The 449,396-nt window shown below is 64.7% G+C and carries 425 protein-coding genes, 4 tRNA genes, 7 pseudogenes and 1 riboswitch (2 of these 437 only partly in view); of the genes and pseudogenes, 203 read left to right on the top strand and 233 right to left on the bottom strand.

Features of this window, described 5'->3' with window-relative positions; genetic code table 11:
- The 4 genes in view from JJB99_RS16005 to JJB99_RS15990 are tightly spaced (at most 43 nt apart) and all read left to right on the top strand, a layout consistent with a single transcriptional unit that may run on beyond the window.
- On the top strand, positions 1-74 hold the 3' portion of the coding sequence (locus JJB99_RS16005; protein ID WP_246775263.1) for an ABC transporter ATP-binding protein. The gene continues 619 nt to the left of window position 1, outside the view; the window shows 74 of its 693 coding nt (coding positions 620-693); its start codon lies beyond the left edge, outside the window; its stop codon occupies positions 72-74.
- A gap of 10 nt (positions 75-84) precedes the next feature.
- A complete protein-coding gene (locus tag JJB99_RS16000) occupies positions 85-873 on the top strand; it encodes an ABC transporter permease (protein WP_200499646.1) in 789 nt (262 codons plus the stop codon).
- 43 nt (positions 874-916) lie between these two features.
- Positions 917-1,954 (top strand): ABC transporter substrate-binding protein, encoded by a 1,038-nt coding sequence (locus tag JJB99_RS15995; RefSeq protein WP_200499645.1) that lies wholly within the window; start codon positions 917-919, stop codon positions 1,952-1,954.
- 14 nt (positions 1,955-1,968) lie between these two features.
- Positions 1,969-2,844: a PhzF family phenazine biosynthesis protein gene (locus JJB99_RS15990; protein ID WP_200499644.1), complete on the top strand. Its 876-nt coding sequence runs from the start codon at positions 1,969-1,971 to the stop codon at positions 2,842-2,844.
- 28 nt (positions 2,845-2,872) lie between these two features.
- Here JJB99_RS15990 and JJB99_RS15985 read toward each other — a convergent pair.
- Positions 2,873-2,946 (bottom strand) — tRNA-Gly (locus JJB99_RS15985).
- A gap of 380 nt (positions 2,947-3,326) precedes the next feature.
- Between JJB99_RS15985 and JJB99_RS15980 the strand changes: the two genes are divergently transcribed.
- Entirely contained in the window at positions 3,327-3,707 is a 381-nt protein-coding gene (locus tag JJB99_RS15980; RefSeq protein WP_200499643.1) for a YciI family protein, read from the top strand.
- A gap of 9 nt (positions 3,708-3,716) precedes the next feature.
- Here the strand turns inward: JJB99_RS15980 and JJB99_RS15975 are convergent, their stop codons facing one another.
- A complete protein-coding gene (locus JJB99_RS15975; RefSeq protein WP_200499642.1) occupies positions 3,717-4,307 on the bottom strand; it encodes a TMEM175 family protein in 591 nt (196 codons plus the stop codon).
- Positions 4,308-4,435: 128 nt separating this feature from the next.
- Between JJB99_RS15975 and JJB99_RS15970 the strand changes: the two genes are divergently transcribed.
- Entirely contained in the window at positions 4,436-6,493 is a 2,058-nt protein-coding gene (locus tag JJB99_RS15970) for an ATP-dependent helicase (RefSeq protein WP_200499641.1), read from the top strand.
- 95 nt (positions 6,494-6,588) lie between these two features.
- Positions 6,589-7,620 (top strand): LLM class flavin-dependent oxidoreductase, encoded by a 1,032-nt coding sequence (locus JJB99_RS15965; protein WP_200499640.1) that lies wholly within the window; start codon positions 6,589-6,591, stop codon positions 7,618-7,620.
- 120 nt (positions 7,621-7,740) lie between these two features.
- On the opposite strand, the gene JJB99_RS15960 is transcribed toward JJB99_RS15965, so the two are convergent.
- Positions 7,741-7,826, bottom strand: a tRNA-Tyr gene (locus tag JJB99_RS15960).
- A gap of 207 nt (positions 7,827-8,033) precedes the next feature.
- Between JJB99_RS15960 and rlmB the strand changes: the two genes are divergently transcribed.
- The gene (rlmB, locus tag JJB99_RS15955; protein ID WP_200499639.1) at positions 8,034-8,864 is read left to right on the top strand and encodes a 23S rRNA (guanosine(2251)-2'-O)-methyltransferase RlmB; all 831 of its coding nucleotides are present in this window, start codon (positions 8,034-8,036) and stop codon (positions 8,862-8,864) included.
- Positions 8,865-8,926: 62 nt separating this feature from the next.
- Here the strand turns inward: rlmB and JJB99_RS15950 are convergent, their stop codons facing one another.
- Together JJB99_RS15950 and JJB99_RS15945 are read right to left on the bottom strand one after the other, a co-directional pair.
- Positions 8,927-9,415, bottom strand: coding sequence for a hypothetical protein (locus tag JJB99_RS15950; RefSeq protein ID WP_200499638.1), 489 nt, complete (start codon positions 9,413-9,415; stop codon positions 8,927-8,929).
- A 43-nt stretch (positions 9,416-9,458) separates the two neighbouring features.
- Positions 9,459-9,938 carry a hypothetical protein gene (locus JJB99_RS15945; protein ID WP_200499637.1) on the bottom strand — a complete coding sequence of 160 codons (480 nt, stop codon included), beginning with the start codon at positions 9,936-9,938 and terminating at the stop codon, positions 9,459-9,461.
- Between the two features lie 274 nt (positions 9,939-10,212).
- Between JJB99_RS15945 and JJB99_RS15940 the strand changes: the two genes are divergently transcribed.
- The 3 genes from JJB99_RS15940 (at position 10,213) to JJB99_RS15930 (ending at position 11,840) form a co-directional block, all read left to right on the top strand.
- The gene (locus tag JJB99_RS15940; RefSeq protein ID WP_200499636.1) at positions 10,213-10,662 is read left to right on the top strand and encodes a hypothetical protein; all 450 of its coding nucleotides are present in this window, start codon (positions 10,213-10,215) and stop codon (positions 10,660-10,662) included.
- Between the two features lie 164 nt (positions 10,663-10,826).
- A tRNA-Thr gene (locus JJB99_RS15935) sits at positions 10,827-10,901 on the top strand.
- A 177-nt stretch (positions 10,902-11,078) separates the two neighbouring features.
- Positions 11,079-11,840, top strand: a complete 762-nt coding sequence (locus JJB99_RS15930) for a TylF/MycF/NovP-related O-methyltransferase (RefSeq protein ID WP_200499635.1) — start codon at positions 11,079-11,081, stop codon at positions 11,838-11,840.
- Between the two features lie 208 nt (positions 11,841-12,048).
- Here the strand turns inward: JJB99_RS15930 and JJB99_RS15925 are convergent, their stop codons facing one another.
- The 4 genes and pseudogenes from JJB99_RS15925 to JJB99_RS15910 form a co-directional block, all read right to left on the bottom strand.
- On the bottom strand, positions 12,049-12,864 hold the full coding sequence (locus JJB99_RS15925) for a methyltransferase domain-containing protein (RefSeq protein ID WP_246775262.1): 816 nt from the start codon (positions 12,862-12,864) through the stop codon (positions 12,049-12,051).
- Between the two features lie 61 nt (positions 12,865-12,925).
- Positions 12,926-13,606 (bottom strand): class I SAM-dependent methyltransferase, encoded by a 681-nt coding sequence (locus JJB99_RS15920; RefSeq protein ID WP_200499633.1) that lies wholly within the window; start codon positions 13,604-13,606, stop codon positions 12,926-12,928.
- 201 nt (positions 13,607-13,807) lie between these two features.
- Positions 13,808-13,984: pseudogene (locus tag JJB99_RS36950) on the bottom strand (methyl-accepting chemotaxis protein); the annotation flags it as partial.
- Positions 13,985-14,009: 25 nt separating this feature from the next.
- Positions 14,010-14,174, bottom strand: coding sequence for a hypothetical protein (locus JJB99_RS15910; protein WP_200499632.1), 165 nt, complete (start codon positions 14,172-14,174; stop codon positions 14,010-14,012).
- 113 nt (positions 14,175-14,287) lie between these two features.
- On the opposite strand from JJB99_RS15910, the gene JJB99_RS15905 reads away from it, so the two are divergent.
- Positions 14,288-14,665 carry a hypothetical protein gene (locus JJB99_RS15905; RefSeq protein WP_200499631.1) on the top strand — a complete coding sequence of 126 codons (378 nt, stop codon included), beginning with the start codon at positions 14,288-14,290 and terminating at the stop codon, positions 14,663-14,665.
- Between the two features lie 305 nt (positions 14,666-14,970).
- Complete coding sequence (locus JJB99_RS15900; RefSeq protein ID WP_200499630.1) at positions 14,971-15,225, top strand: hypothetical protein; 255 nt, start codon at positions 14,971-14,973, stop codon at positions 15,223-15,225.
- A gap of 26 nt (positions 15,226-15,251) precedes the next feature.
- Here the strand turns inward: JJB99_RS15900 and JJB99_RS15895 are convergent, their stop codons facing one another.
- The 4 genes from JJB99_RS15895 to JJB99_RS15880 all read right to left on the bottom strand — a co-directional run bounded on the left by JJB99_RS15895 (position 15,252) and on the right by JJB99_RS15880 (position 17,746).
- The gene (locus tag JJB99_RS15895) at positions 15,252-15,494 is read right to left on the bottom strand and encodes a DUF6719 family protein (RefSeq protein ID WP_200499629.1); all 243 of its coding nucleotides are present in this window, start codon (positions 15,492-15,494) and stop codon (positions 15,252-15,254) included.
- Positions 15,495-15,767: 273 nt separating this feature from the next.
- A complete protein-coding gene (locus JJB99_RS15890; protein WP_200499628.1) occupies positions 15,768-16,475 on the bottom strand; it encodes an outer membrane protein in 708 nt (235 codons plus the stop codon).
- A 285-nt stretch (positions 16,476-16,760) separates the two neighbouring features.
- Positions 16,761-17,183, bottom strand: coding sequence for a hypothetical protein (locus JJB99_RS15885; protein WP_200499627.1), 423 nt, complete (start codon positions 17,181-17,183; stop codon positions 16,761-16,763).
- Positions 17,184-17,389: 206 nt separating this feature from the next.
- Positions 17,390-17,746: a His-rich protein BRANT gene (locus JJB99_RS15880; RefSeq protein ID WP_200499626.1), complete on the bottom strand. Its 357-nt coding sequence runs from the start codon at positions 17,744-17,746 to the stop codon at positions 17,390-17,392.
- A 250-nt stretch (positions 17,747-17,996) separates the two neighbouring features.
- Between JJB99_RS15880 and JJB99_RS15875 the strand changes: the two genes are divergently transcribed.
- Both JJB99_RS15875 and JJB99_RS15870 read left to right on the top strand, forming a co-directional pair.
- Positions 17,997-18,539 carry a tetratricopeptide repeat protein gene (locus tag JJB99_RS15875; protein WP_200499625.1) on the top strand — a complete coding sequence of 181 codons (543 nt, stop codon included), beginning with the start codon at positions 17,997-17,999 and terminating at the stop codon, positions 18,537-18,539.
- A gap of 105 nt (positions 18,540-18,644) precedes the next feature.
- Positions 18,645-20,030, top strand: a complete 1,386-nt coding sequence (locus JJB99_RS15870; protein ID WP_200499624.1) for a serine hydrolase domain-containing protein — start codon at positions 18,645-18,647, stop codon at positions 20,028-20,030.
- Here JJB99_RS15870 and JJB99_RS15865 read toward each other — a convergent pair.
- Positions 20,020-21,588, bottom strand: coding sequence for a S10 family peptidase (locus JJB99_RS15865; protein WP_200499623.1), 1,569 nt, complete (start codon positions 21,586-21,588; stop codon positions 20,020-20,022). The two genes, JJB99_RS15870 and JJB99_RS15865, sit on opposite strands and share 11 nt — an antisense overlap.
- A gap of 250 nt (positions 21,589-21,838) precedes the next feature.
- Here JJB99_RS15865 and JJB99_RS15860 point away from each other — a divergent pair, with 250 nt between their 5' ends.
- From JJB99_RS15860 to JJB99_RS15850, 3 genes are all read left to right on the top strand, one after another.
- Positions 21,839-22,618: an NAD kinase gene (locus JJB99_RS15860; protein WP_200499622.1), complete on the top strand. Its 780-nt coding sequence runs from the start codon at positions 21,839-21,841 to the stop codon at positions 22,616-22,618.
- Between the two features lie 97 nt (positions 22,619-22,715).
- Entirely contained in the window at positions 22,716-23,261 is a 546-nt protein-coding gene (locus JJB99_RS15855; protein WP_008549760.1) for a response regulator, read from the top strand.
- 28 nt (positions 23,262-23,289) lie between these two features.
- Positions 23,290-23,868 (top strand): Hpt domain-containing protein, encoded by a 579-nt coding sequence (locus tag JJB99_RS15850; protein WP_200499621.1) that lies wholly within the window; start codon positions 23,290-23,292, stop codon positions 23,866-23,868.
- A gap of 128 nt (positions 23,869-23,996) precedes the next feature.
- Here JJB99_RS15850 and JJB99_RS15845 read toward each other — a convergent pair whose 3' ends face one another.
- The 4 genes from JJB99_RS15845 to folE all read right to left on the bottom strand — a co-directional run bounded on the left by JJB99_RS15845 (position 23,997) and on the right by folE (position 27,643).
- Positions 23,997-25,172: a DUF2336 domain-containing protein gene (locus JJB99_RS15845; protein ID WP_200499620.1), complete on the bottom strand. Its 1,176-nt coding sequence runs from the start codon at positions 25,170-25,172 to the stop codon at positions 23,997-23,999.
- Between the two features lie 159 nt (positions 25,173-25,331).
- Positions 25,332-26,393, bottom strand: coding sequence for a lytic transglycosylase domain-containing protein (locus tag JJB99_RS15840; protein ID WP_200500180.1), 1,062 nt, complete (start codon positions 26,391-26,393; stop codon positions 25,332-25,334).
- A 110-nt stretch (positions 26,394-26,503) separates the two neighbouring features.
- A complete protein-coding gene (hisI, locus tag JJB99_RS15835; RefSeq protein WP_200499619.1) occupies positions 26,504-26,923 on the bottom strand; it encodes a phosphoribosyl-AMP cyclohydrolase in 420 nt (139 codons plus the stop codon).
- A gap of 27 nt (positions 26,924-26,950) precedes the next feature.
- Positions 26,951-27,643 carry a GTP cyclohydrolase I FolE gene (gene folE, locus JJB99_RS15830; RefSeq protein ID WP_200499618.1) on the bottom strand — a complete coding sequence of 231 codons (693 nt, stop codon included), beginning with the start codon at positions 27,641-27,643 and terminating at the stop codon, positions 26,951-26,953.
- Between the two features lie 244 nt (positions 27,644-27,887).
- On the opposite strand from folE, the gene JJB99_RS15825 reads away from it, so the two are divergent.
- Entirely contained in the window at positions 27,888-28,343 is a 456-nt protein-coding gene (locus tag JJB99_RS15825; RefSeq protein WP_200499617.1) for an iron-sulfur cluster assembly scaffold protein, read from the top strand.
- Between the two features lie 119 nt (positions 28,344-28,462).
- Here the strand turns inward: JJB99_RS15825 and JJB99_RS15820 are convergent, their stop codons facing one another.
- Complete coding sequence (locus JJB99_RS15820; RefSeq protein WP_200499616.1) at positions 28,463-29,368, bottom strand: hypothetical protein; 906 nt, start codon at positions 29,366-29,368, stop codon at positions 28,463-28,465.
- Between the two features lie 242 nt (positions 29,369-29,610).
- Here JJB99_RS15820 and yidD point away from each other — a divergent pair, with 242 nt between their 5' ends.
- Entirely contained in the window at positions 29,611-29,949 is a 339-nt protein-coding gene (yidD, locus tag JJB99_RS15815; protein WP_200500179.1) for a membrane protein insertion efficiency factor YidD, read from the top strand.
- Positions 29,950-30,043: 94 nt separating this feature from the next.
- On the top strand, positions 30,044-30,256 hold the full coding sequence (locus JJB99_RS15810) for a hypothetical protein (protein WP_200499615.1): 213 nt from the start codon (positions 30,044-30,046) through the stop codon (positions 30,254-30,256).
- 35 nt (positions 30,257-30,291) lie between these two features.
- Here the strand turns inward: JJB99_RS15810 and JJB99_RS15805 are convergent, their stop codons facing one another.
- Together JJB99_RS15805 and JJB99_RS15800 are read right to left on the bottom strand one after the other, a co-directional pair.
- Positions 30,292-31,506: a hypothetical protein gene (locus JJB99_RS15805; protein WP_200499614.1), complete on the bottom strand. Its 1,215-nt coding sequence runs from the start codon at positions 31,504-31,506 to the stop codon at positions 30,292-30,294.
- 2 nt (positions 31,507-31,508) lie between these two features.
- On the bottom strand, positions 31,509-32,876 hold the full coding sequence (locus tag JJB99_RS15800; protein ID WP_200499613.1) for an APC family permease: 1,368 nt from the start codon (positions 32,874-32,876) through the stop codon (positions 31,509-31,511).
- 337 nt (positions 32,877-33,213) lie between these two features.
- Between JJB99_RS15800 and JJB99_RS15795 the strand changes: the two genes are divergently transcribed.
- Positions 33,214-34,551 (top strand): alpha/beta hydrolase, encoded by a 1,338-nt coding sequence (locus JJB99_RS15795; protein ID WP_200499612.1) that lies wholly within the window; start codon positions 33,214-33,216, stop codon positions 34,549-34,551.
- 31 nt (positions 34,552-34,582) lie between these two features.
- On the opposite strand, the gene JJB99_RS15790 is transcribed toward JJB99_RS15795, so the two are convergent.
- Positions 34,583-34,972 carry a hypothetical protein gene (locus JJB99_RS15790; protein WP_200499611.1) on the bottom strand — a complete coding sequence of 130 codons (390 nt, stop codon included), beginning with the start codon at positions 34,970-34,972 and terminating at the stop codon, positions 34,583-34,585.
- 92 nt (positions 34,973-35,064) lie between these two features.
- On the bottom strand, positions 35,065-36,240 hold the full coding sequence (locus JJB99_RS15785) for an MFS transporter (protein WP_200499610.1): 1,176 nt from the start codon (positions 36,238-36,240) through the stop codon (positions 35,065-35,067).
- Positions 36,241-36,426: 186 nt separating this feature from the next.
- Here JJB99_RS15785 and thrS point away from each other — a divergent pair, with 186 nt between their 5' ends.
- The 3 genes from thrS to JJB99_RS15770 all read left to right on the top strand — a co-directional run bounded on the left by thrS (position 36,427) and on the right by JJB99_RS15770 (position 40,464).
- Entirely contained in the window at positions 36,427-38,469 is a 2,043-nt protein-coding gene (gene thrS / locus JJB99_RS15780) for a threonine--tRNA ligase (protein WP_200499609.1), read from the top strand.
- A 93-nt stretch (positions 38,470-38,562) separates the two neighbouring features.
- Positions 38,563-39,126 (top strand): nitroreductase family protein, encoded by a 564-nt coding sequence (locus tag JJB99_RS15775; protein WP_200499608.1) that lies wholly within the window; start codon positions 38,563-38,565, stop codon positions 39,124-39,126.
- A gap of 66 nt (positions 39,127-39,192) precedes the next feature.
- Entirely contained in the window at positions 39,193-40,464 is a 1,272-nt protein-coding gene (locus JJB99_RS15770; RefSeq protein WP_200499607.1) for a serine hydrolase domain-containing protein, read from the top strand.
- Here JJB99_RS15770 and JJB99_RS15765 read toward each other — a convergent pair.
- From JJB99_RS15765 to JJB99_RS15755, 3 genes are all read right to left on the bottom strand, one after another.
- Positions 40,450-42,912 carry a putative bifunctional diguanylate cyclase/phosphodiesterase gene (locus JJB99_RS15765; RefSeq protein ID WP_200499606.1) on the bottom strand — a complete coding sequence of 821 codons (2,463 nt, stop codon included), beginning with the start codon at positions 42,910-42,912 and terminating at the stop codon, positions 40,450-40,452. The two genes, JJB99_RS15770 and JJB99_RS15765, sit on opposite strands and share 15 nt — an antisense overlap.
- An 846-nt stretch (positions 42,913-43,758) precedes the next feature.
- Positions 43,759-43,953: a hypothetical protein gene (locus tag JJB99_RS15760; protein WP_200499605.1), complete on the bottom strand. Its 195-nt coding sequence runs from the start codon at positions 43,951-43,953 to the stop codon at positions 43,759-43,761.
- Between the two features lie 292 nt (positions 43,954-44,245).
- Positions 44,246-45,229 carry an aldo/keto reductase gene (locus JJB99_RS15755; protein WP_200499604.1) on the bottom strand — a complete coding sequence of 328 codons (984 nt, stop codon included), beginning with the start codon at positions 45,227-45,229 and terminating at the stop codon, positions 44,246-44,248.
- A 99-nt stretch (positions 45,230-45,328) separates the two neighbouring features.
- Here JJB99_RS15755 and JJB99_RS15750 point away from each other — a divergent pair, with 99 nt between their 5' ends.
- The gene (locus tag JJB99_RS15750; protein WP_200499603.1) at positions 45,329-46,222 is read left to right on the top strand and encodes a LysR family transcriptional regulator; all 894 of its coding nucleotides are present in this window, start codon (positions 45,329-45,331) and stop codon (positions 46,220-46,222) included.
- Between the two features lie 154 nt (positions 46,223-46,376).
- Here JJB99_RS15750 and JJB99_RS15745 read toward each other — a convergent pair whose 3' ends face one another.
- A complete protein-coding gene (locus tag JJB99_RS15745; protein ID WP_200499602.1) occupies positions 46,377-47,444 on the bottom strand; it encodes a hypothetical protein in 1,068 nt (355 codons plus the stop codon).
- 242 nt (positions 47,445-47,686) lie between these two features.
- On the opposite strand from JJB99_RS15745, the gene JJB99_RS15740 reads away from it, so the two are divergent.
- On the top strand, positions 47,687-48,715 hold the full coding sequence (locus JJB99_RS15740) for a patatin-like phospholipase family protein (protein ID WP_200499601.1): 1,029 nt from the start codon (positions 47,687-47,689) through the stop codon (positions 48,713-48,715).
- A gap of 18 nt (positions 48,716-48,733) precedes the next feature.
- On the opposite strand, the gene JJB99_RS15735 is transcribed toward JJB99_RS15740, so the two are convergent.
- Positions 48,734-49,162, bottom strand: a complete 429-nt coding sequence (locus JJB99_RS15735; RefSeq protein WP_200499600.1) for a CBS domain-containing protein — start codon at positions 49,160-49,162, stop codon at positions 48,734-48,736.
- Between the two features lie 188 nt (positions 49,163-49,350).
- Positions 49,351-50,163 (bottom strand): rhomboid family intramembrane serine protease, encoded by an 813-nt coding sequence (locus JJB99_RS15730; protein WP_200499599.1) that lies wholly within the window; start codon positions 50,161-50,163, stop codon positions 49,351-49,353.
- A 452-nt stretch (positions 50,164-50,615) separates the two neighbouring features.
- Here JJB99_RS15730 and JJB99_RS15725 point away from each other — a divergent pair, with 452 nt between their 5' ends.
- Positions 50,616-51,170, top strand: coding sequence for a PAS domain-containing protein (locus tag JJB99_RS15725; RefSeq protein ID WP_200499598.1), 555 nt, complete (start codon positions 50,616-50,618; stop codon positions 51,168-51,170).
- Positions 51,171-51,183: 13 nt separating this feature from the next.
- Here JJB99_RS15725 and JJB99_RS15720 read toward each other — a convergent pair whose 3' ends face one another.
- Positions 51,184-51,570 carry a COG4315 family predicted lipoprotein gene (locus tag JJB99_RS15720; protein ID WP_200499597.1) on the bottom strand — a complete coding sequence of 129 codons (387 nt, stop codon included), beginning with the start codon at positions 51,568-51,570 and terminating at the stop codon, positions 51,184-51,186.
- A 345-nt stretch (positions 51,571-51,915) separates the two neighbouring features.
- On the opposite strand from JJB99_RS15720, the gene JJB99_RS15715 reads away from it, so the two are divergent.
- Complete coding sequence (locus JJB99_RS15715; RefSeq protein WP_200499596.1) at positions 51,916-52,203, top strand: hypothetical protein; 288 nt, start codon at positions 51,916-51,918, stop codon at positions 52,201-52,203.
- Between the two features lie 76 nt (positions 52,204-52,279).
- Here the strand turns inward: JJB99_RS15715 and JJB99_RS15710 are convergent, their stop codons facing one another.
- Positions 52,280-54,232, bottom strand: coding sequence for a DEAD/DEAH box helicase (locus JJB99_RS15710; RefSeq protein ID WP_200499595.1), 1,953 nt, complete (start codon positions 54,230-54,232; stop codon positions 52,280-52,282).
- 245 nt (positions 54,233-54,477) lie between these two features.
- Between JJB99_RS15710 and JJB99_RS15705 the strand changes: the two genes are divergently transcribed.
- Entirely contained in the window at positions 54,478-54,978 is a 501-nt protein-coding gene (locus tag JJB99_RS15705) for a hypothetical protein (protein ID WP_246775261.1), read from the top strand.
- A gap of 74 nt (positions 54,979-55,052) precedes the next feature.
- On the top strand, positions 55,053-55,406 hold the full coding sequence (locus JJB99_RS15700) for a cupin domain-containing protein (protein ID WP_200499594.1): 354 nt from the start codon (positions 55,053-55,055) through the stop codon (positions 55,404-55,406).
- An 18-nt stretch (positions 55,407-55,424) separates the two neighbouring features.
- Here JJB99_RS15700 and JJB99_RS15695 read toward each other — a convergent pair whose 3' ends face one another.
- The 3 genes from JJB99_RS15695 to JJB99_RS15685 all read right to left on the bottom strand — a co-directional run bounded on the left by JJB99_RS15695 (position 55,425) and on the right by JJB99_RS15685 (position 57,666).
- Positions 55,425-55,937, bottom strand: a complete 513-nt coding sequence (locus JJB99_RS15695; RefSeq protein ID WP_200499593.1) for a hypothetical protein — start codon at positions 55,935-55,937, stop codon at positions 55,425-55,427.
- Positions 55,938-56,036: 99 nt separating this feature from the next.
- Positions 56,037-56,447, bottom strand: a complete 411-nt coding sequence (locus tag JJB99_RS15690; RefSeq protein ID WP_200499592.1) for a VOC family protein — start codon at positions 56,445-56,447, stop codon at positions 56,037-56,039.
- A 67-nt stretch (positions 56,448-56,514) separates the two neighbouring features.
- Positions 56,515-57,666 (bottom strand): zinc-binding dehydrogenase, encoded by a 1,152-nt coding sequence (locus JJB99_RS15685; RefSeq protein ID WP_200499591.1) that lies wholly within the window; start codon positions 57,664-57,666, stop codon positions 56,515-56,517.
- A 195-nt stretch (positions 57,667-57,861) separates the two neighbouring features.
- Between JJB99_RS15685 and JJB99_RS15680 the strand changes: the two genes are divergently transcribed.
- The 3 genes from JJB99_RS15680 (at position 57,862) to JJB99_RS15670 (ending at position 60,251) form a co-directional block, all read left to right on the top strand.
- On the top strand, positions 57,862-58,353 hold the full coding sequence (locus tag JJB99_RS15680) for an AAA family ATPase (RefSeq protein ID WP_246775308.1): 492 nt from the start codon (positions 57,862-57,864) through the stop codon (positions 58,351-58,353).
- Positions 58,354-58,683: 330 nt separating this feature from the next.
- Positions 58,684-59,295, top strand: a complete 612-nt coding sequence (locus JJB99_RS15675; protein ID WP_200499589.1) for a PilZ domain-containing protein — start codon at positions 58,684-58,686, stop codon at positions 59,293-59,295.
- 329 nt (positions 59,296-59,624) lie between these two features.
- A complete protein-coding gene (locus JJB99_RS15670) occupies positions 59,625-60,251 on the top strand; it encodes a transglutaminase-like cysteine peptidase (RefSeq protein ID WP_200499588.1) in 627 nt (208 codons plus the stop codon).
- Between the two features lie 131 nt (positions 60,252-60,382).
- Here JJB99_RS15670 and JJB99_RS15665 read toward each other — a convergent pair whose 3' ends face one another.
- The 6 genes from JJB99_RS15665 to glsA form a co-directional block, all read right to left on the bottom strand.
- The gene (locus tag JJB99_RS15665; RefSeq protein ID WP_200499587.1) at positions 60,383-61,930 is read right to left on the bottom strand and encodes an FAD-dependent oxidoreductase; all 1,548 of its coding nucleotides are present in this window, start codon (positions 61,928-61,930) and stop codon (positions 60,383-60,385) included.
- A gap of 106 nt (positions 61,931-62,036) precedes the next feature.
- Positions 62,037-63,800, bottom strand: a complete 1,764-nt coding sequence (locus JJB99_RS15660; RefSeq protein WP_200500177.1) for a CYTH and CHAD domain-containing protein — start codon at positions 63,798-63,800, stop codon at positions 62,037-62,039.
- A gap of 440 nt (positions 63,801-64,240) precedes the next feature.
- On the bottom strand, positions 64,241-65,587 hold the full coding sequence (locus JJB99_RS15655; protein WP_200499586.1) for a metal-dependent hydrolase family protein: 1,347 nt from the start codon (positions 65,585-65,587) through the stop codon (positions 64,241-64,243).
- Between the two features lie 23 nt (positions 65,588-65,610).
- Entirely contained in the window at positions 65,611-66,174 is a 564-nt protein-coding gene (locus tag JJB99_RS15650) for an HdeD family acid-resistance protein (RefSeq protein WP_200499585.1), read from the bottom strand.
- A gap of 369 nt (positions 66,175-66,543) precedes the next feature.
- Positions 66,544-68,184, bottom strand: coding sequence for an MFS transporter (locus tag JJB99_RS15645; RefSeq protein ID WP_246775260.1), 1,641 nt, complete (start codon positions 68,182-68,184; stop codon positions 66,544-66,546).
- Between the two features lie 70 nt (positions 68,185-68,254).
- Positions 68,255-69,262 carry a glutaminase A gene (glsA, locus tag JJB99_RS15640; protein WP_200499584.1) on the bottom strand — a complete coding sequence of 336 codons (1,008 nt, stop codon included), beginning with the start codon at positions 69,260-69,262 and terminating at the stop codon, positions 68,255-68,257.
- Between the two features lie 370 nt (positions 69,263-69,632).
- On the opposite strand from glsA, the gene JJB99_RS15635 reads away from it, so the two are divergent.
- Positions 69,633-69,842, top strand: coding sequence for a hypothetical protein (locus tag JJB99_RS15635; RefSeq protein WP_200499583.1), 210 nt, complete (start codon positions 69,633-69,635; stop codon positions 69,840-69,842).
- A gap of 18 nt (positions 69,843-69,860) precedes the next feature.
- Here JJB99_RS15635 and JJB99_RS15630 read toward each other — a convergent pair whose 3' ends face one another.
- Positions 69,861-70,568, bottom strand: a complete 708-nt coding sequence (locus JJB99_RS15630) for a GntR family transcriptional regulator (protein WP_200499582.1) — start codon at positions 70,566-70,568, stop codon at positions 69,861-69,863.
- Between the two features lie 269 nt (positions 70,569-70,837).
- Between JJB99_RS15630 and JJB99_RS15625 the strand changes: the two genes are divergently transcribed.
- From JJB99_RS15625 to JJB99_RS15595, 7 genes are all read left to right on the top strand, one after another.
- The gene (locus JJB99_RS15625) at positions 70,838-71,824 is read left to right on the top strand and encodes an ABC transporter ATP-binding protein (protein WP_200499581.1); all 987 of its coding nucleotides are present in this window, start codon (positions 70,838-70,840) and stop codon (positions 71,822-71,824) included.
- A 42-nt stretch (positions 71,825-71,866) separates the two neighbouring features.
- Complete coding sequence (locus JJB99_RS15620) at positions 71,867-73,153, top strand: ABC transporter substrate-binding protein (RefSeq protein WP_200499580.1); 1,287 nt, start codon at positions 71,867-71,869, stop codon at positions 73,151-73,153.
- A gap of 5 nt (positions 73,154-73,158) precedes the next feature.
- Positions 73,159-74,112: an ABC transporter permease gene (locus JJB99_RS15615; protein ID WP_200499579.1), complete on the top strand. Its 954-nt coding sequence runs from the start codon at positions 73,159-73,161 to the stop codon at positions 74,110-74,112.
- A gap of 60 nt (positions 74,113-74,172) precedes the next feature.
- Complete coding sequence (locus tag JJB99_RS15610) at positions 74,173-74,994, top strand: ABC transporter permease (RefSeq protein ID WP_246775259.1); 822 nt, start codon at positions 74,173-74,175, stop codon at positions 74,992-74,994.
- 4 nt (positions 74,995-74,998) lie between these two features.
- Positions 74,999-75,730, top strand: coding sequence for an aspartate/glutamate racemase family protein (locus JJB99_RS15605; RefSeq protein WP_200499578.1), 732 nt, complete (start codon positions 74,999-75,001; stop codon positions 75,728-75,730).
- Between the two features lie 101 nt (positions 75,731-75,831).
- Positions 75,832-76,023: a hypothetical protein gene (locus tag JJB99_RS15600; RefSeq protein ID WP_200499577.1), complete on the top strand. Its 192-nt coding sequence runs from the start codon at positions 75,832-75,834 to the stop codon at positions 76,021-76,023.
- A gap of 286 nt (positions 76,024-76,309) precedes the next feature.
- The gene (locus tag JJB99_RS15595) at positions 76,310-76,804 is read left to right on the top strand and encodes a hypothetical protein (protein WP_200499576.1); all 495 of its coding nucleotides are present in this window, start codon (positions 76,310-76,312) and stop codon (positions 76,802-76,804) included.
- Between the two features lie 189 nt (positions 76,805-76,993).
- On the opposite strand, the gene JJB99_RS15590 is transcribed toward JJB99_RS15595, so the two are convergent.
- From JJB99_RS15590 to JJB99_RS15570, 5 genes are all read right to left on the bottom strand, one after another.
- Entirely contained in the window at positions 76,994-77,353 is a 360-nt protein-coding gene (locus JJB99_RS15590; RefSeq protein ID WP_200499575.1) for a hypothetical protein, read from the bottom strand.
- Positions 77,354-77,454: 101 nt separating this feature from the next.
- The gene (locus JJB99_RS15585; protein WP_200499574.1) at positions 77,455-77,790 is read right to left on the bottom strand and encodes a hypothetical protein; all 336 of its coding nucleotides are present in this window, start codon (positions 77,788-77,790) and stop codon (positions 77,455-77,457) included.
- A gap of 112 nt (positions 77,791-77,902) precedes the next feature.
- The gene (locus tag JJB99_RS15580) at positions 77,903-79,597 is read right to left on the bottom strand and encodes a PAS-domain containing protein (RefSeq protein ID WP_200499573.1); all 1,695 of its coding nucleotides are present in this window, start codon (positions 79,595-79,597) and stop codon (positions 77,903-77,905) included.
- A 125-nt stretch (positions 79,598-79,722) separates the two neighbouring features.
- Complete coding sequence (locus JJB99_RS15575) at positions 79,723-80,253, bottom strand: gamma carbonic anhydrase family protein (protein ID WP_200499572.1); 531 nt, start codon at positions 80,251-80,253, stop codon at positions 79,723-79,725.
- A 76-nt stretch (positions 80,254-80,329) separates the two neighbouring features.
- Positions 80,330-80,659 (bottom strand): DUF6949 family protein, encoded by a 330-nt coding sequence (locus JJB99_RS15570; RefSeq protein WP_200499571.1) that lies wholly within the window; start codon positions 80,657-80,659, stop codon positions 80,330-80,332.
- A gap of 217 nt (positions 80,660-80,876) precedes the next feature.
- Between JJB99_RS15570 and JJB99_RS15565 the strand changes: the two genes are divergently transcribed.
- A complete protein-coding gene (locus tag JJB99_RS15565; protein WP_200499570.1) occupies positions 80,877-81,584 on the top strand; it encodes a hypothetical protein in 708 nt (235 codons plus the stop codon).
- A gap of 203 nt (positions 81,585-81,787) precedes the next feature.
- Entirely contained in the window at positions 81,788-82,183 is a 396-nt protein-coding gene (locus tag JJB99_RS15560) for a PaaI family thioesterase (RefSeq protein ID WP_246775258.1), read from the top strand.
- A gap of 276 nt (positions 82,184-82,459) precedes the next feature.
- On the opposite strand, the gene JJB99_RS15555 is transcribed toward JJB99_RS15560, so the two are convergent.
- Both JJB99_RS15555 and cysE read right to left on the bottom strand, forming a co-directional pair.
- The gene (locus JJB99_RS15555) at positions 82,460-82,678 is read right to left on the bottom strand and encodes a DUF3126 family protein (RefSeq protein WP_007602550.1); all 219 of its coding nucleotides are present in this window, start codon (positions 82,676-82,678) and stop codon (positions 82,460-82,462) included.
- Between the two features lie 134 nt (positions 82,679-82,812).
- The gene (cysE, locus tag JJB99_RS15550) at positions 82,813-83,637 is read right to left on the bottom strand and encodes a serine O-acetyltransferase (protein WP_200499569.1); all 825 of its coding nucleotides are present in this window, start codon (positions 83,635-83,637) and stop codon (positions 82,813-82,815) included.
- Between the two features lie 288 nt (positions 83,638-83,925).
- Here cysE and JJB99_RS15545 point away from each other — a divergent pair, with 288 nt between their 5' ends.
- Positions 83,926-85,293, top strand: a complete 1,368-nt coding sequence (locus JJB99_RS15545) for a hypothetical protein (RefSeq protein WP_200499568.1) — start codon at positions 83,926-83,928, stop codon at positions 85,291-85,293.
- Between the two features lie 578 nt (positions 85,294-85,871).
- A complete protein-coding gene (locus tag JJB99_RS15540; protein ID WP_200499567.1) occupies positions 85,872-88,952 on the top strand; it encodes a GAF domain-containing protein in 3,081 nt (1,026 codons plus the stop codon).
- A gap of 45 nt (positions 88,953-88,997) precedes the next feature.
- On the opposite strand, the gene JJB99_RS15535 is transcribed toward JJB99_RS15540, so the two are convergent.
- From JJB99_RS15535 to JJB99_RS15525, 3 genes are all read right to left on the bottom strand, one after another.
- A complete protein-coding gene (locus JJB99_RS15535) occupies positions 88,998-89,342 on the bottom strand; it encodes a DUF6984 family protein (RefSeq protein ID WP_200499566.1) in 345 nt (114 codons plus the stop codon).
- A 109-nt stretch (positions 89,343-89,451) separates the two neighbouring features.
- Positions 89,452-90,207: an alpha/beta fold hydrolase gene (locus tag JJB99_RS15530; RefSeq protein ID WP_200499565.1), complete on the bottom strand. Its 756-nt coding sequence runs from the start codon at positions 90,205-90,207 to the stop codon at positions 89,452-89,454.
- Positions 90,208-90,322: 115 nt separating this feature from the next.
- Positions 90,323-91,459 (bottom strand): hypothetical protein, encoded by a 1,137-nt coding sequence (locus tag JJB99_RS15525; RefSeq protein WP_200499564.1) that lies wholly within the window; start codon positions 91,457-91,459, stop codon positions 90,323-90,325.
- A 331-nt stretch (positions 91,460-91,790) separates the two neighbouring features.
- Between JJB99_RS15525 and JJB99_RS15520 the strand changes: the two genes are divergently transcribed.
- A complete protein-coding gene (locus JJB99_RS15520; protein WP_200499563.1) occupies positions 91,791-92,036 on the top strand; it encodes a zinc-finger domain-containing protein in 246 nt (81 codons plus the stop codon).
- Between the two features lie 19 nt (positions 92,037-92,055).
- Positions 92,056-93,258: an FAD-dependent monooxygenase gene (locus tag JJB99_RS15515; RefSeq protein ID WP_200499562.1), complete on the top strand. Its 1,203-nt coding sequence runs from the start codon at positions 92,056-92,058 to the stop codon at positions 93,256-93,258.
- A 25-nt stretch (positions 93,259-93,283) separates the two neighbouring features.
- Here the strand turns inward: JJB99_RS15515 and JJB99_RS15510 are convergent, their stop codons facing one another.
- Positions 93,284-93,712: a twin-arginine translocation pathway signal gene (locus JJB99_RS15510; protein WP_200499561.1), complete on the bottom strand. Its 429-nt coding sequence runs from the start codon at positions 93,710-93,712 to the stop codon at positions 93,284-93,286.
- A gap of 174 nt (positions 93,713-93,886) precedes the next feature.
- Between JJB99_RS15510 and JJB99_RS15505 the strand changes: the two genes are divergently transcribed.
- Together JJB99_RS15505 and JJB99_RS15500 are read left to right on the top strand one after the other, a co-directional pair.
- Positions 93,887-93,975 (top strand) — tRNA-Leu (locus JJB99_RS15505).
- Positions 93,976-94,054: 79 nt separating this feature from the next.
- A complete protein-coding gene (locus JJB99_RS15500) occupies positions 94,055-94,747 on the top strand; it encodes a hypothetical protein (protein WP_200499560.1) in 693 nt (230 codons plus the stop codon).
- A gap of 530 nt (positions 94,748-95,277) precedes the next feature.
- Here JJB99_RS15500 and JJB99_RS15495 read toward each other — a convergent pair.
- Positions 95,278-96,600: a hypothetical protein gene (locus JJB99_RS15495; RefSeq protein ID WP_200499559.1), complete on the bottom strand. Its 1,323-nt coding sequence runs from the start codon at positions 96,598-96,600 to the stop codon at positions 95,278-95,280.
- A gap of 259 nt (positions 96,601-96,859) precedes the next feature.
- Here JJB99_RS15495 and JJB99_RS15490 point away from each other — a divergent pair, with 259 nt between their 5' ends.
- Positions 96,860-98,107 carry a multidrug effflux MFS transporter gene (locus JJB99_RS15490; protein ID WP_200499558.1) on the top strand — a complete coding sequence of 416 codons (1,248 nt, stop codon included), beginning with the start codon at positions 96,860-96,862 and terminating at the stop codon, positions 98,105-98,107.
- A gap of 203 nt (positions 98,108-98,310) precedes the next feature.
- Here the strand turns inward: JJB99_RS15490 and JJB99_RS15485 are convergent, their stop codons facing one another.
- Together JJB99_RS15485 and JJB99_RS15480 are read right to left on the bottom strand one after the other, a co-directional pair.
- Positions 98,311-99,900 (bottom strand): glycosyltransferase family 39 protein, encoded by a 1,590-nt coding sequence (locus JJB99_RS15485; RefSeq protein WP_200500174.1) that lies wholly within the window; start codon positions 99,898-99,900, stop codon positions 98,311-98,313.
- Between the two features lie 261 nt (positions 99,901-100,161).
- On the bottom strand, positions 100,162-101,331 hold the full coding sequence (locus tag JJB99_RS15480) for a lactonase family protein (RefSeq protein ID WP_246775257.1): 1,170 nt from the start codon (positions 101,329-101,331) through the stop codon (positions 100,162-100,164).
- 505 nt (positions 101,332-101,836) lie between these two features.
- Here JJB99_RS15480 and JJB99_RS15475 point away from each other — a divergent pair.
- Entirely contained in the window at positions 101,837-102,220 is a 384-nt protein-coding gene (locus JJB99_RS15475; protein WP_200499557.1) for a nuclear transport factor 2 family protein, read from the top strand.
- A 141-nt stretch (positions 102,221-102,361) separates the two neighbouring features.
- On the opposite strand, the gene JJB99_RS15470 is transcribed toward JJB99_RS15475, so the two are convergent.
- Entirely contained in the window at positions 102,362-103,972 is a 1,611-nt protein-coding gene (locus tag JJB99_RS15470) for an ABC transporter substrate-binding protein (protein ID WP_200499556.1), read from the bottom strand.
- Positions 103,973-104,240: 268 nt separating this feature from the next.
- Between JJB99_RS15470 and JJB99_RS15465 the strand changes: the two genes are divergently transcribed.
- From JJB99_RS15465 to JJB99_RS15430, 8 genes are all read left to right on the top strand, one after another.
- Positions 104,241-105,371 (top strand): M20/M25/M40 family metallo-hydrolase, encoded by a 1,131-nt coding sequence (locus JJB99_RS15465; RefSeq protein ID WP_200500172.1) that lies wholly within the window; start codon positions 104,241-104,243, stop codon positions 105,369-105,371.
- 141 nt (positions 105,372-105,512) lie between these two features.
- The gene (locus JJB99_RS15460; RefSeq protein ID WP_200499555.1) at positions 105,513-106,454 is read left to right on the top strand and encodes an ABC transporter permease; all 942 of its coding nucleotides are present in this window, start codon (positions 105,513-105,515) and stop codon (positions 106,452-106,454) included.
- A 20-nt stretch (positions 106,455-106,474) separates the two neighbouring features.
- Positions 106,475-107,362: an ABC transporter permease gene (locus tag JJB99_RS15455; protein WP_200499554.1), complete on the top strand. Its 888-nt coding sequence runs from the start codon at positions 106,475-106,477 to the stop codon at positions 107,360-107,362.
- Between the two features lie 14 nt (positions 107,363-107,376).
- Entirely contained in the window at positions 107,377-109,026 is a 1,650-nt protein-coding gene (locus JJB99_RS15450) for an ABC transporter ATP-binding protein (protein WP_200499553.1), read from the top strand.
- Between the two features lie 296 nt (positions 109,027-109,322).
- Positions 109,323-110,828 (top strand): M81 family metallopeptidase, encoded by a 1,506-nt coding sequence (locus tag JJB99_RS15445; RefSeq protein ID WP_200499552.1) that lies wholly within the window; start codon positions 109,323-109,325, stop codon positions 110,826-110,828.
- Positions 110,829-110,842: 14 nt separating this feature from the next.
- Positions 110,843-112,006, top strand: a complete 1,164-nt coding sequence (locus tag JJB99_RS15440) for a M20 aminoacylase family protein (RefSeq protein WP_200499551.1) — start codon at positions 110,843-110,845, stop codon at positions 112,004-112,006.
- Positions 112,007-112,008: 2 nt separating this feature from the next.
- Positions 112,009-113,430 (top strand): amidase, encoded by a 1,422-nt coding sequence (locus JJB99_RS15435; RefSeq protein ID WP_200499550.1) that lies wholly within the window; start codon positions 112,009-112,011, stop codon positions 113,428-113,430.
- 293 nt (positions 113,431-113,723) lie between these two features.
- On the top strand, positions 113,724-114,614 hold the full coding sequence (locus JJB99_RS15430; RefSeq protein ID WP_200499549.1) for a crotonase/enoyl-CoA hydratase family protein: 891 nt from the start codon (positions 113,724-113,726) through the stop codon (positions 114,612-114,614).
- Between the two features lie 99 nt (positions 114,615-114,713).
- Here JJB99_RS15430 and JJB99_RS15425 read toward each other — a convergent pair whose 3' ends face one another.
- A complete protein-coding gene (locus JJB99_RS15425) occupies positions 114,714-115,691 on the bottom strand; it encodes an NADPH:quinone oxidoreductase family protein (RefSeq protein WP_200499548.1) in 978 nt (325 codons plus the stop codon).
- The gene (locus JJB99_RS15420) at positions 115,691-116,299 is read right to left on the bottom strand and encodes a 2-hydroxychromene-2-carboxylate isomerase (RefSeq protein WP_200499547.1); all 609 of its coding nucleotides are present in this window, start codon (positions 116,297-116,299) and stop codon (positions 115,691-115,693) included. The genes JJB99_RS15425 and JJB99_RS15420 overlap by 1 nt, the downstream gene beginning before the upstream one ends.
- A 110-nt stretch (positions 116,300-116,409) precedes the next feature.
- Between JJB99_RS15420 and JJB99_RS15415 the strand changes: the two genes are divergently transcribed.
- Both JJB99_RS15415 and JJB99_RS15410 read left to right on the top strand, forming a co-directional pair.
- The gene (locus tag JJB99_RS15415; protein ID WP_200499546.1) at positions 116,410-117,432 is read left to right on the top strand and encodes a methionine synthase; all 1,023 of its coding nucleotides are present in this window, start codon (positions 116,410-116,412) and stop codon (positions 117,430-117,432) included.
- The gene (locus JJB99_RS15410; protein WP_200500171.1) at positions 117,432-117,662 is read left to right on the top strand and encodes a hypothetical protein; all 231 of its coding nucleotides are present in this window, start codon (positions 117,432-117,434) and stop codon (positions 117,660-117,662) included. The genes JJB99_RS15415 and JJB99_RS15410 overlap by 1 nt, the downstream gene beginning before the upstream one ends.
- Here JJB99_RS15410 and JJB99_RS15405 read toward each other — a convergent pair.
- The 4 genes from JJB99_RS15405 to JJB99_RS15390 all read right to left on the bottom strand — a co-directional run bounded on the left by JJB99_RS15405 (position 117,659) and on the right by JJB99_RS15390 (position 120,069).
- Positions 117,659-118,276 (bottom strand): hypothetical protein, encoded by a 618-nt coding sequence (locus JJB99_RS15405; RefSeq protein WP_200499545.1) that lies wholly within the window; start codon positions 118,274-118,276, stop codon positions 117,659-117,661. The genes JJB99_RS15410 and JJB99_RS15405 overlap by 4 nt on opposite strands.
- A 152-nt stretch (positions 118,277-118,428) precedes the next feature.
- Positions 118,429-118,956 carry a xanthine phosphoribosyltransferase gene (gene gpt / locus JJB99_RS15400; RefSeq protein WP_200499544.1) on the bottom strand — a complete coding sequence of 176 codons (528 nt, stop codon included), beginning with the start codon at positions 118,954-118,956 and terminating at the stop codon, positions 118,429-118,431.
- Positions 118,957-118,987: 31 nt separating this feature from the next.
- Positions 118,988-119,269 carry a hypothetical protein gene (locus JJB99_RS15395; RefSeq protein ID WP_200499543.1) on the bottom strand — a complete coding sequence of 94 codons (282 nt, stop codon included), beginning with the start codon at positions 119,267-119,269 and terminating at the stop codon, positions 118,988-118,990.
- Positions 119,270-119,331: 62 nt separating this feature from the next.
- Entirely contained in the window at positions 119,332-120,069 is a 738-nt protein-coding gene (locus JJB99_RS15390; RefSeq protein WP_200499542.1) for a competence/damage-inducible protein A, read from the bottom strand.
- A gap of 223 nt (positions 120,070-120,292) precedes the next feature.
- Between JJB99_RS15390 and JJB99_RS15385 the strand changes: the two genes are divergently transcribed.
- The 5 genes from JJB99_RS15385 to JJB99_RS15365 all read left to right on the top strand — a co-directional run bounded on the left by JJB99_RS15385 (position 120,293) and on the right by JJB99_RS15365 (position 125,383).
- Positions 120,293-121,711 carry a circularly permuted type 2 ATP-grasp protein gene (locus tag JJB99_RS15385; RefSeq protein WP_200499541.1) on the top strand — a complete coding sequence of 473 codons (1,419 nt, stop codon included), beginning with the start codon at positions 120,293-120,295 and terminating at the stop codon, positions 121,709-121,711.
- Positions 121,712-121,715: 4 nt separating this feature from the next.
- On the top strand, positions 121,716-122,660 hold the full coding sequence (locus JJB99_RS15380) for an alpha-E domain-containing protein (protein WP_200499540.1): 945 nt from the start codon (positions 121,716-121,718) through the stop codon (positions 122,658-122,660).
- 112 nt (positions 122,661-122,772) lie between these two features.
- Complete coding sequence (locus JJB99_RS15375; protein ID WP_200500170.1) at positions 122,773-123,621, top strand: transglutaminase family protein; 849 nt, start codon at positions 122,773-122,775, stop codon at positions 123,619-123,621.
- A gap of 190 nt (positions 123,622-123,811) precedes the next feature.
- The gene (locus tag JJB99_RS15370) at positions 123,812-124,570 is read left to right on the top strand and encodes a proteasome-type protease (protein ID WP_200499539.1); all 759 of its coding nucleotides are present in this window, start codon (positions 123,812-123,814) and stop codon (positions 124,568-124,570) included.
- 54 nt (positions 124,571-124,624) lie between these two features.
- Positions 124,625-125,383, top strand: coding sequence for an SDR family oxidoreductase (locus JJB99_RS15365; protein ID WP_200499538.1), 759 nt, complete (start codon positions 124,625-124,627; stop codon positions 125,381-125,383).
- Positions 125,384-125,572: 189 nt separating this feature from the next.
- Here the strand turns inward: JJB99_RS15365 and JJB99_RS15360 are convergent, their stop codons facing one another.
- On the bottom strand, positions 125,573-126,832 hold the full coding sequence (locus JJB99_RS15360) for an MFS transporter (protein ID WP_200499537.1): 1,260 nt from the start codon (positions 126,830-126,832) through the stop codon (positions 125,573-125,575).
- A 143-nt stretch (positions 126,833-126,975) separates the two neighbouring features.
- Between JJB99_RS15360 and JJB99_RS15355 the strand changes: the two genes are divergently transcribed.
- Complete coding sequence (locus tag JJB99_RS15355; protein WP_200499536.1) at positions 126,976-128,226, top strand: NupC/NupG family nucleoside CNT transporter; 1,251 nt, start codon at positions 126,976-126,978, stop codon at positions 128,224-128,226.
- A gap of 100 nt (positions 128,227-128,326) precedes the next feature.
- Here the strand turns inward: JJB99_RS15355 and JJB99_RS15350 are convergent, their stop codons facing one another.
- The 3 genes from JJB99_RS15350 to JJB99_RS15340 form a co-directional block, all read right to left on the bottom strand.
- A complete protein-coding gene (locus JJB99_RS15350) occupies positions 128,327-129,619 on the bottom strand; it encodes a rhomboid family intramembrane serine protease (RefSeq protein ID WP_246775256.1) in 1,293 nt (430 codons plus the stop codon).
- Positions 129,620-129,798: 179 nt separating this feature from the next.
- The gene (locus JJB99_RS15345; RefSeq protein WP_200499535.1) at positions 129,799-130,338 is read right to left on the bottom strand and encodes a cupin domain-containing protein; all 540 of its coding nucleotides are present in this window, start codon (positions 130,336-130,338) and stop codon (positions 129,799-129,801) included.
- Between the two features lie 167 nt (positions 130,339-130,505).
- Positions 130,506-130,793, bottom strand: a complete 288-nt coding sequence (locus tag JJB99_RS15340) for an usg protein (protein WP_200499534.1) — start codon at positions 130,791-130,793, stop codon at positions 130,506-130,508.
- Between the two features lie 377 nt (positions 130,794-131,170).
- Here JJB99_RS15340 and JJB99_RS15335 point away from each other — a divergent pair, with 377 nt between their 5' ends.
- Both JJB99_RS15335 and groL read left to right on the top strand, forming a co-directional pair.
- The gene (locus tag JJB99_RS15335; protein WP_200499533.1) at positions 131,171-131,485 is read left to right on the top strand and encodes a co-chaperone GroES; all 315 of its coding nucleotides are present in this window, start codon (positions 131,171-131,173) and stop codon (positions 131,483-131,485) included.
- A 43-nt stretch (positions 131,486-131,528) separates the two neighbouring features.
- Positions 131,529-133,169 carry a chaperonin GroEL gene (gene groL / locus JJB99_RS15330; protein WP_200499532.1) on the top strand — a complete coding sequence of 547 codons (1,641 nt, stop codon included), beginning with the start codon at positions 131,529-131,531 and terminating at the stop codon, positions 133,167-133,169.
- 121 nt (positions 133,170-133,290) lie between these two features.
- On the opposite strand, the gene lepB is transcribed toward groL, so the two are convergent.
- Both lepB and JJB99_RS15320 read right to left on the bottom strand, forming a co-directional pair.
- Positions 133,291-134,037, bottom strand: coding sequence for a signal peptidase I (lepB, locus tag JJB99_RS15325; protein ID WP_200499531.1), 747 nt, complete (start codon positions 134,035-134,037; stop codon positions 133,291-133,293).
- A 109-nt stretch (positions 134,038-134,146) separates the two neighbouring features.
- Positions 134,147-134,979: pseudogene (locus JJB99_RS15320) on the bottom strand (LysR family transcriptional regulator).
- A 128-nt stretch (positions 134,980-135,107) separates the two neighbouring features.
- Between JJB99_RS15320 and JJB99_RS15315 the strand changes: the two are divergent.
- Both JJB99_RS15315 and JJB99_RS15310 read left to right on the top strand, forming a co-directional pair.
- Positions 135,108-135,701: a cysteine hydrolase family protein gene (locus JJB99_RS15315; protein ID WP_200499530.1), complete on the top strand. Its 594-nt coding sequence runs from the start codon at positions 135,108-135,110 to the stop codon at positions 135,699-135,701.
- Positions 135,702-135,713: 12 nt separating this feature from the next.
- Positions 135,714-136,343: a glutathione binding-like protein gene (locus JJB99_RS15310; RefSeq protein ID WP_200499529.1), complete on the top strand. Its 630-nt coding sequence runs from the start codon at positions 135,714-135,716 to the stop codon at positions 136,341-136,343.
- A 7-nt stretch (positions 136,344-136,350) separates the two neighbouring features.
- Here the strand turns inward: JJB99_RS15310 and JJB99_RS15305 are convergent, their stop codons facing one another.
- Positions 136,351-137,445, bottom strand: a complete 1,095-nt coding sequence (locus JJB99_RS15305) for a DUF2778 domain-containing protein (protein ID WP_200499528.1) — start codon at positions 137,443-137,445, stop codon at positions 136,351-136,353.
- A 660-nt stretch (positions 137,446-138,105) separates the two neighbouring features.
- On the opposite strand from JJB99_RS15305, the gene JJB99_RS15300 reads away from it, so the two are divergent.
- Positions 138,106-138,630 carry a FecR domain-containing protein gene (locus JJB99_RS15300; RefSeq protein ID WP_200499527.1) on the top strand — a complete coding sequence of 175 codons (525 nt, stop codon included), beginning with the start codon at positions 138,106-138,108 and terminating at the stop codon, positions 138,628-138,630.
- Between the two features lie 86 nt (positions 138,631-138,716).
- Positions 138,717-140,606: a CHASE2 domain-containing protein gene (locus JJB99_RS15295; RefSeq protein ID WP_200499526.1), complete on the top strand. Its 1,890-nt coding sequence runs from the start codon at positions 138,717-138,719 to the stop codon at positions 140,604-140,606.
- Positions 140,607-140,649: 43 nt separating this feature from the next.
- Here JJB99_RS15295 and JJB99_RS15290 read toward each other — a convergent pair whose 3' ends face one another.
- The 4 genes from JJB99_RS15290 to JJB99_RS15275 form a co-directional block, all read right to left on the bottom strand.
- Complete coding sequence (locus JJB99_RS15290) at positions 140,650-142,152, bottom strand: glycosyltransferase family 39 protein (protein ID WP_200499525.1); 1,503 nt, start codon at positions 142,150-142,152, stop codon at positions 140,650-140,652.
- Positions 142,153-142,158: 6 nt separating this feature from the next.
- Positions 142,159-143,292 (bottom strand): glycosyltransferase family 2 protein, encoded by a 1,134-nt coding sequence (locus JJB99_RS15285; RefSeq protein WP_200499524.1) that lies wholly within the window; start codon positions 143,290-143,292, stop codon positions 142,159-142,161.
- A 242-nt stretch (positions 143,293-143,534) separates the two neighbouring features.
- Entirely contained in the window at positions 143,535-143,738 is a 204-nt protein-coding gene (locus JJB99_RS15280; RefSeq protein WP_200499523.1) for a hypothetical protein, read from the bottom strand.
- Between the two features lie 144 nt (positions 143,739-143,882).
- Entirely contained in the window at positions 143,883-144,263 is a 381-nt protein-coding gene (locus tag JJB99_RS15275; protein ID WP_200499522.1) for a hypothetical protein, read from the bottom strand.
- Positions 144,264-144,366: 103 nt separating this feature from the next.
- Between JJB99_RS15275 and JJB99_RS15270 the strand changes: the two genes are divergently transcribed.
- Together JJB99_RS15270 and JJB99_RS15265 are read left to right on the top strand one after the other, a co-directional pair.
- Entirely contained in the window at positions 144,367-145,203 is an 837-nt protein-coding gene (locus tag JJB99_RS15270; RefSeq protein ID WP_200499521.1) for a DUF72 domain-containing protein, read from the top strand.
- An 8-nt stretch (positions 145,204-145,211) separates the two neighbouring features.
- Positions 145,212-145,673 carry a DUF488 domain-containing protein gene (locus JJB99_RS15265; RefSeq protein WP_200499520.1) on the top strand — a complete coding sequence of 154 codons (462 nt, stop codon included), beginning with the start codon at positions 145,212-145,214 and terminating at the stop codon, positions 145,671-145,673.
- 158 nt (positions 145,674-145,831) lie between these two features.
- On the opposite strand, the gene JJB99_RS15260 is transcribed toward JJB99_RS15265, so the two are convergent.
- The 7 genes from JJB99_RS15260 to JJB99_RS15230 form a co-directional block, all read right to left on the bottom strand.
- The gene (locus JJB99_RS15260) at positions 145,832-146,746 is read right to left on the bottom strand and encodes a PhzF family phenazine biosynthesis protein (protein WP_200499519.1); all 915 of its coding nucleotides are present in this window, start codon (positions 146,744-146,746) and stop codon (positions 145,832-145,834) included.
- A gap of 234 nt (positions 146,747-146,980) precedes the next feature.
- Positions 146,981-147,265, bottom strand: coding sequence for a hypothetical protein (locus JJB99_RS15255; RefSeq protein WP_349629018.1), 285 nt, complete (start codon positions 147,263-147,265; stop codon positions 146,981-146,983).
- Between the two features lie 43 nt (positions 147,266-147,308).
- The gene (locus JJB99_RS15250; RefSeq protein ID WP_200500167.1) at positions 147,309-148,616 is read right to left on the bottom strand and encodes an adenylate/guanylate cyclase domain-containing protein; all 1,308 of its coding nucleotides are present in this window, start codon (positions 148,614-148,616) and stop codon (positions 147,309-147,311) included.
- A gap of 32 nt (positions 148,617-148,648) precedes the next feature.
- Positions 148,649-149,812 (bottom strand): ABC transporter permease, encoded by a 1,164-nt coding sequence (locus JJB99_RS15245; protein WP_200499518.1) that lies wholly within the window; start codon positions 149,810-149,812, stop codon positions 148,649-148,651.
- Positions 149,813-149,824: 12 nt separating this feature from the next.
- Positions 149,825-150,757, bottom strand: coding sequence for an ABC transporter ATP-binding protein (locus JJB99_RS15240; protein ID WP_200499517.1), 933 nt, complete (start codon positions 150,755-150,757; stop codon positions 149,825-149,827).
- Positions 150,754-151,542: an HlyD family secretion protein gene (locus tag JJB99_RS15235; RefSeq protein WP_200499516.1), complete on the bottom strand. Its 789-nt coding sequence runs from the start codon at positions 151,540-151,542 to the stop codon at positions 150,754-150,756. The genes JJB99_RS15240 and JJB99_RS15235 overlap by 4 nt, the downstream gene beginning before the upstream one ends.
- Entirely contained in the window at positions 151,539-152,228 is a 690-nt protein-coding gene (locus tag JJB99_RS15230) for a TetR/AcrR family transcriptional regulator (protein ID WP_200499515.1), read from the bottom strand. Before JJB99_RS15230 ends, JJB99_RS15235 begins: the two co-directional genes overlap by 4 nt.
- Before the next feature lie 105 nt (positions 152,229-152,333).
- Between JJB99_RS15230 and JJB99_RS15225 the strand changes: the two genes are divergently transcribed.
- From JJB99_RS15225 to JJB99_RS15215, 3 genes are read left to right on the top strand one after another with little or no spacing between them, the layout of a single operon-like run.
- On the top strand, positions 152,334-152,669 hold the full coding sequence (locus tag JJB99_RS15225; protein WP_200499514.1) for an ArsR/SmtB family transcription factor: 336 nt from the start codon (positions 152,334-152,336) through the stop codon (positions 152,667-152,669).
- Complete coding sequence (locus tag JJB99_RS15220; RefSeq protein ID WP_200499513.1) at positions 152,666-153,139, top strand: SRPBCC family protein; 474 nt, start codon at positions 152,666-152,668, stop codon at positions 153,137-153,139. The genes JJB99_RS15225 and JJB99_RS15220 overlap by 4 nt, the downstream gene beginning before the upstream one ends.
- Before the next feature lie 12 nt (positions 153,140-153,151).
- Positions 153,152-153,565, top strand: coding sequence for a GFA family protein (locus JJB99_RS15215; protein ID WP_200499512.1), 414 nt, complete (start codon positions 153,152-153,154; stop codon positions 153,563-153,565).
- A gap of 168 nt (positions 153,566-153,733) precedes the next feature.
- Here the strand turns inward: JJB99_RS15215 and JJB99_RS15210 are convergent, their stop codons facing one another.
- From JJB99_RS15210 to JJB99_RS15165, 10 genes and pseudogenes are all read right to left on the bottom strand, one after another.
- Complete coding sequence (locus tag JJB99_RS15210; protein WP_200499511.1) at positions 153,734-154,144, bottom strand: DUF2000 family protein; 411 nt, start codon at positions 154,142-154,144, stop codon at positions 153,734-153,736.
- Between the two features lie 97 nt (positions 154,145-154,241).
- Positions 154,242-154,630, bottom strand: a pseudogene (locus tag JJB99_RS15205) (DUF4189 domain-containing protein).
- A gap of 193 nt (positions 154,631-154,823) precedes the next feature.
- Positions 154,824-156,428, bottom strand: a complete 1,605-nt coding sequence (locus JJB99_RS15200; protein WP_200499510.1) for an NTP transferase domain-containing protein — start codon at positions 156,426-156,428, stop codon at positions 154,824-154,826.
- Positions 156,425-157,126, bottom strand: a complete 702-nt coding sequence (locus JJB99_RS15195; RefSeq protein ID WP_200499509.1) for an XdhC family protein — start codon at positions 157,124-157,126, stop codon at positions 156,425-156,427. Before JJB99_RS15195 ends, JJB99_RS15200 begins: the two co-directional genes overlap by 4 nt.
- Before the next feature lie 2 nt (positions 157,127-157,128).
- Complete coding sequence (locus JJB99_RS15190) at positions 157,129-157,452, bottom strand: XdhC family protein (protein WP_008564652.1); 324 nt, start codon at positions 157,450-157,452, stop codon at positions 157,129-157,131.
- A gap of 11 nt (positions 157,453-157,463) precedes the next feature.
- Positions 157,464-158,666 carry a vWA domain-containing protein gene (locus JJB99_RS15185; protein WP_200499508.1) on the bottom strand — a complete coding sequence of 401 codons (1,203 nt, stop codon included), beginning with the start codon at positions 158,664-158,666 and terminating at the stop codon, positions 157,464-157,466.
- Between the two features lie 148 nt (positions 158,667-158,814).
- A complete protein-coding gene (locus JJB99_RS15180; protein WP_200499507.1) occupies positions 158,815-159,723 on the bottom strand; it encodes an AAA family ATPase in 909 nt (302 codons plus the stop codon).
- Positions 159,724-159,783: 60 nt separating this feature from the next.
- Positions 159,784-160,590, bottom strand: coding sequence for an FAD binding domain-containing protein (locus JJB99_RS15175; protein WP_200499506.1), 807 nt, complete (start codon positions 160,588-160,590; stop codon positions 159,784-159,786).
- A gap of 29 nt (positions 160,591-160,619) precedes the next feature.
- Positions 160,620-161,105, bottom strand: coding sequence for a (2Fe-2S)-binding protein (locus tag JJB99_RS15170; RefSeq protein WP_014494194.1), 486 nt, complete (start codon positions 161,103-161,105; stop codon positions 160,620-160,622).
- A 151-nt stretch (positions 161,106-161,256) separates the two neighbouring features.
- Positions 161,257-161,703 carry an SRPBCC family protein gene (locus tag JJB99_RS15165; protein WP_024340831.1) on the bottom strand — a complete coding sequence of 149 codons (447 nt, stop codon included), beginning with the start codon at positions 161,701-161,703 and terminating at the stop codon, positions 161,257-161,259.
- A gap of 164 nt (positions 161,704-161,867) precedes the next feature.
- Here JJB99_RS15165 and JJB99_RS15160 point away from each other — a divergent pair, with 164 nt between their 5' ends.
- The 3 genes from JJB99_RS15160 to JJB99_RS15150 all read left to right on the top strand — a co-directional run bounded on the left by JJB99_RS15160 (position 161,868) and on the right by JJB99_RS15150 (position 164,548).
- A complete protein-coding gene (locus JJB99_RS15160; RefSeq protein WP_200499505.1) occupies positions 161,868-163,223 on the top strand; it encodes a 3-carboxy-cis,cis-muconate cycloisomerase in 1,356 nt (451 codons plus the stop codon).
- A gap of 27 nt (positions 163,224-163,250) precedes the next feature.
- Positions 163,251-164,033 carry a 3-oxoadipate enol-lactonase gene (gene pcaD, locus JJB99_RS15155; RefSeq protein ID WP_200499504.1) on the top strand — a complete coding sequence of 261 codons (783 nt, stop codon included), beginning with the start codon at positions 163,251-163,253 and terminating at the stop codon, positions 164,031-164,033.
- Between the two features lie 122 nt (positions 164,034-164,155).
- Positions 164,156-164,548: a carboxymuconolactone decarboxylase family protein gene (locus JJB99_RS15150; RefSeq protein WP_200499503.1), complete on the top strand. Its 393-nt coding sequence runs from the start codon at positions 164,156-164,158 to the stop codon at positions 164,546-164,548.
- Here the strand turns inward: JJB99_RS15150 and JJB99_RS15145 are convergent.
- On the bottom strand, positions 164,510-165,046 hold the full coding sequence (locus JJB99_RS15145) for a hypothetical protein (protein ID WP_200499502.1): 537 nt from the start codon (positions 165,044-165,046) through the stop codon (positions 164,510-164,512). The two genes, JJB99_RS15150 and JJB99_RS15145, sit on opposite strands and share 39 nt — an antisense overlap.
- A 323-nt stretch (positions 165,047-165,369) precedes the next feature.
- Entirely contained in the window at positions 165,370-165,528 is a 159-nt protein-coding gene (locus JJB99_RS15140; protein WP_200499501.1) for a hypothetical protein, read from the bottom strand.
- 279 nt (positions 165,529-165,807) lie between these two features.
- Here JJB99_RS15140 and JJB99_RS15135 point away from each other — a divergent pair, with 279 nt between their 5' ends.
- The 5 genes from JJB99_RS15135 (at position 165,808) to JJB99_RS15115 (ending at position 170,919) form a co-directional block, all read left to right on the top strand.
- On the top strand, positions 165,808-166,725 hold the full coding sequence (locus tag JJB99_RS15135; protein ID WP_200499500.1) for an ABC transporter permease subunit: 918 nt from the start codon (positions 165,808-165,810) through the stop codon (positions 166,723-166,725).
- A gap of 53 nt (positions 166,726-166,778) precedes the next feature.
- On the top strand, positions 166,779-168,062 hold the full coding sequence (gene livM / locus JJB99_RS15130) for a high-affinity branched-chain amino acid ABC transporter permease LivM (protein WP_433995789.1): 1,284 nt from the start codon (positions 166,779-166,781) through the stop codon (positions 168,060-168,062).
- Positions 168,059-168,889, top strand: coding sequence for an ABC transporter ATP-binding protein (locus JJB99_RS15125; protein WP_200499498.1), 831 nt, complete (start codon positions 168,059-168,061; stop codon positions 168,887-168,889). The genes livM and JJB99_RS15125 overlap by 4 nt, the downstream gene beginning before the upstream one ends.
- Positions 168,886-169,626, top strand: coding sequence for an ABC transporter ATP-binding protein (locus tag JJB99_RS15120; protein ID WP_200499497.1), 741 nt, complete (start codon positions 168,886-168,888; stop codon positions 169,624-169,626). The genes JJB99_RS15125 and JJB99_RS15120 overlap by 4 nt, the downstream gene beginning before the upstream one ends.
- Before the next feature lie 174 nt (positions 169,627-169,800).
- A complete protein-coding gene (locus tag JJB99_RS15115; RefSeq protein ID WP_200499496.1) occupies positions 169,801-170,919 on the top strand; it encodes a branched-chain amino acid ABC transporter substrate-binding protein in 1,119 nt (372 codons plus the stop codon).
- 76 nt (positions 170,920-170,995) lie between these two features.
- On the opposite strand, the gene JJB99_RS15110 is transcribed toward JJB99_RS15115, so the two are convergent.
- Entirely contained in the window at positions 170,996-171,382 is a 387-nt protein-coding gene (locus JJB99_RS15110; RefSeq protein WP_200499495.1) for a response regulator, read from the bottom strand.
- A 239-nt stretch (positions 171,383-171,621) separates the two neighbouring features.
- Between JJB99_RS15110 and JJB99_RS15105 the strand changes: the two genes are divergently transcribed.
- The 3 genes from JJB99_RS15105 to JJB99_RS15095 are packed head-to-tail and all read left to right on the top strand — an operon-like array spanning position 171,622 to position 175,745.
- Positions 171,622-174,432 (top strand): PAS domain S-box protein, encoded by a 2,811-nt coding sequence (locus JJB99_RS15105; protein WP_433995788.1) that lies wholly within the window; start codon positions 171,622-171,624, stop codon positions 174,430-174,432.
- Between the two features lie 54 nt (positions 174,433-174,486).
- Entirely contained in the window at positions 174,487-175,482 is a 996-nt protein-coding gene (locus tag JJB99_RS15100) for a P1 family peptidase (protein ID WP_200499493.1), read from the top strand.
- A 50-nt stretch (positions 175,483-175,532) separates the two neighbouring features.
- Entirely contained in the window at positions 175,533-175,745 is a 213-nt protein-coding gene (locus tag JJB99_RS15095) for a KTSC domain-containing protein (protein WP_200499492.1), read from the top strand.
- Positions 175,746-175,748: 3 nt separating this feature from the next.
- Here JJB99_RS15095 and JJB99_RS15090 read toward each other — a convergent pair whose 3' ends face one another.
- Positions 175,749-176,546, bottom strand: coding sequence for an EF-hand domain-containing protein (locus JJB99_RS15090; RefSeq protein ID WP_200499491.1), 798 nt, complete (start codon positions 176,544-176,546; stop codon positions 175,749-175,751).
- Between the two features lie 254 nt (positions 176,547-176,800).
- Here JJB99_RS15090 and rpe point away from each other — a divergent pair, with 254 nt between their 5' ends.
- From rpe to JJB99_RS15070, 4 genes are all read left to right on the top strand, one after another.
- Positions 176,801-177,502, top strand: coding sequence for a ribulose-phosphate 3-epimerase (rpe, locus tag JJB99_RS15085; protein WP_200499490.1), 702 nt, complete (start codon positions 176,801-176,803; stop codon positions 177,500-177,502).
- Positions 177,503-177,661: 159 nt separating this feature from the next.
- Complete coding sequence (locus tag JJB99_RS15080; protein WP_200499489.1) at positions 177,662-177,805, top strand: hypothetical protein; 144 nt, start codon at positions 177,662-177,664, stop codon at positions 177,803-177,805.
- A gap of 5 nt (positions 177,806-177,810) precedes the next feature.
- The gene (locus JJB99_RS15075; protein ID WP_200499488.1) at positions 177,811-178,017 is read left to right on the top strand and encodes a hypothetical protein; all 207 of its coding nucleotides are present in this window, start codon (positions 177,811-177,813) and stop codon (positions 178,015-178,017) included.
- Positions 178,014-178,205, top strand: coding sequence for a hypothetical protein (locus JJB99_RS15070; RefSeq protein WP_200499487.1), 192 nt, complete (start codon positions 178,014-178,016; stop codon positions 178,203-178,205). Before JJB99_RS15075 ends, JJB99_RS15070 begins: the two co-directional genes overlap by 4 nt.
- Before the next feature lie 102 nt (positions 178,206-178,307).
- On the opposite strand, the gene JJB99_RS15065 is transcribed toward JJB99_RS15070, so the two are convergent.
- From JJB99_RS15065 to JJB99_RS15045, 5 genes are all read right to left on the bottom strand, one after another.
- Complete coding sequence (locus tag JJB99_RS15065) at positions 178,308-179,747, bottom strand: serine/threonine protein kinase (protein WP_200499486.1); 1,440 nt, start codon at positions 179,745-179,747, stop codon at positions 178,308-178,310.
- A gap of 6 nt (positions 179,748-179,753) precedes the next feature.
- The gene (locus tag JJB99_RS15060; RefSeq protein WP_200499485.1) at positions 179,754-180,494 is read right to left on the bottom strand and encodes a metallophosphoesterase family protein; all 741 of its coding nucleotides are present in this window, start codon (positions 180,492-180,494) and stop codon (positions 179,754-179,756) included.
- Between the two features lie 129 nt (positions 180,495-180,623).
- Complete coding sequence (locus JJB99_RS15055; RefSeq protein WP_200499484.1) at positions 180,624-181,229, bottom strand: hypothetical protein; 606 nt, start codon at positions 181,227-181,229, stop codon at positions 180,624-180,626.
- Positions 181,222-181,908 (bottom strand): hypothetical protein, encoded by a 687-nt coding sequence (locus tag JJB99_RS15050; protein ID WP_200499483.1) that lies wholly within the window; start codon positions 181,906-181,908, stop codon positions 181,222-181,224. The genes JJB99_RS15055 and JJB99_RS15050 overlap by 8 nt, the downstream gene beginning before the upstream one ends.
- Positions 181,905-182,720, bottom strand: a complete 816-nt coding sequence (locus JJB99_RS15045; protein ID WP_200499482.1) for a MotA/TolQ/ExbB proton channel family protein — start codon at positions 182,718-182,720, stop codon at positions 181,905-181,907. Before JJB99_RS15045 ends, JJB99_RS15050 begins: the two co-directional genes overlap by 4 nt.
- Before the next feature lie 201 nt (positions 182,721-182,921).
- Between JJB99_RS15045 and JJB99_RS15040 the strand changes: the two genes are divergently transcribed.
- The 3 genes from JJB99_RS15040 (at position 182,922) to JJB99_RS15030 (ending at position 185,369) form a co-directional block, all read left to right on the top strand.
- Positions 182,922-184,292: a sensor histidine kinase gene (locus JJB99_RS15040; protein WP_200499481.1), complete on the top strand. Its 1,371-nt coding sequence runs from the start codon at positions 182,922-182,924 to the stop codon at positions 184,290-184,292.
- A gap of 7 nt (positions 184,293-184,299) precedes the next feature.
- Positions 184,300-184,950, top strand: a complete 651-nt coding sequence (locus JJB99_RS15035) for a response regulator (RefSeq protein ID WP_200499480.1) — start codon at positions 184,300-184,302, stop codon at positions 184,948-184,950.
- 113 nt (positions 184,951-185,063) lie between these two features.
- Complete coding sequence (locus JJB99_RS15030; protein ID WP_200499479.1) at positions 185,064-185,369, top strand: hypothetical protein; 306 nt, start codon at positions 185,064-185,066, stop codon at positions 185,367-185,369.
- 34 nt (positions 185,370-185,403) lie between these two features.
- On the opposite strand, the gene JJB99_RS15025 is transcribed toward JJB99_RS15030, so the two are convergent.
- On the bottom strand, positions 185,404-185,991 hold the full coding sequence (locus JJB99_RS15025; RefSeq protein WP_200499478.1) for a TetR family transcriptional regulator: 588 nt from the start codon (positions 185,989-185,991) through the stop codon (positions 185,404-185,406).
- 539 nt (positions 185,992-186,530) lie between these two features.
- Here JJB99_RS15025 and JJB99_RS15020 point away from each other — a divergent pair.
- Positions 186,531-187,703, top strand: a complete 1,173-nt coding sequence (locus JJB99_RS15020; RefSeq protein WP_200499477.1) for a M20 aminoacylase family protein — start codon at positions 186,531-186,533, stop codon at positions 187,701-187,703.
- Positions 187,704-187,808: 105 nt separating this feature from the next.
- Here the strand turns inward: JJB99_RS15020 and JJB99_RS15015 are convergent.
- The 3 genes and pseudogenes from JJB99_RS15015 to JJB99_RS15005 form a co-directional block, all read right to left on the bottom strand.
- Positions 187,809-189,658, bottom strand: a pseudogene (locus JJB99_RS15015) (caspase family protein).
- Between the two features lie 2 nt (positions 189,659-189,660).
- Complete coding sequence (locus JJB99_RS15010; RefSeq protein ID WP_200499476.1) at positions 189,661-191,460, bottom strand: caspase family protein; 1,800 nt, start codon at positions 191,458-191,460, stop codon at positions 189,661-189,663.
- A 207-nt stretch (positions 191,461-191,667) separates the two neighbouring features.
- Positions 191,668-193,575 carry an acyl-CoA synthetase gene (locus tag JJB99_RS15005; RefSeq protein ID WP_200499475.1) on the bottom strand — a complete coding sequence of 636 codons (1,908 nt, stop codon included), beginning with the start codon at positions 193,573-193,575 and terminating at the stop codon, positions 191,668-191,670.
- 250 nt (positions 193,576-193,825) lie between these two features.
- On the opposite strand from JJB99_RS15005, the gene JJB99_RS15000 reads away from it, so the two are divergent.
- The 10 genes and pseudogenes from JJB99_RS15000 to JJB99_RS14955 all read left to right on the top strand — a co-directional run bounded on the left by JJB99_RS15000 (position 193,826) and on the right by JJB99_RS14955 (position 201,348).
- Positions 193,826-195,055 carry a SecDF P1 head subdomain-containing protein gene (locus JJB99_RS15000; protein ID WP_246775255.1) on the top strand — a complete coding sequence of 410 codons (1,230 nt, stop codon included), beginning with the start codon at positions 193,826-193,828 and terminating at the stop codon, positions 195,053-195,055.
- 119 nt (positions 195,056-195,174) lie between these two features.
- Positions 195,175-195,981, top strand: coding sequence for a Crp/Fnr family transcriptional regulator (locus JJB99_RS14995; protein ID WP_200499474.1), 807 nt, complete (start codon positions 195,175-195,177; stop codon positions 195,979-195,981).
- A gap of 159 nt (positions 195,982-196,140) precedes the next feature.
- Positions 196,141-196,938 carry a glutamate racemase gene (murI, locus tag JJB99_RS14990; protein WP_200499473.1) on the top strand — a complete coding sequence of 266 codons (798 nt, stop codon included), beginning with the start codon at positions 196,141-196,143 and terminating at the stop codon, positions 196,936-196,938.
- A gap of 61 nt (positions 196,939-196,999) precedes the next feature.
- Positions 197,000-197,773 (top strand): HpcH/HpaI aldolase family protein, encoded by a 774-nt coding sequence (locus tag JJB99_RS14985; RefSeq protein ID WP_200499472.1) that lies wholly within the window; start codon positions 197,000-197,002, stop codon positions 197,771-197,773.
- Positions 197,774-197,807: 34 nt separating this feature from the next.
- A pseudogene (locus tag JJB99_RS14980) lies at positions 197,808-197,936 on the top strand (cupin domain-containing protein); the annotation flags it as partial.
- Between the two features lie 102 nt (positions 197,937-198,038).
- The gene (locus JJB99_RS14975) at positions 198,039-198,806 is read left to right on the top strand and encodes an acyltransferase (protein WP_200499471.1); all 768 of its coding nucleotides are present in this window, start codon (positions 198,039-198,041) and stop codon (positions 198,804-198,806) included.
- 199 nt (positions 198,807-199,005) lie between these two features.
- The gene (gene rpsD / locus JJB99_RS14970) at positions 199,006-199,623 is read left to right on the top strand and encodes a 30S ribosomal protein S4 (RefSeq protein WP_200499470.1); all 618 of its coding nucleotides are present in this window, start codon (positions 199,006-199,008) and stop codon (positions 199,621-199,623) included.
- Positions 199,624-199,736: 113 nt separating this feature from the next.
- On the top strand, positions 199,737-199,964 hold the full coding sequence (locus JJB99_RS14965; RefSeq protein ID WP_200499469.1) for a hypothetical protein: 228 nt from the start codon (positions 199,737-199,739) through the stop codon (positions 199,962-199,964).
- Between the two features lie 85 nt (positions 199,965-200,049).
- On the top strand, positions 200,050-200,244 hold the full coding sequence (locus tag JJB99_RS36780; RefSeq protein ID WP_349629017.1) for a type II toxin-antitoxin system RelE/ParE family toxin: 195 nt from the start codon (positions 200,050-200,052) through the stop codon (positions 200,242-200,244).
- A 36-nt stretch (positions 200,245-200,280) separates the two neighbouring features.
- On the top strand, positions 200,281-201,348 hold the full coding sequence (locus tag JJB99_RS14955; protein WP_200499468.1) for a threonine aldolase family protein: 1,068 nt from the start codon (positions 200,281-200,283) through the stop codon (positions 201,346-201,348).
- On the opposite strand, the gene JJB99_RS14950 is transcribed toward JJB99_RS14955, so the two are convergent.
- Genes JJB99_RS14950 through grxD form a run of 4 tightly spaced genes read right to left on the bottom strand, consistent with a single transcriptional unit; the run spans position 201,349 to position 204,827 of the window.
- Entirely contained in the window at positions 201,349-202,611 is a 1,263-nt protein-coding gene (locus JJB99_RS14950) for a serine hydrolase domain-containing protein (protein ID WP_200499467.1), read from the bottom strand.
- Between the two features lies 1 nt (position 202,612).
- Positions 202,613-203,899 carry a serine hydrolase domain-containing protein gene (locus JJB99_RS14945; RefSeq protein ID WP_200499466.1) on the bottom strand — a complete coding sequence of 429 codons (1,287 nt, stop codon included), beginning with the start codon at positions 203,897-203,899 and terminating at the stop codon, positions 202,613-202,615.
- A gap of 46 nt (positions 203,900-203,945) precedes the next feature.
- On the bottom strand, positions 203,946-204,497 hold the full coding sequence (locus JJB99_RS14940; protein WP_200499465.1) for an O-acetyl-ADP-ribose deacetylase: 552 nt from the start codon (positions 204,495-204,497) through the stop codon (positions 203,946-203,948).
- Positions 204,498-204,500: 3 nt separating this feature from the next.
- Entirely contained in the window at positions 204,501-204,827 is a 327-nt protein-coding gene (gene grxD, locus JJB99_RS14935; protein ID WP_014494143.1) for a Grx4 family monothiol glutaredoxin, read from the bottom strand.
- 229 nt (positions 204,828-205,056) lie between these two features.
- Between grxD and egtB the strand changes: the two genes are divergently transcribed.
- The gene (egtB, locus tag JJB99_RS14930; protein WP_200499464.1) at positions 205,057-206,355 is read left to right on the top strand and encodes an ergothioneine biosynthesis protein EgtB; all 1,299 of its coding nucleotides are present in this window, start codon (positions 205,057-205,059) and stop codon (positions 206,353-206,355) included.
- Positions 206,356-206,405: 50 nt separating this feature from the next.
- A complete protein-coding gene (gene egtD / locus JJB99_RS14925; RefSeq protein ID WP_200499463.1) occupies positions 206,406-207,377 on the top strand; it encodes an L-histidine N(alpha)-methyltransferase in 972 nt (323 codons plus the stop codon).
- Between the two features lie 12 nt (positions 207,378-207,389).
- Here the strand turns inward: egtD and JJB99_RS14920 are convergent, their stop codons facing one another.
- Together JJB99_RS14920 and JJB99_RS14915 are read right to left on the bottom strand one after the other, a co-directional pair.
- Positions 207,390-208,583, bottom strand: a complete 1,194-nt coding sequence (locus tag JJB99_RS14920) for a low temperature requirement protein A (RefSeq protein WP_200499462.1) — start codon at positions 208,581-208,583, stop codon at positions 207,390-207,392.
- A 28-nt stretch (positions 208,584-208,611) separates the two neighbouring features.
- Positions 208,612-208,866, bottom strand: a complete 255-nt coding sequence (locus JJB99_RS14915; protein ID WP_200499461.1) for a BolA/IbaG family iron-sulfur metabolism protein — start codon at positions 208,864-208,866, stop codon at positions 208,612-208,614.
- A gap of 196 nt (positions 208,867-209,062) precedes the next feature.
- On the opposite strand from JJB99_RS14915, the gene JJB99_RS14910 reads away from it, so the two are divergent.
- On the top strand, positions 209,063-209,422 hold the full coding sequence (locus JJB99_RS14910) for a DUF427 domain-containing protein (RefSeq protein WP_200499460.1): 360 nt from the start codon (positions 209,063-209,065) through the stop codon (positions 209,420-209,422).
- A 100-nt stretch (positions 209,423-209,522) separates the two neighbouring features.
- The gene (locus JJB99_RS14905) at positions 209,523-210,590 is read left to right on the top strand and encodes an alpha/beta fold hydrolase (protein ID WP_246775254.1); all 1,068 of its coding nucleotides are present in this window, start codon (positions 209,523-209,525) and stop codon (positions 210,588-210,590) included.
- 36 nt (positions 210,591-210,626) lie between these two features.
- On the opposite strand, the gene JJB99_RS14900 is transcribed toward JJB99_RS14905, so the two are convergent.
- Complete coding sequence (locus JJB99_RS14900; RefSeq protein WP_027548646.1) at positions 210,627-210,800, bottom strand: DUF1328 domain-containing protein; 174 nt, start codon at positions 210,798-210,800, stop codon at positions 210,627-210,629.
- Between the two features lie 178 nt (positions 210,801-210,978).
- Here JJB99_RS14900 and JJB99_RS14895 point away from each other — a divergent pair, with 178 nt between their 5' ends.
- On the top strand, positions 210,979-212,166 hold the full coding sequence (locus JJB99_RS14895; protein ID WP_200499458.1) for an acyltransferase family protein: 1,188 nt from the start codon (positions 210,979-210,981) through the stop codon (positions 212,164-212,166).
- An 85-nt stretch (positions 212,167-212,251) separates the two neighbouring features.
- Here JJB99_RS14895 and purL read toward each other — a convergent pair whose 3' ends face one another.
- Positions 212,252-214,462 carry a phosphoribosylformylglycinamidine synthase subunit PurL gene (gene purL / locus JJB99_RS14890; RefSeq protein ID WP_200499457.1) on the bottom strand — a complete coding sequence of 737 codons (2,211 nt, stop codon included), beginning with the start codon at positions 214,460-214,462 and terminating at the stop codon, positions 212,252-212,254.
- A gap of 184 nt (positions 214,463-214,646) precedes the next feature.
- On the opposite strand from purL, the gene JJB99_RS14885 reads away from it, so the two are divergent.
- On the top strand, positions 214,647-215,147 hold the full coding sequence (locus JJB99_RS14885) for a PaaI family thioesterase (RefSeq protein WP_200499456.1): 501 nt from the start codon (positions 214,647-214,649) through the stop codon (positions 215,145-215,147).
- A gap of 9 nt (positions 215,148-215,156) precedes the next feature.
- Here JJB99_RS14885 and JJB99_RS14880 read toward each other — a convergent pair whose 3' ends face one another.
- From JJB99_RS14880 to purC, 6 genes are all read right to left on the bottom strand, one after another.
- Positions 215,157-215,894 carry a tetratricopeptide repeat protein gene (locus JJB99_RS14880; protein ID WP_200499455.1) on the bottom strand — a complete coding sequence of 246 codons (738 nt, stop codon included), beginning with the start codon at positions 215,892-215,894 and terminating at the stop codon, positions 215,157-215,159.
- Positions 215,895-216,068: 174 nt separating this feature from the next.
- Complete coding sequence (locus tag JJB99_RS14875) at positions 216,069-217,043, bottom strand: tripartite tricarboxylate transporter substrate binding protein BugD (RefSeq protein WP_200499454.1); 975 nt, start codon at positions 217,041-217,043, stop codon at positions 216,069-216,071.
- Entirely contained in the window at positions 217,040-217,741 is a 702-nt protein-coding gene (gene purQ / locus JJB99_RS14870; RefSeq protein WP_200499453.1) for a phosphoribosylformylglycinamidine synthase subunit PurQ, read from the bottom strand. Before purQ ends, JJB99_RS14875 begins: the two co-directional genes overlap by 4 nt.
- A complete protein-coding gene (locus JJB99_RS14865) occupies positions 217,738-217,971 on the bottom strand; it encodes a hypothetical protein (protein WP_200499452.1) in 234 nt (77 codons plus the stop codon). Before JJB99_RS14865 ends, purQ begins: the two co-directional genes overlap by 4 nt.
- A gap of 5 nt (positions 217,972-217,976) precedes the next feature.
- Entirely contained in the window at positions 217,977-218,219 is a 243-nt protein-coding gene (gene purS, locus JJB99_RS14860) for a phosphoribosylformylglycinamidine synthase subunit PurS (protein ID WP_200499451.1), read from the bottom strand.
- 13 nt (positions 218,220-218,232) lie between these two features.
- On the bottom strand, positions 218,233-219,000 hold the full coding sequence (gene purC / locus JJB99_RS14855; protein ID WP_172782948.1) for a phosphoribosylaminoimidazolesuccinocarboxamide synthase: 768 nt from the start codon (positions 218,998-219,000) through the stop codon (positions 218,233-218,235).
- A 336-nt stretch (positions 219,001-219,336) separates the two neighbouring features.
- Between purC and JJB99_RS14850 the strand changes: the two genes are divergently transcribed.
- A complete protein-coding gene (locus tag JJB99_RS14850; protein WP_200499450.1) occupies positions 219,337-219,660 on the top strand; it encodes a DUF1476 domain-containing protein in 324 nt (107 codons plus the stop codon).
- Positions 219,661-219,745: 85 nt separating this feature from the next.
- The gene (gene purB, locus JJB99_RS14845) at positions 219,746-221,185 is read left to right on the top strand and encodes an adenylosuccinate lyase (protein WP_246775253.1); all 1,440 of its coding nucleotides are present in this window, start codon (positions 219,746-219,748) and stop codon (positions 221,183-221,185) included.
- 68 nt (positions 221,186-221,253) lie between these two features.
- On the opposite strand, the gene cynS is transcribed toward purB, so the two are convergent.
- Together cynS and JJB99_RS14835 are read right to left on the bottom strand one after the other, a co-directional pair.
- On the bottom strand, positions 221,254-221,742 hold the full coding sequence (gene cynS, locus JJB99_RS14840) for a cyanase (RefSeq protein WP_200499449.1): 489 nt from the start codon (positions 221,740-221,742) through the stop codon (positions 221,254-221,256).
- Positions 221,743-221,844: 102 nt separating this feature from the next.
- Positions 221,845-223,044, bottom strand: coding sequence for a TrmJ/YjtD family RNA methyltransferase (locus JJB99_RS14835; RefSeq protein ID WP_200499448.1), 1,200 nt, complete (start codon positions 223,042-223,044; stop codon positions 221,845-221,847).
- A gap of 369 nt (positions 223,045-223,413) precedes the next feature.
- On the opposite strand from JJB99_RS14835, the gene JJB99_RS14830 reads away from it, so the two are divergent.
- Positions 223,414-224,628: an NADP-dependent isocitrate dehydrogenase gene (locus tag JJB99_RS14830; RefSeq protein ID WP_200499447.1), complete on the top strand. Its 1,215-nt coding sequence runs from the start codon at positions 223,414-223,416 to the stop codon at positions 224,626-224,628.
- Between the two features lie 96 nt (positions 224,629-224,724).
- Positions 224,725-225,228: a DUF3455 domain-containing protein gene (locus JJB99_RS14825; RefSeq protein WP_200499446.1), complete on the top strand. Its 504-nt coding sequence runs from the start codon at positions 224,725-224,727 to the stop codon at positions 225,226-225,228.
- 27 nt (positions 225,229-225,255) lie between these two features.
- Here JJB99_RS14825 and alaS read toward each other — a convergent pair whose 3' ends face one another.
- Positions 225,256-227,934 (bottom strand): alanine--tRNA ligase, encoded by a 2,679-nt coding sequence (gene alaS, locus JJB99_RS14820; protein WP_200499445.1) that lies wholly within the window; start codon positions 227,932-227,934, stop codon positions 225,256-225,258.
- Positions 227,935-228,156: 222 nt separating this feature from the next.
- Positions 228,157-228,245, top strand: a riboswitch (glycine riboswitch).
- Positions 228,246-228,389: 144 nt separating this feature from the next.
- Here alaS and gcvT point away from each other — a divergent pair.
- The 4 genes from gcvT (at position 228,390) to JJB99_RS14800 (ending at position 233,587) form a co-directional block, all read left to right on the top strand.
- Positions 228,390-229,538: a glycine cleavage system aminomethyltransferase GcvT gene (gcvT, locus tag JJB99_RS14815; protein WP_200499444.1), complete on the top strand. Its 1,149-nt coding sequence runs from the start codon at positions 228,390-228,392 to the stop codon at positions 229,536-229,538.
- A gap of 10 nt (positions 229,539-229,548) precedes the next feature.
- Positions 229,549-229,917, top strand: a complete 369-nt coding sequence (gene gcvH / locus JJB99_RS14810; protein WP_200499443.1) for a glycine cleavage system protein GcvH — start codon at positions 229,549-229,551, stop codon at positions 229,915-229,917.
- 237 nt (positions 229,918-230,154) lie between these two features.
- A complete protein-coding gene (gene gcvP, locus JJB99_RS14805; RefSeq protein ID WP_200500165.1) occupies positions 230,155-233,022 on the top strand; it encodes an aminomethyl-transferring glycine dehydrogenase in 2,868 nt (955 codons plus the stop codon).
- 127 nt (positions 233,023-233,149) lie between these two features.
- Positions 233,150-233,587, top strand: a complete 438-nt coding sequence (locus tag JJB99_RS14800; RefSeq protein WP_200499442.1) for an acyl-CoA thioesterase — start codon at positions 233,150-233,152, stop codon at positions 233,585-233,587.
- A 66-nt stretch (positions 233,588-233,653) separates the two neighbouring features.
- On the opposite strand, the gene JJB99_RS14795 is transcribed toward JJB99_RS14800, so the two are convergent.
- From JJB99_RS14795 to JJB99_RS14770, 6 genes are all read right to left on the bottom strand, one after another.
- Positions 233,654-234,103 (bottom strand): GNAT family N-acetyltransferase, encoded by a 450-nt coding sequence (locus tag JJB99_RS14795; protein WP_200499441.1) that lies wholly within the window; start codon positions 234,101-234,103, stop codon positions 233,654-233,656.
- 118 nt (positions 234,104-234,221) lie between these two features.
- Positions 234,222-235,196 carry a hypothetical protein gene (locus tag JJB99_RS14790; protein ID WP_246775252.1) on the bottom strand — a complete coding sequence of 325 codons (975 nt, stop codon included), beginning with the start codon at positions 235,194-235,196 and terminating at the stop codon, positions 234,222-234,224.
- Positions 235,197-235,245: 49 nt separating this feature from the next.
- Positions 235,246-236,244 (bottom strand): hypothetical protein, encoded by a 999-nt coding sequence (locus JJB99_RS14785; RefSeq protein ID WP_200499440.1) that lies wholly within the window; start codon positions 236,242-236,244, stop codon positions 235,246-235,248.
- Positions 236,245-236,301: 57 nt separating this feature from the next.
- The gene (locus JJB99_RS14780; RefSeq protein ID WP_246775251.1) at positions 236,302-237,234 is read right to left on the bottom strand and encodes a hypothetical protein; all 933 of its coding nucleotides are present in this window, start codon (positions 237,232-237,234) and stop codon (positions 236,302-236,304) included.
- 104 nt (positions 237,235-237,338) lie between these two features.
- Positions 237,339-238,427: a recombinase RecA gene (recA, locus tag JJB99_RS14775; protein ID WP_200499439.1), complete on the bottom strand. Its 1,089-nt coding sequence runs from the start codon at positions 238,425-238,427 to the stop codon at positions 237,339-237,341.
- Positions 238,428-238,824: 397 nt separating this feature from the next.
- Positions 238,825-239,097, bottom strand: coding sequence for a hypothetical protein (locus JJB99_RS14770; RefSeq protein WP_200499438.1), 273 nt, complete (start codon positions 239,095-239,097; stop codon positions 238,825-238,827).
- A gap of 1,226 nt (positions 239,098-240,323) precedes the next feature.
- Here JJB99_RS14770 and JJB99_RS14765 point away from each other — a divergent pair.
- Together JJB99_RS14765 and JJB99_RS14760 are read left to right on the top strand one after the other, a co-directional pair.
- Positions 240,324-240,512 (top strand): hypothetical protein, encoded by a 189-nt coding sequence (locus tag JJB99_RS14765; RefSeq protein WP_200499437.1) that lies wholly within the window; start codon positions 240,324-240,326, stop codon positions 240,510-240,512.
- Between the two features lie 174 nt (positions 240,513-240,686).
- The gene (locus JJB99_RS14760) at positions 240,687-240,929 is read left to right on the top strand and encodes a DUF6894 family protein (RefSeq protein WP_200499436.1); all 243 of its coding nucleotides are present in this window, start codon (positions 240,687-240,689) and stop codon (positions 240,927-240,929) included.
- A 13-nt stretch (positions 240,930-240,942) separates the two neighbouring features.
- Here the strand turns inward: JJB99_RS14760 and JJB99_RS14755 are convergent, their stop codons facing one another.
- Together JJB99_RS14755 and JJB99_RS14750 are read right to left on the bottom strand one after the other, a co-directional pair.
- Positions 240,943-241,197 (bottom strand): hypothetical protein, encoded by a 255-nt coding sequence (locus tag JJB99_RS14755; RefSeq protein ID WP_200499435.1) that lies wholly within the window; start codon positions 241,195-241,197, stop codon positions 240,943-240,945.
- A 105-nt stretch (positions 241,198-241,302) separates the two neighbouring features.
- A complete protein-coding gene (locus JJB99_RS14750; protein WP_200499434.1) occupies positions 241,303-241,602 on the bottom strand; it encodes a hypothetical protein in 300 nt (99 codons plus the stop codon).
- 363 nt (positions 241,603-241,965) lie between these two features.
- Here JJB99_RS14750 and JJB99_RS14745 point away from each other — a divergent pair, with 363 nt between their 5' ends.
- Positions 241,966-242,430 (top strand): PaaI family thioesterase, encoded by a 465-nt coding sequence (locus JJB99_RS14745; protein WP_200499433.1) that lies wholly within the window; start codon positions 241,966-241,968, stop codon positions 242,428-242,430.
- Positions 242,431-242,550: 120 nt separating this feature from the next.
- Positions 242,551-242,793, top strand: a complete 243-nt coding sequence (locus tag JJB99_RS14740; protein WP_200499432.1) for a PilZ domain-containing protein — start codon at positions 242,551-242,553, stop codon at positions 242,791-242,793.
- On the opposite strand, the gene JJB99_RS14735 is transcribed toward JJB99_RS14740, so the two are convergent.
- Together JJB99_RS14735 and JJB99_RS14730 are read right to left on the bottom strand one after the other, a co-directional pair.
- Positions 242,787-244,853: a pyrroloquinoline quinone-dependent dehydrogenase gene (locus JJB99_RS14735; protein ID WP_200500163.1), complete on the bottom strand. Its 2,067-nt coding sequence runs from the start codon at positions 244,851-244,853 to the stop codon at positions 242,787-242,789. The two genes, JJB99_RS14740 and JJB99_RS14735, sit on opposite strands and share 7 nt — an antisense overlap.
- 31 nt (positions 244,854-244,884) lie before the next feature.
- Positions 244,885-245,115, bottom strand: a complete 231-nt coding sequence (locus JJB99_RS14730; RefSeq protein ID WP_200499431.1) for a hypothetical protein — start codon at positions 245,113-245,115, stop codon at positions 244,885-244,887.
- 168 nt (positions 245,116-245,283) lie between these two features.
- Between JJB99_RS14730 and JJB99_RS14725 the strand changes: the two genes are divergently transcribed.
- From JJB99_RS14725 to JJB99_RS14715, 3 genes are all read left to right on the top strand, one after another.
- The gene (locus tag JJB99_RS14725) at positions 245,284-245,688 is read left to right on the top strand and encodes a hypothetical protein (RefSeq protein ID WP_200499430.1); all 405 of its coding nucleotides are present in this window, start codon (positions 245,284-245,286) and stop codon (positions 245,686-245,688) included.
- A gap of 91 nt (positions 245,689-245,779) precedes the next feature.
- On the top strand, positions 245,780-246,106 hold the full coding sequence (locus JJB99_RS14720) for a hypothetical protein (RefSeq protein ID WP_200499429.1): 327 nt from the start codon (positions 245,780-245,782) through the stop codon (positions 246,104-246,106).
- Positions 246,107-246,316: 210 nt separating this feature from the next.
- Entirely contained in the window at positions 246,317-247,480 is a 1,164-nt protein-coding gene (locus tag JJB99_RS14715) for a GNAT family N-acetyltransferase (RefSeq protein ID WP_200499428.1), read from the top strand.
- Positions 247,481-247,486: 6 nt separating this feature from the next.
- Here JJB99_RS14715 and JJB99_RS14710 read toward each other — a convergent pair whose 3' ends face one another.
- Both JJB99_RS14710 and JJB99_RS14705 read right to left on the bottom strand, forming a co-directional pair.
- Positions 247,487-248,152 (bottom strand): DsbA family oxidoreductase, encoded by a 666-nt coding sequence (locus tag JJB99_RS14710; protein WP_200499427.1) that lies wholly within the window; start codon positions 248,150-248,152, stop codon positions 247,487-247,489.
- A gap of 77 nt (positions 248,153-248,229) precedes the next feature.
- A complete protein-coding gene (locus JJB99_RS14705) occupies positions 248,230-249,051 on the bottom strand; it encodes a helix-turn-helix domain-containing protein (protein ID WP_200499426.1) in 822 nt (273 codons plus the stop codon).
- A 102-nt stretch (positions 249,052-249,153) separates the two neighbouring features.
- Between JJB99_RS14705 and JJB99_RS14700 the strand changes: the two genes are divergently transcribed.
- Entirely contained in the window at positions 249,154-249,396 is a 243-nt protein-coding gene (locus JJB99_RS14700; protein ID WP_200499425.1) for a hypothetical protein, read from the top strand.
- A 35-nt stretch (positions 249,397-249,431) separates the two neighbouring features.
- Positions 249,432-249,830: a hypothetical protein gene (locus JJB99_RS14695; protein ID WP_200499424.1), complete on the top strand. Its 399-nt coding sequence runs from the start codon at positions 249,432-249,434 to the stop codon at positions 249,828-249,830.
- 97 nt (positions 249,831-249,927) lie between these two features.
- Here JJB99_RS14695 and JJB99_RS14690 read toward each other — a convergent pair whose 3' ends face one another.
- Positions 249,928-250,488, bottom strand: coding sequence for an SET domain-containing protein (locus JJB99_RS14690; RefSeq protein ID WP_200499423.1), 561 nt, complete (start codon positions 250,486-250,488; stop codon positions 249,928-249,930).
- 162 nt (positions 250,489-250,650) lie between these two features.
- Between JJB99_RS14690 and JJB99_RS14685 the strand changes: the two genes are divergently transcribed.
- Positions 250,651-251,256: a hypothetical protein gene (locus JJB99_RS14685; protein WP_200500162.1), complete on the top strand. Its 606-nt coding sequence runs from the start codon at positions 250,651-250,653 to the stop codon at positions 251,254-251,256.
- Positions 251,257-251,271: 15 nt separating this feature from the next.
- Here the strand turns inward: JJB99_RS14685 and JJB99_RS14680 are convergent, their stop codons facing one another.
- Positions 251,272-252,003 carry a TetR/AcrR family transcriptional regulator gene (locus tag JJB99_RS14680; RefSeq protein WP_200499422.1) on the bottom strand — a complete coding sequence of 244 codons (732 nt, stop codon included), beginning with the start codon at positions 252,001-252,003 and terminating at the stop codon, positions 251,272-251,274.
- 106 nt (positions 252,004-252,109) lie between these two features.
- On the opposite strand from JJB99_RS14680, the gene JJB99_RS14675 reads away from it, so the two are divergent.
- The 5 genes from JJB99_RS14675 (at position 252,110) to JJB99_RS14655 (ending at position 255,519) form a co-directional block, all read left to right on the top strand.
- On the top strand, positions 252,110-253,507 hold the full coding sequence (locus JJB99_RS14675) for a carotenoid oxygenase family protein (RefSeq protein WP_200499421.1): 1,398 nt from the start codon (positions 252,110-252,112) through the stop codon (positions 253,505-253,507).
- Between the two features lie 129 nt (positions 253,508-253,636).
- Positions 253,637-253,897 carry a hypothetical protein gene (locus JJB99_RS14670; RefSeq protein ID WP_200499420.1) on the top strand — a complete coding sequence of 87 codons (261 nt, stop codon included), beginning with the start codon at positions 253,637-253,639 and terminating at the stop codon, positions 253,895-253,897.
- A gap of 76 nt (positions 253,898-253,973) precedes the next feature.
- Positions 253,974-254,549 carry a hypothetical protein gene (locus tag JJB99_RS14665; protein WP_200499419.1) on the top strand — a complete coding sequence of 192 codons (576 nt, stop codon included), beginning with the start codon at positions 253,974-253,976 and terminating at the stop codon, positions 254,547-254,549.
- 12 nt (positions 254,550-254,561) lie between these two features.
- Positions 254,562-255,116, top strand: coding sequence for an inner membrane-spanning protein YciB (locus tag JJB99_RS14660; protein WP_200499418.1), 555 nt, complete (start codon positions 254,562-254,564; stop codon positions 255,114-255,116).
- Positions 255,117-255,222: 106 nt separating this feature from the next.
- On the top strand, positions 255,223-255,519 hold the full coding sequence (locus JJB99_RS14655) for a hypothetical protein (protein ID WP_200499417.1): 297 nt from the start codon (positions 255,223-255,225) through the stop codon (positions 255,517-255,519).
- 41 nt (positions 255,520-255,560) lie between these two features.
- On the opposite strand, the gene JJB99_RS14650 is transcribed toward JJB99_RS14655, so the two are convergent.
- On the bottom strand, positions 255,561-257,216 hold the full coding sequence (locus tag JJB99_RS14650; protein ID WP_200499416.1) for a fumarate hydratase: 1,656 nt from the start codon (positions 257,214-257,216) through the stop codon (positions 255,561-255,563).
- A 214-nt stretch (positions 257,217-257,430) separates the two neighbouring features.
- Between JJB99_RS14650 and JJB99_RS14645 the strand changes: the two genes are divergently transcribed.
- The 3 genes from JJB99_RS14645 to JJB99_RS14635 all read left to right on the top strand — a co-directional run bounded on the left by JJB99_RS14645 (position 257,431) and on the right by JJB99_RS14635 (position 258,988).
- On the top strand, positions 257,431-257,901 hold the full coding sequence (locus tag JJB99_RS14645; RefSeq protein WP_200499415.1) for a hypothetical protein: 471 nt from the start codon (positions 257,431-257,433) through the stop codon (positions 257,899-257,901).
- A gap of 121 nt (positions 257,902-258,022) precedes the next feature.
- Positions 258,023-258,196 carry a hypothetical protein gene (locus tag JJB99_RS14640; protein ID WP_200499414.1) on the top strand — a complete coding sequence of 58 codons (174 nt, stop codon included), beginning with the start codon at positions 258,023-258,025 and terminating at the stop codon, positions 258,194-258,196.
- Positions 258,197-258,313: 117 nt separating this feature from the next.
- The gene (locus JJB99_RS14635) at positions 258,314-258,988 is read left to right on the top strand and encodes a methyltransferase family protein (protein WP_200499413.1); all 675 of its coding nucleotides are present in this window, start codon (positions 258,314-258,316) and stop codon (positions 258,986-258,988) included.
- A gap of 1 nt (position 258,989) precedes the next feature.
- Here the strand turns inward: JJB99_RS14635 and JJB99_RS14630 are convergent, their stop codons facing one another.
- The 9 genes from JJB99_RS14630 to flgB form a co-directional block, all read right to left on the bottom strand.
- Complete coding sequence (locus JJB99_RS14630; RefSeq protein ID WP_200499412.1) at positions 258,990-259,697, bottom strand: glutathione S-transferase; 708 nt, start codon at positions 259,695-259,697, stop codon at positions 258,990-258,992.
- Positions 259,698-259,850: 153 nt separating this feature from the next.
- The gene (locus JJB99_RS14625) at positions 259,851-260,846 is read right to left on the bottom strand and encodes a Tim44 domain-containing protein (protein ID WP_200499411.1); all 996 of its coding nucleotides are present in this window, start codon (positions 260,844-260,846) and stop codon (positions 259,851-259,853) included.
- A gap of 217 nt (positions 260,847-261,063) precedes the next feature.
- Positions 261,064-263,649 carry a cell cycle histidine kinase CckA gene (gene cckA / locus JJB99_RS14620; RefSeq protein WP_200499410.1) on the bottom strand — a complete coding sequence of 862 codons (2,586 nt, stop codon included), beginning with the start codon at positions 263,647-263,649 and terminating at the stop codon, positions 261,064-261,066.
- 154 nt (positions 263,650-263,803) lie between these two features.
- Positions 263,804-264,883: a flagellar biosynthesis protein FlhB gene (flhB, locus tag JJB99_RS14615; protein ID WP_200499409.1), complete on the bottom strand. Its 1,080-nt coding sequence runs from the start codon at positions 264,881-264,883 to the stop codon at positions 263,804-263,806.
- A gap of 176 nt (positions 264,884-265,059) precedes the next feature.
- The gene (gene fliR, locus JJB99_RS14610; protein WP_200499408.1) at positions 265,060-265,830 is read right to left on the bottom strand and encodes a flagellar biosynthetic protein FliR; all 771 of its coding nucleotides are present in this window, start codon (positions 265,828-265,830) and stop codon (positions 265,060-265,062) included.
- 180 nt (positions 265,831-266,010) lie between these two features.
- Complete coding sequence (gene fliQ, locus JJB99_RS14605) at positions 266,011-266,274, bottom strand: flagellar biosynthesis protein FliQ (RefSeq protein ID WP_063678984.1); 264 nt, start codon at positions 266,272-266,274, stop codon at positions 266,011-266,013.
- Positions 266,275-266,444: 170 nt separating this feature from the next.
- Entirely contained in the window at positions 266,445-266,753 is a 309-nt protein-coding gene (gene fliE / locus JJB99_RS14600; protein ID WP_200499407.1) for a flagellar hook-basal body complex protein FliE, read from the bottom strand.
- Between the two features lie 16 nt (positions 266,754-266,769).
- Complete coding sequence (flgC, locus tag JJB99_RS14595) at positions 266,770-267,195, bottom strand: flagellar basal body rod protein FlgC (protein WP_200499406.1); 426 nt, start codon at positions 267,193-267,195, stop codon at positions 266,770-266,772.
- Between the two features lie 18 nt (positions 267,196-267,213).
- The gene (gene flgB / locus JJB99_RS14590; protein ID WP_092213402.1) at positions 267,214-267,618 is read right to left on the bottom strand and encodes a flagellar basal body rod protein FlgB; all 405 of its coding nucleotides are present in this window, start codon (positions 267,616-267,618) and stop codon (positions 267,214-267,216) included.
- A gap of 358 nt (positions 267,619-267,976) precedes the next feature.
- Here flgB and JJB99_RS14585 point away from each other — a divergent pair, with 358 nt between their 5' ends.
- Together JJB99_RS14585 and fliP are read left to right on the top strand one after the other, a co-directional pair.
- Positions 267,977-268,933, top strand: a complete 957-nt coding sequence (locus tag JJB99_RS14585; protein ID WP_200499405.1) for a flagellar biosynthetic protein FliO — start codon at positions 267,977-267,979, stop codon at positions 268,931-268,933.
- Entirely contained in the window at positions 268,930-269,682 is a 753-nt protein-coding gene (fliP, locus tag JJB99_RS14580) for a flagellar type III secretion system pore protein FliP (RefSeq protein ID WP_200499404.1), read from the top strand. Before JJB99_RS14585 ends, fliP begins: the two co-directional genes overlap by 4 nt.
- Positions 269,683-269,841: 159 nt before the next feature.
- On the opposite strand, the gene JJB99_RS14575 is transcribed toward fliP, so the two are convergent.
- The 7 genes from JJB99_RS14575 to fliL form a co-directional block, all read right to left on the bottom strand.
- Entirely contained in the window at positions 269,842-270,078 is a 237-nt protein-coding gene (locus tag JJB99_RS14575) for a hypothetical protein (RefSeq protein ID WP_200499403.1), read from the bottom strand.
- 79 nt (positions 270,079-270,157) lie between these two features.
- A complete protein-coding gene (locus JJB99_RS14570) occupies positions 270,158-273,910 on the bottom strand; it encodes a tetratricopeptide repeat protein (protein ID WP_200499402.1) in 3,753 nt (1,250 codons plus the stop codon).
- Positions 273,911-274,130: 220 nt separating this feature from the next.
- Positions 274,131-274,328 carry a hypothetical protein gene (locus JJB99_RS14565; RefSeq protein WP_200499401.1) on the bottom strand — a complete coding sequence of 66 codons (198 nt, stop codon included), beginning with the start codon at positions 274,326-274,328 and terminating at the stop codon, positions 274,131-274,133.
- Positions 274,329-274,897: 569 nt separating this feature from the next.
- A complete protein-coding gene (locus JJB99_RS14560) occupies positions 274,898-275,659 on the bottom strand; it encodes a MotE family protein (protein ID WP_200499400.1) in 762 nt (253 codons plus the stop codon).
- 9 nt (positions 275,660-275,668) lie between these two features.
- Positions 275,669-276,115 (bottom strand): DUF6468 domain-containing protein, encoded by a 447-nt coding sequence (locus tag JJB99_RS14555; RefSeq protein WP_200499399.1) that lies wholly within the window; start codon positions 276,113-276,115, stop codon positions 275,669-275,671.
- Positions 276,112-277,314 carry a flagellar motor switch protein FliM gene (gene fliM, locus JJB99_RS14550; RefSeq protein WP_200499398.1) on the bottom strand — a complete coding sequence of 401 codons (1,203 nt, stop codon included), beginning with the start codon at positions 277,312-277,314 and terminating at the stop codon, positions 276,112-276,114. Before fliM ends, JJB99_RS14555 begins: the two co-directional genes overlap by 4 nt.
- A gap of 30 nt (positions 277,315-277,344) precedes the next feature.
- Positions 277,345-277,842, bottom strand: a complete 498-nt coding sequence (fliL, locus tag JJB99_RS14545; protein WP_200499397.1) for a flagellar basal body-associated protein FliL — start codon at positions 277,840-277,842, stop codon at positions 277,345-277,347.
- Positions 277,843-278,223: 381 nt separating this feature from the next.
- On the opposite strand from fliL, the gene flgF reads away from it, so the two are divergent.
- The 4 genes from flgF to flgH are packed head-to-tail and all read left to right on the top strand — an operon-like array spanning position 278,224 to position 281,708.
- Positions 278,224-278,985 (top strand): flagellar basal-body rod protein FlgF, encoded by a 762-nt coding sequence (gene flgF / locus JJB99_RS14540; RefSeq protein ID WP_200499396.1) that lies wholly within the window; start codon positions 278,224-278,226, stop codon positions 278,983-278,985.
- A gap of 16 nt (positions 278,986-279,001) precedes the next feature.
- Positions 279,002-279,790, top strand: a complete 789-nt coding sequence (gene flgG, locus JJB99_RS14535; RefSeq protein ID WP_200499395.1) for a flagellar basal-body rod protein FlgG — start codon at positions 279,002-279,004, stop codon at positions 279,788-279,790.
- 10 nt (positions 279,791-279,800) lie between these two features.
- A complete protein-coding gene (gene flgA / locus JJB99_RS14530; RefSeq protein WP_200499394.1) occupies positions 279,801-280,940 on the top strand; it encodes a flagellar basal body P-ring formation chaperone FlgA in 1,140 nt (379 codons plus the stop codon).
- Positions 280,941-280,943: 3 nt separating this feature from the next.
- Complete coding sequence (gene flgH, locus JJB99_RS14525; protein ID WP_200499393.1) at positions 280,944-281,708, top strand: flagellar basal body L-ring protein FlgH; 765 nt, start codon at positions 280,944-280,946, stop codon at positions 281,706-281,708.
- A gap of 292 nt (positions 281,709-282,000) precedes the next feature.
- Here the strand turns inward: flgH and JJB99_RS14520 are convergent, their stop codons facing one another.
- Positions 282,001-282,780 (bottom strand): 2-keto-4-pentenoate hydratase, encoded by a 780-nt coding sequence (locus JJB99_RS14520; RefSeq protein WP_200499392.1) that lies wholly within the window; start codon positions 282,778-282,780, stop codon positions 282,001-282,003.
- 84 nt (positions 282,781-282,864) lie between these two features.
- Positions 282,865-283,893 carry an SDR family oxidoreductase gene (locus tag JJB99_RS14515; RefSeq protein WP_200499391.1) on the bottom strand — a complete coding sequence of 343 codons (1,029 nt, stop codon included), beginning with the start codon at positions 283,891-283,893 and terminating at the stop codon, positions 282,865-282,867.
- A gap of 91 nt (positions 283,894-283,984) precedes the next feature.
- Here JJB99_RS14515 and JJB99_RS14510 point away from each other — a divergent pair.
- A pseudogene (locus JJB99_RS14510) lies at positions 283,985-284,382 on the top strand (winged helix-turn-helix transcriptional regulator).
- Between the two features lie 283 nt (positions 284,383-284,665).
- On the opposite strand, the gene dksA reads toward JJB99_RS14510, so the two are convergent.
- Complete coding sequence (gene dksA, locus JJB99_RS14505) at positions 284,666-285,031, bottom strand: RNA polymerase-binding protein DksA (protein WP_085966600.1); 366 nt, start codon at positions 285,029-285,031, stop codon at positions 284,666-284,668.
- A 212-nt stretch (positions 285,032-285,243) separates the two neighbouring features.
- A complete protein-coding gene (locus JJB99_RS14500) occupies positions 285,244-285,855 on the bottom strand; it encodes an NAD(P)-dependent oxidoreductase (RefSeq protein ID WP_200499390.1) in 612 nt (203 codons plus the stop codon).
- Between the two features lie 149 nt (positions 285,856-286,004).
- Between JJB99_RS14500 and JJB99_RS14495 the strand changes: the two genes are divergently transcribed.
- A complete protein-coding gene (locus JJB99_RS14495; protein WP_200499389.1) occupies positions 286,005-286,376 on the top strand; it encodes a winged helix-turn-helix transcriptional regulator in 372 nt (123 codons plus the stop codon).
- Positions 286,377-286,535: 159 nt separating this feature from the next.
- On the opposite strand, the gene JJB99_RS14490 is transcribed toward JJB99_RS14495, so the two are convergent.
- Positions 286,536-286,949, bottom strand: coding sequence for a flagellar assembly protein FliX (locus JJB99_RS14490; RefSeq protein ID WP_200499388.1), 414 nt, complete (start codon positions 286,947-286,949; stop codon positions 286,536-286,538).
- Between the two features lie 284 nt (positions 286,950-287,233).
- Here JJB99_RS14490 and JJB99_RS14485 point away from each other — a divergent pair, with 284 nt between their 5' ends.
- The 4 genes from JJB99_RS14485 to JJB99_RS14470 all read left to right on the top strand — a co-directional run bounded on the left by JJB99_RS14485 (position 287,234) and on the right by JJB99_RS14470 (position 289,766).
- Complete coding sequence (locus JJB99_RS14485) at positions 287,234-288,358, top strand: flagellar basal body P-ring protein FlgI (protein ID WP_200499387.1); 1,125 nt, start codon at positions 287,234-287,236, stop codon at positions 288,356-288,358.
- Positions 288,358-288,738 carry a flagellar assembly peptidoglycan hydrolase FlgJ gene (gene flgJ / locus JJB99_RS14480; RefSeq protein ID WP_200499386.1) on the top strand — a complete coding sequence of 127 codons (381 nt, stop codon included), beginning with the start codon at positions 288,358-288,360 and terminating at the stop codon, positions 288,736-288,738. Before JJB99_RS14485 ends, flgJ begins: the two co-directional genes overlap by 1 nt.
- Positions 288,739-288,749: 11 nt before the next feature.
- The gene (locus JJB99_RS14475; RefSeq protein WP_200499385.1) at positions 288,750-289,247 is read left to right on the top strand and encodes a hypothetical protein; all 498 of its coding nucleotides are present in this window, start codon (positions 288,750-288,752) and stop codon (positions 289,245-289,247) included.
- Between the two features lie 159 nt (positions 289,248-289,406).
- Positions 289,407-289,766, top strand: coding sequence for a hypothetical protein (locus JJB99_RS14470; protein WP_200499384.1), 360 nt, complete (start codon positions 289,407-289,409; stop codon positions 289,764-289,766).
- 67 nt (positions 289,767-289,833) lie between these two features.
- Here JJB99_RS14470 and flaF read toward each other — a convergent pair whose 3' ends face one another.
- The 4 genes from flaF to JJB99_RS14450 form a co-directional block, all read right to left on the bottom strand.
- Entirely contained in the window at positions 289,834-290,202 is a 369-nt protein-coding gene (flaF, locus tag JJB99_RS14465; RefSeq protein WP_200499383.1) for a flagellar biosynthesis regulator FlaF, read from the bottom strand.
- A 284-nt stretch (positions 290,203-290,486) separates the two neighbouring features.
- Positions 290,487-292,727, bottom strand: a complete 2,241-nt coding sequence (locus tag JJB99_RS14460; protein ID WP_200499382.1) for a DUF1522 domain-containing protein — start codon at positions 292,725-292,727, stop codon at positions 290,487-290,489.
- A gap of 245 nt (positions 292,728-292,972) precedes the next feature.
- Positions 292,973-295,282, bottom strand: coding sequence for a DUF1522 domain-containing protein (locus tag JJB99_RS14455; protein ID WP_200499381.1), 2,310 nt, complete (start codon positions 295,280-295,282; stop codon positions 292,973-292,975).
- Positions 295,283-295,605: 323 nt separating this feature from the next.
- Positions 295,606-297,888 carry a DUF1522 domain-containing protein gene (locus JJB99_RS14450; RefSeq protein WP_200499380.1) on the bottom strand — a complete coding sequence of 761 codons (2,283 nt, stop codon included), beginning with the start codon at positions 297,886-297,888 and terminating at the stop codon, positions 295,606-295,608.
- A 323-nt stretch (positions 297,889-298,211) separates the two neighbouring features.
- Here JJB99_RS14450 and flbT point away from each other — a divergent pair, with 323 nt between their 5' ends.
- Entirely contained in the window at positions 298,212-298,637 is a 426-nt protein-coding gene (flbT, locus tag JJB99_RS14445) for a flagellar biosynthesis repressor FlbT (protein ID WP_200499379.1), read from the top strand.
- Between the two features lie 71 nt (positions 298,638-298,708).
- Here the strand turns inward: flbT and JJB99_RS14440 are convergent, their stop codons facing one another.
- From JJB99_RS14440 to JJB99_RS14405, 8 genes are all read right to left on the bottom strand, one after another.
- Positions 298,709-300,205, bottom strand: a complete 1,497-nt coding sequence (locus JJB99_RS14440) for a pyridoxal phosphate-dependent decarboxylase family protein (protein WP_200499378.1) — start codon at positions 300,203-300,205, stop codon at positions 298,709-298,711.
- On the bottom strand, positions 300,202-301,437 hold the full coding sequence (locus JJB99_RS14435; protein ID WP_200499377.1) for an ATP-grasp domain-containing protein: 1,236 nt from the start codon (positions 301,435-301,437) through the stop codon (positions 300,202-300,204). The genes JJB99_RS14440 and JJB99_RS14435 overlap by 4 nt, the downstream gene beginning before the upstream one ends.
- 298 nt (positions 301,438-301,735) lie before the next feature.
- A complete protein-coding gene (locus JJB99_RS14430; protein WP_200499376.1) occupies positions 301,736-302,518 on the bottom strand; it encodes a hypothetical protein in 783 nt (260 codons plus the stop codon).
- A gap of 71 nt (positions 302,519-302,589) precedes the next feature.
- On the bottom strand, positions 302,590-304,473 hold the full coding sequence (locus JJB99_RS14425) for a flagellar protein (protein ID WP_200499375.1): 1,884 nt from the start codon (positions 304,471-304,473) through the stop codon (positions 302,590-302,592).
- A 21-nt stretch (positions 304,474-304,494) separates the two neighbouring features.
- Positions 304,495-306,378 carry a flagellar hook-associated protein FlgK gene (gene flgK, locus JJB99_RS14420; RefSeq protein WP_200499374.1) on the bottom strand — a complete coding sequence of 628 codons (1,884 nt, stop codon included), beginning with the start codon at positions 306,376-306,378 and terminating at the stop codon, positions 304,495-304,497.
- 34 nt (positions 306,379-306,412) lie between these two features.
- Positions 306,413-308,665 carry a flagellar hook-basal body complex protein gene (locus JJB99_RS14415; protein ID WP_200499373.1) on the bottom strand — a complete coding sequence of 751 codons (2,253 nt, stop codon included), beginning with the start codon at positions 308,663-308,665 and terminating at the stop codon, positions 306,413-306,415.
- 178 nt (positions 308,666-308,843) lie between these two features.
- A complete protein-coding gene (gene msrB / locus JJB99_RS14410) occupies positions 308,844-309,356 on the bottom strand; it encodes a peptide-methionine (R)-S-oxide reductase MsrB (protein WP_200499372.1) in 513 nt (170 codons plus the stop codon).
- A gap of 87 nt (positions 309,357-309,443) precedes the next feature.
- Positions 309,444-310,913, bottom strand: coding sequence for an NAD(P)/FAD-dependent oxidoreductase (locus JJB99_RS14405; protein ID WP_200499371.1), 1,470 nt, complete (start codon positions 310,911-310,913; stop codon positions 309,444-309,446).
- Positions 310,914-311,086: 173 nt separating this feature from the next.
- Here JJB99_RS14405 and JJB99_RS14400 point away from each other — a divergent pair, with 173 nt between their 5' ends.
- The 3 genes from JJB99_RS14400 (at position 311,087) to JJB99_RS14390 (ending at position 312,748) form a co-directional block, all read left to right on the top strand.
- Entirely contained in the window at positions 311,087-311,623 is a 537-nt protein-coding gene (locus tag JJB99_RS14400; RefSeq protein ID WP_200499370.1) for a SixA phosphatase family protein, read from the top strand.
- A gap of 65 nt (positions 311,624-311,688) precedes the next feature.
- Positions 311,689-312,114 (top strand): universal stress protein, encoded by a 426-nt coding sequence (locus tag JJB99_RS14395; protein ID WP_200499369.1) that lies wholly within the window; start codon positions 311,689-311,691, stop codon positions 312,112-312,114.
- Positions 312,115-312,286: 172 nt separating this feature from the next.
- Positions 312,287-312,748, top strand: a complete 462-nt coding sequence (locus JJB99_RS14390; RefSeq protein ID WP_200499368.1) for a hypothetical protein — start codon at positions 312,287-312,289, stop codon at positions 312,746-312,748.
- 313 nt (positions 312,749-313,061) lie between these two features.
- Here JJB99_RS14390 and JJB99_RS14385 read toward each other — a convergent pair whose 3' ends face one another.
- Positions 313,062-313,298, bottom strand: a complete 237-nt coding sequence (locus JJB99_RS14385) for a DUF1127 domain-containing protein (RefSeq protein WP_200499367.1) — start codon at positions 313,296-313,298, stop codon at positions 313,062-313,064.
- A gap of 185 nt (positions 313,299-313,483) precedes the next feature.
- Here JJB99_RS14385 and JJB99_RS14380 point away from each other — a divergent pair, with 185 nt between their 5' ends.
- Entirely contained in the window at positions 313,484-314,827 is a 1,344-nt protein-coding gene (locus JJB99_RS14380) for a PLP-dependent aminotransferase family protein (RefSeq protein WP_200499366.1), read from the top strand.
- Between the two features lie 8 nt (positions 314,828-314,835).
- Here JJB99_RS14380 and JJB99_RS14375 read toward each other — a convergent pair whose 3' ends face one another.
- Positions 314,836-315,423, bottom strand: coding sequence for a hypothetical protein (locus tag JJB99_RS14375; RefSeq protein ID WP_200500161.1), 588 nt, complete (start codon positions 315,421-315,423; stop codon positions 314,836-314,838).
- 65 nt (positions 315,424-315,488) lie between these two features.
- On the opposite strand from JJB99_RS14375, the gene JJB99_RS14370 reads away from it, so the two are divergent.
- A complete protein-coding gene (locus tag JJB99_RS14370) occupies positions 315,489-315,923 on the top strand; it encodes a hypothetical protein (protein ID WP_200499365.1) in 435 nt (144 codons plus the stop codon).
- A gap of 79 nt (positions 315,924-316,002) precedes the next feature.
- On the opposite strand, the gene JJB99_RS14365 is transcribed toward JJB99_RS14370, so the two are convergent.
- Both JJB99_RS14365 and JJB99_RS14360 read right to left on the bottom strand, forming a co-directional pair.
- Positions 316,003-318,402, bottom strand: coding sequence for a bifunctional diguanylate cyclase/phosphodiesterase (locus tag JJB99_RS14365; RefSeq protein ID WP_200499364.1), 2,400 nt, complete (start codon positions 318,400-318,402; stop codon positions 316,003-316,005).
- 113 nt (positions 318,403-318,515) lie between these two features.
- Positions 318,516-319,925, bottom strand: a complete 1,410-nt coding sequence (locus JJB99_RS14360; RefSeq protein ID WP_200499363.1) for an MFS transporter — start codon at positions 319,923-319,925, stop codon at positions 318,516-318,518.
- A 220-nt stretch (positions 319,926-320,145) separates the two neighbouring features.
- On the opposite strand from JJB99_RS14360, the gene JJB99_RS14355 reads away from it, so the two are divergent.
- Positions 320,146-321,384, top strand: a complete 1,239-nt coding sequence (locus JJB99_RS14355; RefSeq protein ID WP_200499362.1) for an MFS transporter — start codon at positions 320,146-320,148, stop codon at positions 321,382-321,384.
- A 67-nt stretch (positions 321,385-321,451) separates the two neighbouring features.
- Here the strand turns inward: JJB99_RS14355 and JJB99_RS14350 are convergent, their stop codons facing one another.
- Positions 321,452-321,958, bottom strand: coding sequence for a ferritin-like domain-containing protein (locus tag JJB99_RS14350; protein ID WP_200499361.1), 507 nt, complete (start codon positions 321,956-321,958; stop codon positions 321,452-321,454).
- Positions 321,959-322,384: 426 nt separating this feature from the next.
- On the opposite strand from JJB99_RS14350, the gene JJB99_RS14345 reads away from it, so the two are divergent.
- The 9 genes from JJB99_RS14345 to garD all read left to right on the top strand — a co-directional run bounded on the left by JJB99_RS14345 (position 322,385) and on the right by garD (position 335,664).
- Positions 322,385-323,467 carry a lysylphosphatidylglycerol synthase transmembrane domain-containing protein gene (locus JJB99_RS14345; RefSeq protein ID WP_200499360.1) on the top strand — a complete coding sequence of 361 codons (1,083 nt, stop codon included), beginning with the start codon at positions 322,385-322,387 and terminating at the stop codon, positions 323,465-323,467.
- Between the two features lie 96 nt (positions 323,468-323,563).
- The gene (locus tag JJB99_RS14340) at positions 323,564-325,516 is read left to right on the top strand and encodes a hypothetical protein (RefSeq protein ID WP_200499359.1); all 1,953 of its coding nucleotides are present in this window, start codon (positions 323,564-323,566) and stop codon (positions 325,514-325,516) included.
- Positions 325,517-325,752: 236 nt separating this feature from the next.
- Entirely contained in the window at positions 325,753-327,351 is a 1,599-nt protein-coding gene (locus JJB99_RS14335; protein ID WP_246775250.1) for an alkaline phosphatase family protein, read from the top strand.
- 268 nt (positions 327,352-327,619) lie between these two features.
- Entirely contained in the window at positions 327,620-328,972 is a 1,353-nt protein-coding gene (locus JJB99_RS14330) for an MFS transporter (RefSeq protein ID WP_200499358.1), read from the top strand.
- Positions 328,973-329,094: 122 nt separating this feature from the next.
- Entirely contained in the window at positions 329,095-330,000 is a 906-nt protein-coding gene (locus JJB99_RS14325) for a LysR substrate-binding domain-containing protein (protein WP_200499357.1), read from the top strand.
- A 131-nt stretch (positions 330,001-330,131) separates the two neighbouring features.
- Positions 330,132-331,076, top strand: a complete 945-nt coding sequence (gene kdgD / locus JJB99_RS14320; protein ID WP_200499356.1) for a 5-dehydro-4-deoxyglucarate dehydratase — start codon at positions 330,132-330,134, stop codon at positions 331,074-331,076.
- A gap of 27 nt (positions 331,077-331,103) precedes the next feature.
- Entirely contained in the window at positions 331,104-332,447 is a 1,344-nt protein-coding gene (gene gudD, locus JJB99_RS14315) for a glucarate dehydratase (RefSeq protein ID WP_200499355.1), read from the top strand.
- A gap of 26 nt (positions 332,448-332,473) precedes the next feature.
- On the top strand, positions 332,474-333,922 hold the full coding sequence (locus JJB99_RS14310; protein ID WP_200499354.1) for an aldehyde dehydrogenase family protein: 1,449 nt from the start codon (positions 332,474-332,476) through the stop codon (positions 333,920-333,922).
- Positions 333,923-334,122: 200 nt separating this feature from the next.
- Entirely contained in the window at positions 334,123-335,664 is a 1,542-nt protein-coding gene (garD, locus tag JJB99_RS14305; protein ID WP_200499353.1) for a galactarate dehydratase, read from the top strand.
- 59 nt (positions 335,665-335,723) lie between these two features.
- Here the strand turns inward: garD and JJB99_RS14300 are convergent, their stop codons facing one another.
- Positions 335,724-336,329 carry a DUF2147 domain-containing protein gene (locus JJB99_RS14300; protein ID WP_200499352.1) on the bottom strand — a complete coding sequence of 202 codons (606 nt, stop codon included), beginning with the start codon at positions 336,327-336,329 and terminating at the stop codon, positions 335,724-335,726.
- Positions 336,330-336,435: 106 nt separating this feature from the next.
- Complete coding sequence (locus JJB99_RS14295; protein WP_200499351.1) at positions 336,436-337,464, bottom strand: NAD(P)/FAD-dependent oxidoreductase; 1,029 nt, start codon at positions 337,462-337,464, stop codon at positions 336,436-336,438.
- Between the two features lie 182 nt (positions 337,465-337,646).
- On the opposite strand from JJB99_RS14295, the gene JJB99_RS14290 reads away from it, so the two are divergent.
- Positions 337,647-338,117 carry an acyl-CoA thioesterase gene (locus tag JJB99_RS14290; protein ID WP_200499350.1) on the top strand — a complete coding sequence of 157 codons (471 nt, stop codon included), beginning with the start codon at positions 337,647-337,649 and terminating at the stop codon, positions 338,115-338,117.
- Between the two features lie 36 nt (positions 338,118-338,153).
- Here the strand turns inward: JJB99_RS14290 and JJB99_RS14285 are convergent, their stop codons facing one another.
- Together JJB99_RS14285 and JJB99_RS14280 are read right to left on the bottom strand one after the other, a co-directional pair.
- The gene (locus JJB99_RS14285) at positions 338,154-338,474 is read right to left on the bottom strand and encodes a 2Fe-2S iron-sulfur cluster-binding protein (RefSeq protein ID WP_027560383.1); all 321 of its coding nucleotides are present in this window, start codon (positions 338,472-338,474) and stop codon (positions 338,154-338,156) included.
- A gap of 174 nt (positions 338,475-338,648) precedes the next feature.
- Positions 338,649-339,023, bottom strand: coding sequence for an Hpt domain-containing protein (locus JJB99_RS14280; RefSeq protein WP_200499349.1), 375 nt, complete (start codon positions 339,021-339,023; stop codon positions 338,649-338,651).
- A 396-nt stretch (positions 339,024-339,419) separates the two neighbouring features.
- On the opposite strand from JJB99_RS14280, the gene JJB99_RS14275 reads away from it, so the two are divergent.
- Positions 339,420-345,134 carry a negative regulator of septation ring formation gene (locus JJB99_RS14275; RefSeq protein WP_200499348.1) on the top strand — a complete coding sequence of 1,905 codons (5,715 nt, stop codon included), beginning with the start codon at positions 339,420-339,422 and terminating at the stop codon, positions 345,132-345,134.
- A 136-nt stretch (positions 345,135-345,270) separates the two neighbouring features.
- Here the strand turns inward: JJB99_RS14275 and JJB99_RS14270 are convergent, their stop codons facing one another.
- The 3 genes from JJB99_RS14270 to JJB99_RS14260 are packed head-to-tail and all read right to left on the bottom strand — an operon-like array spanning position 345,271 to position 348,091.
- Positions 345,271-346,143: an MlaD family protein gene (locus tag JJB99_RS14270; RefSeq protein WP_200499347.1), complete on the bottom strand. Its 873-nt coding sequence runs from the start codon at positions 346,141-346,143 to the stop codon at positions 345,271-345,273.
- 29 nt (positions 346,144-346,172) lie between these two features.
- Complete coding sequence (locus tag JJB99_RS14265; protein WP_246775249.1) at positions 346,173-346,955, bottom strand: ABC transporter ATP-binding protein; 783 nt, start codon at positions 346,953-346,955, stop codon at positions 346,173-346,175.
- A gap of 2 nt (positions 346,956-346,957) precedes the next feature.
- The gene (locus JJB99_RS14260) at positions 346,958-348,091 is read right to left on the bottom strand and encodes an MlaE family ABC transporter permease (protein WP_200499346.1); all 1,134 of its coding nucleotides are present in this window, start codon (positions 348,089-348,091) and stop codon (positions 346,958-346,960) included.
- Between the two features lie 134 nt (positions 348,092-348,225).
- Here JJB99_RS14260 and dgcA point away from each other — a divergent pair, with 134 nt between their 5' ends.
- The gene (gene dgcA, locus JJB99_RS14255) at positions 348,226-349,221 is read left to right on the top strand and encodes an N-acetyl-D-Glu racemase DgcA (RefSeq protein ID WP_200499345.1); all 996 of its coding nucleotides are present in this window, start codon (positions 348,226-348,228) and stop codon (positions 349,219-349,221) included.
- Here dgcA and JJB99_RS14250 read toward each other — a convergent pair.
- Positions 349,191-350,387 carry an MFS transporter gene (locus tag JJB99_RS14250; RefSeq protein ID WP_200499344.1) on the bottom strand — a complete coding sequence of 399 codons (1,197 nt, stop codon included), beginning with the start codon at positions 350,385-350,387 and terminating at the stop codon, positions 349,191-349,193. The genes dgcA and JJB99_RS14250 overlap by 31 nt on opposite strands.
- Before the next feature lie 77 nt (positions 350,388-350,464).
- On the opposite strand from JJB99_RS14250, the gene JJB99_RS14245 reads away from it, so the two are divergent.
- The 3 genes from JJB99_RS14245 to JJB99_RS14235 all read left to right on the top strand — a co-directional run bounded on the left by JJB99_RS14245 (position 350,465) and on the right by JJB99_RS14235 (position 354,065).
- Positions 350,465-351,895 carry a hypothetical protein gene (locus JJB99_RS14245; protein ID WP_200499343.1) on the top strand — a complete coding sequence of 477 codons (1,431 nt, stop codon included), beginning with the start codon at positions 350,465-350,467 and terminating at the stop codon, positions 351,893-351,895.
- 357 nt (positions 351,896-352,252) lie between these two features.
- Positions 352,253-353,005: an outer membrane protein gene (locus JJB99_RS14240; RefSeq protein ID WP_200499342.1), complete on the top strand. Its 753-nt coding sequence runs from the start codon at positions 352,253-352,255 to the stop codon at positions 353,003-353,005.
- Between the two features lie 256 nt (positions 353,006-353,261).
- The gene (locus tag JJB99_RS14235; RefSeq protein ID WP_246775248.1) at positions 353,262-354,065 is read left to right on the top strand and encodes a Hint domain-containing protein; all 804 of its coding nucleotides are present in this window, start codon (positions 353,262-353,264) and stop codon (positions 354,063-354,065) included.
- 105 nt (positions 354,066-354,170) lie between these two features.
- Here the strand turns inward: JJB99_RS14235 and JJB99_RS14230 are convergent, their stop codons facing one another.
- Positions 354,171-354,530, bottom strand: a complete 360-nt coding sequence (locus JJB99_RS14230) for a hypothetical protein (protein ID WP_200499340.1) — start codon at positions 354,528-354,530, stop codon at positions 354,171-354,173.
- A gap of 260 nt (positions 354,531-354,790) precedes the next feature.
- Here JJB99_RS14230 and JJB99_RS14225 point away from each other — a divergent pair, with 260 nt between their 5' ends.
- The gene (locus JJB99_RS14225) at positions 354,791-356,593 is read left to right on the top strand and encodes a caspase family protein (RefSeq protein WP_200499339.1); all 1,803 of its coding nucleotides are present in this window, start codon (positions 354,791-354,793) and stop codon (positions 356,591-356,593) included.
- Positions 356,594-356,877: 284 nt separating this feature from the next.
- On the opposite strand, the gene JJB99_RS14220 is transcribed toward JJB99_RS14225, so the two are convergent.
- The 4 genes from JJB99_RS14220 to thiD form a co-directional block, all read right to left on the bottom strand.
- A complete protein-coding gene (locus JJB99_RS14220; protein ID WP_200499338.1) occupies positions 356,878-357,861 on the bottom strand; it encodes a threonine/serine dehydratase in 984 nt (327 codons plus the stop codon).
- A 63-nt stretch (positions 357,862-357,924) separates the two neighbouring features.
- A complete protein-coding gene (locus JJB99_RS14215; protein WP_200499337.1) occupies positions 357,925-358,983 on the bottom strand; it encodes a glycosyltransferase family 4 protein in 1,059 nt (352 codons plus the stop codon).
- A 14-nt stretch (positions 358,984-358,997) separates the two neighbouring features.
- The gene (locus JJB99_RS14210) at positions 358,998-359,810 is read right to left on the bottom strand and encodes a UDP-2,3-diacylglucosamine diphosphatase (protein WP_200499336.1); all 813 of its coding nucleotides are present in this window, start codon (positions 359,808-359,810) and stop codon (positions 358,998-359,000) included.
- Positions 359,811-360,151: 341 nt separating this feature from the next.
- Positions 360,152-360,952, bottom strand: coding sequence for a bifunctional hydroxymethylpyrimidine kinase/phosphomethylpyrimidine kinase (gene thiD, locus JJB99_RS14205; protein ID WP_200499335.1), 801 nt, complete (start codon positions 360,950-360,952; stop codon positions 360,152-360,154).
- A 340-nt stretch (positions 360,953-361,292) separates the two neighbouring features.
- Here thiD and JJB99_RS14200 point away from each other — a divergent pair, with 340 nt between their 5' ends.
- Both JJB99_RS14200 and JJB99_RS14195 read left to right on the top strand, forming a co-directional pair.
- Positions 361,293-363,275 (top strand): PAS domain S-box protein, encoded by a 1,983-nt coding sequence (locus tag JJB99_RS14200; RefSeq protein WP_246775247.1) that lies wholly within the window; start codon positions 361,293-361,295, stop codon positions 363,273-363,275.
- A gap of 204 nt (positions 363,276-363,479) precedes the next feature.
- Positions 363,480-363,725: an Lrp/AsnC ligand binding domain-containing protein gene (locus JJB99_RS14195; RefSeq protein ID WP_018642903.1), complete on the top strand. Its 246-nt coding sequence runs from the start codon at positions 363,480-363,482 to the stop codon at positions 363,723-363,725.
- 10 nt (positions 363,726-363,735) lie between these two features.
- On the opposite strand, the gene JJB99_RS14190 is transcribed toward JJB99_RS14195, so the two are convergent.
- Entirely contained in the window at positions 363,736-364,662 is a 927-nt protein-coding gene (locus JJB99_RS14190; RefSeq protein WP_200499333.1) for a c-type cytochrome, read from the bottom strand.
- Positions 364,663-364,817: 155 nt separating this feature from the next.
- Here JJB99_RS14190 and JJB99_RS14185 point away from each other — a divergent pair, with 155 nt between their 5' ends.
- Both JJB99_RS14185 and JJB99_RS14180 read left to right on the top strand, forming a co-directional pair.
- Positions 364,818-365,234 carry a CHRD domain-containing protein gene (locus JJB99_RS14185; RefSeq protein ID WP_200499332.1) on the top strand — a complete coding sequence of 139 codons (417 nt, stop codon included), beginning with the start codon at positions 364,818-364,820 and terminating at the stop codon, positions 365,232-365,234.
- Between the two features lie 268 nt (positions 365,235-365,502).
- Positions 365,503-365,796, top strand: coding sequence for a VF_A0006 family four-cysteine protein (locus tag JJB99_RS14180; RefSeq protein ID WP_246775246.1), 294 nt, complete (start codon positions 365,503-365,505; stop codon positions 365,794-365,796).
- A gap of 7 nt (positions 365,797-365,803) precedes the next feature.
- On the opposite strand, the gene JJB99_RS14175 is transcribed toward JJB99_RS14180, so the two are convergent.
- From JJB99_RS14175 to JJB99_RS14130, 10 genes are all read right to left on the bottom strand, one after another.
- On the bottom strand, positions 365,804-367,087 hold the full coding sequence (locus tag JJB99_RS14175) for a cystathionine gamma-synthase family protein (RefSeq protein ID WP_200499330.1): 1,284 nt from the start codon (positions 367,085-367,087) through the stop codon (positions 365,804-365,806).
- A gap of 151 nt (positions 367,088-367,238) precedes the next feature.
- Positions 367,239-367,688: a c-type cytochrome gene (locus tag JJB99_RS14170; protein WP_200499329.1), complete on the bottom strand. Its 450-nt coding sequence runs from the start codon at positions 367,686-367,688 to the stop codon at positions 367,239-367,241.
- 94 nt (positions 367,689-367,782) lie between these two features.
- Positions 367,783-370,092 (bottom strand): xanthine dehydrogenase family protein molybdopterin-binding subunit, encoded by a 2,310-nt coding sequence (locus JJB99_RS14165; RefSeq protein WP_200499328.1) that lies wholly within the window; start codon positions 370,090-370,092, stop codon positions 367,783-367,785.
- Between the two features lie 228 nt (positions 370,093-370,320).
- Entirely contained in the window at positions 370,321-370,563 is a 243-nt protein-coding gene (locus JJB99_RS14160; RefSeq protein ID WP_349629016.1) for a DUF1127 domain-containing protein, read from the bottom strand.
- 385 nt (positions 370,564-370,948) lie between these two features.
- The gene (locus JJB99_RS14155; protein WP_200500158.1) at positions 370,949-371,338 is read right to left on the bottom strand and encodes a VOC family protein; all 390 of its coding nucleotides are present in this window, start codon (positions 371,336-371,338) and stop codon (positions 370,949-370,951) included.
- A gap of 79 nt (positions 371,339-371,417) precedes the next feature.
- Positions 371,418-372,944, bottom strand: coding sequence for a murein biosynthesis integral membrane protein MurJ (gene murJ, locus JJB99_RS14150; protein ID WP_200499326.1), 1,527 nt, complete (start codon positions 372,942-372,944; stop codon positions 371,418-371,420).
- Between the two features lie 197 nt (positions 372,945-373,141).
- On the bottom strand, positions 373,142-374,329 hold the full coding sequence (locus JJB99_RS14145) for a DegT/DnrJ/EryC1/StrS family aminotransferase (protein ID WP_283816040.1): 1,188 nt from the start codon (positions 374,327-374,329) through the stop codon (positions 373,142-373,144).
- 9 nt (positions 374,330-374,338) lie between these two features.
- Positions 374,339-375,343, bottom strand: coding sequence for a Gfo/Idh/MocA family protein (locus JJB99_RS14140; RefSeq protein WP_200499325.1), 1,005 nt, complete (start codon positions 375,341-375,343; stop codon positions 374,339-374,341).
- Between the two features lie 180 nt (positions 375,344-375,523).
- The gene (locus tag JJB99_RS14135; RefSeq protein WP_200499324.1) at positions 375,524-376,936 is read right to left on the bottom strand and encodes a mannose-1-phosphate guanylyltransferase/mannose-6-phosphate isomerase; all 1,413 of its coding nucleotides are present in this window, start codon (positions 376,934-376,936) and stop codon (positions 375,524-375,526) included.
- Between the two features lie 7 nt (positions 376,937-376,943).
- The gene (locus tag JJB99_RS14130; RefSeq protein WP_200499323.1) at positions 376,944-377,933 is read right to left on the bottom strand and encodes an NAD-dependent epimerase; all 990 of its coding nucleotides are present in this window, start codon (positions 377,931-377,933) and stop codon (positions 376,944-376,946) included.
- Between the two features lie 212 nt (positions 377,934-378,145).
- Here JJB99_RS14130 and JJB99_RS14125 point away from each other — a divergent pair, with 212 nt between their 5' ends.
- Both JJB99_RS14125 and JJB99_RS14120 read left to right on the top strand, forming a co-directional pair.
- Positions 378,146-379,105, top strand: a complete 960-nt coding sequence (locus JJB99_RS14125; protein ID WP_200499322.1) for a lysylphosphatidylglycerol synthase transmembrane domain-containing protein — start codon at positions 378,146-378,148, stop codon at positions 379,103-379,105.
- A gap of 26 nt (positions 379,106-379,131) precedes the next feature.
- Positions 379,132-380,121 (top strand): MraY family glycosyltransferase, encoded by a 990-nt coding sequence (locus tag JJB99_RS14120; RefSeq protein ID WP_200500156.1) that lies wholly within the window; start codon positions 379,132-379,134, stop codon positions 380,119-380,121.
- Here JJB99_RS14120 and JJB99_RS14115 read toward each other — a convergent pair.
- The 6 genes from JJB99_RS14115 to rfaD form a co-directional block, all read right to left on the bottom strand.
- Positions 380,109-381,056, bottom strand: a complete 948-nt coding sequence (locus JJB99_RS14115) for an NAD-dependent epimerase/dehydratase family protein (RefSeq protein WP_200499321.1) — start codon at positions 381,054-381,056, stop codon at positions 380,109-380,111. The genes JJB99_RS14120 and JJB99_RS14115 overlap by 13 nt on opposite strands.
- Complete coding sequence (locus tag JJB99_RS14110; protein ID WP_200499320.1) at positions 381,053-382,273, bottom strand: glycosyltransferase family 4 protein; 1,221 nt, start codon at positions 382,271-382,273, stop codon at positions 381,053-381,055. Before JJB99_RS14110 ends, JJB99_RS14115 begins: the two co-directional genes overlap by 4 nt.
- Positions 382,274-382,275: 2 nt before the next feature.
- The gene (locus JJB99_RS14105) at positions 382,276-384,189 is read right to left on the bottom strand and encodes a nucleoside-diphosphate sugar epimerase/dehydratase (RefSeq protein ID WP_200499319.1); all 1,914 of its coding nucleotides are present in this window, start codon (positions 384,187-384,189) and stop codon (positions 382,276-382,278) included.
- Positions 384,190-384,272: 83 nt separating this feature from the next.
- Positions 384,273-385,571 (bottom strand): O-antigen ligase family protein, encoded by a 1,299-nt coding sequence (locus tag JJB99_RS14100; protein ID WP_200499318.1) that lies wholly within the window; start codon positions 385,569-385,571, stop codon positions 384,273-384,275.
- Positions 385,568-387,052 (bottom strand): D-glycero-beta-D-manno-heptose-7-phosphate kinase, encoded by a 1,485-nt coding sequence (gene rfaE1 / locus JJB99_RS14095; protein ID WP_200499317.1) that lies wholly within the window; start codon positions 387,050-387,052, stop codon positions 385,568-385,570. Before rfaE1 ends, JJB99_RS14100 begins: the two co-directional genes overlap by 4 nt.
- A 13-nt stretch (positions 387,053-387,065) precedes the next feature.
- On the bottom strand, positions 387,066-388,046 hold the full coding sequence (gene rfaD / locus JJB99_RS14090) for an ADP-glyceromanno-heptose 6-epimerase (RefSeq protein ID WP_200499316.1): 981 nt from the start codon (positions 388,044-388,046) through the stop codon (positions 387,066-387,068).
- 159 nt (positions 388,047-388,205) lie between these two features.
- Here rfaD and waaF point away from each other — a divergent pair, with 159 nt between their 5' ends.
- A complete protein-coding gene (gene waaF, locus JJB99_RS14085) occupies positions 388,206-389,276 on the top strand; it encodes a lipopolysaccharide heptosyltransferase II (protein WP_200499315.1) in 1,071 nt (356 codons plus the stop codon).
- Positions 389,277-389,286: 10 nt separating this feature from the next.
- On the opposite strand, the gene JJB99_RS14080 is transcribed toward waaF, so the two are convergent.
- The 3 genes from JJB99_RS14080 to JJB99_RS14070 form a co-directional block, all read right to left on the bottom strand.
- Entirely contained in the window at positions 389,287-389,481 is a 195-nt protein-coding gene (locus JJB99_RS14080) for a type II toxin-antitoxin system HicA family toxin (RefSeq protein WP_200499314.1), read from the bottom strand.
- Positions 389,478-389,759, bottom strand: a complete 282-nt coding sequence (locus tag JJB99_RS14075) for a DUF1902 domain-containing protein (RefSeq protein ID WP_200499313.1) — start codon at positions 389,757-389,759, stop codon at positions 389,478-389,480. Before JJB99_RS14075 ends, JJB99_RS14080 begins: the two co-directional genes overlap by 4 nt.
- Positions 389,760-390,075: 316 nt before the next feature.
- Positions 390,076-391,113: a glycosyltransferase family 4 protein gene (locus tag JJB99_RS14070; protein WP_200499312.1), complete on the bottom strand. Its 1,038-nt coding sequence runs from the start codon at positions 391,111-391,113 to the stop codon at positions 390,076-390,078.
- 126 nt (positions 391,114-391,239) lie between these two features.
- On the opposite strand from JJB99_RS14070, the gene galE reads away from it, so the two are divergent.
- From galE to JJB99_RS14055, 3 genes are all read left to right on the top strand, one after another.
- Complete coding sequence (galE, locus tag JJB99_RS14065; RefSeq protein ID WP_200499311.1) at positions 391,240-392,253, top strand: UDP-glucose 4-epimerase GalE; 1,014 nt, start codon at positions 391,240-391,242, stop codon at positions 392,251-392,253.
- A 118-nt stretch (positions 392,254-392,371) separates the two neighbouring features.
- Positions 392,372-394,174, top strand: a complete 1,803-nt coding sequence (locus JJB99_RS14060; protein WP_200499310.1) for an ABC transporter ATP-binding protein — start codon at positions 392,372-392,374, stop codon at positions 394,172-394,174.
- A gap of 36 nt (positions 394,175-394,210) precedes the next feature.
- The gene (locus tag JJB99_RS14055; RefSeq protein ID WP_200499309.1) at positions 394,211-394,918 is read left to right on the top strand and encodes a fumarylacetoacetate hydrolase family protein; all 708 of its coding nucleotides are present in this window, start codon (positions 394,211-394,213) and stop codon (positions 394,916-394,918) included.
- Between the two features lie 59 nt (positions 394,919-394,977).
- Here JJB99_RS14055 and JJB99_RS14050 read toward each other — a convergent pair whose 3' ends face one another.
- The 7 genes and pseudogenes from JJB99_RS14050 to JJB99_RS14020 all read right to left on the bottom strand — a co-directional run bounded on the left by JJB99_RS14050 (position 394,978) and on the right by JJB99_RS14020 (position 402,931).
- The gene (locus tag JJB99_RS14050; RefSeq protein ID WP_200499308.1) at positions 394,978-396,318 is read right to left on the bottom strand and encodes an MFS transporter; all 1,341 of its coding nucleotides are present in this window, start codon (positions 396,316-396,318) and stop codon (positions 394,978-394,980) included.
- A gap of 213 nt (positions 396,319-396,531) precedes the next feature.
- Positions 396,532-396,990 (bottom strand): YybH family protein, encoded by a 459-nt coding sequence (locus tag JJB99_RS14045; protein ID WP_200500155.1) that lies wholly within the window; start codon positions 396,988-396,990, stop codon positions 396,532-396,534.
- An 11-nt stretch (positions 396,991-397,001) separates the two neighbouring features.
- The gene (locus JJB99_RS14040) at positions 397,002-397,931 is read right to left on the bottom strand and encodes an aspartyl/asparaginyl beta-hydroxylase domain-containing protein (protein ID WP_200499307.1); all 930 of its coding nucleotides are present in this window, start codon (positions 397,929-397,931) and stop codon (positions 397,002-397,004) included.
- 389 nt (positions 397,932-398,320) lie between these two features.
- A pseudogene (locus JJB99_RS14035) lies at positions 398,321-398,635 on the bottom strand (FAD-containing monooxygenase EthA); the annotation flags it as partial.
- Positions 398,636-398,768: 133 nt separating this feature from the next.
- Complete coding sequence (gene ahcY, locus JJB99_RS14030) at positions 398,769-400,190, bottom strand: adenosylhomocysteinase (RefSeq protein ID WP_200499306.1); 1,422 nt, start codon at positions 400,188-400,190, stop codon at positions 398,769-398,771.
- A 123-nt stretch (positions 400,191-400,313) separates the two neighbouring features.
- On the bottom strand, positions 400,314-401,510 hold the full coding sequence (metK, locus tag JJB99_RS14025; RefSeq protein ID WP_200499305.1) for a methionine adenosyltransferase: 1,197 nt from the start codon (positions 401,508-401,510) through the stop codon (positions 400,314-400,316).
- 65 nt (positions 401,511-401,575) lie between these two features.
- Entirely contained in the window at positions 401,576-402,931 is a 1,356-nt protein-coding gene (locus JJB99_RS14020) for a hypothetical protein (protein WP_200499304.1), read from the bottom strand.
- 167 nt (positions 402,932-403,098) lie between these two features.
- On the opposite strand from JJB99_RS14020, the gene JJB99_RS14015 reads away from it, so the two are divergent.
- Positions 403,099-404,817: a caspase family protein gene (locus tag JJB99_RS14015; RefSeq protein WP_200499303.1), complete on the top strand. Its 1,719-nt coding sequence runs from the start codon at positions 403,099-403,101 to the stop codon at positions 404,815-404,817.
- Between the two features lie 167 nt (positions 404,818-404,984).
- On the opposite strand, the gene JJB99_RS14010 is transcribed toward JJB99_RS14015, so the two are convergent.
- The 6 genes from JJB99_RS14010 to JJB99_RS13985 form a co-directional block, all read right to left on the bottom strand.
- Positions 404,985-406,103, bottom strand: coding sequence for a cobalamin-independent methionine synthase II family protein (locus tag JJB99_RS14010; RefSeq protein WP_200499302.1), 1,119 nt, complete (start codon positions 406,101-406,103; stop codon positions 404,985-404,987).
- A 19-nt stretch (positions 406,104-406,122) separates the two neighbouring features.
- Positions 406,123-406,839 (bottom strand): ABC transporter ATP-binding protein, encoded by a 717-nt coding sequence (locus JJB99_RS14005; protein ID WP_200499301.1) that lies wholly within the window; start codon positions 406,837-406,839, stop codon positions 406,123-406,125.
- A complete protein-coding gene (locus tag JJB99_RS14000) occupies positions 406,832-407,587 on the bottom strand; it encodes an ABC transporter ATP-binding protein (RefSeq protein ID WP_200499300.1) in 756 nt (251 codons plus the stop codon). Before JJB99_RS14000 ends, JJB99_RS14005 begins: the two co-directional genes overlap by 8 nt.
- Entirely contained in the window at positions 407,584-408,612 is a 1,029-nt protein-coding gene (locus JJB99_RS13995; RefSeq protein WP_200499299.1) for a branched-chain amino acid ABC transporter permease, read from the bottom strand. The genes JJB99_RS14000 and JJB99_RS13995 overlap by 4 nt, the downstream gene beginning before the upstream one ends.
- An 8-nt stretch (positions 408,613-408,620) precedes the next feature.
- Positions 408,621-409,490 carry a branched-chain amino acid ABC transporter permease gene (locus JJB99_RS13990; RefSeq protein WP_200499298.1) on the bottom strand — a complete coding sequence of 290 codons (870 nt, stop codon included), beginning with the start codon at positions 409,488-409,490 and terminating at the stop codon, positions 408,621-408,623.
- A gap of 187 nt (positions 409,491-409,677) precedes the next feature.
- Positions 409,678-410,856 carry an ABC transporter substrate-binding protein gene (locus JJB99_RS13985; RefSeq protein WP_200499297.1) on the bottom strand — a complete coding sequence of 393 codons (1,179 nt, stop codon included), beginning with the start codon at positions 410,854-410,856 and terminating at the stop codon, positions 409,678-409,680.
- Between the two features lie 521 nt (positions 410,857-411,377).
- Here JJB99_RS13985 and JJB99_RS13980 point away from each other — a divergent pair.
- The gene (locus JJB99_RS13980; RefSeq protein ID WP_200499296.1) at positions 411,378-411,662 is read left to right on the top strand and encodes a hypothetical protein; all 285 of its coding nucleotides are present in this window, start codon (positions 411,378-411,380) and stop codon (positions 411,660-411,662) included.
- 44 nt (positions 411,663-411,706) lie between these two features.
- Here JJB99_RS13980 and purU read toward each other — a convergent pair whose 3' ends face one another.
- Positions 411,707-412,570, bottom strand: a complete 864-nt coding sequence (purU, locus tag JJB99_RS13975) for a formyltetrahydrofolate deformylase (protein WP_200499295.1) — start codon at positions 412,568-412,570, stop codon at positions 411,707-411,709.
- Between the two features lie 149 nt (positions 412,571-412,719).
- On the opposite strand from purU, the gene JJB99_RS13970 reads away from it, so the two are divergent.
- Positions 412,720-413,562, top strand: coding sequence for a uroporphyrinogen-III synthase (locus tag JJB99_RS13970; protein ID WP_200499294.1), 843 nt, complete (start codon positions 412,720-412,722; stop codon positions 413,560-413,562).
- A 15-nt stretch (positions 413,563-413,577) separates the two neighbouring features.
- On the opposite strand, the gene JJB99_RS13965 is transcribed toward JJB99_RS13970, so the two are convergent.
- From JJB99_RS13965 to JJB99_RS13955, 3 genes are all read right to left on the bottom strand, one after another.
- Entirely contained in the window at positions 413,578-415,032 is a 1,455-nt protein-coding gene (locus JJB99_RS13965) for an adenylate/guanylate cyclase domain-containing protein (RefSeq protein ID WP_200499293.1), read from the bottom strand.
- A gap of 120 nt (positions 415,033-415,152) precedes the next feature.
- Positions 415,153-415,833 carry a redoxin domain-containing protein gene (locus tag JJB99_RS13960; protein WP_200499292.1) on the bottom strand — a complete coding sequence of 227 codons (681 nt, stop codon included), beginning with the start codon at positions 415,831-415,833 and terminating at the stop codon, positions 415,153-415,155.
- Between the two features lie 21 nt (positions 415,834-415,854).
- Positions 415,855-419,181 (bottom strand): adenylate/guanylate cyclase domain-containing protein, encoded by a 3,327-nt coding sequence (locus JJB99_RS13955; RefSeq protein ID WP_200499291.1) that lies wholly within the window; start codon positions 419,179-419,181, stop codon positions 415,855-415,857.
- A 315-nt stretch (positions 419,182-419,496) separates the two neighbouring features.
- Between JJB99_RS13955 and JJB99_RS13950 the strand changes: the two genes are divergently transcribed.
- Positions 419,497-420,759 carry an MFS transporter gene (locus tag JJB99_RS13950; protein ID WP_200499290.1) on the top strand — a complete coding sequence of 421 codons (1,263 nt, stop codon included), beginning with the start codon at positions 419,497-419,499 and terminating at the stop codon, positions 420,757-420,759.
- A 91-nt stretch (positions 420,760-420,850) separates the two neighbouring features.
- Here the strand turns inward: JJB99_RS13950 and JJB99_RS13945 are convergent, their stop codons facing one another.
- Positions 420,851-421,525 (bottom strand): Crp/Fnr family transcriptional regulator, encoded by a 675-nt coding sequence (locus JJB99_RS13945; RefSeq protein ID WP_200499289.1) that lies wholly within the window; start codon positions 421,523-421,525, stop codon positions 420,851-420,853.
- Between the two features lie 339 nt (positions 421,526-421,864).
- Between JJB99_RS13945 and JJB99_RS13940 the strand changes: the two genes are divergently transcribed.
- The 6 genes from JJB99_RS13940 to JJB99_RS13915 all read left to right on the top strand — a co-directional run bounded on the left by JJB99_RS13940 (position 421,865) and on the right by JJB99_RS13915 (position 429,103).
- Positions 421,865-422,686: an ABC transporter ATP-binding protein gene (locus tag JJB99_RS13940; RefSeq protein ID WP_200499288.1), complete on the top strand. Its 822-nt coding sequence runs from the start codon at positions 421,865-421,867 to the stop codon at positions 422,684-422,686.
- Entirely contained in the window at positions 422,683-424,614 is a 1,932-nt protein-coding gene (locus tag JJB99_RS13935; protein WP_200499287.1) for a long-chain fatty acid--CoA ligase, read from the top strand. Before JJB99_RS13940 ends, JJB99_RS13935 begins: the two co-directional genes overlap by 4 nt.
- A gap of 208 nt (positions 424,615-424,822) precedes the next feature.
- Positions 424,823-425,716 carry a branched-chain amino acid ABC transporter permease gene (locus JJB99_RS13930; protein ID WP_200499286.1) on the top strand — a complete coding sequence of 298 codons (894 nt, stop codon included), beginning with the start codon at positions 424,823-424,825 and terminating at the stop codon, positions 425,714-425,716.
- 2 nt (positions 425,717-425,718) lie between these two features.
- Complete coding sequence (locus JJB99_RS13925) at positions 425,719-426,792, top strand: branched-chain amino acid ABC transporter permease (RefSeq protein ID WP_200499285.1); 1,074 nt, start codon at positions 425,719-425,721, stop codon at positions 426,790-426,792.
- Positions 426,793-426,836: 44 nt separating this feature from the next.
- Positions 426,837-428,120: an ABC transporter substrate-binding protein gene (locus JJB99_RS13920; protein WP_200499284.1), complete on the top strand. Its 1,284-nt coding sequence runs from the start codon at positions 426,837-426,839 to the stop codon at positions 428,118-428,120.
- 143 nt (positions 428,121-428,263) lie between these two features.
- Positions 428,264-429,103 carry an ABC transporter ATP-binding protein gene (locus JJB99_RS13915; RefSeq protein WP_200499283.1) on the top strand — a complete coding sequence of 280 codons (840 nt, stop codon included), beginning with the start codon at positions 428,264-428,266 and terminating at the stop codon, positions 429,101-429,103.
- Here the strand turns inward: JJB99_RS13915 and JJB99_RS13910 are convergent.
- The gene (locus JJB99_RS13910) at positions 429,100-430,239 is read right to left on the bottom strand and encodes an AGE family epimerase/isomerase (protein WP_200499282.1); all 1,140 of its coding nucleotides are present in this window, start codon (positions 430,237-430,239) and stop codon (positions 429,100-429,102) included. The genes JJB99_RS13915 and JJB99_RS13910 overlap by 4 nt on opposite strands.
- A gap of 86 nt (positions 430,240-430,325) precedes the next feature.
- Between JJB99_RS13910 and JJB99_RS13905 the strand changes: the two genes are divergently transcribed.
- On the top strand, positions 430,326-431,549 hold the full coding sequence (locus tag JJB99_RS13905; RefSeq protein ID WP_200499281.1) for a phenylacetate--CoA ligase family protein: 1,224 nt from the start codon (positions 430,326-430,328) through the stop codon (positions 431,547-431,549).
- Between the two features lie 17 nt (positions 431,550-431,566).
- Here the strand turns inward: JJB99_RS13905 and JJB99_RS13900 are convergent, their stop codons facing one another.
- The 8 genes from JJB99_RS13900 to JJB99_RS13865 all read right to left on the bottom strand — a co-directional run bounded on the left by JJB99_RS13900 (position 431,567) and on the right by JJB99_RS13865 (position 441,298).
- Positions 431,567-432,361, bottom strand: coding sequence for a class I SAM-dependent methyltransferase (locus tag JJB99_RS13900; protein ID WP_200499280.1), 795 nt, complete (start codon positions 432,359-432,361; stop codon positions 431,567-431,569).
- A complete protein-coding gene (locus tag JJB99_RS13895) occupies positions 432,361-433,122 on the bottom strand; it encodes a methyltransferase domain-containing protein (RefSeq protein WP_200499279.1) in 762 nt (253 codons plus the stop codon). The genes JJB99_RS13900 and JJB99_RS13895 overlap by 1 nt, the downstream gene beginning before the upstream one ends.
- A complete protein-coding gene (locus tag JJB99_RS13890; protein WP_200499278.1) occupies positions 433,119-433,721 on the bottom strand; it encodes a class I SAM-dependent methyltransferase in 603 nt (200 codons plus the stop codon). Before JJB99_RS13890 ends, JJB99_RS13895 begins: the two co-directional genes overlap by 4 nt.
- Positions 433,722-433,727: 6 nt before the next feature.
- On the bottom strand, positions 433,728-435,593 hold the full coding sequence (asnB, locus tag JJB99_RS13885) for an asparagine synthase (glutamine-hydrolyzing) (RefSeq protein WP_200499277.1): 1,866 nt from the start codon (positions 435,591-435,593) through the stop codon (positions 433,728-433,730).
- A gap of 4 nt (positions 435,594-435,597) precedes the next feature.
- The gene (locus JJB99_RS13880) at positions 435,598-436,596 is read right to left on the bottom strand and encodes a glycosyltransferase family 2 protein (protein ID WP_200499276.1); all 999 of its coding nucleotides are present in this window, start codon (positions 436,594-436,596) and stop codon (positions 435,598-435,600) included.
- Positions 436,597-436,660: 64 nt separating this feature from the next.
- On the bottom strand, positions 436,661-438,178 hold the full coding sequence (locus JJB99_RS13875; RefSeq protein ID WP_200499275.1) for a hypothetical protein: 1,518 nt from the start codon (positions 438,176-438,178) through the stop codon (positions 436,661-436,663).
- Positions 438,179-438,354: 176 nt separating this feature from the next.
- Positions 438,355-439,653, bottom strand: coding sequence for a hypothetical protein (locus JJB99_RS13870; protein WP_200499274.1), 1,299 nt, complete (start codon positions 439,651-439,653; stop codon positions 438,355-438,357).
- A 1-nt stretch (position 439,654) separates the two neighbouring features.
- A complete protein-coding gene (locus tag JJB99_RS13865) occupies positions 439,655-441,298 on the bottom strand; it encodes a carbamoyltransferase family protein (protein WP_200499273.1) in 1,644 nt (547 codons plus the stop codon).
- A gap of 268 nt (positions 441,299-441,566) precedes the next feature.
- On the opposite strand from JJB99_RS13865, the gene JJB99_RS13860 reads away from it, so the two are divergent.
- The 7 genes from JJB99_RS13860 to JJB99_RS13830 form a co-directional block, all read left to right on the top strand.
- Positions 441,567-442,256 carry a cytidylyltransferase domain-containing protein gene (locus tag JJB99_RS13860; protein ID WP_200499272.1) on the top strand — a complete coding sequence of 230 codons (690 nt, stop codon included), beginning with the start codon at positions 441,567-441,569 and terminating at the stop codon, positions 442,254-442,256.
- A complete protein-coding gene (locus JJB99_RS13855) occupies positions 442,253-444,505 on the top strand; it encodes an N-acetylneuraminate synthase family protein (protein ID WP_200499271.1) in 2,253 nt (750 codons plus the stop codon). The genes JJB99_RS13860 and JJB99_RS13855 overlap by 4 nt, the downstream gene beginning before the upstream one ends.
- Before the next feature lie 121 nt (positions 444,506-444,626).
- Positions 444,627-445,505, top strand: coding sequence for a hypothetical protein (locus tag JJB99_RS13850; protein WP_200499270.1), 879 nt, complete (start codon positions 444,627-444,629; stop codon positions 445,503-445,505).
- An 80-nt stretch (positions 445,506-445,585) separates the two neighbouring features.
- Complete coding sequence (locus tag JJB99_RS13845; protein ID WP_200499269.1) at positions 445,586-447,016, top strand: DUF6418 domain-containing protein; 1,431 nt, start codon at positions 445,586-445,588, stop codon at positions 447,014-447,016.
- A 129-nt stretch (positions 447,017-447,145) separates the two neighbouring features.
- On the top strand, positions 447,146-447,961 hold the full coding sequence (locus JJB99_RS13840) for a methyltransferase domain-containing protein (protein WP_200499268.1): 816 nt from the start codon (positions 447,146-447,148) through the stop codon (positions 447,959-447,961).
- Positions 447,962-447,982: 21 nt separating this feature from the next.
- Positions 447,983-448,876: a hypothetical protein gene (locus tag JJB99_RS13835; protein ID WP_200499267.1), complete on the top strand. Its 894-nt coding sequence runs from the start codon at positions 447,983-447,985 to the stop codon at positions 448,874-448,876.
- Positions 448,857-449,396: the 5' portion of an HAD family hydrolase gene (locus JJB99_RS13830; RefSeq protein WP_200499266.1), read on the top strand. 15 nt of this gene lie beyond the right edge of the window; the window shows 540 of its 555 coding nt (coding positions 1-540); its start codon is at positions 448,857-448,859; its stop codon lies off the right edge, out of view. Before JJB99_RS13835 ends, JJB99_RS13830 begins: the two co-directional genes overlap by 20 nt.

The following is a 449,396-nucleotide window of genomic DNA, read 5'->3' as shown; positions in this document are numbered from 1 at the left end:
ACGAACTCTGGGCGATGCTGACGCCGGATTTGGCGACGATGCCCTCGCCATCCGCCATCGCGGTCCCGGCCTAGGAGAGCCTCGATGGAAAACCACCCGTCATATCGCTCAATCATGCTTGCGCGCCTGGGGTTACTCACCGTGCTCGTCGTCATCTGGCAGTCGGGGTCAGTCTGGTCCGGAAGCGAGTTTTACATCTCGACGCCCTCTGCCATCGCCGCAAGCTTCTGGGCCATTCTGCGGAGTGGAGAGTTGTTGTTTCACGCCTCGATCACGACGGTAGAGGCGCTTGCCGGGTTTCTGATCGGCGGAAGCGCGGGCGTTTTCGCCGGGCTGGTCCTCGGACGTTCACGGCTCCTCGCCGGTATCCTCGATCCCTTCCTGGCGGCGATCTACAGCCTTCCCAAGGTGGCGCTGGCGCCGCTGTTCGTGCTTTGGCTCGGCATCGGCATCGAGATGAAGATCGTGCTGGCGGCCGTTACGGTGTTCTTTCTGGTGTTTCTGAACACCTATACCGGCGTGCGGAGCGTGAGCAGGGAACAGCTCACCGTGATCAGATTGATGGGAGCATCGGAGCGGCAGTTGATGTCGAAGCTGGTGCTTCCGTCGGCCATCACGTGGGTCTTCGCCGGCTTGCGGCTGTCCGTACCCTACGCCCTCATCGGAGCGATCGTCGGGGAAATCATCGCCTCGAACAGAGGCCTCGGCTATCTGATCTCCAATGCCGCGTCCAAGTTCGACACACCCGGCGTCTTCGCCGCCCTGATTGCGATCGTCGCCCTCACCATGCTGTTGAGCTTCGCCGTCAAGATACTGGAACGCGTCCTCATGCCTTGGAAAGAGGCTGAGGAACACCGGGAAGTAACGGTTTAGCCGCGCCCAATTCACCCCTTTCCTTCTCGCATCGGGAGATATCATGCAGGTTTCGAGAAGACAGGCATTTGCCATCGCAGGCCTTGGCGCTGCCAACATGCTTTGCGCTCCGGCGATCGCTCAATCGAGGCAGAAGATCGTGCTGGGACAGCCGAGCGAGGGATTCATCTACCTTCCGATCTACGTGGCGCGCACGAAAGGCTTCTTCGAACGAGAAGGCTTGGACGCGGAGGTGATCACATTCTCCAAGGGCGGAGCCGAGGCGTTGGCGGCAGTGCTGGGTGGCCAATCGGACATCTACGTCGGCAGCCCGAGCGTCCAGTTGCGGGCGCAGGAAAAGCGCCAGCCGGTGCAATCCTTCGCAGCGGTTCAGACGCAGTTTGGATCGGATCTGGTGCTTTCAGCCGACGCGGCGAAAAAGATCGATCTTGCGAATTTGAAGGATCCCAGGGCAAAGGCAGCCGCCTTGAAGGGCCTGACCATCGCGGTGGCAGGTCCTGGAAGCCTGACGGACCTGATGGTCCGGCACATCGCCGTGTTCGGCGGCCTAAATCCGGATCGGGATATGACCATCACGCCGATCGGGGGCGGAAGCAGCATGCTGGCCGCTTTGGGACAAAAACGGATCGACGGATATGCGTTGTCCGCTCCGACGTCGACCACGGGAATTGCGCGGTTCGGCGGTGCGATGCTGTTCGACTTCGCCAGGGGTGAATACCCCCCGTTCGCCGACATCCTGTTCTATACGCTTATCGCCCGCAACGACTGGATCGTCGGAAAATCCGAGCTCGCGCAGAAATTGGTGCGCGGTCTCTGGAACGGCCTTCGTTACATGAAGTCCAGTTCGGACGACGCCCGGGAGGCGGTACGACCATTCTTCACTCAGGTTCCGAAGGCCGAGTTCGATCTGGCTTGGCGCCTGACCCTGCCGTCTTTCCGCGACAATCCGAGGATCGAAGAGAGTGGCATGCTGAAGAACTACAAGTTTCTCGAGGAGGGTGAGCAGAAGCCCGTGAACGTGCCGATCGCGGCCTCCTACACCAACGCCGTCGTCGACGCCGTCGCCCCATCGATGAACTGAGATCGGCTATTGAGATGACCGAGATCAAGCTGGTTAATGTCTTCACGCATAGGGGTGCCGGCGGCAATCCTTGTCCGATCGTCATGGATGCGTCCGCGCTCCCCAGCGATGATATGCAACGCATCGCGAGACATTTCGGGCACGAGTCCGGGTTCGTTCTGCCCGCGGTCAGTGGCGATGCGGACTACATCTTTCGATTCTGGGTCCCCCGCCATGAGATGGAAATGTGCGGCCACGCCACCATCGGCGCGTTGTGGGCCCTGGCCACGACAGGAGATTTGCGAACCGGGCAGGTGCGCATCGACACGCGCAGCGGACCGGTGACCGGTTTCATCGACACGGCTCGATCCGATGACCCCTACGTTGAGATCACTCAACCGGTCGGGAAAGTGGTCGATCTGTCGCGCGAAGAAGAAGAGGTGGTACTAGCGGCGCTTCACATCTCACGGGCCGACCTGCTCGACCTGCCGATTCAAAACGCCGCGACGTCGCGCGTGAAGACGCTCATTCCGATGAAGAGCGTCGACCTCCTGAACAATCTGGTCTCGAACATGCCAACGACCGAGCAGTGTTGCGAAAGCATTGGGTCGACCGGGCTCTACCCTTATGCGATCGATCATCAGGGCAGCCGTCGTTTTGAAGCCAGGCAATTCCCAAAATCGTCGGGCTACCCGGAGGACGCAGCAACGGGAATCGCTGCCGCGGCGCTCGCGTTTGGGTTGCTCAAGAATCGGCTCGTCAAGGCTGACAGCGAGCGCATTACCGTCCTGCAAGGCCGGGCGATGAATTCCTTGTCCGAAATCGGCATCCGACTCGGCTTTGCCGACGACAGGCCGGTGGGCTGCCTGCTTGGAGGATGCGTGAAACTCCACCGCTCGCAGGCGTGGTGATTTCCCGGACGTGAGCAACGTCCCAGATTGGAGCGGGTGAAGGGAATCGAACCCTCGTATTCAGCTTGGAAGGCTGCTGCTCTACCATTGAGCTACACCCGCATCTTGCGATCACCTAACACGGCCCGCTGGCGGTCTCAACTGTCCCCGGCCGCCCTTTCCCGCCTCGCGAACGGGCTTGTTCCCCGTCCTCCGGCCCCCTCCTCTTAACGGCGCGGCGATTCGACCCTATATTGAGGCTCCCGTAACCAACGAAAGGAGGTGATCCAGTGTCTTATCTCAAGCGCTGTCACCTCGCTGGGATCGCCCGCTAGGCTTTGAACCAAAGGCCTGGCATCGGGGCGCTCTCAGCCCTGGACCAGCGAGCAAGAAATCGGGCGCGACGGGGCCTCCCCGCCGCGCCTTTTCTTTGGGGTTTTGTCGGCACAAGCTGCGGCAATACGTCCTTTGGACGCGCGCAACAAAAAATCAACGAGGTGACGATGCTCTACGCCATCCTGGCCTACCATGTGGAAGACGAGATCCGGTCCTGGACGCCGGAGCAGGACGCCGCGGTCGTGGCCAAAGTCATCGAAGTGCAGGCGCCGCTGCGCGCCAGCGGACATTTCGGGCCGGCCGCACGTCTGGACGACACCCGAAAGGCCCGCACCCTGCGCGGCCCCGGCGCCGGCATGGTGCTCGACGGCCCGTTTGCAGAGACCAAGGAGCAGCTTCTCGGCTTCCACCTCGTCGAATACGACACGGACGAGGAGGCGATCGCGGCGGCGCGGAAGCTGCGCGAGGTCAATCCGACCGCGGTCTACGAGATCCGCCCGGTGAAGCTTTACGTCGCAGCCGATGGGTTCGGCACGACATCGCCGTGACCGCGCGCTTTATGAACCCTGGTCCGCCGGTGCGATATAGAAGCGCCGGACCAGGAGCCCGCCGAAGGCGATGAACCACACGAAGGGTGCGACATGCGGCGCGAACGCCGCAACGATCGTGCCCGGGATGAACACCAGCAGCGGAAACAACGAGGCCATCGTCTCGCGCCGCCAGCCGCCGAGGATCGTCCACCACAGCAAGGCGTTGAGGCCGGCGATCGCGGTCAAATTCAGGCCGTACAGCACCGCCGCCGCGCTGCTCATGGCGTAATTGGTGTAGAGCCCGTTGGTGACAGGCAGCAGCACGATCGAGAGCAGAAAGAACAAATTGAGGATCACCGCGCCGCGGCTGCCGACCGCCTGACGCGCCAGCCGGCGGTGGTGGCTGATCCAGAACAGGCCGGCGATGATGAAGCTGAGCGCAAAGCCCGCCAGCTTGCCGGAATAGACCTGGGCCAGATCGCTCCAGTCGGGCGCGCTGGTGAAGACAGCGGCCTTGGGCAAATCATAGGCAAGCAGCGTCATGGCGACGCCGAAGATGGTGTTGCTGAGCGATTCCAGCCGCCGCATCTCGAACTGGTCGGGTTTGAGCTCGGTCATGCCTGTTGCACGCTTCTCGGGCTGGAACTTTGGGCTGTCTTGTCCCTAGGTCTTAACATCGGTTTCGTCCAGCCGCATTGCGATTCGAGCCGGGATCGCCGACCCTCACCCTTTCACCGGGGCGATTCGTGGCGACATATCTGGACACGCTCAATGCGGAGCAGCGCCGCGCTGTCGAGCATGGCGTGGCCGATGGCGCGACCGTGGGCGCTCCGCTGCTCGTCATTGCGGGTGCCGGCTCCGGCAAGACCAACACGCTGGCCCATCGCGTTGCGCATCTGATCGTCGCAGGCGCCGATCCGCGCCGCATCCTCTTGATGACGTTCTCCCGCCGCGCCGCGGCCGAGATGGCCGGCCGGGTCGAGCGCATCGCGCGAAAAGTGCTCGGCGAGAACAACGCCGCGATCATGCGCGACGCCCTCACCTGGGCCGGCACCTTCCACGGCATCGGCGCGCGGCTGCTGCGCGAATATGCCGAGCGGATCGGCGTCGATCCCGCTTTCACCATCCATGACCGCGAGGATTCCGCCGACCTGATGAATCTGGTGCGGCACGAGCGCGGCCTATCGAAGACCGAAAGCCGCTTTCCGGCCAAGGGCACGTGTCTCTCGATCTACTCGCGCTGCGTCAACGCCGAGATGGAGATCGAAAAGGTGCTCGGTCAACACTATCCCTGGTGCGCGGGCTGGGCGGCCGAGCTGAAGGGCCTGTTCGCCGCTTACGTCGAGGCCAAGCAGTCTCAGCACGTGCTCGATTACGACGATTTGCTGCTCTACTGGTCGCAGATGATGAGCGATGCGCTGATTGCCGAGGAGATCGGCGGCCGCTTCGATCACGTGCTGGTCGACGAATATCAGGACACCAACCGCCTGCAGTCCTCGATCCTGCTGGCGCTCAAGCCGGACGGACGCGGGCTCACCGTGGTCGGTGACGACGCCCAGTCGATCTATTCGTTCCGCGCCGCGACCGTGCGCAACATCCTGGATTTTCCGCAGAGCTTTTCGCCGCGGGCGGAGATGATCACGCTCGACCGCAATTACCGCTCGACGCAAGCGGTGCTGGCGGCGGCCAATGGCGTCATCGGGCTTGCGCGCGAGCGCTTCACCAAAAACCTCTGGACCGACCGCAGCGCAGGGCGGAAGCCGCAGCTCGTCACGGTGCATGACGAGGCCGACCAGGCGCGCTACATCGTCGAACAGGTGCTGGCCAACCGCGAGCAAGGCGCGCTGCTCAAGCACCAGGCGGTGCTGTTCCGGACGTCCTCGCATTCCGGCCCGCTGGAGATCGAGCTGACCCGCCGCAACATCCCGTTCGTGAAGTTCGGCGGGCTGAAATTCCTTGACGCCGCGCATGTCAAGGACGTGCTGGCACTGCTGCGTTTCGCCGAAAATCCGCGCGACCGCGTCGCCGGCTTCCGCATCCTGCATCTGTTGCCGGGCATCGGCCCCGCCACCGCGCAGCGCGTGCTCGACCAGATGGCGGAGAGCAGCGATCCATTGCACGCGCTCGGCCAGTTGCCGGTGCCGGCACGCACCGGCGCCGACTGGACCGACTTCGTCCGCACGGTCGAAAATTTGCGCTACTCGGAATGGCCTGTCGATCTCGAGCGCGTGCGGCTCTGGTATGAGCCGCATCTCGACCGCATCCATGAGGATTCCGAGACGCGCCGCGCCGACCTGATGCAGCTCGAGCAGATCGCGAGCGGCTATTCCTCGCGCGAAAAATTCCTGACCGAGCTCACGCTCGACCCGCCGGATGCGACCAGCGACAAGTCCGGACCGCCCTTACGCGATGAGGACTATCTGATCCTCTCGACCATCCATTCCGCCAAGGGCCAGGAGTGGAAGTCGGTGTACGTGCTCAACGTCGTCGACGGCTGCATGCCCTCCGATCTCGGCGCCGGCACCTCGGCGGAGCTCGAGGAGGAGCGCCGCCTGCTCCATGTCGCGATGACCCGCGCCAAGGACGATCTGCATCTCGTGGTGCCGCAGCGCTTCTTCACCCACGGCCAGCAGGCCAAGGGCGACCGCCACGTCTACGCCTCGCGCACCCGCTTCATCCCGGAGCAACTGGTCTATCTATTCGAGCGCACCGCCTGGCCAAAGGCCGCCGCGGGCACCGCGCGCACCGCGGCGCAAGGGCCGAAAATCGATATCGGGGCGCGGATGCGCGGGATGTGGCGGTAGACCGACAAACGGAAACCGAGCATTTCCGAATGCCGCCTTGCGACGTCACGGCCATCCATTAACTCTGGTCGATCATCCCCGCAGAGACCTGATTGATGACCGCACCGCTCGAATTCGGACTGGATACGTTTGGCGACGTCACCAAGGACGGCTCAGGCAGCCTGCTTTCGCATGCGCAAGTGATCCGCAACGTCGTCGACGAAGCGGTGCTGGCCGACGAGCTCGGCCTCGATTTCATCGGTCTTGGCGAGCATCACCGCGCCGATTTCGCGATCTCCTCGCCCGAGACCGTGCTGGCGGCAATCGCATCGCGCACCAGCCGCATCCATCTCGGCTCGGCCGTGACGGTGCTGAGCTCCGACGACCCCATTCGCGTGTTTCAGCGTTTTGCGACGCTCGATGCGCTCTCCAATGGCCGCGCCGAAGTGATCCTTGGCCGCGGCTCCTTCACCGAATCCTTTCCGCTGTTCGGCTTCGACTTACGCAAATACGAGGAGCTGTTCGAGGAGAAGCTCGATTTGTTCGCCGCGCTGCTGTCGCAGAAGCCGGTGACCTGGCAGGGCAAGCTGCGCCCGCCGCTGAAAGACCAGCTGGTCTATCCACCAGTCGAGAACGACCGGCTCAAGACCTGGATCGGCGTCGGCGGCAGCCCGCAATCGGTGGTGCGCGCCGCGCACCACGACCTGCCCTTGATGCTCGCGATCATCGGCGGCGATCCCGCGCGGTTTGCGCCGTACGTCGATCTTTATCACCGCGCCTTCAAGGAGTTCGGCCGCCCCGTGCAGCCGATCGGCGTGCACTCGCCCGGCTACGTTGCCGAAACGGATGCGCAGGCGCGCGAGGAGCTGTGGCCCGACTACAAGGCGATGCGCGACCGCATCGGCAAGGAGCGCGGCTGGCCGCCAATGGGCCGCGACGAGTTCGTCAATGAGGCCGAGCACGGCTCGCTCTATGTCGGCGCGCCGGAAACGGTCGCGCGCAAGATCGCAGCGACCGCGAAGGCGCTTCGCATTTCGCGATTCCAGCTGAAATATTCGGCAGGGCGATTGCCGCACGAGAAGCTGATGAAGAGCATCGAGCTTTATGGGCGGAAGGTGGTGCCGATGGTGCGGGAGATGATGGGGTGAGACCGTCTGGGCCAGCCCGCCTACGCCGTGCGGGCCACGGCGTGACGGCCTTCGCTCGCTTCGCGCCATAGGCATTTGTGGCTGGCTTGCCGAGCCGTAGCTCGCGAAGCGAGCGAAGGCTGGTGGGGGAGGCAGGACTCGAACCTGCGAAGCCATGAGGCGGCTGATTTACAGTCAGCTCCCTTTGCCACTCGGGACACTCCCCCGCTCGACGGCAGCACAATCGGGCCGGACCTTGCCGGCGGACCGAAGACGGCCATGGAACGTGAAGGCCGCAACAGCCCGGATGGGGGCGCGACCGGGCGCGGTTATGGGCGAAGCGGTGGGGTAAAGTCAACCGAGGCGAAAAGCTAAAATCACCCCCGATCGCGCCCAAATTGCCATATTCCGGGACCCGTGACACAAGCGAGCGCATGAAGGATCGAAAATTCACCCCGAGGGGGCCCCGCGGCGGGCCTAAGCCCTTCAACAGGCCCGGAAAATCGGCAGGCCGGCTGGCTCGACGCGACCGCGATTCGGGCCCCGACGGACCCGTCATCCTCTATGGCTGGCACACCGTCAGCATGGCGCTCGCCAACCCCGAGCGGCAGATCCGCAAGCTGACGCTGACCGAGAACGCCGCAAGGCGTCTGGCGGACGAGAACATCGAGACCCGCGTCACCCCCGAGATCGTCCGGCCCCAGGAGATCGACCGTCTGCTCTCGCCCGACGCCGTGCACCAGGGCCTGCTTGCCGAGGCCGATCCCCTGCCCTCGCCTGATATCGAAGACCTCGATCAGGAAGGCATGGTGCTGGTCCTCGACCAGATCACCGATCCGCACAATGTCGGCGCTATCCTGCGCTCCGCGGCAGCGTTCGCGGTGAAGGCGATCGTCACCACCGCCCGCCACAGTCCCGAGGCGACCGGTGTGCTGGCCAAGGCCGCCTCCGGCGCGCTGGAGCTGGTGCCGATCGTTACGGTGCAGAACCTCGCGCGCGCGCTCACCGAGTTGAACGAGCGCGGCTTCCAGACCGTTGGGCTGGACAGCGAAGGCACCGACGACCTTTCGCATGTCACGCTGCGCGAGCCGCTTGCGCTGGTGCTAGGCGCCGAAGGCAAGGGCCTGCGGCAATTGACGCGCGAGACATGCAGCATCGTGGCGCGGCTCGACATGCCCGGCGCGATCAAGAGCCTCAACGTGTCGAACGCCGCCGTGCTCTCGCTCTATGTCGGCGCGAGCCGTCTCGGGCTGATGAAGCGCTAGCAAAACAAAACGCCTGCCCGCATCGCGCGGACAGGCGTCTCGATGGCTCAACCGATCAGAGATCAGTAATAGCGGCGCAGCACGCGATGGCCGCCGTAATAATACGGCGCGGGGCGACGGGCGTAGCCGTAGCGCGGACCGTAGCCGTAATGCGTGCGCGGCAGATAGCCGTAGCGCGGGCCGTAGCCGTAGCGATACGGACGGTAGTACGGACGGTGATAGGGATAGGCGACCGCAGCGGCGCGATAGCCATAGCCATAGCCGTAATCGGCGGGCGCGACGACCGCATCTTCGCGATAGGTCGGATACGGCGCGAACGCGCCCGGGCCGGTATAGGTCGGGCCCTGGTTGACGTAATAGTACTGCGTGGTCGGCTCGGCGAGACGCTCATAGGCGCCGTAGCCGTAGCCGTAACCACCGCAGCCGGTGTTGCAGCCGGAATAGACCGGGGCGACGGGCGCGCAGGCGGTGAAGCCGCAGGCCGCGGCCGGCGCGGTGGCGACGAACATCACGGCAGCCGCCGCGACCAGGCCCGAAATCATCTGACGCATTACTCTCTCCTGTTGATTTCCGTTTTGTTGGATCTGTCGCTTCTTAACCCGGCGGTCTGCCGGGGATTTCTGCGTGCGGCCGGTGACGCCGCGGATGGTCGTTGATCTCAGGCGCGAGGATCACCGGCGGCGGATCGACGGGCACGTCCATCTGCGGCGGCAGCGGTGCGGACGATGCGCCCCAACTCTGATGATAGCTCTCGGCGGGTCTTGGCAGTTTGCGGATCGCGGGCGGTTCGACCTCGAGCCGGCCGTAGCCGGGCCGCAGGCCCAGTGTCGGATAATAATGGCCGACATCATCGGGCTGCCGCTCGGCGATATAGCGCCCGCCATAGATGGTGGGCTGCACCTGGACGTTCTTGCCGAGGCCCCAGACACCCTCGACGACGCTGTAGGACGCATCGATATTGTTGATGGTAATCGGCACCCCCGGGCGGCCGGGCACGACGATGTCGAAGCCGCCGCCGGCAAACGCCGTCGCGGGCAGTCCGATCAGAAAAGCGGCGAGCGCCACAGCGCGCATGAGGATGTTCCGGTTATCCGGAACACAACCTATCCGATCGCGCCGCGGAGAGGGTTAAGGCCAACTCACCAAATTCCGGTAAGCCTAACGTGCAAGGATTGCGCGCCGCTCAAATGCTGCAGCGCAGGCTAGCGAAGCGTTAACGGCACCCGGCGACTGCCGGAACCGCCCTGCGTGCTCACACGCGTTTGACCGAAGACCGGCAAGTTTTGGCGGAACGTCCTCTGTCTCTCGCATTTAGCTTCCCGTTCAATCAGAACGGGAGCCAACAATCATGAACATCAAACTCCTCGGCGCTGTCGGCATCGCGGCCACTACGCTTGCAGGCCCGGCAATGGCCCAGGCGGTGGTCAACAATCCCGGCCGCTGCTCGGCTCAATTCCCGAACGCCAACTGCCAGAATCTCGGTCCGGGAAACCCGTATACCGATGGCCGCTATCGCCATCGCCGCGCCGCCTACCGGCAGAGCAACGGCGACTGGAACAGGACTCACACCGGCTTCTGGCCGGCCGACGTCGCGGGCGACGTCGCCGGTGCTGCGATCGGCACCGCGGGCGCAATCGCGACCGCACCGTTCCGCGCCTGGGACAATTCCTACGCCTATGACAACTCCTGGAATAACCGCGGCTGGGACACCCGGACCTATGCCCAGCGCAACGGCTTCGTCTGCACGCCCGGTGCCTGGTTCAAGGGTGAAGACGGCCGCCGGCATCGCTGCCAGTAAGCCGTCTGGATCAAGCGACAGAACAGGCGGCCCTCGGGCCGCCTGTTTTCATGCCGGCGCCGGTCGCGCCGGTTCTGGCACTTTCCAGCCAAGTCTGATATGCGACGCGCGAGCGGGCGAACGGCTCCGGCGCATTGCCGAGCCCTGCCCCGCACGTTGGCGTCGCCGGCTTAGCTCAGCGGTAGAGCAGCGGTTTTGTAAACCGAAGGTCGGGGGTTCAATCCCCTCAGCCGGCACCAGCGCAGCTTCTTGTTTTATTCACCTTTACGATTTTGGCTGCCCGGCGTCGAAATCGCGAGCGGCGCGATCCTTGAACATGTCCCGACGAGACGTTCCCGAATTGGAGCGACTTAACAGGGAGATTTACATTTCGATATTGCGGCGATAGGACCTCGAAAAGCTAACCAGAGGTCGCAATGCTTCAACCCGCAAATCTAGCGCGTTTCGCTCGCAAGGTGCTCGACCAATTTGGCCTCGATATTGCTCGCCAGGACACACCGTTCCTGGAACCTGAGTTCCGCTCTCATGCGGCGGCCTGCGCGCCCTATACGATGGTCTCGCGCGAGCGCCTTTACGCCCATTTTCAAGCGATCAGGTACGTGTCGGAGCACGGCGTGTCTGGAGATATCGTCGAGTGCGGCGTTTGGCGCGGTGGAGTGTCAATGCTGGGCGCCTTGACATTGCTGTCGCACGCCGATGCGTCGCGACGGATATGGCTCTACGACACGTTCGCCGGCATGGCTAAGCCCGGCGCCGAGGACCAATCCCCCTGGGACGGCAACAACGCCGTGCGCCTCTGGTCCAAACACAAGAACGATGGACGGAACGACTGGTGTTATGCTCCTCTGTCCGAGGTTCGCAAAAACATGCTCTCGACCGGCTATCCCGAGGATCGCATCACCTTCGTTCAAGGCGACGTCGTCGAGACGTTGGGCCAGCATGTTCCGGACAAAATCGCGGTTCTTCGGCTCGACACCGACTGGTACGCCTCGACAAAGGCTGAGCTCGAAATCCTGTTTCCACGCCTGGTAAAGGGCGGCGTGCTCTTGATCGACGACTATGGCGCATGGTCTGGCTGCAAGAAGGCGGTCGACGAATACCTTTCGGAAAACAAGATTCCGCTGATGCTTCACCGCACGGATTATACCGGGCGCAGCGCCATCAAGATGACCGACTGACGGGTCAGAGGCGCTCCAACCAGCAAAAAATGCCCTCTTGACGATTGCACCAGACTGGCACGGCTTTGGGCATTGCCGCCATCGTGGCATTGCGCGCAGTGCATTGCGTAGAACGCGGCACCGTCCTGCTGCGCCAGTGCCGGCGCGGAGAAGGCCGGGGCCCGATCCGCTAGCCCATGCCTGGAAGCCAAGAAGAATGGAATCCAGCCTACATGGCGACGATGCGTCCGCGGACGGCGAAGAGATCATCGGAGGCATAGCTCTCGAACTGGCTTGCGACCTTCAATTCCGGCGCGGGCTCGCCGGGCACGCAACTCTCCTCGACAATGGTGAAGCCGGCGTCGCGAAACATCCGCACGTAGTCGCTGTGCCGAAGCCGATTGACATACTGCTTGCCACTGTTGAACGGCTTCCATTCCGCATCTGAGTAGCGAAGGAAGTTCAGGCGGGAGACCGACTTGTCGGACCGCGCATAGTGATCGCTGTAATCGATCGAGTGGACTGTCAAACGCCTGGTGACGGCACGCAACGCCCGCAGCAATTCGAGCAGCTGATCCGGCGGAACGTGCTCCAGCACCTCGTTCGAGCAGGAGCAGTCGACCTGCTCGTCATCTCGCGTGACGTAATGCGGCGCCCTGTATCGTACGCCGAATTTTTGCAATTCCTCCCACGAGCCGAACGGAACCTGGCCGGCCAGGAGATGGCCGGCCGCATGCTGGACCAAATCCAACCTGGCAATCCGGTTGACGTCGACGGCTGTCACATCCTTCACGCCCATGCGGCGGAGCGCGAGCGGGACCGCGAGATCCCGGCCTGCGCCCACTTCAAGCAAGGATGCCGGCACGCCGCCGACATGGCGATCATACTCGGCTAGGACCTCCTTCGCCTTGTTTGCCAGCGAATCCAGCGTCCTTGTCGGTCTCGGCCATGTTCGCGTGACGTGGCGTTGCAGCCAATAATGGATTGCGCTCCCTCCCGGAAGTTCGAGGGCGCGAAATGCCAATGCCTTGAGTCGCCAATCCATGGGGCGCAACGTATAGACGAGGCCTCCTCGCCGCAACCCGCGTTGGTCGCTCAGCCTGCCCTCATTCGGCGAGCCGCCACAGCCCGAGGCTCTTGTCGCGCCAGCCGCCACCACCCTCCTCGCAGCGTTCGTTGATCAGTTCGCGCGGCGCCGGCCAGTTGAACGGCGCTTTCTCCATGTTCAGCGCGCGCCAGTCGCCGTCCTCGCAATCGCGATTTGCATCCCATTCGGGAAAGGTCGTGGCCAGCAGGAAGCGCGCGCCGCTGGCACGAAAGTTCGCGGCCGCGCGCGCGATGTTGTCGAAGCTCAAGTGAACCAGGCAATCCCGGCACAGAATGACATCCGCGTGCGGCAGCGGATCGCGCGTGATGTCGGCCACGAAAAACCGCCCAATCAATTCGCCTCGCGCCACGCGCTGGTTGTTCGCCCGGATCAGCGACGGCACGATGTCGACGCCGGTGTAGTCGAGATCGAGCTTCATGCGGTCGATCCAGCCCGCATCGCCGCAGGGCGCATCGAGCAGCGAGCGCGCGCCGAGCCGTTGCAGCAATGGCGGAAGCGCGTCCCGGATCGCAGCGGTGGCGAGGCCCTCCGAGCCGAGGCCGGACACTGAGCTCGCCGCGCCCCAAAGGTTCGTCTTCTCGATCCGCGCGAACCGCGCGGCGAGATCGAGGCCCGCAAAATTGTCGCGGTCGGCGACGAACCGCTCATGAGCGAGCACGGGAGGACGATCGGCGATCATCGGGGCGGGACGCTATCCGGAATTCAGGCGCAACCGGACTATACAGCGAAAGCATCTTGTCCGAAATTGTCGAGCGAACCCGCTCACCTCATCGGCCCCGTTCAGACCCCATGCACCCAACCACCGCCAGACAGAAGGCCAGGATCGTCGCCGGTGCGGCCACCGCCATCATCATGACGGCCGTGCTGTTCGTCGTCGCGCTTGCATTTCTGCTGTAGCAAGCCGCGTTCCGCCGCGCTGCACGTCCGTGATGTTCGAGGAGACCTGCTGGGTGCCGTGCGCGGCCTGCTGAACATTGCGCGAAATCTCCTGGGTGGCGGCGCCCTGCTCCTCGACGGCCGCAGCAATGGTCGAAGATACTTCAGACAGCCGCTCGATCATGCACAAGCAAATAGGCCAAGGCTCACCTTGGCGAGGCCTCCGAGCCTTCCTCGGGCCGGTCCTGGGCACGCACCAATTCCTCGACGAACGCGATGACCTCTGCCCGCTTGTCGGGCGGCAGTGACAGGAACGCGCGGATGAGCCTCAAGCCCTCCGCCTCGATCGAGCGTTCTTTTCCGGCATCCATCCGCCCACTGTCGGGCGATCGGGAAAAATATGCAACCCGAATAAGCAAATCCCCGTAAACGATCTTGATTCGGCGCGGCCGCTTTGCTGGAATGGGCACGGCTGAGGTGGATCATGAAGTGGATCAGGGAACGCGACGCACTGATCGCGCAGACACTGGCCTTCGTCCAATCGGTGACCGGCAGGAAGGATGACCTCCTGCCGCCGGATTCGGCTGCGTTCACGTTCACAAGGGAGACCGTCACCGTCCAGCCTGTCCCGGTCGAGGCCGCACCGCCGCCCGCCGAGCCCGCGCCACAGCCGCCAGCCATCCAGCTCACCACGCCTCGGATGACCGGCGATTTCCGCACCGAGATGCAGGCTCGCATCGCCAACTTCCGCAAGCATCAGGAGCGGTTCGAGCGCGAGCGCGAGGAATATTGCGCGGCGACCCTGACCAAATTGCGCGCCGCGATCCGCGACCCCTCCCTCCGCCCGTCGGCCGAAGAGTAAGGCCGGCGGCCGGTCAGACGCCTACAGCCAAGACCACACCAACCAGAGATTGGCCGCACAGGCGCCCAATAGTGCCAGCGTTAGTGGCAGCAGCATGTGCCCGCAGCAGGTTTTGAGGTCGGTCGTCATGGCCGGAAACATCCGCTGATTCCGGCAAATGAGTCCCAGGGTTTCTTTTTTTGGGGATTCAGGACTCGTTAAGGACTCAGGGCCCGGCGGCCCTCGCCCATCGATCACGGCCCCGTGATCGACTCGGAACCCCTCGCCGCGTCAAGTCGTTGATGCGTTTTCCGGGAGCGGGAAGAATGCCCTACGCCCTGTTCTGCAACGACGCCCAGATCAGCAAGGCCTATCCGAGCGAGTCCGACGTCTGGAAGATCGCGCAGCGGAGCGGCCTCGTCGTCGACATCAGTGCCGATGACGAGCGCCATGGCCCGCGGCGGGTGCTCGACAATGACTACGAGATCAAACCGTGCCGGGCAGCCCGAGGCGAGGACCCCGCCAAAAACAAGGCCGAGGCCGACCGGCAGTCCAGGCTGGAGCTAGAGCTGAATTCGTAAGACCGGCCCGCGTGAGCCGGAAGATCTCAGGGGGTCGCGGTCGCGAGCGACGCCTGCTCGCCCGCCAGGGCCACGCAGGCCTTGCGCCGATGCAGTCCGCGGATCGCGCCTGTCACCTTCAGCACCTTGCCCGACGGGCAGGTGGCGTCCTTGACGAAGGCCACCTCATACGGTGCCAGCATCAGAGGCTCGGATTTGAGGATTGTCTGTGCAGAGCACGGCAGGCAGGTGAAGCACGAGAGCATCACTGCCGACACAAAGATACGCATGTCCGTCGTCCCACCAGCCCGGTAATTCTCATATAACGCGCCCCGGAGCGCGAGTTCCGTAAGCGGCAAAAATTATTTTTGCTTTACTCCCGCCCCATGACGCGCGTGAGAAGGCGCGCGCCGGAATGTTTGCTAGCAAATGACGCGCCAGATGGTTCACGCAAAGCAAACGGCGGTCAGCCGGCAATGCGAGGCCGGCAAACGCAAGGCCTACAAACGAAAGGCCGGCGCGAGCCGGCCTTTGTCAGATCCTGGATCAGAGCTGGCAGGAGGTCAGTAGCGCGAGGCTGCCGGACCGCCCCAGCCGAAGCGGTAGTTCACACCGACCTTGACGGTATGCTCGTCCTCCCGACCGCGGACGCCGACGATGTCGGCCGGACCGGAGGTGAAGGTGGTGTTGCCAAAGTTGTAGTACTGGTACTCGGCCTTGGCCGACCAGTTCGGCGCGAACATATATTCGAGGCCGGCGCCGACGGTGTAGCCGTCCTTGTTGTTGCCGGTCGCGGTGAAGGTCTGCGGCACGCCGGCGACGTTGACGCCGAGGCCGCCATTGCGCCAGGCGTAACCGCCCTTGGCGTAGAGCAGCGTCGGCCCCCAGGTGTAGCCGATGCGGCCGGTCACCGAGCCGAGCTGGTCGGTGTTGGACGTCACCTGCGTCCCCAGCGGGAACGTGACGCCGTTATTGTTGGTCGGCAGCCACGAATACTGGGCCTCGATGCCCACCACCCAGTTGGGCGCGAACTGGTAGTCGAAGCCGCCTTGCACGCCGCCCAGGAAGCGGGCGTCGCTCGACTGGAAGCTGCTGTCGCCGGCAAACGCGCCGCCGACATGGCCGCCGATATAGAAACCGGTCCAGTTGTAGATCACCTGCGGCGGTGTATAGGCCGGAACCTTGGTATAGGTGCGCGGCTGCATGTCGGCTGCTGCAGCCGGCCCGACCAGCGCAAGCAGGGCGGCAGCGCCCAGCAAAGTCGTCTTCATGGTCATCCCCGTTCTTTCATTTGCGACACTCAGGAAACAACGTGGCGTGAATGGGGTTGCTTCGCGACGATGCCGGAACGTTGATCGTTCGTTACTGTGACGGAGCGGCAACAACGTGATTTTGTTCCGTCGCGCCCCCTGCATCGACAGATTTCGTCCTCGACGCGAAGCTTGCCGTGCCGATTTGTCACAAGAGAAAACCACCCCGTTCAAAGCTCGCCAAAATGTGATCCAGCGGCTCCGGCAGCTTCGTTCTAGCAGGCACCGATGAAGGCGGGCTTTGCGCTACCGCGTCATCTTTTCCAGTTCCGGAAACGGTGCGTAAACCGCACCGGCGCAGAGGTCGCTGGTGCGGTCGACGACGCGGTCCGCCCGGCCGTTGACGAAGATCACCGCGCGCTCGCGCATGGCCTTGTAGCTGCCATCGGTCTCGCGCGGGGTGAAATGCAGACAGCTGATATAAAACTGCCGGCCGCCAACCTCGCGCTGCACTGGCTCGGCCATGCTGGCCTCGCGCACGCCCACCGGGTTGTTGAGATAGGTGCGCATCAGGGCCAGCGTGTCGCTGCGGAAATTGTCGGGAAAGGGCTGCGGCCCTCCGGCCTGGGTCCCGTCCATCAGCGTTGGGCGGTCACCCTCGCTGCCGAAACAGGCCGCGAGCGCCAGCGGCAGCACGAGGATCGCCGCACGTTTCGTCAATCGCCCCAAGGGACCACATTCTCCGGCCAGTCAGACTCGGAAGACGTTCTAGCTCCAAGGTTGCGCAAAGGGAATTCGCTTCGCAGCCCAGACAGCGCACCGGCCCGCCCCCAGCATCCCGTGCTTGCGCACGAGGTCTGACGAACGGACCGGGCCTGAATTCCGCACGCGGCGGCAGGGCAATGCCAGGGATGCCGCCGCGCGGGATTCAGTCGTTAGCTGTGCTTCTCGGTGGCCATCGGCTTGGTCACGTCCGGCTGCGCCTTCAGCGACTTCTTGGCCGACAGATGCTTGTGGTGATGGCGATGCTTGCGCACGGTCTTGTGCTCGTCGGGCGTAACCGCGGCATTCGCATTCATCGCCTTCGACTTGGTGTCGGCCTTGACGTCGGCCGCCTTCGTGTCGGCCTTGATGCCCGTCTCGGGTTTCGCGGCGGTGGTCGACGCCTTGGTCTTGGTCTGGTCCGCCTTGATCACCGGCGCGGTCGTGGTGGTCTTGCCGGCCTCAGCCGCGAAGGCCGGGGCTGCGACCACGGAAGCTGCGAGCAAGGCTGCAGAAATGGTCTTCAACATGGTTGGTCTCCTCTTTGAAGGATCTTGAGGCGGCGCCCTCTCGCCTACCCTTTGATCGTAGGTGGAGCCTAGGCGTCGCGCACTGAACCCAATCTGAAGCCGATCGCCGGCTTCCGTTCATCTGGATGACAACTTTGTCATGTGCTCGCAGGGCGAATAGGCCGGGCCGGCGGGAATGTTTTTACCCGCCGGGTGTTCCGGTCTTCGGGCAATCGTGTAGGATCGCCACGTTCCATACCGGAGAATTTTGATGCGCAAACTCTCAATGCTTGTTGTGCCGGGACTCGTCGCCATGTCGCTGGCGGTCGCGCCGGCGCTGACCAGCGCTTACGCCGCCGGAAGTGACGAGCCCTCCTCGCCGCCGAAATCGGACTCCTCGACCAAGAAGGGCAAGAAGAAGAGCTCCTCCGTCAGCGATCCCAAATTCCTCGCCGCCTATCGCACCGCCTACACCACGATCTATGACAACCACGACTACACCGGCGCGATCAGCCAGCTGAAGTCGCTCCAGCGCGACGACGTCGCCGACGTCGCCAATCTGATCGGCTATTCCTATCGCAAGCTCGGCGACTACCAATCGTCCAAGGTCTATTACGAGCTGGCGCTGAAGGACGATCCGAACCACGTCCGCACCTGGCAGTATTACGGCCTCTGGCAGCTCGAGCAGGGCAACCGCGAGCAGGCGCAGTATCACCTGAGCAAGATCGCTTCGCTCGCCGGCACCGACAGCTCCGAGTATCGCTCGCTTGCCGCCGCGCTCGACAAGCCGACCGGCGCGACGCTGGTCTACTAAGACATCTCGTTTCGAACGGCACGAACCGGCACAACCTCAGGGTTGTGCCGGTTCTGTTTTCTCGGCTAGCCTTCGCGCACGAATCCTCCCCACATATGGTGCGCAATGGATAGGTGGCTGCGATCCGCGATCGACTACATCGGCTCATGGATCGAATTCCAACACAGGACAATTCAGCAGCCGGGCGTCGTCGTCGCTTTCGTCCATCGCGGCGAGGTCGTCGCCGAGCATGCGTTCGGCCTTGCCAATCTCGACACCGGCGAGAAGCTGACCCCGCGCCACCGTTTCCGCATCGCCTCGCACTCCAAGAGCTTTACCTCGGCCGGCATCATGAAGCTGCGCGAGCTGCGCAAGCTACGGCTCGACGATCCGGTCGGCCAATATGTCGGCGGCCTGCATCCGCGCGTGGCTGAAACGACCATCGCGCAGCTGCTCTCGCACACCGCGGGGCTGACGCGCGACGGCGCCGATTCCGGGCAGTTCATCGATCGCCGTCCGTATCTCAGTGCGAAGGAACTGCTCGCGGAGCTGAAGCTGCCGACTGCGATCGAGCCCGGCACACGCTTCAAATATTCCAATCACGGTTTTGGCCTGCTCGGCCTCGCCATCGAAGCCGTGGCGAAGGAGCCCTACACGGCGTGGATCAAGCGCGAGATCATCGAGGCCGCCGGTCTGCGCGAGACGGAGCCAGACGCGCCGTTTCCCAAAGAGGCCCCGTTCGCGCGCGGCCACACGCGAAGAGTGCCACTGGGCGAGCGATGCGTCATCCCCGGCGACAACCCTACAAACGCGATGGCATCGGCCACAGGCTTCGCTGCGACCGCCGCCGATACCGCGCGCTTCTTCGCACAGCTCACGCCCAGTACGAAAAAGAGCGTACTGTCAGCCGCAAGCCGCCGCGAGATGACTCGGCATCATTGGCGGATCCCGCAGAGTTTCGAGGGCTATTACGGCCTGGGCATCGGCATCGGCAAGCTCGACGGCTGGGACTGGTTCGGTCATGGCGGCCACTTCCAGGGCTACATCTCGCGGACCTGCTCGATCCCCTCTTGCGAGCTCGCGATCAGCATCCTCAGCAACTCAATCGACGGCGCCGCGCCGTTCTGGATGGACGGCGCGATGCAGATCCTGCGCGTCTTCCACTCGCGCGGCGCGCCCGACCGGCGCGTGCGGGACTGGACCGGCCGCTGGTGGACGATCTGGGGTGCGACCGACCTGGTACCGGCGGGCAACCGCGTCCTCGTCGCCAATCCGCAGCTCAACAACCCTTTCATGGACGCCGCCGAGATCGAGGTCACCGGCCGCGACACCGGCAAGCTCGCCTGGGCCGCCGGCCATTCCAGCCACGGCGAGTCGGTCCGCCGCGTCCGCGACAAGCGCGGCAAGGTCAGCGACATCTGGATCGCCGGTGCCAACGTCAAGCAGGAAGCCGTCGTGGCGCGCGAGATCGCACGCAGATATGCGCCACGCAAACGGCGCTCTATTCCCTGATCAGGGCCTCGACCTCGCTGCGGAATGCCTGCCGCGAGCCGTCGCGCGAATAGAACATGTGCCCGCCGGGATAGGCGACGAACTTCACGCGCTGGCTCGCGAAGGCCGGCAGCTGGTCGAGCACCCGCCTCGTTCCGAAATACGGCGTGGCGAGATCGAACAGGCCGTGCCCGACCAGCACGTTCAGCCTCGCGTCGGTGGCGAGGATCTGGCGCAGCTCCGAAATCGACTGCGGCGGGTTGATGCCGCGGCCGAAATCCCAGTGGCCCTCTACAGCACCGTTCAGGACTTCATAGGAGCCATCGGGGCGCCAGTTCAGCTTGCGCGTCAGCACGTCGACCGCGGCACTCGTCAGCGGTGCCTGGAGCGAGTCGCCCGAGGGATCGCCGAACCGGGAGCTGCTCGAGTCCGGATAGGGATCGAGGCCGCGCACCGAGCCATCATAGCGTCCCGTCACCTTGCCGTTCTTGCGATCAAGCTCACGGCGGAATTCTCCGACGTCGAGGCGCCCGGCGAGCCGGCGGCTCACCGCCTGGTCGATGCCGGTCAGCTCGGCGACCTTGTCGGCGAGCCGGGTGGTGGCCTCCTTGTCCGCCTCGCCCTTGACGAGGTCGGCCAGGAATTCGCCGCGCGCGTAAGCCTCGACGTCGGCGAGATCGGCACGGGTGACAGGCCCCTTGGCTTCGCGCGCCACCGCCACATAGCTCGGCAGCGTTGCGACATATTGCAGAAGGCTGGTGCCGGTGAACTCGCGGAAGTCCAAGAGCGGCGACACCAGGACCAATCCCCTGACCCCGACGCCGTGCTGGATCTGCAACTGGCGCACGACCTTCGGCCCGCGAATGCCGCCATAGCTCTCGCCAGCGACGTATTTCGGCGAGGTCAGCCGGTCGTGCTTCTCGAGCCAGCGGCGGATCACCAGCGCGATCGTGTTGACGTCGCCGTCAACGGAGTAGAACGATTTGCGTGCGTCCTCGCTGCTCGTGACAAAACGGCTGTAGCCGGTGCTGACGGGATCGATGAAGACGAGATCGGTGAAATCGAGCCAGGTCTCCGCGTTCGGCTTCACCTCGGGCGAGGCCGAGGGCGACAGGGCTTCGCCATGGAGCGGCAGCCGCCACGGCCCGGCAGCCCCGAACTGGAGCCAGGCCGAGGAGGCGCCGGGCCCGCCGTTGAACAGGAACGTGACCGGACGGGCGGCGCGATCTACGCCGTCGAGTTCGTAGGAGTTGTAAGCGATGTCGGCCAGCGGCTCGCCCTTGCCGTCGTACACCCGGATCGAACCGGCAGTCGCCGCGAAGCTCAGAGTGCGGCCCGGCAGATCCAGCGTCTGCTGCGTGCTGGAGTCCGGCGGGAGACGATGCAGTTCGGGCGCCGACGCCGCATTCTGCGGGGCGCCTGGCGCGCCGCTGCTGCGTCCGCCCTTCTGACCGGCTGGCGAGGCCGCCTCCGCGCGCGGCTGCGGCGGATCGTCTGCGCGCGCAAAGCTAGCGAACGCGAAGATCGACACCGCCAGCACCAGGAACGCACGGCGCAGGGCCGGCAAGCTCGTGACCATGATCGTTCTCCCTGCCCGGCCGCGAGGACCGGTGCACATCCGAAGGCTAGCGAGCAAATGCGACGGTTTGGGGGATCACCGGTCCAGCGGGCGCCGAGGAGGCCGGCCGGAGCTCAAATTGAGCCGGTTTTGTCCTCAAGATGCCCAATCGTCCGTTTGCCTTGAAGGCGGTCCTCCTCGACAATGCGGGCCCAGGTCGTATAGACGAGCCCGGCGGAACTTTCTCCAGCAGCGGCCCTGCCCGGAAGCCATGACCAAGCCAGTGCGATACGACCGGATCGCCTTCGTCGCGAGCCCCAGCAGCGAGGCGCAGACCGCCTTCAGCCAGCTCACCAGGGACTATGGCAATTGCGACCCTGATGACGCGGACGTCGTGGTCGCGCTCGGCGGCGATGGCCTGATGCTCCAGACGCTGCACCACAACATGCGCACGGGAAAGCCGATCTACGGCATGCACCGCGGCACGGTTGGCTTCTTGATGAACGAGTACTCGACCCACGACCTCCGCGCGCGACTCGCGGCGGCGCATGAGTCCGAGATCAACCCGCTCCTGATGCGCGCCACGGATAGCAACGACCGCGTGCACCTGCATCACGCCATCAACGAGGTCTACCTGTTCCGGCAGACCTACCAGGCCGCACGCCTGCGGATCCTGATCGACGAGCGCGAGCGCATGCCCGAGTTGATCGCCGACGGCATCATCGTGGCGACGCCGGCAGGTTCGACTGCCTACAATCTTTCGGCGCAGGGCCCGATCCTGCCGATCAACGCGGCGCTCCTTGCACTGACGCCGATCAGCGCTTTCCGGCCGCGGCGCTGGCGCGGCGCCCTGTTGCCTAACACGGCCTATGTCATGATTGAGGTGCTGGAAGACGACAAGCGCCCGGTCGCGGCCGTCGCCGACCATGAAGAGGTACGCAGGGTCCGCCGCGTCGAGGTGCTCTCCGACAAATCCATCTCGATGCGCATGCTATTCGACCCCGGCCACAGCCTGGAAGAACGCATTCTGCGCGAACAGTTCGGCTACTGAGCGCCCTGTCCGGTGCCGGCCGGGGCCCGTCGGCAACCCTTCATTAACTCCCGGCGCGATATGGTTAATGAAGGTTGACCGCTCTGGCCCAGGCGTCATGTTCCGCATCGATTTCAACAAGCTGCGCTTCCTCGTCTGCGATGACAATCCGCACATGCGCCGCATCCTGCGGACGCTGCTGCACTCGTTCGGCGCGCGCGAGGTCTATGAGGCCGAGGACGGCGCCACGGCGCTGGAAATGTACAGCCATTACGTCCCGGATATCGTCATCACCGACTGGGCGATGCCGATCTTCGATGGGCTCGAGCTCGCGCAGATGATCCGGCAGCCGGAATCGAAGGGCAATCCTTACGCGCCGATCATCATGCTGACCGGCCATTCCGAGAAGCGCCGCGTCACGGTCGCGCGCGATGCCGGCGTCACCGAATTCCTGGCCAAGCCGATCTCGGCCAAGGGCCTCTACCAGCGCATCCTCAACGTCGTCGCCAATCCCCGGCCTTTCATCAAGACCAAGACCTATTTCGGTCCGGACCGGCGCCGCAACACCAACTCCGCCTATATGGGCCCCGAGCGCCGCGTCGGCGAAAAGCACGAGGTGCTCCAGCAGCCTTCGTTGCTCGATAAGGCCCGCTCCTCCATCTAGCGCAACGTCTTCAGACGAGGCAGGCATCATGGCGAAGAACAGCGCAAAGGACATCGAGGTCACGGCCTTCGCCACGCATCAGATCATCACGCAGCCCAATCCGCTGCGCAAAGTTCTGCGCCGCGTCGAAGACAAGGACATGGACGATCCGATCGGCCGCGCCGAACAGGCGCTCGCGGGCCTTTCCGGCGAGTTCAAGGACTGGATGACGACCGAGGTCAACCGTCTCTCGACCGCCTATGTCGCCATTCGCAATGACGGCTTCACCAAGGAACGACGCGACGAGCTGTTCCGCGCTGCGCACGACATCAAGGGCGATGCTGCAACGTTCGGCTATCCGGCAGCTGCGGGAATCGCCGAGAGCCTGTGCCGGATCATCGAGCACGCTCCCGATCTGGAGCGAGTGCCGGCCGAGCTGTTCACGCACCACATCAACGCCATCCTCGCCATCGTGCACGAGAACACCCAGCTCGACCGCATCAGCGTCTCCGCCGAGCTCAGCCGCCGTCTGCGCAAGGTCGCCGACGACTATCTCGCCCACGTCAACCGCGACCGCCCCGAGCATCTCGAGGCGATCCTCGCGCCGAGCATCGTGCCGACGGAGTAGGTTCTCGCGGTTCGCAAGATATCGTAGGGTGGGCAAAGCGAAGCGTGCCCACCGATCAATCAACGCCAACTTTGCGGAGAGATGGTGGGCACGGCGCTATGCGCATTTGCCCACCCTATGGCATCTCGTCACGCCGCGATCAAATCTTCGTACACCGGCTCGATCGCGTCATCCGCAACGAGCTCGTCGCAGAACAGCCTCGCCTCTTCGCGCGCCGACTCCGTGGCAAAGCGGCGGAGCAGCACCATCAGCGGCTCGGCGGCGCCGCGGTCGGTCTCGCAATGGGTGAGCACGCGCTCGACCATGCGGCGGCGCAGCCGGGCGGCCCCGTCGTCGCTGCCGACAAAGCCCTGCTCGTGGCAGGCATCGAGCGCGACCTGGAACGCGGCGAACGTCGCCTCGGGCAGCCCGGCGCGGCGAAGCAGCGCATGCAGGCTGTTGCCGCCGCGATCGTGCAGCAGCGCCGAGACGCGCGCCAGCGGCAGATCGGCGAGCTCGGCGAGCGATGCGTCGAACAGATCGAGATTGCTCGACAGCAACGCGCGCAGGATCAGCCCCGCAGTGAGCTGGCCGGTGACGCGCAAATGATGTACCAGGCCCGCCATGTCCTCGCCGCGCGAGCGCGCCGCGATGTGCATGGTGGAGCGATCGCGCGCCTCGGTGGCGATGCGCTCGGCGCGATCGGCGCTCAGCCAATTTCGCGCCACGACGAATTGCGCCAGAGTTTCCGAAAGCTTTGCCACCAAAGCAGCGCGCGTTGCCGACGGCAGATCGTCCAGCACCAGCATCGCCTCGCGGATCGCGGCGAGCTGGCCGTGGCGCTCGACGATGCGGTGCCAGGAGAACGGCGTGAGCTCGGCGTGCGGATTTTCGATCAGCTCCAGCGCGGCCGCCGCGCAGCCGACTTCGGCGATGGCGGCGCAGACCGACACCGGCAGCGCAGTGCGGCGGGCGACAGCACATTGCACCTCGTCATTGCCGGTTGCGACGATGTCGACGAGATCAGCGTCGATCAGCAGCGGCGAATGTTCGAGCACGGGCAATGCGACCGTCGGCTGGTCTGCCGACAGCGCCCGCACGATCGCGGCCGGCGCATCGAGGCTGCGCGCAAACGCCTCGGCCATCGCCTGCCGCACCAGCGGCGAGGGATCGTCGAGCTGCATCAGCAGCGCGCCTTCGGCGGCAATGCGGTTGTCTGTCGAAAGGTCTGAGATCAGCCAGGCCCGGGCCAATGCCCGTGTTGCCTCGGCCCGCTCGCCGGCGGGCGCCGTCCTGATCCAATTGATGAACTGCCGAACGATCATGCTGCTTCCGGCTTACGCAACGAAGACGAAAATGGTGACGGCCCGTCACCTGCAACACAAAATAAACCACGACGCTTAACAAAGCGTTCACCATAACCGGCTGGTTTCATTGACGTTTTGTTAAGGGAACAAAGCTGCGCCGCAACGCGCGAGCAGATGTCAGCTCGAGAACGTGCCGCTGCGATCACTGAAGAGATCGAGCGGCTGCGGCGCACGCACGTCGGGCGCGGTCGAGGCGACCGAGGTGAGCGAGGCGTTGTTGCCCCACAATGTCTGCACCGTGGTCGAGACCGGCTGCGTGGTGTCGCCGGGCTGATAGATCGAACGAAATGCGGGGGTGACCGGCGCGTTGTCCGCAGCCGTCGCTGAGGACGTCGTGCTCACCGGCGTCACGCCGCGCGAATCCGGGAAAGTCTGGAGATAGGCGGCATTATCGATGAGAGGCGCGGTCGGCTGCACGCCATTTGCGCTTGCGACCTGCGTGGCCGAGGGCGTATCGCCATACATCGCCATCGCGGTACGGGTGACCTTCGAGTTCGCTGCGCTGGCATAGCGGGCATCCAGCACCGAATAGACCTCGGAGACGCTGCGGGCGCGGCCATCTTTGGCATAGAAGATCGAGCGGTTGGCGGATGCCGCATTGGGAAACAGCCGCGCGCCGACGGCCTGCGGATTGTCCTCGGCATTGGCAATCAGTTTCGCCGCGCCGCCGACGCCCATGAAATGGGCCATGTAGAGTTCGCTGTCGCTCGGCCTGCGGCCGAGCAGACCGGTGAGCTTGAAGCTGTTCGACTGCGTCAGCGCCGCGGCCATGCTGGAGGCGGCTTCCGGATCGTCGCGCAACTTCATGATCGAGCGCTTCATGAAGGGATCGTCGACGGTGTAGCTGCCGGAGGACGTCTTGGTGATCGCGTCGGCATAGTTGCCGTAGCCGAGCTGGGCCCCCGCCTCCTTCACGGTGCCGAGCCAGGTCTGGTCGATGAACTGGAAGAGCCCGTGCGCAGATGACGTCGTGGCCCCCGCGCTCGGATCGAAATCCGATTCCATCTTGGCGGTGGTCAGCATGTACTGGAAGCTGACACCGGTGCGGCTGGAGACCTGCTTGATTGCACCGGCGACGCGTGCCCGCGACGGATCGAGACCCGCCGTCTGAGAGGCACTGGAATTGTCGACCGACATGCTGAAGGCCCCGCCCCGCGCGGCGTTGAGCGGCGCCGGCAATTCGGCGCCCTGTCGTCTCACCGTGGGACAGGTATGGTTAATGCGGGGTTAATTTGGCAGCTTCCGTCATTCCGGGGGGCTCGAAGAGCCGAACCCGGAATAACGAAGGCTTACTCATACACCGCGTCCGGATCGAACAGCCGTTCGGCATCGACGAACACAAGCCTGGCGCCACCGCCCTCGGCTTCGACCTTGCGGTAGAAGCACGACCGCCGCCCGGTGTGGCAGGCCGCGCCGATCTGCTCGACCCGAATCCAGACTGCATCCTGATCGCAATCGGTGCGGATCTCGATGACGCGCTGGGTCTGACCTGAGGTCTCACCTTTTCGCCACAAGGCATTGCGCGAGCGGCTGAAGTACCAGGCTTCGCCGGTCGCGATCGTCTTGCGTAGCGCCTCGTCATTCATGTGGGCGACCATCAGCACGTCGCCGCTGGCGACGTCGGTCGCGACGACGGTCACGAGGCCCGCGGCGTCGAACTTGGGAAGGAAGACAAGACCTTCCTCGATCTCATGGGAGTGAGTGGACAAAGGGACCTCGCCGGTTAACTCGCGAGGTCAGCGCTGCAGGCCTCGCACCAGGGACAGGAAACGGGCCTGCTCCGCCGGATTGTCGCGGAACATGCCGGTGAAGCGGCTGGTGAAGGTGGAGGCGCCATGCTTGGCGACGCCGCGCACCGACATGCAGGTATGCTCGGCCTCGATCAGCACGGCAACGCCGCGGGGTTTCAGGATCTCATCGATGGCGGCTGCGATCTGCGCAGTCAAATGCTCCTGGGTCTGGAGCCTGCGGGCGAAGATGTCGGTGAGGCGCGCGAGCTTGGATAGGCCGACCACGCGCTCCACCGGCGTATAGGCGATGTGCGCCTTGCCGTAGAACGGCATCATGTGATGCTCGCATTGCGAGGTGAACTCGATGTCGCGCACCAGCACGAAGTCGTCGTAGCCGGCGGTCTCGCCGAAGGTGCGGTCGAGCACCTCGGCCGGGCACTGGTGATAGCCCTGATAGAGCTCGTCGAAGGCTTCGACCACGCGGCGCGGCGTGTCGAGCAGGCCCTCGCGCTCGGTGTTCTCGCCGATATAGGCGAGCAGCGTCTTGACCGCGGCTTCCGCCTCGGCGCGCACGGGGCGCGGCTGATCGGCGCGGACGGCGACTGCGAGGAATTCGGCAGGATCAAGCTCGGCCGGACGGCTCTCGGGCTGCCGGTCGGTGGGCTTGTTGGGGCGGATGGATTTGATTGCAGCGTCCATATCTTCTCCGTTCGACGGCCTCAACGGCCGGAGTGTCACCGGCAGACGGGGCGGCAAGCCGCCGGACGCCTGAAGAAAACAAATCTTGGCGAAAAGGCCCTTTAGTCACAACGCCCCGATAGCGCAGATCTGGATCGCAACCGGCGCACCGCTGGACTGTTTTTCCACCAGTTCCGACCCTATATAGGGCCCTGGACGGCGCTCGCCAAGGCCGATCCGGCCCGGAAGTGTTGGACTCCATCACATGCTGAACGACATCTATAACAAGCGGATCATCGAGCTGGCCGGGAATATTCCGCGCCTCGGACGGCTACCGGACGCCGACGCCACCGCCACCGCCCACTCCAAATTGTGCGGCTCGACCGTGAAGGTCGATCTCAAGATGGAGGGCGACACCGTCACCGACTTTGCGCATGACGTGAAGGCCTGCGCGCTGGGCCAGGCCTCTTCATCCATCATGGCAAGTCACGTCGTCGGCTCGACTGCGAGCGAACTCCGTGCGTTACGCGAAACCGTTCGCAAGATGCTGAAGGAGAATGGCGCGCCTCCTGAAGGCAAATGGGAAGAGATCAAGTTCCTCGAGCCGGTCCGCGACTACAAGGCGCGGCATGCCTCGACGCTCCTGACCTTCGACGCCGTGGTCGATGCCATCGGCCAGATCGAGGCCAAGGCCAAGCAGCCGGCTGCGGCGCAGGGCTGATTCCAGATCGACGTCATTCCGGGGCGTCGCGGGGCGACGAACCGGACTCGAAAGCTTGCAGCGCGAGATTCCGGGTTCGCGCAAACGCGCGCCCCGGAATGACTGCCAAAAGGTTTCGCTTACTTCTGCGCCGCCGTAGCCGGCACGGCCACGCCGCCGGTCGGCGCCAGCGCTTCCGCCGTCTTGGTCGACTTGGCGGACTGCGGCTGCTCCGATCCGGCGCCGAACCTCGCCTGCGTCTTCGGTGCCAATTCCGCCATGGCCGGCGCCGAGACGTCCACATGCGGCAGCACGTCGGCGACGAGATCGGTCGTCACGAGATTGGTGAGCTTGAGCTCGCCGGCGTCGAGCTCGTGCAGATCTTCCCACGGCGGCACGTTGAGCGCGAGCGAGAGCAGATCGCCGGCACCGCCCATGTCGAAAGTGTATTTGGCAAGCCGGCCGATGTCGCGTTCCACGATCATCAGGTCCTGCGCGCTGTAGCTCGCCGCCTTGGCATCGTCGGCGCGGTCGCCCATCCAGATCTGATGAACACGGACATGGGCAGCTTCCGGCACGTAGCGCTTCTTGCCGGCCAGCAGCAGGAACACGCACATCGATTCGCAGTAAGCCTCGGGCGCGACCGCCGGACGCGCCGACTGCCCGCCGCGGCTCTGAAGGCTGATTCCGACCGTGGTCAGAAGTCCGAGATTGCGGAAGCGCCGGCCGAGCGTGATCGCATCGTTGACGGAGCCGCCGCTGGAATCGAGCACCACGGTGGCGCCGCCGAGCTGGCGTCCGCGAGCAAACTCCTCGAAATCTTTAGGCGTATCTGCGGTGATGATGCCGACAGCGCTGACCCAGCCGCGGCAGTTCGGCTCGCAAGCGACCCAACTGAACTTCATCGGCAGCTTGCGCTCTTCGAGCGCGGCGCCGGCTCGCGCGGACGAGCCGAATGTCGCGGCAGCGCCAGCCAGCACGACACCGCAAGCGGCGGTTCCCACCAGCAACCAGCCGCGAAGATTGAGCGACTTCAGAAGTTTCAAACCGATCCCTTCCCCCAAGCCCATTGGCGCGATTATCCCCGCTTCGCGCTCGATGAGTCCATCATACGGGTGTATGTTTTCACGAGTGTCATAAAAATGGTATCCGGGGGAATACAGCTCGTCCACAGGTACTTGCTGCACTGCTCCCAAAAAGCACGCAAAATATGGCGCGAAAACAACAGCTTAATGTTCCCTGCGTCGGAACCGTGCAACATCGCGCCCACGATTGCGGCACACCGCACATCAAGCATTCAGCCTGCGAGCATTGTTCCAGTCCCATCGAGGGCGCGCTGCGACTGCCGCGCCGATTCGGCCGTGCGCTGATCTGGCTCTACCGCCATACGCTCTCCCCGCTGGTCGGCTACAATTGCCGGCACCTGCCGACCTGTTCGGTCTACGGCGACGAAGCGATCGAACGGTTCGGACTCTGGGCCGGCGGCTGGATGACGCTGGCGCGCCTGCTCCGCTGCAATCCGTTCGGCACGTCAGGCATCGACAACGTGCCGCTCGCCGCACCGCAAGGCGCGCGTTGGTATCTGCCTTGGCGCTACGGCCGCTGGCGCGGCGTCAACACTCCCTGAGCTCTGCTGCGGTGTTTTGCGCATCGCGCTGCCCTGAGCGGAACCGGAACTTCGCCCTCGCGTTATTGTGATGCTCCCACGGGAGGAAACAACAATGCGCTGGAGAATCAGCCCTCGTTTTCACCTCAGGCCCGGTCCCCGTCCAGGTCGCGGCGGGCATCATCACGATCCCAGAACCCTCGACATGCTTGCCATTGTCGCCCTGCTGGTGCTCGCGGCCGGCTCCGGCTGGTATCTGGCGACGAGTTTTGCCACGCCGCCGAGCACCACGGCCTTCATCGTGCCGAGCCAGAGTGTGCACTGGTAGCGCGATGTTTGCGCATGACCTTTCCGGATCATGCTTTAGCGGAACCAGAAGAAACGTCCGGGCGGCGGCGGGACAGGCTCGGGCGGACGCGGCCGCTTCGGGCGCGCCGGTCTTGGCAGCGGCTCGGCGGATGACGTGGTCTCCGCGGCAGGCAGGGCCTCATTGCCCGGCACTTTCACCGCGAGCAGCAAATTCGATTCATGCATGCGCCAGCGATAGCCGACGCCGAAATCGATCGGCTGGGCGCGCGTGAACAATTCGGCGTAGCGCTCCTGGTAGCGGCCGGGGAATTCGCTGATCGGTCCGAGATAGCGGCCGAACGGGAAGAACCGCCATTGCCTGGCGCCGTAATTCGCAAGCGGAATGCCGGAATCGTCCTGAATGATGGTCGCGCTGTTGGCGAGCAGCCAGTCGCGCGCCACGGTGAAGTTGCCGGAGTGCAGCAGATAGGATGCGCTCTTGATCAGGCTGTTGCCGGGCCCGAGCGTCTCGCAAAACTTCAGGAAGCCCGTCGCGCGCGCGCTCGCGTTGGAGAGATCGGCCGAGAAATAATACAGCGTGCGTGCTTCGCCATCCGGGCCTGCAAAGGTGATGCGGACACCGCGCGTCGCGTTCGGTCCGGGATTATCGTTGCCGGCATGCATCCCGCCCTTGTCGTCGAGCGCGACCATCTCGACGTTGCGGATGGTCTTGCCGGAGCGCGCCAGGAAGACATAGAGGATCGGCAAAGTGCCGTTGACCTGGTTGGCGTGCAGGTCGACCTTCATCTGCTTGGTGATGAAGAAGGAGAAGCTCAGGATCGAGCCGAGCGAGCGCTCGACATTGTAGAGCGCAGCACCGACCGAACCGCGCGGCAATCGCGTCAAATCGGGCACGGCGCCGACCGGTTCCAGCGCGCCGAGCACATAGGTGCTGGCCTTGGGATAAAAGGCGTTGGCGTAGAGGAAATCCGGGCCGCTGAACAAATAGAACATGGTCGGCCTGGGCGCCGCCAGATTGACGTCGGCCCAACTGCGGATTTTCGAGAGCTGCCGCTGCTCGAGCTGGGCGAAGGCGCCGTCGAAGAATCTTGCGTGGCGCTGCCAGCCCGGATCCTTGGTGAGCGGCACCAGCGGCGAGTCCGCCGAAGGTTGCATGCCCGCGAGGAAGCGGGCGGTATCGTCGAAGGTAACGTCGGCGGCGCGCGCCGGCGAGATGGCCGCAGCCAGAAGGGCAAGAGCGACGGCCGCAATTCTGATGGGACGAAACATGTCTATTCGCGATGTGGTGTATTGCCAGCGGCAACCGGCCGCCTGCGGAAAACAGCATAAATCAACAGGCCCGAGAGCATGACGAGCATCCCCGAGAGCGACTGTAGCGGCCGCTCGGTCAAAAGGTAGTACATCATGAACCCGGTCACGAGCAGGAAAACCAGCGGCGTGAACGGGTATCCCCAGGCGCGATAGGGCCGCGGCAACTCGGGATCGGTGATGCGCAGCTTGATGACGCCGGCGACCGTGAAGAACGAGCAGAACAAGAGCGCGAACTGGATGAAGTCGAGCACCGCCTCGAAACTGCGCGTGAACAGCAGCAGGTTGGCGACGGCAAGCTGAAACAGGATGGCGTAGGCCGGCGCGCCGCTCACCGATCGCTTCGAGAACACGCGCAGCGCCGGGATGTCTTCCCCCATCGTCATCATCACGCGCGGGCCGATCCACATCATCGCGCTGATCGACGAGATCAGGCCGAAGCAGATCATGGCGCCGACGATCCGGCCGCCGAAGCTGCCGAAGATCGCGCTGCCGGCGACGCTGGCCACGTCGATCTGACCGGCGAGCGCACTGACCGGCGTGGAGAAGAGGAAGACCGCATTGAGCGCGACGTACAGCACCAGCACGATCAACGTGCCCGCCAGCAGCGCGCGCGGCAGGTCCCGCTGCGGCATGTTCATCTCGCCGATGATGTAGGTCGCGGCATTCCACCCCGAGAACGAGTACATCACGAAGACGAGGCCGATCGCGAAGGGCGCGCTGACGATATGCGCGAGATCGCCCGGCTGCGGCGTGAAGGCGATCGGCTGCGGCATGCCGATGATGAAGCCGGCCGCGAGGAAGGCGACGATCAGCACGACCTTCAAAATGGTCGAGATCAGCTGGAAGGCCGAGGAGTGCCGGACGCCAGTCAGTTGCACGAGCGAGACCAGCCAGACCAGGCCGATGGCGAGCGGGATCGGCGGCAGATCAGGCGCGACCGATTTGGCGTATTCGCCGAACGCCATCGCCGCCAGCGCAACCGGCGCCGCAAAACCCACCGTCGCCGAGACCCAGCCGGCAAGAAAGCCGAAGGCGGGATGATAGGCGCGGCCGAGGAAATTGTACTCGCCGCTCGAGCGCGGAAACATCGCTCCCAACTCGCTGTAGGAGAACACACCGCACAGCGCCACAATGCCGCCGACGGTCCACAGCAGCAGGATCGAGAAGCCCGAGGGGATGTCCTTGACCTGGAAGCCTAGGCTGGTGAAGACGCCGACCCCGATCATGTCGGCAACGACGATCGCGGTTGCGACCAGAGCGGAGACCCCCGACCCGCTTCCGGTCAGCCGGCCAGTCCAGGGGGCGGTACCCGCATCTGATGCCGTCATCGGGGTCCTAAACCTCAGGCGTCGCGCCTCGTGGGAGCATCGTGCAGTTTGGTCAGTCAATTCAAGCAGGGTTAACAAGGGTTAAATGAGGCAGGCAAAATAGGTAATTGAGCACCCTTCTGCATGATCTCGGGCAATAAACCTGCTCAAACACCGGAAAATCCCGTTTTCCTCCCCCACAATCAGGACACGATTGCATGGTCCTTTTGAGCGTTCCGGAAGTGGGGAAGTTTCTCCGGACGCTTAACGTTACCTAAACGCCAGTCGGCTCATTTGTCTGAGAGCTTGTGCCTGAGAGCTTGCCGGCTGACTTGAAGTGACTTGGGGTCGTGGGTGGATGGTCGGGGCCGTTCCGAACGTGAGAGCCGACATTCGTGCCGACCGGACCAATTCCGGTCGGCACGGTCGTGCGCTCCGGGTCGGCCTGATCTCAGCCTTGGTGCCTCTCTCGCTTGCGCTGGTTCAATGCGGCCAGGCGCCCAATCCGGCGGCGCTCGCGGCGAACTCGCAGGCCAATGTCCAGGTGGTCGCCAAGACCAGCGCGAGGACCAGCACTCAGGTCGTGAGCGGCGACACGTTCGAGGATCGCTTCCCTGCCCCGCAGTTCAACGAGCGCTTCCCCTCGGCGAGCGAGAGTCTTCTGCAACGGCAGATCTCGGACCCCTCGCCCAACCGCGCCGTGCAGCCGCAACCGCAGCCCGAGCAGGCGCCCTACAAGGTCGCTTCGCTCGCCCCGGAGGTGCCGTACCAGCGTTCGCCGCGCGAAGACCTGACGACACTCGTCAGCATGAAGTCGTCGGCCTTCCCGTATTTCGGCAACAACCCCGCTTCCGACGCCCCGTTCCTCAACATCTCCAAGGGCGAGCGCCGCGGCCACCGCAGCTATTCGGGGCGCGTCTACTGGCAGGACGAGACCTATAGCGACAGCCGTGTGCTGGTGCACGTGCCCGAGCATTTCGACGTGCGCAAGCCGGGCGTGATCGTGGTGTTCTTCCACGGCAATGGCGCAACGCTCGAGCGCGACGTACGCGACCGCCAGCTCGTGCCGCAGCAGATCACCGATTCCGGCGCCAATGCGATCCTACTCGCGCCGCAGATGGCGGTCGATGCCGCCGATTCCAGCGCCGGAAAGTTCTGGCAGGCCGGCGGCTTCAAGCGCTTCATGGAGGAATCGGCCAATCACCTCGCGCGCCTCACCGGCGATCCCAACAGCGCGCGGGCCTTCGCCAACATGCCGATCGTCATCGTCGGCTACAGCGGCGGTTTCCTGCCGACGGCCTGGAGTCTCGAGGTCGGCGGCATCAGCGACCGCGTCCGCGGTGTCGTGCTGCTCGATGCCGTCTACGGCGAGATGGACAAGTTCGCCTCCTGGATCGAGAGCCACCGCTCCGGCTTCTTCGTCAGCTCCTACACCCGCTACACCGCGCGGCGGGACCACGAGCTGATGAGCATGCTCAGGCAGAAGGGCATCAGCGTGTCCGAGGACATGGACGGCCCCTTGCGCCCGGGCAGCGTGGTGTTCGTGGAGACCGGCGACGGCATCACCCATCGCGACTACGTGAACCGCGCGTGGACGCAATATCCGCTCAAGGACGTCCTGGTGAAGATGTCGGCGACGCCGTCGCTCGCGCTCACGCGCGTGGCAATCACCGCCGCATCGCCTTCGAGCCGATAGCCGCGACTGAGCGCGACTGCTTAGTTCTTGCTTAGCTCTTGGGCAGCTTCGGAATGCTCTCGGCAAAACCGTTGAAGCAGGCCAGCCGCTCGTCCTCTTCCTTGAGGAAGCGGCAGTCGGCGTAGCCCTTGGCCTTGGCCGGCTTGGGCTTCGGCGCCGGCGGAATCACCGCGTCGTAGCAGTTGAGGCGGTCCTTGGTGCCATCGTCGATGTCGAGGCAGGCCTGGAGCCGCACCGCGACCGATTGCGGCTTGCCTTTCGGCGCTGCGGCCGGCTTGGCCGCGGCTTCCTTGGTCCCCGCTTTGGTCCCTTTCGGCTTGACCTGCACCAGCGGCTTGTCCCCCACCATCGGTGGCTTGTCGGCTTGCGCAAATGCGGAGGTTGAATAGAGCACCGCGGCAACCGCCAGAATCATCCTCATGTCAGTCAACTCTCTTTGGTCCCCATAACGGGCCTTCTAGCGCTCCCGTGCGCGGTTTGCCAAGCACCTTGCGCATACGAAGACGCTGGAATTCAGGCCGCCGCGGCCGCAACCGGCCGGGGCCGGGTCAGGACCACCAGGATCAGCGCCAGCACGACGAATCCGACCGCGACGAAGCCGAGCGTATGCAAGAGCTCGCGGGCGAACAGCAGCCCGCCGACGGCGGAGCCGACCGCCTGGCCGATATAGAGGACCGAGGTGTTGAGCGCGACGGTCGCCGATGCCAGCGGCGGCGCGGCCGCGACCAGCCGCACCTGCTGCATCGAATTGGTCGAGGCAAAGCCGAGGCCCCAGATCGCGACCGCGACCGCCATCAGCACGAGGCTGCCCGCACCGGCGGCCCAGCCCGCGATGCCCGCAAGCAGCAGGCAGGTGAACAGCACCGAGGTGCGGTACGGCCCCCAGGTATCGACGATACGGGTCGCGAAGACGACACCGAGGAAACCGCAGACGCCGTAGATGCCGAACACCATGCCGATCGCATCCGGGCCAGCCTCGGTCAGCTTGTTCAGCAGCGGCCCCATGAAGGTGAACACCACGAACTGCCCGGACATTTGCAGCATGGTGATCGCAAGCAGAAGCAGGATCGTCCTGCTACGGCCGACCTCACTCCAGGTCTTCAGATCGACGGGCACGCCCTTCAGGCCCGCCGGCAGGCGCATCGACAACAGCACGAAGCTGGCGCAGCCGAGCACGCCGATCTTGCCATAGGCCGCGCGCCAGCCATAGCGGCTGGCGATGAAGGTGATCAGCGGCAGGCCGACGGCCGCGGCCAGCGACCAGCCGAGAAAGATATAGGCAATGGTGCTGCCACGCCGCTCCGCCGGCACGATCAGCGCCGCGGTGCCGGCCGCCTGCGGCGTGTAGAGCGCGCCGACCGCGAGCATGGCGAGACGGATGGCGAGGAGGCTGGTGTAATCGGGCGCAAAGGCCGAGGCGAGATTGCCAAAGGCGAGCACCGCGAGCGTCGTGGTGAGCAGCGTCCGCCGCTCGATGCGGCTGGTCAGCCATGCCGTCAGCGGCGAGCCGATGCACAGTATGATCGCGCCGAAGGTGATCAGCAGCCCGGCCGCGTGGATGCTGACGTCGAGCCCGCTCGCCAATTCCGGCAGCATGCCCGCTGGCGCCAGCACCGAGCAGCCGGTGACGAGATTGCCGAGCATCAGGGCGGTGGGCGTGAAACGGCGGGCGGCGGGGGCATTTTCCATGCAGCTGCATGTAGAGCAGACTTGCGACCGATTAAAGGGCGCCCGTCGAAATAGTTGGTGCAAGGCTCCCGCTTTTGCGCGCCACTTTCTTGGAAATGCCGGATTGCGCAGGCCGAATCGCCTGATATATCGCTCGTTCCCGCTTACCTGCGCTCGTTCGCAGGAGTGAGCTTCAGGAGAAACGCAATGTCCGACCAGCCTAAATCCGAATCCGGCTTCCAATACAGTCTCAGCAATCTGAAGCCCGTGACTCCCGCCCCCAAGGTCACCCTCACCTTCCCCGATGGCGCCCGGCGCGAATATGACAAGAGCATCACCGGGCTCGATATTGCCAAGAGCATCTCGCCGTCGCTGGCCAAGCGCACGGTTGCGATGGCGCTCGACGGCGTGCTCGCCGATCTCAGCGATCCCATCGAGGCCGACGCGAAGATCGAGCTCGTCAACCGCGACGACCCGCGCGCGCTCGAACTGATCCGCCACGATTGCGCCCACGTGCTCGCCGAAGCCGTGCAGACGCTGTGGCCGGGCACCCAGGTCACCATCGGTCCGGTGATCGAGAACGGTTTTTACTACGACTTCTTCCGCAACGAGCCGTTCACGCCGGAAGACTTTGCCGCAATCGAGAAGAAGATGCGCGAGATCATCGCGCGCGACAAACCCTTCACGAAAGAGGTTTGGGACCGCGAAAAGACAAAACAGGTGTTCCGCGACAAGGGCGAGGCCTTCAAGGTCGAGCTGGTCGATGCCATTCCCGGCAACGAGCCGATCAAGATCTACTACCAGGGCGACTGGTTCGATCTGTGCCGCGGCCCGCACATGACCTCGACCGGCAAGGTCGGCAACGCCTTCAAGCTGATGAAGGTGGCCGGCGCCTATTGGCGCGGCGATTCCAACAACCCGATGCTGACCCGCATCTACGGCACCGCCTTCGCCAAGCAGGAGGACCTCGACGCCTATCTCAAGCAGATCGAGGAAGCCGAGAAGCGCGACCATCGCAAACTCGGGCGCGAGCTCGACCTCTTCCATTTCCAGGAGGAAGGTCCGGGCGTCGTATTCTGGCATCCGAAGGGCTGGACCATCTTCCAGCAGCTGATTGCCTATATGCGCCGGCGCCTAGCCGGCGACTACAGCGAGGTCAACGCGCCACAGATCCTCGACAAGGTGCTGTGGGAGACCTCGGGCCATTGGGGCTGGTACCGCGAGAACATGTTCGCGGCGCAGTCGGCTGGCGACGAGGCCGAGGACAAGCGCTGGTTTGCGCTCAAGCCGATGAACTGCCCGGGTCACGTGCAGATCTTCAAGCACGGCCTGAAGAGCTACCGCGACCTGCCGCTCCGCCTCGCCGAGTTCGGCGTGGTGCATCGCTATGAGCCCTCGGGCGCCATGCACGGATTGATGCGCGTGCGCGGCTTCACCCAGGACGACGCCCATATCTTCTGCACCGAGGACCAGCTCGCGGAGGAGTGCCTCAAGATCAACGAGCTGATCCTGTCGACCTACGCGGACTTCGGTTTCACCGGCGACCTCACGGTGAAGCTGTCGACGCGGCCGGAGAAACGGGTCGGCACCGACGCGATGTGGGATCACGCCGAGCGCGTGATGGCGACCGTGCTGAGCCAGATCCAGGCGCAGAACAACCACATCAAGACCGAGATCAATCCGGGCGAAGGCGCCTTCTACGGACCGAAGTTCGAATATGTGCTGCGCGACGCCATCGGCCGCGACTGGCAGTGCGGCACCACGCAGGTCGACTTCAACCTGCCGGAGCGGTTCGGCGCGTTCTACATCGACCATGACGGCGGCAAGAAACCGCCCGTCATGGTGCACCGCGCGATCTGCGGCTCGATGGAACGCTACATCGGCATCCTGATCGAGCACTATGCCGGCAACTTCCCGCTCTGGCTCTCGCCGGTGCAGGCGGTGGTCACCACCATCACCTCGGAAGGCGATGAGTACGCTAAGCAGGTCCTCGAACAGGCGCGGCGCGCGGGTCTGCGGGTCGAGGTCGACCTGCGCAACGAGAAGATCAACTACAAGGTCCGCGAGCACTCGCTGGCCAAGATTCCGGCCCTGCTCGTGGTCGGCAAGAAGGAAGCGGAGACCCATTCTGTCTCGGTCCGCCGGCTCGGCAGCGACGGCCAGAAGGTGATGACGACGGCGGAGGCGATCGCCGCCCTCGTCGACGAGGCCACTCCGCCGGATATCCGGCGGGCGCGCGAGGCGGCCTGATCTCTGAAATCGATCTAAACTCGCTTTCGGTTGCGGGCGTGCATGCCTATCTCGGCATGGCACGCCCGACGACCAGCCGAAGAGGATATCGCAGTGCCTGACGCCATCGAACTCCTGAAGACCCGCCGCTCGGTCAAGCCGCGCGAGATGACCGGCCCCGGCCCTTCGGCGGCCGAGCTCGAAACCATCCTCACGATCGGCGCGCGCGTGCCCGACCACGGCAAGCTCGCGCCCTGGCGCTTCATCATTTTCGAGGGCGACGCGCGCCAGCGCGCCGGCGAGGTGATCGCGAAGGTCTTTGCCCGCAAGAATCCCGGCGCGCCCGCAGCCGACGTCGAGATGGAGCGCAAGCGTCTCATGGATGCGCCGCTGGTGATCGGCATCGTCAGCTTCACCAGGCCACATCCGAAGGTGCCCGCGTTCGAGCAGGAATTGTCGGCGGGCGCGAGCGCCATGAACATCGTCACGGCCGCGACCGCACTCGGCTACGGCGCGTGCTGGCTGACCGGCTGGTTCGCGTTCGACCGCGACGTGCTCGACGGACTCGGCCTCAAGCCGGACGAAAAGCTCGCCGGGTTCATCCATATCGGCACGCCGACCAGGCCGACGGAGGATCGTCCGCGACCGTTCCTTTCGGAAATCGTGACGCGATTTTAATCGAAGGCTTGTTGACGGCTTCGAAGTCTTGCGGCTTTGATCCCTCCCGCGACGGAGGAGGCCCGGATGAAACGCCGTGAATTTCTGGTCGGGGCCGCGCTGCTGGCCGGCACGACGGCGCGAGGCCGCGCCGCCGCCGACATCCCGGCTCCCTCGCCCGCGGGGCTCGACCGTATCACCGACTATTTCAACAACGAGGTGACGAGCGGGCGGCTGGCGGGCGCCGTGATCCTGGTGCAGCAGCACGGCAAGCCGGTGTACCTCAAGACCTTCGGCGTGCGCGACACCAGGACCGGGCTTGCGATGACGCCGGACACGATCTTCGCCATCCACTCCATGACCAAGCCGATCACGTGCCTCGGCGCGATGATGCTGATCGACGAGGGCAAGCTCGCCCTCACCGATCCCGTTGCGAAATACGTCCCCCTCTTTGCCGACACCAAGGTGGGCATCGAGGTCACCGAGCCGGACGGCAAGCTGAAGCTCGACCTGGTGCCGCCGGTCCGTCCCGTCAACATCGAGGATCTGCTGCGGCACACCTCCGGCATCAGCTACGACTATATCGGCGGCAAATGGGTCGAGCAGGCCTACAAGGCCGCCAACATCTTCGAGGGTCAATTCAACAACAGGGAATTCGCCGACCGCATCGCCAGGCTGCCGCTGGCGCGCCAGCCGGGCACGCTGTGGCGCTACGGCCACTCCACCGACGTGCTCGGCGCCGTCATCGAGATCATCTCTGGCCAGACGCTGTACGAATTCTTGAAGCAGCGCATCTTCGATCCGCTCGGCATGACCAGCACCAAATTCGCACTGGCGACGGAAGGCGAATTGGCGCGCATGGCGCGGCCGCTGCCGAACGATTTCATCCTGCTCGCCGGCGAGCGCGACCGGCTCGATCATCCCGAATGGCAGTCCGGCGGCGGCGGGCTGCTGTCGACCATCACCGACTATCAGCGCTTTGCGCAGATGTTGCTCAACGGCGGCGAGTTCGAGGGCAAGCGTTATCTGAGCCCTGCGGCTTTCAAAGCGATGACGACCGATCACGTCGGGCCCGGTTCCGGCGTCGGACGCGACTATTTCTATTTTCCAGGCGACGGCTTCGGCTATGGCTACGGCCTTGCCGTGCGCACCGATCCCGGCAATGCAAAACCTCCGCCGCCAGGCTCGCTCGGCGAGCTGAAATGGGACTCAGGCAGCGGCACCTATTTCGGCGTCGATCCCAAGCTCGACATGGTCTACCTGATGATGCAGCAGACCCAGAACGAGCGCAGCCGCATCACGCCTGCGTTCAAGGCGCTGGTCTATGACTGCTATCCGGAGGCGCTACGCCGCCCGTGAGGCGCGCTGGCCGAAATCGGCGAGCAGTTTTGCGATCTCCGCGGCAGGCCGCGCCGCGCTGAACAGAAAGCCCTGCACCTCGTTGCAGCCTTCGGCGCGGAGCCAGTCGAGCTGGTCCTCGGTCTCGACGCCTTCCGCGGTCGTGGTGATGTTGAGGCTGCGGCCGAGCCCGGAGATCGCGCGCACGATCGCGACGCAATCGGGCCGCTGTGCGAGATCCTTCACGAACGATCGGTCGATCTTGATCTTGTCGAAGGGGAAGCTGCGGAGATAGCTGAGGCTGGAATAGCCGGTGCCGAAATCATCCATGGAGATGCTGACGCCGAGCTCGCGCAACTGGTGCAGGATCGCGAGATTGGCATCGGTCTCGGCGAGGAAGATCGACTCGGTGATCTCGAGCTCGAGCCGCTTCGGCGACAGGCCGGATTGTGCCAGCGCCGAGATCACGACCTGAACCAGGTTGCGGCTGCGGAATTGCGCCGGCGACAGGTTCACCGCGACCTTGATGTCGGAAGGCCATTTCACCGCCTCCGCACAGGCTTCGCGCAGCACCCATTCCCCCAATTGCGAGATCAGGCCGATGTCTTCCGCGACCGGGATGAACTCCGCCGGCGAGATCATGCCCTTGTCGGGATGACGCCAGCGCAGCAGCGACTCGAACCCGGAGATGCGGTCGGAGGCGATCGACACCAGCGGCTGGTAGTGCAGCTCGAATTCGCCATTGGCAAAGGCTCGGCGCAGATCGAGCTCCATGTTGCGGCGCTTCTGCGCCTGGAGGTCCATCTCGCGCTCGAAGAAATGGTGTACGCCGCCGCCCTCCGACTTGGCGCGATACAGCGCCATGTCGGCATTGCGCATCAATTCTTCCGACGTCGTGCCGTCGCCCGGCGACAGCGCGATGCCGATGCTGGCACCGATCACCATCTCCTGGCCATCGATCTCATAGGGCGCGCGCAGCATGTCGATCAGCAAGGTCGCGCAGGCGCTGGCCTCGTTCGGCGAAACGTCGGCCGCCAGGATCACTGCGAATTCGTCGCCGCCGAGCCGTGCCGCGAGATTGGCGCCGCGGACGGCCGTGGTGAGACGTTCGGCAACCTCCTTGAGCAGGCGGTCGCCCGACGGATGTCCGAAGGAATCGTTGATGTTCTTGAACAGGTCGAGATCGATATAGAGCACGCCGACGCGTTTTCCCGAGGCCTGGTCGAGCGCCTGCTTCAACCGTTCCTGGAAATATTCGCGGTTGGGCAGGTCGGTGAGCCCGTCATGGTGCGCCATGTGGGCGATCCGCGCCTCGGCCTTGCGCCGCTCGGTGATGTCGACCACCGCGACCAGGTAGCCGTCGCGGTCGTCGAAGGCGACGCGGCGGCCGAAGGTGAGCACCTCGATCTCGCTGCCGTCGGCGCGAAGATGCCGCCAGTTGCGTGAGGAATGATAGGTGTCGCCGACGCGTTCGAGCGCCTCGGCGTGACTGTCCCACTCGTCCTGCGGCCAGATCTCGTGCAGCTTCATGCGCAGGAAGGTGGCGCGGCTGTAGCCGTAATGCTGGACCGCGGCGTCGTTGACGCTGAGGAACTGCTTGCTCTCGGCGTCGAACACCCACATCGGCATCGGGTTGTTGTCGAATAGCAGGCGGAACGACGCGTCGCGGCGCTTCAGGGCGGTGACGTCGGAAATCGTCAGCGAGACCACGTCGGCGAAGGCGGTGGCGCTCAGGCGCAGATACCGGCCATCGCTCTCGATCTCGAGCTGCTCGCCGCGGCCGCCCGCGACGGCCTTGAGCAGGAATTCCATGACCTCGGACGAGGCCAGCAGCGTGCTGCCCTCGCCGATCCGGCGCCACAACAGGCTTCCCTTCGCGGCGTTCAGCAGCGCCGCCGCGCTCTTGTTGTGATGCACGACCTGGAGATCGAACGGCTTGCCCTCGGCATCGCGCAACGTCGCCAGCGAGACCACCGCGTCGTCGGTCGAGGAGAAGATCGCATCGAGCAGATTGTATTGGGCGCCGCGCTCGTTGACATAGGCGCCGACCAGCGTCGCGCCCCAGCGCGAGGACGTCGGCAGCGCCAGCACGTCGTAGGTCCGGACCATGCCGTCGCGCACGCAATGCGCGCTCGCGTGGTGCGGCCGGCCATTCTGGACCGCGCTCGCCACCGCTTCCGACAGCGCCGTGGCGCAATCGGGCGGGAGCTCGGCGACCGGAATGTCCCAGCGCTCCTCGCCGAGCCATTTCTGCACATAGCGTCCGCTGCGCGACAGCTCGAGCGCACCGTCGTTCTTCAATAGCGCGATATGGTCGGCAAGCCGTCCGAGGCTGCCGAGCATCACGTCCTCATAGCGCGGCAGCCGGTCTCCCGGTTTCAACGCGGCACGCCATTTGCGTTGAAGAACCGGGATGTCGTCAAACATTTCGGTGGCCGGTTTTCCCGACGCTTTCTTCGCGGCACTCATTGCAGTCCCCAACGCACATTCCCCGCGCATCCAAATGCCGGCCGGCTTAATGGCGTGTAAAAGGACGCAGAAGCGAGTTCCAATTTAGCGATTATGACAGTTTTAAGTCAGACGTTGGTTAGTGGGCGTTAGACACTATGACGGTTGCTTGAAATGCGATGCGTGGACCTGCAGACACAGGTTCGCGTCCTCGCGGCTTGCTCGCCCGAGCTTTGCCTCGATGCCTCACCCTCAATTGAAAGAGGGCGCAGGGAAGACCGGGTGCCGGCCGGGCACCCACGGTCCACTGTGCGAGGTGGCAACAAAGAATTTGCACAGCGGCATACAGGTGAAGCCAAAACAACCGGCCTTCCCTGCGCAGTGGTTTTACGGCTTATGTCGTGCTCTCCCCGGGGAGCGATGCACTATTGCCCCCGTCGCGTTGCGGATGAGCGATGCACGGACCCGGTCGGGCCGGCACATCACCGCAACACTTGGCGCACAGACCCCGGGCGCCAGGACCACACGATTTTGCCGTACGCCGATCACACCGGTCGTGCGCGCGAGGCCTTTCGCTCACGGTTGCCCGCCCTGCGAAACCATTCCGCGCCGATGTCACCTGCGTCCACCGCCGCCCGGCCCGCGTTCGTGACGATCGCGATACGCCCCTTTTCCTTGGGCCGGGTTGCGCCGACACATACGTCATTTCCGAATTTCGGTAAAGTGGAATATTTTTGGCCACGCGGATTGCCCTACGGCTTGCGTGTTTTGCCCGACGGGCAACGCAAGCTCTCGTAGCCCGCATGGAACGCAGCGCAATCCGGGCTAGCGAACGGCTTCGGACGTAGCCCGGCGCTACGTGTGAGGCTACTCCTCGCTTGACGCCGCGGAGCGGTTGCGCAGATAGGCTTGGGACAACAGGAAGAACAATGCGCGCTCACCTTGATATTTGGCGGACGGCCGGGTGCGCTCGAAACCGTCGGCAAATACCTTGCCGGACTGGTCACACACCTGCCACCGCCAGCCAAACCGTTTGCGCTTGGTAAGGATCACTTCGAACATGCCGACGGGCTTGGTCCCCTGCTTCCGTGCCGGTCCCGCAGGCAAGGCTGCCCGACTTCCCCCTTGGACCGATGCCCGACATATAGCTTAGCAAGACGGAAAGAGAATGAAATTGATTTGTCGAGATACCTATCTTGCACCGGCTGTGACGAAGTGGCGACGCGCTTATGGAATAACCTGATGCTGCCGGTGTCACTCAACCTCTCGCCGCGCTGCTGCTAGCGCCGACAGAGCTGGAGCACTGGAGGCGGAGGCCGGTGAGCGAATGCTCACCGGCCTCCCATCACAGCATCTAACGTCCGACTCGCGCCTGGAGATGCGCGGGATACCGGTCGCCCTGCACCTCGACCTTGGCCAGCACCTCTGCAATGGCCGTGAGGTCCGCTTGCGACAGCGTCACCGCAGCTGCGCCGAGATTCTCTTCGAGCCGGTGCAGCTTGGTGGTGCCGGGAATCGGCACGATCCACGGCCTTTGCGCGAGCAACCAGGCCAGCGCGATCTGCGCCGGCGTCACCTTCTTCGCGGCCGCGATCTCGCCGAGCAGACCGATCAGCGTCTGATTGGCCTTTCGTGCGCTGGATGAGAAGCGCGGGACGATATTGCGGAAATCGCCGCTGTCGAACGTCGTGCTCTCGTTGATCGCGCCGGTCAAAAACCCCTTGCCGAGCGGACTGAAGGGAACGAAGCCGATGCCGAGTTCCTCGAGCGTCGGCAAAATTTCCTGCTCCGGCTCGCGCCACCACAGCGAATATTCACTTTGCAATGCGGCAACCGGCTGTACCGCATGCGCTCGACGGATACTCTGCGCGCTCGCCTCCGACATGCCGAAATGCAGGACCTTGCCGTCGCGGATCAACTCCTTCACCGCGCCGGCAGTGTCCTCGACCGGCACTTCGGGATCGACCCGGTGCTGGTAGAACAAATCGATGCGGTCCGTCTTCAGCCGTTTCAGTGCGGCCTCCGCCACCGCCTTGACGTTGGCGGGGGTGCTGTCGAGCCCCGCTTCGACCTTGCCGCCCTTGAAGCCGAATTTGGTAGCAATCACCACCTTGTTCCGAAATGGCGCCAGTGCTTCGCCGAGAAGCTCCTCGTTGACGAATGGCCCATAGGCCTCGGCAGTGTCGAAGAGAGTCACGCCGCGCTCGAAGGCGGTTCTGATCAGCGCGATCGCCTGCGATGTCGCGGTCGCGGGGCCGTAGCCGTAGCTCAATCCCATGCAGCCGAGGCCGAGTGCCGAGACCTCGAGGCCACTCTTGCCCAGTTGACGTGTTTGCATTGCATCTCTCCTTGAAATCAACTCAGCTGCAATTTAGGTCGCGCGCCCGCCCGGGATTAGGTGATAAAACCCACATGAACTCATGATCTGGATTCATGAATGCCCCGCGCCGATGTCAACGACCTCCTCGCCTTTTTCGCGGTCGCTCGCGAGCGCAGCTTTACCCGCGCCGCCGCGCAACTCGGCGTATCCCAATCCGCGCTCAGCCATACGGTGCGCGCGCTCGAGGAACGGCTCGGATTGCGGCTTCTCGCCCGCACGACCCGCAGCGTCGCGCCGACGGAGGCCGGCGAGCGGCTGTTGCGCAATGTCGCGCCGCGCTTCGACGAGATCGAGGCGGAGCTGTCGGCGCTGACCGCGCTGCGCGCCACACCGTCCGGCACCCTCCGCATCACCACCGGTGAGCACGCAGCGCAGACAATCCTCTGGCCTACGCTCGCAAGGCTGATGCCGCGTTATCCCGACGTCAAGATCGAGCTCGTCCTCGACAACGGACTGACCGACATCGTCGCCGAGCGCTACGACGCCGGCGTGCGTCTCGGTGAGCAGGTTGCCAAGGACATGATCGCGGTGCGGATCGGGCCGGAGATGCGCATGGCCGTCGTCGGCGCGCCTGCTTACTTCGCCGCGCGGCCGAAGCCGAAACGGCCGCACGATCTCACCGAACACAATTGCATCAACATCCGCCTGCCGACCTATGGCGGGATCTATGCCTGGGAGTTCGAGAAGCGCGGCCGGGCGATGAAGGTGCGCGTCGACGGTCAGCTCATCTTCAACAACGGCCTGTTGCGAATGAATGCGGTGCTGGCCGGCCTTGGCCTCGCCTACCTGCCGGAAGATTTGGTCAAGCGGGAGATCGCCAACGGACGGCTAATTCACGTGCTCGCCGACTGGTGCGCACCGTTCGCGGGCTATCACCTGTATTACCCGAGCCGTCGGCAGCCGACGCCGGCCTTTGCCGTGCTGGTGGAGGCGCTGCGGTATCGGAAGTGAGGGCGAACTCTGCTCTCGTGTCCCGGACGCAGCGCAGCGCTCCTTTAGCGGTGCGCTGCAGAGCCGGGGCCCATCCATCAGATAAATGTGGGGCTTCCTGGGTCCCGGCTCTGCGGAGCGGCGTTGCACGCCGCACCGCGTCCGGGACAGGAGACTACCGCGCCACCACTTCCACTTCGCCGTCGACGCCGTTCACGACGTTGAAGCCGCGCTCATAGACCTTACCCTCGTTCTTGGCGATGGCGCGGTATTCGCCTTCGGAAAGCACCACACGGGGGAAGGCGCCGATCGATTCCTTGATGACGTCGCCGCCGGGGGTCAGCACCGACCAGGCGGTGTTGGCGAGCGCCTCGCCGCCGCGGTCGCTGACGAGCTTGAGGGTGATGACGGCGGCGCGGTGGGTGATGGTGACGTCAGTGAGCTTGCCGGCCTGGACGCGGATGTCCGAGCGCACCACCGAATTGGCGTCGCCATAGTTGGAGATGATGTAATAGGTGCCCTCCGGCAGCAGCACGACGTCGCCGGCGGCGACGTTCGGCACCAGCGAGGCGCGCTCGCCGGATTCGAACTGGCTGCCCTTGTAGATCGCGAACGAGATCTGGTTCTGCGGAATGCGGCTGGTGCCGACGCGGCCTTCGATGCGCAGGCCCCCGGCGGGCAGCACGAAAGATTCGCGGTCGGTCTCCGTCTTCAGGCTGACGGTGCGCACCGCGCTGACGAGACCGAAGGCGACGTGCACGACGTAATTGCCGGGTGGCAGCACGATGTTGGGCGTCGCGTTCCGATCCTCCTTGATCAGCTTGAAGGTGCCGTTCTCGTCAGGACGATCGGCAAACACGCGCCAGACCAGGCCGCTGGTGATCGCGGCTGAGTCCTTGCCGTATTTCGCGGTCAGCGACAGCACGCCCTGGCCGGGCACGGCCGCGTTGAGCGGCGCGGGCGGCGGCACGGTCGCGACTGCGGGCGGCATGCTGGGCGTCACCGGCTGGGTCAGGGTCGGCGGCAGGCTCGGGGGTCCGGCGGCCTGTCCGGAGGGTGCCAGCTGGATGGCGTTGCCGGGGTCGGGCACCGATGCCGGGGGCACCGGGGGTGGCCGGTCGGAGAAAAGCTGCGCCTGCGCTGTGTTCTGGCCCGAAATCGCGAGGCACACGGCAACGATCAGCGCCGGCAGCAGCCTGCCGCTGCGCCGCCATCCGATGATGCCGTCACCCCCGCGTGTCATGTCACCTGCTTTTCACCGAAAACGCGGCAAATTCAAGCCTTGGTTCAAGCCTTGGAAAGCCTGGGAAATACGGACTTTGGAACCTTGTTGACGCCTGCGTGATTAGAAGAGAGGCAGGTGGCCTTCGCCACACTCCTGCCCCCCTGCTTCCCGAACGGTATAAACCATGCTCGGCCCTCGTTCTGGCGGAGCGGAGTTGCGGTGCCTAGTCTGGTATGAGGGCTGGCCGGTAGGAGAGTCTGGTGCTTGATATCTTGAAGGGCCGCAGTGCGAACGGCTCGAATGGCGACAAGGTCGGTCTCGGGACCACACGGCGCCCGATCATCGGTCTTGCCCTCGGCGGCGGCGCAGCGCGCGGCTTTGCCCATATCGGAATCCTGAGGACCCTGATCGCCAACGGCATCGTGCCTGATGTCGTGGTCGGCACCTCGATTGGTGCCGTGGTCGGGGGCGCCTATGCGGCGGGCCAGCTCGACACGCTGGAAGAGTGGGGGCGCAGCCTGCAAGGCGTGCGCAACATCCTCGGCTATCTCGACATTCGTCTCAACGGCTCCGGCCTGATCGGCGGCGAGAAGTTGGCGACCCGGCTCGAGGAGGCGATCGGCCAGACCCTGATCGAGGATCTCCCGATCAAGTTCGCCACCGTCGCGACCGAGGTCCGCACCGGCCACGAGATCTGGCTGACGCGGGGCCGCGTGGTCGATGCGATGCGCGCCTCCTATGCGCTGCCCGGCATCTTTTCGCCCGTGCTGATCGGCGACCGCTGGCTGGTGGACGGCGCGCTGGTCAATCCGGTGCCGGTCTCGGCCGCTCGCGCGCTCGGCGCCGAAATCGTCATCGCCGCAAACCTTTCCAGCGATGTCTTCACCCATTCCACCACGATCTATTCGCACGGCGCGATGCCCGCGACGATCGCACCTGTCGCCGAGGAGCCGGCCGCCAAGCGGCGCTTTCCGCGTTTCTTCTCGCCCGAGAAGACCATGAAGCGCGAGTTCTTCGGCGGCGGTGGACGTCCCGGCATCTCCTCGGTGATGGTCGACGCCTTCAACATCATGCAGGACCGCATCACCCGCGCGCGCCTCGCCGGCGATCCCCCGGATATGCTGATCATACCCCGGGTCGGCCAGTTCGGTTGGTTCGACTTCCATCGCGCCGAGGACCTGATCGCACACGGCACCCGCGCCGCCGAACGCGCGCTGGAGTCGATCCAGGAGGCGATCGAAGTGCTCGCGCCGGCCCCCGCGGGCAACGCGCCCAAAGCCGACGAGTGAGGCGGACGCGGAGGCGGGTCAGGCCGTCTTGATGTAGTCGCGCAAGGCTTCCTGCTCGGCTTCGTATTCCTGGACGCGGCGCTTGACGATGTCGCCGATCGAGATCAGGCCGACCACCTTGCCGTTGTCGATCACGGGCAGATGGCGGAACTTGCCCGTCGTCATCATCTCCATGAGCTCGGCGACGGTGTCGGTCTCCTTGCAGGTCACGACCTTGCGGGTCATGACCTCCGAGACCGGCTCCTCCAGCACGCTGGCGCCGCGCTCGCCGAGCACGCGCACGATGTCACGCTCGGACAGGATGCCCTCGAGCCGGCTCTGGTTCATCACGAGCACCGCGCCGATCTTCTTCTCGCCGAGCAGCTTGACCGCGGCAGCCAGCTTGGCGTCGGGCTCGACGCTCATGATCTGGTGGCCCTTGGCGTTGAGAATGGAACGTACCGTCATTGTCGCCTCCCTGAATCGGAGCCGTCCGCTTTGCGCGGTCCGGACTTGTTCGCGAGTCTTCAACTAACAGTTTCAGCGCCGGTTTCATGCTCGGGCGCTTTGCGAAGCATCGCCGCTAACGACGTGTGGCTCCGGAACATTCTTCTCGCAAATGATGGATGAATTCGGGCTGCGCCGCAAGCGCTGCTTCAAATGCGGTCTGAAACGTCCCGTGATGACGCATCCGCAGCATCATCGCTTCGCACGCGCGGCACGGGATCGAACAGCGCGAACAAGAGCAGGCCGGCGAAGAAGCCGCCGATATGCGCCTGCCAGGCGACGCTCGTGGTCTCGGAATCGATCCCGATCGCGCCGACGCCGAAGATGATGTTGACGCCGAACCACACCGCGAGGAAACCGACCACCCGTCCGTCGCGCAGTGCGCGCGACAGCGGCAGCGCCGGAACCTTTGCAGCGGTATCGGCATCCGAGCGGCTGAACGAGAGGAAGCTGCCGCGAACGAAGGCGAAGCGGATCGCGGCCGCCATCGCCCCCGACACCGAGGCCGAGGCGCCGATCATCGGCGCCACCGCATGCTCATGGGTGACGAGATGGGCGAGCGCGCCGGCCGCTGCCGTCACCGCCAGAAACAGGAAGAACCTGACAGCGCCAAAGCGCCGCGCCAGCGCGCTGCCGAACGGCAGCAGCCACAGCACGTTGAAGCCGAGATGGGTCAGATTGGCGTGCAGCAGCGAATAGGTGACGAAAGTGCAGACCTTGGCCCCGGCCCCGCCCGGGATCTGCAAATTGAGGAGCGAGGAATCGTAGCGCTTCGGGATGAAGCCGAAGACGTCGATGGTCCAGTTCTCCAGCTCCGGCGGCAGCAGCACCCGCAGATGGATCAGCGCCAGCAGCAGGATATAGGCGGTCAGCGCCAGCGGCAGCGTCAGGATCGGCTCGCGCGGAGCTTCCTCAGCGACGACCGGCTGAGAGTCTTGCGGAGAATGTGGCGGGGAATCCAAGGCAGCTTCGCTTTCGGGCGCGATCGGAGCGGTACCGCTTGCAGATAGTCGCCTTTGCCGGCGTTGCGCAAGTGCACAAAAGGAAAAGGCAGGGCCCTGGGAAAGCCCTGCCTATCCGTGTTGGCCTTCCGATCCCGGAGGAATGAAGGTGTATCCCCACCCCTCCCCGGCCCGCGGCCAAACTGTTTGACGCCCGTGTACAGGCCTCGCCGAGAACCTGGATGAAAGCGGCGAGGCTTGCGACAGCGGTCACCATAGCAGCGGCGGGACGCGCGCAAAGCGCGTAGTTAATTTAACGTTAACAGCGCAAAGGCGGCGTTAACGGACGCGAAAACGCCTCCACGGCATAGACGCTGCAAAGCCCCTCCTGCACAACAACAAAGGGATCGCGGGTGCACTGAAGCGGGACAGGTTTGTCCCGCGAGGTCGCACCCCGGGGCGAGCGTTCAGTCATGAAACAAAGGTCGAGCCGGGACTTCTTCGCGTATTGGGACGAGAAGCGCGGCACTGCGCGGGCCCCTGACCGGGCCGACATCGATCCGGCCGCCGTCCGCGGCCTGCTCGGCGACATTTTTGTCCTATCCTGCGAGCCCAAGCTCGGCTTCCCGTTCCGGGTCGCCGGCACACGTGTCTGCGCGCTGGCGGGAACGGACCTCAAGGACGCAAGCTTTGCGGCGCTGTTCGGCGAGGCGAGTCGCGGCGAGATCGAGGAGATCACGACCGTCGTCGCCGACGAGACGCTGGGCGCGATCGCCGGCGTCACCGCCGCGCGCGAGGACGGCAGCAAGGCGCATCTCGAGCTGCTGCTGCTCCCGTTCAACGCCCGCCCGCACACGCCCGTCAGCGTCACGGGCGTGCTCGCGCCGTTCGACGACGAATGCGGCGCGCTCGGCCCCTTCACCCTCACCTCCTGGCGCTATCTGCACCAGCCGGAGAAGCTGTTGCCGCGCGCGATCCGCAAATTGCAGATCGCCCGCGGGCTGATGGTGTATGAGGGACTGCGGTAGGCAGCTTCACGCATTACGGCATCGCCAGATGCCAGGCGCCGTTGAGAAAACCGTCGCCGGTGATGTCGCCAGGCTTGGCGTCCTTGGCGAAGGTGTAGAGCGGCTTGCCTTTGTAGGCCCACTGCCTGGAGCCGTCGTCGCGCGTAATGATGGTGTAGCCATCCGCCGCGGCGTCGCTCGGCTCCGCCTTCAGCACCGGCCAGTTCGTCGCGCATGGACCGTTGCAGGCCGACTTGCCGTCCATGTCCTTGTCGAAGGTGTAAAGCGTCATGCCCTTAGCGTCGGTGAGCACGTTGCCCTTATCAGTCTTGCCGGTCTTGGTCGGCGACGCGGCGAAGGCGGCGGGAACGATGGCGAGCGCGGCGGCGAGTGTGAGCGCAAGGCGGATCGAGGACGTCATGGGTTCTCCTGTCATGCAATTGGCTTGCATGGGTAGGACGCCGCGCGTGGCGTGGTATTCCTGAGATCGCGCTCAAGATATTTCTCGCTGCGCGCAGCCGTGCGGCGGAATAAACTGGACGGCGTGAGACGGATCGACATGAGCAAGCCGCACTGGCGCGCCAGGCTCGCATCCTATGGCGAAGCTGCGACCTGCATGCTGCGCGACCTCTCTACGACGCAACGCCCCCGGCGGCCCGGCTCACGCGGGCGTGAAGGGTCTGGCCCGAACCAGCTTCGATCAACTCCCGTCGAAAGGCTGTGCGGACCGTTCTGGTCTCGCCGAACCGAGACTGGGAGAATTTCCATGAAACTCACATTGTCGAAAGTTGCTTTGATAGCATTCGCTGCGACAGCCGCATTCAGCGCGACGAGTGCCAGCGCAGCGCAGTACCGGACCTACGGCTGTGACACCGCCTTCTTCGAAGGCTGCATGGGCTTGATCGAAGCGCCGCCGCAGGGCGGACGTCGCGTGCTTCGCATCACCAGCGACATCTCGCCCACTTACATGCGGCAGACCGATCCGCGCTACAACACGTCGCTGCGTGATGCCGGCGGCGCTGGCGGCGGTGGCGGAGGCGGCGGCGGCCGCTGAGCTCTCGCCGACTTTTCAAATGATGCCGTCGGCGCGATCCGGCGGCATCATGTCCGTTCGCGCTGACCGAAGCCGTTCAGCCCCGGTGCTTCTTCTTCGTCTTCTTTTTCCCGGCGGCGCCTTTCACGGGCCACGGCGTGACCGCAGGCTCTGCGTGGCCCGGCTTGTTCTTGTGCTTCTTTTTCTTTGCGAACGCAGGCGCATCGTCGAATCTCGGCCCGCGCTCGCCGAGCGCCTTGCCGCGCTGCTTGAATTCACGGGCATCGCGTGGGTGATCGCCCCGGCGTTCACGGTGATCGCGGTCGTCCCTTTCGCGCCGCGGCGCGTGTGACCGCTCCTCCGAAGACGCCTGCCGCAGCGGCGCATCCGCCATCGGCTCGATGCGGATGCTGTCTTCCTTGTCCGGACGCTTGATCTTGACGGAGAAGGAGTCCGCGACGCGCTCGGAAATCTCGAACTCGGTCGTGGTATCCATGATCTTGATGGCGCCGATGTCGCCCTTGTCGATGCCGCCGCGGCGGCAGATCATCGGCAATAACCAGCGCGCTTCGGCATTCTTGTTTCGTCCAATGTTGGCGCGGAACCAGACGCTGCCGTCGGTCATGCCACGTTTCGACGGCGATTTGCCCGATTTGGGCCGGGGCCTCTCGGATCGTTCATCGCCGCCCTTTGCCCGAACGTTGTCGCGACCGCGTTCGTCGCGCGGCCGGCCGCTGCGCTCGCCGGGACCGATGATGTCTTCGGGCGACGGCAGCCGCGCGCGATAGAGCCGCGCCAGTGCGGCTGCGATGTCCTCAGCCGGGCGCTCGGCGAGCAACGCCTGCGCCAGCGCCAGATCGTCGGCGGTGGTCTCCTCGGTGAACAGCACGTCCTTCATGCGCGCGTGATCGAGCTTGCGGATCTCGTCGGCCTGCGGCGCCGTGCCCCAAACCGCATCGACGCCTGCGAGATTGAGCAACAGCTCCGCGCGCCGCCGCCGCGCCGGCGGCACCAGGAGGACGCTGGTCCCCTTGCGTCCCGCGCGACCGGTGCGGCCGGAGCGATGCTGCATCACCTCGGCATCATTGGGCAGATCGGCGTGGATGACGAGGTCGAGGCTCGGCAAATCGATGCCGCGGGCGGCAACGTCGGTCGCGACGCAGACGCGGGCGCGCCCGTCGCGCAGCGACTGCAGCGCCAGCGTGCGCTCGTTCTGCGTCAATTCGCCCGACAGCGCGACCACGGAGAAGCCGCGCTCCAAAAGCGCCGCCTGCAAATGCCTGACCGCATCGCGCGTGCTGCAAAACACCAGCGCGCTCGGCGCCTCGAAGAAGCGCAGCACGTTGACGACCGCGTGCTCGACGTCGGCGGGCGCGATCCGGATGGCGCGGTACTCGATGTCGGCGTGACCGCCCTCGTCGCCGGCGACCTCGATCCGGAAGGCGTCGCGCTGATATTGCCGCGCCAGCGCCACGATGCCGCGCGGGAACGTTGCCGAGAACAGCAGGGTGCGGCGGGTCTCCGGCGTGGTCTCGAGGATGAACTCCATGTCCTCGCGAAAACCGAGATTGAGCATCTCGTCGGCCTCGTCGAGGACGACCGCGGTCAGTTCGGAGATATCGAGGCGGCCGCGGCGCAAATGATCGCAGAGCCGGCCGGGCGTGCCGACGACGATATGCGCGCCGGCCGCAAGCTCGCGCTGCTCGCGGCGCGGATCCATGCCGCCGACGCAGGAGACGACGCGCCCGCCCGCCTGGCCGTACAGCCAGGCCAGCTCGCGCTGGACCTGGAGCGCAAGCTCGCGGGTCGGCGCCACGATCAGGGCAAGCGGCGCACCGGCCTGCTCGAACCGCTCGGCATCATCGAGAAGATTTTTGGCAATCGCCAAGCCATAGGCGACGGTCTTGCCCGAGCCGGTCTGGGCCGAGACCAGAAGGTCGCGGCCATTGGCTTCGTGGGCGAGCACGGCGAGCTGGACGGGGGTCAGTGAATCATAGTTCCGCTCGGCCAAAGCTTGGGCGAGCGGCGGGGTCAGGGCCGGAACAGACACGAGATGGGAAACCTTGGTTAATTCAGGCGCGGAACGATGAACCGGCGGACCTGAGCTGGCGTGCGCGGCAATCGGCCCGGCCGCACGCTGGCGATGTGATTGGAGGCTCTTTACGCCAAGTGCTGGGAAATCACCATCCCTGTGATGCATGGCTTCTTGATAAGAGCCGCGCCTGAAGGTTGCAGCGGACTTTTGCAGCCACCTTGATTAACCTGAAGCCAACCGGCTCCAAAGGGAACGACCGCGTGACGCCTTCCGTCAAACGCGCCTGTGGCGATTGCACGCTTTGCTGCAAGGTGATGGCCATCGAGGCGTTCGCCAAGCCGGCGAGCACCTGGTGCTCGCATTGCAATCCCGGTCGCGGCTGCGCGATCTACGCCGAGCGGCCTGCCGAATGCGCGAGCTTCAGCTGTCTCTGGCTCGTCAATGACCTCCTCGACGAGCGCTGGAAGCCGAGCCGCTCAAAGCTGGTCCTGACCACGTCCGAGGACGGCGTCGAAATCCGTTGCGATCCAGGCTCTCCCAATGCCTGGCGCAAGGAGCCCTATACCAGCGAGATCCGCGCCTGGGCCGTGGAAGGCGAGAGCAGCGACATGACGGTGCTCGTGATCGCCGGCCAGCGCGTGATCCTCGTCACGCCAGATCGCGAGTTCGATCTCGGCATCGTTGGGCCGGACGAGCGGATCGTGCGGGAGCTGGAGGGCACCAAGGTGGTGGGCGCAACGGTGGTGAAGAACGGCGATTGACCGGATGCACGCCTTGTCGTGTCAGCCACGCGATCCCAAATCGTGGCCCACGAGTGTGCAAGAGGGGAGGATACATGGCCGACGGAATCTCGCTCGCCGACAAGCTCACGACGTTGCAGGACTTCTGGTCGCCGCACACGGTCACCACCTTCAACGATTGCGACGTGATGGTGGTGAAGGTGAAAGGCGAGTTCACCTGGCACAAGCACGACGACACCGACGATTTCTTTCTCGTCCTGAAGGGCCAGCTGGATATCGAATTGCGGGACCGCACCGTGACGCTCGGTCCGGGCGAGCTCTACGTCGTGCCCAGGGGTGTCGAGCATCGCCCGGTGGCACGCGAGGAGGTTCATCTCCTGCTGATCGAGCCGACCGGCACACCGAACACCGGCGACAAGGCCACCGCCGCAGCGCGCAAGCTCGCCTAAAGCGCGTTTGCGGCGGCCCTAATCCCTGGAGGTCACCAGCCTGTTGAAGCCGCCGACGAGCCTTGCCCGTGCCCGCACAACATAGTCTTTCGCTGCATGGCTCAGGGCGCGGACCATGCGCCAGGCCTCGGTGGCCTGCAGCCACTCCCTCACCTCGACGACTTTCCCGTACGCCCACGCAAACGCTGGAATCCGCATCAGCTTGTCACGGGTGAGATGGAACAGGCGCTCGACCAGCACGAGCTTGAGCAACTCGCCGATGATGAAGGTCACCGCCCCGCTCAGGATTTGGCCGGTCGCCGCGAGGTAGGCGGCCACCGGCTTGATCGGCTCGAGAATGATCACCGGCACGGAAAACAAGGCAAGCGACGGATAAGGCGGCAGCGATTTGATCCAGGCGCGCAATCGCCTGAATTCGAAATGCCGCCCGATCCAGCGCCCTATGGGCCTTGCGACGGCCATGAAGACCGCATCCACCAGGAAGTAGATGGCGGCCAGGATGTAGGTGATGGGTTTAAGGATTCGCTTCACAGCACCTCTCATGCGAAGTGAAAGCCGGAACTTGGGCCTTAGTTTCACCTCAGCATGGATAAGTCGCGGATATCAGATGGAACTTTTACGGCATCCGATTCATATCTCCGCATAGATTTCCAACAGATTGCCGTCAGGATCGCGGAAGAACAGCGTGCGATGTCCGAACGGCTGATCCGTCGGCGGCGACAGCAGCGCGACGCCGCGGCGCACGAGCTCGTCGGCACATTGATCGACCTCGGCCCTGGACACTTTGAAGGCCAGTTGCAGCGAAGCGGTCCCAGCCGGTACCGGCGCGTCAGTCGCGGTCCGGCTCGGTCTTGCCAGCGCCAACGTGTTGCTGCCGAGGCCGTATTCGATCCAGTTCGGCGAGAGGTCGCGGAGCACGGACAAGGCCAGAACGTCCTCGTAGAAGCGCCGCATCGCGGCCATGTCGCGCACGAAGATGACGGTGTAGTCGATCGCGCGGATGGCGCGGAAGGGGGAGAGCGGGGATGGTTCAGGTGTCATCTCGTTTTTCAGCCCAAACTCCGATCCCTCGCCCGCATGAGCGAAGCGATATGCGGGACACTTCATCTCACTCCACCAATTCCGGCCACGGCACGATGGTCGACTTCACCGTCTTCATCGCCATCGCATCCCTCACCGCCTGCGCGATGCCCGCTTCCGTGAACGGATAGATCGTCTGCATCTTCGCCCAAGGATATTTGCCCGCCGTGCGGTAGAGCATGTCGACGCCGAGCGGCAGGTCGTTGCCGGTGAAGCCCCAGGATCCCAGCACGTTGAGGTCCTTGGTGCAGATGCGGTGCCAGGAGGTCTCGATCGAGCCCGCATCGGTGAACTGGCCCATCTCCACATAGGTGCCGCCGTCGCGCAGCATCTCGATGCCCTCGGGGCCGGCCGAGGGGTGGCCCGAGCAGTCCATCACGAGATCGGCGCCAAAGCCGCCGACGATGTTCCGCACGCGATCGATGCGCTCGTGCGGCGATTTGAGCTCTTCGATGTTCACGGTCGCCTCCGCGCCGAATTCGCGAGCGAGCTTGAGCCGCGGCTCTTCCGGCGCGCCGACGCAGATCACGCGCCCCGCCCCCATCTCCTTTGCGGCCGCGACCGCCAGGATGCCGATCGGACCAGAGCCCTGGATCACGACCGTGTCGCCCCAGGAAAATCCGCCGGCGCGGGCCGCGCGGTTGAAGGCGCGGATGCAGGAGGTCAGCGGCTCGGACAATGCACCGAGGCGCAGCGACATGTCGTCCGGGAGCTTGTAGATCTTGGTGCCCGGCAGCATCTCGAGATCGACATAGACATATTCGGCCCAGCCGCCCCACATATGAGGTGGTTTATCGAAGCCGAGATAGCGGCCGTAATAGACCGGCGTCACGCACTTGTTAGCGGTTTGCGGGTAGTGAATGCAATAGTAGCAGCGCCCGCAGGGCATCAGCGGCGGGATCATCACCTTTGATCCGACGGTCAGCGGCTTGCTCATGAAGTCTTCAGTGAACTCGTCGCCGCATTCGACGATGATTCCGCCGAGCTCGTGGCCGAGCGTGAACGGCCACGGCAGCGGCTTCGGCCAATGTCCCTTCAGGATATGCAGGTCGGTGCCGCAGACACCGCAGGCGCCGACCTTGATCAACGCGCCCTTGCGGCCAACCTTCGGCCACGGCACGGTGCGGATGACGGGCTCCGAGCCCGGCCCTGCATGGGTGCAGACGCGGATCTGGTCCATGGGTTTTCCTCAATGTCCGTCTGTTATGATTGATCGGTGCGGGCTGCGATCAGCCTATGACAGCCTTGCGACGTTGGAAATACCTGGGCACATCGACACGCCGCAGTTGTATCCGCAGGCTGCACATGGCCACGCAAGCCTGCTTCGGACCTCCGCCGGGATCAGACCATGGAATTGCGACCACCTGCGTTGATCGTGTTCGGCGGCCTTCCCGGCACCGGGAAGACGACGGTCGCTCGCGAGCTGACACAACGGCTCGCCGCAACCTATCTCCGGATCGATACTATTGAGCAGACCTTGCGGAGTGCAGGTCTCGCAGTTGGAGTCACGGGATACGCCGTCGCGAACGCTCTTGCCGCTGAAAATCTCAAGCTTCGCCGCACCGTCATTGCCGATTGCGTAAATCCGGTGCTGGCAAGCCGGGCGGGCTGGCGGCAGACCGCCCTGCAGAACTCGGCACATATCGTCGAGATCGAGATGGTCTGTAGCGACATGGCTTTGCACCGGCGGCGCGTTGAAGGCCGAGATCCCGACATCAGCGGTCACGAACTGCCAAGCTGGGACGACGTAGCGAGGCGCCACTATGAATCCTGGGATCAGGAGCATCTGGTACTCGATTCCGCCGATGGCGCGGTTGATCGTCTCGTCGAACTGGCTGAAGCCTATGTTCGCCGTGAGATCGGTTAGGCCGTTGCCGCCGTGGAGGACACCCGGGTCCCGCTGCGCTCCTCCGGGCGCGGGACCGTGGGCTCCCACACCCAAGAGCGCTCACCAGCGACCGTATAGGGACGGATCCAGTCCTACCCAGGTGACATTGAACCCGCTTCCGCAAAATCCCATAGACGCGTCCCGGCTCGTTCGTGGCGCGTTGACGGTATTGGCCTGCTCGCCCCTGGTGTGGCTTTTCGAGCGCATTGTTTCCGTCCGTCATCGCCACGCTCGATCCTAACGCGGCATTAACCCTGTGCATCTTAGGGTCGTCCCGGACTCCGCCAGGCGGGGGGTCGGGTTGTGAAAATGGCGTTGGCGAACAAAAAATTTCTTCCGGCCGCCGAGGAACGTCGGCGTTTCCAGCGGGTGAAGGTTCACCTGCTCGGCCGCTACATGCTGCCGGACCGCCGTGAATTCCCCTGCCAGGTGATCAACATGTCGCCGGGGGGCGTCGCGCTGCTCGCGCCCGGCATCGGCAATGTCGGCGACCGCGTGGTCGCCTATCTCGACCATATCGGCCGCGTCGAGGGCAAGATCACCCGCATCATCGACAACGGCTTTGCCATGACGATCGGGGCGACGCCGCGCAAGCGCGACAAGCTCGCCGCACAGCTGACCTGGCTCGCCAACCGCGACATCCTCAATTTGCCGGAGGATCGCCGCCACGACCGTATCGTGCCGCGCAATCCGATCGCGGTGCTGACGCTCGAGGACGGCACCAAGATGACCTGCCGCATCATCGACCTGTCGCTGTCGGGCGCGGCCATTGCCGCCGAGAACCGGCCGCCGCTGAAATCGACGGTTTTGCTCGGCCGGGTCCAGGGCCGCGTGGTCCGCAACCTCGAAGACGGCTTCGCGCTCGAGTTCATGCACGAGCAGCCGGCCGAGACACTCGAAGAGAGCGTTACCGCGCGGTAAAGCGAAAGCGCGCCAAAACCACTGCTTTTCCAGCTCAAAGGCGGCCTCCGCGATGCGGACGCCGCCTTTTTCATGTGTCGTGACCGGCCTGGCGCGGGTTAATGCCGACGCACTGGCGCGCGGAAACGCCAGCTGCATCAGCGTTTCGGCGTTAATTCCTAAAATTTGAATCAATTGCAGTATTCTCGAATTTTATTCGACTTCGATTCAAGTATAGATCGAATTCGCCGACAGTTTTACTTGCATTCGTCTCGACTTGACTTGGCTGACTTAGCGGCAACGCAAAAGCTCCGCGCGCAATGTGGTCCCAACAAGAAACGGGGGCCGCAATGTTTGATTTCAGGGGACAGGGGAAGGGACTGGCGATCGCCGCCATGCTCTTCGGGATCAGCGCGACAGCGCAGGCCGGCGAAGGCCGTCTGCTCTACGCAAGCCTCGGCGACACCACGCGTGCGCCGATCGGCTGGGTCGAATTCTGTGCGGACAATGCCGCGCAGTGCCAGGGCGGGCCGACGCAGCCCCGCGACATCGTGATGTCGCAGGCGGCATGGCGCGACCTCGTCAAGGTCAATCGCTGGGTCAACGAGACCGTCAAGCCTTTGACCGACCAGGAGCACTGGGGCGTGATCGAGCGGTGGTCGCTGCCAACCGACGGCTACGGCGACTGCGAAGACTACGTGCTGTTGAAGCGCAAGATGCTGATCGATGCCGGATGGCCCCGCGAGGCCCTGCTCATCACCGTCGTGCGCGACAAGAAGGGCGAAGGACACGCGGTGCTGACGGTGAAGACCGACAAGGGCGAGTTCGTTCTCGACAATCAGAACGAGAGCGTCGTGGCCTGGACGGAGACCGGCTACCGCTTCGTCAAGCGCCAGTCGCAGAGCGATCCCAACGTCTGGGTCTCGCTCGGAGATACCAAGCCGGCGGTCTCCACCGCCAGCGCAAGAGACCAGTAGTTACGATCAGTAGGTACGAGAGAACGAGTTACGCGACCCGGTCACATCCCCACCCCTCCCCGTCCCAGACCGGTTCGCGCGCGGCCAGGCTTCCCCCAAAGCCTGGCCGCAACTTCTTTGGGGATTGCCGCTCACTCCGCGGCTTCAACGTCGGCGGGTCTATCGGCCGCGCCCAGCGGCGAAATCGCCGGACCGTTGAGCGCTGTGCCGTCGGGCGCGAACTGCGAACCGTGACACGGACAATCCCAACACTGCTCCAGCGCATTCCAGTGCACGACGCAGCCGAGATGGGTGCAGCTCGCCGAGTGCAGATGCAGACGCCCGTTACGGTCCCGGCAAGCCGCAATCTTCTTCAGGCCGCTGCGGACAAGGCGCCCCTCGCCGGGGCGCAGCCGCTCGACGCTCGCAATCTCGCTCGCCGCAAGATACTCCGCAAAATTCTTCAGCGGCGTGATGTTCTCGCTGATGAACTCGCCGATGTTCTTCTGGATCTTCCGTGACGCCGCGTAGATATCTTCCCACGGGCTCGCGCCCGTCGTGATCAGATCCGTCACCAACAGGCCGGCGACAAGGCCGTTCGTGATCCCCTGCCCGGAATCGCCGCTGACGATGAAGACATGCTCCTCGTCGGGGCTGCGGCCGATGAACCCGGCAAAATCGACCGGCTCCAGCACCTGGCCGGACCATCGATGAGTGACCTCGCGCAGACCGGGCAACCGCTCCCGCGCCCAGCGCTCGAGCGCATCGAGGCGCTGTGAGCCATCGTTCGCTTCACCCGACTTGTGATCTTCCCCGCCGATGATCACGATATCCTCGTCGGTGGAGAGCGGCTGGAGCCGGACATAATGATAGGGATCGAGCGTATCCCAATAGAGCGCATCCTTCAGCGCGCCGGCCGCGATCCTGGCGGCAAGCGCATAAGTGCGGTAAGGCGCCTGCTTGGTGTGGATCGCCACCTGCACATTGACGGGCGAGTTGGTCGCGACCACCACGTCGGCGGCGTGGACCTCGTGACCTGAGGTAGTCGTCACGACCATGTCGCCATGGCGCTGACGGATGCTCTCGACACAGGTATCGGCGTAAAGCCGCGCCCCCCGACGCTGGAGTGCGCTCGCGAGCCCAGCGAGATATCTGGTCGGGTGTAGCCGCGCCTGCCGGGCAAAGCGCAACGAACGCACGGCGTCCGCGGAGTGGAACGGGGTCGGCTCGACGCAATTCTCGATGGGAATCCCGAGCTTGCGGCAGCAATCCAATTCCTTGTCGAGCTCGGACGTGGGCGTTTCGGGCGCCAGCACCCAGTAACCGTCGACGCGTTGAAAATCGCAATCGATGTGCTCGGTAGCCTGGATGGCTTCGGCCCGATCGATCGCGTCGGCGACGCTCTGATAGTAGCGCCGCGCACAGTCAAAGCCGCGTACCCGCACCAGCGCCTCGTAGCCGTCGTCCAGTGCGGTGGCGAGGTGCGCGGTCGTGCGCGCCGTCATGCCGCTGCCGATGCCGCCGCGGTCCAGCACCACGACCGAGCGTCCATGACTGGCGAGCTCATAGCCGATCGATAGCCCGGCAATTCCAGAACCGACGACGGCGACGTCCGTGCCGATCGTCCCGGATAGCGCCGGCGCATCGGCAACCGGAACATCCATCCAGAGCGATCGGGTGTGCTCGTCCCGTACGTTCATGACAATGCTCCTCGACCAACCAAACGGCGCGGCAGGAAGAGAGTTCCTATCCGGCCTGCCGAGCGAGACGCATTGCAAAAGTCGGGTTTGGGAAAGCGAGACCCGATCAGCCCTGCTCGGCCTGCCGCGACCACGGCACCCGCGCGGCGGCGAAATCGCGCCACGTGCTCTGCAGGGCGGGCTGCACCCCGACCGAGGCGCGCGCCTGCCAGCCAGCGATCGCAGCGGCCGCGATGGCGCTGTCGGGGGCTTCGCCACCGAGCTCATCGAGCAGTGAAGCCGTAACGGCCATGTCGTTGAAGGCGCCGAGCTCTTCTTGCAGGCCGGCGAGCCGGCGCGAGTAGCGTTTCGCGGATTTGCGATCGGCAAACAGCGGCAGCAGGAACTCGCTGAGATAGCGCAGCCGCTTGGCCGCGAGCCGCACCCGATGCACCTGCTCGGCGGACAGCGACTTGAAGCGGCGGCCGCGCTTGAGCACCTTGGCGTGCTGCTCCGACAGGATGCGCTCGGCGAAATTGACGGCGGGCTCGGCGAGCTGGCCGAGATCTTCGGCGGCGACGTCGTTGCGCCAGCCCCGCGTCTCGATCCAGCCGCCGAGGCCGATCAGGAACACCGCGCAGCGGCGATCGCCAAGCGCGCGATGCGCCTTGCGATAGGCCTCGGACTGACGCCTGGCCGCGGCCCGGCCCAGCGTGTCGAAACCGGCGACCGCAGGACAGGCTGACGCAATCATCGGCAAGGTCTCGAGCTGGAACACGTCCCAGTCGCGCGCAGCCGACAGGTCCTGCGCCAGCCATTTGGCTTCCGACCGCAGCGCATCGAGATTGCTGAGCGCGCCGACCGATCGCATCAGGTCGAGCGCCGAGCGAAGCCGGCGCAGCGAGACGCGCAGCTGATGCACGCCTTCCGGATTGCGGCCATCCTCGGCCGCCGGCAGCGATTGCAGCAGATGGTGGAGGCAGGAGCGCAAGATCGTCTCGAAGGCTTCGTCGAGCGTGACCGACGCATCGAGCTGAAGCTTGCGCGGCCGGCGTGCCGCCGGCGGCTTGTCAGCGGCGAGATCGAAGCCGCGCGCCGATTTGCTGCGGATCGACGGCTTCACCGCCCCGTGCTCGGCAAGGCGCAGCGCAATCTCGTAGATCGCGCCGGCGCTGCCGCTCTTCAGTTCAAGTTCGATCTCGCTCACCGGCAGCGACCGCTCGCCGGCCGTGAGCTCGCCCTGGTCGAAAGCGATCTCGACCGTGCCCGACGGCAGGTCGATCATCCGCGCATGCCGATGGATGTCCGCGGTGAAAACCGCTTCGAGCGGCTGCGTCTCGAGGTGTTCGCGAAGCTTCTCCGGAATGAACGGCATCGCCAGGGCGAGATCGGGCGCAAGCGAGGGAACGCTCGCCTCCCACTCGCCGCGGCGCAGCGGATCGTCGACGGCCTCGGTCTTCACGGTCTGCACGAAGCGCGCGCCGCTCTGGCGCACGCGCAGGCTGAGGCCGCTGTTGCGAAGCGCGCGGTCGGCCGTGTCGTAGTAGACGGATTTCAGATGCTTGCGCGTGCCCTTGCTGCGCGCATTGGCAGCGATGACCGGCGCAGCATTGAAATGCGCCATGCGCTCGGCATCGACGAGAAGCTTCAGCTCGATTTCACCGGCGGGACGCCCCGCAGGGTTCGGCTCTGGCGCAGCCGTCGTGCTTTCCGATGGCGTCTGATCGATCACAGCGCCCTCGACGATCGCAGGTGCCGCAGCGGGCCCAGCAGGATCAATTTGCCTGAGGAAGCCGGCAACGACGTGCGTTCTCTTACTGTCCTTTGGGACAGGATTCCCATCCGGCGCGCTCGTGGTCTTGCGAGCCGGCGTAGCGTCTGATTTTAGCATTTCCGGTGACATGACAATTCGATGACAGAGCCAGCATATAGCCGGTCGGGCCCGCAAGGAATAGGAACGTTAGGTCGCAACGCATCATCGTCCACACGATGCTGCGGGCGCGAAAATCAGGCGCGGACTGTCATAATTCGGCTTGGCATCACCAATTAAATTGCCGCAGCGTACAGTAAGTGACCGAGTCGCCGGCGAATCTCGTCGGTCGCCAAATCGAGATGAACGCGTGACGAGCTCATGCTAGCCGAGAAATTCTTTCTGGTTCTGGAGACGCTTAGGAGTCACGCCTCGGACGATGGGCCCGAGATCGTGACAGGCCCGGCGAGGCCGCCGGCAGTTCCGGAGATTGCGTCCGCCTCGCGGCGCAAAAAGCCGGCACCTGAGGATCGCGACTAGTCGGCTCCAAGGCCGCAAGGCCGCGCCACGCGCACAGCGCGTCAGTGCGCGAGGCTGTTCTTGTAGATCCTGCCGCCCTTCATGATCACGACAAAATTCTCCGCGGGATCTTCGACGAGCGCGATGTTGTCGAGCGGATTACCGTCAACGAGGAGCAGGTCGGCAAGCGCGCCCTCCTCCACCACACCGAGCTTGCCGGGATAGGGATTGCGCGGGCCCGAGAGGTTCAACAGCTCCGCATTGGTCGACGTCGCCATGGTCAGTGCTTCGGCCGGCGTGTACCAGCGCGTCAGCGCGGCAAGCATCGAGCCCTGCCTGTCCGCCAGCGCCTTCGAGAACAGGATGTCGGTGCCGAAGGCAGTCTTGAGATGGTATTTTTTTGCGAGTGCATAAACGCGATCGGTGCCGGCAACCACCTGCCGCATCTTGTCCTCCTCCGCAGGTCCCAATGCGGCGGCGCCGGAGAGATCGAGGAACGGCTGCGTGCTGAGCCAGATGCCTTTCTCCGCCATCAACCGCGCACTCTCCTCGTCCATGAGATGGCCATGTTCGATGCATCTCACGCCGGCCGCGATCGAGCGCTGGATCGCGGCCGGCGTGTAGGCGTGCGTGGCCACGTAAGTACCCCAATTGTCGGCGGCTTCCACCGCCGCGCGCAGCTCGGGCTCGGTGAAGGTGGAGACGTCGAGCGGGCTGAATGGCGATGCGACGCCGCCGCCTGCCGTGAGCTTGACCTGTGAGGCACCCTGCATCAACTGCTCGCGCGCCCGCACGCGGACCTCGTCCGGACTGTCGGCGACCATGCTGCCGCCGATCCGCTCCATGCGGCTGAGCATGCCGCCGATCGTGCGCGGCAGATCGGACAGCTGGCGGAAATCGCCATGGCCACCGGTGATCGTGATCATGGCGCCGGATGGATAGATGCGAGGACCTGCGACGAGATCCTCGTCGATGGCCTGCTTGAGGCCGAAGCTCGGCCCGCCCATGTCGCGCACCGTCGTGAAGCCGCGCATCAGCGTCGCGGTCGCCTCGCTCGCGGCGAGCAAATTGTTGTAGCCGATGTCACCGGCGAGCGCGGCCATCGGCGTCGGGCGCACCAGCATCGCGTGCCAATGCGCATCGATCAGGCCCGGCATCAGCACGCGGCCACCGCCCTCGATCACCTGGGCGATCACCTGGGCGGTGGCTGCCGGGTCCGCGATCGATATCTTCTCGATCTTGCCGTTCCTGACGAGGACGTTGGACGCGCCGGAGAGCGCAGCGTTGCTTCCGTCAAAAATTCTGACGTTGCGGAACAGGACGACGGAGTCCTGCTGGCCCGGCGCGGGCGATGCGCTACAGAGAAGCGCCGCAAGCAGCGCGGCGATGCCGGCCCGCGCCTTCGACATGATCAGTCTCCGCCGGTGTGCCGTTACGCAGTTGCCGCCGTCGGCCGCCAGGCGAAGGTCAGCCATCCGATACCGTGGGACAGCAGATCGATGCCGAGCAGCATGCCGAGCACCCAGAGCCCGGTCATCGGAAAGCCCGTGAGGATGACGAACCCCGCGAGCACGCCGAACAGGCCGGACGCGAGCATGATCCCGCCGCCTAGCCGCCATCGGCCGAAGCCGATCAGCATTCGCACCACGCCGGAGATCAGCAGCGCGAGGCCAAGCACATAGGTCAATAGCAGCGCGCCGGTCACCGGCTGGCTGACCAGAATGATGCCAAAGGCGATGTAGAGAATGCCAAGCACCATTTGCCAGGCGAAGCCGCCCCAGCCCTTGGTCCAGAACGCATGGAAGATCTCGAACGCGCCGGTGGCGATGGCCATCCAGCCGATGAAGAGCGCGCTGACCATAGTGAAGAACGCAACGTCGCCCAGCACCATGAGTCCCGCAAACACCATGAAGAGACCGAGCAGCACGCAGACCCAGCGGGACGGTTGCGGCAGGCCGGTTGCGCCCATCGGCGCGCTGTGATCGTAAGTCGTCATGTCGTCCTCCTTCGGTTATCTCCAGCGCCAGCCGCAATGGCGGCGGCCGCGATGCCACCAGCACTCCCAGCGCCGGCGCCGCCGGTGCACCGGCGGACGCGGCCGGGGCCGCGGGCGATGGACCGGAGCCGGCCGTCGACGGGCAACCTGTGCATAGGCGCGAGACGCGGGTTCAATTCTGGGCGGCGCGGGCTGATCGAGGGGCGACGGATCCGACAAGGCCGCGGCAGCCTGCGTCCACACGCCCACACCGGCACCGGCGAGGATCACGCCCCCGAATAATGCGCGTAGCGCGCCGCGGCGATCCATCTCGCTCATGAGGTTCTCCTTCCAAATCTCCTGCCAAATCCCCTGGCCGTTGCTTTCAGCTCAGGTCTTTGCAGCGGACTCATCGCCGGGAATCTCGCCCGGCAGATAGTTCGGCAGCCGTCCCGCCGGAATGATCGCGATCAGCGCGAGGCCCGCCATGATCAGAAGGCCGATCTTGAGCGCTCGCAGCCGCGCCTCGGTATTCACCCGCACCGCCTCCGCGACCTGCTCCGGCGTGCCGCTCGTACGTTCGAGCACGCTGCGCAGGCGGTCGTTGCTGACGAAGGTGATGTTGTCGAGATCGACCTGGGCCTGAAGCTCCGGCGTCAGCACCGGGCTCGCCGTGATCTTGCCGAGTGCGATGGTGCTGAGCAGGCCCACCAGCAGAGCTCCCGCCACGGCTGTCCCGAGCGCCGCGGCGAGATTCTGCGTCGTGCCGCGCAGCGAGCCGACGTCGCCGGCAAGCGCCTTCGGCGAGGCCGTCACCAGCACGTTGAACAGCAACGTCACCAGCGAGCCCTGGCCTATGCCAAACAGCACCAGCCCGAGCAGGACGGGGACCTCGCTCCAGTCGTTGCGCACGACAAAGGCGAGCCATACCAGCGCGATGGTGCAGCATGCAAAGCCGTAGCGGCCGATCTGACGCGGCGTCAACCGCTCATAGACATTCACGATCAGCATCGCAGAGAAGAAGACCGTGAGATTGAACGGCATCATGGCGATCGCGGTCGCAATCGGCGAGCGCCCCTGCACGATCTGGATGTAGAGCGGCACCGTGAAGTTCAGAGCCGCCTCGAGCGCCACGACTGCAAACAGTGCAAAGACCGCGCAGCGTTCTTCCGGCGAGTCGATCACCTCGAGTGCCAGCAGCGGTGTCTTGCCTGCGGCCTGGCGCCGGTGCGTCCACATCAGGAAGCCCTGGCCCAGCACGATGCCGAGGACGATCATGATCGGCGCAGGCGAGAGACCGACGAGATCGAAGGGTGCATTGGAGGTCGCGACCGCGAGGCCCCAGCCATTGAGATTGTTGAAGCCGAAGCTGATCAGGATGACCGCGCTTGCGGCAAGAGCCACGCCGACGAGATCGATCTGCACATCAGGCCGGCCGCGATCCGGCTTCAGGCGGAAGCTCATCAGGAAGACGATGGCGGAGGCCGCAATCAGGATACCGAACGCCGGACGCCAGCCAATATAAGTGCCGAGCACGCCGCCGATGACGAAGGCCAGCACGCCGGCGGCCGCGCGTGCCGAGCCGAGCGCGCCCAGCGCGGTCGCCTGCTGCCGGCCGGCATAGTTTTCCGCAATCAGCGCAACCAACGAGGGAACGATCACCGATCCTGCCGCGCCACACAGCGCCTGCGCCGCGATCATGACCGTCGCCGTCGGGCTGAACGTCATCATGAGTTGGGAGACGAAGAAGAGCACGACCGCACCGCGGAACACCTGCAACGCGCCGAAACGCTGGGCGAGCTTGGCGCCGAGCATCACGAAACCCGCGACCAGCATGGAGTACGCGACGATCCCCGTCGCAACCGTGGTCGGCGCCACGCCGAAACTCGCGACCATGCCGCCCATTGCGACCGGCAGCGAGGCCACGTTGAACGACATGATCATCTGGCCGAGCGCGATCGCGATCATGGGAATCCACGATGCGCGTTCGTCCTGGTGAATGCCGCCGATCGAGATTGTCTGCGTGGCCATGGCGTCCTCCGGCTTCATCGGTGTTGCGACCGGCAAGGCCAAGGGCCCTCCGATCCCTGCAGCATTCGATTCACTCTTCCGGTTGCGATACGAACAAATCCAGGCCCAGCCGCTGCGACAGGAACTTCGCGGCGAGCTGTCCCCGCACGCTGTTGCCGGCGGCATCGAGCGGTGGGGCAAAGGTGCCGAAGCCGCCCTTGCCGGGCGAGACCGCGACGATGCCGCCGCCGATCCCGCTCTTTCCGGGCAGGCCGATGTCGTAGAGCCAGTCTCCGGACGTCTCGTAGAGCCCGGCCGTGATCATGACGGCGAGCGCGTAGTGACAGACCGATGCGTCGACCACACGCTGTTTCGTGACCGGATTGACACCACCGTCGGCCAGCGTCGCCCCCATCACGGCGAGATCGCGGGCGCTCACGTTCAGCGAACATTGCCGGGTGTACTGGTCGGTCGCCTCCTTCGCATCGCAATAGATGCGATCGTAGCTCTCCAGGAGCCGCGCGATGCTGCGATTGCGGAAATTGGTCTGCGATGCGGAGGCATAGACTTCTTCATTGAGAGGGAGCTCGCGGCCGGCGAAGCGCGACAACCCCTCGTGGATGAAATTCCAACGCGCTGCGGGAGTAGCGCCCGGCGCAAGGCTGGTCGTCGCGATCGCGCCGGCATTCACCATGGGATTGGTGCGGCCGCTGCCCTGCTCGATCGCGGCAAGCGAATTGAACGGGAGCCCGGTCGCGTTTGCGCCAAGCTTGGTGCGCGCCTCCTCGGGGCCGATCGCCTCACAGACCAGCGCGAACAGGAACGGTTTTGACACGCTCATGATGGAAAATTGGTAGTCAACGTCGCCGGCACCGTAGACTTGGCCCGAGGTTCCGACGACACAGACACCAAATAGCTCACTGGGGACCCGCGCAAGCGCGGGGTAGACCTGCGAATTGGTTCCGTCGCGATTTGATTGAAACCGTCGCTGCGCCTCGTTCACCAAGGACTGCACAGTCTCAGAGCCGGGCAAATGGCCGGTTGAGACGTAACCCGTCTGGTGGGCAGTATCTCGCTCGTCAGCCAGAGATCGCGCCATGGACGCACTCCGCAGAACGGATTCACCTAATGTCGGCTCCGTTCTAGAACTCGACGCTCGCTTTTCAGTTGATTCCGATAATCGCCGTGAGTCAATTTGCAACCACAAGGCGATTTTGCATCTCAGCCATTCGACTCTATGAGAGATCAACGGCTGCACACAGGGCCGGGAATTTCCGGCATGTGCGTAAGCGCTTCTGTCGCGCTTGCATCGAACTCTAATCAAAAGAGCGAAACGACCTCGAAGCAAATCTCAACGCGAGATTGCAATACGCATGCCCTGGGATACGATCGCCCGCGGGCTGCGCGAGAGCATCATGGGGTGAAGGGAGGCGCGAGGACAGCCCTACATGAAATGAACGAGGCGCAATATGGTAGCACAAACGAGTGACGGACATGTCCTGCTGGTCAAGAAGCTGGGCGGGCTCTTCGCCATCATCGTCGGATGCCTGCTAACCGCGATCGGCGTAACCTTCGAATCCAGCGGCACGACTTTGTTCGGCGTTCTTTTCCTGGTTCTTGGCGCAGGTTTGATGGTGCTGAAGATTGTCAGGCGAAACGAAGGATCTCGGTTGCCATAGGCAGCCGGCGCAGCTTGCTCACGCGCCGAGCACGTCTGCTAGCCGCAGCTCGTCGGCAGCGGGATCCTTCAGGAATAGCTCGGCCTCGATCTCGCGCAGATGCGACAGCATCTGCGCGCGCGCGACCTGTTTGTCGCGCTTGCGGATCGCGATGACGATGCGGCCGTGATGTGAGGTGCCGCAGACCGGCGTGTCATGGCGGCGGTAGAGCAGGATGATCAGCGAGGAGCGCGCGATCAGCTCCTTGAGGAAGCCGAGATAGATGCTGTGCCCGCTCATTTCGGCAACGAGACGGTGAAATTCGCCGGAGAGGCGGACCGAGGCGCGTGCATCGCCGCGCAGCTCGGCCTCGCGCTCTTCGGCAAGATGTTGCTGAAGGCGATCGATCCAGACAGATGATGCCGCATCGATCGCGTGATCGACGATGGTCGGCTCGATCAGGCGGCGCGCCTCGAACACTTCGCGGGCATCCGCAGGGCTCGGCCGCGCGACGAAGGCGCCGCGGTTCTTCTCGATGTTGACGATGCCTTCATGGGTGAGCTGCTGAAGCGCGGTGCGCACCAGCGTGCGGCTCGCGCCATAGATCTCGCCGATCTCATCCTCGCCGAGCTTCGTCCCCGGCAGCAATCGATGCTCGAGGATCGCGGCGGTCACGCCCTCCCTGATCCGGCTGACGCGATCGCTCGCATCTGGCACGACGGATTTTTGGCGGGTGTTGGCGGCCATGGATTTGCGGATTCGGATTTGAAGCTCGATCGCCGACGATCTGTGCGGAGGTTAGTCGATGTCTCGTATCCAATCACAGGCGAAACTTTATACAATCGACGCCCGTTTTGTGTGCAGGAGATCGCGCAGGTGGCGGGCAGCCCGACTGCGCCGCATTCGATCTAACGATCTGACTCCGCTACACACTTTTCAGAATCGACCGAATAAACGCTGTTGGCACGGACCTTGCGGAGAGAGGCATGAAGCACCGCCCTCCTCCCGGACACGCCATGGCCACTCCCGCCGCTCTCGAACTGGTCGCCGTCACCAAGCGCTACGACACCACGCTGGCAGTCGACAACGTCAGCCTGAAGATCCCGGCCGGCACTTATTGCTGCCTGCTCGGCCCCTCCGGCTGCGGCAAGACCTCGACCCTGCGGATGATCGCGGGCCACGAGGCGGTCAGCGCGGGCGACATCATCCTCGGCGCGCAGAACGTCACTGACCTCGCGCCCGCGAAGCGCGGCACGGCGATGATGTTCCAGTCCTACGCCCTGTTTCCGCATCTGACCGTGCTCGACAACGTGGCGTTTGCCCTGAAAATGCGCGGCGTCGACCGTGCTGCCAGACACAAGCGTGCCGGCGAGTTACTCGAGCTCGTCGCGATGACATCCTATGCCAGCCGCCTCCCTGCACAACTCTCCGGCGGCCAGCAGCAGCGCGTTGCGCTCGCCCGCGCCCTCATCACTGAGCCGCAGATCCTCTTGCTCGACGAGCCGCTGTCGGCGCTCGATCCATTCCTGCGGGTGAGGATGCGCGGCGAGCTGAAGCGGCTGCAGCGCGAGCTCGGCATCAGCTTCATCCAGGTCACCCATGGCCAGGAGGAAGCGATGGCGCTCGCCGACCACATCGTGGTGATGAACCACGGCAGGATCGAGCAGCAGGGCACCGCGCGCGACATCTTCCACCATCCCCGCACCGAATTCGTGGCGCGCTTCATCGGCGGCCACAACGTCCTCAGCGACGCCGGCAAACTGATCGCGGTGCGCGCCGATCAGTTCGGCATCCGGTCGGTCGCTGACGGCGCGTTCGGCGCGCCGGCGCTGCTGACCCAGACGGAATACCAGGGCTCCTACATCGCGGTCTCGCTCACGCTCGACGACGGCACCGCCCTGTTCTCCCACGTTCCCGAGGCCACCTTCGACGTCCACCCCTTCCGTCCGGGCGATCGCGTGCTGGTCACCTGGGATCCCGCCAAGGCGCAGCGTCTGCAATAGCGCCGCTCAATCCGTGGAATGCGCAACAGAGGAGTGACTGACATGACCGAGACGACCAAGAAGGGCCTCAGCCGCCGCACCCTGCTCAAGGGCAGTGCCAGTCTCGCCGGCCTTGCCGCCGGCTCCGGGGCGATCACCGGCTTTCCCTATGTACAGTCGGCCGAGACCAAGGTGCTGCGCTATCTCGGTACCGCCGTGAACGAAGGCGACGACATCTCCAGGCAGTGCCTGAAGGACACCGGCATCAAGATCGAATACATCACCGCGACCACCGACGACGTCACCAACCGCGTGATGACCCAGCCGAACTCGTTCGACGTGCTCGACACCGAATATTTCTCGCTGAAGAAGATCGTGCCGTCAGGCAACATCCTTGCCCTCGACGCAAAGAAGATCAAGGAATTCGACAACATCACGCCCGTCTTCACCAAGGGCGAGACGCCCGGCGGCAAGAAGATCGGCGGCCAGGGCACCGCGCCCTGGAAGGTGCTCTATCTCGAAGGCAAGGACTCCAAGAAATTCGCGACATCGGCGACGGAATTCGTCACCCTGATCCCGACAGTCTACAACGCCGACACGCTCGGCATCCGCCCCGATTTGATCAAGCGGCCGATCAGCTCGTGGTCCGAGCTGCTCAACCCCGAGTTCAAGGGCAAGGCCTCGATCCTCAACATCCCCTCGATCGGCATCATGGATGCCGCGATGGTCGTGGAAGCCACGGGCAAGTACAAATATGCCGACAAGGGCAACATGACCAAGGACGAGATCGATCTCACCATGAAGGTGATGACCGAGGCCAAGAAGGCGGGCCAGTTCCGCGCGTTCTGGAAGGATTTCAACGAGAGCGTCAACCTGATGGCCTCGGGCGAGACCGTGATCCAGTCGATGTGGTCGCCGGCGGTGACCAAGGTGCGCTCGATGGGCATCGCCTGCACCTTCCAACCGCTGAAGGAAGGCTATCGCTCCTGGGCCTCGGGCTTCTGCGTCTCCAAGGGCGTGTCGGGTGCGAAGCTCGACTGGACCTATGAGTTCGTCAACTGGTTCCTGTCCGGCTATGCCGGCGCTTATCTCAATCGCCAGGGCTACTACTCCGCCGTGCTCTCCACCGCGAAGGCGCATATGGAGCCCTATGAGTGGGCGTACTGGATGGAAGGCAAGCCGGCCGAAAAGGACATCAAGGCGCCCGACGGCTCGCTGCTGGAGAAGGCAGGCTCCGTGCGTGACGGCGGCTCCTACGAGGATCGCATGGGCGCGGTCGCGTGCTGGAACGCCGTGATGGACGAGAACGACTACATGGTCCGCAAGTGGAACGAGTTCATCGCGGCGTAACGGACATGTCGGAAGAGGTCCTGCAACAGGCGTCCCCGGGATTGATCCCGGGGTCGGGCACAGCGCGCGCCGCAAAGCCGACGCGGCTGTCGCCCTCCTGCGTCTCCTGGCTCCAGGCCGGACCGATGATGCTGGTGTTTCTCGCCTTCTTCCTGATTCCGCTCGTCTTCGTCGTCATCGTCTCCTTCTGGGACTACAATGAATACCAGCTGCTGCCGGCCTTCTCGGGCCGCGGCTACACCGACACATTCGAAGGCTGCATCGCGCAGCTCCCCGATCTCTGCACGATCGGCAAGACCTATCTGAAGACGCTCAAACTCTGCTTCCTGGTCTGGGCCATCACGCTGTTCATCGGCTTCTGGGTCGCCTACTTCCTTGCCTTCCACGTCAGGTCCAGGACCTGGCAGATGGGACTGTCGCTGCTCTGCACGATCCCGTTCTGGACCTCCAACGTGATCCGCATGATCGCCTGGATTCCGCTGCTCGGCCGCAACGGCCTCGTCAACTCCGGCCTGATGAAGACCGGGCTGGTCAACCAACCCTTGGAGTGGCTGCTGTTCTCCGAATTCTCCGTGGTGCTGGCGCTGGTCCATCTCTTCACCTTCTTCATGGTGGTGCCGATCTTCAATTCGATGATCCGCATCGACAAGTCGCTGATCGAGGCGGCCTATGATGCCGGCGCCACCGGCTTCCAGACCCTGGCCAACGTCATCATCCCTTTGGCAAAGCCCGGCATCGTGATCGGCTCGATCTTCGTCATCACCATTGTCATGGGCGATTTCATCACCATCGGCGTAATGGGCGGCCAGCAGATCGCCGCCGCCGGCAAGATCATCGAGACGCGCGTGAACGCGCTGCAATTCCCCGCGGCGGCCGCCAACGCGGTGATCCTGCTCGCCATTACCTTCCTGATCATCACCATGATGTCGCGCATCGTCGACATCAAGAAGGAGCTCTAGCGCATGAAGGAAGGACGCCCCCGCTCTTTCTACGTGCTCGCGATCTTCTTCGCGGCCTAAGTGCTGTTTCTCTACGGCCCGATGATCGCCATCTATGTCCTGTCGTTCCAGAGGCCGCAGGGCGGCCTCACCTTCCCGATGAATGGCGTGTCGACCTTCTGGATCACAAAACTGTTCCACGGCACCGGCATCGTCGATCTCGGCGCCGCCTTCCGCCGCTCGCTGCTGCTCGGCCTGATCGTGATGATCGTCACCGTCGTGCTGTCGGTCGCCGCCGGCATGGCGTTCCGACGCAAGTTCAAGGCACAGAGCATCTTGTTCTACTCGGCCATCGCGAGCCTGATCGTGCCCTCGATCATCACCTCGCTCGGCATCTCGCTGGAATTCCGCATCATCGACGATCTGATCAAGGCGCATTGGAATGAGAATTTCGAGACCTCGATGGGCCTGCTCACCTCGGGTCTCGGTGCGCATCTGACCTGGACGCTGCCGTTCGGGCTTCTGATCATGTTCGCGATCTTCAACCGCTTCGACCCCAGGCTGGAGGAGGCCGCGCGCGATCTCGGCGCAACGCCGTGGCAGACGTTCCGCTATGTCGTGCTGCCGATTATCCTGCCTTCCGTTATTGGCATCGGCCTGTTCGGCTTCACGCTGTCCTGGGACGAGCTTGCCCACTCCAGCCAGGCGATCGGCGCGGTGAACACGTTGCCGCTCGACCTCCAGGGCCTCACCACCACTGTGACCAACCCCGACATCTATGCGCTTGGCACCGTGATCTCGGCGGTCTCGTTCACGGTCATTGCCCTTGCACTCGGCACCATCCACGTGCTCAACAAGCGGCAAGCGGCCAAGGGTTCGGATGCCGGCCAGGGACTCGTCTAAAACGATGCGACTGCACGTCGTCAATCCCAATACCACCGCGTCGATGACGGCGAAGATCGCTGCCGCTGCGCGCGCGATGGCTTCGTCCGGCACCGAGATCGATGCGCGACAGCCGTCGATGGGCCCGGTCTCGATCGAGGGGTTCTACGACGAGGCCTTCGCGGTGCCCGGCATGCTCGGCTGCATCCGCGAGGCCGACCGCGACGGCGCGGATGCACACATCATCGCCTGCTTCGATGACACTGGCCTCGACGCCGCCCGTGCTGCCGCGAAGGCACCGGTGATCGGCATCGGCGAAGCCGGCTTCCACGTCGCCAGCCTGATCGCGGCACGCTTTGCCGTGGTGACGACGCTCGGTGTCTCCATCGTGCCGCTTGAACACAACTTGCGGAAATACGGCCTCGCTGAGCGCTGCGCCCGCGTCCGCGCCGCCGAGGTCCCCGTGCTCGCGCTCGAGGAGCGCAATACAGACGCATTGGGAAAAATCTCCGCGGAGATCACGGCTGCGATCCGCGACGATCGCGCCGAAGCCATCGTGCTCGGCTGCGCCGGCATGGCTGATCTCGCCACTGAACTCACCACGACGCACGGCCTACCCGTGATCGACGGCATCGCCGCGGCGGTAATGCTGGCGGAAGGACTGGTGCGGCTCGGGCTGAAGACGTCGCGGCTCGGGCCCTACGCCGCGCCGCGATCGAAGCCCTATTCCGGCCCGTTCGCGCCGTTTCAGCCTTGACTGGCAACCTGCCGATCAACTTTTATGTTTCTGTCATAGAGCGCCCCATTTTCGCTCCGGCCCGTGCTAAGAAGCCGCACCAGTATTTTTACGGGACTTGCATGAAAAAGAACGACGTGACGTGCTCCGCGTGCGGCGCCGGTTTCCGGCGATTGGCACTGACGACACCGCCGCCCAACACGGGCGAGTACCGCTGTCCGGCCTGCGACGAGGTCGTGGAGACCTTCGACGGCAGCGCGTTCATTGCCTACCGCATGACGATTCAGCCTTCGTTGAAGGCCGCCCGTCCCTAGCGGATTCGTTGCATGAACACAGGGCTGTCCTCGGACGGCTGATCGAACCGCGATATCCCGCTCATGCCGAATTCGGCGTGGGCGGGCTTTTTTTGGCGCGCCGATCCCGTTCCCGAAAAAGCCGGCGGGCTTGGGACAATTACGTTTTTCGGCTGACGGCCTCTTTTTGGTCCCATTCCTTGCGGAAACCTAACGTTTTCGGGACACCCCCGGCCGCCCCGGTTCTGCGTTCCTGGGGTGCCGGTCTTCGCCACTCACCAAGTTTCAATTTGGGTTTTGTCAGCGAATGATCGATCTCGCAGAAGACACATCGTCCAACCCGCTGCTTCGCCTCGGCGCCCAGCCCATCGCGCTGACGGCCGCTGCCCTTCTCCTGCTGATTGCTGGCGTGACCTCGATCGCAATCTGGCGCGCCTACACTGGCGCTGCGCCGGAGACCGACCGAGTGGTCGCGTCGCGGCAGCTCCAGGCCCGCACGGCCCAAGCGTCCGAGCAGCTGGTCGAGAAGACCAAGGGGCTGGAGGCCACCCAGCAGGAATCGATCGACCAGCTTCAGGTCGTGCAGGACCAGCTCCAGACCATGAAACGGCTGATGGCGGCCCAGCAGGCCGACACCAAGCGCCTTTCGGAGCAGGTCGCGACGCTGAACGAGTCGATCGAGGGCTTGCGACAGTCCTTTGCCAGCGCCCGCTCCAACGAGGTCGAGACACCCTCGGTTACCCGCAGGAAACCGGCACGGCAGCGCGTGCACGCCAGCGCCCGCAAGCGCTCGCGCGGCTGAGCACCCGGCCGCAGCGCCGGACTTTATTTTCGAGACTTGTGAACTGGATCACATTCGCCCGTGTGATTCCGCGCGATGCTCGCCGTCACCGGATGGCGTGAGCCGATTTCAATATCCGGGGCTGGCAAGGTCGTTGACGGTATACTGCGTCAACGGCCTTGTTTTTTATGGGGCCGGCCGGTCGTCCCGCTATTCGCAGACGTCGACGCGACGATATTGCCATCCTGCAGGCGTCATCACGCGCTTGCGCACGACGTAGCAGCCGCTATAACCGCCGTCGTCGTAGCCGGTATCATAATAGTAGGGCTCGCCGTAATAATAAGGATAGCCGTAGCCGTAATAGCTGCCGTAGTAACCGGCGCCGGCAAGCCCCGCCCCGATGGCGGCGCCGGGCCAGAAGGCGCCGCCATGCCAGTGGCCGCCATGGCCCCAGCCGCCACCGCCGTGCCAGCCTCCGCCATGCCCGAAACCGCCCGCAGCCTGTGCCGCCTGCGGCGCCAGCCCGACCGCCGCAACGGCCAGCACCGTCATGATCATCTTGCGCAACATTACTCGATCCCTCCGCGTGGACACGTTCCACGCTTCAAAGCAGGAAGCTAACCTCACTCGGGCATTCCCGACAGCCGCACTGCCTCACTTCCGCGCGAGCATCAGCAGCCGCGGCAGATGCTCTTCATCTTCTGGTCGAGCAGCCGGTTCTCGGAATTGACCGTGGCGTCGGCGGTGGGATCCGCACCGGTCCCGGTGCCGGTGGTGATGCCCGATCCGCGGCCGGATGATTGCGCCGTCCCCAGGCTGTTGGTGCCGGGCGGCGAAGCCGGGGAATTTGCGACACCACCAGCTGAGCCGGTTGACCCAGTCGAGCCGGTCGATCCCGTCGAGCCAGCGCCGCCGGTGGCTTGCGCCAACGATACGGCCGGCATCGCAGCGAGACTGAGGATCACGATCAGGGTCTTCGTTGACATGGTTGCAGACGAGAGGGCCATCGGACACACTCCTTTACCCGTCAACGGTCCGACCCAAGACCCGTTCCGGAACAAGTGCCGTCACATCACGATCACCGATCGCCGGGAGGACATCGCGGTGATGTAATTGCCGTTACGCAGCCGCTCCCGCCTGATCGGCGAGATCCTCGGCGATCGTCACGAATATGTGCGAGTCCTCCGTCGCACTGCCAATCTGCAATCGTCTCCAGGATACCACGCGCCGGCCGCGAACCGGATTGTTGATGGTGTCGACGATCGGCTCGAGCTGTTGCTTTTGCCAGAGCAACTGCCCATCACGCTTCTCGATGAGTTCGGCCGTCTCCGCCGAGAACAATTCGCGCGCAGTCCTGCCGACGATCTGAGTGCGCGCCAGGCCAATCTGCTTCTCGGCAGCCTTGTTGATGAACAGATAGCGCATCGTGCGGGCGTCCTTGGCGATGATGCCCTCATGCACATTTTCGACGATGGTGGCGAGAAAGCGCTCGGTCCGCTCGAGGATGCGCTCGCGCTGGCGCTGCTCGGTGACGTCCTCCTGCACCGAGACCCAGCCGCCGCCGTCCATGGGACGCTCATAGATCTTGATGGTGCGGCCGTCGTTCAGGGTGATCTCATAGGCCGTCGGCTCGCGCTTGGCGATCCGGGCGAGAACTGCGGCAACATATTTCCCGACGTCGCCGTTGAACAACCCGCTCTCGACCCGGTGCTGGAGGATTTCCTCGAGCGTCGATCCCGCTTGGATCGTCTCGGGCAGATTGTAGATCCGCCGGTAGTTGGCGTTCATCGCGACCACATTGGCCTTGCCGTCGAGCATGATCAGGCCCTGCGGCATGCTGTTGATCGCAGCCGAGAGCTGCCATTTCTTGGCCTGGTACTTGTCATTGAACTTGTCGCGCTCCGACCTCGCCGCATCGCGCGCCTGCGCGGTGCCGAGCTCGAGCTCCTCCAGTTCGAAGATGCGCGCCACGGCGTCGCGGAAGTGCTGCACGGCGCGCGCGAGGCGCCCGATCTCGTCATGACGGCCCAGATGCGGCACCTCGCTCTCGACGTCGCCGTCCGCGATCCGGTCGGTCGCCTGCGTGATCTCGGCCAGCGCCGCGACGACGGAGGTCCGCATCACGACGACATTCAAGCCGGCGAGAAAGAGGGCCGCGAGTCCGAGCCCGAACAAATAGGCGGCGGCGTAGCGGTTCTCGTTGGCGAGCTCGTCGGCATCGTGGGCCCGCTGCCGATAGATCCGTTCGAGCGTCTCGAGATCCCCGTTGAGCTCGCTGCGCAGCGTCCGGTTGGTGTCGTTGTCGCCCCATTCGCGCGCCGCCGCCGGGCTGATCTCCAGGCCGCGCCGCACCAGTTCCTTGCGGAAGTCGATGAACTGCGCGATGCGCTGCCGGAACGTGGCGATTTCTCCGGCATCATCGTCACCGACCGTCCGCTCCATGCTCCTCACCGCGTCGGCAAGCTCGCGATTGCGGCGCACCACCCCGTCGGCGAACGGCTTCACCGCGGCACGATCACTCGACATATAGATGCCGCGCGAATCCATGACGATGGCATAGATCAGCGCGTTGACGAGTCCGACATTGATCGCAGCCTCAGCGGAGCTAGCGTGCATGTGCCGATAGGTCGTCTGCAATCGCACCGACTGGATCGACATGACGAGCAGGAAGGCGGTGACGATCGCCAGGAAGCCGGCGATGCTGTAGACCTTCTCCGCGACGCTCAGCGCATCGGCGCCGCGCGCGAACTGAACAAATTTCTTAAAGAGTTTGGTTCCGGAATTGAAACCGGATCCGAGCGCCGCAGCGTTCATGGCGCCTCTCCTTCTGGTTGAAAGCGCACCAAGCTAAACCTGGTTGCGCTAGCAGAAGATTAAACCGGCGCCCTGTATTGTTACGGTATGGAACCGCGCCGGACCGACGCGGCCGCATCCATCTCTCATCCGATACGCTTCAGTCCCTTGGTGAAACGCGGACCGTTGGCGACATAGAATTTCGCCGCGCTTCCCATCTTCTGAACCTGCGCGTCATCGAGCGTGCGGATCACGCGCGCGGGCGAGCCGATGATCAGCGAACGTTCGGGAAACTCCTTGCCCTCGGTGATGACCGAGCCTGCACCGACGATGCTGTTGCGGCCGATCTTCGCGCCGTTCATCACGATCGAGCCCATGCCGATCAGCGCGCCCTCCTCGATCGTGCAGCCGTGCAGGATGACGTTGTGGCCGACGGTGCAGTTCCTGCCGATGACCATGGGAAAGCCGAGATCGGTGTGGCAGGTCGAGCCGTCCTGTACATTGGCACTCTCGCCGATCTCGATCCACTCATTATCGCCGCGCAGCACCGCGCCGAACCAGACGCTCGCACCCGCCTTCAGGCGCACGCGGCCGATTACGGTCGCGGTCTCCGCGATGAAATAATTGCCGTCGGCGGGAAGATCGGGCGCCTGCCCGTCGAGCTCATAAATCGCCATGGAGGTCTCCTGTCATGTTGACCCAGCCATAGCGAAACGCCGGCCCTGAAGCAAAGGGCCGGCCGGCACGCGGATATCAGACCAGCACGCCGGCGGCGCGCAGCGTCATCAGGAAGAAGGTGCCGCTCATCATGCTCCAGAAGCCGGCGATGACCGTCGCCATCATCACGAATTCGAAGCGGCGGCTTTCCAGCCGCATGCCGCGCAGGGTGTTGCGCATGATGATGAAGGGCGCCGCGAACACCAGGAACGGCACCGCCGCGAAGGTCTTCGGCGCGACGCCGGCCTGCAACAGGCCGAAGCCGGCGGGCCGCTGCGTGGCCGCCTGATATCCATTCACGAGCGCGCCGGCGAGCGCGAAACCGATGCCGATCGAGAAGAAGGTGTTGAGAGCTTCAGGTGTCATCGGAACGGTCCGTCCTTACGCCACGCGAGGAGCCTTCCTGTGACAAAAAGTGCTGGTTAACGCTACATTATCCTTAAGGGAAGGTTAACGCCGCCGGCCGGCCCGCGCATGACCCTCCCCGTGCCCGCAGGTGGGAACGCCTGCGCGAAATCGCCGCCGCATGGCATATTCGCGGCTGATTCGTCGGCCAGCGGCCGGCATCCGGCTAGCGCAACTCATGACGATGTTTTCGGCAGTTCCCCTCAGGTTTCCCCGGACGCGCACGCGGGCGCATGTCGTCCCGATCGTGCTCGGCGGCGCGGCGGCGGCCGGCGCGGTCGCGCTGGTCGCCTATCTGTTGTGGCCGACCTGGGGCACCAGCGGCGCGAACGCGCCGGACAAGCTGCCGGTGAGCATCGGCGGCACGCTGTTCAACCTGCCGACGGCGGCGATCCGCATGAAGATCCAGCGGCACTCCGGGCCGCAGGAGCGCATCGATCTCGACTTCCTCTACCCTTCCCTGGAGCCGCCCGGCGCGCCCAAGCACGTCACCGCCGACACCGTGGAAGTGGCGGTGCAATCGATCGACCGCATCTTCCTGTCGATCGCGGCCCATCACGACGCGCTCTCGCCCGAGCAGCGCACCGCCACGATCTATCCGCGCTATCTCGACCAGGCCGCAACCCAGCCCGAGGACGGGCTGACGATGCGCATATTCCGCACCGAGACCCCTTACGGCGGCGAAGACCTCTATTCCGCCGCAAACCCCGCGCTGACAGCGCGCTGCACCCGCGATGCGGCGACCCCGGGCATGTGCCTGTCCGAGCGCCGCATCGGCGGCGCCGACCTCACCTTCCGCTTTCCACGCAGCTGGCTGTCGCAATGGCGCGAGGTCGCGGAGACGATGGAGCGGCTGACGGCGCAGCTCCGCGGGCCGAAGGGCTGAGCGCGGCCCTGGCAAGCCCGCCGCGAAAGCGGCTTGCAGCTACGACCCCGGCGCCTCCTTGATCAAAAAATCTCGAAAACAACCCCATGCACAGTAGCCAAGCGTCTGCCATGATTTCGTATTTTCGATAATTCGCGTTTTTCGAAGTCGCGCTTGACCCGTCGGGCGAAACAGTGGCATGATGCCATCATGGGGCAATCGACGTGAACGATGCGGCAACACATCTCCCGCCCGGTGCCGAACTGCTCGGACGCGAATGGCTTGGCTTCGACGAGGGCGGGCGTGCGCTGATCCGCTTTAGGGCTCAGCAGGCGTTCACCAACAGGCACGGGACGATCCAGGGCGGATTCCTGGCGGCGATGCTGGACTCCGCCACCGGGATTTGCGCGCTGGCGGCGCTCGCGCCCGGCCTGACGGTGGTGACCAGGAGCCTCGATACGCGCTTCCTGAAGCCGGCGGCGGTCGGAGCCATCACGGCGCGGGCATGGGTCGCCGAACGGACGGAGCGCGACATGGTCGTGCAAGCCGAGCTCGTCGATGCCGCGGGCATCATAGTCGCCGATGCCACGGCGCGGCTGCGCATTCTTGCAAGGAAATAGAGTTATGCGATTGCGGAGCTGTCGTTCGTGGAGAGAGCGCGGCTCGATCTTCGTGCGTGCCCGGGACGCAGCGCAGCGTCCGTTCAACGGTGCGCTGCAGAGCCGGGGCCCATGTTGCAGAGATGCGCTGTGTGGCTTTCTGGGTCCCGGCTCTGCACTGCAACGCTGAGGGCGCTGCAATGCGTCCGGGACACGAGAGAACGCCGCGCTGTCGCCCGCACGGCTTCATTGCGAGCACGGCGAAGACAATGCTTCACCCGCAATGACGTGTGACAACTACTCCTGATCGACGAGATCGTCCTCGAGGATCGCCATCTGGAACTGGAACGAGCGATCGTCGTCCTCGTCGTCGACGAAGAGCACGCCGATGAACTCCTCGCCGATATAGACCTCGGCGGAATCGTCCTTCTTCGGCCGCGGCACGACGCGAATCTTGGGATTGCCGAATACCCGCTTCAGATACGCATCTAACTTTCTGACTTCTTTGACGTCCACGGCAAGTCTCCGATCGAAATTGTTCGGCGGGTTTTAGGACGAGACGCGACGAACCGCCAGCATGAATTGCCAAGGAATTCGGGAACGACATGAGGCCGGAAAATTCCGGCCCTTCCCAACGTCGGAGCCCGGTCTCAGAGTCCCATGGCGTTGATCATCTGATCCATGGTGCGCGAGGGCTCGGCGCAGCCGGCTTCGCCGACGATCTTGGCAGGCACGCCCGCAACGGTGACATTGTGCGGCACGGGCTTGACCACGACCGACCCGGCGGCGATGCGCGCGCAATGGCCGACCTCGATGTTGCCGAGGATCTTTGCGCCGGCGCCGATCAGCACGCCGTGGCGGATCTTCGGATGACGGTCCTCGTTCTCCTTGCCGGTGCCGCCCAGCGTGACGCCGTGCAGGATCGAGACGTCGTCCTCGATCACAGCGGTCTCGCCGCAGACGAAGCCGGTGGCGTGGTCGAGGAAGATGCCGCGGCCGATGCGCGCGGCGGGATTGATGTCGGTCTGGAAGACTGCGGAGGCGCGGCTCTGGAGATAATACGCAAAGTCCTTGCGGCCCTTCAGATAGAGCCAGTGCGCGAGGCGATGGGTCTGGATCGCGTGAAAGCCCTTGAAGTAGAGCAAGGGATCGATGAAGCGCGAGGTCGCGGGATCGCGGTCGTAGACGGCGACGAGATCGGCGCGGAAGGCATTGCCGAGATCGGGATCGTCGCGCAGCGCCTCGTCATAGGTCTGGCGCACCAGATCGCCCGACAACGCGGAGTGATCGAGCCGGTCGGCGAGACGGTGGATCACCGAATCCTCGAGCCGGCTGTGATGCAGCACCGTCGAATAGATGAAGGTTGCAAGCTCGGGCTCGCGATGGACGATGTCCTCCGCCTCGCTCCTGATCCGGTCCCAGATCGGATCGAGCGATGCGAGCTTTCCTCCCGGATTGACCTGATGCACTGCCATGATTTTTCTCTTTGGGATCTGCTCTTTGGAATTGGCTCGTTTTGCCGGTTCTATAACACAGTCTAGGCGACAAAGTCCCGACGGGCTTGCCTGAGAGTGAACCTCGCCCTGCCCCCCGAAAACATGCCAACACCTTGAATCACAATGATTTCTTTTGACGCCCCACCCGGCAAGGTCGCTTCAAAGTGGTCAGAGTTTTGCCAAATTCAAGCCGGGCGGCGTCAAACTATTGGTGAATTCCGTCTCGACGGTTATTGCGGGCATGGTCCGGAGGACGACGGAGCGGTCTTGAGCATCACCACCGATCAATTGCGCGCGCGCGCCGCTGATACATTCTGGCTGCGGCTCGCGGCGGCAACCCTGCCCCTCCTCATGATCGCGCCGGCGTTCTGGAATGGCTATCCGCTGTTGCAATGGGATACCGGCGGCTATCTGGCGCGCTGGTACGAGGGCTATCTGGTCCCGAGCCGCTCCACCGTGTTCGGCGTCTATCTGCACTATGGTGAGAATTTTGGTTTCTGGATCAACCTCGCGGTCCAGTCGCTGGCGACATTATGGCTGCTGCAGCTCACCTTGCGCGTGCTAGGCCTGATGCAAACCTTCCGCTTCGTTGCGATCAGCCTGTTGCTGATGCTGTCGACCGCACTGCCCTGGCTCGCCAGCATGCTGCTCACCGACATTTTTGCCGGGCTCTCGATCCTGTCGCTGTTCCTGCTGGTGGTCGGCGCAGGCCGGATTTCGGTGCTCGAAAAAATCTCGCTGTTCGTCTTCACCGCCTTCGCCGCCGCGACCCACAGCGGCACGCTCGGCGTGCTGCTCGGCCTCTGCGCCGTCGGTTGGATGGCGTGGCCGTTCCTCAAGCAGCGTCTGCCGATTGCCGGATTGGCGCAGGCGAGCCTGACCATCGTCGCGGGCGCCCTGATGCTGGTGTCGGCGAACCATGCACTGTCGGGCAAATGGGCCTGGACTCCCGGCGGCTACGGCGTCGCTTTCGGCCGCATGATGCAGGACGGCATCGTCGCGCGTTTCCTCAACGACCATTGCCCGCGCGAAGACTTCAAGCTTTGTCCCTATCGCAACGAATTGCCGGCGACCGCCGATGAGTTCTTGTGGGGCAAGAGCATGTTCAACACGCTCGGCCGCTTCGATGGGCTGAACGAGGAGATGGGCAACATCGTCGTGCAGTCGCTCGCCGATTATCCGGCCTGGCAGGCCGGCGCGGCGTTGCGGGCGATGGGACAACAATTGCTGCATGTGGCGACCGGCGAAGGCACTACGGTCTGGATTCCGCACACCTACGGCATCATCGAACGCTACATCCCGGCGCAGGTCACACCGATGCGCGCGGCGCGCCAGCAGCACTGGGAGCTCAACTTCGACGCCGTCAACCGGCTGCACGTTCCGGTCGCGCTGATCTCGATGCTGGGGCTGGTGACGCTGCTCGCCTATTCGCTCGCAAACCGCCGGCTCGACGACCTGACGCTGCTGGCGGCGACCGTCACGCTGGCGCTGCTCGGCAACGCCTTCATCTGCGGCGTGATCTCCGGCCCGCACGACCGCTACGGCGCGCGGATGGTCTGGCTCGCGACCTTCGTGGTGCTGATGCCGCTGGCCCGCCGTTTTGGCGACGACAATAAAGCGACGAAATTGGAATGAAGAGCCATCGCGCTTGGTTTCTTGTCTAAGCATGATCTCCGCGCTGACGCAGCAGAGTGGCCGATAAGAAAAGCATGCTTCAGCTCAGAGCAATCTTGGAACGAGCAAACGTGCCGATGGCCGACTGAATTGCTGTGCCTGGCGTCGGATAACCGCCACTAGCGGAGTCTAGAAGATCGAGGCCCGCTCGGTCGATATCGGATAGTGACCCGAAGCCGACGCCCGCCGCTTTTGAGATTTCGAGCTGCGGTCCGCCAACGGATTCCGATCACGTCGATCCCGCTCAATAATTCGTCTAAACCGCCGGCCACTATGCCGCCGGGCCCGCAGCTTCGGCTGGCCAAGGGGCTTGAGGCGTCGTGCCAGAGGTCAGCCGCATTAGCCAGAGGTGGAAGACGACACGTAGCTGCTCGAGTTCACCACCAGGAGCCGAGCTGCCTCGTCCCGGAACCTGAACGGTACTCGACGGTTGGCCCAATATCTGCAACGATATCGCTGGCCGGCTCAGCTTGAGCGTGGAGTAATTGGTTTTTAGATGATTTTGGCGCCGGCGGGCGCTGGACGATATGGATTTATCGATGACCGCGCTGTCCCAAGACGGCGATGTTGCGCGCAGGATCGCCGAGCTAGAACAGAAGCTCCAGTCGAGCGCCGCCGAGACCGAAAGCCTGCGGCGCGAGCTCGCACAATCGCAGGGTTGCCAGACGGCCAGCGCGGATATCCTTGCAACAATTGCGAGCACCTCGGGTGATGCCGACCGAGCTCTGGAACAAATAGCGGAGACTACCGCCCGGCTGATTGGTGCCTCCAGCGTCTCGATCCAGCTTGCCGGGAACGACGAATGCAGCAAGGCCTACCGGAACGGCGTGAGCGACCGGCTCGTCCGTGCGGACCTATCGCTCAGGGCCATCAACCTCCGCGGCCGCAACATGCCAGGCGCGGTGGTCGCTCGAAATGTGCAAATCCACGTGCCGAATCTCGACGATCCCGATCCCGATCTAGCCGAGTTCTCCGACCTGCCGCACGCCCGGGCTGCCGGCACCCGGACGATCTGCGGCACGCCGCTGCGCATCCAAGGCAAGGCGATCGGCGCTCTGATCGTCCACCGCGACCGGCTCGAGCCGTTTTCCGATAATGAGCTCGTACTGCTGCAGAGCTTTGCCGGCCACGCAGCGATGGCGATCGAGAATGCGCGCCTCTTCAACGAGACCAGGGACACGCTGGAGCGGCAGACCGCTACTGCTGACATCCTAAAGATGATTGCCTCCTCGCCCTCCGACGTACAGCCGGTCTTCGACGCCATCGCGAGCAGTGCTAAGCGGCTGATCGGCGGCTTTTCGACGGCGGTATTCCGCTTCGTCGACGATATTGCGCACCTTGCGGCCTTCACGCCGACAAGCTCGGCCGCCGACGAGGTGCTGAAGGCCGGATTTCCGACGCCCGTTGGCCGCTTCGAGCCGTTCAGGCTCGCACAAGCTGGCAAACCGATTCAGATTGGCGATATCGAGACTCTTCCGGACTCCCAGATCAAGCAGATCGCTCGGGCGCGTGGCTTTCGCAGCATGCTGCTCGCGCCGCTGATGAACGCCAATGTTCCGATCGGCCTCATCAGCGTGACGCGGCTCGAAGCGGGGTCGTTCGTAGATCACCACGTGCAGTTACTGCAAACCTTCGCCGACCAGGCAGTGATCGCTATCGAGAACGCGCGTCTGTTCGAGCAGGTTCGGTTCAAGACGCATGAGTTGAGCGAGGCCTTGCAGCGGCAGACCGCGACCGCCGATGTACTCAAGGTGATCAGTCGCTCGGCCTTCGATCTGCGGACCGTGCTGGATGCCCTGCTCTCGTCAGCCTGTCGGCTGTGCGACGCCGAGATTGGAACGATCCGTTACGAGCACGAGGGAAATTACCGGCTTGCCGCCGCGTATGGCTGCAAACCCGAATGGATCGAGCACTTCCAGACCTACACGACGAAGGCAGACCGCGGCTCGATTTTCGGCCGAACTATTCTCGATGGTCGTCCCGTTCGCGTCCCGGATTTACTTGCTGATCCCGACTTCAATCGCCCGCAAGCACAGAAGCTCATTGGCATGCGTGCCGCGCTGGGTGTCCCGCTCGTCCGGGAGGGGCACGCCTTCGGTGTCATCAACCTGTTTCGCTTCACCGTCGGTTCCTTCGAGGACAAGCAGGTCGAACTGGTAGCGACGTTCGCCGATCAAGCGGTGATCGCGATCGAGAACGTTAAATTGTTTGAACAAGTGCAGGCGAAGACGCGCGACCTCTCCGAGGCTCTCACCTATCAGACTGGAAGTGCCAACATTCTCAAGGTGATCGCCTCCTCGCCGACCGACGTTGAGCCGGTCCTGCGCACCATCGTCGAGAGCGCCTGCGAGCTCTGCGCGGCCTATGATTCGGTGGTAGTCCTGAAGGACGGCCAGAATCTCGTCGTTCGCGCGCATCACGGACCGATCGGAATGGGAACTCAGACATGGATCGACGACCGCACCTCCGTGTCGGGGCTGGCAATTGCCGAGCGGGTGCCGATACACTTGCATGACGTCCTCTCCGACGAAGGCCGCAACTTTCCTGTTGCGCAGGCGATGTCACGACAGGATGGTTGCCGGACCATTCTTGCCGTGCCGATGCTAAGGGAAGGTGAGAGCATTGGTGCGATCGTACTTCGTCGCACCGAGGTGCAGCCCTTCAGCGACAAGCAAGTCACGCTCCTGCAGACCTTCGGCGATCAGGCGGTGATCGCGCTTGGCAACGTCCGCTTATTCGATGAGGTTCAAGCTCGCACCCGCGAATTAGCCAAGTCCCTCGATGAATTGCGCGCCGCCCAGGACCGCCTGGTGCAGACCGAGAAGCTCGCATCCCTCGGCCAGCTCACCGCTGGCATCGCCCACGAGATCAAGAATCCGCTCAATTTCGTCAACAATTTCTCTTCTCTGTCCGCCGAATTGATCGGCGAGCTCAACGAGCTGCTCGGAAATGCGGAACTCGATGAGAAGATCCGCGCAGACGTAGACGAGCTTGCGCAGATGCTGAAGGGTAACCTCGAGAAGGTCGTCCAGCACGGCAAACGCGCCGATTCCATCGTCAAGAACATGTTGCTGCATTCGCGCGAGGGCGCCGGCGAACGTCGTCCGACCGACATCAATGCAATTGTCGAGGAAAGCCTCAATCTTGCCTATCACGGCGCCCGTGCGGAGAAATCCGGTTTTAACGTCACGCTCAAACGTGACTTCGACCCGAACGCCGGAACGGCGGAGGTTTATCCGCAGGAGATCACGCGGGTGCTCCTGAACCTGATCTCCAATGGCTTCTATGCGGCTCAAAAGCGTAAGGAAGCTGACGGCGATGACTTCGAGCCGGCATTAAGCGTCACCACGAGAACTCTGGCAAATGAAGTGGAGATTAGGATCCGCGACAACGGCCTCGGGATTCCGGAGGAGGTCAGAGCGAAGATCTTCAGTCCTTTCTTTACGACCAAGCCCGCTGGCGAAGGCACCGGGCTGGGCCTTTCGATGAGCCACGACATCATCGCCAAACAGCACGGCGGCAGGATCGCCTTCGAGACTGCGCCGGGAGCATTTACAGAGTTCATCATCACCCTGCCGCGGATGCTGGCAGTACAAGGCAATAGCCGAGACCCGAGGTAGCGGACCTCCAGCCGAGCGGAGTTGTTTGAACGTTTCGAGCAGAGCTTAATCTGAGATTTTACGGTGACCTAACGCCGGAGCGCGGAGTTCACCGAGGGGCGCGATCTGCTGTAGTGGTGAAAAATCCACTTTCCAAAGATCGAGCTCAAACAATTCTCCTCGCTGATCGACGTTCAGCGCGACCGAGACTAGCACACCATCTGCATCGTCGAATTCGGCTTCGCCAATGCACTTGCCTAGCCGCCGGTCTAGGCTACCGACAAAGCGAAGGCTACCCATCCCACCGTCATTCATGTCCTCAACGAGATCAAACTGACTATGCAATGGCAAGGAATGACCTAGAACATAGGCAACCAAATCACGCTCTTTGGGGGTGAGTGGGCGTGGCATTTACTTTCTTGCGGATGGTTGGTGTGCACAGGCGGAAAGGCTGTCCGTCGTCCACTTGGGACATTTCAGGATATTGGGCAACAACATCATCGCCCAGACAACATTGCCTTCAGCCCCGGCGTGACAGGAAATCCAGCACGCCTGATTTGTAGACCTTGTCGCCGACTGCGCGCATGTGGTCGCGGCCTGGAATGTCGAGCACTTCCGATCCCGGGATGATGGCGCCGAGCGCGCTGGCGGAGCCCGCGATGTCGTCGGCGCTGCCGACGGCGATCAGCACGGGCACGTCGATGCGCGCAGCTTCTTGCCTCGTCATCAGCTCGCGCGTGCCGCGCAGGCAGGCGGCGAGCGCGCGGCGGTCGGAGCGGGTCTGGTCTGCAAACGCGCGAAACGTGCGGCCGACGGGATCGGTGACGTCGTCGAGCGAGGGCGCCTCCAGCGCCTTGGCGACGTTCTCGCCGGGCCCGGTGCCCTCGATCAGGCCGCCGATGCCGATGCCGCCGAGGATCGCCGAGCGCAGGCGCTGCGGCTCGTTGAGGGAGAGCCACGCCGTCATCCGCCCGCCCATCGAATAGCCCATGATGTCGGCCCGCGGGATGGCGAGATGGTCCATCAGCGCAAGCACGTCGCCGGCCATGGTCGGGATCGAGTATTGCGCGGGCTCGTAGAGCTTTGCGCTTTCGCCGTGGCCGCGATTGTCGAGCGCGATCACGCGCCGGCCGTTCTTGCGCAGCTCCGAGACCCAGGTCGGATAAACCCAGTTCACGTTCTTGCTGGAGGCAAAGCCGTGCACGAGAAGGATCGGATCGCCCTCGCCTTCGTCCAGATAGGCAATTTCAACAGCGCCGTTGTGAAAGCTCGGCATCATCAGTTCCGCGGGTCTTGAGGGGAGAGACTGGTCTTAGAGCATGATCCGGAAAAGTGTGCAGCGGTTTTCCGGCAACATCATGCTCAAACGATAACCTGACGCGCGTCGTGCTTCAGGCCTTGACGGCCGCGTGCGCCAGAGCGGCCTCGGCCGCGAGCTGGGCCCGGCGGAGCCGCCGCGCCCGCCTGCGATCGCACCAGCCTTGGGTGATGCGCTCGGTCGTCGCCTTGATCGAAGAGAGCAGGCCGAACAATGTCAGCGCCGCACCGAACAGCCAGAGTGCCAGATCGAAGGCGCCGCCGATCAGCAGCAGCGCACCGCGGCCGAGCAGCTTCATGATCGCGCGGGTCTTGCTGCCTTGCGCTTCCGCAAGCCGCGCCGCGCGCGCGACGTCCTTGGGACCTTCGGCGATGCGCAGCGTATCCATGGCGCCCCGGGTGCCGGTCTTTTCGGCAACCCGGGTGACGTCCTTGCCGAGCCGGACCAGCGCGCCGGCCTTCTCGGCCCGGAACGCGGCCTTGATCGCGCTGACGGTCTCGCCGGGGCGAAACACCGAGCCCTTGGCGACGGCGTTCTGGAGCGAGGGCGTATCGACCACCTCGCGCGCGGACCGGCCGGCCCATGCGGCGAGCCCCTCGCCGAGCCGCCCAACCTTGCGGGCGTCCTTCACCAGCGTCAGCCCGGCACGCACCGGCGCGGCACCGCCAACGGAGACGTAGGTCGCGGCCGTCACCGCAAGGCCGGCGGTCGCAAGACCCAGCACCAGGCGGTCGGTGTCCTCGCCCATCACAAGGTGCTTGCCTTCGCGCACGACGTCCCTGATGTCGCCGATCACGAAGAGATCGCCGGCGACAGTTCCGGACAGGCTCGCGACATCGTCGGCATTGCCGGTGACGAGACCGGTGGCGAACCGTTTGGCGAATTGCGAGGTGGAGTTTTGGTCTTTGACCGCGTCGCTGACACGGTTGAGAAGATCATCGGGCAGCGCGATGTTGCGGTCACGTGCCAGCGCAACGAAACTGTCGGCGAGATCGGCATCGCCAGCGGCGAGCGCGGCCTCGATATTGTCCTGAACCAGGCGGTCGTTCTGCCGCAGCAGCGCATCGAGCTTGAGCTCGGACAGCGCGGCCGGATCGTCCTGCGCGGCGAAGATCTTGCCGGCCTCGCGGGCATGCGGCGCGACCTGCATGAGCATGAAGCTGCATGCCGCGATCCCGGTCAACGCTGTGGTGATTCGCAGCCACTTCATGCTGAAAGCCTGGACGGTCCTTCGAAATCGTCTTGCAATCGACTTGAATTCGACTTGCGCCGGACGATTCGTCTTTCGTCGCAAATGTGCACGTCCACAGACATAGTATGCCAAAATTGCGACACAACGTCCCCGACGAAAGAAGGGCTTCTCTCAGGCCGGAAGATTGTGTCGAATTTGCATGAGCAAATGAGCATGGGGCATTGCGAACCTTTCGGTTCCGCTGGACTAGCAATCATCAGCACCCGCCAGTATGGTCCGCGGCGCCTTAAAGATGCCGCGTCAGTTTTTGATTGTGTCTGCCGCCATTGCCACTCCAGGATGAGTTCCGATGTCCGACCATGTCGTCCCGCACTTCCACAACGATGCCGGCGTTGCCGTCATCGAGATCGGCTCGCAAGAGTTCATGTGCGTGGGCGCCAACCCTCCGTTCGATCATCCGCACGTCTTCCTCGACCTCGGCAACGACAACGAGATCATCTGCCCGTACTGCTCGACGCTGTACCGCTTCGCAGCCGACCTGAAGCCGGGCGAAGCCCGCCCGCCGGAATGCGTGCTGAAGGATAAGGCAGCCTGACCGGCACTGTCGGTCAGGGGTGGCGCTCTCCCGAACGATTGTCATTGCCGGAGCCGGCATCGGTGGACTGACGGCCGCGCTTGCGCTCGCGGCCCGCGGCTTCCGCATCGTCGTGCTGGAAAAGGTCGAGCGGCTCGAGGACGTCGGCGCCGGCCTGCAACTCTCCCCCAATGCCAGCCGCGTGCTGGTCGAGCTCGGCCTCACCGAACGCCTCAAACTGCGCGCCGTTGTCCCGGAAGCGGTCTCGATCATGAGCGCGCGCGCCGGCGGCGAGCTGCTGCGGATGCCGCTCGGCGAGGCGGCCTCGGCGCGCGCCGGCGCCCCCTATTGGGTGGTGCACCGCGCCGACCTGCAATCGGCGCTGGCCGGCGCTGTCGCCGATCATCCCGACGTCGACCTGAAGCTGGGTGCGACCTTCGAGGACGTCGCGCCCCACGCCAAGGGGCTGACGGTGGTCCATCGCAGCGGCACGATCCGCCGCAGCGATCTCGCCAGCGCATTGATCGGCGCGGACGGCATCTGGTCCACGGTCCGCCAGCATCTGTTTCCCGAGGTGCAGCCGCGCTTCTCCGGGCTGATCGCCTGGCGCGGCACGATCGAGGCGACGCAGCTGCCGAAGGAGTACACTTCGCGCCGGGTGCAGCTCTGGATGGGACCGAACGCCCATCTCGTCGCCTACCCGATCGCGGGCGGTCGCCAGATCAACGTGGTTGCGGTGCTGCCGGGCACCTGGAACAGGCCGGGCTGGAGCACGCCCGGCGATCCCTTCGAGGTGATGGACGCCTTCGCCGCGCCGCGCTGGCCGCCGCCGGCGCGGATGATGCTGGCTGCGGTCGACAGCTGGCGGAAATGGGCGCTGTTCAGCGTGCCCGACGGCTGTCCCTGGAGCAAGGGCCCGGTCGCGCTGCTCGGCGATGCCGTGCATGCGATGCTGCCGTTCGCCGCGCAAGGCGCCGGCATGGCGATCGAGGATGCCGCGGTGCTCGCGCAGCATCTCAGTCTTGAAGCCGCCGAGTCTGCCGCCGGCGTCACGGCCGCGCTGAAGCAATATGGCCGGATGCGCGAGACGCGCGTGCGGCGGGTGCAGCGGACCGCGCGGCAGCAGGGCCGCATCTACCATCTCGGCGGGCCGCTTGCGCTCGCGCGCGATGTTGCGATCCGCGCGCTCGGCGAGGGGCGCATGCTGGCGCGGCAGGATTGGATCTACTCCTGGCGGCCCTGACGCGGCGCGCGTGTGGCGCTGAACCTCAGCGGACCGCCTTGCCGGATTTCGGCGCGGGCTTGGCGGCAGCCGCGGGCGACGGCGGTGCAGCCGGTGCTGCCGCCTCCGGCGGCGTCTCCCGGCACTTGTTGCGGCGCCAGGCGTCTTCGGCGAATTGCGCCTGCCCGCGCAGCGAGACGTAGTCGTTGCGATAGGCGAGCTCGGACACGACCGCGCCTCCGGCGCCGGTTTCCGCCTTGTCCATCAGCTTCTGCAATTCGGCGGTGCGGCTCGCAAGCGACTTGCGTTCGGCCTCGAGCTGCTTGCAGTCGTACAATTCGTACTTGCCGGGATCGGCAAAGGCGGGCGCGACCGTCTCGCTCATCCCGGCGCAGCCACACAGCGCGGCGGACGAGGCGAGCATCACGAGAGGCGCGCCAAAGCCGCGCAGGCGGTGGATCAACGAAGCAGCCATGCCGGATGAATAGTCCCCGTGGATTGAGAATGCCTAAAGCAACAACAGATGTCCGGATTGAGGCTTTGCCTTGTGCGTCCGGCTCGCTTATGGAAGAGCCACCCCTTCCGGCGATGCAAAGCCCAATTCCAGACCGCCGGATGTGGACTTAAGTGTTTGATCCCGTTGGATCAAGCGGGCATGGCGGAATTGGTAGACGCAAGGGACTTAAAATCCCTCGGTGCGCAAGCGCTGTGCCGGTTCGACCCCGGCTGCCCGCACCACCTGAACTGACGCGCCCGGCAGCGCCCGCAGCATGATCCAGAAGCAAGCCAGCGCGGCAGATATCTGGACGAAGCTGCCTTGGATCGGCATGCCCGACTGCGAGACCAACGTCGGGATGGCAATGCCGATGGTCAGGACGGCGACAAGGGTTGCGGCAGGAAGATCGACGATGAGGATGGCGCCATACAGCGCCAGCTCGAAGAAGGCATATTCCTTCAGGCGCGGCGCGCAGAGATAGAGCCCATACATCGCCAGCACGGTGATCCGCAGCGCAAGGCGCGGATGATCGATCAGCCAGCGATCGAGCCGGGCCGGGAAAGAGTCTTCAGCGCGCGCCAGTCCGCCAGCAATGCGCAGCACGACCAGGGCAAACGGCGCGAGCACCAGCGCGACCGCGGCAAGCGCGTAGGCCGCGAACACGACCGGCTTGCTGCCGCCAAGCCCGGCATGATCCAGGGCGCCCTGCGCCAGCAGCAGCAGCGAGGGCGTGGTGTCCATCACATAGACCGTATGCTGGTCGGGAATTTGACCTTTGATCGCGAGCAGCCAGCTCGCAAACAGATCCGGATAGAGCCCCATCGAGAGCAGGACCGGCAATGCCAGGCCTGCGGTCGCGGCCGCGATCAAACCGAGCTTTTGCCGGCGCGCCAGCGGCAGAAAATAGAGCGCGGCCAGCACGGGGCTGTACACCAGCTTGAACGAGGCGACGAGGCCGAGCAGCGCAGCGCCGGCGAGGCGCGCGCCGAAGCCCCGATCAGCGTCCGCGTCTGACGGCGTCGAGCGAAGCAGCAGCGCCAGGGCGGCCGCCGTCAGCGCGCCGCTCATGATGGCGAAATTGCCCGAGACCAGGACCCATTCGAAGCCGACGAACGCGCCGAGCCCCCAGAGGCCCCTGAGCGCAACATCACGCGGGCCGCCGCGCCCGCGGCCGAGCCCGGGCAGCAGCAGACCGCAGACCATCGCAAGGACGAAATAGATGCCGCGGTAATGACCGACGAGAAAATCGCCGGCGCACAGCGGACGGAAGGCGTCCAGCGTCACCGGCAGGTAGGGATAAGAGAAGTTCGTGCCCTTCAGATTTTTCACGAAATAGGGATCGAGCCCACCGATATGCGCGTCGACCGCCGCGCAGTTGACGCGCACGTCCCAGCCGAGTTCCAGATCGAGCGCGGCGTCGCTGGCGAGATTGCCGACCACCAGCAGCGCCATGAGCGCGATCAGGCAGGCAAGCCCGACGTTCCGCCGCGCAGCCGTATCGGCCGAGGGTTGCAACCATCGTGCTGCACCGGTGACATCGGACACTATCGGATACCTTGTTTGCAGATAGCTGGTTTGGCGAGGATTCTGCGGAGATCGAACAGCAGGATCCAGAAGCAGATCAGGCCGACGATGAGCAGGATGAAGCTGCCCTCGAACGCCATCCCGAGGATCGAGATCAGCGCCGGAAAGGCCACGCCGACGATGAGGAAGGCGCCGAGCGCCATGGCCGGGAGATCGACGACGAGGATCGCGGCATAGATCGCGAGCTCGAAGAAGGCATATTCCTTGAGACGCGGCGAAGTGAGATAGAGCGCAAACATCGCAAACACAGTGATGCGCATCGCAGCGCGGGGATGATCGATCAGCCAGCGGTCGAGCCGCGTCAGGACCGATTCTCCGTCGCGCGCCGGCTGGCCCCCGGCCGCGCGCAGGACCGACAGGGCGAACGGCCCGAGCACGAGCACGAGGGCCGCGAGCGCATAGACCGCGAACATAACCGGCTTGCTGTCACCGAGGCCGACGGCATGCGTGAGATCGTGCACCAGCAGCAGCAGCGACGGATTGGTCTCGAACAATTCGACGACGTGCTGGTCGGGGATCTTGCCGGCCATCGCGAGCTGCCAGCTCGCGAACAGATCGGGATAGAACAGGCGCGATATCAAGATCGGCAATGCGAAGCTGAACGTCGCCGCCGCGATCAGCGCCAGCTTGCGGCGGCGCGGCAGCGGCAGGAAATAGAGCGCGGCCAGCACCGGAAAGAACACCAGCTTGAACGAGGTCACGAGACCGAGCAGCGCCGCACCGGCGAGCTGCAAGCGATAACCGGGATGGTCCGAGGCAGCTGGCTGAGGCAGCAGAAGCAGCAGCGCGATCGCCGTGAAGAGGCCGCTCAGGATCGCGAAATTCCCCGACGCCTCCACCCACTCGAAACCGACGAACCCGCCAAACACGCAAAGCACCCTGAGCGCGACATCGCGCGCGCTGGTCCGGCCAAGGCCGGGCAGCAGCAGCCCGCACAGCACGGCGAGGATCGGCAGGATGCCTCTGAAGTGATTGACCAGAAAGCCGCCGCCGCACACGGGACGGAACACGTCCAGCGTCACCGGCAAATAGGGATACGAGAGCTTGGTGCCTTTCAGGTTCTTGACGAAGTAGGGATCGAGCCCGTTGGCATGGGCATCGACCGCGGCGCAATTGACGCGAACGTCCCAGCCATAGTTCATGTCCTGCACGGCGTCGTTGGCGAGATTGCCGAACACCAGCAGCGCAGTCAGCGCGATCAGGCCGGCGAGCCAGATGTTCCGCCGCGCGGCCGCATCGGCCGCGGGTTCCAACCATCGCGCTGCACCGGTGACATCGGACACAATCAGATACCCTGTTTGGCTTGGTTTTTCGCGGCGCCAACACGGGCGCCCCTCCGGCCACCATGGAGAGGATGGGTTGCTGATTCATCTCCCAGATAGGTGACCCTCGCAGTTATGGTGAATCCCTGGTTGCCGAGCCGGATCGCGGCGAACGTGGCGGCCGGAGGGGCGGCCCCCCGCCTGCCAGCCATCCCGAAACATGGGTTGTGCGGCGCAGCATGACCTATAGAACAACCTCTGATTTTCAGAGGTGAGCTGCTTGTCTGACGTCAATGCCGACGATTGGGTGTCCGCCGGACACCGCCCCATGGGCTTTCCCGAATTCGTCATCGTGATCGCGTCCATCATGGCGCTGAATCCGCTTGCGATGGACATGATGCTGCCGGCGCTTCCCAATATCGGGGCAGCCTTCAAGATTCCCGTCGCCAACCATCTCCAGCTGGTGCTGTCGACCTTCCTGATCGGTTTCGGCGCCGGCCAGTTCGTGACGGGCCCCCTGTCGGACCGCTTCGGCCGCCGCCCGGTGCTGCTCGGCGGCATGGCGGTCTATGCGGTGGCGAGCGTGCTGGCGGTCGCCGCGCCCTCGTTCGAGACGCTGCTGCTGGCGCGCGCGCTGCAGGGGCTCGGCACCTCGGCGACGCGCGTGATCGCGACGTCGATCGTGCGCGACTGCTATGTCGGCCGCCGCATGGCGAGCGTGATGTCGCTCGCCATGATGGTGTTCATCGCCGTGCCCGTGATCGCGCCCTCGTTCGGACAGGCGGTGCTTCTCGTCACGCAGTGGCGGGGCATCTTCGTCGTGCTGATGCTCTACGGGCTCTTGGCCCTGGCGTGGAGCGTGTGGCGGCTGCCGGAGACGCTGCCTCACTCGGAGCGCCGGTCGCTGGCACCCGCCGATTTGCTCTCGGCCTTCCGGCAGACCGTCACCAACCGCCAGACCATCGGCTACGCGACGGCCGCCGGCAGCGTCATTGGCGCCCTGTTCGCTTACGTGTTTTCGGCGCAGCAGGTGTTCACCGGGGTCTATCATCTCGGCCATTATTTCCCGCTCGCCTTCGCCGCGATTGCGGCCGGCACGGCCGTGGCCGGCTTCCTCAATTCGCAGCTGGTCGGACGGCTCGGCATGCGCGTGATCTCGCATGGCGCGTTGAGCCTCTACACCGCGGTGGCTGCCGTGATGCTGCTGACCGAAAGCCTCGGCATGTTGCCGCTGTCCCTGTTCATGCTGCTCTCGGCGCTGATGATGTTCTCGTTCGGCATGATGGTCGCGAACTTCACCGCGCTGGCGATGGAGCCGCAGGGCCATATCGCCGGCACCGCCTCCTCGCTTTACGGCTCGATCACGACGCTGATCGGCATCGTGGTTGGCATGGCGATCGGACAGAGCTTTGACGGCACGCTGCTGCCGTTCTCGGTCGGCTTCTTCCTGTCGACGCTCGCTGCGCTCGCGATCGTGCTGGTGGTGGAAAAGGGACGGCTGTTTCGGCCGCATCACCGTCCCGCTTGAGGAACTTCGCGGCGGCCTCGATGTTGTCGTGCAGCAATTCGAAAGGCTGCCTCAATGGAACTGGAACATCGCGAAAACCGGGCCGACAAGGACGCGCAGGCGACGGAGCCATCAGCTCTGAACGCCGATCGAGCGGCATTCACGCCCCCTTCGCGAGCGAGGGGCTTGAGCAGGTGCGCGACAGCCACTGCTAAGCCCGAAGCTTACTGCGCGGGACGTCTGCTGGCGCCGAACTCGTCGGCCGCGCTTTCAGGCGCCGCGCTGTTGTCGTGCGGTGGCACCATCAGCACCAGGACGCCCCGCGTCACGCCGGGTCTCCCCCACAGCGTTGCCTGGACGGTGAACTCGCGCCGGACAAAGTATCCCGCTTGCACCGATTCCATCCACCTGCCGCAATGATCCTGGTCACGGAAGCACAGCGCGGCCCAGCCGCCGTCCAGCGTCGTCTTGCGCGGAAGGCCCCACTTGTATTGGTACTCGAACGGCCGCGCGTAATGGGGATGATCGGCGCTGTAGAATGCGGTGGCAAAGGCCAGCGAATCGTCGCCGCTCACGGCACTCAACGGCTCGCCGGTCAGCTCGCGCCACTGGCGCGTCAGCTCGTTTGCCGCCTGCGCATAGAAATTCCGGCCTTCTTCGTAGCCGTGATTGTTGCGATAGAAGGCGTGGATCGGCGCGGCGACAAGGACGGCCGCAAGCGCAACGCCGATGACGATCACCGTGACATTGACCGTGTAGAAGCGCTCGATCGGATAGCGCGCGCCGCAAACGATCAGCACGACGAACAGGAACAAGCCCTGCAGCGCCCATAGCGACGGCAGATCCGTTCCCATCGCGAGCGACGTCAGCACCGGCAGCACGATCGTGCCGATCGCGACGTAGAAGAGAAGCCGCAGGCCCGGACTCATGGCCGCGAGGTCGGCCGGAAACTGTTTGAGCCGCCTCCCCGCGATCAACACCCAGACCACGGCGGAGACGCCCATGGCTGCTGCCAGCCCCAGCACGAAGTTCTTGGCCTCGATGAGCGAGCTTGCGGCATTGCCGTTGGCGTGGGCCAGCGCATAGGTGAAGGTCGATGCCCCCGTCGTCGCGAGCCACCAGATGTGCGGCGACAGCACGGCGAGCCCGGTCACGGCCGATATCCAGGGCGAAGCCGAGGTGAAGTAAGCGCGCCGCGCCGGATGAGCCAGCGCGGCAAACGCGAAACTCGCAACCAGGAAGATCGAATAATACTTGCCGACCATCGCCAGCGCCGCCGTGCATCCCGCCGCAGACGCCCACAGCGCGGTGCGCGTCTCGAACGCACGCAGGAAGCACCAGGTCGCGAGCGGCCAGACCGCGAGCAGCACCGAATTGGCATTGAAGCGCTGTGCGTGGAATTGATAGGCCGGTGTCAGCATCAACAGCAGCAGCACCAGGACGCGCTTGTGCCCGGTCACGAACTGCCGCGCGACGAGATCGACGCAGAACAGCGCAAGCCCCGCATTGGCCATCGCCATCAATTGCAGCGACCAGTCGCTCAGCGGGAAGACGGTGGTCCAGCTCGCGGCAATCCAGCCCATCAGCGGCGGGTGCTTGTGATAGCCGAACGCGAAATTCCGGCCCAGCGTCCATGCCTCGAGCGTGTCGGGATGCAGGCCGCCGCCGGCATAGGCGATCGCAAGATAAAGCGTCCAGGCCGCAACGAAGCAGGCAACGAGAAGGGGCACGGCCCAGCCCGCCTCGACAGCGTCGAGCCAGCGCAGGAACGGCCGGCGCCAGCGCGCCGGCGCGCGATCGGACCGTTCGGCCATCGCCTGGAATGCAAAATCGATAGGCAAGGGAATCAAATCAACGAAAGTAATGAGGAAGCTGCGCACATCTATTTCAAGATAGAAATAAATAGCAATGATTGGAAACTGAAAGGGTTAAAGGCTGACACAGACCTGACAAAGTAAAACGGCGCCGCTGATGACAGCAACGCCGCGTGACATTCGGAACTTTCTCATTACAGAATGAAGGCCCGATTTGAAGCGGGCCTTCGACTTCTCAGCGCCAGACAATTGATACAAGCGCTACGGCCCCATCCGGGCCGAGGCGGGATGCCCCGGCACCTGGAAGCGCCTGCCCGTATCCGTGACGTTCGTGCCATCTACCTTCAGGATCGAGAAGTCCTGTGTCAGATAGTTGCCGACGAGAAGGTATTTGCCGTCAGGAGTGAATACCGCGGCCTCCGGCAACCCGCCGACTTCGATATCTTGGGTCTTGCTCACTTTCTTTCCGTCAATCTTCAGCACCGTGATGCTGCCGTTCTTTTCGTAGAAGTATGCGCTCTTCATGTTGGAGCCGCGCAGAATCACGGCAACCGCAACGTCGCCCTTGGGACTGATTGCAAGACCCTCGGGACCGTCACCGACCACCACGCGATCAATGATACGCGGCGGATTGGCCTCCAGATCGATGACGCTCGTGGTATCCACGCTTCCATCGGAGGCACCTGCGTTGCCGTTGTCCGAGGTCAGGGCGATTTTCCCGCCGGGCGCGGCCGCAACATTGTAGGGCCACTGGCCGGCAGGCAAGTCAATCTTGTTGTACGTCACCTTGTCGCCTGCGATATCCAGCATTGAGATCTTGTGAGCAGGGAAGCGGGCGACCAGGGCTCTCTTGCCATCCGGGGTGAACGTCACGTGCGACGGACTGTCGGGCATCGCAACGGTGTCCGTGATCTTCACGTCAGTGCCATTCACGGATAGGACGCTGATCGAATTGTCTCCGCGATTGGCGACCAGCGCCATCTTGCCATCTGGACTGAAGCTGAGCCCGGATGGCTGCTTCCCGCCAGTGAGCGTCGCGGCCAGCTTGGGCGGATCGGCCCGCAAATCTACGACGTAGATTTTATTGTCGAGCACCTGTTTCAGCGCCTCTCCGTCCTTGACGACATCGACCGAGTCGGCGACCAGCGCCATCGTACCGCTGGGATCGATCGCGACGTTCACGGGCGGGCCGACCACCGAGTTCTTCAGCGGCAGGGCAGCAACGATCTTGGGGGTTTCAGGAGAGGCGAGATCGACGATGAGAACCTGATCCTTGCCGGGTGCAGAGAGAACGGGCTTGCCGCTGTCGTCCCACAGCAGCTTCTCATCAAGCCCCACGATCATAAACGGCTTCGCGTGCCCAGTGCTAAAGCTCGTGCTGAGCAGCACCGCGGCCGCAAAAGATAATCCTATGGCAATGTTACGGGACATCTCAGCGTTCTCCCTAAACTATTGTCCAGCCTCTGGAGGGCTGGTGTTGGCAGCTTACGCTGCGGAACATTCGTTCGCCAGTGGCCTCTCGTCTGGACGTGGCCGGCAAGCGGACTTTCTCGGCTAGTTTTATGGGGGCTGCGTCTGACCCTGAGCGGACAAGCTATGGCAGCATCTCAATGTCAGCGGGTCCGGTTCTGCACCTGCTGCAGTCAGCGCAGCGTGAGCCCGGAACGATTTTACCGAAGGTTGTTGAGGCTCAAGTTATCTGATGTCGCTTCTAGTCGCCACTACGTGCGGAAGGCGCCCCTGGAGGCCGAGATGAATGAGATGCCGCGTCGCGCTCTCCTGTCAGGTGCATCCGCTAGCCTCGCTTGACCTTGCGAGGTTCAAACGCGATGGAGGGCGTCACCACATTTCGCTTTTATGCGTCCGATGCGGAGCCTCTTTGTCGAGGAGTTGCGGTCGGCCTTTCGTTCCGTCGAACTCTAAAAGGAAAAATGGCATGACGAAAAGCACGCTCGATCTGGCACGTGCCAGGTTAAAGGCATACGTCCATAAGGATCGGACAGCGATCGAAGCGCTTCTTGCGGACGATTATCACTTCTCAAGTCCAATCGACAATGAGTTGGATCGTGCGACTTATCTGCGCCGCTGCTGGCCCAACAGCGAAAAAACCAGTTCGTTCGATGAAGTCATCGCGACCGAGGATGGAAATCGAGCAGTCATCGTCTATGAGGCAGCTGCTGCAGGAGGTCACAGGTTTCGCAATTGTGAGGTAACCACCGCTCGCGGAGACAAGATCGTTCGGGTGGAAGTCTACTTTGGATGGGATATGCCTCACAAAGCTCCGAAGGGCGGCTTTATCGAAAATGACGCCGGCGCATGAGTTGGAACACTGACGTTCTCCCGGAAGCTTTCTTGGAAGGCTCTGTTGGGAAGTTCTCCTGGGAAGTTCTGCTGGCGAGCGGCGCCGCTGGTGACAGCGGCGCCGCTAACGATCGGTACGAAGGGTGCTGGACCCGCAGCCTCACTCGGATTTATCAATATTCCAGAACACCGGGGTCGCCGGGCCGTCCAGCACGCCGGTGAGCGATTTGCGCCAGCCGCTCGGCAGAAGATACTGACCGAGCGGAATGTAGATCACCTGGTCATAGGCTTCCTTCTGGATCTCGGTCGCGATCTTCTTCTGCTCGTCGAGCGAAGCCGCGCGGACGAAGGCGTCCTTGAGCTGCTCGATCTTGGCGTCTTCCGCCCAGCCGAACCAGCCGCCCTTTTTGCCCTGGCCGCCGATCGAGAGATTGGCGATCGGGTTCGACACGTCGGCCGCGACCCAGTTGGTGAAGAACATGTTCCAGCCGCCCTCCTTCGGCGGCTTCTGGCTGGCGCGGCGGCTCACCACGGTCTGCCAATCGGTCGCCTGCAGGTCGACCTTGAAGCCGGCTTCGCGCAGCAACTGGGCCGCCACGATCGGCTGCGCCTTCAGCGTCGTGACGTCGCCGGGCGCCATGATCACCACCGGCGTGCCGTCATAGCCGGATTCGGCGAGCGCCTTCTTGGCTTCCGCCATGCCGTTGCCCTTGATCAGGGTCTCGGCGCCGACGTCGCTCGCAAATGGCGTGTCGCAGACGAAGAACGCGCCGCAGATCTTCTGATATTTGGCGTTGCCGACCAGCGCGTCGAGCACGTCCTTCTGGTTGATCGCCAGCAAGGCGGCGCGGCGCACCTTGACGTTGTCGAAGGGCGGATAAAGGAAGTTCATGCGTCCGAGCGTCTGGAATCCGAACTTGTTGGAGACCTCGATATTGAGCTCCTTGTTCGCCTCCAGCACCGGCAGCATGTCGTAGGGCAGATTCTCCATGAAGTCGATGTCGCCCGACTGCAACGCGTTCACCGCCGTCTGCGAGTCCGGCATGGTGATCCACTCGACGCGGTCGACCTTCACCACCTTGCCGCCAGCGGTCCAGCTCGACGGCTCCTTGCGCGGCACGTAGTCGGTGTTCTTGACGTAGACCGCCTTCACGCCGGGCTGGAATTCCGACGCCACGAACTTGAAGGGGCCCGAGCCGATCTGCTCGGGAATCTGCTTGTCCGGCGGCGTCTCGGCCAGACGCTTCGGCATCATGAAGGCGACGCGCGAGGACGGCTTGCCGATCGAATCCAGCACGAGGCCGTAGGGCTCTTTCAGCTTCAGCGTGATGGTCTTGGCGTCGGTCGCCTCGAGGCTCGCGGTGAAGTCCATCAGCTTCTGGCCCATGCCGTCGACGGCGGCCCAGCGCTTGAGCGAGGCGACGCAGTCTTCCGCCGTCACCGGCGCGCCGTCGTGCCACTTCAGGCCGTCGCGCAGGGTGAAGGTGTAGGTGAGCTTGTCGTCGGAGACCTTCCAGTCCGCCATCTGCGGCTGGACCTTGAAGTTCGAATCGGTAGCGACCAGCGTGTCATAGATCATGTAGCCATGGTCGCGCGTGATGTAGGCCGTGGTGAAGATCGGATCGATGATCCGCAGATCCGAATGCATCACCGCCGTGATGGTCTTGCCGGCGGCAAGCACCGGCGAGGCCAGCCCGACCGAAAGCGCGACGACCGACAGCGCGAGTTTGGAGGCGAACGCGCGAGGCCCCCGGCGCATCAAGCTCAACATAAAAATTTCTCCTGACGTGAAACTGTTCAAAGGCAGGTTATTGGTTGAGCATCAGGTTCGTTCTTTAGGCGAATTAACCTCATGCAATGCCTTTATCTTTCGAGACTTGCAGACAGTGTTGAGCGCGTCAATCCGGTTTCGGTGCAGGCCGTGGCATCGCCCGCACGGGCTCCACAAGGATCGGTTTGGCTCTACAACAGTCTCCGCTTGTCCCGCCCCGCGCCGATGCAATGCGCGTTCCATCTTTTGCAGCCTGAGAGACATGACGATGAATCCAGCCAATCTTCCGTTTGATTCCGAGGCCATGCTCGAGGGCCTGCGCACCTGGGTGGAATGCGAGAGCCCGACCTGGGATGCCGACGCGGTCAACCGCATGCTCGATATCGCAGCGCGGGATATGGCCATCATGGGTGCGACGATCGAACGCATCGCCGGCCGCCAAGGCTTTGGCGGCGTCATCCGTGCACGCTTCCCGCACCCCAAGCAGGGCGAGCCGGGCATCCTGATCGCCGGCCACATGGATACCGTCCACCCGGTCGGCACCATCGAGAAGCTGAAATGGCACCGCGAGGGCAACAAATGCTACGGCCCCGGCATCTACGACATGAAGGGCGGCAATTACCTCGCGCTGGAAGCGATCCGGCAGCTGGCGCGCGCCGCCTTCACCACGCCGCTGCCTGTCACCGTGCTGTTCACGCCGGATGAGGAAGTCGGCACGCCCTCGACCCGCGACATCATCGAGGCGGAGGCGGCGCGCAACAAATACGTGCTGGTGCCCGAGCCCGGCCGCGCCGACAACGGCGTCACTACCGGGCGTTACGCCATCGCGCGGTTCAATCTGGAGGCGACGGGCCGGCCGAGCCACGCCGGCGCGAGGTTGTCGGCGGGACGCTCGGCGATCCGCGAGATGGCCCGGCAGATCCTCGCCATCGACGCGATGACCACGGAGGATTGCACCTTCTCGGTCGGCGTCGTGCATGGCGGCCAATGGGTCAATTGCGTTGCCACGACCGCCACCGGCGAAGCGCTGTCGATGGCCAAGCGCCAGGCCGATCTTGATCGCGGCGTCGAGCGGATGCTGGCGCTCTCGGGCACCACCAACGACGTCGCTTTCAAGGTCACGCGCGGCGTGACGCGTCCGGTCTGGGAACCGGATGCCGGCACCATGGCGCTCTATGAAAAAGCGCGCGGCATCGCCCAATCGCTCGGCGCCGAGCTGCCGCATGGGAGCGCCGGCGGCGGCTCCGATGGCAACTTCACCGGTGCCATGGGAATCCCGACGCTCGACGGCCTCGGCGTGCGTGGCGGCAACGGCCACACGCTAGAAGAGTATCTCGAGGTCGACAGCCTGGTCGATCGCGGCCGGCTGATGGCGGGGCTGCTGGCGACGCTGGACTAACGCCAAGAAGTGAAAGCCGCCCCAAGTGGCCCGTCCCGCAAATCCTGTGGTCCGGATGGCACGGGAATTGCTGAAATGTTAGGCTGATGGCAACCTGCCGAAGGCCCTGCCGCGATTTGACTCTAATCTGACGGATCCAACTTGCTGGGATATCTCGTTCGCCGAATTTTCGCCGCCGTGCCCGTGATGGGCGTCGTCGCGCTGTTCGTCTTCCTGTTGCTGCGGCTGACACCGGGCGACCCTGCCGCGATTCTCGCCGGCGACAATGCGACGCCGGAACGGCTGGAGCGCATCCGCGCCTCGCTCGGCCTCAACGAGCCCCTGATCGTGCAGTTCATCACCTGGGTGAACAAGCTCTTGCACGGCGACCTCGGCACATCGCTGATCTCCAACCTGCCGGTCATGAAGATGATCGGTCAGCGCGTCGAGCCGTCGATCTCGATCGCGCTGTCGACCATCATCCTCGCCGTCATCGTCGCGGTTCCACTCGGCGTCATCGCGGCGTGGAAGCACGGCACCTGGATCGACCGTTTCGTGATGGGGCTGTCGGTGCTGGGCTTCTCGGTGCCGGTGTTCGTGGTCGGCTACATCCTGATCGAAGTCTTCGCCATCGACCTGCGCTGGGTGCCGGTGCAGGGGTTCAAGAGCATATCGAGCGGCTTCGGACCGTTCTTCGAGCGCATCATCCTGCCGACCTGCGCACTCTCCTTCATCTACATCGCGCTGATCGCGCGCATGACGCGCGCCGCGATGCTCGACGTGCTCGGCGAAGACTACGTGCGGACGGCGCGTGCAAAAGGCATCAACGAGGTCGCGGTGATGATGCGGCACGCGCTGCGCAACGCCGCCGTGCCCGTGATCACCGTGATCGGCACCGGCTTTGCGCTGCTGATATCCGGCGTCGTCGTCACCGAGAGCGTGTTCAACATCCCCGGCATCGGCCGCCTCACCGTCGACGCGGTGCTGGCGCGCGACTATCCGGTGATCCAGGCGATGATCCTCCTGACGTCGCTGATCTATGTCGTCGTCAACCTCCTCATCGACGTCGCCTACACGCTGCTCGATCCCCGGATCCGGTACTAGGGCTAAGGATAACAGTAAAAATGTCGGTCGATAGCCTTCCCCGGTCCTCCATTCCGATCACCTCGCCGCTGCGGCCGCGGTTCGGATTCCTGACCTCGACGCCGATCATCGCGGCGGCGACTGTGCTGCTCGCGCTGATCGTGCTGATCTCGATCGTTTCGCCGCTGATCGCGCCGCACGACCCGATCCAGCTTGCGCCGTCGCAGCGGCTGAAGCCGTCCTCGGCGCAGTACCTGCTCGGCACCGATGCCTACGGCCGTGACCTGTTGTCGCGCGTCATCTACGGCGGCCGCGTCTCGCTGCTGATCGGCATCGGCTCGGCGATCCTCTCGGTCGCCATCGGCCTTGCCATCGGTCTCGTCTCCGGGTTCTTCAAGCTGCTCGACGCCGTCATGATGCGCATCATGGACGGTCTGATGGCGATGCCGAGCATCCTGCTCGCGATCGCCGTGGTGTCGCTGTCCGGCGCCAGCATCTGGACCGTGATGGTCGCGATCACCATCCCCGAGATTCCGCGCGTGGCGCGCCTGGTGCGCTCCGTCGTGCTGTCGGCGCGCGAAGAGCCTTATGTCGAGGCGGCGATCTCGGTCGGCTCGTCCTTGCCGAAGATCATGTTGCGGCACTTGGTGCCGAATACGATCGCGCCGCTGATCGTCCAGGGCACCTATGTGTGCGCCTCCGCGATCCTGACCGAGGCCATCCTCTCCTTCCTCGGCGCCGGCATCTCGCCGGAGACGCCGACCTGGGGCAACATCATGGCCGAGGGCCGCCAGTACTTCCAGATCAAGCCGTCGCTGATCTTCTGGCCGGGCCTTTTGCTCTCGATCGCGATCCTCAGCATCAATTTGATCGGCGACGCCGCCCGCGACGCGCTCGATCCCCGCATGAAGCAGCGCGAGGGCAAGTGATGGGCGACAAAGCGATGAGCAACCCCGTCCTCGACATCAACAACCTCATTGTGTCCGTCGGCAAGAAGCCGGGCGGCGCGAAGATCATCGACGGCATCTCGATCCAGGTGCACGAGCGCGAGACGCTGTGCCTCGTCGGCGAAAGCGGCTCGGGCAAGTCGGTGACCTCGCTCACCACGATGGGCCTGCTGCCCAAGGGCACGCTGGTGCCGACCGGCGGCAGCATCAAGCTGGTCGGCGAGGAGATTCTCACCGCGACCGACCGCCGATTGCGCCAGCTCCGCGCGACGCAGATGGCAATGATCTTCCAGGAGCCGATGACCGCGCTCAATCCGGTCGTTCCGGTCGGCGCCCAGATCGACGAGGTGCTGCGCGCCCATACCAGTCTCGACGCCAAGGCGCGGAAGAAGCGCATCCTCGACATGATGGAGCAGGTCCGCCTGCCCCAGGTCGAGCGCATCTTCGCGTCCTACCCGCACCGCCTCTCCGGCGGCCAGCGCCAGCGCATCATGATCGCGATGGCGCTGGTGCTGGAGCCGAAGCTTCTGATCGCAGACGAGCCGACCACCGCGCTCGACGTCACCACGCAGAAGCAGATCTTGACCCTGATCCGCGACCTCCAGCGCGATCACGGCACCGCCGTGCTGTTCATCACTCACGACATGGGCGTGGTCGCGGAGATCGCCGACCGCGTCGCGGTGATGCGGCAGGGCCGGCTGGTCGAGACCGGCCCGCTCGAAACCGTGCTGCGCAATCCCTCGATGGAATACACCCGCAACCTGCTCGCCTCAGTGCCGAGCCTGGTGCCGCGGTCGCCGCGCGAGGACAGCCGCGAGCCTGTCGTGCTCGAGACCAACGACCTCAGCAAGATCTACAAGGAGCGCGCCTTCTTCGGCAAAGGCCGCGAGGTCGTCGCCGCCGACAAGGTGACGCTGACGCTGCGCAAGGGCCGCACCCTTGGCATCGTCGGCGAGAGCGGCTCGGGCAAGTCGACGGTGGCGCGCTGCATCGTGCGCCTGATCGATCCGACCTCGGGCGGCGTGCGCCTCGCCGGCCGCGAGATCTCCGACATCTCGCGCCGCCTGCTCCAGCCGCACCGGCAGAAGATCCAGATCGTGTTCCAGGACCCCTACCGTTCGCTGAACCCCCGCGTCACCGTCGGCGAGAGCATTGCGGAAGGGCCGATCAATTACGGCGTCTCCCACGCCGATGCGATGAAGCGCGCCCGCGAATTGCTCGAGCTGGTCGGCCTGCCGTCCGATGCGGTGTCGCGCTATCCGCACCAGTTCTCCGGCGGCCAGCGCCAGCGCATCGCCATTGCCCGCGCGCTCGCGCTCGATCCGGACGTGCTGGTTGCGGACGAAGCGGTCTCCGCGCTCGACGTCTCGGTGCAGGCGCAGGTGCTGGACCTGCTCGACGAGATCCAGAAGCGGCTCGGCATCGCGATCCTGTTCATCACCCACGACTTACGCGTCGCCGCGCAAATCTGCGATGAGGTCGTGGTGATGCAGCACGGCCGTGTCGTCGAACAGGGCCCGGCGGCCGAAGTGCTGACGCATCCGAAGGAGGCGTACACCCGCGCGCTGCTCGAAGCAGCGCCCGGCCGCGGCTGGGATTTTGCCAATTTCCGGCCGGTGTCGGAGGGCGTGGCGGCCACGCTCTAATAATGCTCACCGCTGTCGTCCCTGCGAACGCAGGGACCCATAACCGCAGGGAGGAGTTTGGCGAAGGCTGGTCGTTCGGGATTGGATTCCCGGACGATCGATGGATTCGCGGTATGGGTCCCGGCGTTCGCCGGGACGACGCCGAGAATGTGGACGCGCCTCGCTCGACAGCCACCGCATCCGCAGCATTCCCAAAACGAGCTCACCCTATGCGCGGCGCGATTGCTTCCCGCCTTGCTCTCTGCGCAAGGCCAAGGCTAACGTCGCGCACCCTTTGATCGGCTGGACTGAACTGAATGACACGTATCGCCGTCGGCGGCTTCCTGCACGAGACCAACACATTCGCGCCGACGAAGGCGACTTTCGCGGATTTCCAGCATGGCGGCGGCTGGCCGGCAATGACCGTGGGTGCCGACGTGCTGAAGGTGATGCGGCGCATCAATGTCGGCCTCGCCGGCTTCGCCGACAGCACTGAGGCCAACGGCTGGGACCTCGTTCCGACCATCGCCTGCGGCGCGAGCCCGTCGGCGCATGTCACCAGGGATGCGTTCGAGCGTATCGTCAAGGTGATGGTCGACAGCATCGCAGCCGCCGGCCCGATCGACGCGGTCTATCTCGACCTGCACGGCGCGATGGTGACCGAGCATCTTGACGACGGCGAAGGCGAGATCCTGGCACGCGTGCGCCGCGTCATCGGCAAGGACGTGCCGCTGGTCGCGAGCCTCGACCTGCACGCCAACGTCACGCCCGAGATGATGGCGAATGCCGACGCGCTGATCGCCTACCGCACCTACCCCCATGTCGACATGGCCGACACCGGCCGCGCCGCCGCGCGCCATCTGGCGCTGCTGCTGAAGACCAAGCAGCGCTTTGCAAAGGCGTTCCGGCAACTGCCGTTCCTGATCCCGATCAGCTGGCAATGCACCAACGACCAGCCGACCAAGGGCATTTACGAGGAGCTCGCTGCGCTCGAGAGCGATGCGGTTCCGACCCTCTCCTTCGCGCCGGGCTTCCCGGCCGCCGACTTCCGCGATTGCGGGCCGAGCGTGTTCGCCTATGGCAGGACGCAAGCCGACGCCGATCGAGCCGCGGATGCGATCATCAAGCTGATCGAAAGCCACGAAGACGATTTCGACGGCAAGATCTGGTCGCCCGACGACGGCGTCCGCCATGCCATGGAGCTGGCGAAGAGCGCCAGCAAGCCGATCGTCATCGCAGACACCCAGGACAATCCCGGCGCCGGCGGCGATTCCGACACCACCGGCATGCTGCGCGCGCTGGTGCGCAACGGGGCGAGCGCCGCGACCGGCGTGATCTGCGATCCGGAATCCGCCAAAGCCGCCCATGCGGCCGGCGTCGGCGCCAGTGTGACGCTGGCGCTCGGCGGCAAGTCCGGCATTGCCGGCGACGCGCCCTATCGCGAGACGTTCGTGGTCGAACAGCTCTCCGACGGCCGCTTCATCGCGCCCGGCCCCTATTATGGCGGCCGCGAGATGGAGATGGGTCCCTCGGCGTGCCTTCGGATCGGCGACGTCCGCGTCGTCGTCTCCTCACACAAGGCGCAGCTCGCCGATCAAGCGATGTACCGCTATGTCGGCATCGAGCCGACGCAGGAGAAAATCCTGGTCAACAAGAGCTCGGTGCATTTCCGCGCCGATTTCGAGCCGATTGCGGAAAAGCTGATGATCTGCGCCGCGCCCGGCGCGATGCCGGCCGATACCGCTTCGCTGCCCTGGACGCGGCTGCGGCCGGGCATCCGCATCAAGCCGAACGGCCCCGCTTTCACGCCTCTTTCACGTTAACCGGACAGGACCCCATGCCCACCATTGACCGCATCGACGGCTACGCCGACGAACTCACCGCTATCAGGCGCGATCTCCACGCCCATCCCGAGATCGGCTTCGAGGAAGTGCGCACCTCCGGCATCGTCGCCGACAAGCTGACGAGCTGGGGCATCGAGGTGCATCGCGGCCTCGGCGGCACCGGCGTGATCGGCGTCATCAAGGGCAAGGGTTCGGGCGGCAAGCGCATCGGGCTTCGCGCCGACATGGACGCGCTGCCGATGGAAGAGAACACCAATCTGAAATGGAGCTCGAAGATTCCCGGCCGCTTCCACGGCTGCGGCCATGACGGCCACACCACCATCCTGCTCGGCACCGCGCGCTATCTCGCCGAGACCCGGAATTTCGACGGCACCGTGCATCTGATCTTCCAGCCGGCCGAGGAAGGCCTCGGCGGCGCCCGCGCGATGATCAAGGACGGGCTGTTCGAGAAATTTCCGTGTGACGAGCTCTACGGCCTGCACAACGCGCCCGACCTCAACCATGGCGAGATCGCGATCCTGCCGGGCCCGGCAATGGCCGGCGCCGACTTCTTCGATCTCCGCATCACCGGTTACGGCGCCCATGGCGCCATGCCCGAGCGCTCCAAGGACGCGGTGATCATCGCGACCACGCTGGCGCAGGCGATCCAGACCATCGTCAGCCGCAACGTCGAGCCGCTGCAGGCCGCGGTCATCTCGATCACCCAGATCCATGCCGGCTCGGCCTATAATGTCATTCCCGGCGATGCGCATCTATGCGGCACCATCCGCACCTTCTCGAAGGAAGTCCGCACCCTGATTGCCGAACGCATCCGCACCATCTGCGCCGGCATCGCGGCCGCATATCAGTGCGAGATCGAAGCCGACATCCGCGACACCTTCGGCGTGCTGGTCAACCAGGTCGAACAGTCCAAGGTGGTCGAGGAGGTCGCGCGCACCGTGGTCGATCCCGCCAAGGTGATCACCCGCGCCCAGCCGAAGATGGGCAGCGAGGATTTCGCCGACATGCTGCAAAACATTCCCGGCGCCTATTTCTGGGTCGGCCATGACGGCTCGGTGCCCGTGCACAATCCCGGCTTCGTGCTCGACGACAAGATCCTGCCGATCGGCGCCAGCATGTTCGCCCGCATCGTCGAAACGCGCATGCCGGTGGGCTAGCAATGCACAAAGAGAGCGTCGAAGAGGCCGTCACGTCGCTGCACGATCTGTCCGCGGTCGACCTGATCGCGGGCTATCGCGCAAAACAGTTCTCGCCGAGCGAGGTGCTGGAGGATCTGCTCGCGCATATCGCTGTGTGGGAGCCGCATCTGAAGGCGCTCTATGCGTTCGACCCCGACGGCGCGCGCGAGGCCGCGAACGCCTCGACCGCGCGCTGGACCGGCGGCGAGCCGTCGGGGCCGCTCGACGGCGTGCCGGTCACAATCAAGGACAACATCGCGACCAAGGGCGTGCCGGTGCCGCTGGGGGCGGCCAGCGTCAAGCTGGTGCCGGCCGAGAAGGACGCTCCGCCTGCCGCGCGCCTGCGCGAGGCCGGCGCGGTCATCTTCGCCAAGACCACCATGCCCGATTACGGCATGCTGTCCTCGGGGCTCTCCTCCTTCCATGCGCTGGCGCGTAACCCCTGGGACGTCGCCAAGAATCCCGGCGGCTCCAGCGCCGGCGCCGGTGCGGCTGCAGCCGCCGGCTATGGCCCCTTGCATCTCGGCACCGATATCGGCGGCTCGGTGCGCCTGCCCGCCGCTTGGTGTGGCCTCGTCGGGTTGAAGCCAAGCTTTGGCCGCGTGCCGATCGATCCCACCTATGTCGGCCGTGTCGCCGGCCCGATGACCCGCACCGTCGACGATTGCGCGCTGATGATGAGCGTGATCGCAAAGCCCGACCGGCGCGACGGCATGAGCCTGCCGGCGGAGCCGCTGAACTGGAAGGGGCTGGAGAAGTCGCCGCGCAAGCTGCGCATCGGATTGATGCTCGATCCCGGCACCGGCATGGCGCTGGAGAAGCCGGTGCGCGAGGTCGCCGTGAAGGCCGCGAAAGCGTTCGAATCTGCCGGCGCAGTCGTGACCGAAGTGGACGGCATCCTCACCCGCGAAATGCTCGACGGCCTCGACAACTTTTGGCGCGCACGAATGTGGGATGACCTTTCGAAGCTCACGCCGGCCGACCAGGCAAAGGTGCTGCCCTATATCTTCAAATGGGGCGAGCCCGGCGCAAAACTCTCGGGCGTTGACGTCATCCGCGGCTTCAACCAGACCATGACGATCCGCGCTGCGGCGTCAAAGCTGTTTTGCGAGCTCGACTATGTGATCTCGCCGACCGCGCCAAACGTGAACTTTCCGGCGGAATGGGCCTCACCGATCAATGATCCCATGAAGCCGTTCGAGCACATCGCCTATACCGTGCCGTGGAATATGGCGGAGAACCCGGCCGTCTCCATCAATGGCGGCTTCGACGCCAAGGGCTTTCCGATCGGCGTGCAGATCGTCGGCCGCCGCTTCGACGACATCGGCGTGCTCGGCATGGCCAAGGCGTTCGAAGGCCTGCGCGGGCCGCAGCGGCCCTGGCCGAGCCCGCCGGCGGCGTGAGACGCTCTCGTCATCCGGGCAATTGCGCCCTTTAGGCGCAAGCCCGAATGGCCTGGGACAGGCAGCATGCGAACTCTCTTGCTTACCCTCCCCTGGAGGGGGAGGGTCGGCTCACACGGAGCGCAGCGAGATGTGAGCCGGGGTGGGGTGACGGTCTTTCCACGTCCGACAGTGCCCGCGTGGAGAGATCACCCCACCCCGCTCGCGCTACGCGCGATCGACCCTCCCCCTCCAGGGGAGGGTAAGAGAGTCCGCCACTCACGCAATGAAAAGAACACAGGAAGGAAACCGCCATGGCGTATGAGACGATCAAATACGAGGTCGCCGAGCAGATCCTCACCATCACGCTGAACCGGCCCGACAAGCTCAACGCCTTCAACGCGCAGATGCAAGCGGAGCTGATCGATGCGTTCGACGCCGCCGACAAGGACGATAATGTCCGCGCCATCATCGTCACCGGTGCCGGCCGCGGTTTTTGCGCGGGTGCCGATCTGTCCTCGGGCGCCGACACGTTCGATCGCGACGCGCGCCGCGGGCCGGTGAAGCGCTTTGCCGACGGCAAGGTCGACTACAGCGATCCGCAGGTGCGCGACGGCGGCGGCCAGGTGACGCTGCGCATCTTCAAATGCCTCAAGCCTGTCATTGCCGCGGTGAACGGCCCTGCCGTCGGCATCGGCGTCACCATGCAGCTTGCGATGGACATCCGCATTGCGTCGGAGGCCGCGCGCTTCGGCTTCGTGTTCTCCCAGCGCGGCATCGTGCCCGAGGCCGCCTCGAGCTGGTTCCTGCCGCGCATCGTCGGCATCTCGCAGGCATTGGAATGGTGCTATTCGGGCCGCGTCTTCCCGGCCCAGGAAGCGCTGGCGGGACGTCTCGTCAGCAAGGTCGTGGCGCCAGACGACCTGCTGCCGACCGCCCGCGCATTGGCAAAAGAGTTCGCAGCCAAGACCGCACCGGTGTCGATCGCGCTGATCCGCCAGATGATGTGGCGCATGATGGGTGCCGACGATCCCATGGAGGCCCACAAGGTCGACAGCCGCGGCATCTACGCCCGCGGCCGCTCCGACGATGTCAAGGAAGGCGTGGTGTCGTTCCTGGAGAAGCGCCCCGCGCAGTTCAAGAACAAGGTGTCGAGCGATATGCCGGATTATTTTCCGTGGTGGACGGAGCGGGAGTACAAGTGACGCTCTCGTAGGGTGGGCAAAGCGAAGCGTGCCCACCACTTCGATAGCCGATAGATGTGGGCACGGCGCAAGAGCGCCTTTGCCCACCCTACGGCACCGTCAATCCATCATCAGCGCCACGCGCCCGATCGCCTTGCGGTCGATCAACAGCCGCATCGCCTTGGCATAGTCTTCCAGCGGCAGCCGGTGCGAGATGTTGGGGCGCAGCTTGCCCTCCTCCGCCCATTGCAGCAGCGCCTTGAGGCGCATCTCGCCGAGCACCGGGTTTTTCCGCACGGCTTCGCCGGCGCGCACGCCGAGCACGCTGGCGCCCTTGATCAGCAGCAGGTTGGTTTTGGCCGAACCGACCCCGCCGGTGAATCCGATCACCAGCAGCCGCGCGCCCCAGGCGATGCAGCGCATCGAGTCCTCGAACACCTCGCCGCCGACGGGATCGAACACGACGTCGGCGCCGCGGCCGTCGGTGATGCGCTTGACGGCCTCGCGGAACGGCTCGCGGTCGTAGCGGATGAGGTGATCGGCGCCGCGCGATTTGGCGATGGCGAGCTTCTCGTCGCTGGACGCTGTCGCGATTACGGTCGCGCCCAGCATCTTGCCGATCTCAACCGCGGCAAGGCCGACGCCTCCGCCAGCGCCATGCACCAGCAGCACCTCACCCGGCTCGACCCGGCCCCGATCGATCAGCGCGTGATAGGCAGTGCCGTGGCCGGCGAGATAGGTCGCGGCCTCTGCATAGTCGAACGTCGACGGCATCGGCGTGAGCTGCGACGGCGTGACGACGGCCTCATCGGTGAACGCGCCATGGCGCATCTTCACGATGACCTTGTCTCCGACGGCAACGCCGCTCGCCTCTGCGCCCACCTCGGTGACGTCGCCAGCGGCTTCCATGCCGGGCGTGAACGGCAACTCCGGCTTGAGCTGGTATTCGCCCGCCGCCATCAGCACATCAGGGAAATTCAAGCCAGCGGCACGGACCGCGACACGCACCTCGTCCGGCTTCAGGGCGCGCGACGGAAACTCTTCCAGTTGCAACGTTTCGGGCGCGCCGAGCGCGCGGCAGACGACAGCCCGCACCATCAGGCCGCGCTCGCCTTGCTGCGCAACAGCGCCTCGCGGATCAGGGGCAGGCGGTCGTTGCCGAAATACATGTCCGTCTTGTTGACAAAGATCGTCGGCGAGCCGAAGCCGCCGCGCGCGACCACCTCTTCCGTATTGGCCTTGAGCTGATCCTTGATGCCCTGCTCGGAAATGCCGGCAAAGAACTTCTGCTCGTCGATGCCGACTTTCTGGCAGATCGCGGCCAGCACGGCGTCCTGGGAGATGTCCTTGTCCTCGCCCCAATAGGTCTTGAACACGGCGGTCGCAAACGGCACCATCTCCTGGCCGAGCCAGATGCAGCCGCGCATAGCTTTCACGCTGTTCACCGGAAACACCGTCGGCGGCATCTTGATCGCGAGGCCCGCCGAGCGCGCCCAGTCGCCGAGGTCCTTCAGCATATAGCGCGCCTTCAGCGGCACCGGTGTCTCGCGCTGCGCATAGACGCTCGGGTTGACGGTATTGAAGATGCCGCCGACCAGGATCGGCCGCCAGATGATCTCTACCCCTAACTCCCTGGCCAGCGGCTGGATGTTGTGGAAGGCGAGATAGGTCCAGGGGCTGGAACAGTCGAAGAAGAATTCGATCATAGCGCTTCCGCTCCGGCGTCGCCGGTTTAAAAGGCGACTTTTGTTGTTCTGTACCTCGACGTTAGGACATGGCAGGAAGGGGCGCAACACAGCCTGCCGGGAGGGCCGCCATGCTGTTTCCAACCACGATCGCCGGCTCCTTGCCGAAGCCGGAATGGCTCGCCGAGCCCAACATGCTCTGGGCGCCCTGGAAGTCTGGAGGCGACGAGCTTCTGCGCGCCAAGCGCGACGCGACGCTGATCTGGCTTAAGATCCAAGAGGACGCCGGCATCGACATCGTCACCGAGGGCGAGCAGGCCCGCCAGCATTTTGTGCACGGTTTTCTCGAGAAGATCGACGGCATCGATTTCGCCCACAAGGTCGAGATGGGCATCCGCAAGGACCGCTACAAGGCGATGGTGCCCCAGGTGGTCGCGCCGCTCCGGCTCAAGGAGCGCGTGCATGCCTTCGAGGCGCGCGTGGCGCGCACGCATACGAAGAAGCAGCTGAAATTCACCCTACCCGGTCCGATGACCATCATCGACACGATCGCGGATCGCTACTATGGCGATCGCGTCAAGATGGCTTTTGCCTTCGCCGAGTTGCTCAACGAGGAGGCCAAGGCACTCCAGGCCGACGGCGTCGATCTCGTGCAGTTCGACGAACCTGCCTTCAACGTCTACATGGACGAGGTCAACGATTGGGGCATCAAGGCGCTGGAGCGCGCCGCGCAGGGACTGACCTGCGCCACCGCGGTGCACATCTGCTACGGCTACGGCATCAAGGCCAACACCGACTGGAAGGAGACGCTCGGCAGCCAGTGGCGGCAGTATGAGCAGATCTTTCCGGCGATCGATGCCAGCCCGATCCAGCAGGTCGCAATCGAATGTCGCAACTCGAAGGTGCCGCTCGACCTGCTCGCGCTGCTCAAGAACAAGATCGTGCAGGCCGGCGTGATCGACGTCGCCAGCGACACGGTGGAGACCGCCGAGGAGGTCGTGCAAGTGATCGACGCGGTGTCGAAATTCGTGCCCAAGAGCAACATCACCGCCACCACCAATTGCGGCATGGCGCCGATGCGGCGGGAGATCGCCGAAGCCAAGCTGATGGCGCTCGGCGCCGGCGCCGCGCTGGCGCGTGAGAAGCTCGGGTGATGGTGATCCGTTCGATCCTCGTCGCTGCGGCGTTTGCGGCGATCGCACGGCCGGCAGGCGCCGAGGACCGCTCGGTGCTGCTCAACTGCAAGGCGATGGTGCAACGCGCCGAGAAGGACGCCGGCAGCGTCAGCGAGGCCGAACTGACCCGCTGTCGCCAGATCATTCGGGAATGGGCCTTGCGCGATGCGCGCACGACGGTCGACGAACAGGGGCGGCCGCTGCGCTAGGGCGACGCACTCGGATGCAGCACGGGCTGATAGCCCGCGTTCATCGTGCGGAGCGTCGATGGCGGCGTCAGCAATGCTGCTTCGCTCGGCGGATGTTCCACCGCGACATAACCCGCCGGCGACCAGAGGAACGCCTTGCCCTGCACGACCAGAAAACTCTGCTCGCCCTGCTGGACCATCGCGCCATCAGGGAGCTGGTCGAGCGGTACCAGCAGCGCGTGCAGCCGCTTCCCGCCCTGGTCGAGCCGCTCGTGATGCAGCACCGTGTCGATGTCGTGCATGCGGACGTCATGCACGCGGTTGCCTTTCTCCCACGCCGCGCGGAAGCGATTGGCATCGTCGCGGCGGCAGTAGAAGCAGGGGCGATGGCCGGCGGCCAGCGCGGTGGCCTCGTCAAGGAAGAACAGCTCGGTCCAGCTTCGCTGCGCCATCACCTCGCGGTGGCGGCCGCGGAATTCGCAGACGCAGGTGAGCCAGGCCGGCGTCGACCAGCGCTTCTTGAGCAGCGTCTTGGACGCGGGATCATGGATGATGCCGCGATTGCCGGTGAACAGGCCGCGATGCGGCGTCGCGATGATGTCGCCGGTGGGGGTGACGCGGTTTTGCAGGGGCATGAGCGCTGCTCGTCTCCCTCTCCCCGTTCTTACGGGGAGAGGGCTGGGGTGAGGGGCTGCATCCACAACTATGGTGAGAGCTGGACTCGCTGAGAGTCCCCCTCACCCGCGCCTTCGGCGCGGCCTCTCCCCGCACGCGGGGAGAGGCGAAACTACGCCGCGCCGTCGCGCAGCGGCGGATGGTAGGACAACGCGGTGTCCCAGGGAAAGAATATCCACGTGTCCTGCGACACTTCGGTGATGAAGGTGTCGACCAGTGGACGTCCCATCGGCTTGGCATAGACGGTGGCGAAATGCGCATCCGGCAGCATCTCGCGCACCAGTCTGCCGGTCTTGCCGGTGTCGACCAGATCGTCAACGATCAACAGCCCCTTGCCGGTGCCGCCGCCGAGCTTCATCGCCGATTCGGAGATGCCCTTCAGCACCTGAAGCTCGCCCTGCTTGGTGTGATCATAGCTGGCGATGCAGACCGTATCGATCACGCGCACGCCGAGCTCGCGCGCCACGATGGCCGCCGGCACCAGCCCGCCGCGGGTGATCGCGATCACCGCATGGAACGGACCGACTTCGTTGAGCCGCCAGCTCAATGCCCGGCAATCCCGATGGAACTGGTCCCAGGAAACCGGGAAGGCCTTGCCGGCCTTTTCCTGTGCATTCAGTTCTGGTGCTTCACCAGCCATCGCTTTCTCCTTCAGCTCAAGTCCATTGGGATCATGAACTCAATTTTCGAGACAAGAAAAGGACCAACACGCCAAATCCCAGGTAAAGCAGCGTTGCGCGAGTCATCTGCCGCACGCGACGGCGGACAACCTCAATGTACGCCTGAAGGTCGGCCGGCTGCGCGGCAATCTGGGCTTCGAGGATGTTGGGTCCCGGAAAATTGACGCCTGGCCAATCGAGTTGCCAAAAGAAAGTTATTAGTCCAATCGAATAGTTTCCGATGCGGTGGTAGATTTGCCACCGCTGCCATTGAAGAATTGCGCCGGCGATCATCAAGCACGCAAAAGGGACCCCGAGCGCGACTGTTAGCGCGAGATCTCGATTGGTCACGTCGCTCAGCCCTTCGCGTGCAGGCCCGCCAGCATGTCCTTCACTGCCGCCATCGCTGCTGCCAGTTTATCGGCGTCGCGCGAGCGTACCACCAGATTGGTGTTGGGCTTCTGCTCCTCGTCCATGAAGGGATAGCTGCCGATGATGGTGTCGGGGTGGGCGGCGGCGATCGCCCGCAAGGGGCCGCCGATGTCGCCCTCGCGCGCATTGGCGCGGACCGATTCGGACAGCATGCGAACGCCGGATTTCAGCTTGGGCGAGACGATGTCCATCATCGCCTGCATGATCGAGGGCACGCCCGCCATTACGATGACATTGCCGATCTTGAAGCCAGGGGCGAGGATGGTCGCGCTCTGGATCAGCTCGGCGCCGTCGGGGATGCGCGCCATGCGCAGGCGGGCCTCGTTGAGGTCCTGCTCGCTCCAGCGCTCGCGGAAGCGGGCGACCACTTCCGGATGATGGTCGATGCCCACGCCGAACGCCTTCGCAACGCTGTCGGCGGTGATGTCGTCATGGGTCGGCCCGATGCCGCCGGTGGTGAAGACGTAGGTGTAGCGATGCCGCAGTGCATTCAGGGCGGCGATGATGTCGTCCTCGTCGTCGGAGACGACCCGGACTTCCTTGAGGTCGATGCCGATATTGGTCAAATATTCGGCGATGAAGCCGATATTCTTGTCCTTGGTCCGGCCGGACAGGATTTCATCTCCGATCACCAGAATGCCCGCCGTGACGATCTCGCTCATAACTTAAGTCCCTCACCTGTCGCGCCGAATTTGCCGGGGTAACGCGTTGAAGTCACGCGCTTTTGCTGCGGAAATAAGCAGTCCTCAGCCATTTTTTGAGGCACGTTCGCGGGCCTCCCCGCCAAATGCTGTCAGTCCATGCATATCGCGCTGGCCCGCCCCTTGCTACCTCCCTGGGAAGTCATGCACTCTCTGGTGCGTGGCAGGAAGACAGTCGGGATCTATGGCAGTCGCGTTTGACGAAATGAATATTCCCGGCGGGGACCTTCGCCCCGCCTATCAGGAGTTGGCGCGCTGGCTCAAGGAGACGCCTCCCGAGGCGCTCGAATATCGCCGCCAGGAGGCCGAGCTCCTGTTCCGCCGCATCGGCATCACCTTTGCGGTCTATGGCGAGGCCGAATCCACCGAGCGCCTGATCCCGTTCGACGTGATCCCTCGGATCATGTCCGGCAAGGAATGGGCGCTGCTGGAGAAGGGCCTCAAGCAGCGCGTGCGCGCGCTCAACATGTTCCTGCGCGATATTTATCACGGCCGCGACATCCTCCGCGCCGAGATCGTGCCCGACGATCTGATCTTCCAGAACCCGGTCTTCCGCCCCGAGATGAACGGCCAGCAGGTGCCGCACGACGTCTACGTCCACATCGCCGGCATCGACATCGTCCGGGTTGATGCCGAGAATTTCATCGTGCTGGAGGACAATGCGCGCACGCCGTCGGGCGTGTCCTACATGCTGGAAAACCGCGAGATCATGATGCGGCTGTTTCCGGATCTGTTCGCCCGCCACAGGGTGGCGCCGGTCGAGCGCTACCCCGATGAGTTGCTGTCCGCTTTGCGCTCGGTCGCGCCGCAAAGCGCCTCGGGCGAGCCGACAGTCGCGCTGCTCACGCCCGGTGTCCACAACTCCGCCTATTACGAGCACTCCTTCCTCGCCGACAAGCTCGGCATCGAGCTGGTCGAGGGCCGCGACCTCATCGTCAAGAACAACGAAGTGTTCATGCGGACGACCGAAGGGTTGAAACGAGTCGACGTGATCTATCGCCGCGTCGACGACGACTTCCTCGATCCCCTCACCTTCCGCCCCGATTCCGTGCTCGGCGTGCCCGGGCTGATGTCGGCCTATGCGGCCGGCAACATCACGCTCGCCAACGCCGTCGGCACCGGGATTGCCGACGACAAGGCGATCTACTCCTACATGCCTGACATCGTGAAGTTCTATCTCGGCGAGGAGCCGATCCTGAAGAACGTGCAGACCTGGCGCTGCCGCGAGCCGAAGGACCTCGCCTACGTGCTGGACAATCTCGGCGACCTCGTCGTCAAGGAGGTGCACGGCTCCGGCGGCTACGGCATGCTGATTGGACCGGCCGCGACGAAAGCGACGATCGAGGCGTTCCGCGAAAAGCTCAAGCGCGAGCCGGAAGGCTTTATCGCCCAGCCGACACTGGCGCTCTCGACCTGCCCGACCTGCACGGCCTCGGGCCTTGCGCCGCGCCATGTGGATTTGCGGCCGTTCGTGCTCACCGGCAGCAAGCGCACCACCATCGTGCCGGGCGGGCTGACACGCGTCGCGCTGAAGGAAGGCTCGCTCGTGGTGAATTCGAGCCAGGGCGGCGGCACCAAAGACACCTGGATCCTGGACGAGTAGACGGATGCTGTCGCGTACTGCCGAAAACCTCTATTGGCTCGCCCGCTATGTCGAACGGGCCGAGTACCTCGCGCGCACCATCGATGCGACCCTGCGCGTCACGGCCTTGCCGGCTGCCTATATCGGCAAGACCAACGAATGGGATTCAGCGCTGCTCACCGCCGGCGTCGCCGCCAGCTTCTACCAGACCCATGAGGAAGCCAACGAGCACAATGTCGTCGACTATCTCTCGTTCTCCGCGGACAACCCGTCCTCCATCCGGAACTGCATCGAGGCGGCGCGGCTGAACTCGCGCTCGGTGCGCACGGCGCTGACCAGCGAGATGTGGGACACCATCAATTCGGCCTGGATCGAGCTGCAGGCGGTCTGGAGCAGGGGCACCTCGACGCGCGAGGACCTCGCAAAATTCCTGCGCTTCGTGCAGGAGACCTCGCTGCGCTTCGACGGCTCGGCCTACCGGACCATGCTGCGCAACGACGCCTACTGGTTCTCGCGCATGGGCGTGCATCTCGAGCGCGCCGACAACACCGCGCGCATCCTTGATGTGAAGTATCACGTGCTGCTGCCCGAGGAAGAGCATGTCGGCGGTCCGCTCGACTTCTACCAGTGGAGCTCGATCCTGCGCTCGGTTTCGGCGCTGACCGCCTATCACTGGGTCTATCGCGAGACGCTGAAGCCCTGGCTGATCGCGGATCTCTTGATCCTCAACGACACGCTGCCGCGCTCGCTGGCAAGCTGCTACGGCAATCTCGTGCGCAACCTCGACCAGATCGGCGTCGCCTATGGCCGCCAGGGCCCGGCCCAGCGCCATGCCCGCGGCATCCGCAACCGGCTGGAACACAGCAATATGAACGACATTTTCCAGCATGGCGTGCATGAATTCATTCAGGAATTCATCACCGACAATTCCAGGCTGGGCGAAATCATCACGAAGCAGTATTTGATCTAGTCGAACAGGGACTCACTCATCGTCATTCCGGGGCGCGCGCAGCGCGAACCCGGATCTCGAGATTCCGGGTTCGGTCGCTGCGGACCGCCCCGGAATGACGGAATTGAAAACCATGCGCCTGCGAATCCAGCACACCACGACCTATCGCTACGAGCCGCCGGCCACCAGCGTGATCCAGATCCTGCGCATGACGCCGGGCAGCCATGACGGGCAGTACGTGGCGGAATGGCAGATCGACGTCTCCACGGATACCAGGCTCGACACGCACGAGGACGCGTTCGGCAACGTCACCCACGTGCTGTCCTGCGGACCCGTCGGCGACATCAAGATCAGCGCCGAGGGCCTGATCGAGACCCACGACACCGGCGGCGTGCTGCGCGGCACCGACGAGCGTTTTCCGGCCGGCATGTTCCTGCGCACGACAGATCTCACCTCCGTCAACCCGGCAATGACAGCGGTGGCCCGCCAGCTGCGCAGCGAGGCCGAGAGCGACAGGCTCGGCTTCCTGCACACGCTGATGACGCAGATCAGCGAGCACATGACCTTCGACGAGGATCCGACCAACAGCGGCACCTCGGCGGCCGAAGCGTTCACGCTCAAGCGCGGCGTCTGTCAGGACTACGCGCATATCTTCATCGCCTGCGCCCGCACCGCCGGTGTGCCGGCGCGCTTCGTCTCCGGTCACTTCCTGCGCGCCGACGGCACCGTGCACCAGGATGCCGGCCATGCCTGGGCGGAGGCCTACGTGCCTGATCTTGGCTGGATCGGTTTCGATCCCGCCAACAGCATCTGCGCTACCGACGCCCATGTTCGCGTTGCGATCGGTCTCGACTATCTCGGCGCAGCGCCTGTGCGCGGCACCCGTTACGGCGGTGGCACGGAGACGCTCAACGTGGCGGTCAAGGTGGACCAGGCCGGCCGCGGCGGCCAATCGCAGTCGCAGTCCCAGCGGCAGGGATAGCTCCTTCCGGTCATTCCGGGGCGATGCGAAGCATCGAGCCCGGAATCCATCGGGCCACAGACCTAGAGATAAATGGATTTCGGCTTTCGCGCTGCGCGCGCCCCGGAATGACGACCTCCTCCGGAATTGGGGTTGGACCTGCCGTTGAAATTGGCTAGTAATTCCGCGCAAACGCGTTCGGGGACTGGAAATGACCTATTGTTGCGGAATCCTGGTTCGGGACGGTCTGGTGATGATCGCCGATACCCGCACCAATGCCGGCCTCGACAATGTCTCGACCTTCCGCAAGCTGCACGTCTTCTCAAATCCCGGCGACCGCATCATGGCGATCGCGAGCGCCGGCAACCTCGCCATCAGCCAGTCGGTGCTGTCGACCCTGACCGAGGGCCTCGAAGACCCCAACACCGGCGAGGTCGAGACGCTGATGAACGCGCCGACCATGTTCCAGGCGGCCCAGCGCATCGGCCGGGCGATCCGCGCGGTGCACGCGACCGAAGGACCGGCGCTGAACTCCGAGGACGTCTCCTTCGACGTCTCTTTCCTGTTCGGCGGTCAGATCAAGGGCTCCCGCATGCGCCTGTTCATGATCTACACCGCCGGCAATTTCATCGAGTGCACCACCGACACGCCTTACCTGCAGATCGGCGAGCACAAATACGGTAAGCCGGTGCTCGACCGCGCCATGCATTACGACGTCGAGCTCTACGAGGCGCTGAAGACCGGCCTGATCTCGATGGACTCGACCATGCGCTCCAATCTCGGCGTTGGGCTACCGATCGACGTGCTGGTGGTGCGCGCGGACGCCTGCGAGGCCGATCTCAACCATCGCATCGAAGCGGGCGAGCCCTATTTCCACGATCTGCGCTCGCGCTGGTCGGCGGCGCTGCGCGCTGCGCATCAGAACATTCCGCGGCCGCCCTACAAGAACGAAAAAGAACCCAAAACCTGACGTCAAAAGACCTGACGTCACAAGACCTGACAACAAGAGCAAAGGCAGGAAACCATGAGTGAAGCAAAAAAGATCGCAGTGGTGACGGGCGCCGGCACCGGCGTCGGTCGCGCCGCGTCGCTGGCGCTGATGAACACCGGCTTCACCGTGGTGCTGGTCGGACGCCGGCTCGACATGCTCGAGGAGACCGCCAAGCTCGGCCCTGCGGGCATGAGCCTGTGCGTCACCGCCGACATGACTAAGCCGGACTCCATCGCCGCGCTGTTCGACAAGGTCAAGGCGACCTATGGCCGGCTCGACGTGCTGTTCAACAATGCCGGCATGGGCGCGCCCGCTGTCAACTTCGAGGACCTCAGCCTCGAGCAGTGGCAGGCCGTGGTGAACACCAACCTCACCGGTCCGTTCCTGTGCACCCAGCACGCCTTCCGCATCATGAAGGACCAGAGCCCGCGCGGCGGCCGCATCATCAACAACGGCTCGATCTCGGCGCACGCGCCGCGGCCGTTCTCTGCCGCCTACACCTCGACCAAGCACGCCATCACCGGCCTGACCAAGGCCAGCAATCTCGACGGCCGCATGTACGACATCGCGGTCGGCCAGATCGACATCGGCAATGCCGCGACACCGATGACCGACCGCATGGTCAACGGCCCCGGCGTGCTGCAGCCCGACGGCACCACGAAGCACGAGCCGCGCATGGATGCGAAAGCGGTCGGCGACGCGGTCGCCTACATGGCCGGCCTGCCGCTCGATGCCAACGTGCTGACCATGACGGTGATGGCGACGAAGATGCCGTTCGTCGGACGGGGGTAGATCTTTCCTCCCCCTCTCCCCGTTCTTACGGGGCGCGACGAGCTTCGCTCGCGCTGAGAGCGTTGGGATGAGGGGCTGCTTCCGCAATCACGGTGAGAATTGGACTCGCGGAGAGCCCCCTCACCCGGAATCCGCGCTACGCGCGAATTCCGGCATCTCCCTCCAAGCGGGGAGAGGCGAAGAAGCGCCCTACTCCAAACTCTCCACCTGGCGCAGGCTGGGGAACAGCTTCATCCAGAGCAGCGCCACCGCGACGGTGCAGACACCGCCGAGCACGGCCGCCGGCATCGCGCCGAACAGCGCCGCCGTCAGTCCGCTCTCGAACTGGCCGAGCTGGTTGGAGGCGTTGATGAACAGGAAGTTGACCGCGCCGACGCGGCCGCGCATTTCGTCGGGCGTTGCGAGCTGCACCAGCGAGAAGCGGATGACGACGCTGATCGTGTCGGCCGCGCCGAGCACCGCGAGCGCGAGCACCGACAGCCACATCCAGGACGACAGCGCGAACACGATGGTGGCGAGGCCGAACACGATCACGGCCTGGAACATGCGCAGGCCGACATGGCGCGAGATGGCGTGGCGCGCCAGCACCATGGTCATCAGCAGCGCACCGACGGCGGGCGCCGCACGCAGCACGCCGAGCCCGACCGGGCCGGTCTGGAGGATGTCGCGGGCATAGATCGGCAGCAGCGCGGTGACGCCGCCGAACAGCACCGCGAACAGATCGAGCGAAATGGTGCCGAGGATCGCCGGGTTGCTGCGGATGAAGCGGACGCCGGCGAAGATGTTGTCCGAGTTCGTCCCTTCGTTGAGCACCGCCTGCGGGCGCGGCCGGATGAAGCCGGTCAGGATCATCCCAAAAATCCAGAACAGCACCATCACGGCGTAGGCCAGATGCGGCGCGATCGCGTAGGCAAAACCGCCGAGCGCGGGGCCCGTGATGGTCGCGACCTGCGCCGCGCCGCTGGAGACGGCGGTGGCGCGCTGGAGCGAGCCCTGCGGCGCGATCAGCGGCAGCAGCGCCGCGGTGGTCGGGCTCTCGAAGGCGCCGGCGATGCCGAGCACGAAGGTCGCCACGAAGATCTGCACCTCGCCGACCGCGCCGAGATAAGTGATCACAGCGAGATAGAGCGCGGTCGCCGCTTCCACGGGCTGGCAGAGCTGGACCACACGCTTGCGCTCGAAGCGGTCGGCGGCGTGGCCGGCGACGAACACCAGGAGCGCCGTCGGCAGGAACTGCACGAGGCCGACCATGCCGAGGTCGAAGGCCGAGCCGGTGAGGTCGTAGATCTGCCAGCCGATCGCGACCGCCGCGATCTGGCTGGAGAAGCGCGACAGGCTGCGCGACAGCAGGAAGAACAGGAAGGCGCGGTGGGTGAGGAGTTCGCGGGCCGTCGGACGGGCCTGTAACGGCTGCGCTTCGCCTAGCGCTTCACTTGCCTTTTGGCTCACCTTCTGGACCATCCGCGGCAGACATTGACTGCCCCGCGTGGCTGACGCGGACGGGCTTGTCAACAGCGGGCGGCTCCGGTTGCCATCCGGCATTGCGTTTGCAACGCAGCCGCGGCCATAATCATCGAGGGTTTGGGGACATCATGCTGCGGCTGCAATCGACACTCGGCATTTTCGCATTGCTGCTGCTCGCCTTCGCGCTGGCCGAAAATCGCCGCACGGTCTCGCTGCGGCAGGCCGCGATCGGCCTCGTCGTGACCTTCGCCACCGCCTTCGTGCTGTTGAAGCTGCCCGTCGTGGCGCACGCTTTCGGCGCCATCAACGATGCGGTCGGTGCGATTTCGGCGGCCTCCCGCGCCGGCTCCGCCTTCGTGTTCGGCTATGTCGGCGGCGGCACCCTGCCGTTCGATCTCAAGGTGCCGGGCGCCGATTTCATCCTGGCGTTCCAGGCGCTGCCGATCGTGCTGGTCATGAGTGTGCTGACGACGCTGCTGTTCTATTGGCGGGTGCTGCCGCCGGTCGTGCGCGGCATGGCCTGGCTGCTCGAGCGCACGCTCGGCGTCGGCGGCGCCGTCGGGCTGTCGACCGCCGCCAACATCTTCCTCGGCATGGTCGAGGCACCGCTGTTCGTACGGCCTTACCTTGCGCAGATGACCCGCAGCGAATTGTTTCTGGTGATGACCGGCGGCATGGCCGGCATCGCCGGCACCGTGCTGGTGCTCTATGCGACGCTGCTGGCGCCGCTGATCCCCGACGCCGCCGCGCATTTCGTCATTGCCTCCGTGCTGGGCGCACCGGCCGCCATCCTCGTCAGCCTGATCATGGTCCCCGAGACAAGTGAGAGGCGCACCGGCGGCGCGCTCGAAGATCCCGAGATGGAGGTTGCCAGCACGATGGACGCGATCGTGAAGGGCACCACCGCGGGGCTCGAGCTGCTGCTCAACATCGTCGCGATGCTGCTGGTGCTGGTGGCGCTGGTCTGTCTCGTCAACGCCATGCTCGGCCTGTTGCCTGACATCGGCGGCGCCGCAATTTCGTTGCAACGTCTGCTCGGCCTCGTGATGGCGCCGGTGTGCTGGCTGATGGGACTGCCCTGGGACCAGGCTGTCACAGCGGGCAGCCTGATGGGCACCAAAACCGTGCTCAACGAGCTGATCGCCTATGTCGATTTCTCAAAGCTGCCGCCCGACGCGCTCGATCCGCGCTCGCGCCTGATCATGCTCTACGCGATGTGCGGCTTCGCCAATTTCGCCAGCCTCGGCATCATGATCGGCGGTCTCGGCGTCATGGCGCCGGAGCGGCGCGAGGAAATCAACGCGCTCGGGCTGAAGTCGATCGTGTCGGGGACGTTGACGACGTGTTTGATGGGGGCAATGGTGGGGGTGCTGGCTTGATGCCGTAGCCCGGACGGAGCGCAGCGCAATCCGGGAAAGTATCTCCGTCGCAAGCGGCGGCCCCGGATTTCGCTGCGCTCCGTCCGGGCTACGAGCTCATTCAGGTCAAACCGCACAATTTCTGCTTCTGCAAGATCCGGCGCACCTCAGGCAGCTTGGCACGGCACGGCTCGACCGCCATGGCCTTCGCCTCGCTGTTTCGTCCCTGCGCCCACAACAACACCGCCAACAAGCCCTGCGCCCCGGTGCGCGCCGGCCCACCCGCCACATCCGAAGCCGCGAGCGACATGGCGGTTCGCGCTTCCGTCTCGGCGGCGCCGAGGCTCGCTTTTTCCAGGAAGAAGAGCGCACGGAAGACATGAGCCCGCGGGTCTTTTGGATAGCGGGTGACGAGATCGAGAGACCGGCTGGTCATCTCGCCGGCATTCGCCGGCGTTTCCGACGCGCGAATATACTGCACGGCATCGGCCATGTAGGACGAATAATGAGCAACGGCGAAGCCGGCACAGACCAGAGATCCGACCAGTCCTGCGAGCAGCGCCACGCCGGCGCTCCGCGGCAGGCTCTCATAGGACCAAAAGGCGAGCCACGGCGTGATGGCAAGCGCACCGCCGGCCAGCGCGCCACCTGTATGGGCATAATAGTTGATGTTGCCGGAGGCGCCAAAGGCAAGCGGCAGCAATGCCGGAACACCGAAGAACAGCGACGTCTTCAGTCGCGATATGGTTTGATCGGCGTCCGCTTCGGGCTCGAAGCTCGCGACGAACAAGGCAGCGATCAGCCCGGTAATGGCGCCGGACGCGCCGACGCCCACCGTGCCGGGGCCGTTGCCGAGGAGCGAGCCGGCCTCTCCGGCCACTGCACTGGCAACGAAGATCAGCGAGAACCAGCCGCGGCCGATCAAGCTCTCCAGCCTGATGCCGACGATGAACAGCGCAACGGCGTTACCTATGAGGTGCGATTGGCTGCCATGCAGAAGCGGCGCAAGGCCGATCCGCCACCATTCGTTCCTTCCAACAACCAGATCGTAGCCGGACGCGCCATAAGCGATCAGCGAGCGGACATCGAGTGAGCCGTCCGGCGCAATGTCGATGGCCAGGCTGCGTTGCAGGGCGAAGATCAGGAGCAGGCCGAAAATCAGGCCAATGGTGAGGAAAGGGATGTCGGCCAGAAGCTTGTTGTCGCCAAAGAGCGTCTCCTCACTGGACAGGGGCCGGGGAGCGACCGGCACGGCGACCGGCTGAAGCGATGCTCTTGGTGGTGGCGCCGCGATGCCGCGTCGGCCAAAAGTGTTGGTCGCCATGAAAGCATGTCCCGCATGTTCACAGCCTTGAGTTGACGCGAGGAGTATTTTCGTCTGGTTAGCGGCCGGCCTGCGGGCGGCCAAAACCATCCGACTGGTAACGGCCCGGTTTCGCGGATTGGTCGCTTTCTAACGACCCTGTCTGCGACGCCGACGATGCTGCGAGGACTCGTCGTTGCGAGCGGAGCGAAGCAATCCAGAATCTTTGCACGGAAACAGTCTGGATTGCTTTCGGTTCGCTCGCAATGACGGCGGTGAGACTCGAACGCCTACGCCTTCAACTCCACCGTCCTGAACTCCGCCGGCAGGATCACCTCCAGCAGCTCCACATCGTCCGAATAGTCCAAGATCATGTGCTTGATTTTCGGCGGCTGGGTCCAGGCGCTGCCTTCTTTCATCAGAGTCTCGCCCTGCCCGTCCATGTAGGTCTTCACCCAGCCCTTGAGCACATAGACCATCTGGAAGTCGACGTCGTGGAAATGCAGTTTTGACACTTCTTGCGGATCGCAGGGACCTTGCAGCCGGATCACATGCGCTTGCGCGAGTCCATGGGTCGCATCGGCGATGCCGAGATCGCGGTACTTGGCGTAGGCGCGCAGGCCGTCGGCCTTGAAATCTTCCTCGCGGTGATGGCTGATGGCGATGCGCTGCCTGGGCCGTGCGGGCTTCCTGGCCGATGATTTGGCAGGCGCGGTACGCGCTTTCGCCTTCACCGCCTTGCGCGCCGTGGATCGCGCAGCAGCCTTGGCGCCGCTCCGCTTCTTCACCGCGGCTTGCGATGCGCTGCGCGATTTTGCTTTCTTGGCCATGGGCCGCCTCCCTGTTGTTGTGCAGGGAGGCTAGCACGGAAATTGATATCGTAAGGTGGGCAAAGCGCAAGCGTGCCCACGACTGCGAGACGAGATCGGGGAGAGATGGTGGGCACGGCGCGCGAAGTGCGCACGCCTTTGCCCACCTGACGAGACCGGTGCTCGCCTCAATGCAGCCGGAACACGCCGTCGACGGCGCGCAGCTCGGCGGGCTTGATCAGCTTGCAATGCGCGACCGTCACCGAGTGAAGCGGGCCGTCGAGCTTCTGCTGCCAGAACGCCAGGAAATCCTTCAGCGCCGGAAATTTCGGAAACATGTCGTAGTTCTGCCAGACGTAAGTCTGGAGCAGCGACGGGTGATCCGGCATCCGGTAGAGAATTTGCGCCGTCGTCAGCCCATAACCCAACAGCTGTTTCCGGAAATCATCGGAAACCGCCTCACTCCGCAGTCCCATGCCAACCTCCTTTGCAGGAGCGCATTCAAGGGGCGGCTTCGGGTACGCGCGACGAGCCACCCGGAAACGATGCGCTCACATGAGAGAAATGTGACGCAAACTGACAATCCATCTCAAGCCCAAAAGTTTAACAAGCTGTTGAAATTCAATGCGTTAGCAGCAGATACAACTCCGTGCTAATAGGGCCCGCGAGGGCTGGTTAACGATGGTAAAGGGAATCTGGCAGAGCGCCCTGTCGAGTGCTGATTTTTCTGCTAGAAGCCCTTGCCCCCGCAAAATTCCTGTCCTATTTCTGCCTCGCCTGTGCTAGCACTCGCGGGCAACGATTGCTAATAATCTCAAAATCCTCAACTCGTGCAAAGATTTAGGAGGACTGCATGAAATTCCGTCCGCTTCACGACCGCGTCGTGGTCAAGCGCATCGACGCAGAAGAGAAGACCGCTGGCGGCATCATCATTCCCGACACTGCCAAGGAAAAGCCGTCCCAGGGCGAAGTCGTCGCCATCGGCCCCGGCGGCCGCGACGAAGCCGGCAAGCTGATCCCGATCGACCTGAAGGTCGGCGACCGCGTGCTGTTCGGCAAGTGGTCCGGCACCGAGGTCAAGATCGACGGCCAGGACCTGCTGATCATGAAGGAGAGCGACGTGATGGGCGTTCTCGAGATCACCGAGTCCAAGAAGAAGGCGGCCTAAGGGCCCCTCTCCCCCTCCAGTCAAACCTTAAGGAAAAATCCAGATGGCAGCCAAAGAAGTCAAATTCTCGGTTGAAGCGCGCGACAAGATGCTGCGCGGCGTCGACATCCTCGCCAACGCGGTGAAGGTCACGCTCGGTCCCAAGGGCCGCAACGTGGTGCTCGACAAGTCGTTCGGCGCGCCCCGCATCACCAAGGACGGCGTCACCGTCGCCAAGGAGATCGAGCTCGAGGACAAGTTCGAGAACATGGGCGCACAGATGGTGCGCGAAGTCGCCTCCAAGTCCGCTGACGCGGCCGGCGACGGCACCACCACCGCGACCGTGCTCGCGGCCGCGATCGTGAAGGAAGGCGCCAAGTCGGTCGCCGCCGGCATGAACCCGATGGATCTGAAGCGCGGTATCGACCTCGCGGTCGAAGCCGTGGTTGCGGACCTCGAGAAGAACTCCAAGAAGGTCACCTCGAACGACGAGATCGCCCAGGTCGGCACCATCTCCGCCAACGGCGATGCCGAGATCGGCAAGTTCCTCTCCGACGCCATGAAAAAGGTCGGCAACGAGGGCGTCATCACCGTCGAGGAAGCCAAGTCGCTCGAGACCGAACTCGACGTCGTCGAGGGCATGCAGTTCGATCGCGGCTACATCTCGCCCTACTTCGTCACCAACGCCGACAAGATGCGCGTTGAGATGGACGACGCCTACATCCTCATCAACGAGAAGAAGCTCTCCTCGCTGAACGAGCTGCTGCCGCTGCTCGAGGCCGTGGTGCAGACCGGCAAGCCGCTGGTCATCGTCGCCGAGGACGTCGAAGGCGAAGCTCTCGCGACCCTCGTCGTCAACCGCCTCCGGGGCGGCCTGAAGGTCGCGGCCGTCAAGGCTCCGGGCTTCGGCGATCGCCGCAAGGCCATGCTGCAGGACATCGCGATCCTGACCGGCGGCCAGGCGATCTCGGAAGATCTCGGCATCAAGCTCGAGAACGTCACGCTCAACATGCTCGGTCGCGCCAAGAAGGTGATGATCGACAAGGAGAACACCACGATCGTCAACGGCGCCGGCAAGAAGGCCGACATCGAGGCGCGCGTGGCCCAGATCAAGGCGCAGATCGAGGAGACCACCTCGGACTACGACCGTGAGAAGCTCCAGGAGCGTCTCGCCAAGCTCGCGGGCGGTGTCGCGGTGATCCGCGTCGGCGGCGCGACCGAGGTCGAGGTGAAGGAGCGCAAGGATCGCGTTGATGACGCGATGCATGCGACCCGCGCGGCAGTCGAGGAAGGCATCGTCCCGGGCGGCGGCGTCGCCCTGCTCCGTGCCTCCGAGCAGCTCAAGGGCCTGCGCACCAAGAACGACGACCAGAAGACCGGCGTCGAGATCGTGCGCAAGGCGCTCTCCGCGCCCGCTCGCCAGATCGCGATCAACGCCGGTGAAGACGGCTCGGTGATCGTCGGCAAGATCCTGGAGAACAAGACCTACAATTACGGTTTCGACTCCCAGACCGGCGAATATGCCGACCTCGTCAAGAAGGGCATCATCGACCCGACCAAAGTGGTCCGCACCGCGATCCAGAACGCAGCCTCGGTTGCCGCGCTGCTGATCACCACGGAAGCCATGGTCGCCGAACTGCCCAAGAAGGGCGGCGCCGGCCCGGCAATGCCCCCGGGCGGCGGCATGGGCGGCATGGACTTCTAAGGTCCGGCCACCTCGAGACTTGCGAAACCCCGGCAGCGATGCCGGGGTTTTTGTTGTTGGGCGGCGCCGCTCTCCCTCGCCGTTCCGGGCTCGGCGCTATGCACCGTCCCGGACAAGAAACTCACCACACCTTCCCAAGTCGTTCGCCTCGCAAGCGGCCGTTCTCGTCCAGCGACCAGAAGATCCGCGTCACCTTGCCGACCAGATTGTCCATCGGCACCATGCCAAAGGTCCAGATCATGCGGCTGTCAGTGGAGTTGTCACGATTGTCGCCGAGCGCGAAGAAATGTCCTGGCGGCACCTGGAAGACGCTGGTGTTGTCGAGATAACCGTTGTCGATGCAATCGTATGTCACGTAGCTTGCGCCGTTCGGCAGCGTCTCGCGCCAGCGCTTGACCCGGACACCGCCATCGCCACCGCAGGCAGCGGCTGGAGACGCATCTTTCAATGCAACGCGCGTCACCGGCTTGTCGTTGAGGAAGAGCTGGCCCTGCCGCATCTGGACGCGATCGCCGGGCAGGCCGACCACGCGCTTGATGTAGTCGAGTGAGGCGTTCTTCGCCGTGCGAAATACTACGAGGTCGCCATATTCCGGGTCAGCGGAAGAGAAGCGGCCCGAAATCCAGGATGGCGCAAAGGGAAACGAGTAGCGGCCGTAGCCATAGGCATATTTGGCAGCGAAAACGTAGTCGCCGACCGCCAGCGTCGGCATCATCGAATTCGAGGGGATGTTGAACGGCTGGTAGAGGAAGATGCGAAACAGGAACGGCGGCGACCACAGCACCGGGATCAGCAGGATTAGGACGACGATCGCTGTCCATTCCCGGGGCTGCGCCGAGGGGCGGATGGCTTCCTGGAGAGTGGTCATGCGCCCTTCTCGAGCAAGACTGGGGTGGTCGCGAGTTTACGCAACCTTCGCGCGCATGCAACTCCTTCCGTGCCGCGCCTGGACCGCGTTCACACCGGCCACCGGGTCATCAGCCGCGCGACGGTTCGCTGAAACAATGCCGCACCCATTCGATGGCGAGTCGCGCTGCCGGATCGCGTTTGAGGTGGTTCTGCACCAGCAGCCAGACATCGCGCCGCTTCGGCAGCAGCGTGGCGCGCAAGCGGCGATCGCCGAGCAGATCCGCGCAAACATACTCCGGCAGCACGCCGGTGGCCTGGTGGGCGCGGATCAGATTGCGGATGACGCGAACGTTGTCTGTGACGCAGCGCGCACGAGTCGTCTTGGTGCGCAGGAATTGCATCTCGGGAATGGCACCGAGTTCGTCCGGATAAGCGCACAGCATCGGCTCGCCCTCGCTCGTCACGGGCTCGAAATAATAGATACGGATGTCGCCGAGCCTGGAGATCGCAAAATCGCCCTTGTCGGGTTTGCGCAGGCGGATGGCGAGATCGGCCTCCCAGCGCGAGAACTTGACGTTCTCGCTCGAGGTGAGAAACTGCAGCGTCAGGCCGGGATTGGCGCGCAGGAAATCGCTCGCGCGCGGCGACAGCACCTGTTCGGCGACCGTGTTGGTCGAGGCGATGCGCAGGCGTCCCACGGGACCTTCCAGGCCCTCCCCAAGGCGGCCGATCTCCGCGGCATGTGCGGCCATCGCCTCGACATCGCCAGCACCGCCTCGCATTGTCGCGTCGGCCTGCGGACGCCGTCGGCGGCCTCGAACAGACGCAAACCGAGCGCGCGCTCGATGCGCGACAGCCTGCGCCCCACCGTGGTCTCGTCGATGCGCAGGCGTGCACTGGCGCCGGCATAGGTGCCCTCGTCCCTGATGGCGGCGATGATGCGCAGATCGTCCCAATTCATGGGCTCAAGGCTACATCGCCTGCGAGGCCCCTGCAATATCGCAGCCAGCGGCTGCGATATTCCTGCATATCGGCAGGCGGCTCCGGCGTTATGTTGGCCCAGCCTTTCGCCCCGGAGATTGCCTGACCATGACGGCCGCAAAGACCCTGCTGCAGCTTGCCGGTGCCGACCTCATCCCGCCGCGTCTCGGCGATGCCGCGCTGGTGCTGATCGACATCCAGAACGAATATCTCGCAGGTCCCCTCGCCCTGCCCGACGCGAAGTCCGCAATCGTGCGGGCGGCCGCCCTGCTGGCCCGGGCACGCGCGGCAAACGCGGCGATCTTCCATATCGCCCACCGCGGCAAGGCGGGCAGCCTGTTCGACCGCGGCGCTGAGCGCGGCGCCATTGTCGCGGAGCTTAAGCCCCGCGCCGGCGAGTTCGTGATCGAGAAGGAGCTGCCCAACGCCTTTGCCGGCACCGATCTTAGGGCACGTCTTGATGCGACCGACCGGAAGAACATCGTGCTGGCCGGCTTCATGACGCATATGTGCGTCAGCTCGACGGCGCGGGCGGCGCTCGATCTCGGCTTTCGCACCACTGTTGATGCCGATGCCTGCGCCACGCGCGACCTGCCTGACGGCCGCGGCGGCACGCTGGACGCCCGCACCATCCACGAGGTTGCGCTCGCTGAATTGTCCGACCGCTTCGCGATCATCGCGCGCGGCGATGCGCTGACGTAACGGAGCAACGCAATGCTGCAACTCTATTTCTCGCCGATGGCCTGCTCGCTTGCGAGCCGCATCGCGCTGATGGAAGCTGGTATCGAAGTGCGCTATCGTCAGGTGCATCTCGTGACCAAGAAGGTCGCGGATGACGACAGCGATTTTTGCCGCATTTCGCCGAAGGGCGCAGTGCCGGTGCTGGTGCTGGAAAATGGCGACCGGCTGACCGAGAGCGCAGCGGTGCTGCAATACATCGCCGATATGAAGCTGGAGACGGGGCTTGCGCCCCGCTTCGGCGAGCCCGACCGATACCGCCTCCAGGAATGGCTGAGCTTCACCGGCGCCGAGATCCACAAGGCTTTCCTGTTTCCGGCCTTCTGGTACAAGGACGACGGCTCGCTTGCGAAGCCGCGCGCGCGGATCACTCAGACATTGCAGGTGCCATCAGCGCATCTGACGCAGCGCGAATTCCTGGTCGGTGACCGCTTCACCGTCGCGGATGCGCATCTCGTCTGGGCCTTGCTGCTGCTTCGCCCGGCCGGCATTGACATCGCACAATGGCCGCCGCTCGCGGCCTATCTCGAACGCATGCAGACGCGGCCTGCGATAAGAGAGGCGATCGCGACGGAGATGGCGCTGCGCAAGGCAGTCGCGGCCTAGACGCGGATCACTCGACCCGCGCCAGCACCGCGAGCTTGCGGATGCCCTTGTTGCGATAGGCGTCGAGGAACGCGTAATAGTCCTTGAACGAGACGCAGCCGTTGGAATCGCCGTTCGGCCCGAGCATGAAAGTGTGGGCGAGCAGGCCGTCGCGGCCGTAGATCGCGCTCTCGCCGCCAATTGGCGTGAGGCGCAGCGCCGGCACGCCGTGGAACAGCGCCTCGCGCGGCTTCAGCATGTAGATATGCGGCGGCGTCACGCCGCGCATGCGTACGCGCTGCGAGCGCGGATCGTCGAGATTGGAGCCGAGGCCGGAATGCGCCTCGAGCCTGGTGCCATCGGGCAGGTAAACCGTCTTGGCGGTGATGTCGTAGACGGCGGTGTCGCGCTCATAGGGCGGCGCGCCGCCGAGCATCGGGTTCTGCTCCTTGGGCGCGATCGACGCGGTCACGCTGGCATCGGCGGAGGCATAGGCGAGCAGCCCGCCGGACGGCTCACGCTTGCCCCAGAGCTTTTCCACCATCGACTGGCGCGGCCCGGTGATCGACATCACCGCGGCCTTGGCGCGGTCGGCGAAGGATTTTGGTTTGGCCTCGTGCGCCGGCACGATCTCGGCCGGATCGGCCGAGGCCAGTTGCACCGACGCGTCCGTGGCGCGCTTGCCCTTGGCGGTGTCGGCGACCTTCTCAGCGACCTTGGCCACGGCCGGCTTCAGCACGTCCGCGACCTTCGCGATCACGCTCGGCTTCGGCGCGTCCTTCGCTGTGTCCTTGACGACGGCAATCTGGGTTGGCGTCGCGGCGCTCGCCGCATTCGACGGCACGCCTTGCGTCGCAGCCGCGGCAAAGCGCTCGTTGAACATCTCGCGCGAGATCGGGGCCGCAACCTGGAGCCGGTCGGGCAGCAGCGCGAAGGTTTCCTTGATGGCCTCACCGGCCTCGCGCAGCGCGACCTTGGGCACGCGCTTGATCACCGGCTCGTCGTAGCCAATGCTGCCGACGGTCGGATAGACGCTGGCAGCGAAGATGTTGTTGTAGACGGTCCAGCCGGCAAGCACGACACAGCCGATCACAGCCGCGCCAAGCACGTTTTGGGTGGTCATTTTCCGGGAAGGCTTCCGATGTGAATGCTTGCCAGGATTGTTGGACTTCCGTGCCGCGTTACTCTGCGCAGCGATACTCGTACTCATTCGCCTTGCGTCCAGGACGGTGTCACTCAGTCCCCCTCCGAAGTGCCGCTGGTCACGATCCGGGAACAGCATCTCGCAGAGGGTCGGAGCGTCATTAAGGCGACTTTTAGTTAAATGCAGATTAAGTTCGGGCGGATGTAGGGCAGCTCGTTAACGCTGTCTCATTCTGAGAAAAAAGCCCGCAGAACTACGGACTTAGGCGCGTCTGTTAACCATAACTCTCGGCCGGATCAGTGCGGTCAGCGGACGTCGTCCGGCCGCCTCTCTAAACGCATCAACCAAGTCCTTTTCGTGGTCTTCAATACCCGGAAGATAGCGGGGAAGCGTTGCGCGAAGCTGGTGCGTGCCGAGCTCTCCGTCGATACTTCACCTCTCTCCGTACGAACGGGGAGAGGGAGAAAGGCTGGTGCTCACGCGACACGGCGCCCTGACTGAAAGTTGATCGCGCCGGACTGGAAATGACCGCGGCGAGAAAATAGCTGCTCCTCTGCGCTTTTCAGCAGCCTCTGGGTGTGATACGGCACCGTATCAACATCGCCTTGAACTGTGCCAAGCACGCCAACGGAGGCTGGCATGAGAGGATTTTCGCGCGCCGGGTTTTTCGCGTCGGCGTGGCTGTTTGTGTTGATCGGATCGGCGATCGCGCAGCCTGCCGCCAAGGCGGGCTGCACGGCATCGCCGTCGGCCGCAGCCACGCAAGTCTGGCGCTGCGACAACGGCATCACCATCGTTGCGGAAAATGGCGCGAGATTTGAACTTAAGGACGCCAACCGCGACGGACATATTGACTCCGTCGAGTTGAGCAGCAAGGCGCTGCTGATCGAGGTGCCCAAAAAGCCCGGCGGCAATCCCTTCAAGGTGCTGACGCCGCAGGCGATCGCCGCGGTGCGCGGCACCAAATGGGCGGTCGATGTCGCCGAGGCCAGGACCTCCGTCTTCGTCGCCGACGGCCGGGTCGGCGTCAGCCGCAGGGCTCGGGGGCGCGGCGTCGTTTTGGGCCCCGGCGAAGGCGTCGATGTGGAAGCGACCGGTCCGCTGACCGTCAAGACATGGGGCCAGCCGCGCGTCGACGCGCTGATGGCGCGCCTCGGACAATAAGTTTCGGACGATAAGCCGGGTCGGTCAGACCCGGCCAATGAGATTTGGACACTGGTAGATTGCAAAACGACCGCAAAAACGATCGCATGGGTATCCGACGCGTTCAGATCCTGGTGGCGCTCATTCTCGCCGCGCTGTGGGGCGCGGGTATCTATGCCGCGCACGCCAACGGTCATCTGCGCTTCCTCGACCGCCTCGAAGCCACGCTGACCGACCTGCGGACCCAGCTTCGCGGCGTGCAGCGTCCGCCCGATCTCGTCACCATCGTCGCGATCGACGACACCGTGGTCAAGCGCGGCGGCAGCTATCCGCTGCCGCGCGCCGATCTCGCCCGCATCGTCGACACCATCGTGCAGTTCAAGCCGAAGGTCGTCGCGATCGATCTCTTGCTGGTCGACCGCAGCGCCGCGATCGGCGATGCCACGCTGGCCAACACGCTTGCCACCGGTCCGATGGTGCTCGCCGCCGCGGCGATCTTCCCAAGCGCCAGCGAGACGGTTGAGCCCGCCAGCGAAGGCCCCCTCGCCGTGCTGCCGCAGGCCGAGCGTTTCCTGCTGCCGCTGCCTGCGTTCGCCGAACATGCCGAGGTCGGAATCGTCAACGTCGCGACGGGACAGTCGGGCTCGCCGCTCTCGGTGCCGATGCTGTTCCGGACCCGCGACAAGGTCGAGCTCTCGTTTCCGCTTCGCGTGGCGACACGCGCGCTCGACAAGCCGCTGACGATCGCGCCCGATCATCTCATGCTCGGCGACCGCGCAGTGCCGACCGACACCGACTTCGCGCTGCCGATCACTTATTACGGCCCGCGCCGCACCATCCGCACCGTCAGCGCGCAGAGCATTTTCGACGGCACGCTCGACCGCGCCGCGATCGAGAATCGCATCGTGGTGATCGGCGCCGCGGTCGCCGGCGGCGGCGACTTCTATCCGACGCCGTTCGATTCCCTGATGCCCGGCGTCGAGGTGGTCTCCACCGCGATCACCCATCTCGTTGCCGGCGACGGCATCATGCGCGACCGCAAGGTCCACATCATCGACGCGCTCAGCGCGATCCTGCTGCCGCTGCTGCTGGTGGGCCTGCTCGCCTGGCGGCGCAGCGCGCTCGGCATCATCGCGGCAGCGGCGGTGATGATCGCCTGGGCCGGGCTCAATCTGCTCGCGTTCACGCACGGCGTCTGGCTGGACGCCGCCACCACGCTCGCGGCCGCCGTGCCGCCGGTTGCTGTCTTTGCGGGCGTGCAGCTGTGGGCGGGAGGCCGCCGCACGCAATATCTGGCTGCCAAGAGCCGGTCGCTGGCGCAATTGCAGGCGCCCGCCGTGCAGGAGTGGCTGGCGCGCGATCCGAATTTCCTGTCCAAGCCCGTGCGGCAGGACGCAGCCGTGGTCTTCATCGATCTCTCCGGCTTCACGACGCTCAGCGAAAAGATCGATCCCGACGCGTTGCAGGATCTGCTGAGGGCATTTCACGCGCTCATCGACAGGGCCGCAGTCGATTGCGGCGGCATGATCACCGGACTTCTCGGCGACGGCGCCATGATCCTGTTCGGCCTGCCGGGCCCGATGCCCGACGACGCCGCGCGCGCCCTGAAATGCGCGATCGGCCTCTATCGCAGCGTCGATTGCTGGATCGCCGCGCTGCCATCAGCAACCCGCGAACAGCTCGGTTTCAAGATCGGCGCGCATTTCGGTCCGATCGTCGCCTCCCGTCTCGGCGAAAGCCACCAGCACATCACAGCCACGGGCGACACCGTCAACGTCGCGAGCCGCCTGATGGAGGTTGCCACCCAGAACCATGCGCGGCTTGCGCTCACCGAGACGTTGCTGGATGCCGCCGAGTTCCACGGCACGCCCGACGGCATCCTGTCGGGCCCGCTGCTCACCCAGGTCCGCGGCCGCTCCGGCGTCGTGACGGTCTGGTTCTGGCGGGATCAGGGCGGACCCGGCCAGGCCACGACCAAGGCTGAGATGATCGACTGAATAGCCGCTGCGGCTAGCCCAACTCCGCTGTCGTCCCCGCGAACTACCTTGCCTCCGGCGGCGGCGAGCGATCCAGCACGTCGCCTTTGGCACCTTCGAGCAGATCGATGCCGTAGGTCTCGACTACCAGCGGTCCGCGCTTGCGCTGCAATTGCGCAACCTGCGTCACCTGCGCAAAGCGGTCATTGAGGAACGGATGGCCGCCTTCGCGCAGCTCGTCGACAAAGAGCAGCTTGCCGGCCAGCAGCTTCGGATCGGGCTCGCCCATGTTGACCCAGCGGATGCGCTGGCTCTGCTGTGCCACGCAGGTGCCGTGCGGCAGGTAGAAGGCGAGCCAGCTCGTGGTGCCGTAGTCAGGCGCAAGCACGCAGGTCGCGCCGGTGCGGACGCGCACCGCCTCGATTTCGGCCGCGAGCTCGCGCCAGCCGACGCCAACGCTGCGCACGGTCGCATCGCGGCGATAACCGGACAGCCAGCCGGTGTCGGCCTGCACGATTAGCGCGGCAAACATCACGATGCCGGCCGGCGCGGCCCAGCGCAGGCAGAAATCGACGAGGCGCCGCTGGCGCGGTTTCCATTGCACGAGATTGGCGGCCGCGGCCGCCGCGATCACGAAAGGCGGATAGACCGGCGCGAACCAGTTGGCTTCGACCCGGGCGTGCAGCGAGTGCCAGACGAAATAGGCGACGATGGTCCAGAACATCGTCTCGATCAGCACGCGCGAGGCCAATGCGCCGGCCCGGCGCCAGGTCAGCGCGTGCAGCCCCATCGCGCCGAGGATGAAGACCAGCGGGGTTGCGAACGCGAACTGGGTCGGGACCAGCTCGGCGATGTAGACGGGGCGGAAATCCTCGATCCTGGCGCGGCCAAGCTGCTTTGCGAACGAGACCCATTGATGATCCGCGTTCCAGAGGATCACCGGCGAAAACAGCGCCAGCGCAACGAGACCGCCGAGATAGGGCCAGGGCGAGAGAAACCAGCGCCGCAGCTTAGGCACGGAAGCGAGCCAGATCAGGATCGCCGCGCCAAAAAACATTGCGGTGTATTTCGACAGCAGCGCCGCACCGACGGCAGCGCCGACCGCGAGCCACCAGACGCCGCGTCCGGTCTCCAGCACCTTTGCGAGGAAGAACAGCACGAAGCTGGAGGCGACCAACAGCGGCGCGTCGGGCGTGACGATCAGCGTGCCGACCGAGGCCAGCAGCGTCAGGTTGAGCAGGATGGCGCTGGTCACTGCCACCCGCGCCCCGCCGAACAGGATCGCGGCGGAGCGATAGATCGCATAGCTCATCGGCAGCGCGAGCAGGATCGAGACCAGCCGGACGCCAAGCTCGGTGTCGCCCGCGATCATGGTGCCGGCGCGGATCACAAGAGCGACCATCGGCGGATGGTCGTAATAGCCACCGGCGAGATTTTTCGACCACGTCCAGTAATAGGCTTCGTCGAAGGTGATTGGCGTGAACACCGCCGCGACCAGCCGCAAGGCGACCAGCGCGACGATCGCCAGCGCGGTGTTGCGGACGATCCGCGCGTCGGCCCCGCCCATCGTCCGCTATTTCTTGCGCCAGACAAACAGTCCGGACATCGCGTAGTTCCACACCACGCCCATCAGCGCGCCGGCAGCACCGGCCAGCCACCAGATCGGCTCCTGATCGTAGACCGAGAAGGCGACGCCGACATTGGCGAGCAGGCCGACGCTGCACACGATGTAGAACGCGATCAGGCCGCGCAGCAGCGCAAAGCCCTTCAGCCGCTGGTCGCGATAGGTCAGGAAGTTGTTGAGCACGAAGTTGCTGGTCATGGCGACGATGGCGCCGGCGGCCTGCGCCTCCGCGAACGGCGCCTTGAACAGCTCAAGCGCGATGAACAACGAGGTGAGATGCACGACGAGGCCGATGCCGCCGACCATCGCGAACAGGATGAAGCGCAGCGACACGATATCGTTGGTGAGCTTGGCCAGCACGAGGCCGACGAAGTCGAGCGCGACCATGGAATCGAGCTTGCTCTCGCCATGCTGGCGAGCGCCGAAGGTGTAGGGAATCTCGACCGTGCGCAAGCCGCCGTGCGCGGTCGCGACGACGTCGAGCAGGATCTTGAAGCCGTGCACGGACAGCTTCGGCGCGAGCTGCTCGAAACGGTCGCGGCGGATCATGAAGAAGCCGCTCATGGGATCGGCGATCTCGACCCGCAGCATCTTCCTGGCCAGCTCGGTCGCCAGCGCGCTGGCGCCGGCGCGCTGCTTGTTGAAACCTTCGCTCTTGTAGCCTTCGATGTAGCGGCTGCCGACGACGAGCTCGGCCTGCTCGCTCGCGAGCAGCAACAGCATCTTCGGCAGTTGCGTCTCGTCGTGCTGGAGGTCCGCATCGATCACGGCCACATATGGCGCGCTGGAGGCCAGGATGCCCTCGATACAGGCGCCGGACAGGCCGCGGCGGCCGATGCGGCGGACACAGCGCACGCGGCTGTCGCGCTGGGCCAGAGCGCGCACAACGTCCCAGGTGCCGTCGGGCGAATTGTCGTCGACGAACACGACCTCCCAGGCGATGTTCGTGAGCGTCGCCTCCAGCCGCCGGTACAGCACCGTGACGTTGTCGCGCTCGTTGAAGGTCGGGACGATGACCGACAGTTCCGGCGCCTCGTGAGCCTGCGGCGGGTCGTCGGTGCCCGGTCTGATCGCTTCGTTCATGACGCAGCGTATATCCGCCGCGTCTTACGCTGCCAAGCCGAGGTTTTCTCTGGGGAATGGCCCAAAAGGGGCTCTAAAATGCCAACGACCCCGGAACGGCGGACCGCGCGTACATCCGGCGCAGGCCCAAGCTATTCCAAGGTCGTCCCAGCGCCGGAGTTTTCGCTCAACGTCGCCGTTGGGACATAGATAGAGACGGGGGAAGCGCTGTGCAAGGGCCGCAAGGCGGCTTTTTCAGGACACTATTGATTCGGGACTTCCCGGATCACCGGGCCTCGCGGCGCGGGCGCGGCGGGGGCTCCGGGCGCCGCAGTGGGGGCAGGTTCGACCTTCGCCGGCCTGGGCGGCTTGCCGTACTGGCCGATCGGGCCGAACACGACGGCCACCGCAAGCACGATCGCCGCGACGATCGCACCCAGAATGCCCCCCAACGATTCAGACGACATGACCCATCCCTGTTCCAGATGCAGCCAGTGATACCACGGATGAACATGGAGCCGGAAGGGCTTGAGGACGAATGGCGAATTGCGCGTGGCAAATGAGGGCGGCCGGCTTTGCAGCCCTATTTGCTACTCGCCATCGCCACTCCCCTATTTTGCCGGCGGCCTGTGCTTGACGAAGGCCGCCACGATATCTTTCTGCGCGGATTCCACTGCCCTGTTCGCGGTCGCGAGATGGGCGCCGGCATCGATGTCAGGATATTGGGTCGTGAGATAGTCGAGCAGCGCGACCCGGTAATATTGCCGCTCCGACGGACAGGCGCCGGCGACCGAGCGGCCAAAGTCCTGTTCGGACATGCCCTGATTGCTATCGCGCGAATATTCCCGCGCCAGGCAATGCCAATAGTCGTCGCGGCCCTGCATGGCGAGCTTCTGCGCGCCCTTGGCATCGTCGTCGGCTGCCATAACACGGGATGTCATGGCAGCAGATGTCATCATGACGAGCGCCGCTCCCACCATCAGCAACCGCATCTTGTTCTCCTTGTTCGCGGGTCCCGTCGCAAAGCTTAGACCGGACGGGCCAACTGGCCAATCACAACTCGTTTGATTAGGATGAGGTCTCTTCTCCCCGTCGATGCGAGATCCTCCCGTGGCCAAAGCAAAAACCGCGTCAAAAAAATCCGGCAACATCTTCATCGGCATCGGCGGCTGGACCTTCGAGCCCTGGCGCGGCGTGTTCTATCCGGAGAAGTTGACGCAAGCGAAGGAGCTGTCCTACGCGGCCTCGAAGCTGACCTCGATCGAGATCAACGGGACCTATTACGGCTCGCAGAAGCCGGAGAGCTTTCGCAAATGGGCGAGCGAGGTGCCCGAGGGGTTTGTCTTTTCGGTGAAAGGCCCGCGCTTTGCCACCAACCGCCGCGTGCTCGCCGAGGCCGGCGATTCCATCAAGCGGTTCTACGATTCCGGCGTGCTGGAGCTCGGCGATCATCTCGGGCCGGTGCTGTGGCAGTTCGCGCCGACCAAGAAATTCGACGGTGTCGATTTCGGCAAGTTCCTGGAGCTGCTGCCGCGCAAGCTCGAGGGACGCGCGCTGCGCCATGTCGTCGAGGTCCGCCACGACAGTTTTTGCACGCCTGATTTCATCGCGCTGATCCGCGAATTCGAGACGCCGGTCGTGTTCGCCGAGCACGGCAAATATCCTGCGATCGCCGACGTTGCCGGGGACTTCGTCTATGCGCGGCTGCAGAAGGGCAATGACGAGATCAAAACCTGCTATCCGCCGAAGCAACTCGATGCCTGGGCCGAGCGTTTTCAGGCCTGGGCCGAGGGCGGCGAACCCGACGACCTGCCAAAGGTCGACAAGACCAAGCCGAAGAAGGAGCCGCGCGACGTGTTCGCCTATGTCATCCACGAGGGCAAGGTGCGCGCGCCCCACGGCGCCATGGAACTGATTACACGGGTGAGCTGAGGCGTCCCATGGCCAAGGCGAAAAAGCTCTTCACCATCGGCTATGAGCAGACGCCGCCCAAGGCGGTGCTGGACGAGCTGGAAGCGGCCGGCGTCAAGCTCGTGGTCGACGTGCGCGCGGTGACGTCATCGCGCCGGCCCGGCTTTTCCAAGAAGCAGCTTGCGGCCGGCTTGGATGAGCGCGGCATCGGCTATGTTCATCTGGCAGCGCTCGGCACGCCGAAGGAAGGCCGCCTCGCCGCGCGCAGCGGGCAATACGATGTGCTGGAGAAGATCTTCTCCAAGCACCTGAAGGCGCCCGAGGCAAAAGAAGCGATGGACGAGCTGTCGGCGCTGGTGAAGAAGGCCGGCCCCGTCTGCCTGCTCTGCTACGAGCGCGATCACACCCACTGCCACCGCCGGATCATCGCGGAGATCATCGAGGAGCGGGATGGGGTGGCGGTGACGAATTTGGCAGGGCGGCAGGTGTAGCCAACTTCGCCATCATTCCGGGACGCGACAAAGTCGTGAACTACAGTGCACAATTACGCACCTGAGAATCCATTCATCCACCGACGCTGCGGCGCGATGGATTCTCTGATACGCAATTGCGCATTATAGCTCGTGCTACGCGCGCCCCGGAATGACGGCTACCCCTCCCCCGCCAACCGGAACATCCCCTCCATCATCTGCACGCAGCTGCCGCCGACATGGGCGGAAACGATCTTGCCGTCCTGCTTGCGCACGCGCGTCGAGAGGATGCTTGGCCGGCCCATGTCAAACCCTTGGCCGACGGTGAGCTTCAACTCGCCGTCACGCATGGGATCGAGATCGGCGAACAGCGCGGCGGCCGCAACGGTGGCGCTGCCGGTGGCAGGGTCCTCAGTAAGGCCGCTGGCGCCGCGCATGAACATTCGCGCCTGGCGCTCGCAAGGCGCCTCCGCCGCCGGCACATCACGCGTATAGAACCAGGCCGAGAACGCGCCGTCGCGCGGAAATACCTTGCCGAAGGCCGCCGCATCGGACCTCGCCCGCTTGAGCGCATCGCGCGAGTGCACCTCGATCACCAGAAACGGCGTTCCAACACTGACGACCTGCGGCGCATGACGATCGACCTTAATGTCCTCTGCACTGAGCGAGATGCAGCTTGCGGCATCGGCGGCAGACAATTCCGACAGGCACGACAGCGGCTGCGGCGCGGTGAGCTCGGTGCTGACCACGCGGCCCTGCTCGCGCCGGATATCGACCGGCACGAGGCCCGCCCTCTCCTCGAACAAGAAGCGCGGCTTCGGCTCCTTCGCGATCGTCGCCAGCACGAAGGCGGTCCCCACATTGGGATGGCCGGCAAAGGGAAGCTCCCTCACCGGCGTGAAGATGCGCACCTCGGCATCGTTGCTCTTGTCGCGCGGCGGCAGCACGAAGGTGGTCTCGGAATAGTTGAACTCGGTCGCGATCGCCTGCATCTGCGCGGTCGAAAGCCCGCCGGCATCGAGCACCACGGCGAGCTGGTTGCCGCCGAAGGCGCGATCGGTGAACACGTCGACGGTGACGTAGCGGCGCTGCATGTTTCGCTTCCTCTCCGCGCAAGTCGCGGCCACGACCGGCCGCGTCTCGCGCAGTCTACAAGCCGGCGAGATCGCTCGTCATGCCCCAAAATTCGGAGCAATCGGAGCAATCGCGTAACCGGTCGGAAGCGCGCTTTCCGTTAGTCCTTCATCTTCTGCACGAGATCCGAGGGCTACGACACAAGGACTAGGACCGGGTTGACGGACGTCGCCAACCCGGCTTGGTCGCGATCGTCAGTTCGTCGTCGTGTTGGGCAGGCAAGGCGGCTGCTTGTATGGCGCGGTGGCATACGCGCCCGCTGCCGGGGCTCGGACGCAGTCCGCCGTCGCATGAGTTGCGGCGCGCCGCGGGGCGATGTCGCGGGCGGAAGCGGCCTGGGTTTGATAGACGGCGGCAGCAATCAGGGCGGCCACGACAGGGGTCAATCGGGTCATTGGTTTTTTCTCCGGGTGACAAACGGAGGCCGAGATGTCGGCCTCCACAGTGTAAGGACGCGAGAACACCTGGAGATATTTCATCACGCGACTTCAACGAAACGCGACCCGCGCCTGAAGGCCTCCCTCACCCCAATTGAAACACCGCCACCTTCTGCTCATAGCCGCGCACCGCGATTTCGCCGAGCGCGACGGCATCGTCCCCGTCAGCGCCCAGCGCCTCGCGCACGGACGCGGAGATCAAGAGCTGTGAGCCGAACTCCTTGTTCAGCGCCTCGAGCCGCGAGGCGAAGTTCACGGTGTCGCCGATCACCGTGTACTCCTTGCGCCGGGGCGAGCCGATATTACCGGCGACGACCTCGCCGAAATGGATGCCGATGCCGATCCGCAGCGGCCAGGCCGTTTGCGCGTTGATGCGGTCCATCGCGGTCAGCATCTCGCGGCCGGCGGCGACCGCGCGATGGGCGGCATCCGAGGCCTCCAGCGGCGCACCGAACAACGCGAGAAAGCCGTCGCCGAGGAACTTGTTCACGATGCCACCCTGGCGGTCGAGGATGTCGACCAGCACCGCGAAGGCGCCGTCGAGGCGGTCGACCACCTCCTGCGGGGTGCGCGACTGCGCGCCGGCGGTGAAGCCGCGGAAGTCGACGAACATCACGGCGACGCGGCGGACGTCGCCGCCGGCGCTGGTGCCCTCCGCCATCAGCCGTTCCACCACCTGCGGCGAGACGTGCTGACCGAACAGATTGGTGATGCGGTCGCGCGCGGTGGCCGCTGCGATGCTCGCCGTGAACTGGCGGCGAAGCTGCGCGCCGACCGAACCTGCGAGCACGCCGCAGATCAGGATGATGGTGCTGCGCACGGCGTGGAAATATGTCTCGGGCTCACCGGCGGCATTGGTGGCATAGAAATACATCGCAACGGCGAACAGCTCGGCCGCAGCCACGAAGCCGGTGAAGGTGGAGAGCCGGAAGTCCAGCCGCAACGTCGAGAGAATCACGAAAATGAAATAGACCAGCGGCGTGACGAAGCCCAGCGCCTGGCTTGCCCCCATGCTGCGGATCTGAAGCACCAGGATCAGCGTCGGCAGCGACGTCTCGATGAACGCGCCGATATAGCGCCTGACGACCGGCACGTCGCGACCGAGCTTGAGGTTTCGCCGGATCTGGGTGTGCACCCAGAGCTCGAACAGAATGAAGCCCGCCATCAGCACATAGAGCTGGACCCTGCCGGATGTGCCGTGCCAGACCCGCTCGACCACTTGGGGATCGATCAGCTCGATCGCGGTGAAGAACACGACGATGACGCAGCCCGTGACGATCAAGGCCCTGACCCGCAGCAGCTCGGTCCGCAGCACCTCGCGCGTGAGCTCGCGCTCGAACTCCGCCGACACCACGGCATGCTGCCGGGTCTTCCTGCTCGCAAAGCTGACCATCATTCCCCCAATCATTGCGGGGGTATCTTGCCTCAATCCAGCGTGCGGCGGAAGCGCGTCACGGCGATGGTCATGGCGAGGAGCATCAGGGCCACCAGCGCCAGCGTGTCGAAGCGCAGATTCTGCATGGTCGCACCCTTCAGCATGATGGCGCGGACGATGCGCAGATAGTGCGTCAACGGCAGGCATTCGCCGACATACTGCGCCCACGCCGGCATCCCCGCGAAGGGGAACATGAAGCCGGACAGAAGAATGCTCGGCAGGAAAAACATCAACGACATCTGCATGGCCTGGAGCTGGTTCTGCACCACCGTCGAGATCGTGTAGCCGATCGACAGGTTGGTGGTGATGAACAGGGTCGAGAGCAGCGCCAGCAGGAAGAGATTGCCGAGGATGGGCACGCCGAACAGAACCACGCCGATGCCGATGATCAGAAACGCCTGGACGAAGCCGACCAGCACATAGGGGATGATCTTGCCGAACATCACCTCGACCGGCTTGATCGGCATCGACAACAGGGCCTCCATGGTGCCGCGCTCGACCTCGCGCGTGACCGAGAGCGCGGTGAAGATCAGCATGGTCATGGTGAGGATGGTGCCGACGAGGCCCGGCACGATGTTAAGGCTGGAGTTCGCGGCCGGGTTGTAGCGGGCATGGGCGCGGATCTCGAACGGCATCTCCGGGGGATTGCCGATATAGAGGTCGTGGGCGAGCGCGGTCTGCACCACCATACCGAGCGAACCGAGCGCGGCGCTCGCCGCAATCGGGTCGGTGGCGTCGGCCGCGACCAGCAGTGCCGGCCTGTCGCCGCGCCGCACCGCGCGCTCGAAGCCGCGCGGGATCTCGACGCCAAATAGCACCTTGCCGGATTTCAGCAGATTGTCGAAATCGTCGACGTCGTGCACCTCGTAGAGAAAGCGGAAATAGGCGGTGTTCTCCAGCGCCTTCAGGATCGAGCGGGCGAGATCGGAATCCTCCTGGAGCAACACCGCGCTCGGCAGATTGTGCGGCGTGGTATTGATGGCGTATCCGAACAAGAGGAGCTGCATCACCGGCAGCATCACGATCATCGCGAACGACACGCGGTCGCGCCGGAGCTGGATAAACTCCTTGACCAGCATCGCATAGGACCGCTTCAAGAAGCCGAAGCGTTCGCGGATTTCGCGCATTGGGGCGGGTTGGTCGACGGCGCTCATTGGAAATTGTCCTTATTGGAAATTGTCCTTGGAGCGGCTCATCAGCTCGATGAAGGCGTCTTCGAGCGAAGGCGAGGACTTGTGCCAGTGCAGCCCGCTCTTCTCGCGCCACGGCGCGATGCTGGCCTCGAGCGCGGCGACGTCGCGCCCGGACACGTGCAGCGAGGTCCCGAACGGCGCCACCATATCGACCCCGGGCCTGCCGGTGAGCTCGGCCGTGAGGCCGTTCAGGTCTTCGCCCGTGACGGTGTAGGTCGAGAGCGCGGATCCCGCGATCACCTCCTCGACGGTGCCATGCGCCAGCAAATGGCCGTAGGCGATATAGGCGATCTCATGACAGCGCTCGGCCTCGTCCATGTAATGGGTCGAGACCAGCACCGTGAGCCCTTCGGCCGCGAGCGCATGGATCTCGTTCCAGAAGTCGCGCCGCGCCTTGGGATCGACGCCGGCGGTCGGCTCGTCGAGCAGCAGCAGTTTTGGATTCGGCAGCGTGCAGGCACCCAGCGCCAGCCGCTGCTTCCAGCCGCCGGAGAGCTCGCCCGCGAGCTGCTCCTCGCGGCCTGACAGCCCGAGGCGCTTGATCATGTCGCGCGCGGCGCCGCGCGCATCGGCGAGGCCATAGAGCCGCGCGACGAATTCCAGGTTCTCGCGCACGGAGAGATCCTGATACAGGCTGAAGCGCTGGGTCATGTAGCCGACCTGGCGCTTGATCTTCTCGGCATCGCGCCGGATGTCGTAGCCGAGGCAGGTGCCCTCGCCGCTGTCGGGCGTCAGCAGGCCGCAGAGGATGCGGATCGTCGTGGTCTTGCCCGAGCCGTTCGGCCCGAGGAAGCCGTAGATCGAGCCGCGCTTCACCTGCATTGACAGGTCGTGCACGACCTCGCGCCCGCCGAACGATTTCGTCAGGCCCTTGACGTCGATCGCGATGTCATTGCGGCCGTTCATCGCTTGTCCGCCACCGGCGTCTTGGGATTGAGGTAGACGTTGATCGGCTGGCCGACACGCAGGGCGTCGGGGCGCGAGGGGCGAGCCTGGATCAGATAGACCAGCTTGTTGCGCTCATCGAGGCTGTAGATCACCGGCGGGGTGTATTCGGCGGAGGTCGCGATGAAATAGATCTTTGCACTGAGATCGGCGGCGCAATTGTCGCAGGCGACGCGGACCTCGTCACCGATCGACAGCTTCGGCAGCTCGGTTTCCGGCACGAAGAAGCGCAGCTTCATGTTGCCGGGCGGCATAATCGAGAGCACCGGCCGCTGCGCCGCCACCATCTCGCCTTCGCGGAAATAGATCTGCTGGATGGTGCCGGCCACCGGCGCAAAGCCCTTGCGCCGCGCCATCCGCGTCTCCGACGTCGCCACCCGTGCTTCGGCAACGCGCAAGGCCGATACCGCGGAGTCGAGATTGGCCTGCGTGCCCGATCCGGTCTTGCTCAGCGAGGCCGCGCGATCATAGGTCTGCTGCGCGTTCGCCAGCGTCGCCTTGTTCTGGTTGAGATCGGCAAGCTGGAGGTCGTCATCGACGGAATAAAGGTGATCGCCGACCTTGACCTCGTCGCCCTCGCGAACGTTGAGCTTCGTTACCCGGCCCGCTTCATCAGGACTGACGAAGATCATGTCGGCCTCGACCCAACCCTGGAAGCCGGGATCGCGCTTCTCGTTGCAGCCGGCGAGGCCGGTTGCGAGCACGAGGGCCGATGCAAATGCAGAAAATACCCGTGACGACCTCATGTCGTCCTCCGTTCGCCAAAAATCAAATCGAGATGGACGCGCAGCATGTCGCGCGCATCGAGCGGCGCGTACCGCTCAAACAGGCTGTGCCAGATCACCGCGATCATTGCGGGCGCGACCAGGATTTGCGGATAGCTCGCAAGATCCTTCTGCCGGATCTCGCCGCGGGCGATGCCGAGCTCGATCAGCGTTCGCATCGTGGCGATTCCGCGCGAGACGACCTCGCGGTAATAGAAGTCGGCGATGGAGGGAAAGCGCGGCCCCTCCGCCACGATCAGGCGCACCAGATCGCCACGCCGCGTGCCGATGACTTCCTTGATGAAGTTGCCGGCGAAAGCCTCGACGAGATCGCGCACCGAGCCCGTCGGCGGCGGCAGCGCAGTTAGCCGCGCCACCACGGGCACGATGACGATGCGCACCAGCTCCTCGAACATCGATTCCTTGTCCTTGAAGTGCAGGTAGATCGTGCCCTTCGCGACACCGGCGCGCTTCGCAATGTCGTCGAGCCGCGTCGCAGCAAAGCCGCGCGCGATGAATTCCTCCATCGCGGCCTCCACGATCGCGGCGCGCCGTTCCGCCGCGCGGGCGGCACGGTTCGAAGCAGGTGCCTCCTCACTGGCTGCAGGACCCTTCGCGTTAGCGCGAGCTGTGGGCGGCGTGGCGGATTTGGTCGGTCTGTCGATCATCCCCTATAATGACTGACTAGTCAGTCATTATCAAGTCAGCAGTGCCCTCCTATAGGCAGACGAATTAGTATTGACTAATGCATTAGCCGCCGCTAATTTGATCGCATGATCGAAGCCGCCCCCAATCCCGTCACCGCCGTGATGCGCGCCCTCGCCGATCCGACCCGCCGCGCCGTTTTCGAACGCGTGTTCGAGAGCAAGGAGATCAGCGTCGCCGAGCTCACCCGCGGCAGCGGCGTCACCCAAGGCGCCGTCTCGCAGCACCTGAAATCCCTCAAGCAGGCCGGCCTCGTCGCCGAGCGCGCCGAGGGCCGCAACGTCTATTACCGCGCCGCGCCGCAAGGCCTGGAGCCGCTGGTCACCTGGATGGACCATTACGGCGTGTTCTGGCGCGAGCGCTTCCAGAACCTGCGTGACCTCTTGAAGGAGATCGAGCCATGAGTGCCGCCGAGTTGAACGCCGAGACCCAAGGAACCATCCGGGACATCGTCATCGACGAGGTGCTCCCTCACGCGCCGGAGACGGTCTGGAAGGTGCTGACCAATGCGCAGCTGATTGCGCGCTGGCTGATGCAGCCGACCGGCTTCGAAGCGGTCGAAGGCAAGGCCTTCACGTTCCAGACCACGCCGGGCGGCAATTGGGATGGCGTCATTCATTGCCGGGTTCTCGAGGTCGTCGCTTACAGACGCCTCGTCTACGCCTGGAAGGGCGGCGACGAGCGCAACACCGGCTACGGCGCGCCGCTCGACACGGTCGTGACGTGGTCGCTCACTCCGGTCGAAGCGGGCACGCGGATCCGCCTCGTGCATGCGGGCTTCGTCATGCCCAGAAATGAGTCCGCCTACACTGTCATGAGCGGCGGCTGGAAGAAGGTCGTTCGCCAACTCGACGAAATCAGCGGCGAGAAGTGAGGAGTTACCGCCATGACCAAGCCTTTTACCGGCGGCTGCGCCTGCGGCGCGATCCGCTATTCGATTCTCGGCGAGCCGCTGTTCAGCAATCACTGCCAGTGCCGGGACTGCCAGCGTGAAAGCGGCAGCGGCCACGGCTCCTACATGACCTTCGCGCGCGACGGCGTCACGCTGACGGGCGAAGCCAGGCACTGGGACATGGTCGGTGACAGCGGCAATGTGAAGACGCGCGGCTTCTGCGCGACATGCGGCTTGCCTGTTTACATGACCTACCCAGCACAGCCCGATGTCGTCACCATCCGCGCCGCAAGCCTCGACGAGCCCGCCCGCTACAAGCCGCAGGCGGTCACCTACGCCGCTCGCGGACACGACTGGGATCGCCTCGATCCCGACCTGCCGAAGTTCGCAGGCATGCCGCCGGGGTAGTGATGGTCGTTACCGCACAAATGGTGCGCTCCCTCCCCCGCTTGCGGGGGAGGGCTGGGGAGAGGGTGTCTCCACAACGGGAAAATCCCCAAGGGCGAGAGCCCTCACCCGGCGCTGCGCGCCGACCTCTCCCGCAAGCGGGAGAGGTGAATACAACTGGCACCTGCCTCAACTATGAAACTTCAATCCATCGACGATCTTGTCGATCACCTTGCGCTCGGCGCGCATGGCGATGCCGACCAGATTGAGGTCGGTGCGCGCCACCGCCCTCACCGCCTCCCGGTTGGCGGCATCGTGCGTGGTCGCGAACATGTCCTCGGTATAGACCGCCGGCTTGACGCCGCGCGTCAGCGCACGATCGAGCGCGCGCGACAGCGCCGGACCGTCGGCGCCGTAGATCAGGATCGGCTGGCCGATCAACGGGTGATATTTCGTGCCCGAGGCATCCTCATAGGGCTCGCCGATGCATTCGGGAAACGCCGCGGCGATGCCGCTGGTGAGAAAGGACGCAACGTTGAGCTTCTGCCAGGCCTGAAGATCGGTGCGGATCACAACGGCGATCTTGGTATCGAACTGCATGAATATCCTCGAACTGTCATTCCGGTCGCGATGCTACCCATCGCCCCGGAACGACAGCAAGAGGAATTCAGCGCTCCTGGAATCAGCCCTTGTGGGATCAGCCTTTGGCGTCGCAGGCCCAGGCGCGGATCACGCATTCCTTGCCGCCGTATTTGTAGCATTCGCGCGTGGCGGCGTTGAGCGAAGCGGAAATCTTCGGCTTGACGGCATAGCCATAGGCGCCGCAGGGGTGGCGAGATCGACCGACATCGCGGCACAGGCGCGCTTCATCGTCACCGTCGTGCATTCGCCCTTGCACTGCTTCTGCGCCGCGGCGCGCGCCTCGTGCTCGGCACCATAGTCAAATGCCTGGCCATAGGCGCCGCACTTGCCGACCGCAAACGCGCCGGCGGCATGCGCATCCGTGATGTGGCGAGCGCCCGTGACACACACCGACAGCGCAAAGCAAAACATCGCGCAACGGCGCGCGACGACATTCGAAGCCATGGAAAACCCCTCCCCCCAAGGCAGGTGGAGGCGACTCTAAGCGGCGGTCGTTTCCACTTGGTGAACGAGTGATTGTAATCAGATGATCGGGAGGTGCCGTAGGGTGGGCAAAGCGAAGCGCGCCCACCAATTGCGACCACGGTGTGGACAGATGGTGGGCACGGCGCTTCGCGCCTTTGTCCACCCTACGACACTACTCGCGCCGCGCCGCTTCCAGCGCCTGCGGCGTGTCGATGTCGAGGAAGGCGCTCTCGCCGTCGACGGGCACCTCGGCGACCGCCTCGGTGTGCTTGGCGATCAGATGACGCGCGCCGATATCGCCGTCGAGGGTCATCAGCTCCTTGAAGAAGCGGCGCGACCACAGCACGGGATTGCCGCGGCGGCCCTCGCTGACGGGCACGACAATGAGGTTGCCGCGGTCCGGCGCAAAGCCGTCGATGAGGCGATCGAGCAGGCCGGCATCGATCAGCGGCATGTCGCCGAGGCAGACCACGGCGCCGTCGCAAGCCTCAGGCACGGCCGCGATGCCGGCCTTGACCGAGCTTGCGATGCCACCAGCGAAATCGGGATTCTTGACAAAGCGCACCTTGAGACCCTGCAGCGCCTGCTCGACCAGCTCGGTCTGGTGGCCGGTGACGACGATCACCTCGGACGCTTTGGAGGCCAGCGCCTGCTCGACCGCGATCCGCACCAGCTCCTTGCCGTCGAGCTCGGCGAGCAGCTTGTTCGGGCCGCCCATGCGTGTCGAACGTCCCGCCGCGAGCACGATTGCCGCGACCTGGCTGTTGCCCTCGATCTCCGGCTTGGCGCGTGGCTGCGGCCGCGTCACGATCTCCATCAGGAGGCCGCCGACGCCCATGCCCATCAGCTCGGACCGCGTCACCTTGATGCCGGCAAGCAGCCGCATCAGCACCCAGTCGAAGCCGTTCTCGACCGGCGAGCGGGCGCAGCCCGGCGCGCCCAGCACCGGCACGCCGCCGGCGCGCGCGATCAGCAAGAGATTGCCGGGATCGACCGGCATGCCGAAATGCTCGATCTCGCCGCCGATGCTGGTGACGGCCGCCGGGATCACGTCGCGGCGGTCGGCAATCGCGGACGCGCCGAAGACGATGACGAGCTCGGCCCCCAAGCCAAGCAATTCCTTGATCGCGGCTGACAGCGCGCGCTCGTCGTGCGGGACGCGCCGTTCGGCGATGATGCTGGCGCCGGCCGGCGCGAGCCGCTCGGCGGTGACGCGCAGCGTCTTGTCCACCACCTTCGAAGAGAGCCCCGGCAGCAGCGTCGAGACCACGCCGACGCGCTTGATGACGTAAGGCGCGACCTTCAGCACGTCCTTGCCAGCGGCCTTCACCGCGGCATCGCGCAGGGCCGCTTCGACGCCGAACGGGATGATCTTGACGGTGCCGACCATCTCGCCTTCGACCACCGGCTTGTAGGCGGTGAGCGTCGCAAAGGTGATGGCTTCGTCGATGTTGTTGATACGGTCGACCGCGGCGCGGTCGATCACCAGCACACCCGGGCGCGCGGCGAACAAATTGGCGCGGCCGGTGAAGGCGCGCTCGACATGAATGCCCTCGCCGCCGACCGCAAGCGCGATGCTGGCGGCCGCAACGTCCTCGGAGACGTCCCCCTCCTCCATTCGCACCACGGCGATATCCTCGATGCCGGCGCGCTCCAGCGCCTCGACCTCGGCGAGGCCGATCGTCGTGCCCTTCTTCAGCACCAGCGGCCCCTGGCGCAGGGTGTGGACGGTCACCCCGCCGATCGCGTCCCTGGGGCTCGCCGGTCCGAACTTCATGCCGCTTCTTCTTTTTCTTTTGGAGGCAGCCGAAGCACCGCCGTGATCTCGGCCATGATCGCGACCGCGATCTCGGACGGCGAGACCGCGCCGATCGGAAGCCCAATCGGCGCGTGGATGCGCGCGATGTCGCTCTCCTTTGCACCCTGGGCGCGGAGCCGGTCGCCGCGTTTGGCATGCGTCTTCCGCGAGCCGAGGGCGCCAATGTAGAAACAGCCACGCTCGAAAGCGTGCAGCAGCGCGGGATCGTCGATCTTGGGATCGTGCGTCACCGCAACGAAGGCGGTGTAGGCATCGACATTGAGCGGCGGCAGCGCGGTATCGGGCCATTCGGCGACCAGCGGAATGTCGGGGAAGCGTTCGGGGCTCGCGAAGGCCGTGCGGGGATCTACCACGGTGACGTCATAGCCGAGCGAGCGCGCCAGCGGCGCCAGGGCCTGGCTGATATGGACCGCGCCGATGATGACGAGCTTTGCGGTCGGCGCATAGACGTTGAGGAACAGCTTCTTGCCGCCGATATCGACATTGGCGCTCTTGCCCATGCGAAGCTGCTTCTCCAGCTCGGCACGCAGCGGATCCCCGCCGAAATCCGCTGACTTCACCAGGCGCTGTTCGCCGCTCTCGGTGTCCGTCACCAGAATGACCGGCCGGCGCGCGGCGCGCTCGGCGTTGAGTTCGTGCAAAATTGCGAGCTTCACGGCTAGCCGACCTTCTCGACGAAGACGCGGATGGTGCCGCCGCAGGACAGTCCGACATTCCAGGCGGTCTCGTCGGCGACGCCGAACTCCAGCATTTTGGGCTTGCCGCTCTCGATCACATCCATGGCCTCGGTGACCACGGCGCCCTCGACGCAGCCGCCGGAGACCGAGCCCAGGAACGTGCCCTCGTCATTGATGACCAGGCTCGAGCCCGCCGGACGCGGCGCCGAGCCCCAGGTCTCCACCACCGTCGCCAGCGCGACGCCACGGCCGGCCTTCTGCCAGTCCTCCGCCGCCTTCAGGATGTCCTCGTCGCGATCGAGCATGGCTTAACCTCTCAAGCTGCGGAACGGATCAGGCTGCGGTGATGCGGCGGCAGCGGCCGGGAGAGCGTGGTGATCAGCTCCTGGATCGAGCTCAAATTATGCACGGGCCGGAATTCGTCAACGTGCGGGAGCATCATTTTGATGCCCTGGGCCTTGGCCTCGAAGCAGCCGAACCGCAGCAGCGGGTTGAGCCAGATCAGCCGCCGGCACGACCGGTGCAGCCGGTCCATCTCGAAGGCAAGCTTGGAATCGGCTTCCCGCTCCAGCCCGTCGGAGATCAAGAGCACGATGGCGCCCTGGCTCAGCACGCGCCGGGCCCACAATTTGTTGAAGTTGTGCAGCGAGGCCGAGATCCTTGTGCCACCAGCCCAGTCCTCGACCGAGGCCGAGCAACTCGCCAGCGCCTCGTCCGGATCGCGCTGGCGCAGCGCGCGTGTGACATTGGTGAGACGAGTGCCGAACAGAAACACCGAGACGCGCTTGCGCGCGTCGCCGATGGCATGGAGGAAATGCAGGAACAGGCGGGTGTATTCGTTCATCGAGCCCGAGATATCGAGCAGCGCGACGATCGGCGCCGGCTTCTCGATGCGACCGAGGCGGTGGATGTCGATGATTTCGCCGCCGGTGCGCAAGGATGCGCGCAGCGTGCGGCGCAGGTCGAGGCGAAGCCCGTGCGGGTCGGGCCGGTGCCGGCGCGTCAAGAGCTCGGCCTGTGGCAGGTGCATCCGGTCGATGGCACGCAGCGCTTCGCTGATCTCCGCCGCGCTCATCTGCGCAAAGTCCTTCTTCTGCAGGATCTCCTTGTCGGAGACCGCCAGGCGCAAATCCTGCTCCTGGTGCTGCGGCGTCTCGGTCATGCGCGGCTGCGACATCGCCTCCTGCACGCGGCGCGCGCCGGCCTGCGGCGTCTTCCTGGCCTGCTCCGGCAGCGGCACCGAATCCAGCATGTGCTTCCATTCTTCCGAGGCGCGGAAGAACAGGTTGAAGGCCTGCTTGAAGATCAGCGCATGCTCGTGGCGCTTGACGAAGATCGCTTCCAGCGTGGCGAAGACGTCGGCGCGGTTGCCGATGTCGATTACTTGCAGCGCGCTCATGGCATCGATCACCGCCCCCGGCCCGACCGGCATTCCGGCAGCGCGCAGCGCGCGAGCAAAGCCGACGATGTTGTCGGCGAATTGCTCGGTTTGCTCGGGCGCCAGGTGGTTGATGGCCATGGTCTCGTATCCATCCCCTCGTCATTCCGGGGCGCGCCCCTTGGCGCGAGCCCGGAATCCACTCATCCACCAACTCTGCGGCCCGACGGATTCCGGGTTCGCGCTGACGCGCGCCCCGGCATGACGAGCTGGTTGTGACGCACGCGCGTCAATCCTCGCTCGTCGCGTCCTTCAGCACCTTCTGCAGGGTGTCGCCCTGCATCCGGGTGATGTCGTCCTGGTACTTGAGCAGCGCGCCCAGCGTGTCGCCGACCACTTGCGGGGTCAGCGAGCGGGCGTCGAGCTCGGACAAGGCGGTGGCCCAGTCGATGGTCTCGGCGACGCCCGGCGATTTGTAAAAATCCTGGTCGCGCAACGCCTGCACGAAGCGCACGACCTGCTGCGACAGTTTTGCCGAGATGCCGGGCACGCGCGTCTTGACGATCGCGAGCTCACGCTCGGCGGCGGGATAATCGACCCAGTGATAGAGACAACGCCGCTTCAGCGCGTCGTGAATCTCGCGGGTGCGGTTGGAGGTGATGATGACGATCGGCGGGTGCGGGGCCTTCACCGTGCCGAATTCCGGGATCGTCACCTGGAAGTCGCTGAGGATTTCGAGGAGATACGCCTCGAACGCCTCGTCGGCGCGGTCAAGCTCGTCGATCAGCAGCACCGGCGGGCCGGCGACGTCGGGCTCCAGCGCCTGCAGCAGCGGCCGCTTGATCATGTAACGGTCGGCGAAGATGTCGCTGGACAGCTGTTCGCGATCGGTATCGCCCGCGGCTTCCGCCATCCGGATCGCGATCATCTGTGCCGCGCTGTTCCACTCATAGACCGCGGAGGAGACGTCGAGGCCTTCATAGCACTGCAGGCGGATCAGCTTCCGGCCCAGCGCTGCCGAGAGCACCTTTGCGATCTCGGTCTTGCCGACGCCGGCCTCGCCTTCCAGGAACAGCGGCCGGCCCATGCGCAGCGACAGATAGGTCACCGTGGCCAGCGACCGCTCGGCCAGGTAGCCGCGCGACGTCAAGAGTTCGAGCATCGCATCGACCGATGCCGGCAGGGTCGCTGAGGTCATGAAAAAGCCAGTCTCGCTACGCCCTCACCGGGACAAGTTTGGCCGAGGCGTGAGGTTCACTCACGCCTTGGCGTTGGCGGCATCGAGCGCGCGCCGCGTCAGCACCCCGATGAGATGCGCGCGGTATTCGGCGCTGCCATGGATGTCGCTGTTGAGGCCGTCCGCCGGCACCTCGATGCCCTCAATCGCCTTCGAGGCGAAGCGCTTCTTCAGGGCTTCCTCGAACGCGGTGACGCGGAACACGCCTTCCGAGCCGGCGCCGGTAACGGCGACGCGCACGTCCGACGGACGCCGCGCCACGAACACGCCGACCAGCGCGTAACGCGAAGCCTGGTTGCGGAACTTGATGTAGGCCGCCTTCTTCGGCAGCGGGAACATCACCTTGGTGATGATCTCATCGGCTTCCAGCGCGGTCGAGAACAGGCCCTGGAAATACTCCTCCGCCTTGAGGCGGCGCTTGTTGGTGACGATGGTCGCGCCCAGCGCGAGCACCGCGGCGGGGTAGTCCGCGGTCGGATCGTTGTTGGCGAGCGAGCCGCCGATCGTGCCCCGGTGGCGCACGGCGGGATCGCCGATCTGGCCCGCAAGATCGGCCAGCGCCGGAATGGCTTCACCGACGATGGCGGAGCTCGCGACCTCGGCATGCTTGGCGGTGGCGCCGATCACCAGCGCGCGGCCCTTCATCTCGATCGTGTTGAGCCCCTCGATGTGGGAGAGGTCGACCAGATGCGGCGGGCTGGCGAGACGCTGCTTCATGACGGGAATCAGCGTGTGACCGCCGGCGATGATCTTGGCGTCTTCGTTCTTCACCAGGAGGTTGGCGGCCTGCCGCACGGTCCCGGGGCGGTGATATTTGAATTCGTACATCTGAATGTCCTGATCGCGGAGTGCGCGGGTTAGGCGAGATCGGATTTCGCCATCGCCTTGGCGCCGGCGGAGATCGAGGCGACGATGTTCTGGTAACCGGTGCAGCGGCACAGATTGCCTTCCAGCTCCTCGCGGATGGTGTGGTCGTCGAGCTCGTGACCCTTGCGATGGACGATGTCGATCGCGGTCATGATCATGCCAGGCGTGCAGAAGCCGCACTGCAGGCCGTGGTGCTCGCGAAAGGCCTCCTGCATCGGATGCAGCGGCGCGCCGTCGGCGGCCAGCCCCTCGATCGTCTTGACCTCGTGCCCGTCAGCCATCACGGCGAGCGTGGTGCAGGACTTCACGGCCTTGCCGTCGAGATGCACGACGCAGGCGCCGCACTGCGAGGTATCGCAGCCGACATGGGTGCCGGTCAGGCGCAGATTCTCGCGCAGGAACTGCACCAGGAGGGTGCGGGGATCGACATTGGCCGTAACAGGATTGCCGTTCACGATGAGGGAGATTTTTGCCATAAGCACTCTCTATCAGCGCCCCGACGGGTCCCGTCGAAGCGGTTCTTATAATTATTCCGACCCATCATATGGGCCATTATGTCCGGGGGCAACATCGCCCCGGGCGCAACGGGCCATGACGAAAAGCACTATGCTCAAGGCATTTGGGCGATCAGCCCTGTACCGCCTTGGCAAAATTCGCGAAAAATTCGTCGGCCAGCTTCTTGGCGGTGCCGTTGATCAGGCGCTGGCCGAGCTGCGCCAACTTGCCGCCGATCTGCGCCTCGACGTCGTAGGAGAGCAGCGTGCCGCCGTCCTTCTCCGCGAGCTTGACCACCGCGCCGCCCTTGGCGAATCCGGCCACCCCGCCCTCGCCTTCACCGGAGATCTTGTAGCCGTTCGGCGGGTCGAGATCGCTCAGTGTCACCTTGCCCTTGAATCGTGCCGAGACGGGGCCGACCTTCATTTTCGCTGTCGCGCGAAAGCCGCCATCGTCGGTCTTCTCCAGTTCCTCGCAGCCGGGGATGCAGGCCTTCAGCACCTCGGGATCGTTGAGCTTGGCCCACACGGCCTCGCGCGGCGCCGCAAGCTGGACTTCGCCGTTCATCGTCATGGCCATGGGGCGCCTCCCGCGATCTTGTCACTATAATGCTGCTCAAGTAACGCACGCAGGCCGCAAAGGAAAGGGTGGCACCCGATCACGTGCAATGCATATTCGCAACTGCAAAAAAGCTTGCGTTGGGATTGGCAGAGCCGGCGCGTGGTGATTAGGTCCCGTGCAACATGAGCACAGCCCTCTCCCCCCTGCTCGCGCCGATGCTGTCGAGCGCGGCCATGCGCGCGATCTGCGACGACCGGTCGACCCTGCAATACATGCTCGATTTCGAGGCAGCCCTGGCACGCGCCGAGGCCGCCACGGGTGTGATTCCCGCAGCCGCGGTGGGCCCTATCGAAGCCGCTTGCAGGGCTTCTTCCTTTGACATGATCGCGCTGGCCGAGGCCGCGACGCGGTCCGGCAATCTGGCGATTCCCCTGGTCAAGGCGCTGACCGCCAGCGTCGGCAAGGCAGATGGCGAGGCCGCGCGCTACGTGCATTGGGGCGCGACCAGCCAGGACGTCATCGACACCGCGACGATGCTCACCCTTCGCGCCGGCATCGATGCGCTGGACGCCGACCTCAGCCGCGCCATCAAGGGTTTTGCGGCGCTGGCACGCAAGCACCGCGACACCGCGATGGTGGCGCGGACCTGGCTCCAGCATGCGCTGCCGATGCCGTTCGGACTGAAGGCCGCCGAATATGCCGCAAGCCTTGCCCGCGCGCGCTGCCGCCTGCGCCGGCTCTCCCGCGAGGATCTCGCGCTGCAGTTCGGCGGCGCCGCCGGAACGCTCGCCGCGCTCGGCGACAAGGGGCTCGCGGTCGCCGAACAGCTGGCCCAGGAGCTGAACCTGCCGCTGCCCGAAGCACCCTGGCACACCCATCGGGACCGGATCGCCGAAGCTGCATCCGCCTTTGCGATTCTCGCCGGAAGCTGCGGCAAGATCGCGCGCGACATCTCGCTGCTGATGCAGACCGACGTCGGCGAAGCGTTCGAGCCCGCCGGCGAAGGCCGCGGCGGCTCCTCGACCATGCCGCACAAGCGCAACCCGGTCGCCGCCGCAAGCGCACTGGCTTGCGCGACTATGGCGCCCCAACTGGCAGCGACGATCTTTGCCGCTCAGGTGCAGGACCACGAGCGCAGCGCCGGTCCGTGGCACGCGGAATGGCCGACGCTGCCGCAATTGATGCTGGTCTCTTCAGGCGCGGTCGCCGCGATCGTCGATATCGCCGAGGGCCTCGATGTCGATGCGGCGCGCATGCGCAGCAACCTCGATGCGACGCATGGCCTGATCATGGCGGAAGCGGTGACCTTTGCGCTGGCAGACAAGATCGGCAAGCGCGATGCGCATCATCTGATCGAGGCCGCCAGCAAGCGCGCGGTCGCCGAGAACAAGCATCTGCGCGAGGTGCTGTTGGCCGATCCGCAGGTGACTGCGCATCTCGCGCCCGAGAAAGTTGCGGCATTGTTCGAGCCGATGGCCTATCAAGGCGCTTCCCAAGCTTTGATCGACCGGCTGCTCGACAGCCTTGATCGCGACTAAACCTGCCAAATACGACGGAGACGCCGCATGCCCATGATCGATGCCGACGGTTGCCTGATCAACGTCTCCGTCGAGGGCCGCGACGGCGGGCCGACCCTGATGCTCTCCAATTCGCTCGGCTGCACGTTGCAGATGTGGGAGCCGCAGATGAAGGCGCTGACGCAGGTGTTCCGCGTCATCCGCTACGACCGCCGCGGTCACGGCAAATCCGGCGTTCCGCCGGGGCCGTATTCCATGGAGCGATTCGGCCGCGACGTGCTGGCGATCCTCGACGACCTCAACATCGAGAAGGTGCATTGGTGCGGCCTGTCGATGGGCGGCATGGTCGGACAATGGCTGGGCGCAAACGCACCGGAGCGCTTCGGCAAGCTCATCCTCGCCAACACCTCCTGCTACTATGCCGAGCCGACCAAATGGCTGGAGCGCATCGACGCCGTGAAGAAGGGCGGCATCGCGGCCGTGGCCGATGCGGTAATCGCCGGCTGGCTGACAGCCGATTTCCGCGAGCGCGAGCCTGACATTACCGCGAAGATGAAGTCGATGCTGCTCGCGACCCCAGTCGAAGGGTATCTCGCCTGCTGCGAGGCGCTGTCGACGCTCGACCAGCGCGCGCTGCTGCCCAGGATCAAGAGCCCGACGCTTGTCATCGCCGGCCGCCACGACATGGCGACGCCGATCTCGGCGGGTGAGCTGATCCGCTCGAACATTCCCAGCGCCAGCATGACCATCATCGACGCCGCCCACATTTCCAATGCCGAGCAGCCACATGCGTTCACGGATGCGGTGGTGGGTTTTCTGACGCAACGCTAGTCAAGCAACACCGTCATTGCGAGGAGCTCTTGCGACGAAGCAATCCAGAAATCCCTCCGCGGTGACAGTCTGGATTGCTTCGTCGCAAGAGCTCCTCGCAATGACGGAGAGGAGGATAGAGAATGGACGACCAGAAGCGCCGCGATGCCGGCATGAAGGTGCGCCGAAAAGTGCTGGGCAATGCCTGGGTCGACAAGTCAATCGCGAACCGCAACGCCTTCAACACAGACTTCCAGGACATGATCACCCGCTATGCCTGGGGCGAGATCTGGACCCGGCCGCATTTCGACGAGCGCACGCGGCGCGTGCTCGTGATCGGCACCATGGTCGCGCTGGGGCAATGGGACGAATTCCGCCTGCACGTGCGCGCGGCGCTGGCCGAGGGCGGCTTCACGCCCGACGACATCAAGGAAATCCTGTTGCAGCAGGCGATCTATTGCGGCGTGCCGGCGGCGAACCACGCCGTCAAGGAAGCCTCAGCGATTGTGCAGGAACTCGGCCTGCTCAAGAGCTAGCGGCGCGGCGGTCTCGACCGCCTCCCGAACGAGCTTGGGCGCGGCCTCGGGCTTCTCGATCACCACCACGATGGCGGCGCCGAGCAAGAGCAGCAGTTCGGTGGCATGCAGGCGGAGCGCGGCCATCTCGCCGACCTTCGAGGCCATCACCATGCTGGCGAACGAGATCAGGCTGCCGATCGCCAGCGCGATCGCGAGCGCCTCGTCACTGCCGCCGCTCTTGCGGGTGCGGGGAATGCACAGCAGCACGAGATAGATCGCGAAGAACGCCACCACGGTCGCCCGGCCGAGCGCCAGTAGCCAGGCGGCGCGCACCGTGTCCATCCCGGCCATCTGGAGATGGTCGCTGAGGAACAGGGCGACCGCGACGCTCGGCCGCTCGTACAGGCCGTGCACCGGCGCCACCATGATATTGAAGGCGACCAGGGCCCAGGCTGGAATGAAGTATGCCGCCAGCAGCGCGCCGTTGACCGAGCCGATCCGCCAATTCCTGAACATGCCGCTACCCGCTTCGCCTGCCACGCGCCTTCGACAAAAGGCTTTGCAGGGAGCTAACTCGCATCAGACTGTGGCGGCAATTTAAACCCTTTGTTTACCTTAACTAGCGTGCCGCCCGGCTCGTCATTCCGAGGCGGCCCGTGGAGCCGAACTATGGTGCGCAATGCGCACCGGAGAACCTCGAGATTTCCAGGTCTGGTCCTTCGGACCATCCCGGAGTGACGGAGAAGATGGAAAAAAAAGCCCCGCCTTTCGGCAGGGTCCCTCCTTGCTACTCTTGCCTTGCTACTCTTCGCTCTTGCAATCCCTTGAGCTCCCGAAACTCATTCCTGACCGCTTTGCTGGCCGGGACGGTCGCCCTGGCGCATCGGATCCTGCTGCTGCTGTCCGGGCTTCTGGCCGCCGCCCTGCTGCTGTTGCGGGTTGCGCTGGCCGGGATTTTGACTCTGCTGGCCCGGATTCTGGTTCTGCTGCTTCGTCATTCGGGAAACTCCCTTGTTGGACGTCGGAGATAACGGGGGGCCTGCATTTTGGTTGCCGGTGGAACCCGATTCCTCGCACCTGCGGAACCGCCGGGATACGTTCGTGGCCGAAATGAGCTCTGTACAAGCCTTTGTGCCGAGGCCAGGGCTGTTGCGGCGGCCAGTTCCCTGCTGTTACAAAACGGGAAGAATGCTGAGGGGCTGCCGGGGCCCAAGAAATCACTCTCTTCCTCTTCAGAGCTCTCTTTGAGCCCGCGTCAGGTTTGGTAACGGCAGCATATGGATTATTTCACCCAGCAGCTCATCAACGGCCTCGTGCTCGGCTCGATCTACGGCCTGATCGCGATCGGCTACACGATGGTCTACGGCATCGTGGGCATGATCAACTTCGCCCACGGCGACATCTTCATGATCGGCGGCTTCATCGCGCTGATCACCTTCCTGATCCTGATCTCGCTCGGCCTGACCGCGATCCCGGTGATCCTGCTGGTGGTGCTGCTGGTCTCGATGGCGATCACCGCGCTCTATGGCTGGACCATCGAGCGCATTGCCTACCGGCCGCTGCGACATTCCTTCCGCCTTGCCCCGATGCTGTCGGCGATCGGCATGTCGTTCGTGCTGACCAATTACTCGCAGGTGGCGCAGGGCGCGCGCGTCAAGCCGATTCCGCCCTTCATCACCGGTGGCTACACGCTGCATGAGAGCGCGGACGGCTTCGTCATCCAGCTCTCCAATATCCAGATCATGGTGGTCATCACCACCATCGTGCTGCTGGCGATCTTCACCTGGCTGGTGTCGCGCACAAGGCTCGGCCGCGACATGCGCGCCTGCGAGCAGGACCAGACCATGGCCGCGCTGCTCGGGGTCGACGTCGACCGCACCATCTCCATGACCTTCGTGATCGGCGCCGCGCTCGCCGCGGTCGCCGGCCTGATGTACCTGCTGTATTACGGGCTGGTCGATTTCTTCATGGGCTTCGTCGCCGGCATCAAGGCGTTCACCGCGGCCGTGCTCGGCGGCATCGGCTCGCTGCCGGGCGCGATGCTCGGCGGGCTCGCGATCGGCCTGATCGAGACGTTCTGGTCGGCCTATTTCTCGGTCGAGTACAAAGACGTCGCGGCGTTCTCGATCCTGATCGTGGTGCTGATCTTCATGCCGACCGGCCTGCTCGGCCGCCCCGAAGTCGAAAAAGTCTGACGGTCGCGCGCGTGACACCCATTCCACACCAAACCACCCACGCAAGTCGCACCATTGGCATCCCCGCCCTCCTGAAGACAGCTTTCATCAACGCGCTGATCGCCCTGGTGCTGTTCTCGCTGATGATCGGCATCCGCACCGAGGCGGGCTCCTCCGGCCAGCTCACCTATTGGACCCGCTTCGGCGAGCTCGCATCGCTCGTTGCCGCGGTGTTCGGCGGCTCGATCGTGATCGAACTCTTGCGGCAATGGATCGGCCCGACCGGCGCCGAGAAGCTGGTGCCGCCTGGCGTGCAGAGCGGCCTGTCGTTCATCGGCCGCTACCTCGCGCCGGCGCTCTTGATCTTCACGCTGCTGGTGCCCGTCATCTTCTATAACCAGCGCTACATCCTCGACCTCGCAATCCTCGTGCTCACCTACGTCATGCTGGGCTGGGGATTGAATGTCGTGGTCGGCCTCGCCGGCCTGCTCGATCTCGGCTATGTCGCCTTCTACGCGGTCGGCGCCTATTCCTACGGGCTGCTCGCCACCAATTTTGGCTGGTCGTTCTGGATCTGCCTGCCGCTCGCCGGCATCCTCGCCGCGTTCTGGGGCGTGCTGCTCGGGTTCCCCGTGCTGCGCCTGCGCGGCGACTATCTCGCCATCGTGACGCTCGCCTTCGGCGAGATCATCCGCCTCGTCATCATCAACTGGCAGGATTTGACCGGCGGTCCCAACGGCGTCTCCGGCATTCCGCGCCCCTCCTTCTTCGGCATTCCGCTCGACAGCAGCGAGGACGGTCTGGCGGCCCGGCTCGGCATCGAGTACTCGCCGACCCACCGCATCGTCTTTCTGTTCTATCTGATCCTGGCGCTGGCCCTGCTCACCAACTGGGTGACGATTCGGCTCCGCCGCCTGCCGATCGGCCGGGCCTGGGAGGCCTTGCGCGAGGACGAGGTCGCCTGCCGCGCGCTCGGCATCAACACCACGACGACCAAGCTCACCGCGTTCGCGACCGGCGCGATGTTCGGCGGTTTCGCCGGCGCGTTCTTCGCCACGCGCCAGGGCTTCATCAGCCCGGAATCCTTCACCTTCCAGGAATCGGCGCTGGTGCTCGCCATCGTCGTGCTCGGCGGCATGGGCTCGCAACTCGGCGTGGCGCTCGCCGCGCTTGCCATGATCGGCGGTTTCGAATTGTTCCGCAGCCTCGAGACCTATCGCATGCTGGTGTTCGGCATGGCCATGGTGCTGATCATGATCTGGCGGCCGCGCGGCCTGATTGGCCATCGCGCCCCGACCGTGTACCTGACCAAGGCGCAGGCGATCTCCTCCGACCTCGTCAAGGAAGGGCACGGATGAGCGGCGACAAGATTCTCAGCCTCGACCGGCTGACGATGCGCTTCGGCGGCATCGTCGCCGTGCAGGACCTGTCGCTCGCTGCCGAGCGGAAAAAGATCACCGCGCTGATCGGACCGAACGGCGCCGGCAAGACCACGGTGTTCAACTGCATCACCGGGTTCTACAAGCCGAGCAGCGGCGCCATCCGGCTCAGCCATGACGACGGCAGGGTGATCGCGCTGGAGAAGCTGAACGATTTCCGCATCGCCAAGCAGGCTAAGGTGGCGCGCACGTTCCAGAACATCCGCCTGTTTCCCGGCATGACCGCGCTGGAAAACCTGATGGTGGCGCAGCACAACGCCTTGATGCGCGCCTCCGGCTTCACCCTCCTCGGTCTCCTCGGCGTCCCGGCCTACCGCGAGGCCGAGAAGCGAGCGATCGATCTCGCCACCGACTGGCTCAAGCGAGTCAACCTGCTCGACCGCGCCGATGACGCTGCCGGCAATTTCGCCTATGGCGACCAGCGCCGGCTCGAGATCGCACGCGCGATGTGCACCGAGCCTGCGCTGCTCTGCCTGGACGAGCCCGCCGCCGGCCTCAATGCGCGCGAGAGCGCCGCCTTGAGCGAACTGCTGCTCTCGATCCGCAACGATGGCACCTCGATCCTGCTGATCGAGCACGACATGTCCGTGGTGATGGAAATCTCCGACCACATCGTGGTGATGGACCATGGCGTCAAGATCGCGGAAGGCTCGCCCCGCGAGGTCCGCGACGACCCGAAGGTGATCGCCGCCTATCTCGGTGCCGACGAGGACGAGGCGGTGGCGGTGATGGAGAGCGGGTCGTGACGTCACCCACCCCCCTGCTCGCGATCCGCGGTCTTCGCGCCGCCTACGGCAAGATCGAGGCGCTGAAGGGCGTCGACATCGAGATCAATGCCGGCGAGATCGTGGCGCTGATCGGCGCCAACGGCGCCGGCAAGTCGACGCTGATGATGACGATCTTCGGCAAGCCGCGCGCCCGTGCCGGCCAGATCCTCTACGAAGGCCGCGACATCACCGACGTCCCCACCCACACGATCGCGCATTTGCGCATCGCGCAATCGCCTGAGGGACGCCGTATCTTCCCGCGCATGAGCGTCGCCGAAAACCTGCAGATGGGAGCGGACGCCACCGAGTGCACCGACACTGAGCGCGACGCGACGCTGCAGCGCGTGTTCACGTTGTTCCCGCGCTTGAAGGAACGCTACGTGCAGCGCGGCGGAACCCTGTCCGGCGGCGAGCAGCAGATGCTGGCGATCGGCCGCGCCCTGATGAGCCGCCCCCGGCTGCTCCTGCTCGACGAGCCCTCGCTTGGGCTCGCCCCGCTGATCGCTCGCCAGATTTTCGATGCGATCCGCACCCTGAACCGGCAGGACGGCCTCACCGTGCTGATCGTCGAGCAGAACGCCAACCATGCCCTCAAGCTCGCACATCGCGGCTATGTCATGGTCAATGGCCTGATCACGCTGGCGGGCACCGGCGCCGAATTGTTGCAGCGCCCGGAGATCCGCGCCGCCTACCTGGAAGGCGGCCGGCACAGCTGAGGTCGCCCGAGAAGCGGGCCAGTGCCGACCGCGTGCGGCGGAATGTGGCGAGATATCTCCACAAATGCCCGTATTTTGCCGGTGACTTCTCCTCGAATTCATTCAAGAATGGCGCCGGTTTGGACCGGGCACACGCCCGGCAACTTCCACAGGCGACCACCCGCGAGGTATCTCATGAAATCACTCAAGCTCATCGGTCTGGCATTCGGCGCATCGCTCGCGCTCTTGAGCGCGGCATTCGCGCAGGATGTCACCGTCGCAGTCGCAGGCCCGATGACCGGCGGCGAGTCCGCCTTCGGCCGCCAGATGAAGAACGGCGCCGAGATGGCCGTGGCCGATATCAACGCCGCCGGCGGTGTCAACGGCAAGAAGCTTGCGCTCGACGTCGAGGACGATGCCTGCGATCCGAAGCAGGCGCGCTCGGTCGCCGAGAAGATCGCCAGCGCCAAGATGCCGTTCGTCGCCGGCCACTATTGCTCGTCATCGTCGATCCCGGCGTCCGAAGCCTATGCCGACGGCAATGTGCTCCAGATCACGCCGGCCTCGACCAATCCCACCTTCACCGAGCGCAAGCTGTGGAACGTGGCGCGCGTCTGCGGCCGGGACGATCAGCAGGGCCTGATCGCGGCCCAGTACATCGCCAAGAATTTCAAGGGCAAGAACATCGCGATCCTCAACGACAAGACCACCTATGGCAAGGGTCTTGCCGATGAGACCAAGAAGGCGCTCAACAAGGCCGGCATCACCGAGAAGATGTACGAGTCCTACAACAAGGGCGACAAGGACTTCAACGCGATCGTCTCGCGCCTGAAGCGCGACAACATCGACCTCGTCTATGTCGGCGGCTACCACCAGGAGAGCGGCCTGATCCTGCGCCAGATGCGCGATCAAGGCCTCAAGACGATCCTGATGGCCGGCGACGCGCTCGCCGACAAGGAGTACGCCTCCATCACCGGCCCCGCCGGCGAAGGCACGCTGTTCACCTTCGGCCCCGACCCGCGCAACAAGCCGACCGCCAAGAAGATCGTCGAGGCGTTCAAGGCCAAGGGAATCGACCCCGAAGGCTACACCCTCTACACCTATGCTGCGATGCAGGTCTGGTCGCAGGCAGCCAAGAAGGCCGGCACCACCGACGCCAAGAAGGTCATGGAAGCGATGAAGGCCGGCAAGTGGGACACCGTGATCGGCCCGATCGAGTATGACGCCAAGGGCGACATCAAGCAGATCGACTACGTCGTCTACAAGTGGGACGCCAAGGGCGGCTACGCCGAGGTCAGCGGCCAGGGCACCTGATGCGCCTGCCGGGCTTCACGCCACCAATCATCACGACGCCCCGGCTTGCCCCGGGGCGTTTCTTCTTGCCGCAAGGTCAGACGGCAGCTGGCAGTTCGCCGCCGGCCGCGGCCTGGGCCTTGCGCAGCGCTTGCAGCAGATCGTTCGGCCGGAACGGCTTTTGCAGGCAGACGACGTCGGCGAGGTGAGGCGATTGTTCCATGAAGTCGAGCGCCGTCACCCCCGATACCGCGATGATTGGGAGCCCCGGCGCACGCTCGCGCAGGCTCGCGATGACATCGACGCCGTTGGTGTCACCAAGAAAGATGTCGACGATCGCTGCGTCAAACCGGCCATCGGCAAAGGCTTTCAACCCCGCCGCGCCGCTCTCCGCCTCCACGACCTCGAAACGATTGACCCGGAGCACGATCGCGATCATCGCGCGGACGTCCTTCTGGTCGTCGATGATGAGAACGCGGGGCATGGGAACAACTCCCGACATCGATATCAATTGGCGTGATTCAATCCTGGAACCCGCCGCAGCGGAGGGGCATTATGACACCGTCCAGTAAATCGCATCTTACCCGATCCCTATTCCGTGTTCCCACCCAGATTAAGTAAGCTGTAACCTTCGGTTGAGTCGCGGTCGCAACGGCTCGGGATTCGGGCCCAGAACCCGCTACCATGCAGCAAGGCTGCGGGCTCCGAATGAAGTCGGCGAAGATGGCCCAGACCGGTCCGCGAGAGGTTGACGTGCCTGCCACGATAGACCGAAGCACATTCCTTTCGACCTTGCCGGCGACTTCGACCGATCGCACCGCGGCGTTGTGGATTGTGGGCGTCTCCTCGATCCTGTTCGCGCTGGCGGTTCCCTTCGCAGGCATGCCGCTGCTGCCGGTCCCCGCATTTGTGGCGAGCTATCAATCGGCCCTCGCCGTCAGCGACATCATCACTGCGGTGCTGCTGCTGTCGCAGTTTGCGGTCCTGCGCACCCGCGCGCTGCTGTGGCTCGCGACCGGCTACCTGTTCACCGCCGCGGCAGCGCTGGTCCATGCCCTCACCTTCCCGGGCCTGTTCGCGCCGGCCGGGCTTTTCGGCGCGGGCGGGCAGACCACGGTCTGGCTGTACATGATCTGGCACGGCGGCTTCCCGCTGTTCGTGCTGGGCTACGCGTGGCTCAAGGAAAAGGACGGCGGCCAGAGGATCCGGGGTGCGACAAGCAACGCGATACTCGCCTGCGTGCTTGGCGTCGTCGCTGCGATCGCTATCTTCGCCTGGATCGTCACCGCCCAGCACGACCTGCTGCCGGTCTTGCTGCGCGACGGCCACTACACGCCGACCATGATCGGCGTCGTGTCCTTCGTGTGGTCGCTGAGCTTCGCCGCGCTCGTCTCGCTCTGGTTCCGCAGACCGCATTCGATTATCGATGTCTGGCTCATGGTGGTCATGTGCGCCTGGCTGTTCGACATCGCGCTCTCCGCGATCGTCAATGTCGCGCGCTTCGATCTCGGCTTCTACGCCGGCCGCCTCTACGGTCTTGGCGCCGCGAGCTTCGTGCTCGCGGTCCTGCTGATCGAGAACGTTCGGCTCCAGGCGCAGACGGTGGGCCTCGTCGGCAGGCTCCGCGAGCAGTCGGCGTCGGATCGTGACTTCTACAGCAAGCGCCTGGCGCTGTACGGCGCCGTCATCGAGTCCTCCAATGATGCCATCGTTACGAAAACGCTCGACGGCATCATCACCGGCTGGAACAAGGCCGCAGAGCATCTGTTCGGCTATTCCGCCGCGGAGGCCATAGGCAAGCCGATCGACATCATCGTGCCGCCGGATCGGAAGGCCGAAGTCAGGAGTATCCTCAACCGGATCTCCGGCAACGAGTCGATCGCCCAGCACCAGACGGTGCGGGTTCGAAAGGACGGCCGTCCGCTTGACGTCGTCCTCAATATCTCTCCATTGAGATCAGACAACGGAGAGATCATCGGCGCCTCCAAGATCGCTCATGACGTCACCGAGGAGAAGCAGGCGCAGGAGAAGCTTCGCCGCGAGATCGAGGAGCGCCAGCGCATCTTCGAGACCTCGCAGGACCTCATCCTGGTCACCGACGGCTTCGGCAATTTCATCCAGGTCAGCCCCAGCGTGAAGAACATCCTGGGCTTCAACCCGGAAGACATGGTCGGACATAGCGCGATCGAGTTCATCCACCCCGATGATCTCGATAAGACGCGGGAGGAGATGCGTGCGGCGCGGCGGGGCGCGGTCAAACGCAGCTTCGAGGCGCGCTACTATCACTATGACGGCCACGAGGTCACGCTGAACTGGATGGGCACCTGGTCCGAACCGGTGAAGCGCCATTTCTTCATCGGCCGCGACCTCACGGAGAAGCAGGCCGCCGAGGCGCAGCTGAGGCAGGTCCAGAAGATGGACTCGATCGGCCAGTTGACCGGCGGCGTCGCCCACGACTTCAACAACGTCCTGACCGTCATCACCGGCACAATCGGCATTTTGGCCGATGCCGTGGCCGACCGGCCGGAGCTTGCCGCCATCACCAAGCTGATCGACGATGCCGCCGAGCGCGGGGCGCAGCTGACCAAGCATCTGCTCGCCTTCGCCCGCAAGCAGCCGCTGCAGCCGCGCGAGATCGATGTCAATGCGCTGGTGCTCGAGGCCGCGAAGCTGCTGCATCCGACCCTGGGCGAGCAGATCACCATCTTGCCGCAGCTGACCGAGGATGCCTGGCCGACGCTGGTCGACCCGGGCCAGCTCTCCACCGCGATCCTCAATCTTGCGCTGAATGCACGTGATGCCATGCCCGACGGCGGCACACTGGTGCTGGAGACCCGCAACATCTTCCTCGATGACGGCTATGCCAGTATGAATCCCGACGTCGTTGCCGGCAATTACGTGATGATCGCGGTCAGTGACACCGGCAGCGGCATTCCGCCCGACCTGATCGAACGGGTGTTCGATCCGTTCTTCACCACCAAGGAGGTCGGCAAGGGCACCGGCCTTGGCCTCAGCATGGTGTTCGGCTTCGTCAAGCAGTCCGGCGGCCACATCAAGATCTACAGCGAGCAAGGCCACGGCACGAGCGTGAAGATCTATTTGCCGCGCTCGAGTGGCGTGCAGGAAACCGAGACCGAGGCGCTCCAGAACGCGCCCATTGCCGGCGGCAACGAGAAGATCCTGATCGTCGAGGACGACGCCTTGGTGCGGCAGTATGTCGTGACCCAGATCAAGAGCCTCGGCTATGCCGCGCTCGAGGCCGCCAACGCGGCCGAAGCGCTCACCATCATCGATGCCGACGAGCACATCGACCTGCTCTTCACCGACGTCATCATGCCCGGCAACATGAACGGGCGGCAGCTCGCCGACGAGGCAGCCCGCCGCCGCCCTGACCTGAAGACGCTTTTCACCTCGGGCTACACCGAGAACGCCATCGTCCATCACGGCCGGCTCGATTCCGGCGTGCTGCTGCTGGCCAAGCCCTACCGCAAGTCGGAGCTCGCCAAAATGCTCAGGACCGCCCTGGCGAGTTGAGCCCGGCCTGCGCGTGCGCTATCGCTGATGCGTGCAGCGCATGGAGTTTCGTCCTTGAACAACCTCCTTACCGATATCGCCGGCGTCCGCGTCGGCCATGCCGAAGACGCGAAGCTCGCCTCCGGCACGACGGCAATCGTGTTCGACCAGCCGGCGGTGGCCGCGATTGATGTCCGCGGCGGCGGCCCCGGCACGCGCGAGGTCTCGCTGCTCGACGTCGTCAACACGGTCGAGCGCATCGACGCGATCGCGCTCTCCGGTGGCTCCGCCTTCGGCCTCGATGCCGGCGGCGGGGTGCAGGCCTGGCTCGCCGAACAGGGTCGCGGCTTCAGGATCCGCGAAGCCGTGATCCCCGTCGTGCCGGGCGCGATCGTGTTCGACCTGCTCAATGGCGGCGACAAGGCCTGGGGCCGCTTTTCGCCCTATCGCGACCTCGGCTATGCCGCGGCGGCATCCGCCGGCACCGACTTCGCGCTCGGCAACGTCGGCGCTGGCCTCGGCGCCACCACCGCCACCTTCAAGGGCGGGCTTGGCTCGGCGTCGGCCGTGACCGCGAACGGCATCAAGGTCGCCGCGATCATGGTGGTGAATGCTGTCGGCAGCGTCACCGTCGGCGACGGTCCGTGGTTCTGGGCCGCGCCGCTCGAGCAGAACGGCGAATTCGGCGGACGCGGGCTGCCGCCAAATTTCACGCCGGATATGCTGGCGATGCGCATCAAGGGCGGCCCGGCCGCGAGCGAGCGCGAGAACACCACGATCGGCCTCGTCGTCACGGACGCGATCCTGAGCAAGGCGCAGGCCAAGCGGCTCGCGATGATCGCCCAGACCGGCTTTGCCCGCGCGATCTATCCGGTCCACGCCCCGCTCGACGGCGACGTGCTGTTTGCAGCTGCGACCTGCGAGAAGCCGATCGAACCGCTGGCCGAGCTCACCGAGCTCGGCATGGTCGCCGCCAACGTGGTCGCGCGCGCGATCGCCCGCGGCGTCTACAGCGCGGCCGCCTTGCCGTTCCCAGGCGCACTGCCGGCGTGGAGGGATCGGTTCGGCTAGAAACGAAACGGCGGGTCCGGCGTTTCCTTGAAGGGGCAAGGTGAACCGTCATGCCGTCTTCTGTGATCCGCTTCTTTCGCTATGCGCCCGACACGCGCGAGCTGAAGGTGACTTTCGTCAGCGGCCGCATCTATGTCTACGAGGACGTTCCGCCCGAGATTGCCGCCGCATTCAAGGAGGTGCGCTCAAAAGGAACGTTCTTCAACCGGGAGATCCGTGACCGCTATGCCTGTCGCGAGATCACGCGTGAGTACTCCCACTGAAGCTCACACGCTCATCGACATCGAAGAAGCCGCGGACCCCGCCGCCGACTGCGCCTGGCGCTGCATCATCTGGCCGAACCAGTCATAGGGCGAGTTGCCGCCGCCGCTCGCATTTGACGAGCTGGAGGCGCCCGGCACCGTGGTCGACATCTTGAAGCCGTCGGCATAGGTGACGGTAGTGGTTGTCGAGCCGTCGGCATTGGTCGTGGTGGTCGCGGTCGAGCCGCCGCTCGACGAGGACGAGGAATCCGATCCATCGCCCGAGCCGCCGGCACCTTGCGCCTGATGGTGGCCGTGATGGCCGCTCTTCAGCGCCTTCGACATCTCGTCCAGGCTGACGCTGCCGTCGGAATTCGTATCCATCTTGGAGAAGACGTCGTCGGCCTGCGCCAGATTGGTGCCGCCGGCGCCCAGCGCGTTCTCGAATTCGGACTTGGTGATGTTGCCGTCGCCGTTCGCATCGATCTGCGAGAACAGGTCCTTCAGCGCCGCGTCCTGGCTCGTTGACTTCGAGGAGGTCGAGCCCGACGAGGCCGAGTTGGTCGCGCTGCCGGCCGCGTCCGACGACTGGCTCTGCGCCGCGATCAGTGCGCTCATCGTCTCCGGCGAAATCTGCGCACAATTGCCCGAATTGACCGCCGAGGTCGCGCCGCTGCTCGGGCTGCCGCTGTCGATCGCGAACGGATTGGTTGCAGCGCCTTGCGACGATCCGGTCTTCTGGGTCGACGAGGACGCTTTCGAATTCGTCAGCGACTGGATCGCGTCCAGCGCACTCGATACGGCACCAAGGGCGAACAACATTGCACAACTCCAACCGATGCGGCACGCCGCGGCCAATGTTCTGGAGGTGAGGTCAGCAAGCGTCATGCCAGCGCAAAAAGCTCAATGAAATCCGCCCTCGCCGCGCTCGGCGGGTCCGGAAACACCGGCAATTCATGCCGGTTGCGGCAGAAATTTCCGCCCACAGGAAGCGCGCCTCCCCTGCATTGCCCGGCCGGGATGCCCATGTTAGGCGGGACCTGATCTTCCTAGGGGCCGCCACCGGAAACCGCGCCATGACCCAAGCCTTCGCTCCCCGCCCCCTGGCCATCGCACCCTCGATCCTGGCCTCGGATTTCTCCAGGCTCGGCGAGGAGGTGCGTGCGGTGGATGCCGCCGGCGCCGACTGGATCCATCTCGACGTGATGGACGGACATTTCGTCCCCAACATCTCCTATGGCCCCGACGTGATCAAGGCGATGCGCCCGCACACCAAGAAGGTGTTCGACGCGCACCTGATGATCTCGCCCTGCGATCCCTATCTCGAGGCTTTTGCGAAAGCCGGCTGCGACCACATCACCGTGCACGCGGAGGCCGGCCCCCATCTGCACCGCTCGCTCCAGGCGATCCGCGCACTCGGCAAGAAGGCCGGCGTCTCGCTCAACCCGGGCACGCCGATCGGCGTGCTCGAATACGTCCTCGACCTCGTCGACCTCGTGTTGGTGATGTCGGTCAATCCCGGCTTCGGCGGCCAAGCCTTCATCCCTGCCGCGATCGGCAAGATCCGCGATATCCGCGCGATGACGGCGGGCCGTCCGATCGACATCGAGGTCGACGGAGGCGTCGGCCCCGACGTCGCAGGCGCCTTGGCAGCAGCGGGCGCCAACGCCTTCGTCGCCGGCACCTCCGTGTTCAAGGGCGGCACGCAGGACGCCTACAAGGCCAACATCGACGCAATCCGCAACGCGGCACTGGGCGCACGCGGCGAGGCGATCTGAGCTCGATTGAGCTGCAGCGGCCCGCGAGAAATCCGGCTGCTACGGGTGTTGCAGCGCGCAATGCTTCAAATTGCAACTTCGATCCGTACTCATCCGGACTTCACTGATTCGCGCAAATCATCGCAAGTGACTCCTGCCTGCTTTTGACGGGAGCACATCATGACGACGACCCTGGTTTGGACTGGCGTGGCGTTGTGGCTCGGGTTCAATGCCGCGATCGCGGCGCGCTGTATCTATGTGACGCGACCGGTGAAGGTCGCGGCTTCCGCCCGCATCATTTATCTTCATCGCCGTGGAGGTTGAGCGCCATGCAGATCGCACTCATCAAGCGCCAGCCCAGGCGCAGGTGCCGGATTCCGCGCCGCCCGCATCCGGGGCTCGATTACTTCTTCGGCCGCCTCGAGCGCGCCGACGAGTTCTGGGCGGCGATGCCACGCTCGACAATGTCGACCACGAGCATTCGTTTGCCGCGCAACGCCGACGCCGAGACTGCCTCTTTTCGGAACGACCCATGAAACCGCACTGCCCGAACTGCCTGAAGGAAATGACCAAGGCATCCGCCTCGCGCAATCTGTTCAATTGCGAGCCCTGCCGCGAGATCATCCAGTACTTCGGCGGCAGCGCGGATCACGGCGAGCCGGGGCCGCACTTCTCCTGGCCGGTCCGCCGCAAGCGCGCCGTCCACACCGCCCACGCGGCGTGATCTTTCCTAGAGATGATCCGGAAAAGTGCGCAGCGGTTTTCCGGATCATGCTCAAACAAAGAGGGGAAGCGCGATGGCGATTCATCGTAATCGCATCGCGCTTTAGCCCCACACCACGCCGACGTCTGTCCTCGCCGCATCCGCGGCCATCCGCGGCGGCCGCACCACGGTGACGGTGCAGGTCGCCTCTGCAGCCACCTTGGCCGAGACGCTGCCGAGCCAGGTACGCCTGAACGAATTTTGCCGCGCCCCGATGATGAGATGATCGACCGAGTTCATCTCGGCGAATTCCAAGAGCGCCGTGGCGGGATCGACCGCCTCCAGCACGTGAACCGACAGCCGGCTCTCGTCGAGCTTCAGCGGCGTGGCCCAATGCCGGAGCGCCACCAGGCGATCGATGTGCTTGTTGGAGCCCTGCTCGTCCAGAGTCTTGTCAATGGCGATGCGGTTGAGCTTGAGGACATTGACGCAGGCAAGTCGCGCCGAAGGTAACGTGGCCAGAATGCGCTCGGTGGTCATGCGCAGCGCCTCGTTCAGCTCCGGCGCGCCTTCGGCGGTATCGAGCGCGACCGCGACGATCGGGCTCGACGCGATCTGTTCCGCAACGTCGGATTTTGCGCGCGGCTGCATCGCGCCCTGGTTGAAGCGGCGTCGCCACGCGACGCTGAGCGGATCACGCTTGATCCGTTCCGAGCGCGCGGTGAGCTTGACCTGGTCCGGATGGGTGAGATCGAACGCGAGCTGGGACGCTGTCGGATAGCGCCACACCGGCTCGATCTCCAGGCACCGCAGCACGACCTCCTGGAGCCAGGGCGGATAGTCGGCGCGCAGCGCGCGCGGCGGATGCGGATCGCGCCACAGCCTGCGCCGCATTGCGCGCAGTGTCTCGCCCTCGCCGAACGGACGCTCGCCCGTGGTGAAGAAATAGAGCAGCACGCCGAGCGAGAACAGATCGCTGCGCGGATCGTCGCGCACGCCCAGCAGCCGTTCCGGCGCCATATAGGGCGCGGTGCCATAGGGTAGGCGGAACTCCTCCTGCAACAGGTCGGGCAGATGGTTGTGATGCGAGAGACCATAATCGATCAGCACCGCCTCGCCGCTCTCGCGGAACATGATGCTGCTCGGCTTGATGTCGTGATGAATCACGTTTTGCCGGTGCAGATCGGCGAGCGCGGTCGCGACCTTGGCGACGAGCTGCCGCGCCTCGTTGTAAGGCAGCGGCAGATCGGGCAGCCGCTTGTACAGCGTGGTGCCGGCAATGCGCTCGATCACGACATAGGCCTGGTGCGCGAAATCGCCGGTGCCGAAGCACGAGGGCACGTGGGGACCTGCGAGCCGCGGCAGAATCATCATCTCCATCTCGAAGGAGACGATCGCGGCGGGGTCCTCGCCCTCCGATGCCCGCGGGATCTTCATCAGCAGCGGCACGTCGACGCCGGGATGGGTGACCGTCCACAGCGTCGCCATGCCGCCGGCATGGACGCACTCGCCGATGGTGTAGCCATCGATGACAGCGCCCGATTTGACCAGGGGTTTGGGCATTGGCCGCTAGCGCCCCTGCGACAGCCGGTCGGCCAGCCAGTGCGGCAGGCCGTTGTCGCGGATCCGGCGCGCGGCCGCCTCGATATCATAGGGCGCGCGGCAATAGGTGATCTCGCAGGAGACCGTCTCGAACAGCGCGAAGGCCGCTGAAGGATCGCCGTCGCGAGGCTGGCCGACCGAGCCCAGCACCGCCAGCCATCGCCGGCCGCGCAGCAGCGGCACGGAGACATCTGTCTTGGGCAGGAGGCTCGTCATCTTCGCGGTCACCGACATCGAATAGAGCGCCGGGCGGTGGATGTGGCCGCAGAAGGTGACATGGGCCGGCGTCGCGATCAGGCTCTTGGCCGCATCGGCGGTCGAGCGGACATAGTGCCAGCGCTGCGGGCTTGCGGCTTCCGAGTGGACGTAGAGCCGCTCCTTCTCTTCCACGGCCATCGGCAGCTCGGCGAGGAACCGCCGCTGGGCCACGTCGAGCCGGCCACGCGTCCATTCGATCGCGACTTGCGCCTCGGCATTCATCGATTCGGCCGTGCTGTTGACGGCCTCGTCATGGTTGCCGCGGACCGCGATGGCGCCCTCCGCGACCAGCGCCATCGCGGTCTCCACGACCCATTCCGGATCGGCGCCATAGCCGACGAAGTCGCCGAGCAGGACGAATCGCTCCGCGCCCTTGGCGCGCGCCGCCTTCAGGCAGGCCTCGAACGCCTGCCGGTTGCCGTGGATATCCGAGAAGACAGCGAGAAGCACGCACCCTCCACCCTCAAACCTTATTGTGAGCCGATAAAGCCAATTTGAGGGGCGTCAACAGGATGCGCCAGCCGGGGGCGGTTTTCCAGCGCGGCCTTCGCGCGATGGTCTGGCGCGATGATGAAGAGCCTATTGCTCGTCCTTGGGCGGCATCCGGGGCGGCGGCAGCGGGGTGAACACGGCGCCTTGCGCGCCGGCCGGCGGGGCGACGAATTCGCCGGTCGAGGAATCGCCACCGCTGGTCTCCAAGATGGTCTTGGGCGTCACATATTCTCGGACCATGTCGATCAGGCTGCCCTCGCCGCCGCCGAAATCCGCGGCGCGCCCGCCCTGCGGATGCCCAGCCGCGATCTCGTTCTCCGCTGCATGGGTCTTGTCGGCCAGCCTGTCATTATAGGGCACCCGAAATGCGCGCGGGATGCCGCTCGGGCGATTGTCCTCATCGAGCTGCTCGACCCACAGATAGATCGAGCCGGGATCGCCCTCCAGTGAATGCGGCTCGACGATGCGGGCCTTCAGCAGCTTGAATGAGGCCGGCAGCCGGTCGGAACTGGCCCAGCCGAGCAGCCCGCGCATTTCGGTGAAGCTGACGACATAGAAGGCGCTGGTCACGACCACCGCGACCGCTTTGAACGACCAGTGCAGCCGCGCATAGACCAGCACGATCAGCAACAACGCGCCGATGACGGCATAGGCGACCGACAGCGTGAGAATGACCGTTTGCAGGCTAGTCACGGCGTACCCTCGCAGTGTTCTTGCTCACACCGGTCCTCGGGTCGAGATCGCCGCCGTTGCGCCAGCTGCTGCGGAACGTCTCCAAGAGCGATTTTGGCCGTTGGCTCACGTCGACCACCTTGCCCTCGGCATCGAGCCGGAACCGCACCGCGGTCTTTTCGTCGCCGGTGTGGTCGAGCGTGAACTTGTTGTCGAACACCACCTGCGCGGTCGGATTGAGCTTCTGCACCTTCACATTGGCCGTGACAGGCTCGCCTGTCGTGGCAACGAAATGCGAGACATTCACCGTGTATTCGCCGGCGACGATGCCGCGCACGGTCACAATCTCCTCGCGGATGGGCGAAGCGATCTTCTTACCGGCGACCATGATGAAGTCGTTGGCGCCGCCGCGGTCGTCGCGGTCGAGCGTGAGAAAGCCGGCCTCGCGGTGGCGGTACCAGGCGATGTTGCCGGCGGGATCCTGCACGAACAGGTCGAGATCGTCCGGATGGTTGTCCGGCCAGTCCAGCGTGATCATGAACTCGGCCTTGGAGTCGATCTTGCCGTCCTTGGCATCCGGCGAGACCGCGAGCAGCGCCAGGAAGAACAGGAACGCGATCACCTGGAGCGCCTTGAACAGCATCACGCCGAGCGGATCGAACGGCTCCTCGCGCGGATAGAGGCCGAAATCATCCATCATGACGGCGTTCCGGCGCCTTTGATTCCAGCGCCTCTGATCTCAGCGCCCTTGATATCAGCGCCTTGGCGCTCGAGCACCGGCGTCACATAGGTCTCGGTCAGCACCACCGCGTCCGAGAATACCCGCTGGGTCGCAGCATCCAGCATGTAATACTGGATGCGGACCAGGATCGAGCCGACGAGGCCGGCAAGCGTCGTATACATCGCCACCGCCATGCCATCGCTCATCAGGCCCATCGAGGAGCGCATCGCGACCTTGTCGGCGGCGTCCAGCCCCGCGATCGGCGCCAGCATGATGATGAAGCCGATGACGGTCCCGAGCAGGCCGAGCTTCATCAGCGTATCCGAAACGAACGCGCCGAAACCATTGGAGCCGCGCAGCCGGTCGGCGAGCGTGCGTAACAGCAAGGTCTGGTCGACCGGCCGGTAGTCCTGCGCGGCGGCTTTGGTCACCAGGCTCTCGATATGGTCCCGCACCAGCCCGCGCGGCAGCGCCGTCGCGCGCGCGTCGAGCAGCTTGCCGCCGTCAGGCGCCGCAAGCACCGCGCGGCAGCGCCGCGCCGCAGCGCCTTCACGCGAGATTGCCCGCGTGCGCAGGAAGCAATGACCGCAGGTCATGATGTAGAGCGCCGCGATGACGCTGGAAATGTAGGTGCGGTCCGAGGTCAGCATCAGATGAATCAGGCCGAACCGCCAGAGCAGCACGAGGGCGAAGATCGACAGGCCGGTGAAAATCATCCAGAACAGCAGCGCGCTGCGCTCGGATGGGTCGGTCGCTGCAGGCGCGATCGGTCCAATCGTCATCGAACTCATGTTGCACCGCTCCTTACCTTGCAAGCACTGGCTTGCAACGATTCCACCCCGATTAGATCAAAGCCGCTGCGCCCGGTCCAAAGAGCCATGCCCAATCCGGATTGGGAAATTTGCCCGAGCTGCAATCCGGCCCAAAGGCTGCAATTGGCAAGGCGCGGCGGCGTTGTTAGGCTGACCTTACCAAACGTCGGGGATGATCGCATGCGCCTCGTGCTTCAGCTTGTCGCCCGTCTGCTGCTCATCGTCGCGCTCTGCCTGGGCGCGGCGACCCTGTGGGCCACCGTCGATGCCTATCGCAGCGTCGACCGGGCCACGGCGGCTTCCGCGCAGCGGGTCGGGCAAGCGCTTCAGGCGCTGTATTGGCACGAGTTTCTGTTGCGCAGCAGCAGAACGCGCGAGCAGCTCCTGCCCGTTCCGGAGTGGCGCACGCTGGAAACGATGAAGCTGATCTCGCCCGGCGTCTGCGTCGAGTTCCAGCCGGCCATCGCATTCGAAAAACCGCTCTGCGGCCAGAGCGAGGGGCTCGGCAAGACGCCGCCGCGCTGGTTCGCCGCGATCGTGCCGACCTTGCTCGGCAGCCACGCCGAGGTGGTGCGGCCGGTCAGTCCGCGCGCAGCAACGGCCGGCACCGTCGTCGCGACGCCGGATGCCGCAGCCGCCATCTCGCTCGCCTGGGAGTACGTCCTCAACGTGATCGATGTCGCGCTGTTGATGGCGGCGGCGATCGCAATCCTCGCCTCGGTTGCGATCGCGCATGCGCTGGCGCCGGCGCGCGCGATCGTCACTGCGCTCCAGCGCATGGCGCGAGGCCAGTATCGCACAAAACTCCCGCGCTTCCGCTCGATGGAGCTGGCGATGATCGGCAACGCCGTGGGCGAGCTCGGCGGTCGGCTGGAGGAAGCGACCGAGCAGCGCGCGGCGCTGACGCGGCGCCTGATCGAGATCCGTGACGACGAGCGCCGGGCGCTTGCCCGCGAGCTGCATGACGAGTTCGGGCAAAACCTTTCCGCGATCCTCGCCTTCGCCAACACGATCGAGACGGCCGGCGCGAGACAGAACAGGGGCAACGGCATCGCCCAGGACGCGCGCATGATCTCGCAGGCGACCCATCACCTGATGGCATCATTGCGCGATGCCTTGAAGCGGCTGCGCAATCCGTTGCCCGAGGAACTCGGGCTCGAGGCGAGCCTCGTCAATCTCGTCGACAGCTGGCGCTCGCAGAGCGCGGCGCGGCCGACGATCCAGCTCGACGTCAGAGGCGATCTCACCGACATCAGCGGACCGGCTGCGACCACGGCCTATCGCGTCGCCCAGGAATGCCTGACCAACGCGCTGCGCCACAGCTCCGCGCGAGAGATCAGCTTGCGGATCGAACGGCGCGCCGGCGAGGACGATACGCTGCTGATTAGCGTCGAGGACGACGGCGGCGGCGATGCGGAACGTGTCGCGCAGTCGGCCGGCTTCGGCCTCACCGGCATCCGCGAGCGCGTCACGGCCGCCGGCGGATCGCTGTCGATCCTGCCGGCGCGAGGCGGCCTTAGCGTCGCCGCCACCATCCCGCTCGCCGCGTGAGGCCGGCATGAACGAGGTCGCCGCAACAGGCATCTCCGTGCTGCTGGTGGACGATCATCCGATCGTGCGGCAAGGCTACCGTCGCGTGCTGGAGAGCCAGGGCGATCTGCACGTCGTGGCGGAGGCCGATAATGCCGCCGACGCCTACGGCGCTTTCAAGGCGCACGACCCCGACGTCGTCGTGCTCGATATCTCGATGCCCGGCGCGAGTGGCCTCGAAGCCATCCGCAACATCCGCGCGCGCAGTCCGCGGGCGCGCATCCTCGTCTTCACCATGCACAACGAGGCCGTGCTGGTGAAAGCCGCCTTCGGCGCCGGTGCCTCCGGCTTCGTCACCAAGAGCAGCGAGCCGTCCGCCGTCGCGAATGCGATCCGCAGCGTCGCCCGCGGCGAACGCGCGATGAGCGACGACATCGCACATGTTTTGGCCGAGGACAGTTTATCGACGGGCTCGGTGCTGGATCAGCTCGGCGAGCGCGAAATCGAAATCTTGCGCCAGTTCGCCGGCGGCGCCACCACCGAACAGATCGCGGCGCATCTCAATCTCAGCGTCAAGACGGTCCAGAACTACCACTATCTGATCAAGACCAAGACCGGCGCGCGCACCGACGCGCAGCTGGTGCGGCTGGCGGCGAGTTGCGGACTGACGAGGATTTAGCAGCAGAACTGCCGCATTCCTCCAGGCAACTCGAAGCTTTTTCAATCTGCCGGGCAAATTGGAACGGAGACCATCCAGTTCCGGTTGGTAGCAGAGTGAAGGAGTAGAACGTCATGAGTAAGGTTCATCACAACTCGGCCGCCCATCCCCCTATCATCACAGTCGGCGAACTCATCGACGAACTGTGCCGCCTACCCGATAGCGCCATTGTCCACTTCCGCTGCCCCATGCTCGATCAGGAGCTAACCTTCTACCGCGTTCGCAAGCGGTCAAAGGACGCGGTCGAAATCGCAGTCAATGCATATCCGGAAAGTCCGCCGGTCGTGCCATCGGCCGATCCGGCCCTCCATGGACGCAGGCGCCATACTGCATCGACGCCGACACACAATGGTGCCCTTCTTCACAAGGCGAGAGGTTGATGGGCCGTAGCGCGTATCGAACAGCTGTTGCGAACTAGCAGGCCTTCAACCCGCGCAGGACCAGCGCGAGCGTCGCGTCGACGCGCGCGGGCAAATCGGCGTCTTTCCATTCGTCGGCATGGGCAGGATGGTGGAAGCGCACCGTCGCATCGAAGATAGCGCGCGCGGTGACCTTGACGTCGTCGACGGCGAACACGCCCTGCTGGACGCCGTCGGACAGGATCGCCGCGATCTGATCGATCATGGTGTCCTTGTGGCACTTGACGGCGGCGCAGGCTTCGCGCGCCAGCGTCAGATAGGTCTGGAACATTTCGGGGTCGTCGAGCACGCGCGAACGCTTCGCGGCGAACAGCGTCCGCAGCCAGCGGTCGAGCCGGTCGGGCGCAGGACCCTGCTCCTTCGCGATCGCCAGCAGCGGCGCGTCGATGCGGTCGAGCCAGCGTTTGGCGACCGCCTCGCGCAGCGAGGCCTTGCTCGGAAAGTGGCGATAGACGCTGCCGTGGCTCACATCGAGCGCACGGGCAACGTCGACCACGGTGGCCTTGGCAAGTCCGTAGCGCCGCAGCACGTCCTCGGTGACTTCGAGGATCCGCTCCGGCGTCAAGACAACGGCTTCATTCATGCCAGCACCATGTTCCCGTTCAGGGCTCAGTTACCCCCGGCAGTCGGGCTGCTTCCGAAGCGCCCTCGCCGGTCGTTTCGGAAAGCCTATGCCTTAATGAGGCAGTTTTGCAGCTTGCGCCGCGATCTGGCGCGCCACCAGCAAATTGAGCCAATGCCCAATCACGCCGGTGAGATTGATGATTTCGGTGGTCATTGTCTCAAGTCTCCATTCGTCCGCGGTCCCCGTTCTTCAATCCGCCCTCAAATCCGAACTCGCGTCGGATGTCGGGCTTCCCGGGGCTTATCGCGGGACGCCCAATCGGAGCGTCCGAGAACGGATATACACGTCTCGCTGACAGATTTCAATATCTGTCAGTCAATGATCCGTGATTGATAGTTAATTTTTGCGTCGCCGCCGGAACTGACCGGTCCTCCCGGCTCATCCCCGATAACCTTGTTCCGGCCCTCCGTTTCGTCCTCCCCCTCCGCCAAATCACGGCGTAAAAAGCCGCTTCGCTCGTCCGGGCCCCCAAGAACACAGAAACGGATTCCCACCCCATGCCCATCGTCAACCGCGTTGCCGCCCTCTCCGACGACATGGCCGCCTGGCGCCATGACTTCCACGAGAACCCTGAGCTGCTCTACGAAGTGCACCGCACCGCCGGCATCGTCGCCGACCGCTTGCGCGAATTCGGCTGCGACGAGGTGGTGACGGGCATCGGCCGCACCGGCGTCGTCGGCGTGATCCGCGGCCGCAAATCGGCCTCCGGCAAGACCATTGGCTTGCGCGCCGACATGGATGCGCTGCCGATCATGGAAACCTCGGGCGTGCCGTACGCCTCGAAGGTCCCCGGCAAGATGCACGCCTGCGGTCATGATGGCCACACCGCGATGCTGCTGGGCGCTGCCAAATATCTCGCCGAGACGCGCAATTTCGACGGCACCGCGATCATGATCTTCCAGCCCGCCGAGGAAGGCGGTGGCGGCGGCAAGGCCATGGTCGAGGACGGGCTGATGACGCGCTGGAATATCCAGGAGGTCTACGGCATGCACAACATGCCGGGCCTGCCGGAAGGGCATTTCGCCACGACGGCGGGCGCGATGCTCGCCTCCTCGGACAACATCCAGATCACGGTCCACGGCAAGGGCGGCCACGCCGGCGCGGGTCCGCACAAGGCGGTCGACAGCGTGCTGATCGGCTCGCAGATCGTGGGCGCGCTGCAATCGATCGTCGCGCGCAACGTCGATCCACTGAAGTCCGCGGTCATCTCGATCACGCAATTCCACTCCGGCACCGCTTTCAACATCATCCCGGAGATCGCCGAGCTCGGCGGCACCGTGCGCACGCTCGATCCTGACGTGCGCGATCTCGTCGAGCGCCGCATCGGCGAGGTTGCCGACAGCGTCGCGCGCGCTTATGGCGGCTCGGCGGAGACAAAATACACCCGGATGTATCCGGTGACGATGAACCATGCGCGCGAGGCCGGCCTTGCCGCCGAGGTCGCCCGCGACATCGTCGGCACTGACCGCGTCAACGACAAGTTCGTTCCCATGATGGGCGCCGAGGACTTTTCGTTCATGCTGGAAGCGCGCCCAGGCGCGATGATACTGGTCGGCATGGGCGACAGCCCGGAATGCCACCACCCGGCCTACGTCTTCAACGACAACATCCTCGGCCACGGCGCGTCGTTCTGGGCGCGCCTGGTCGAGACGCAGATGCCGGCGGGGTAGGAGGTTCGCAGGGTGGGTTAGCCGAAGGCGTAGCCACCTCTTCTGTGTCCCGCGGTGAGAGACAGTGGTGGGTTACGGTACGCTAACCCACCATACGCGCTAAGATCAGTTACAGACCTCGACGGCATTTTGGCCGGCTACCCCGGCACCCGCGCCCCCGGTTCCCGGCCCAGCAGTTGGCGTCACCAATCTGCAACCGGACCGAACCGGGCGACAGCCCGCCGAGTTGCAAAAGATTTGGCCTGACGACCGGGCCTGCGGATTTGCTGGCGCAGCTTCGATCTGTTTGCGGTCGCTATCCCGCTTCCTGGAATCGTCGCGCGTCGCCACCGGCTTTTTCTCCGGCACCTTCTCACATTCATTGTCGTCGTTGACGCGATAACCGGCGCGGCAGGTGATCCGAGTGCATTGATCCCCGTCCGCCTTGAAGCCGTGATCGCAGACGAGCGGGCAGACGCGACCCGGTTGGCCTTCAGCTCATCGAGCGCGCCGGTGCTTGCAAGCTTTGCGTCGAATTTCGTCCCTGCATATTTGTTGAACAGCGCCAGCGAGCGCTGCGCCGTCTGGCCCCACTCGCTGTCGGCTGATCCGGTCATGCAGCCGACGCGCCGCAGTTCGAGTTGCACGGACTTCGCCAGATCATCCGGCGCGGGGCTGGATGACGGCGCAGGGGATAATGCCGCAACCTTCTTGCTTGCCGCATCGGCCGCCTGCCTGTCCGCAGCCTGCCTTGCCGCGGCTTCAGCAGCCGCCTTCTCTGCCGCCTGCTTCTCGGCGAACGCCTTCGCTGCCGCAGCTTCGGCGGTCTTGCGCTGTTGCTCGGCTGCTTCTGCTCTCGCCTGCTCGACCTGCTTTTGCTTCTCGGCAGCGACGCGCGTCTCTTCAGCCGCCTTCGCCGCTGCTGCCGCCTTGTCCTGCTCAGCCTTCTGCGCGCGCTCGGACGCCAGCCTCGCCTTCTCCTGCTCGGCGAGCTTCGCTTTCTGTTCGGCAGCGACGCGCACTTCTTCGGCAGCGATCTTCTTCAGCTGCACGCGCGCCAGATTGGCGTAGAAACCGTCAGGATAAGCCTGCAGAAACGCCTCCCATCCGTCGCGATCACCCGCCTGCAACGCCAGTTCGTAATCCCTGCGAACCGCGTCCTGCGGATTTGGCTGCCCCGCCGTTGCAGCCGGTTTTGCAGGAACAAGAGCGACATCATCGCCGCCCAACGAACCGTAGACATACGGCTCTTACTTGTAGCCGGTGTTCTTCAATACGTCGTCGCGGACGAAACCGAACGCCTTGCGCAGATCGAGGCCGGGCTTCGGCAGGTGATCGGCAAGCGCGACTGCAAATGGACTGTTCTTTGAATCGCCGTCCGACGCCGTGAATCCCGCCTTGGCCGCGAACGCAATCATCGTGTTCGGGCTAGTCGGCTCGACCTTGGCGAGCCCGCGCCCGATCGCGCGCGAGGCTACCGTCCGCTTCATGGTCTTGGCGAACGGATTGTCGCGGCAGGCATCAAGAATGACGAGCCGAAGCTGTTTGGCTGGCTCGATGCTCACCAGCACACGATCGATCGGCAGCGCCTCGTCGTAGACGTCGGTGTCGGTCTCGAGAGCGGCATCGGTCGGAATCAGGTAGTTGGTGCCGTCGACCTCGAGACCGTGGCCTGCGTAATAGACGATCGCGACATCGGCGTCCCGCGTCCTCGCACCGAACTCGCGCAGCGCCTTGCGCATGTCCGACGCGTTCAAGTCCCGCCTGACGTCGACGTTGTCGAAGCCGGCCTTCCTGAACATGCCACCCATCAGGATCGCGTCGTTCACGGGATTGCCGAGCTTCGGCGCGCTCTTGTAGGCGGAATTGCCGATGACGAGCGCCACGCGCTTTTCGGCGAACGCTGGGCTGCAGCAGAGGGCAAAACAAGCGAGAGCTCCGAGCACAATGGAGCAGGCCCGAAGGATATGCTTCATCATCAGTTGCATATTTCGGCCGGTATCTTGACTGTAGGAGTGGCAGGATGATTGGCTGTCCCCAGCCGGCACCCCTTGGCGATCGGCCTGCAACCGGCGCTGTTGCAGATCACCTGACCCGAAGCCTGCGGCGCTGACGGTGCGGCCTCCGTTTGTTTTCGATCCGTATCGCGTCTCCGGGTATCTTCCCGCGTCGCGACCGGCTTCTTCTCCTGGATCTTCTCGCACTCATTGTCGTCGCCGACGCGATAGCCGGCACGACAGGTGATCTTGGCGCATTGGTCGCCGTCGGCCTTGAAGCCGAAATTGCAGACCAGCGGGCAGACCCGTCCCGGTTTCGCCTTCAGCGCATCGAGCGCCTCGATGCTGGCAAGCTTCGCATCGAACTGGGTGCCGGCATATTTGTTGAACAGCGTCATCGAGTGCTGCGACGCTGCGCTCCAGTCACCGTCAGCCGCAGCGGACAGGCAGCCGACCCGGCGCAGTTCGCTCTGCACGGATTTTGTCAGATCGGCCGCCGACAATGTGGACGCGGGTGCGGGCGAGAAGGCCGCGACCTTCTGCTCAGGCTCAGGCATCTGCCTGTCGGCGGGGGGCTTTGCGCCCTGCTCCGCTTTCTCTGCAGCCTGCTTGGCAGCGAGTTCGGCCTTGGCTTTCTCCGCCGCCTGCTTCTCGGCCAATGCCTTCGCCGCCGCCTCGGCCACCTTGCGCTGCCGTTCGGCCGCCTCGGCTCTCGCCTGCTCGATCTGCTTCTGTTTCTCCGCCGCGATCCGCGCATCCTCAGCGGTCTTGGCCGCCGCAGCCGCCTTCTCCTGCTCGGCCTTCTGAGCGCGCTCGGCGATGAGCTTCGCCTTTTCCTGCTCGGCTGCCTTGGCCTTTTGCTCAGCCGCCGCGCGCGTCTCCTCGGCGCCGATCTTGTTCAGCTGGCCCTTGGCGAGGTTGGCGTAGAACCCCTCGGGATATTGCGCCAGGAACGCTTCCCAGCCGTCGCGCGTGGCAAGCTGAAGCGCAAGCTCGTAATCCCTGCGAATGGCATCCTGTGGGTTGGCCTGCGGACCGGTGGCGGCCGGCTTGACCGCGACCAGCGGCACATCGTCGCCGCCGAGCGAGCCATAGACATAGGGCTCCTGCTTGTAGCCGGTCGCCTTGAGCACGTCGTCGCGCACGAAGCCAAAGGCCTTGCGCAGATCAAGGCCCGGCTTCGGCAGGTGTTCGACCAGCGCGGCCGCAAACGGGCTGTTCTTGGAGTCACCGTCGGACGCGGTCGATCCCGCCTTCGCCGCGAAGGCGATCATAGTGTTGGGGCTGGTCGGCTCGACCTTGGCAAGGCCGCGTCCGATCGCACGCGAGGCCAGCGTACGCTTCATGCTCTTTGAGAACGGATTGTCGCGGCAGGCGTCGAGGATGATCAGGCGAAGCTGCTTGGCCGGCTCGACCGCGAACAGCGCGCGCTCAACCGGGATGGTCTCGTCGAGCACGTCGCCGTCCGTCTCCAGCGTTGCGTCGGTCGGAATGAGATAGTTGGTGCCGTCGAGCTCGATGCCGTGGCCGGCGTAATAGATCACCGCCATCTCCGCATCGCGCGTTCTGCCGGCAAACTCGCGCAGCGTGCGCCGCATCTCGCTGGCACTGAGATCCAGCCTGACGTCGACGGAATCGAAGCCGGCCTTCTTGAACATGCCGCCCACCAGGGTGGCATCGTTGACGGGATTGCCGAGCTTGGGCGCGCTCTTGTAGGCGGAATTGCCGATCACGAGCGCCACGCGCCGGTCGGCATGCGCCGGCCCGCAGGCAAGGCCCATCGCCAATATCAACAAAGCAAATAACCGAAACGGAATCACTTTGCGTCCCCCCGGATGCAATTCCACGAGACTATTCGGTAGCGTCGCCGATTGCTAATTCTTCCTATGTGATTTCGATCACATAGGGCTCCTCGAACCGTGGTAAGGATAATGCGACGAAGCGTCGCCCTGCTTTCGGACGGCCGCCGACGCGGGCGTTGAGTCCGCTTACAACTGCACCACCTCGTGCCGCATCACGAACGGCGCCAGTAGCGCGTGCACCTCGTCGGCGACGACATCGCGCTGATCCGGCGGCAGCCCCGTGAGCGTCACGGTGGCGATCGAGCCGTGGCTGCCGTGGGCGCCGACCTTCACCTTGCAATCGATGCCGCGCTCATTGAGCGGCGCCAGCACCTTGGTGAACACGCGCTGGGCGGCGTCCCAGCGCAGCTGCGGCTTGAATACCTTGCCGACGCCGGTCACCGGCATCGGATCGATCGGAATGATTTGCACCGGAACGGCGGCACGCTCCGGCGTGCGCTCGCGGACCCAGGACTCGAGCTCGCCGGGCTCAACTGTGGCGCCGGGCTTCAGCTGCACGTAACCCACCGGCAGCTCGCCGGCATAGGCGTCGGGCTGGCCGACCACCGCGGCGAAGCCGACCGCGGGATGGCGGAACATGATCTCCTCGATCGGCGCCGGATCGATGTTGTGGCCGCCGCGGATCACGAGATCCTTGGCGCGGCCGGTGATCCAGAGATAGCCGTCGGCGTCGAGACGGCCGAGATCGCCGGAATTGACCCAGACCTCATCCACGAAGGCGCCCTTGTTGTGCTCGTGGTTGAGATAGCCGCCGAACACGCCGGGTCCGGCCATGATGATAACGCCGATCTCGTCGGGCTTGCAGTCGCGGATCAGGCGGCCGTCGGCGTCGAGCTGCACGATGCGCACGCGCGCATAAGGCATGGGAAGGCCCACCGAGCCGAGCCGGATCGGCCGTGAGGGATAGGCGAGCGTATGCACGCTCGAGGTCTCCGTCATGCCGTAGACCTCGACCACCGGCAGCTTGAGCTTCTCTTGAATCGCCGAGCCCACGGCGACCGGGATCGCCGAGCCGCCGCCGGCGGCATATTTCAGGCTGGAAATATCGGCATTTTCAGGCGGCACCGCGAGCGTCGCCGCGAGCACGGTCGGAACGCTCGACAGCGCCTCCGGCTTGAAGCGCTCGACCAACCTCCAGATGTTTTTCACCGCGTTCGGATTGCGCCAGCCGCTCGGCGACAGCACGACCAGCGAGCCGCCGCTCGACAGCGTCAGCAGCACCTGCGTCAACGATCCGCCGACGTGAAACAGCGGCATGCCGAACAGCAAATTCGAGCCGGGCTTCGGCTTCAGCAGCAGATTGAGCGCCCAGGCCTGGTAGACCTGGTTGGCGTGGGTGTGCCGCACCAGTTTTGGCGTACCGGTGGTGCCGCCGGTGTGGAAATAGGCGGCGATGTCGCTGCCTAGAATCTTGCGCCCGCTGACAAGCCGGTCGGACGGCTGCTGCTTGATCAGGTCGCCAAACGCAAAAACGCCTTTATCCGGGTCGCCGCCGCCGAACACCTGCACGACCGCCTTGAGGTGCTTGAGCTGCGGGCGGATCTGCTCGACCTTCTGCCAGATGTCGGTGCCGGGCATCGGCCCCAGCGCCACCAGGACTTTCGTGTTCGCGGCCTCGAGAATCTCCGCGATCTGATGCGGCTCGAGCAGCGGGTTGACGGGATTGGCGATGCCGGCCGCCTCGGCGCCGAACAGCGTCACGAAGGCATCGGGCACCAGCGGCAGCATGAATGAGACCACGTCGCCCTTCTCGACGCCGAGCGCATGAAACATGTTGGCGGCCTGGGTGACGCGCGCGATGAAGTCGCGATAGGTCACCATAACAGGCGTGTCGGCCGGATCGGCATTTTGCAGGAACTGGATCGCCGCCCCATCGGGATTGCGCGCCGCGCCCAATTTAATGGCGTCATAGGTGCTCTCGGCCGCGACGCGCTCGGCGTAAGGGACCTGCTCGAAGGCCCTGACCTCCGCGTCCGTCAAAAACTCCGGATAGTCGTCGCCAATCAACCGATCGAGCGTGTGGATGCCCGCCATGGAATTCCGTCCTCCCTCAGATGCATGTCTCCGCCCGCTGTCTTTTGACATTTTGGTTTCAGGCGGAGCCTCGGCCGATAGCTGGTCGAGCGCGGACAGAATGATGGATGATTGGGCGTTCGTCCATGGCTTAACGATTACGGTGGTAGCTCTCGCGTTCGAGGCCGTTGAACCTCCGCGCCCGATCCGGGGACCAAGAGCATGCGTCGGATTCGCCTGCTAGCGTCCTGCCGCAAGACTTGAGGTAATCATGACCACGCCCCTGCGGGAGATCGCCACACGGCTGTTCGTCGCGCTCACCATGGCCGCGGCGGTGATGGCAGCAGCGATCGCCCTGCCCCGCGACGCGCTCGCCGAAGACAGCCAGTTCGACAAGATGCGCGCCAGGATCGCCGCCTTCGTCGCCGACAAGATGGAGAAGCTGGGCGGCTCGCGCATCGTCTACAACGTCGATACCGACGGACTGCGTGAGAGCGTCGTCACGGATTTGCGCGACGACGTCTACAAGCTCCTGCGCGATGGCAAGATCGCCTTCTCCGGGCTTGCGATCTGCGACGGTGGCGTCGAATTGAAGATCACCGATCCCAAGGGCCGCGACCAGATCGCGCGCAAGCTGGCGTCCGCCGCGGAAGGATTGCCGTCACATGCGCTCGCCGTGACCGACGGCGGCGACGGACTGGTCAGGCTCGCATCGACCGATGCCGCCTCCGCCGCTCGGCTGCACGAGCTCGTCGAAGACTCCATCGCGATGATCGAGCAGCGCCTCAAGGATTCCGACATCAAGCTCGCGAGCGTCCAGCCCGACGGGGCCGACCGCATCCGCATCTTCATCCCGGGAATGATGGAGCCGGACCGCGTGACCGCGATCTTCGCCACCAAGGTGAAGGTCAGCTTCCGGCTGGTCGACGTCTCGATGCCGGCGGAGCAGGCGCAATCGGGCGCGCCACCTGCGGGAACGGAAGTCCTGCTCGGGTTCAAGGACCACCGCCCCTATCTCGTTGCCAAGGACAGCGCGCTTGATGGCGACGACATCAGCTATGCAGGCCCGGGATTTGCGGGCGATACGAAGGAGCCGATCGCCTCGTTCCGCTTCAACGGCCACGGCACGCGGCGCTTCGCCCATGTCACCGCGGAGAACGTCGGAAAGCCCTTCGCCATCGTGCTCGACGACAGGGTGATCTCCGCCCCCGTGATCCGAGAACCCATCACCGGCGGCTCGGGCCAGATCTCCGGCAATTTCGCCCTGGAGGAGGCGAGTAGCGTCGCCATGCTGCTGCGCGCCGGATCGCTGCCGGGGCACCTTGCCCTGGTCGAGCAGCAGGTCGTGCAGCCCGCCGCCAAGCGTAACGCGAAGACCGCCCCGCGCCGCGTCTCGCCGGGGCGCCCAACGCCGATCACGACGCCAGCGCCCGTTCCGGGGTCCCGAATCACGCGCGCCGCACAACCAACGGGCAATTGCCGAAACGCCCGATCAGGCTAAAATTTGCCTCTTGCGGCACGACGGCCGAAGGCTTCATTTCAAGCGGTCGTCATTCGATTTCGGCTATACGTATCGAGCAATACCGACCGGGACTGAAGGCCTTACGCGGGGTTAGTACCATGCCGTCCGGCAGCGCAGACATTTCGTCGATCCTTGACCGCATCCTGGATGCGGCGACGGACAATCTCAGGATCGCGAAGATCCTGGTTCAGATGGGCCTGGACCCCAACAACGTCACCTACGACGCGATCTTCAACCGTCTGCTCGAGATCTTCGTCCACAACATCACGCTCGCCAATCTGTTCGCCGCGGTCGGTGCCGGATTCTTCGTCGCCACCCTCTTGATGCGGACCATGGTGCCGCTGCGCGTCGCCAACATGATCGGCTGCGCGTTCTTCGCCGCGTTCGGCGCGCTATCCGCCAACGTCTCGACGTTCCTGCTCTATCTGCTGCTGCTTCCGATCAACGCCCTGCGCCTGCGCCAGATGCTCAAGCTGGTCAAGAAGGCGCGCCATGCGGCCGAAGGTGACATGTCGATCGAGTGGCTCAAGCCGTTCATGACCGAGCGCAAATATCGCCGCGGCGACACCCTGTTCAAGCTGGGCGATTCGGCCAACGAGATGCTCCTCACCGTCACCGGAAAATTCCTGGTCAAGGAGATCAATGTCGAGATCCTGCCCGGCGCGCTGATGGGCGAGCTCGGCTTCCTCACGCCGGACAACCGCCGTACCGGAACGATCGAATGCATCGAGGACGGCCAGGTGCTGACGATCACCTATGACCGCCTGCTTGAGATCTACTTCCAGGACCCGCAGTTCGGCTACTACTTCCTGGTGCTGACCAGCCAGCGCCTGTTGCAAAACATCGATCGGCTGCAGAAGCAACTGGCCACCGCGCAGGCGGCCACCACCAACAGGATCGCGTGACCTCGGCGGACCTCTCGCGGGCAGCTCTTCGCGCCCTCTTGGCTGTCAGGTGAGCCCCCGGAGTTTTGCGGAAAGCGGCCCATTTGGGGGGCTCCAGCCGTCCGCCGCAAAACCGCCCCAAAAACCGAATGGTAACCATGGCGCCCTTAAGGTAACGCCGTGACCAATTCCCCGACGATCCTGGTGTTCGATTCCGGCCTTGGCGGGCTCACGGTATTGCGTGAGGTCGTCGCCGCACGCCCGGACGCGCACTACGTCTACGTCGCCGACGATGCCTTCTTCCCCTACGGCCACCACAGCGAGGACGAGATCATCGCCCGCGTCGTGCCGCTGATGGGGAAGCTGATCGGCACCCATGATCCGGACCTGGTCGTGATCGCCTGCAACACGGCGTCCACCCTGGTCCTGTCGCATTTGCGCGCTGCTTATTCCCTGCCCTTCGTCGGCACGGTGCCGGCGATCAAGCCGGCCTGCGCGCAATCGAAGACCCGCCGTGTCTCGGTGCTCGGCACCAAGGGCACCGTGAAGCGCGAATACACCAAGGCGCTGATCCGCGATTTCGCGCAAGGATGCGAGGTGACGCTGGTCGGCTCGCCCGAGCTCGCCTCGCTCGCCGAACGCGAGCTCGGCGGCCATCCAATCAGCGACAGCGACATCTTCGCTGAACTCGCCCCGTGCTTCGTCGGCGATGCCGCGGATGCGACATCGCGCACCGACACCGTCGTGCTCGCCTGCACGCATTATCCGCTGCTGCTCGACCGGCTGAAGAAACTCGCGCCCTGGCCGGTCGAGTGGATCGATCCGGCGCCCGCGATTGCCCGCCGCGTCTCGGATCTGCTTGGCGCGCCTGCCTGCGGCATCGCGCAGTCCGGTGCCGAGATGATCTTCACCTCGAACCGCGTGCACGGTCTTTCGGCCACGCTGATGCCGTTCTTCGGCGGCCGCGCACTGGCCTGACTTTTCGCAGACACGGCCCGCTGCTAGGCTTCGCCGTTGTCATCTCGCGTGAGGTCATCCCATGCCAGCCCCCGCAAAGCCGCTCAATCGCCTCCGCCAGTTGTGGAGCGAGGGCCGCCCCGCCTTCGGCGCGATCGCGACCATCCCGAGCGTGCAGCTGGTGCAGATCATGGCGCGCGCGCTCGACTGGATCATCGTCGATCTCGAGCACGGCCCGATCGGCCTCACCGAAGCGCATGCGATGATTGCCGCGACGACCGGCACGCCGTGCACACCGCTGGTGCGGATCGCGGCGAACGAGCCGTGGCTGGCGAAAGCGCCGATGGACATCGGCGCCTTCGGCATCAATTTCCCGATGATCACCAATCGCACTGAAGCCGAGAAGGCGGTGCGCAGCGTGCGCTATCCGCCCCGCGGCGACCGGCTCTGGGGTCCGTTCCACGCGCCGTTCCGCTGGGGCCAGTCGATGCCGGATTACATGGCCTCGGCCGACGACGAGATGCTCTGCATGATCACCATCGAGCATGTCGACGCCGTCAACCGCATCGACGAGATCATGGCCACACCGGGCATCGACGTCGCGGTGATCGGCCCCGGCGATCTCGCGACCTCCATCAACAAGCGCGGCCAGATGGACGATCCGGAGCTCTTGGAGCTGGTCGCCCACGCCGAGGCCGGCATCCTCAGAAGCGGCGTGCCGATCGGCGGCGTCGCCCGCACTGCAGATCAAGCCAACCAGCTGATCGACCGCGGCTACGGCGCCATCGCGCTCGGATTCGACTGGTCGCTGTTCCAGCGCGGCATCATGGCATCGTTCGACGGGATCAGACGCTGAACAGGCCGATTGCCTCCTTGCCGGGAACGGCGGCGCTGCTAGGTCCTACCAGATTCCGGCAGGGGTCGTGCACGACGCCAAGATCCATGGCGACAAGTCTCTGAAAGTGCTTGGGGTTTACGTTGTCGACAAGACCAAGCCGCTGGCCTCGCTGGCGCCGTGATGCGGCGAACCGACCGCCCCTAAGCGGGTTGGTTCGTGCTAGAGCAGGCGGCGAGCGGGAAGCCCGCTCGCTGCTCATATTTTAATTCCGTGGGAACGAGCGATGCGCGGGAAAGCCAAGACCATTTCGCTGCCGCGCCGGCTGATTTGCGACCTCATGCACGCGTCGATGGACGTCCCGTTCGTCTCGCTCTCGCGTTCGCTCAATATCCGCCCCCTGATCGAGGCCCGCGCGGGCACGATAGCGCCCGCCGGCTGGGCCGCGATATTCGTCAAGGCGTTCGCGCTGGTGGCCAAGGACGAGCCGGTCCTGCGCACTGTCTACGCCAAATGGCCCTGGCCGACGCTCTACGAGCTCCCCCGTAGCGTGGCGTCGGTAGCGATCGCCCGGGTCGAGGACGGCGAGGAATGCGTGATGCCGCAGCGAATCGCGGCCCCCGAGGCCATGGCATTAGCGGCCGTCGATGCCGAGATCCGGCGCGCCAAGACGGCCCCGGTGGACGACATTCCGATGTTCCGCAAGGTCATGCGCGCCACTCGCCTGCCGCTGCCGCTGCGGCGGCTGTGCTGGGCGGTGGGCTTAAATTTCGGCCGACAGCGCGGCAACTGGTTCGGCAGCTTCGCGGTGAGCTCGGTGGCCGCCTATGACGGCGGCGAGCTCCATCCCATCACGCCGGGTCCATTCATCCTCAGCTATGGGGTGGTCGAGGGTGACCAGACCATCCATGTCGTGATCCGCTGGGACCACCGGGTTACCGACGCCGCCCCGATTGCCCGGGTCCTGACCCGGCTGGAACAGGTCCTGAACACTGAAATCGCTGCCGAATTGCGCACCGCCGGCCCCAAGCCCATCCGGGCAGTCGGGACCTGATTTCGCAGCCCTTCGCATTGACAGAAGGGCCTACATTCACCTAAAAGCCGCCTGCTCGCGGGCCGATTTCGGCCCGCGAAGCGTTTCGCGACCCGTGGTCCGCTCCCTCTAGCTTTGGGGATCAGACCTGTCGGTGCCGGGATCATCCCGTCACACAGGAGGGCGCGTTTCCTCAAACCATGCAACCGAAGAGGACGCGATGACTAAGCGCAGTGAGGCGAAGTACAAGATCGATCGCCGTATGGGCCAGAACATCTGGGGCCGCCCGAAGAGCCCCGTGAACCGCCGCGAATATGGCCCCGGCCAGCACGGCCAGCGCCGCAAGGGCAAGCTCTCCGATTTCGGCGTGCAGCTGCGCGCCAAGCAGAAGCTGAAGGGCTACTACGCCAACATCAGCGAGCGTCAGTTCCACGGCATCTATGTCGAGGCCAGCCGCCTCAAGGGTGACACCGGCGAGAACCTGATCGGCCTGCTCGAGCGTCGTCTCGACGCGGTCGTGTACCGCGCCAAGTTCGTCTCCACGATCTTCGCTGCCCGCCAGTTCATCAACCACGGCCACGTCAAGGTGAACGGCCGCAAGGTCAACATCTCGAGCTATCAGCTCAAGGTCGGCGACATGGTCGAGGTCAAGGAAGCGTCCAAGCAGCTCGCCCACGTGCTCGAAGCCAGCCAGCTCCCCGAGCGCGACACCCCCGACTATCTCGAAGTCGACCACGGCAAGATGACCGCGAAATACGTGCGCATCCCCGCCCTCTCGGACGTGCCGTTCCCGGTGCAGATGGAGCCCCATCTGGTCGTCGAATTCTATTCGCGCTGATAATTCGACAAATCAGTTACTCAAAGGCCCCGGTTTCCGGGGCCTTTTTGTTTGAGGCGGGCACTCCCATGTCTCAGCTCGTCCGTGCTATCCTGCACACAGCGGAGTTGACCATGACGCGTCTTCTGGAAGAGGCCTTCAGCAAGGTTTCCGGCCTGCCCGATTCAGAGCAGGACGAGCTGGCGCGAGCCCTGCTTGAACTAGCCGGGGTCGATCAACCCCCTATCCAGCTAACGGCGGCGGAAGAGGCCGATCTCGCCGAGGCCGACGCTGAAATCGCCCGCGGCGAGTTGGCGAGCGCAGACGAAGTCCGCGCGATGTGGGCCAAGCACGGGCTGTGAAGGTCCGCTACACGAAGCGGGCGCTCGCCCAATCGACGAAGTTCTGACCTACATCGATGCGCGCTCTCCCCAAGGGGCCGATCACGTGCGCGACCGTATTGTCGCGCTCATCGCCCTGCTTGGGGATCACCCGTATGCAGGGCGACAGACCACTCGCGCATACGTCCGTCGCTTGCCGGTCAACCCTTATCCCTATCTGATAGACTATCGTGTGACGGCGACGGAAATCGTTATTATGCGGTTTCGTCACGCCGCCCGGCGTCCACCCAGAGCTCGCTGACCGCAAGCGGGTGCCATTTCCTCAGGGAGCAAGTTGATGCTCTACACCCCTCCCCCCGTCGATCCCACGGTGCCGCCGGTGCGCATCAATCTGCTCTCGGACACGCAGACCAAGCCGACGGCTGCGATGCGCGAGGCGATGGCGCGGGCCGAGGTCGGCGACGAGCAGGTCGGCGACGATCCGACCGTGAATGCGCTGTGCGAGCGCGTTGCCGATCTGCTCGGCAAGGAAGCTGCGGTCTACATGCCGTCAGGCACGATGTGCAACGTCACGGCGACGCTGGTGCATTGCCGTCCCGGCGACGAGATCCTGGCACACGAGACCGCGCACATCATCGCGCGCGAAGGGGGCGCGCATGCCGCGATCGGCGGTTTCCAGGTCACGCAGCTGAAGGGCGCGGACGGCCAGTTCACGCCGGAGACATTTCGGAAGGCTCTGCACCCGCGCACGCGCTATCAGCCGACCCAGACGGTCGTCAGCGTCGAGCAGACCGCCAACATTGGCGGCGGTACGATCTGGAAGAAGGCCGCACTCGACGAGATCGTCGCGATCGCTAAACAACATGGCCTCATCACCCACATGGACGGCGCGCGCCTGCTCAATGCGACGGTTGCAAGCGGCATCTCGCCGCGCGACATGACGGCAGGCTGGGATTCCGCCTGGATCGACTTCTCCAAGGGCCTCGGCGCACCGATCGGCGGCGTGCTCGCGGGCACGCGCGCCTTCATCGATGCGGTCTGGCAGTGGAAGCAGCGCCTCGGCGGCTCGATGCGGCAGGCCGGCGTTTGCGCGGCCGCCTGCATCTACGCGCTCGACCACCACGTCGAGCGCCTTGCCGACGACCATGCCAACGCGCGCGCGCTCGCTCGCGGGCTGTCGCAGATTTCGGGCATCGAGGTGCAGGAGCCCGAGACCAATCTCGTGTTCTTCAAGCCCGACGGCGCCGGCGTTGCCGGCGACAAGATGGTGGCGGCGCTGCGCCAGCGCGGCGTCACGCTCGCGATGATGGACGGCCGCATCCGCGCCTGCACCCATCTCGACGTCAATGCGGCGATGATCGAGGAAGCGATCGGCTACGTCAGGGAGATCGTGCGGGCGGCGTAATCACCGACCCATGGCCTGATAGATCAGCGTCTTCAGCGCCAGCTGGATCCGGCCGCGCTGCGACGGGGTCTGCACCATGAAGATTCCGAACAGATCGTCCTCGGGATCGATGAAGAAGAACGTGCCGCCGACGCCGTCCCAGCGATATTCGCCGAGCGGCCACGAGGTGCCTGACGGCACCGAGGTGCGGACGGCGAAGCCGAGGCCGAAGCCGGAGCTGCTGCCCGGATAATAATTCTGGTCGCGCGCGATCTTCGTCTCCGGCCCGATGTGATCCGACGCCATCAGCGCGATGGTCTCGGGCTTGAGATAGCGCCGCCCGTCATAGCTGCCGCCATTGAGCAGCATTTGCGCGAAACGGGCGTAATCGCCGATCGTGCCGACCATGCCGCCGCCGCCGGATTCCCATTTCAGTGGTTGCCTGATATCGCGGACCTGCGTCATCGGACTGATCGCGCGGTCCCCAGGCATCGGCTCGGCGATGCGCGGCCACTGGGCGGGATCGGCGACATAATACGCAGTATCCATCATCCCGAGTGGATCGAGCAGCCGCTCCTTCGCGAACTCGAACAGCGATTTCCCCGATATCACCTCGATGATGCGGCCGAGCACGTCGGTGGAGAGGCCGTAGTCCCAGATCGTGCCGGGCTGTTCGGCGAGCGGCAGCGTGGCGATCTTCGCGACCAGTTCGGCATTGCTCAAAGCCTTGTTGTCGAACAGGCCGGCATCGGCATAGAGCTTGTTCACGAGGTCCCCGCCATAATAACCGTAAGGAAGCCCGGCGGTGTGGCGCATCAGATCCTTGATCGTGACCGCGCGCTTGAGCGGCTCCAGCACCAGCGAAACCTTGCCGTCCTCGGCCTTCGTCTGGACGCCGACCTTCATCGCGCCAAACGCCGGAACGTATTTCGAGACGGGATCGTCGAGCGAAAGCCTGCCGTCCTCGACCAGCATCATCGCCAGAACTGTGGTGACCGGCTTCGACATCGAATAGAGGCGGAAGATCGTGTCCGCGCTCATCGACAGCTCCGTCGCGACATCGCGAACACCGAAATTCTGGTAGTAGACAGGCTTGCCGTGCTGCTGCAGCAGCAGGATCGCGCCCGGAAACGTACCGGCGGCGATCTCGCTCCGGATGTAGTCGGAGACCTTTGCCAGGCCCTCAGGCGAGAAACTGTGGGCGCGTCCCTCGGAGCCCGCTCTCGCACCAACGACGCCGAACAGAAGAACGAGCGCCGCGATCAGCCCGCGGCGCCCGAACATGTCACTTCTCCATGGCTTCATAAACCAACTGCTTCAATGTCCGCTGCACGCGCTGGCGCTCGGTCGGGGTCTGCTCCAGCAGCACGAAGAACATGTCCTGCTTGGGGTCGATCACGAAATAACAGCCGGAGGCGCCGTCCCACTTCAATTCCCCGAGATCGCCGGGCGGCGGCGGCTTTGCGTTGCCGGGATCGGTGCGGACCGCAAGCCCAAGGCCGAATCCAAAGCCGTCGCCGGGGAAGTAGAAATAGTCGCGATCGACACCGGAGTTCGGGCCGATCTGGTCGGTCACCATCAGCTTGAATGTCTCCGGCTTGAGAATGGTCTTGCCATCGAAGCTGCCGCCGTTGAGCAGCATCTGCGCGAAGCGCTCATAGTCCGCCATGGTCGAGACCATGCCGCCAGAGGCCGACTGCCACTTTTTCATGACGGTCGGATCGTTGATGCGGCCGACGCGGAAATCGCTGTCGTTCGGCACCGGCTGCGCCAGCAGCTTCTGCTTCTCGGGGTCGGTGACGAAGAAAACGGTGTCGACCATGCCGAGCGGGCTGAGCAGCTTCTCCCGTTCGATCTCGAACAGCGGCTTGCCCGCCGCGATCTCCATCACGCGCGCCAAAATGTCGGTGGAGTGGCCGTATTGCCAGAGCGCGCCCGGCTGGTTGTGCAGCGGCAGCTTGGCGATGCGCTCGGCGAACTCGGCGAGGTCGAAATCGCCGTCATAGATCTTGGCGTCGCGATAGGCCTTGCGGACCAGGCTGTCGCCATAGAAGCCATAAGTGATGCCCGAAGTGTGCGTCATCAGATCGTGCACCGTGATCGGCCGGCTCGCTGGCACGAGCTCCAGCGACTTGGTGCCGTCCTCAGCCTTCATCTCGACGCCGACCTTCGCATTGGCGAAGGACGGAATGTATTTCGAAACGGGATCATCGAGCTTGATCTTGCCATCTTCGACCAGCTGCATCGCGACCACGGAAGTGATGGCCTTGGTCATCGAGAACAGGCGGAAGATGGTCTTGTCGGTAATCGGCGCCTTGCTGACCACGTCCTGCACACCGAAGGCTTCGTGGAAAACCGGCTTGCCGTGCTGCTTGATCAGCACGGTTGCACCGGCGATCTTGCCGGTCGCGACCTCGTTCTTGAAGAACTCGCTAATCTTGCCGAGCTTCTCCTGATTGAAATGCGCGCCGGCCGGAATCTCGTAAGTGCCCTCGGCGCGCGCGAGCGAGATCGCGCCAAGCGACAGAAGCGCGCCGCAGACCAGCGCACGCAGTCCAGATTGTAAAATCATATCCCCTCCCCGGAACATGGTCCGGCGGAGTGTACCGACCGCGCCATCAGGCACAAGGGCTGCCGTAGCGCGCCAGAACGTCCGCGTGGAGCGCCGCGCTTGCCTCGGAGAAACAGCAGAATATGACATGAGTGACCAGCGGCGCAGCCGGCAGGGCATCAATGGTCGCGTGGACCGCGATCTTCGCGGCCTGGTCGGCCGGAAACCGATAGACCCCTGTCGAGATCGCGGAGAAGGCCAGCGAGTTCAGTCCATGGGCCTGGGCGAGCTCAAGCGCACGCCGATAGCAGGAGCTTAGGGCCTCCGCCTCACCGCGAGTGCCGCCGTGCCAGACAGGACCGACCGCGTGGATGACATGGCGGGCCGGCAGACGGTAGCCCTTGGTGATCTTGGCACCGCCTGTCGGGCATCCTCCGAGCGTCCGGCACTCCGCAAGAAGCTCGGGGCCGGCCGCCCGATGGATTGCACCATCGACGCCGCCCCCACCAAGAAGAGAGGAATTCGCGGCGTTGACGATGGCGTCAACGCCGAGTGTCGTGATGTCGGCAACGATGACCTCGAGCTTGGCGCCGCCGATCCGGCGCGTCAGCCGGGTCATTGATCAAGCCGCGACGGCGACGCCCTTCTCGGAGAAGAGCTGCTGCAATTCGCCCGCCTGAAACATCTCGCGGACGATGTCGCAGCCGCCGACGAACTCGCCCTTCACATAGAGCTGCGGGATGGTGGGCCAGTTCGAGTATTCCTTGATGCCGTTGCGCAGCTCGGCGGATTCGAGAACGTTGAGGCCCTTATAGCCGACGCCGATGTGGTCGAGGATCTGGACGACCTGGCCGGAGAAACCGCACTGCGGAAATTGCGGCGTGCCCTTCATGAACAGAACCACGTCGTTCGACTTCACTTCGTTGGCGATGAATTCCTCAATGCTCATATCCGTGTCCTTCTCGGGCGGAGCCCTCAACGATTCCTTCGGGCCGGCTCAGCCGATTTAACCCGATCCTTCCCTATATATGTAGCCCAAACCGTTGTGCATCCAAAGTAAAATGGCGGCGAACGGCCCCTCGGCCGGCAGCTTGGGCGATGGGCTGATGACACTAATATTAACGCCGGGGAGGACTTTTATCCCGTAACGGACGCCCCATCTAGGACGAACCTCGGTTTTGGAACCGGGGAACGCCAACAACGTTCTCTTGTCCAGTCTGGAGAAAAACGTGACGAAACCAGCCTCCGCTACGGCAACCGACCCGCTTTCGTCACCGTCGGCCGATTTCGGCGGCCTCGCCCACAGGCTCCAGGAGGCGTTCGTTGCCGTCCGCAACGAGACCGAGCGCCGCGCCGCACCGCTCTCGCCGGAAGACCAGCAGATCCAGTCGATGCCGGATGCGAGCCCGACGAAATGGCACCGGGCCCATACCACCTGGTTCTGGGAGCAGTTCTTGCTCGGCGAGCACGCCTCCGGCTACCGGCCCTTTCACCCCGACTTCGCATTCCTGTTCAATTCCTACTACGTCAGCGCCGGTCCCCGCCATGCCCGCAATCATCGCGGCGACATCACCCGGCCCAGCACGAGCGAAATCGGCGCCTATCGCCGCTATGTCGATGCCGCCGTCGTAAACTTCTTCCGCGAGGCTGGCGAAGACAAGCTGCGCGAGATCGCGCCGCTGGTCGAGGTCGGGCTCAATCACGAGCAGCAGCATCAGGAGTTGATGTTCACCGATATCCTGCACGCCTTTGCGCAGAACCCGGTGTATCCGGCTTACGTTCCGGACTGGCGCTTTCCGTCCGCGACGCGCGCCGGTGACAACTGGCTGATGCTCAACGAAGGCATCCACACCGTCGGTCATGTCGACGACAGCTTCCATTTCGACAACGAGAAGCCGGCGCATCGCGCCCTGGTCGGCCCGGTCAAGATCGCGCGCAATCTCGTCACCAACGGCGAATGGCTCGCCTTCATGCGCGACGGCGGCTATGCGAAAGCAACGCTGTGGCTGATGGACGGCTTTGCCGCCGCCAGCAAGGAAGACTGGCAGGCCCCGGGTCATTGGCGCGAGGTCGATGGCGGATGGCAGGTGATGACGCTCGCCGGCCTCAAGCCGGTCGATCCGGACGCGCCTGTCTGCCACGTCAGCTATTATGAGGCCGATGCGTTTGCGCGCTGGGCCGGAAAGCACCTGCCGACCGAGATGGAATGGGAGGTCGCCGCGCGTGCCGGCCAGCTCAACGACGCCTTCGGCATCGTCTGGCAGTGGACGCGTTCTTCCTACTCACCCTATCCCGGCTATCGCGCCATCGAAGGCGCGCTCGGGGAGTACAACGGCAAGTTCATGGTCAACCAGCTGGTGCTGCGCGGCTCCTCGCTTGCGACCCCGCAAGGCCACAGCCGTATCACCTATCGCAACTTCTTCTATCCGCACCACCGCTGGCAGTTCACCGGACTGCGGCTCGCCGACTACGACTAGTTCAAATCCGACGACAAATGCGCGCCGGACAGCGCGTTCAGGAGAGTATCATGAATGTGCACGCCAGCGCTTTGGCCGAGGCCCATCTCCCCGACGAGCAGACCACCGCTTTCGCCCGCGAGGCCATCGAGGACCTCTCGCAGCAGCCGAAAAAACTGTCGCCGAAATATTTCTACGATGCGACCGGCTCTGAGCTGTTCGAGGCGATCACGAAGCTGCCGGAATATTATCCGACGCGCACCGAGCTATCGATCCTGAAGGAGCGCGGCAGCGAGATCGCAAGGATCATTCCGGAGCATGCGGCGCTGGTCGAGTTCGGCGCCGGCGCGACCACCAAGGTCCGCCTGCTGCTCGATCACTGCAAGTTCGCAGCCTATGTCCCCGTCGACATCTCCGGCGACTTCCTCAAGGCGCAGGCGAGCGGACTGAAGCGGGATTTCCCCTCGCTCGGCATCTATCCGGTCGCGGCCGACTTCACCACGCCGTTCGAGCTGCCCAAGGCGGTCGTGGCGATGCCCAAGGTTGGCTTCTTCCCCGGCTCGACCATAGGCAATTTCGAGCCGCATGAAGCCCAGGCGTTTCTCAAGAGCGCACGCCAGATCCTCGGCAAGGGCGCGCAGATGGTCATCGGCGCCGATCTCGAGAAGGACGAGCGTGTGCTGTTTGATGCCTATAACGATGCCGCCGGCGTCACCGCGCGCTTCAACCTCAATGTTCTCGTGCGCATCAACCGCGAGCTCGGCGGCAATTTCGATCTCTCCGCCTTCACCCATCGCGCGATCTACAATCGCGAGCGGCACCGCATCGAGATGCACCTGATCAGCAAGAAGAGCCAGACCGTGCGCCTGCTCGGCACCAGCTTCTCGTTCCGCGCGGGTGAGAGCATCCATACCGAGAACAGCTACAAATACAGCCTCGAGCGTTTTGCCGCGCTGGCGCAGGGCGCCGGCTGGAATGTGCGCGAGAGCTGGACCGATGCGGCCAAGATGTTCTCGGTGCACGCGCTGGAGGTGGCGGAGTAGGCCGCCCGGAGCTCAGTGCCTCTCGGCCTCCTCCGGCGCCGACCCCAGCGACACCGACTCCCACACCGCGACCACGATCATGATGACGCTGGTCGCGACCGACAGCCAGAGCGGCGAGAGGTCGGCCGCGAACCACCCCAGCACTGCGAGCGCGATGATGCCGATGCCGTGCGAGAGCTGCAGGAAACCCCGGATCGCGTGCTTGAACAGGATGGTGCCGATCAGGAATACGAGCGGGCCACCGATCGTGCTGACGATGGTCCTGACATCGGAATCGCCCGTCGGGTGCTTCAGCACCAGCTCGTCCGAGACCGCAGTCAGGATGATGCCGGCGACGATCGGCATGTGCAGATAGGTGTAGGCGAGCCGCGCCAGCCGGCCCGAATCGGCGGTCTTCGAGATCAGCTCGGCGCCGGCTTCGGCGCCCTTGTGGAAATAGATCCACCACATCGCAATGCTGCCAATGAGCGCGGAGACGAAGGCCAGGATGTTGTCCGCGGTCCACTCCAGCTCGGCAAAGGCCGCGCCGTTGACGACCACGGCCTCGCCGAGCGCGATGATGATGAAGCCGGCGCAACGCTCGGCCATGTGGCCGCCCTCGACGGCCCAGGCCTCCACCGACGAGAAGCCCAGCTTCGGGACCCAGAAGCGCACCGCCGGCGAGACGTATTCGATCGTCAGCGCGGCGATCCAGAACCACAGCCTCTCCTCCCCGTGCGCGAGGCCGCCGAGGATCCAGAAGATCGCGGATCCGCAGAGCCAAACCAGGATGCGGATCGCGTTGTGCCGCACGGCGGTCCGATGGCGCGGGGTCGCGAACAGCCAGAACGCGGTCCGTCCCACCTGCATGCTCGCGTAAGCGATCGCGAACCACAGTCCGCGCCCCTCGAACGCGGTTGGAATCGTCGTCGACAGCACGAGGCCGCCGAGCATCATCAGAAAGATCAGGATGCGGACCGGCGTCAGCTCGGGATTGAGCCAGTTGGTGACCCAGGCGGTGTAGACCCACACCCACCACACCGCCAGGAAAAGCAGCGTGACCTCGACCGCGCCGAGCGGCGTGAAATGGTGCAGCAGAGTGTGCGACACCTGCGTGACCGCGAAAACGAAGACGAGGTCGAAGAACAGCTCGGCATTGGTGACGCGGCTGGGCTGGTTCGGCAGGATGACGCGGAACATCGCGCCGCGCGGATTGTCCGCGGCCATTATCGTCCCCCGGGTCGCGCTGGTCAGGTCAGGTGCCGGGGACCCCGGGTCCGCCAGGTACCCCGGTTTGCAGCGCCAGCGCGTGCAGCACGCCGCCCATCTGGCCGCGCAGGGACTGATAGACGATCTGGTGCTGCTGGACGCGGGACTTGCCGCGGAAGGATTCCGAGATCACGGTCGCGGCATAATGGTCGCCATCGCCGGCGAGGTCACGGATGGTCACCTGGGCATCGGGGATCGCTGCCTTGATCATCGCCTCGATATCGTGGGCGTCCATGGGCATTCGGGTCTAGCTCCTTCATCTCGGCTTGGATCAGCCTCATCGTCGAATCGCTTGCCGGGGGTCCCCTCACCGGCAGCGCCAAACTTAGCGTGAACAGGCTTCTGCGTCACGCTTTCAGGCACTATATCCGTCGTCCCATCAGGATAAAGGCACGGCAAAGTGCTGCGCGGCAGATTGATCGAAAAGGCGTGACATCATGAAGCTTCCAGGGCCCGACCACCCCATCACCATCACCGCAAACCCGAGGCGTGTCCGCGTTACAGCCGGCGACATCGTGATCGCCGAGACCAGCAAGGCCCTGACCTTGAAGGAGGCCAAATATCCGGCAGTGCAATATGTGCCGCGGGAGGACGCCAACATGGCGCTCCTCGAGCGCACCGACCGCGCCACCCACTGCCCCTACAAGGGGGACGCCAGCTATTACAGCGTCAAGGCCGATGGCAAGACGCTGGACAACGCGGTCTGGACCTACGAGACGCCCTTCCCCGCGATGACGGAGATCACCGGCCACCTTGCTTTCTATCCGGACAAGGTGAAGATCGAGGAGGTGGGGTAGGCTCACGGCCCTCTGACGCCGGGGCGATGATGGATCGCCTCCTCTCAGTCGATGCAAGGCACCAATGCCGCGCAAGGCCGGAAGACTCATTGGACTCTCGTTGCTCGGAGCAGCCGGCGTGGTCATTGCGGTGACCGCGGCCGGGCTCGGGTTTCGCGCCTATCGCCAACATCTTGCCGCGGAAACTCTCGCCATCCGTTCCCCCAAAGGGGTGCAGGAGGGAAGGTTCGTCAATATCGGCGGCATCCAGCAATGGATTCAAATCCGGGGCGAGGATCGGGACAACCCGGTTCTCCTGTTCGTCCACGGCGGCCCAGGGGGCTCGACCCTGCCGATCTCGTCGGGCTGGCGTCCCTGGGAAAAGCACTTCACCGTCGTGCAATGGGACCAGCGCGGCACCGGCCGTACCTATGGCGCCGCCGGAGATGCGCTCGCGCCGACCATGACACTCGAGCGAATGACGCAAGATGGCATCGAGCTGGTCGAGTATCTCCGAGCCCATCTGCACAAGGACAAGATCGTCCTTGTCGGGCATTCGTGGGGCTCGTTCCTGGGCATTCAAATGGCGAAGCAGCGTCCGGATCTGTTCTATGCCTATGTCGGCACAGGCCAAGTGGTTGGCAGGACGACGTTCGAGAAGGCATTCGAGCTCACGATCGCGCGCCTGCAACAGCTTGCAACATCCGCCAACAACAAGGAGGCGCTGGCAGAATTGGCACCGATCGCTTCCCAGCCGGTCCTCACCTCGGAAAACCGCCTGATTGCGGACAAATGGAGCCATGCGCTGGGTCTGCCGCTCGCCGATGGCTTCCAGATCGCCGGTCCCATCGCGCCGCTCTTCATGCCGGATGTCTCACTGCTTGATCTCTACAATTGGCGAAAGGGCGCCGCCTTTTCGGCAAAGCATCTGACAGGTCGGACCGGGCCGATGTTTCAGAGCGACATGGCCTCGATCGGATTCGAGTTTTCGATCCCGATGGTCTTCATTGAGGGCGATACGGATGGCGTGACGCCCAGCGAACCCGCAGCGCAATATTTCAAAGAGATCACGGCCCCTCAGAAGGAATTTGTCTGGGTGCGCGGCGGAAGTCATTTTATTCCATTCGATCGTCCTGACGAGTTCTTGGCGGACCTCGTCACCCACGTGAGACCCTTCGCAGGCAATTGACGGCCGGCGGGGTTTCCGGTTCGGCCCGGTCCCCGGCTACGCCCTGAAGATCGTGAGCCCGAGTATCAGCAGCACCAGGAAGATCACCACGAAGACGTAGAACAGGAAGCGGGCGATATCGGCGGAGGCGGCCGAGATGCCGGTGAAGCCGAGCACGCCGGCCACGATCGAGATCAGCAGGAAGATCAGCGCCCATTTCAGGATCGTCATCGCCAGCTCCGATTCTGGTGCCGCATGCCTCGCGGCCTCACCTCATCCGGGAACGCTAACTTCGCTGTGCGGAACTGGTTCCTGTGGCGCCGCAGCGCCTGCGGCCCGGCACAGACGGCGCTTGCTCAATCGGGTTCCCGGCGGCACAGTCGGCGCGGGGCAGGAACGCAGGGCGGCCATGATTACGATGTCACATTCCGCGACGATCGGCGCAGAGGCGCATGCCGCGGCGAAGGCCAAGGCGCGTAACCTGTCGCTCGACCGTGCCCGCACCTTCCTGACGCTAGTGGTGCTGCTGCACCACGCCGTCATTCCCTACACCTATTTCGGTCACACCGATCCGGCGTCCTGGATCGGTTTCGACGTCGTCGTGCTCGCCACCGACAGCTTCTTCATGGCGATGTTCTTCTTCCTGTCCGGCCTGTTCACCTGGCCGGGCATCGCGCGCAAGGCACCGCAAGTTTTCCTGCGCGACCGCCTGCTGCGGCTCGGGCTGCCGTTCGCGATCGCGGCCTTCACCGTCATTCCGCTCGCCTATTACGCGATCGCACTGCGGAATGATCCCGAGCTGACCTTCGCTTCGTTCTGGTGGAAGACCGTGACCGTGGGCCCATGGCCGAGCGGCCCGATCTGGTTCGTGTGGGTGCTGCTCGCCTTCGACCTCACCGCGAGCCTGCTCTACCGGGTATCGGCGCACCTCGTCGATCCCGGCAACCGCGTCTCGCTCGCGGGATTTGAACGGCCCTTCGTGTTCTGGCTGATGCTCGCGGTCGTTTCCGTGGTCGTCTACGTGCCGGCGCTGATCTATTTCGGCGGCAGCCGATGGTTCGAGTTCGGGCCGTTCTCGGTGCAGGCGAGCCGCATCCTGCTCTACTTCGCCTATTTCTTCATCGGCGCCAGCGTGGGAGCTGCAAACTTCGATCGTGGCATCCTCGGCGCCGAGGGCCAATTGCCGAAAAGCCGCTGGTCGTGGGTGATCGCGACGCTCGCGTTCTACGGCCTGATGTGGGTCATGATCTACGTCAAGCGCGAAATCCTCGACAATCCCGACCCGCAGCCGCACTGGTACCAGGCGATCTACGGCACGTTCTTTGTGCTGTTCTCGGCCTCGATCCTGCTCGCGATCCTCGCCTTCTTCCTGCATTCGCGGGCGGGCGGGCCGAACCTGCTCGACCGCATGCAGGCGGACGCCTATGGCATGTTCCTGGTGCACTATCCGATCGCGCTGTGGATCCAGTACGCGCTGTTCGACTATGCTTGGCCGGCGATCGCCAAGGCCGCGGTCGGCTTCGTGCTGACGGTGATCCTAAGCTGGGGCGTGACGGCGGGCTTGCGGAAGATTCCGGGCGCGTCGCACGTGTTGTGAGGCACGGCCCGTTGTCACGACGAGATCCGCAGCCCTGATGGAGCGAAGCGTAATCCGGGCTACCGGCTGCGGCTGAGGCAGCGCCTTACGCCGCCTTCCCGCTCATATACTCCGGCAGCCAGCGCTCGAACGACTTGCGCAGCGCGTCGATTGTAACCGGCGCCTCGCCCGCGATCGCGATCGCATCGCCACCAGTGGTGCCGATCCTCACGCAGGGCACCTCGCAGCCGCGCATCTTGGCAAGCACGCGGCCGGCTTCGGTTTCCGGCACGGTGACGAGATAGCGCGCCTGGTCCTCGCCGAACCAGTAGGCCTGCGAGACGAGCGCGGTCGGCGCCGCCAGCAGTTTCGCGCCGATACCGCCCGCCATCGCCATCTCGGCGAGCGCGATCAGCAGGCCGCCGTCGGAGAGGTCGTGCACGGCGGTCGCGGTGCCCGCATGGATCATGCCGCGCACGCAGTTGCCGTTGCGCTTCTCGGCCTCGAGATCGACCGGCGGCGGCGCGCCTTCCTCGCGGCCGCAGATATCGCGCAGGTACACCGACTGGCCGAGCCAGCCATGAGTCTCGCCGATCAGCAGGATCGCCTCGCCCTCGGCCTTGAAGGCGAGCGACGCCGACTTGGTGAAATCGTCGAGCAGGCCGACGCCGCCGATCGAGGGTGTCGGCAGGATCGCGCGGCCGTTGGTCTCGTTGTAGAGCGAGACGTTGCCGGAGACGACCGGGAAGTCGAGCGTGCGGCAGGCTTCCGAGATGCCCTTCAGACAGCCGACGAACTGCCCCATGATCTCGGGCCGCTCAGGGTTGCCGAAGTTGAGATTGTCGGTGATCGCGAGCGGCTTGCCGCCGACCGCGGTGATGTTGCGCCAGGCTTCCGCCACCGCCTGCATGCCGCCCTGATAGGGATCGGCCTCGCAATAGCGCGGCGTGACGTCGACGGTCAGCGCCAGGCCCTTCGGCCCGTCCTGCACGCGCACCACGGCGGCATCGCCGCCGGGACGCTGCATGGTGTTGCCGAGGATGACGTGGTCGTACTGCTCCCAGACCCAGCGCTTAGAGCACATGTCGGGCGTGCCGATCAGCTTCTCCAGCGCAGGACCGAGGCCCATCGGCGCCGGCACGTCACGCGCATGCACGACCGGCAGTGCGGCGGACGGCACGTGCGGGCGGTCATAGACCGGCGCTTCGTCGCCGAGCTCCTTGATCGGCAGGTCGGCCATGACGTCGCCGCCATGCTTGACCACGAAGCGCTTGCTGGGCGTGGTGTAGCCGACCACCGCGAAATCGAGGCCCCACTTTTTGAAGATTGCCTCGGCTTCCTTTTCCTTCTCGGGCTTGAGCACCATGAGCATGCGCTCCTGGCTTTCCGAGAGCATCATCTCGTAGGCGCTCATGCCGGTCTCGCGCGTCGGCACCGCATCGAGATCGAGGTCGACGCCGAGGTCGCCCTTGGCGCCCATCTCGACCGCCGAACAAGTGAGGCCCGCCGCGCCCATGTCCTGGATCGCAATGACGCAGCCCTTCTCCATGATCTCGAGACAGGCTTCCAGCAGCAGCTTCTCGGCAAAGGGATCGCCGACTTGCACGGTCGGGCGCTTCTCCTCGGACTTGTCGTCGAACTCGGCCGACGCCATCGAGGCGCCATGGATGCCGTCGCGGCCGGTCTTGGAGCCGAGATAGACGATCGGCATATTCACGCCGGAGGCGGCGGCATAGAAAATCTTGTCGGTCTCGGCGAGGCCCACCGCCATCGCGTTGACGAGGATGTTGCCGTCATAGCGGGTGTGGAAACGTACCTGGCCGCCGACCGTCGGCACACCGAAGGAATTGCCGTAGCCGCCGACGCCGGCGACGACGCCGGAGACCAGATGCCGCGTCTTCGGATGCTCCGGTGCGCCGAAGCTCAGCGCATTGAGGCAGGCGATCGGGCGCGCCCCCATGGTGAAGACGTCGCGCAAAATGCCGCCGACGCCGGTGGTGGCGCCCTGGTAGGGCTCGATGTAGCTCGGGTGGTTGTGGCTCTCCATCTTGAACACTACCGCCTGGCCGTCGCCGATGTCGATCACGCCGGCATTCTCGCCGGGGCCCTGGATCACCCAGGGCGCCTTGGTCGGCAGGCCCTTCAGATGGATGCGCGAGGATTTGTACGAGCAATGCTCGTTCCACATCGCCGAGAAGATACCGAGCTCGGTGAAGCTCGGCTCCCGCCCGATCAGCTTCAGGATGCGCTCATATTCGTCGGGCTTGAGCCCGTGAGCGGCAACCAGTTCGGGGGTGATCTTGGGTTCGTTCTTCATGGCTTCAGGGGCTTTCGGCGTGCTTTGGCCGTTCTTAGGAACATCGGACCGCTTGGAAAAGCCCTTTATGGCGCATTTTCCCGCTGTCCCACGTTTTGCGGCAGGCCGGCGCGGGAACAGGAATTGCACCGCGCTGGCAGATCGGATTTAAGGGCTAAAGACCCGCAATTGAAGGCCCATTTCCTTGCACGAATTGACCAAAACGGCCGCTTCCGCACGCTCCGACCTGCAGGTCGCCACCGAAGGAGAATTTGCGGGCTGGCAGACCTGGATCCGCGACAGCTTTGAGACCCATGTCGGCCCCTTCTGGCACCGCCTGGAGGCGGACGGCAGCGTCCGCTGCGCCTTCCGGGTCGAGAAGAAGCACCTGAACGGCTCCGGGAATGTCCATGGTGGCTGCTTCATGGCCTTCGCCGACTACAGCCTGTTCGCAATCGGCCGCCACGCCCTGAACGGCCGCGGCGTGACCGTCAATTTCGGCTGCGAATTCCTCGATGCAGGCCATGAGGGCGATCTGATCGAATGCACCGGCGAGGTCACCCGCGCCGGCAATTCGCTGATCTTCCTGCGCGGGCAGATGACTTGCGGCAAGCGCCTTCTGTTCACCTTTTCCGGCACGATCAAGCGGGCGAAGTGGAAGTCGCCGCCTCAGCCGGCACCGGCCGCCTCCCCGAAGGAACGCTGAGGCGCCCGTTCACGCCGAAAGCTGCTTCTCGGCGATCGACAGCCACTCGGCCTGCGCCTTGCGGAGATATTTCGGCGCGCGGCGCATCTGGATCAACAGCTCGTTGAAGACCACGCGCGCCTCGGCGGTGCGGCCGATCATTTGCAGCAGCATGCCGTAGCGCACCCGCGCTTCGGCGCCGGGGAAATAGCCGGCGAGCGCATGGTATTCCTCCAGCGCCTCGTCGAGCCGGCCGACCTCGGCGAGCGCGCGGGCGTAGAGCAGATGCGCGTCGGCGGAATCGAAATCCGGCCATTGCTTCTGGAGATCGTCCAGCGTCGCGAGCGCGTCGGCCGGGCGCTTGGCGGCAAACGCCGCCTGCGCCTTGCCGAACGCATAGGCGGGATCGTGGCCCATCGGCAGCGCCAGGATGTGATCATAGTGCGCTTCCGCTTCACTGAAGCGGCCGATAGTGACACACTCTTCCGCGAGCGCCGCACGGTTGGCGATGGTATCGGTGATAGCCAGTCGGTCCGACAGCTCGCGATAGCGCTTCTCGGGATCGAGCCGGTTGGCAACGCGCTGGCGCGCCTGCCGCGCACTGGGGCTGGAGAACCATTCCGGGATCAGCTCGACCGCGATATAGGCGAGCGCGCCCATCATCGGCACCAGCAGGATGATGAACGCCCAGGGCCGCAACCGCCCGGTTCGCGAGGCGTGATAGATCAGCGTGATCTCGAGCAGCAGAACGACCAAAGCGACGGGCATGTGACACCGGGAGCACGACGACAGCGCAGGCTTCCTGATATCGCAACTGCGGCGACAGGACAACTTTGAGTTGCCCATCTCCGCAGAAATCAGCGACCTCGGGCGCGCGTGTCTTGATGGCGACGAGGGGTCAGTCGTCTCAAACGCGATGGAGGTTCATGCAGCCGAGTGCGTCTATTGCTTGGCGTCGTCCGCCAGCATTTTCCGGTATTTCTCGACATCGCGCGTCACCAGCTGCTGGAGCAGCTCCGGCGCATGCTCGTTGTCGTCGGGCGCAACGGTCGACAGGTCGGCAAAGCGCTTCTTCACCGCGTCGGTCTCGACCGCGGTCCGCGCCGCTGCATTCAGCTTGGCAATGACGGCCGGCGGCGTGCCCTTGGGCGCGAACAGGCCGTTCCAGCCCTGCGCCTCGAAGTCCGGAAGGCCCGCTTCAGCCGAAGTGGGCAGGTCCGGCAGCGTCGCGAGCCGCACCGTCGAGCCGACCACGAGCCCCTTCACCAGCCTGTCGTTGACCGACTGCGAGACCGAGGCCGCGGCATCGCAGACGCCATCGATCTGGCCGCCGACGGCATCGGTCAGCGCGGGCGCCGCGCCGCGATAGCCGACCAGCGTCGCGTCGATGCCAGCGGCGGTGACGAAGCTCTTGCAGATCAGGTAATTGGAGGAGCCGACACCGGCATGGCCGAGATTGATCTTGCCGGGATTGGCCTTGGCGTAGGCGATGAACTCTTTCAGGTCCTTCGCCGGAAAATCCTTGCGCACGGCGATGATGCCGAACGTCTTGGCGACCATGGCGATCGGCACGAACGAGTCGGGCGTGAACGGCAGTTTTGGATAGATCGTGTAGGTCGCGGCATTGGTGCCGGCATTGCCGATCGCGATGGTGTAGCCATCGGGCTCGGCGCGGGAGGCGCGCGCCAGCGCGGTCGATCCGCCGGCACCGGCGACGTTCTCGATCACGATGGTCTGGCCGAGCGCGATGCCCATCTGCTCGGCGACCGTGCGCGCGATCACGTCCGAGGTGCCGCCGGCCGCGAACGGCACGATCATGGTGATCGGACGCCTGGGGAAATCCTGGGCGAATGCAGCGGTTGCAAACGCAGCGACAGCAATGGCGGCCGACAGCCGCTTCACCATGAACGAGATCACGCGGCCTTTTCCAGATGCGCTGTGAGACCGGCGAACAGGCCACGGCCGTCGGTGCAGCCCATGATGTCTTCGACGTGGTTTTCGGGATGCGGCATCATGCCGAGCACGTTGCCCTTGTCGTTGACGATACCGGCGATCGACTGCGCCGCGCCGTTGATGTTGCTGATGTCGTCGATGCTGCCGTCGGCCGAGCAGTAGCGATAGAGCACCCGGCCCTCGCCTTCGAGCCGCCTGATGGTCTCTTCATCGGCCGCGTAATTGCCCTCGCCATGGGCGACGGGCACACGGATCACCTGGCCGGCATTGTAGCCGCGGGTGAACGGGGTATCGGAGCGCTCGACGCGCAGATGCACGTCCTTGCAGATGAACTTCAGCCGCGCATTGCGCATCAGGATGCCCGGCAGCAGGCCGGATTCGCAGAGGATCTGAAAGCCGTTGCAGACGCCGAGCACCAGCCCGCCCTTGGCCGCATAGTCGCGCACCGCGTCCATTACCGGCGCCCGCGCCGCGATCGCACCACAACGAAGATAATCGCCGTAGGAGAAGCCGCCCGGCACGACCACGAGGTCGGTGCCGGCGGGAAGCGACGTCTCGGCGTGCCAGACCATCGCGGGCTCCTGACCCGAGATGAGCTTCAGCGCGCGCGCCATATCGCGCTCGCGATTGATTCCGGGGAAGACGAGGATGGCGGCTTTCACGTTGCAGGCGCCTCTGTTATTTCCAGCCTGCGCTCGATATGGTCAAAGCGCACATCGAACCGACCCAATATACCGTACACATTCTGGACATCTTGCTGCATCGAAATCTGATGTCCTCTGAGGGCGTTCAGCTCCGACTTGATCTCGTCGATCTTATGATCAACCCGATCCAGTCTCTGCTGCACTTGCTTGAGGACTTCAAAAATCAGGTCGTTGCTGACTTCGGCCATCGCCTTCAGCCCTTCATCTCGATCGCGTAGTTCTCGATCACGGTGTTCGCCAAGAGCTTGTCCGCTGCCTCCTTCAGCGCCGCTTCCGCCTTGGCCTTGTCGGCGCCGGCGAGCTCGATGTCGAACACCTTGCCCTGCCGCACGCTGGCGACGCCGTCGACACCGAGCGACTTCAGCGCGCCCTCGATGGCCTTGCCCTGCGGATCGAGGATGCCGTTCTTCAACGTCACGGTAACACGTGCCTTCACGTCAAAATCCTCTTCAGCTCTTCACCAGCACGGGACCAGTGCCCTGCGGGCGCTCGTTCTCCATGAGGATGCCGAGGCGCTTGGCGACTTCCGTGTAGGCCTCGAGTAGGCCGCCGAGATCCCGGCGGAAACGGTCCTTGTCGAGCTTCTCGTTCGACTTGATGTCCCACAGGCGGCAGCTGTCCGGCGAGATCTCGTCGGCGACGATGATGCGCATCATTTCATTTTCGAACAGGCGCCCGCATTCCATCTTGAAGTCGACGAGGCGGATGCCGATGCCGAGGAAAAGGCCGGTGAGGAAATCGTTGACGCGGATGGCGAGCGCCATGATGTCGTCAATCTCCTGGGGCGTGGCCCAGCCGAACGCGGTGATGTGCTCTTCCGACACCATGGGGTCGTTGAGCTGGTCGTTCTTGTAATAGAATTCGATGATCGAACGGGGCAGCTGGGTGCCCTCCTCGATGCCGAGGCGCTGCGACAGCGAGCCAGCGGCGACGTTCCGCACCACCACTTCGAGCGGCACGATCTCGACCTCGCGGATCAACTGCTCGCGCATGTTGAGGCGGCGGATGAAATGGGTCGGCACCCCGATGTCGTTGAGGTGCTGAAACAGGTACTCCGAGATCCGGTTGTTGAGGACACCCTTGCCCTCGATGACCTGATGCTTTTTGGCATTGAACGCGGTGGCGTCGTCCTTGAAGTGCTGGATCAGGGTACCGGGCTCCGGGCCTTCATACAGAACCTTTGCCTTGCCTTCATAAATGCGACGCCGACGGCTCATGGGGATGTACCGTGTTTTGTTGAAATCCATGTATTTGGTGTGCTCCGGTTAACAGGTTCGACCCACAGCGGAGCTGCCGTGAACGGCCGGGAACCCGTCTATAACCCAAGGAAACCTGAGGAAACAGAACGGGAACCAAGCCTTCAGGCAACCTATCCGATTGGCTGTCCCAGCACAATCGATCCGGCCATCCGACGCTGACTTATACCGCCTTGCCTGCGGCTTAACGGCTCGTTGTTTTGCCGATTCCTGCCCCCTATCTAGGCATGCGCCGAGCCCCTCGCAACGAGGCGGCCAAGGGCGGTCAGGTCCAGCCAGCAGGGGATTGGAAGACGCATGAGCGAAATCAACAAGCGCCAGGAAGGTTTTGAGAAGAAGTTCGCCCTCGACGAGGAGCAGAAGTTCAAGGCGGAAGCCCGCCGCAACCGTCTGCTCGGCCTGTGGGCGGCCGAAAAGCTCGGAATCACCGGTGAGGCTGCCACGGCCTACGCCAAGGAGGTCGTCGCGGCCGATTTCGAGGAAGCCGGCGATGCCGACGTCCTGCGCAAGGTCATGGGCGATTTCGCCGCCAAGAACGTCGCGATCACCGAGCAGGCGATTCGCGCCAAGATGAGTGAGTTGCTGGCGGTTGCGGCCGCCGAGGTGAAGGCAGGGAAATAAGCCGGCCGGGAGCGGCGAATGGCGCGGTCAATCCCCTTCGCCGCTCGCTCCATAACAGCTTGCGGCGGGCTCCGGGCAATGCCAAATGAGCGGCATGCCTCAGGATCATATCTCCAACGTCCTCGCCGACCGCTATGCCTCGCCCGCCATGCGCGCCATCTGGAGCGGCGAAGGCAAGGTTCGCCTCGAACGCGACTACTGGATCGCCGTGCTGAAGGCTCAGCGCGATCTCGGCATCCCCGTGCCGGATGGCGTGATCGAAGCCTACGAACGCGTCAAAGACCAGGTTAATCTCGACTCCATCATGCGCCGCGAGCGCATCACCCGCCACGACGTCAAGGCGCGGATCGAGGAATTCTGCGATCTCGCCGGTCACGAGCACCTGCACAAGGGCATGACCAGCCGCGACCTCACCGAGAACGTGGAGCAGCTCCAGGTCTATCGCGGGCTCCAGCTGATCGAGACCAAGAGCATCGCGGCGCTGATTCGCTTTGCCAAGCACGCAAGGCGATTGCGCGACATGCCGTTCACGGCGCGCACGCACAATGTCGCCGCGCAGGTCACGACGCTCGGCAAGCGCATCGCCATGTTCGGCGAGGAGATGCTGCTGGCGCATCAAGCCCTCGTCAACCTGCTCGACACCTATCCGGCGCGCGGCCTGAAGGGCGCAGTCGGCACGCGGCTCGACCAGATCACCCTGTTCAACGGCGAGGCCGGCAAGGCCCGCGCGCTGGAACAGCAAATCCTCAAGCACCTCGGCTTGCCCAAGAGCTTCGATGCGGTCGGCCAGGTCTATCCGCGCAGCCTCGATTTCCGCGCGGTCAGCGTGCTGGTCGATCTCGCCAGCGGCCCCGGCAGCTTCGCCAAGACGCTGCGGCTGATGGCGGGCCACGAGCTCGCCAGCGAAGGCTTTGCCAAGGGCCAGGTCGGCTCCTCCGCCATGCCGCACAAGATGAACAGCCGCTCCTGCGAGCGCATCAACGGCCTGCATGTGGTGCTGAAGGGCTATCTTGCGATGGCCTCAGGGCTCGCCGGCGACCAGTGGAACGAGGGTGACGTCTCCTGCTCCGTGGTCCGCCGCGTGATGCTGCCCGATGCCTTCCTCGCCATGGACGGCCTGCTCGAGACCCTGCTCTCCGTGCTCGACCAGATGGAAATCTTCGACGCCGTCGTCGCGACCGAGCTCAACCGCTATCTGCCCTTCCTGCTGACCACCACGGTCATGATGGAGGCAGTGAAGAAGGGCGCGGGGCGCGAGGGCGCGCACGAGGCGATCAAGGAGCACGCGGTCGCGGCCATCCGCGACCTGCGTACCGGCAAGATCGTGCAGAACGACCTCTTGCAGCGCCTCGCAGCCGATCAGCGTCTTGGCCTCAGCGAAGCCGAGCTCCAGCGCGTGCTCGATCACGGCCGCGCCAATTCCGGCGATGCGCCCGCGCAGGTCGATCACTTCGCCGAGCAGGTCGACGCGCTGGCGAAGGCGAAGCCTGAGGCGGCCAAGTACACGCCGGGCGCAATCCTGTAAGCGAATGGTGAGTAGCGAATAGCGAATGGAGTGGATTCCATTCGCTACTCGCAATCTGCCATTCGCCCTCACTCCTCCTTGAAGCCGTATTCCGGCACGTTGCCGCTGGCGCCGTAATATTTGTACGGCAGGAATTTGCCTGACATCGTGATCTTGACGCGGTCGCCCTTCGGATTGGCGACGCGCTCCATGGCCATGTCGAAGTCGATCGCCGACATGATGCCGTCGCCGAATTCTTCCTCGATCAGCGCCTTCCAGGCCGGACCGTTCACCATCACCATCTCGTAGAAGCGGTAGATCAAGGGATCTGTCGGCGGCATCGGCGTGCCGGTGCCGCGCGTCGGCACCTCGTTCAGCATCGCGACTTCCGCCTTCGACAAGCCAAACAGTTCGCCGGCATTGGCGGCCTGCGGTTTCGTCAGCTTCATCTGGCCGAGGATCGCACCAACGATCAGCACCTCGGAATAGCCGCCGATCTTCTCGCAGATGTGTTTCCAGCTCCAGCCCTTCTCGCGCTTGACGTCGAGCAGCTTTTCGGTGAGGTCTTCGCGTTTCATGTTCGGTCTCCTTGGCCAGGCACTGTGTCGCCTGCCACTTTCGGAGGCACGAAACGTGCCAATAAATGAGGCGGCCAACTCAGGCAACCCACCTTACGAGAGCTATGTCGTTTGCTCGATCATCCCCGCAAGCCGCACCAGCTCAGCCTCGAGATCGCGCTCCACGTCAGCGGCCCGGATCTCCATCACCCGGTAGTCGCGCGCCTCGAGCCACGCCCGCCGGCCCGCGCGGTCGGCGACGATCGTCTCGCCCTCGCCCGGGTTGACCAGCTCGATCGCGATCCGGTGCGGGAACGAGACGAAGTCGGGGATGTGGCGCCCCACAGGGGTCTGGCGCTTGAACTGGCCGGCGAAGCGGCGGTCCCGGGTCAGCGCCTGCCAGAGCAGGCGTTCGGCGTCGGTCGGGTTACGGCGAAGCAGGCGGGCGAGGCCGCGCACGGTCGAGCCGCTGTCGGGCACGCCGCCGCCCTGCCCGTGCTCGGCCAAGAGTGCGCGCAGGCGCGTGGCCTGCTCGCCGTCGAGCACGCCGCCTTTGGCCGGACCCTTGCGCCCTTCCGCGATCGCCATCACCACGCCGTGCAGGGTGTGCATGTCCTGCTTGGTCGGCTCCATGCGGGTGAAGATGTTGCGCAGGTTCACCAGCATGGTGTCGCGCTTTTCCGCTGGCCGCAGGAATTCGACCTTGTCGAGCTCGCGGATCAGGTTCTCGAAGAAAGCCTGGATCTGGTGCTGCGAGGCGCGCTCGGAACGCTCGGGCATCGCATGCGGCAACTCGCCGGATGTCGCCCGCTTGAACCATTCGTAGCCGACCAGGAGCACCGCCTGGGCGAGGTTGAGCGAGGCAAAGCCCGGATTGACCGGGAAGGTGATGATGCGGTTGGAGAGGCCCACCTCCTCATTGGTCAGCCCCCAGCGTTCCCGGCCGAACAGGATGCCGGCCTTGCCTCCCGTGGCGACATGATCCGAGATCTCGGCCGCGGCGGCTTCCGGCCCGACCACCGGCTTGGCTTGGTCATGGGGACGGGCCGTGGTGGCGAACAGGAGGTCGAGATCGGCAACCGCCTGCGCGACCGTGTCGAACAGTTCGGCCTTTTCCAAAATGTGGTCGGCGCCGGCGGCGGCACGCTGGGCGGCGATGTTGGGCCAGCCGTCACGGGGGTTGACGATGCGCAGCGCGGAAAGCGCGAAATTGCCCATGGCGCGCGCGGCCATGCCGATGTTTTCGCCGAGCTGCGGCTCGACGAGGATCACAATGGGACCGTCGAGGGAAAGGCCCACCTTGCTCTTGTCAGTCCCCGACATCTCGCTTCGCTTTCGCGCTGGTTTCAGGGCCTTAGCAACGCGCCCTCAAGAATTGATTCAGAGCCGGCCTTGCGCGGTCTTGGCAGGATCGTGGGCCGGCTGCCCGTTCGCCCGTCGTTTGCCGGTCCTGACAGAATTCGCAAGGAAAATATGCAAGGGAAATAACGGGGTTAGAATCGGCTCTTGAATCTCTCCTGAAGCCTGAAGCCCGCCCTGCGGCAGGTCGCCCTCCCGCCCCCCATCCGTGGAAGCAGGATCGGCTAAAAGTGCATAATCCCTTGGCTTTCGCCCGCCGCGTCTGGGTGCTAAGAGGCGGCGGATATTCCCGTGGCGCACGACACGCGCCGTTCCCAAGAGGCTTCCCCGATCATGGCAAAAATCAAGGTATCCAATCCCGTCGTCGAACTCGATGGCGACGAGATGACCCGGATCATCTGGCAGTACATCAAGGACAAGCTGATCAACCCGTTCCTTGATGTCGAGCTGATGTATTTCGACCTGGGCATGGAATACCGCGACCACACCAACGATCAGGTCACCATCGACGCCGCCGAAGCCATCAAGAAGGTCGGCGTCGGCGTCAAGTGCGCCACCATTACCCCGGATGAAGCCCGGGTGAAGGAGTTCAATCTCAAGCAGATGTGGAAGTCGCCGAACGGCACCATCCGCAACATCCTCGGCGGCGTGATCTTCCGCGAGCCGATCATCTGCAAGAACGTGCCGCGCCTCGTGCCCGGCTGGACCAAGCCGATCATCATCGGCCGCCACGCCTATGGCGACCAGTACCGCGCCACCGACATCAAGTTCCCGGGCAAGGGCACGCTCTCGCTGAAGTTCGTCGGCGAGGACGGCACCGTGATCGAGAAGGAAGTGTTCAAGGCGCCCGGCGCCGGCGTCGCCATGGAGATGTACAATCTCGACGACTCCATCATCGACTTCGCCCGCGCCTCGTTCAACTACGGCCTGCTGCGCGGCTATCCGGTCTATCTCTCGACCAAGAACACGATCCTGAAAGTCTATGACGGCCGCTTCAAGGACATCTTCCAGGAGATCTTCGACGCCGAGTTCAAGAAGGAGTTCGACGCCAAGGGTCTGACTTACGAGCACCGTCTGATCGACGACATGGTGGCCTCGGCGCTGAAATGGTCCGGCGGCTATGTCTGGGCCTGCAAGAACTACGACGGCGACGTGCAGTCCGACACGGTGGCGCAGGGCTACGGCTCGCTCGGCCTGATGACCTCGGTGCTGCTCACCCCCGACGGCAAGACGGTGGAAGCGGAAGCTGCCCACGGCACGGTGACCCGCCACTACCGCGAGCACCAGAAGGGCAAGGAGACCTCGACCAACTCGATCGCCTCGATCTTCGCCTGGACGCGCGGCCTGTCGCACCGCGCCAAGCTCGACAACAATGCCGAGCTCGCCAAGTTCGCGAACACGCTGGAGAAGGTCTGCGTCGACACCGTCGAGGCCGGCTACATGACCAAGGACCTCGCGCTGCTGGTCGGCGCCGACCAGCGCTGGCTGTCGACCACGGGCTTCCTCGACAAGGTCGCCGAGAATCTCACGAAGGCGTTGGCGGCCTGAGCCGTCCGCAATTCGCCCGACCGGGCCGGACATCATCACGGGCCGCGCCACCAGCGCGGCCCGTCTTTTTGAGACCCCTCGCGCGGAGATGCGACCATGTCGATCAAGCTTGCCGTCCCCTGCCTGATGCTGCTTGCCGCGACGGCTGGGCCGGCTGTTGCCGCAGGCCCGCTCCCCGAGGCCATCGCCGCGCCCGGCGAGAGCATCGTGCTCAGCGTCCACGCCGAAGGCGCGCAGGTCTATGAGTGCAAGGCCGGTGCCGACGGCAAGCTCGCCTGGACCTTCCGCGAGCCGATCGCGACGCTGCTCGCCGAGGGCAAGACCATCGGCCGGCACTATGCCGGTCCGAACTGGGAGCACGCCGACGGCAGCGCCGTGGTCGCCAAGGCCGCCGGCAATGCGCCGGGTGCGACAGCCGCCGATATCCCCTGGCTGAAGCTGGAAGTCGTCTCTCGCCGCGGCAGCGGCGTGCTGACGCCCGTCACCACCGTCCAGCGCATCAACACCCATGGCGGCAAGCTCGACGGCGCCTGCGACAAGGCCGGCGAGTTCAAGAGCGCGCCCTACGCGGCCGAGTATGTTTTCCTGAAGAAGGGCTGACCGCTCAGCGGTCGGTGCCCTCGCGCCTCAAGCGCCCGCCATCGCTTTTTCGATCGCAGCCAGCGCCTCGGTCGCCTTGGCGCCGTCAGGGCCGCCGGCCTGCGCCATGTCGGGCCGGCCGCCGCCGCCCTTGCCGCCCAGCGCCTCGGAGGCGACGCGGACGAGGTTCACGGCGTTGAAGCGCGCGGTGAGGTCTTGCGTGACGCCAACCACGACACCGGCCTTGCCGTCCTCCGTGACGCCGACGATGGCGACCACGCCGGAGCCGATCTGCTTCTTGCCGTCGTCGGCGAGGCTCTTGAGATCTTTCATCTCGATGCCCTCGACCGCACGCGCCATCAGCTTGACGCCGCCGGCCTCGCGCACGCTGGCCGCTGCACCATCGCCGCTCGATGCGCCGCCGCCCATCGCGAGCTTCTTGCGGGCGTCGGACAGCTCGCGCTCGAGCTTCTTGCGCTCCTCCATCAGCGCGGCGATGCGCGCCGGCACGTCGTCGATCGAGGTGCGCAGCTCGTTCGCCGCCGTCTTCGCCAGCGCCATGGTCTCGTTGGCGTGGCGGCGGGCGTAATTGCCGGTCAGCGCCTCGATGCGCCGCACGCCGGAGGCGACCGCGCTCTCGCTCGTCAGCGTGATCAGGCCGATATCGCCGGTGCGCCGCACATGCGTGCCGCCGCAGAGCTCGACCGACCAGCCGAGCGCATTGGCGGCGCGCTCGCGCGCGGTCTTGCCCATCGAGACGACGCGGACCTCGTCGCCATACTTTTCGCCGAACAGGGCGCGCGCGCCGGCCTCGCGGGCCTCGTCGACGCCCATCACGCGGGTTGTGACTTCGTCGTTCTCCAGCACCACGTCGTTGGCGATGTCCTCGACGCGGGCGAGTTCCTCCGGCGTGATCGGCTTCGGATGCACGAAGTCGAAGCGCAGGCGATCCGGCGCGACCATCGAGCCGCGCTGAGCGATGTGGTCGCCGAGCACCTGGCGCAGCGCCTCGTGGATGAGATGCGTCGCCGAGTGATGCGCGCGGATCGAGGAGCGCCTGGAATGATCAACCTCGAGCTGTAGCGCGCTGCCGACCTTCACCTCGCCGCTCTCGACCGTGCCGACGTGCACGAAGAAGTCGCCGAGCTTCTTCTGCGTGTCGGTGACGCGGAACTTGATGCCGCCCTCGCCCGTCAGCACGCCGGTGTCGCCGACCTGGCCGCCGGACTCCGCATAGAACGGCGTCTGGTTCAGCACGATCGCACCGCTGTCGCCGGCCTTGAGGCTGGCAACTTCGCGGCCGTCCTTCACCAGCGCGGAGACCACGCCTTCGGCGCTCTCGGTCTCGTAGCCCAGGAATTCGGTGGCCCCGAGCTTTTCGCGCAGCGGGAACCAGATCGCCTCCGAGGCCGCCTCGCCAGAGCCCTTCCAGGATTCGCGCGCCTTGGCCTTCTGGCGCTCCATCGCGTCGTTGAACGCAGCTTGATCCACGCCGATGCCGCGCGATTTCAGCGCGTCCTGGGTCAGGTCGAGCGGGAAGCCGTAAGTGTCGTACAGCGTGAACGCGACATCGCCGTCGAACATGTCGCCCTTCTTCAGGGACGCCGACTTCTCGTCCAGGATCGACAAGCCGCGCGCAAGAGTCTTGCGGAAGCGGGTCTCTTCCAGCCGCAGCGTCTCCTCGATCAGGTTCTCCGCGCGCATCAGGTCGGGATAGGCCTGGCCCATCTCGCGGACCAGCGCCCAGACCAGCCGATGCATCAGCGGCTCCTTGGCCCCGAGCAGCTGTGCATGGCGCATCGCGCGGCGCATGATCCGGCGCAGCACATAGCCGCGGCCCTCGTTCGAGGGCAGCACGCCGTCCGCGACCAGGAAGGCGGAGGAGCGCAAGTGGTCGGCGATGACGCGGAACGAGGCCAAGGTCTGCTCGTTCGGGCCGCTGCCGAGCGCCGACGACGTTGCGTCGATCAAATGACGGAACAGATCGGTCTCGAACACGCTGTCGACGCCCTGCATGATCGAGGCCATGCGCTCGAGGCCCATGCCGGTGTCGATCGAGGGGCGCGGTAGATCCACGCGCTCCTCCTTCGTCACCTGCTCGTACTGCATGAACACCAGGTTCCAGAACTCGAGGAAGCGGTCGCCGTCCTCTTCGGCAGAGCCCGGAGGTCCGCCCCAGATGTGATCGCCGCGGTCGATGAAGATCTCCGAGCACGGGCCGCACGGGCCGGTGTCGCCCATCGCCCAGAAATTGTCCGAGGTTGGAATGCGGATGATGCGGTCGTCGGAGAAGCCCGCGATCTTTTTCCAGAGCCCGTGCGCCTCGTCGTCGGTGTGGTAGACGGTGACGAGCAGCTTGTCCTTGTTCAGCCCAAAGTCGCGGGTGATCAAGGTCCAGGCGAGCTCGATCGCGCGCTCCTTGAAGTAGTCGCCGAACGAGAAATTGCCGAGCATCTCGAAGAAGGTGAGATGGCGCGCGGTGTAGCCGACATTGTCGAGGTCGTTGTGCTTGCCGCCGGCGCGCACGCATTTCTGCGACGTCGTCGCGCGCTGATAGGGCCGCTCCTCGACGCCGGTGAAGACGTTCTTGAACTGCACCATGCCGGCATTGGTGAACATCAAGGTCGGATCGTTGCGCGGCACGAGCGGCGAGGAAGGCACGATCTCGTGGCCGTTCTCGGCAAAGAAGTTCAGAAAGGTCGACCTGATCTCGTTGACGCCGCTCATGTTCATCCAATCGGGTGTGCCTGGACCCGCTTCACGCCATCCAAACCTGAAATTTAGGCTGATATCTGCGGGCCAAAGCGCTTTTAGACAAGGCCAGCTTCGCTGTCCAGAAACTGTGCAGAGAGATCAGTGGGTTGCCGCAGGCGCGCAATCCCCGTTGAAAGCCGAAAGACCCGCGTTGACAGGCTTGGCCGCGCTGTGGTCTGTACCCATCTGTATCGTACGGCCACGTCGGGAGAGACCGGCTTCATTGCCGGCGCCGAAGGAGCAACCGCCCCGGAAACTCTCAGGCAAAAGGACCGCGTGGCTTTGACGACATCTGGAAAGAGGCGCTGGCGGGTTTAGGCCCGGACAGCGTCCGCCGACGGGATAATACTCTCAGGCACAGCGACAGATGGGGCTTCGACTGGTTAGCTCGGGGAATCGTCCCCGGGGAACCGCCGAGGGCCCCTGTGATGCCGGCGCGCGACGACGAAACGTCCCTGAAACGTACTCCCCTTCACGACCTTCACGTGTCGCTCGGCGGCAAGATGGTGCCGTTCGCGGGCTATGACATGCCCGTGCAATACCCTGCGGGCGTGCTGAAGGAACACCTCCACACCCGCGCCTCCGCCGGCCTGTTCGACGTCTCCCATATGGGCCAGATCGCGCTTCGGCCGAAATCCGGCAAGGTTGAGGACGCCGCCCGCGCGCTGGAACGGCTGGTGCCGCAAGACATCGTGGCGATCGCTCCGGGCCGGCAGCGCTACGCCCAGTTCACCAATGCGGATGGCGGCATTCTCGACGATCTGATGGTCGCCAATTTCGGCGATCACCTGTTCCTGGTCGTCAACGCCGCCTGCAAGGGCGCGGACGAGGCGCATCTGCGCACGCATCTGTCCGGCGACTGCGTCATCGATTCGCTGGAAAGCCGCGCGCTGATCGCGCTCCAGGGCCCCAAGGCGGAAGCGGTGCTGGCGAAACTGTGTGCAGAGGCGCCCGCCATGAAGTTCATGGACGCCGGCCCGCATGAGGTCGCCGGCCTTCCCTGTTTCGTCTCGCGCTCCGGCTATACTGGCGAGGACGGTTTTGAGATCTCGGTCCCCGCGGCCGATGCCGAGCGGCTGGCCAGGAGGCTGCTGGACAATCCCGATGTGATGCCGATCGGCTTGGGGGCCCGCGACAGCCTGCGGCTGGAGGTCGGCCTCTGCCTCTACGGCCACGACATCGACACCACGACCACACCGGTCGAAGCCGCGCTGGAATGGTCTGTACAGAAGAGCCGCCGCACCGCTGGTGCCCGCGCCGGCGGCTTTCCCGGTGCCGCGAAGATCCTCGCTCATTTCGACAACGGCGCATCCCGCCGCCGCGTCGGCCTGCGTGCCGAGGGCCGTGCGCCGGTGCGCGAGGGCGCGCTGCTGTTTGCGGACGCAACCGGGGGCGCGCCGATCGGAAAGGTCACATCGGGCGGTTTCGGTCCGAGCCTGAACGCGCCGGTCGCGATGGGCTACGTGCCGACGCGCCTGAGCGCGCTCGGCACAAAACTCTTCGCCGAGGTGCGCGGGCAATTTCTGCCGCTCACTGTTGCCGCCATGCCCTTCGTGAAAAACACCTACAAACGCTGAGGACAAGACAATGACCACGACGCTGTACACTTCCGACCATGAATGGCTGGCGATCGACGGCGATGTCGCGACCGTCGGCATCACCGATTATGCGCAGCAGCAGCTCGGCGACGTCGTGTTCGTCGAATTGCCCAAGGTCGGCCGCGCGTTGAAGAAGGCCGAAGCCGCCGCGGTCGTGGAATCCGTGAAAGCCGCCTCCGACGTCTACGCGCCTGTTACGGGCGAAGTGCTCGCGACCAACCCGGAGCTCGCCGCCGAGCCGGCGCTGGTGAACACGGACGCGCAAGGCAAGGCGTGGTTCTTCAAGATCAAGATCGCCGACAAGAGCGAGCTCGGCGGCCTCATGGATGAAGCCGCCTACAAGGCGCACACGGCGTGAGATGACGAGAACGGCCGCCCCATACTCGGTGTCATCACCCGCGCAGGCGGGTGATCCAGTACGCCGCGGCCCATCGACTCTAGCCGTGACGCCTGCGTTTACTGGATGCCCCGCCCCCGTGCGCAATTGCGCACTAGGCGGGGCATGACAGCGGAGTGATGAGGCGAACCGCCACGGCGTCATCGCCCTCCTTCCCGGACGATGACAGCGATAGATGACCTAAAGCGAGGACCCATGATGACCGCGCACCGCAAATCCAATGGCGACACCGCCGCCCCCTTCGTTCGCCGCCACATCGGTCCCTCCGCGCGCGATGTCGCCGCGATGCTGGAGACCGTCGGCGCCAAAAGCGTCGATGCGTTGATGGCGGAAACGCTGCCGGCTTCGATTCGGCAGGCCACCCCGCTCGATCTCGGCAAGGCCTTGAGCGAGACCGAGGCGATCGCGCATATGGGCGAGCTTGCAGCCCAGAACCAGGTCTTCACCTCGCTGATCGGCCAGGGCTATTCCGGCACGATCCTGCCCGCAGTGATCCAGCGCAACATCCTGGAGAATCCAGCCTGGTACACGGCCTACACCCCCTACCAGCCCGAGATCAGCCAGGGCCGGCTGGAAGCGCTGCTCAACTTCCAGACCATGATCTGCGACCTCACCGGGCTCGATGTCGCCAACGCCTCGTTGCTCGATGAAGCGACCGCCGCCGCCGAAGCCATGGCGCTGGCGGAGCGGCACTCGAAGGTCGAAGCCAAAGCGTTTTTCGTCGACAAGGACGTTCATCCGCAGACGCTGGCCGTGATGCGCACCCGTGCGGCGCCGCTCGGCTGGAACCTGATCGTCGGCGATCCTCTCGCCGATCTGGACAAGGCCGACGTGCTCGGCGCGCTGCTGCAATATCCGGGCTCCTCCGGCGCGGTGCGCGACCTCAGACCCGCAATCGCGGCGCTGAAAGCCAAGGGCGCGCTCGCGATCGTTGCCGCCGATCTCTTGGCGCTGACGCTGCTCGCCTCGCCCGGCGAACTCGGGGCCGACATCGCCATCGGCTCGGCGCAGCGTTTTGGCGTGCCGATGGGCTATGGCGGACCGCACGCGGCCTATATGGCGGTGCGCGATGCGCTGAAGCGCTCGCTGCCCGGCCGCATCGTCGGCCTCTCCGTGGACTCCCGCGGGATGCCTGCCTACCGTCTCGCGCTCCAGACCCGCGAGCAGCACATCCGCCGTGAGAAGGCGACCTCCAACATCTGCACCGCGCAGGTGCTGCTCGCCGTGATCGCCTCGATGTACGCCGTCTATCACGGCCCCGAGGGACTCTCTCAGATTGCGCGCAACGTGCATCGCCGCGCCGCCGTGCTCGCGGCGGGCCTGCGCAAGCTCGGCTTTGCGCCTGATAGCGAAACCTTCTTCGACACGCTCAGCGTTGATGCTGGCGGCAAGCGCGCCGAGATCGTCGCGCGCGCGGCCGCCGAGAAGATCAATCTCGGTGTCAGTGAGACCAGCCTGCGCATCGCGCTCGATGAGACCACGACGCCCGCGACGGTGGAAGCGGTCTGGCGCGCCTTCGGCGGCCAGCTTGCCTATGCCGAGATCGACGCCACCACGCGCGAGGCGCTGCCGGAGGCGCTGAAGCGCGCAACCGCCTTCCTGACGCATCCCGTCTTCCATGCGCATCGCTCGGAGACCGAGATGCTGCGCTACATGCGCAAGCTCAGCGACCGCGACCTCGCGCTCGACCGTGCGATGATTCCGCTGGGATCCTGCACCATGAAGCTGAACGCCACCACCGAGATGATGCCGCTGACCTGGCCGGAATTCGGGTCCCTGCACCCGTTCGTCCCGCGCGAGCAGGCCGCCGGCTATCACGCGCTGTTCGCGCGGCTGGAAAAATGGCTGTGCGACATCACCGGTTATAACGCGATCTCGCTGCAGCCGAACTCGGGCGCGCAGGGCGAATATGCCGGGCTGCTTGCGATCCGCGGCTATCATGCGGCGCGTGGGCAGAGCCACCGAAAAATCTGCCTGATCCCCTCCTCCGCCCACGGCACCAATCCGGCCTCGGCCGCGATGGTCGGGATGGACGTGGTGGTGGTCGCCTGCGAAAAGAACGGCGACGTCGACATCAATGATCTCCGCGCCAAGGCCGAAGAGCATTCGACCAATCTCGCCGCTGTCATGATCACCTATCCCTCGACCCACGGCGTGTTCGAGGAGCACATTCGCGAGATCTGCGACATCGTCCACGGCCATGGCGGCCAAGTGTATCTCGACGGCGCCAACCTCAACGCGCAGGTCGGGCTTAGCAGGCCCGGCGACTACGGCGCCGACGTCAGCCATCTCAATTTGCACAAGACCTTCTGCATCCCGCATGGCGGCGGCGGCCCCGGCATGGGCCCGATCGGCGTCAAGGCGCATCTTGCGCCGTTCCTGCCCGGCCATCCTGCAACCAGCGCCGAGGCACCGGTCGGTCCAGTCTCGGCCGCACCGTTCGGCTCGGCCTCGATCCTCACCATCTCCTACATCTACATCCTGATGATGGGCGGCGAAGGCTTGAAGCGCGCCACCGAGATCGCGATCCTCAACGCCAACTACATTGCCGCGCGTCTCGATCCGCACTTCCCGGTGCTCTACAAGAACGCCAGGGGCCGCGTCGCTCATGAATGCATCGTCGATCCACGCCCGCTGAAGACGACATCAGGTGTCACCGTGGACGACATCGCAAAACGCCTGATCGACTACGGCTTCCACGCCCCGACCATGAGCTTCCCGGTGCCGGGCACGCTGATGATCGAGCCGACCGAGTCGGAATCGAAGGCCGAGCTGGACCGGTTCTGCGATGCCATGATCGCGATCCGCAAGGAGATCGCCGAGGTCGAGGCCGGCCGCTTCAAGATCGAAGCGTCGCCATTGCGCCACGCTCCGCACACCGTGCACGACATCGCGGACGACGACTGGAAGCGCGCCTATACCCGCAGCGAGGGCTGCTTCCCCGCAGGCACTTCGCGTACCGACAAATACTGGTGCCCGGTCGGCCGCGTCGACAACGTCTATGGCGACCGCAACCTGGTGTGCTCGTGCCCGCCGGTGAGCGATTACGCGGAAGCGGCGGAGTAAGTCACGACCGAGGTTTCGTAGGGTGGGCAAAGCGCGATCGACCGAAGCGCAGTGGCCAGCCTCCGATGGCGGCAGCGGGTTGCGAGACGAACGATAGACGACAGGACCGCCGGCGGCAGGAGGATTCATGCGCGAGGAATTCTGGTTTCATTTTCCGTTTCGCGTCCGCTATTCCGAGGTCGACGCGCAGGCCGTGGTGTTCAACGCCCACTATTTGACCTACTTCGATACCGCAATCACCGAATATTTTCGCGCCCTCGGCTACGACTATCTCGGCGAGGTGGCGAGGACCGGCATCGACTTTCACACCGTGAAATCAGTTGTCGAATACAAGGCGCCGATCCGGTTCGACGAGGACATCGACGTCTGTGTACGGGTCGCGAAGATCGGCCGTTCCTCGATCGTGCTCACACTTGCGATCTTCGCCAAAGGCTCCGAGGATCTTCGTGCGACCGGCGAGATCATCTGGGTCGCGACCGACCAGAAGACCCATCAATCGGTTGCTGTGGCGGAGGACTTGCGGGCGCTGGTTGCGAGCCGGGAAAGGGCGCTGGCGGCGCCATGAAACCCGCCGCGACACCGTGTTGAGCGTCAACTCGGCGGGCAGCAAAAGCGCAAGTCTCGAGCAGGCCTACAACGGCACGCCGCGAGGATGCCATCGCATCCTTAGATGCGGAAGTCCCGCATCGTCGTATGGCTTGCCCTCACGCACGAACCCGAAATCCGAATAGAATTTTTGAAGCTGCGCGCCGATGACGATATCGCATGACTGCTCTCTCAGGCGCCTGATCGTCCTTTGCACGAGTTCCCTCCCAAGTCCCGTTCCCCGATGTTGTCTTGAAACGACTACTCGGCCGAACGACGCAGAGGCGGTCTCTTCAGACGGCCAAGTGCATCGAGCATAGGCGACCAAATCGGTGCCTATCCTCGCCAACAAATGCGACGCCGTCTGGTCGGCAAAATCCAAATCCGAGTAGGGCGACTGCTGCTCGACCACCAGTATCTGCTGACGCAACGCAAGCACGGCGTAGAGCTCCTGCGAACCAAATTCGCCAAAGCGGTACCAACGGAATTCTATCAAGCCACCCTCCTCAACTTCGCAAGGTGGGCAAAGCGGAGCGTGCCAACCTCTTTTCTTCGCATTGAAATATGGTGGGCGCGGCGCTTCGCCTTCCCGCCCCACAGCACCGAACGCGCCTCTAAGGCGCAATCAGCGATCGGCTTTCGCGATCCCACCGCCAGAGCCGTTCATTGGTCAGTTCGGTACCGCCCCACCAGCGCTTGATGGGGTTGTGACGCCACAAATCGTCTTCGCGAGCGAGAAGTGAACGCCCGAGTTCGGTCAGCGTGACCTTCCACTCGCTCTTGCCGAAGTAGCGATCCTCATTGTCGAACGCCGGATCGCCCAACAGGAGCGGCGGCACCGAATGTTGCCCCAGTTCGATCAGGGCATCGCCCGCCTCGTCTTCGTCGAGTACATCGCGAAGCCATCTCGCCTCGCAGACGCGCCTCGGGTCGGTGTGCCCGTCGTTCGCGAAATCCAGCAGATCCATTTCGCTGGCGCCAAGTCCCGTGACGCTGTCCGGAAGCTCCTCAAGTATGGCAATGAGCGCCGATCGCAGTCTCGGCAAGATCATCAGGTCCGTCATCAGCAGATCGAAGCAGGGTTCCGGCGTTTCAGCCCGATAGGCGCGCCAGGCGCGGCTTGCCGTCACCAGATGATTGTCGACCACCTTGAAGACCGGCAGCTTCCATTTTGCGACCGATTGCGGAGCAAAGCTTGCAACCCTGTCATCCGTGTGCACCAGGCTCAGCTTGGTCGTGATCTCTTTGTAGGGACGCAGCAGGTCGAGCAGCCAGACGAGCACGAGCTGATCGTTGGGCCGAGGATCGACCCATATTTCGATCGAGTCGAACTTCGCACACAGCTCGAAGAAACCTATATCGCGCGTGCCGAAACCTTCCAGCGAGCCACGACAAACATCGTCGAGCCAATGATCGCCTGGATTACAATGCTTTGCCGATCGCCGCTCCAGCCCCATCAAGAGTTGCTCGTCCGAGGGCAATTTCCCCGAGACGAGGCGTAGATAGAATCCGAGCGCGACGTTCGCCGCACCGGACTGGCGAAGCGTGTCTGCCGCGAGATCGTTCGTGGCCAGGATCAAATGTGACACGATCGCCTCTCAGAATTGATACAACGCACTCTGAGCGAATACGTACGTATCAGCCAGGCGCGACAAGTGAGTGGGCTTCGGCGTCCCACTGCCACAACCGGTCGTTGGTCAAATGGGTGCCGCCCCACCAACGATCGATCCGGTTGTGGCGGCGAAAATTCTCATTGCCGCCAAGCACCGCTTTGCCGAACTCGGTGAGCGACAGACGGGATTGCTTGTATCGCTGGAAGCGGCTTGAATCGTTGTGCATCTCAAGGGAAAACGGACCTTCATCCAGTCCAGCGACCCCTGGCCTGTCGCACCGCGCGAGCCCATCGAGCAGAGCCCCGACTTCCCAGTACTCGTATACGGGCAACCTGTAGCGGCTTCGATAGCCCAGGACATCGAAAGGCCGCACGCCGCCCCGCGCGACAAGTTTCAGGATCTGCTCTTCCGTGGCACCAAGGCCCGAGGCAGAACTCGGAAGCTCTTCAAGCAGAGCCGTCACGCAAGAGCTGAGCTGCGGCAGTACGACCAGATTCGCCTTGAACAGGTCGAACCAATTCTGCGGAGTCGGCGCACGATAGGCCCGCCATGCACGGCTGGCCAATTTGAAGTAATGGGGTTCGATCTCATTCACGAACGGGTGTGGCCTGGCAAGTGCGCGTCGATCGATGCCGCCGATGGCAATCTGTAGCTGGCGCACGGTGAAATTCAAGTTCGCGGTGGTGGTCTCGCGGCGCCAATGATCGAGCAGCCAGAACATGAGCAATTGTGCGTTTGGCCCCGGTCCCCTGCAAAACTCGAACGAGCCGCATTCTGCGAACAATTCGACAAATCCACGGTTCCTGACACTCCATTCTTCGAGGCGCCAGGGCGGCGTATCGTCCAGCCAATGAAGACCTTTTGGCTGCGTTGTGCGTGGCGCAAAGAACGCTTGGAGCTCCACTTCGGACGGCAATTGGCCCCAGACCAGTCGCCGTTCGATCGCAATCACGAGATCGGCAAGGCCCGCCTGTTGAATGGCGCCGGCGATGGATGAGCCTGTCGTGACAATGAGCCGCGTCATGCTCGTGGCCTCAGGGCTTCGTCAAAACAGCGCCATAGCGCCACAACCGATCATTGGTCAAATGCGTGCCGCCCCACCAGCGATCGATCGGGTTGTGACGGCTGAAATCTTCCTGATGGGCCAGCACGGCCCTTCCGAATTCGGTGAGCGACAGCCGGCTGCGGAGGTAGACTTCGTGCCGGGCTCGGAGATTGCCAAGGTCGATGGTGCGAATTCCTCGCCCAGCCCGGTCACAGCCGGCTTGGGGCCAAGGGCGAGACCTTCGAGCAAATATCCCAGTTCGATCTCACCCCACACGTACGTGCCTCGTAGCGAGCGCAAATGAAACAACGCATTTGTGTTCGCATACCAGGCAAGCATCTCCAGAAATCGCATCTCGGTCGTACCGAGCCCGGTCAATGGAGACGGGAGTTCTGCCAGAAGCTCGAGCAAGGCCGGCCGCAGCATCAGCAAGGCACTCAGATCGCGGTGAAGCAGATCGATGCAGGCCTCCGGGGACGGCGAGCAGTAGGCCGACCACGCCAATTTGGCGATCTCGAACTCCTCTGCGCCCACCTTCGCCAAGGGAATGTGCGGCTCGGCCTTAGCGAAATCATAACCGGGACTGAACATCGGATCGGAATCCAGCAATCGCAGCGCGAGCTTCTGCGCCAGCGCAGGACAGCTGCTAAGGTGATCGAGCAACCAGACGAGTTGCAGCTGGTCTTGGGCCGTCGCTGCGAACCAGAGTTCGATCGCGTCATACGGCTCGCAAAATTCGGCCAGCGACAATTTGCGGCCCTTGGCGCCCCGTGGCCAGCGGATCCAATCCGACCAGTGATCGGCCGGGCCAAGATCTGTCGTGTAGGCAGCGAAATAAGCCGAGAGCTTTTCCGTCGGCGGGAGTGGTCCCCACGCGAATTGAAAATGGAGCGGTATGACAATCTCGGCCAATCCCGATCGAGCGAGCTCGCTGCCGCCGCCCCAGCCGGTCAAGATCAGACGCTTCATCGCACCACCCGATCGCTACAACGCACAACAAAACGGGCACCGAAGACGTCGGCAACTCAACGTCCTCAGCGCCCGCTCCTCGCGAAAGATCTTCGCGGTAAGACTTACTCGTCCGCCGGCTCCTCGCCGTCGGCATCGCGCTCGGGGGTGCCGGCCAGAATCTGCTCGGCGATCAGGCCGGAGTTCTGGCGGATCGAGGTCTCGATCTTGGCGGTGATGTCGGGATTGGACTTCAAGAACGCCTTGGCGTTCTCGCGGCCCTGGCCGAGGCGCTGGCTGTCATAGGAGAACCAGGCGCCGGACTTCTCGACGATGCCGGCCTTGACGCCGAGATCGAGGATCTCGCCCATCTTGGAGACGCCCTCGCCGTACATGATGTCGAACTCCACCTGCTTGAAGGGCGGCGCCAGCTTGTTCTTCACCACCTTGACGCGCGTGGTGTTGCCGACCACCTCGTCGCGCTCCTTGATTGCGCCGATGCGGCGGATGTCGAGGCGGACCGAGGCATAGAATTTCAGCGCGTTGCCGCCAGTGGTGGTTTCCGGCGAGCCGTACATCACACCGATCTTCATGCGGATCTGGTTGATGAAGATCACCATGGTGTTGGACTTGTTGATCGAGGCCGTCAGCTTGCGCAGCGCCTGGCTCATCAGACGGGCCTGCAGGCCGGGCAGCGCATCGCCCATCTCGCCCTCGAGCTCGGCCTTCGGCACCAGCGCCGCAACCGAATCGATCACCAGCACGTCGACCGCACCCGAGCGCACCAATGTGTCGCAGATTTCCAGCGCCTGCTCGCCGGTGTCGGGCTGGGAGATCAGGAGCTCGTCGATGTTGACGCCCAGCTTGCGGGCATAGACCGGATCGAGCGCATGCTCGGCATCGATGAAGGCGCAGATGCCGCCCTTCTTCTGCGCTTCCGCCACCGTATGCAGCGCCAGCGTCGTCTTGCCTGAGGATTCCGGTCCGTAGATCTCGACGATGCGCCCCTTGGGCAGGCCGCCGATGCCGAGCGCAATATCGAGCCCGAGCGAGCCGGAGGACACCGCCTCGATGTCCATGGAGCGGTCGTTCTTGCCGAGCTTCATCACCGAGCCCTTGCCGAACTGGCGCTCGATCTGGGAGAGCGCGGCGGCCAGGGCTTTACTCTTGTCCATGGAAGATCCTTCGACGATACGCAGGGCAGTGGCGGACATTGGGTCGTGCTCCTTATGGCGAGGATTCGCGTGTGGGACAAACGATTGGCAGCGGGTCGTCGATAAAAGTAATGTACCCTATCTGTTCTCTGTTCGCAATATGTTCTTTTGCGGATTTGGGGGCTGGCCTGCTTTAGCCTCTGGGTGGCCTAAGTTGATGCCGGGAGTGGCCTAGTGCTTCGGTTCGGGGGCTATCGCCGGCGAGGGCCGATCCCATATCGTCTCGAAAGACCTATCAGCGGGAGCCTGCGATGCTCGGCTCGATCATGTTTGTTTTGGTTGTTGTCGTCTTGATGAGTTGGTGCGGGCGCGTAACGGCCAACTTTGCGCAAGAGAGAGGCCGATCCAGGCGTGCTTGGTTTCTCTGGGGAGCGCTGCTTTTCCCCATCTTCCCGGCTCAATGGTTCGTCTTGGGACTGCTACCCAAAAAGGTAAGGTCGTCCAGCCGGCGGCCTCTGTGATTTTTCGCCGATCCGCCGACAGCGCCCTTCGCGCCGTCGTTGTCATTCTCGATCTCGCGGCGCCCTTTCTTCAACCGACGCTGACGCGGGCAAGGACAACCCGCGGCCGCCGTCATAAATCCGCAATCGCAACTCATTGACCGGGCAAGCAAATTGCCGGGCGGCCTACTGTGCATGGGGTTGTTTTTCAATTTTTTGAAAGCCGCCATGCCGTGGGCATCATGCTGCGGGCATGAGGGCTCGCTGCTGCGGGCACGGCGGCCCGGCCCATCCGGCACGGCCGCCCTAAAACAGCGCCAGCAGCACGATGCCGATCACCAGCACGACAAAGCCAGCCGCCGTCGCGGCGGCGAATGACCGCTCTACGTTGTCCATGATGCTACCCCATTCCCGGCGTGCCACGTTTCCCCCATGGCTGCGCCGAAGGAACGGAATTTCGCCGAGGGGTGTGGCTCCAGTTGTGCGATCGGATGGCCAAATTGGGACCTGTGCGGGGCCAGTCTGCGGCCTCCTGACGCGCGGCTTGCGGTGCGGCCGTCAGGCGCGTGCCCGCTCAGCCCCGAGCGGGGCTTTTTCGGATTCCAGGGAGCGAGCGCGATTCGTCGGCATGTCAGGCTGCCGTAAGCTGAGGCCGTTAGGGTCACCCGGCTATGGTGTTGCAGCCCAGCACCTCAGCCTCCAATAACCTTTAACCCGCTTGGCTCTCCAAGCGGGTTTTTTTCTTCCCGCTTCAGGCGGAGCGCGAAGGCGCAGATCGCGGGCGTCGATCAGTGTCGGGAGTGGGGAATTGCTCGCGTGCGATCGGACCGGCACGACAGTCCTTCGAAACGCCAGAACGTGACCACGCTGGCCTCGCCGCATTCTTCGCAGACGAGTTCTTCTTCACCGAGCATGAAGCGCGCGCGCCTGAACGTCGGTGAGGATGCAGGATGCCGGCAATGAGGACAGGCCAGCGAGAAATTCCGCGCGCCCCAGCGCAGCACAAGATGTCTCAGCCAGCTCACGCCTTCCTCTTTCGCGACATCGCGCCCGAACTGATTGTCGCTGTAAGCAGAGCATAGATGCGCGACACGCAAAAGTGGAAAACACAGCGATATTCCTGTTCCTTCGATTGGCCGTGCGGCGCTCGTTGCGGTTCCCGCTTGCGCGATGGAACCGCGCCTGATTCAGGCGATGAAAGCCATGGACACCCGATGGAACCGCGGGCGCACAGGGCTGCAGCTTCGGAACTTTGTTCATGGTCGGAGAACCACGGAGTTCCAGCTTCGCGCGCAGGGCCATTCTTTCGGAATCCGATTTCGTTTGTTTCGACGCGCGTGCTCTCTCGCGAGAGCCGTGAATTATCCGGAGCTTACCGACAGATTTCGCTTGTCGCGGGAATATTATGACGCCCAGCATGTTTGGCAGTGAGGCAGGTGAATCGTGGGAGGTGACCATGAATCACAGGGGCGTCGAGTTCACCGTCGCGAAGACGGCGATTCCCGGAATCTGGCAATGGCAGTTCCGGATCGGCGATGCCGTCAAGACCGGCAAGACCGAGACCAAGATCGATCTGCTCGCGATCCGCCGGGTGCAGCTGCGCATCGACCGGGAGCTGAAGGCGATCGGACGCGAGACGGCTTGAGCGAGACGGCCTGAATGAGGCGGCCCGAATCGGCCGAGCAGGGCCGCTGCCTGCATGGCACACTTGCACCGCAGCAAGTCCGTAGCGGCCCGGAATTGATCCGGCGACGGTTTGGGACTGCACTGCGCGCCCATGGCCTTGGGGCGGGGCCGTCACGCGTGATCGGTGCCAGCCATGCCACTCTACTTCTTTCGAATCCGGAACGGCCGCTATTCCGGCTGTGCGGACCAGGCGACGGAATTTGCCGATCGCAATTCGGCCTGGAAGGAGATGACCAGCATGTGCGCCGACATGGCGGCCGGCATCGTCCGCAAGCTCCAGCCAAACTCCGAATGGCATATAGAACTGCTCGACGAAGCCAAGGAGCCCGTGTTCCGGATCCGGATCGTCGCGGAAACCTTTGAGGAGAGCTTGTAAGGAGGGTCTGGCCCTAATCCGCGCTGGGCAGGCGTCGCATGGTGAATTCGATCTCGCCGCCGGGCAGTTCGCGCCAGGTCTCGACCGCGCTCATGTAGCCGGCCTTGGGGTAGCGGGCGAAGAAGGCTTCTGCCCTCGCCCGCGCCGCCGGGCGCGGCAGGGTGAAGGTCTCGCGCAGAAAGCCGTCGCCGGTCGTTGCACCCGGCTTGCCGCCCGCCTTGCGCCGGCGCGCCATCCGTTCGGCGAGATCCCGCGGCCGGTCGGCCATCGCCTTCCTCCTCTACGCAATACGCTTGGCCCAATGTAGGGAGCGGACCGGATCAAGAGGAGTCCCGTCAGCAGGCGCCATGGCCGCCCTCGGGGCGCGCAGCCGTCAGTTGGCAGCCGTGCCGCTCTTGGTCTTCTTGGGCGCGCTGGTTGCGGCCGACGCCTTCGGCGTCGCCGGCTGCTTCGGCGGATCGGAGCGCATGCCGCCCCAGGGGTCGTTGGACGACTTGGCGTCCGGAATCTTCTTCAGCGTTTCCTTGTAGGCCTTTTCACGCTCGGCATCCGCGGCCTTCTCCTCAGGTGTCTTGCTGGGCCCCTCCTGCAGCAAATTGAGATTGGGCATTTGCGCGTAGGCCGGTCCCGCCAGCACGGCCAGCAGCACCGCCGCCATACGGAAAAGCTTCATCACTCACTCCTTGATCATTCATCAGGGGCGGATCAACCGCGTCTGGTCATCTCTGTCAACGGCCCCGCCGCGCCCGATAGCTCGCTAGAACCGGTCCGATCTGCACGATTTCGGCGCGTGCAGCCAATCGTCCCAGATCGGGCCGCATCTGGTGCACCCGTTGAGAGCAAGGCCAAGCGCGGCCAGACAAAAGACCAGGACACACCGACGCAACATGGACCACCCGTACCCAAGCGAGGCATCATACCTAGCGAAGTCGGGCATTTTCAAGCCGACGGGCTTGGCGCCGGACCGGGTGACTTTGCCGCGCCGATGCGCGCACAATAGCCGAAACATCCGGCAACAAGGGAGGGAACGACAGCAATGCCATCGCAGCCAGACGCCGAGTTCGGCATCGCCGAGGCCAGACGCATCCTCGGCGAGGTCTTTGCGCCCTGGGTCCAGGATCTCGACCTCTCGGTCGAGCGCATCGAGTACCAACAGCCAGCAGATGCGCCGGACTGGCAGCCCGGCGCGCTGCTGCGCATGCCGTTCTCGGAGCGGCTGTGCCGCAATGGCGGCGTGGTCTGCGGCCAGGCGCTGATGGCGCTCGCCGACACTGCGATGGTGATCGCGAACCTCGCCGCTAACCGGGGCTATCGCCCGATGACCACGGTCGACCAGACCACGCATTTCATGCGCGCGGTCTCATCCTCGGATGTGCTCGCCGACGCGCGCGTGGTGCGGCTCGGACGCACCATGAGCTTTGGCCGCGTCACGCTGCTCTCGGCTACCGACAACAAGCAGGTGGCGATGGTATCGAGCGCGTTCGCGATGCTGCCGGGCTGATCGGAACAATCGCGTGTCGTAAACGAAATCTAAAGCGCTGCGCAAGTAGCGCCAGTATTGAGTTTAGTTCAACGTAATTTCTATGCACTACTTCACAATCATTATTATGGATGAATGCCAATGATCGAGAAGCGTGCAGCGCAGCGTCACCGCGTTTTCAAGGGCGGGACGATCACCTTCGAAAATGGCGGCATCGCGTGCATCGTGCGAAACGTGTCGGAAGGCGGCGCGGCGATCGACCTCGATGCGCCCGTCACACTGCCGCAATCGTTCACGCTCGCGATCGCGCGCGACAATCTCGTGCGGAATTGCCGTCCCGTATGGCGCAGCGACCGGCGCGTCGGCCTTGCTTTCGTTCAATAATGCGCGTGGTGTGAACGAGCGTTCGCGTCGCGTCCACCCCGCGATCGAGTTGGCGCGATACGGCGACGGCGTCGCCAGCACAGACCTGCGCTCACAAGCGCGATGATCGCGAGAGCGATCGCTGTCGATGCCGCAACAAATCGTCCGCCCGGACGATCGATCGTGCGTGACCACAGTGACGGCCCTTCGCCCGGCCGCGCCAGGCGAAACGCAACGACGCTGTCGCCGATCGAGGTGCCTGCCTCGGAATGACCGCCCGCGCCGATCGCGACATATTGCTCGCCCTTCCACAGATAGGTCATGGGATTGGCGACCCCCGGCACCGGCAGCCGGCCCTGCCACAGCTCCCTGCCGCTGCGCGCATCGAACGCGCGCAAATAGGCATCCATTGCGCCGGTGAAGACGAGACCGCCTGCGGTGACGGCGAGCCCGTTGACGAGCGGCGTGCCCCAGGGCAGCGGCACGCCGAGCGGCGCCAGATCTTCGGTGGTGCCGACCGTCGAACGCCAGAGGATTTTTCCGGCCTTCAGATCGACCGCAACCATCTCGCCCCAGGGCGGCTTGTTGCAGAGAAAGCCGAACGGCGACGTGACCACCGCACGCGACACCGCGAACGGCGCGCCGCGCTGCTGGCCGAAATCATGACCGGGCGGCGGATTGAATCCGGCCGCCTCCGCGCGCGGGATCAGCCTGACAAGATGAACGGCGCGGCTGGTGTTGGCGTAGAGGATCTGGCCCGTTGGATCGAAGGCCGCGCTGCCCCAGTTCACCCCGCCGCCGGTGAAGGGAAATTCCAGCGTGCCCTGCACCGAAGGCGGCGTGAACAGTCCCTCGTTGCGCGCGTCTGCAAACTGCCGTTGGCAGGACGAGCGACGCAAACCAGGCAGCAGCGAGAGCGCATCATCGGGCGAGATCGTCTGCGGCGTCAGCGCCGGCACATGCGTCGGGAACGGTTGGGTCGGTGACAGTCGTTCGCCCTCCGCGACGCCCTGCGGCACCGCGCGTTCCTCGACCGGCCAGACCGGCTTGCCGGTATCGCGGTCGAGCACGAACACAAAACCCTGCTTGGTCGGCTGGATCACGACGTCGCGCAGGCTCTCGCCGCTGTCGAGACGCGCCAGCGTCGGCTGCGCTGCCAGGTCGTAGTCCCAGACGTCGTGATGCACGGCCTGGAAGGCCCATACGAGCTCGCCCGTCTCGATGCGCAGCGCGATCACCGAATTGGCGTGCTCGTTGTTGCCCGGCCGCTTGCCGCCCCAAAAGTCCGGCGAGGAGGAGGATGTCGGCAGGAACACCAGCCCGCGCGCCGCGTCGACCGACATCGGCGCCCAGACGTTGGCGTGGCCGGCCTCGATGCCCTCGCGGTTGAGCGGCTCGAATGTCCAGCGCGCCTCGCCTGTGCGCGCATCGAAGGCCCGCACCACGCCGCTCGGTGCATCGACGCGGCGGTTATCGCCGATCGCGGAGCCGACCACGACGACACCGCGGCCGGCCGCCGGTGGCGAGGTGATCTGGAATTCGCCGGGCCAGTCCAGTGGCATGCCGATATCGAGCTTGATCTCGCCGCTATTGCCGAAATCGGCACAGGGAATGCCCGTTCTCGCATCGAGCGCGATCAGGCGGACATCGTTGGTGCCCATGAAGATCCGCGATCGGCAGGCGGCATTCGCGGGCGCCTGATCATCGACCCACCAGGTGACGCCACGGCAGACATAGCGATTGGCGGGACGCTGATTGGTGGCGATCTTCGGATCGTAGCGCCATTTCTGCGCACCCGTGCCGGGATCGAGTGCGATCACCTCGTTGAATGGCGTGCAGAAGATCAGGCTGTCCTCGACGAACAGCGGCGTCGCCTCGAACTTGGTTCGCCGCATCACTTCGGGCGAGCGCGCGGCGAGATCGCCGGTGTGATATTCGAAGGCGCGGACGAGCTGGCCGACGTTGTCGGGCGTGATCTGCCGCAACGGCGAGAAACGCGAGCCGCCGGCATCGCCGCCCCAGCTCTCCCAGGCAGAGCATGGCCGCACGACCAACAGGAGCACGATGAGCGCGGCGAGCATATGCAAGCGGGTGCGCAACGCCCGCCTCACTTTATTTTGGCTTCTTGGCGGGCTCACTGGGGCGAGCCCCGCCCCACGGATCATACTTTTCCTTGGGCTCCGGAATGCGATCGAGCGCGGCCTTGTAGGCCTTCTCGTCGACTTTGGGCTTGTTGTCAGCCTTCTGCCCGCCTTCGTTCGGCTGGCCTCTGCCGCGGCCCTGCGCCTCCGCGGGGACAGCCGACAGTCCCAGCACGGCGGCCGCTATGACCAAAATCCTCATTGGTGCAATCCCCCACCTCTGGGGTACAAACTAGCCTGCAATCCCCTAATAGCCAATGCCGCGCGGCCAGGGTCTCCAGCAAAACTGGCCTTCAGCAAATCTTGATCGGCGTGGACTTCGCCGGATCGCATTCATGCCTATCTGTTGGCCCGCAGGGGACCTCCAGGAATGTTGCGGATCATTGCTCATGCGGTGCTGCTTGCCGGCGCGCTCGCGCTCGGTGCCTGCGGTTTTGCCGACAGCCGCGCGCCGGTGCCCGAGTTCATGCGCATGAAGGAAGTCGAGCAGCCGCCGCCAGAGCCGGCGCCCGATGTCAAGCGCTTGGTGCGCGAGCAGATCGATGTCGTCTTTCTCAACACTTCCTATCCGCGTGAGGTGCATGTCGCCCCGCCGCACCACGAGGTGCGGGGACCGGGCTGGACCGCCTGCGTCCGCGCCCAGCTCACCTCCGCGACCGGCACCTCGCTCGGCACCCAGACCTACATTGTGACCATCAACGGCGGAAAAGTGGTCGATCGGCGTCGCGCGGAAGCAGACGACATCTGCGGGTCGGAAAGCTACGAACCGATCTGACGGCCCGGTTCCGGGAAAAACCTGCATTGTTGCGGGGAACGATCATCTCCTCCCCTTCTTGTTATCGCCAAGGGCAGCTTCGGAGGAGGACATGATGAGGACGTTCACGATTGCACTGCTGGCGGGCGTCGGGGCTCTGGCGGCCGCGGGCGGCGCGAAGGCCGCCGATATCTACACGACCAGCGAATATACCAATCCCGATCTCATTCAGCAGGTCCGGCTGGTCTGCGACGACGGCAATTGCTATCGCACCCGCCGCGGCGCGCGCGTGATCGTGCGCGACTCCTACGCGACCATGCCGCGCGAACGCTATTACGAGCGCCGTACCTATCGCGACTGGGACGACGGCCCGCGCGCCGGCGTCGGCATTCGCGCTCCAGGTGTCAGCGTGGGCGTCGGTGTCGACGACCGCTGGTAAGCGAGACAGCTCTGAGAGCAGGCCGGGCGAGGTCTTCGCCCGGCCTCGTGCTGTCGCGAAGGAGCCGACCCGCGCGCCCTCCCATCGCGAATGAGACGTTAACAATACCACTCGAATTGAAGCGGCGTCCCAACGGGAATTTCCAATCTTTGCGCTAAGCATGACCGGTCTGACGCCGGCGGCTGCCTGGCGTGAACGGGGACGACGGACGTGGTCGACATTGCGCATCTGGCTTCGATCAATCCGGCATCGGCGAAGGATGCAACGCCCGCGCTCGTCCCACTGACGGCGGTCGAGCCCGGCCACTGGCGCGCGCTGGCGCAGCGCGCCGTCGAGCCGAACGGATATTACCTTCCTGCCTGGGAGCTTGCCGTCAGCGCGAGTGCGCGCGGCCGCACGGATGCCTCCGCGCTTGCCGCGTTGGACGGATCTTCGGGTCGATTGATCGGGCTGATGCCGGTGATGTCGCTCTGGCGCGCCCTAAAGATCCCCCTGCCCGCGCTGATGAGCGCGCATCCCTATGGCACGCTGTGCAGCCCGCTGATCGACCGCGACGCCGCGATCGACGCGGCCACCCGCCTGTTGCAGCAGGCACGGCAGGCCGGCGCACATGCGCTGGTGCTGAATGACGTCGCGCTCGACGGCGCGGCAATGAATGCGCTCAAGCAGGCTCTCGATCGCGACGGCCTGAAGCCGCGCATCCTCTCCTCCTACACCCGCGCCAGCCTCGATGCGACGCAAGATGGCGAGATGCTGCTGCGCGATGCGCTCGGCACCAAGAAGCTCAAGGAGCTGCGCCGCCAGCGCCATCGTCTCGAAGCGCACGGTCCCGTCGTGTTCGACATCGCGCGCAAGTCCGACGAGATCAGGCCGGCGCTCGAAACGTTCCTGCAGCTCGAAGCCAGCGGCTGGAAAGGCCAGCGCGGCACCGCACTGATCCAGCACGGAGGCGATGCGACCTTCATCCGCCGCGCAGTGCCCGCACTCGCCGAAACCGCGCAGTGCGAGATCGTCACGCTTCGCGCTGGCGCGACGCCGGTCGCCGCCGGCATCGTGCTGCGCCATCAGGACCGCGCATTCTTCTTCAAGCTCGGCATCGACGAACGTTTTGCAAAATATTCGCCGGGCGTGCAGCTCACGCTCGACCTCACCCGCCACCTCTGTGCCGATCCGGCCATTGCGAGTGCGGATTCCACCGCAAGCGCCGGCCATCCCATGATCAACCCGATCTGGCGCGGACGCTTCGCGATCGGCGACGTGCTGATCCCGCTGCGGCGGAATGACCCGGTCGTGGCCTTGATTCACGCAGCGCTGGCCGGCCTCAACGCCGCGCACGCGAGCGCGCGACGCATAGTCCATCTGCTCCGCAAATAAGCGAAGCTACTCCGCCGCCTGCGCGTTGATCTCCGCAGAGACCTGGCGGATCGCCCGGGCGAGCAGGTTCGGATCCTGCGCGCCGGAGACGGCATACTTTTGGGCAAAGACGTAGGTCGGCACGCCGGAGATGCCCTTCTCGGCGGCTTCCTGCGCGTCGGCCGAGACGCGCGCGACGTCCTCGTCGGTTGCGAGGCGCTTGCGCACGTCGTCGGCATCGAGGCCGATATCGGCGGCCGCCTGCACCAGCACGTTCACATCGGTGAGATCGCCGCCGTCGCGGAAGTAGAGCTCCATCAGGCGCTGCTTCATCTCGGGCGCCTTGCCGATTGTTTCGGCCCACAGGATCAGGCGATGGCAGTCGGTCGTATTGGGCTGGCGCGCGACCAGCTCGGGCCTGTAGACGAGGCCTTCTTCGCTGGCGGCTGCGACGACGCGTCCCGCTATGCCTTTATAGGCGTCGACCGAGCCGAACTTGGTGGTGAGATAATCCTCGCGGCTGATGCCCTCGCGCGGCACCCAGGGATTGAGGAAGAAGGGACGGAAATTCAGCTTCACCGGAACGTCCGGAACGAGCGCCAGCGCACTCTCGATCCGGTGCTTGCCGATATAGCACCACGGGCACACCACGTCGGAGACGACATCGATCTGGAGCGGTTTCAGCGTGCTCATGAGTGCCTCCTTCGGGCGGTGCGGGTTTGCCCCAAGATAAGCCGAACCCGCTGCGAGGCAAGGGACCGGGAAGGCCGCTAGGACATGGCTGCGGCCATCTGCCTGAGCCGTTCGGCCGTGCGTTCATCCGCCGGGAAGAACGTCTCCAGCGCCAGCTCGGACAGCGTGATGTCCACGGGCGTGCCGAACACCATGGTGGTGGAGAAGAAACTGAGTATTTCCCCACCCTGTCGCAGCTTGAAGGGGATTGCGACATTGTCGCCTGACAGCGGCGCCGAGCGCGCCGGAATGGGATAGCTCTTGAGGTCGTTGTACAGCTTGATCAGCTCCGGATCGGCGGTGGCCTCGCATTGCCGGTGCAGCCGCTCGAGAAGATGCGCGCACCATTCCGCGAGGTTGACCGTGCGTGGTGCCAACCCCTCCGGATGAAAGGCGAGCCGCAGCACATTGAAGGGCTGTCCGAGCAGCCGTTCCGGGATGCCTTCGAGCAGCGGCGCCACCATGCGATTGGCCGTCACCAGATTCCAGTGCCGGTCATAGGCCAGCGCAGGATTGGGCTCGTGTGCTTTGAGGACGAGGTCGATCGCCTGGCGGGCTGATTTCAAGGCGGGATCCTCCAGCGGACGCTGCGGAAAGGCCGGCGCGTAGCCGGCGGCGACCAGCAGCACGTTGCGTTCGCGCAAGGGCACGTCGAGCCGCTCGGCCAATCTCAGCACCATCTCGCGCGAAGGCGCGGCGCGGCCGGTCTCGACGAAGCTCAGGTGCCGCGCCGAGATCTCGGCCTCACCGGCGAGATCGAGCTGGCTCATGCGGCGGCGCTGCCGCCATTCGCGCAAATGATCGCCGATATGGACCCGCTGGCTGCGTTCGGCCTGGGCCGTGGATGCATGTGCGTTCATGGTCGAAAACCTAGCATGCAGATTTCAGCCCTTCCATTACCCGCGAGGTAATCGAATTGGGGCCCGCCCGCGCGCATCTTCGGTGGCAACGGGAGATGAACCATGATCGCGCTGCTGCTCTACCGGACCCTCGCCGACCACCTTGTTCCCAAGCTTTTGGATTGGGCCATGGCGTTCGCGACCCGCATGCTGGCGCGCAGTCTCAACATGCCGGAGCCACTGGTGCATTCCACCGGCGACTATGTGGTCGCGCAAGTTCTTGCCTTCGAGCACAGCGTCGGCCGGAGCCTCTGCCCATTCCGCCTCGCCCGCCTGCTCCGCGCCTGGTGGTGCGGACTGCGCTGAGTTTCCCCAGGCCCAACCCAGCAAGGAGACCGAAGATGATCGACTCATCCACCTTCCTGCGACGTGCCCTGCTCGCCGACGCCGTCTTCAGCGGCATCGCTGCCCTCGGCTTCACCTGCGGCGCCAGCGCGTTCGCGTCCCTGTTCAACCTGCCTGAGGCGCTGCTGCGCGAGACCGGCCTGTTCCTGATCGCCTACACCGCGCTGGTTGGCTGGCTGGCCTCACGCGCCTCCGTTGCAAAGCCGCTCGTGCTGTTGGTCGTGGTCGGCAACGCCGCCTGGACGATTGGCAGCATTGCACTGCTGTTCTCGGGCGCGATCGCGCCGAACCTCGCTGGCGAGCTCATGGTCGTGGCGCAGGCGATCGCGACCGGCGTGTTCGCCGAGCTGCAATATGTGGGATTGCGCAAGAGCGGGGGTGTGGTGGCGGCGTAAGGCCGCATCTCGCTGTCGTCACCCGGCTCGACCGGACGACCCGGCATTGCCCCGGTCAAGCCGGGCATGACAACGGAGCTGGAGGCTCGGCTTGGCGCTATGCCCGCGCGCGGCCGTTAGCCTTGCTGAATGCGTGACCGTTGAGCTTCTTCTTTTTGGCGCCCTTGGTGGGCGCTTTTTTGGCCTTGCGCTCGGTGCGCGCCTTCACCTTGGCGCGTTCGGCGCGAGCTTCGGCGCGCAGCTTCTTGCGCTTGTTCTCGCAGGCGGCGCATTTGCAGCCGATCGGCTTCAGATAGGCTTTGAAGTAGTCGGTGCCGTAGTCATAGTTGATCTCCTCGCCCGGCTCGATGTTCTTGATGGCGCGGATGAAGACCTTGCGCTCGCGCGGCCGGACGTCGGATTCGGCGTTGGGCCGACAGGAGTGATTGATGTAGCGGGCGAGGTTCTTGCGCACCGAGCCGTCGATGGTCCAGCGACCGTTGAGCTCGAACAAATACTTGTTCTCGATCTCGTCATGGGCGGGAATGCGCGAGTCCAGGATCGGCCCGAAATAGCGGATGATCCGGGTGCCCTTCTTGATCGGCATGGTGGCGAAGAGGCCAAGGCCGGTCTTGGAACGGCCGACGCGATAAGCTTTGCGGGAAGCGATGTTGGGCATGATCGAATGAGATGACGCAAACGAGGCGCGCTAAGCGCGGGCGGACGCCGCCCTTCTAGAACGATTCCGCGGCGCTGTCAGGTCTATCCCGCCGTTGTTTGAACCTTGCCCACAATGAAGACGTCTGATGGAAGGGAGTTCCCGCGACCTCAAGGCGTCATGATGAACTGTATCACCCGCACCGGCCTGGCTGTCCTGATGAGCTGCACCGGCGTCAACAGCGCCCTCGCCCAATCCATGAGCAGCACCTACACCTCCACAGCGCCAAAGGACTGCCGTCAGGTCGGCAAGCCCAGCGAACTCGACGGCAGCACGACGCGGGTCTGCCCGGGCAAGGACGGCCTGATCGTGCTGATCGCCGAGGACGATCTTCGCGAGGTCGTTTCGGTCGGACGCAATCGCAAGGCCGCCGCCGATGAGCCGGCGGCAAAGCTCTGGTTCGCCCCGTTCAATTCATCGGAGACGACGATCGAATGGCGCAGCGCCGCCACAAAGGCGTTTGCGATCATCCAGCGCTGGCACATCGCCGACAACAGCGATCCCGACAAGCAGGGACGGCCGAACATCAAGGCTATGCTGATAGTGACCCGGCTGCCGCCGGGGCCGGTCTGCCACGTCGCCTATGCCGATGCGATTGCCAATCCCAACGCCAACGAGCTTGCGCGCAAGGCCGCCGACAATTTCGCTCGCAGCTTCAATTGCGGCAAAGACGAGGTGAAGATCGTTGGCAACCGCGGCCGCGCCGTCGAGCTCGCGACGATGCGCTAGGACGTTGCCGGTCGATCAAGGCCCCGGCAGTTTGCCCGTGACGGGCACCATCAGCATCGCCTCGAGCAGCCGTTCGGCCGTGGTGCCCTCGGGCAGCCGCTCCAGGATGTCTTCGAGGCGGCCGTCGAGCAGCAGCATGGTGAAACCGTGCACCATTGACCAGGCGCGCGCGATGGCGGCGCCCTGGTTCAGCGTCAGCGCATCGCCGCTGATCTGCTCCTGGCGCATCGCGCCGATGGCATTGGCAAGTCCGGCAAACGAAGCCTCAGCCGCCTCTTGCAGAGACGGTCTCGAATAGTCGAGCCGCTCCGTGCGAAACATGATGCCGTACATGCCGGGATGGGCCTGCGCGTAGGCGACATAGGCCTTCGGCCGCGCCAGCGCGCGCGCGAGCGGCGTGGTGGCGGCATCGCAGGACGAGGCCATCGCCGCGTTGAACTGGCGGAAGCCGACCGCAGCGAGCTCGCTGAGCAGGCCGGTGAGATCGCCGAAATGATGGGTGGGCGCAGCGTGCGACACGCCCGCCTCGCGCGCTACCGCACGCAATGTCAGGCCGGACAGCCCGTCGCGCTCGAGTACCCGTTCGGCGGCCTGGAGCAGCGCCTCGCGCAGGGCGCCATGGTGATACGGCGTCTCGGGTTTCGCTGCTGCCGGGCGGCGCGCGGAACGCGGCTGCGCTGCTGACGATGTCCTGCGCGGGGTGCGCGGCTTGCGCGCGGTTTCGCTCTTGGTGTCGGTCTTGGCCATTTGCAAGCTATATGACGCAATATTGACAGTGTAAAGATTTCACTTGACGAATGCGACGATCGGCACTATTCGATCTTTACGATGTAAAGATGGGGAGGGATACGCCGTGCAGCACGACGCCGTCATCGAGCGCCGCAACAACATCGCGCCGATTCCGTTCGAGGCCGATGCGCCCTTCCTCAAGATCGTCGGGGAATTGCCGCGCGAGCTGAACGGCACGCTCTATCGCAACGGCCCCAACCCGCAGTTCGATTCGCCCGGCGCGCACTGGTTCGTCGGCGACGGCATGCTGCACGCCTTTCACCTCGAGAATGGCCGCGCCAGCTACCGCAACCGCTGGGTCCGTACGCCGAAATGGCTCGCCGAGCACGATGCCGGCCGCGCGCTGTTCGGCGGCTTCGGCCGCAAGCTGCCGGATGCGCCGGCACATCTCACCGACGGCGGCGTCGCTAACACCAACCTCATCTTCCATGCCGGCAAGCTGCTGGCGCTGGAGGAAGCGCATCTGCCGACCGAGATCGAGCCGGGCACGCTGGCGACGCGCGGCTATCACGACTACCAGGGGCGTATCGCCGGCGGTTTTACGGCGCATCCAAAGGTCGATCCAGGTACCGGTGAGCTCGTCTTCTTCGGCTACAACGCCGCGGGACCGCTGACGCCGGCCCTCTCCTACGGATCGATCGACGCCTCCGGCAAGGCGACGCGTTTCGAGCGATTCGAGGCACCCTATGCCAGCATGGTGCACGATTTCATCGTCACCGCAAACCACGTGCTGTTTCCGATCCTTCCCCTCACCGGCAGCATGGAGCGCGCGATGAGCGGCAAGCCGCCCTATGCCTGGGAGCCCGAGAAAGGCGCCTATGTCGGAGTCATGAAGCGCAGCGGGACGGCAAAGGACATCATTTGGTTCCGCGCTGAGGCCTGCTACGTCTTCCACGTCATGAACGCATGGGAGGACGGCGATCGCATCATTGCGGATGTCATGCAGTTCGAGCAGGCGCCACTATTTCCGCATCCCGACGGCCGGCCAACAAATCCCGAAAAATCCTTTGCCCGTCATTGCCGCTGGACGTTCGATCTTTCGGGACATACCGACCGCTTCCAGCAGACCTATCTCGACGAGCTCACGGGCGAATTCCCGCGCATCGACGATCGCCGCGCCGGCTTGAAAAGTCGCCACGGCTGGTACGCCTGCGTCAATCCAAAATTGCCGATGTTCGGCGCGCTGTCCGGCATCGTCTATGTCGACGGCACCGGCAAGCGGCTCGGCCATTACCTGCTGCCGGCCGGCGATACCATCTCCGAGCCAGTGTTCGTCGAACGGTCGAAGGATGCAGCCGAGGCCGACGGCTGGCTGCTCGCCGTGGTCTGGCGCGCGCGGGAAAATCGCAGCGACCTTGCCGTGTTCAACGCCACTGATATCGAGGCCGGCCCCGTCGCCCTGGTGCAGCTCGGCCATCGCGTGCCGGACGGCTTTCACGGCAATTGGGTGGGTGCGGCGTAGCGCCCATCGTCATTCCGGGGCGCGCCGCTTGGCCCGAGCCCGGAATCCATTTTACCGCGCGCTCTGAGGCCCGATGGATTCCGGGTTCACGCTTCGCGTGCCCCGGAACGACAGAACGAGGAGTTTCCGATGTACATGCCCTCGATCACCGCAGCCTTCGTTGCCCTGGCCCTGACCGGCGCCGCACTCGCACTCCAGATCATGCGGCTGCGGCGGAGCAGCCTCGCCGTCTTCAACGGCGGCATCGTGCTCGGCGCCGGCCTTTTGATCGCCTCGGCGCTGCCGATCCTGTCGCGCCTGCCCTGGGCCGATCTCGCCGACGAGGCCTCCGACCAAGCCGTTGCAGCGCTTCACTTCTTGGAGGTTGCCTATACCATTTTGACACTGTAAAGATTTTGCTTGACCCGGCATCGCCTCTCGATTATTGATCTTTACATCGTAAAGATCGACCTGACCGAGGCGGCCCATGGCGATTTTCCTGATCCTCGCGCCCTACGGCGTCTATACGTTCCTGATGCTGGTGACGTCGGCGGCTTCAAGCGTGTTCGCGGCGTCCGCGATCTGCCTCGCCACCATCGCGATCGATGTGCTGCGAGGCCGCTCCGTGAAGATCCTGGCCGTGGGCTCGGCGATCACCTTCGCCGCCATCGGCCTCTACCTCACGCTGCTCGATCCCGCGCTCGGCACACTCGGCGTCAAGCTGTCGGTCGATATCGGCATTTTCGTCATCTCGCTCGGCTCGATGCTGGTCCGCCGGCCCTTCACGCTGCAATATGCGCTTGAAGCGGTGCCGGGGGAGACCGCGGCGATGCCCGGCTTCCTCACCGCCAACTACATCATCACCGGCGCCTGGACCGTGGCCGCTCTGCTGATGATGGCCGCCAACATCGTGCTGCTCTACTTCCCCGGCCTGCCGGTCTGGTCGGGCCTTGCGGTCGCCTTCGCCGCCCGCAACAGCGCGATCTACTTCACAAAATGGTATCCCGAGTATCGCCAGATCAAGTACGGTACGCCGTCCGGCGCGCTGCCCACCCCTCGCTGAACAGGACCGACGATGAAGGACGTATTCGCCCGCCTTGCCTCCGACTTCCTCTCCGCGATCGTCTTCCTGGTCATCTATCTCATCACCGAAAACGTCATCCTGGCGACATCGGTTGCGATTGCCGGCGCGGTCGCGCAGGTCTTCTACGCCCGCGTGAAGGGACAGCAGCTGAACTACATGACCTATGCGAGTCTCGCGCTGGTCGTCGTGCTGGGGACCGTCACGCTGCTGACCAACGATCCCCGCTTCATGCTGGCAAAGCCCTCGATCGCGCATTTCGCGATCGGCGCCATCATGCTCAAGCGCGGCTGGATGCTGCGCTACATGCCGCCGATCGTCAGCGAGACCGTGCCGGAATATGTGACGGCTGCGGGCTATGCCTGGGCGGCGCTGATGTTCGCGCTCGGCGCCGGCATGATCTTCGTGGCTTCGACCGGCGATCTGAAGCTGTGGGCGTTCTACATCACGGTGGTCGCCGGCGGCGCCAAGATCCTGGCCTTTGCCGTGCAGTATGTCGTGCTGCGGCTCATCGTCACCAGCCGCCGGCGCGCCGCCGCCCGCGCCTGATTGCCGCTTGTGGGGCGTTAGGCAGCCGCGGCGAGTTGCGCTATACGCTCGGCCCAGGACTGGCCGCGGATCGTCGCGGCCCGCCGGGATTGTTCGGGAGACGCGAATGGCCGTGGACGGCAACTGGAATCTGACCATGACGACGCCGATGGGCGAGCGCCAGGCAACGCTGAGCCTGAAGGCCGACGGCGGCACGCTCACGGGCACGCAGGGTGCGGATGGCAATACCGCCGAGATTTTCGACGGCACCGTCAGCGGCGACGCCGTCAACTGGAAGGTTTCGATCACCAATCCGATGCCGCTCACCCTTGAGTTCATCGGCACCGTCTCCGGCGACAGCATGAGCGGCGAGATGGGCATCGGCCCGATGGGCAGCTTCCCGTTCACGGGCACGCGGGCCTGATCTTCTCCCTCGCCCCGCTCTTGCGGGGCGAGGTGAAGGCCTCAGCCCAGATTCAACTCCTTGAAGAAGTCGTTGCCCTTGTCGTCGATGATGATGAACGCCGGGAAGTCGACAACTTCGATGCGCCAGATCGCTTCCATGCCGAGCTCGGAATATTCGAGCACCTCGACCTTCTTGATGCAGTGCTCGGCAAGGTTCGCCGCAGCGCCGCCGATCGAGCCGAGATAGAAGCCGCCATACTTCTTGCAGGCCTCGCGCACGGCAGGCGCGCGGTTGCCCTTGGCCACCATCACCATCGAGCCGCCAGCGGCCTGGAACTGGTCGACAAAGGAATCCATGCGGCCCGCGGTGGTCGGCCCGAATGCACCGGAGGCGTAGCCTTCGGGCGTCTTGGCCGGGCCGGCGTAGTAGACCGGGTGGTTCTTGAAGTAGTCCGGCAGCGGCTCGCCCTTTTCCAGCCGCTCGCGCAGCTTGGCATGGGCAGAATCGCGCGCGACGATCATGGTGCCGGTCATCGAGACCCGGGTCTTGATCGGGTGCTTCGAGAACGTCGCCAGAATATCCTTCATCGGCTGGTTGAGGTCGATCTTGACCACCTCACCGCCGAGCGACTGCTCGACCTCAGGCAGATACTGCGCGGGGTTGTGCTCGAGCTCCTCGAGATAGACGCCGTCCCTGGTAATCTTGCCGAGTACCTGGCGGTCGGCGGAGCAGGACACGCCGAGGCCAATGGGCAGCGAAGCACCGTGGCGTGGCATGCGGATCACCCGCACGTCGTGGCAAAAATATTTGCCGCCGAACTGCGCGCCGACGCCGAGCTGTTGCGTCATCTTGTGGATTTCCTGCTCCATCTCGACGTCGCGGAAGGCGTTGCCGTCGGGCGAGCCGTGCGTCGGCAGCGCATCGAGATAGCGGGCGGAGGCGAGCTTCACCGTCTTCATGCAGAGTTCGGCCGAGGTGCCGCCGATCACGATGGCGAGGTGATAAGGCGGGCACGCCGCGGTGCCGAGGGTGAGGATCTTTTCCTTCAGGAATGCGAGCAGCCGGTCCTTGGTGAGCACGGAAGGCGTCGCCTGGAACAGGAAGCTCTTGTTGGCGCTGCCGCCGCCCTTCGCCATGAACATGAACTTGTAGGCGTCATCGCCCTCGGCGTAGATCTCGCACTGCGCCGGCATGTTGTTGGCGGTGTTCTTCTCCTCGTACATCGAGAGCGGGGCGACCTGCGAGTAGCGCAGGTTGCGCCGCAGATACGCATCGCGCGCGCCTTCCGACAGCGCCGCCTCGTCGTCACCATCGGTGATGACGTTGCAGCCCTTCTTGCCCATGATGATCGCGGTGCCGGTGTCCTGGCACATCGGCAGCACGCCGCCGGCCGCGATGTTGGCGTTCTTCAAGAAGTCGAGCGCGACGAACTTGTCGTTCGGGCTCGCCTCGCCGTCCTCCAGGATCGCGCGAAGCTGCTTCAGATGACCGGGCCGCAGATAATGGTTGATGTCGCCAAAGGCCGCCTCCGACACCGCCCGCAGCGCCTCGCGCGACACCACCAGCATGTCCTTGCCCAGAACCCTCTCGACCCGCACGCCTTCGGACGAAATCTTCTTGTAGGGCGTCTCGTCCTTGCCGAGCGGAAACAGCGGGGTGTGCTTGTAGGGCGGAACGGGTTTTGTCGGATCGGGGAAGGCAGTGGGAGCGTTCATGGGGCGAATCTCGGGTTTTGGAGCCCTGGCTGGGCCTCTCAGCATGGAAGCGTTCTAACCGCATTTTGTCCGGAAAAGGAGGGGAACGTTACGCATGTAAGAGGGCGGCTCGGCCTCGGGAAGGCATTGGCGCAGCACGTGGAAAGGCTGGCGCCGACCCTTGCGCTCCGCGCCCGGCGACGCTTGAATGTGCCCCCATAAGGGGCTTTTTATCATGATTTCTAGACTGAACGTCCGCGGCGCGATCCTGGTCGCCGCCATCACCAGCCTTGTGACCCTCGCCTCGCCTGCCCGCGCCGACCGCTGCGACGACAGCGCCAAGGAGCTGTCGAACCAGATCGATCGCCTCAAGGTGAACTTTCGCGCCGCCAATGTCGTCTACCTCTCGCACCCGGCGGCCAAGGAACTGTCCGTGGGATGCCGCGGCGACAAATATTCCATCGAGCTCTATGCCAAGGGCGATCGCAAGCCGACGCCGGAGTTCTTTGCGCTGGTGGGATCGATGGCGGCGATCGTCTTCACGGTGACGAAGGACGACACCACCACAGGCGCGACACGCTGCCTGAAGCGGATGGGTCTCTTGCGCGGCGACAAGATCAGCATGCGCTACCGGCGGCTCAACATGGAATGCACCCGCACCAAGGCGGACGCGTCGATCGCGATCACGCGCGGCAAGGATGAATAGGCGGACGCACGCAGCGCCTCTCCCACCAGACCCAATCCCCTCGCATTTTAACGATTGCCTTGAAGGAAATTTCGCGCCTCGCGGCGCAGGCTCAATTGTTTCCATGTGTGAGGATTTGTGGATGAAGGTTTCCACCGTAGCGCCGCCGCCGATCGCGATCGTGGTACCTAACTACGACACGACCAAGCCGCAGGACGACCAGACCAAGACTGAGGACACCGATCCGACCTACAAGCCGCAGCCGCCCGCGCCGCTGCCGCCGGGCCAGGGCACGCGGATCGATCAACTCGCCTGATCGGCCCCTGCCGAAGCTGAAACGCCCGATCCGGTCGATCGGGCTTTTCGCGCGTCCGGCCGCATCTTTGCCGAATAGCGGGACCAATCTCGTGCGCAGCCACTCCGGGATCTGCGCATGATCGCAAGGCTGCTGCTGCAAAACACGATCACCACGTTCGCGATGGGCGCGCTGCTGTTCGCGTGCGCCGGCACGCTGCGCTGGCCGTCGGCCTGGGCGTTCCTGCTCACCTGCGCCCTGCTCGGGCCGGTCTGCGGCTGGTGGCTCTACCGGATCGATCCGGCGCTGCTCGCCGAACGGCTGCGGCCGGTCCTGCAAAGGGACCAGCCCGCCGCCGACAAAGCATTCATGAGCGTCTTCGTCATCGCGATGCTGGCCTGGCTGGCGCTGATGGGTGCCGACCGGCGCATGCAATCCTCCGACATGCCGGTCGCGCTCCAGGCACTCGGCTTCGTGCTGTTCCTGCTCTCGACACTGTTCACACTCTGGGTGTTCCGCGAGAACTCGTTCGCCGCCCCGGTGGTGAAGCTGCAGGCCGAGCGCGCGCAGCGGGTGATCTCGACGGGCCCCTATGCCCATATCCGCCATCCCATGTACAGCGGCATGATGCTGTTCTTCGCGGGCGTGCCGCTGCTGCTGGGCTCGTGGTGGGGACTTGCGATGACGCCGCTCTTTCTTGCGCTGTTTGCAGTCCGCATCCGCATCGAGGAACGGACGTTGCGCGAGGGACTGCCGGACTATGCCGACTATGCGGCGCGCGTACGCTATCGCCTGCTGCCGGGCGTGTGGTGACTCACGCATCGAGCTCGCGATAGCGGCGGAAGATGCCCTGCTCGTTGAAGGGAATGCGGCGCTCGCTTTCGAGATAGGCCTTGATGTTCGGCCGCGCCGCAATGCGATCGTGCAGGCCGACCAGGCCCGGGACATCTGTCTCGAATGCCTTCATGCGCTTCGGAAACGCGTAGCGCAGCCCGGCGACGATCTGGAACAGCGAGAGATCGACATAGGTCAGCCTGCGGCCGGTCACGTACGCATCGCCATTGCCGGCGAGGAGCTGTTCGAAATAGCCGAGATATTTCGGCACGCGCTCATCCCAGAAATCGACGGTGCGCTTCTTCGCTGCAGGACGCGCGTCCTCGTAGTAGAGCGAAGGCCCGAGCGGATGATGCGTGTCGTGGATCTCGACCACGAGGTCGGTGATGGTGAGCTGAAGCTGATGCACCCAGAGCCGGCCTGCTTCCGTCTTCGGCGCCAGGCCATGCCGGGCGCCGAGATAGAGCAGGATGTTGGCGGTCTGGCCGATGACGAGCTTGCCGGCCTTCAGGAACGGCGGCGCAAAAGGCGGCGTGCCGCCATCCGCATCCATCATCTTCATCATTGCGCTGGTGCCGCGCGGCCCGCGCGCGACGTCGACGTAAGCCGCCCCCGCCTCCTCCAGTGCCAGCCGCACATATTCGCCGCGGCCCTGGATCTCGGGCCAGTAGTAGAGCTCGTATTTCATGGGAGAGGTCCGTGAGCGTGAGAGCGACGAGACCAATGTAGCACTCGCGCCAAGGTTCCGTCAGCGCCGCGCGGACGCCGCTTACACTGCGTGGAGAAAACAAAAAGGGCGCCGTGCCAAAGCACGACGCCCTTTCCGTCGATCCCTGTGCGATCAATTGGTCTGCTGGATCGCCGACAATTCCCAAGAGCCGCCCGGACGGCGGGCGAAGGTCCAGACTTCGGTCACCTCGCCCGGCTGCTCGCTGCCGGCGACGATCGTGCCGGAGTTGCGATCGAGCGTCTTGTCGGTGAGCGCGAAGCGCAGCGCCACCGTGGCGTATTCGGTCTCGCCTTCGCGCCAGGCTTCCGCAAGGTCGCCCTGCAGCAGCTTCACGTTGCTGACCTTGTTGACGACGTTGCGCGCACGGTTCTGGGCGAGGTCCTGCTCGAAATAGGAGACCATCTCCGGCGTGGCGAGCGTGTGCAGCTTGGCCACGTCCTCGTTCGACCAGGCGGTCTGGATCTCGCCGAGCAGACGTTCGAATGCCTCATAGTCGTCAGGCTTGATCTCGAGCGGCGCGTTGTTGGCGCCGAAACCGAAGCCGCCAAGGCCACCGCCAAGCCCGCCGCGATAGTTCGTCTGCGGTCCCGGGCCGACGCCGGCGTCAGCATTGGCATAGGCCGCCTGCGGGCTGTGGCGGCGCTGCCACCACGACATCGCGAGCCGCACCACGAACACCACGAGCACGATCTGGATGATCAGGCCGAGGATCGAGGACAAGCCACCGAGGCCGCCGAACAGGCCGCCGCCGAACAGCATGCCGAGCAGGCCTGCGCCGAGGAAGCCGGCCGCAAGGCCGCCGAGGAAGCCGCCGCCGCGGCCGAACAGCCCGCCGCGCGCCGGCGCGGCCGAATTCATGCCTGCGCCCGGTTGGGTGTAGGTGCGGTTGAACTGCGAGGTCGAGCCCGGCGCGGTCGTGGTCGACGGCGGGGCCGAGTAGGTGCGCGAGCCGCGCGAGCCCGACGACATGCCGCCGCCGACGCGGGCGTCAGCGGAGGAGATGGCGAGAGCAGTCGGCAGCGCAAGCGCCAGCACGACGGCGATCACCTTGAAGAGACTGCGGGAGCGTTGCGAGAAATTCATGTGCGTTTCCCAAGTCCCCGGCATGGGGACGTGCGCTTAAGATGGGCAGACTTCGCGAAAAGTGAAGCCGGTTTCGGAACTTGTGGCTGCGGCCCTCAGTCGCGGGGATATGACAAAAGCCCATATTTGCCGGTGGGTTGGCCGGGCGTGGCGGGAACTGTGGTCACCCGTTACCGGCCGGTTTGCGACCGATTCCCGCATTTTTTCTCGTCATTGCGAGTTGGGACCCGCGTTGAGGCCCTCACCCCTGCTTCGTCATCGTCTCCTTCACCGCCGCCACGAGCTGGCTGAGCGTGAACGGCTTGGGTAGGAAGTCGAACTGCTGGCCCTCCGGCAGGCTCTTCTCGAAGGCGTCCTCGGCATAGCCGGAGACGAAGATGAATTTGATGTCGGGATTCTTCTCCCGCATCGCCTTGAGCAGCGTGGGACCATCCATCTCCGGCATCACGACATCGGAGACGACGAGATCGATCGCGCCGCTCTGCTCCTCCAGCGCATCCATGGCCTCGACGCCGTTCTCGGCCTCGACCACGGTGTAGCCGCGCGAACGCAGACCGCGGGCGTTGAGCGCGCGCAGGCCCTCTTCGTCCTCGACGAGGAGGATGGTGCCCTGCCCGGTGAGATCGGTGCGGGGCTTGGCCTCCACTGCGGCGGGCGCGGTTTCCTTCGCAACGCCATTGGTCGCGCCGACCGCCGTTGCCGCCGGCTCGACCTGCACCTCCGGCTCGGGATGATGGCGCGGCAGGAAAATGTAGAATGATGTGCCCTGCCCCGGCTCGGAATCGACGTAGATGAAGCCGCCGGTCTGCTTGACGATGCCGTAGACGGTCGAGAGGCCAAGGCCGGTGCCCTTGCCGACTTCCTTGGTCGAGAAGAACGGCTCGAAGATCTTGTCGCGGATGTCGGCGGGAATACCGGTGCCGGTGTCGGCGACCTCGATCCGCACATAGTCCGCGGCCGGCATGCCCTTATAGGCAAGCTTGGCGGCTTCTTCCGCAGTGACATTGGCGGTGCGGATGATCAGCTTGCCGCCGTCCGGCATGGCGTCGCGCGCGTTCACCGCGAGGTTGACGATGACCTGCTCGAACTGGGAGACGTCGACCTTGACCGGCCAGAGATCGCGGCCGTGGATGGTTTCGTGCTTGACCTTCTCGCCGATCAGGCGGCGCAGCAGCATCGCGAGATCGGACAGCGCATCGCCGAGATCGAGCACCTGCGGCCGCAGCGTCTGGCGTCGCGAGAATGCCAGCAGCTGGCGCACCAGCGTGGCGGCGCGCGTCGCGTTCTGCTTGATCTGCATGATGTCCTGGAACGACGGATCGGTCGGCTTGTGCGCGTTCAGCAGGAAGTCGTTCGCCATCATGATGGCGGAGAGCACGTTGTTGAAGTCGTGGGCGATGCCGCCGGCGAGCTGGCCGACCGTCTCCATCTTCTGGGACTGGTTGATCTGGTTCTCCAGCGCACGCCGCTCGGTGGTCTCGAGCATGTGCACGATGGCCGCTTCCGCGTCGTTCTCGCCGCCGTCCACCGGCGTGACGAAGAACTGGCCCCAGCGCTCCTTGGCGCCTTCCAGCGCCACCTCGACCGGCGCGATGTCGGCCTGGCCTTCGGCGGCCTGGTTGATCGCCGCGATCAAGAGATGACGGTCACGCGAATTGACCGCGCGGAAGATCGATTTGGAGGCGCTGTCGAGCCCGAGCGCCTGGCCGAGCTTGGCATAGCGCGCATTGGCGCGCACGACGTTGCCGCTGCGGTCGACGGTCGCGATCGCCATCGGCGTGTGGTCGAAGAAGCGCATGAAGCGGACTTCGGCGGCGCGGTCAGGATCGCTGCGCTCGTCGCGGGCCCGGCTGATGACCAGCGTGCGCGAGGGCCCGGGCGCGCCGTCGGCGCCGAACGCGAGCTTGTGATAGAGCCGCACCGGCATGGTCTTGCCGGTGCGCATGCGCAAGTCGATGTCGAAGACTTCGGTCTTTACCTCGCCCGGCACGGCCACGATTGCAGTCAGCAGCGAAGCGCCGTCGCCGGAGACGATGTCGGTGAGCTTCAGGCCGCCGGAACCGATCTCGGCGAGGTCGTAGTCGAGCCAGTTCGCCAGCGTCGCATTGACATAAGCGAGCTCCCCGGCCGGGTTGACCGAGAAGAAGCCGCAGGGCGCGTGGTCGAGATATTCGATCGCGTGCTGGAGCTCCTGGAACACGTCCTCCTGGCGCTCGCGGTCGCGGGTGATGTCGGCGATCGACCACACCGCGTATTTCGCCTCGCGCTTGCCGGTCCCGAGCGGGCGCACGCGCATGCGCAGCCAGCGGCCCTGGCTGCCATCCTGGCCCGAGATGCGCACCTCCTCCTGCTGCCGCTTGCCCTCGCGGGCGGCTTTCAGCAGGCGGAACACCGCCTCGGATACGTCAGGATTGCCGATGAAGACGCGCTCGACCGGGCGCACGTCCTGCGGGCCGCTCGCGCCGGTCAGCGTCAGATAGGCCGCGTTGGAATAGACCACGTGGCCGCGCGAGTCGGTCACGGCGAGGCCATCGAACCCATGATCGGCAATGCGGCCCACGACCGGATCGTCGAGACTGCGGTCGGCGAAGCGGATGATGCCGGCGGCAAAGGCGAACAGGTTGAACAGGCCGACCATCGCCAACACGGCGAGGATGCCGAGAATATAGGGCTGCGCCTGCGCGCGGCCGAGCGTCATCAGGCCGACGGCGACCGCGACGAGGCCGGCGGCCACCAGCAGCACCAGCGCAATGCTGCCCGAGCGCGGCGACGGCTCGTGCGCCGCAACGGGCTCGCGTGTGAGATCGTGGTCGGTCTCAGCGGTCATATCAAGCTGGCGCAGCCTTTTGGCAGAGAATCAATGCGCTGCGGCGCGCGTCGGGCCTTCCCTGCCTCATCAGGACCCGCAGGCGCAAGGGCAGCAGGGGCGAAAGGTACGCTGATTCCCAGATTACGGCCATTTCCGGTATTTTTCGGGTGATTTATCCGCGGCCGGCGCCAAATCCGCGCTTCAGCCGCATGACGTAGCCGATGACCTCGGCGACCGCATGATAGTGCTCGGTCGGGATCTCCTGGTCGATGTCGACGGTGGCGTAGAGCGCACGGGCCAGCGGCACGTTCTCGACAATCGGAATGTCGTGCTCGCGCGCGATCTCCCGGATCTTGAAGGCGAGATTGTCGACGCCCTTGGCGACGCAGATCGGCGCCGACATGCCGCGCTCATAGGACAGCGCCACTGAATAGTGGGTCGGGTTGGTGATGATCACGGAAGCCTTCGGAACCGCCGCCATCATGCGCTTCTTGGCGCGCTGCTGCCGCAACTGCCTGATCTTGCCCTTGATGTGCGGGTCGCCTTCGGACTGCTTGTACTCTTCCTTGATCTCCTGGAGCGACATCTTCTGCCGCTGGAACCAGCTGCGGTACTGGAAGAAATAGTCGCCGATGGCGATGATCGCGAGCGCCGCGACCACTGCGCCGAGCAGGTGAATGGTCAGGCTGGTGGTGGCGCCGAGCATGGCGGCCGGATCGAGCTTGACCATCGCTTCCATGCGGTGCCGTTCCGGCCACAGCACTATGGTCATGACCGCGCCGAGCACGACCAGCTTGCCGAGCCCCTTGAGGAAGTTCGCCGCCGCCTGCTTGCCGAAGATGCGTTTGAAGCCCTCGGCGGGCGATAGCTTGCTGAATTTGGGTTTCAGCGATTCGGCCGACCAGACCAGGCGATGCTGGAGCATGTTGCCGGCAATCGCCGCCAGCACCAGCATCAAGAGCGGCACGCCGATCGCAGCCATCACGGCGATCTCGATCTGCCGCATCAGCGCGAGCAGATTGCCGCCGTCGGTCTTGATCATCCAGGAATTGGCGAGCAGGTTGCGCATCGGCGTTACCAGGCCGCTGCCGACCGACCCTGAAAAGGTCGAGACCACGAGCGTGCCGCCGGCGATCATGAACCAGGTGTTGATCTCCTGGCTTTTGGCGACGTCGCCGCGTTCGAGCGCCTCGTCGAGGCGCTTTTGTGTCGGGTCTTCTGTTTGGCTCTCGGGATCGTTGTCTTCCGCCACGTAGCGCCCCCTTTCCGAAGTTCGTCACTCTTGGGGCCCCTGTGCACGAACTTCGGAAAGCACAAGGGCGCTACAAGACTCTTAGTTTTGCTAGTGCCGCTGATCGATTTGAAGTTCCTGACCTGACTCGCGGCTCGCACTGCAGGAACTTCAAATCGGCGGCACTAGCTCCCTCGTTACTTGAGTGGCATCATCTGGTGCATCACACCGATGAAGTAATCCAGATACGTGCCCATCATCGCCGTGAGCACCACGGCCAGCACGAGAAAGCCTGCGAAGATCGACAGCGGCACGCCGACGAAATAGACCTGCATCTGCGGCATCAGCCGCGCCAGCACACCAAGGCCGATGTTGAAGACGAGGCCGAACACCAGGAACGGTCCGGAGAGCTGCAGGCCGAGCCGGAACGCCGCGGCAAAGGCGCGTGTCGCAAGCGCCGCGACATCGCCACTCGACACGGTCTCGCCGGGCGAGAAGATCGCGTAGCTGTCGTTCAGCGCCGCGATCACCAGATGATGACTGTCGGTGGCAAAGAGCAGCGTCACGCCGAGCATGGTCAGGAAGTTGCCGACCAGCACGCCCTGCTGGCCCTGGGTCGGATCGACCGAAGTGACGAAGCCGAGCCCCATCTGCTGCGCGATCACTGAGCCGGCGACCTGCAGGGCCGAAAGCGTCACGCGCGCGGTCGCGCCCAGCACGATGCCGATCACGATCTCATGCAGCATCAGGACCAGCAGCGGCGCGAGCGAACCCATATCGACGTGGTAGGCGTTGCGATGCAGTGGCAGAATGATCAGCGTGAGCAGCAGCGCGATCGACAGCTTGACCCGCGTCGGGATGTTGGTCTCGCCCAGTCCCGGCAGCAGCATCACCATCGCGCCGACCCGAGCGAAGGCGAGCATGAAGGAAGCGGCGAGCGCCGGCAGCAGCGAGACGTCGATGCGCATGGTCGAATGCCCCGGCTCCAACATTCGCACGCCGTCGCGGCAGACACTTTTGCGAATGTTGGAGCCGACAGGGCATTCGCAAAAATCAATGAGCGTGCGGTTATTGGATTTGACATTCGCCATCATCGCCCGCGGGAACACTGAGGCGAATGTCAAATCCACCGCACGCCGCATTGTGCCTCAGCCGCCGATGATTCGCGACGAGATCCGCAGCATGTGGGCGTGGAGCGAGTCGGCCATGAATGGCAGCGCCAACAGCAGCGTGGCGAAGATGGCCAGGATCTTCGGCACGTAGATCAGCGTCTGCTCCTGGATCTGCGTCAGCGCCTGGAACAGCGACACGATGACGCCGACCACGAGGCCGACTACCATCAGCGGCGACGACACGATCACGATGGTCCAGATCGCGTCGCGCGCGACGTCGAGAGTCTCGGGTCCGGTCATTGCAAACTTTCCTTGTTCAAGTCTCATCCCCCGCCACTCGTCGAGGATCACACGCCCCTCCCCGTCATTGCGGGCGAAGGGAAGCAATCCAGACTGCCGCCGCGAAAAGTCTCTGGATTGCTTCGCTTCGCTCGCAAAGACGCTTGGGGTGAGCGCCAGTGCCAAAAAACTCAGATCGGCATCTTCATGATATCTTCATACGCCGCGATCACGCGGTCGCGGACCGAGACCAGCGTGGACACTGCCACGTCGGTGTCGGCGACCGCCGTCACCACGTCCATCACGTTGGCTTTGCCGGCGGCCATCGCCACCGTTTGCGCGTCGGACTTGCGGCCGGATTCCATCACGCTGCCGACGGCGTCTTTAAGCACCGAGGCAAAGGACTGCCCGTTCGGTTCGCTGCCCTTGCCGGCGCCGCTGTTCTCCAGCACGCGGGCAAGATTGGCATAAGCATTGGCGGCGATTGTCGGTGATGCCATGGCTCAAATGTCCTGTTCAGCTCTTGAGGATGTCGAGCGTGCGCTGGATCATCCGGCGCGTCGCACTGATGATGTTGAGATTGGCCTCGTAGGACCGCTGCGCGTCGCGCATGTCGGTCATCTCGACCACCGAGTTCACGTTGGGATATTTGACGTTGCCGCTCGCATCCGCCGCCGGATTGTTCGGCTCGTATTTGACGCGGAAGTTCGACTGGTCGGGCTTGATCCGGCCGAGGGTGACGACCTGCGCGTCGAGCGTGCGGTCGAGCGCGGAAGAGAAGGTCGGCACCTTGCGCCGGTAGGGATCGCCGCCTGCCGTCTGCGAGGTCGAGTCCGCGTTCGCGATGTTTTCCGAGATCACCCGCATGCGCCCGGCCTGCGCCCGCAGGCCGGAGGTCGCGATCGCCATTGAGCGGGCAAAGTCGCTGCTGTCATTTGCCATAGCCTGCCTCCTCTAGCTCTAGCCCTTGCCGATCGCGGTCTTGAGCAGATGCAGGCTCTTCGAATAGAGCGAGGTCGCCGCCGCGTAGTCCATCTGGTTGCTGGCAGCCTTCATCATCTCCTCTTCGAGATTGACGGCATTACCCGCAGGACGGGTCTCGAAACCCGCATTCTTGTTCTGGTCGAAGCTGGAGGCTGCGCCTGATGGCGTCATATGGGAGGCGCTGGTGACGGTCATCGCCAGCGGGCCCATCGAGCCCGTGACGGCGCCTGATTTGTCGAGCTTCGGCTCGACCAGGTCGCGCGGCCGAAATTTGGGGGTATCGGAATTGGAGACGTTCTCGGACAGGACGCGCTGGCGCTCCTGATGCCACTGCATCTTGGTGCGAAGCGCCGACAGCACCGGGAGATCGTTGATGGACATCGTTGCGGCTCCTTCCGCCGTCGGACCTGTGTCCGAAGCTAGGCAGAATTTGCCGCGTGTATGGTTAACAGGTGGTTAAGGGGCTGGAAGGCATGGTGGGCGCCTGTCCCTTGCCGGGACACGAATTTGTGCCTTCCGTGATTCTACGTTGCCAAAAGTGGCATTAACCCAGCCGCTTGGCGGAGGCATGCACAGGCCAAGAAGTCGTTTTGGATCGAGCGATTCATAGGTTATTAGGAGTTGGGGACGGCAAAACTTGCCGTGGGACGTTAAGAGATCGCAGTTTGGGGCATCGAACGCCGGTGGTTGGCGCAACTGACCATGGGCGCAAGACAAGCGCCATTTGTCGGGGACAAGTATGCAAGGTAGTCCTATCACCTTCATCGTCGCGTTCATCGTCGTTCTGGCGTTGATCGGCGTCGCCGCATGGCTGGTGCGCCGATTCGCCGGCAGCCGGCTCGGCGCCAACACCCAGCGCGGCAGGATGCCCCGGCTCGCCGTGATCGATGCTGCCGCGGTCGACGGCCGGCGCCGCCTGGTGCTGGTCAGGCGCGACAATGTCGAGCATCTCCTGATGATCGGCGGCCCGACCGACATTGTCGTCGAGCCCAACATCGTTCGCGCCGCACCCGGCCGCGACCAGCTTCCGCAGCGTTCCAATGCCGCCGAACCGCCGCGCCTCGCCCCGATGCCCGATGCCGGCGGCTGGGCCGACGAGGCCCCGCGGCCCGAACTGCTCGATCATCCCGAGCCGCAAATGCCCGAGCCGCCGCCGCGGCCCGCACGCCCCTCCTTCGCCGATGAAGTGCGCCGGCCCGCCCCCGCGGTGGCCGAGCGCCGCAGCGAGCCGTCGCTGCCCGGCTTTCCGCCGGAGCCGATCGCGCCGCGCCCCGAGCGCGAGCCGCTGCCGGCGCGCATCGCCCGCAGCGAGCCGCCGCTGATGCCGCGTCCGCCGCGCCAGAGCGAGCCGGTGAAGGTGCCGCCGGTGCGCGCCGAGCGCGCGGCCGCTCCGCCGCCACCGCCCGTGCCGCAGGCTCCGCCCGTTCCGCCGCCGGCCGCTCCTGCGCCGTCCAGCGCCGAGCAGAATCTCGCCGAGATGGCGCAGCGGTTAGAGGCTGCGCTGCGCCGCCCGGCCGGCGAGACGGCCGCGCCTCCGGTTGCGCCCGAGCCGCCGGCGCCGCCGCCGCGCGTCGCACGCAGTGAGCCGCCGGCGCCAGCCGCCCCGCCGCCGAAGCCGGCTGTGGAGAAGACCAGCTTTGAAAATCTCGAAGACGAGATGGCCTCCCTGCTCGGCCGTCCAAAGCCGTCTTCGTGAGGCTGCCGGCCCTCCCGCGTAGAGTTGTTTTTCTTTCTGTCCTGATCGGTGCGGCTTCGCTCGCAACCCTCGCGCACGCGCAGGACATCAGCATCAATCTCGGCGGCCAGGGTGGCGGCGTCACCGAGCGCGCGATCCAGCTCATCGCGCTGCTGACGGTGCTGTCGATCGCGCCATCGATCCTGATCATGATGACGTCGTTCACGCGCATCGTCGTCGTGCTGTCGCTGCTGCGCACCGCGATGGGAACCGCGACCGCGCCGCCGAACTCGGTGATCATTGCGCTGGCAATGTTCCTCACCTTCTTCGTGATGGGGCCGGTGCTGCAAAAATCCTACGACGAGGGCATCCGTCCGCTCGTCGCCAACCAGGTCAGCGTCGAGGACGCGCTCCAGCGCGCCGCCGTCCCGTTGCGCGGCTTCATGCAGAAGAACGTGCGCGAGAAGGACCTAAAACTGTTCCTGGATCTCTCCGGCGAGCCGCCGCCGGCCACCCCCGACGAACTCGCACTACGCATCCTCGTCCCCGCCTTCATGATCTCCGAGCTGAAACGTGCCTTCGAGATCGGCTTCCTGTTGTTCCTCCCCTTCCTGATCATCGACCTCGTCGTCGCCTCGGTGCTGATGTCGATGGGCATGATGATGCTGCCGCCTGCGACGATCTCGTTGCCATTCAAGCTGATCTTCTTCGTGCTGGTCGACGGCTGGTCGCTGGTGGCGGGGAGCCTGGTGCAGAGTTACGGGGGGTAGCGGCTGCGACTTCCGCCGTCATGCCCCGGCCTGACCGGGGCATCCAGGGCGGCTTCTCGATTCAATCGTGATCGTCCCTGGAATACTGGATCGCCCGGTCAAGGCCGGGCGATGACAGCGAGAATGTGGCGCCACGAGTCGCGCCGTAGAGAGCCGCCCCTACCCCGTCACATCATATTGCTTGCTGAGGTGATCGCCGATCTGCACCAGCATGGCGACCGTTTCCGGAAAGCCTGGCTTATCCCTCGTCGCCTGGTCGGCGTCGGCGCGGAACTCCCAGCCGTGGCCGTCACGAACGATCGAAATGGCGAGGCCGTCGGGGCCATCGACGTGTGCCTTCAATTCGGCGCGCGCCATGGCGATGAGTTCGGCTTCGGTCTTGGCTGGCTTGCTCATATTCTTCTCCCGGCATGAAGATGCTTCAGGTTGCCGCCTTGTGCGGCACCTGTCGAGAGGCCTGGAGGCAGCAGGGTCGCTAGCGCGTCATCTTGATCTGCCGCACGACCGGGATCGTGGGCAGCGAGCCGGTATGGTCGGTCCCGTCATGGGCCTGCGGCGCAGCCGGCGCGCGGGCGGTGGCGTCTGGGAAGCGCTGCTTCATCTCGCGCAGGAAGCCGTCGAGCGTATCGACGCTGGCGGCGAGCTTGGCGATCTCGGCGAATTCGGCGCTGGAGGCCGCAGCCGGCTTGCTGGCAATGTCGAAGGCAATGCGGTCGGCGCTCTCGTTCATCAGCGGCGCATATTTCTCGCGGAAGCGCGACAAGCCGATCGAATCGTCGGCGAGCGCATAACCGACGGCGGCGCGGATGATGTCGCTCTTCTCCACTGCATTGAGCGGCTTGAAGTCGCGGAAGCGGTCGCCGTAATAGAGCTCGATCTGCTCGGCGGATTCGCGCCAGCGCCGTGCCGCCCAGAAGATGTCGGAACGCAGCCGGAGCACTTCGCGCCCGGAGACGTTGGAGACGATATCGAGCGCGAGATCGTGGCGGCCGACGTCGCTCTGCGCGCGCGCTTCCAGCAGCAGGCGCTGCTGCCGCAGCTCGCCGGAGAGGTCGCTGATGCGGCTCGCGCGCAGCGCCGTGATCGCCATGTCCGGCTTGCGGTTGGCGAGGTAGATCATGGACAGGCGCGCGGCGACCTGCGCACGCGCGGCGCCCTCGAGGCGGTGGTCGACCTGGTATTGCAGGAGCTCGGCGGCCTGGTCGAGCAGGTCGATCGAGGCGAGACGGTCGGCGAGACGGCGGATCAATTCGTCGCCGCGGCGGCCGATCGGCGTCAACTCGCGGAACTCGTAGAACATGCCGAGCGCCTCGACCGGCGGCAGCTCGTCGCCCTTCGGCCCGAGGAAGATCTGCGTGAACAGGTCGGAGGCGAGGTCCTGCGCCTGCCGCGACGCTTCCGCGTTCGGCTGGAGCTTGGTCGCGGTGCGCGCTGCGGCGAGCGCGTCCCGATAGCGCCCGTTCTCGGCGTACAGCTTCGACAGCATCTGGAGCGTCTTGACCTCGATCGAGTCACCGCGCCAGGTCATCGACAGCGTCTCGAGATCGCGCAGCGCCTCTTCCTTGCCGATCTCGTCACGCTTCTGGCGCAGCGCTACTTCGAGCTGCTTGGCCTCGGCCGCCGCTTGACGGTCATTCGAGGCGACCGCGAATTTGTAGTCGTCGAGCGCGTCCTTGTCGTGGCCGAGCGCCTCGGCGAGCCGGCCACGCAGCACGGTGAAGCCGGGCGCCGCCTCGGGCGACACGCCGACCACCTCGAGCTCACTGCGGCGCTTGGAGGCGCCGGCATAGTCCTTCACCTCGAGCGCGGCGCGCATCGCCTCCATCGTCACGATGCGCTGGATATCGAGCGGCAGCGAGGCGATGGCGAATTCGACGTTCTTGAACTTCTCGCGAGCGTCGGCCCATTTGCCCTGGCGCGCGTAGGCGAGCGCCTTCCAGAGCTGGGAATCGTGGCTGTTGCCGATCACGGGATTGGCGAGGTCCTTGAGGCCCTGCGCTGGCCGGCCGACCAGGATGCTGGCGATCGCATGCAGGATCAGCGCGCTGCTCTCCTCCTTGTTGAGCGGATCGCTCAACATCACTTCAGTCACGGACTTGGCTTCGTGGTACATGGCCCGCGACATGTAAAACTGCGCGAGATCGAGCCGCGGCAGGGAGCGCTGCGTCGGTTCGACCGCCGAGATCGCCGTGACCAGATCGCTCTGGCGCGTCCAGAAGTTGTCCGACTGGCCTTTGCGCCAACCCTCGGGGCTGAAGATCGGCCGCACCGCGGTCGGGGCGCGCTCGGCCGAGATGTCGACCGGCGACAATGTCAGCCCACCTTTCTTGCCGAGAATGACCTTGTCCAATCCGACCTCGACGCCGACCTCGTCGGAGTTCGGCCGAATCGCGATTCCGTGCGCGGATTCCAGCAGCGAGAGATCGACGAGGTCCTGCCGCTTGATGAAGCCGCGCACCGGACGCTGCGCGGTGACGACATAGAGCGTGTCCCCGGCATCGGGGTCGGTGAGCTTGTGCAGCAGGCCCGGATTGGCGAACGGGATCGCGATGTTGGCGAGCGCGGGATCGGTGATGTTGCGCGACATCATCAGCGGGATCGGCGTCGCCTGGAGCTTGTCGGCGAGGGTCAGCAGCCAGTTGGTCTCCTTGCCGACCTCCTCGCTCGTCAGCGAGTAGACCAGCGGGCGGGTGAGGCGGATGCGCACGGCCTGTCCCTTGTCGAGCAGCACGCGGCCAACCTCGCCGATCATTGCGCCGCCCTTGGCGCGGATCGCCTCGACATCGATCGGCTTCGGCGTGTCGAACACCAGCCAGACCGTGTCGCCGCGGCGGAATGCCGCCGCCGGCGTTGCGACCTGGATCGGGAACGTCACGCGCAGGCCGTCGCTGTCGCGGCGCGCATCGACCCCGGCAATAGCGGGCTGCGGTGGCGCTGCCATCTCTGCGGGCGGGGTCTTCGCGACGGGCGCCTCCTTGACCGGCTCCTTCGCCACCTCTTTGGACGCTTCGGCAACGACAGGCGTCATTGGCTTGAGTGGGGCGACCGGTGCGGCCTCCATTGCGGGCGCCGCGGGCTTCTGCGCGTCCTTGGCGGCTTCCTTGGCGGCTTCCTTCGGCGCTTGCGCAGCATGCACGGCTTCCACCGCAGGAGCCGGTGCAGGCTTCGTTGCTTCGAGGGCCGGCATCGTGGCGGGAGCTTCGGTCTTGACCTCGGGCTTCACCTCGATCCTGGCTTCGCGCGCGATCGTCTCGGACGTCGGCGGCGCGACCTCGCGATGGGCATCCTTCGGCTTCTCGGCCGGAGCCAGCGCCGGTCCATGACCGGCCGCAGGCTTGGCCTCGGCGATCATCGCCTCCGAGGTCCCCGCGGTCTTGCCCTTGTCCGGCTGGAAGGAGATGTCGACAACGTAATTCTTGTCGTCGCGGAAGGAGTGCACGTCGGAATCGCCGATCAGCGCGATCTCGACATTGGTCTGGTCGATGTCGGCCTTCTGCTTGATCGAGGCAACGTTCGGCGGCGCGGCGACGACGGCATCCGCCAGGTCGAAATTGAGGTTGGCGCTGAAGGCGAGCGTCAGCTTCTGCTCGTTGAGCACGGAGGAGACGCCGACGCCCTCGGGCATCTCGAACACGAAGCGGACGAAGGTCGGTTGCACCGAGGCCCGCACGCGGATCTGCGGACGCTTCTTGCTCTCGGCCGCGGCCCGCTGCGCACGCAATGCGCGCTCGGCCGCGCGCGCGCGCTCGGCGAGCTCCTTGACCACGTCCATGGGCAGGCTCGGCGGCGATCCCTTCCAGCCCTCGGGGAGGAGGTCGATGAAGGTGCGCTCGCCGGCATTCATGGTATTGACGGTGACGCGCTGCGCCAGCGACAGGCGGATGGCGCCGCCATCAGGGTCGCGCCGGGCAGAGTTGACGTAGTCGGGCGCACCTTCCGGCACGCGGTCGACGGGAACATCGACCGGCCGGTCGAAGCGGACGATGAGGATGGAGCCCGCAGTCGTCACCTCGGAAGGAACGTCCTCGCCGAGCTTGATCACGAGACGGGCAAAGCCGCCGCCGGCCGAAAAGGTCGCCTCGCCCCTGATCGGCTCAGCCGCGTGGGCGGTGCTGAGCCCGATAAGGAGGCAAGCCGCCAGCACCGGCACGCTGCGGACATAGCGCGACAGCCCCCGCGTCAAGGCGCAGGCTCGCGACAACAATCCAGCGGCAGCCTTCTGCGCCATCGGCGGCAGTTCTTCCGGTTCGGCGGTCCATGCCGGCAATGCTGCCGGCCCGTGCCGCCGACTATAGGTTTTGGCAATTAAGGACTTGTTAATGCTGTATTGACGACACGATCCGGCGGAGGGGTCAGCCGCCCGCATGTTGGTCCGGCTCACGGGCATGCACAACTGGCGCCCACGTGCTGCACGATCCCATCGTGAGATGCCTGCAAGCCGACTGTGTTCAGTGTTGCTTTCCCGCGCAATCCGGCGCTGAGGAGTTCTCCCGCTCGAGACAAGCGTCATCAGCACCGCCATCTTCCCCTTGGGGCGGCAATGCATGCTGATGGCTAAGCGCGGAAGTCCAGGCGAGCGTCATCGCGGCGACGAGCAGCCGATTGACGGCTTCGATTGTGCGTTCTGCTGCGGACGAGTATTTCATAGCTTCCTCCCGCGCGGCGGATTGCGAACGGCCGAAGCCTAGGACGACCTCTTCAGCGCCACTGTACTCCACTTCACATTCGTACGCGTCAACTCATCGCAGCCCCAGAAGATGCCACTTGCTTTCGCTGCATCCGCAAAGCGAGTAGACGTGCTGCGCGCTCACAACCCCCGAGCAGTTGCGGTCCATCAACGACTCTGAATCAAATGTGATCGCGGCGATGCGAATCGATTGGTCAGCTTTGGGGGCAATCAATGAGCGGAGAAGCCAATTGCATTGTATGCAGCAAGGCAAGAACGGTCGTAGCCGTCTTTCCAATCGCGCGGGGCTACGCCCTGAAGGTGTATGAGTGCTCCTGCTGCCACAGCACCCTGCATCTCGTGACTCGAATGACGGAGGCGGCGCTGATCAAGCAGCACTGCGAGGCCCTGCTTCCTGTCGAGAAACCGCTGAGCTCAACTGGTCACAGGGTTCAACAGCGGTTCGCGAGCTAGACGCGCAAGGCGTCTAGCCGCCTGCAGGTGGAACGACCGCGCGACTGCGCGCAGGTTGTCGCGCCGCTCGAGCGCTCAATTCGGCTTTTGCGTCGGCTTGCCGTCGATCTTGGGCAGGTCGCCGGCGGAGGCCGATTGATCCCCGCCGCCATTGGCTCTTCGGGCCATCTCGACCGTCAGCCGCTCGGCGGCCTCCGGCGACATCAGTCCGAGGATGTCCGACATCTTGCGCGGCGCGATAGCCGAGGCGATCTCGATCAGCACGCCCATCTCGAGCCGGTCGAACACCCGCGCGGCATCCTTGGGCTTCATGCCTTCATACATGGTCACGAGGCCCTTCATGCGCTGGGCTTCGGCGGCCTTCTGCTCGGCCTGCGTCGCGGAGATGCGGGTTTCCACCGCCTTCATCTCCTCGACCTTGTTCTCGATGCGCTTCTCGGCCGATTTCAGCAGGCTCTCGCGGATGTCGATCTCGCGCTGACGGGCCTCGATCTCCTGGCGGCGCGCCTGCAGGCGCTCGAGGATCGCGCGCTCGGAGGCCGAGACCTGCGGCTGGGCTTCCTCGACTTTGACCACGGTGCCCTCGGGCTTGGTCTCGGGCGTGGCCGGCTTGGGCACCTCCTTCGGCGCGCCATGGGTCGAGCCCGTGATGTCGGGGTCCTCACGGCCGGTCGGGAAGTTCAGATTCTCCTGCGCCCAGGACTTCTTGGCCTGGTTCGGCTTGTAGTCGAACACGTAGCCGCCATTGATCACGAGGCCCGCGACCTTGAGCGTGGCAAGACCTGCGACGGCGACCAGAACCACCGGAATGACGCGGATGTTACGAAAGGACTTCATACCCTGACTTTATGCGGCAAGACCGTTGGATCGTCGGCGCTCGGAGAAGGCTTCGGCCGCGGCCGCGACCGCCTTGGCCGACGCGGGCTTGGCTGCGGGCGCGGCGACCGCTTCCTGATTGGCGACGGGGCGCGCGGCGATCGCGATCTTGGACAGGCGCCGCACCACGTTGTCAGCCTCGCCAAGCTGCTTGTAGAGCTGGTCGGACATCTGCGTCGCCGCGGCGAGCTGGCTGCCGAGGTTCTCGTTGACGTCGCGGACGGCGAGCTTCAGCCCGCCGATCGCGCGCTCGGCGATCTCGGTCGCGGTGATCAGCTCGCCGATGACGGCTTTGAGCGAATGCTCGTCCGCCTTCAGCCGCGTCAGGCGCTTGTTGAGCATGACGCAGTAGACGATCGTCAGCATCAGCAGGACAGCCACCAGCGTCTCGATCGCCATTCCCAGGGAGTGGTTCATGGGGCCTCCATCATCTTGTTCTGCTCGTCGACCTTCTCGAACATCGCAAGTGTCGTACTTGGCTTGCGCAAGGGTTTCGTCACGCGGATCGCGACGCGGTCGCCGACCCGCCCCATCCGCCCCTCGGTCAGCGTGACGCTGCCGCAGCGCACGGTCACGTTGGCATCCGCACGCATGTCCAGTGGCAGGGTGTCGCCGACCTTGAGCCGCATCAGCTGCTTGAGCGGGATGTCGGCCTCGTAGAGCACCGCATCGACCGCGATCTCGGCCTGCACGATCTCGGTGGCGAAATGGCCTTCCCAGATCGGATCGCGGCCGAACTTCTCGCCCATGAACATCTGGAGCAGGACGCCCCGGATGGGTTCGATGGTCGCGTAAGGCAGCAGCAGCTCGATATTGCCGCCGCGGTCTTCCATGTCGATGCGCAGGCGCACCAGGATCGCGGCATTGGCGGGACGGCTGATCGCGGCGAAGCGTGGATTGGTCTCGAGCCGGTCGATCGTGAAGGTCACCGGCGAGAGCGGCCGGAACGCCTGCTCGGCGTCGGCAAGCACCACTTCGACCAGCCGCTTGACCAGCTCGGTCTCGATCGTGGTGTAGGGCCGGCCCTCGATGCGGAGCTGGCTGGTGCCGCGGCGGCCGCCGAGCAGCACGTCGATCATCGAGTAGATCAGGTTGGAATCGACCGTCGCCATGCCGAAGTTTTCCCACTCCTCGGCCTTGAACACCGAGAGCACGGCCGGCAGCGGGATCGAGTTCATGTAGTCGCCGAAACGCACCGAGGTGATGCGGTCGAGCGAGACTTCGACGTTGTCGGAGGTGAAATTGCGCAAGGAGGTCGTCAGCAGCCGCACCAGACGGTCGAAGACGATTTCGAGCATCGGCAGACGCTCGTAGGAGACCATCGCCGAATCGATGATCGCGCGGATGCCGGAATGGTCGTCGAGCGTGACGTCGCCAACGGTGAAGCCGAGGAGATTGTCGATCTCCTCCTGCGACAGCACCCGCTCGCCGGAATTCTTGCCGCCGCCGAGATCGCGGCTGCCGTCCTCGACCATGGCCGCCCATTGCAGGGCCATGGTCTCCGATAATTCGTTTTCGGCAGCGGCCTTGGCGGCCTCCGCGGGATCCTCGGAATCGAGCGATGCCTCCCATTGGGCGGCAATCGCATCCTGGTCCATTTGCTCGTTGCCGGCCATGACGCTAGCCCACACCCTTCCGCAGCATCCTCACTGGACCACGACCTCCTTGAACAGCACCGCGCTGACCTGGATCGGCGCGACCGCCGCGTTGACCCGCTTGGTCAGCTCTTCCTTGAGGCGGAAGATGCCGGCGGAGCCGTTGAGGTCGGAGGGACGCAGTTCGCGCACATAGGTCTGGAAGATGTCGGTGACGCGCGGCATCGTCGGCTTGATCGCCTCGATCTGCTTCTCTTCCTTCAGCTCCAGCACGATCTTGAGCCGCAGATATTGCACGCGCTCGCCCGGCGCGCCGGCGAGGTTGACCATCATGTCGGGAACGTCGACGAAGGCCGGGGGCTTGGGCGGCGCCGCCTCGGCATGATGCTCGTCCTCGCCATGGCGGAAGAAGAAGAACCAGGTCGCGGCGCCACCGCCGAGAATGGCAAGCACGGCGACCGCGATGATAATGAGCTTCAGCTTGTTCTTGGGCGGAGCGGATTCTGCGCCGTCGGTGGCTGCGCCGCCTTCCGCTTCATTGTCTGCCATGGCCGATCGAACTCGCTCATCTCATTAGGATCGAAAGAGCGAAGCCTCCTGGCAGACAATGACGCGATACAAATGCCCCAGCGCAATGCGCTCCTCTTACGCGCAAACGCTACGGTAATAATGGTTAACGGAACCTTTCGATCGGGCCTCCGCTAGGAAAAATCTGCCGGGCAAACATGGCTAACAGAACCTTTCTGCCGCCTGCCAGCGTCCTCGAAAAATCGACAACATATTGAAACTTCACATGTTTCAAAGTTGGCACGGCTTTCGCTGAGAGAGGACCGAGACGGAAGGGTTTGGGAGAACCTGACGGTCTCGTTCACGGGTCAGCCCAGGCGCTTGGGAGAGCGAGGTGGCAGATCCACTCAGGGGAGATTTCCGATGCAGAACGCGCTTCTGATCGGCTTGTCGCGGCAGATGACGTTGGAACGGCAGATGGATGTCATCGCCAACAACGTCGCCAATGCCAACACCAACGGCTTCAAGGCCGATCATTCGCTGTTCGAGGAGTACCTCAACTCGAACGCACGTGAGGACAATTTCATCGGCTCCGATCGCCGGGTCTCCTATGTGCAGGACCGCGGCACCTTCCGCGACGTCGGCCAGGGGCCGATGGAGCCGACCAAGAACCCGCTCGACATGGCGATCTCCGGCAACGCGTTCTTCGCGGTGCAGGCCAATGGCGCCGAGCGCTACACCCGCGACGGCAAGTTCACGCTCAGCAGCACCGGCCAGCTCGTCACCTCCGACGGCAACCTCGTGCTCGGCACCGGCGGCCCGATCACCTTCCAGCCGACCGATCACGACATCAACATCGCCCCCGACGGCACCATCACCGTGCTCGAGGGCACCGCCAAGACCGACTCGATCCGCGGCAAGATCCGCATGGTGTCGTTCGACGATCCGGCCAAGCTGGCCAAGCTCGGCGCCAATCTCTACAGCGCGGGATCGGCGACCCAGCAGGCCGACGCCAAGTCCACCGTGCAGCAGGGCTACATCGAGAAGTCGAACGTCAACGCGGTCGGCGAGATGAGCCGCATGGTCGAAGTCATGCGCAGCTACACCGCGATCGCGAACCTGCTCCAGCAGCAGAGCGACCTACACAAATCGGCGATCGAGAAGCTCGCCGACGTTCCGGCCTGATTGAAGGAGAACTGACATGCAAGCGCTCCACACCGCTGCGACCGGAATGGCGGCCCAGGAACTCAACGTCCAGGTGATCTCCAACAACATCGCCAACCTGCGCACCACCGGCTTCAAGAAGCAGACTGCGGCGTTCCAGGACCTGATCTACGAGCACGTCCGCCGCGTCGGCGCACAGGCCTCGGACCAGGGCACCATCGTGCCGGTCGGCGTCGACATCGGCGGCGGTGTCAAGACCGTCGGTACGCCGCGCAGCATGACGCAAGGTACGCTGTCGCAGACCGGCAACGATCTCGACCTCGCGATATCAGGCGAGGGCTTCTTCAAGATCCTGATGCCCGACGGCACCTACCAGTACACCCGCGACGGCACCTTCCAGATGGACAATCAGGGCCGCGTCGTCACCGCACAGGGCAACCCGGTGCAGCCGACGATCACGATCCCGAACAACGCCTCCGGCCTGACCGTCAACGAGCAGGGCCAGGTCTCGGTGACCCTGCCGGGCTCGTCGACCTCGACTATCCAGGGCCAGATCGGCCTGACCCGCTTCATCAACAAGGCCGGGCTCCAGCCGGTCGGCAGCAATCAGTTCACCGAGACGCCCTCCTCCGGTCCGCCCCAGGATGGCACCGCGAACGCCGAAGGCTACGGCAAGATCACGCAAGGAAGCCTTGAGCAGGCCAATGTCGACGTCGTCTCGGAGATGAGCGACCTGATCGCCGCGCAGCGCGCCTACGAGATGAACGCCAAGGTGATCAGCGCCGCCGACCAGATGATGCAATCGACCACGGCGCTGTTCCGCTGAGGTGATGACGATGATCCGCACCACAATCGCCACGATCTCCGCTCTGCTGGTGCTGGCCCTGCCGGCGCAGGCTGCCGACGACGTCATCGCAGCGCCGACGCTGCGCGCCAGCGTCACCGTCACCTCGGACGTGGTGCGGGTCGGCGACCTCATCGACAACGCCGGATCAACCGCGCTGATCCCGGTCTACCGCTCGCCCGACCTCGGCACCACCGGCGCGCTGCCGGTCGCGCAAGTGCTGAGCGTGCTGCGCGCCAAGCAGGTCATCGGCGTGATGACCGGCGACCTCAAGGAGGTGCAGGTCACCCGCCTCGCCCGCACGCTCGCCAACAAGGACCTCGAGACCGCGGTGGCTTCCGCGCTGGAGCGCCGCTTCGGCCTTGGCGAGGCCGCCAACATCACCGTCACCTTCGACCGCGGCGTCTCCGACATGCGGCTGGATGCTTCCAATACCGGCGCGCTGCAGCCGGTCGCAACCCGCTACGACGCCCGCAGCGGCCGTTTCGACGTTGCCTTCGAGGTCAGCAACGACAGCAACCCGACGCCGACCAAGCTGCGCTTCACCGGCACCGCGATCGAGACGGTGGAAGTGGCCGTGCTGACGCGCGACATCGACCGCGCCGACCTCCTCAAATCGTCCGACATCGCGCTGGAGCGCCGGCCCAAGGCCGAAGTCAGCGGCGAGCCCGCCACGCGCGAGCGGACCATCGGCATGCAGCTGCGCCGGCCGATGCGCGCGGGCACGCCGATCCGCGTCGCCGACATCGTCAAGCCCGACTTCGTGCAGCGCGACCAAAGCGTCACCGTGATCTACCAGGTCCCCGGGATCTATCTCACCACCCGCGGCAAGGCGATCGAGAGCGGCGCCGAGGGCGACACCGTCAGCGTCCTCAATCTGCAAACCAAGCGCACCCTGACCGGAACCGTTACCGGCCGCGGCCAGGTGACGGTCCAGGGCGCGAGCCAGTCCGCGCCGATGGCCGCTGCGGTCGAGCAGACCTCCTCGCTTAGGCGCGACGAAGCGCCCGCCCCCGTCAACACCGATGCCCTCGTCCGAAACCTGGTCCAGGCCCCCGCGTCGCCGGCCCAGGTCGCCCAAGCCCAGATCCCGCAAGTTCGCGCCTCGCAAGCTCCAGCCAAGTCAGAGTAAGTCATGTCCTCGTTCAGTTCGGCTTCCCGTCTTCGTCGCATCGCGATCTCTGCCCTACTGCTGGCCTCTTCCGTGCTGGGCGGCTGCTCCTCGATCGACCGCCTGTCGCAGATCGGCGAGCAACCCAAGCTGTCGGCGATCGACAATCCAACGACGCAGCCCGGCTACAAGCCGGTGCAGATGCCGATGCCGAAGCCGGAAGTCGCGTCCTACAATCCGAACTCCTTGTGGCGCAACGGCAGCCGGGCCTTCTTCAAGGACCAGCGCGCGACCCATGTCGGCGACCTCCTGACCGTGACCGTGAACATCACCGACAAGGCCAACCTCTCCAACGAGACCCAGCGCAGCCGCACCAACAAGGAAGATTCCGGCATCACCGATTTCATCGGCGGCAAGACCCTCGGCGTCCAGGCGCAGAAGGTGCTGCCCGGCCGCATCCTCACCGCCGACTCCACCGCTTCCAGCGACGGCAAGGGCAGCGTCAACCGCACGGAAGCCTTGCAGACCAACGTTGCCGCGGTGGTGACCCAGGTGCTGCCGAACGGCAACCTCGTGGTCGAAGGCAAGCAGGAGATCCGCGTCAACTACGAGATCCGCGAGCTCGTGGTCGCCGGCATCGTCCGCCCCGAAGACATCCAGAGCGACAACACCATCGATTCCAGCAAGATCGCGCAGGCCCGCATCGCCTATGGCGGCCGCGGCCAGATCACGGACGTGCAGCAACCGCGCTACGGCCAGCAGGTCATGGACGTGCTGCTGCCCTTCTAGCCTTCTGTAAGAGCTCCCACATCGTGTTCGCGAACCTAGGCGCGAACGACGATGTACGACGCGGCCCTCGCTAGCTCCCCTGGCGAGGGCCGTTTGTATTTTGGCGGTGGTGTTTTGGGGCGCCCAGTCTGCTGTCAGCAATCATGATGAGCGGTAGCGCAAGCCAAGCCCTCGGCTGTCATCCTCCGCGAAGACGGACGATCCAGTACTCCAAGACGTCAGTGCTTAGTCGATACGGCGCAGCGTACTGGATTCCCCGCCTTCGCGGGGAATGACGGAGGAGAATGCATTCTCACGTAAACTCCGCCTCGACCACGCCCAGCCCGTCCAGCTCCATCCGAACCTTGTCGCCGGCCTTCAGCCACAGCGTCTTCACCAGGCTCCCCGTCAGCACGAGCTGTCCCGCATGCAAGCCCTTGCCTTCCGCGGCGAGGTGGTTGGCGAGCCAGGCGAGCGCGTTGTGGGGATGGCCGAGCACGTCGGCGCCGGTGCCGTGGCTGACCTCTTCGCCGTTGACGATGGCGCGGCCCTTGACCGCCTTGAGGTCCGGCACCGACGAGCGCGGCACCGCCTCGCCCAGCACGCAGCCGGCGGCGAAGAAGTCGTCGGCGATCAGCGTCGGCGCGCCCATCGTCTCCCACTTCACATAACGATCGTCGACGATCTCGATCGCGGGATGATAGGCCTCGACGGCCTCGCCGACCCATTCGGCCGTGAACGGTGCCTCGCCGGCGGCGAGATTGCGCTTGAACCGCACCGCGATCTCGCATTCGACGCCGACGCGGACGTAGTCGGAGGCCGCGAGCTTCGCGCCGCTCTCATGCACGCCCTTCTGGAACACGCCGCCGCCGCAGGGGTGCGGGATGCCGATATAGTCCTGCATCACCTGGCTGGTGCAGCCGATCTTGTAGCCGACCAGTGGCCCGACATGCGGCAGCAAGAGATCATGCAGCGCGCGCTGGACCAGGTAACCCTCGGCCTCATCTGCGGGAGGACGCTCCAGCGCCGCGAGCGGCGCATGGTTGCGGCGCGCCAGCGCGATCGCCTTTGCGGCTTCGAGAATCTTGTCCATCGGCGCCGCCTCCCACGCTACCCAATCGAGGGCGGCACTTCAGCATCCCCGCCCCGGCGTGACAAGCGCGGGTGGCGCGTGCCCTCACCCCTTGAGCAGGCCGAGCCGGACCAGGCTCTCGGCCGTCGCGAGGATCGCCTCGACATTGGAACGGGGCTCCCAGCCGAGCAGCGACGTCGCCTTGGCGCTGGTGGAATGCCGCACCTTGCCGAGCATCGGCACGACCGCGCGCAACAAAGGAATCCGGGTCGCGGCCAGCCGCACCAGCCAGTCCGGGGCTTGGAGCCGCGGAACGCGGCGCGCCCGCGGTCCGAGTTCCCGCCGCAGCACCTTGGCGATGTCGAGGATCGACATCGTCTCGCCGGAGACCGCGATGAAGCGCTCGCCTTTCGCCTCGGGCGCGGTCATCGCCCGCAAATGCAGGTCGCCGACGTCGCGCACGTCGACCACACCGAAATAGACCCGCGGCACCGCCGGCATGGCGCCGTCGAGCAGCGATTTGACGATCTCGATCGAGCCGGAGAAGTCCGGCCCCAGCACGGGTCCGAAAATGCCGGCGGGATTGACCACCGATAATTCGAGTCCGCCGCCCTCGCGCGCGATGAAATCCCAGGCCGCCCGCTCGGCCAGCGTCTTGGATTTCGGGTACGGCTGCAGATCCGCGCCATCGAGGTTGGTCCAGTCGGTCTCATTAAATGGCTTGTCCCGTGGCGGGTGGCCGTAGCCGATCGCAGCGACTGAGGAGGTGATGACGACCCGTTTGACACCGGCATCGCGTGCGGCGCGCAGCACCCGCAGCGTGCCGTCGCGCGCCGGGATGATCATGTCGTTCTCGTCCTTGGGCACGCTGGTTGACAGCGGCGAAGCGACATGGAGCACGTAATCGCAGCCGGCGACGGCCTCGCGCCAGCCTTCGTCCGCGGTGAGGTCGGCGGTGAAGAAGGACAGGCTTTCCGGCGCAGCCGCCCCGCCCTCGCGCAGCATCGCCAGCACATCATCCCGCCGGTCCGGCCGGCGCACCGTAGTTCGCACCGTATGGCCGGCGGCCAGAAGTTGCAGGACGACATGGATGCCGAGGAAGCCCGACCCGCCGGTGACCAGAACAGTGCTCATTGCCAATTCCCTCGTGTTGGCGGGCCGGCAAATTGTCCCGCCACCCTGCTCAAAGCCGCATCTGGTCACTATCTCCCGGCGAACAAGTAGAATGGATTTCGAGACCGGTATGGAAAACCTGACCAATGTCTGCGACGACGACTGCGATTGCAGCCCGGACCCTGCCCTGCTCGCCGACTTCAAGCGCGCCATCCACGCGCTCGGCGGCAAGTGGAAACTGGAGATCCTGTTCGCGCTGATGAACGGCGCGGTCCGTTTCGGCACGTTGCGGCGGTCGATCGGCGGCATCACCCAGCACATGCTGACCGCGCAGCTGCGCGAGCTCGCGCAGGATCGACTGGTGTCGCGCACCGTCTTCGCGGAGAAGCCACTGCGGGTCGAGCACGAGCTGACGGAGCGGCTTACGGCCTGTTGCCGCCGTTTAAGGAAATATTGAGCTGGTCGAGGCTTTATGGAGATGCGCGCCTTGCGGCGTCGCGACAAATCTGATTGCAACGATGCTTGGTGCAGCTGGATCGCCGTCGCAACATGCGAGTCGATCTCGTTGATGCGACTCGCAAAATCTCCACCACCTCAAGTGAAGGCTGTTTCTCATCCGAATTCACGTGAGCTCGGAGGAATGGACTCTAGCCCATTGATCGCGATTCACTTTTCGCGATTGCGCTCGCCCGTTGATGCGCGCGGGCGCAGGCGACAGGCAAAACGCAAGTCGCGGCGCGAAACGGCGCCCTGCATCCCAAAAACAAAGAGCCGCAACTCTGCGGCCCGGGCTCTATTCGTCGCGGTACACCTTCTCGCGTTTCTCGTGGCGCTCCTGCGCTTCCACCGAGAGCGTCGCGATGGGCCGTGCTTCGAGCCGCTTCAGAGAGATCGGCTCGCCGGTTTCCTCGCAATAGCCGTAGGTGTTGTCCTCGATGCGCTGGAGCGCGGCGTCGATCTTGGCGATCAACTTGCGCTGGCGGTCGCGGGCGCGGAGTTCGATGGCGCGGTCGGTTTCGGACGAGGCCCGATCGGCAAGATCGGGGTGGTTCACGTTCTCCTCCTGCAAGGCTTGCAGGGTGAGCTTGGACTCTTTGAGGATCTCATCCTTCCAGGCCAGGAGCTTCAAACGGAAGTACTCCTTCTGCCGGTCGTTCATGAAAGGCTCTTTTTCGGTCGGTCGGTAGTTTTTCAACTTTTCCAAGGGCGGCCCATCTGTCTAAGCAACGACTCGCTGAACGGAACGGGGTCCGTTGAGCGGGGCCTTATATAGCGGCCTCCTGTGACAGACAATGTTTCCCTGACCGCCCGGCTGGCGCCCCCAAGCCCTTGCACAGGAAGGTTTATCCTGCAGGACCTGGGGCCGAAAGCCTAGTAGCCGACCGTGAAGCGCTGCCTCGGATGGGCTGGGCGCTCGATCTCATCGGCGAGCGCAATGGCGTAGTCCGCGAAGCTGATCCAGCTCTTGCCGTTCGCATCTGCGAGAAGCTGATCGGTCCCAAGCCGGAACTTGCCGGTCCGCTCGCCCTCGACGAACAGCGCCGACGGCGAAATGAAGGTCCAGTTCAGGTCCTTCTCCTGCCGAAGCAGCTCCAGGAAGACGGAACCTTTTTCGGCTTCCGCCTTGTACTGGGCAGGAAAACCGGGAGTTGTGACCAGCTTCACTCCCGGGGCAACCTCCAGGCTGCCGGCGCCGCCGACGACGAGATAACGGGCCACGCCGGAGTCCTTCGCCGCACCGATTAACTTAAGCGGGTCGCTGGCCAGGAAGTGCACGGAACTCACAGCGACGTCGTGCCCGCCCCACAGGCTGGCAAGGCCGGCCTGGTCGAGCACATCCCCCCTGGTGGGTGTGACATTCGGCAGGGCCGCAATCTTCTCGGGATGGCGGGCAATGGCGGTCACGCTGTGGCCGCGGCGGGACAGTTCCTTGGTGACCTCCGACCCGGCACGGCCCGAGGCGCCGGCGATTGCGATTTTCATGGAAGGCTTCCTTTGCTTCTATAGTAACCAATCGTTACCAGATATCGCAAAGAATGCTGGTGTTAAGAGAGCACTTTGTGCTTACCTGATTACGCGGGAGTAACTGGCGCGACGAGCGCAACCTGAATCGATCTTGAGGACGATCAACAATGAAGCCAGACGTCTATGCTGCGAACTGCCCCACGCGCCAGATCCTCGACCGCGTCGGCGACAAATGGGCCGTGCTGATCCTGTTGCTGCTGCGCGAGGAGGCGATGCGCTTCAATCAGTTACGCCGCACGATTGAAGGCATTTCGCAGAAGATGCTGAGCCAGGTTCTGAAATCGCTCGAACGCGACGGCCTGATCAAACGCCGCGCCATCGCAACCGTGCCGGTGACCGTGGAGTATTCGATCACGCAGCTCGGCGTCACGCTCGCCGCCGCCGTCGATCCCTTGCGCGATTGGGCCGAGCAGAATCTGAAAGACGTGCTCGCCGCCCAGCGTCGTTACGACGCGCAGCAGAAGGACGAAGCGGCGTAACGAAGAGCACTGGCTGTTGGCTTGCTGCTGCAAACTCCGCTGTCATGCCCCGGCTTGGCCGGGGCATCCAGTACGCCGCGGCCTCTCGATTTAAAACAGCTGTCTCTGGAATACAGGGTCGTCCGGTCAAGCCGGACGACGACAGCTTGGTGGGCCGGACTACGCCAGCCCGGCCTTCGCCAGCTCGACTTCGACGCGCAGCTCGATCTCGGACAGCACGGCATCGAGGCCGGGATCGCCGGAGGACGACTTCAGGTTCGCTGCGGCATCGCGCAGCCGCATCACGGTCGAGGCGTCGAGATTGCCGGACAAGAGGCCCATCTTGAGATCGTCGAGCACATCGAGCGCGGTCTTGCCGCGGGCGACCGAGCGCCTGCGGCGCTCGACGGGATTCTCTTCGATGCCTTGCAGCGCGAGCAGTCCGTCGATGTTGGCGGTGGCCTTCGGCGCCGCAGCGCTCCGCGTCTCCTGCGCCGACGAGGTGTCGGGCAGCACGAAGGTGCCGGAGCTCGTCCGCCTGGCCTGGCTGGCCGGCGTTCCAAGCGTGGTGCCGTTCGGTCCGTAGATGCGCATCGGAAACAATCCGGGTGATCGATGCGCCACATTCGCCGTTTTATGGTTAACGGGCCGTAAACAGCCCGGCAAAATCTGCCGACAGGCGGCAGTTTCGCTCCTCAGGGACAACGGCCGCTGACACCGGTCGAAACAGATTTATTCAACCTATTCAGCGATCTGGCCCTGCTACCCAGCGTTGGCACAGCCCTCGCAAGGAAAGCGTCGGACCAGCTCGTCATGGGAGTGTCGAATTTGGTCCGAGATTTTAAAGGAGGCTTTTGAGAAGCCTTGGGGAGCAGAGGATGCCAGGCGTTCGTTGGGTGAGGATTGTTGGGGTGGCCTGTGCCGCGCTGTCAGCGCTGGCGCTCTCGGTCACGTCTGCAAGCGCGACCTCGCGCATCAAGGACCTCGCCAATATCGAAGGCGTGCGGCAGAACCAGCTCATCGGCTACGGTCTCGTCGTCGGCCTCAACGGCACCGGCGACACGCTCAACAACATCCCCTTCACGAAGCAGTCGCTGCAAGCGATGCTCGAGCGCATGGGCGTCAATATCCGCGGCGCCACTATCCGCACCGGCAACGTCGCCGCCGTGATGGTGACGGGCAACCTGCCAGCCTTCGCCACCCAGGGCACCCGCATGGACGTCACCGTCTCCGCGCTCGGCGATGCCAAGGATCTGCGCGGCGGCACCCTGCTCGTCACTCCCCTGCTCGGCGCGGATGGCAACGTCTATGCGGTGGCCCAGGGCTCGCTCGCGATCTCCGGCTTCCAGGCCGAGGGGGAAGCTGCGAAAATCGTCCGCGGCGTGCCGACGGTCGGCCGCATCGCCAACGGCGCCATCATCGAGCGCGAGATCGAGTTCGCGCTGAACCGCTTGCCGAACGTGCGTCTGGCGCTGCGCAATGCCGACTTCACCACCGCCAAGCGGATCGCGGCCGCGATCAACGACTATCTCGGCGTCAAGACCGCCGAGCCGATCGATCCCTCGACGGTGCAGCTTGCGATCCCGCCGGAATTCAAGGGCAACGTCGTCGCCTTTCTCACCGAGATCGAGCAGCTCCAGGTCGATCCTGACCTCGCCGCCAAGATCGTCATCGACGAACGCAGCGGCATCATCGTGATGGGCCGCGACGTCCGCGTCGCCACCGTCGCGGTGGCGCAGGGCAACCTCACCGTCACCATCTCCGAGAGCCCGCAGGTCAGCCAGCCGAACCCGCTGTCGCGCGGTCGCACCGTGGTCGCCCCGCGCAGCAGCGTCAGCGTCAGCGAGGACGGCAAGAAGCTCGCCCTCGTCAAGGACGGCGTCTCGCTGCAGCAGCTCGTCGACGGCCTCAACGGCCTCGGCATCGGCCCGCGCGACCTCATCAGCATCCTCCAGGCGATCAAGGCCGCCGGCGCGATCGAAGCTGACATCGAGGTGATGTGATGCAGACCGGCACGATCAACACCTCGCGCGCCCCCGCCGCCGCTCTGTCGAACCCCGCCTTCTCGGTCGAGAGCCGCAACGGCCGGCCTGACTTCGAGCTCGCCGCAGCGCTGCAAAAGGTCTCGCCGCAGCAGCAGTCCAAGGCGCAGAAGACCGCCACCGATTTCGAGGCGATGTTTCTCAACAGCATGTTCTCGCAGATGACATCTAGCCTGAAGGGCGAAGGCCCGTTCGGCGATACGCCAGGCACCGGCGTGTGGCGCTCGATGCTGACCGAGCAATATTCCAAGAACTTCGCCAAGGCCGGCGGCGTCGGCGTCGCCACCGAAGTCTACCGCACCCTGATCATGCAGCAGGCCAAAACCATCCGCACGGCATAAGGTCAAACGAGATGAACCAGTTCAACGCCTCCCGTCAGCCGATGCAAGCACAGCGAGCGAACGCCGCGCCCGGCGGCACTGAGGCGCGCAAGCTCGCCGAGCAGCTGATGGATGCGATGAACGCCCTGCTCGGACTGATCGAGCGCGAGACCGAGCTCGTTCGCGCCGGCAAGGTCCGCGAGGCGATGACGCTCGAGAGCAAGAAGCAGGAGCTGTCGCGCAATTACGTCGGCGCCGTCAGCGAGCTGAAGGCGAACCAGGCCCAGTTGGCGAAATCCGCGCCCGAGCTGCTGTCGACGCTGCATCGCCACCACGATGCGTTCCGCGCGATGCTCCAGGTCAATCTCACCGTGCTCGCGACCGCGCATGCGGTCTCCGAGAGCGTCGTACGCGGCGTCAATGCCGAGATCCAGAAGCGTAACGTGCCGAATACCTATACGGCGGCCGGCCGCCGCGCAGCTCCGGGCCCGCGTCACATCACGCCGCTCGCGGTCAGCCGCTCGCTCTGAGCGCACGCAATCACAAACGACAATTTTACGAAAAGCCGCGCGGCGACATCGTCGCGCGGTTAGGCACGTTTGCTAACCGGGTGTTCAATCCTGGTGTTCCATGGTTGCGCATTGAGAGGGGTTGGGATTTGACTCACGTGAGGCAACCAGGAGGCTGCCATGAGTACAGATTTCAGCATCCGGCCGGTGGGGATACCGGCCCCCGCGCAGATCGTGCCGACGTCGAATTCGGCGGCGAACGAGGCCGTGCAGACTGATTTGCCGGTCAGCCAAACGGTCGCCGCGAGCGATACGAGCGCGGCCGTGCGCAACGATCTCCCGAACAATCAGAATATCTCGCGCCAGGTCGTGTTCGACCAGGCGGCCGCCTCGTTCGTTTTTCAGGTGGTCAACGACAAGACCGATGCAGTGGTCAACCAGTTCCCCGATGAAGCGATGCTGCGCCGGCGGGCTTATTTCCATGCAGAGGATCTGAAGTCCCAGCCCTCGCGTCCGCTCAATACGGATGTCAGCGCCTGACGTTCAGGTGTCGTGCGTGGCGGCGATGACGTCGGGCTGACGGCCGCGACTGACCGCCGTTACGTCCTCACGGACGGCCGGACAGACCGGCGGCAATGTTGCGGTTGATCTCGATCAGCGGGCGGAAGTGATCGAACTGCGGGCTCATCTGGAGCGCGGCGGTCTGGCTCAGAACGAACACGCTGATGTTGGCGATCTTCTGCCGGACTTCGATCGGCTGCGGATTGGTGTCGCGCATCGCCTCGCTCAGGAAGATCGTCCAGAGCTTGCGGTTGAACATCAGGGCGTGACTGGTCAACTCGCTGAAGGGATCGGCACTGTTGACGGCGTCCTGAAGCTTGTTGGCGGCCTTCAGCAGGGTTTGCGCTTCGATGTCCCGGGGAGAGGCGGTGGTCGTTGCGACGCGCGCGTAAGCCGAGGCAGCGGAATTCGACATCAATCACACCTTGGAGGTTTACCTAGCCCGTTGAACGCGCTTAAGGATTTCTTTCCCAACCCTAGGCAGCACCGCTTAAGATTTGCTTACGTGTGTGCTTGGAAGCCCTCCGCATTATTACGGGCCGCGGAGTCCTTCGTCAGCGAAGCTAGATGCGCACATGGGTGGTGTAAACACGCCTCGCATGATGCGCATCAATCTCGGCTAATCCTGCCTTAGCGATCTCCATAAAAACGGCGGAGCATCAGCTCCGCCGTGACGTTTCAGTATCCTGCGATGCGAAACTAGCGGAGCAGCTGGAGCACGCTCTGCTGCGACTGGTTGGCCAGCGACAGCGCCGAGACCGCGATCGACTGGCGGGTCGACAGCGCCTGGCTGTTGGCCGCTTCCTCGTTGGTGTCGGCCAGCGTCAGGTTGGACGAGCCGGTCTGCAGCACGTTGATCAGGTTCTTGGAGAAGTCCTGACGCACCTGCACGATCGAGAGATTGGAGCCGAGCGCAGAACCTTCCGAGCGCAGCGTGCTCGAGGCCGCGTTGAGGCTCGCGAGCACCTTGTTGGTGGCACCGTTGTCGATGAAATCGACGCCGTTGACGAGGTTGGAAAGGCCAAGGCCCGCCGCGTTGAACACCACGCCATTGATGCCGAGCGTCGAGCTGCCGGTCTCGTTAAAGATCAACTTCAGCGTATCGCCGTTGAGCAGGTTCACCCCGTTGAAGGAGGCGTCCTGCGACGTCGTGTCGATCTGCGCCAGGATATTGTTGAACTGGTTGACGAGGTTCGAGCGCGCCGTCTGCGCGACCGGATCCTGGATCGGCGGCTGGGCCGTCGTGAAGGCAACCGTGGCGGTGATCGTGCCACCGACGACGCCGCCGGCGGTCACCGAGCCGAGCGTCGAAGAGGCGTATTCGTTGACGGTGGTGATCGTGAGCACGCCGTTGGCGTCGATCGTCGCCGTGAGGTGGTTCGCCTGGAGCTGCGAGTTCAGCTGGTCGAGCGTCTTGACGGTGCCGTTGGTGCCGTCACCGAAGGTGACGTTGACCGGCGTGCCGCCGTTGAAGGAGGTAAACGTCAAGGTCTTGCCCGAGATGCTGCCTGCTCCCGGCGCGCGTCCCGCGGTGAAGGCCGTGCCGGTGCCGGTGGGACCGGTCAGACCGAACGAGGACAGCGCGTTGCCCGTTCCGGTGATCGACAGATCCGCCGTGGTGCCGGTGCTGAGCTTGAGAGCGCCGTTCACGACCGAGGACAGCGACGAACCGCTTGCCGCAACCACGGCGGCGCCGCTGACGGTGCCGGCTCCCGATGCCAGGTCGATCGCATTCAGCGAATCCTGAACGGTTGCGCCCTGGAGATAGACAATGGAGTTGCCATTGTTGTCCGTGACGATGTTGCCGATCTTGGTCGACCCCGTCGGAGCGGCAGCAGGCGCAGCCGCGTTTTTGAACGTGACGGTTTTGCCATCCACATTGAGCGTGGAACCGTCCTGAACGAGGGTGCCCAGCGTCGCCGAGGTCGTCAGGCGCGCTTTGGTCACATTGACATTGCCGGAGCCGGTCGCGGTGGTCAGACCGAGCGCCTTGAGGAAGTCGGCCTTGCCGGTGATGCTGAGGTCGGAGCCCGTACCAGTGGTGAGGGTGAGAACACCAGAAGCGATGGAAGCGTTGGCGCCGGACGAGTTCGACAGCGTCGCGGTACCGCCCGTGATGGCAGCCTTTTGCACACCACTCGCAAGGTCGATCGCATCCGTCACATCCTGGACGGTTGCGGCCGGAGCGGCGTTTGTGCCGAGGTAAACCGTCGAGTTGCCATTGCCGTCGGTGACGATGTTGTTGTTCTTGCCGGAGCCGGCAGGAACGTTGGCGACCGCAGGCGCAGCGCCGGCCCTGAAGGTGATGGTCTTGCCGTCGACGACGAGCACATCGCCATCCGACGGAGCGCCGTTCGTGGCGATGGTAGTCGCGCTGGGCGTGCCGAGCAGGGTGAGACCCGGCGCCAAGCTTGCTGCGGTGCCGGCACCATCAGGAGCAGCCGAACCGACCAGCGACTGCGAGATGCCGCCGAGCGTGGTCGCGGTGGTGGCCGGTGTGGTGCCGCCGGCGGTACCGTTGGTGACGACATTGCCGGTTGCCGTTGCGTAGGTATAGCTCGTCGTGCCGCGCAGATCGGCCGGCGTCGCGCCGGGGATCGTGGTCGAGATGTTCGACTTGGTCGAATAGCCGACCGTGGTCTGGAGCGCCTGGTTGGCGATCGACTTGGCGCTGTCAATCAGCTTTTGCAGCGAGGTGATGCCGGTGTTGGCGGCCTGCAGCACCTGCACACCGTTGTTGATGCCGTCGAGGAGATTGCTGATGTCGCTCGCCCGGTTGTCCAGCCCCTGTGCGGTGAAGAAGTTGGTCGGGTTGTCGAGCGCGGTGTTGACCTTTTTCCCGGTCGAAAGGCGCTGCTGCGTCGTGGACAGCAGGTCGGCCGTCGACTGCAGTGACAACAGGTTCTGGCGAACTGACGCCGAGAGAACGATGTTGGACATTGGCGGGTCTTCCTTTTGAACCGGATACGAATCGGGGGCTCGCCGATCTGGAAAGCGGGCTTTTGTCCAGTTTTAGGGGCTGTCCTTTAAAGTATGGTTAACGGCGGTTTAAGGGATACGGTTAATGCCGGGTTAGCGCCCTCCTCCGCCCCGGATCCGCGGACTCTGCACCCTCCGGCACACGCAAAAAAAGCGGCGGGGCCGAAGCCCCGCCGCCGGTTTTAGTTTGTGATTTCAGCCGCTTATTAGCGGAGCAGCTGGAGCACGCTCTGCTGCGACGTGTTGGCCAGCGACAGCGCCGAAACTGCGATCGACTGGCGGGTCGACAGCGCCTGGCTGTTGGCCGCTTCCTCGTTGGTGTCGGCCAGCGTCAGGTTGGACGAGCCGGTCTGCAGCACGTTGATCAGGTTCTTGTTGAAATCCTGACGCACCTGCACGACCGAGAGGTTCGAACCCAGCGTCGAGGCTTGCGAGCGCAGCGTGCTCGAGGCCGAATTGAGGCTGGTGAGCACGCGGTTGGTGGCCGAATTGTCGATGAAGTCGGTGCCCTGGACCAGCGACGCCAGACCGAGCCCCTTCGAGTTGAAGGTCACACCTGTGATGCTCAGGCTCGACTTGGCGGTCTCGTCGAACACCAGCTTGAGCTGATCGCCGTTGAGCAGGTTGACGCCGTTGAACGACGAGTCGACCGAGGTCGTGTCGATCTGCGTCAAGATGTTGTTGTACTGCGCAACCAGGTTGGAGCGTGTGGCCTGAGCGACGGCATCCACAGTCGGCGTGGTCGCGTTGGTCCAGGTCAGGGCCGTCGTGATCGTGCCGCCGATCGCACCGCCCGCGATGGCGGATCCGATCGTCGAGGACGCAAAGTCGTTGATCGCAGACACCGTGAGCAGGCCGTTAGCGTCGATCGTGGCCGTCAGGTTGTTGGCCTGAAGCGCGGTGTTGAGCTGATCCAGCGTCTTGACCGTGCCGCCGGTGCCGTCGCCGAAGGTGACGTTGACCGCCGTACCGCCATTGAAGGAGGCAAAGGTCAAGGTCTTGCCCGAAACACCGCCGGCCGACGCGGAGCGGCTCGCCGAGAACGCGGTGCCGGTGCCGGTCGAGCCGGTGAGGCCGAGCACGGACAATGCGTTGCCCGAACCGGTGATCGACAGATCCGAGTTCGCGCCGGTCGAAATGTGCAGCGAACCGGCAACCAGCGAGGACGCGGTCTGGCCGCTGGCCGTCGACAGGGTCGCAGCACCCGAAGCAATGGTTGCGGTCTGCACGCCGGTGGCGAGATCAACCGCGCTCAGGATGTCGGCCACGGTGCCCTTGTTCAGGTAGACGATCGAGTTGCCGTTGCCGTCGGTGACGACGTTGCCGGTGACGCCAGATCCCGTAGGCACATTGGCCGCGGCCGGCGTGCCGCCGTTCTTGAACGTAATGGTCTTGCCATTGACGTTCAGGGTCGATCCGTCGCTGATCAGCGAACCAAGGCTGCCGGTGGCCGTGGTCCGGGCCGCCGTGATGGTCGTGTTGCCGGAGCCGGTCGCAGTGGTCAGACCGAGCGCCTTCAACAGGTCAGCCTTGCCGACGACGCTGAGATCGGCGCCAGTCGAGCTGTTCAGCGTGATCTTGCCGGCGGTGATGGAAGCTGCGGTCTGGCTGGTGTTGTTGGCATTGATCGTGGCAACGCCGGCCGCGATCGTGGCACCGCGGGTGCCCGCCGCAAGGTCAACCGCCTTCAGGACGTCGCCGACCGTCGCCGTCGAGTTGGTCGCGCTTGCACCGAGATAGACGATCGAATTGCCATTGCCGTCGGTGGCAATGCTGCCGGTACCGCCGCCATCCACGCCGTAACCAGCCGGCAAGGAATTGGGTGATCCGGTCACGCCCGGCGCTGCGCCGGCCTTGAACGTGATCGAGTGGCCGTCGACCGTGAGCGTCGTTCCGTCGGTGAAGAGCGAGGTTGCGCCCGTGCTCAGACCTGCGGTGGCTGGGGCAGCGCCGTCACCATAGATCAGGGTCGAGGTGGTGATCGCCGCCGGGGTGCCCTGGTTGTCATTGACCGCCGCGGTCCCGACATAAGAAGCGGCCGTACCGCCGAGCGTGGTCGAGCCCGTCGCCGCGGTGACGCCGCCGGCAGCACCGGAGAACAGCACGTTGGATTGCGCGGTCGCGCTGGTGTAGGTCGTGGTGCCGCGCAGGTCGGAGGCCGTCGCACCGGCGATCGTGGTCGAGACGTTCGACTTGCTGGAGTAACCGACCGTGGTCTGCAGCGCCTGGTTGGCGATCGACTTCGCGGAGTCCAGCAGCTTCGACAGCGAGGTGATGCCGGTGTTGGCGGCCTGCAGCACCTGCACGCCGTTGGCGATCCCATCGAGCAGGTTGTTGATGTCGCTGGCACGGTTGTCGAGCGACTGCGCCGTGAAGAAGTTGGTGGGGTTGTCGAGCGCCGAGTTCACCTTCTTGCCGGTCGACAGGCGCGACTGGGTGGTGGCGAGCAGGTCGGCGGTGGACTGGAGAGAGAGCAGGTTCTGGCGAACCGACGCAGAGAGAACGATACCGGACATAACTCTTACCCTTCTGGTTTACGCGTCTTCGTTCGATCGCTTCGGATCGAGTGACGGGCACAGCCTGCGCGGACATGGCTAACAAAGGGTGAAACGAGCCTTGCCCACATAAGCGCCGATTCACCATAAACTGGCGAGCGGCGCCACGCGGTCGGGCAATCAGACTGAAATCATTGGCGATTCTCTGCGCTTACGCTCCATTAACCATAACCGACGGTTACTTTCCGGAGCTCTGCCGGAGGTATTTCGAAGCCGAACGCCAACAAAAAAAGCGGCGGGGCCGAAGCCCCGCCGCCATGAGTTGATTACGATGTCAGCCGCTATTAGCGGAGCAGCTGGAGCACGCTCTGCTGCGACTGGTTGGCCAGCGAGAGCGCGGAGACCGCGATGGACTGGCGGGTCGACAGCGCCTGGCTGTTGGCCGCTTCCTCGTTGGTGTCGGCCAGCGTCAGGTTCGACGAACCGGTCTGCAGCACGTTGATCAGGTTCTTGTTGAAGTCCTGACGCACCTGCACGACCGAGAGGTTCGAACCAAGGGTCGAAGCTTCCGAACGCAGCGTGCTCGAGGCCTTGTTCAGATTCGTCAACACCTTGTTGGTGGCGGAGTTGTCGATGAAGTCGGTGCCCTGCACCAGGCCGGCCAGACCGAGACCCTTCGAGTTGAAGGTCACGCCGGTGATGTTCAGGCTCGACTTGCCGGTCTCGTCGAACACCAGCTTGAGCTGATCGCCGTTGAGCAGGTTGACGCCGTTGAACGAAGCATCCAGCGAGGTCGTGTCGATCTGGGTCAGGATGTTGTTGTACTGAGACACCAGGTTGGTACGAGTGGCCTGGGCAACCGCGTCAGCAACCGGCGCGGTGGCATTTGACCAGGTCAAGGCCGAGGTAATCGTGCCGCCGATCGTGCCGCCGGCGGCGGCCGAGCCGAGCGTCGAGGACGCATAGTCGTTGGTCGCAGATACCGTGAGCAGGCCGTTGGCATCGATCGTGGCCGACAGGTTGTTCGCCTGCAGCGCCGTGTTGAGCTGATCGAGCGTCTTGACCGTGCCGCCGGTGCCGTCGCCGAAGGTGACGTTGACCGCCGTGCCGCCGTTGAAGGAGGTGAAGGTCAAGGTCTTGCCCGAGACGCCGCCGGAGGCCGCGCTGCGGCTCGCCGTGAAGGCGGTGCCGGTGCCGGTCGAGCCGGTCAGACCGAGCGCCGACAGCGCGTTGCCCGTGCCGGTGATCGACAGATCCGCGTTCGCACCAGTCGAGATGTGCAGCGCGCCAGCCACGATCGAGGACGCGGTCTGGCCGCTGGCTGTGGCCGGGGTCGCAGCACCCGAAGCGATGGTCGCGGTCTGCACCCCAGTGGCGAGATCGACCGCGGTCAGAATGTCGGCGACGGTACCCTTGTTCAGGTAGACGGTCGAATTGCCGCTGCCATCGGTGACGATGTTGCCGGTGACGCCGGACCCGGTCGGCACGTTCGCAGCAGCCGGCGTGCCACCGTTCTTGAACGTGATGGTCTTGCCGTTGACGTTCAGCGTTGAGCCGTCGCTGATCAGTGAGGCAAGGCTGCCCGTGGCGGTTGTACGGGACGCGGTGATGGTCGCGTTGCCGGAGCCGGTCGCAGTGGTCAGACCAAGGGTCTTCAAGAGGTCGGCCTTGCCGACGACGGAGAGGTCAGCACCTGTCGAGGTCTCGAGCGTGATCTGACCACCGGTGATCGACGACGGGGTCTGGCTGGTGTTCGTGGTGATCGTTGCAGCACCCGAAGCGACAACAGCATTCTTGACCCCGCTGGCGAGATCGATCGCGGAGAGAACGTCGCCGACGGTCGCGGTCGAGTTGGTCGCGCTCGCACCGAGATAGACGATCGAGTTGCCACTGCCATCAGTGGCGATGTTGCCGCTGACGCCGTAACCGGCCGGAGCACTTGCCGCCGCCGGGGCAGCGCCCGACTTGAAGGTGATGGAATGGCCGTTGACCGTGAAGCTCGTGCCGTCGGTGAACTGAGTTGCAGCCCCGGTGCTCAGACCTGCGGTGGCCAGCGCTGCGCCGTCGCCATAGAGCAGCGTCGAGGCGGTGATGTTCGCCGGGGTGCCCTGGTTGTCCTTCACGACTGTGGGGCCAGTCACACTGCCGATGGTGCCTCCGAGGGTGGTGGCGCCGGTCGCCGCCGTGGCGCCGCCGGCCGCGCCGGAGAACAGCACGTTGGATTGCGCGGTCGCGCTGGAATAGGTCGTGGTGCCGCGCAGGTCGGTCGAGGTCGCGCCCGCGATCGTGGTCGAGACGTTCGACTTGGTCGAATAACCGACCGTGGTCTGCAGCGCCTGGTTGGCGATCGACTTCGCAGAGTCGAGCAGCTTCTGCAGCGAGGTGATGCCGGTGTTGGCGGCCTGCAGCACCTGCACGCCGTTGGCGATGCCATCGAGCAGGTTGTTGATGTCGCTGGCGCGGTTGTCGAGCGACTGTGCGGTGAAGAAGTTGGTGGGGTTGTCGAGCGCCGAGTTCACCTTCTTGCCGGTCGACAGACGCGACTGGGTGGTGGCGAGCAGATCGGCGGTGGACTGGAGGGAGAGCAGGTTCTGACGAACCGAGGAGGAGAGAACGATACCGGACATACTGTTACCTTTCTGGTAGCTACGCGTCCTGTTTGACCGAGATTGATCAAACGACCGGCGGACGGTGCCTCCGAGCCTCTAACAATCCGTGAAATGAAACCTCGGGTTTGTCCGCGTCGGACCCAAAGCGCCTTGCCGCACGCTTGCAGCGCAGGGCTTTTCGTCCGCTCAAGCCATTGACATCGCTATGTTCTTGGACGCGAGCGCGGATCTTTACGAGCCGTTAACCACATTCAGCAAGGATTGGACCCAAATCAGGGCTGGCAGTTGTCGTTCACTGGCACGCGTGCCGCTCGTTACAAAAGGGTTGATGGAGAACAGGCATGGCTCTCAAGGTCGAACTCAAACCGCACGAGCGCATCATCGTCGGTAACTCCGTGATCACCAACACGGACCAGCGCGCCCGCCTTCTGATCGACGGCGACAACGTGCCGATCCTGCGCGAGCGCGACATCCTCACGCCCGAGACAGCCGATACGCCGGCCAAGCTCGTCTATCTGGCGGTCCAGCTGATGTACATCTCGCCGGATCCGCAGACCCAGCACGGCACTTATTTCAACCTCGTCCGCGACATCGTTACCGCGGTGCCGAGCTCCTGGCCGATCATCGAGGGCATCAACAACAACATCATGAGCGGCGACCTCTACCGGGCCCTCAAGGAGGCCCGCAAGCTGATCGCTTATGAAGACAAGCTGCGCGAGCAGTTCGAGGCCGCCCATCCCAAAGGCGACGTCAGCTCCGCCGCCTGAGCGCTTCGCACGTCTCAAAGCACAACGCCCCGGACCAGGTCCGGGGCGTTGTGCTTTGAGCCGCCTTGATGTCACTGCGCCGCGAGCGGCGGCGCCTCGACCTCGATCACGCCGCCGCTGCGCCGTGCACCAAAGTCCAGCACGGCAGCGACCAGCGCATCGATGTCCGTCGCTTCGGTGCGATGATTGACGATGGCAGCGCGGATCGCAAACCTGCCGTTCAGCGTCGTGCTCGACGGTGCCGCAATGCCCAACTCATGGACATCGGCGACGATCTCGCGATTGACCGCGTCATCCGCGCGGTAGCGGAAGCAGACGATGTTGAGGTTCACCGGCGCCAGCAGCTCCAGCCGCGGCTCGGCGAGAACGCGCGCCTCCAGATATTTTGCCAGCGCGCAGCTGCGGGCGATCACGGCGCCAAGGTGATCGGTGCCGAACGTCTTCAGCGTGAACCAGGTCTTCAGCGCCCGGAAGCCGCGCGACAGATCGGGGCCGAGATCGCAGGGCCAGATTGCGCCCGCTGCAAGTCCCCTCGACTCGCGGCTGAGATACGCCGCCGGTTGCGCAAAGGCCTGGCGATGCTGCTCGCCATCGCGCACCAGAAGGAAGCCGGCGTCATAGGGCACCTGCCCCCATTTGTGGAAGTCGAGCGCAATGGAATCGGCAAGCTCAATGCCGCCAAGCAGCGGCGCCAGCTCGGGCGAGAGGATCGCGAGCGCACCGAAGGCGCCATCGACGTGAAACCAGATGCCTTCGTCCCGGCACAGCCGCGCGATCGCCTTGAGATCGTCGATCGCGCCGATATCGACCGTGCCGGCGGAGGCGACGACGAGGAATGGCTTGAAACCGACCTCGCGATCGGTCGCGATCTGCGCCCGCAGCGCTTCGACATCGATGCGATGATCGGTATCCATCCCGACCTTGCGCAGCGCATCGGTGCCAAATCCGGCAATGTCCATCGCGCGCGATATGCAGCCATGCGCGGCTCGCGACGTATAGGCCGTGAGCAACGCGCCATCGTTGCCGATGCCGTGCTGCCGCGCCTGCGTGCCGAGCGCAGCCGTGCGCGCCACCAGCACCGCCATCAGGTTTGCCATCGACGTGCCCGTGACGAAGATGCCGCTCGCACTTTCCGGCAAGGCGAACAGGCGGCGCATCCAGTCGACGATCTGGCGCTCGACCTCGATCGGCATGTGATCGCGCCCGCCGAGATTGGCGTTGAGGCCGGCCGCGAGCATCTCCGCGAGCATGCCGACCGCGGTGCCGCCGCCATGCACCCAGCCCATGAAGCCGGGATGGACATTTCCGGTCGCATAAGGAGCGACATGTTCGGCGAATTGGCGATAGACCTCGGCAAGATCGCTTGCTTCACGCGGCACATCGCTCTTCAATGCGGCGCGGACCTCATTGGGGATCGGCTGCCACACCGGACGCGCACGAATGTTGGCGATGCCGTCGATCGTCTCGTCTAGCATGCGGTGGGCGAGCGCGCGAAACTCGCTCCAGTCCTGCGGATCGAGCGAGGCGCCCGTGACGGAGTCTTGTGTGTTGCGGATGATCTCGTTCATTCTGCGCTCCCCTCACCCGCCTTTGCATGCCGCGACAGCATCGAAGTGAACGCGGCAAAGATCTTGCGCATCTGCGGCGGCTTGTACGGAAACACCACCGGCGAATCCATGTTGTGCACGACGGCGGTGTTGTCGGCCTCGAACACCAGCAGCTCGCCGTTCTGGTTCTCGGCGCAATCGACGATGAAATAATCGAGACCGACGCGCCTGCTCATCTCGTCGAGTGCAGTCTTGTGGCGCGCGGCGAACACATGGTCGAAGTCTTGCATGAAGACGGCTTCTTCCGCGCGCTTCTCTTCGCTGAACGCCATGTAAGCGTTGAGGTACCAGATGTCCCAGCGATCGGCGATCGCCATGTGGCAGGCATAGGGTTTGCCGTCGACCATGGTGAGGCGGATCTTGCGATAGAGCCCGTCCGGGCTCGCATAATCGACGAAACGCGCGACGAAGAAGTCCTGCTCCTGCCGCTCGGCAAGATAGACCGCGAGCGCTGCCGCATCGTCGATCTTCGCAAGCCCGACGCCGGCATGCGTGCCGCGCGGCCGCACGATCATCGGAAAGTGCAATTCGCCCGTGATCTCCGCACAAGCGATCCGCCCCTCCGACAGAGCCGTCAGTTGCGCGCGCGTCGCGTGGGCGGTCACGGGGATGTCGAGACCGGGGATATCAGCCAGCAGCCGGTACAGCTTGTCGCGGTCGAGATTGCCGATCAGCTCGGGGCGGTTGAGCAGCGGCCGCGGCCAGCGCGGCGCCGCCTTTGCGATCAACGCAAGCGCGTCGCGGCATTCCTCGGAATCGGATGCGACCACGATGGCAACGTCGTGATCAGGCAATGCTTCCGGCAAGCCTGTCGCCTTGGTCACATAGAGTGTCAGGAGCTCGATATCGGAGCCTTCGAGCAGAAATTCAATCGGCGTGTTGCCGCCCATGTCGATGTCGGCTGCAAGCGCAAGCACGCGCAGGCCCGGCTTCGGTGCCGCAGTGGGCGTGCGAAACAGCTGATGGAAGGAGAGCACCTCGGACTGGATCACGAGGCCGGCTTCCTTCTCGCCCATCAGCTGAGCGATCAAGGACAAGTCCAGCCCCTCGCCCGCCAGCGCCGTTCCCTCGGCGATCCGCGCCAACAGCCGCTCGCGCAATGGGTGCAGATCGACACCCTCGAAGGCCTGGCGCGTCAAATGCGCAAAGCCGATGCGGTCGGCATAGTTCGGCGCGGCAAGCGGATGCAACATCTCAAACCTATCAGGCTACGCCGGGATGGCGCGGTACGGTCAAGCAGCAGCTCGATCTTCAGGACATGGGCGACGCGATCGAGCATGCTGCACATTGCGTTGCGCCTGCGCCGTGTCCGGCGACCAGGCTTCGATTTGCAGAAGAGCGCAGCGGCCTTGCGCGAGGCTGGCCTCGATAGCACCCACGACCGCTGGCTCCGCACCGGAGCGCGCAATGCCAGACGCTGCGCGCGAGCCGCTACCAGATGTGCGCTCCAGGACTGGCAGAGGGGATGCGCCGGCGCTCATCCCGGAACGCTCACGCCGCCTCGGCTGCCGCCGCGGGCGCGGCTGCGAATTGCGAGGCGATGTCGCCGTGGAATACGGACGGCCCGACATGGTCGAGCGAGCTCTGGATGTCGGCCCAGATCTCGCCGCCGATATCGGTCCAGCGCTTGCAGAAGGCGAAGTCCTCGGAGAGATAGGTGCCGGTCGCCGGATCGATCATGCATTCGAACAGCGCGAACCGGTTCTGGCTCGCCGTCAGCGTGTCATGTGAATGCTCGCGGAAGAATTGCAGCTTGGCATAGTCCGGATGGCGGCACATCGTCTCCAGCACGTGGCGGCGGATCATCAGGAAGCCGGTGCCGGCGTAGCGCACGCGCGTAAAGCCGTTGACCACGACGATACGGTCGGGGTCCTCGACCTCGAGTACGTAGTCGAGCGAGGCCGCGCCCACATCAGTGCGGCGGGCGTCGATCGCGCGCCTCGCCTTGTCCCAGTTGACCCGCTTGATCGGATAGCAGCCGGCGACGACGTCCGCTCCGCATTCGATCAGCCGAAACACCTGCTCCGGCCTGAAGCCGATGTCGGCATCGATGAACAGAAAATGGGTTGCCTTGGAATCGTCCAGGAACATCGCGGCCAGATTGGCCCGCGCCCGCGTGATCAGCGCGTCGCCGTCACGCATGTGCACCTTGAGCTCGAGATTGGACATGCCGTGCACGGCGCGCTGGAGCGCGAAAATCGAGCTCGCATAGATGCTCGACACCTGCCCTCCGAAGCACGGCGTCGCCACCACCAGTCGCATCGTGTCCGACATCGGCCGCTCGTCCCCGTTCCAATCCTCACCAAGAGGTAAACAGGCATGGTTAACGGCGTCTTAACGCATCCTTACAGGAACTTGACGAGCGAGAGCTGGGCGAGCTTCGAAGTCGTCTGGTAGGATGCCTGGAGCGCGTTCTGGAGCGACAGGATCTCGCTCGCCACCTGGTCCGGCGAGGCCGATTCCGCCTGGTCGATGATAGACTGAAGCTGCGCCTTGGCCTGGGTCTGGCGCGTGGACGCGTCCTTCATCGTGTTCTGGGCCATCGCGATGTCGGTCTGAATGTCCTCGATACGCTGCTGGCCCGGCTGCTGGGTCAGTGCCTGCGTCACCCGCAGGCTCAGCGCCGAGACCTGCCCGCCCGAATATTGCCCGCCCGGCGAGGTCGAGAACGTCCCGAACACCGCGATCGCCTGCAACTGCCGGCGGATCGCGTCCTCGTCGGCCTGTGCGCCATATTGCACCGTGACGGAATCGTCGACTCGCGCCATCGCGGTGGAGCGCGGCGAGCCGGGCCCGTCATTGCCGAGGTACCATTTCACGGTGGTGGCCGAACCGTTCACCAGCGTCGTCGCCGAGCTCGCCGGTGACGAGCCGACGCGCAGCGGCGGCTGGGTCGCGGTGACAGGTGTCGAGCCGAAACCAAGCGAGCCGAGCGCACCCGTATTCGAGCTCGTAATGTTGAGGCTTGCCGCGTCGTCGGTATTGATCGTGATCACACCGCCATGAACGGTCGAAGGCTTCGAGGTCCCCGTGATCTGGTCGATCTTGCCGAGCAGGGCCTGGATGCTGTCGCCGACATTGAGCTGGTTGCCGGTCGCGCCCGAGCTGACGAAGGTGAGCGTGGTGCCGTTGACGGTGATGGTGTCACCGGCAACGAAGCCCGGCGAGATCGAATCCGAGGGGCTGGCGCCGGACAGCGCCGTCGCTCCGGTGATCGGCACGGGCGTCGCCGCCTGGTTGTTGACCGGCGTGCCGGTCGCCGAGCTTGCAGTATTGAAGAAATTGTCGCCGGCGACGATCGCGGACGCCGCCACCAGCGAGGTGTTGGCGAGCTTCGTGATCGCGGTGTTCAGCGCGGTGTTGAGATTCGCCGCAGTATTGTTCGGATTGACCGGAACGCTGGCATCGATCGCAAAGCTGCCGAGCGGCGTCGGCGTCGCTGTCGACGCGGTCAGGTCGATCTGCTCGGTCGTGCCGTCCGGCAGCGTGAACTGAACGCTCAGCTTGTCGCCGTTGTTCGGATTGACGCCGTTGAGATCGACCGAGAACGACACCGGCGAGCCGCTCGGCCCCGTAACGGTCGCGCCCGTCAGCGTCGAGGACACCGCCTTGATCTTGAGCCCGAACGGCGAGCCCGCGGCGTCCTCCGCCACCTGCACCGAGCTCGCCGTCGGCTGCGTCTGCACCAGGCGGCCCTTGCCGCTGGCGCCGAGATCGGCGGCCTGGCGCTCCGCCAGGACGGTCTTGAAGCCCGCCTGCGTCGTGGTGCCGTTGATGATGTCGCCGGCATCAGCGACCGACTGCGTGTTGACGGCGGTTCCGGAGAACAGATAACGGTTTCCCGACTGCGTGTTGAGAACGCCGACCATCGAGCCGAACTGCGCGGCGGCGGTGTTCTGCGCGACCGTCTGGCCGTTGACGTTGAGGTCCTGCGCAGTGTTGGCGGAGCCGGTCTGCACCGTGTTGCGGATCGTCGTCAGCGATTGGAGCGCAGTGTTGGCGAGGTTGATGTTGACGTTGACGTTGGTGATCGTGTCGGTATAGGCGGCGATGTTGGAGAGCTGCGAGCGTCCGGCGATCGCAAAGCCCTCGTTGGTGCCCATGCCGGAATAGTTCTGCGACAGCTTGCCGGTCGAGAGCTGCGTCGATAGGTCGGTGAGTTGCTGATTGATGTTGCGGATCTGCGAGCCGAGAACCGACGAGGAATAATTGATGCTGCTGATCGACATCTTTCAGAGCCCTGTTACTTGTTACCCTTGAGCCTGGATCAAAGTGTTCATCATGCTCTGCACCACCGACATGACGTGGGCGTTGGCGGCATAGGCATTCTGGAGCTGGATCAGGTTCGACATCTCCGAGTCCAGGTTGACGCTGGAGGTCGAGTTGAACTTGGCCTGGAGTGTCGAGACCACGACGCTCTGGCCCTGCTGGAGCTGGCTTGCCTGTGTCGCGGCATTGCCCTGGATGCTCAGGAACTGCTGGAGGTAGTTCGAGACGCTGCCGGTAAAGGGCTGGTTCGCCGAGCCGAGGCCGGTCGCCGGCGAATAGGAGAACACCGCATTGGTGAGCTGGGAATAGAGATAGTCCGAGCGCGTGGTGTCGCCCGCGGGCGTCACCGGCGCGGTGTTGTAGACCGACAGCCTGGTCGGATCACTGACCAGCTGCGTGTTCACCGCGATGCGCCCGGCAAGGCCGGTCATCTGCGAGCCCGACGCGGTGATCGCGCCGGTGTAGAGCGCCTGCCCGCCATCGGTGAACAGCGCCAGTTGCGGATTGCCCGAGACCAGCGACGAGATCGTCTTGGTGGTTGAGGACGAATTGACCTTGGCAAGGCCGCTGTTGTCGTCGGTGACCCGCAGCGTCGTTGCGGTCGCCGGCGACGGGGCGGCGGAAAACGACAGATGCGAGCCCGACAGCGCGGTGTTGAGCGCGGACGCGATTGCGCTCGTGCCGCCAGAGAAATTGACGCCCACTCGCATCGGATTGGCGTTGGTGGCATTCTGGAGCGGCAACGCCGCAGGATCCGTCACGTTGATGAGCGTGATCTGGCGCTGCGTGTTGGTGGCCGTATCGGTGTACGTGATGTTGACCGTGTTGCCCGGCTGCGCACCGGCAAGGTCGAGATCGAAGCCGGGCGGCGGGCCGGACACCGTGCTGCCGGCCGTGGTCTTGTCCGACAGCGCGCTCGACATCGTCGCGGCGAGCTGGTCAATCTGGTTCTGCGCCTGCACCAGGGTCTGATCGCGCAGCTTCAGGTCGGCCGCGATCTGGCCCGAGGAGACCACGTTGTTGGCGACGACGTCGACCTGCGAGCCGTTCGGCAACTTGATATTGAGCGCACCGACGCCAGACTTGGCCGGGTCGCTATTGTAGAGCGAGGTCGCCGACAGCGCACCGGCAGACGCAAAGGTGAATTGCGAGGCGAGTCCGGCGCCGACCAGCTGGATGCCGGTCGTGGTGTAGATGTTGGCCTGGTTCGAACCGTCGGTGGTGACCCGAACGTCGACATATTTCGACAGCGTGTTGATGGCATGGTCGCGCTGGTCCATCAGCGTCGCGGCGGAGGGATCGTTGGCCGACAGGCCTTGGAGCTTGGTGTTGATGTCGGCGACCTGCTGCATCACCGCGTTGGCGGCTAGCGCCGAATTGCCGAGGTCCTGCTCGACATTGGAGCGCAGCGACTGGATGCCCGTGGTCGTGACGTTGAGCTGTTTTGCCAGTGCCTGCGCCGCGCCAAGGGCAACCGTCTGCGCCGACGACGCGCCCGAGCTCGTCGACAGCGCCTGGAGCGCCGTGGTGAACTTGTTCAGCGCGCTTTCGAGCGTGCCGTCGTTGCCGGGCGTGCCGTAGACATTCTGAAGCTGCTTCAGGATGTTGGCCATCTGGTCGGCATAGCCGCTGCCGCCGCTCTCGGTGCGCAGCTGGTTCAGCACATAGGTGTCGAGCTCCCGGCTGACGCCTGTCGTCATCGCCGTGGAGCCGAAATCGCCGGTGGTGACCTCGATCTGGTTCGGGGTCTGGACGACGTAACCCGGCGTCTGCGAGTTGGCGACGTTCGAGGAGACGATCGAGAGCGCGGCCTGGTTGGCACGCAGACCGCTCATCGCACTGGCAAGGGCTGAACTCAAACCCATATCACTGGCCGCCTTTGGTTACGTCACGCGCCGGTCAGCGCAACACGTTCAGGAGGTCCTGCACCATCGAATTCGCGGTCGTGATCACCTTGGTGTTGGCCGAATAGGCCTGCTGGGTCACGATCAGCTTGGTGAATTCGTCGGCGATGTCGGTGTTCGAGCCTTCCAGTGACGAGCCGCTGATGGTGCCCGAAGCACCGTCGATCGCAGGTCCCGACTGCTCAGTCGCGGCATAGGCGCCGCCGTCGAGCGCCTTCAGGTAATTGGTGCCGTTGAAGTGCGACAGCGAGACCTGGGCGAGATCGAGGTTCTGGCCGTTGGAGAAGGTTCCGACCACGAGGCCGTTGTTGTTGACGGCGACGGAGCGGAGCTGGCCGGCGGCATAGCCGTTCTGGGTGATGGTGTTGATGGTCACCGCGCCGCTGGTACTGGCATATTGCGTCAGCCCGCCCGAGGAGATGTTGAAGGCGACCGAGCCGAGCGACTGGCCGCTGACGCTGACATTGTTGATGGTGATGCCCGAACCGCTCGGCGAGGTCAGCGAGCCGTCGCTGGCAAACGTGAAGGCCTGCCCGGTGTTGACCCAGCCGACCGTCGTGCCGGTCGCATTCGGATCGGTCTGATAGAACAGGTTCCAGCTATCGGAATGTCCGGCGCCCAGCGAGGCGCTGTCGGTCTTGGCCCAGCGCAGCTGCAAATTCACTGGCGTGCCGGCGGCGTTGTAGGCGGTCACTGCGCCGCCGCTGATCGATTCCTTGGTGAAAGTGGCGATGTCGTTGCCGACCACGCCGCCGGTGCCGGCGGTGCCGCCGCCGTCGCGATTCTTGGTGATGGTCGAGGTGAAGCCGAGCGCGGCGAAGGCGGCGCTGTTCGAGCTGGACACCGACAGGTTGGAAACGGTGCCGGTGTTCAGCGTGATCACGCCGCCGCTGCTGACCGAAGATCCCGACGCGCCGGAGAGAGCGTCGATCTTGCCGAGCAGGGTCGTGATGTTGTCCGTGATGTTGATCTGGTTCGCACCCGACGCGCCCGAGGCCATGAAGGTCAGCGTCTGGCCGTCGACCGTGATGGTGTCGCCCGCCGCGAAGCCCGAGGAGAGCACCTCGGCGCCGCCGGCGGTCGCGCTGCCGCTCAGCACCGTGGCGCCGGTGATCGCGGGCGAGGACAGTACGTTGCCGCCGCGCGTGACGCTGCTGATGCCGAGCGCCGTGGCTGCCGAGCCGCTGTTGACTGCGACGTCGGTGCCGGTGCCGGTCGATATCTGGATGTTGCCGCTGGCGGAGAGCGTGGCGGTGACGCCGGCGCCGCCGGCCGTCTGAATAGCGTTCAGGATGCTGCCCACCGTTGCCGTGGTGCCCGCACCGAGGCCGATCGTGGTGTTGCTGCCGGTCGTCGTGACCGTGGTGCCGCCGTTGAAGGTGATCGTGTTGCCGTTGATGGTCAGCGTCTGGCCGCTCAGCGCCGTGAGGATGCTGGAGGCGAGATGCGTGCCGACGGTGTTGTCGAGGGAGGTGGTGGTGGAGGCCACCGCCGACGAGTTGTTCTGGAGCGCAACCGTGCCCGTGCCGGTCGTCGACGAGTACGCCGAGCGGATGTTGCCGGTGGCGGCCGCGCCGGCCACCGTCGCATTGGTGTAGGGTGCGGGCGGCGTGCCCACCGGCAGCGGGTTGGCCGAGAAGTCGGAGGGGTTCAATCCGCCAGCTGCGAGCAGCGTGCCGCTCGCCGCGGTGGAGCTCGCCGCCGTGTTCGGCTGGGTCGGCAGGTTCGCCGCGTACTGGATCGAGGTGGTCGCCTGCGCCGGGATGAAGTTGTTCTGGAATTTCAGGACCGTCGCCACGTTGCCTTGCGGGTTGCCGGTCTTCGGATCGACCGTGACGCCCATCAGGTAATAGCCAGCGCCGTTGACCAGGTTGCCGTTGGCATTGAGCTGGAAGTCGCCGCGCCTTGTGTAATAGGTGACGCCGCTGAACACCGGCACGTTGTCGACGATGCCGGTCGCCTTCTGGATCGAGAAGAAGCCGTCGCCGGTGATCGCCATGTTGGTCGCGACCGTGGAGCCCGAGATCGTGCCCTGCGTCGTGATGGTCGCTTTCGCGTTCGCCGTCACACCGCCGGCGACCTGCTTGCTCGGCACCGAGGAGTCGGGAATGAGATCGACGAAGCTGGTGCCGATGCCCTTGTAACCGGTGGTGGATGAGTTCGCGATGTTGCCGGAAATGTTCTGCAGCGCGTAGGACTGCGCCTGCAGGCCACCCACCGAGGTATTCATTGCATCGAAGATACCCATAACCTTGTCTCCAAATCCGATCCCGGCAGCCGGTCGACCATGGCCGCAGTCGGAAGAGACAGTCGCAAGGGCTATGCCAATGCGGGTATCTTCAGGAAATCAATAACTTAAATAGAGATGCCCCGGCCGAACGACCGGGGCACAATTGCCGGGCCGGCAACAATTGCCGGGACTTTCCTTACGTCGCCGACGCCGCGGCCGGGTGGAAGACCAGCCCGAAACCGTCGATGCAGTAGCGCAGACCGGTCGGTTTCGGACCATCGTCGAAGACATGGCCGAGATGGCCGCCGCAGCGGCGGCAATGCACCTCGGTGCGCACCATGCCGTAGGTGCGGTCCTCGGTCTTGCCGACATTGCCCTCGATCGGCTGGTAGAAGCTCGGCCAGCCGGTGCCGCTCTCGAACTTGGTCTCCGACGCAAACAGCGGCAGGTCGCAGCCGGCGCAGGCGAAGGTGCCCTTGCGGTGCTCCTTCAGCAGCGGACTGGAGCCGGGCCGCTCGGTGCCGTGATTGCGCAGGATCTCATATTGTTGCGGCGTCAGCTGGGCACGCCACTCGGCCTCCGTCTTCTCGATGTCGAACTTTTCCGTGGCCTTCTCGCCAGCCTCGGCAGGCGTCCCTCGCAGCCAGCGGAAGGCCGAAAGGCCGAACAGGCCGGCGACAGTCGTTAGCAGAATGCGGCGGTCAAACATCTCATTCTCCGTGCGGGAGCATCCACGCCCTGAGATACGGGCTCTAACGGCCCATGTTACACTTCCGGGCGGAATTTTTCGCCGGGCTTATTGCGGGACGCCGGTATCCTGCGAAGCCGGTTCCACGGCTTGTTCTGGTCCTTGGGCCGCCGGTTTGGGCGGCGACACCACCTGCGGCCGGACACCGGGCGGCAGACGGCGCGGACCCGTGCCGGCGGCCCGATTGGCTTCAGCCAGCCGCGCCTCGCGTCCCCGGTCCTTGATCCTTGCCCGTTCGCGGTAGCGCGCCAGCGAGCCTGCAGCGGCCGAACTCGCCCTGCCCCACATTCCGACCAATCGGCCCGCAACGCGCCCCGCGGCGCCGCCCGCCCAGACCAGCTCGAACGGCAAGAACAGCTTCCAGCGCTCGTCACCCCATAGGATGCTGCGCGCGATCAGGTGTCCGGCCATGGCCGAAATGTTCATGCCCTGGCGGCCGAACCCGCTCGCGACCCATAGGCCCTTGCGGAGCTGGCCGATCTGCGGCATGCCGTGCACGGTCTGGCCGGTGGCGCCGCCGAACATGTCGGTGATCTCGACGTTGCCGAGCTCGGGGAAGATCGACCGGATCCGCCGCCTGACGCTGCCCGCAAAACGCTGCGGACGCGCGGCCCAGGTGGTCTCCGGGCTCTCCCACATCAGGCGGTCGCCGTCGATGATGCGGAAATGATCGACGCCGTCGGAATCCATCACCGATCCCTTGAAGGCGATGATCTCGTGCACGCGCTCGCCGAGCGGCGCGGTGATGCCGGCATAGCGCCAGACCGGCAACAACGTCTCGGAGAGGCGCCGCAAGGGCGCACCGAGATGGATGTTGCCGGCGAGCACGATGTGGGTGGCGCGCAGCCGCGCCGAGGGCGTGACGATGCGCTTGCGGATGCCGGAATGATCGATGCTGACCACCGGCGTATCCTCGAAGATGCGGGCGCCTGCCCGCCGCGCCAGCGCCGCCAGGCCGTGCACGTATTCGCGGCCGTCGACCTGGAATGCCTTCGGATAATAGACGCCGTGGAAGTAATGATCGGTCTTGAGCACCGCGCGGACGCGATCAACCTGCCAGCCCTCGACCTCGGTGTCGAAATCCTCGTTCAGCATCTGCAGCCGGCTGATCAGCCGGTCGCCGGCATCGACATTGGAGACTTCCAGCACGCCATCGCTGCGGCCGATGCCCGGCATGTTCTCTTCGCTGGCATTGGCGCGGACGAACTCGGCGCCTTCCTTCGACAGCGTCCACAATTCGCGCGCGTCCTCGAAGCCGACGCGCTCGATCAGATCGGTGAGCGGCAGCGCAAAGCCAGGCATCACGGTGCCGAGCTGGTTTCCGGAGGCGTTCCAGCCGATATGGCGGCCCTCGAGCACCGCGACGCTGGCCCCGAGCCGCGCCGCCTCCAGCGCGATCGAGAGTCCGGCCAGTCCCGCCCCGATCACGCAGATGTCGGCGTCAAGATCGAATGACAGCCGCGTGCGGTCGCGAAAGCCGGCTTCCTGCTGGGACACGCTTGTGAAAGTCTCGCTCATGTCGTTTTCTTAGAGCATGATCCGGAAAAGTGTGCAGCGGTTTTCTATCGCGACAAACCCGGATTCGGTTTTGCGCGGAGATCCTGCTCAAACAATGCCAGCCGGGCGCTTGTCACCTTGTCCTCAACGGGCGCCTGTAGATTATTCTGGACGTGGAACGATTCGAGAATGCCATGCGCCGTTTGATGCTGCTGCGTCACGCCAAGACGGAAACCGACGCGCCGAGCGGCCGTGACCAGGACCGGCGGCTCGACGACCGCGGCCACAGGGATGCTGCGCAGATGGGCAACTGGATCGCCGCGCATCCCCCCTTCCCCGACGCCGTGCTGGTGTCGCACGCCGTCCGGGCCAGGCAGACCTGGGACATTGCCTGGGAGACGATGAAGGACCGCGTCGCGGCGCCCGAGGTCGAGGTGCTGCCGGAACTCTACGGCGCCGATCCCGCGCAGATCCTGGACTCCATTCGCACTGCAACCGCCCCCGCCGACCCCAAGCGTTTGCTGCTGGTCGGCCATAATCCCGGCATGCATGAGGTCGCCCTGATGCTGATGGGCGGCGGCGATCCCGCCGGCGCCAAGGCGCTCGCCGACAACCTGCCCACCGCGGGGCTTGCGATCTTCGACTTTGATGTCAAGGATTGGCGCGACGTGGCCTACCGCCGCGGCAAACTGGTGCTGCTCGTCAGCCCCAAGCTGCTTCGATCGGGTTGATCGCGCGGCGTGCCGGCAAGACGAGCTAACTGCACGACACGCTAACTGGAAGACTGGAGGCGCAGATGTTCAAGTCCATCCTCGTGCCCATCGACCTCGCCGACACCGATCTCGCCAAGCCGGCGATCGCAACCGCGGCAACGCTGTCGCAGACCTGGAGCGGCTCGGTGCGCCTGCTCAATGTGCTGCCGATGACACCGGTGATGCTGGCTGAATACGTGCCGGCCGATTTCGACGAGCAGCAACGCCAGACCTCGGAAGAAGCCCTCGCCATCGTCGCGCGCGAATCCGGCATCGAGCCGTCCCGCATCTCCAGCGTGGTGCGCCAGGGCGGCATCTATCACGAGATCCTCGAGGAAGCCGTACACATGAAGGCCGATTTGATCGTGATGACCTCGCACCGGCCGGCAATGCGCACCTACTTCCTCGGCTCCAATGCCGGGCACGTCGTGCGCTACGCCAAGTGCTCGGTGCTGGTGGTCAGGCACTGAGCTCGCGCCACGCTGTCATTGCAAGGAGCGAAGCAATGAAGCAATCCAGACTTCCACCTAGGAGCGAGGCTGGATTGCTTCGCTTCGCTCGCAATGACGATTGGAAGCAGCTGTCGCCTATCGCTCCGCCAGCCTACAAACTGATGGTCAGCACTCAACTCGGAGCAATGTCATGAAGCGATGGTGGCGGAGATGGACCTACGAGATCCCGCTCGCGATCGGCGATGCGTTATGGGAAGTGCTGGTCGTGCAACTCGCCGCGCTGCTGGACAGGCTGACCGTGCGGAAGGTGATCGCTCTCATCCCGGTCGCGATCATCGTGCTGGCCTACTATCATAGAATCCCGATTCCGCCGGAGCTGATGCTGGTCGGCGACTTCCTCGCCTATATCGACATCTTCTCGGTGGTGATCCTGCTCGGCGTGCTGAGCCGCGTCACGACGATCCTGTTCGTCGTCAAACAGGCCGCGGCACGTGTCGCTGCCCGCGTAGGCAATACCGCGGCGCAATTGCGGCGTCTGGATATCCGTCACAGGCGTCAGCGCAGCACCGCGATAACACGGCACGCCAAGCCCGACCATTCCGAAGAGGATCGGGTCCTCGGCGGAGCATGGGACCAGGTCGCATTCGCCTGATCCATCTGCAAGCTCAAAACCTTGTAGCCCGGACGGAGCGACCATGTCACTCACACTCCGTCATTGCGAGCGCAGCGAAGCAATCCAGAGTCTTTCCGCGGAGGATCTGCTTCGCTGCGCTCGCAAATGACGATGTAGAACATCTGTGCGCGAAAACTCGGGGTCTCGTGCCCCCGGACGCAGCGCAGCGTCTCTTCGACGGTGCGCTGCAGAACCGGGGCCCATGCTACAGTCGTCCGTGTGTCCTGCTGGGTCCCGGCTCTGCGCAGCAACGCTCACGCGTTGCTGCGCGTCCGAGACAAGAGGACAACTCTCACAAATACCGCGTCAGCTCGGCCTTGACCTGACCGTAGACCGCGTCCTCGATCTGGCTGCGCGTGATCCCGATGTCGCGCAGGGCGCGGTCGTCGAGCTCACTGAGCGTCTTGACGGCGGAGCGGCGCTCCAGGCGGTCGAACAGCGCATACGCGCCGTTAGCAAGCGCGCGGAAAAATCCGCCCGATGAGGATGGGCGTAAACTCCGCCCGGCAGTTTGCGAGATGCTGGTCATGTTTCTTCTCCGGCCCGTTGTCCCGCGCGGCGAAGCAGGTGCCGTTGGCGCGGACGCTGTCAGCGCCTGCACCTCGTTTGCCGTCGGATTGCTCTCGCTGTCCTCGGCTCATCGCGGAACTTGATGGAACTTAAATGCTCCAGTACACTTCTCGGAGCAAGTAAAAGATTGCTCTCGGTGCAATAATGTCCAAGTTTGAGTACGTGAAGCTTGCCGATGCCATTGCGGCCGATATCACTAACGGCACGTTAAGGCCCGGCGACCGGCTGCCGCCGCAGCGCAATTTTGCCTATGACCGTGGCATCGCGGTCTCGACCGCGAGCCGGGTCTATACGGAATTGCTCCGCCGCGGCCTCGTCGTCGGCGAGGTCGGCCGCGGCACTTTCATCTCCGGCGACGTCAGGCGCGAGGTCGAGACCATCAGCGAGCCGCGCGATGCCCGGATCGATTTCGAGGTCAATTACCCCCTGTTGCCGCAGCAATGGGCGATGATCGCCAAGAGTCTCGCGGGACTGGAGCGCGTCGATGCGCTCGAATCCGCGCTGCGGGTCTCGACCAGCACCGGCACCAAGAGCGCGCGCATTGCCGCCGCCGCCTATCTCGCGCGCAAGGATTTTGCACCGCAAGCCGAGCAGATCGTCTTCACCGCCAACGGCAAGCAATCGCTCGCAGCCGCGATCGCGGCGCTCGTCCCCACCGGCGGCCGCTGCGGCGTCGAGGCACTGACCTATCCTTACGTCAAGAGCATCGCCGCGCGGCTAGGTGTGACGCTGGTCCCGATTCCGGTGGACGAGCACGGCGCGCGGCCCGAGGCGATCCAGAAGGCGCATCGCGAGGCGCATCTGTCGGCGCTGTATCTGCAGCCCATCATCCAGAACCCGCTCGGTGTCACCATGAACGCGACGCGGCGCGCCGACATCATGCGCGTCGCCGAGAAGCTCGACCTCACCATCATCGAGGATACCGTCTACGGTTTCCTCGCCGACGACACGCCGCTGGCGGCGCTCGGGCCTGACCGCTGCATCGTGCTCGACAGCCTGTCCAAGAAGGTCGCGCCGGGGCTTGCGCTCGGCATCCTCGTCACGCCGCCTCGCTTGCGCGAGAGCGTGATGAGCGCGGTGCGCACCGGCGGCTGGATCGCCTCCGGCCATGCGCTGGCGGCCGGACAACGGCTGATGGCCGATGGCACCGTCGCCGAGCTGACACGTTTGAAGCGCATCGACGCCGCGCGCCGCCAGCACACTGCGGCACGGTTGCTGGCCGGCTACCAGCACGCCGCCGATCCGCGCTCCTATCATTTGTGGCTGACGCTGCCGCCGCACTGGCGCTCGCAGACCTTCGTTGCCGCCGCAGCAAGGCGCGGCATCGCGCTGACGCCGTCCTCGACCTTTGCGATCGCGCACGGCCATGCCCCGAATGCGGTGCGCCTCGCACTTGCCCCGCCCTCGTTCGAGCAGCTCGATTCCGGCCTGCGCACGATCGTCTCGCTGCTCGGCACGAAGGAAGAGGATTTCGACTCGACGGAGTAGCGGCTCGTCTAGGGCAGCAGGGCCTTCGGCACACGATCAAAGCTGTAGTTCTGCGGCTGGTTGCGCCGCACGAAGCCACCAACCTGCCAGGCGAACAAAGCGGCGAAGCCGATGATGAACAGCGCACCGGCGAACTCGCCGATCAGGAGCGCGCGGATCAGGAGGCCCATCATCGCCACTGTCAGCACCGCGAGGAATGCCAGCACTGCCGCATAGGTCTTGCGGCCGAGGCCCGCGATCAGCACAGCGCGGCTGCCGACCCTGGCCATCCGTGCGTGCAATTCGACGATGAAATCGCGAAACCCGCTGTCCTGCGGCGCCATCAGTGCCGCGGTCTGCCAGCTCGTCGACAGGATTGCGATGCGGCCGCCGCCGCTGTGGCGGACATCGGCGCGAAAGCGGTGCTGCTGCATCGAGACCGGACGGAACGACAATCTGACAGCGCTGATCTCGTCATAGCGCCACAGGCCCGAGCGGCCGGCGATGTGCCAGGACAGGCCCTCCTCCGTCAGCTCGAAGCGATGCGCCGAGCCGATCAGCGACGCCTTGTAGGCGTAGCTCGCACCTGCGGCGCCTTGCGCGTCCGAAACCTGCATCTTCACGATCAATCCCGTCTGCGATCCGCTTGCGCGATCGCCCTCGCCCATCCTACAAGCGGGACATGGCTGAGACGACCTTTTTTCCGCGCCGCCTGATTCTCGGCGCCGCCGTGATCTCCGGCGTGCTGCTCGCGCTTGCAGTGCACATGCTGGGCGCGCGCTACGGCCTCGACCTCGGCGGCCTCTGGCGCTCCGACACGCATGAATTGATGCCTGCGGGCGCGGCGATCGCCTGGTGGCTGATTGCAACGGTCGGCTTCTCCGGCGGCTATTTCACGGCGACCTTGATGCAGAGCGCCGCCGATGGCCAGATCCCGCACCGCATGCGGCAGTTCCTGATCGCGGTCGGCGTGCTCCTGCTCGCTGGCGCAGGCCAGGCGGCCTCGGTGCCGAGCGCTGTCCCCACCATCTCGGGCATGCTGGCCGCCCTTGCCGCACTCTGTCTTGGTGCCGTGATGGCGTTCTGCGGCGCGCATTTCGCGCTGCGCCGCGGCTAGAGCATGCTCTGGAAACTGTACAGCGGTTTTCCCTCGCGACAAACGCGTTTGCGCGGAGATCATGCTCAAACAAAAAATTCTAGGCCGACGCGCGTAGCTGCGGACGCTCCAGCATGCTCGCGACGTCGGAGGCAGGCCGCGGCTTGCTGAACAGATAGCCTTGCGCCTGGGTGCAGCCCTCGCGCCGCAGTAGCTCGAGCTGCGCGTCGTTCTCGACGCCTTCCGCGGTGGTGACGATGCCGAGGCTGCGGCCAAGACCGGTGACGGCGCGGATGATCGCCATGGAATCCTCGCGCGTCGCCAGCTCCGACACGAACGAGCGGTCGATCTTGATCTTGTCGAACGGGAAGCTGCGCAGATAGCTCAGCGACGAATAGCCGGTGCCGAAATCGTCGAGCGAGATCCGCACGCCCATGGCGCGCAGCTCGTGCAGGGTCGTCAACGTCGTCTCGCTGTTCTGCAGCAGCACGGATTCGGTGATCTCAAGCTCGAGGCGGCGCGCAGCGAGCCCTGACGTCTCCAGCGCCTCAGTCACGGACGCGATCAGGGTCGGATTCTTGAACTGCACCGGCGACAGGTTGACAGCGACGCCGATCTCTTCCGGCCAGGTCGCCGCATCGATACAGGCCCGCCGCAGCACGAACTCACCGAGCTGGAGAATGAGGCCGGTCTCCTCGGCGAGCGGAATGAAGTTGATAGGCGAGATCAGGCCGCGCTGCGGATGGTTCCAGCGGAGCAAGGCCTCGAACGCGACGACCTGGTCGCTGGCGACGTCGCGGATCGGCTGGTAGTAGACCGCAAACTCGTTGCGCTGAAGCGCCGCGCGCAGATCCATCTCCAGGAGGCGCCGCGCCTGCGCGCGCGCGTCCATGCCGGTCTCGAAGAAGCGATAGGTGCCGCGGCCGTCCGCCTTGGCGCGGTACAGCGCAAGGTCGGCGTTCTTCAACAGCTCGTCCGGATCGCTCCCGTCCTGCGGCGACAGCGAGATGCCGATCGAGACGCCGATCACGATCTGATGGTCCTCGATCTGGTAAGGCGCCGAGATCACCTCGACGAGGCGGCCGGCAAGGGATCTGGCCGCGGCTTCCTCGGAACGTCCGATCTGGACCACGGCGAACTCGTCGCCGCCGAGCCGCGCCACGGTGTCGTTCTCGCCGACGGTGGCCTTCAGCCTGCGGCCGACCTCTTTCAGCAGCGCATCGCCGATGGGGTGGCCGAGCGAATCGTTGATGTCCTTGAAATGATCGAGGTCGAGGCAGAGCACTGCCAGCTGGTCGCCGGACCTGGTCCGGCGCAGTCCCTGCTCGAGCTGTTCGTGGAACAGCACGCGGTTCGGCAGGCTGGTCAGCGCGTCATGCCGCGCCATGTGCGAGATCTTGGCCTGTGCCTCCAGCCATTCGGTAATGTCCTCGAAGGTTGCGACCCAGCCGCCGCCCTGCATCGGCTGGTTGACGACGCGGATGGAGCGTCCGAACCGGTCGACGACGTCGGTCGTGGTGCGGCCCTCGCGTGCGTCGGCGACGAGGCGCGCAAAGAATTGATCCGCGTCGCCCTGCCACTGGCCCTTGGCCTGCTCTTCCTTGAGCACGTCGACCAGCAGGCGGCCTGCGAGCGCGATGTCGGTGCAACGGAGCATTGCCGCGTAACGCTCGTTGAACAGCATGATCCTGCCGTCCGCGTCGAACATGCACAGGCCCTGCGACATGTTCTCGAGCGCGGTGTCCAGCACGACCTGCTGACGTCCGATCTCGCTTTTCGCGCGCCGATCGAGTATGGCCGCCGCGAGCGCGATGGCGATAATGCCGGCGGCCGCGCTGGCGGTCAGGATCGACAACGATGCCGGCGGGATCGAAAGACCGCTGACGACGAGTGCCGGATCAGGCGTCAACTCCAGCGCGCCCATGGCGGTGAAATGATGTGAGACGATGGCGACCGTCAGCAGGACCGTCGCGCCGAGAGCGCTCGACACGCTGTCGCGCCGTCCCGCGACGAGGAAAGCGAACGATCCAAAGACAATGCCGAGCAGGATCGAGACGGTCACGGTACCGGTCGCCCAGCCGACATGGGCGGGAATCTCCAACGCCATCATGCCGGTGTAGTGCATCGCCGCCACGCCGCCGCCGACGACGGCTCCGCCGAATGCAATCAGGGGTCCGCGCGTCGTCGACACCGAGATGCTGAGACCGATAAAAGTGACCGCGATCGCAAAGATCAGCGACAGCACCGTCACGGGGATGTTGTAGGCGCCGCCGGCGCCCGGCCCGTACGCCTGCATCGCGATGAAATGGGTGGCCCAGATGCCGCAGCCGGTAACGGCAGCATCGAGCGCGATCCACGCCACGCGAGCGCCCCCGCGCGCCGCACGCGCCCGGTGAAACAAGCTGATCGCCGCCGCACTGGCCAGCAGACACACCGCGCCGCCGAGTGCGACCAGGCGCCAATCATGCTGGTCGGTGAGACAGTAAAGAATTTGATACATTGCCCGCCCCTGTTCCAGCGCACTAGAACCGGCAGAGGGTGGACAGTCGGTAACCAGTTCTGCGCCGGTTCGAAGAATGGTGAACAGACAATGTGTGCGGTCGCTCGCGTTGTTTACCCCTGTACCTTCGCGCCAAGGCCGATCACGGCCGCAGCAAGCAGCAGGACGGCGGCGGAAATGATCAGCGACAGATGCATCCCGATCATGAAGGTTGCTTCCGGGGCCACCAGCGAGCCGAACAGCGCGACGCCGAGCACGCTGCCGGTCTGCCGCGTCGCGTTCAGCACGCCGGCGGCAATGCCGGATCGCGGCTTCTCGACGCTCCCGAGCAAGGTCGAGGTCAGCGGCGGCACCAAGAGACCAAGTCCGCCGCTGATGGCGATCAACTGCGTGCAGATCGCCCAGTAGCTCGTCCCGGTCCCGATCCAGAGCAGGCCGAGGCAACCGAATGCCGAGATGCAGGCACCGACGACGATGGTCGGGCAGGATCCGATGCGTTCGGCGAGCCGCGGCGCCAGCAAGTTGACCGGTAGCACTGCACCCATCATCGGCACGAAGGCGAGGCCGGTCCACCATGCCGAGAGGCCGTTGACCCGCTGGAAGTACAGGCTGAGCACGAAGATCAGGCCATAGATCGCGACGTTGACGAGGAGGCCGACGACCGTCGTCAGGGTAAACAGCCGGTGGCTGAATAGCGACAGCGGCAGCATCGGCTGCGCCGCGCGGTTCTCGCGCCAGATGAAGAGCACGGCGAGAACAGCCGCCGCGACAAAAGCTCCGATTACCGCAGGATGGCCCCAGCCGAGCGCGCCGGCTTCGATGATCGCGCCGGCGAGCGCACCAAGCGCACCGATCGCGCCGAGCTGTCCGGGCAGATCAATCTCGCGCGAGGTTGCGCGCGTGGTCTCGGTCGCGTAGCGCCAACTCAGCCACAGGCCGGCGAGCCCGATCGGCAGATTGACCAGGAAGATCGCGCGCCAGCCGACCAGCGTGATCAGTGCGCCGCCGACGAACGGGCCGGCGGTCAGCGCAAGGCTGGCGCCTGCCGCCCAGACCGCAACGGCGCGGCCGCGCGCGCGATCGTCCGCATAGGCATGATTGAGCAGCGCGAGCGAGTTCGGCACCAGGATCGCCGCCGCCAATCCCTGGACCAGCCGTGCGGCGATCAGCATGATGGCATTGGGCGATAGCGCACACGCCAGTGAGGCCGCGGTGAAGATCGCGAATCCCGCCATGAAGATGCGCTTGGCGCCGATGCGGTCGCCGAGCGCGCCCGCCGTCAGGATGAAGGCGGCAAACGCGATGGTGTAGGCGCTGACCACCCATTGCACTTCGGCAACGCCGCCGCCGAGCGTCTTGCCCATGGCATCAAGCGCGGTATTGACGATAGTAATGTCGAGCTGCACCACGGCATAGCCGAGGCTCATCGCAGCCAGCGTGAGGGACGTTGCAAGGCGCGAGCCCGCATGCGAGATGCCGGCTCCGCCGTCGAAGATTTCGAATTTGATGGTGCTTGCTCGCATGCTGCCACCTCGATTGCAGCCCCATGCGAAACATACACCTCCATCGCGCCATCATGCTTCGGTTATGATCGAAGCATCGCCGCACGATACATCGTAGTTTTTCGCGGGAGACGAAGCGTCGCGCCCTGCTCGCCGTGCAAGTCCCGTCCGCGCGGAAGCATGGGAACAGGGCGAGATCGCTTCGATTGATCCTTTCATGTTCCCTTCAAGGCAGGACGTCATGGCGAGAGCTGGCAACACCTCGATTCCAGGAACATCGGAGCTCGGCAAGACCGCAACCATCATTGCCGTCGGCTGCTTGATTGGGGCGCTGTTCGCCGGCAGCACCATCGCGACCCCGCTCTATGTCATCTACAAGCAGCAGTTCGGCTTCTCCCAGATCACGTTGACGCTGATCTATGCCGTCTACGTCATCGGCAATTTGACCGCGCTCCTGGTATTCGGCCGGATGTCGGACGAGGTCGGGCGACGGCGCACGGCGGTCATTGCGATCGGCATCGCCATCACGGGCGCGCTGGTCTTCCTGTTCGCACACGGGGTCGCTTCGCTGTATGTGGCGCGGGTGCTGAGCGGCCTCGCCATCGGGATCGGCGCCGGAACAGGCACCGCGTGGCTTGCCGAGTTGATCGCGGAACAGGACCGCTCGCGCGCCACCGTGATTGCGACGATCGCGAACTTCACCGGCCTCGGCCTCGGCGCGCTGATCGCCGGCCTGCTTGCCGAATATGTCGCGCTTCCGCTGCGAACCCCGTTCATCGCCTATCTCGCGGTGCTGGTCATCGTCGCGGCGCTGCTCGCGTTCGCGCGCGAGACCGTGGATCGGCCGCTGGCCGCGTTCGCGCAGCTGTCGATCCGGCCGCGCGCAGGCGTTCCGTCGTCGATCCGGCCCCGGTTCGTGGCGCCTGCCGTGACGGGCTTCGGCGCCATGGCCCTCGTTGCCTTTTTCGCCGCGCTTGCACCGAGCGTGCTCGCCAACGAGCTGCATGTCACCAGCCACGCCGTCGCCGGCGCGATCTTCCTCGAGCTCGCCGCTGCCGTTGCCCTGGTCATCGCCCTGACGCGGTCACTGTCCAGCCGCACCGCGATGCTGTGGTCGCTCGGTTTGATGCTGCCGAGCCTTGCGCTGCTCGCGGCCGCCCAATTCGTTGGGTCGCTCGCAATCATGATCGCGTCGACCGCGATCTGCGGCGTCGCCGCAGGCCTCGGCTATCGCGGCAGCCTGCAGGTGGTGAACCAGATCGCACCGGATGATCGCCGTGCCGAGGTGGTCTCGGCCTATTTCATCTGCTGCTTTCTCGGCAACGCGCTTCCAGTGATCGGGATCGGCGTGCTCTCGACAGTAACGAGCATGACCGTGGCGAGCCTGGTCTTTGCGGCGACCATTGCGGCCTTCGCGGTGGTTGCCCTGATGTTCGGACTGAAATACCGGGACGAGCAGGCGGTGCCGCAGAACAGATAGAATAGGCAAAGCCCGAAAGGAGACGCCGCGCGGCTGCACGGCGTCTCCTGACGGAAGTTCGTTCGGCTTAGCTCGCCGCGCGCAGATTGACCTTGCTCTCGGCGATGGTGGTCAGCTTCTTGTCGGTCGCCTTCTCTTCCTCGAGCGTCTTGGCGAGCACGCTGGCGCAATCGTTGCGGCCGAGCTGCTTGGCCCAGGCAATCAGGCTGCCGTAGCGGACGATCTCGTAATGTTCGGCAGCCTGCGCCGCATTGATGAGCGCCGCATCGAGCACAGCCTTGTCGGCGACCTCGCCGGCGGTCTCGTCGGCTTCCTCGATGATGCCGTCGATTGCCGGGCAGTCGACCGCCTTCACCTGGGCACCGTGCATCTTGAACACTTCCTCGAGGCGCGCGACGTGCTGCTTGGTCTCTTCGAGGTGCGTCAAAAAGCCCTGCTTCAACTGCGGATCGGTGGCCTTATTTGCCATCTTCGGCAGCGCCTTGGTGAGCTGCTGCTCCGCGTAGTAGATATCCTGGAGCTGGTGCACGAACAGGTCGTTCATGGTTTTGATGTCTTTTGTGAACAGTCCCATCTGTCCGATCCTTTCGGGTTTCGGGAACACGGGGGCATCGGCTTGCGCGAAAAGCCGGACATTCCGCCATGTTCGATTGCTGATGGGGCGCTAACGAGCACATGCCATCCACGTTCCAAAAAAGCGTGCATCGCTTTACGCTGGAACAAGGGCGCCGGCGCCAGGATTTGAAACCCTGCCAAGGCACGGACGGCGATCCGGGCCGGCGTCACGACTCATATGCTTAACGCGCCTCCGATGTGAACTGCGTATGACAAAAGTAGCGGGTCTGATGCAGAACCTATCCTTGTCAAGGGCTGCACAAGTCGCGGTTTTTGCCTTAAATGAGCTGGATCATGCTAGCGATCGACGCCAACGTGTGGCGGTGATCGCGTCCGACCGGCCAATGCCTGGCCCGGTCGGTCTTGCCCCCTGCCGGGAGGATGAATGCACGGACTGCTGCCCGCGCTGAAACGCGGCTTCAAAAGATGGATCGGCTGGCGACGGCTCGGAGTTGCCGCGAGCGTCTTCATCATCGCCTTCGCGGTCACTACGCTTGTGCGGACCCTCAAAGGCATCGATACCGGCGTCATCCTGACCGCGCTGACCGAGATTCCCCGGGAAAACATCGGCCTGGCGGCGATCTGTGTCGTCTTCGCGTTCTGTACGCTGACCTTCTACGACTTTTTTGCGTTGCGAACGATCGGCAAGAAGCACGTGCCCTATCGCATCGCAGCACTCTCCAGCTTCACGTCCTATTCGATCGGCCACAACATCGGCGCCACCGTCTTTACCGGCGGCGCGATCCGTTTCCGGATCTATTCGGATTATGGGCTGAACGCGATCGACGTCGCGAAGATCTGCTTCCTGTCGGGCCTGACCTTCTGGCTCGGTAACATCTTCGTGCTCTCGATCGGCATGGCAATCCATCCGGACGCCGCCTCGTACATGGATCAGCTGCCCTCCTCGATCAATCGGCTGATCGCATTCGGTGGCCTCGCCGCGATCGCCGCCTACCTGGTCTGGCTCTGTATGGGCGAGAAGCGCCGCGAGCTCGGCCAGAAGGGCTGGAAGGTGGTGCTGCCGTCAGCGCCGCTGACCTTGGTGCAGATCCTGATCGGCGTGGTCGATCTCGGCTTCTGCGCATTGGCGATGTACCTCCTGATCCCGGCCAATCCGCCGATCGACTTCCTCTCGCTCGCCGTCGTGTTCATCCTGGCGACGCTGCTGGGCTTTGCCAGCCATGCCCCCGGCTCAATCGGCGTGTTCGACGCCGCCATGCTGGTGGCGCTGCCCGAATTCGGCCGCGAACAGCTTCTGGCGACCCTGCTGGTGTTCCGCATCCTCTATTTCGTGATCCCGTTCGGCCTCGCCATCTCGATCATGGGCACCCGCGAGCTCTGGATGAACGTGGTCCAGCCCTGGCAGGAGCGGCGGCGGCTGGCGGAAGCCTGCGCACAGGCCAATTTGCCCAAGCAGGTGACCCCGATGGAGCGCGAGCGCCTGGTGCGGCAGGCCAGCAAGCGCTGAGTTGCACGCGGCCCGCAAAGAGCCAGACAAACGTTGCAGGCGGGCGAGCAATCCTCTCTTATTTCCGCCTCAACTTTGCCGTTGAAGACGCGGGCCATGATCCAGCTTTCCCTCCGTACCCTCGCCGCAGGCGCCCTGTTGCTTGCGGGGATTCTGACCGCTCTGCCGCCCGAACGCGCTGCCGCGCAGGATGCCGGCGCGATGCAGATCAATTGGGAGGTGCGCAACCGCTTCCGTCTGTTCCGCGAGGAGCGCGACTTCCTGCTCCATGTCGAGAACGCGCGTAACCGCAGCATCCTCGCCGCCGAGCAGTCGCTGGAGCTCCAAAGCGAGGGCCGCGGCTGGGCCCGCAACATGGTCAACCGGCTCTGCATCGACCTGCAGGGCCGGGTCAACCAGCCCTGCAATCGCGATAACGTCAAAGAGAACTATCTCACCCCCATCGACCACCCCGTCACCGTGCGCCTCACTGGTGCGGTGCCGGTCGGCGCCACCTGCGCCTGGAGCTTCGACGACGGCGACGGGCCGCAACAATCGACGTTCGACTGCGCCGAGCCGATCAATTTGCGCGTCCGCTACGGCAAGCAGACGGTCGCAACCGTCGACGTCTCCTCCGGCTCCGATCCGACCCAGCGTGTCCAAACCGAGATCGCGGTCCGCGACATCTTCGTCGCCGGCCTCGGGGACAGCATCGCCTCGGGCGAAGGCAATCCGGACCGGCCGCTGGCGCTATCGGACGAAGGCTTCTGCTTCCGCTCCTATCTCGGCACCGCCGGCGCGCAATACTACCGGCCGAGCCGCGCCGGCTACAAGGGCGGCCGCGCCTGCGAGGCGCCGGATACGCTTGCCAACTGGCAGCGTTACGGCGCGCTCTGGTTCAACGCGCCCTGCCACCGCTCGCTCTACAGCTATCAGGCCCGCACCGCGCTGGCGCTCGCGGTTCGCTACACCCACATCGCGGTGACCTTCCTGCCGCTCGCCTGCACCGGCGCCAGCATCGGCGACGGACTGCTCGGCTCGCAGCGTGCCCGCGAGTGTCCGCCCGGCAAGACCGGCGTCTGCACCACCAGCGTGAATGCGCAGGTCGCCGAGCTGCGCGAAGCGCTCACCGCCGCCAGGAAGCGCCAGCCCGACCGCACGCTCGACCTCGTGCTGCTCTCGGTCGGCGCCAATGACGTCTACTTCTCCGGTCTCGTCGCCGACGTCATCGTCGACACTGCGACCGAGCGCGCATTGTTCCGCCGCTCCGGCGTGATGGCGAGCGTCGACGATTCCCGCGACGCGCTGACGCGCGAGCTGCCGCAGAATTTCGTCCGCCTGCGCGAGGCACTGAAGCCGCTCGTCGGCGGCGACCTCTCGCATGTGGTCTATGTCTCCTACGCCAATCCGGCGCTCGCCGACGGCGGCGTGCCCTGCCGCGGCGGCCGCGCCGGCTTCGATATCCATCCCGCCTTCAACGCCGATCCGCAGCGCCTCGCCCGCGTCTCGACCTTCGTCGACACCGAATTCCTACCGCAGCTGAAGGGGCTCGCCACCTGCACCCGCGGCGCGCTGTGCCGCGATCCTGAGGCCGATCGCATGACCTTCGTCGACGCGCACCAGGCCGCGTTCGCCGATCACGGCTTTTGCGCGCATTCCGGCAACGACCCCGAATTCGACCGGACGTGTTTCGCCGAGAACGGCCAAAGCTTCAATCCGGACATCGTGAGCGCGGCGAGCCAGCCGATGCTGTGCGGCCGCGGCGCCTCGGAGTACCGCGCCTACCTGCCTCGCGCCCGCTGGATCCGCGACGCCAACGACAGCTATTTCGCCGCGATGACCTATCCGCAGGGCCTGCCCGCGGCGAGCCAGCCGACCGACATCCACGATGCGACCTGGGGCGTGCTATCCGCTGTCTACGGTGGTGCCGTGCATCCGAGCGCGGAAGGCCACGCTGCGATGGCAGATGCAGCGCTGCCGGCTGCGAGCGCCGTGCTTGGGCTAGACGCCGTGCCGCCAGGCGTCACGCGCGGGCTGCTCGCGCCGCTGCTTGGCGGCGCGCAGCAGTAACCAGCGCATCTTCACCGCGTGCATCCGAAAAACCTGGTTGGTATGATTTGACAGCACCACGCACACAAATATTTTCGCGTACGGCGTAATCGCGACGTCATCCAAGGTTCATCGCCGCTACCTAATTTTCCCGATGCTACGAATTGACGCACGTGGCGGTGAGCGCAGGCTCTCCGCTGCGCAGTGTCGCCTGCCTGCACGTCAACCAACACCTGACATTACTGGGGAGCTCATCAATGACGATCGGAAAACGGCCCTTCGCGGCCGTCGCTATGGCTTTTGTCTCGACGGTTGGCCTTTCGCTGCTGGCCCCATCATTCGCGCACGCCGAGGAGACGGGCAACGGCGACGTCAAGCACGTCCTGCTGATCAGCGTCGACGGCATGCATGAGGTCGACCTGCAACGCTATGTCAGCGCCCACCCTTCGTCGAGCTTCGCCAGGCTGCTCGCGCATGGCGTACATTTCGCCGATGCGCACACTTCCCGGCCCTCCGACTCCTTCCCGGGCCTGCTCGCATTCATGACCGGCGGCACTCCGAAAACTCATGGCGTGTTCTACGACGACAGCTACGACCGCACACTGTTCGCGCCCGGCAGCAACTGCCAGGGCAGTCCCGGAACTGAGACGCTGTTCGACGAATCCATTGATTACGACCTGACCAAGCTCGATGGCGGCGGTGCTGCAGGCTCCGATCACATCAATCCAGCGCACCTGCCGATGGGCCTGAAGAACGGCAAATGCGAGCCGGTCTACCCGCATCAGTTCCTGCAGCTCAACACGATCATGGAAGTCATTCATGCGGCGGGCAAGCGCACCGCCTGGTCGGACAAGCACCCCGCCTATGAGATCATCAGCGGTCCGTCCGGCAAGGGCCTCGACGAGCTCTATGCACCCGAGATCAACTCGACCTCGGTGCCGGGCCAGCCCGACGCGGACTGGACCACCGATCCAAGCTTCACGCGCACCTATGACCAGTTCAAGGTCGCGGCCGTGCTCAACTGGATCAAGGGTTTTGACCATACCGGCAAGGCCAAGGTCGGCGTTCCCGCAATCTTTGGCATGAACTTCCAGGCCGTCAGCGTCGGCCAGAAAGTGACTGCCGACGGATATCTGGACGCGGCGGCGACGCCGAGCCCGCAGCTCCAGGCGTCGCTCGACTTCGTCGATGCCTCGCTCGGCCAGATGCTGGATGCGCTGGCCGACCAGCACATTGCCCGCGACACGCTGGTCATCGTCGGGGCCAAGCACGGCCAGTCGCCGATCGACGTCACCAAGCTTCATATGCTGACCGGCAGCACCAATCCGAAGCTGGGCGGCGGCCTGCGCGCCGACGTGACCGATCCAGCTGACCTGCTGACGAATGGCGGCGTCGCGCTGGCTCAGGAGACTGCCGATGACGTTGCGCTGATCTGGCTGAAGAACCAGGGTGATGCCGAGAAGGCCGTCGCGATCCTCGAAGCTGACCGCAAGGGCAACAATCGGGCCCACATCGAGAAGATCTATGCCGGTGAGCAGCTCGTCGACAAGTTCGGCGATCCGGCCGCCGGCCGCACGCCTGATATCATCATCCAGCCGATTCCCGGCACGATCTACAGCAAGAGCAAGAAGAAGATTGCCGAGCATGGCGGCTTCGCCGATGACGATACGCACGTCCTGCTCGTGGTCTCCAATCCGAAACTCGATGCCACGATCGTCCGCGAGCACGTCGCGAACAGGCAGGTTGCGCCGACCATCCTGAAGGCGCTCGGCCTGGACCCGGAAGATCTCGAGGCGGTGCGCGGCGAGGACCATACCCACCTGCTGCCGGGCCTCCGGCTAAAGAATAGGGACTGACGAAACCAATCGGGGCGAGCTTCGAGGCTCGCCCCCTTACATGTGAACGACCTCACCGCGGTCATTGCGAACCGGTCCGCGCAAAACGCGGCCCGTTGGCTCGGCATGACGTGCTTTGGCAAAGTGCGCACTAGCCTACCCGGCCCACCCTGCCGTTCCATCGATCCAAAAACGGTATCAATCGATACCCCCTTGAGCTTGGACACTTTCCTGCGTGCGCCTCTAGGAGTCGTCGTGAGGAAACGTTTTGAGTTCAAGGAGGCGCGTGATGAGCGCAGTGGTGTCCGCAGCGGACGTGAGGAGGTCTCGCGTCAGGCTGTTCATCGTGACCATGTTGTTCCTGGTCACGACCGTCAATTACGCCGATCGCGCCACGCTCTCGATCGCGGGACCCGCACTGTCCAAGGAGCTGCATCTCGATCCCGTCGCCATGGGCTGGATCTTCTCGGCCTTCGGCTGGTCCTATGTCGTCGCGCAGGTGCCGGGCGGCTGGCTGCTCGACCGCTACGGCTCACGCCTCGTCTATGCCTTCAGCATCATCATCTGGTCGTTGTTCACGTTGATGCAGGGCTGGGTTGGCTTCCTGAGCGGCGGTGCAGCCATCGTCGTGCTGTTCGCGCTTCGCCTGCTGGTCGGCGTCGCGGAGGCGCCGTCCTTCCCCGCCAATGCCCGCATCGTCGCGGCGTGGTTTCCCGGCAACGAGCGCGGCACCGCGTCGGCCTTCTTCAATTCCGGGCAATATTTCGCGACCGTGATCTTCGCGCCGCTGATGGGCTGGATCGCCCATGACTACGGCTGGCGCTACGTGTTCTTCGTGATGGGCGCGCTGGGCGTTACCATGGGCCTCGTCTGGATCAAGACCGTCTACGGCCCGAAGGAGCATCCCAGCATCAACGAAGCCGAGTTCGACTACATCAAGGACGGCGGCGCGCTGGTCGATCTCGATGCGCCCAAAAACGAGTTGATGCAGGAGCGCGCGCCCGACTCCGACTCCGGATGGGACCACATCCGCCAGCTGCTCTCCAACCGCATGATGCTCGGCGTCTATCTCGGCCAGTACTGCATCAACACGCTGACCTATTTCTTCCTGACCTGGTTTCCGGTCTACCTCGTCAAGGAGCGCGGCCTGTCGATCCTGCAAGCCGGCTTCGTCGCAACACTCCCAGCATTGTGCGGCTTCATCGGCGGCGTGCTCGGCGGCATCATCTCCGACGCGATCCTGCGCAAGACCGGCTCGCTGACCATGGCGCGCAAGATCCCGATCGTCGGCGGCATGCTGCTGTCGATGTCGATCATCGCCTGCAACTATGTCGATGGACAGGCGATGGTGGTCGGCTTCATGGCGCTCGCCTTCTTCGGCAAGGGTATCGGCGCGCTCGGCTGGGCGGTCGTCTCCGACACCTCGCCCAAGGAAGCCGGCGGCGTCTCCGGCGGCCTGTTCAACACCTTCGGCAACCTCTCCTCGATCACCACCCCGATCGTGATCGGCTACATCCTGGCGGCGACCGGCTCGTTCAACGGCGCGCTGGTGTTCGTCGGCGCCAACGCGCTGGTGGCCGCCTTCGCCTATCTCGTGATCGTCGGCAAGATCGAGCGGGTGGTGCTCAAACGTTCCTCCTGAGGGCTCCCACGGGAGCTTGACCAGGCAACTCAACGGCGGCTTCACGGCCGCCGTCTTTGTTTTGGGAGTGATCGATGCTAGAAGTGCCGGGGAAACGCCTTATTCATCTAAGGCATGTATCGATGTTCGACCTCAACCAGCTCCGCTGTTTCGTCACGGTGGCGGAGGAACTGCATTTCGGCCGCGCCGCCGCGCGGCTGAACATGACCCAGCCGCCGCTGTCCCGGCAGATCCAGGTGCTCGAGCACATCATCGATGCGCCGCTCTTGGAGCGCACCAGCCGCTCGGTGCGCCTGACCCCTGCGGGGCGCAGCTTCCTGCCCGAGGCGCGGCGCATCCTGAAGCTTGCCGAAAGCGCTTCCCAAGTCGCCCGCCGCATCGCGCTCGGCAAGACCGGCTCCCTCAAAATCGGCTTTACGGCTGCCGCCGCCTACGGCTTCCTCCCAGAGCTGATCGCGGCCTGCCGCGCCAAGCTACCCGAGGTGGATTTCTCGCTGAAAGAGATGGTCTCCGGCGACCAGTTCGAGGCGCTCACCTCGGGCCAGATCGATGCCGGCCTGCTGCGGCCGCCGATCGCGCGCCCCGAGCTCACCAGCCGCCGTGTCGTCGCCGAGCCCCTGCTCGCCGCGATCCCGAAGAAGCATCCGCTGGCGAGTGCTGAAAACATCACCATCAAGGATTTCGACGACCAGCCGTTCGTGATGTACTCGCCGTATGAGAGCCGCTACTTCCACGACCTGCTGGTGGCGCTGTTCACCCGCGCCGACGTGCTGCCGCGCTACGTCCAGCATCTCAGCCAGATCCACTCGATCCTCGCCATGGTCCGCGCCGGCCTCGGCCTCGCCATCGTGCCCGCCGCAGCCGCGAGCCTGAAGATCTCCGACGTGCGGCTGCGACCATTGAAGCTGCGCACCCGCGTTCCGGTCGAACTCTTCATGGTCTGGCGCCGCGACGACGAAAGCCCGCTGCTGTCGGCGCTGGTCAAAATCGCCGGCGAATTGTCCTCCGCGGAGCTGACGGACGATTGATGCTCAATCCGCATCGGTCGATATAGGCTTTGGCTTGGACGCGCATCGAACCGTCTCCTAAACAACCGCGCATGGACGCGCGGCCCTCTGCTTGCGTCCTCCACAACACGAGACAAGGGAGCAGCGCCCATATGAGCAAGATGACCCCGCAGGAAATGGCCCAGACAATCGGATCGGGCCTCCTGTCCTTCCCCGTCACGCCGTTCAAGGCCGACTACTCTTTCGATGAGGCCACCTACCGCGCCAACATGGACTGGCTGTGCGGCTATGACGTCGCAGGCCTGTTCGCCGCCGGCGGCACCGGCGAGTTCTTCTCGCTGACGCCGACCGAAGTCCCGCAAGTCGTCAAGATCGCCGTCGACGAGACCAAGGGCCGCGTGCCCGTGCTCGCCGGCACCGGCTACGGCACCGCGATTGCCCGCGAGATCGCGATCGGCGCGGAGAAGGCTGGCGCCGACGGCCTGTTGCTGCTGCCGCCCTACCTCACCCATTCCGAGCAGGAGGGCCTTGCCGCCCATGTCGAGGCGGTTTGCGCCGCCGTGAAGATCGGCGTCATCGTCTACAACCGCGACAACGCCATCCTCCAACCCGACACGCTGGCCCGCCTTGCCGAGCGCTGCCCGAACCTCGTCGGCTACAAGGACGGCATCGGCGACATCGAGCTGATGACCCGCGTCTACACCAAGCTCGGCGACCGCCTGACCTATGTCGGCGGCCTGCCGACCGCCGAGACCTTCGCGTTGCCCTATCTCGACATGGGCGTGACGACCTATTCCTCGGCCGTGTTCAACTTCGTGCCGGAATTCGCCACCAATTTCTACGCCGCCGTGCGCAAGCGCGACCATGCCGCCATTCATGCCGGCCTGAAGGAGTTCATCCTGCCGCTGATCGCGATCCGCAACCGCAAGAAGGGCTATGCGGTCTCGATCATCAAGGCCGGCATGAAGGTGATCGGCCGCGATTCCGGCCCTGTCCGCCCGCCGCTCACCGATCTCACCGAGCAGGAGATGGCGGAACTGACCGCACTCGTGCAAAATCTGCCTGCCATCCGATCGACACAACGGGCGGCAGAATAGCGGTCGGCAAACAAGGAGGAGCGCGCGATGGCCCAGACGGAAATCTCCGGCGCCCCCGTCGTCACGGCGATGCAGGTGATCCCGGTCGCGGGTCGCGACAGCATGCTCCTCAACTTGAGCGGCGCGCATGCGCCGTTCTTCACCCGTAACATCGTCATCCTCACCGACAATGCCGGTCACACCGGCGTCGGTGAGGTGCCGGGCGGTGAAAAAATCCGGCAGACGCTTCAGGATGCCCGCGATCTCGTGATCGGCAAGACAGTCGGCGCGATGAACAACATCCTCGCCGATATCCGCACCGCCTTCGCCGACCGCGACGCCGGCGGCCGCGGCAAGCAGACGTTCGATCTTCGCGTGATGATTCACGCGGTCACCGCGATTGAATCCGCCCTGCTCGATCTGCTCGGCCAGCATCTCAACCTGCCCGTCGCAGCCCTGCTCGGCGAAGGCCAGCAGCGCAAGAGCGTCGAGACGCTCGGCTATCTCTTCTTCGTCGGCGATCGGCGCAAGAGCAAGCTCGACTATGTCAGCGGCGAGACCGGCAAGCCCGACTGGTTCAACCTTCGCCACCAGGAGGCGATGACGCCCGAGACCGTGGTGCGGCTCGCGGAAGCCACCCACGATCATTACGGCTTCGCCGATTTCAAGCTCAAGGGCGGCGTGCTCCGCGGCGAGCAGGAGATCGAGGCCGTCACCGCGATCGCAAGGCGCTTCCCCAATGCGTGCGTCACGCTCGATCCGAACGGCGCCTGGTCGCTGGATGAGGCGATCAGCCTCTGCAAGGACATGCACGGCATCCTCGCCTACGCCGAGGATCCCTGTGGCGCGGAAGGCGGCTTCTCCGGCCGCGAGATCATGGCCGAGTTCCGCCGCGCCACGGGACTTCCGACCGCGACCAACATGATCGCCACCGACTGGCGCCAGCTCTCTCATGCGCTGCGCCTGGGCGCCGTGGACATTCCGCTCGCCGATCCCCATTTCTGGACCATGCAAGGCTCGGTGCGCGTCGCCCAGACCTGCCGTGACAACGGCTTGACCTGGGGCTCGCACTCAAACAACCATTTTGACATCTCGCTCGCCATGTTTACCCATGTCGGCGCTGCGGCTCCCGGCAAGGTCACCGCGATCGACACCCACTGGATCTGGCAGGATGGCCAGGCCTTGACGAAAGAGCCGCTCCGGATCAAGGGCGGCAAGATCGCGGTGCCGGATCGCCCGGGCCTCGGCATCGAGATCGACCACGCGGCCATCGAGGCCGCGCATGAGCTCTACAAGCAGCATGGGCTTGGCGCCCGCGACGACGCGCTCGCCATGCAGGATCTGATCCCCGGCTGGAGCTTTGACGACAAGCGGCCCTGCCTCGTTCGGTAAAACAAGACTTCCTCGGAGGAAAAGAGATGACTGCAATCCTGAAGAACTACATCGGCGGCGAATGGGTCGACGGCTCCGGCGTCACCAGGAACATCAACCCCTCCAACACCAACGATCTCGTCGGCGAATACGCCAAGGCCGACAAGGCGCAGACCGAGAAAGCGATCGCCGCCGCGAAAGCCGCCTTCCCTGCCTGGGCGCAGTCGACGCCGCAAGTGCGCTACGACGCGCTGAACAAGATCTCTCTCGAAATCCTCGCCCGCAAGGAAGAGCTCGGCCGCCTGCTCGCGCGTGAGGAAGGCAAGACCCTTCCCGAGGGCATCGGCGAGGTCGCCCGCGCCGGCCAGATCTTTGCGTTCTTCGCCGGCGAAGCGCTGCGCCTGATCGGCGAAAAGGGCGCCTCCGTGCGGCCCGGCCTCGAGGTCGAGATCACCCGCGAGCCGATGGGCGTCGTCGGCATGATCACGCCCTGGAATTTCCCGATCGCGATTCCGGCCTGGAAGATCGCCCCCGCGCTCTGCTACGGCAATACCGTGGTGTTCAAGCCCGCCGAGCTGGTGCCGGGCTCGGCACACGCTCTCACTGAGATCATCACTCGCTCCGGCCTTCCCGCCGGCGTGTTCAATCTCGTGGTCGGCTCCGGTTCCGTGGTCGGGCAGACCCTGCTCGACCATCCAGATGTCGCTGCGATCTCCTTCACCGGCTCGGTGCAGACCGGCCGCAAGATCGCGCAGGCCTGCGTCATGTCGAGCAACATGAAGAAATTCCAGCTCGAGATGGGCGGCAAAAACCCGCTGGTCGTGCTCGACGACGCCGATCTGAAGACCGCTGTCGAGGTCGCCGTCAACGGTGCCTATTTCTCGACCGGTCAGCGCTGCACGGCGTCCTCGCGCCTGATCGTCACCGAAGGCATTCATGACCGCTTCGTCGCCGCGATGGCCGAGCGCCTCAACGGCCTGTCGGTCGACGACGCCCTCAAGACCGGCGTGCATATCGGACCCGTGGTCGACCAAAACCAGCTCGATCAGGACCTGCGCTACATCAAGATCGGCCAGGACGAAGGCGCCAAGCTCGCCTTCGGCGGCGAGCTGCTCAAGCGCGAGAATCCCGGCCATTATCTCCAGCCGGCGCTGTTCACCGAGGCCAACAACAACATGCGCATCGCGCGTGAGGAAATTTTTGGTCCCGTCGCCGCCGTCATCCGCGCCAAGAACTACGAGGAAGCGCTGGCGATCTCGAACGACACCGAGTTCGGCCTCGCCTCCGGCATCTGCACCACCAGCCTGAAATACGCCTCGCACTACAAGCGCAACAGCGAGTCCGGCATGGTGATGGTCAATTTGCCGACCGCCGGCGTCGATTATCACGTGCCGTTCGGCGGCCGGAAGGGCTCGAGCTACGGCGCCCGCGAGCAGGGCTCCTATGCACGCGAGTTCTATACGGCGGTGAAGACGGCCTATACCTATCCGGGTTGATAAGCGATCATCGGGCCGCGGCGCAGGTGCCCACCTCTCCCTTTGGGAGAGATCGGATCGCATCTGCGATGCGCTCCGGGTGAGGGGTTACGCGGCTTCGTGGACCTGAGCCCCGTCACCCGAATTGCTTCGCAATCGACCTCTCCCCGCTGGGGAGAGGTGATCGCGAATACGGCTTCTTCTGTTGTTGAGGACAGCACATGGACCAGGACGTCGCAGCGAAAGAGCAGCCCCGCTACATCAAGCTCAACGAGCGCGACAATGTCGCGATCGTGGTCAATGATTTCGGGCTCCCCGCCGGCTCCCGTTTTGCCAGCGGGCTGACGCTGCGCGCCTTCGTGCCGCAGGGGCACAAGACGGCCCTGGTCGACATCGCGCAAGATCGGCCGATCATCCGCTATGGCGAGATCATCGGCTATGCGCTCTCGCCGATCCTCGCAGGCGAATGGGTGGACGAGGCCCGCATTCGGATGCCGGAGGCCCCTGCCCTCGACAAGCTGGAGATCTCGACCGCCGTCCCCGCGCCGCTGCCGCCGCTCGAAGGTTTCACCTTCGAGGGCTTCCGCAATCCGGACGGCTCGGTCGGCACCAAGAACATCCTCGGCATCTCCTCCTCCGTGCAATGCGTCAAGGGCACGATGGAATATGCGGTCAAGCGCATCCGCGCCGAGCTCTTGCCGAAGTACCCGAATGTCGACGACGTCGTGCCGCTGACGCACGCTTATGGCTGCGGCGTCGCCATCACCGCGCCCGATGCGGTCGTGCCGATCCGCACGCTGCAGAACCTCGCGCTCAACCCGAATTTCGGCGGCGAGATTCTTGTCATCAGCCTCGGTTGCGAGAAGCTCGCGCCGGAGCGGCTGGTGCCGGAAGGCATCACGGACGCCATCGTCCGCATGCAGGACGAAGCCTTCGACGGCTTTGGTGCGATCGTCGATGCGATCATGACCCAGGCCGAAGCACGGCTTAAAATCCTCAACCAGCGCAAGCGCGAGACCTGCCCGGCGTCCGATCTCGTCGTCGGCCTGCAATGCGGCGGCAGCGACGCCTTCTCCGGCGTCACCGCCAACCCCGCCGTCGGATTCGCGGCTGATCTCCTCGTGCGCGCCGGCGCCACCGTGATGTTCTCGGAAGTCACCGAGGTGCGCGACGCCATCCAGCTCCTCACCCGCCGCGCCATCAACGAGGATGTCGGCCGCGCGCTGGTGCGCGAGATGGCCTGGTACGATTCCTATCTCGCCCGCGGCGGCGCCGACCGCAGCGCCAACACCACGCCCGGCAACAAGAAGGGCGGCCTCGCCAACATCGTCGAGAAGTCATTGGGCTCGATCGTCAAGTCCGGCTCGAGCGCGATTACCGGCGTGCTCTCGCCCGGCGAGAAGGCCACGCAGAAGGGCATGCTGTTCGCGGCAACGCCTGCAAGCGACTTCATCTGCGGCACGCTCCAGCTCGCCTCCGGCATGACACTGCAGGTGTTCACCACCGGCCGCGGCACGCCTTACGGCCTCGCAGCCGCACCGGTGATCAAGGTCGCGACCCGCACCGAGCTTGCCCGCCGCTGGAAGGATTTGATCGATTTCGACGCCGGCAGCATCGCCACCGGCGAGAAGACGATCGAGGAAACCGGTTGGGACCTGTTTCGCCTGATCCTCGATGTCGCCAGCGGCCGCACCAAGCCATGGTCGGATCGCTGGGGCATCCACAACGACCTCACGCTGTTCAATCCAGCTCCGGTGACGTAAGGTTCAGGGGGCGACCCTGGATCCGACGCCGCCTGGACTTTCAGGGATGCGAAGACAGCCTACTGCCTTGCCGGCGCCATCATCGCGCCGCCCTTCTTCGCCGCAGGCGCGGGCGCGGTCGGCTTGGTCGCGGCGGCCTGTGCGGGCAGATATTTCGCGACAATGGCGGGATCGACCTGGGCGATGTTGGCGTCGGGCAGGCGCGTCCAGGTCTCGTCCTTGCCGAACAGCGAGATGCCGAGAAAGCCGCGCATGGTCAGGGTCTGGCCATCCGGGCTCACGGTCATCTTGGCCTTCCAGATGTTGCCGTCGCGCGGATTGACCACGTTGCCGCCCTCATATTTCAAGCCATCGCGCTTCATGTCGCGGATGAAGGAGAGACCGAGCACCGGCTGGTTCTTGCGATCGTCGGTGCATTTGGCGCAGACCTCGTTCGGATCGTCGCCGGGACGCGGAAAGGTTTTTGCGATCACGCCTTCGAAGATGCCGTTGTGGTCGATGAAGAGAAACCATCCGACCGGCCTGCCGTCTTCGACCTTCTGCCAAAGACCCGCGGCGGTCGGCTGCTGCGCCTGCGCGGCAGCCGGCCTCACCGCGCCCAACGTCAGCGCAAGGCCTAGCGCCAGCAGCGCGAGCAGCCGAAAGCTGGAAAAGAGATTCCGCATTATGATCACCTTGCTAGGCGGCAACTGGAATGGCCGCAGACTACGGCGATTTCGCGAACGCTTCCAGCACCAGAAACATGGGGCATAGCCTTCCGCCTTCTCGCCGTCAGTTGACACCGAGCTTCTTCTGCAGGCTGGAGGACGAGGTCGTGTACTGGAACACGAGCCGTTTCTCCGGATAGACGTAGCGGTGGGCCTTTTGCGACATCAGCGCACCCTCGTGGAAGCCGCACAGGATCAGCTTGATCTTGCCGGGATAGGTGTTGATGTCGCCGATCGCGAAGATGCCCGGCACGTTGGTCTCGAACGCGGATGTCTCGACCGGCACCAGATTGTTCTCCAGCGCAATGCCCCAGTTCGCGACCGGGCCGAGCTTCATGGTCAACCCGAAGAACGGCAGCATCGTATCGCAGGCGATTTCGCTCACGCTGTTGTCGTTGCCCTTGATGGTGGCCCCGGCGAGCCTGCCCTCGGCGCCTGACAGCGCGGTGACCTGACCGAGCTTGAGATCCATCTTGCCGCCGGCGACCAGCGTCCGCATCTGCTCGACGCTGTGGGGCGCGGCGCGAAATTCGTCGCGGCGGTGCAGAAGCGTGATGCGCTTCGCAACCGGATGGAGGTTGAGCGTCCAGTCGAGCGCGGAATCGCCGCCGCCGACGATCAGCACGTTCCTGTCGCGGAACGCCTCCATCTTGCGCACGGCATAGTGCACCGAGGTGCCTTCATAAGCCTCGATGCCCGGCACCGGCGGACGCTTCGGCTGGAACGAGCCGCCGCCGGCCGCGATCACCACCACCTTGCATTCGAACACCTTGCCGGTGTCGGTGGTGCAGCGAAAGGCGGGATCGCCGATCTTCTCGACCGTCTCCACCATCTCGCCGAGATGGAAGGTCGGGTGGAACGGCTTGATCTGCTCCATCAGCGCGTCGGTGAGGCCCTGCCCCGACACCTGCGGGATGCCGGGAATGTCGTAGATCGGTTTTTCCGGATAGAGCTCGGCGCACTGGCCGCCGACCTTGTCGAGGATGTCGACGAAATGCGCCTTCATGTCGAGAAGGCCGAGCTCGAAGGCGGCAAACAGGCCGCACGGGCCGGCGCCAATAATCAGCACATCGGTTTTGATCACGTCGCTCATGTCGTCTCTTTATCGATCTTTATCGGTTGGACGGCGCCCGGTGGGCAGAGGTGACCCTGCCTGTCTAGCCAACGGGGATGGATCAGGGAAGGCATAAAAGCGGGAGCGCCCCGCGGCCGCGCCCACTTGCCGGGTCAGGATAACTGGGCTGTAACGGGCTGCGCTATGACGGAGATCAACCGGTGAACGCACCAAGCCGCCTCGATATGACGCCACGCCTTGAGGACTATCCGTTTCGCCTCAGTGACAATGTCCGCTTCGGCGATCTCGATCCCAACCAGCACGTCAACAACGCGGTCTACGCCACCTATTTCGAGACCGGCCGCGTCACGCTGATGAAGCGTCCCGAATACGGGCTGACCCCGCCGGGCCTCGCCTGGATCATGGTGCGGCTCGACATCCATTTCCGCGCCGAGCTGCACTGGCCGAATACGATCGAGCTCGGCCTCGGCGTCGTGAAGCTGGGACGGACGTCGGTGACCTTCGAGCAGGTGGTGTTCTCCGAAGGCAGATGCATCGCGTCTGCGACGTCGGTCGGCGTCATGATCGACGAGGCAACGCGGCGGCCGACGCCGCTCGTTCCCGAAGTCGTCGAGAAGCTGAAACCTTGGCACAAGCGCGGCATCGAGGTCGCGCCACCGCGTGCGTCGTAATGAGGATCAGGCTTGATAAGGATCAGGCTTTGAGGATCAGGCTTGGCGTTCAGGCGTCGCGACGACCAGCCCGTCGAGTTCGTCGGAGACCTTGATCTGGCAGGACAGGCGCGAATTCGGACGCACGTCGAAGCCGAAGTCGAGCATGTCTTCTTCCATCGGCGTCGGGCTGCCGACCTTCTCGCGCCAGGCTTCGTCGACATAGACATGGCAGGTCGCGCAGGCACAGGCGCCGCCGCATTCGGCTTCGATGCCGGGAATGCTGTTGCGGATGGCGGCTTCCATCACGGTCGCGCCGTTCTCGACTTCCACCGTGCGGGTTTCGCCCTTGTGGTCGACAAAGTGAATCTTGGCCATGTGTGCTCGTGCTGCCGCGATGTTGGGAAAAGGAGTATCCGGGCTGTCCTATAACGGGTCGGTCAGGGCCGCGCTATAGCGTTTTCGCGCGAAGTGGACCCCGCCTCGCGTGCTAAAAATGTGTCCAGACAGAAGGCCAATGCGCAAGGCCCCCGCATGATGGGGTCGTCGGGCCTAGTGCTTGAGGATCGCCGCGATGGCGGCGCGAACCTCGGCCACCGCCTCTTTCAGCGCGGCGAAGGCGTGCGGCCGGTCGTGGCCGGTCCGGATCGCCATCTCGAGGCTGGCGGCAGCATCGGCGACGGCAAAGGCGCCGATCCCCCTCGCCGAGCCCTTGAGCTTGTGCGCCAGCGCGCCGGACTCGGCCGGCAACGCGGTCATCGCGGCCACCAGGCGGACCGCCTGCTCAGCGAACATCGCGAGCACTTCCTGCTCCAGCTCGGCATCGCCGAACGTCATGCGGGAGAGGTGGTCGAGGTCGAGCGGGCTGTCGATGGGCGCAAGCGGGGGCGAGGGCATCCAGTCCATCCGTTGCAGTTCAGGCGTCATGGCGCAGGCCCCGGCATCGCGCGATGGTTCCGCCGCTCCGGCGGTAAGTTCGCCCCACCCAAGCATGAAAATGGTTAACGAAATGTTCGCGCCGTTTTACGTAATTCCGCCGGTTTATTGACGAAAAGTTGCCGCAATCCGTCAAGTTCGGTGGAGAATTGCATTTATTGCTAAGGCGTTAGAGCGCGATCCTGTTAACGATGATTAAGATTGTCTTAATCGCAGGCATTTCATTCGCGACGCTCTGCCAATAGGATGTTGCGGAAATTAGCGGACAAGCCGTCCGGGTGGGGACGGCTCGGAGATCCGCGCAAGCGGCATGATCCGGTCTGTGGGCTTGCGTAGCGCGCAGGGCTCGCGGGGGACGCGTACAAGTAACGAGGGCTCGGACTGAACATGGCGAACACTCCGAAAAAGGTCAAAGACCCCACAGAAGTCGCGCTTTCTGCGATCCAGGAAGCCCTCAACATCAGCGACACGGCTGCGGACACCAGCCGCAACGCCACGATGCGCAACGAAACGGCCCCTCCGGTGGCGCCGCCCGCGCCCCCGAGCTTCGACGAGCCGACCTTCGAGCCGCGCCCGGCCGCCAATGAGCGCGCCACCGTATTCGATCCGGTCGAGGAGCCTCGCGCCGCGCGCCGCCCCGCCAATGACGACCGCGAGACCATCGGCCAGCTGCTCCAGGCGCTTCAGAAGGGCCGCCCTGCCCGCAGCGTCTACACCTTCGCCACCATCTTCGCCGGCGTCTGGCTCGCCGCCTGCGCCGCGCTGACGGTCGGCTTCCTGCCCTCGATCCAGGCCGCCATGGGCCAGAGCGGCGGCGTGCTCGTCATCGCCGGCCTGATCGCGATGTTCTTCGCCCCGATCATGCTGTTCTACTTCCTGGCGAGCCTGGTCTGGCGCGGCCAGGAGATGCGCATGATCGCGCAGGCGATGGCGCAGGTCGCAATCCGCTTCTCCGAGCCCGAGGGCTCCGCCTCCGATTCCATGGTCACCGTCGGCCAGGCGATCCGCCGCGAGGTCGCGGCGATGGGCGACGGCATCGAGCGCGCCATTGCGCGCGCCGGCGAGCTCGAGACGCTGGTTGCCAATGAGGTTGCGGCGCTCGAGCGCGCCTATAGCGACAACGAAGTGCGCATCCGCGCCCTGCTCCAGGATATCGCGCATCAGCGCGACAATCTGGTCGGCCAGGCCGAGCAGGTCCGCAGCGCCATCTCCGGCGTGCAGATCGATTTGCGCCACGACATCGCGCTGATCTCGGACGCGATCGCCTCGCGCGTCGACGAGGTCGCAAAGTCCATCACCGGCGCGCTGGAAGAGCGCGGCGCCCACATCACCCAGGCGCTGAGCAATGCCGGCGACAACATGATCCTGGCGCTCGGCGAGCGCGGCGGCGACCTGCTCGACCGCCTCGAGGAGGCCAGCAACGAGACCACGCGCGCCGTGCTCGACGCCAGCGAGCGGCTGACCACCAGCCTCAACTTCAAGACCGGCCACGTCCATGACGAGTTCGTCGACCTCGCCGACCGCGTCCACGAGATGCTGAACGAGCGCATCGACCGCATCACCGGCGAGTTCGAGCAGCGCTCCGCCGCGATCGTCGACGGCATCTCCGAGCGCACCGAGCTGGTGCACGACAGCCTGAAGAATTCGTCGGACTCGCTGCTGCTCGAGCTCGAGCTGCGCTCCAACGACCTCTCCGCCAAGATCGACGACGCCGGCAACCGCCTCGCCGGCCAGATCATGACGAGCGGCGACAAGGCCAGCGAGGCGCTCGACGCCACGGTCAACAGCCTCGTCGCCAAGGTCGTCAGCCAGACCGAGACCGCGCACGACTCGCTGTCGCTGCAGATGAGCGCGTTCGACGAGCTGGTGAAGAACCAGGGCACCGAGTTGGTCGAGAAGTTCGCCCGCGACTCCGGCACGCTGGGCGCGCTGATCACCCGCCACATCTCCGAGTTCGACCGCACCGTAAAGACGTTCGGCGGCGAGATCGTCGAGCGCATGGGCCAGCGCACGCAGGACATCGCCGAGACGCTGAAGACCTATGTCGACAATTTCGATACCCGCTTCACCTCCAACGGCGGCCAGATCACGGCCGAGCTCGACCAGCGGCTGGTACAGTTCGAGACGACGATCGGCGAACGCGTCAGCAACCTCGACGCATCGCTGAACAACAAGATCGCCAGCCTCGACGGCACCATCGAAGGCCACATCAAGACCTTCGACGAGCAGCTCGGCGGCCGCGTCAGCGCGCTCGAAGCGTCGTTCGATACCCGCGCGAGGTCCGTCACCGAGACGATCGACGGGCGTCTCAACACGCTCAGCGCGACGCTGACCGATGGTGCGGCGCAGGCGATCCACTCGGTTGATACGCGGTTGACGCATCTCACGACGACGCTCACCGGCGGCGCGACGCAAGCACTCGAGTCCATCGATTCCCGTCTGACCAGCCTCACGACGACGCTGACCGACGGCGCATCGCAGACGATCCAGGCGATCGATACACGCCTGACGCATCTGACGACGACCTTCAACAGCGGCGCATCGCAGGCGCTGGAGTCCATCGACTCCCGCCTCACCCATCTCACCACCGCGCTGACCAACGGCGCCTCGCAGGCCGTGCAGTCGATCGACACGCGCCTCACTATGCTGACCTCGACGCTGACCGACGGCACCGCGCAGGCGATCGAGGCGGTCGACCGCCGCATCACCAGCGTCGCCGATCTCATCGATGGCCGCAGCATGCATCTGACCGACACGGTCACCGCGCGCTTCCAGGATATCCAGCAGGCCATCGAGACCAAGGTCGGCTCGGTCGCGAGCGACATCGACGTGCGCGTGGCGCAATTCGAGGACCTGCTCGGCTCGCGCGTCGAGGCCGTCGCTGGCCGTATCGAGAGCAGCGGCCGCCAGGCCAGCGAGGACATGATCTCGCGTGCCGAGATGATCTCGACCGCGATCCGCTCGCATGTCGAGGACGCCGAGCGCTCGCTCACCAACCTCGTGGTCAACACCAGCGAGACGATCCAGACCGGTGCGCGCACCGCCCAGCAGTCGCTGTTGACGGTCTCCTCCGACGTCAACGCCCAGCTCAAGATGACCTCCGCCGAGGTCGAGCGCGCGCTGACCGCGGTCGGCACGGGAGCTGCGAACTCGATCCTGACCAGCGCCCGCGAGGCGCAGGCGACGCTGGTTGCCGCCTCCGGCGATACCTCCAACCAGATCAAGTCGCTGTCGGCCGACGTCGAACGCACGCTGTCGGCGGCGGGTTCCGCCACCGCAGCCTCGATCCTGGCCGGCGCCCGCGAGGTGCAGACCACGCTCGTCACCGCGTCTTCGGACGCGGCCAACCACGTCAAGACGCTCACCGCCGACGTGCAGCGTTCGCTGTCGCTGGCCGGCACCAGCACCGCGGAATCGATCACCGCCGGCGCCCGCGATGCGCAGAGCACGCTGATCGCCGCCTCGAGCGAGACCGCCAACCAGATCAAGGCGCTGTCCTCGGACGTGCAGCGCTCGCTCTCGATGGCGGGCACCGCGACGGCCGAGACGATCATGTCCGGCGCCCGCGAAGCCCAGAGCACGCTGGTCACGGCGTCCTCGGATGCGGCGAGCCAGGTCAAGTCGCTCGCGGCCGAAGTGCACCGCTCGCTCTCGCAGGTCGGCCAGACCACCGCCGAGACGATCACCACCAGCGCCCGCGATGCCCAGAGCACCCTGCTCGCGGTCTCGGCGGAACAGACCAGCCAGGTCCGTTCGCTCGCGGCCGAGATGCAGCGCGCGCTGGCGACCGCCGGCGGCGCCACCATCGAGGCACTCACCAGTGGCGTGCGCGAAGCGCAGGGCACGCTGATCTCCGCCTCGAGCGATGCGGCGAGCCAGATCAAGTCGCTGACCACGGATATCGAGCGCACGCTGACCGCGGTCGGCGCCGACACTGCCTCGACTATCCTCAACAGCGCGCGTGAGGCCCAGACCTCGCTGACCTCGACCTCGGCGGATGCCGCCAGCCAGATCCGCACTATCTCGACCGAGATCGAGCGGACGCTGAGCGCGGCCACGGCGAATGCGACCAACGACATCCAGACCAGCGCGCTCAACGCCCAGAACGCGCTGATCTCCGCCTCGAACGAGGCGAGTTCGCGGGTCAAGTCGAGCTCCGCCGACGTCGAACGTTCGGTGCTCGCGGCCAGCAGCAGCTTCGGCCAGGCCATGACCGGCAAGACCGACGAGATCGTCACCTATGTGCAGCAGCAGGCCGACCGCCTGGCGAACATGATCGACGCCAAGCGCGGCGCCCTGGTCGACGCGATTGGCTCGAAGACGAGCCAGCTCACGCTCGACATCGACCGCGTCACCTCCGACGCGCTGAAGTCGATCGAGACGCGCGGCCATGCGTTCTCGCAGACCATGATGGGCAACGGCTCGGAAGTCGCCCGCACCATCAACGCGGCGAGCGAGGTCGCCACCAGCGCGGTCGGCAAGTCGCTCAAGGACCTCGAGCAGGCCTCGCGCACGGCGATCGACCAGTCGCGCCAGGTCTCGATAGCGGCCGTCACCGAGATGCAGGAGACCAGCAAGATCCTGCGCACCGACACGGTCGCCCTGTTCGAGCGCCTGCGCGAAGGCAACATCCTGCTCCAGGAGGTGCTGACCGGTGCGCACGACAACCTCAACTCGCTCGAGCGGGCGCTGGTGACGCGCGTCGCCGACTTCGTCTCGGCGATGAACGACGTCACCTCGCGCAACGGCACTGCGACCCAGAACCTGGAAGATCAGCTCAACGTCTTCAACAGCAAGACCACCAAGGCGCTGCAGGATCTCGGCGAGCTGTCGACGCAGTTCGATGCCCACGGCAAGGCGCTGGTCGAGGCCGCCCAGGTCGTCGAGCAGAGCAACAAGAACACCACCGCCTCGCTCGCCGAGCGCAAGCAGGCGCTGGAATCGCTCGTCACGACCATCGACCTCCGCACCGCCGATCTCGACCAGCGGCTGTCGCGTTTCACCGGCCTGCTCGATGAATCGCTGGCCGCCGCCGAGGAGCGGGCCCGCGACATCGCCCGCGTCGTCGCGGAGACAGCCGGCGCAGGCTCGGCCGCGATCACCCGCCAGTTCGAGGCGGTGCGCGCGGCGTCCGAGGAGGAACACCGGCAGACCATCGAGGCCATGCACGACATCTACCGCCAGACCACGGACGAAGCGGATGCGATGTTCAAGCAGTCGACCGAGAAGTTCACCAACCTCGTCTCCAGCATGAAGCAGATGGCGTTCGAGATGCACAACGAGCTCGAAGCCACCCGCAACGAGCTGCGCCGCGGCGTGCTCGAGATGCCGCAGGAGGCGGCCGAGAGCACTGCGCAGATGCGCAAGGTGATCGTCGACCAGATCGAGGCCCTCGCCGAGCTCAACCGCATCGTGGCCCAGCACGGCCGTGGTCTCGACGTCTCGACGACGGGCCGCGCCTCTGTCGCCGTCCAGCGCCAGGAAGAGCCGATGATGGCGACTGCGGGCGGTCGTGGGACCGAGACGCGCATGCGCGACACCGGCAGCGCCTCGACCTTGCCGCCGCCGGATCTTGGCATGCCCGCCCCCGCGCGCCGCACCGAAGCGCCGCCGGTTGCGCCTTCCGGCAACGACCAGGGCCGTGACGGCTGGCTGTCGGACCTCTTGAATCGGACGGACGCCAACCAGGGCGCGCCGACCGGCCGGGAGGCCCCACGTGGCCGCGCCGCACCCGCGCCGCAACCGCAGGCGCCGCAGAACGGCAGCAATCCGCTGGAATCGCTGTCGCTCGACATCGGCCGCCTGATGGACCGCAACCTCGCCGCCGAGATGTGGGACCGGTATCAGCGCGGCGAGAACAAGGCCTTCACCAAGCGCCTCTACACGCCCGCCGGCCAGAAGGCCTTTGACGAGGTCGCCCGCAAGTACCGCGCCGACCGCAACTTCAAGGGCACGGTCGACCGCTACGTCGCCGAGTTCGAGCGCCTGCTCGACGAAGTCGCCCGCGACGGCCGCGGCCCGCAGGAGTTGCGCAGCCACCTGACCTCGGAGACGGGACTGGTGTACACGCTGCTGGCGCATGCGGCGGGCCGGCTGGGGTGAGACGACGCTCGCGAATGGCGAGTGGCGAATAGCAAAACGGAGGCCTCACGGCCTCCGTTTTTGTTTGGGGTGTCCATCGCGCAAACAGCTCGCTGCGCATAGGAAAGTTGCGCAGCAATGACGGAGGAGAGAGCTCCTACTGCCGCCGGCGCTCCTGCGCCGCCGGCTTCGGCGGCTCGGCCGGCTGAGGCGGAGGCGCGCTGTTGCTGGCGCCGAACAGGACGCGGGTCGGGTTGCGGTCGAAGTTATTCACGGCGCGGCTGATGTCGCCGAGCGTGCGGCGGCCGTCGGTCATCAGCGCGCCCGAGCGCTTGTCGAAGTCGTCTGCGAGTTCGCGGATCGACTTCACGGCCTGGAATAGCTCGCCGCCGTCCTTGCCGCCGGCGAGCGTGTTGAGGCCGAGCATGAGGTTGTCCGCCTTGAGCATGACGCCATCGACCTTGGCCATGACGCCGTCGATCTTCTCGGAGTTGCGGGCCAGCGAGTTGGTGAAGGTCTCCAGATTCTTCAGCGAGTTCTTCACCGATTCCTGGTTGTCGGCGACGATCTTGTTGATGTTCTGCAGCGTGGCGCGGATCGCCTCGGTGACGTCCTGGAGCTTGTTGGGATCGGCGGTGAGCGTCGGGATGCCGTCCTCGTCGAGTGGCGGCGCAGGCGCCGCCTCCTCGCCGCCCTTGAGCGAGATCGCGGCCACGCCGGTGAGGCCCTGGAATTCGAGGCCAACCAGGGTGTCCTTGCGGATCGGCGCGTTGTTCTCGACCATGGCGAGTGCGACAACCCGCCGCGGGTTGTCCAGCTTCACCGAGACCACCTCACCCACCCGGATACCGTTGAAATTGACGCTGCCGCCGTTTCGCAGGCCCGCGGCCGGACCCTCGAACACGACGCGCAAGGGGCTGCGCTGCTTGGTGGTGTGCAGCGACTGGAACCACAGCACGAAGCCGATCGCCGCGGCGATCACCGCCAGCGTGAACGATCCGATCAGTACGTAATTCGCCCGCGTTTCCATCTGGTACTCCGGCTGCTCAGCCCAGCTACTTAACCCATGACCGCGCGGGCGCGCTTGCCATGGAAATACTGCCTCAGCCAGGGATGCTGCGAGGCCTGCATGTCGGCGATCGAACCTGCCGCAATGATCTTGCCGTTCCCTAAAACGGCGATGCGATCACAGGCTGTGTAAAGGCTGTCGAGATCGTGCGTTACCATGAAAACCGTCAGCCCCAAAGTGCGCTGAAGCGTCCGAACCAGCTCGTCGAAATCGCCGGCGCCGATCGGGTCGAGGCCCGAGGTCGGCTCGTCCAGGAAAACGAGATCCGGATCGAGCGACAGCGCGCGCGCCAGCGCGACGCGCTTGATCATGCCGCCGGACAGTTCGGAGGGAAAGCGCTCGGCCACCTCGGGCTTGAGGCCGACCATGGTGAGCTTTGCGATGGTGATCTCGTCCATCAGCCGCTGCGACACACGCAAATATTCGCGCATCGGAAACTGGATGTTCTGCCGCACGGTTAGCGAGGAGAACAGTGCGCCCTGCTGGAACAGCACGCCCCAGCGCCGCTCCACGTTGCGCCGCTGCGACGTGCTGGAGGAATCGAGATCGACGCCGAACACTTCGATGGAGCCCGCAACCTTCGGCACCAGGCCGATGATGGTGCGCGTCAGCACCGACTTGCCCGCACCCGAGGGGCCGACAAATCCCAAAATCTCGCCGCGCTTGACGTCGAGGTTGAGGCCGTCGAGCACGCGCGTCGTGCCGAACTGCACGGTGATGCCGCGGACGCGGATGATCGGGTTTTGAATCGCGCTTTGGATTTCTTGCGCCATCGTCACATCCCGATCGAGGCGAAGAAGATGGCGAACACGCCGTCCATGACGATGACGAAGAAGATGCCCTTCACCACCGACGCTGTCGTGTGCTGCCCGAGCGATTCAGCGCTGCCCTGCACCGCGAGCCCTTCGACGCAGGCGACAATGCCAATCACCGCGGCCATCACCGGCGCCTTGACGATACCGACGATGAAATGGTCGATCGAAATGGCATCGCGCAGCCGCAACAAAAAAGCTTCGGGATCGACGCCGCCGTAGAGCCAGGCGACAAGCCCGCCGCCATAGAGCGCGGCCATCGCGCCGAGGAAGGCCAGGATCGGCAGCGCCAGCACCAGCGCCAGCATGCGCGGCAGCACCAGCACCTCGATCGGGTCGAAGCCCATGGTGCGCAGCGCGTCGATTTCCTCGCGCATCTTCATCGAGCCGAGCTCCGCGGTGTAGGCGCTGCCCGAGCGGCCCGCGACCATGATCGCGACCAGCAGCACGCCGATCTCGCGCAGCACCAGCACGCCGAGCATGTCCACGACGAAGATGTCGGCGCCGAACCTGCGGAAATGGAAGATGCCCTGCTGGGCGATGATGCAGCCGATCAGGAAGGTGATCAGCACGATGATCGGCACCGCGCGCCAGCAGACCTGCTCCATGTGATGCACGGTCGAGGTCAGGCGGAGCGAGCGCGGATGGATCAGCACGCGCCCGGCTGCCGCGAGCACCGCGCCGAGCATGTCGATCAGGCCCGCGACCGTGCCAGCGACACCCGCCACGCCGCGGCCGATCTGCTCCAGCATGCCGGTGATGGTGATCGTGCCGGTCTCGATGACGGGGGTCGCCCGGACCCGCCGCACCTCGTCGACGAGGCTCGAATAATTGGCGGAGAGCCCGGCGATCTGCGCCTCGACCGGCCCCTGCGTCAGGCTGCGGCGCAGCCGCTCGATCAGCCAGGCGCCAAACGTGTCGAGTCTGGCGACCTCGGAGACGTCGATGAAGATGCTTTGCGAGCCGCCGGCGAGCTTCTCGGCGTCCGCCACCATCCGCTCCAGGACCGGCGCGAAGCTCGCGGTCCAGGTTCCGGTGGCGCAGAGGGCCAGCGCGTTGCCTTTGGCTATCCGTTCCAGCTTCGGATCGCCGCTCAAGATGTCCGCTCCCGTGCCGGGGCGGAGAAAATCAGATGGTTGCGCACGCGCCCTTACCCAGAGAAGGTATCCCCAACTGGTTAATGTTAGTTGCTAGAGGTAACTAGCAGGTTCAGATTTCGCCAGAGTTCAAAATGACTTCCAGCAAAGTTCCGGCACTTCGCGCGCAAATCGAGCGCTTTCCCATCGCCGGGAGTTTCACCATCAGCCGCGGCGCCAAGACCGAGGCCGTGACCGTCGTGGCCGAGCTGAGCCGGGACGGCCTGACCGGGCGCGGCGAATGCGTGCCCTATCCCCGCTATGGCGAAACGCCCGAGGCAGCGCTGGCCGCGATCGAGGCCATGCAGGAGGCCGTCCAGGGCGGTCTCGACCGGGAGGCCCTCCAGGCCGCCATGAAGCCTGGCGCAGCCCGCAACGCGCTGGATTGCGCCCTGATCGACCTGGAGGCTAAGGCGGCGGGCTTGCGGGCCTGGAGCCTCCTCGGCCGCCCCTCGCCGGGCGAGCGCGCCACCGCCTTCACGATTTCGTTGGGCACGCCCGCGGACATGGCGGCGGCTGCTGCCAAGGCGGCGCACCGGCCCCTGCTCAAAATCAAGCTCGGCGGCGACGGCGATCCGGAGCGGATCGTAGCGGTGCGCAAGGCCGCCCCCGATTCCGAGCTGATCGTCGATGCCAACGAGGCCTGGACCGAGGCCAATCTGGAAGCCAACCTCGCCGCCTGCGTCGCCGCCGGCGTTACACTCGTTGAGCAGCCGCTGCCGGCCGGCAAGGACGACGCGCTGGCGCGAATCAAGCGGCCGCTCGCGGTCTGCGCCGACGAGAGCGTACATGACCGCTCATCGCTCGCGCCGCTGCGCGACCGCTACGACGCCGTGAACATCAAGCTCGACAAAACCGGCGGCCTCACCGAGGCGCTCGCGATGGCCGATGCCGCCCAGGCGCTCGGCTTCGAGATCATGATCGGCTGCATGGTCGCAACCTCGCTGTCGATGGCTCCCGCGATGCTGGTGACGCCGCTGGCGCGCTTCGTCGATCTTGACGGCCCGCTGCTGCTGGCGCGCGACCGCGATCACGGACTCCGCTACGACGGCAGCCTGGTCTATCCGCCGGAGTCCTCGCTCTGGGGATGAGCGACCAGCCGGTGCCGCGCCGACCAGATCACGAGCGCACCTAGCGCAGCCATCGCGGCCATGACGTAATAGAGGCCATCGCCGATGCGGGCGTAGATCGCGCCTGACGCGATCGAGGTCGTAGCGCCCAGCAGCCCGTTGCAGGCGGCATAATAGCCCTGCCCGCGCGCGAGTTGATGCGACGGCACGCGCTGCACCAGCAGGTTCATGGTGCCGACGATGGTCATGCCGAAGCTGAGGCCGTGGCCAAGCTGCACGATCGCGAGCAGCGCGAGCGGCGGCTCGCTCGCGATGACGATCCAGCGCACCACCGCGCTCAAGCCTCCGATCGCGATCAGCGTGGACGGATGCAGCGAGAAGCGCGGCGACAGGGCGAACACGACGATCTCGGCGATCACACCCAGCGTCCACAGCCCCGCGATCGTCAGTCCGCCGAGGCCGTGGAGCTGCCAGTTGATGGCCGAGAAGGTGTAGTAGGCAACGTGGCTGCCCTGGATCAGCGCGGCCGAGGCGATCACGGCCCAGAAGCCGCCGTCGCCCAGCAGCGCCTTGCCCGGATGCGTCTCGCCGGCCTTGCGCCTGACATCGTCGAGCGGCTGCAACAACAGGCTGGCCGCGACCGCGACGACGGCCCATGCAACGATGATCCAGATCAGGTCGCGCGCCGCAATGACGTCGACGAGATAGCCGCAGGCGAGCGAGCCCGCGGCGAAGGCCGCCGAGCCCCACAGCCGCAAGGGGCCGTAGTCGAGCCCGTAGCGCGCGACACCGCGCAGCGCATAGGCGTCGGTGAGCGGCGTCGTCGGCGTCCACATCATGCAGGTCAGCGCGTAGATCAGAAACAGCGCCAGCGGCTGCTGCTGCAAGCCGACCGCCGCAAAGCCGATCGCGGTCGCCAGCACCGACAGCATCATGCCGGCGCGGATGGCATGTCGCTTTTCAGCAAAGGCGGTGATCTGCGGCAGCGTGGTAAAGCGCGTGATCGCCGGCAGCGCGTTGATGAGGCCGATCCAGCTTGCGTCGATGCCGATCGCCTTCAGCCAGACCGGAAAGAACGGCAGATGCGTCCCTGAGACCGCGAACACCGCCGAATAGAACAGTGCGAGGCCGATGGCGAATCGCCGCTTCACGGCCGACGGCGTGGGGATTTGTGATTCGGACTGCATCAAACCAATTGCGATTTGGTCGATATCGTGGTGATCGTTACAGTAACGCGCGGTGATTTGCGCGCGACGAGATTGTCATGGCCAACGAAGCATTCGCCCTCTCGCCCATCTCTGCCCGCGCGGCCGAGCCGAACGAGCAGGATTACGACGCGATCCGCGAAGCCTTCATGGAGACCGCGCGCGGCCGCTGGTTCCTCGGCGAATATGCCAAGCGCAACCGCAATGCCGACACCGCCATGGTGCTGGACGCCGTCGCCAAAATCGAAGAAACCCTTGCGGCACAGCGGCAACCCGTCGTCGAGGACCGCATGCCCGAGGCGCTGGTCGAGATCCGCCGCGCCATCCGCGAGGCCGAGACGATCGCGATCGCGGCGTTCGACCCGACGGCGATCGAGGCCAGCCTCGCGCCGATCCCGCGGGGGGTCCGCATCATCAAGGAGATCTCCTGGCGCTGGCGCGAGATCGGCGCCGACGGGCGAATCTGCGACCTCATTGATTCGCAGCTCGCCTCGATCGAGGCCGCCTGCGGGCAGATTTCGGCCGTCGATCCCCGCGTCGAGCTCAAGGCCGCATTCGATCTGCTCAGGGATCGAGTCGAGCAATTTGATAGCGACGAGAGCGCCGATCCGCAGGCAGCGGTTGGACCCTCCCCGGCGCCGATGCAGGACGCGCCGTCCGTCGCTGAAGCTGCGCCTGTCGAGACCGCGCCCGCCGCGATGGCGAGCGAGGCACCCGTGGCTTCTACGGAGACGCAGCCGGGCATCGCGGCAGCTGCCGAGCCCGAAGTGTCCATCGAGACGACTGATACCGCCGCAGCCTTCGCAATGGCCGAGCAGGCGACGGACGCTGCCGCCGAGCCGGAGGTCGCTGCCGAGAGCCAGATCCCGCTTGAGAATGCCGCGCTCGAGGATGCCGCTTTTGAAAGCGCGGCCCTCGAAGAGCCGATCGCCGAGCCCGCCGCACCCACGGAGGTGACCGACGAGTTCTCGCTCGACGCCGCCGCGGAAGCTGAGGACGAAGCCATCCTCGAGGCCATCGCGCTGGAGATGGCCGCGCCCGATCCGGAGTTCGACGAGATCACCGAGCCGGTCGAGACGGAAGCGGCCATTCCCCAGCCAATGGCTGCGGAGGCGGCAGCGCCCATCGCCGCCGAGGTCGCGGAGCCGGTTGCACCTGAGCCGGTCGCTGCACCGGTCGCGGAGCAGCCCGCCGACGACGCGCCGATCGCGATGGACTCGCTCGCGCGCCTCACCAACGCCATCGCCGAGGCCGCCGCCGAGGTGATGGAGCAGCCGGCCCCGGCCATGGCCGCCGCGGCAACGTTCGGCGCGGCACCGACCGCGACGCTGCCGATGCCTTCGCCCTTGCCGACGTCCTTGCCCGAGCCCTCGCTCGGCGCCAGCATCCTTGCCAGCGGCATGCTGCAAAAGCCCCGCGCGACGGCCAACGATCCCCTCGCCCCGATCCGCCGCATGACCCAGGCCGAGAAGATCGCGTTCTTCTCGTAACGGGCGCGCTCTTGCCACATCGTCATTGCGAGCGCAGCGAAGCAATCCAGACTGCCGCCGCGGAGGGATTCTGGATTTGCTTCGCTGCGCTCGCAATGACGGACTAGACAGCGAGCGTCGCTCTATCGCCGTTTTCCTCACTTGCTCCGCCGCACGATTGTGACGCCCACGCGTCGATCCAGTGACACGCGCTGAAAAATGCGCGGAAGTATTTTGCGGGAGTCAGACCTCGGCGATCGTCTACATCACGAGGACAGGCGGTGTTCGCGTGCCGCTGTCCGCGAACGCGGTGCGTGAGACGCAATTTGTCGCATGCGGCCGTTCTGCGACCGCAGCAAGCCAGAGACCTTTCGTCCGATGAAATTCTCTCTCCCGATCTCGACAGCTATTCTTGGCGCCGCGGTCACGATCTGTTCGGCCAACGCTTCGGCTGCCGACCTGCCGCCCTATCCGCAAGAAGCGCCCGTCATTCGCGCGCCGGTCTATGGCTGGCAGGGCGCTTATGTCGGCCTGGCCGCGGGCGGGTCGTGGGGACGCAGCAAACATGTCGATCGTGCGACAGGCCTCGACGATACACCCGTGTTCAACGTGAATGGCGGCATGTTCGGCGCGACCGCCGGCTACAATTGGCAGCTGACGAGCTGGATTTTCGGCGCCGAAGGCGATTTGTCATGGACCGGTCAAAAAGGCAGTTCGCATGACAGCGGCCCCGCCGGCAATCCGGACTTCTCGAGTTTCACAAAAATGCAATGGCTCGGCACCCTGCGCGGGCGCGTCGGCTACACGCCCGGAAATTTGCTGCTCTATGCAACGGCGGGTTATGCAGTTGCAGGCGTTGAAGCCGGCATCAAATCGGCCGCAACCGGCACCGTGTTCGACAGCGCCTCGGCGTCGCGATCGGGATGGACCGTCGGCGCGGGCGCCGAATGGGCATTCGGGCCGGCATGGTCGGCGAAAGCCGAATATCTCTATGTGAAACTGGGAGATAGCGGTTTCTCCACGCCTAACCTTGGCGCCGCATTCGATCGCAGTCACGTGTCACTCGACGATCACGTCGTTCGGATCGGCATCAACCACTATTTCAGCGGCCTTCCGATCCAGCATTACTAGAGCATGATCCGGAAGAGCGCGAAAAATTCATGCTCAAACAATGACCTGAAGCGCAATGATGACCATCTCGATCACGATGCGCTTCACGTTCGTTTTCTTGCGAGTGACCATTCGTCACTGCATGAAATTTTGACTCATCAGCGCGCGAACTTTCTGCTATATGCCACGACCAACAGGCGAAGCTTGGCTGCAACGATCCGATTGCATTGAAGCCGATTGCGAACAAGCCGACAGCATGCACAGGGAATTTTGCGCGATGTCTGAGATCACGACTCCATCGTCGGGCGCCCATACGCGGCGTGCCGTCATTTCGAGAGGCCTCGGTGCGGCGGCAGCAGGCGTCGCGGCGAGCGCGATGACGACGCGTTCGGCAAGGGCCGATGGCAAGAGCAGCGGAGCAGCGAATATCGGCAGTGGCAATGCTGCCGCCGGCAACTGCTTCCTGAAAGGCACCCGGATCTCCACGGCGGCGGGCGAGCGAAGGATCGAGGATCTTGTGGTCGGCGATCTCCTGCCGACAGTGTTCGGCGGACTGCGCGCGATCCAATGGATCGGCCGGTTCAGCCGCACCAAGAGCGATCCTGCCAAGCCCTGGGTGAAGAGCGCGCGGCCGGTCCGCATCGCCCGTGATGCGCTTGCGCCCAACGTGCCGCACGCCGACCTCTACGTGACCCAGGGTCATGCCGTGCTCATCGACGGCCTCCTCATCCCGGCGGGCAACCTCGTCAACGGCACGACCATCACGCTCGACGCGGCGGATGAGCATGACGCGCTCGAATTCTTCCACATCAAGCTCGAATCCCACGACGTGATCTACGCCGAGGGCGCGCCCTGCGAGACGCTGCTCCGGGTCGACGAGACGATGAGCAACTTTGCGGACTATCTGCGCAAGCATGGCGAGCAGGACACGCAGGAAGTCCACTGCGCGCCGATCGTCGGTCATGGCCGCCGCAGCGCGATCATGACGAAGGCGCGTCGCCTGGTCTCGCCCTGGCTCGGCCCGCAAAAGGTGGATGTCATCGGCGCCCGCCTCGGCTCGCGCGCGGCCAGCATCCTCTGAGCCCGCGCGCATCGAGCGTCGGCATCGCCGACGATCTCAGGCAGCCGGTGTACCGGCTGCCGTCGCGCGGGTGATCGCGTCCGGCAAAAGTCTCGCCCTGCCTGATCAGCCGCAATTCCAGACGGCACCGATCGGCGTCCGCGTCCAGCACGGACCAAAGCTGCCGCCATTGTAGCGGCCGCCGCCGAAGCCGGGCCGGCCGAAATAGTGCCATTCGCCATCCCAACGGTAATATTGCGGCACAGGGTCGATGTACCAGTGACGCCGGTCGCTGCGCGCAAGGCGCCGCATCGCGTCCTTCTGCTTGTAGAGCGGAATGCTGTTGCTCAGCGGCTGACGGTAGCCTGGCAGAAAGCCGTAGCCATGCCAGACCGGCTTGGGCTGCTTCTTGATGGACTCCGCCGGCGCGGCGGCCGGCAGCAGCGACAGGATAACGGCAACAGATAGACACATCAGGCGCGACATGGGGAAACCATAGACAGGCGATTGGAGCGAGGCCACTCAAATTCGAGTGCAGAATTCCTCGCCGAACACGATGAGTACATAAGACTGCCGATCACGCCCTTCCTGATCAGGAGCGTGATTGTTCACCATAGCAGGTTCCCGAGCGTGATTCAGATCACGCATAATACCATGGTGACGGCCGTCACGGTCCCCGCGCTCGAACGCGGCCAAGCTCCCGCACCACCAATCTCGTATCGAGATCAGTGCCAGAGGAGCACGCCATGTTCCGCCTAAAATCTTTCATAATGACTGCGGGCCTGCTGGGAAGCCTGTTCGGCTTCGCGTGCGGTCCCGTTTCCGCGCAAGTCGCCCCGGTCGAGCCGGCCCCCACCACGCTGCAAGGCCCGGAGCAGCGGGTGGCGCTGGTGATCGGCAATTCCAAATACCAGAACGCCCCGCAGCTGCAAAACCCCGACAATGATGCGCAGTCGATGGCGCAGTTCCTGAACTCGGCCGGTTTCGAAGTCGTTGCTGCGACCGATCTCAGCCAGAACGACATGCTGCGCGTGGTGCAGGACTTTTCCGCCAAAGTGTCCGCGCGCGGTCCGAACACGGTGGCGATGGTCTACTACGCCGGTCACGGCGTGCAGCTCGCCGGCGAGAACTATCTCGTGCCGGTCGATGCCAAGGTCTCCAGCCCGACCGAGCTCGTCAACAATTCGGTGCGCCTGGTCGACGTGATGTCGACGCTGGAGGCGATCCCGAGCCGCATGCGTATCGTCATTCTCGATGCCTGCCGCAACAATCCCTTCCCGAACGTGAATGACGCCGGCCGGGGCCTTGCCATTGTCGACGCGCCGAACGGCTCGATCGTCGGCTATTCCACCGCGCCCGGCGCCGAAGCGCTCGACGGCACGGGCGGCCACAGCCCCTATACACAGGCCTTCCTGAACGTCGCGCGCGAGCCGAACGTGCCGATCGAGCAGCTGTTCAAGCGCGTGCGGCTCGCGGTGAACCAGACCACCAGCGGCGCGCAGATCCCGTGGGAGAGCTCCTCGCTCACGTCCGACTTCACCTTCTTCGGCGACACCGCTGTTGCCGCCAGCCGCGCGCCGGTGAATGCACCCGTCGTGCAGATGGCCTCCAACCTGCCGAGCCGCTCGACCCGCCAGGCCTATGATTATGTCGTGTCCGAGGGACGGCCGGAGTACTATCAGGAGTTCATCCAGATGTATCCGCACGACCCGCTGTGCGACCATATCCGCTGGCTGCTCAATAACCTGCTGATCTCGCAGGCCTGGCACAAGGCGGTGCTCGCGAACTCGCCGCTTGCCTACAAGAGCTTCTACGACAGCTACGGCAACAGCCCCTATGCGCAGGTCGCGCTCAAGCTCCAGGCGGAGCCGAAGCAGATTCCGCTGATGCAGGCGACCAAGTTCCTGGCGCCGCAGAACATCACCCCGAGTTTCAAGATCGGCAATCTCGGCCAGCCCAAATACATGCAGCTGATGCAGCAGGGTAATGGCGGGCCGCAAATGAACGGCAATCTGCCGATCGTGCAGAAGCCGGTCGACGGCAACGTGATCGGCAAGCTCGGCAATGGCGGCCAGATCGTCAATCTGCCGGCGGGCAACAACCAGCCGAACGGCGCGCCCTCGCCAACCCCTGGCAAGATCGTCACCTTGCCTGCGCCGATCAGCACGACCAACAATCATGCCGGCGCCATCGGCAAGATCGTGACGCTGCCCGCGACCAACAACAACACGCCGAACGCCGGCAATGGCAATCCGGGCAAGATCGTCAGCATGCCGGTGAACGTCGGCAAGGGCGGCGCGACTGTCGAGGCGAAGCCGGTCGTCCAGACGCAGAACAACCCGGTCCGCGTCGACAACGGCAACACCGGCATCGTGAAGCTCAACAACAATCCGGTGAACAAGGTGCAGGTCCAGAACAACCAGCAGAACACCCGCCCGCAGTTCAACACGACCAACCGCATGGTCAGCAACGGCAGCAACAACTTCCGCCAGTCGATGAACCAGGCGCCGAGTATGGGCGGCAACAACCATCGCAGCTTCATGCACTGATTGCCGTCAGCCACAAACACGATGAAAGGGCAGAGCGCGAGCGCTCTGCCCTTTCTCATTCCGGCGATACTTGAGGTCGGCTGGGCGAGGTGCCCACCTCTCCCGAAGGGAGAGGTCGGATCGCATCGACAGATGCGATCGGGTGAGGGGCTACAGTTTCACGGAACGCCGCGCCCCCTCACCCGGATTGCTCCGGACGATGCTTCGCATCGCCGAGCGCAATCCGACCTCTCCCCACCGGGGAGAGGTAGACCGAGCTCCCTCGGTCACGCCGTCAATTGGAATCAGGCCACCAGCTCGGCAAACAAATCCGCATCGACATTGCCGCCGGAGAGCACGATGACGACGTTCTTCCCGGCGACGTCGAGGCGTCCCGCGAGCAGCGCGGCAAGTCCCACCGCGCCGCCCGGCTCGACCACGAGCTTCAGCTCGCGATAGGCAAATCCGACGGCGGCACCGACTTCCTTGTCCGACGCGGTCACGCCGCGCGCCAGGAGTTTGCTGTTGATCGCAAACGTCATCTCGCCGGGCATCAGCGCCATCAGCGCATCGCAGATGGTGCGGCCTGCGGGTGGATGCGGCTCGCGATGGCCTGCGGTCAGCGAGATGCCATGATCGTCGAACGCCTCGGGCTCGGCCACCACGATCTCGGCGCGCGGATAGCGCGCCTTCACCGCCGTGGCGACGCCCGCGATCAGGCCGCCGCCGGAGGCCGGGGCCACCACGATGTCGGGGGCAAGGCCGAGGCTCGCCATGTCCTCGGCGATCTCGCGGCCGGCGGTGCCCTGCCCTGCAATCACGTAGGGATCGTCATACGGCTTGACCAGCGTCGCGCCGCGCTTCTCGGCGATGCCGCGCGAGATCGCCTCGCGGTCGTCGCGGTCGCGATCGTACAGCACGACCTCGGCGCCGTAGGATTTGGTGCGCTCGCGCTTAGACAGCGGCGCATCCGCCGGCATTACGATGGTCGCCTGCATGTCGAGGATTTTTGCCGCCGCCGCCACGCCCTGGGCGTGGTTGCCGGAGGAGAACGCGACGACGCCGCCCGCGCGCTTGTCCTGCGGGATCGAGAACACCTTGTTGAAGGCGCCGCGGAACTTGAAGGAGCCGGTGCGCTGAAGCATCTCCGGCTTCAAGAACACCTTGGCGCCGACGCGCTCGTTGAGCACGGGAAAGGACAACAGCGGGGTGCGGATGGCGTAGGGCGCGATGACGCGTGCTGCGGCATCGATGTCGGCAGGGCCGATCGGGAGGAGCTGTTCGGTCATTCGCCAACTTTATCGCGGCCGATGAGGCCGGAGCAAGACACCTCCACGCGAGGATTTTACCCCTTAGGCAACGAAGCGTGCCGGCTCGGCCCCGTTCCGGCCGGGCAGCACGGCGCCGACCGCCTGGATGCTGTCGATAAAGACCCGGGCGGAGGCTTCCCAGGTGTAGTTGGCGGCGAACTCGATGCAGTCCTGCCGAGCGATGCCGAGCGCCGCAAAGCAGGCGTTGCGCAGATCGTGGTCGAGCGCGCCGACCGGAGCATCGCCGATCACGTCGCGCGGGCCCTTCACCGGAAATGCCGCAACCGGCAGGCCGCTTGCGAGCGCCTCGAGCAGGACCAGGCCGAATGTGTCGGTCTTGCTGGGAAATACAAACACGTCGGCGGCGGCATAGATCTCCGCCAGCGCCTCGCCGTGCTTCTCGCCGAGGAAGATCGCGTCAGGATAGGCCTGTTCCAGCGAGGCCCGCGCCGGGCCGTCGCCGACCACGACCTTGGTGCCGGGCAGGTCGAGGTCGAGGAAAGCTTCGAGATTCTTCTCGACCGCGACACGGCCGACTGACAGGAACACCGGTGCCGGCAGGCAGAGATCGATGGCACGCGGATGGAACAACTGCGTGTCGACGCCGCGCGGCCACAGTACGACATTGTCGAAGCCGCGCTCGGTCAATTCGCGGGCGAGCGCGGGCGTTGCCGCCATTACGGCGCGGCTGGGCGCATGGAAGCGGCGCAGCGCCCGCCAGATCAGCGAGCCCGGAACCGGGACGCGGGCGCGAACATATTCGGGAAAGCGGGTGTGGAAGCTGGTCGTGAACGGCAGCTTGCGCTGGCGGCAGTAGCGGCGGACCATCAGGCCGATCGGCCCTTCGGTCGCGATATGAATGCTGTCGGGACGGGCCTCTTCGATCAGCCGCGCGATTCGCGCCGGGCGCGGCATGGCGAGCCGCACATCGCGATAGCTTGGCATCGCAAACGTGCGGAACGATTGCGGCGTCAGGAACGTGAACTCGACGCCAAGACCTTCGATGCTAAGCCCCTTCGCCGCGTCAGCGAGCTTGGTCAGCGTGCGAACCACACCATTGACTTGCGGGTGCCAGGCGTCGGTCGCGACCAGGATCCGCATCAAGCCGCCTCGATTTATGCAGCTCTCGCTGCGACCTGCGGAACTTGTGCCGGCTTCCGCAAGTGATCGGCCCAAGTGATGATCTCGAAATGGCCGTCGTCGTGCTCGACCAGCGCGGTGCAGCTCTCGACCCAGTCACCGCAGTTCATGTAGCGGATGCCGGCCTCGTCGCGGATCACGGCGTAATGGATGTGGCCGCAGATCACGCCGTCGGCGTCATGGCGCCGCGCTTCCGCCGAGAGTGCCTGTTCGAACGCGCCGATATAGTTGACCGCGTTCTTGACCTTCTGCTTGGCCCATTGCGACAGCGACCAATAGGGCACGCCGAACATGCGGCGGAAGAAGTTCACGAACCGATTCATCTGGATCGCGAAGTCGTAGGCCTTGTCGCCGAGATGGGCGAGCCAGCGCGCGTTCTGCACCACGAGGTCGAAGATGTCGCCGTGGATGACGAGATAGCGCTTGCCGTCCGCGCCGGTGTGGACGGTGTTCTCGACGACGTCGATGCCGCCGAAATGCGTGCCGTAATAATTGCGCAGGAACTCGTCGTGATTGCCGGGCACGTAGATGATCTTGGCGCCCTTGCGCGCCTTGCGCAGCAGCTTCTGCACCAGGTCGTTATGCGATTGCGGCCAGTGCCAGCTCGATTTCAGCGCCCAGCCGTCGACGATGTCGCCGACCAGATAGATCGTATCGGCATCGTGGTAGCGCAGAAAGTCGAGCAGAAGGTCGGCTTGAGAACCGCGGGCTCCGAGATGAACGTCGGAGATGAACAACGTGCGAAAGCGCCGCTCCGGGCTTTCGTCACTCACATCGTAACTTCCCATGCGACCGCCCGTAACAATATCCCGTGACAGGGGGATGACGATTGAACCTTTGAGGCACCCTCAAATACGAATCAAATCTTGCCTCGCCCTCCCCGCGAATATCAGCCACATGCGACAATCAGGCGACATGAAGCGGCAGCGGCTTCCGCAAGACCCCGGAACCGAAATCTTGCCCTCCCCTGGAGGGGGAGGGTCGGTTCATGTTGAGCGAAGCGAGACATGAGACGGGGTGGGGTGACGGTCCCTCCGCAACGAACACTGCCCGTGCTGAGAGATCACCCCACCCCGCTCGCGCTTCGCGCGATCGACCCTCCCCTCCAGGGGAGGGTAAACGGCCCGCGTCAGTAATACCTGTGGAAATGGTGGATCGGCCCGTGGCCGTGACCGACGCTGAAGCGGTCGGCGGCCGTGATCGCAGCGCTGATCCATGCCTTGGCGTTGCGCACCGACTGCTCGAGATCCTCGCCCCTGGCGAGCCCCGCTGCGACCGCCGAGGACAGCGAGCAGCCGGTGCCGTGGGTGTTGCCTGTGGCGAGCCGCGGCGCCGCCAGCGCGATCGTTGTCCTGGAATCGACGAGATAGTCGATGCTCTCGGCGCCTTCGCCGTGCCCGCCCTTGATCAGGACCGCGCGGCAGCCGAGCGCGAGCAGACGGCGTCCCTGACCTTCGATGGCGGCCGCGCTTGCCGCGACAGGCTCGCCGAGCAGTGCCGCAGCCTCCGGCAGGTTCGGCGTAATCACCGATGCCAGCGGTATCAGTTTTGTGCGCAGCGCCTCGACGGCCTCAGGCGCCAGCAGGCGATCGCCCGATGTCGCTACCATTACGGGATCGAGCACCATATGGCGCGGCTGCCAGCGCGACAGCGCGGCCGCGATCGCGTCGATGCTGGCGGCCTGCGCCACCATGCCGATCTTCACCGCGCCGACATCGAGATCGGAGAACACCGCGTCGATCTGCGCGGTGACGAAATCGGCCGGCACCGCGTGGATGCCGGTGACGCCCTGCGTGTTCTGCGCCGTCAGCGCCGTGATGGCGGAGGCGCCATAGACGCCGAGCGCGGCAAAGGTCTTCAGGTCCGCCTGGATGCCGGCCCCGCCGCTCGAATCGGAGCCGGCGATGGTGAGCGCGATCGGCGTCGTCATCGCGGGATACGCTGACTTGGAGGCTGACTTGGAGAAAGCACGGCCATGGCCTGTCCTAGCGCGGCCGTGGAACGCCAGCAAGCGTTGCGGGCGGCTGGCCGCCGTAATTCGCTGTGCTGCCCAGGCAGGACGCGAATCAGGCGTAAATGGATTCGGCGCGGCGTGGCACCCCGCAATCGTGCGGGCTTGCAAGATGCAACCGCGAGGTACTCTTGGTAGAGTCTCACCTTCGGCGTGCGTGTCCATGCGTGAGGGGTTGGGCGGCGGGACCCGTCCAACGGCACCAACGATGCGGGCCGCCCCGGCCCGCAAGGCTTGAATGCGAGCTTGGGGTGGAACCATGTGGGCCTTTCTCGAACGTATCCTCGACTCCTCGATGCTCTCGCCGCATGGCATCTGCCTGCTGTGGGAACCCGAGCTGATCTGGCTTCATGTCGTCTCGGACGCGATCATCGCCACCGCCTATTTCTCGATCCCGTTCGCCCTCGCCATTCTCGTCACCAAGCGGCGCGACCTCAAATTCGGCTGGCTCTATTGGGCGTTCGCAATCTTCATCATGGCATGCGGCCTGACCCATGTGCTGTCGATCTACACGCTGTGGGTCCCGATCTACGGCATCGAGGGTCTCGTCAAGGCGGTCACCGCCGTGGCCTCCATCTTCACGGCCGGCGCGCTCTGGCCGCTGCTGCCCAAGATCCTGACGATCCCCTCTCCGTTCGAGCTGCGGAAGGTCCGCGCCGCGCTCGAGGAGGAAGAGATCAAGAGCCGGGACGCGACGCTGCTGCTGAAGCAGGTCGGCGAGGCCCAGCGGGCGATGCGCGAGAGTGTGGTGCGGCTCACTGCGATCGTCGAGACCGCGGTCGACGGGGTCATCCTGTTCGACGCGCAGGACCGCATCCTGCTGTTCAATCCCGCCTGCGAGCGCCTGTTCGGCTATCAGGCCGACGAGGTGATGCACCGGAATGTCAGCATGCTGATGCCCGCGGCGGACGCTGCGCCAGACGGCCATGCGAGGCATTTCGCGACCAGCGGCGAGGCCACCGGCCTGCGCAAGGATGGATCGACCTTTCCGATGGACCTGTCGGTCGGCCAGGTGCGGCAGGACGGCGAACTGAGTTTCGTCGGCATCATCCACGACCTGACCGCGCGCAAGCTGACCGAGCAGCAGCTCCAGCAGGCGCAGAAGATGGAGACGGTCGGTCAGCTCTCCGGCGGCATCGCGCACGACTTCAACAATCTCCTTACCGTCATCATCGGCAACGCCGAGCATTTGAGCGAGCAGCTCAAGCCAAGGCCCGACCTGCGGCGGTTTGCCGACGACATCTGCCTGTCCGGCGAACGCGGCGCCGAGTTGACGCAGCGGCTGCTCGCATTCAGCCGCCGCCAGCTGCTCCAGCCACAGACGATCGATTGCCGCAACCTGCTCGATTCCATGTTCAAGCTGCTCAAGCGCACCTTGCGCGAGGACATCGAGATCAGGACCGGCTCGGGGCCGGGGACGATCCTGGCCTTTGCGGACCGCGCCCAGCTCGAATCTGCCGTGCTGAACCTCGCGCTCAACGCACAGGACGCCATGCCGTCCGGAGGACATCTGACGCTGAGCACGGAGCTCGCTGCGATCGACGACGACTATCGTGCCCTTCATCCCGAAGTCGCCTCCGGCAGCTACGCCATGATCGCAGTCACCGACGACGGCGAAGGCATGACGCCTGAGATCATCGCACGCGCCTTCGAGCCGTTCTTCACCACCAAGGAGGTCGGCAAGGGCTCCGGCCTCGGGCTGAGCATGGTCTATGGTTTCGCCAAGCAATCCGACGGCCATGTCTCGATCTACAGCGAGCAAAGCCTCGGGACGACGGTCCGGATCTACCTGCCGCGCGCCGACGCCGGACCATCCGCGAGCGACCTTGCAGACGCCGAGGAGGCGGCGCCGCGAGGCTACGAGACGATCCTGATCGCCGAGGACGATCCGTTCGTCCGGTCCTCCGCCATTCGCCGGGTGGAAGCCCTCGGCTACAGCGTCGTTGCCGCGGTCAACGGCAAGGAGGCCTTGCAACGGCTGCGCTCCGATCCCGGCATCGACATGCTGTTCACCGATATCGTGATGCCCGGGGGCATGAGCGGCTGGGAGCTCGCCGACCAGGCGCGGCGGATTCGCCCGGGTCTGCCGGTCCTGTTCACCTCGGGCTACGCGCTGGAGACGCTGGTCGAGCAGGGCCGCGCGCATGCGCAAGCGATCGTGCTGACCAAGCCCTATCGCAAGGCCGAGCTCGCACAGCGGCTCAGGGACGCGTTTGCCGCGGCAGCGGTCGCCACCTCCTAAAGCGCGATGAGATTGGGATGAATCGTCATCGCGCTTAGGTTGTTGTTTGAGCATGATCTTTTCGGAAAACCGCTTCACACTTTTCCGAATCACGCTTTAGGGCGGCGCCCGCTGAGGTGCCCCGGGGTGGCCCGGCAAGTTTGCTTGCCAAGCCGGGCCAGTTTTGGCCTATTAGCTGCCAGATGTGCTTTCGGAGTGACCGCGATGGTTCCGTTTTTCGTCCAGATCAAATGCAAGCTCGGCCAGTCCTACACGGTCGCCAACGCGCTCGCCGAGGCCGAGATCGCCTCCGAGATCTACTCCACCGCCGGCCAATACGATTTGCTGGTGAAGTTCTATGTCGACAAGGACACCGATATCGGCCACTTCGTCAACGAGAAGGTGCAGGTGCTGCCGGGCATCCAGGACACCCTCACCATCATCACCTTCAAGGCGTTCGGCACGGGCTAGCGCGGCGGCGCTAGCTTGCTTCCTTGCGCTTGGGCGGCGTAGGCCCATCCACGGGCGGCAGCGATTTGAGATACTCCGCCATCGCCGCGAGATCCTCGTCGGACAAATGCGAGGTGTTCTTGATCACGCGTGTCATGGCGCCACCGGCGCTGTCGCCGTCGGGCAGTTCGCCTGTCTTGAGGAAATAGGCGATATCCTTCGCGCTCCATTCGCCAAGGCCCTTCTGTGTGATGTTGGGCACCCAGCCCTCGCCTTCCGGATTGGGTCCGCCGGCAAAGCGCTCGCCCGCAATGATGCCGCCGAGCGCATTGCGCGGGGTGTGGCACTCGGCGCAATGGCCAAAGCTGTTGACGAGATAGGCGCCGCGCTTCCACTGCAGCGACTTGCTGGCGTCGGCAATGAGCGGCTTGCTATCCATGAACAGAAATTTCCAGATGCCGATGTTGCGGCGGACGTTGAACGGAAAGCCGACATCATGGTCGCGCACTTTGCCGGCAACCGGAGGCAGCGTCTTCAGATAGGCGAACAGATCGAGCACGTCCTCACGCCTGGCATGCTGATAGGACGTGTAGGGAAACGCCGGAAAGTAATGCTGCCCGTCCGGCGAGACTCCGTGCATCACCGCGTTGACGAAATCGGTGTCAGTCCATTTGCCGATGCCGTCGGCCGGATCTGGCGAGATGTTCGGCGCGTAGAACGTTCCGAACGGTGACTTGATCGCAACGCCGCCGCCGAGCCGCGTGCGGTCAGGCTGGTCGGGAACGGCATGGCACGAGGCGCAGCCGCCTACGTTGAACATCACCTCGCCATTGGCGAGATCGGGCGGATGGGCAGGTGCGCTGCCAGCGGCCGCCACCACGGGCGCGCTGAGCCACCAATAAACGCCGCTGGCAGCGGCCGCGGCGAGCAGCGCCGCGAGAATTGTTCGTTGCAACATGCAGATCCATTCATTGCTTGCCGCAAGCTTATGATCGATGTCCGCGCCGCTCCAGCCACGAAGATTTTAGTCCGCCCGGGCTCGAAACGGGAATAAACTGCAAAGCAGACTGTTGGAAGTTTGCCAGCCCGAACGGGTTTTGCAGGGAGAACGTCATGAACAAGATCGTCATCGCCATGGTCGCGCTCGGCACCATGGCTTTTACAGGCTCCGCCAGCGCCGAGAAGCTCAAAGCAACGCTCGACGGCAAGTCCGAGGTGCCCGCGACCACCAGCAGCGGCAAAGGGACGGCCGATCTGGATTATGACGCAGCCAGCAAGAAACTGTCCTGGAAGCTCACCTATTCCGGCCTGTCCGGCCCCGCCACGGCCGCGCATTTCCACGGCCCGGCCGAGGCCGGCAAGAACGCCGGCGTCATGGTCCCGATCCCGAATGCCGCGACGAGCCCGGTCGAGGGCTCGGCGACGCTGACCGACGCGCAGGCCGCGGACCTCCTCGGCGGCAAGCTCTACGTCAACATCCACACCGCGGCCAATCCGGGCGGCGAGATTCGCGGGCAGGTGACGAAATAAGAACACCCCTTCATTGGGGAAGGCCGGGCGCGCGGCGGGCGCGTCCGGCCTTTTCGATTCCGGCCAATTGTCGCAGTCGGACAATTGCTGGCCTCGCGCCTTGCCAGCCCTCGGAGTTCGGCCATAAATTTCGCTACAACTCTCAAAGCTCAGCCGCACTCGCGGCTTACCCGGTGTGAAGAGTGACACCGTGCGGCTCGTTTGCAGCGTTCTCGATCGGCCTCATGACGCCCGCATCGGCAGGCCAGCTCGCGCGCGATCGCGTGCCTTGGCCGGTGTCGTCGCCAGTGCGGTTCTTGCATTCTCCGCTCCTGCCATGGCGCAAACCGAGATCGAGAGGAAGGCTCAATGCGAGCTGTCCGCCATTCGCGACACGCGATCGCCCCTGGCCGTGCAGTACATCCGTTCCGCCTGCAACTGGCTCGCAGTCAACGGTGACTCCCTGTTGAACGAATCCAGTAGGGGTTATTATGTCTGTCTCGTGCGGCAGCTCTCGGGCGCGCAGGCCAACGAGGCGGCTGCCGCGATCATCTCGGCCTGCCGCACGACCAATCCGCTTTGAAGCACGCTCAGGCGACGTTCAGCGCCTGTCCGAGATCCGCGATCAGGTCGGTGGGATTTTCGATGCCGATCGACAGCCGGATCGTGCAATCGAGTACGCCGATCTTCTGGCGGATGTCGGCGGGAACGCCGGAATGGGTCATGGTCGCCGGCAGGCTGGCGAGCGACTCCGTTCCGCCAAGGCTCACGGCGAGCTTGAAGATCTGCAACGCGTTGAGGAACTTCACCGCCGCGTCCTTGCCGCCGGCGATGTCGAACGAGAACGTCGATCCCGCCCCGACGCACTGCCGCGCGAACACACGTCCGGCCGGCGAGGCCTCTTCGTGATGACCGAGATAGTGCACCTTGGCCACCTTGGGATGGTCGCGCAGAAAATCCGCCACGAGGCCCGCATTCGCATCGGCCTTCTCCATGCGCAGGCTGAGCGTCTCGAGCGAGCGGTTGATCATCCAGCAGGAATGCGGGTCGAGCTGGGTGCCGATGGCGCCGCGCAGCGCCTTGATGCCCTTCATGATCGCCTTGGCGCCGAGCGCGGCGCCCGCGATCAGGTCGGAATGACCGCCGACATATTTGGTCAGCGAGTACAGCGACAGGTCCGCGCCGTGCTCGATCGGCCGCTGAAACACCGGACCAAGCAGCGTATTGTCGCAGGCGATGATCGGCGTGTGACCCTGGCTCTTGCCGATGGTCTCGGCGACGCGGCGAATCAGCGCGATGTCGACGAGGCCGTTGGTCGGGTTGGCCGGCGTCTCGATCAGGATCATCGCAACGCGGCCCTTGCCCATGGCCTCCTGCGCGGCCTGGTTGACCGCCGCCTCGTCGATCCCGTCGGCAAAGCCGACCGCGCCGATCGACAGACGCGAAAGCGTGTTCGTCAACAGGGTTTCGGTGCCGCCATAGAGCGGCTGGGAGTGCAGGATGACGTCGCCCGGCCGCACGAAAGCCAGGATCGTGGTTGCGATCGCCGCCATGCCGGACGAGAACAGCGCGCAGCTCTCGGTGCGCTCGTAAACAGCAAGCTTGTCCTCGACGATCTCGCTGTTGGGATGGTTGAAGCGCGAATAGACGAGGCCCGCGCCCATGCCTTCCGGCGGCTCGCGCCGGCCGGAGACGAAATCGAAGAAGTCCTGGCCGTCCTCGGCCGTCTTGAACACGAAGGTCGAGGTCAGGAACACCGGCGGCTTGATGGCGCCTTCCGAGAGCTGCGGATCATAGCCATAGGTCAGCATCAGCGTTTCCGGATGCAGCATATGGTTGCCGATGTGAGTCTTCGACGGGAACGGTTTTGCCATGGCCTGTCTCGCTGTTGATTCGGATCCTCGCCGGGCGTCGGCGTGAAGATAATCCTTCCGACAGCGATCCGTCAGGCCTTGCGAGCGGAATTTGCCTGCGATGACAGGCCCGCCATAAATCCGGTAGCCGGGATGAACCAGCTACGCCGCCCTACTTCAACTTCACCCGATACGTCTCGTGGCAATCGTTGCAGCGGTCGTTGACCGCTGTGTAGGCGGCCTTCAGGCTCGCCAGATCGGTGATCTTGCCCTTCACGTCTGCGATCGCCTTCTGCACCGGCGGAATCTTGGAATCGAAATCGGCCTTGTTCTGCCAAATTTTTTGCGAGGAGCCATAAGTCGCGTTGACGACGTCCTGCTTGGGATTGACCTCGAACGTCTTGGCAATCTTGGCGACATCGGCCTCGATGCTGGCGATGGCTTGTTCGGCGGCTTTCCGGTCGTAGGGGATGTCGCCCTTCGTCATCTTCTGGATGATGCCATACTGGTTCTTGGCGATCGAGCGCATCAGATTGTCCTGCTGGACCGCAATCTCCTGCTGCGCCATCACGGCGCCCGCACCCAGCAGCAGGATGCCCGCGACAATCATCGTTCGTTTCATTGGGAAAGTCTCCGGCTCGCAAGGTCGGTTGGGAAAAAGGCCGCCCATGGATAGAATCCCGCGGCGGGCGTTTATTCCCGCGCGGATCCGATCCTTACAGGCTGTGACGCCGGCGGTGCTCGTTGATGGCGATCCACACCCGCTCCGGGGTCGCCGGCATGTCGATGTGGTCGATCTTGTATTCGCGCCAGAGGGCGTCGACGATGGCGTTGACGACAGCCGGACAGGAGCCGATTGCGCCGGCCTCGCCCGCGCCCTTCACCCCCAGCGGATTGGTCTTGCAGGGAACGTTGGCGGTCTCGAACACGAAGGCCGGCCCGTCCGCCGCGCGCGGCAGCGCGTAGTCCATGTAGGTCGCGGTGATGAGCTGGCCGTCGGTGGCACCATAAACCACCTGCTCCATCAGCGCTTGGCCGATGCCCTGCATGGCTCCGCCATGCACCTGCCCTGCCAGCAGCAGCGGATTGAGTGTCTTGCCGAAATCGTCGACGATCACGTAGTTGACGATTTTGATGATGCCGGTGGCCGGATCGATCTCGACTTCCGCCAGATGCGTGCCGTTGGGATAGGTGCCGTCGGCGCTGGCGAAGGTCGCGCTGCCGTTCAGCTTCGACGGATCGGCGCCGGGCCGCTTGGCAAGATCGGCAAACGAGATCGCGCGGTCGGTGCCGGCGATCCGGATGATACCGTCGGTGATCTCGAGGTCGCCGGCGCTAGCTTCGAGCGCCTGCGCCGCGATCTCCTTCAGCTTGGTGCCGAGCTCGCGCGTGGCACGCTCGACGCTGACGCCGCCGGACGGAATCGAGGCCGAGCCGCCGGTGCCGAGCCCCGTGGCGATCTCGGCGGTGTCCCCCTGGCGGACATGTACGCGCTCCGGCGGCAGGCCGAACTGCTCGGCGACGATCTGCGCATAGGCGGTCTGATGCCCCTGTCCGCTCGACTGCGTGCCGATCAGGACGGTGACGTCGCCGCTGGGATCGAGCCGCACATTGGCGGTCTCCTCGCCCATCACGCCGCAGATCTCGACATAGCTCGCAAGCCCGATGCCGCGGATCAGGCCGTGCTTCTTGGCCGCCTTGGCGCGCTTTCCAAATTCCTTCCAGTCGGCGATCTCCATCGCGCGCTTGAGATGCGCGGCGAAATCGCCGGAATCGTAGACCTTGCCGGTCGCAGTCTTGTAAGGCAGCGCCTTCGGCGGGATGAAATTCTTGCGGCGGATGGCATCCACCGTCATGTCGAGTTTTCGCGCGCAGGCGTCGACGAGGCGCTCGATGACATAGGCCGCCTCAGGCCGGCCCGCGCCGCGATACGCGTCGACCGGCACGCTGTGGGTGAAGATGGTGCGCACCCGGCAGTGAAACGCCTGGATGTCATAGAGCCCCGGCAGCATGCCGGCGCCGCCATGGGGGATGTAGGGCCCGAACGTCGACAGATACGCGCCCATGTCGCCCATCAGGTCGCAATCCATCGCGAGAAATTTGCCGTCCTCGGCCAGCGCCATTTTTGCGGTGGTGACGTTGTCGCGGCCCTGCGCATCGCCCATGAAGTGCTCGGAGCGGTCGGCCGCCCATTTCACCGCCTTCTTCAGTTTGCGCGCGGCGACCGCCATCAGCGCATATTCCCGGTACGGAAACAGCTTTGTGCCAAAGCCGCCGCCGACGTCGGGGCAGATCACCCGCATCTTCTCGGTGGGGATGTTGAGCACGTTCTGGCAGAGGATGTCGCGCAGCCGGTGGCTGCCCTGGCTGCCGACCGTCAGCGTCAGATGATCGTTCTTGGCGTCGTATTCGCAAACCGCCGCACGCGTCTCCATGAAGCTCGCGACCACGCGCGGATTGACGATGGAGATCTCGGCGACGGCATGCGCTTTCGCAAACGCAGCGTCAGTCGCGGCCTTGTCGCCGATCGAGACGTCGAACAGCACGTTGCCGGGCTTGTCGGGCCAGACCTGCGGCGCGCCCTTCTTCACGGCATTGACGACGCCGGTCACCGCCGGCAGCGGCGACCATTTGATCTCGACCGCCTCGATCGCGTCGCGGGCCTGGTCGATGGTCTCGGCGACCACGAAGGCGATGGCATCGCCGACATGGCGCACTTCGTCCTTTGCGAGGATCGGGTAAGGCGGGCCGGTGAACGGATCGGTCTCGAGATTGAACAGGCACGGCAGATTGCCGAGATCCGCAACGTCGGCAGCAGTCAGAATCAGCGCGACGCCAGGAAGGGTGCGGGCGCGGCTCGCATCGATGGTATATGTGGCATGCGCATGCGGCGAGCGCAGCACCAGGCAGCGCAGCGCAGCCTGCGGCGCGTAATCGTCGGTATAGCGGCCCTTGCCGCGGATCAGCGCGTCATCCTCCTTGCGCAGCACGCTTTGGCCAACGCCGAACTTGATGGGAGCCGCCATTTTATCTTCCCGTTCTCATGGTTGTTTTACGGTATATTGCCGTGGAAAAAGGGGCAAGGCAAACGGGTTTAGACAGGCACACTGGCGCAGGCCGGAAAGCGCCGCGCACCCGTCATCATACCGTCTAGATTGCGCCGCGAAACACGACCTCATTCTGAGGAGCCCGCCAAAAGCGGGCGTCTCGAAGGATCGGTCGCGAAGACGCAGTCCACCAAGCCTGTCGACAAGTTACATCCCACCGCGCCCCCACGGATCCATCGCGCGATCTCTCAGCCTATCAATAGCCCTTTCAGGCGTGAAGTAGTCGATCTCACCGCGCGTCAGGCCGATATCCATCAGCTCCCTGTCACTCAGGTCCTGTAAGGTGACCTGCTGGCCCTGGCGCCGCTGCTGAAGCACTCGCCAATATCGCTTGAGCAAGCTCAAGACGATAGAGAGGTCGAGGCCGCGCCTCGCGGCATCGCCCTCCATCCCGCATGTGCTGTCCGTTAGTTGAGGTGGCATCGCACGCTCCTGCTGTTGTGCCGGCAGGAAACGTGGCCAAACAAAAGGCCCCGTCCGATGCCGGCGGGGCCTGGTGGAAAAGATGTCGTCGTCGAATTCCTAGCGCACGACTCCTTCCACGGCCCAGCCGAAGCGGGTCATGTGGTTGAAGGTGACTTGCGCATTGATTTGGTCATGAGCCGTCAATACCACGGCAATCGTGCAAAATCAAGGGATGTGCGGATGTTGGCTGCACCCTGAGGGCGAGCATGGCTTTCGCCATGCGCATTGGCCGCAGGCCGCGAAAAGCACCGCTCGCCCGTCATGGCGGAATTGCCTCAGGCCGCGCCGGGCCTGCGGTACTTCCGACGCCCTATGTTCGCTCAATCAAGTCCCATCGATTGCCGTAGAGGTCCTCAAACACCGCGACCGTTCCATAAGGCTCACGGCGCGGCTCTTCGAGAAACTTGACGCCTCGCTTTCGAAACGTTTCGTAATCGCGATTGAAATCGTCGGTCGCCAGGAACAGAAAGACGCGGCCGCCGCTCTGATTGCCGATGGCCTGTGCCTGGGCCGGGGTCGCAGCCTTTGCCGGCAGAATGCCGCTCTCGGTGCTGCCGGGCGGCGCGACGACGAGCCAGCGTTTCTCCTCGTCGAGACGCGCGTCTTCCCGAAGCTCAAATCCGAGCTTGTCGACAAAGAATGCAATCGCCTCGCTATAGTCTCGAACGATCACCGCGGTAAGGCTCAGATGTTGTCGCATGCAGGCTACCAATTCGTTTTCACAACGAGAAAAACTGGCGAGCCACTGTAATAGGTTCGGTCTCCATTGAGGACATGCCCTAGCCGCGCACCAGGGAGACCAGCCAGCTGCGGCCGAACAGGACGAGAATTGCGAGCACATAGACGATTACTCCGCCGATGGCCAACAGGCTCAGCGTCAATTCATCGTGGAAGTGCATCGAGCCCAGCGAGGAAGCACTGAAGCGCGCGATCAGCCAGAAGGCCGCGGCAAGGATGATGCCGGTCAGCAGGAATTTGACGAGCGACATCAGCCAGGCGCGGTCCAACACGAGAAAACCTCGCCGCACCGCGAAGAACAGCACCAGCAAGAGATTGGTCCAGACGCCGACGGCAGTCGCCAGGGCAAGGCCGATCTGGGCGAGCGATCCCATCAAGGCGAGCTTCAGGGCGACGTTGACGGCGATGCCCGAGAGCGAGGCGCGGACCGGCGTCGCGGTGTCCTTGCGCGCATAGAAGGTCGCGACCGCGCTGCGGATCAGCACGAAAGGAATGAGGCCGATGGCATAAGCCGCGAGCGTGCTGCCTGCGGCCACCGCATCGGCCTTGGAGAAGGCGCCACGGGCGAACAGCGCGCGCATAATCTCGTCGGGCACGGTGAGAAAGGCCGCCACGAACGGCACCGAGAACAGCAGCGTGAAGTCGAAGGCGCGGCGCTGCGCCTTCATCGCGCCGTCATGGTCGTTGGCCGTGATCCGCCGCGACATCTCCGGCAGCAGCACCGTGCCGATGGCGATGCCGATCACGCCAATCGGGAGCTGGTTGAGGCGGTCGGCGTAGTAGAGCGCCGACAGCGCGCCTGCGGGCAGGAACGTCGCAATGATGGTGTCGGCAAACAGGGCGACCTGCGTGCCCATCGAGCCGAGTGTCGCAGGTCCCAGCGCCCTGAAGAAGCCGCGGACGTCTTCGTCGAGCTTGAGCGGCGCAAAGCGCGGCAGGCCGCCATGGCGGGCGAGATCGCCGGCGAGCAAAAAATATTGCAGGAAGCCGGAGATCAGAACGCCCCAGGCCGCCGCATGGCCCGCGGTCGGAAACCAGGCGGCCAGCGCCAGTGTCATCATCATCGCGACGTTGAGGAAGATCGAGGCGGCGGCGGCGCTGGCAAAGCGCTGCATCACGTTGAGCATGCCGCCATAGAGCGTGACGAGCGTGATCAGCAGCAGATAGGGAAAGGTGATCCGGGTCAGCTCGATCGCGAGCTTGCGCTGCTCCGCATCCTCGGAAAAGCCGGGCGCAAGTATGCTCATGGCCTGCGGCATGAACAGCCAGGCGACGATCAGCAGCACGATTTGCGAGGCCAGCAGCAGCGTGAAAATGCGGTTGGCGAACAGTTTTGCCGCCCCCTCCCCGCGTTCGCCATGGACATGCGCATAGGCCGGCACCCAGGCGGCGTTGAAGGCACCCTCGGCAAAGATCGCGCGAAAATGATTGGGCAGCCGCAGCGCCACGAAAAAGGCGTCGGCCACCGGGCCGGCGCCGAGAATCGCCGCAAGCATGATGTCGCGGGCAAACCCCGTCAGCCGCGAGAGCAGCGTGTAACCACCGACCGTGAAGATGCGTCCGAGCATGCGTCTGTTTTAGAGCATGGCGCGATCAGGTCTAGGTGCAAACCAAAGTCGAGGTGCGCTCCCTCCCCGCTTGCGGGGGGAGGGCTGGGGAGAGGGCTGCTTCCGCATAGAGACACTCCCCAAGAGGAGAAAGCCCTCACCCGGATCACTGCGCGATCCGACCTCTCCCGCAAGCAAGCGGGAGAGGTGAAGCAAGATCAGCCCGCAATCGCGCCGCGGACGGCGGCGATGACCCGCTCCTGATCGGCTTCCGTCAGGTAGGCATGCATCGGCAAGCTGATCACGTCCTGCGACAGGCGCTCACAAACAGGCAGCCCGCGGTCGGCGACCGGATACTGCTGGTAGGCGGTCTGCTGGTGCATCGACTTGCCGTAATAGATCGCAGTCGGCACGCCCTGGGCTTTTAGCGCGGCGGCGAAGCCGTCGCGATCGGTGCCTTCAAGCAGTCGGATCGTGTACTGCGCCCAGACCGAGGTGTTGCCCGGCGCCAGACGCGGCACGGTGACCACGTTGGACAGGCCGCGCGCGTAACGCTCGGCGACCCTATTACGGGCGGCGATCTCGTCGTCGAAGATCTTCAGCTTCTCGATCAGGACCGCAGCCTGCATGGTGTCGAGCCGGCCGGTCAGGCCGAGGCGGACGTTGTCGTATTTGTCGACGCCCTGCCCGTGCACGCGGATGCTGCGCAGCGTGGCGGCGAGTTCGTCGTCATCGGTGAAGATCGCGCCGCCGTCACCAAAACAGCCGAGCGGCTTGGCAGGGAAGAAGCTGGTCGTGGTGGCGAGCCCGAAGGTGCCGAGCTTGCGTCCCTTGTAGCTTGCGCCAAAACCTTGCGCGGCGTCATCGATCACGAACAGGCCTTCGGTCCTGGCGATCTCGGCGATGGCATCGTGCTCGGCGGGCTGGCCGAACAAATCGACCGGAATGACCGCAACCGGCTTCAAGCCGGCCTTGCGGGCGGCCGCGATGCCGCGCTTGAGCGACTCCGGGCTCATGTTGAAGGTGGTCTCATCGACGTCGACATAAACAGGCGTCGCGCCGGTCCGTGCCGCCGGCGACGCGGTCGCGATGAAGGTGAAGGAAGGACACAGCACGGCATCGCCGGGCCCGACGTTCTTCGCCATCAGCACCATCAGAAGCGCATCGGTGCCGTTGGAGCAGGCCACCACGTGCTTGGCGCCGCAATAAGTCGCAAGCTGCTTCTCGAGTTCGAAGACCTCAGGACCATTGACGAACTGGCAATGGTCCATCACGCGCTTGACCGCGGCATCGAGCGAGGCGCCGAGCCGGACGCGCTGCGAAGCAACGTCGATGAAAGGAATTGGTTCGGAACGTAAGTGCTGGTTCATGGCCTGGTTCTTGGCGCCTTCTCGCGTGGTCGACATGGGAAGGTTTTAGCCGGCAACGCGGCGCGGACCCTTGCGGGCGGCCGACGTAGCCGCGGGCCGCGACGGCGTTTCCAGACATTGCGTTGCGATCTCGAGGCTGGCAACGCCTTCGTCACCGGTCACCGCCGGCGTCTCGCCGTTTCGCACGGCCTTCAAGAACGCGATCAGCTCGGCGCGGAGCGGCTCGTCATGACCGACCGGCAGATGCCGCATCGAGTAGCTGCCATCAGGCTTGAAGCCGAAGCACTCGGTGACCTGGCGCGTGAGCAGATCGCCCATCACATATTTGCCACGGGTCGCGACGGTGACGCTGCGCGCCTTGAACGGCGTCAGCCAGTTGGTGTTGATGTGGGCGAGCACGCCACTTGCGGTGCGGAACTGCAACAGCGCGATGTCCTCGCGCTCTGCGACCGCGCTCGACAATTGCGGCTGTACCTCGACGATGTCGGATTCGGTGAACCAGCGGATCAGATCGATGTCGTGCACGGCGAGATCGATGACGACGCCGACATTGGACATGCGCGGAGGGAACGGGCCGACGCGCGTGATCGCGATCGAGAGGATGTCCTCGCCCGCAATCGCCTGCTTGACGGCCGCGACCGCCGGATTGAAGCGCTCGACATGGCCGATCATCAGCGTCACGCCGGCCCTTTGCGCGGCGGCGACGATCTCGCGGCCTTCCGCGACCGTGGAGGCGATCGGCTTCTCGACCAGGACGTGAACGTTCCTGGCGATGCAGGCGAGCGCGATCTCGTGATGCAGATGGGTGGGCGCTGCGATGGTGACGGCATCGACGCCGGCGGCGAGGAGCTCGTCGAGCGTCTCGAAGCCCTGGCAGTCGGCAAGCTGGATGGTGCGGGTCAGGTGCACCGGCGACGGATCGACCACGCCGACGAGGCTGACGCCGGGAAGACCGCTGAGCACGCGCGCGTGGTTGCTGCCCATCACGCCGGCGCCAATGACGCCGACGCGCAAGCCGGCCTTTGCCGGTTGAGACCCTTTGGAACTCATCTGAGTAAACCCCGATTCAACGCAAATCCCCGGGCCGCTTCTAGCACGGACGTCACATTTGTGGCGAATGCCGGGTCAGCTACCCGGACACGATTTGATTCAAAAAATTACACGTTTCCCGGGCGTCAGGCCGCCAAATGAGGCCGCCTTGGCCGGATCGCGTGATTCGGAGTTTGCTGGTTACGACCTTTGATAGTCGTCTTCAATCCGGATGATGTCGTCTTCCCCGAGATAGGAGCCGGTCTGGACCTCGATCAGTTCCAGCATGATCTTGCCAGGGTTCTCGAGTCGATGAACGGCGCCCATCGGAATGTAGATCGACTCGTTCTCGTGCACGGTCTTCACCGTCTCGTCGACGGTGACCCGGGCCGCGCCGCGGACCACGATCCAGTGCTCGGCCCGATGGTGGTGCTTCTGCAGCGACAGCCGCCCGCCCGGCTTCACCACGATGCGCTTGACCTGGTGGCGGGCGCCATTGTCGACGGACTGATAGCTGCCCCAGGGACGATGCACCTTGAGGTGCTCCTCGGTGACCTTCGGCGCGACCGTCTTGAGCTTGGTCACGAGGCGCTTGAGGCCGTTGGCATCCTGCTGCCGCGACACCAGCACCGCATCCGCCGTCGCGACCACGACGAGATCGTCGACGCCTTCGAGCGCGACCAGCGCATGATCGCTGGTGACGTTGCAGTTGCGGGAATCCTCGAACACGGCGGTGCCGTGCGCGGCGTTGCCTTGCGCATCCTTGTCGGACAGCTCCCACACCGCGCGCCAGGAGCCGACGTCGGACCAGCCGCAGGACACCGGCACCACGGCGGCGCGCGCGGTCTTCTCCATCACCGCATAGTCGATCGAGATCGCCTTGGCCGCGCCGAATGCCGTCGGCTCGAGCGTGACGAAGCCGAGATCGCGCCCGGCCCTGGCGACCGCATTGGAGACCGCTTCCACGCTGGCCGCGTCGATCCTGCGGTATTCATCGAGCAGCAGGGCCGCGGGAAACATGAAGTTGCCGCTGTTCCAGAAATAGCCCGAATTGACGTAGTCGGCCGCCTTCACGGCGTCCGGCTTCTCGACGAAGCGCGCGACGGCGTGCACCGTGCCGGAGATCACCTCGCCCGGGCTGATATAGCCGTATTCGGTCGCCGGCCGCTCCGGCTTGACGCCGAAGGTGACAATGCGGCCGGTGCTCGCGGCAGCCAACCCCTCGCGGCACGCGGCGACGAAGGCGGCATTGTCCTGCACCACATGGTCGGCGGCGAGCGCAAGCACGACCGCCTCCTTGGCGCGCGCTTGGGCGAACACCGCGCCGGCTGCGATCGCAGGACCGGAATCGCGCCGCATCGGCTCGAGGATCACGTCGGCCTCGATGCCGATCTCGGCGAGCTGCTCCAGCACCATGAAGCGATAGGAGGTGTTGGTGATGACGATCGGGCGGTCGAACAGCGCGCCGTCCGAGACGCGCAGCAGCGTGTCCTGGAAGGTCGAGCGCGTGCCGAACAACGGCAGGAATTGTTTCGGGCGCACCTCGCGCGAGGCTGGCCACAGCCGCGTGCCGGCACCGCCGCACATGATCAGGGGGATAATGCGTTTGTCCATCGTCATCTCAATCCTTGTAGTGGTCCCGATACCAGGCGACAAAATTACGGACCCCATGTTCGATCGGCGTCGACGGCGCAAAGCCGGTATCGCGCATCAGGTCCTCGACATCCGCGAACGTTTCCAAAACATCCCCCGGCTGCATCGGCAGCAATTCCTTGACTGCTGTCCGGCCCAGCTCCTGCTCCAGAAGTCCGACGACATGCATCAGCTCCTCGGGGTGGTGGTTGCCGACATTGTAGAGCTTGGACGGCGCATTTCCGGCGGCCGGATCGTCCGCGGGCACCCGGTCGAGCAGCTTGGACACGACGCGGGTGACGTCGTCAATGTAGGTGAAGTCGCGGCGCATTCTGCCATGGTTAAAGAGCCGGATCGGCCGGCCCTCCATGATGGCGTTCACAAACAGAAACATCGCCATATCCGGCCGGCCCCACGGGCCGTAGATGGTGAAGAAGCGCAGGCCCGTGACCGGCAGGCGGTAAAGATGGCTGTAGGACTGCGCCATCACTTCGTTCGCCTTCTTGGTCGCGGCATAGAAGCTCACGGGATGATCGGTCCGGTCCTGCACGGCAAACGGCAGTTTAGTGTTGGCGCCGTAAACGGAGGATGACGAGGCGTAGACGAGATGACGACAACCGTTGTGACGGCAGCCCTCGAGCACGTTGAGAAAGCCCGTCAGATTGGAGTCAGCATAAGCGTGCGGCTGCTCGATCGAGTAGCGCACGCCGGCCTGGGCTGCGAGATGCACGACCTGCGCAAATCCGTGCCGCGCAAACAGCGCCGCGATGGTGTCGCGGTCAGCGAGATCGGCCTCGATGAAGGAGAAGCCGGACGCGTTCCCAAGCTGCGCCAGGCGGGCCTTTTTCAGCGCCGGATCGTAATAGCTGTTGAGATTGTCGAGCCCGACGACGGGCCGGCCCTCGCCCAGGAGCTGCCGGGCGACGTGAAAGCCGATGAAGCCGGCAGCTCCCGTGACCAAAATCACCTGATCTGTCATCCTGTTCCCGCGGGATCCCCAGCTCTCGTCGCCTCTTTAGCCGCGGGAGCGAGGCGCTCGCAATAGCGCACCGTCGTTCATGGCTGCTCCAATAACCGCTTCCCAATAACCGCTATTGCAAGATCGGCGCCAAAACCATACCAAAGCGGCCGAATTCGGCGCCCTGCGTCGGGTTGCCTCAAATCTTCGCAAACTCTGATCATGCGGGCGAGATGCGCCGAATCCTGCTTTCTGCGGCCAAGATCCTGATTTCCGCAGCGCTGCTCTATCTGGCGCTGCGCAAGGTCGATCTGACCGAATTGTTGTCGCGCTTCACTGCGACCAGCCTGTTCTGGATCGCGATGGCGATCGCGGTCACGTTTCTGCAGATCTTCGTCGGCGTGCTGCGCTGGCGCGAGATCAGCGCCGCATGCGGCGCGCCGCTCGAGCTCGGTCGGGCGATGCGTTACAACGTGATCGGCGCGTTCTTCAACCAGACGCTGCCCTCCGCGATCGGCGGCGATGCGGTCCGGCTGTGGCTGGTCGCACGCGCCGGCGCCGGCTGGCGCGCGGCCACCTATTCGATCTTCGTCGATCGCGCGATCGGCCTCGTCGCGCTCGCGATTCTCATCGTGGCGAGCCTGCCCTGGAGCTACGAGCTCATCACCGATCCGCACGGACGCTCGGCGCTGCTGCTCGTCGATCTCGCCGCGCTCGCAGGCGGCATCGGCTTTCTGATCTTCGGCGCGCTGACATGGCGCTGGCTGAAGACCTGGTGGGCCACTCATCACATCCACGCCTGCGCCGTGATTGCCAATCGCGTGATCTTCAACGCCAGGCGCGGACCGATCGTCGCGATCCTGTCGCTACTCATTCACGTGCTCGCCGTCGTCGTCGCCTGGTGCGTGGTGCAGTCGATCGCGGCGCCCGTCACGTTCGGACAGGTGTTCCTGCTGGTCCCGCCGGTCATGCTGATCACCCTGATGCCGATCTCGATCGCTGGCTGGGGCGTGCGCGAGGCGACCATGGGTCTCGCCTTCGGCTTCGCAGGGCTCGCTGCCAACGAAGGCGTCAACGTCTCGCTGCTGTTCGGCGCGGTCTCGTTCATCGTCGGCGGGTTTGGCGGCCTGGTCTGGATCCTCAGCGCGGAGAAGGCCGCGCAAGGCTCGGTGCCGCTCGGAGTGCCGGAGTGAGCCCGACCGCCGACGCTTTTCCCGTCATGGCCTCGCTGCTTGCCGTCGCGATCGCCGCGCTGATCTCGGCCCTGATCACCTCGACCAGCCGCCCCCTGCTCCAGCGCTACGCACTGGCTAGGCCGAACGCCCGATCCTCGCATCGCATCCCGACCCCGCAGGGCGCAGGCATCGCGGTGATAGCAGCGACGCTCGTCGTCGCATCGGCGTGGGCGGCCTGGGCGAACATCGCGATCCCCCTGACGCTCGTCATTGCGACGATCGTGATCGCGCTGGTCGGATTCGCCGACGACATCGTGTCGCTGCCGGTGCCGGTGCGGCTCGTGCTGCAAGCGGCCTGCGTCGGCGCCGTGGTGTTCACCGCGCCCGAGACCGCGCGCATCGTGCCGGCGCTGCCGCTCATGCTGGAACGCGGCCTGATCCTGCTCGCCGGAATCTGGTTCGTGAACCTCGTCAACTTCATGGACGGGCTCGACCTGATGACGGTAGCCGAAGTGGTGCCGGTCACCGCGGCGCTGCTGCTGCTGGGCCTGCTCGGCGATCTCTCATGGCCGGCCGTGCTGATCCCCACGGCCCTGTGTGGCGCCATGCTCGGCTTTGCGCCCTTCAACAAGCCGACCGCGAAAGTCTTCTTGGGCGATGTCGGCAGCCTGCCGGTCGGCCTGTTGCTCGGCTGGTGCCTGCTGGAGCTCGCCTGGCGCGGACAGCAGGCCGCGGCACTGCTGCTGCCGGCTTACTATCTCGCCGATTCCACCATCACGCTGTTTCGCCGCATCGCGTGGCGCGAGCAGTTCTGGGCGGCGCACCGCTCGCATTTCTATCAGCGCGCCACCGACAATGGCTTCACGGTTCCGCGCGTGATCGGCGAGGTGTTCGCGCTCAACCTCGTGCTGGCGTTGCTTGCCATCCTCACGGTTCGCGCCGGTTCGGTGGCGGTCACGTCCGTCGCGCTGCTCGCCGGCGCGATCGCGATCGCCTTCGTGCTGCGGCGCTTCTCCCGCCCTCAGCCCTCCTGAGCCGACAGCGCGAGCCGCAAGCCCTCGTCCAGCGAGACCTGCGGCTGCCAGCCGGTTGCAATCGCCTTGGAAACGTTGAGCTCGAGCGAGCCGATCAGGCTGTCATGCGTATCCTGGCGGCCCATCAGGCTGAGCAGCGTCGAGAGCAGGTCCGGCGGCATGCCGAACAGCCGCGGGCTCTTGCCGGCGGCCTTGGCCAGGCGCTCGATGAATTCCGGCGTCGAGACCTGCTCCCTGTCCGCGACCAGGAAGATCTCGAAATTGCTCGCGGGATCGGGATGCGACAGCCGGCGCAGGATGAATGACGACAGGTTCTGCACGGCGAGGAACGCGCGCTGATTGCGGATCGCGGCAAAAGGCAGCGGTAGCCCCAGGCTCACCGCACGCGTCAGCAGCGCGAAATTGCCTTTGGCGCCGGCGCCATAGACCAGCGGCGGCCTGATCACCGAGATCTTCATCTCGCTGTCGCGCGCCAGCGTCCGCAAGCCCGCCTCGGCGGCGGCCTTGGACATGCCATAGAGGCCGCGCGGGGTCAGGATGTCGTCCTCGCTGAACGGCGCGCGGCCCTCGTTGCTGCGGCCGTGCACCAGCACGGTGCTGACGAAGATGAACTGGCGCACGCCGGCGGTCGCCGCGGAGCGCGCCAGGTGCAGCGTCCCCGCGATATTGACGTTGCGGTAGAGCTGGACCGCGTGCTCCTCGTGCTTGTGATGCACGCGCGCGGCGAGATGGACCACCGCATCGACGCCGTCGAGTGCGGATTTCCAGTCGGTCTCGGGCCCGATCGATTCGATCACGACCTCGTCGTCGGTGCCATCGAGGCTGCGGACCGCGCGGCGGACCTGCCATCCCTCGCGCGCGAGCGCCGGGGCGACATGACGGCCGACGAAACCGCTCGCTCCCGTCACCAGCACGGTCAGTTTTCGCTCGCTCATCGTTGCTCCGAAAGGTCCGGGTTGCGCAACAATTCGTCGGCAAGGGCGGCATAGGCATTCATCGCGGTCGCGCGATCGAATCGTTTGGCCGCCTTCACGGCGCGCGCCGCCATGTCGCCGTCATTGGACCGGGCAGCGGCGCGGATCGCCCCGGCGAGCTGATCAGCGCGGCCGGGCGTCACCACCCAGCCAAGCCCGTTCTCCATCACCGTCAGCGCGGCTTCGGCCTCCGGTTCGGACACCAGCACCACGGGACGGCCGACCGCCAGCAGATTGTAGAACCGGCTCGGCACCGACACCCCCGCAACGTCCTTGCGGTACGGAATGATCCAGAGATTGGCCGACGCCAGGAACGCCTCGAGCTCGGCGTCCTCGACCCGCGCCACGAAGGAGACATTGGCGAGGTTCGCTTCACTCTGCAATTGCTTCAGCCGCTCGAAACCGATGCCCCAGCCGGAGAGCAGGAAGTGGATGTCAGGCTCGTCCCTGAGCAGCCGCGCCGCCTCGAACACGATCTCGGGATCGTGGGTGAAGCCGAGATTGCCCGATAGTCCGACGATGAAGCGCGCGGCTATCGCCTTGCGGAAAGGATTGTCAGGCGAGATCGGACGCGGCACGGGGGCGAGCGTCGCCCAGTTCGGGATGAAGCGGATCTTGTTCCGCGTCATGCCGGAATAGCTCAGCAGCGGCGCTTCAGCGTCGCGGCCGATGGTGATGACCGCGTTGAGCGCGCGAAACATCAGGCTGTTGGCGGCGCGCATGGTCCGCGCCACGATCGAACCGGGCTTGAGCAGGCCCGCCGTCACCAGCACGTCGGGAAAGAGGTCGTGCAGGATCAGCGCCGAACGCGCACGCTTGAGCCACGCCGCCGCGGCGACCGTGTAGGGCAGCATGAACGGCGCCGTCACGGTGAGCACCACGTCGCCGCGCTTCAGCTCGCGCATCAATGAAACGAAAATGCGCAGCGCAAACAGGAGCTCGATCGCGGCGCGCCGCACCAGCGCGGTCTTGCCCGCGATCCGGTTCTTGACGGCCACGACGCGTGGCTTGCCCGGGCCGGTCAGCGCGGCCGGCAAATCGCCGGGCGAGCCCGACAGCACGACGACCTCGTGGTCCATGGCGAGGCGGCAGGCGATCTCCGCCATGATCGCGGCGGTGGTGCTCGGATCGGGCGGATAATGCTGGCTCGCGACGACGATCTTGCCTTGGGGCTGCATGATCAGGCCGCGGTCGACCCGAATTCCGGAACCGCATCCTTCAGGATGGTCCTGATCGTGGCGCGATCGTCGCGCGCGATCGCCTGCTCGAGCGCCGCGATCCATTTGCGCAGGGTCTGCATCGGCGGCTCGTTCGGCTGCGCAGCCATGATGCCGGCAACACCGATCTCGCGGGTCGGCTCCTCGGAGGCGAACAGGATCTCGTGCAACCGCTCGCCCGGCCGCATGCCGGTGAACACGATCTCGATATCGTAGCCGGGTTGCAGGCCGGAGAGGCGGATCATGCGTTCGGCGAGATCGACGATCTTCACCGGCTGGCCCATGTTGAGCACGTAGACCGAGACGTCGGGACGCTGCGTTCCGAGCGCGTGCGTCGCCGCCGTGATGACGAGATCGCAGGCCTCGCGGATGGTCATGAAGTAGCGGACCATATCGGGATGCGTCACCGTCACCGGGCCGCCGGCCTCGATCTGGGCCTTGAACTTCGGCACCACCGATCCGTTCGAGGCCAGCACATTGCCGAACCGGACCGAGATCAGCCGCATCGGCCGCTTGCCGCTGCTGCCCGCCGCCGCAAGATCGTGGTCGAGCGCCTGGCAGTACATCTCGGCGAAGCGCTTGGTGAGGCCGAGCATCGACACCGGCTCGATCGCCTTGTCGGTCGATATCATCACCATGGCTTCGGCTCCGGCATGATGGGCCGCGTCGGCGACGTTGATCGAGCCGAAGATGTTGGTCTTGACGCCCTCGCTCCAGTCGCGTTCGAGGATCGGCACGTGCTTGAGCGCGGCGGCGTGAAACACGATGTCCGGCTTGAACTCGGCCATCAGGCGCATGATGCGCTCGCGGTCACGGATGTCGGCGATCCGCCCCTCGATCTCGGCTGCCGCGCCTTGCGCGGCGAGTACTTCCGTGATGGCGTAGAGCGCCGGCTCGGAATTCTCCACGATCAAGAGCCGCGCGGCACCGAAGGCGACGACGCGCTCGCAGATCTCGGAGCCGATCGAGCCGCCGCCGCCGGTCACGATCACCGCCTTGCCCCTGATCAGGGCCTCTAACCGCGCATAGTCGATCTTCTCGCTCGGCCGCAGCAGGAGGTCCTCGACCGCGACGGCCGTCAGGCGCGGCGTATCGCCGCTCTCGAGCGAGGGCATGCGGTTGACGATCACGCCAAGCTTGCGCGCCCGCATCAGGATCTGCTCCGGATGCGCCTCCGGCTCGAACGCTGACGGCGTCATGACGATGCGAGCGATGGCCTTGTTGCGCTTGGCGAAGTCGGCGACGACGTCCTCGATATCGTCGATGCCGCCCAGCACCGGCACGTTGCGGATAAACTGGCCGAGATCCGAGCTCGACGGCGACAGGACGCCGACCGGCCAGATGCGCTTGATCGCGCCGCTCTCGATGCCGCGCAGCAGCACCTCGGCATCGGCGGCGCGGCCGATCAGCAGCGTCGGCGCGGCATCCTCACCGCGCGCATGACGGCGCACCCGCGTGTAGCGGAAGTAGCGATAGGTCATGCGCAGCGCGCTCAGGAAGGCGATCTCGAGGAACCAGTAGAGGACGATCGTCACCTTGCCGAGAAAGAAGGAGCCGCGGACGTTGGGCGCGACGAAAACGTAGTCGAGCACGAGCAGGGCAACCGTCAGCACGGTCGCGACGCGGATGATGTTCAGCGCGTCCGGCAGCGAGATGAAGCGCCATTTCGTCGTGGTCAGGTTGAAGACGAAGAACACGACCACGCTGAAGGCGAGGAAGTAGGGCAGGATCTGGAGGAGCAGCGGCAGGCGATCGTAGAAGAACTCGCCGCCCTCGAATCGCAGATAGAAGGCTGCGAACAGCGCCGCCGTGGTCGCCAGCAGGTCGTGGAGCGCGATCAGGAAATTGCGCAAGGTGAGATGCGAAAGACGCGTCATCCGACGACCGATGAAAACCCAGTTAGTGCAACCTGACCGCGCTGATAGCCTATCCCGGCAAGACTTGCCAGCCGCGCGGCGGTTCAGGAACCGGCTTCCCCCATCTTCGCCTCGGCCTGTTGTGGCCTGAGCACCATGCCGCCGGCAACGGCGACGCCGATGACGTACATCCAGCCCTCGTGGTAGTCGAACAGATGGGAGTTGAACAGCGAGGTGAAGACGTTCTGGACCACGACCAGAAGCCCGACCCAGTTGGCGAGCCCGTCGCCGCGGAACAGGCGCAGATGCAGGATCCAGATCGCGTAGAGAATCGCGATGCCGATGACGCCCCATTGCACGGCGACATTCAGCGTCTGGTTATGCGGATTTCCGATCACCTCGGCGGAGGCCTGGTAGTGCCCGCTGGGGGTCGCGACCTGCTCGAACAATCGGCGGGTCGAGCCGGTGCCGTGCCCCAGGATCGGCGCCTCCGCGAAGAAGCCGAGCGATTTCCGCCAGAACTCGAGCCGCAGGCCCAGCGAGGTCGGCTCGCCCTTTTCCACATAGCGCGTGTAGTCGCTGACGAACGTGTCGGCGGTCCTGCGCAATTGCGGCGAGGCCTGCCAGGCGAGAGCTGCGCCGACGACCACAGCGGCGGAGATGATTGCGATGCTGCGCCACCGCAAATGCAGCAGCGCGAACACGCCGAACATGATCGGAACGGTGACGAGCGCGGTGCGCGACACCACCACGAACGCCATGTTGACGAAGAAGCTCAGCGCCAGCGCGGTCAAGAGTGCTGCGGACCAGTAGCGCTTCTGCCGCAGCAGCATCGCGACGGGATAGGCGAGCCCGACCGCGCAGAGCGTGAATTCCTGGCTCTGGTCGATGTAGTTCTTGACGAAGATGCCGCGCTCGAGGTGGTCGGGCTTGAGCGTCAGGCCGGGATAGAAGGCGACCAGCCAGGACATCACCGACAGCAGCGCGCAGGACACCAGGAAAGCGATGAAGATCCTGTGTCCACGCGGCGAACGCTCGAAATGATAGAGCAGCGCCGGCAGCACCAGCAGCTTGGCGGTCGGGCTCAGCGCATAGAGGCGTGCGCCCCAGTCCGCATCCGACCACAGCGTGCCCGCCAGCGCGAGCAGGACCATCGCGATCGGCGCGGCGCAGATCGGACGCGTCAGTGATTGCAGGAATGCCCTGATGTCGAGGAACGGCACCATGCAGACCAGGAACGCGACGTTGAAGATCGCCGTGAGCGACGTCGACCACGGCAGCGCGACCACGGTCAGGATCGCAAACAGATCGGCCGTCTCGCTCCAGGCCGCCGGACTGCGCAGGCGCCGCCGCAGCGTCCGGGTGGCTGTTTCCCGGGCAAGCGCCGTCGTCTGGTCCGTCACTTGATCCCTCCCCGCGCGCGATGGACCAGCGCCGTCGTGCTGAAACCCTGGAGGATGTCGACCAGCACCACGGTTCCGCCGGCGGCCTCGACGATCTCATGGCCGACCACCTGCTCGCGGGTGTAGTCGCCGCCCTTCACCAGTGCGCTCGGCTTGATGCGGGTGATCAGGTCGATCGGCGTGTCCTCCTCGAAGATGACGACGAGATCGACGGCTTCGAGCGCCGCCAGCACCTCCGCACGTGCCCGCTCGTCCTGCACCGGGCGATCAGCGCCCTTCAGCCGCCGCACCGAGGCATCGCTGTTGAGCCCGACGATGAGGCGGTCGCAGGCGGCGCGCGCCGCGGTCAGCACCTTCACGTGGCCGGGATGCAGGATGTCGAAGCAGCCATTGGTGAAGCCGACGCGCTGGCCCTGCCTGCGCCATTGGGCAAGCTGCGCGTCGAGCGCATCAGGCTCGAGCACAATCTTCTCCTCGGCCGCGAGATAGGCATGCGGCAGGATCTTGCGCCGCAGCTCGGCCACGCTAACGCTGGCCGTGCCCTGCTTGCCGACGGCGACGGCCGCGGCGGCATTGGCCATGCGCAGCGCGGTGTCCCAGTCCGCGCCGGCCGCAAGCGACACTGCAAGCGCCGCGGCAACGGTGTCGCCCGCGCCGGAGACATCGCGCACCTTGACCGGGAAAGCCGGAACATGAACCGCCTCGCCGCTGCGCGGCACCAGCGTCATGCCGTGCTCGCCCTGCGTGACCAGGATCGCCTCGCAATCGGCAAGCCGTATCACGTCTTCGCTGGCATCGACGATGCTCTGCGGCGTATCGGCGCGGCTTCGCGTCGCCTCCGAGAATTCCTTGCGGTTGGGCGTCAGCAGCGTGGCGCCGCGATAGATCGCCCAGTTCAGGCTCTTGGGATCGACGATCACCGGCTTGCCGGCGCCTCGCGCGGCGTCGATCGTGTGGCGGATCACGCGCGCGGTCAGCACGCCCTTGGCGTAGTCCGAGAGCAGCACGATGTCGGCGCGCGCGATCTGCGCCACGATCGCCTCGATCAGCCTGGTCTCGATGTCATCGGAGGCCGCTAACACCTGCTCCCAATCCGCGCGCAGCATATGGGTGGAGAAATGCTCGGAGACGAAGCGGACCTTTCGCGTCGTCGGCCGTGAGGGATCGCACACCAGCACGCTTTCGATTGCCCCATGCTCCGCCAGCGCGGAGGCGAGCCGCTTGCCCGCATCGTCCTCGCCGACCAGCCCAACGAAAACGCAGCGCGCACCAAGGGATGCGACATTGCACGCGACGTTGCCGGCGCCGCCGATATGGATTTCGCTGCGCTGTGCCGCGATGACAGGCGCGGGCGCTTCCGGCGAAATCCGCGACACCTCGCCATAGACGAATTCGTCCAGCATGATGTCGCCGATGCACAGCACCGTGCGGCCTGAGATGGCCTGCGCGAGGGAATCGAAATCGAGAATGGGCGTCGCCATGGGTCCTATGATTTCAGCGGAAGCGGTCAGGTCGGTCGAGATAATTCCCGACATAGGCCTTCACTGCGTCTTCGAGCGCCGTGAAGCCGCCGTTATAGCCGGCGCGGAGCAGGCGATCGACCTTGCTCTGGGTGAAGTACTGGTAAGCGCCGCGGATCTGCTCGGGCATGTCGATGTATTCGATATTGGGCCTGGTGCCGAGCGCGGCATAGGCAGCCAGCATCAGGTCCCTGAAGCTGCGCGCCTTGCCGGTGCCGACATTGAACAGGCCTGAGACCGACGGCGTCGCCAGCAGCCACATCACGACGCGGACGACGTCGTCGACATAGATGAAATCGCGCCGCTGATCGCCGTCGGCGATGCCTTCACGGTGCGACTTGAACAGTTGCACGACACGGCCCGCCCTGACGTCGTCGAAGCGGCGCGCCAGCACGCTCATCATTGTGCCCTTGTGGTACTCGTTGGGGCCGAACACGTTGAAGAATTTCAGGCCCGCCCATTGCGGCGGGAGCGGATCGCCGTTCGCGGCGCGCTCGCCGACCGCGAGATCGAACAGATGCTTGCTCCAGCCGTAGAGGTTCATCGGTCGCAGTTTCTTCAGCGCTGGCAGCGAGGCGTCGTCATCGAAGCCTTCCGCGCCGTCGCCATAGGTCGCCGCCGAGGACGCGTAGATGAGCGGCACAGCATTCGCCGTGCACCAATCGAGCAGGCGCATGGAGAGGCGAAAATTGGTCTCGATCACGAGGTCGCCATCGGTCGCGGTGGTCTCGGAGATCGCCCCGAGATGGATCACGGCATCGAGCGTGCGGCCCTTCAGCCAGTCGAGCAATTCAGCGGGCGGGACGATATCCACGAGTTGCCGCTTGGCGAGGTTCCGCCACTTGCCGTCGCTGCCGAGCAGATCGCAAACCACGACATCGCTGCGGCCGGCCTCGTTCAGGGCGGCGACGACATTCGATCCGATAAAACCGGCCCCGCCGGTCACCAGCAACATTCAGAAATCCCTGCCCGATTTTGTGGTCTGGTCCTGCCCTAGCGCATGATCCACCAAAGTGTAAGCGGTTTTGGGATTCGGGCTCGTGTGGCTTTACCTGCCGGCCCGGAGCGGCTAACCGAACCGCCAACATCAGCTTGTTCCTGGCCCAATTAACGAATGAACAAAGATTCGCAACTTAGCGGAAATGCAGATCGGGACGACACGCGCCCGATCCTGATCATTCCCTATATGTGGATCGGCGATTTCGTCCGGAACCATACCGTGGTGCGGGTCCTGAAGGAGCGCTGGCCGAACAGGCCGGTCGACCTTCTGACCACGACCCTATGTGCTCCGCTGGTCGATTATATGCCCGGGGTCCGCCGCGGCATCGTCTGGGACCTGCCGCGCAGCCGGCTCGCGGTGCGTCGCCAGTTCGGCCTGGCAAAACTGCTGCGGGCGGAAAACTACGGCACCGCCCTGGTGCTGCCCCGAACCTGGAAGGCAGCCATTGCGCCGAGGCTGGCCGGCATCCCCGAACGGGTCGGCTGGGTCGGCGAGTTCCGGTTCGGCCTGATCAACCACTGGCGCTGGGGCGAGAGCAAGCTCCCGCGCTTCATCGACGAGAATGCCGCCCTGGCCCAGCCCGACGGCGCCCCCCTGCCGCCGGAATGGCCGGTGCCGCAATTGCGGGTCCCGGCCGAGGAGATTGCCCGCTGGCGCGAGGCCAATGGCATCCGTGGCGGGGCCGCGGTAGCGCTCGCCCCCGGCTCGGTCGGCGTCTCAAAGCGCTGGACCTACTATTCGGAGGCCGCCCGCCTGCTGGTTGAGCGCGGGCTCGAGGTCTGGGTGGTCGGCGGCCCCGCGGAAAAGGGCCTCGCCCAGGAAATCGTCGCGGCGGGAGGCCCCGGCGTCCGCGACCTCACCGGCAACGATTTGCGCAACGGCGTGTTGGCGATGGCCGCCGCCGGCGTCGCCATCACCAACGATTCCGGCCTGATGCACATCGCCGCTGCCCTCGGCACTCCCACCATGGGCATCTTCGGCCCGACCAGCCCCTACCTCTGGGCGCCGTTGAATGGCCTCGCTGCCACGGTGGTCCAGGACAAGAGCGTGCTCTCCTGCCAGCCCTGCCAGCGCACGGTCTGCAAGATGAACGATCACCGGTGTATGCGGGATATCGCGGCGGCTGAGGTGGTGGGGATTGCGGAGCGAGTGCTGGCGGAGGCAGGGGCAAGGGTGGAGAGCTAATCGAGGCCCCTCAAAAATGCTTGGGCAGCCCAGCCTGCTTCAGAACCGCGTTCGCGGTGTGCCGAGATTTGATATTGTTATCGACGGTAAAACGGATGCCTGAGACTGGGCTCTCCCAGATCTCGTGATCGCCGCGGCCATGTCGAACAAAAAAACATCCCGCCTTCTCCAGAATTCGTTTCAATTCCGGAGTGAAGCTGTTCATGCGGCTTCTTTTGCAGAGCCGATCTTGATCCGTTTGGAGAAGCTCGCGATCACCTCGACAGGGACTTCATAGCCCTCGGCGACGGCATCGTCTTCCAAAAGATCGCGAATGAGGCCAGGCAGCTTGGCATCGAGTTCGTCGAGGCTTGCGGCTTCCGTGACGAGGCCCGGAAGATCGGAGCTCTCAGCAGTCCACACCGACGCCTCACTGTCCCAAGTCGCTCGAACGACGATGAGATGGCCCATTTTCGGCGCTCCCCTTGCGGCAACTTCTGTCATCAAGGCAGTCCTCCTCAGGTGCGGCAACCGCGTGGCAAGCAGAGTGCCGGACAACGCATAAAACCCCACTTGGTCCCGCCAGCGTTGGAAGACCCCGCACTCATCACCATAACACATTGATTCGATATAAGTTTTAACAACGGCACTTGCACGCCGGCCTGATGTCGCGATGATGAAAGTCTAGACCTGTTTTGCCCGACGCGTCAACTGGATTTCGTAAAATCCGCAAAACACAATCTCCGAGAGCCAAACCGTTGATTCAACTGGCGCCGGCTACTGTGCATGGGGTTGTTTTCGCGATTTTGTTTGCGGCGGCTCAAAGCAGCGGCCGATAGATCTCGCCGATCCGCCTTGCTTCCGCATCGAGGCTGAATCGTTCGAGCACCCGTGCCCGCCCGCGTTCGCCCATGGCCGTCGCGGCAGCCACGTCGCGCATCAACGGCTCCAGCGCCGCGGCGAGCGCATCTGCATCGCCCGCCGGAATCAGCACACCCGTCACGCCATCCTCGACCACGAGCTCGGCCGCGCCGGCGCGCGCGGCAACGAGCGCACTGCCCGCCGCCATCGCCTCGATCAGCGTCAGCCCAAAGCCTTCGTTGCGTGAGGTGAAAGCATAGATCGTCAGCCGCTGGTACCAGCGCTGCACCGCTTCGATCGGCAATTCGCCGGTGACGACGATGCGCGATTGCAGGTTGGCTGCCCCGATGCGCTTCTTCAGGTCGTTGGCGAAGGGCGTTTGCTCGGGCGTGATCTGGCCGACGATGACGGCGGTGAAATCCGGATAGCGCGGCAGCAATCGGCACATCGCATCGACGAACAGATCGGTGCCCTTCTGTGCACGCACGCGGCCGAAGCAGCCGATGGCATAGCGGCCCGGCAGCGCGGCTTCCGCGAACGCCGCGGCGCGATCGATTGGCGGCGCATACACGTCGGTGTCGACGCCGTGCGGGATCACCGTCGACCGCACTTTCAGGAACGAGGCCGAGATGTCTGACGTCGCGATGATCGCGTCCATGCGCCGGATCAGCCAGCGCGTGATCCAGCTGTGATGCCGCTGCCCCGCCGAGGTGAAGACGAGCTTGAGCGGCCAGCCGAGCGAGCGCAGCACGACGCCTGCGATCATCTCGTTGTTGCGCCGCGCGTGCCAGATCAAGGGCTGCTTGCGCCGCCACAATTTCAGGAGATCGGGCCCGCTCAACCGCGCGATCCCCTCCGGCGCGTCGGAGCCGAACCAGCCTGCGCGAAACAGTTTCGCCAGCCGCGGCGCCACCATCCGGTTGGTCGCGGTGACCCCGGAATAGCGCCTGTGCAGATTTGGCACGATCACCTCGAGATCGCCGGGAGAATTCGCCACGTCACGCTCCGTTTCGCAAAGTCCCTATACGCAACATTAAGCATAGTGACCAGTTGAGCCGCGCCGATACCCCCTCTTCACCACGCAAACGCTAGCATCCCGCGTTGATCGAAGACGGGTGAGACCATGACTGTGCTAGTCACCGGCGGCGCCGGCTATATCGGAAGTCACACGGTTCTGGCGCTGGCGGAAGCCGGCGAGGACGTCGTCGTGATCGACGATCTCTCCACCGGTTTCTCGGCCTATCTGCCGGAACGCGTGCCGCTGTTCATCGGCGACGCCGGCGACGAGAATTTGCTCGAAGGCGTGATCGCCCAGCACGACATCGAAAGCATCATTCATTTCGCCGGCTCGGTCGTCGTGCCGGAATCGATGCGCGATCCGCTCGGCTACTACCGCAACAACTTCACCACCGCGCGCAATCTGCTCAACGTCGCGGTCAAGCGCGGCATCAGCCGCTTCATTTTTTCCTCGACCGCCGCGGTCTACGGCAATCCGGATCAGGTGCCCGTGCCCGAGCACGCGCCGACGCGGCCGCTGTCGCCCTACGGCTCCTCGAAGCTGATGACCGAGATCATGCTGCACGACGTCGCCGCCGCCTACGGCATGCAGTACGTGACCTTGCGCTATTTCAACGTCGCGGGCGCCGACCCGCAGGCGCGCATCGGGCTTGCCACCGTCGGCGCCACGCATCTGCTCAAGATCGCCGTGGAAGCCGCGACCGGACAGCGCGCCAAGATCGATGTGTTCGGCACCGACTATCCGACCGAGGACGGCAGCTGCATCCGCGACTTCATCCATGTTTCGGACCTCTCGCAGGCGCATCGTTCGGCCCTCGCATATTTGCGCAATGGCGGCACCTCGACGACGCTGAATTGCGGCTATGGCCGCGGCTATTCGGTACTGGAGACCATCGACGCCGTGCGCCGGGTTTCGGGGCGCAGCTTCGCCGTGCAATACGCCCCGCGCCGGCCCGGCGACATCATGACCATGGTCGCCGACACCAGCCGCATCCGCGGCCTGCTCGACTGGCGGCCGCAATACGACAACCTTGAGACCATCGCGGCGCATGCGCTGGCCTGGGAGGACAAGCTGTTCCGCGAGCGCCATGGCGAACTCCGCCACGCGGTCTCGGCCTAAAATCCGTCTCGGCGCAAGTCCTTAATTGGGCTTGAAAAGCGGAGCTTTAGCGGGCACAGAGGCCATTCGATCCCTGACGCGCGGGCAGGCTTTGTTCTGCCCCGTCAATGGACACCGGATGGCCCAGTTTCCAAAGAAAATCACCGACGATCCCTATGCGGCAGCGGTCCTGATTCGCCGCCTGGTCACGGAACAAGGGCTCGTCTACTGGCGGCGCTACCTCGTCGCCTTTGCGCTGATGGCGCTCGCTGCGGGCTCGACCGCGGGTGCGACCTACGTGCTCGGCCAGGTCATCAACCAGGCTTATGTCGACAAGAACGTCCCGGGCATCGCGATGTTCTCAGGGATCACGGTGATCCTGCTCTTCATCAAAGGCGTGGCAACCTACGGCCACATGGTGATCTTGACCAAGATCAGCAACGCGATCCTTGCCACTAACCAGCGCCAGCTGTTTGCAAAACTGATGCGCGAGAGCGTCGGCTTCTTCTCCGAGCGGCACTCCTCTGAATTCCTGGCGCGGCTGACGGCCGGCGCCAAATCGATCACCGACGTCCTCAACATGCTGGTCAACGCCGTCGGGCGCGACCTCATGATGCTGCTCGCCATGATCGCCGTGATGGTGTGGCAGGATCCGCTGATGTCGTTCATCGGCCTCGTCGCGGTGCCGCCGGCGATGCTGGTGCTGCGCAAGCTGGTCAAGCGCATCAAGGGCCTCGCCTTCAACCAGTTCACCGGCACCGCCGACATCATGGAAACGATGCAGGAATCGCTGCAAGGCATCCGCACGGTCAAGGCGTTCACGCTCGAAGACACCATGCAGAAGCGCATCGACGAGAACATCGCGATTGTCGAGCGCAACGCCAACAAGATGGCCCGGGTCGCCAATCGCTCCAACCCGCTGATGGAAATGCTCGGCGGCTTCGCGGTCGCCGGCTGCCTGATGTACGGCGGCTACGCCGTGGTCGCGCTCAACGCCACGCCCGGCGCGTTCTTCTCCTTCATGACCGCGTTCCTGATGGCGACCGAGCCGGCCAAGCGGCTGGCGCGTCTCAATATCGACCTCAACAGCCAGCTGGTCGGCGCGCGCATGCTGCTCGAAGTCGTGGACAGCCCGGCGAGCGAGCATTCCGACGACGACAAGCCGGCGCTGAGGCTCACCGATGCCCGCATCGAGCTGCGCGACGTCAGCTTCTCCTATCGCAATGGCGAGACTGTGCTCAACCGCATGAGCTTCACCGCCGAGCCCGGCAAGGTCACCGCACTGGTTGGCCCCTCCGGCGGCGGCAAGTCGACCGTGCTGGCGCTACTGCTGCGCTTCCACGAGGTGACGCAAGGCGACATCGTGATCGATGGCCAGTCGATCGGCGCTATCTCGCGCAAATCGCTGCGGGCGCAGACCGCCTATGTTGGCCAGGACGTCTATCTGTTCCGCGACACCATCCGCAGCAACATCGCCTTCGGCAAGCCGGGGGCGAGCGAGAACGAGATCATCGAGGCGGCGAAAGCGGCCTGCGCGCATGATTTCATCATGAGCTTTCCGCTCGGCTACGACACGCCGGTCGGGGAGCACGGCACGCAGCTGTCGGGCGGCCAGCGCCAGCGCATCGCGGTGGCGCGCGCGTTGATCAAGAACGCGCCGATCATCCTGCTGGACGAGGCCACCGCCGCGCTCGATTCGGAATCGGAGCGGCAGGTGCAGGAAGCGATCGAGCATCTGTGCCAGAACCGCACCACCATTGTGATCGCACACCGCCTGCACACCATCATGCACGCCGACGCGATTCTCGTGGTCGAGGGGGGCGAGATCGTCGAGCATGGCCGGCACGACGAATTGCTGCGTCGCTCCGGCCGCTACGCCTCGTTCTTTCGTCTGCAGCATCGCGACGCCGGCGCTCTGGCGCCGATCAGCGCAACCGCATAGAGTTCCTCATCAACCCAAGAGCAGCGAGACCGCTTCATGAACGCCGCCTCCTACGTCATCCCGCTTCCGCCCCAGGCCTCGCTTCCGGTCGTCGGAGAGAGCGGCCGGTATCCGGTCCGCCGCATCTGGTGCGTCGGCCGCAACTATCTCGAGCACATCCGCGAGATGGGCAATGACGAGCGCGCCCCGCCGTTCTTCTTCGCCAAGCACGCGGACATGCTGGTGCCCGATGGCGCCACCATTCCCTATCCGCCGCTGACGAAGGATTTGCATCACGAGGTCGAGCTGGTCGTCGCGATGAAGAGCGGCGGCCTCAACATCCCCGCCGAGAAGGCGCTTGATCACGTCTACGGCTATGCCGTCGGTATCGACCTCACCCGCCGCGATCTCCAGATCGCCTCGCGCAAGAAGGAGCGTCCGTGGGAGATCGGCAAGTCGTTCGACGGCTCGGCGCCATGCTCTGCGGTGCAGCCGGCCGCCAAGATTGGCCATCCCTCCAGCGGCAAGATCTGGCTCACCGTCAACGGCAAGGAAGCCCAGAAGGGCGACCTCAATGAGCTGATCTGGAACGTGCCCGAGATCATCTGGCAGCTCTCGCAGCAGGTGAAGCTCGCCGCCGGCGACATTATCATGACGGGCACGCCGGCCGGCGTGTCGCAGCTCCAGGTCGGCGACAAGCTCGAATGCGGCGTCGACGGCGTCGGCAGGCTGAAGGTGAGCATTGGCCAGCCGGAACAAGGCTGACCTCGAGATCACGGAGAAAGCTAAGCCCCGGACATCGCGTCCGGGGCTTTTTTACGGCCTCAAGTTCGCCGCCGGTGCGCGCCCGCCGCGTTGATGTCCTTCCCGGTGTAGTCGGTCATCATCGCGGTCGCAGCCAGCGTCACGACCGCGCAAATCGCGATGTAGACCGCGATCGCGGTCGCCGAGTGGAACGTGCCGAACAGCCAAGTGGCGATCAACGGCGCAGGGCCGCCGGCGATCACGGATGCGAGCTGATAGCCCAGCGACGAGCCGCTGTAGCGCAGGCGTCCGGTAAAATTCTCCGCGATCAAGGCAGCTTGCGGCCCGTACTGCATATCGTGCGGAATGAGCGACAGGATGATCGCGAGAAAGATGATGGTCAGCGATCCGGTGTTGAGCATTGCGAAATATATGAAGCCGAAGACACCCGTCACGGCAGCGCCGATCATATACATGTTCTTGCGGCCGATCTGATCGGAGATATGTCCGCACAGCGGGATCGAGACGAACGACAGTACCGAGGCCGAGAGCACCGCGGTCAGCAGGAAGTCGCGCGAAACGTGCAGGGTGCCGATGCCATAGGAGAAGACGAAGGCGGTGAAAATGTAAAACGGCGCCTGCTCCGACATGCGCGCGAAGGCCGACAGCAGGATCTCCTTCGGGTATTGCCGGATCACCGTCAGCATCGGCGTGCGGTCGATCTGGCGTTCGGCCACGAGCTTTGAGAACACCGGCGTTTCGAGGATGCCGAGCCGGATATAAAGGCCAACGCCGACCAGGATGATGCTGAGCGCGAACGGAATGCGCCAGCCCCACGCCAGGAACTGATCGCCAGCCATCTGGCTGAACGCCAGCACGGCAAGGTTGGCGAGGAACAGTCCGCAGGGCACGCCGAACTGCGGCCACGACGCGATCAATCCGCGAGATCGGTCGTCGCGGGCCCATTCCATCGACATCAGCACCGAGCCGCCCCACTCGCCGCCGACGCCGACGCCCTGAATAAATCGCAGCACGGTCAGGATCACGGCACCCCAGATGCCGATGCTCGCATAGGTCGGCACCACGGCCACCGCGGCGGTCGCCAGTCCCATCAAGAGCAGCGTCGCGATCAACGTCGATTTGCGTCCGATGCGGTCGCCATAGTGTCCGAAGATTGCCGCGCCGATCGGGCGCGCGATGAAGCCGACTGCGTAGATCGCAAACGCTTCCAGCGTGCCAACCCAGGGATCAGACTGCGGAAAGAACAGTTTTGCGAAAACCAGACCGGTGACAGTGCTGTAGAGAAAGAAATCATACCATTCGATCGCAGTCCCCACGGTGGACGCGATCACGGCGCGACGAAGCTGGCGCTGATGCTCGGATGCGGTAAGTCGGGTGGCGTCGAGGCCGAGTGTTGCCATGGGAGTTCCCCTGGGACAGCCCCCGATTGCTTTTTTTCACTGCTTGTTCGTTGAGGAACAAACGGGATTAGGTTCCAAAGCGTTCCAGCCAAGCTGGAACGAGAGGGTAAAACTTTAGTCGACCAATAAAGCCGGAGTGACTGCCCGCGCCTTTACTGACCCGCGGCTGAGCGCGTGAACTCAATCGCAACGTCTATGCCGGATGGCTTCGATCTACCAAGCCTTCACCGGCCGATTGCCGTGGCTCGTCTGTGGCACGCCGCGGTTGAGCGACATGTGGGAATGCACACACAGCCAGCCCCCGGCGGTCTTGAAGAACACCATTGTTGCCCGGCCGGGCCGCGCAAACGCGCTGCCATCGGGATGATAGCCCGTGCTCGTCCACGGTGCGATCACGGTTGCCATTGCACCGTCAGGAGATGCCAGAACAGAGGTCTGCTCGAGGACGAAACGGAAATCGCTCGTCTTCGGCCAGACATTGTCCCATTGGGTCGAGACCCATTGATCGATGCCAGGGATGACGTCGCTGTGCGTGCCGAACGCGAGCACATCCGGATGGAAGAGCGGCCGCGCCGAAGCGTAGTCGACCTCGCGGACATGGCCCGCGAAGGTCTCCAGCCAGTTGCGGAAGAACTGCGCGATCTCCGCGTTAGCAATCGGCAAGGGCGCCACTGCCTGATCATTCACCGCAGCGCCGAGAGCACGATCAGGCCGAGGATCAGCGCCGTCAGCGAATACTTCAGCGTGTAGTAGACGTTGCGGTTCCACGCCTTGACCTTGCGGCTGGCGAGATGGATCTCGTAGAGCTTGCCGAACACCTTGTTGAGCACGCCGACATTTTCACCATCGACGTTCTGGGTCGCCGAGGCCTTGACGATGTGCTGGCTGACCCAGCGGTTGATCGCGGTCATGAAGCCGTACTTCATCGGGCGCTCGACGTCGCAGAACAGGATGATGCGGTTGACGTCGGTGGCATTCTCCGCGCTGTGGATGAAGGTCTCGTCGAACATGAAGGCCTCGCCGTCGCGCCAGACGCATTCGACGCCGTCGACCAGGATGCGGCACTTGTTCGAGTTCGGCGTGACCAGGCCGAGGTGATAGCGCAGCGAGCCGGCGAAGGGATCGCGGTGGGCGCCGAGCTTGCCCCCAGGCGGCAGCATCGCGAACATTGCGCCGTGCACGTTCGGGATCGACTTGAGCAGCTCCACCGTCTTCGGGCACAGCGTGTTCGCCGAGGGCAGGAAGTCGTCGTACCATTTCAGGTAAAAGCGCTTCCAGCCGCTCTTGAAGAACGAGTAGAAGCCCCAGTCGTTGTTCTTCGCGGCCGCGCGGATAAAACCCTCGTCGAACAGGCGCACGGCCTCGTCGCGAATGGTCTCCCAGTTCTCGCTGAGCGGCTTCAGCTCGGGAAACTGCTCGACCGGGATCACCGGCCTGTTCGGCACGGCCGAGCCCGCATACATCAGCACATTGTAGGGCGCGAGATAGGTCGAGTGATCGCCGAGCTGGCGCGCGAAGCGCAGCCGCTGCTTGCCGCGGAAGTGAACGTAAATCGTCGAAGCCGCAAGCACATAGAGAATGACAAGTTGCGGCGCAAAAAGCTGTTTCAACATCTCCCCAAATCCCAAGTGACCCAGCCGGGGACGTCATCTACATCGACCGGGTCCAAGCGGCAAGATATTCACCGGTAGGTTGCGGTCACGCTGGGGAGAGCACGGGAGTGGAACCGGGCGCTGAAACGGGCCAAGGGAGCCGAATCAGGGCCGCGACAACGCCTGGAGACCTTGAACGTCAGGGACGGCGGCGTGATCAGGAATACTGCATCACGCCGTCGTCGATCTTGCCGAAGCGCAAGGAGACGATGTCGAACGCGTAGTTCTGATACAGCCGCCACGGCCGCTTCGAGCCCGACTTCGGCATCCTGGCGACCGAGCGCTGCACATAGATGGGGTAACCGGCCGCTGCGAGACCTACCGGCCAAGCCGCGCTAGCTACGGCGCTATTTGATGGTGCGCGTCGCGCGGCTTGTTGCGCGCTCGGCCTCGACGGTCCAGCGCGCATCCGGCGTCGACCACGCCGCGGGGTTGACGCGATGATGGAAGCGGATGTGCTTCTCGATGCCGTTCTCGGTTGCGGTCTCGCGCACATAATTCAGGATCTGCGGCCCGTCCGCGATCGCCTTCGGATCGGTCAACGGCTTGAAGGAATAGCCGAGCGTGAACATGTCGCTGTCGGAGCGGAAGCCGGGATAGCGAAACAGGTCCCAGGTGCCGCCGGTACAGTCGCGGCCCTCCAGGATGACGTAGCTCTTGGTGGGGCGCGGCACGGGCTCTACTCCCGAAGAGAAGCCCCGACCCTAGTCAAGGGCGCTGCACGTCCAACGGGCGCTTTCGGACACAAAAATGGCCGGAGGGTCCCCCGGCCATTTTGCACAAATCAGCTGACGCCGATCAGTATCGGTAATGCTCCGACTTGTACGGGCCTTCCGGCTTCACGCCGATATAGTCGGCCTGGTCCTTGCGCAGCTCGGTGAGCTTGACGCCGATCTTGGCGAGGTGCAGGCGCGCGACCTTCTCGTCGAGCGTCTTGGGCAGCACGTAGACCTTCTTCTCGTACTTGCCGTCCTTGTTGTTGGCGAACAGCTCGATCTGCGCCAGCGTCTGGTTGGTGAAGGACGCCGACATCACGAAGGACGGATGACCCATCGCGTTGCCGAGGTTCACGAGGCGTCCCTCGGACAGCATGATGATGCGGTGCTTGTCGGGGAATTCGATCTCGTCGACCTGCGGCTTGATGTTGGTCCACTTCAGATTGCGGAGTGCCGCGATCTGGATCTCGTTGTCGAAGTGACCGATGTTGCAGACGATGGCGCGATCCTTCATCGCGCGCATGTGCTCGATGGTGATGATGTCCTTGTTGCCGGTGGCGGTGACGAAGATGTCGGCGCGGGGCGCGGCGTCTTCCATGGTCACGACTTCGTAGCCTTCCATCGCGGCCTGGAGCGCGCAGATCGGATCGACTTCCGACACCATGACGCGGCAGCCGGCCTGGCGCAGCGAGGCCGCGCTGCCCTTACCGACATCGCCGAAGCCGGCGACCATCGCGACCTTGCCCGACAGCATCACGTCGGTGCCGCGGCGGATGCCGTCGACCAGCGATTCGCGGCAGCCATAGAGGTTGTCGAACTTCGACTTGGTGACGCTGTCGTTGACGTTGATCGCCGGCCACAGCAGCGTGCCGGCCTTCTGCATGTCGTAGAGACGATGCACGCCCGTGGTGGTCTCTTCGGAAACGCCCTTGATGCTCTTGGCGATCTCGGCGAAGTAGCCCTTCGGCTTTTCCTTGAGCTGCTTCTTCAGAAGCGCGAAGAAGACTTCCTCTTCCTCGGAGCCGGGCTTGTCGAGGAACGCGGTGTCGCCGTTCTCGGCGCGCAGACCGAGATGGACATACATGGTGGCGTCGCCGCCGTCATCGAGGATCATGTTCGGGTGACCGCCGCCGTGCCAGTCGAACAGTTTTGCGGTGTAGTCCCAGTACTCGGTCAGCGTCTCGCCCTTGACGGCGAAGACGGGAATGCCGGCGGCCGCGATCGCGGCGGCAGCGTGGTCCTGCGTCGAATAGATGTTGCAGGAGACCCAGCGGATGTCGGCGCCGAGCGCTGCCAGCGTCTCGATCAGCACGCCGGTCTGGATCGTCATGTGCAAGGAGCCTGCGATGCGCGCGCCCTTCAGCGGCTGCTTCGGGCCGTACTCCTCGCGGGTGGCCATCAGGCCGGGCATCTCGGTCTCGGCCAGCGAGAGCTCCTTGCGGCCGAAATCGGCGAGCGAAATGTCCTTGACGATGTAATCGGTGAAGCCAGGCTTCGCGTTCATTGGGGGTTCCTGTTTGTTTGGCTCGTCGTTCCAGGGCGCTCGTGAACGAGCGAACCCGGAATCCGTAAGGTTCGAGATTCCGGGGACGCCGCGGTCGCGGCGCCCCGGAATGACGCAAGAGAGCTAGAGCGCGCGCTTGAGCGGCTCGACGAGATCGGTCTTCTCCCAGGAGAAGCCGCCCTCGTTGTCGGGCGTGCGGCCGAAATGGCCGTAGGCCGAGGTGCGCGCGTAGATCGGACGGTTGAGGTCGAGATGGGTGCGGATGCCGCGCGGAGTGAGGTCCATCGCCTTGGCGGCGGCCTTCTCGAGCTGATCCTCCGAGACCTTACCGGTGCCGTGGGTGTCGATGTAGATCGACAGCGGCCGCGCAACGCCGATGGCGTAAGCGAGTTGCAGCGTGCAGCGGTCGGCAAGACCGGCGGCGACGATGTTCTTGGCGACGTAGCGCGCGGCGTAAGCCGCGGAGCGGTCGACCTTGGTCGGATCCTTGCCGGAGAAGGCGCCGCCGCCATGCGGGGCCGCGCCGCCATAGGTGTCGACGATGATCTTGCGGCCGGTCAGGCCGGAATCGCCATCGGGACCGCCGATGTAGAACTTGCCGGTCGGGTTAATGTGCCAGATCGTCCTCGGCGTGATCCAGTCCGCCGGCAGCGCCTCGCGCACATAGGGCTCGACGATGTCGCGGATCTGCTTGGAAGAGAGGTCCTCGACCAGATGCTGGTGCGAGACCACGATCTCGCGCACGCCGACCGGCTTGCCGTTCTCGTACTGCACCGTGACCTGGCTCTTGGAGTCCGGCCCGAGCACCTTTTCCTTGCCGGAGTGGCGGGCTTCGGAGATCAGGCGGAGGATCTTGTGGGCGTAGAAGATCGGCGCCGGCATCAGGTCGGGCGTCTCGTTGGTGGCGTAACCGAACATGATGCCCTGGTCGCCCGCGCCCTCTTCTTTGACCTCGCCCGGCTGCAGCGCGTCGACGCCCTGCGCGATATCGGCCGACTGCGGGTGCAAGAGGATCTCGATGTCGCAGGTCTTCCAGTGGAAACCGTCCTGCTCGTAGCCGATGTCCTTGATCGCGTCGCGGACGACACCCTCGATCTGCTCGTTGGTCACCGACTTCGGACCGCGGGTCTCGCCGGCGATCACGACCTTGTTGGTGGTTGCCAGCGTCTCGCAGGCGGCGCGGATCTGCCAGGGGTCGATGCCGGCCTTTGGCCCTTCGCGGTAGAACAGATCGACGATTTCATCGGAGATCCGGTCGCAGACCTTGTCGGGATGGCCCTCGGACACGGACTCGCTGGTGAAGAGATAGGACGCGCGCATCAGTAACCCCTTGTTCCGCCGCCGCTAAGCTGGCGGGTGTTTGCGATGTTTAGACTTGGATTATGTCAATCACGCCGTCGCGAGATGACGTAGGATTCGTCGAGAAACCAGAGCCCGTTGTACTTGCGCAGCACGTCCCGGGCGGCATCCAGAGTGCGGCCGCTTTGAGCCATTTCTGTCAATCGGTCGTCCTCGATCTGCGCCACATACACTGCGGCATTCCACGCTGCAAAGGCCGTCGAGGTTCCGATGGTACCCGTTACCTCGTTGGGCAGCGCTTCCATATCATACCTGAAGATCGAGCGGTTGTCCGCATAAGCATTAAAATTTAGGTCGCGGCCCAACGACCCGAGCTCATACTTAACGGCGCGCAATATCTCATGGCGGCTGACCGCGAAAGGGTTTTCTCCGGGCCAGATCGCCTGAATCATTTCCATGCCGGGATCCTGGCCGTGGGAATGGATACCGATCAGGCGTCCCCCGGGCCGGAGCGCCCGCGCCAGCGGCGCAATGATCCGCTTGGCGCGGAAATTGACCGAGGACAGGGCGCGGTAGGGCTGGGATGCGATGACGAGATCGAAATTGGCTTCGGTCGCACCGGGTCGCGGAATGGTCGAATCCAACAGGAACCTGTGGTCCTCGCGATAGAGCACGAGGACGACGGGCCGTTCGTAGAGCGGCATGGCGGTACGTGGGCTGATCGCGGCGCGCCAATTCTGCTCCAGGAACGGCCTCAGCTCGGCGATCTGCTGCTCGAACTCGCCCGATGAAGCGCCGCGCAGCGGAACCTCATGCCAGACCGTGGCGGCGGCCGCCGCGGGCGATGCCGGCGTCAGCCAGGGCGCCTCCGAATAGAACATGTTGGTGAAGACGAACACCGATGCCGGGTGCTCGAAAATGCGGTCCGGCACTTTCTCCAGCGTCAGGCGCAGATCCTCGAGGCTAAGCTCCTTGCCGGCAACGTAGAACGGCATGTGCGGGTAGCGCTGGTGCGTCGCGCGCAGGACCCGCGCCAGCACGGTGCCGTCGCCGACGCCCGCGTCGAAAATGCGCAGGGCCGGCGGGCGCGGATGGATGCTGGAGAGCTCCAGCGCCACGCGCTCCGCGACCACGCGTTTCTCGCTGCAGGTGTGGACGAACAGCAGGTATTTCTGGCGGTTCTCGAAGAAGCGGAAATTGCCGCGCGGATCGCGCTTTTCCGGGGGCACCTGGAGACCGCGCGGCGGCGGCAGGCCGCCGGTCGTCGATGCCGCGATATAGGCCTGGATCCGCTCCAGCGTGTCGATGGTGATGCGCTTTCCCTCGCGCAGGCGGTGCACCAGCTTCCCATCGTTCACCGCACGCCGGCCGAACGTCGATTCCGCCATGTCCGCCTTGCGGCAGAACTCGGTGATTTGGCTCAGGATTTCGTCGTTCTTCATCGGTGGGAATGTGGTGGGCAGGAGCGTTGGGACTCGCCTCGTAGCAAATTCTGCCCACTGAGGGAATACCCGCCATCCGCTTTAGCCCAAGTCCAATGACGGGAGCGTGAACCCCGGCGTCCCCCCGGACAACAAACAGGCGCCTCTGCTCTTATGGGACCGCCGTCATGCGTCGCCTCCTCGCCGCACTCTGCCTGCTCGCCGCCGCGCTGTGGACCGTGCCCGCCTTGGCGCAGGCGCGCAATCAGCTCGGGCCGCTCTGCACCACCGAGAGCACGCCGGCGGACCAGATGGTCAATGCCTGCAGCAAGATCATGGCGCTGAAAGTATTCAAGGGCGAGCAGCTCGCGACCGTCTATTTCTGGCGCGCGGTGGGCTGGAACAAGAAGGGCGATTACGCCAAGGTCATCGCTGACACGACCGAAGCAATCCGGCTCCAGCCGAGCCAGGCGGCCTACAATCTCAGGGGGTCGGCCTATTTCGACAAGGCCGACTACGACATCGCGATCGCCGATTTCGACGATGCGCTCAAGCTCGGTCCGCCCAGCGGCATCATCTTCCACAATCGCGGCAATGCTTGGCGCGGCAAGGGCGACTACGCCAAGGCCATCGCCGATTACGATTTGTCGATCAAGGCCGATCCGAAGTCGGCGTTCTCATTCCAGAACCGCGGCATCTCGAAACAGGCGCTCGGCGATCTCGACGGCGCGATCACCGACATCAACCAGGCGATCCGGCTCGACCCGACCCTGCCGCAGCCGCTGATCAGCCGCACCTCGATCTGGCGCGCCAAGGGCGACCTCGATCGCGCCATCGCCGATAGCAGCGAGGCGATCCGGCTCGCCAAGGAGAAGCCGCCAGTCAACATCATGACGCCGCCGAACAGCGTGCTGATCGCCGGCTATTTCCACCGCGCACTGGCCTATGAGGCCAAGGGCGAGTACGCGCATGCGCGCGACGACTACAACGCGACGCTCGCAATCGTGGCCTCGGATGCCGGCAGCAAGGCCAACCAAGCCACCGCAAAGGTGCGGCTGTTGCTGGTGACCGATGCAGCCGCGCCGATCCCGCGCGATGCGCCGTCGCCGGTGACGCAGCCGACGGCAGCCCCTGCCCCGCAGCAGACCGGCGCGGCACCTACGCCCTCGCCTGCTCCGGCTGCGCACGGCACGCGCATGGCGCTGGTCATCGGCAACGGCGCCTATGCGCATGTCAAGGCGCTGCCCAACCCGCCGAACGACGCGCGGGCGGTCGCCAGGAGCCTGCGCGACATCGGCTTCACGGTGGCCGAGGGCGTCGACCTCGACCGCGCCACGATGCAGAAGATGACGCGCGATTTCCTGCGCGATGCGGCACGGGCGCAGGTCGCATTGGTCTACTATGCCGGGCACGGCGTGCAGGTCGACGGCCGCAACTATCTCGTTCCCGTTGACGTCGAGCTCAAGCCGGGCGCGAGCATGACGGAAGCGATGATCGATATGGACACGATCATGGCCGGCCTCGACGACCAAGTCCGCACCAACATCTTGATCTTCGACGCCTGCCGCAACAATCCGATGGCGCAGCAGATGGCGAGCGCCGGCACCAATCGGGCTATCGAGGGGGCATCGGGCCTTGCAGCGCCGACGAGCCTGGGTGCCGGCGCGACGCTCGGCGCCGGCACGCTGATCGCCTTCGCCACCGCGCCCGGCCAGGTCGCGCTCGACGGCGAAGGCGCCAACTCGCCGTTCTCCGCCGCGCTCTCGCGCCACATCGGCACGCCGGGGCTGGAGGTGCAGCAGATGCTGACGCGGGTTCGGGCCGAAGTGGTGTCGAGCACGAAGAACAAGCAGGTGCCGTGGTCGAACTCGTCGCTGCTGGGCGAGGTCTATCTGGCGGAGAAGTGAGTTGGTCTCGTGCCCCGGAGGCAGCGCAGCGCTTCTTCAGCGGTGCGCTGCCGAGCCGGGGCCTATATCATCGAAGAGCAAGTCTAGCAGCATGGGTCCCGGCTCTGCGCAGCAACGCAAGAGCGTTGCACGCGCGTCCGGGACACGAGCGAGGCTAGCTGCGAGGCTCAGTTGCCCCACACTTCCTTCGCGATCTCGACCGCGAGGCTGAGCTTGGCCCACTGCTCCTCCTCGGAGAGGATGTTGCCCTCTTCGGTCGAAGCAAAGCCGCACTGCGGCGAGAGCGCGAGTTGCTCCAGCGGGGCGAACTTGGCGGCTTCTTCCAGACGGCGCTTGATGTCGTCCTTCTTCTCGAGCTCGCCGAACTTCGAGGTGATGACGCCGACCACGACCACCTTGTTGCCCTTGGGCAGGAAGCGCAGCGGCTCGAAGCCGCCGGCGCGATCACTGTCGTATTCGAGGAAATAGCCGTCGTAATTGGTGCCGGCGAGCATGGTCTCGGCTACCGGCTCGTAGCCGCCCGAGGAAATCCAGGTCGAGCGGAAATTGCCGCGGCAGACATGCGTCGTCACCACCATGTCGGCGGGCTTCTCGGCCAGCGCGTAGTTGATGATGCGGGCATAGATCTGCTGCAGGCCGTCCGGATTGTCGCCACGCTCGCGCGCCTTCTGCAACTCGTCCTGCGAGCAGAGATAGGCCCACACGGTGTCGTCGAATTGCAGATAGCGGCAGCCGGCGTCGTAGAACGCCTTCACGGCCTTGCGGTAGGTCTTGCCGAGATCCTCGTAGAAGGCGTCGAGGTCGGGATAGACGTCCTTGGAGATCGACTTGCGACCGCCGCGGAAGTGCAGCACCGCGGGCGACGGGATCGTCATCTTGGCCGTGACGTGGGCCTGGTCGGCGACCTTCTTCAGGAAGCGGAAGTGGTCCAGCATGGGATGCTCATCGGGGAAGTCGAGCCTGCCGATCACGCGCACCGCATCATGCCGGGTCTCAACGCCCGCGAACTGGATGCCGGTGTCGGGATGGAACATCTCGCAACCGGTGAGCTTGGCCAGAAAATCGAAATGCCACCAGGAGCGGCGGAATTCGCCGTCGGTCGCGAGCTTCAGCCCGATCGAAGCCTGCTTGTGCACGACCTTCTCGATCTCCATGTCCTCGATCTTGCGCAGATCGTCGGCCGAGATCTCGCCCTTCTCGAGCTTGGCACGGGCGTCCTTGATCTTGGCGGGGCGCAGGAGGCTGCCGACTTCGTCGGCACGGAAGGGGGCTTTGGTTCGCTGCATTATTTACTCCCGAGATATTTTAGTGGGCCGCCGCCCCTGCGACGCCGAGGTGGCGCTCGAGGACCGACGGGTCGGCCTTCAGCGCGGCGCTCGGAGCGTCGTGGACGATCGTTCCGCGCTCCAATATCACAACGCGGTCGGCCAGCCCCAGAATCTTTTGGGCGTTCTGCTCGACAATGATCGAGCAGATGCCGCCCGCCCGGGTGATGGCCCCGATCGCCTTCAAGAGCTCCTCGACGATGATGGGGGCCAGCCCCTCGGTCGGCTCGTCCAGCAGCAGGACCTTGGGGTTGAGGGTCAGCGCGCGGCCGATCGCCAGCATCTGCTGCTCGCCGCCGGAGAGCTGGTTGCCGAAATTGCTCCGCCGCTCCTTCAGCCGCGGGAACATCTCGTAGACCTTCTCGACGGTCCAGGGGCCGGGCTGCGCCACCGCGGTCATGTTCTCTTCCACCGTGAGCGAGCGGAAGATGTTGCGCTCCTGCGGCACCCAGCCGATCCCGGCGCGCGCCCGCTGGTCGGGCCGCAAACCTGTGACGTCGGTGCCGGCCAATCCGACGGTGCCGGAGAAACGGCGGGTGACGCCGACGATGGAGTTGATCAGCGTGGTCTTGCCGGTGCCGTTGCGGCCCAAGAGCGCCAACACCTGCCCCTCGGCGAGGCGCAGGGACATGTTGGGCAGCACCACCGCCTCGCCGTAACCGGCGCGCAAGCTATCGATCGCGAGCAGGTCAGACATTGACCGCCTCCTCGCCGAGATAGACCGCCTTCACCTGCGGATCGCGCGCGACCTGGTCGGGCGGGCCTTCGGTGAGCAGCGCGCCGGAGACCAGCACCGAGATGCGGTCGGCGAAGGAGAAGACGAGGTCCATGTCGTGCTCGATCAGCAGCACCGTGACGTCGCGCGGCAGGCTGCCTACGACGGCGAGAATGTCGTGGCGCTCGCTCTCGGGGACGCCGGCTGCGGGCTCGTCAAGCAGCAGCACGCGCGGCTTGGCGGCGATCGCGACCGCGATCTCGAGCAGGCGCTGCTTGCCGTAAGGCAAGGTCACCGTCTGCTCGTTCATGACGTCGAGCAGATGGAAGCGCGCCAAGAGATCGGCGATCTCGTCATTGACGTCGCTGCGCGTGCCCATCCGCCGCCACCAGTCGCCGCCATGGCCGAGACGTTCGGACACGGCAAGGCCGATGGTTTCGAGCGGGCTCAGGTCCGGATAGAGCTGGTTGATCTGAAAGGTGCGCGACAGGCCGCGCAGCACGCGCTTGTGCACGGGCAAATCGGTGATGTCCTGGCCTTCGAGCAGGATGCGGCCGGAGTTCGGCTTCAGCACGCCGGTGAGCTGGTTGATGACCGTGGTCTTGCCGGCGCCGTTCGGGCCGATCAGCGCGTGACGGGCGCCCTGCTCGATCCTGAGCGACAGATCGCGAGTGACACGCAGGCCGCCAAAGGTCTTTTCGAGATTTTGGGTTTCGAGCGCGATGGTCATGCGTCGCTCTCCGGCACAGCGACGACGGCCTTGCGCCCGGCCACCTGCTTGATCACGAGGTTCGGGACATACAGCACCCAGCGATGCAGGCGCTGGCGGCCGACCAGCACGATCACGACCAGCACGAGGCCGATCCAGAACTGCCAGTATTGCGGGGTGATGGTGGAGAACACTTCCTGGAGCATGCGGAAGATCACCGCGCCGATCAGGCCGCCATAGAGATAGCCGGTGCCGCCGATCACCAGCACCAGCATCAGGTCGGCGGAGCGTTCGAAGGCGAACACGTCGAGCGAGGCGATCGCGGTGGTCTGGGTGAACAGCGCGCCTGCGACGCCAGCATAGAACGCAGCCAACGTGTAGATCGCGATCAGGCGGCGGTTGACGGGGATGCCGATCGCAGCGGCCCGCAGCGGATTATTCTTGATCGCGCGCAGCGACAGGCCGAACGGCGAATGCACGATACGGCGGGCGAGCAGGAACAGCAGAAACAGGACAGTCAGCGAATAGAAGAAGCCGGCCTTGCCGAACATGTCGAACGGGATTTCGCCGAAGATCGGCTGCATCTCGATCCCTTGCAAGCCGTCGGTGCCGCCGGTGACGTTGGAGAAACGCTCGGCCAGCGCCTCCAGCAGCAGCGCGATGCCGAGCGTGACCATCAGCCGGGTCAAGTCGACACCGCGGATCACCAGGAAGCTGGTGGCAAAACCGAGCACCATCGCCGCGAGCCCGGCAACGATGAGGGCCAGCACGGGCTCGTTGACGATCCCGTGCAAGGCGAGCAGCCCCGCGGCATAGGCGCCGACGCCGAAGAAGGCGGCATGGCCGAGCGAGACGATGCCGGCGTAGCCGAGGATCAGGTCGAGCGACATCGTGAACAGCGCCAAGCGCAGGATGTCGGTCATGATCAGATAGCGGGTGGGGAACAGAAACCCGCAGGCCAGCACGATCAGCCAGAAGGCGACTTCACCATAGTGCCAGCGCGCCTGGCGCTGGGCATGATAACCGACGTCGGAGGCAGCGCTCATCGGCGAACTCAACGCGCGGCGGTGCGGCCGAACAGGCCGTTCGGGCGCCAGATCAGAATCACGATCATCATGGTGTAGATCACGAAGGGGCCCATCTTCGGCACGTAATATTTGCCGGCGACGTCGCCGATGCCGAGCAGGAGCGAGGCCAGGAACGGGCCGGTGATGGAGGAAGAGCCGCCGACCGTGACCACGATCAGGAAGTAGATCATGAACTTGAGCGGAAAATACGGATCGAGGCCGAGGATCTCAGCGCTGAGCGCACCGCCGAGGCCGGCGAGGCCGCATCCGAATGCGAAGGTGAAGGCGAACACCTGCGGCACGTTGATGCCGAGGCCGCTTGCCGCCCGCGGATCATCGACCGCGGCCCGCAAGCGGCTGCCGAAACGGGTCTTCGCCAATACCATCTGGAGAGCGATGGTGAGCAGGCCGCAGATCACGATGATCATCAACCGGTAGCGGCCGATGCCGACGCCGAACAGGTCGAACTGGCCCTGGAGCGCGGCCGGCAGGTTGATGAAGACGCGCGAGGAGCCCTGGATGTAGTCCACGGCCGCAACCGACATGAAGGTCAGGCCGATGGTGAACAGCACCTGGTCGAGATGGCTGCGCGCATAGAGGTGCCGGTAGAGCGTGCGCTCGAGCAGGATACCGATTGCAGCCGACGAGACGAAGGCGAGCGGCAGCGCGGCGAAGAACGGCCAGCCCGTCCGGTTGACCAGCACCATGCAGACATAGCCGCCGGCCATGGCAAAGGCGCCGTGGGCGAGGTTGACGAAGTTCATCAGGCCGAGCGTGACCGCGAGCCCGCAGGCCAGCACGAACAGCAGCATGCCGTAGGCGACGCCATCGAACAGGTTGGTGAGGATTGAGGTCATCGAGGCGTGGATCGCTATCGAGAAGACAGGAGGTTTGGCGGAGTCCGCTGCTGCGCTCCCTCTCCCGCTTGCGGGAGAGGGGTGGGGAGAGGGTGTCTCCGCAAAGGGACAATCCCTTGGTCGAAAGAGCCCTCACCCGACGCTTCGCGTCGACCTCTCCCGCAAGCGGGAGAGGTGAGCGAGCGCGTCACTTCTTGGTCTTGCCGAGATCCTTGACGGCTTCGAAGGTCGCGAACTCGACGTTGTAGAGCTCGCCGTCGACCTTCTCGACCTTGCGGATATAGATGTTCTGCACGATATCGCGCGTCTCGGGATCGATCGAGATCGGGCCGCGCGGGCTCTCCCACTTCTGGCCCTTCATGGCCTCGACCAGCTTGGTGCCGTCGGTGTCGCCACCCGTCTTCTTCAGCGCCTCGTAGATCAGGTGGATGCCGTCATAGCCGCTCACCGCCATGAAGCCGGGTCGGCTGCCGAACGCCTTCTTGTAGGCCGCGACGAAGTCCTTGTTCATCTGCGAGGGATGCGCCGCCGAATAGAGATGCGCGGTGACGGTGCCGAGCACGGCGTCGCCCATGTTGTTGAGCAGGTCGTCATCGGTGACGTCGCCGGGTCCAATGACCTTGATGCCGGCCTTGTCGAGGCCGCGCTCGGCATATTGCTTCATGAAGTTGCCGCCCTGGCCGGCCGGCACGAACACGAAGATCGCGTCGGGCTTGGCGTCCTTCATGCGCTGCAGGAACGGCGCGAAGTCGGGATTTTGCAAGGGCACCTTGACCTCTTCAACTACTTCGCCGCCGCCAGCGGTGAAGTTCTGCTTGAAGAAGTTGAGCGCATCATTGCCTGGCGCGTAGTCCGAGGTGAGCGTCGCCACCTTCTTGATGCCGTTCTTCACCGCCCAGTCGCCGATGATCGTGGAGGACTGCGCCAGCGTGAAGCTGGTGCGCACGATGTAGGGCGAACGCTCGGTGATGATCGAGGTGCCGGCCGCCATCACGACTTCCGGAATCTTGGCCTGGGTCGCGAGCGGCGCGGCGGCGAGCGCGGCCGGCGTCACGCCGAAGCCCGCGATGAAATTGACCTTATCGTTGACGATCAGCTCCTGCGCGGCGGTCTTGGTCTTGTCCGGAATGGCCGCATCGTCCTTGACGATGATCTCGACCTTCTTGCCGGCGACGGTGTCGCCCTTCTGCTGCATGTAGAGCTTGATCGCGTTCTCGATCTGCTTGCCGGTCGAAGCCTGGCCGCCGGTCATCGGCAGGATCAGGCCGACCTTGACGGTGTCCTCGGCCCTCGCCGGCATGACGGCCGCGAGGCTCGCGATGGCAGCCGCTGCTGCGGTCGTTGAGAAAATCTTGCGTTCGAACATCAGATGTCCCTCCCCTTCATTCCCGACCTCTTGTGCGCCGGACCGAGTGCCCGGTCCTTGCCTTAGGCTTAGCTCACGCACGCACGATGTCGCCTGTCACATGGCATATTTCACGCCCTCATTGTCAATCGGACGTTTGGCGACCATTCGGCGCAAGTCGCGCGTTCCGATGACTGAGAGCGCAGAGCGGTGCCGCGGTTACACCGGGGTAACCCGAGCATCCGGATCTTATCCGCCATCATTTGTACGAATGTACAAATAAAATGGACCTGTCAACGAAAAAGCCCCGCATCCGGCAAGCCGGTTTGTCGCGAGCCTGATGCCGCACTTTAGGAACGCCAGCGGCCAGGAGGATGGAGGAATTCGTCCTTCTTTTGCAGAATTCGGACAACAGGCAGGTCTCGGCGACGCAACTAGGTAATTCGGTACCTATCTCGAATAAGACTATTTTACCTTGTTGAAGGCTATTCTCCGATGCCGGCCTGAGCTGGCGCACAAACGACAGGACCCGCGCTCCCACGATGCCCAAGTCTTTCCGCTCCGTCCTCACCCTCGTCGCGCTCGCTGCGGGGCTGTGCGGCTGCGGCACCGTCAACGAGAAGCTCTCGGCCGGCATGGGCGACTACATCCCGCAATGGGCCGGCGGCCTGCCGGCGGATGCTCCGCCGCGGCCGGGCACGCCGCAATACGAGGCTTACATGAAGGAACGCGAGCGCAAGCGGCTGCTACCGGCGGCTGATCGTGAGAAGGAGGAGCAGGCGCAGAAGGGGGCGACGGGGTCCACGTCGGCCGGCGCGGTGCACTAGACAGTGTGCTCCCTCGCCCCGCTTGCGGGCAGAGGTAAACCAGATCAATCCACGAACACCACGGTCTTGCGACCGTTGAGGATCACACGGTCGTCAAGGTGGTAACGGATCGCGCGGGCAAGAACGCGGCGTTCGATGTCGCGGCCCTTGCGGACGAGATCTTCCGGCGTGTCGCGATGGCTGATCCGCTCGACGTCCTGGTCGATGATCGGGCCCTCGTCGAGGTCGCGCGTGACGTAATGCGCGGTGGCACCGATCAGCTTCACCCCGCGCTCATGGGCCTGGTGATAGGGTTTTGCGCCCTTGAAGCCCGGCAAAAACGAATGATGGATGTTGATGCAGCGCCCCGACAGCTTGGCCGAGAGATCGTCGGATAGAATCTGCATGTAGCGGGCGAGCACGACGAGATCGGTGCCGGTCCTGGCGACGAGATCGATGATCTGCGCTTCCTGCTCGCGCTTGGTCTCCTTGGCGACAGGCAGATGGTGGAACGGGATGCCGCCTAAATCGAGCCCGGCATAGACCTCGCGCGGGTGGTTGGAGACGATCGCGGTCGGGACCATCGGCAATTCGCCGGTGCGCCAGCGATAGAGGATGTCGACCAGGCAATGGTCGGACTTCGACACCAGCAGCATCACCTTGCGATGCGCGGCGCGGTCGCGCATCTGCCACTCCATGCCAAAGCGCTCAGCGATCGCGGCAAAGCCGGTCTGGAGCGCCGATAGTTCCACGGCGAGATCGGCCGCGGTGAACACCACGCGCATGAAGAATTTCCTGGTCTCGACGTCGTCGAACTGCTGGGCGTCGAGAATGTTCTGTCCGTTGTGGGCCAAAAAGGTTGACACCGCCGAGACGATGCCGGGGCGATCCGGGCAGGACAGGGTCAGGACATATTGATGATTGGGCATGGCTGTTGAAGAAATGACTCTTGATGAAGGTTGGGCAAAGGCTCACGGGGCCTCTGCGATTTCCGCCTGCTCTAGCACCGACCCCAGCCTTGCGCCAATCCCGACCGCGGAGTCAGGATGAACAGACGATTTCTGACCGGAGCACGCCCATGGCCGACCGCTTGAACGGCACCCGCATCCTGATCCTGGAAACGCGCGAGGAGGCGCAGTTTTCAAAACTCCTTGCCGAGCAAGGTGCCGAGGTCGTGCAATGCCCGATGTTCACGATCGAGGATGCGCCGGACCCTGCACCGGTCGAGGCCTGGATCCGCCGCGCCATCGACAGGCCGTTCGACGATCTCGTGCTGATGACCGGCGAAGGCCTGCGGCGATTGATGAAGCTCGCGCGCGCCCGCCGGCTCGACCAGGCGCTGGTGGCGGCGCTGGCCAGATCGCGCAAATTCACCCGCGGCCCGAAGCCTGGCAAGGCGCTGCGCGAGCTCGGTCTCGAGGCACAGCAGACCACGGACAAGCCGACCACCGACGGCGTCATCGCGATGCTGGGCAAGCTCGACCTGAAGGGACGACGCCTCGGCCTCCAGCTCTATCCCGACAAGGACCACAGCGCGCTGACCGGCGCGCTGACCGCGCAAGGCGCCGAGGTCGATAGCGTGCTGCCCTACGCTTACGACTCAAAGGCCGCGGATGCCAGCATCGTCGCCGCCATCGACGATATGGCCGAGGGGGGAATCGATTCCATCGCGCTGACCAATCTCGGCCAGGTGCGTCGCCTGATCGAAGCCGCGAAAGCCCATGGCAGCGAGGCGAAGCTGCGCGCGGGGCTGGACCGCACGCTGATCGCCTCGGTCGGACCGGCAGTCTCCGGCGAGCTCGCCGCGCATGGCCTGCGCACCGATGTCTTGCCGGCGGATGAAGCCTATTTCATGCGTCCGCTGATCTCGGCGATGGCCGCAGCGCTGAGGGAGAGGAAGCCAAGGGTGGCGGCGAAATAAATTCCGCCTGGGTCGTCAGGAAGCATGACCGCGCATGACACGATACACGCTGGCGCTTCCTTCAACGCCGCGAAGAGGTGCATCAAACTCGGCGATTGAATGCCCGGAAAGGAGATCGCTCACTCCTGGCGCTGAATACAGCGCCTCCGAGATACAAATCTCGCCCGCGTCCGCCAGCGACTGCACACGCGCGGCAACATTCACGGTCTGACCGAAATAATCCAAATTGTCGTTCAGCGTTACGGCGATGGAAGGGCCGCAATGGGCTCCAATCTTCAGGATGATGCTCGGATCGCCATGCTCGGAGTTGTGGCGTTCAATTTCCCCCAGCATGTGGAGCGCCGCCGAAACCGCGTCCGTTGGACGAGAGAAGACAGCCATCACCGCGTCCCCAATCGTCTTGACGATGGCTCCGGAATGTTCCTGGACGGTCGCTCCGAGCAGGGCAAAATGTTCGCGGACCAGCGCATAGGCATTGAGATCGCCGAGTCGTTCGTACATGGCGGTCGAACCCTTGATATCCGTGAACAGCAAGGTCACCTGCCGGATACCCAGGCCCTCCCTTTCGTCCACGCGTTCTGACCGGAACAGGCGGCGAAATGTCTGTCGCGCAAGCAACATCCCACCAGACATGTAGGGATCGAACTCAAGCGGCGGTTTGATCGTTTGGGCCAGAACTTCAGGCGGCCAATTGATCAGGAGCAAGGAGCCTCGCATCGCTCCGGTGTTCTCCACCTCGACGATGACGGGACCGGGCGGTACGGCGGCCAGCGAAGAAGAAAAGCGCTGCCCATCATATCCAATTCGCAAGATCGTCGGCGTGGTCGTCGGCTCGCCGGCCACAGCAACGACGAACGCTGACTGGGTTTGAACATTGACCCCCGCCAGAGCGCCGGGACCGAGCTCGCAACGAATGGTCGTGGCGGAACCTGGCGGCAAGAACGAAAGGCCGCGAACGAGCGCATGCAAATAGTCGAGAAATCGGATTTGCTGGCCTGGTATCCGCGCGTCATTCAGAAATCGAAGCTTCCAATGAAAATCCTCGACCGAAAGGGAGGCGGGATCATGAAAAGGAAGCCGCCGGAGTTGCGGCGACACCGTAAACGTGACCTCTATGAAGTCGTCGAGATCAGTGTCGCCAGTGACGTCGCACAAACCGCAAACATAGTGGGTCTTGAGCGTGCGCAAGGCGCCGAAGCTCTCGAGCACCATGCCGGATTGGGGACAAACAACGTCCCAGCTCATCTCGAATAGCCCGCATCTCGTCGCGTAGAGAAACAGGTCTATGCTTTCCGGCTCTGCTATGGCGCGGTCGCGCGCGAATGCTAGAGGATTGACCCGGTAGAGCGATAGATCGTCACCGCCCCTGATGAGCGTTTCGAATTTGGAGATCACGCGGGGGCTCCAGGATCGGGCCTGCTCGATCTCGGTCATCTTGCTTTCGAGGAGCGTTTCCTGAATGTGAGTCATTGCACGCCCAGGTCATTATGTTCGTCATGTGCAGGCACGATCGGAAAAGCGGCGACAGCAATCCAAGCGCGCGGGCGCATGCCGCCGCGGCAAGGGCAACACGCCAATCAGCCGGGATGCCTAGCCTGCCACCTGCGAAGCGGCCGACATCAACTCACCCGGGCTCGGCATCCCGAACATGCGCTGGCCGCCTTCGGGCACTTCGGTAAAGCTCCAGCGCACGACCCCTTCCCGATCGAGCAGGAATTGGCCGAATAGCTGGCCCTGGCCCGTTGCCGCCATACGCTGGTCGGCTTCCATCATCTCGTAGCCATCCTTCTTGTTGAGTTGCCCGGCAGCCGCCAAACGATTCATCGGCCCGGGCAGTTCTCCGGGAATGTCCACTTGCATGCTCATGACCACATCCATGCCTACCTTGCGCGGCCACTCGGTTTCTTTCTCGGTGAACTCGAGATTGGGCAGGCCGAACGCGCGGTGCGAGACCCGCTCGGGATCGGACGCGGCGAGCAGATTGGGCAACGGGTGATAGCGGAAGTAGAGCCGCGCGCGTTCGATCGGCGTATTGACGACCGTCAGACTTTCGACGCCCTTGTCACGCAGAGCCGCATCAAGCTGCGCCTGTGCCGCGATATGGCGGCGACAGAACGGGCAGTGCAGGCCTCGAAACAGGCCGACCAATATCGGGCTTTGCCCGCGAAAATCCTCAAGTGCGATCTTCCCTTCGCGCGTGATCGCGTCCAGCACAATATTCGGCGCGCGGTCGCCCGGTTGAAGCGGTCCATCGACATGACGTTCTGACATGATTGAACTCCTTCACACTGATTAGTCGAGAAATGGCAGTACGATCAGCCCTGCGGGATCAAGCCCGTGCCGGGCACAGACGTCATGGGCCAGCGCGAAATACCGCTCGGCCTCGGGCATGTCACCTCGATCAAGGTTCAGCGTCGCCAGACCATCATAGCATGGAAAGAGCTGCTGCGGCTCGCCGGTTTCGCTCGCGACCTCGATGGCCTCATTATAGCAGCGGGCGGCCTCATCGGGCCGGAAATGGCATTGATGGATTTGCCCGAGCACGATCAGGGGCACCGGGAGGTGCTCGCGCTGATCGAGCGCACGGTCGATCTCGATCGCCCTTTCGGCAGCGGGCACACCTTGATCGGTGCATTTGTCCGTGAAGGTGCAACAGGCAACGGCAAAATTGGCAAGAAGGCGCGCCTGGAACCCGAGATCGCCAATACGATGCGCGAGATCCAGCCCCCGCCGACAAACCTCCATGGCTTGCGCCGGGTCGACAATCGTGTAGAGCACCGCGAGATTGGTGTAGCCGCGGCAGGCCACGTTGAAAAGGCCGGCGGCTTCGGCTGCCGCGACACTTTGCTCCACCTCGCGCACCGCATCCTGGTTTCGTCCAAGCCGCGCCAGTGCAACCGCCTTGGTGTTGAGGGCCTCCGCAATGGCGCGCGCCGCCTCGAGTCGGGCCTGTTCGTCCGCGGCCGCCGGCGCGGATCGGGCATAGCCAAGCGCCTCGTCAGCCCATCTCGCGGCGGCCATATGATCGCCCATGCGAAAGGCGAGACGGCCTCGCTCCTGCGAGAGGTGCGCCCACTCGATGGGCGCTTCGGCCTCTCCAAGCCGTTTAGCCGCCTCGGCGTAATGCGTCTCGGCCTTGATCCGCTTGCCGGCGTCCCACAGCAACCGGCCAAGCTTGCGAAGAATTCGCGCCTCGCCAATGCAGTCCCCTGCTGCACGGTGGCCTTCCAGCGCGCTCTGGTAGTGCTCTTCGGCCGTGTTGCGGCGGCCGGCCGCGCCACAGAGGTCCGCGATCCGCTCGTACAGGACCAGCCGCTCCGGGTCGCATTCGCCCTCGGTCAACAGCACTGCGAGAGCCTGTTGGTAGAGACGGATGGCATCGTCATTGGCGTAGGTCGCGCGTGCGCGATCGCCGGCGGCGCGCAGATAACGCGCGCCTTTCGGCTTGCGCGCGCTGAGGCTGAAGTGATGTCCGAGCAGGACGAGGTCTTCGAGTCGTTCGGGCTCCTTACCGTAAAGCTGCTCCAGCGCGACACCAATACGTCCATGAAGCTCGATCCGCCGCTGCAAGAGCAGGTTTTGATAGATCACGTCCTGAAGCATAGTCTGCGTGAAACGGTACGATCGCAGCGAAATCGAATTGGCGCCCGCGACCTCCTCGACGATCTCGGCGTCGCACAGAAGTTCGAGCCCTGCCTCCACCTTCGCCCGCTCGGTTGCTGTCGCACCGAGGAGAGCCACATCGAAGCGCGGGCCGATCACCGCGGCCTCCTGCGCCAGCCGGCGCACCTCATGCGGCAGCCGATCCAGGCGCGCCAGCAACAGAGCCTGAATGCTTGCCGGGATATCGGCGGCGGCTTCATCCGACTTGATGCGCCAATGCGAGCCGTCACGCTTCAGGGCGCCAGCTTCGATGAGACCGCGGATGATTTCCTCGAGGAAAAGCGGATTGCCGCTGGCGCGCTCCAGGATTCGGGTGAACAGATCTCCCGGCGGCTCTTGCCAACCGTGACTGAAATAGGCCGCGAGCAGCTTCTGTCCGTCAACGTCACCGAGCGGAGGCAATCGAAGGGTCGTGTGGCTGATCCGAGCCGAGCCGAATTGATCCAGCTCCAGCATTGGCCGATGCGTAAGCAACAGCATCAGCCGCGCGCGCTCCAACCGGTCCATCAGGAATCGCAGCGCTTCGAGAGACACGGCATCGGCCCAGTGCAGATCCTCGACAATGATCAGAAGCGGCGACAAGGCCAGACGCCGTTCGAAGACGGTCCGGATCGCAAAGAATATCTGCCGCCGGAGCTGTTCGGGCTCGACATGCTGCAATACGGCGTCCGCGCCGCCGAGACCAAGAACGTGGACATAGAGCGGCATCAACCGCTCGGTCTCCTCAGCCGCAAGGCCAAGCTCTGACAGAGCTTCGGCCAGCCTGGCCTCAGCCTCCGCGGCGCTTGCCTTCTGCGCGATGCCGTAGGCGCTGCGCAGCACTGCGGCGAGCGTGCCGTAGGACTGTTCGCCGAGTGGCGAGCAGACGGCCTGCCGGATCGCCACACCTTCGAAGCGCCCTTCGTCGCGGATATGGGCTATCAATTCGTTCACCAGCCGCGTTTTGCCGATGCCCGCTTCACCGACCAGCCGCACCAGTTGCGCCGCGCCGCCGCACGCGCGATCGAGGCTGTCGATCACGCGAGCAAGCTCGGCGTCGCGGCCGACCAGGGGCGCACTGAGGCCCAGCGTGTCGAGGCCTCGTGCCGCGCGCGGCACGTCGAGCAGCCCCTTGAGACGGTGGACCAGGACACTGCCCGTCTTGCCCTTGAGCGAGACCTCGCCAAGCGATTCATACGCGAATGCATGCCGGGTCAGACGGTAGGTCAACGGCCCGACCAGCACCTCCTCCGGTGGCGCCATCGACTGCAATCGCTGAGCCGTATTCACCGTGTCACCGGTCACCGAGTAGGATTTGGCAACGCCCACGCCCAGTCCGCCCGCGACCACGTGCCCGGTGTTGATACCGATATGGAGCCGCAGGGGTGACCCGGCAAATGCCATCACCCGCTCGCTGAGCTGCGCCGTCCGTTTGATCATGTCGATGGCAGCCCGGACCGCCCGCTCCGGATCGTCCTCGTGCGCAGCCGGCGCACCGAACAGCGCCAGCAGCGCGTCGCCGATGAACTTGTCCACGAAGCCGCCAAAGCCTTGCACGGCCGCCGTCAACTCCTGGAACAACTCGTTCTGAACGGTTTGCATGACCTCGGGGTCGAGGCGTTCGCTCATCGCAGTGAAGCCGCTGAGATCGGCAAACAGCACGGTGATGGTGCGGCGGTTGGCTTCGTTATCGATTTTATCCGCCTGCAGTCGAAATTCGTGTTGAGTCTCGGACGCCGGCAGGAGCGGTGGAGAGGACGACGACCTGATCGGAACCGTCATCGAGTTTGTCCGCTGCAATGCCTGCTCGCCACCCTGGAGGGCCTCACCGACAAGCGCGCCGCATTTCGGGCAGTAGACGAAATCCGGTGCGCATGGAAAGCCGCAGCCAGCGCACGCGCGCGGCTGCTTCGTGCCGCACTTCGGGCAGAAGGCAAAGCCTTTCTGAACCTCAGAACCGCAACCCGAGCACGTCATGGCCCCAAACCTTCCGGAAGCCGTGATCCGCGATCTGCTGGACCCATCCAATGGGCCCGGGATATGGAGCACAATGGGCTCGGCGCGCTGGAAGAGCAAGTGCGGCCGGTCTACTCCCCCGTAGCGAGCCCGCACGGCGAGGCGATGTTGCGGATGCGCTGGCGAATCGAAAGGCAGCTGCTGCGCGCCGACCCGCACGCGGTGGCCACATGTCCGCATGCGATAGCGCCAATTGACACAAGCAGCATCACCGCTACCCTACCGAGCAGGACAAACAACAAGGGCAGGAATCGCCGTGAGTCGAGTCATCGCGCTGTGAGCGCAGCCGAACAGCGTTCCGCGCTCGCGCCGTTTCGCATCCGCAACTATCGCTTCCAGTGGCCCTCCGACCTGCTCACCTCCTGGGCATTCGAGGTCGAGACGCTGGTGCTCGGCTGGTACATCATGGTCGAGACCGGCTCGGTGCTTCTGCTCACCGTCCTTGCCTCGCTCCAGTTCGTCGGGACGCTGGTCGCGCCGGTGTTCGGCATGATCGGCGACCGCATCGGTCATCGCGATCTCCTGGTCGTGATGCGTCTTGCCTATACGGTGCTCTCCTCGACCATCATGGTTCTGGCGCTGACCGGTCATTTGTCACCGCTGAGCGTCATGGTCATCGTCGCGCTCATGGGACTGATCCGCCCTTCGGATCTTGGCGTCCGCGGCGCGCTGCTCGCCGACATCATGCCGGCCGAGCAGCTGGTGGGCGCCATCAGCGTTGCGCGCACGACCCAGGACAGCGCGCGCATCGCCGGCGCTTTGACGGGCGCCGGGCTGTTCGCCCTGCTCGGCATCGGACTCGTTTATGTCGCGATCGCCTGTCTCTACCTCGCAGCCGCCCTTCTCATGATGTGCCTGACCCGGCCAAAAAAGTCCGTCGTCACGAGCGATCTTCCGGTGAACAGCCACGCTGTTTCGCGATTGCTTGGCGATCTGAAGGAAGGGATCGTCTACGCCTGGAATGGCCCGGGCATGCGTGCAGCACTGTGCGTCGCCTTCCTGGCCAATCTCACCGCGTTTCCCTTCACCGGCGGACTGTTGCCCTACATCGCGCGGGAGATCTTTCACACCGACCAGACCGGCCTCGGTTATCTCTCGGCGAGCTTCGCGGTCGGCTCGCTGATCGGCTCGATCACGCTCAGCCTCGTCAGCGGCTTGCGCATCGCCCGGCTGCTGATCGGTGCGACGCTGGCCTGGTACGCCATGCTGCTGGTGTTCGTCGAGATCAGGACCATGCCGGTGGCGATGGCCTGCCTCGTGCTCGCCGGCATCGCCCAGAGCATGTCGATGATCTCGGCTGCCGTGATCCTGATGCGCACGGCCAGCGCGCACCTGCGCGGCCGCGTCATGGGCGTGCGCATGATGGTGATCTACGGCCTGCCGCTCGGATTGCTCGCGGCCGGCAGCCTGATCGACGTCATCGGCTATTCCGCGACGGGTTCGCTCTATGCTGCCTCGGGGTTTGTCGCGATGCTGGCGATCGCGGTGCGCTGGCGCGCCGACCTCTGGCCCGTGCACGCCCCCGCCAATGCGCGCTAGAGCCCCGTTCCGATGGAATCGGAACGGGCCTCTAGATTCTTGCTTGACGCGTTTTCTTCGCGAACCGGTCTCCACTTCGCTCGGAAACGCTCTAATCCCCGTAACCGCGCAGGCGCTCGATATCGAGGATGGTGACCCCGCCGTACTCCAGCCGCAACAGCCCCTCCTTCTCCAGCCGGTTCAATGCGCGATTGGCATTCTGGCGCGACATGCCGGAGAGCGCGCCGATCTCCTCCTGGGTGATCTCCAGATGGGCCGTCGATTCCGGATAGAGGATCGGGTTGAACAGCGAGGCGATGCTGCGGGCGAGACGCGCCGTGGCATCGAGCGTGCGGTTGACCTCGAGCATGCCGATGAACTGGCCGAGCCGCTCGTTGAGCTGGCGCACCAGGAAGCGGTTGAAGCCGACGCTGTTCTCGAACAGCCACATGAAGGCGCTGCGTTCCATCAGCGCAACGCGGCTGTCGCGCAGCGCGACCACATCGTAGCGGCGCGGCTCGTTCTTGAGCACGCTGCCCTCGCCAAACCAGGCCCCGGCGGTGAGCCCGGCGAGGCTGGTCTCCTTGCCGTCGCGCGAGACCCCGCCCATGCGGGCAAGGCCGCTCACCATGCCGGCCCAATAGGCAAACGTGTCGCCGCGCATGAACACGGTCTCGCCGGTGCCGTAGGACCGCTCCGTGATCCCGGCGCGGGCGACCTCGATCTCTGCTGGCGAAAGCTCGCGCGACCAGGCGGCGACGCGCTTCAGATGATCCTCTGAAATCATGATCCCGAAGCCAACCGCACCGTTTCGTCACTCCGCCTTTTGCCGCAATGCAGCATGATGGTTTCGGCCCCTCATCCGACGAAAGATGAAGGCCGATCCTCCCCGAAAAAACTTTCTCGCAGAATTGTCAGGCGGGAGACATTTCAAAATAGCGCTTTCTCTTATTGAGGGCCACAACGGACGATGCGGCTTTTGATCCCAAACGGGAACGGGAGTAGCGCGGCTTCCGGTGAAGGCCATCTGCTGCATGGCCTCACCGGCGCGGCCGTACTAGGATCGCCTGAGAGGAACGGACGAAGAGCGCCACTGAAAGCGCCATCACCGGGAGGGTTTCGTTTGGTGGCTACCAGTCTCGAAGTGCGCGGCGTGTCCTTGCGATTCGGCGGCGTACGCGCGCTGACCGATGTCAGCTTCGCCATCAGGGAGGGCGAACTGTTCTCGATCATCGGCCCTAACGGGGCCGGCAAGACCTCGATCGTGAACTGCATTTCCGGCCGCTACAAGCCGACCGAGGGCCAGCTGTTCTACCACGGCCGCGACATCACCGGCCTGACGCCGAATGCGCGTCCCACCCTCGGCATCGGCCGCACCTTCCAGAATCTGGCGCTGTTCCACCACATGAGCGTTCTCGACAACATCATGGTCGGGCGCCATCATCTGCTGAAGAACAACTTCCTCACCGGCTCACTGTACTGGCTCACCGGCGCACGCAAGGAAGAGCTCGCGCACCGCCGCAAGGTCGAGGAGATCATCGACTTCCTCGATCTCCAGTCGGTGCGCAAGGCGACAGCCGGCACCCTCTCCTATGGCCTGCGTAAGCGCGTCGAGCTCGCCCGCGCCATGGCGCTGGAGCCGCGCCTGATTCTCCTCGACGAGCCGATGGCCGGCATGAACTTCGAGGAGAAGGAGGACATGGCCCGCTACATCGTCGACCTCAACGAGGAGTTCGGCATGACGGTGGTGATGATCGAGCACGACATGGGCGTGGTCATGGACATCTCCCACCGCGTCACGGTGCTGGATTTCGGCCGCAAGATCGCCGAGGGCGATCCCGCCGCAGTCCTCGCCGATCCCCACGTCAGGCGCGCCTATCTCGGCGAGGAGGACGAGGTGCTGGTCGATCCCGACGATGCGCCGCCGGCGCAGGAGAGCGCGGCATGATGGATTACGCAGGCCGCGTCGCGCAGGCCGACACCTATCCAAAGATGCTCCGCCTCAACGCCAGGGAGTACGGCAGCGAGATCGCGTTGCGCGAGAAGGATCTCGGCCTATGGCGCATCTTCACCTGGAACGACTACCAGACCCGGGTGCGCGACTTCGCGCTCGGTCTCGTCGAGCTGGGGCTCGGCCGAGGCGACGTCATCGGCATCATCGGCGACAACCGGCCGGACTGGGTCGCGGCGGAAGTGGCGACGCACGCGATCGGCGGATTGAGCCTCGGGCTCTATCGCGACGTGCTGGATGATGAGGCCTCCTATCTCCTCAACTATGGCGAGGCCCAGCTGGTCTTCGCCGAGGACGAGGAGCAGGTCGACAAGCTGCTCACCCTCGCCGACCGCGTGCCCAGGCTGAAGCACATCATCTATTCCGATCCGCGCGGCATGCGGAAATATGACGATCCGCGGCTGATGTCGGCGGAGAAATTCGCCGAGCTCGGCCGCACCCGCGCGGCGCGCGAGCCGGAGCTTTACGATAAGCTGGTCGATGAGACACGCGGCGAAGATGTTGCGATCCTCTGCACGACGTCGGGCACCACCTCGCATCCCAAGCTCGCGATGCTCGCGGCCGGCCGCGTGCTCGGCCATTGCGCGACCTATCTCGCTTTCGATCCGAAGGGACCGGACGACGAATACGTCTCGGTGCTGCCGCTGCCCTGGATCATGGAACAGGTCTATGTGCTCGGCAAAGGCCTGTTGTGCCGGATGAAGATCAACTTCGTCGAAGAGCCTGATACCATGATGAACGATCTGCGCGAGATCGCGCCGACGTTCGTGCTCTTTGCCCCACGCGTCTGGGAATCGATCGCCGCCGACGTCCGCGCCAAGGTGATGGACGCGACGCCTTTCAAGCAGCGCCTGTTCGACCTCGGCATGAAGTCGGGTCTCGCCGCGCTCGAGCAGGGCAAGCGCTCTGGCTTTGCCGACGCGATCCTGTTCCGTGCATTGCGCGACCGTCTCGGCTTCACCCGCCTGCGTTCGGCCGCGACCGGCGGCGCTGCGCTCGGCCCTGATACCTTCAAGTTCTTCCAGGCCATGGGCCTGCCGCTGCGCACGCTCTACGGCCAGACCGAGCTGTTAGGGGCCTACACGCTGCATCCCAAGGGCAAGGTCGACCCTGATACGACAGGCGTGCCGATGGCCGACAGCGTCGAAATCCGCATCGACAATCCCGACGTCCACGGCGTCGGCGAGATCGTGGTGCGGCACCCCAACATGTTCTTAGGCTACTACAAGAACCCGGAGGCGAGCGTCGCCGACATCAGGGACGGCTGGATGCTGTCGGGTGACGCTGGCTACTTCAACGACAACAAGCAACTCGTGGTCATCGACCGCATCAAGGACCTCGCCGAAACCTCGCGCGGCGAGCGGTTCTCGCCGCAATTCATCGAAAACAAGCTGAAGTTCTCGCCTTATATTGCCGAAGCCGTGGTGCTCGGGGCCGGCCGCGACGCGCTCGCGGCGATGATCTGCATCCGCTACTCCATCATCTCGAAATGGGCGGAGAAGAACCGGCTCTCCTTCACCACCTACAGCGACCTCGCCTCGCGATCCGAGGTCTATGCGCTGCTGCGCAAGGAAGTCGAGACGGTGAACGCCACCTTGCCGCCGGCGCAGCGCATCTCGCGCTTCCTCCTGCTCTACAAGGAGCTCGACGCCGACGACGGCGAGCTGACCCGCACCCGAAAGGTGCGCCGCAGCGTCATCAACGAGAAATACGCTGGGATCATCGACGCCATCTACCGCGGCGTCGCCGACATCCCCGTCGACACCGTAATCCGCTTCCAGGACGGCACCACGCAGAGGGTGCGCACGACGCTGCGGGTGGTGGATCTGGGCGGGCCTGGGCATTTGGCGGAGGCGGCGGAGTGAAGCAATCTAGCGCGCCGAACGCCGCTGCCCTTCGCCTCTCCCCGCTTGCGGGGAGAGGCCGGAGCGCGTCAGCGATCCGGGTGAGGGGTCCTCTCTCCGTACCTTCGCTGCCGAGACATCCCCTCACCCGTCTTCGCCTCGCGAAGCCACCCTCTCCCACAAGGGGAGAGGGGACGACCGCGCCGGATTTGTGAGCGAGCATCATGGCATGAACACCGCCTTCCTCATTCAGCTCCTGGTCAACGGCCTCGTGGTCGGCACGCTCTATGGCGTCGTCGCGATGTCGTTCGTGCTGATCTACAAGGCGACGCAGGTCGTCAATTTCGCGCAAGGCGAGTTGCTGCTGGTCGGCGCCTGGGTGTGCTGGGCGTTGCTGGCGAAATACCAGGTGCCGTTCTGGATCGGCATGCCCTTGACGCTGGTGTTCATGTTCGTGTTCGGCATCGCGATCCAGGTGCTGATCCTGCGGCCGATGATCGGCGAGCCCATCATCTCGGTGATCATGATCACGATCGGTCTCTCCACCGTGCTCCAGGCGACGCTGAAATGGATGTTCGGCGTCAACCCGCAACCGTTCCCGCGCGTGTTCGAGAGCCAGTCGGTGAGCCTGTTCGGGCTCCAGATCCAGACCGTCTACGTCATGAGCCTCGTGGTCTCGCTCGCGATGATGATCGGCATGGCCTGGTTCTTCCGAGCTTCCAAATACGGCCTTGCGATGCGCGCCACGGCATTCAACCAGCAGGTGGCGCAATCGCTCGGCATTTCCGTGAAAAGCGTATTCGCGATGGCCTGGGCGATCTCGGCGACGGTGTCGGCGGTTGCGGGCGTCGTCGTCGCCGTGGTGAACGGCGTCTCCTCGGGCCTCGCCGGCTACGGGATCAAGGTGTTTCCCGCGGCAATTCTCGGCGGGCTCGATTCCGTCGGCGGCGCGGTGCTCGGCGGCATCATCATCGGGCTGCTCGAGAACGTCGCGCAATACGTCGACAGCGAGTATCTGCACTGGGGCAATCTCTACGAGATCGCGCCGTTCTACGTCCTCATCATCGTGCTGATGATCAAGCCCTACGGCCTGTTCGGCACCCACGACATCGAGCGGATCTGACCATGGCCGGCCCTGCCCTCATCCCCGCTGGTGATTTCCGCACCTCCTACGCGGCCGACACCACGGTCTTCCCGACGACGACCAGCCGCAATTTTGCGATAGCGGGCGTTGCGCTGCTGTGCCTCGCGCCGCAGCTCTTCAGCGGCTACTGGCTCAGCATCCTGATCCAGATCGGCATCTTCTCGATCGCGGCTCTCGGGCTGAACATCCTGGTCGGCTTCACCGGCCAGATCTCGATCGGGCACGCCGCCTTCTTCCTGCTCGGCGCCTTCACCTCGGCCTACATCTCCAACAATGCGCCGATCCCGGTGTTCTTCGCGATCCCGCTGGCGGGCGTCGTCACCGCCTTGGTCGGACTGATCTTCGGCATCCCGGCGGCACGGCTGAAGGGACTCTACCTCGTCATCGCGACGCTGGCGGCGCAATACATCCTGCTCGACTTCTTCTCGCGCGCCGAATGGTTCTCCGGCGGATCGGTGCCCGCAAGCGCCAATCCGTTCTCAATCTTCGGCTACACGCTGCGCGGGGATAAGCAATATTTCTACGTCGTGCTGGCCTATGTGCTGGCGAGCTACATCCTCGTCACCAATCTGATGCGCACGCGCGACGGCCGCGCGCTGGTGGCGATCCGCGACCATTATCTCTCCGCCGAGATCATGGGCATCAACCTCACCAAATACCGCACGCTGTCGTTCGGCCTTGCCGCGTTCTTCGCCGGCATCGCCGGCGCGCTGTATGCCCACTATCAGCTCGTGGTGTCGCAGGAAGGATTCGGGATCGAGCGCTCGATCCTGTTCCTGGCCATGATCATCATCGGCGGCACCGGCTCGATCATGGGCACACTGATGGGCACCGCCTTTGTGGTGCTGCTGCCTGAAACGATGGAGTTCATCAGCCTCTATTTGAAAGGCGGCGCCATCGACAAGGCTCTGTCGCTCAACAACAACATCACCTTCCTGCGCGAGATCGCGATCGGGGTGATCATCATCGCATTTTTGATGTTCGAGCCTGACGGGCTCGCGCATCGCTGGCGGCAGATCAAGGCGTACTGGAAACTCTACCCGTTCTCGCATTGAGCGCGGCAACTCTCGAACCAATGAACAACAGGAGGAGGCAACCCATGAAGACAAAATCCCTTTTGAGCACCGCATCGCTCGCGCTGGCGATCGCAGCCTTTTCGGCGAGCGCGCAGGCGCAGATCGCAATCGGCCACCTCGCCGATTATTCCGGCGGCACCTCCGACGTCGGCACGCCCTACGGCCAGGCCGTCGCCGACACCTTCGCCTGGGTCAACAAGAACGGCGGCGTCGGCGGCAAGCAGCTCAACGTCGACACCAACGACTATGGCTATCAGGTGCCGCGCGCGATCGCTCTCTACAAGAAGTGGTCGGCGCCCGACAGCAAGGTCGCGGCGATCATGGGCTGGGGCACCGCCGATACCGAAGCGCTGACCGGCTTCCTCGCCCAGGACAAGATCCCTGATATGTCCGGCTCCTATGCCGCGGCGCTGACCGACCCGGAAGGCACCAGCGGCAAGGCCAAGCCCGCTCCTTACAATTTCTTCTACGGCCCGAGCTACTCGGACTCGCTGCGCGCGATGCTGATGTGGGCGGCCGAGGACTGGAAGGCCAAGGGCAAGTCCGGCAAGCCGAAATTCGTGCACATGGGAGCCAACCATCCCTATCCGAACGCGCCGAAGGCCGCGGGCGAGGCCATGGCGCAGGAGCTCGGCTTCGAGGTGCTGCCGCCGCTGGTGTTCGCGCTCACGCCGGGCGACTACAGCGCGCAGTGTCTGAGCCTGAAGTCGTCAGGCGCCAACTACGCCTATCTCGGCAACACCGCGGCCTCCAACATCTCCGTGATGAAGGCCTGCAAGACCGCCGGCGTCGACATCCAGTTCCTCGGCAATGTCTGGGGCATGGACGAGAACGCGGCCAAGACGGCGGGCGATGCCGCCAACGGCGTGATCTTCCCCTTGCGCACGGCGGTGAGCTGGGGCGGCGATGCGCCCGGCATGAAGACCGTGATGGAGATCTCGAAGATGTCCGACGCCAGCGGAAAGGTCTATCGCCCGGTGCATTACGTCGCCGCCGTCTGCTCGGCGCTGTACATGAAGGAGGCGATCGATTGGGCTGCCAAGAACGGCGGCGCCACCGGCGAGAACGTCGCCAAGGGCTTCTACCAGAAGAAGGACTGGGTCCCGGCAGGCATGGAAGGCGTCTGCAATCCCTCGACCTGGACCGCCAAGGACCACCGCGGCACGTTGAAGGTCGATCTCTATCGCACCAAGGTCGCGGGCGCGACCGACGGTGACCTCAACGATCTCATGGCCAAAGGCACGATCAAGCTCGAGAAGGTCAAGACCATCGAGCTGCCGCGCAAGCCGGAGCTGCTGGGCTGGTGAGCCCGGCGCTCACCTCACGCACAACCGTCATCCCCCGCGAAAGCGGGGGATCCAGTACGCCGCAGCTTCTCGCTGAATCTCCGGCGCCTCTGGAATACTGGGTCGTCCGGTCAAGCCGGGCGACGACAGCGGAGTTATAAAGCATGATCGAAGCCGCCGAAGCCGTTCGTCCCTCCCCCACCGCCGTCCCCGCGCCGCCCCTCCTCGCCGTGCGCAACATCGAGGTGGTCTATGACGACGTCATCCTGGTGCTGCGCGGGCTCAGCCTCGACGTGCCCAAGGGGGCGATCGTGGCGCTCTTGGGCGCCAACGGCGCCGGAAAGTCGACCACGCTGAAGGCGATCTCGGGGCTGCTCAAGACCGAGGACGGCGAAGTCACGCGCGGCGAGATCCTGTTCGAGGGCTCCGCAATCGCCGGCATCGATCCCGACAAGATCGTCCGCCGCGGCATCTTCCAGGTGATGGAAGGCCGGCGCATCGTCGCCGACATGACCTCGCTGGAGAACCTCAGGCTCGGCGCCTTCACCCGCAGGGACCGCGAGGTCGATACCGACCTCGACATGGTCTTCAACTATTTCCCGCGCCTGAAGGAGCGCACCGGTCTCGCCGGCTATCTCTCCGGCGGCGAGCAGCAGATGCTGGCGATCGGCCGCGCGCTGATGGCGCGTCCGAAGATGATCCTGATGGACGAACCGTCGATGGGCTTGTCGCCGCTGCTGGTGAAAGAGGTGTTTTCTATCATCCAGAAGATCAACCGCGATCTTGGCGTCACCATCCTCTTGGTCGAGCAGAACGCGCGCGCCGCGCTGTCGGTGGCGAGCCACGGCTACATCATGGAGCAGGGCAAGGTCGTGCTCGACGGCACCGCGGACGAATTGCGCGACAACGAGGACGTCAAGGAATTCTATCTCGGCGGCGCCGGCGACCAGCGCAAGAGCTTCAAGAACCTCAAGAGCTTCAAGCGGCGCAAGCGCTGGCTCTAAGCCAATACCTGCTCCGCTTCCGTGACTGCGCAGAGAACATGATAGAACGACGACGCAGGAATGGTGTCGACCAGCGATTTGCCGTCGCGATCGAACTGGTCGTACCAGCCGCCCCTCACGGGATGGCTGAGATAATGCCGTTCGAGCCGCACCAGCGCCGCGCGCGCCTCATCCGCCGCGCCCGCCTCGCCGGATTCGGCCTGCGCGATCCACGCCTTCGCCATCTCGGTCTGCGGCCACAGCCGTCGCGTGTCGCGGCGAATGTCGCCGGCGGCATCGCCCTCGTCGACCAGGCAGCCGGTCGCCTCGTCGCGATAGCGCAGCGCGGTCGCCAGCAACTCGGCGCGCCGCTGCCCGGTCGGGCATCCCGTGATGCGCTCAAAACCTTTCAGCAGCCACACCCACTCCGCCTGATGGCCCGCCTCGACGCTGACCGGCTCGATCTTCGACCAGTCTTCCTCGAAATACTCCGTCAAAATGCGCTTCTGCTTGTCATAGAGATTGGCGAGGAACAGCGCGAAGAACTCGCCGGCACGGTTCTGGAACGGCAGATCGTGGGTCGCGTCAAAACAGGCGATCATCGCCTCGAACAGATGCATCTGCGGATTCTGCCGGCGCGGCAGCGACACCGGAAGACCTTCGTGAACGCCGCCATGCGGCGAGCGCAGATGGCCGTCGAGGAAGGCGAGCAGCGCATCGATCTCGGCGCGAACCTGCGCGTCCTGGTCGAGCGCATAGACGGCCGCCAGCGCAAACAGGATGAAGGCGTGATCGTAGGCATCGCGCCGCGCATCCAGCACCGCTCCTTCCGGCGTCAGACGGTGCACATAGCCGGGCTTGCCGTCGGGCGCCTTGGCTTTGCTGAGCAGGTGCTCCAGCCCCTTCAGCGCGATGGCGCGCCCTTCGGGGTACCAGCCCATCTGCGCCGCCTTGGCGTAGCACCAGATTTGGCGGGCCTGCACGAACACACGCCGCGGCGCGGCGCTATCAGCCGTGCCGTCGCGGTGCAACCGGTCGATGAAGCCGCCTGCGGCATGGTCCCAGCCGACGGTCGACCACAGCGGCAGCGCATCCTCGATCATGCGGCGCTTCAGGCGCGCGACGACATCCGCCGCAATCATTCCCTCGTCCGCCATCGCGTCCTCTCTAGGCCGAGCCAATCGCCGTCTGATACCCATGCCGGCGGCGGCGCGCAACGGATGCCAACCCGGAAAGACCAGCCATGACCGCCCATTACGACGCCCGCGAGACGCGCGAACCGGCTGCGCGCGAGGCCGAGCTGTTCGCCCGCCTGCCGGAGGTGCTGCGCAGTGCGATGGCCGCGCCGGCCTATGCCGAGCGGCTGAAAGGCACAGATCCCGCCGCCGTGACCTCCCGGGCGGCGCTGGCCGGCCTGCCCGTGCTGCGCAAATCGGAATTGCCGGCCCTGCACAAGGCCTCCCAGCCGTTCGGCGGCTTCGTTGCGGCGAGGCCGGGTTCGTTCGCCCGTCTTTTCACCTCGCCGGGGCCGATCTTCGAACCGGAGGGTCGGCAGGCCGACCCCTGGCGCGGCGCCCGAGCGCTGTTCGCAGCCGGGTTCCGTCCTGATGACGTCGTGCTCAACACCTTCAGCTATCACCTCACTCCCGGCGGCTTCATCTTCGATGCGTCGGCGCGCGCGCTCGGCTGCGCGGTGATCCCGGCGGGCCCCGGCAACACTGAGCAGCAATTCGAGCTGATCGAGGCCTACCGTCCCGTCGGCTACAGCGGCACGCCGGACTTTTTGAAGATCCTGCTCGACGCCGCAGCGGCTGCGGGCCGCGACGTCTCCTCGATCAAGCGCGCGCTGGTCTCGGGCGCGGCCTTCCCGCCCTCGCTCCAGGCCGAGATCAAGGCCCGCGGCATCGACGCCTATCAGGCGTTCGGCACTGCCGATCTCGGTCTCATCGCCTTCGAGACCGAGGCACGCGACGGCATGGTCGTGAACGAGGATCTGATCCTGGAGATCGTCAAGCCCGGTACCGGCGACCCCGTCGCGGACGGCGACGTCGGCGAGATCGTCGTGACCTCGCTCGACCCGCACCATCCCTGGATTCGCCTCGCGCTCGGCGACCTCACCGCCGCGCTGCCGGGCCCGAGCAAATGCGGCCGCACCAACATGCGCATCAAGGGCTGGATGGGCCGCGCCGACCAGACCACCAAGATCAAGGGCATGTTCGTCCGCCCCGAGCAGATCGCCGAGATCGGCAAGCGCCATTCCGCGCTCGGCCGCCTGCGCCTCGTCGTCACGCGCCAGGACGAGACCGACGCGATGACGTTGAAAGCGGAAACGTCGGCCGCGAGCGATGCCTTGCGCGAGGAGATCGCCGGCACCTTGCGCGCGGTGACCAAACTCGGCGGAAATGTCGAGCTGGTTAGCCCGGGCGCGCTGCCGAACGACGGCAAGCTGATCGCGGACGAGCGCTGAAGATCGAGCCGAGGCCGCTATTTGGTGCCGATCGCCGCCCATGACATCTGGTTGACCCATTCGGTCCGCACGTTCTTCAGCCCGGCCCCTTCCATCAGGCTTTGGACCGTCTCGCGGCGCCAGTAATGCGCGATGCGCGGCAGCATCTGGTCGAACACGATCGAGCGGATGTGCCGGAACGAGAACGTCCGCAGCAGGTCGAAATAGGCCAGCCGCCCGACGCCGAGGCGGAGCAGCAGCCACAGCACGGCGGCCGGATAGAGCGAGAGATGGTGCACGAGCCCGATCGGCAGGCGCGAGAACAGCGCTTTGCGCACGGGATCGGCGAAGCGGACGATCCATTCATTGTTCTCGTAGCCGTAGACCCAGATCAGCACGCGGCCGCCGGGCTTGGCCGCCTTCACCATCTGCCGCAGCGCCAGCTCCGGGCTCTCGAGATGATGAATGACGCCGATCGAGAATGCGATGTCGAAGCGGTCCTCGAAGCCGATGTCGAATGCACTCTGCTTCAGCACGGTCGCGTTGGGATATGGCGCGAGGTTATCGCGCGCGACCGCGAGCGAGCCGTCATCGATGTCGATCGCAGTGGCTTCGCGCGCGCCGTATTTCAGCGGCCACAACGAATTGCGCCCGGTGCCGCAGCCGACGTCGAGCGTGCTCATCCCCTTCCAGTCGTCCGGTCCGAGGAACGGCGTCCATTTGCGGAACTGCGTCTCGTAGTCGGCACGGATCTCGTTGTAATGGCTCCATTCGTAGCCGAAGCGCTCGGACGAGCCGGTCGGCTTGCTCATGCCGGTGCTGTTCTCGCTCATCAGAATCTTCCGGTTGGGGCAACGTGCGCCTTCAGCCGCGCCAGGCTGTCGCGGATTGCGGGCGGTAACGCACGGACGACGCGCTTGCGCAGGCGGAACCAGGACGGCGACAGATCGGCAATCGCAACGCTGTCAGGCACGCGTGTGGCGCGGATCGCCGGGTCGAGCGCGGCCTGATGCTCGCGGCGGACATAGAGGACAATGTTGTAGCGATACCAGAACGAGATGCGGTGATCGCTCATGACCTGCGGCCGGACGAAATCGTAAGGGTCGAAGCCATGCTGCGCCAGCCGCTCGCGCCAGAAATCGAGCGGCTGCTCGTTGACGTGATATTCGCCGCCCTGCCCCGGCACCGCCGCGGAGAACAACAGATATTTGTCGGCATGCGTCACGAGGTTCTGCACAAACTGGTCGGCGAACTGCGCCTGGACGTGCTCGGCAACTTCGAGCGATTGCACCAGATCGAAGCGGCGGGACAGATCCAGCGGCCGCGACAGGTCGGCCGGCGTGAACAGCTCGCGCGGAATCTCGAGATCGTCCTGATTGACGTAGTCGCCATCGACGCCCCTGATGTCGGCGACGCCGGATGCATGCCAGACGCTCAGCCAGCCGCCGCCGGCGCAGCCGATGTCGGCCACGCTTGCAATCGGCAAGGCGCGGAGCAGCAGCGGAATGATCTCGGAGGCGGCGTAGTGCGACGACACGGACGCGTAGTCCATGAACTTCTCGTCGTACTGGCGCTGCGTGGCTTTCTCCGTCATGCACCGACCACCTTCAGATAAGCGACGTCGTGCATCGGCCCTTTCAACACCCGGGTGCGCGCGACGCTCGCAGCGCGCGACACGGTCGCGACGAGGTCCTCCAGCTTGCGCGGAAACCGGCCGCGATCCATGCGGAAGAACATCTCCTTGGCACGATCGCGCGGATCGACCGGCAGAATGGCGTCGATGATGTGAAACGCGCCGCCCGGCCTCGCCACGCGCAATGCCTCCAGCGCCATCGCCCGGAGCTGCTCGCCGTCGAGATGATGCGTGGTCGCGACCGAGATGACCTGGTCGAACGAGGCATCCGGGAACGAGAGTTTTGTCGCGTCCATCGCGATGAACTCGCCGCCGGCGCGAATCCGCCTTGCGGAAGCGATGTAGTCGGGATTGATGTCGATGCCGACATAGTTTCCGGGAATGAGTTTCCGCGTCGCGCCGGTGCCGCAACCAAGATCGAGGATCTTTGTCTCTGCGCTCAACGGCACTTCCTCGACGAGCAACTGCGTATACCGGCGCACGGTCGGCTGGCCGATGAACTGGTTGAGATCGTAGACGGCGGGCAGCTCCAGAACCCGCTCCAGCGCTTTCCGCAACATCCGGTCCTATCCCGTGGCTACAGGGTGGCGAAAGGCCTGGAGGCCGAGCCAGACCCACAGGGCGATGGCATGGTTCGAACGCCTGTTGCGGTGTTGTTGCCACAAATCGGAGACCTCTGCGAGGTCGATGCCGGCAATTTTCTCCAGCGGAATGCGCTGAGGAATTTCCCGGAGCCAGGCAGCAAGCGGGATGCCGAACCCCTTCTTGGGCCGGGACACCAGATCGGCCGGCATCTTGCGCGCCAGCACCTTCTTCAACAGGTATTTTCCGACGCCGTTGCGATATTTGTACGCGGTCGGCAGCCGCGCGCTGAAATCGACCAAGTCGTTATCGAGGAAGATCGCGCGGGTCTCCAGCGCATTCATCATCGCGGCCCGATCGACCTTGGTCAGAATACCGTCCTGCAGATAGAACTGGGTGTAAAATTCCAGCGTCTTCTCGACAAGGCCGAGGCCGGGAGACGCGTTCCACAGCGCCAGCGCCTCCTCGTAAAGCTCCTCGGTCTGGATTCTCTCGCCGAACAGCCGCTCGATCTCCGGCGGGGCGAGCGGACCGAGCCAAGTCGGGTTCCACAATTCCGGACCGTAGGACAGCCCGGTCAGCGTGCGCTTGAGCTTGAAATCCAAGCTCATGTTCCGGGTCGATACCGGCAGCCTGCCCGCTACGCCCCGGATGATGCCGTGCAGAACGCCGGGAACGCTGCCCTTGTAGATCGATGCCGGGCGCAAGGCATGGAACGGATCGTAACCCGCAAACAGCTCGTCGGCACCGTCACCGGACAGTGCCACCGTCACATTCCGGCGCGCAAACTTGCACAGCAAATAGGTCGGCAGCAACGACGAATCGCCGAGCGGCTCGCCGGCCTTGTCCAGCAACGCCGGGATGATGTCGCGCGCCTGTTCCAAATCGAGCTTCTGCTCGTTATGCAGGGACTCGAATATTCCGGCGACCCGGCTTGCATGCGCGGACTCGTCGAAAGAGCGCTCGTTGAAGCCGATCGTGAATGTCTCGAGCCGACCCTTGCCAACAATGTCGGTTGCGGCGGCCAGCACCGCGCTCGAATCGATGCCGCCGCTGAGGAACACGCCGAGCGGCACGTCGCTGATCAGCCGGCGACGCACCGCCTGTGTGACGAGATGATCGAGCTCGTCGACGAGATCCTCCTCCTTGCGCGACGACATCCCCTCGTCGGGCGCGAGCGCAAACTGCCAGTATCGCTGCGTGGTGACATTGCCGGAGCGGAGATCGAAGCACAGCCAGGAGCCGCCGGGCAGCTTCGTCGCGTGGCGATAGGGCGTCCGCGGCGCCGGGAAGAAGCCGTAGGCGAACAGCTTCTGCAAGGAGCGGATGTCGAGCGCGGCGTCGAAGTCAGGGTGGCTTGCGAGCGATCGCAGCTCACTGGAGAAGGCGAAGAAGTTCGCACCCCTGGCATAGAACAGCGGCTTCTCGCCGAACCGGTCGCGCGCCAGAAACAGCTGGGACTTCTCGCTGTCCCAAATCGCGAAGGCGAACATGCCGTTCAGCCGCCGCGGCAGGTCGTGGCCCCACTCCTCATAGCCGTGCACGAGAACTTCCGTATCCGAATGATCGGAAGCAAAGCGGTGGCCGCACCGGATCAACTCGGCGCGAAGCTCGACGTGATTGTAGATCTCGCCGTTGAAGATGACTGCGACCGTCGCGGTCTCGTTCCACATCGGCTGCGCGCCGCCGGCGATATCGATGACGGCGAGCCGCCTGTGCCCGAGGAAGACGCGATGGGTCTCGTCGGCGTGGTAGCCGGCCCCATCAGGCCCGCGATGCGCGAGCGCGTCCGTCATCGCGCGGATGTCGCCGATATCTCCCGCACCGCAGAATCCTGCTATGCCGCACATCTCGTCAGATATCCCGTTGACCGGTGCTTGTTGCCGCCTCGCCCTTGAAATTGATCAGCTCGCGCACGAGATAGGCCCGCGCGCCTTGCGATTCGTAATAGGTGCGCACCAGCATCTCGGCGACGAGGCCGAGCAGAATGCTGATCATCCCGACCAGGAACAGCAGCGCAGCGAGCAGCGGCAGCGGCGTCTGGATCAGCGAGATATGGGCGACGAAACGCAGCAGGATCGCGAGCGCGATGGTCGCGAAGGCGGCGATGATCGAGATCAGCCCGAAACCGCCGAACAGATAGATCGGCTTGGCGAAATAGCGCCGCAGGAACATTACGACGAGAAGATCGAGCACGACCTTGAAGATGCGCTCCAGGCCGTAATTGGAGGCGCCGAACTGCCGCGCGTGATGGGCGACGGGAAGTTCCGTGATGCGCGCACCCTGCCACTCCGCATAGATCGGGATGAAGCGGTGCATCTCGCCGTAGAGACGAACATCGCTCACGACGCTGCGGCGGTAGACCTTCAGCGTGCAGCCATAGTCATGGAGCTTGACCCCCGAGACGCCCGAGATGAAGCGGTTGGCAACCCGGCTGACCCAATTGCGCTTGAGCTCGGAATCCTTGCGCTCCTTGCGCCAGCCGGAGACGACGTCGAAGCCCTCGTCGAGCTTGGCCAGCAGCCGCGGAATGTCGGCGGGATCATTCTGGAGATCGGCGTCGATCATGACCACGATGTCGTTCGAGACGTGATCGATGCCCGCCATCAGCGCGGCGGTCTGGCCATAGTTCCTCCGGAAATCAACGACCTTGATCTCGGGATGCGCCTGCGACAGCGAACGCAGCAGCGCAAGCGAGCCATCCTGGCTGCCGTCATTGATGAGGACGATCTCGAAGCGGTTGGGAAGCGGCCGCAGAACGGCCATCAGCTTCTCCACGAGGATGGGAAGCGACTGTTCCTCGTTGTAGACGGGCACGATGACGGAAAGGCCCGGGGGAGTTTGTTGAGTCATAGCCTATCGCGCCCAACCTGTTCCTGCTCCGCGACGGTGAAACGGCGCGGCAGCGGCGATGACGTCAGCCCTTGGAGAAATACTCGTCAAGGCCCTTGCCTCCGAGATATGCCCGCCTGAGCATCAGATAGTACCACGGAGTCTCGGTCTTGGAGAACGACCCCTCGTCCGGCGCATAGTGCTGATCCAGCACCTTCTCGAACACCCGAGCTTCGGCCACGACGGCAGCCGTCGGGGTCCACGGACCCTTCCACTTGATGATCCCGAGCACGAGCATGAGGCAGGACACCGCCACCAGCGCCTCGCGCGTCGCGGTCGGCCGCTTCGCCAGGACCCAGGGCGAGGCCGCGTAGATCAAGCCGGCGAAGACCGGCAACTGGAACAATCCGACGTAGCGCGGAAAGAGTTCCGACCAGAGATAGATGACGCGGAAAACCTGGTCGTTCCGCGCAACGACGAAGCAGAGGATCACCACCGCCACCCAACCGAGCAGGATGACGACGGTATCCGCCACCGGAAGGGACAGACGATCGAACCAGCGCGCCCTGAAGCGATCGACGATCGACCAGAGCGAGGCGACCACCGAACGCAGTTTCGGCATGGCAAAAACCAGGACCGCAAGCGCGAGTGGCACGGCCAGGATCATGGCGATCTCCACCCAGGAGAATCCCATGATCGACAGCATGCGCTCGCGCAGGGCGGTGAGGATGACCGCGAGCAGGATCGGGACCATGCAGGCCGGACGCAGGAGCTCCCTCGGCCGCGAGACGAGATCGCAGGCGATCATCACGCCGAGCAGGATCGGTGCTTCACTCTGATGCACGAAGCTCACGGCGATCGGCGCCCAATAGGCCGCCCCGCCGCGTCCCGACCAGCGCAGCGCATATGCGGCGAAGGCGATCATGGCGCAGAGGCAGCGGGGGAAAACCGAGAAAGGCGAGAACGCCCCTGTCGGGTTTATCCAGGTATAGAGGCCGAGCCAGAACGTACGATGCAGGGTGACGAGCGGCGCCGGCGGCGCCGGCGTCTGCTGATACAGCGACCACGAAATGTTGGGCGGCGGCACGGCCATATAGAACAGCGCAGCGATTGCGATGGCGCCGAACAGCGGCAGCACCAGCGGTCCCCTGCCCGCCCAGAACACGATGAGCAGGCACAGACAGCCGAGAGCCGCGCCTGAGAGCACCATGCCCCAGCGCAGCGCAGTGAACAGAAACTCGGGAAAATCCCGCGCCGGATCGGTCATGCCGAGCGATTGCTGCACCTTCCCGGCGTAGTAGATCGAGAGCGAGGTGAACGGATAATTGTTGCAATAAGCGGCGCGCATCCTGGCGCGATAGACGTAGTGGTCGTTGGCCGCGGCCGCGATGAGGTGCTCGACTAGCTTGTCCTGCTGGTCATGCGAGACCTGCCCGGCCTGCTCGGCCCCGCACAGATAAAGATACAGGAGATCCTTGTCGAAGCGGATGCCGCTCTCACCGATGCGCCCGTTGATCCCGGTCCAGACCACCAGGGACAACAACACCGCGATCAGGGAAGCGAGCGTGAATCGCCGCGTTGAAGCCACTGCATCTGCCATCATTGTGCGCGCCGACGTCCCTCTCGCCTTAGTTGCGGGCGCGACAATATCGACGCTCTCCCGCACATTCAACTGACATTCTTTCGCGTGCAAACACGGCCAGGAACCGACGCGGAGCGCGAAGCCGATATTGCCGACAACTGCGGCGCATCGCCATGCAGCCGGCAGCGCGACGCGGGCTAGCGCAGGCTCAAGGCCCGCTCTCGCGCCGCGGTCCAGACCTCGCTCGGCAAGTTCGGATTGAGCGGACTGGCGTTGGGACGATAGACCTCCTCGATCGTCTGCGTCGAAAGGTGATCGATCGCGCGCAGGGCAAGACCTGCTTGAGCGGCCCAGGCCAGCCACAGGCAGAACAGCGGCACTATGGGCATCGCCGCAAACCGCCTGCACAGCTCGTCTGTTGCCATGACCAGAAGGAAGCCATAGGCCAGCGCGGGAAGCGCCAGATGCCGGTCGCGTGCATAGGCGTAGGAGAAGACGGTTCCCCCGATGGCGACGATAGCGAGGATGACGAAGACGGCACCGTGCCTGCGATAGGCCGCCGCGGCTCCGGCGAAGATGACGAGCGTGGACGCCGCCTCGATGACGACTTCGCGGTTGATGCCGCCGACGATCTGTCCCCACGCGGTGGCCCGGAACAGAATCGCGGCCACCTGCGCCAGGATGTCATAGGCATAAAGCTGATAGACGGCGCCCGAAAACATCTGGCGCCTCTCGGCGCCCGTCAGGAAGCTGAAGAAATAGCCACCATCCTCGTCGAAGGCCGAAAGGCCCATCGACGGTCCCAGCACCAGCGCGCGCATCGCGAAGTAGCCTGCGATGACGGCCGCAAACGCCAGTGCCGATCTCACCGGCAGCGACCGGACGAAGTAGATCAGGAAGGCGGTCAGCGCCAATCCGTTCTCCTTCGACAGGAGCGCGACCGCGAAGGCCAGCGTGCAGATGGCGAGCTTCCGGTTCTCGGTCAGCGCCGACGTGATCGCGATCAGCCCGACCACGAAGCAGACGAGAACGATCACGTGCGGAAGCTCACTGAGCCACGCCATCGAACCGGTTATGAACGGCGAGCCGATCACAAAGACCGACAGAAGGAAGATCGTCTCCAGGCGAAGCTTGAGCTGACGCATCAGCCGCAACGACAGCCAGAGCAGGAGAAGCACGATTGCGAACTGAACGTAGCGGTACGGACGCGGATCGAGACCGAAAAACACGTACTGGATCTTGAGAACGATTTCGGCGGCCGGACGATAGAAGCTGCTCTTGAGCATCCACGCGGGTGACAGCAGCAGGCTGGAAAAGCTGTCGCCGCGCAGCTTGTTGAGCCAGATCAGATCGTCGATCGCCTCGAACGGCTGGCGCAGCAGGATCGCGAAAAGCAGCGCCAGCAGCAGGACGGTGCCTGCGCCCATTGCAAACCTGAGCCAGGGCGTGAGCGACGACCACTTGCGATCCGTGACGTCGAGACCGAGTGCCGACACGTCAGGTCCCGGCTGATTTCGACAGCCGATAATTGCCGAGATAGAGCACGTCCAAACCCGAGCAAAAATAGGTATGCAGCGCCTCCAGCGGCGCGTTCACCGTCGGCTGCTCGTTGATGTTGAGGCTGGTGTTGATCAGCACCGGCAGCGAGGTCGCTTTCTCGAACTCGCCGATCAGGCGGCTGTAGAGCGGGTTGCTGTCGGCATGGACGCTCTGGATACGCGCGGTGTTGTCGACATGGACCACTGCCGGCATGGTTTCCGCGACCTTCTCGTTGACCGGAAACGTCACCACCATGAAGGGCGCGTCGAACGTGTCCTCGAAATACTCGGCCTGGCGCTCGTACAGCACCGACGGGCAGAACGGACGGAACTCCTCGCGATATTTGATCGTGACGTTGATGCGGTCCTTCATGCCGGCATGGCGCGGATCGGCCAGGATCGAGCGGTTGCCGAGCGCACGCGGGCCGTACTCCATCCGTCCCTGGAACCAGCCGACCGTCTTCTGATCCGTGAGGTCGCTGACGCAGCGCGACACGGGATCATCGAGCAGCTCGAACTTCGCGCCGATCTTGTCCAGCGTCTCCCGGATCGTGTCGTTGGAATATTCCGGTCCCCAATAGGCATGGGTCAGCGGCGCGATCGCGTAGCCCGCCTCGGCGCATTTCATCATCGCTGCGCCCAGCGCCACACCCGCATCGTGCGGCACTGGCGGAACGTAGAGACGCTTCACCGACGGCTCGGCCGCGATCTCCATGTTCATCTTGCAGTTCAATCCGACGCCGCCGGCGATGCAGACATCGCCGCAGCCGGTCTCGGCAATCGCGGAGCGGATCACCTCGGTGGCGACGATCTCGAGCTGCTTCTGGCCGCTGGCGGCTATGTTGGTCAGACGCTGATCAAGCGGCGCGCCGCGCAGCCGCCGCGGCCCCAGAATCTCCTCCATCTTCTCGGTGAAGATGCGCTCCTGCCGCGTCGAGAAATCACTGGTGAAGATCTCGGCATCGCGCCGGCGCTTGTCGAGCTCGGGATCGAGCTCGTAGTTGAGGCCGTTGGGCCGCAAGAGCCTGGCGAACTTGTCGAGATATTCGGGGCTGCCATAGGAGGACAGTCCCATGACCTTGTACTCGTCATTGGTCATCTGATAGCCGAGATACTGCGTCAGCATCCCGTAATAGAGACCGAGACTGTTGTGGCGGCCGAACCGTGTCAGCACGCGAAAATCGTTGCCGCGTGCATGGGCGACGAGGCCGGAGCTGGAATCGCCCGAGAAGTCGAAGCAGGCCACCGTCGCCTCGGCAAAACCGGAGCCGTAGAATGAGCTCGCGGTATGACAGAGATGATGGTCGTAAAGCTCGATCTTCGGGCTGTGGCCGAACTGGTACTTGAAATATTCGGTGAGACGCTGCGTGTAGTTCGTATAGGTCTTCAGCGGCGAGCAGATCCAGTCGACGTCGCGCATCGTCATGCCGGCCTGCTTCAGGCAGAAGCCGATCGCCCCGCGCGGCAGCTCGCCGCGCGCATGCTTGGCCAGCGTGAAGCGCTCCTCCTCGGCGGCGGCAATCAACTCGCCGTCGCGCAACAGCACCGCCGCGCCATCATGATGGCCGTGCTTGATCCCCGAACTGATTCCGATCACATACATGTCGTGTAGACCCCTTGGGAGCCTTCTATAGGAACTGAGGGCAATGTAAATCGCGCGCGGCCCGCTCCTTCTCGGGGCCAAGACCGGCCCGTTTTCCCGAAGCGGAACGGCCTCGATCCGGCGGCATTTTGCGGGAGCGCCCCGCCTTGCTTCCGGGCAGGCCACGATGTTATGCCCTGCCAATGGCAACATTGGCCGGACGGCTCTCCGCGGATATCAAGGGCACCAAATACCTCCGGTTTCGGACCGGTCAACTGGCATTGATTCCATGAGCGCCCCACCTGGCAAACCGAGCTTTGCCGCAGTGGTTCCGCTGCGCGGCGGCTCGAAATCCATCCCCGGCAAGAACATCAGACCGTTTTGCGGCGCGCCGCTCTGCGCCTGGACGCTGCGGGCGCTGCTCGACTGCGACATGGTCTCGCGCGTCTTCGTGTCGACCGACAGCGAGGAGATCGCCGCAGTGGTGAGGTCGATCGATTCCCGGATTCTCATCCACCCCCGCCCAGCCCATCTGGCGGCCGACAGCTCCACGACCGAAGAAGCGATCTACGACCTGATCGGCGCCTGCGACATCACGGAAAAATATCTCCTCACCGCGCAGGCGACGAGCCCGCAGACAACGCATCGGGACGTTTCGGCGGCGATCTCCCATCTGGCGGCGAGCGGCGCGGATTCGCTCGTCACCTGCGTCAGGACCCGGCGGTTCTTCTGGAATGACGACGGCACGCCGATCAACTACGATCCGGCGAGGCGCCCGCTGCGCCAGCAGTGGAAAGGCACGCTGATGGAGAACGGCGCATTCTACATTTCGACCGTGGACCGGCTGCGTCATGGCAGCGCGCGCCTTCACGGCAAGATCGCCGTCCATGAGATGGATGAGAGCACGAGCATCGAGCTCGACGAGCTCTCCGACTGGGAGGCGCTCGAAGCCACGTTCCGCAGGAACATCGCAGGATGATCATCGACAGAGATCTTCAGAGCTATCTGGTGCACGAGGACGCCTCCATCCAGGAGGCGGCGAGCAAGGTTGCGGCGAACCGGCGCGAGATCGTGTTCTGCGTCGACGGCAGCGGCCGGCTGCTCGGCAGCCTTTCGAACGGCGACATCATCCGCTGGATCGGCGCGGGCGCCGCGTCCGGCGTGCAGGCCGCCGTCGGCGATCTCTGCAACCGGCGCGTCCGCAGCGCCGTCGCCGGTGACCGCGAGACCGCCAATCGCCTGCTCCGCGAGGTGCTCTACGTGCCGCTGGTCGACGCCGAGCGCCACGTCGTTGGCGTCGCCCGCCAGCGCCATCCCGGCGAAGGCATCAGCATCGGCAGCCGCACCATCGCGGAAGAGAATCCGACCTTCCTGATCGCGGAGATCGGCAACAACCACAATGGCAGCCTGGAGGCCGCCTTTGCCCTGATCAAGGCGGCCGCGGAGGCCGGCGCCGACGCCGCCAAATTCCAGATGCGCGACATGGCCGGCCTCTACGGCAAGCGCACCAAGGGACAGAGCGAGGACCTCGGCACCGAATACGTGCTCGACCTGCTCGACCGCTTCCAGCTCAGCGACGAGGACCTCTATCGCTGCTTCGACTATTCGGCCTCGCTCGGCATGGAGCCGCTCTGCACCGCCTTCGACGTCAACAGCGCGGACAAGTGCCGCGCCTACGGCTTGAAGGCGATCAAGACCGCGTCCGCCGACCTGACCAATCACGAGCTGCTAAGGCATATCGTCGACCAAAGGATTCCCATCATCTGCTCGACCGGCATGTCGACCGAGGACGAGATCCGCGAGACCGTGAAGCTGTTCCAGACGTCCGGCGCGGAGTACGTCATGCTCCACTGCAACTCGACCTATCCAGCGCCATTCCGCGACATCAACCTGAAATACATGCTGCGCCTGCAGGAGCTGTGCGAGAGCGTGGTCGGCTATTCCGGGCACGAGCGCGACGTCTTCGTGTCGGTCGCGGCGGTGGCGATGGGCGGGCGCCTGATCGAGAAGCATTTCACGCTGTCGCGCGACCAGGAAGGCAACGACCACAAGGTTAGCCTGCTGCCGCACGAGTTCAAGCGCATGGTCGAAGGTGTGCGCCAGGTCGAGGACTCCCTCGGCAGCGTCCTGCCGCGCATCCTCAGCCAGGGTGAGAAGGCCAACCGCATTAGCCTCGGCAAATCGATCTTCGCCGTCGATGCCATCGCAGCCGGCGCGACGATCACGCGGGAGATGATCGAGATCCGCAGCCCGGGCCAGGGCCTGTCGCCGAACCGCATCGACGAGGTGATCGGCCGGAAGGCGCCGCGCGCGATCCCGGCACAGACGCCGCTCTATCCATCAGACATTTCGGAGCTCGGCGGGCTCGCGGCCGGTGGAAAGATCAGCTTCCGCCGCCCCTGGGGCGTCCCGGTGCGCCATCGCGACGCCGACAAGCTGATCGCGGCGATCGCCCCTGACTTCGTCGAGTTTCATCTGAGCTACCGCGACCTCGGCATCAACGATGCTGACTTCCTCGCCGCCAGCTATCCGTGCGGGTTGATCGTGCATGCGCCGGAGCTGTTCGAGGGCGACCACGTGCTCGATCTGACGATACCGGACGATGCCTATCGCACCCGCTCGATCGCGGAGATGAAGCGCGTCATCGCCAAGACCAAGGCGCTGGCGCAGCGTTTTCGCAATGACGGCCCGGTCGGCATCATCTGCAATGTCGGCGGCTTCTCGTCAACGCGGTTCCTGACCGCGGAAGAACGGGCCGTGCGCGAGGCTCATCTGCGTGCCAGCGTCCGCGAGCTCGCCGATCCCGCGGTCGAGCTCTGGCCGCAGACCATGCCGCCCTACCCATGGCATTTCGGCGGCCAGCGCTATCACAATCTGTTCGTCTCCAGCGCCGACATCGCGCGCAGCTGCCGCGAGCTCGGGGTCCGCATCTGCTTCGACACCTCGCATTCCCAGCTCGCATGCACCGAGAACAGCTGGTCGTTCGACGAGTTCATGGAGGAGATCGGCTCGTTCGTCGCCCATGTCCACATGGCCGACGCCCGCGGCGTCGACGGCGAGGGCCTCCAGATCGGCGAAGGCGAGATCGACTTCGGCAACGTCTTCCGGGTGCTGAACCGGCAGGCGCCGCAGGCCTCGTTCATCCCGGAAATCTGGCAGGGACACGAGAACGACGGCGAGGGATTCCGCATCGCGCTGCAACGACTCGCGGCTTTCGAGAACCGCTGAAATTCGCGATTGTCGCAGCATTTTCATGCTGAGCCGCTAGGCCTTTGATCGACTTGCACCCGCCACTGGAACGACATAATGCTGTTGCCGGGTGGCGCTCGGGGCTTGCACGGGAAGTTCGATGGATAATCTGACGCCAACGACCGCACCGGACGCAACGGGCGTCCTGAGGTATGTCGGCTCGCTGGTCGGACCGTGGCGTTGGCTGATCGGCATCGCCTGCCTGCTCGCCGCCGGCCTGACCTTGATGCTTTTCCGATCCGCTGGCGACGTGCCGGCATGGACCGGAAAGACGATTGTCAAGATCGGTATGGTCCCCGGCGCCGAATACCTGCTTCAGGAGAGCGGGGCGCCGCTCGTGCCGATCGAGTCAAATCGCAGCTTGGTTGCCCGCATATCCGATCCGACCTTCGTGACCAAGGTCCTCGGCGGCGCGAAGTTCGAGCCGGCGATGGCGGCTTTCTCGCGAAAGCTCGCCGCATCGAGCCTGCGGGCGGTGGCGCTGGAAGGCGACCGCAACGTCGCCGTCGAGGTATCAGCCGGCTCGAGCGCCGACGTCGAGGCGGTGTTCCGCTCGCTTGCCGACGAGATCAATACCGCCCATGAAGCGATCGGCCAGCGCCGGATCGATGCGCTGCGCGCCAATCTGACGGACATGCAGCGCAGGGTGGACTTCATCGAGAAATCCATCGTCGAGCTCGGCCCGCGCATGTTGAACATGAGCCGCGAGGGACGCGATCAGTCCGGCCCGCCGGTTCTGGTCCCCAATCTCGCCGGGGCCGCCGAATTCTGGAGCAAGCTGAGGGACCGCGTTCAGCGCAATACCAACCTGCTCGAACTCACCGAAAAGACGGTCGTCTACGTCGAACCCGGCAGCTACCCGCGGACGGAACGTTCGATCGGACCGGAGCGTGCCGCGATCCTGACCGGCCTCGCCATGCTGGTGGCCATGGTGACTCTCGTCATCGTGACCGCGCCGACGCGACGATTTCCGAAGTAGATACGAAAGAATCATAGATAGTTCTGTCATTTTCTTTACTTCTATGCCCGGGGGAAGGGCCTTTGAGTGCGACCGCGGCATTGACCGATCAGATTGGAGTGATCGCCTGCGGGCTCGCCTTCCTGCTCTGTTGTCTATACCTGGCGGCGTACCGGCCGATCATTTTCATCTCGTTCCTCTTCATCATCTTCACGCTGGTGTGGCGCACATGCTCAATGATGTTCATTGACGTCGCCGGGCCGATTTATTCATCTCAAACCTTCCTCTATGTCGGCCCGGGCACGGTCACGGGTGTGCACGTGCTGACCTACTTCGTCACGCTGATGCCGTTTTTCGTGCTGTTGCGGCCCTCCCCGGTTCTGGCCTGGATGGAGGCAGCCGATCAACGTCCCGCCGCGTCCGGCATGCTGACCCTCTCGGACCTGACGTTCTACGTCTCGGCCCTCTTCCTGTTATGGCTGTTCGCCGACCTCATCCGCCACGGCACGATTCCGCTGCTCTCGCACATGGAGCGCTTCGTCTACACCGCGGAGTATGCCGGCTTCGCGCATCGCTGGCTGATCCTGTACGGCAACTTCCTGGCGTTCTGGTGGGGCGTGATGTTCGCGGCGGAGCGGCTGCGCAACCGCAGGCTGGACGTGCGCTATCTCGCGCTGCTGGCCGTGCTCGTCCTCTACATGTTCGTGACCGGCAATCGTTTCTCGGCCTTCTACAGCTTTGGCAGCTTCTTCCTGACGCCGCTCGCGGCGGTCATCGCGGTCGTCGCCGGGCCGCGCTCGAAATTGGCCTTCGCCTATCTGCGTCGCTTCCTCGGGCGGCGGGAGCTGATCGGCCTCGGCGCAACCGCCGCGCTGCTGATCGCCGTCGCGGTCGTCGGCATCTACAATAATCTCACCAACGTCCGGGGCTATCAGGGTTCCGAAGTCAGGGCGCAGTTCGTCGAGCGCGCGCTGGTGCAGCCGGGCGAGCTCGGCTGGCTGTCGTATCAGCGCGTGTTCGAGTTCGGACAGTGGAATCCCTATCGCGCGTTCGACTTCCTGTTTCAGCGGCCGATCGCTCCCGACAAGAACACGACGCCGCAATACCTCATGCTGACCACCATCGGCGAGCCGCGGACGCTTGAGCACATCACCGACGGATTCCAGTTCGCCGGAGGGTTCCCCGAAATATTCTTCGAGCTGTTCGGGCCCGTCCTTGCCTGGCCGTTCCTTGCCGCAACCGCCTTCCTCACGGCGGGCCTGACCGCCCTCATCGTCAAGGGCACGATCCAGGGCCGCTATGCCTCGACGTTTTTCGCGATGTACGTGCTGTACGGTTTCTACGTCATGTACATCGGGGGCATGCTCAATTTCGTCACCGTCTCCACATATTGGATGAAGGTCACAGCCCTTCTGTTGGCCGTGCTGCTCGAGACCCGCCTCGCCCGCTCCGGCCTGCCATTGCTGCCCTGGGCGCTGTTTCCAATGAAAAAAATCCGGCTCCGGGCGCGGGTTCCGGCGGCTGAGGCATAGTTGCGAACGAAGCCGCAGCGATCTCGATCGCCTACGAACAACCGCAGATAGAGGCTGGACCTTGTACGCCTTGCAACGGGGGCTAAGTCTCGGTAAGAGACCGGGAAAACGGGCCTACGGGTCGACAGGATGAGCATGACGGTAAATGGCGCCGGGACGGCCGCGGCGAACGCATCCAGCGGACGGAAATTGCGGGAGTTTGTCGGCCGGTTCCTGATTCCGAGATCGCCGGTGCTGCTCTCGCCGTGGCGGTATTTCAACCTGCTGCCGCCGATTTTCGCATTACGGTTCCATTCCCGCCGACTGTATTGGCGGCTGACCGGCCATGGCCTCAAGCAACTGGTCAAGGGCGAAGGCGTCGAGAGCGGTTTCGTCGCCGAGCAGGTGCTGCCGTACAATCTCGGCAACATCAACATCATCAACCGCGGCCGAACCGAGCGTGTCATCGCCCTGCTCCGCTCGATTCGCGGCCTCAAGCTGCATAAGCTGAACGCGCTGGTGGTCGGTCCGCGCAACGAAGCCGAGCTGATGCTGCTGTCCGACTACGGCTTCGATCCGGCCAAGCTGACGGCGATCGACCTGTTCTCCTACGCCCCGACCGTGCGCCTGATGGACATGCACGATCTGAAGTTCGGCGACGAGCAGTTCGACGCCGTCTACAGCGCCTTCGTCATCACCTATAGCGACGACATCCCGAAGGCGGTCGCCGAGACCGTCCGGGTCGCAAAGGACGGCGCACTGATCATCTTCGCCTACGAGCATCTCACCAAGGGCGCGGGCAATTTGTTCGGCAAGAACAACCTTGCCAATGGCCCCGACGACCTGCTCGAGATCTTCGGCGACAAGGCGGGGCACGTTTACTGGAAAGAGGACTTCGAGAGCGAAGGCCGCTTCACGTCGTCGGTGATATTTCGCATCAACAAGTGCGGCAGCGCCGCCAGATAGCTGGCCGGGGGAGATCGGGACATGCAATCGCTTCGCAAGATCGCTTCGAGGGCACGCCTTCAGACCCGCGTCGCGATGTTCGGCAACAATCATTCGTTCGGCATCAATCTGCGCTACGCGGCCTACGCAAACAGCGCAAAGCGGAGCTGGAAGCCGTTCACGAAGGCCACCCCCGAGCAGCTCGCAACCGCCAACCGCTTCAAGCAGGACGGCTTCGCCGTACTGCCGCCGCCCTCCAAGATGACGCCCGAACGGCTCCAGGAGATCAAGGCGACGGTGGATCGCAAGTTCGCCGAGCAGAACGACGGTTTCGTCGTCAATTACGGCATGAACCGCATGGTGGACGGCCTCGAGCTGATTCCGGAGATCATCGACTTCATCGACGAGGATCTGGAGACTGCGGTCGAGAACTATTACGGCAGCCATTTCAAGATCTTTGCGGTCTCGTTCTACCGGACCAGGCCGACCCCGGACAAGCCGGACTCCAGCTTCCTGTGGCATCTCGACAATTGCCCGCGGCAGGAGATCAAGTTGATGGTCTATCTCGATGACGTCGTCGCCGAGACCGGCGCGCTCAGTGTCAAGGACAAGCCCTTCAGCACCGGACTGCGCAAGGAAGGTTTCTTCGACCGCCGCCGCATCAACCAGTTCGTCTCGCGGCTCGACGACAAGAGCTCGACCCGGTTGCTCGAGGGCCCCGTCGGCACCCGCCTCTTGTTCGAGAACGGCGGATGCATTCACAAGGCGACCTCGCCCAAGCGCGACCACCGCGACGTCGTGACCTTCGTCCTGATTCCCTCGGACATGCATTGGCGCCCGCATTTCGCGCGGAACCGCAACCTGCTGAGCACGAATGCGGGGATCTGCATCGATCCGTTCCGGGATCGGCCCGAGCATGTCGGATATCAGTTCTAGGGGCGGAGCAGCGTCCTCGCTGCGCCGTCCGGCTGTCTTCTTCGATCGCGACGGCGTGCTCAACCACGATTCGGGCTACACCTTCGAGGCGCACAAGATCGAATGGATCGAGGGCGCGCGCGAAGCGGTGAAGGCGGTCAACGATGCCGGCTATTTCGCCTTCGTCATCACCAATCAATCCGGTATCGCGCGCGGCTATTACGAGGAGCATCACGTCGTTGCGCTGCACCTCTGGATGGCGGAGCAACTGGCGCTGATCGGCGCGCATATCGACGCATTCGAATATTGTCCCGACCATCCCGACGGTACGGTCGCGCGCTATTGCCGCGTGAGCGAACGGCGCAAGCCGGCGCCCGGCATGATCACGGACCTCGCGCGGCGCTTCCCGATCGACATGACGCGCAGCATGGTGATCGGAGACAGGGACAGCGACATGGAGGCGGCGCGGGCCGCAGGCATCGCAGGCCATCTGTTCGAAGGTGGAAATCTGGAGACGTTCGTAAGGCAGCGCCTGGCTCCG

It is taken from the genome of Bradyrhizobium diazoefficiens (genome assembly GCF_016616235.1).
GTDB lineage: Bacteria > Pseudomonadota > Alphaproteobacteria > Rhizobiales > Xanthobacteraceae > Bradyrhizobium > Bradyrhizobium diazoefficiens_H.
The sequence above is the reverse complement of the archived record's forward strand: the minus strand, read 5'-3'. Positions and strand labels throughout refer to the sequence as shown.

Bases quoted from the DNA above. Each gene is read 5' to 3' on its own strand.
- JJB99_RS14880 (WP_200499455.1), bottom strand. From the start codon at position 215,894: ATGCCCGTCGCTTTGGTCGTTCTGCTGCTCGAGATCACGCTGATCTAT.
- JJB99_RS15115 (WP_200499496.1), top strand. From the start codon at position 169,801: ATGAAATCACTCAAGCTCATCGGTCTGGCATTCGGCGCATCGCTCGCG.
- JJB99_RS13875 (WP_200499275.1), bottom strand. From the start codon at position 438,178: ATGATGGCAGATGCAGTGGCTTCAACGCGGCGATTCACGCTCGCTTCC.
- JJB99_RS15945 (WP_200499637.1), bottom strand. From the start codon at position 9,938: ATGCGCGCTGTGGCGCTCGCCGCTTTTCTGATCGGACTGCCCGCGACG.
- JJB99_RS14235 (WP_246775248.1), top strand. From the start codon at position 353,262: ATGTCTGAGATCACGACTCCATCGTCGGGCGCCCATACGCGGCGTGCC.
- JJB99_RS15625 (WP_200499581.1), top strand. From the start codon at position 70,838: ATGGCCACTCCCGCCGCTCTCGAACTGGTCGCCGTCACCAAGCGCTAC.
- JJB99_RS13900 (WP_200499280.1), bottom strand. From the start codon at position 432,361: ATGAGCGAGAACAGCACCGGCATGAGCAAGCCGACCGGCTCGTCCGAG.
- JJB99_RS14175 (WP_200499330.1), bottom strand. From the start codon at position 367,087: ATGGCAAAACCGTTCCCGTCGAAGACTCACATCGGCAACCATATGCTG.
- JJB99_RS15380 (WP_200499540.1), top strand. From the start codon at position 121,716: ATGCTGTCGCGTACTGCCGAAAACCTCTATTGGCTCGCCCGCTATGTC.
- flgK (WP_200499374.1), bottom strand. From the start codon at position 306,378: ATGGGTTTGAGTTCAGCCCTTGCCAGTGCGATGAGCGGTCTGCGTGCC.
- JJB99_RS15180 (WP_200499507.1), bottom strand. From the start codon at position 159,723: ATGACCTCAGCGACCCTGCCGGCATCGGTCGATGCGATGCTCGAACTC.
- JJB99_RS14155 (WP_200500158.1), bottom strand. From the start codon at position 371,338: ATGCGACAACATCTGAGCCTTACCGCGGTGATCGTTCGAGACTATAGC.
- JJB99_RS14985 (WP_200499472.1), top strand. From the start codon at position 197,000: ATGCCAGCCCCCGCAAAGCCGCTCAATCGCCTCCGCCAGTTGTGGAGC.
- gudD (WP_200499355.1), top strand. From the start codon at position 331,104: ATGGCCCAGACGGAAATCTCCGGCGCCCCCGTCGTCACGGCGATGCAG.
- JJB99_RS15765 (WP_200499606.1), bottom strand. From the start codon at position 42,912: ATGAGTGCCGCGAAGAAAGCGTCGGGAAAACCGGCCACCGAAATGTTT.
- JJB99_RS15600 (WP_200499577.1), top strand. From the start codon at position 75,832: ATGAAAAAGAACGACGTGACGTGCTCCGCGTGCGGCGCCGGTTTCCGG.
- JJB99_RS15370 (WP_200499539.1), top strand. From the start codon at position 123,812: ATGACCTATTGTTGCGGAATCCTGGTTCGGGACGGTCTGGTGATGATC.
- JJB99_RS14080 (WP_200499314.1), bottom strand. From the start codon at position 389,481: ATGAACAGCTTCACTCCGGAATTGAAACGAATTCTGGAGAAGGCGGGA.
- JJB99_RS14865 (WP_200499452.1), bottom strand. From the start codon at position 217,971: ATGGCCGAAGTCAGCAACGACCTGATTTTTGAAGTCCTCAAGCAAGTG.
- JJB99_RS15005 (WP_200499475.1), bottom strand. From the start codon at position 193,575: ATGGCGGGCATCCACACGCTCGATCGGTTGATTGGCGACGACTATCCG.
- JJB99_RS15430 (WP_200499549.1), top strand. From the start codon at position 113,724: ATGGCGTATGAGACGATCAAATACGAGGTCGCCGAGCAGATCCTCACC.
- gcvT (WP_200499444.1), top strand. From the start codon at position 228,390: ATGCCGGCGCGCGACGACGAAACGTCCCTGAAACGTACTCCCCTTCAC.
- JJB99_RS14370 (WP_200499365.1), top strand. From the start codon at position 315,489: ATGGCTGAGACGACCTTTTTTCCGCGCCGCCTGATTCTCGGCGCCGCC.
- JJB99_RS14110 (WP_200499320.1), bottom strand. From the start codon at position 382,273: ATGCAGCCCCAAGGCAAGATCGTCGTCGCGAGCCAGCATTATCCGCCC.
- JJB99_RS15200 (WP_200499510.1), bottom strand. From the start codon at position 156,428: ATGAAGTTCGGACCGGCGAGCCCCAGGGACGCGATCGGCGGGGTGACC.
- JJB99_RS14710 (WP_200499427.1), bottom strand. From the start codon at position 248,152: ATGAGCACGCTGAAACCGCTCCAGATCGATGTCGTCTCCGACGTGGTG.
- JJB99_RS15525 (WP_200499564.1), bottom strand. From the start codon at position 91,459: ATGAAGTGGCTGCGAATCACCACAGCGTTGACCGGGATCGCGGCATGC.
- JJB99_RS14200 (WP_246775247.1), top strand. From the start codon at position 361,293: ATGTGGGCCTTTCTCGAACGTATCCTCGACTCCTCGATGCTCTCGCCG.
- flgH (WP_200499393.1), top strand. From the start codon at position 280,944: ATGTCCTCGTTCAGTTCGGCTTCCCGTCTTCGTCGCATCGCGATCTCT.
- JJB99_RS14140 (WP_200499325.1), bottom strand. From the start codon at position 375,343: ATGAGTTCCAAAGGGTCTCAACCGGCAAAGGCCGGCTTGCGCGTCGGC.
- JJB99_RS14145 (WP_283816040.1), bottom strand. From the start codon at position 374,329: ATGTCGACCACGCGAGAAGGCGCCAAGAACCAGGCCATGAACCAGCAC.
- JJB99_RS14490 (WP_200499388.1), bottom strand. From the start codon at position 286,949: ATGCGCATCTACGGACCGAACGGCACCACGCTTGGAACGCCGGCCAGC.
- JJB99_RS15105 (WP_433995788.1), top strand. From the start codon at position 171,622: ATGGCCCAGACCGGTCCGCGAGAGGTTGACGTGCCTGCCACGATAGAC.
- JJB99_RS14800 (WP_200499442.1), top strand. From the start codon at position 233,150: ATGCGCGAGGAATTCTGGTTTCATTTTCCGTTTCGCGTCCGCTATTCC.
- JJB99_RS14310 (WP_200499354.1), top strand. From the start codon at position 332,474: ATGACTGCAATCCTGAAGAACTACATCGGCGGCGAATGGGTCGACGGC.
- JJB99_RS14725 (WP_200499430.1), top strand. From the start codon at position 245,284: ATGTTGCGGATCATTGCTCATGCGGTGCTGCTTGCCGGCGCGCTCGCG.
- fliQ (WP_063678984.1), bottom strand. From the start codon at position 266,274: ATGACCGGACCCGAGACTCTCGACGTCGCGCGCGACGCGATCTGGACC.
- JJB99_RS14730 (WP_200499431.1), bottom strand. From the start codon at position 245,115: ATGAGGATTTTGGTCATAGCGGCCGCCGTGCTGGGACTGTCGGCTGTC.
- JJB99_RS15030 (WP_200499479.1), top strand. From the start codon at position 185,064: ATGAGTAAGGTTCATCACAACTCGGCCGCCCATCCCCCTATCATCACA.
- JJB99_RS15475 (WP_200499557.1), top strand. From the start codon at position 101,837: ATGACGAAAAGCACGCTCGATCTGGCACGTGCCAGGTTAAAGGCATAC.
- JJB99_RS15225 (WP_200499514.1), top strand. From the start codon at position 152,334: ATGATCGAAGCCGCCCCCAATCCCGTCACCGCCGTGATGCGCGCCCTC.
- flbT (WP_200499379.1), top strand. From the start codon at position 298,212: ATGGCTCTCAAGGTCGAACTCAAACCGCACGAGCGCATCATCGTCGGT.
- JJB99_RS15305 (WP_200499528.1), bottom strand. From the start codon at position 137,445: ATGACCACCCAAAACGTGCTTGGCGCGGCTGTGATCGGCTGTGTCGTG.
- JJB99_RS15745 (WP_200499602.1), bottom strand. From the start codon at position 47,444: ATGACACGCGGGGGTGACGGCATCATCGGATGGCGGCGCAGCGGCAGG.
- JJB99_RS14195 (WP_018642903.1), top strand. From the start codon at position 363,480: ATGGTTCCGTTTTTCGTCCAGATCAAATGCAAGCTCGGCCAGTCCTAC.
- JJB99_RS14555 (WP_200499399.1), bottom strand. From the start codon at position 276,115: ATGAACCACTCCCTGGGAATGGCGATCGAGACGCTGGTGGCTGTCCTG.
- JJB99_RS14230 (WP_200499340.1), bottom strand. From the start codon at position 354,530: ATGTCGCGCCTGATGTGTCTATCTGTTGCCGTTATCCTGTCGCTGCTG.
- JJB99_RS15950 (WP_200499638.1), bottom strand. From the start codon at position 9,415: ATGCGTCAGATGATTTCGGGCCTGGTCGCGGCGGCTGCCGTGATGTTC.
- JJB99_RS15070 (WP_200499487.1), top strand. From the start codon at position 178,014: ATGAAACCGCACTGCCCGAACTGCCTGAAGGAAATGACCAAGGCATCC.
- cynS (WP_200499449.1), bottom strand. From the start codon at position 221,742: ATGAAACGCGAAGACCTCACCGAAAAGCTGCTCGACGTCAAGCGCGAG.
- JJB99_RS15065 (WP_200499486.1), bottom strand. From the start codon at position 179,747: ATGCCCAAACCCCTGGTCAAATCGGGCGCTGTCATCGATGGCTACACC.
- JJB99_RS14415 (WP_200499373.1), bottom strand. From the start codon at position 308,665: ATGGGTATCTTCGATGCAATGAATACCTCGGTGGGTGGCCTGCAGGCG.
- JJB99_RS15455 (WP_200499554.1), top strand. From the start codon at position 106,475: ATGTCGGTCGATAGCCTTCCCCGGTCCTCCATTCCGATCACCTCGCCG.
- fliE (WP_200499407.1), bottom strand. From the start codon at position 266,753: ATGGCATCACCGACAATCGCCGCCAATGCTTATGCCAATCTTGCCCGC.
- fliR (WP_200499408.1), bottom strand. From the start codon at position 265,830: ATGCGCATCGACGTCTCGCTGCTGCCGGCGCTCGCCGCTTCCTTCATG.
- JJB99_RS14395 (WP_200499369.1), top strand. From the start codon at position 311,689: ATGTTCAAGTCCATCCTCGTGCCCATCGACCTCGCCGACACCGATCTC.
- JJB99_RS15185 (WP_200499508.1), bottom strand. From the start codon at position 158,666: ATGGCCATCAACCACCTGGCGCCCGAGCAAACCGAGCAATTCGCCGAC.
- JJB99_RS15220 (WP_200499513.1), top strand. From the start codon at position 152,666: ATGAGTGCCGCCGAGTTGAACGCCGAGACCCAAGGAACCATCCGGGAC.
- JJB99_RS15605 (WP_200499578.1), top strand. From the start codon at position 74,999: ATGCGACTGCACGTCGTCAATCCCAATACCACCGCGTCGATGACGGCG.
- JJB99_RS15535 (WP_200499566.1), bottom strand. From the start codon at position 89,342: ATGCCACGCCCACTCACCCCCAAAGAGCGTGATTTGGTTGCCTATGTT.
- JJB99_RS14215 (WP_200499337.1), bottom strand. From the start codon at position 358,983: ATGCGGATCCTGGTCGCGACCGACGCCTGGCACCCGCAAGTCAATGGT.
- JJB99_RS14265 (WP_246775249.1), bottom strand. From the start codon at position 346,955: ATGGCGCAAGAAATCCAAAGCGCGATTCAAAACCCGATCATCCGCGTC.
- JJB99_RS14165 (WP_200499328.1), bottom strand. From the start codon at position 370,092: ATGGCGGCTCCCATCAAGTTCGGCGTTGGCCAAAGCGTGCTGCGCAAG.
- JJB99_RS14385 (WP_200499367.1), bottom strand. From the start codon at position 313,298: ATGACCAGCATCTCGCAAACTGCCGGGCGGAGTTTACGCCCATCCTCA.
- JJB99_RS15760 (WP_200499605.1), bottom strand. From the start codon at position 43,953: ATGTTCGAAGTGATCCTTACCAAGCGCAAACGGTTTGGCTGGCGGTGG.
- JJB99_RS15345 (WP_200499535.1), bottom strand. From the start codon at position 130,338: ATGGCCAAGAAAGCAAAATCGCGCAGCGCATCGCAAGCCGCGGTGAAG.
- JJB99_RS14425 (WP_200499375.1), bottom strand. From the start codon at position 304,473: ATGTCGATCAGCAGCATCAATTATTCCTCGTCGGTTCTCGGCTCGCAG.
- JJB99_RS15845 (WP_200499620.1), bottom strand. From the start codon at position 25,172: ATGATCGTTCGGCAGTTCATCAATTGGATCAGGACGGCGCCCGCCGGC.
- JJB99_RS15750 (WP_200499603.1), top strand. From the start codon at position 45,329: ATGCCCCGCGCCGATGTCAACGACCTCCTCGCCTTTTTCGCGGTCGCT.
- JJB99_RS15990 (WP_200499644.1), top strand. From the start codon at position 1,969: ATGACCGAGATCAAGCTGGTTAATGTCTTCACGCATAGGGGTGCCGGC.
- JJB99_RS15995 (WP_200499645.1), top strand. From the start codon at position 917: ATGCAGGTTTCGAGAAGACAGGCATTTGCCATCGCAGGCCTTGGCGCT.
- JJB99_RS14955 (WP_200499468.1), top strand. From the start codon at position 200,281: ATGCTCTACACCCCTCCCCCCGTCGATCCCACGGTGCCGCCGGTGCGC.
- JJB99_RS14250 (WP_200499344.1), bottom strand. From the start codon at position 350,387: ATGCAGTCCGAATCACAAATCCCCACGCCGTCGGCCGTGAAGCGGCGA.
- JJB99_RS13835 (WP_200499267.1), top strand. From the start codon at position 447,983: ATGCAATCGCTTCGCAAGATCGCTTCGAGGGCACGCCTTCAGACCCGC.
- JJB99_RS15660 (WP_200500177.1), bottom strand. From the start codon at position 63,800: ATGCTAAAATCAGACGCTACGCCGGCTCGCAAGACCACGAGCGCGCCG.
- JJB99_RS14330 (WP_200499358.1), top strand. From the start codon at position 327,620: ATGAGCGCAGTGGTGTCCGCAGCGGACGTGAGGAGGTCTCGCGTCAGG.
- JJB99_RS14655 (WP_200499417.1), top strand. From the start codon at position 255,223: ATGGCCGTGGACGGCAACTGGAATCTGACCATGACGACGCCGATGGGC.
- JJB99_RS15315 (WP_200499530.1), top strand. From the start codon at position 135,108: ATGACGGCCGCAAAGACCCTGCTGCAGCTTGCCGGTGCCGACCTCATC.
- JJB99_RS14765 (WP_200499437.1), top strand. From the start codon at position 240,324: ATGAATCACAGGGGCGTCGAGTTCACCGTCGCGAAGACGGCGATTCCC.
- JJB99_RS14910 (WP_200499460.1), top strand. From the start codon at position 209,063: ATGAAGCTTCCAGGGCCCGACCACCCCATCACCATCACCGCAAACCCG.
- JJB99_RS13930 (WP_200499286.1), top strand. From the start codon at position 424,823: ATGAACACCGCCTTCCTCATTCAGCTCCTGGTCAACGGCCTCGTGGTC.
- JJB99_RS13925 (WP_200499285.1), top strand. From the start codon at position 425,719: ATGGCCGGCCCTGCCCTCATCCCCGCTGGTGATTTCCGCACCTCCTAC.
- JJB99_RS15090 (WP_200499491.1), bottom strand. From the start codon at position 176,546: ATGTTGTTCGCCCTTGGTGCCGTATCGAGTGCGCTGGACGCGATCCAG.
- gcvH (WP_200499443.1), top strand. From the start codon at position 229,549: ATGACCACGACGCTGTACACTTCCGACCATGAATGGCTGGCGATCGAC.
- JJB99_RS15215 (WP_200499512.1), top strand. From the start codon at position 153,152: ATGACCAAGCCTTTTACCGGCGGCTGCGCCTGCGGCGCGATCCGCTAT.
- JJB99_RS13895 (WP_200499279.1), bottom strand. From the start codon at position 433,122: ATGACGGAGAAAGCCACGCAGCGCCAGTACGACGAGAAGTTCATGGAC.
- waaF (WP_200499315.1), top strand. From the start codon at position 388,206: ATGAACAAAGATTCGCAACTTAGCGGAAATGCAGATCGGGACGACACG.
- JJB99_RS14360 (WP_200499363.1), bottom strand. From the start codon at position 319,925: ATGCGAGCAAGCACCATCAAATTCGAAATCTTCGACGGCGGAGCCGGC.
- dgcA (WP_200499345.1), top strand. From the start codon at position 348,226: ATGACTTCCAGCAAAGTTCCGGCACTTCGCGCGCAAATCGAGCGCTTT.
- JJB99_RS15735 (WP_200499600.1), bottom strand. From the start codon at position 49,162: ATGACGGTACGTTCCATTCTCAACGCCAAGGGCCACCAGATCATGAGC.
- JJB99_RS15260 (WP_200499519.1), bottom strand. From the start codon at position 146,746: ATGCAGCGCCGCTACGTCACCGTCGACGTGTTCACCGATCGCGCCTTC.
- JJB99_RS14125 (WP_200499322.1), top strand. From the start codon at position 378,146: ATGCGCCGAATCCTGCTTTCTGCGGCCAAGATCCTGATTTCCGCAGCG.
- JJB99_RS14830 (WP_200499447.1), top strand. From the start codon at position 223,414: ATGGCAAAAATCAAGGTATCCAATCCCGTCGTCGAACTCGATGGCGAC.
- alaS (WP_200499445.1), bottom strand. From the start codon at position 227,934: ATGAGCGGCGTCAACGAGATCAGGTCGACCTTTCTGAACTTCTTTGCC.
- JJB99_RS14405 (WP_200499371.1), bottom strand. From the start codon at position 310,913: ATGAGCGAGACTTTCACAAGCGTGTCCCAGCAGGAAGCCGGCTTTCGC.
- JJB99_RS15050 (WP_200499483.1), bottom strand. From the start codon at position 181,908: ATGATGGATGATTTCGGCCTCTATCCGCGCGAGGAGCCGTTCGATCCG.
- JJB99_RS15850 (WP_200499621.1), top strand. From the start codon at position 23,290: ATGGCGAAGAACAGCGCAAAGGACATCGAGGTCACGGCCTTCGCCACG.
- JJB99_RS14825 (WP_200499446.1), top strand. From the start codon at position 224,725: ATGTCGATCAAGCTTGCCGTCCCCTGCCTGATGCTGCTTGCCGCGACG.
- purL (WP_200499457.1), bottom strand. From the start codon at position 214,462: ATGAAGAACGAACCCAAGATCACCCCCGAACTGGTTGCCGCTCACGGG.
- JJB99_RS14355 (WP_200499362.1), top strand. From the start codon at position 320,146: ATGGCGAGAGCTGGCAACACCTCGATTCCAGGAACATCGGAGCTCGGC.
- grxD (WP_014494143.1), bottom strand. From the start codon at position 204,827: ATGAGCATTGAGGAATTCATCGCCAACGAAGTGAAGTCGAACGACGTG.
- JJB99_RS15940 (WP_200499636.1), top strand. From the start codon at position 10,213: ATGAACATCAAACTCCTCGGCGCTGTCGGCATCGCGGCCACTACGCTT.
- JJB99_RS15570 (WP_200499571.1), bottom strand. From the start codon at position 80,659: ATGACACCTGAAGCTCTCAACACCTTCTTCTCGATCGGCATCGGTTTC.
- JJB99_RS15350 (WP_246775256.1), bottom strand. From the start codon at position 129,619: ATGGTTTTGGCCGCCCGCAGGCCGGCCGCTAACCAGACGAAAATACTC.
- JJB99_RS14585 (WP_200499405.1), top strand. From the start codon at position 267,977: ATGCAAGGTAGTCCTATCACCTTCATCGTCGCGTTCATCGTCGTTCTG.
- JJB99_RS15685 (WP_200499591.1), bottom strand. From the start codon at position 57,666: ATGGACCAGATCCGCGTCTGCACCCATGCAGGGCCGGGCTCGGAGCCC.
- JJB99_RS13915 (WP_200499283.1), top strand. From the start codon at position 428,264: ATGATCGAAGCCGCCGAAGCCGTTCGTCCCTCCCCCACCGCCGTCCCC.
- JJB99_RS15825 (WP_200499617.1), top strand. From the start codon at position 27,888: ATGCTGAACGACATCTATAACAAGCGGATCATCGAGCTGGCCGGGAAT.
- JJB99_RS14515 (WP_200499391.1), bottom strand. From the start codon at position 283,893: ATGAGCACTGTTCTGGTCACCGGCGGGTCGGGCTTCCTCGGCATCCAT.
- JJB99_RS14300 (WP_200499352.1), bottom strand. From the start codon at position 336,329: ATGCGGAATCTCTTTTCCAGCTTTCGGCTGCTCGCGCTGCTGGCGCTA.
- JJB99_RS13965 (WP_200499293.1), bottom strand. From the start codon at position 415,032: ATGACTCACATTCAGGAAACGCTCCTCGAAAGCAAGATGACCGAGATC.
- folE (WP_200499618.1), bottom strand. From the start codon at position 27,643: ATGGACGCTGCAATCAAATCCATCCGCCCCAACAAGCCCACCGACCGG.
- JJB99_RS15125 (WP_200499498.1), top strand. From the start codon at position 168,059: ATGAGCGGCGACAAGATTCTCAGCCTCGACCGGCTGACGATGCGCTTC.
- JJB99_RS14435 (WP_200499377.1), bottom strand. From the start codon at position 301,437: ATGTTGCATCCGCTTGCCGCGCCGAACTATGCCGACCGCATCGGCTTT.
- gcvP (WP_200500165.1), top strand. From the start codon at position 230,155: ATGACCGCGCACCGCAAATCCAATGGCGACACCGCCGCCCCCTTCGTT.
- JJB99_RS14335 (WP_246775250.1), top strand. From the start codon at position 325,753: ATGACGATCGGAAAACGGCCCTTCGCGGCCGTCGCTATGGCTTTTGTC.
- JJB99_RS15390 (WP_200499542.1), bottom strand. From the start codon at position 120,069: ATGAGCGAGATCGTCACGGCGGGCATTCTGGTGATCGGAGATGAAATC.
- JJB99_RS15310 (WP_200499529.1), top strand. From the start codon at position 135,714: ATGCTGCAACTCTATTTCTCGCCGATGGCCTGCTCGCTTGCGAGCCGC.
- JJB99_RS15540 (WP_200499567.1), top strand. From the start codon at position 85,872: ATGACCGCGCTGTCCCAAGACGGCGATGTTGCGCGCAGGATCGCCGAG.
- rfaE1 (WP_200499317.1), bottom strand. From the start codon at position 387,052: ATGGCGACGCCCATTCTCGATTTCGATTCCCTCGCGCAGGCCATCTCA.
- JJB99_RS15530 (WP_200499565.1), bottom strand. From the start codon at position 90,207: ATGCCGAGCTTTCACAACGGCGCTGTTGAAATTGCCTATCTGGACGAA.
- JJB99_RS14635 (WP_200499413.1), top strand. From the start codon at position 258,314: ATGATCGCAAGGCTGCTGCTGCAAAACACGATCACCACGTTCGCGATG.
- JJB99_RS15675 (WP_200499589.1), top strand. From the start codon at position 58,684: ATGGCGTTGGCGAACAAAAAATTTCTTCCGGCCGCCGAGGAACGTCGG.
- JJB99_RS14770 (WP_200499438.1), bottom strand. From the start codon at position 239,097: ATGGCGGCTTTCAAAAAATTGAAAAACAACCCCATGCACAGTAGGCCG.
- JJB99_RS15375 (WP_200500170.1), top strand. From the start codon at position 122,773: ATGCGCCTGCGAATCCAGCACACCACGACCTATCGCTACGAGCCGCCG.
- JJB99_RS14005 (WP_200499301.1), bottom strand. From the start codon at position 406,839: ATGTCTGACCTGCTCGCGATCGATAGCTTGCGCGCCGGTTACGGCGAG.
- JJB99_RS15855 (WP_008549760.1), top strand. From the start codon at position 22,716: ATGTTCCGCATCGATTTCAACAAGCTGCGCTTCCTCGTCTGCGATGAC.
- JJB99_RS16000 (WP_200499646.1), top strand. From the start codon at position 85: ATGGAAAACCACCCGTCATATCGCTCAATCATGCTTGCGCGCCTGGGG.
- JJB99_RS15365 (WP_200499538.1), top strand. From the start codon at position 124,625: ATGAGTGAAGCAAAAAAGATCGCAGTGGTGACGGGCGCCGGCACCGGC.
- JJB99_RS14225 (WP_200499339.1), top strand. From the start codon at position 354,791: ATGTTCCGCCTAAAATCTTTCATAATGACTGCGGGCCTGCTGGGAAGC.
- JJB99_RS14995 (WP_200499474.1), top strand. From the start codon at position 195,175: ATGCCGTCCGGCAGCGCAGACATTTCGTCGATCCTTGACCGCATCCTG.
- JJB99_RS14705 (WP_200499426.1), bottom strand. From the start codon at position 249,051: ATGAACGCACATGCATCCACGGCCCAGGCCGAACGCAGCCAGCGGGTC.
- JJB99_RS15335 (WP_200499533.1), top strand. From the start codon at position 131,171: ATGAAATTCCGTCCGCTTCACGACCGCGTCGTGGTCAAGCGCATCGAC.
- JJB99_RS14665 (WP_200499419.1), top strand. From the start codon at position 253,974: ATGGCGATTTTCCTGATCCTCGCGCCCTACGGCGTCTATACGTTCCTG.
- flgC (WP_200499406.1), bottom strand. From the start codon at position 267,195: ATGGCAAATGACAGCAGCGACTTTGCCCGCTCAATGGCGATCGCGACC.
- JJB99_RS14365 (WP_200499364.1), bottom strand. From the start codon at position 318,402: ATGTATCAAATTCTTTACTGTCTCACCGACCAGCATGATTGGCGCCTG.
- JJB99_RS15520 (WP_200499563.1), top strand. From the start codon at position 91,791: ATGTCCGACCATGTCGTCCCGCACTTCCACAACGATGCCGGCGTTGCC.
- JJB99_RS15160 (WP_200499505.1), top strand. From the start codon at position 161,868: ATGAGCACAGCCCTCTCCCCCCTGCTCGCGCCGATGCTGTCGAGCGCG.
- JJB99_RS14170 (WP_200499329.1), bottom strand. From the start codon at position 367,688: ATGAAACGAACGATGATTGTCGCGGGCATCCTGCTGCTGGGTGCGGGC.
- flgF (WP_200499396.1), top strand. From the start codon at position 278,224: ATGCAGAACGCGCTTCTGATCGGCTTGTCGCGGCAGATGACGTTGGAA.
- JJB99_RS15190 (WP_008564652.1), bottom strand. From the start codon at position 157,452: ATGCTCGATCGCGACGAGGACATCCTGAAGGCGGCGGAGGACTGGCAG.
- thrS (WP_200499609.1), top strand. From the start codon at position 36,427: ATGTCCGACCAGCCTAAATCCGAATCCGGCTTCCAATACAGTCTCAGC.
- JJB99_RS15290 (WP_200499525.1), bottom strand. From the start codon at position 142,152: ATGGGCGGGGCCGACGCGCGGATCGTCCGCAACACCGCGCTGGCGATC.
- JJB99_RS13920 (WP_200499284.1), top strand. From the start codon at position 426,837: ATGAAGACAAAATCCCTTTTGAGCACCGCATCGCTCGCGCTGGCGATC.
- JJB99_RS15805 (WP_200499614.1), bottom strand. From the start codon at position 31,506: ATGTTTCGTCCCATCAGAATTGCGGCCGTCGCTCTTGCCCTTCTGGCT.
- glsA (WP_200499584.1), bottom strand. From the start codon at position 69,262: ATGGCGCGATCTCTGGCTGACGAGCGAGATACTGCCCACCAGACGGGT.
- dksA (WP_085966600.1), bottom strand. From the start codon at position 285,031: ATGAACGACCGGCAGAAGGAGTACTTCCGTTTGAAGCTCCTGGCCTGG.
- JJB99_RS15165 (WP_024340831.1), bottom strand. From the start codon at position 161,703: ATGGCCATGACGATGAACGGCGAAGTCCAGCTTGCGGCGCCGCGCGAG.
- recA (WP_200499439.1), bottom strand. From the start codon at position 238,427: ATGTCCGCCACTGCCCTGCGTATCGTCGAAGGATCTTCCATGGACAAG.
- JJB99_RS13865 (WP_200499273.1), bottom strand. From the start codon at position 441,298: ATGTATGTGATCGGAATCAGTTCGGGGATCAAGCACGGCCATCATGAT.
- flgG (WP_200499395.1), top strand. From the start codon at position 279,002: ATGCAAGCGCTCCACACCGCTGCGACCGGAATGGCGGCCCAGGAACTC.
- JJB99_RS14245 (WP_200499343.1), top strand. From the start codon at position 350,465: ATGGCCAACGAAGCATTCGCCCTCTCGCCCATCTCTGCCCGCGCGGCC.
- JJB99_RS13860 (WP_200499272.1), top strand. From the start codon at position 441,567: ATGAGCGCCCCACCTGGCAAACCGAGCTTTGCCGCAGTGGTTCCGCTG.
- JJB99_RS14645 (WP_200499415.1), top strand. From the start codon at position 257,431: ATGATTTCTAGACTGAACGTCCGCGGCGCGATCCTGGTCGCCGCCATC.
- JJB99_RS15385 (WP_200499541.1), top strand. From the start codon at position 120,293: ATGGCAGTCGCGTTTGACGAAATGAATATTCCCGGCGGGGACCTTCGC.
- JJB99_RS15170 (WP_014494194.1), bottom strand. From the start codon at position 161,105: ATGGCAAAAATCTCCCTCATCGTGAACGGCAATCCTGTTACGGCCAAT.
- JJB99_RS14945 (WP_200499466.1), bottom strand. From the start codon at position 203,899: ATGATTTTACAATCTGGACTGCGTGCGCTGGTCTGCGGCGCGCTTCTG.
- purU (WP_200499295.1), bottom strand. From the start codon at position 412,570: ATGCCCAATCATCAATATGTCCTGACCCTGTCCTGCCCGGATCGCCCC.
- JJB99_RS15655 (WP_200499586.1), bottom strand. From the start codon at position 65,587: ATGTCGAAGGCGCGGGCCGGCATCGCCGCGCTGCTTGCGGCGCTTCTC.
- JJB99_RS14160 (WP_349629016.1), bottom strand. From the start codon at position 370,563: ATGGAGGGCGATGCCGCGAGGCGCGGCCTCGACCTCTCTATCGTCTTG.
- JJB99_RS15590 (WP_200499575.1), bottom strand. From the start codon at position 77,353: ATGTTGCGCAAGATGATCATGACGGTGCTGGCCGTTGCGGCGGTCGGG.
- JJB99_RS15585 (WP_200499574.1), bottom strand. From the start codon at position 77,790: ATGGCCCTCTCGTCTGCAACCATGTCAACGAAGACCCTGATCGTGATC.
- JJB99_RS14625 (WP_200499411.1), bottom strand. From the start codon at position 260,846: ATGCCGGGGACTTGGGAAACGCACATGAATTTCTCGCAACGCTCCCGC.
- JJB99_RS14485 (WP_200499387.1), top strand. From the start codon at position 287,234: ATGCCAGGCGTTCGTTGGGTGAGGATTGTTGGGGTGGCCTGTGCCGCG.
- JJB99_RS13985 (WP_200499297.1), bottom strand. From the start codon at position 410,856: ATGTTCGAACGCAAGATTTTCTCAACGACCGCAGCAGCGGCTGCCATC.
- JJB99_RS13880 (WP_200499276.1), bottom strand. From the start codon at position 436,596: ATGACTCAACAAACTCCCCCGGGCCTTTCCGTCATCGTGCCCGTCTAC.
- JJB99_RS15150 (WP_200499503.1), top strand. From the start codon at position 164,156: ATGGACGACCAGAAGCGCCGCGATGCCGGCATGAAGGTGCGCCGAAAA.
- JJB99_RS15035 (WP_200499480.1), top strand. From the start codon at position 184,300: ATGAACGAGGTCGCCGCAACAGGCATCTCCGTGCTGCTGGTGGACGAT.
- JJB99_RS14570 (WP_200499402.1), bottom strand. From the start codon at position 273,910: ATGGCGCAGAAGGCTGCCGCTGGATTGTTGTCGCGAGCCTGCGCCTTG.
- JJB99_RS15080 (WP_200499489.1), top strand. From the start codon at position 177,662: ATGACGACGACCCTGGTTTGGACTGGCGTGGCGTTGTGGCTCGGGTTC.
- JJB99_RS14940 (WP_200499465.1), bottom strand. From the start codon at position 204,497: ATGACCCGGCTGACGCGCCGGATCGGCGGCGCCAAGCTCGAGGTCATC.
- JJB99_RS14680 (WP_200499422.1), bottom strand. From the start codon at position 252,003: ATGGCCAAGACCGACACCAAGAGCGAAACCGCGCGCAAGCCGCGCACC.
- JJB99_RS15245 (WP_200499518.1), bottom strand. From the start codon at position 149,812: ATGAGCGCCGTCGACCAACCCGCCCCAATGCGCGAAATCCGCGAACGC.
- JJB99_RS15895 (WP_200499629.1), bottom strand. From the start codon at position 15,494: ATGCGTATCTTTGTGTCGGCAGTGATGCTCTCGTGCTTCACCTGCCTG.
- JJB99_RS14900 (WP_027548646.1), bottom strand. From the start codon at position 210,800: ATGACGATCCTGAAATGGGCGCTGATCTTCCTGCTGATCTCGATCGTG.
- JJB99_RS14340 (WP_200499359.1), top strand. From the start codon at position 323,564: ATGATCCAGCTTTCCCTCCGTACCCTCGCCGCAGGCGCCCTGTTGCTT.
- JJB99_RS14760 (WP_200499436.1), top strand. From the start codon at position 240,687: ATGCCACTCTACTTCTTTCGAATCCGGAACGGCCGCTATTCCGGCTGT.
- JJB99_RS13945 (WP_200499289.1), bottom strand. From the start codon at position 421,525: ATGATTTCAGAGGATCATCTGAAGCGCGTCGCCGCCTGGTCGCGCGAG.
- JJB99_RS13910 (WP_200499282.1), bottom strand. From the start codon at position 430,239: ATGGCGGACGAGGGAATGATTGCGGCGGATGTCGTCGCGCGCCTGAAG.
- JJB99_RS15980 (WP_200499643.1), top strand. From the start codon at position 3,327: ATGCTCTACGCCATCCTGGCCTACCATGTGGAAGACGAGATCCGGTCC.
- JJB99_RS13955 (WP_200499291.1), bottom strand. From the start codon at position 419,181: ATGACGTGCTCGGGTTGCGGTTCTGAGGTTCAGAAAGGCTTTGCCTTC.
- JJB99_RS13980 (WP_200499296.1), top strand. From the start codon at position 411,378: ATGCCCAAGTCTTTCCGCTCCGTCCTCACCCTCGTCGCGCTCGCTGCG.
- JJB99_RS14430 (WP_200499376.1), bottom strand. From the start codon at position 302,518: ATGTCGGACACGATGCGACTGGTGGTGGCGACGCCGTGCTTCGGAGGG.
- JJB99_RS15295 (WP_200499526.1), top strand. From the start codon at position 138,717: ATGGGTATCCGACGCGTTCAGATCCTGGTGGCGCTCATTCTCGCCGCG.
- JJB99_RS15020 (WP_200499477.1), top strand. From the start codon at position 186,531: ATGCCCATCGTCAACCGCGTTGCCGCCCTCTCCGACGACATGGCCGCC.
- JJB99_RS14400 (WP_200499370.1), top strand. From the start codon at position 311,087: ATGCGCCGTTTGATGCTGCTGCGTCACGCCAAGACGGAAACCGACGCG.
- JJB99_RS14285 (WP_027560383.1), bottom strand. From the start codon at position 338,474: ATGGCCAAGATTCACTTTGTCGACCACAAGGGCGAAACCCGCACGGTG.
- JJB99_RS15890 (WP_200499628.1), bottom strand. From the start codon at position 16,475: ATGAAGACGACTTTGCTGGGCGCTGCCGCCCTGCTTGCGCTGGTCGGG.
- JJB99_RS15860 (WP_200499622.1), top strand. From the start codon at position 21,839: ATGACCAAGCCAGTGCGATACGACCGGATCGCCTTCGTCGCGAGCCCC.
- JJB99_RS15905 (WP_200499631.1), top strand. From the start codon at position 14,288: ATGAAGTGGATCAGGGAACGCGACGCACTGATCGCGCAGACACTGGCC.
- JJB99_RS14015 (WP_200499303.1), top strand. From the start codon at position 403,099: ATGCGTCGCCTCCTCGCCGCACTCTGCCTGCTCGCCGCCGCGCTGTGG.
- JJB99_RS15410 (WP_200500171.1), top strand. From the start codon at position 117,432: ATGGTGATCCGTTCGATCCTCGTCGCTGCGGCGTTTGCGGCGATCGCA.
- JJB99_RS15340 (WP_200499534.1), bottom strand. From the start codon at position 130,793: ATGGGACTGCGGAGTGAGGCGGTTTCCGATGATTTCCGGAAACAGCTG.
- JJB99_RS15650 (WP_200499585.1), bottom strand. From the start codon at position 66,174: ATGACGACTTACGATCACAGCGCGCCGATGGGCGCAACCGGCCTGCCG.
- JJB99_RS14075 (WP_200499313.1), bottom strand. From the start codon at position 389,759: ATGACAGAAGTTGCCGCAAGGGGAGCGCCGAAAATGGGCCATCTCATC.
- JJB99_RS15425 (WP_200499548.1), bottom strand. From the start codon at position 115,691: ATGGTGCGGGCTGTCGTCTGCCGCGCGCTCGGCGCGCCCGAAACGTTG.
- JJB99_RS15240 (WP_200499517.1), bottom strand. From the start codon at position 150,757: ATGAACGGCCGCAATGACATCGCGATCGACGTCAAGGGCCTGACGAAA.
- rlmB (WP_200499639.1), top strand. From the start codon at position 8,034: ATGAAGGATCGAAAATTCACCCCGAGGGGGCCCCGCGGCGGGCCTAAG.
- JJB99_RS14020 (WP_200499304.1), bottom strand. From the start codon at position 402,931: ATGAAGAACGACGAAATCCTGAGCCAAATCACCGAGTTCTGCCGCAAG.
- JJB99_RS15280 (WP_200499523.1), bottom strand. From the start codon at position 143,738: ATGTCGTCTGAATCGTTGGGGGGCATTCTGGGTGCGATCGTCGCGGCG.
- JJB99_RS15580 (WP_200499573.1), bottom strand. From the start codon at position 79,597: ATGAACGCTGCGGCGCTCGGATCCGGTTTCAATTCCGGAACCAAACTC.
- JJB99_RS15405 (WP_200499545.1), bottom strand. From the start codon at position 118,276: ATGCCCCTGCAAAACCGCGTCACCCCCACCGGCGACATCATCGCGACG.
- JJB99_RS15645 (WP_246775260.1), bottom strand. From the start codon at position 68,184: ATGGCCACGCAGACAATCTCGATCGGCGGCATTCACCAGGACGAACGC.
- JJB99_RS15715 (WP_200499596.1), top strand. From the start codon at position 51,916: ATGAAACTCACATTGTCGAAAGTTGCTTTGATAGCATTCGCTGCGACA.
- JJB99_RS13855 (WP_200499271.1), top strand. From the start codon at position 442,253: ATGATCATCGACAGAGATCTTCAGAGCTATCTGGTGCACGAGGACGCC.
- JJB99_RS14685 (WP_200500162.1), top strand. From the start codon at position 250,651: ATGAACTGTATCACCCGCACCGGCCTGGCTGTCCTGATGAGCTGCACC.
- gpt (WP_200499544.1), bottom strand. From the start codon at position 118,956: ATGGCTGGTGAAGCACCAGAACTGAATGCACAGGAAAAGGCCGGCAAG.
- JJB99_RS15000 (WP_246775255.1), top strand. From the start codon at position 193,826: ATGACCACGCCCCTGCGGGAGATCGCCACACGGCTGTTCGTCGCGCTC.
- JJB99_RS14520 (WP_200499392.1), bottom strand. From the start codon at position 282,780: ATGGACAAGATTCTCGAAGCCGCAAAGGCGATCGCGCTGGCGCGCCGC.
- flaF (WP_200499383.1), bottom strand. From the start codon at position 290,202: ATGTCGAATTCCGCTGCCTCGGCTTACGCGCGCGTCGCAACGACCACC.
- JJB99_RS14670 (WP_200499420.1), top strand. From the start codon at position 253,637: ATGTACATGCCCTCGATCACCGCAGCCTTCGTTGCCCTGGCCCTGACC.
- JJB99_RS13960 (WP_200499292.1), bottom strand. From the start codon at position 415,833: ATGTCAGAACGTCATGTCGATGGACCGCTTCAACCGGGCGACCGCGCG.
- JJB99_RS15140 (WP_200499501.1), bottom strand. From the start codon at position 165,528: ATGACGAAGCAGCAGAACCAGAATCCGGGCCAGCAGAGTCAAAATCCC.
- JJB99_RS15010 (WP_200499476.1), bottom strand. From the start codon at position 191,460: ATGGGCCTTGCCTGCGGGCCGGCGCATGCCGACCGGCGCGTGGCGCTC.
- JJB99_RS14640 (WP_200499414.1), top strand. From the start codon at position 258,023: ATGAAGGTTTCCACCGTAGCGCCGCCGCCGATCGCGATCGTGGTACCT.
- JJB99_RS14130 (WP_200499323.1), bottom strand. From the start codon at position 377,933: ATGACAGATCAGGTGATTTTGGTCACGGGAGCTGCCGGCTTCATCGGC.
- JJB99_RS15670 (WP_200499588.1), top strand. From the start codon at position 59,625: ATGTTTGATTTCAGGGGACAGGGGAAGGGACTGGCGATCGCCGCCATG.
- JJB99_RS15445 (WP_200499552.1), top strand. From the start codon at position 109,323: ATGACACGTATCGCCGTCGGCGGCTTCCTGCACGAGACCAACACATTC.
- JJB99_RS14105 (WP_200499319.1), bottom strand. From the start codon at position 384,189: ATGACGCGTCTTTCGCATCTCACCTTGCGCAATTTCCTGATCGCGCTC.
- fliL (WP_200499397.1), bottom strand. From the start codon at position 277,842: ATGGCAGACAATGAAGCGGAAGGCGGCGCAGCCACCGACGGCGCAGAA.
- JJB99_RS13890 (WP_200499278.1), bottom strand. From the start codon at position 433,721: ATGTTGCGGAAAGCGCTGGAGCGGGTTCTGGAGCTGCCCGCCGTCTAC.
- JJB99_RS15615 (WP_200499579.1), top strand. From the start codon at position 73,159: ATGTCGGAAGAGGTCCTGCAACAGGCGTCCCCGGGATTGATCCCGGGG.
- cckA (WP_200499410.1), bottom strand. From the start codon at position 263,649: ATGACCGCTGAGACCGACCACGATCTCACACGCGAGCCCGTTGCGGCG.
- galE (WP_200499311.1), top strand. From the start codon at position 391,240: ATGACTGTGCTAGTCACCGGCGGCGCCGGCTATATCGGAAGTCACACG.
- JJB99_RS15300 (WP_200499527.1), top strand. From the start codon at position 138,106: ATGAGAGGATTTTCGCGCGCCGGGTTTTTCGCGTCGGCGTGGCTGTTT.
- JJB99_RS15210 (WP_200499511.1), bottom strand. From the start codon at position 154,144: ATGCAGTTCGATACCAAGATCGCCGTTGTGATCCGCACCGATCTTCAG.
- JJB99_RS15110 (WP_200499495.1), bottom strand. From the start codon at position 171,382: ATGCCCCGCGTTCTCATCATCGACGACCAGAAGGACGTCCGCGCGATG.
- JJB99_RS14690 (WP_200499423.1), bottom strand. From the start codon at position 250,488: ATGCCCAACATCGCTTCCCGCAAAGCTTATCGCGTCGGCCGTTCCAAG.
- JJB99_RS14325 (WP_200499357.1), top strand. From the start codon at position 329,095: ATGTTCGACCTCAACCAGCTCCGCTGTTTCGTCACGGTGGCGGAGGAA.
- JJB99_RS14575 (WP_200499403.1), bottom strand. From the start codon at position 270,078: ATGAGCAAGCCAGCCAAGACCGAAGCCGAACTCATCGCCATGGCGCGC.
- cysE (WP_200499569.1), bottom strand. From the start codon at position 83,637: ATGGCAGTGCATCAGGTCAATCCGGGAGGAAAGCTCGCATCGCTCGAT.
- JJB99_RS14950 (WP_200499467.1), bottom strand. From the start codon at position 202,611: ATGTTCGGGCGCCGCGGGCTGATCGCGGCGCTCGTTCTTCTGTTCGGC.
- JJB99_RS15420 (WP_200499547.1), bottom strand. From the start codon at position 116,299: ATGATCGAATTCTTCTTCGACTGTTCCAGCCCCTGGACCTATCTCGCC.
- JJB99_RS15480 (WP_246775257.1), bottom strand. From the start codon at position 101,331: ATGTCCCGTAACATTGCCATAGGATTATCTTTTGCGGCCGCGGTGCTG.
- JJB99_RS13850 (WP_200499270.1), top strand. From the start codon at position 444,627: ATGGATAATCTGACGCCAACGACCGCACCGGACGCAACGGGCGTCCTG.
- JJB99_RS14965 (WP_200499469.1), top strand. From the start codon at position 199,737: ATGACGCGTCTTCTGGAAGAGGCCTTCAGCAAGGTTTCCGGCCTGCCC.
- JJB99_RS14455 (WP_200499381.1), bottom strand. From the start codon at position 295,282: ATGTCCGGTATCGTTCTCTCTGCGTCGGTTCGCCAGAACCTGCTCTCT.
- JJB99_RS13995 (WP_200499299.1), bottom strand. From the start codon at position 408,612: ATGAGCGCTGCCTCCGACGTCGGTTATCATGCCCAGCGCCAGGCGCGC.
- JJB99_RS14275 (WP_200499348.1), top strand. From the start codon at position 339,420: ATGGCGAACACTCCGAAAAAGGTCAAAGACCCCACAGAAGTCGCGCTT.
- ahcY (WP_200499306.1), bottom strand. From the start codon at position 400,190: ATGAACGCGAAGCCTGGCTTCACCGATTACATCGTCAAGGACATTTCG.
- JJB99_RS14055 (WP_200499309.1), top strand. From the start codon at position 394,211: ATGAACGCCGCCTCCTACGTCATCCCGCTTCCGCCCCAGGCCTCGCTT.
- JJB99_RS14660 (WP_200499418.1), top strand. From the start codon at position 254,562: ATGAAGGACGTATTCGCCCGCCTTGCCTCCGACTTCCTCTCCGCGATC.
- JJB99_RS15865 (WP_200499623.1), bottom strand. From the start codon at position 21,588: ATGGTCACGAGCTTGCCGGCCCTGCGCCGTGCGTTCCTGGTGCTGGCG.
- msrB (WP_200499372.1), bottom strand. From the start codon at position 309,356: ATGTTTGACCGCCGCATTCTGCTAACGACTGTCGCCGGCCTGTTCGGC.
- JJB99_RS14720 (WP_200499429.1), top strand. From the start codon at position 245,780: ATGATGAGGACGTTCACGATTGCACTGCTGGCGGGCGTCGGGGCTCTG.
- JJB99_RS15790 (WP_200499611.1), bottom strand. From the start codon at position 34,972: ATGAGGATGATTCTGGCGGTTGCCGCGGTGCTCTATTCAACCTCCGCA.
- JJB99_RS15395 (WP_200499543.1), bottom strand. From the start codon at position 119,269: ATGATCGCCGGCGCAATTCTTCAATGGCAGCGGTGGCAAATCTACCAC.
- JJB99_RS15450 (WP_200499553.1), top strand. From the start codon at position 107,377: ATGAGCAACCCCGTCCTCGACATCAACAACCTCATTGTGTCCGTCGGC.
- JJB99_RS15925 (WP_246775262.1), bottom strand. From the start codon at position 12,864: ATGGATTGGCGACTCAAGGCATTGGCATTTCGCGCCCTCGAACTTCCG.
- JJB99_RS14295 (WP_200499351.1), bottom strand. From the start codon at position 337,464: ATGAGCGACGTGATCAAAACCGATGTGCTGATTATTGGCGCCGGCCCG.
- JJB99_RS15720 (WP_200499597.1), bottom strand. From the start codon at position 51,570: ATGACGTCCTCGATCCGCCTTGCGCTCACACTCGCCGCCGCGCTCGCC.
- JJB99_RS14700 (WP_200499425.1), top strand. From the start codon at position 249,154: ATGATCGCGCTGCTGCTCTACCGGACCCTCGCCGACCACCTTGTTCCC.
- JJB99_RS15920 (WP_200499633.1), bottom strand. From the start codon at position 13,606: ATGATCGCCGATCGTCCTCCCGTGCTCGCTCATGAGCGGTTCGTCGCC.
- JJB99_RS15930 (WP_200499635.1), top strand. From the start codon at position 11,079: ATGCTTCAACCCGCAAATCTAGCGCGTTTCGCTCGCAAGGTGCTCGAC.
- JJB99_RS15875 (WP_200499625.1), top strand. From the start codon at position 17,997: ATGCGCAAACTCTCAATGCTTGTTGTGCCGGGACTCGTCGCCATGTCG.
- JJB99_RS14780 (WP_246775251.1), bottom strand. From the start codon at position 237,234: ATGAAGCGTCTGATCTTGACCGGCTGGGGCGGCGGCAGCGAGCTCGCT.
- JJB99_RS15355 (WP_200499536.1), top strand. From the start codon at position 126,976: ATGCTGCGGCTGCAATCGACACTCGGCATTTTCGCATTGCTGCTGCTC.
- JJB99_RS15265 (WP_200499520.1), top strand. From the start codon at position 145,212: ATGGCCAAGGCGAAAAAGCTCTTCACCATCGGCTATGAGCAGACGCCG.
- JJB99_RS14915 (WP_200499461.1), bottom strand. From the start codon at position 208,866: ATGCCCATGGACGCCCACGATATCGAGGCGATGATCAAGGCAGCGATC.
- JJB99_RS14060 (WP_200499310.1), top strand. From the start codon at position 392,372: ATGGCCCAGTTTCCAAAGAAAATCACCGACGATCCCTATGCGGCAGCG.
- JJB99_RS15800 (WP_200499613.1), bottom strand. From the start codon at position 32,876: ATGACGGCATCAGATGCGGGTACCGCCCCCTGGACTGGCCGGCTGACC.
- JJB99_RS15665 (WP_200499587.1), bottom strand. From the start codon at position 61,930: ATGAACGTACGGGACGAGCACACCCGATCGCTCTGGATGGATGTTCCG.
- JJB99_RS14390 (WP_200499368.1), top strand. From the start codon at position 312,287: ATGAAGCGATGGTGGCGGAGATGGACCTACGAGATCCCGCTCGCGATC.
- JJB99_RS15275 (WP_200499522.1), bottom strand. From the start codon at position 144,263: ATGCGGTTGCTGATGGTGGGAGCGGCGCTCGTCATGATGACATCTGCT.
- groL (WP_200499532.1), top strand. From the start codon at position 131,529: ATGGCAGCCAAAGAAGTCAAATTCTCGGTTGAAGCGCGCGACAAGATG.
- JJB99_RS14115 (WP_200499321.1), bottom strand. From the start codon at position 381,056: ATGAGCGAGCGAAAACTGACCGTGCTGGTGACGGGAGCGAGCGGTTTC.
- JJB99_RS15565 (WP_200499570.1), top strand. From the start codon at position 80,877: ATGACGATGTTTTCGGCAGTTCCCCTCAGGTTTCCCCGGACGCGCACG.
- JJB99_RS14920 (WP_200499462.1), bottom strand. From the start codon at position 208,583: ATGGCCGCGGACAATCCGCGCGGCGCGATGTTCCGCGTCATCCTGCCG.
- JJB99_RS13935 (WP_200499287.1), top strand. From the start codon at position 422,683: ATGATGGATTACGCAGGCCGCGTCGCGCAGGCCGACACCTATCCAAAG.
- thiD (WP_200499335.1), bottom strand. From the start codon at position 360,952: ATGACGACGCCGATCGCGCTCACCATCGCCGGCTCCGATTCGAGCGGC.
- JJB99_RS14460 (WP_200499382.1), bottom strand. From the start codon at position 292,727: ATGTCCAACATCGTTCTCTCGGCGTCAGTTCGCCAGAACCTGTTGTCA.
- JJB99_RS15785 (WP_200499610.1), bottom strand. From the start codon at position 36,240: ATGGAAAATGCCCCCGCCGCCCGCCGTTTCACGCCCACCGCCCTGATG.
- JJB99_RS15900 (WP_200499630.1), top strand. From the start codon at position 14,971: ATGCCCTACGCCCTGTTCTGCAACGACGCCCAGATCAGCAAGGCCTAT.
- asnB (WP_200499277.1), bottom strand. From the start codon at position 435,593: ATGTGCGGCATAGCAGGATTCTGCGGTGCGGGAGATATCGGCGACATC.
- JJB99_RS15690 (WP_200499592.1), bottom strand. From the start codon at position 56,447: ATGACACCTGAACCATCCCCGCTCTCCCCCTTCCGCGCCATCCGCGCG.
- rfaD (WP_200499316.1), bottom strand. From the start codon at position 388,046: ATGTTGCTGGTGACCGGCGGGGCCGGTTTTATCGGATCGAATGTCGTC.
- JJB99_RS14240 (WP_200499342.1), top strand. From the start codon at position 352,253: ATGAAATTCTCTCTCCCGATCTCGACAGCTATTCTTGGCGCCGCGGTC.
- egtD (WP_200499463.1), top strand. From the start codon at position 206,406: ATGAATGTGCACGCCAGCGCTTTGGCCGAGGCCCATCTCCCCGACGAG.
- JJB99_RS15075 (WP_200499488.1), top strand. From the start codon at position 177,811: ATGCAGATCGCACTCATCAAGCGCCAGCCCAGGCGCAGGTGCCGGATT.
- murJ (WP_200499326.1), bottom strand. From the start codon at position 372,944: ATGCTCGGACGCATCTTCACGGTCGGTGGTTACACGCTGCTCTCGCGG.
- JJB99_RS14000 (WP_200499300.1), bottom strand. From the start codon at position 407,587: ATGACCATCGCGCTCGAAACCCAAAATCTCGAAAAGACCTTTGGCGGC.
- JJB99_RS14380 (WP_200499366.1), top strand. From the start codon at position 313,484: ATGTCCAAGTTTGAGTACGTGAAGCTTGCCGATGCCATTGCGGCCGAT.
- JJB99_RS15635 (WP_200499583.1), top strand. From the start codon at position 69,633: ATGGTAGCACAAACGAGTGACGGACATGTCCTGCTGGTCAAGAAGCTG.
- JJB99_RS13905 (WP_200499281.1), top strand. From the start codon at position 430,326: ATGACCGCCCATTACGACGCCCGCGAGACGCGCGAACCGGCTGCGCGC.
- JJB99_RS14120 (WP_200500156.1), top strand. From the start codon at position 379,132: ATGGCCTCGCTGCTTGCCGTCGCGATCGCCGCGCTGATCTCGGCCCTG.
- rpsD (WP_200499470.1), top strand. From the start codon at position 199,006: ATGACTAAGCGCAGTGAGGCGAAGTACAAGATCGATCGCCGTATGGGC.
- JJB99_RS14850 (WP_200499450.1), top strand. From the start codon at position 219,337: ATGAGCGAAATCAACAAGCGCCAGGAAGGTTTTGAGAAGAAGTTCGCC.
- JJB99_RS15415 (WP_200499546.1), top strand. From the start codon at position 116,410: ATGCTGTTTCCAACCACGATCGCCGGCTCCTTGCCGAAGCCGGAATGG.
- JJB99_RS14500 (WP_200499390.1), bottom strand. From the start codon at position 285,855: ATGAAAATCGCAATCGCCGGCGCCTCGGGCCGTGCCGGGTCGGAGGTC.
- JJB99_RS13970 (WP_200499294.1), top strand. From the start codon at position 412,720: ATGGCCGACCGCTTGAACGGCACCCGCATCCTGATCCTGGAAACGCGC.
- JJB99_RS14495 (WP_200499389.1), top strand. From the start codon at position 286,005: ATGAAGCCAGACGTCTATGCTGCGAACTGCCCCACGCGCCAGATCCTC.
- JJB99_RS14010 (WP_200499302.1), bottom strand. From the start codon at position 406,103: ATGCAGCGAACCAAAGCCCCCTTCCGTGCCGACGAAGTCGGCAGCCTC.
- JJB99_RS14050 (WP_200499308.1), bottom strand. From the start codon at position 396,318: ATGGCAACACTCGGCCTCGACGCCACCCGACTTACCGCATCCGAGCAT.
- rpe (WP_200499490.1), top strand. From the start codon at position 176,801: ATGACCCAAGCCTTCGCTCCCCGCCCCCTGGCCATCGCACCCTCGATC.
- JJB99_RS14470 (WP_200499384.1), top strand. From the start codon at position 289,407: ATGAGTACAGATTTCAGCATCCGGCCGGTGGGGATACCGGCCCCCGCG.
- JJB99_RS15145 (WP_200499502.1), bottom strand. From the start codon at position 165,046: ATGTTCAGGAATTGGCGGATCGGCTCGGTCAACGGCGCGCTGCTGGCG.
- JJB99_RS15255 (WP_349629018.1), bottom strand. From the start codon at position 147,265: ATGAAATATCTCCAGGTGTTCTCGCGTCCTTACACTGTGGAGGCCGAC.
- JJB99_RS15095 (WP_200499492.1), top strand. From the start codon at position 175,533: ATGCCGTCTTCTGTGATCCGCTTCTTTCGCTATGCGCCCGACACGCGC.
- fliM (WP_200499398.1), bottom strand. From the start codon at position 277,314: ATGGCCGGCAACGAGCAAATGGACCAGGATGCGATTGCCGCCCAATGG.
- JJB99_RS14280 (WP_200499349.1), bottom strand. From the start codon at position 339,023: ATGACGCCTGAACTGCAACGGATGGACTGGATGCCCTCGCCCCCGCTT.
- JJB99_RS14190 (WP_200499333.1), bottom strand. From the start codon at position 364,662: ATGTTGCAACGAACAATTCTCGCGGCGCTGCTCGCCGCGGCCGCTGCC.
- JJB99_RS14210 (WP_200499336.1), bottom strand. From the start codon at position 359,810: ATGGGAAGTTACGATGTGAGTGACGAAAGCCCGGAGCGGCGCTTTCGC.
- JJB99_RS15230 (WP_200499515.1), bottom strand. From the start codon at position 152,228: ATGATCGACAGACCGACCAAATCCGCCACGCCGCCCACAGCTCGCGCT.
- pcaD (WP_200499504.1), top strand. From the start codon at position 163,251: ATGCCCATGATCGATGCCGACGGTTGCCTGATCAACGTCTCCGTCGAG.
- JJB99_RS14185 (WP_200499332.1), top strand. From the start codon at position 364,818: ATGAACAAGATCGTCATCGCCATGGTCGCGCTCGGCACCATGGCTTTT.
- JJB99_RS15870 (WP_200499624.1), top strand. From the start codon at position 18,645: ATGGATAGGTGGCTGCGATCCGCGATCGACTACATCGGCTCATGGATC.
- JJB99_RS14040 (WP_200499307.1), bottom strand. From the start codon at position 397,931: ATGTTGAAACAGCTTTTTGCGCCGCAACTTGTCATTCTCTATGTGCTT.
- JJB99_RS14630 (WP_200499412.1), bottom strand. From the start codon at position 259,697: ATGAAATACGAGCTCTACTACTGGCCCGAGATCCAGGGCCGCGGCGAA.
- JJB99_RS15270 (WP_200499521.1), top strand. From the start codon at position 144,367: ATGCGAGATCCTCCCGTGGCCAAAGCAAAAACCGCGTCAAAAAAATCC.
- JJB99_RS15435 (WP_200499550.1), top strand. From the start codon at position 112,009: ATGCACAAAGAGAGCGTCGAAGAGGCCGTCACGTCGCTGCACGATCTG.
- JJB99_RS15965 (WP_200499640.1), top strand. From the start codon at position 6,589: ATGACCGCACCGCTCGAATTCGGACTGGATACGTTTGGCGACGTCACC.
- JJB99_RS15440 (WP_200499551.1), top strand. From the start codon at position 110,843: ATGCCCACCATTGACCGCATCGACGGCTACGCCGACGAACTCACCGCT.
- JJB99_RS15040 (WP_200499481.1), top strand. From the start codon at position 182,922: ATGCGCCTCGTGCTTCAGCTTGTCGCCCGTCTGCTGCTCATCGTCGCG.
- JJB99_RS14975 (WP_200499471.1), top strand. From the start codon at position 198,039: ATGCGCGGGAAAGCCAAGACCATTTCGCTGCCGCGCCGGCTGATTTGC.
- JJB99_RS15135 (WP_200499500.1), top strand. From the start codon at position 165,808: ATGGATTATTTCACCCAGCAGCTCATCAACGGCCTCGTGCTCGGCTCG.
- JJB99_RS15880 (WP_200499626.1), bottom strand. From the start codon at position 17,746: ATGTTGAAGACCATTTCTGCAGCCTTGCTCGCAGCTTCCGTGGTCGCA.
- garD (WP_200499353.1), top strand. From the start codon at position 334,123: ATGGACCAGGACGTCGCAGCGAAAGAGCAGCCCCGCTACATCAAGCTC.
- JJB99_RS14475 (WP_200499385.1), top strand. From the start codon at position 288,750: ATGAACCAGTTCAACGCCTCCCGTCAGCCGATGCAAGCACAGCGAGCG.
- JJB99_RS14895 (WP_200499458.1), top strand. From the start codon at position 210,979: ATGATTACGATGTCACATTCCGCGACGATCGGCGCAGAGGCGCATGCC.
- JJB99_RS15910 (WP_200499632.1), bottom strand. From the start codon at position 14,174: ATGGATGCCGGAAAAGAACGCTCGATCGAGGCGGAGGGCTTGAGGCTC.
- JJB99_RS14835 (WP_200499448.1), bottom strand. From the start codon at position 223,044: ATGTCGGGGACTGACAAGAGCAAGGTGGGCCTTTCCCTCGACGGTCCC.
- JJB99_RS14755 (WP_200499435.1), bottom strand. From the start codon at position 241,197: ATGGCCGACCGGCCGCGGGATCTCGCCGAACGGATGGCGCGCCGGCGC.
- JJB99_RS14695 (WP_200499424.1), top strand. From the start codon at position 249,432: ATGATCGACTCATCCACCTTCCTGCGACGTGCCCTGCTCGCCGACGCC.
- JJB99_RS15620 (WP_200499580.1), top strand. From the start codon at position 71,867: ATGACCGAGACGACCAAGAAGGGCCTCAGCCGCCGCACCCTGCTCAAG.
- JJB99_RS15465 (WP_200500172.1), top strand. From the start codon at position 104,241: ATGAATCCAGCCAATCTTCCGTTTGATTCCGAGGCCATGCTCGAGGGC.
- JJB99_RS15250 (WP_200500167.1), bottom strand. From the start codon at position 148,616: ATGGTCAGCTTTGCGAGCAGGAAGACCCGGCAGCATGCCGTGGTGTCG.
- JJB99_RS14375 (WP_200500161.1), bottom strand. From the start codon at position 315,423: ATGCAGGTTTCGGACGCGCAAGGCGCCGCAGGTGCGAGCTACGCCTAC.
- JJB99_RS14135 (WP_200499324.1), bottom strand. From the start codon at position 376,936: ATGGACAAACGCATTATCCCCCTGATCATGTGCGGCGGTGCCGGCACG.
- JJB99_RS13840 (WP_200499268.1), top strand. From the start codon at position 447,146: ATGAGCATGACGGTAAATGGCGCCGGGACGGCCGCGGCGAACGCATCC.
- JJB99_RS14740 (WP_200499432.1), top strand. From the start codon at position 242,551: ATGATCGAGAAGCGTGCAGCGCAGCGTCACCGCGTTTTCAAGGGCGGG.
- JJB99_RS14270 (WP_200499347.1), bottom strand. From the start codon at position 346,143: ATGGAAACGCGGGCGAATTACGTACTGATCGGATCGTTCACGCTGGCG.
- JJB99_RS15510 (WP_200499561.1), bottom strand. From the start codon at position 93,712: ATGGCTGCTTCGTTGATCCACCGCCTGCGCGGCTTTGGCGCGCCTCTC.
- JJB99_RS14650 (WP_200499416.1), bottom strand. From the start codon at position 257,216: ATGAACGCTCCCACTGCCTTCCCCGATCCGACAAAACCCGTTCCGCCC.
- JJB99_RS14440 (WP_200499378.1), bottom strand. From the start codon at position 300,205: ATGAACGAGATCATCCGCAACACACAAGACTCCGTCACGGGCGCCTCG.
- JJB99_RS14735 (WP_200500163.1), bottom strand. From the start codon at position 244,853: ATGCTCGCCGCGCTCATCGTGCTCCTGTTGGTCGTGCGGCCATGCTCT.
- JJB99_RS15755 (WP_200499604.1), bottom strand. From the start codon at position 45,229: ATGCAAACACGTCAACTGGGCAAGAGTGGCCTCGAGGTCTCGGCACTC.
- JJB99_RS14750 (WP_200499434.1), bottom strand. From the start codon at position 241,602: ATGAAGCTTTTCCGTATGGCGGCGGTGCTGCTGGCCGTGCTGGCGGGA.
- JJB99_RS13990 (WP_200499298.1), bottom strand. From the start codon at position 409,490: ATGACCTCAATCCTCACCAACCTGTTCGATGGCGTCGCCTACGGCATG.
- JJB99_RS15700 (WP_200499594.1), top strand. From the start codon at position 55,053: ATGGCCGACGGAATCTCGCTCGCCGACAAGCTCACGACGTTGCAGGAC.
- flgB (WP_092213402.1), bottom strand. From the start codon at position 267,618: ATGTCCATCAACGATCTCCCGGTGCTGTCGGCGCTTCGCACCAAGATG.
- JJB99_RS14220 (WP_200499338.1), bottom strand. From the start codon at position 357,861: ATGACCGAACAGCTCCTCCCGATCGGCCCTGCCGACATCGATGCCGCA.
- JJB99_RS14565 (WP_200499401.1), bottom strand. From the start codon at position 274,328: ATGAAATACTCGTCCGCAGCAGAACGCACAATCGAAGCCGTCAATCGG.
- JJB99_RS15285 (WP_200499524.1), bottom strand. From the start codon at position 143,292: ATGAACGAAGCGATCAGACCGGGCACCGACGACCCGCCGCAGGCTCAC.
- kdgD (WP_200499356.1), top strand. From the start codon at position 330,132: ATGAGCAAGATGACCCCGCAGGAAATGGCCCAGACAATCGGATCGGGC.
- JJB99_RS15975 (WP_200499642.1), bottom strand. From the start codon at position 4,307: ATGACCGAGCTCAAACCCGACCAGTTCGAGATGCGGCGGCTGGAATCG.
- flgJ (WP_200499386.1), top strand. From the start codon at position 288,358: ATGCAGACCGGCACGATCAACACCTCGCGCGCCCCCGCCGCCGCTCTG.
- JJB99_RS15045 (WP_200499482.1), bottom strand. From the start codon at position 182,720: ATGAGTTCGATGACGATTGGACCGATCGCGCCTGCAGCGACCGACCCA.
- JJB99_RS14350 (WP_200499361.1), bottom strand. From the start codon at position 321,958: ATGGGACTGTTCACAAAAGACATCAAAACCATGAACGACCTGTTCGTG.
- JJB99_RS14450 (WP_200499380.1), bottom strand. From the start codon at position 297,888: ATGTCCGGTATCGTTCTCTCCTCCTCGGTTCGTCAGAACCTGCTCTCC.
- JJB99_RS15235 (WP_200499516.1), bottom strand. From the start codon at position 151,542: ATGAGGTCGTCACGGGTATTTTCTGCATTTGCATCGGCCCTCGTGCTC.
- JJB99_RS15795 (WP_200499612.1), top strand. From the start codon at position 33,214: ATGGTCGGGGCCGTTCCGAACGTGAGAGCCGACATTCGTGCCGACCGG.
- JJB99_RS15725 (WP_200499598.1), top strand. From the start codon at position 50,616: ATGAAACAAAGGTCGAGCCGGGACTTCTTCGCGTATTGGGACGAGAAG.
- lepB (WP_200499531.1), bottom strand. From the start codon at position 134,037: ATGACCACTCTCCAGGAAGCCATCCGCCCCTCGGCGCAGCCCCGGGAA.
- purC (WP_172782948.1), bottom strand. From the start codon at position 219,000: ATGAGCCGTCGGCGTCGCATTTATGAAGGCAAGGCAAAGGTTCTGTAT.
- JJB99_RS15770 (WP_200499607.1), top strand. From the start codon at position 39,193: ATGAAACGCCGTGAATTTCTGGTCGGGGCCGCGCTGCTGGCCGGCACG.
- JJB99_RS15470 (WP_200499556.1), bottom strand. From the start codon at position 103,972: ATGTTGAGCTTGATGCGCCGGGGGCCTCGCGCGTTCGCCTCCAAACTC.
- JJB99_RS14560 (WP_200499400.1), bottom strand. From the start codon at position 275,659: ATGAAGTCCTTTCGTAACATCCGCGTCATTCCGGTGGTTCTGGTCGCC.
- JJB99_RS15630 (WP_200499582.1), bottom strand. From the start codon at position 70,568: ATGGCCGCCAACACCCGCCAAAAATCCGTCGTGCCAGATGCGAGCGAT.
- JJB99_RS15175 (WP_200499506.1), bottom strand. From the start codon at position 160,590: ATGTACGAATTCAAATATCACCGCCCCGGGACCGTGCGGCAGGCCGCC.
- JJB99_RS15575 (WP_200499572.1), bottom strand. From the start codon at position 80,253: ATGGCGATTTATGAGCTCGACGGGCAGGCGCCCGATCTTCCCGCCGAC.
- JJB99_RS14785 (WP_200499440.1), bottom strand. From the start codon at position 236,244: ATGACGCGGCTCATTGTCACGACAGGCTCATCCATCGCCGGCGCCATT.
- flgA (WP_200499394.1), top strand. From the start codon at position 279,801: ATGATCCGCACCACAATCGCCACGATCTCCGCTCTGCTGGTGCTGGCC.
- JJB99_RS15595 (WP_200499576.1), top strand. From the start codon at position 76,310: ATGATCGATCTCGCAGAAGACACATCGTCCAACCCGCTGCTTCGCCTC.
- JJB99_RS15025 (WP_200499478.1), bottom strand. From the start codon at position 185,991: ATGAATGAAGCCGTTGTCTTGACGCCGGAGCGGATCCTCGAAGTCACC.
- metK (WP_200499305.1), bottom strand. From the start codon at position 401,510: ATGCGCGCGTCCTATCTCTTCACCAGCGAGTCCGTGTCCGAGGGCCAT.
- JJB99_RS14345 (WP_200499360.1), top strand. From the start codon at position 322,385: ATGCACGGACTGCTGCCCGCGCTGAAACGCGGCTTCAAAAGATGGATC.
- JJB99_RS15810 (WP_200499615.1), top strand. From the start codon at position 30,044: ATGCGCTGGAGAATCAGCCCTCGTTTTCACCTCAGGCCCGGTCCCCGT.
- purB (WP_246775253.1), top strand. From the start codon at position 219,746: ATGAGCGGCATGCCTCAGGATCATATCTCCAACGTCCTCGCCGACCGC.
- JJB99_RS15485 (WP_200500174.1), bottom strand. From the start codon at position 99,900: ATGGCCGAACGGTCCGATCGCGCGCCGGCGCGCTGGCGCCGGCCGTTC.
- JJB99_RS14745 (WP_200499433.1), top strand. From the start codon at position 241,966: ATGCCATCGCAGCCAGACGCCGAGTTCGGCATCGCCGAGGCCAGACGC.